Origin of the sequence: Nocardioides hankookensis (assembly GCF_042658885.1) — a bacterium.
Taxonomy (GTDB): Bacteria; Actinomycetota; Actinomycetes; order Propionibacteriales; family Nocardioidaceae; genus Nocardioides; species Nocardioides hankookensis.
This window is the reverse complement of the sequence record NZ_JBHSRJ010000009.1, coordinates 451449-892700: the sequence shown is the minus strand read 5'-3', so window position 1 is coordinate 892700 and position 441252 is coordinate 451449. Positions and strand designations below refer to the sequence as shown.

At 71.6% G+C, this 441252-nt stretch carries 470 protein-coding genes, 4 tRNA genes, 1 other RNA gene, 1 pseudogene and 2 riboswitches (2 of these 478 running past the window's edge); of the genes and pseudogenes, 261 read left to right on the top strand and 215 right to left on the bottom strand.

All coding sequences use genetic code 11. The features are described from left to right. Nucleotides 1-388 carry the 5' portion of a MarR family winged helix-turn-helix transcriptional regulator gene (locus ACFPYL_RS23965; protein ID WP_379160685.1) on the bottom strand. The gene continues 101 nt to the left of window position 1, outside the view, so only the first 388 of its 489 coding nucleotides appear in the window; it begins with the start codon at nucleotides 386-388; the stop codon falls past the left edge of the window. 96 nt (nucleotides 389-484) lie between these two features. Between ACFPYL_RS23965 and ACFPYL_RS23960 the strand changes: the two genes are divergently transcribed. Beyond that, entirely contained in the window at nucleotides 485-1255 is a 771-nt protein-coding gene (locus ACFPYL_RS23960; RefSeq protein ID WP_379160682.1) for a trans-aconitate 2-methyltransferase, read from the top strand. Continuing rightward, on the top strand, nucleotides 1252-1620 hold the full coding sequence (locus tag ACFPYL_RS23955; RefSeq protein WP_379160679.1) for a VOC family protein: 369 nt from the start codon (nucleotides 1252-1254) through the stop codon (nucleotides 1618-1620). Before ACFPYL_RS23960 ends, ACFPYL_RS23955 begins: the two co-directional genes overlap by 4 nt. A gap of 111 nt (nucleotides 1621-1731) precedes the next feature. On the opposite strand, the gene ACFPYL_RS23950 is transcribed toward ACFPYL_RS23955, so the two are convergent. The 5 genes from ACFPYL_RS23950 to ACFPYL_RS23930 are packed head-to-tail and all read right to left on the bottom strand — an operon-like array spanning nucleotide 1732 to nucleotide 6396. Continuing rightward, on the bottom strand, nucleotides 1732-1911 hold the full coding sequence (locus ACFPYL_RS23950; RefSeq protein WP_379160676.1) for a hypothetical protein: 180 nt from the start codon (nucleotides 1909-1911) through the stop codon (nucleotides 1732-1734). Next, a complete protein-coding gene (locus ACFPYL_RS23945; RefSeq protein WP_379160674.1) occupies nucleotides 1908-2750 on the bottom strand; it encodes a patatin-like phospholipase family protein in 843 nt (280 codons plus the stop codon). Before ACFPYL_RS23945 ends, ACFPYL_RS23950 begins: the two co-directional genes overlap by 4 nt. Nucleotides 2751-2761: 11 nt before the next feature. After that, complete coding sequence (locus tag ACFPYL_RS23940) at nucleotides 2762-3781, bottom strand: phosphotransferase family protein (RefSeq protein WP_379160671.1); 1020 nt, start codon at nucleotides 3779-3781, stop codon at nucleotides 2762-2764. Continuing rightward, nucleotides 3778-4887: a TIGR03857 family LLM class F420-dependent oxidoreductase gene (locus tag ACFPYL_RS23935; protein ID WP_379160669.1), complete on the bottom strand. Its 1110-nt coding sequence runs from the start codon at nucleotides 4885-4887 to the stop codon at nucleotides 3778-3780. The genes ACFPYL_RS23940 and ACFPYL_RS23935 overlap by 4 nt, the downstream gene beginning before the upstream one ends. 36 nt (nucleotides 4888-4923) lie before the next feature. Next, on the bottom strand, nucleotides 4924-6396 hold the full coding sequence (locus tag ACFPYL_RS23930) for a CehA/McbA family metallohydrolase (protein WP_379160666.1): 1473 nt from the start codon (nucleotides 6394-6396) through the stop codon (nucleotides 4924-4926). A 64-nt stretch (nucleotides 6397-6460) separates the two neighbouring features. Between ACFPYL_RS23930 and miaB the strand changes: the two genes are divergently transcribed. Continuing rightward, nucleotides 6461-7966, top strand: a complete 1506-nt coding sequence (gene miaB, locus ACFPYL_RS23925) for a tRNA (N6-isopentenyl adenosine(37)-C2)-methylthiotransferase MiaB (RefSeq protein WP_379160662.1) — start codon at nucleotides 6461-6463, stop codon at nucleotides 7964-7966. A 113-nt stretch (nucleotides 7967-8079) separates the two neighbouring features. Here the strand turns inward: miaB and ACFPYL_RS23920 are convergent, their stop codons facing one another. The 5 genes from ACFPYL_RS23920 to ACFPYL_RS23900 are packed head-to-tail and all read right to left on the bottom strand — an operon-like array spanning nucleotide 8080 to nucleotide 9430. Next, a complete protein-coding gene (locus tag ACFPYL_RS23920; protein WP_379160659.1) occupies nucleotides 8080-8358 on the bottom strand; it encodes a hypothetical protein in 279 nt (92 codons plus the stop codon). Beyond that, the gene (locus tag ACFPYL_RS23915) at nucleotides 8355-8627 is read right to left on the bottom strand and encodes a hypothetical protein (protein WP_379160656.1); all 273 of its coding nucleotides are present in this window, start codon (nucleotides 8625-8627) and stop codon (nucleotides 8355-8357) included. Before ACFPYL_RS23915 ends, ACFPYL_RS23920 begins: the two co-directional genes overlap by 4 nt. A 10-nt stretch (nucleotides 8628-8637) precedes the next feature. Further along, nucleotides 8638-9111, bottom strand: coding sequence for an NUDIX hydrolase (locus ACFPYL_RS23910; protein WP_379160653.1), 474 nt, complete (start codon nucleotides 9109-9111; stop codon nucleotides 8638-8640). After that, complete coding sequence (locus ACFPYL_RS23905) at nucleotides 9108-9251, bottom strand: hypothetical protein (RefSeq protein ID WP_379160650.1); 144 nt, start codon at nucleotides 9249-9251, stop codon at nucleotides 9108-9110. Before ACFPYL_RS23905 ends, ACFPYL_RS23910 begins: the two co-directional genes overlap by 4 nt. Then, nucleotides 9251-9430 carry a hypothetical protein gene (locus ACFPYL_RS23900; RefSeq protein WP_379160647.1) on the bottom strand — a complete coding sequence of 60 codons (180 nt, stop codon included), beginning with the start codon at nucleotides 9428-9430 and terminating at the stop codon, nucleotides 9251-9253. Before ACFPYL_RS23900 ends, ACFPYL_RS23905 begins: the two co-directional genes overlap by 1 nt. An 18-nt stretch (nucleotides 9431-9448) precedes the next feature. Here ACFPYL_RS23900 and miaA point away from each other — a divergent pair, with 18 nt between their 5' ends. The 7 genes from miaA to ACFPYL_RS23865 are packed head-to-tail and all read left to right on the top strand — an operon-like array spanning nucleotide 9449 to nucleotide 15978. Further along, the gene (miaA, locus tag ACFPYL_RS23895; protein ID WP_379160644.1) at nucleotides 9449-10393 is read left to right on the top strand and encodes a tRNA (adenosine(37)-N6)-dimethylallyltransferase MiaA; all 945 of its coding nucleotides are present in this window, start codon (nucleotides 9449-9451) and stop codon (nucleotides 10391-10393) included. Nucleotides 10394-10397: 4 nt separating this feature from the next. Beyond that, a complete protein-coding gene (locus ACFPYL_RS23890) occupies nucleotides 10398-11309 on the top strand; it encodes a helix-turn-helix domain-containing protein (protein ID WP_379160641.1) in 912 nt (303 codons plus the stop codon). Continuing rightward, entirely contained in the window at nucleotides 11306-11842 is a 537-nt protein-coding gene (locus ACFPYL_RS23885; protein WP_379160638.1) for a dihydrofolate reductase family protein, read from the top strand. Before ACFPYL_RS23890 ends, ACFPYL_RS23885 begins: the two co-directional genes overlap by 4 nt. An 18-nt stretch (nucleotides 11843-11860) precedes the next feature. Then, nucleotides 11861-13675 carry a gamma-glutamyltransferase gene (gene ggt, locus ACFPYL_RS23880; protein WP_379160635.1) on the top strand — a complete coding sequence of 605 codons (1815 nt, stop codon included), beginning with the start codon at nucleotides 11861-11863 and terminating at the stop codon, nucleotides 13673-13675. Between the two features lie 21 nt (nucleotides 13676-13696). Continuing rightward, on the top strand, nucleotides 13697-14338 hold the full coding sequence (locus ACFPYL_RS23875) for a pyridoxamine 5'-phosphate oxidase family protein (protein WP_379160633.1): 642 nt from the start codon (nucleotides 13697-13699) through the stop codon (nucleotides 14336-14338). Continuing rightward, nucleotides 14335-15153 carry a diaminopimelate epimerase gene (gene dapF / locus ACFPYL_RS23870; RefSeq protein ID WP_379160630.1) on the top strand — a complete coding sequence of 273 codons (819 nt, stop codon included), beginning with the start codon at nucleotides 14335-14337 and terminating at the stop codon, nucleotides 15151-15153. The genes ACFPYL_RS23875 and dapF overlap by 4 nt, the downstream gene beginning before the upstream one ends. Before the next feature lie 48 nt (nucleotides 15154-15201). Beyond that, complete coding sequence (locus ACFPYL_RS23865; protein ID WP_379160627.1) at nucleotides 15202-15978, top strand: SDR family NAD(P)-dependent oxidoreductase; 777 nt, start codon at nucleotides 15202-15204, stop codon at nucleotides 15976-15978. 261 nt (nucleotides 15979-16239) lie between these two features. On the opposite strand, the gene ACFPYL_RS23860 is transcribed toward ACFPYL_RS23865, so the two are convergent. Further along, a complete protein-coding gene (locus ACFPYL_RS23860; protein ID WP_379160624.1) occupies nucleotides 16240-16773 on the bottom strand; it encodes a hypothetical protein in 534 nt (177 codons plus the stop codon). A gap of 50 nt (nucleotides 16774-16823) precedes the next feature. Between ACFPYL_RS23860 and ACFPYL_RS23855 the strand changes: the two genes are divergently transcribed. Next, nucleotides 16824-17627 carry a helix-turn-helix domain-containing protein gene (locus ACFPYL_RS23855; protein ID WP_379160621.1) on the top strand — a complete coding sequence of 268 codons (804 nt, stop codon included), beginning with the start codon at nucleotides 16824-16826 and terminating at the stop codon, nucleotides 17625-17627. 57 nt (nucleotides 17628-17684) lie between these two features. After that, entirely contained in the window at nucleotides 17685-19259 is a 1575-nt protein-coding gene (locus ACFPYL_RS23850) for an alkaline phosphatase D family protein (protein WP_379160617.1), read from the top strand. Here the strand turns inward: ACFPYL_RS23850 and ACFPYL_RS23845 are convergent. Beyond that, nucleotides 19249-19809 carry a nucleoside/nucleotide kinase family protein gene (locus ACFPYL_RS23845; protein WP_379160614.1) on the bottom strand — a complete coding sequence of 187 codons (561 nt, stop codon included), beginning with the start codon at nucleotides 19807-19809 and terminating at the stop codon, nucleotides 19249-19251. The genes ACFPYL_RS23850 and ACFPYL_RS23845 overlap by 11 nt on opposite strands. 57 nt (nucleotides 19810-19866) lie before the next feature. On the opposite strand from ACFPYL_RS23845, the gene hflX reads away from it, so the two are divergent. After that, nucleotides 19867-21354, top strand: coding sequence for a GTPase HflX (gene hflX, locus ACFPYL_RS23840; protein WP_379160611.1), 1488 nt, complete (start codon nucleotides 19867-19869; stop codon nucleotides 21352-21354). A 6-nt stretch (nucleotides 21355-21360) separates the two neighbouring features. Here the strand turns inward: hflX and ACFPYL_RS23835 are convergent, their stop codons facing one another. Further along, nucleotides 21361-22215, bottom strand: coding sequence for a LysR family transcriptional regulator (locus tag ACFPYL_RS23835; protein ID WP_379160608.1), 855 nt, complete (start codon nucleotides 22213-22215; stop codon nucleotides 21361-21363). A gap of 82 nt (nucleotides 22216-22297) precedes the next feature. Between ACFPYL_RS23835 and ACFPYL_RS23830 the strand changes: the two genes are divergently transcribed. Beyond that, nucleotides 22298-23527, top strand: a complete 1230-nt coding sequence (locus ACFPYL_RS23830; protein WP_379160606.1) for an MFS transporter — start codon at nucleotides 22298-22300, stop codon at nucleotides 23525-23527. On the opposite strand, the gene ACFPYL_RS23825 is transcribed toward ACFPYL_RS23830, so the two are convergent. Continuing rightward, nucleotides 23505-24401 carry an alpha/beta fold hydrolase gene (locus ACFPYL_RS23825; RefSeq protein ID WP_379160603.1) on the bottom strand — a complete coding sequence of 299 codons (897 nt, stop codon included), beginning with the start codon at nucleotides 24399-24401 and terminating at the stop codon, nucleotides 23505-23507. The two genes, ACFPYL_RS23830 and ACFPYL_RS23825, sit on opposite strands and share 23 nt — an antisense overlap. A gap of 109 nt (nucleotides 24402-24510) precedes the next feature. Between ACFPYL_RS23825 and ACFPYL_RS23820 the strand changes: the two genes are divergently transcribed. Beyond that, nucleotides 24511-25197, top strand: a complete 687-nt coding sequence (locus ACFPYL_RS23820; protein ID WP_379160600.1) for an SGNH/GDSL hydrolase family protein — start codon at nucleotides 24511-24513, stop codon at nucleotides 25195-25197. Between the two features lie 45 nt (nucleotides 25198-25242). Here the strand turns inward: ACFPYL_RS23820 and ACFPYL_RS23815 are convergent, their stop codons facing one another. Both ACFPYL_RS23815 and ACFPYL_RS23810 read right to left on the bottom strand, forming a co-directional pair. Next, on the bottom strand, nucleotides 25243-25797 hold the full coding sequence (locus tag ACFPYL_RS23815; protein WP_379160598.1) for a hypothetical protein: 555 nt from the start codon (nucleotides 25795-25797) through the stop codon (nucleotides 25243-25245). Nucleotides 25798-25955: 158 nt separating this feature from the next. After that, the gene (locus ACFPYL_RS23810; RefSeq protein WP_379160595.1) at nucleotides 25956-26543 is read right to left on the bottom strand and encodes a DUF6318 family protein; all 588 of its coding nucleotides are present in this window, start codon (nucleotides 26541-26543) and stop codon (nucleotides 25956-25958) included. 80 nt (nucleotides 26544-26623) lie between these two features. On the opposite strand from ACFPYL_RS23810, the gene ACFPYL_RS23805 reads away from it, so the two are divergent. From ACFPYL_RS23805 to ACFPYL_RS23760, 10 genes are all read left to right on the top strand, one after another. Continuing rightward, the gene (locus ACFPYL_RS23805) at nucleotides 26624-27814 is read left to right on the top strand and encodes an ROK family transcriptional regulator (RefSeq protein ID WP_379160592.1); all 1191 of its coding nucleotides are present in this window, start codon (nucleotides 26624-26626) and stop codon (nucleotides 27812-27814) included. Between the two features lie 181 nt (nucleotides 27815-27995). Further along, complete coding sequence (locus tag ACFPYL_RS23800) at nucleotides 27996-29207, top strand: ROK family protein (protein ID WP_379160589.1); 1212 nt, start codon at nucleotides 27996-27998, stop codon at nucleotides 29205-29207. After that, nucleotides 29204-30715: a sugar ABC transporter ATP-binding protein gene (locus ACFPYL_RS23795; RefSeq protein WP_379160586.1), complete on the top strand. Its 1512-nt coding sequence runs from the start codon at nucleotides 29204-29206 to the stop codon at nucleotides 30713-30715. Before ACFPYL_RS23800 ends, ACFPYL_RS23795 begins: the two co-directional genes overlap by 4 nt. Continuing rightward, nucleotides 30712-31737: an ABC transporter permease gene (locus tag ACFPYL_RS23790; RefSeq protein WP_379160583.1), complete on the top strand. Its 1026-nt coding sequence runs from the start codon at nucleotides 30712-30714 to the stop codon at nucleotides 31735-31737. The genes ACFPYL_RS23795 and ACFPYL_RS23790 overlap by 4 nt, the downstream gene beginning before the upstream one ends. A gap of 66 nt (nucleotides 31738-31803) precedes the next feature. Continuing rightward, the gene (locus tag ACFPYL_RS23785) at nucleotides 31804-32871 is read left to right on the top strand and encodes a substrate-binding domain-containing protein (protein ID WP_379160580.1); all 1068 of its coding nucleotides are present in this window, start codon (nucleotides 31804-31806) and stop codon (nucleotides 32869-32871) included. A 73-nt stretch (nucleotides 32872-32944) separates the two neighbouring features. Continuing rightward, a complete protein-coding gene (locus ACFPYL_RS23780) occupies nucleotides 32945-34126 on the top strand; it encodes a Gfo/Idh/MocA family protein (RefSeq protein WP_379160577.1) in 1182 nt (393 codons plus the stop codon). After that, nucleotides 34123-35286 carry a xylose isomerase gene (xylA, locus tag ACFPYL_RS23775; RefSeq protein ID WP_379160574.1) on the top strand — a complete coding sequence of 388 codons (1164 nt, stop codon included), beginning with the start codon at nucleotides 34123-34125 and terminating at the stop codon, nucleotides 35284-35286. Before ACFPYL_RS23780 ends, xylA begins: the two co-directional genes overlap by 4 nt. A 23-nt stretch (nucleotides 35287-35309) precedes the next feature. Continuing rightward, nucleotides 35310-36314 carry a sugar phosphate isomerase/epimerase family protein gene (locus ACFPYL_RS23770; RefSeq protein ID WP_379160572.1) on the top strand — a complete coding sequence of 335 codons (1005 nt, stop codon included), beginning with the start codon at nucleotides 35310-35312 and terminating at the stop codon, nucleotides 36312-36314. Between the two features lie 101 nt (nucleotides 36315-36415). Next, the gene (locus ACFPYL_RS23765) at nucleotides 36416-37372 is read left to right on the top strand and encodes a sugar phosphate isomerase/epimerase family protein (RefSeq protein WP_379160570.1); all 957 of its coding nucleotides are present in this window, start codon (nucleotides 36416-36418) and stop codon (nucleotides 37370-37372) included. A 166-nt stretch (nucleotides 37373-37538) separates the two neighbouring features. Then, nucleotides 37539-39488 carry an ATP-dependent DNA helicase gene (locus ACFPYL_RS23760; protein WP_379160567.1) on the top strand — a complete coding sequence of 650 codons (1950 nt, stop codon included), beginning with the start codon at nucleotides 37539-37541 and terminating at the stop codon, nucleotides 39486-39488. Here ACFPYL_RS23760 and ACFPYL_RS23755 read toward each other — a convergent pair. From ACFPYL_RS23755 to lexA, 5 genes are all read right to left on the bottom strand, one after another. After that, nucleotides 39474-41102 carry an MXAN_6640 family putative metalloprotease gene (locus ACFPYL_RS23755; RefSeq protein ID WP_379160565.1) on the bottom strand — a complete coding sequence of 543 codons (1629 nt, stop codon included), beginning with the start codon at nucleotides 41100-41102 and terminating at the stop codon, nucleotides 39474-39476. The genes ACFPYL_RS23760 and ACFPYL_RS23755 overlap by 15 nt on opposite strands. 56 nt (nucleotides 41103-41158) lie before the next feature. Continuing rightward, a complete protein-coding gene (locus tag ACFPYL_RS23750; RefSeq protein ID WP_379160562.1) occupies nucleotides 41159-42400 on the bottom strand; it encodes an alkaline phosphatase family protein in 1242 nt (413 codons plus the stop codon). Continuing rightward, a complete protein-coding gene (locus ACFPYL_RS23745; RefSeq protein ID WP_379160559.1) occupies nucleotides 42397-44076 on the bottom strand; it encodes an alkaline phosphatase D family protein in 1680 nt (559 codons plus the stop codon). The genes ACFPYL_RS23750 and ACFPYL_RS23745 overlap by 4 nt, the downstream gene beginning before the upstream one ends. A 9-nt stretch (nucleotides 44077-44085) precedes the next feature. Then, nucleotides 44086-44919 carry a phosphatase PAP2 family protein gene (locus ACFPYL_RS23740; RefSeq protein ID WP_379160556.1) on the bottom strand — a complete coding sequence of 278 codons (834 nt, stop codon included), beginning with the start codon at nucleotides 44917-44919 and terminating at the stop codon, nucleotides 44086-44088. A 110-nt stretch (nucleotides 44920-45029) separates the two neighbouring features. Further along, nucleotides 45030-45749, bottom strand: a complete 720-nt coding sequence (gene lexA / locus ACFPYL_RS23735) for a transcriptional repressor LexA (protein ID WP_379160553.1) — start codon at nucleotides 45747-45749, stop codon at nucleotides 45030-45032. A gap of 257 nt (nucleotides 45750-46006) precedes the next feature. Here lexA and ACFPYL_RS23730 point away from each other — a divergent pair, with 257 nt between their 5' ends. Then, complete coding sequence (locus ACFPYL_RS23730; RefSeq protein WP_379160550.1) at nucleotides 46007-46357, top strand: LysM peptidoglycan-binding domain-containing protein; 351 nt, start codon at nucleotides 46007-46009, stop codon at nucleotides 46355-46357. A gap of 119 nt (nucleotides 46358-46476) precedes the next feature. Continuing rightward, a complete protein-coding gene (locus ACFPYL_RS23725; RefSeq protein ID WP_379160547.1) occupies nucleotides 46477-46896 on the top strand; it encodes a DUF3052 domain-containing protein in 420 nt (139 codons plus the stop codon). On the opposite strand, the gene ACFPYL_RS23720 is transcribed toward ACFPYL_RS23725, so the two are convergent. Beyond that, entirely contained in the window at nucleotides 46893-47249 is a 357-nt protein-coding gene (locus tag ACFPYL_RS23720; RefSeq protein WP_379160544.1) for a hypothetical protein, read from the bottom strand. The two genes, ACFPYL_RS23725 and ACFPYL_RS23720, sit on opposite strands and share 4 nt — an antisense overlap. A 91-nt stretch (nucleotides 47250-47340) precedes the next feature. On the opposite strand from ACFPYL_RS23720, the gene ACFPYL_RS23715 reads away from it, so the two are divergent. Beyond that, complete coding sequence (locus tag ACFPYL_RS23715) at nucleotides 47341-48282, top strand: ATP-binding protein (protein ID WP_379160541.1); 942 nt, start codon at nucleotides 47341-47343, stop codon at nucleotides 48280-48282. Between the two features lie 17 nt (nucleotides 48283-48299). On the opposite strand, the gene ACFPYL_RS23710 is transcribed toward ACFPYL_RS23715, so the two are convergent. After that, nucleotides 48300-49058, bottom strand: a complete 759-nt coding sequence (locus ACFPYL_RS23710; protein WP_379160538.1) for a SigB/SigF/SigG family RNA polymerase sigma factor — start codon at nucleotides 49056-49058, stop codon at nucleotides 48300-48302. Nucleotides 49059-49395: 337 nt separating this feature from the next. On the opposite strand from ACFPYL_RS23710, the gene nrdR reads away from it, so the two are divergent. Both nrdR and ACFPYL_RS23700 read left to right on the top strand, forming a co-directional pair. Then, complete coding sequence (nrdR, locus tag ACFPYL_RS23705) at nucleotides 49396-49878, top strand: transcriptional regulator NrdR (RefSeq protein ID WP_379160535.1); 483 nt, start codon at nucleotides 49396-49398, stop codon at nucleotides 49876-49878. 136 nt (nucleotides 49879-50014) lie between these two features. Then, on the top strand, nucleotides 50015-52906 hold the full coding sequence (locus ACFPYL_RS23700) for a vitamin B12-dependent ribonucleotide reductase (protein ID WP_379160532.1): 2892 nt from the start codon (nucleotides 50015-50017) through the stop codon (nucleotides 52904-52906). Between the two features lie 136 nt (nucleotides 52907-53042). Here ACFPYL_RS23700 and ACFPYL_RS23695 read toward each other — a convergent pair whose 3' ends face one another. After that, a complete protein-coding gene (locus ACFPYL_RS23695) occupies nucleotides 53043-53945 on the bottom strand; it encodes an HNH endonuclease (protein WP_379160529.1) in 903 nt (300 codons plus the stop codon). A gap of 147 nt (nucleotides 53946-54092) precedes the next feature. Here ACFPYL_RS23695 and ACFPYL_RS23690 point away from each other — a divergent pair, with 147 nt between their 5' ends. Then, nucleotides 54093-55256 (top strand): nuclease-related domain-containing protein, encoded by a 1164-nt coding sequence (locus ACFPYL_RS23690; RefSeq protein ID WP_379160526.1) that lies wholly within the window; start codon nucleotides 54093-54095, stop codon nucleotides 55254-55256. Here the strand turns inward: ACFPYL_RS23690 and ACFPYL_RS23685 are convergent. Next, nucleotides 55253-55600, bottom strand: coding sequence for a hypothetical protein (locus tag ACFPYL_RS23685; protein WP_379160524.1), 348 nt, complete (start codon nucleotides 55598-55600; stop codon nucleotides 55253-55255). The two genes, ACFPYL_RS23690 and ACFPYL_RS23685, sit on opposite strands and share 4 nt — an antisense overlap. Nucleotides 55601-55677: 77 nt before the next feature. On the opposite strand from ACFPYL_RS23685, the gene ACFPYL_RS23680 reads away from it, so the two are divergent. Then, complete coding sequence (locus ACFPYL_RS23680; RefSeq protein WP_379160521.1) at nucleotides 55678-56871, top strand: cysteine desulfurase-like protein; 1194 nt, start codon at nucleotides 55678-55680, stop codon at nucleotides 56869-56871. Nucleotides 56872-56904: 33 nt separating this feature from the next. Here ACFPYL_RS23680 and ACFPYL_RS23675 read toward each other — a convergent pair whose 3' ends face one another. Next, nucleotides 56905-57279, bottom strand: a complete 375-nt coding sequence (locus ACFPYL_RS23675) for a contact-dependent growth inhibition system immunity protein (protein ID WP_379160519.1) — start codon at nucleotides 57277-57279, stop codon at nucleotides 56905-56907. Between the two features lie 137 nt (nucleotides 57280-57416). On the opposite strand from ACFPYL_RS23675, the gene ACFPYL_RS23670 reads away from it, so the two are divergent. Together ACFPYL_RS23670 and ACFPYL_RS23665 are read left to right on the top strand one after the other, a co-directional pair. Next, nucleotides 57417-57671 carry a type II toxin-antitoxin system Phd/YefM family antitoxin gene (locus ACFPYL_RS23670; RefSeq protein ID WP_379160517.1) on the top strand — a complete coding sequence of 85 codons (255 nt, stop codon included), beginning with the start codon at nucleotides 57417-57419 and terminating at the stop codon, nucleotides 57669-57671. After that, complete coding sequence (locus tag ACFPYL_RS23665) at nucleotides 57668-58054, top strand: type II toxin-antitoxin system VapC family toxin (protein WP_379160514.1); 387 nt, start codon at nucleotides 57668-57670, stop codon at nucleotides 58052-58054. Before ACFPYL_RS23670 ends, ACFPYL_RS23665 begins: the two co-directional genes overlap by 4 nt. Before the next feature lie 2 nt (nucleotides 58055-58056). Here ACFPYL_RS23665 and ACFPYL_RS23660 read toward each other — a convergent pair whose 3' ends face one another. After that, entirely contained in the window at nucleotides 58057-58512 is a 456-nt protein-coding gene (locus ACFPYL_RS23660) for an SRPBCC family protein (RefSeq protein WP_379160511.1), read from the bottom strand. Between the two features lie 127 nt (nucleotides 58513-58639). Between ACFPYL_RS23660 and ACFPYL_RS23655 the strand changes: the two genes are divergently transcribed. The 8 genes and pseudogenes from ACFPYL_RS23655 to ACFPYL_RS23620 all read left to right on the top strand — a co-directional run bounded on the left by ACFPYL_RS23655 (nucleotide 58640) and on the right by ACFPYL_RS23620 (nucleotide 66881). Further along, complete coding sequence (locus ACFPYL_RS23655; protein WP_379160508.1) at nucleotides 58640-59158, top strand: hypothetical protein; 519 nt, start codon at nucleotides 58640-58642, stop codon at nucleotides 59156-59158. A 38-nt stretch (nucleotides 59159-59196) separates the two neighbouring features. Continuing rightward, nucleotides 59197-60576 (top strand): NAD-dependent succinate-semialdehyde dehydrogenase, encoded by a 1380-nt coding sequence (locus tag ACFPYL_RS23650; protein WP_379160506.1) that lies wholly within the window; start codon nucleotides 59197-59199, stop codon nucleotides 60574-60576. A 3-nt stretch (nucleotides 60577-60579) separates the two neighbouring features. After that, nucleotides 60580-61038 (top strand): TspO/MBR family protein, encoded by a 459-nt coding sequence (locus ACFPYL_RS23645; RefSeq protein WP_379160503.1) that lies wholly within the window; start codon nucleotides 60580-60582, stop codon nucleotides 61036-61038. A gap of 307 nt (nucleotides 61039-61345) precedes the next feature. Further along, nucleotides 61346-62119, top strand: coding sequence for an SDR family NAD(P)-dependent oxidoreductase (locus ACFPYL_RS23640; RefSeq protein WP_379160500.1), 774 nt, complete (start codon nucleotides 61346-61348; stop codon nucleotides 62117-62119). A gap of 2 nt (nucleotides 62120-62121) precedes the next feature. Continuing rightward, nucleotides 62122-62976, top strand: a pseudogene (locus tag ACFPYL_RS23635) (helix-turn-helix transcriptional regulator). Nucleotides 62977-63073: 97 nt separating this feature from the next. Continuing rightward, complete coding sequence (locus ACFPYL_RS23630; protein WP_379160497.1) at nucleotides 63074-64009, top strand: NERD domain-containing protein; 936 nt, start codon at nucleotides 63074-63076, stop codon at nucleotides 64007-64009. A 100-nt stretch (nucleotides 64010-64109) separates the two neighbouring features. Then, entirely contained in the window at nucleotides 64110-65663 is a 1554-nt protein-coding gene (locus ACFPYL_RS23625) for an alkaline phosphatase D family protein (RefSeq protein WP_379160494.1), read from the top strand. A gap of 63 nt (nucleotides 65664-65726) precedes the next feature. After that, nucleotides 65727-66881 carry a fatty acid desaturase family protein gene (locus ACFPYL_RS23620; RefSeq protein ID WP_379160491.1) on the top strand — a complete coding sequence of 385 codons (1155 nt, stop codon included), beginning with the start codon at nucleotides 65727-65729 and terminating at the stop codon, nucleotides 66879-66881. On the opposite strand, the gene ACFPYL_RS23615 is transcribed toward ACFPYL_RS23620, so the two are convergent. Genes ACFPYL_RS23615 through ACFPYL_RS23605 form a run of 3 tightly spaced genes read right to left on the bottom strand, consistent with a single transcriptional unit; the run spans nucleotide 66865 to nucleotide 69323 of the window. Beyond that, nucleotides 66865-67980, bottom strand: coding sequence for an NAD(P)/FAD-dependent oxidoreductase (locus ACFPYL_RS23615; protein ID WP_379160489.1), 1116 nt, complete (start codon nucleotides 67978-67980; stop codon nucleotides 66865-66867). The two genes, ACFPYL_RS23620 and ACFPYL_RS23615, sit on opposite strands and share 17 nt — an antisense overlap. Beyond that, nucleotides 67977-68852 (bottom strand): DUF1295 domain-containing protein, encoded by an 876-nt coding sequence (locus ACFPYL_RS23610; RefSeq protein WP_379160486.1) that lies wholly within the window; start codon nucleotides 68850-68852, stop codon nucleotides 67977-67979. The genes ACFPYL_RS23615 and ACFPYL_RS23610 overlap by 4 nt, the downstream gene beginning before the upstream one ends. Nucleotides 68853-68906: 54 nt before the next feature. After that, complete coding sequence (locus tag ACFPYL_RS23605; RefSeq protein WP_379160483.1) at nucleotides 68907-69323, bottom strand: ATP-binding protein; 417 nt, start codon at nucleotides 69321-69323, stop codon at nucleotides 68907-68909. Between the two features lie 165 nt (nucleotides 69324-69488). Here ACFPYL_RS23605 and ACFPYL_RS23600 point away from each other — a divergent pair, with 165 nt between their 5' ends. Both ACFPYL_RS23600 and ACFPYL_RS23595 read left to right on the top strand, forming a co-directional pair. Continuing rightward, the gene (locus tag ACFPYL_RS23600) at nucleotides 69489-69800 is read left to right on the top strand and encodes a DUF4333 domain-containing protein (RefSeq protein WP_379160480.1); all 312 of its coding nucleotides are present in this window, start codon (nucleotides 69489-69491) and stop codon (nucleotides 69798-69800) included. After that, the gene (locus ACFPYL_RS23595) at nucleotides 69797-70327 is read left to right on the top strand and encodes a hypothetical protein (protein WP_379160477.1); all 531 of its coding nucleotides are present in this window, start codon (nucleotides 69797-69799) and stop codon (nucleotides 70325-70327) included. Before ACFPYL_RS23600 ends, ACFPYL_RS23595 begins: the two co-directional genes overlap by 4 nt. Here ACFPYL_RS23595 and ACFPYL_RS23590 read toward each other — a convergent pair. The 3 genes from ACFPYL_RS23590 to ACFPYL_RS23580 are packed head-to-tail and all read right to left on the bottom strand — an operon-like array spanning nucleotide 70324 to nucleotide 72517. Continuing rightward, entirely contained in the window at nucleotides 70324-70836 is a 513-nt protein-coding gene (locus tag ACFPYL_RS23590) for a hypothetical protein (RefSeq protein WP_379160474.1), read from the bottom strand. The genes ACFPYL_RS23595 and ACFPYL_RS23590 overlap by 4 nt on opposite strands. Then, the gene (locus ACFPYL_RS23585) at nucleotides 70833-72170 is read right to left on the bottom strand and encodes a putative T7SS-secreted protein (protein ID WP_379160471.1); all 1338 of its coding nucleotides are present in this window, start codon (nucleotides 72168-72170) and stop codon (nucleotides 70833-70835) included. The genes ACFPYL_RS23590 and ACFPYL_RS23585 overlap by 4 nt, the downstream gene beginning before the upstream one ends. Next, on the bottom strand, nucleotides 72167-72517 hold the full coding sequence (locus ACFPYL_RS23580) for a type VII secretion target (RefSeq protein WP_379160468.1): 351 nt from the start codon (nucleotides 72515-72517) through the stop codon (nucleotides 72167-72169). The genes ACFPYL_RS23585 and ACFPYL_RS23580 overlap by 4 nt, the downstream gene beginning before the upstream one ends. Before the next feature lie 109 nt (nucleotides 72518-72626). On the opposite strand from ACFPYL_RS23580, the gene ACFPYL_RS23575 reads away from it, so the two are divergent. Then, a complete protein-coding gene (locus ACFPYL_RS23575) occupies nucleotides 72627-73595 on the top strand; it encodes a bile acid:sodium symporter family protein (protein WP_379160465.1) in 969 nt (322 codons plus the stop codon). On the opposite strand, the gene ACFPYL_RS23570 is transcribed toward ACFPYL_RS23575, so the two are convergent. Together ACFPYL_RS23570 and ACFPYL_RS23565 are read right to left on the bottom strand one after the other, a co-directional pair. Next, the gene (locus ACFPYL_RS23570) at nucleotides 73555-74034 is read right to left on the bottom strand and encodes a MarR family winged helix-turn-helix transcriptional regulator (protein WP_379160463.1); all 480 of its coding nucleotides are present in this window, start codon (nucleotides 74032-74034) and stop codon (nucleotides 73555-73557) included. The genes ACFPYL_RS23575 and ACFPYL_RS23570 overlap by 41 nt on opposite strands. Before the next feature lie 4 nt (nucleotides 74035-74038). Beyond that, nucleotides 74039-74464 carry a DoxX family protein gene (locus ACFPYL_RS23565; protein WP_379160460.1) on the bottom strand — a complete coding sequence of 142 codons (426 nt, stop codon included), beginning with the start codon at nucleotides 74462-74464 and terminating at the stop codon, nucleotides 74039-74041. 188 nt (nucleotides 74465-74652) lie between these two features. On the opposite strand from ACFPYL_RS23565, the gene ACFPYL_RS23560 reads away from it, so the two are divergent. Together ACFPYL_RS23560 and ACFPYL_RS23555 are read left to right on the top strand one after the other, a co-directional pair. Continuing rightward, nucleotides 74653-76959 carry an immune inhibitor A domain-containing protein gene (locus ACFPYL_RS23560; protein WP_379160457.1) on the top strand — a complete coding sequence of 769 codons (2307 nt, stop codon included), beginning with the start codon at nucleotides 74653-74655 and terminating at the stop codon, nucleotides 76957-76959. Between the two features lie 76 nt (nucleotides 76960-77035). Then, nucleotides 77036-78688 (top strand): alpha/beta hydrolase, encoded by a 1653-nt coding sequence (locus ACFPYL_RS23555; protein ID WP_379160454.1) that lies wholly within the window; start codon nucleotides 77036-77038, stop codon nucleotides 78686-78688. Here the strand turns inward: ACFPYL_RS23555 and ACFPYL_RS23550 are convergent. Continuing rightward, nucleotides 78678-80129, bottom strand: coding sequence for an MFS transporter (locus tag ACFPYL_RS23550; RefSeq protein WP_379160452.1), 1452 nt, complete (start codon nucleotides 80127-80129; stop codon nucleotides 78678-78680). The two genes, ACFPYL_RS23555 and ACFPYL_RS23550, sit on opposite strands and share 11 nt — an antisense overlap. A gap of 90 nt (nucleotides 80130-80219) precedes the next feature. On the opposite strand from ACFPYL_RS23550, the gene rlmC reads away from it, so the two are divergent. Then, the gene (gene rlmC / locus ACFPYL_RS23545; protein WP_379160449.1) at nucleotides 80220-81347 is read left to right on the top strand and encodes a 23S rRNA (uracil(747)-C(5))-methyltransferase RlmC; all 1128 of its coding nucleotides are present in this window, start codon (nucleotides 80220-80222) and stop codon (nucleotides 81345-81347) included. Next, nucleotides 81344-81715, top strand: coding sequence for a TraR/DksA family transcriptional regulator (locus ACFPYL_RS23540; protein ID WP_379160446.1), 372 nt, complete (start codon nucleotides 81344-81346; stop codon nucleotides 81713-81715). Before rlmC ends, ACFPYL_RS23540 begins: the two co-directional genes overlap by 4 nt. Here ACFPYL_RS23540 and ACFPYL_RS23535 read toward each other — a convergent pair. Together ACFPYL_RS23535 and ACFPYL_RS23530 are read right to left on the bottom strand one after the other, a co-directional pair. Next, entirely contained in the window at nucleotides 81669-82016 is a 348-nt protein-coding gene (locus ACFPYL_RS23535; RefSeq protein ID WP_379160443.1) for a TfoX/Sxy family protein, read from the bottom strand. The genes ACFPYL_RS23540 and ACFPYL_RS23535 overlap by 47 nt on opposite strands. Before the next feature lie 33 nt (nucleotides 82017-82049). Further along, nucleotides 82050-82730, bottom strand: coding sequence for a DUF6461 domain-containing protein (locus ACFPYL_RS23530; RefSeq protein ID WP_379160440.1), 681 nt, complete (start codon nucleotides 82728-82730; stop codon nucleotides 82050-82052). A gap of 86 nt (nucleotides 82731-82816) precedes the next feature. On the opposite strand from ACFPYL_RS23530, the gene ACFPYL_RS23525 reads away from it, so the two are divergent. The 5 genes from ACFPYL_RS23525 (at nucleotide 82817) to ACFPYL_RS23505 (ending at nucleotide 85944) form a co-directional block, all read left to right on the top strand. Next, nucleotides 82817-83653, top strand: a complete 837-nt coding sequence (locus tag ACFPYL_RS23525; protein WP_379160437.1) for a methyltransferase domain-containing protein — start codon at nucleotides 82817-82819, stop codon at nucleotides 83651-83653. Between the two features lie 64 nt (nucleotides 83654-83717). Next, nucleotides 83718-84221 carry a SigE family RNA polymerase sigma factor gene (locus ACFPYL_RS23520; RefSeq protein WP_379160434.1) on the top strand — a complete coding sequence of 168 codons (504 nt, stop codon included), beginning with the start codon at nucleotides 83718-83720 and terminating at the stop codon, nucleotides 84219-84221. Then, entirely contained in the window at nucleotides 84218-84766 is a 549-nt protein-coding gene (locus tag ACFPYL_RS23515; RefSeq protein WP_379160431.1) for a hypothetical protein, read from the top strand. Before ACFPYL_RS23520 ends, ACFPYL_RS23515 begins: the two co-directional genes overlap by 4 nt. 7 nt (nucleotides 84767-84773) lie before the next feature. Continuing rightward, complete coding sequence (locus tag ACFPYL_RS23510) at nucleotides 84774-84977, top strand: hypothetical protein (RefSeq protein ID WP_379160428.1); 204 nt, start codon at nucleotides 84774-84776, stop codon at nucleotides 84975-84977. After that, the gene (locus ACFPYL_RS23505) at nucleotides 84955-85944 is read left to right on the top strand and encodes an aldo/keto reductase (RefSeq protein WP_379160425.1); all 990 of its coding nucleotides are present in this window, start codon (nucleotides 84955-84957) and stop codon (nucleotides 85942-85944) included. The genes ACFPYL_RS23510 and ACFPYL_RS23505 overlap by 23 nt, the downstream gene beginning before the upstream one ends. Before the next feature lie 15 nt (nucleotides 85945-85959). Here ACFPYL_RS23505 and ACFPYL_RS23500 read toward each other — a convergent pair whose 3' ends face one another. Beyond that, entirely contained in the window at nucleotides 85960-86124 is a 165-nt protein-coding gene (locus tag ACFPYL_RS23500) for a hypothetical protein (protein WP_379160422.1), read from the bottom strand. 162 nt (nucleotides 86125-86286) lie between these two features. On the opposite strand from ACFPYL_RS23500, the gene ACFPYL_RS23495 reads away from it, so the two are divergent. Then, entirely contained in the window at nucleotides 86287-89427 is a 3141-nt protein-coding gene (locus tag ACFPYL_RS23495) for a heavy metal translocating P-type ATPase (RefSeq protein WP_379160419.1), read from the top strand. A 5-nt stretch (nucleotides 89428-89432) separates the two neighbouring features. Here ACFPYL_RS23495 and ACFPYL_RS23490 read toward each other — a convergent pair whose 3' ends face one another. Further along, on the bottom strand, nucleotides 89433-89855 hold the full coding sequence (locus ACFPYL_RS23490; protein ID WP_379160416.1) for an SHOCT domain-containing protein: 423 nt from the start codon (nucleotides 89853-89855) through the stop codon (nucleotides 89433-89435). A 30-nt stretch (nucleotides 89856-89885) separates the two neighbouring features. Here ACFPYL_RS23490 and ACFPYL_RS23485 point away from each other — a divergent pair, with 30 nt between their 5' ends. After that, a complete protein-coding gene (locus tag ACFPYL_RS23485) occupies nucleotides 89886-90311 on the top strand; it encodes a hypothetical protein (RefSeq protein ID WP_379160413.1) in 426 nt (141 codons plus the stop codon). A 102-nt stretch (nucleotides 90312-90413) separates the two neighbouring features. Here ACFPYL_RS23485 and ACFPYL_RS23480 read toward each other — a convergent pair whose 3' ends face one another. After that, a complete protein-coding gene (locus tag ACFPYL_RS23480) occupies nucleotides 90414-91043 on the bottom strand; it encodes a maleylpyruvate isomerase N-terminal domain-containing protein (RefSeq protein WP_379160411.1) in 630 nt (209 codons plus the stop codon). A gap of 196 nt (nucleotides 91044-91239) precedes the next feature. Between ACFPYL_RS23480 and ACFPYL_RS23475 the strand changes: the two genes are divergently transcribed. The 8 genes from ACFPYL_RS23475 to ACFPYL_RS23440 all read left to right on the top strand — a co-directional run bounded on the left by ACFPYL_RS23475 (nucleotide 91240) and on the right by ACFPYL_RS23440 (nucleotide 101538). Then, nucleotides 91240-92217: a LacI family DNA-binding transcriptional regulator gene (locus ACFPYL_RS23475; RefSeq protein WP_379160408.1), complete on the top strand. Its 978-nt coding sequence runs from the start codon at nucleotides 91240-91242 to the stop codon at nucleotides 92215-92217. Further along, nucleotides 92214-93494 carry a sugar ABC transporter substrate-binding protein gene (locus ACFPYL_RS23470; RefSeq protein ID WP_379160405.1) on the top strand — a complete coding sequence of 427 codons (1281 nt, stop codon included), beginning with the start codon at nucleotides 92214-92216 and terminating at the stop codon, nucleotides 93492-93494. The genes ACFPYL_RS23475 and ACFPYL_RS23470 overlap by 4 nt, the downstream gene beginning before the upstream one ends. A 1-nt stretch (nucleotide 93495) precedes the next feature. Next, nucleotides 93496-94410, top strand: coding sequence for a carbohydrate ABC transporter permease (locus tag ACFPYL_RS23465; RefSeq protein ID WP_379160402.1), 915 nt, complete (start codon nucleotides 93496-93498; stop codon nucleotides 94408-94410). Nucleotides 94411-94415: 5 nt separating this feature from the next. Then, on the top strand, nucleotides 94416-95312 hold the full coding sequence (locus tag ACFPYL_RS23460) for a carbohydrate ABC transporter permease (protein ID WP_379160399.1): 897 nt from the start codon (nucleotides 94416-94418) through the stop codon (nucleotides 95310-95312). A 23-nt stretch (nucleotides 95313-95335) separates the two neighbouring features. After that, nucleotides 95336-96910 carry a glucoamylase family protein gene (locus tag ACFPYL_RS23455; RefSeq protein ID WP_379160396.1) on the top strand — a complete coding sequence of 525 codons (1575 nt, stop codon included), beginning with the start codon at nucleotides 95336-95338 and terminating at the stop codon, nucleotides 96908-96910. Further along, nucleotides 96907-98748: a GH39 family glycosyl hydrolase gene (locus tag ACFPYL_RS23450; protein WP_379160393.1), complete on the top strand. Its 1842-nt coding sequence runs from the start codon at nucleotides 96907-96909 to the stop codon at nucleotides 98746-98748. Before ACFPYL_RS23455 ends, ACFPYL_RS23450 begins: the two co-directional genes overlap by 4 nt. 92 nt (nucleotides 98749-98840) lie before the next feature. Next, entirely contained in the window at nucleotides 98841-99347 is a 507-nt protein-coding gene (locus ACFPYL_RS23445) for a DUF4234 domain-containing protein (RefSeq protein ID WP_379160390.1), read from the top strand. A gap of 10 nt (nucleotides 99348-99357) precedes the next feature. Beyond that, nucleotides 99358-101538 (top strand): glycoside hydrolase family 15 protein, encoded by a 2181-nt coding sequence (locus tag ACFPYL_RS23440; protein ID WP_379160387.1) that lies wholly within the window; start codon nucleotides 99358-99360, stop codon nucleotides 101536-101538. Here the strand turns inward: ACFPYL_RS23440 and ACFPYL_RS23435 are convergent. Further along, complete coding sequence (locus tag ACFPYL_RS23435) at nucleotides 101526-102137, bottom strand: hypothetical protein (RefSeq protein ID WP_379160384.1); 612 nt, start codon at nucleotides 102135-102137, stop codon at nucleotides 101526-101528. The two genes, ACFPYL_RS23440 and ACFPYL_RS23435, sit on opposite strands and share 13 nt — an antisense overlap. 12 nt (nucleotides 102138-102149) lie before the next feature. Between ACFPYL_RS23435 and ACFPYL_RS23430 the strand changes: the two genes are divergently transcribed. The 3 genes from ACFPYL_RS23430 (at nucleotide 102150) to ACFPYL_RS23420 (ending at nucleotide 103881) form a co-directional block, all read left to right on the top strand. Continuing rightward, on the top strand, nucleotides 102150-102305 hold the full coding sequence (locus ACFPYL_RS23430; protein WP_379160381.1) for a hypothetical protein: 156 nt from the start codon (nucleotides 102150-102152) through the stop codon (nucleotides 102303-102305). A gap of 104 nt (nucleotides 102306-102409) precedes the next feature. Then, complete coding sequence (locus ACFPYL_RS23425) at nucleotides 102410-103666, top strand: glycoside hydrolase family 30 protein (protein WP_379160378.1); 1257 nt, start codon at nucleotides 102410-102412, stop codon at nucleotides 103664-103666. A 71-nt stretch (nucleotides 103667-103737) separates the two neighbouring features. After that, nucleotides 103738-103881: a hypothetical protein gene (locus ACFPYL_RS23420; RefSeq protein WP_379160376.1), complete on the top strand. Its 144-nt coding sequence runs from the start codon at nucleotides 103738-103740 to the stop codon at nucleotides 103879-103881. A 96-nt stretch (nucleotides 103882-103977) separates the two neighbouring features. On the opposite strand, the gene ACFPYL_RS23415 is transcribed toward ACFPYL_RS23420, so the two are convergent. The 6 genes from ACFPYL_RS23415 to ACFPYL_RS23390 all read right to left on the bottom strand — a co-directional run bounded on the left by ACFPYL_RS23415 (nucleotide 103978) and on the right by ACFPYL_RS23390 (nucleotide 108671). Further along, nucleotides 103978-104250: a contact-dependent growth inhibition system immunity protein gene (locus ACFPYL_RS23415; RefSeq protein ID WP_379160373.1), complete on the bottom strand. Its 273-nt coding sequence runs from the start codon at nucleotides 104248-104250 to the stop codon at nucleotides 103978-103980. Nucleotides 104251-104268: 18 nt separating this feature from the next. Next, nucleotides 104269-105669, bottom strand: coding sequence for an RNase A-like domain-containing protein (locus tag ACFPYL_RS23410; protein WP_379160370.1), 1401 nt, complete (start codon nucleotides 105667-105669; stop codon nucleotides 104269-104271). Further along, complete coding sequence (locus ACFPYL_RS23405; RefSeq protein WP_379160367.1) at nucleotides 105666-105956, bottom strand: WXG100 family type VII secretion target; 291 nt, start codon at nucleotides 105954-105956, stop codon at nucleotides 105666-105668. Before ACFPYL_RS23405 ends, ACFPYL_RS23410 begins: the two co-directional genes overlap by 4 nt. Beyond that, nucleotides 105956-106264, bottom strand: coding sequence for a WXG100 family type VII secretion target (locus ACFPYL_RS23400; RefSeq protein WP_379160364.1), 309 nt, complete (start codon nucleotides 106262-106264; stop codon nucleotides 105956-105958). The genes ACFPYL_RS23405 and ACFPYL_RS23400 overlap by 1 nt, the downstream gene beginning before the upstream one ends. A gap of 79 nt (nucleotides 106265-106343) precedes the next feature. Next, nucleotides 106344-107486 (bottom strand): acyl-CoA dehydrogenase family protein, encoded by a 1143-nt coding sequence (locus ACFPYL_RS23395; RefSeq protein ID WP_379160361.1) that lies wholly within the window; start codon nucleotides 107484-107486, stop codon nucleotides 106344-106346. Between the two features lie 9 nt (nucleotides 107487-107495). Then, on the bottom strand, nucleotides 107496-108671 hold the full coding sequence (locus tag ACFPYL_RS23390; RefSeq protein WP_379160358.1) for an acyl-CoA dehydrogenase family protein: 1176 nt from the start codon (nucleotides 108669-108671) through the stop codon (nucleotides 107496-107498). 161 nt (nucleotides 108672-108832) lie between these two features. On the opposite strand from ACFPYL_RS23390, the gene ACFPYL_RS23385 reads away from it, so the two are divergent. The 5 genes from ACFPYL_RS23385 to ACFPYL_RS23365 are packed head-to-tail and all read left to right on the top strand — an operon-like array spanning nucleotide 108833 to nucleotide 113156. Next, nucleotides 108833-110095 (top strand): hypothetical protein, encoded by a 1263-nt coding sequence (locus ACFPYL_RS23385; protein WP_379160355.1) that lies wholly within the window; start codon nucleotides 108833-108835, stop codon nucleotides 110093-110095. Nucleotides 110096-110105: 10 nt separating this feature from the next. After that, nucleotides 110106-110603 (top strand): gluconokinase, encoded by a 498-nt coding sequence (locus ACFPYL_RS23380; protein ID WP_379160352.1) that lies wholly within the window; start codon nucleotides 110106-110108, stop codon nucleotides 110601-110603. Continuing rightward, nucleotides 110603-111994 (top strand): GntP family permease, encoded by a 1392-nt coding sequence (locus ACFPYL_RS23375; RefSeq protein WP_379160349.1) that lies wholly within the window; start codon nucleotides 110603-110605, stop codon nucleotides 111992-111994. The genes ACFPYL_RS23380 and ACFPYL_RS23375 overlap by 1 nt, the downstream gene beginning before the upstream one ends. A 29-nt stretch (nucleotides 111995-112023) precedes the next feature. Further along, nucleotides 112024-112731, top strand: coding sequence for a hypothetical protein (locus tag ACFPYL_RS23370; RefSeq protein ID WP_379160346.1), 708 nt, complete (start codon nucleotides 112024-112026; stop codon nucleotides 112729-112731). A gap of 44 nt (nucleotides 112732-112775) precedes the next feature. Next, entirely contained in the window at nucleotides 112776-113156 is a 381-nt protein-coding gene (locus ACFPYL_RS23365; protein ID WP_379160343.1) for a DUF427 domain-containing protein, read from the top strand. On the opposite strand, the gene ACFPYL_RS23360 is transcribed toward ACFPYL_RS23365, so the two are convergent. Next, the gene (locus ACFPYL_RS23360) at nucleotides 113141-113809 is read right to left on the bottom strand and encodes a hypothetical protein (protein WP_379160340.1); all 669 of its coding nucleotides are present in this window, start codon (nucleotides 113807-113809) and stop codon (nucleotides 113141-113143) included. The genes ACFPYL_RS23365 and ACFPYL_RS23360 overlap by 16 nt on opposite strands. Nucleotides 113810-113838: 29 nt before the next feature. Between ACFPYL_RS23360 and ACFPYL_RS23355 the strand changes: the two genes are divergently transcribed. Continuing rightward, a complete protein-coding gene (locus tag ACFPYL_RS23355) occupies nucleotides 113839-115098 on the top strand; it encodes an MFS transporter (protein ID WP_379160337.1) in 1260 nt (419 codons plus the stop codon). 63 nt (nucleotides 115099-115161) lie between these two features. Here ACFPYL_RS23355 and ACFPYL_RS23350 read toward each other — a convergent pair whose 3' ends face one another. Then, nucleotides 115162-115527, bottom strand: coding sequence for a hypothetical protein (locus ACFPYL_RS23350; protein WP_379160334.1), 366 nt, complete (start codon nucleotides 115525-115527; stop codon nucleotides 115162-115164). Next, nucleotides 115524-116714, bottom strand: a complete 1191-nt coding sequence (glgA, locus tag ACFPYL_RS23345) for a glycogen synthase (RefSeq protein WP_379160331.1) — start codon at nucleotides 116712-116714, stop codon at nucleotides 115524-115526. Before glgA ends, ACFPYL_RS23350 begins: the two co-directional genes overlap by 4 nt. 37 nt (nucleotides 116715-116751) lie before the next feature. On the opposite strand from glgA, the gene glgC reads away from it, so the two are divergent. After that, nucleotides 116752-117993 (top strand): glucose-1-phosphate adenylyltransferase, encoded by a 1242-nt coding sequence (glgC, locus tag ACFPYL_RS23340; protein WP_379160328.1) that lies wholly within the window; start codon nucleotides 116752-116754, stop codon nucleotides 117991-117993. A gap of 12 nt (nucleotides 117994-118005) precedes the next feature. On the opposite strand, the gene ACFPYL_RS23335 is transcribed toward glgC, so the two are convergent. Both ACFPYL_RS23335 and ACFPYL_RS23330 read right to left on the bottom strand, forming a co-directional pair. Continuing rightward, nucleotides 118006-118914 (bottom strand): NAD-dependent epimerase/dehydratase family protein, encoded by a 909-nt coding sequence (locus tag ACFPYL_RS23335; protein WP_379160325.1) that lies wholly within the window; start codon nucleotides 118912-118914, stop codon nucleotides 118006-118008. Between the two features lie 23 nt (nucleotides 118915-118937). Beyond that, on the bottom strand, nucleotides 118938-119516 hold the full coding sequence (locus ACFPYL_RS23330; RefSeq protein ID WP_379160322.1) for a mismatch-specific DNA-glycosylase: 579 nt from the start codon (nucleotides 119514-119516) through the stop codon (nucleotides 118938-118940). 37 nt (nucleotides 119517-119553) lie between these two features. Between ACFPYL_RS23330 and ACFPYL_RS23325 the strand changes: the two genes are divergently transcribed. Beyond that, the gene (locus ACFPYL_RS23325) at nucleotides 119554-119991 is read left to right on the top strand and encodes a hypothetical protein (RefSeq protein WP_379160319.1); all 438 of its coding nucleotides are present in this window, start codon (nucleotides 119554-119556) and stop codon (nucleotides 119989-119991) included. Nucleotides 119992-119995: 4 nt separating this feature from the next. On the opposite strand, the gene ACFPYL_RS23320 is transcribed toward ACFPYL_RS23325, so the two are convergent. Then, on the bottom strand, nucleotides 119996-121228 hold the full coding sequence (locus tag ACFPYL_RS23320; protein WP_379160316.1) for a phosphodiester glycosidase family protein: 1233 nt from the start codon (nucleotides 121226-121228) through the stop codon (nucleotides 119996-119998). A gap of 70 nt (nucleotides 121229-121298) precedes the next feature. Between ACFPYL_RS23320 and ACFPYL_RS23315 the strand changes: the two genes are divergently transcribed. Further along, a complete protein-coding gene (locus ACFPYL_RS23315) occupies nucleotides 121299-122486 on the top strand; it encodes a site-specific DNA-methyltransferase (protein ID WP_379160313.1) in 1188 nt (395 codons plus the stop codon). Here ACFPYL_RS23315 and ACFPYL_RS23310 read toward each other — a convergent pair whose 3' ends face one another. Beyond that, nucleotides 122487-123347, bottom strand: a complete 861-nt coding sequence (locus ACFPYL_RS23310) for a LysR family transcriptional regulator (RefSeq protein ID WP_379160310.1) — start codon at nucleotides 123345-123347, stop codon at nucleotides 122487-122489. 83 nt (nucleotides 123348-123430) lie between these two features. Between ACFPYL_RS23310 and ACFPYL_RS23305 the strand changes: the two genes are divergently transcribed. Then, nucleotides 123431-124327 (top strand): EamA family transporter, encoded by an 897-nt coding sequence (locus ACFPYL_RS23305; protein ID WP_379160307.1) that lies wholly within the window; start codon nucleotides 123431-123433, stop codon nucleotides 124325-124327. Here the strand turns inward: ACFPYL_RS23305 and ACFPYL_RS23300 are convergent. Together ACFPYL_RS23300 and ACFPYL_RS23295 are read right to left on the bottom strand one after the other, a co-directional pair. Then, on the bottom strand, nucleotides 124271-125677 hold the full coding sequence (locus ACFPYL_RS23300) for a WS/DGAT/MGAT family O-acyltransferase (RefSeq protein WP_379160304.1): 1407 nt from the start codon (nucleotides 125675-125677) through the stop codon (nucleotides 124271-124273). The genes ACFPYL_RS23305 and ACFPYL_RS23300 overlap by 57 nt on opposite strands. 64 nt (nucleotides 125678-125741) lie before the next feature. Further along, complete coding sequence (locus tag ACFPYL_RS23295) at nucleotides 125742-127091, bottom strand: serine/threonine-protein kinase (RefSeq protein ID WP_379160302.1); 1350 nt, start codon at nucleotides 127089-127091, stop codon at nucleotides 125742-125744. Between the two features lie 137 nt (nucleotides 127092-127228). Between ACFPYL_RS23295 and ACFPYL_RS23290 the strand changes: the two genes are divergently transcribed. The 5 genes from ACFPYL_RS23290 to ACFPYL_RS23270 all read left to right on the top strand — a co-directional run bounded on the left by ACFPYL_RS23290 (nucleotide 127229) and on the right by ACFPYL_RS23270 (nucleotide 132546). Then, nucleotides 127229-129100: a hypothetical protein gene (locus tag ACFPYL_RS23290; RefSeq protein ID WP_379160300.1), complete on the top strand. Its 1872-nt coding sequence runs from the start codon at nucleotides 127229-127231 to the stop codon at nucleotides 129098-129100. Between the two features lie 102 nt (nucleotides 129101-129202). After that, nucleotides 129203-129856 carry an HNH endonuclease family protein gene (locus tag ACFPYL_RS23285; RefSeq protein WP_379160298.1) on the top strand — a complete coding sequence of 218 codons (654 nt, stop codon included), beginning with the start codon at nucleotides 129203-129205 and terminating at the stop codon, nucleotides 129854-129856. Between the two features lie 150 nt (nucleotides 129857-130006). Beyond that, complete coding sequence (locus ACFPYL_RS23280) at nucleotides 130007-130336, top strand: hypothetical protein (RefSeq protein WP_379160296.1); 330 nt, start codon at nucleotides 130007-130009, stop codon at nucleotides 130334-130336. Between the two features lie 25 nt (nucleotides 130337-130361). Further along, on the top strand, nucleotides 130362-131462 hold the full coding sequence (locus ACFPYL_RS23275; RefSeq protein WP_379160293.1) for an FUSC family protein: 1101 nt from the start codon (nucleotides 130362-130364) through the stop codon (nucleotides 131460-131462). Nucleotides 131463-131472: 10 nt separating this feature from the next. Further along, nucleotides 131473-132546, top strand: a complete 1074-nt coding sequence (locus ACFPYL_RS23270) for a DNA polymerase IV (RefSeq protein WP_379160290.1) — start codon at nucleotides 131473-131475, stop codon at nucleotides 132544-132546. Here ACFPYL_RS23270 and ACFPYL_RS23265 read toward each other — a convergent pair. Beyond that, complete coding sequence (locus ACFPYL_RS23265; protein WP_379160287.1) at nucleotides 132543-133670, bottom strand: glutamate--cysteine ligase; 1128 nt, start codon at nucleotides 133668-133670, stop codon at nucleotides 132543-132545. The two genes, ACFPYL_RS23270 and ACFPYL_RS23265, sit on opposite strands and share 4 nt — an antisense overlap. Before the next feature lie 20 nt (nucleotides 133671-133690). Beyond that, the gene (locus ACFPYL_RS23260; RefSeq protein ID WP_379160285.1) at nucleotides 133691-134230 is read right to left on the bottom strand and encodes a DUF402 domain-containing protein; all 540 of its coding nucleotides are present in this window, start codon (nucleotides 134228-134230) and stop codon (nucleotides 133691-133693) included. A gap of 38 nt (nucleotides 134231-134268) precedes the next feature. Here ACFPYL_RS23260 and ACFPYL_RS23255 point away from each other — a divergent pair, with 38 nt between their 5' ends. Further along, the gene (locus ACFPYL_RS23255; RefSeq protein ID WP_379160282.1) at nucleotides 134269-135624 is read left to right on the top strand and encodes a threonine/serine exporter family protein; all 1356 of its coding nucleotides are present in this window, start codon (nucleotides 134269-134271) and stop codon (nucleotides 135622-135624) included. Between the two features lie 3 nt (nucleotides 135625-135627). On the opposite strand, the gene ACFPYL_RS23250 is transcribed toward ACFPYL_RS23255, so the two are convergent. Together ACFPYL_RS23250 and ACFPYL_RS23245 are read right to left on the bottom strand one after the other, a co-directional pair. Continuing rightward, nucleotides 135628-136464, bottom strand: a complete 837-nt coding sequence (locus tag ACFPYL_RS23250; protein WP_379160280.1) for an SDR family NAD(P)-dependent oxidoreductase — start codon at nucleotides 136462-136464, stop codon at nucleotides 135628-135630. After that, nucleotides 136461-137957: a flavin-containing monooxygenase gene (locus tag ACFPYL_RS23245; RefSeq protein ID WP_379160277.1), complete on the bottom strand. Its 1497-nt coding sequence runs from the start codon at nucleotides 137955-137957 to the stop codon at nucleotides 136461-136463. Before ACFPYL_RS23245 ends, ACFPYL_RS23250 begins: the two co-directional genes overlap by 4 nt. Before the next feature lie 49 nt (nucleotides 137958-138006). Here ACFPYL_RS23245 and ACFPYL_RS23240 point away from each other — a divergent pair, with 49 nt between their 5' ends. Beyond that, nucleotides 138007-138606 carry a TetR/AcrR family transcriptional regulator gene (locus ACFPYL_RS23240; protein ID WP_379160274.1) on the top strand — a complete coding sequence of 200 codons (600 nt, stop codon included), beginning with the start codon at nucleotides 138007-138009 and terminating at the stop codon, nucleotides 138604-138606. Here ACFPYL_RS23240 and ACFPYL_RS23235 read toward each other — a convergent pair. After that, nucleotides 138590-139987 (bottom strand): sensor histidine kinase, encoded by a 1398-nt coding sequence (locus ACFPYL_RS23235; RefSeq protein WP_379160271.1) that lies wholly within the window; start codon nucleotides 139985-139987, stop codon nucleotides 138590-138592. The genes ACFPYL_RS23240 and ACFPYL_RS23235 overlap by 17 nt on opposite strands. Then, nucleotides 139984-140694, bottom strand: coding sequence for a response regulator transcription factor (locus ACFPYL_RS23230; RefSeq protein ID WP_379160268.1), 711 nt, complete (start codon nucleotides 140692-140694; stop codon nucleotides 139984-139986). The genes ACFPYL_RS23235 and ACFPYL_RS23230 overlap by 4 nt, the downstream gene beginning before the upstream one ends. A gap of 117 nt (nucleotides 140695-140811) precedes the next feature. On the opposite strand from ACFPYL_RS23230, the gene ACFPYL_RS23225 reads away from it, so the two are divergent. Then, nucleotides 140812-141090 (top strand): hypothetical protein, encoded by a 279-nt coding sequence (locus ACFPYL_RS23225; RefSeq protein ID WP_379160265.1) that lies wholly within the window; start codon nucleotides 140812-140814, stop codon nucleotides 141088-141090. Here ACFPYL_RS23225 and ACFPYL_RS23220 read toward each other — a convergent pair. Beyond that, entirely contained in the window at nucleotides 141087-142586 is a 1500-nt protein-coding gene (locus tag ACFPYL_RS23220; RefSeq protein WP_379160262.1) for an FAD-dependent oxidoreductase, read from the bottom strand. The two genes, ACFPYL_RS23225 and ACFPYL_RS23220, sit on opposite strands and share 4 nt — an antisense overlap. A 143-nt stretch (nucleotides 142587-142729) precedes the next feature. On the opposite strand from ACFPYL_RS23220, the gene hrpA reads away from it, so the two are divergent. From hrpA to ACFPYL_RS23200, 4 genes are all read left to right on the top strand, one after another. After that, nucleotides 142730-146503 carry an ATP-dependent RNA helicase HrpA gene (gene hrpA, locus ACFPYL_RS23215; protein ID WP_379160259.1) on the top strand — a complete coding sequence of 1258 codons (3774 nt, stop codon included), beginning with the start codon at nucleotides 142730-142732 and terminating at the stop codon, nucleotides 146501-146503. Then, complete coding sequence (locus ACFPYL_RS23210) at nucleotides 146500-147093, top strand: hypothetical protein (protein WP_379160256.1); 594 nt, start codon at nucleotides 146500-146502, stop codon at nucleotides 147091-147093. The genes hrpA and ACFPYL_RS23210 overlap by 4 nt, the downstream gene beginning before the upstream one ends. Nucleotides 147094-147239: 146 nt before the next feature. Then, the gene (locus tag ACFPYL_RS23205; RefSeq protein ID WP_379160253.1) at nucleotides 147240-147674 is read left to right on the top strand and encodes a type II toxin-antitoxin system PemK/MazF family toxin; all 435 of its coding nucleotides are present in this window, start codon (nucleotides 147240-147242) and stop codon (nucleotides 147672-147674) included. A gap of 60 nt (nucleotides 147675-147734) precedes the next feature. Continuing rightward, nucleotides 147735-149102, top strand: a complete 1368-nt coding sequence (locus tag ACFPYL_RS23200; RefSeq protein ID WP_379160250.1) for an ABC transporter substrate-binding protein — start codon at nucleotides 147735-147737, stop codon at nucleotides 149100-149102. A gap of 161 nt (nucleotides 149103-149263) precedes the next feature. On the opposite strand, the gene ACFPYL_RS23195 is transcribed toward ACFPYL_RS23200, so the two are convergent. Genes ACFPYL_RS23195 through ACFPYL_RS23185 form a run of 3 tightly spaced genes read right to left on the bottom strand, consistent with a single transcriptional unit; the run spans nucleotide 149264 to nucleotide 151581 of the window. Continuing rightward, on the bottom strand, nucleotides 149264-149620 hold the full coding sequence (locus ACFPYL_RS23195) for a YciI family protein (RefSeq protein WP_379160247.1): 357 nt from the start codon (nucleotides 149618-149620) through the stop codon (nucleotides 149264-149266). Between the two features lie 49 nt (nucleotides 149621-149669). Further along, entirely contained in the window at nucleotides 149670-150938 is a 1269-nt protein-coding gene (locus ACFPYL_RS23190; protein WP_379160244.1) for an HRDC domain-containing protein, read from the bottom strand. A 4-nt stretch (nucleotides 150939-150942) separates the two neighbouring features. After that, nucleotides 150943-151581 carry a DUF3000 domain-containing protein gene (locus ACFPYL_RS23185; protein ID WP_379160241.1) on the bottom strand — a complete coding sequence of 213 codons (639 nt, stop codon included), beginning with the start codon at nucleotides 151579-151581 and terminating at the stop codon, nucleotides 150943-150945. Between the two features lie 70 nt (nucleotides 151582-151651). On the opposite strand from ACFPYL_RS23185, the gene hemE reads away from it, so the two are divergent. Then, complete coding sequence (gene hemE, locus ACFPYL_RS23180; RefSeq protein ID WP_379160238.1) at nucleotides 151652-152695, top strand: uroporphyrinogen decarboxylase; 1044 nt, start codon at nucleotides 151652-151654, stop codon at nucleotides 152693-152695. Here hemE and ACFPYL_RS23175 read toward each other — a convergent pair. Then, nucleotides 152652-153629 (bottom strand): DUF4349 domain-containing protein, encoded by a 978-nt coding sequence (locus ACFPYL_RS23175; protein ID WP_379160235.1) that lies wholly within the window; start codon nucleotides 153627-153629, stop codon nucleotides 152652-152654. The two genes, hemE and ACFPYL_RS23175, sit on opposite strands and share 44 nt — an antisense overlap. 102 nt (nucleotides 153630-153731) lie before the next feature. On the opposite strand from ACFPYL_RS23175, the gene ACFPYL_RS23170 reads away from it, so the two are divergent. The 5 genes from ACFPYL_RS23170 (at nucleotide 153732) to ACFPYL_RS23150 (ending at nucleotide 158040) form a co-directional block, all read left to right on the top strand. Beyond that, nucleotides 153732-154883: an LLM class flavin-dependent oxidoreductase gene (locus ACFPYL_RS23170; protein WP_379160233.1), complete on the top strand. Its 1152-nt coding sequence runs from the start codon at nucleotides 153732-153734 to the stop codon at nucleotides 154881-154883. Then, nucleotides 154880-155410: an NAD(P)H-dependent oxidoreductase gene (locus tag ACFPYL_RS23165; RefSeq protein WP_379160230.1), complete on the top strand. Its 531-nt coding sequence runs from the start codon at nucleotides 154880-154882 to the stop codon at nucleotides 155408-155410. Before ACFPYL_RS23170 ends, ACFPYL_RS23165 begins: the two co-directional genes overlap by 4 nt. Then, entirely contained in the window at nucleotides 155407-155913 is a 507-nt protein-coding gene (locus ACFPYL_RS23160) for a flavin reductase family protein (protein ID WP_379160227.1), read from the top strand. Before ACFPYL_RS23165 ends, ACFPYL_RS23160 begins: the two co-directional genes overlap by 4 nt. Before the next feature lie 21 nt (nucleotides 155914-155934). Continuing rightward, nucleotides 155935-157257 (top strand): protoporphyrinogen/coproporphyrinogen oxidase, encoded by a 1323-nt coding sequence (locus tag ACFPYL_RS23155; RefSeq protein ID WP_379160224.1) that lies wholly within the window; start codon nucleotides 155935-155937, stop codon nucleotides 157255-157257. Nucleotides 157258-157356: 99 nt separating this feature from the next. Continuing rightward, on the top strand, nucleotides 157357-158040 hold the full coding sequence (locus tag ACFPYL_RS23150) for a hypothetical protein (protein WP_379160221.1): 684 nt from the start codon (nucleotides 157357-157359) through the stop codon (nucleotides 158038-158040). Between the two features lie 55 nt (nucleotides 158041-158095). Here the strand turns inward: ACFPYL_RS23150 and ACFPYL_RS23145 are convergent, their stop codons facing one another. Together ACFPYL_RS23145 and ACFPYL_RS23140 are read right to left on the bottom strand one after the other, a co-directional pair. After that, entirely contained in the window at nucleotides 158096-158995 is a 900-nt protein-coding gene (locus tag ACFPYL_RS23145) for an aminotransferase class IV (protein WP_379160218.1), read from the bottom strand. Continuing rightward, the gene (locus ACFPYL_RS23140; RefSeq protein ID WP_379160215.1) at nucleotides 158992-159714 is read right to left on the bottom strand and encodes a sulfotransferase-like domain-containing protein; all 723 of its coding nucleotides are present in this window, start codon (nucleotides 159712-159714) and stop codon (nucleotides 158992-158994) included. Before ACFPYL_RS23140 ends, ACFPYL_RS23145 begins: the two co-directional genes overlap by 4 nt. Before the next feature lie 62 nt (nucleotides 159715-159776). Between ACFPYL_RS23140 and ACFPYL_RS23135 the strand changes: the two genes are divergently transcribed. From ACFPYL_RS23135 to ACFPYL_RS23115, 5 genes are all read left to right on the top strand, one after another. Next, nucleotides 159777-160487, top strand: coding sequence for a hypothetical protein (locus ACFPYL_RS23135; RefSeq protein WP_379160212.1), 711 nt, complete (start codon nucleotides 159777-159779; stop codon nucleotides 160485-160487). Between the two features lie 7 nt (nucleotides 160488-160494). Further along, nucleotides 160495-162564 carry a sensor histidine kinase gene (locus ACFPYL_RS23130; protein ID WP_379160209.1) on the top strand — a complete coding sequence of 690 codons (2070 nt, stop codon included), beginning with the start codon at nucleotides 160495-160497 and terminating at the stop codon, nucleotides 162562-162564. Next, nucleotides 162561-163220, top strand: a complete 660-nt coding sequence (locus ACFPYL_RS23125) for a response regulator (protein WP_379160206.1) — start codon at nucleotides 162561-162563, stop codon at nucleotides 163218-163220. Before ACFPYL_RS23130 ends, ACFPYL_RS23125 begins: the two co-directional genes overlap by 4 nt. Before the next feature lie 20 nt (nucleotides 163221-163240). Then, on the top strand, nucleotides 163241-163948 hold the full coding sequence (gene hemQ / locus ACFPYL_RS23120; protein ID WP_379160203.1) for a hydrogen peroxide-dependent heme synthase: 708 nt from the start codon (nucleotides 163241-163243) through the stop codon (nucleotides 163946-163948). A gap of 153 nt (nucleotides 163949-164101) precedes the next feature. Next, a complete protein-coding gene (locus ACFPYL_RS23115) occupies nucleotides 164102-165040 on the top strand; it encodes a hypothetical protein (RefSeq protein WP_379160200.1) in 939 nt (312 codons plus the stop codon). 69 nt (nucleotides 165041-165109) lie between these two features. Here ACFPYL_RS23115 and msrB read toward each other — a convergent pair whose 3' ends face one another. Next, a complete protein-coding gene (gene msrB / locus ACFPYL_RS23110; protein ID WP_379160197.1) occupies nucleotides 165110-165511 on the bottom strand; it encodes a peptide-methionine (R)-S-oxide reductase MsrB in 402 nt (133 codons plus the stop codon). Between the two features lie 89 nt (nucleotides 165512-165600). Here msrB and ACFPYL_RS23105 point away from each other — a divergent pair, with 89 nt between their 5' ends. The 7 genes from ACFPYL_RS23105 to ACFPYL_RS23075 all read left to right on the top strand — a co-directional run bounded on the left by ACFPYL_RS23105 (nucleotide 165601) and on the right by ACFPYL_RS23075 (nucleotide 171533). Further along, entirely contained in the window at nucleotides 165601-166677 is a 1077-nt protein-coding gene (locus ACFPYL_RS23105) for a ferredoxin reductase (protein ID WP_379160194.1), read from the top strand. 52 nt (nucleotides 166678-166729) lie between these two features. Then, on the top strand, nucleotides 166730-167938 hold the full coding sequence (locus ACFPYL_RS23100; protein ID WP_379160191.1) for a fatty acid desaturase family protein: 1209 nt from the start codon (nucleotides 166730-166732) through the stop codon (nucleotides 167936-167938). Next, nucleotides 167935-168228, top strand: a complete 294-nt coding sequence (locus ACFPYL_RS23095; RefSeq protein WP_379160189.1) for a hypothetical protein — start codon at nucleotides 167935-167937, stop codon at nucleotides 168226-168228. The genes ACFPYL_RS23100 and ACFPYL_RS23095 overlap by 4 nt, the downstream gene beginning before the upstream one ends. Before the next feature lie 125 nt (nucleotides 168229-168353). Next, complete coding sequence (locus tag ACFPYL_RS23090) at nucleotides 168354-169439, top strand: DNA polymerase domain-containing protein (RefSeq protein WP_379160186.1); 1086 nt, start codon at nucleotides 168354-168356, stop codon at nucleotides 169437-169439. Nucleotides 169440-169644: 205 nt separating this feature from the next. Beyond that, a complete protein-coding gene (locus tag ACFPYL_RS23085; protein ID WP_379160183.1) occupies nucleotides 169645-170181 on the top strand; it encodes a mycothiol transferase in 537 nt (178 codons plus the stop codon). Between the two features lie 225 nt (nucleotides 170182-170406). Continuing rightward, nucleotides 170407-171051 carry a tRNA (adenosine(37)-N6)-threonylcarbamoyltransferase complex dimerization subunit type 1 TsaB gene (gene tsaB / locus ACFPYL_RS23080; protein WP_379160180.1) on the top strand — a complete coding sequence of 215 codons (645 nt, stop codon included), beginning with the start codon at nucleotides 170407-170409 and terminating at the stop codon, nucleotides 171049-171051. Beyond that, the gene (locus ACFPYL_RS23075; RefSeq protein WP_379160177.1) at nucleotides 171048-171533 is read left to right on the top strand and encodes a GNAT family N-acetyltransferase; all 486 of its coding nucleotides are present in this window, start codon (nucleotides 171048-171050) and stop codon (nucleotides 171531-171533) included. Before tsaB ends, ACFPYL_RS23075 begins: the two co-directional genes overlap by 4 nt. On the opposite strand, the gene ACFPYL_RS23070 is transcribed toward ACFPYL_RS23075, so the two are convergent. Together ACFPYL_RS23070 and ACFPYL_RS23065 are read right to left on the bottom strand one after the other, a co-directional pair. Beyond that, entirely contained in the window at nucleotides 171521-173326 is a 1806-nt protein-coding gene (locus ACFPYL_RS23070; RefSeq protein WP_379160174.1) for an HAD family acid phosphatase, read from the bottom strand. The two genes, ACFPYL_RS23075 and ACFPYL_RS23070, sit on opposite strands and share 13 nt — an antisense overlap. 72 nt (nucleotides 173327-173398) lie before the next feature. Beyond that, entirely contained in the window at nucleotides 173399-173809 is a 411-nt protein-coding gene (locus ACFPYL_RS23065; RefSeq protein WP_379160171.1) for a DUF2000 family protein, read from the bottom strand. A 49-nt stretch (nucleotides 173810-173858) separates the two neighbouring features. On the opposite strand from ACFPYL_RS23065, the gene ACFPYL_RS23060 reads away from it, so the two are divergent. Further along, nucleotides 173859-174656, top strand: a complete 798-nt coding sequence (locus ACFPYL_RS23060) for a helix-turn-helix transcriptional regulator (protein WP_379160168.1) — start codon at nucleotides 173859-173861, stop codon at nucleotides 174654-174656. A 5-nt stretch (nucleotides 174657-174661) separates the two neighbouring features. Further along, complete coding sequence (gene tsaD, locus ACFPYL_RS23055) at nucleotides 174662-175705, top strand: tRNA (adenosine(37)-N6)-threonylcarbamoyltransferase complex transferase subunit TsaD (RefSeq protein ID WP_379160165.1); 1044 nt, start codon at nucleotides 174662-174664, stop codon at nucleotides 175703-175705. Between the two features lie 80 nt (nucleotides 175706-175785). On the opposite strand, the gene ACFPYL_RS23050 is transcribed toward tsaD, so the two are convergent. From ACFPYL_RS23050 to ACFPYL_RS23040, 3 genes are all read right to left on the bottom strand, one after another. After that, nucleotides 175786-177951, bottom strand: coding sequence for an MMPL family transporter (locus tag ACFPYL_RS23050; RefSeq protein WP_379160162.1), 2166 nt, complete (start codon nucleotides 177949-177951; stop codon nucleotides 175786-175788). 61 nt (nucleotides 177952-178012) lie between these two features. Beyond that, nucleotides 178013-179155: a hypothetical protein gene (locus ACFPYL_RS23045; RefSeq protein WP_379160159.1), complete on the bottom strand. Its 1143-nt coding sequence runs from the start codon at nucleotides 179153-179155 to the stop codon at nucleotides 178013-178015. Further along, nucleotides 179152-179655: a SigE family RNA polymerase sigma factor gene (locus ACFPYL_RS23040; RefSeq protein WP_379160156.1), complete on the bottom strand. Its 504-nt coding sequence runs from the start codon at nucleotides 179653-179655 to the stop codon at nucleotides 179152-179154. The genes ACFPYL_RS23045 and ACFPYL_RS23040 overlap by 4 nt, the downstream gene beginning before the upstream one ends. Nucleotides 179656-179746: 91 nt before the next feature. Here ACFPYL_RS23040 and ACFPYL_RS23035 point away from each other — a divergent pair, with 91 nt between their 5' ends. Together ACFPYL_RS23035 and ACFPYL_RS23030 are read left to right on the top strand one after the other, a co-directional pair. Next, nucleotides 179747-180847, top strand: a complete 1101-nt coding sequence (locus ACFPYL_RS23035; protein WP_379160153.1) for an S-(hydroxymethyl)mycothiol dehydrogenase — start codon at nucleotides 179747-179749, stop codon at nucleotides 180845-180847. Further along, nucleotides 180844-181455 (top strand): MBL fold metallo-hydrolase, encoded by a 612-nt coding sequence (locus tag ACFPYL_RS23030; RefSeq protein WP_379160150.1) that lies wholly within the window; start codon nucleotides 180844-180846, stop codon nucleotides 181453-181455. Before ACFPYL_RS23035 ends, ACFPYL_RS23030 begins: the two co-directional genes overlap by 4 nt. Nucleotides 181456-181467: 12 nt before the next feature. On the opposite strand, the gene ACFPYL_RS23025 is transcribed toward ACFPYL_RS23030, so the two are convergent. Then, the gene (locus tag ACFPYL_RS23025; RefSeq protein ID WP_379160147.1) at nucleotides 181468-182625 is read right to left on the bottom strand and encodes a class I SAM-dependent methyltransferase; all 1158 of its coding nucleotides are present in this window, start codon (nucleotides 182623-182625) and stop codon (nucleotides 181468-181470) included. Between the two features lie 191 nt (nucleotides 182626-182816). Between ACFPYL_RS23025 and groES the strand changes: the two genes are divergently transcribed. Together groES and groL are read left to right on the top strand one after the other, a co-directional pair. Further along, nucleotides 182817-183110 carry a co-chaperone GroES gene (groES, locus tag ACFPYL_RS23020; RefSeq protein ID WP_056153156.1) on the top strand — a complete coding sequence of 98 codons (294 nt, stop codon included), beginning with the start codon at nucleotides 182817-182819 and terminating at the stop codon, nucleotides 183108-183110. An 84-nt stretch (nucleotides 183111-183194) separates the two neighbouring features. Then, on the top strand, nucleotides 183195-184814 hold the full coding sequence (gene groL / locus ACFPYL_RS23015; RefSeq protein WP_379160144.1) for a chaperonin GroEL: 1620 nt from the start codon (nucleotides 183195-183197) through the stop codon (nucleotides 184812-184814). 77 nt (nucleotides 184815-184891) lie between these two features. On the opposite strand, the gene ACFPYL_RS23010 is transcribed toward groL, so the two are convergent. The 4 genes from ACFPYL_RS23010 to ACFPYL_RS22995 are packed head-to-tail and all read right to left on the bottom strand — an operon-like array spanning nucleotide 184892 to nucleotide 188567. After that, the gene (locus tag ACFPYL_RS23010) at nucleotides 184892-186220 is read right to left on the bottom strand and encodes a hypothetical protein (protein WP_379160141.1); all 1329 of its coding nucleotides are present in this window, start codon (nucleotides 186218-186220) and stop codon (nucleotides 184892-184894) included. Continuing rightward, complete coding sequence (locus tag ACFPYL_RS23005; RefSeq protein ID WP_379160138.1) at nucleotides 186217-186747, bottom strand: SigE family RNA polymerase sigma factor; 531 nt, start codon at nucleotides 186745-186747, stop codon at nucleotides 186217-186219. Before ACFPYL_RS23005 ends, ACFPYL_RS23010 begins: the two co-directional genes overlap by 4 nt. A 40-nt stretch (nucleotides 186748-186787) precedes the next feature. Beyond that, the gene (locus ACFPYL_RS23000) at nucleotides 186788-188263 is read right to left on the bottom strand and encodes a hypothetical protein (protein ID WP_379160135.1); all 1476 of its coding nucleotides are present in this window, start codon (nucleotides 188261-188263) and stop codon (nucleotides 186788-186790) included. 4 nt (nucleotides 188264-188267) lie between these two features. Further along, a complete protein-coding gene (locus ACFPYL_RS22995) occupies nucleotides 188268-188567 on the bottom strand; it encodes a YciI family protein (RefSeq protein ID WP_379160132.1) in 300 nt (99 codons plus the stop codon). Between the two features lie 92 nt (nucleotides 188568-188659). Between ACFPYL_RS22995 and ACFPYL_RS22990 the strand changes: the two genes are divergently transcribed. Both ACFPYL_RS22990 and guaB read left to right on the top strand, forming a co-directional pair. After that, complete coding sequence (locus ACFPYL_RS22990; RefSeq protein WP_379160129.1) at nucleotides 188660-189556, top strand: GNAT family N-acetyltransferase; 897 nt, start codon at nucleotides 188660-188662, stop codon at nucleotides 189554-189556. 26 nt (nucleotides 189557-189582) lie between these two features. Beyond that, entirely contained in the window at nucleotides 189583-191085 is a 1503-nt protein-coding gene (guaB, locus tag ACFPYL_RS22985) for an IMP dehydrogenase (protein ID WP_379160126.1), read from the top strand. Here guaB and ACFPYL_RS22980 read toward each other — a convergent pair. Next, nucleotides 191070-192359: a hypothetical protein gene (locus tag ACFPYL_RS22980; protein WP_379160123.1), complete on the bottom strand. Its 1290-nt coding sequence runs from the start codon at nucleotides 192357-192359 to the stop codon at nucleotides 191070-191072. The two genes, guaB and ACFPYL_RS22980, sit on opposite strands and share 16 nt — an antisense overlap. Beyond that, on the bottom strand, nucleotides 192356-192871 hold the full coding sequence (locus ACFPYL_RS22975; RefSeq protein WP_379160120.1) for a SigE family RNA polymerase sigma factor: 516 nt from the start codon (nucleotides 192869-192871) through the stop codon (nucleotides 192356-192358). Before ACFPYL_RS22975 ends, ACFPYL_RS22980 begins: the two co-directional genes overlap by 4 nt. Nucleotides 192872-192995: 124 nt before the next feature. Here ACFPYL_RS22975 and ACFPYL_RS22970 point away from each other — a divergent pair, with 124 nt between their 5' ends. The 3 genes from ACFPYL_RS22970 to ACFPYL_RS22960 are packed head-to-tail and all read left to right on the top strand — an operon-like array spanning nucleotide 192996 to nucleotide 195356. Next, nucleotides 192996-194102, top strand: coding sequence for a GuaB3 family IMP dehydrogenase-related protein (locus ACFPYL_RS22970; RefSeq protein ID WP_379160117.1), 1107 nt, complete (start codon nucleotides 192996-192998; stop codon nucleotides 194100-194102). After that, the gene (gene rnhA / locus ACFPYL_RS22965; RefSeq protein WP_379160114.1) at nucleotides 194095-194565 is read left to right on the top strand and encodes a ribonuclease HI; all 471 of its coding nucleotides are present in this window, start codon (nucleotides 194095-194097) and stop codon (nucleotides 194563-194565) included. The genes ACFPYL_RS22970 and rnhA overlap by 8 nt, the downstream gene beginning before the upstream one ends. Next, on the top strand, nucleotides 194562-195356 hold the full coding sequence (locus tag ACFPYL_RS22960) for a carbon-nitrogen hydrolase family protein (RefSeq protein WP_379160111.1): 795 nt from the start codon (nucleotides 194562-194564) through the stop codon (nucleotides 195354-195356). The genes rnhA and ACFPYL_RS22960 overlap by 4 nt, the downstream gene beginning before the upstream one ends. A gap of 8 nt (nucleotides 195357-195364) precedes the next feature. Here the strand turns inward: ACFPYL_RS22960 and ACFPYL_RS22955 are convergent, their stop codons facing one another. From ACFPYL_RS22955 to ACFPYL_RS22945, 3 genes are all read right to left on the bottom strand, one after another. Then, complete coding sequence (locus ACFPYL_RS22955; protein ID WP_379160107.1) at nucleotides 195365-196873, bottom strand: outer membrane protein assembly factor BamB family protein; 1509 nt, start codon at nucleotides 196871-196873, stop codon at nucleotides 195365-195367. Then, entirely contained in the window at nucleotides 196855-198201 is a 1347-nt protein-coding gene (locus ACFPYL_RS22950) for a hypothetical protein (RefSeq protein ID WP_379160104.1), read from the bottom strand. Before ACFPYL_RS22950 ends, ACFPYL_RS22955 begins: the two co-directional genes overlap by 19 nt. 86 nt (nucleotides 198202-198287) lie before the next feature. Then, the gene (locus ACFPYL_RS22945; RefSeq protein WP_379160101.1) at nucleotides 198288-199472 is read right to left on the bottom strand and encodes a CapA family protein; all 1185 of its coding nucleotides are present in this window, start codon (nucleotides 199470-199472) and stop codon (nucleotides 198288-198290) included. 72 nt (nucleotides 199473-199544) lie between these two features. Here ACFPYL_RS22945 and ACFPYL_RS22940 point away from each other — a divergent pair, with 72 nt between their 5' ends. From ACFPYL_RS22940 to guaA, 9 genes are all read left to right on the top strand, one after another. Next, nucleotides 199545-201296: a glycerol-3-phosphate dehydrogenase/oxidase gene (locus ACFPYL_RS22940; RefSeq protein ID WP_379160098.1), complete on the top strand. Its 1752-nt coding sequence runs from the start codon at nucleotides 199545-199547 to the stop codon at nucleotides 201294-201296. A gap of 99 nt (nucleotides 201297-201395) precedes the next feature. After that, nucleotides 201396-202532 carry a phosphotransferase family protein gene (locus ACFPYL_RS22935; RefSeq protein ID WP_379160095.1) on the top strand — a complete coding sequence of 379 codons (1137 nt, stop codon included), beginning with the start codon at nucleotides 201396-201398 and terminating at the stop codon, nucleotides 202530-202532. A 73-nt stretch (nucleotides 202533-202605) separates the two neighbouring features. After that, nucleotides 202606-203727, top strand: a complete 1122-nt coding sequence (locus ACFPYL_RS22930; protein WP_379160092.1) for a hypothetical protein — start codon at nucleotides 202606-202608, stop codon at nucleotides 203725-203727. 28 nt (nucleotides 203728-203755) lie between these two features. Continuing rightward, nucleotides 203756-205195, top strand: a complete 1440-nt coding sequence (locus tag ACFPYL_RS22925) for an aldehyde dehydrogenase (protein ID WP_379160089.1) — start codon at nucleotides 203756-203758, stop codon at nucleotides 205193-205195. Then, complete coding sequence (locus ACFPYL_RS22920; protein WP_379160086.1) at nucleotides 205192-206280, top strand: TIGR03857 family LLM class F420-dependent oxidoreductase; 1089 nt, start codon at nucleotides 205192-205194, stop codon at nucleotides 206278-206280. Before ACFPYL_RS22925 ends, ACFPYL_RS22920 begins: the two co-directional genes overlap by 4 nt. 26 nt (nucleotides 206281-206306) lie before the next feature. Further along, nucleotides 206307-207923 carry a succinic semialdehyde dehydrogenase gene (locus ACFPYL_RS22915; protein ID WP_379160083.1) on the top strand — a complete coding sequence of 539 codons (1617 nt, stop codon included), beginning with the start codon at nucleotides 206307-206309 and terminating at the stop codon, nucleotides 207921-207923. Beyond that, the gene (locus ACFPYL_RS22910) at nucleotides 207920-209647 is read left to right on the top strand and encodes a GMC oxidoreductase (protein ID WP_379160080.1); all 1728 of its coding nucleotides are present in this window, start codon (nucleotides 207920-207922) and stop codon (nucleotides 209645-209647) included. Before ACFPYL_RS22915 ends, ACFPYL_RS22910 begins: the two co-directional genes overlap by 4 nt. A gap of 272 nt (nucleotides 209648-209919) precedes the next feature. Next, nucleotides 209920-210960, top strand: a complete 1041-nt coding sequence (locus ACFPYL_RS22905; RefSeq protein WP_379160077.1) for a hypothetical protein — start codon at nucleotides 209920-209922, stop codon at nucleotides 210958-210960. A 106-nt stretch (nucleotides 210961-211066) separates the two neighbouring features. Further along, nucleotides 211067-212644, top strand: coding sequence for a glutamine-hydrolyzing GMP synthase (gene guaA / locus ACFPYL_RS22900; protein WP_379160074.1), 1578 nt, complete (start codon nucleotides 211067-211069; stop codon nucleotides 212642-212644). A 92-nt stretch (nucleotides 212645-212736) separates the two neighbouring features. Here guaA and ACFPYL_RS22895 read toward each other — a convergent pair whose 3' ends face one another. The 4 genes from ACFPYL_RS22895 to ACFPYL_RS22880 form a co-directional block, all read right to left on the bottom strand. Continuing rightward, nucleotides 212737-213618 (bottom strand): TIGR03619 family F420-dependent LLM class oxidoreductase, encoded by an 882-nt coding sequence (locus tag ACFPYL_RS22895; RefSeq protein WP_379160071.1) that lies wholly within the window; start codon nucleotides 213616-213618, stop codon nucleotides 212737-212739. Nucleotides 213619-213685: 67 nt separating this feature from the next. Continuing rightward, on the bottom strand, nucleotides 213686-213829 hold the full coding sequence (locus tag ACFPYL_RS22890) for a GPGG-motif small membrane protein (protein ID WP_379160068.1): 144 nt from the start codon (nucleotides 213827-213829) through the stop codon (nucleotides 213686-213688). A 71-nt stretch (nucleotides 213830-213900) separates the two neighbouring features. After that, nucleotides 213901-214695, bottom strand: coding sequence for an SDR family NAD(P)-dependent oxidoreductase (locus tag ACFPYL_RS22885; protein WP_379160065.1), 795 nt, complete (start codon nucleotides 214693-214695; stop codon nucleotides 213901-213903). Between the two features lie 7 nt (nucleotides 214696-214702). After that, nucleotides 214703-215128 carry a DUF5709 domain-containing protein gene (locus ACFPYL_RS22880; protein ID WP_379160062.1) on the bottom strand — a complete coding sequence of 142 codons (426 nt, stop codon included), beginning with the start codon at nucleotides 215126-215128 and terminating at the stop codon, nucleotides 214703-214705. An 88-nt stretch (nucleotides 215129-215216) separates the two neighbouring features. Between ACFPYL_RS22880 and ACFPYL_RS22875 the strand changes: the two genes are divergently transcribed. Continuing rightward, entirely contained in the window at nucleotides 215217-217562 is a 2346-nt protein-coding gene (locus ACFPYL_RS22875) for a phosphoketolase family protein (RefSeq protein WP_379160059.1), read from the top strand. Nucleotide 217563: 1 nt separating this feature from the next. Then, nucleotides 217564-218592: an acetate/propionate family kinase gene (locus ACFPYL_RS22870; protein WP_379160056.1), complete on the top strand. Its 1029-nt coding sequence runs from the start codon at nucleotides 217564-217566 to the stop codon at nucleotides 218590-218592. Here ACFPYL_RS22870 and ACFPYL_RS22865 read toward each other — a convergent pair. Then, nucleotides 218589-221123, bottom strand: a complete 2535-nt coding sequence (locus tag ACFPYL_RS22865; RefSeq protein WP_379160053.1) for a bifunctional FO biosynthesis protein CofGH — start codon at nucleotides 221121-221123, stop codon at nucleotides 218589-218591. The two genes, ACFPYL_RS22870 and ACFPYL_RS22865, sit on opposite strands and share 4 nt — an antisense overlap. A 294-nt stretch (nucleotides 221124-221417) precedes the next feature. Between ACFPYL_RS22865 and ACFPYL_RS22860 the strand changes: the two genes are divergently transcribed. After that, nucleotides 221418-222413, top strand: coding sequence for a hypothetical protein (locus ACFPYL_RS22860; RefSeq protein WP_379160050.1), 996 nt, complete (start codon nucleotides 221418-221420; stop codon nucleotides 222411-222413). Nucleotides 222414-222420: 7 nt separating this feature from the next. Here the strand turns inward: ACFPYL_RS22860 and ACFPYL_RS22855 are convergent, their stop codons facing one another. Next, on the bottom strand, nucleotides 222421-224568 hold the full coding sequence (locus ACFPYL_RS22855; protein WP_379160047.1) for an MMPL family transporter: 2148 nt from the start codon (nucleotides 224566-224568) through the stop codon (nucleotides 222421-222423). Between the two features lie 167 nt (nucleotides 224569-224735). Here ACFPYL_RS22855 and ACFPYL_RS22850 point away from each other — a divergent pair, with 167 nt between their 5' ends. Continuing rightward, entirely contained in the window at nucleotides 224736-226244 is a 1509-nt protein-coding gene (locus ACFPYL_RS22850) for an acyl-CoA synthetase (protein ID WP_379160044.1), read from the top strand. Here ACFPYL_RS22850 and ACFPYL_RS22845 read toward each other — a convergent pair. The 4 genes from ACFPYL_RS22845 to ACFPYL_RS22830 are packed head-to-tail and all read right to left on the bottom strand — an operon-like array spanning nucleotide 226241 to nucleotide 229106. Further along, on the bottom strand, nucleotides 226241-226411 hold the full coding sequence (locus tag ACFPYL_RS22845; protein WP_379160041.1) for a hypothetical protein: 171 nt from the start codon (nucleotides 226409-226411) through the stop codon (nucleotides 226241-226243). The genes ACFPYL_RS22850 and ACFPYL_RS22845 overlap by 4 nt on opposite strands. A 36-nt stretch (nucleotides 226412-226447) precedes the next feature. Then, a complete protein-coding gene (locus ACFPYL_RS22840; RefSeq protein WP_379160038.1) occupies nucleotides 226448-227335 on the bottom strand; it encodes a phosphatase PAP2 family protein in 888 nt (295 codons plus the stop codon). Then, complete coding sequence (locus tag ACFPYL_RS22835) at nucleotides 227332-228756, bottom strand: hypothetical protein (RefSeq protein ID WP_379160035.1); 1425 nt, start codon at nucleotides 228754-228756, stop codon at nucleotides 227332-227334. Before ACFPYL_RS22835 ends, ACFPYL_RS22840 begins: the two co-directional genes overlap by 4 nt. Continuing rightward, nucleotides 228753-229106 carry a YidH family protein gene (locus ACFPYL_RS22830; RefSeq protein WP_379160032.1) on the bottom strand — a complete coding sequence of 118 codons (354 nt, stop codon included), beginning with the start codon at nucleotides 229104-229106 and terminating at the stop codon, nucleotides 228753-228755. Before ACFPYL_RS22830 ends, ACFPYL_RS22835 begins: the two co-directional genes overlap by 4 nt. A gap of 42 nt (nucleotides 229107-229148) precedes the next feature. On the opposite strand from ACFPYL_RS22830, the gene ACFPYL_RS22825 reads away from it, so the two are divergent. After that, the gene (locus ACFPYL_RS22825; protein ID WP_379160029.1) at nucleotides 229149-229973 is read left to right on the top strand and encodes a thioesterase family protein; all 825 of its coding nucleotides are present in this window, start codon (nucleotides 229149-229151) and stop codon (nucleotides 229971-229973) included. Nucleotides 229974-230072: 99 nt separating this feature from the next. Here the strand turns inward: ACFPYL_RS22825 and ACFPYL_RS22820 are convergent, their stop codons facing one another. Further along, entirely contained in the window at nucleotides 230073-230966 is an 894-nt protein-coding gene (locus ACFPYL_RS22820) for a hypothetical protein (protein ID WP_379160026.1), read from the bottom strand. Nucleotides 230967-230990: 24 nt separating this feature from the next. Here ACFPYL_RS22820 and ACFPYL_RS22815 point away from each other — a divergent pair, with 24 nt between their 5' ends. The 6 genes from ACFPYL_RS22815 (at nucleotide 230991) to ACFPYL_RS22790 (ending at nucleotide 235576) form a co-directional block, all read left to right on the top strand. After that, a complete protein-coding gene (locus tag ACFPYL_RS22815; RefSeq protein ID WP_379160023.1) occupies nucleotides 230991-231365 on the top strand; it encodes a (deoxy)nucleoside triphosphate pyrophosphohydrolase in 375 nt (124 codons plus the stop codon). A gap of 8 nt (nucleotides 231366-231373) precedes the next feature. After that, complete coding sequence (locus ACFPYL_RS22810) at nucleotides 231374-231661, top strand: hypothetical protein (RefSeq protein WP_379160020.1); 288 nt, start codon at nucleotides 231374-231376, stop codon at nucleotides 231659-231661. 9 nt (nucleotides 231662-231670) lie between these two features. Further along, nucleotides 231671-232579: an N-acetyl-1-D-myo-inositol-2-amino-2-deoxy-alpha-D-glucopyranoside deacetylase gene (gene mshB, locus ACFPYL_RS22805; protein ID WP_379160017.1), complete on the top strand. Its 909-nt coding sequence runs from the start codon at nucleotides 231671-231673 to the stop codon at nucleotides 232577-232579. Continuing rightward, nucleotides 232579-232914 carry a hypothetical protein gene (locus tag ACFPYL_RS22800; protein WP_379160014.1) on the top strand — a complete coding sequence of 112 codons (336 nt, stop codon included), beginning with the start codon at nucleotides 232579-232581 and terminating at the stop codon, nucleotides 232912-232914. Before mshB ends, ACFPYL_RS22800 begins: the two co-directional genes overlap by 1 nt. A gap of 9 nt (nucleotides 232915-232923) precedes the next feature. Continuing rightward, a complete protein-coding gene (locus ACFPYL_RS22795) occupies nucleotides 232924-234666 on the top strand; it encodes a VanW family protein (protein WP_379160011.1) in 1743 nt (580 codons plus the stop codon). An 88-nt stretch (nucleotides 234667-234754) separates the two neighbouring features. Then, nucleotides 234755-235576, top strand: a complete 822-nt coding sequence (locus ACFPYL_RS22790) for an esterase/lipase family protein (RefSeq protein ID WP_379160008.1) — start codon at nucleotides 234755-234757, stop codon at nucleotides 235574-235576. On the opposite strand, the gene ACFPYL_RS22785 is transcribed toward ACFPYL_RS22790, so the two are convergent. Further along, complete coding sequence (locus ACFPYL_RS22785) at nucleotides 235560-236732, bottom strand: AGE family epimerase/isomerase (protein WP_379160005.1); 1173 nt, start codon at nucleotides 236730-236732, stop codon at nucleotides 235560-235562. The genes ACFPYL_RS22790 and ACFPYL_RS22785 overlap by 17 nt on opposite strands. Beyond that, nucleotides 236729-238012: an aspartate--tRNA(Asn) ligase gene (gene aspS, locus ACFPYL_RS22780; protein ID WP_379160002.1), complete on the bottom strand. Its 1284-nt coding sequence runs from the start codon at nucleotides 238010-238012 to the stop codon at nucleotides 236729-236731. Before aspS ends, ACFPYL_RS22785 begins: the two co-directional genes overlap by 4 nt. 185 nt (nucleotides 238013-238197) lie before the next feature. On the opposite strand from aspS, the gene ACFPYL_RS22775 reads away from it, so the two are divergent. Further along, nucleotides 238198-239169, top strand: a complete 972-nt coding sequence (locus ACFPYL_RS22775) for a DUF389 domain-containing protein (protein WP_379160000.1) — start codon at nucleotides 238198-238200, stop codon at nucleotides 239167-239169. On the opposite strand, the gene ACFPYL_RS22770 is transcribed toward ACFPYL_RS22775, so the two are convergent. Next, on the bottom strand, nucleotides 239166-240059 hold the full coding sequence (locus ACFPYL_RS22770) for a GNAT family N-acetyltransferase (RefSeq protein WP_379159997.1): 894 nt from the start codon (nucleotides 240057-240059) through the stop codon (nucleotides 239166-239168). The genes ACFPYL_RS22775 and ACFPYL_RS22770 overlap by 4 nt on opposite strands. Before the next feature lie 95 nt (nucleotides 240060-240154). Between ACFPYL_RS22770 and fdxA the strand changes: the two genes are divergently transcribed. Together fdxA and dapC are read left to right on the top strand one after the other, a co-directional pair. Then, nucleotides 240155-240481: a ferredoxin gene (gene fdxA / locus ACFPYL_RS22765; RefSeq protein WP_379159994.1), complete on the top strand. Its 327-nt coding sequence runs from the start codon at nucleotides 240155-240157 to the stop codon at nucleotides 240479-240481. Continuing rightward, on the top strand, nucleotides 240478-241581 hold the full coding sequence (gene dapC / locus ACFPYL_RS22760; RefSeq protein ID WP_379160895.1) for a succinyldiaminopimelate transaminase: 1104 nt from the start codon (nucleotides 240478-240480) through the stop codon (nucleotides 241579-241581). The genes fdxA and dapC overlap by 4 nt, the downstream gene beginning before the upstream one ends. A gap of 29 nt (nucleotides 241582-241610) precedes the next feature. Here the strand turns inward: dapC and ACFPYL_RS22755 are convergent, their stop codons facing one another. The 6 genes from ACFPYL_RS22755 to ACFPYL_RS22730 form a co-directional block, all read right to left on the bottom strand. Next, nucleotides 241611-241793, bottom strand: coding sequence for a DUF5999 family protein (locus ACFPYL_RS22755; RefSeq protein WP_379159991.1), 183 nt, complete (start codon nucleotides 241791-241793; stop codon nucleotides 241611-241613). A gap of 141 nt (nucleotides 241794-241934) precedes the next feature. Beyond that, entirely contained in the window at nucleotides 241935-242897 is a 963-nt protein-coding gene (locus tag ACFPYL_RS22750; protein ID WP_379159988.1) for a hypothetical protein, read from the bottom strand. A 52-nt stretch (nucleotides 242898-242949) separates the two neighbouring features. Next, nucleotides 242950-243900: a 2,3,4,5-tetrahydropyridine-2,6-dicarboxylate N-succinyltransferase gene (gene dapD, locus ACFPYL_RS22745; protein ID WP_379159986.1), complete on the bottom strand. Its 951-nt coding sequence runs from the start codon at nucleotides 243898-243900 to the stop codon at nucleotides 242950-242952. Between the two features lie 32 nt (nucleotides 243901-243932). Beyond that, a complete protein-coding gene (locus ACFPYL_RS22740; RefSeq protein WP_379159984.1) occupies nucleotides 243933-244430 on the bottom strand; it encodes a DinB family protein in 498 nt (165 codons plus the stop codon). A 107-nt stretch (nucleotides 244431-244537) separates the two neighbouring features. Further along, the gene (locus ACFPYL_RS22735; protein ID WP_379159981.1) at nucleotides 244538-245593 is read right to left on the bottom strand and encodes a DUF222 domain-containing protein; all 1056 of its coding nucleotides are present in this window, start codon (nucleotides 245591-245593) and stop codon (nucleotides 244538-244540) included. 325 nt (nucleotides 245594-245918) lie between these two features. Next, nucleotides 245919-246596: a hypothetical protein gene (locus ACFPYL_RS22730; protein WP_379159978.1), complete on the bottom strand. Its 678-nt coding sequence runs from the start codon at nucleotides 246594-246596 to the stop codon at nucleotides 245919-245921. Between the two features lie 274 nt (nucleotides 246597-246870). Between ACFPYL_RS22730 and ileS the strand changes: the two genes are divergently transcribed. Next, nucleotides 246871-250059 (top strand): isoleucine--tRNA ligase, encoded by a 3189-nt coding sequence (gene ileS / locus ACFPYL_RS22725; protein ID WP_379159975.1) that lies wholly within the window; start codon nucleotides 246871-246873, stop codon nucleotides 250057-250059. Here the strand turns inward: ileS and ACFPYL_RS22720 are convergent. Continuing rightward, nucleotides 250056-250901, bottom strand: coding sequence for an LLM class F420-dependent oxidoreductase (locus ACFPYL_RS22720; protein ID WP_379159972.1), 846 nt, complete (start codon nucleotides 250899-250901; stop codon nucleotides 250056-250058). The two genes, ileS and ACFPYL_RS22720, sit on opposite strands and share 4 nt — an antisense overlap. Nucleotides 250902-251093: 192 nt before the next feature. Between ACFPYL_RS22720 and dapE the strand changes: the two genes are divergently transcribed. From dapE to ACFPYL_RS22695, 5 genes are read left to right on the top strand one after another with little or no spacing between them, the layout of a single operon-like run. Continuing rightward, nucleotides 251094-252167 carry a succinyl-diaminopimelate desuccinylase gene (gene dapE, locus ACFPYL_RS22715; RefSeq protein WP_379159969.1) on the top strand — a complete coding sequence of 358 codons (1074 nt, stop codon included), beginning with the start codon at nucleotides 251094-251096 and terminating at the stop codon, nucleotides 252165-252167. Beyond that, complete coding sequence (locus tag ACFPYL_RS22710; RefSeq protein WP_379159966.1) at nucleotides 252164-252895, top strand: LOG family protein; 732 nt, start codon at nucleotides 252164-252166, stop codon at nucleotides 252893-252895. The genes dapE and ACFPYL_RS22710 overlap by 4 nt, the downstream gene beginning before the upstream one ends. Further along, nucleotides 252895-253209, top strand: coding sequence for a DivIVA domain-containing protein (locus ACFPYL_RS22705; RefSeq protein WP_379160892.1), 315 nt, complete (start codon nucleotides 252895-252897; stop codon nucleotides 253207-253209). The genes ACFPYL_RS22710 and ACFPYL_RS22705 overlap by 1 nt, the downstream gene beginning before the upstream one ends. A gap of 15 nt (nucleotides 253210-253224) precedes the next feature. Beyond that, nucleotides 253225-253650 carry a hypothetical protein gene (locus ACFPYL_RS22700; RefSeq protein ID WP_379159963.1) on the top strand — a complete coding sequence of 142 codons (426 nt, stop codon included), beginning with the start codon at nucleotides 253225-253227 and terminating at the stop codon, nucleotides 253648-253650. Between the two features lie 32 nt (nucleotides 253651-253682). Beyond that, nucleotides 253683-254444, top strand: a complete 762-nt coding sequence (locus tag ACFPYL_RS22695; protein WP_379159960.1) for a M14 family zinc carboxypeptidase — start codon at nucleotides 253683-253685, stop codon at nucleotides 254442-254444. On the opposite strand, the gene ACFPYL_RS22690 is transcribed toward ACFPYL_RS22695, so the two are convergent. After that, complete coding sequence (locus ACFPYL_RS22690; protein WP_379159957.1) at nucleotides 254441-255235, bottom strand: enoyl-CoA hydratase/isomerase family protein; 795 nt, start codon at nucleotides 255233-255235, stop codon at nucleotides 254441-254443. The two genes, ACFPYL_RS22695 and ACFPYL_RS22690, sit on opposite strands and share 4 nt — an antisense overlap. A gap of 12 nt (nucleotides 255236-255247) precedes the next feature. Then, nucleotides 255248-256024 carry a PaaX family transcriptional regulator gene (locus ACFPYL_RS22685; protein WP_379159954.1) on the bottom strand — a complete coding sequence of 259 codons (777 nt, stop codon included), beginning with the start codon at nucleotides 256022-256024 and terminating at the stop codon, nucleotides 255248-255250. Nucleotides 256025-256185: 161 nt separating this feature from the next. Here ACFPYL_RS22685 and ACFPYL_RS22680 point away from each other — a divergent pair, with 161 nt between their 5' ends. Then, nucleotides 256186-256353, top strand: a complete 168-nt coding sequence (locus ACFPYL_RS22680; RefSeq protein WP_082574674.1) for a DUF3117 domain-containing protein — start codon at nucleotides 256186-256188, stop codon at nucleotides 256351-256353. A 100-nt stretch (nucleotides 256354-256453) separates the two neighbouring features. Beyond that, nucleotides 256454-257905 carry a leucyl aminopeptidase family protein gene (locus ACFPYL_RS22675; protein ID WP_379159951.1) on the top strand — a complete coding sequence of 484 codons (1452 nt, stop codon included), beginning with the start codon at nucleotides 256454-256456 and terminating at the stop codon, nucleotides 257903-257905. A 5-nt stretch (nucleotides 257906-257910) separates the two neighbouring features. On the opposite strand, the gene ACFPYL_RS22670 is transcribed toward ACFPYL_RS22675, so the two are convergent. Then, a complete protein-coding gene (locus ACFPYL_RS22670; protein WP_379159948.1) occupies nucleotides 257911-258552 on the bottom strand; it encodes an O-methyltransferase in 642 nt (213 codons plus the stop codon). Nucleotides 258553-258728: 176 nt separating this feature from the next. Between ACFPYL_RS22670 and sigE the strand changes: the two genes are divergently transcribed. From sigE to ACFPYL_RS22650, 4 genes are read left to right on the top strand one after another with little or no spacing between them, the layout of a single operon-like run. Beyond that, complete coding sequence (sigE, locus tag ACFPYL_RS22665) at nucleotides 258729-259343, top strand: RNA polymerase sigma factor SigE (protein ID WP_379159945.1); 615 nt, start codon at nucleotides 258729-258731, stop codon at nucleotides 259341-259343. Beyond that, nucleotides 259343-259813, top strand: coding sequence for a hypothetical protein (locus tag ACFPYL_RS22660; protein WP_379159942.1), 471 nt, complete (start codon nucleotides 259343-259345; stop codon nucleotides 259811-259813). Before sigE ends, ACFPYL_RS22660 begins: the two co-directional genes overlap by 1 nt. A gap of 57 nt (nucleotides 259814-259870) precedes the next feature. Continuing rightward, a complete protein-coding gene (locus ACFPYL_RS22655; protein ID WP_379159939.1) occupies nucleotides 259871-261154 on the top strand; it encodes a S1C family serine protease in 1284 nt (427 codons plus the stop codon). A 6-nt stretch (nucleotides 261155-261160) separates the two neighbouring features. Then, the gene (locus tag ACFPYL_RS22650) at nucleotides 261161-261979 is read left to right on the top strand and encodes an acyl-CoA thioester hydrolase/BAAT C-terminal domain-containing protein (RefSeq protein ID WP_379159936.1); all 819 of its coding nucleotides are present in this window, start codon (nucleotides 261161-261163) and stop codon (nucleotides 261977-261979) included. On the opposite strand, the gene ACFPYL_RS22645 is transcribed toward ACFPYL_RS22650, so the two are convergent. After that, complete coding sequence (locus ACFPYL_RS22645) at nucleotides 261976-262215, bottom strand: helix-turn-helix domain-containing protein (protein WP_379159933.1); 240 nt, start codon at nucleotides 262213-262215, stop codon at nucleotides 261976-261978. The genes ACFPYL_RS22650 and ACFPYL_RS22645 overlap by 4 nt on opposite strands. Nucleotides 262216-262314: 99 nt before the next feature. Here ACFPYL_RS22645 and ACFPYL_RS22640 point away from each other — a divergent pair, with 99 nt between their 5' ends. The 3 genes from ACFPYL_RS22640 (at nucleotide 262315) to ACFPYL_RS22630 (ending at nucleotide 265094) form a co-directional block, all read left to right on the top strand. Next, nucleotides 262315-263028: a hypothetical protein gene (locus ACFPYL_RS22640; protein ID WP_379159930.1), complete on the top strand. Its 714-nt coding sequence runs from the start codon at nucleotides 262315-262317 to the stop codon at nucleotides 263026-263028. A 2-nt stretch (nucleotides 263029-263030) separates the two neighbouring features. Next, a complete protein-coding gene (locus ACFPYL_RS22635; protein ID WP_379159927.1) occupies nucleotides 263031-264251 on the top strand; it encodes a nucleotide-binding protein in 1221 nt (406 codons plus the stop codon). 99 nt (nucleotides 264252-264350) lie between these two features. Then, nucleotides 264351-265094, top strand: a complete 744-nt coding sequence (locus tag ACFPYL_RS22630; protein ID WP_379159924.1) for a hypothetical protein — start codon at nucleotides 264351-264353, stop codon at nucleotides 265092-265094. Nucleotides 265095-265261: 167 nt separating this feature from the next. Here ACFPYL_RS22630 and ACFPYL_RS22625 read toward each other — a convergent pair whose 3' ends face one another. Further along, nucleotides 265262-266590 carry a hypothetical protein gene (locus tag ACFPYL_RS22625; protein WP_379159921.1) on the bottom strand — a complete coding sequence of 443 codons (1329 nt, stop codon included), beginning with the start codon at nucleotides 266588-266590 and terminating at the stop codon, nucleotides 265262-265264. A 12-nt stretch (nucleotides 266591-266602) separates the two neighbouring features. Next, on the bottom strand, nucleotides 266603-266968 hold the full coding sequence (locus ACFPYL_RS22620; protein WP_379159918.1) for a hypothetical protein: 366 nt from the start codon (nucleotides 266966-266968) through the stop codon (nucleotides 266603-266605). A gap of 79 nt (nucleotides 266969-267047) precedes the next feature. Between ACFPYL_RS22620 and ACFPYL_RS22615 the strand changes: the two genes are divergently transcribed. The 4 genes from ACFPYL_RS22615 to ACFPYL_RS22600 are packed head-to-tail and all read left to right on the top strand — an operon-like array spanning nucleotide 267048 to nucleotide 270676. Further along, nucleotides 267048-268493, top strand: a complete 1446-nt coding sequence (locus tag ACFPYL_RS22615) for a WS/DGAT/MGAT family O-acyltransferase (protein ID WP_379159915.1) — start codon at nucleotides 267048-267050, stop codon at nucleotides 268491-268493. Further along, on the top strand, nucleotides 268490-268852 hold the full coding sequence (locus ACFPYL_RS22610; protein WP_379159913.1) for a DUF6912 family protein: 363 nt from the start codon (nucleotides 268490-268492) through the stop codon (nucleotides 268850-268852). Before ACFPYL_RS22615 ends, ACFPYL_RS22610 begins: the two co-directional genes overlap by 4 nt. A 13-nt stretch (nucleotides 268853-268865) precedes the next feature. Further along, nucleotides 268866-270494: an L-glutamate gamma-semialdehyde dehydrogenase gene (gene pruA / locus ACFPYL_RS22605; protein ID WP_379159911.1), complete on the top strand. Its 1629-nt coding sequence runs from the start codon at nucleotides 268866-268868 to the stop codon at nucleotides 270492-270494. An 8-nt stretch (nucleotides 270495-270502) separates the two neighbouring features. Beyond that, on the top strand, nucleotides 270503-270676 hold the full coding sequence (locus ACFPYL_RS22600; protein ID WP_379159909.1) for a hypothetical protein: 174 nt from the start codon (nucleotides 270503-270505) through the stop codon (nucleotides 270674-270676). Here the strand turns inward: ACFPYL_RS22600 and ACFPYL_RS22595 are convergent. Together ACFPYL_RS22595 and ACFPYL_RS22590 are read right to left on the bottom strand one after the other, a co-directional pair. Beyond that, complete coding sequence (locus ACFPYL_RS22595) at nucleotides 270661-271143, bottom strand: DUF2505 domain-containing protein (RefSeq protein ID WP_379159907.1); 483 nt, start codon at nucleotides 271141-271143, stop codon at nucleotides 270661-270663. The two genes, ACFPYL_RS22600 and ACFPYL_RS22595, sit on opposite strands and share 16 nt — an antisense overlap. Further along, complete coding sequence (locus ACFPYL_RS22590; protein WP_379159905.1) at nucleotides 271143-271622, bottom strand: DUF2505 domain-containing protein; 480 nt, start codon at nucleotides 271620-271622, stop codon at nucleotides 271143-271145. Before ACFPYL_RS22590 ends, ACFPYL_RS22595 begins: the two co-directional genes overlap by 1 nt. 44 nt (nucleotides 271623-271666) lie before the next feature. Here ACFPYL_RS22590 and ACFPYL_RS22585 point away from each other — a divergent pair, with 44 nt between their 5' ends. The 3 genes from ACFPYL_RS22585 to ACFPYL_RS22575 all read left to right on the top strand — a co-directional run bounded on the left by ACFPYL_RS22585 (nucleotide 271667) and on the right by ACFPYL_RS22575 (nucleotide 277944). Beyond that, on the top strand, nucleotides 271667-272500 hold the full coding sequence (locus ACFPYL_RS22585; protein WP_379159902.1) for a tryptophan 2,3-dioxygenase: 834 nt from the start codon (nucleotides 271667-271669) through the stop codon (nucleotides 272498-272500). A 171-nt stretch (nucleotides 272501-272671) separates the two neighbouring features. Beyond that, entirely contained in the window at nucleotides 272672-277558 is a 4887-nt protein-coding gene (locus tag ACFPYL_RS22580; RefSeq protein WP_379159899.1) for an NAD-glutamate dehydrogenase, read from the top strand. Beyond that, entirely contained in the window at nucleotides 277555-277944 is a 390-nt protein-coding gene (locus tag ACFPYL_RS22575) for a VOC family protein (RefSeq protein ID WP_379159897.1), read from the top strand. The genes ACFPYL_RS22580 and ACFPYL_RS22575 overlap by 4 nt, the downstream gene beginning before the upstream one ends. On the opposite strand, the gene ACFPYL_RS22570 is transcribed toward ACFPYL_RS22575, so the two are convergent. Continuing rightward, a complete protein-coding gene (locus tag ACFPYL_RS22570; protein ID WP_379159894.1) occupies nucleotides 277941-278702 on the bottom strand; it encodes a sulfite exporter TauE/SafE family protein in 762 nt (253 codons plus the stop codon). The genes ACFPYL_RS22575 and ACFPYL_RS22570 overlap by 4 nt on opposite strands. Nucleotides 278703-278782: 80 nt before the next feature. Here ACFPYL_RS22570 and ACFPYL_RS22565 point away from each other — a divergent pair, with 80 nt between their 5' ends. Next, nucleotides 278783-280069: an SLC13 family permease gene (locus ACFPYL_RS22565; protein WP_379159891.1), complete on the top strand. Its 1287-nt coding sequence runs from the start codon at nucleotides 278783-278785 to the stop codon at nucleotides 280067-280069. Here ACFPYL_RS22565 and ACFPYL_RS22560 read toward each other — a convergent pair whose 3' ends face one another. The 3 genes from ACFPYL_RS22560 to ACFPYL_RS22550 are packed head-to-tail and all read right to left on the bottom strand — an operon-like array spanning nucleotide 280070 to nucleotide 282485. Next, nucleotides 280070-280810, bottom strand: a complete 741-nt coding sequence (locus tag ACFPYL_RS22560; RefSeq protein ID WP_379159888.1) for a VOC family protein — start codon at nucleotides 280808-280810, stop codon at nucleotides 280070-280072. It lies immediately after the preceding gene. After that, nucleotides 280810-282114 carry an RNA polymerase sigma factor gene (locus tag ACFPYL_RS22555; RefSeq protein WP_379159885.1) on the bottom strand — a complete coding sequence of 435 codons (1305 nt, stop codon included), beginning with the start codon at nucleotides 282112-282114 and terminating at the stop codon, nucleotides 280810-280812. Before ACFPYL_RS22555 ends, ACFPYL_RS22560 begins: the two co-directional genes overlap by 1 nt. Then, the gene (locus ACFPYL_RS22550) at nucleotides 282111-282485 is read right to left on the bottom strand and encodes a YciI family protein (protein ID WP_379159882.1); all 375 of its coding nucleotides are present in this window, start codon (nucleotides 282483-282485) and stop codon (nucleotides 282111-282113) included. The genes ACFPYL_RS22555 and ACFPYL_RS22550 overlap by 4 nt, the downstream gene beginning before the upstream one ends. Before the next feature lie 599 nt (nucleotides 282486-283084). Between ACFPYL_RS22550 and ACFPYL_RS22545 the strand changes: the two genes are divergently transcribed. Further along, entirely contained in the window at nucleotides 283085-284299 is a 1215-nt protein-coding gene (locus ACFPYL_RS22545) for an HNH endonuclease signature motif containing protein (RefSeq protein ID WP_379159879.1), read from the top strand. Nucleotides 284300-284317: 18 nt separating this feature from the next. Here the strand turns inward: ACFPYL_RS22545 and ACFPYL_RS22540 are convergent, their stop codons facing one another. The 5 genes from ACFPYL_RS22540 to ACFPYL_RS22520 are packed head-to-tail and all read right to left on the bottom strand — an operon-like array spanning nucleotide 284318 to nucleotide 289030. Further along, on the bottom strand, nucleotides 284318-284959 hold the full coding sequence (locus ACFPYL_RS22540) for a hypothetical protein (RefSeq protein WP_379159876.1): 642 nt from the start codon (nucleotides 284957-284959) through the stop codon (nucleotides 284318-284320). A 4-nt stretch (nucleotides 284960-284963) separates the two neighbouring features. Next, the gene (ku, locus tag ACFPYL_RS22535; RefSeq protein ID WP_379159873.1) at nucleotides 284964-285869 is read right to left on the bottom strand and encodes a non-homologous end joining protein Ku; all 906 of its coding nucleotides are present in this window, start codon (nucleotides 285867-285869) and stop codon (nucleotides 284964-284966) included. Nucleotides 285870-285873: 4 nt separating this feature from the next. Continuing rightward, nucleotides 285874-286779 carry an SDR family oxidoreductase gene (locus tag ACFPYL_RS22530; RefSeq protein WP_379159869.1) on the bottom strand — a complete coding sequence of 302 codons (906 nt, stop codon included), beginning with the start codon at nucleotides 286777-286779 and terminating at the stop codon, nucleotides 285874-285876. Then, nucleotides 286776-287735, bottom strand: a complete 960-nt coding sequence (locus tag ACFPYL_RS22525; RefSeq protein ID WP_379159866.1) for a bile acid:sodium symporter family protein — start codon at nucleotides 287733-287735, stop codon at nucleotides 286776-286778. The genes ACFPYL_RS22530 and ACFPYL_RS22525 overlap by 4 nt, the downstream gene beginning before the upstream one ends. Further along, nucleotides 287735-289030 carry a flavin-containing monooxygenase gene (locus ACFPYL_RS22520; RefSeq protein ID WP_379159863.1) on the bottom strand — a complete coding sequence of 432 codons (1296 nt, stop codon included), beginning with the start codon at nucleotides 289028-289030 and terminating at the stop codon, nucleotides 287735-287737. The genes ACFPYL_RS22525 and ACFPYL_RS22520 overlap by 1 nt, the downstream gene beginning before the upstream one ends. A gap of 19 nt (nucleotides 289031-289049) precedes the next feature. On the opposite strand from ACFPYL_RS22520, the gene ligD (ACFPYL_RS22515) reads away from it, so the two are divergent. From ligD (ACFPYL_RS22515) to ACFPYL_RS22460, 12 genes are all read left to right on the top strand, one after another. Continuing rightward, on the top strand, nucleotides 289050-289970 hold the full coding sequence (ligD, locus tag ACFPYL_RS22515; protein WP_379159860.1) for a non-homologous end-joining DNA ligase: 921 nt from the start codon (nucleotides 289050-289052) through the stop codon (nucleotides 289968-289970). After that, nucleotides 289967-290665 (top strand): L,D-transpeptidase family protein, encoded by a 699-nt coding sequence (locus tag ACFPYL_RS22510; RefSeq protein ID WP_379159856.1) that lies wholly within the window; start codon nucleotides 289967-289969, stop codon nucleotides 290663-290665. The genes ligD (ACFPYL_RS22515) and ACFPYL_RS22510 overlap by 4 nt, the downstream gene beginning before the upstream one ends. Beyond that, on the top strand, nucleotides 290666-291598 hold the full coding sequence (gene ligD, locus ACFPYL_RS22505; protein ID WP_379159853.1) for a non-homologous end-joining DNA ligase: 933 nt from the start codon (nucleotides 290666-290668) through the stop codon (nucleotides 291596-291598). It begins immediately after the preceding gene. Between the two features lie 125 nt (nucleotides 291599-291723). Beyond that, nucleotides 291724-292251, top strand: coding sequence for a hypothetical protein (locus ACFPYL_RS22500; protein WP_379159851.1), 528 nt, complete (start codon nucleotides 291724-291726; stop codon nucleotides 292249-292251). Between the two features lie 287 nt (nucleotides 292252-292538). Beyond that, nucleotides 292539-293123: a hypothetical protein gene (locus ACFPYL_RS22495; protein ID WP_379159848.1), complete on the top strand. Its 585-nt coding sequence runs from the start codon at nucleotides 292539-292541 to the stop codon at nucleotides 293121-293123. A gap of 44 nt (nucleotides 293124-293167) precedes the next feature. Continuing rightward, nucleotides 293168-293863 carry a response regulator transcription factor gene (locus ACFPYL_RS22490; protein ID WP_379159845.1) on the top strand — a complete coding sequence of 232 codons (696 nt, stop codon included), beginning with the start codon at nucleotides 293168-293170 and terminating at the stop codon, nucleotides 293861-293863. Then, the gene (locus ACFPYL_RS22485) at nucleotides 293856-295079 is read left to right on the top strand and encodes a histidine kinase dimerization/phospho-acceptor domain-containing protein (RefSeq protein WP_379159842.1); all 1224 of its coding nucleotides are present in this window, start codon (nucleotides 293856-293858) and stop codon (nucleotides 295077-295079) included. The genes ACFPYL_RS22490 and ACFPYL_RS22485 overlap by 8 nt, the downstream gene beginning before the upstream one ends. A gap of 7 nt (nucleotides 295080-295086) precedes the next feature. Further along, the gene (locus ACFPYL_RS22480; protein WP_379159839.1) at nucleotides 295087-295911 is read left to right on the top strand and encodes an HAD-IIA family hydrolase; all 825 of its coding nucleotides are present in this window, start codon (nucleotides 295087-295089) and stop codon (nucleotides 295909-295911) included. A gap of 4 nt (nucleotides 295912-295915) precedes the next feature. Further along, nucleotides 295916-298675, top strand: a complete 2760-nt coding sequence (locus tag ACFPYL_RS22475; RefSeq protein WP_379159836.1) for a hypothetical protein — start codon at nucleotides 295916-295918, stop codon at nucleotides 298673-298675. Beyond that, nucleotides 298668-299495, top strand: a complete 828-nt coding sequence (locus ACFPYL_RS22470; protein WP_379159833.1) for an ABC transporter ATP-binding protein — start codon at nucleotides 298668-298670, stop codon at nucleotides 299493-299495. The genes ACFPYL_RS22475 and ACFPYL_RS22470 overlap by 8 nt, the downstream gene beginning before the upstream one ends. Then, a complete protein-coding gene (locus tag ACFPYL_RS22465) occupies nucleotides 299492-300130 on the top strand; it encodes an ABC transporter ATP-binding protein (RefSeq protein WP_379159830.1) in 639 nt (212 codons plus the stop codon). Before ACFPYL_RS22470 ends, ACFPYL_RS22465 begins: the two co-directional genes overlap by 4 nt. 214 nt (nucleotides 300131-300344) lie before the next feature. Then, nucleotides 300345-300488, top strand: a riboswitch (cyclic di-AMP (ydaO/yuaA leader). Between the two features lie 6 nt (nucleotides 300489-300494). Next, a complete protein-coding gene (locus ACFPYL_RS22460) occupies nucleotides 300495-301064 on the top strand; it encodes a C40 family peptidase (protein WP_379159827.1) in 570 nt (189 codons plus the stop codon). A 26-nt stretch (nucleotides 301065-301090) separates the two neighbouring features. Here the strand turns inward: ACFPYL_RS22460 and ACFPYL_RS22455 are convergent, their stop codons facing one another. Further along, nucleotides 301091-301687: a hypothetical protein gene (locus ACFPYL_RS22455; protein ID WP_379159824.1), complete on the bottom strand. Its 597-nt coding sequence runs from the start codon at nucleotides 301685-301687 to the stop codon at nucleotides 301091-301093. 171 nt (nucleotides 301688-301858) lie between these two features. Here ACFPYL_RS22455 and ACFPYL_RS22450 point away from each other — a divergent pair, with 171 nt between their 5' ends. The 6 genes from ACFPYL_RS22450 to ACFPYL_RS22425 all read left to right on the top strand — a co-directional run bounded on the left by ACFPYL_RS22450 (nucleotide 301859) and on the right by ACFPYL_RS22425 (nucleotide 308646). Next, nucleotides 301859-302251, top strand: coding sequence for a hypothetical protein (locus tag ACFPYL_RS22450; RefSeq protein WP_379159822.1), 393 nt, complete (start codon nucleotides 301859-301861; stop codon nucleotides 302249-302251). Next, nucleotides 302251-303570 (top strand): hypothetical protein, encoded by a 1320-nt coding sequence (locus ACFPYL_RS22445; protein WP_379159819.1) that lies wholly within the window; start codon nucleotides 302251-302253, stop codon nucleotides 303568-303570. Before ACFPYL_RS22450 ends, ACFPYL_RS22445 begins: the two co-directional genes overlap by 1 nt. Nucleotides 303571-303761: 191 nt before the next feature. Beyond that, entirely contained in the window at nucleotides 303762-305042 is a 1281-nt protein-coding gene (locus ACFPYL_RS22440) for a CpaF family protein (protein ID WP_379159816.1), read from the top strand. Nucleotides 305043-305055: 13 nt separating this feature from the next. Then, entirely contained in the window at nucleotides 305056-305910 is an 855-nt protein-coding gene (locus tag ACFPYL_RS22435) for a type II secretion system F family protein (protein WP_379159813.1), read from the top strand. Further along, nucleotides 305907-306929: a type II secretion system F family protein gene (locus ACFPYL_RS22430; RefSeq protein WP_379159810.1), complete on the top strand. Its 1023-nt coding sequence runs from the start codon at nucleotides 305907-305909 to the stop codon at nucleotides 306927-306929. The genes ACFPYL_RS22435 and ACFPYL_RS22430 overlap by 4 nt, the downstream gene beginning before the upstream one ends. Nucleotides 306930-307719: 790 nt before the next feature. Then, nucleotides 307720-308646 (top strand): hypothetical protein, encoded by a 927-nt coding sequence (locus tag ACFPYL_RS22425; RefSeq protein WP_379159807.1) that lies wholly within the window; start codon nucleotides 307720-307722, stop codon nucleotides 308644-308646. Between the two features lie 179 nt (nucleotides 308647-308825). On the opposite strand, the gene ACFPYL_RS22420 is transcribed toward ACFPYL_RS22425, so the two are convergent. The 3 genes from ACFPYL_RS22420 to ACFPYL_RS22410 form a co-directional block, all read right to left on the bottom strand. Continuing rightward, nucleotides 308826-309119 carry a hypothetical protein gene (locus tag ACFPYL_RS22420; protein WP_379159804.1) on the bottom strand — a complete coding sequence of 98 codons (294 nt, stop codon included), beginning with the start codon at nucleotides 309117-309119 and terminating at the stop codon, nucleotides 308826-308828. A gap of 1264 nt (nucleotides 309120-310383) precedes the next feature. Further along, nucleotides 310384-310716, bottom strand: coding sequence for a hypothetical protein (locus ACFPYL_RS22415; RefSeq protein ID WP_379159802.1), 333 nt, complete (start codon nucleotides 310714-310716; stop codon nucleotides 310384-310386). 96 nt (nucleotides 310717-310812) lie between these two features. Further along, on the bottom strand, nucleotides 310813-312330 hold the full coding sequence (locus tag ACFPYL_RS22410) for a recombinase family protein (RefSeq protein ID WP_379160889.1): 1518 nt from the start codon (nucleotides 312328-312330) through the stop codon (nucleotides 310813-310815). Nucleotides 312331-312434: 104 nt separating this feature from the next. Between ACFPYL_RS22410 and ACFPYL_RS22405 the strand changes: the two genes are divergently transcribed. From ACFPYL_RS22405 to ACFPYL_RS22390, 4 genes are read left to right on the top strand one after another with little or no spacing between them, the layout of a single operon-like run. Beyond that, nucleotides 312435-312629 carry a hypothetical protein gene (locus tag ACFPYL_RS22405; RefSeq protein ID WP_379159800.1) on the top strand — a complete coding sequence of 65 codons (195 nt, stop codon included), beginning with the start codon at nucleotides 312435-312437 and terminating at the stop codon, nucleotides 312627-312629. Then, entirely contained in the window at nucleotides 312629-313018 is a 390-nt protein-coding gene (locus ACFPYL_RS22400) for a TadE/TadG family type IV pilus assembly protein (protein WP_379159797.1), read from the top strand. Before ACFPYL_RS22405 ends, ACFPYL_RS22400 begins: the two co-directional genes overlap by 1 nt. Next, complete coding sequence (locus ACFPYL_RS22395; protein WP_379159794.1) at nucleotides 313015-313476, top strand: hypothetical protein; 462 nt, start codon at nucleotides 313015-313017, stop codon at nucleotides 313474-313476. The genes ACFPYL_RS22400 and ACFPYL_RS22395 overlap by 4 nt, the downstream gene beginning before the upstream one ends. After that, the gene (locus ACFPYL_RS22390; protein WP_379159791.1) at nucleotides 313463-313906 is read left to right on the top strand and encodes a pilus assembly protein TadG-related protein; all 444 of its coding nucleotides are present in this window, start codon (nucleotides 313463-313465) and stop codon (nucleotides 313904-313906) included. Before ACFPYL_RS22395 ends, ACFPYL_RS22390 begins: the two co-directional genes overlap by 14 nt. On the opposite strand, the gene ACFPYL_RS22385 is transcribed toward ACFPYL_RS22390, so the two are convergent. Then, nucleotides 313890-315392 carry an amidase gene (locus tag ACFPYL_RS22385; protein WP_379159788.1) on the bottom strand — a complete coding sequence of 501 codons (1503 nt, stop codon included), beginning with the start codon at nucleotides 315390-315392 and terminating at the stop codon, nucleotides 313890-313892. The two genes, ACFPYL_RS22390 and ACFPYL_RS22385, sit on opposite strands and share 17 nt — an antisense overlap. Nucleotides 315393-315455: 63 nt before the next feature. Here ACFPYL_RS22385 and ACFPYL_RS22380 point away from each other — a divergent pair, with 63 nt between their 5' ends. From ACFPYL_RS22380 to prfB, 4 genes are read left to right on the top strand one after another with little or no spacing between them, the layout of a single operon-like run. Continuing rightward, nucleotides 315456-315917: a CAP domain-containing protein gene (locus ACFPYL_RS22380; RefSeq protein WP_379159785.1), complete on the top strand. Its 462-nt coding sequence runs from the start codon at nucleotides 315456-315458 to the stop codon at nucleotides 315915-315917. Nucleotides 315918-315976: 59 nt separating this feature from the next. Further along, nucleotides 315977-318268, top strand: a complete 2292-nt coding sequence (locus ACFPYL_RS22375) for a PAS domain S-box protein (protein WP_379159782.1) — start codon at nucleotides 315977-315979, stop codon at nucleotides 318266-318268. 53 nt (nucleotides 318269-318321) lie between these two features. Then, a complete protein-coding gene (locus tag ACFPYL_RS22370) occupies nucleotides 318322-319065 on the top strand; it encodes a response regulator (RefSeq protein WP_379159779.1) in 744 nt (247 codons plus the stop codon). 34 nt (nucleotides 319066-319099) lie between these two features. After that, entirely contained in the window at nucleotides 319100-320215 is a 1116-nt protein-coding gene (gene prfB / locus ACFPYL_RS22365; protein ID WP_379159776.1) for a peptide chain release factor 2, read from the top strand. Here the strand turns inward: prfB and ACFPYL_RS22360 are convergent, their stop codons facing one another. Further along, on the bottom strand, nucleotides 320216-320812 hold the full coding sequence (locus ACFPYL_RS22360; protein WP_379159773.1) for a TetR/AcrR family transcriptional regulator: 597 nt from the start codon (nucleotides 320810-320812) through the stop codon (nucleotides 320216-320218). Between the two features lie 46 nt (nucleotides 320813-320858). Here ACFPYL_RS22360 and ACFPYL_RS22355 point away from each other — a divergent pair, with 46 nt between their 5' ends. Then, a complete protein-coding gene (locus ACFPYL_RS22355) occupies nucleotides 320859-321743 on the top strand; it encodes an oxygenase MpaB family protein (RefSeq protein WP_379159770.1) in 885 nt (294 codons plus the stop codon). Nucleotides 321744-321750: 7 nt separating this feature from the next. On the opposite strand, the gene ACFPYL_RS22350 is transcribed toward ACFPYL_RS22355, so the two are convergent. Beyond that, nucleotides 321751-322356: a hypothetical protein gene (locus ACFPYL_RS22350; RefSeq protein ID WP_379159768.1), complete on the bottom strand. Its 606-nt coding sequence runs from the start codon at nucleotides 322354-322356 to the stop codon at nucleotides 321751-321753. A gap of 80 nt (nucleotides 322357-322436) precedes the next feature. On the opposite strand from ACFPYL_RS22350, the gene ftsE reads away from it, so the two are divergent. From ftsE to ACFPYL_RS22280, 14 genes are all read left to right on the top strand, one after another. Further along, nucleotides 322437-323126 (top strand): cell division ATP-binding protein FtsE, encoded by a 690-nt coding sequence (gene ftsE / locus ACFPYL_RS22345; RefSeq protein WP_379159765.1) that lies wholly within the window; start codon nucleotides 322437-322439, stop codon nucleotides 323124-323126. Nucleotides 323127-323176: 50 nt separating this feature from the next. Continuing rightward, nucleotides 323177-324088: a permease-like cell division protein FtsX gene (ftsX, locus tag ACFPYL_RS22340; protein ID WP_379159762.1), complete on the top strand. Its 912-nt coding sequence runs from the start codon at nucleotides 323177-323179 to the stop codon at nucleotides 324086-324088. A gap of 55 nt (nucleotides 324089-324143) precedes the next feature. Beyond that, nucleotides 324144-325406 (top strand): peptidoglycan DD-metalloendopeptidase family protein, encoded by a 1263-nt coding sequence (locus ACFPYL_RS22335; RefSeq protein ID WP_379159759.1) that lies wholly within the window; start codon nucleotides 324144-324146, stop codon nucleotides 325404-325406. Nucleotides 325407-325520: 114 nt separating this feature from the next. Beyond that, on the top strand, nucleotides 325521-326000 hold the full coding sequence (smpB, locus tag ACFPYL_RS22330) for an SsrA-binding protein SmpB (protein WP_379159756.1): 480 nt from the start codon (nucleotides 325521-325523) through the stop codon (nucleotides 325998-326000). Next, nucleotides 325993-326874, top strand: coding sequence for an amidohydrolase family protein (locus tag ACFPYL_RS22325; protein WP_379159753.1), 882 nt, complete (start codon nucleotides 325993-325995; stop codon nucleotides 326872-326874). The genes smpB and ACFPYL_RS22325 overlap by 8 nt, the downstream gene beginning before the upstream one ends. A 121-nt stretch (nucleotides 326875-326995) precedes the next feature. Next, the gene (locus tag ACFPYL_RS22320; RefSeq protein ID WP_379159750.1) at nucleotides 326996-327379 is read left to right on the top strand and encodes a DNA polymerase ligase N-terminal domain-containing protein; all 384 of its coding nucleotides are present in this window, start codon (nucleotides 326996-326998) and stop codon (nucleotides 327377-327379) included. An 18-nt stretch (nucleotides 327380-327397) separates the two neighbouring features. Then, nucleotides 327398-328030 carry a maleylpyruvate isomerase family mycothiol-dependent enzyme gene (locus ACFPYL_RS22315; RefSeq protein ID WP_379159747.1) on the top strand — a complete coding sequence of 211 codons (633 nt, stop codon included), beginning with the start codon at nucleotides 327398-327400 and terminating at the stop codon, nucleotides 328028-328030. Nucleotides 328031-328076: 46 nt separating this feature from the next. After that, nucleotides 328077-328447, top strand: a transfer-messenger RNA (tmRNA) gene (ssrA, locus tag ACFPYL_RS22310). Between the two features lie 85 nt (nucleotides 328448-328532). Next, complete coding sequence (locus ACFPYL_RS22305) at nucleotides 328533-329264, top strand: alpha/beta hydrolase (RefSeq protein WP_379159745.1); 732 nt, start codon at nucleotides 328533-328535, stop codon at nucleotides 329262-329264. A gap of 58 nt (nucleotides 329265-329322) precedes the next feature. Then, a complete protein-coding gene (locus ACFPYL_RS22300; protein WP_379159743.1) occupies nucleotides 329323-330591 on the top strand; it encodes a lytic transglycosylase domain-containing protein in 1269 nt (422 codons plus the stop codon). 76 nt (nucleotides 330592-330667) lie between these two features. After that, nucleotides 330668-332626, top strand: coding sequence for a clostripain-related cysteine peptidase (locus ACFPYL_RS22295; RefSeq protein WP_379159740.1), 1959 nt, complete (start codon nucleotides 330668-330670; stop codon nucleotides 332624-332626). Between the two features lie 34 nt (nucleotides 332627-332660). Beyond that, nucleotides 332661-334178 (top strand): PP2C family protein-serine/threonine phosphatase, encoded by a 1518-nt coding sequence (locus tag ACFPYL_RS22290; RefSeq protein WP_379159737.1) that lies wholly within the window; start codon nucleotides 332661-332663, stop codon nucleotides 334176-334178. A gap of 79 nt (nucleotides 334179-334257) precedes the next feature. Next, complete coding sequence (locus ACFPYL_RS22285; RefSeq protein ID WP_379159734.1) at nucleotides 334258-334728, top strand: hypothetical protein; 471 nt, start codon at nucleotides 334258-334260, stop codon at nucleotides 334726-334728. A gap of 67 nt (nucleotides 334729-334795) precedes the next feature. After that, nucleotides 334796-336184 carry a M15 family metallopeptidase gene (locus ACFPYL_RS22280; protein WP_379159732.1) on the top strand — a complete coding sequence of 463 codons (1389 nt, stop codon included), beginning with the start codon at nucleotides 334796-334798 and terminating at the stop codon, nucleotides 336182-336184. A 3-nt stretch (nucleotides 336185-336187) separates the two neighbouring features. Here the strand turns inward: ACFPYL_RS22280 and ACFPYL_RS22275 are convergent, their stop codons facing one another. After that, a complete protein-coding gene (locus tag ACFPYL_RS22275; RefSeq protein ID WP_379159729.1) occupies nucleotides 336188-337933 on the bottom strand; it encodes a cation:proton antiporter in 1746 nt (581 codons plus the stop codon). 19 nt (nucleotides 337934-337952) lie between these two features. Here ACFPYL_RS22275 and ACFPYL_RS22270 point away from each other — a divergent pair, with 19 nt between their 5' ends. From ACFPYL_RS22270 to ACFPYL_RS22260, 3 genes are all read left to right on the top strand, one after another. Beyond that, nucleotides 337953-338369: an HIT family protein gene (locus tag ACFPYL_RS22270; RefSeq protein ID WP_379159727.1), complete on the top strand. Its 417-nt coding sequence runs from the start codon at nucleotides 337953-337955 to the stop codon at nucleotides 338367-338369. A gap of 66 nt (nucleotides 338370-338435) precedes the next feature. Then, on the top strand, nucleotides 338436-339203 hold the full coding sequence (locus ACFPYL_RS22265) for an SDR family NAD(P)-dependent oxidoreductase (RefSeq protein ID WP_379159724.1): 768 nt from the start codon (nucleotides 338436-338438) through the stop codon (nucleotides 339201-339203). Between the two features lie 95 nt (nucleotides 339204-339298). Beyond that, entirely contained in the window at nucleotides 339299-340312 is a 1014-nt protein-coding gene (locus ACFPYL_RS22260; protein WP_379159721.1) for a DUF3048 domain-containing protein, read from the top strand. 14 nt (nucleotides 340313-340326) lie between these two features. On the opposite strand, the gene ACFPYL_RS22255 is transcribed toward ACFPYL_RS22260, so the two are convergent. Beyond that, nucleotides 340327-341022 carry a TetR/AcrR family transcriptional regulator gene (locus tag ACFPYL_RS22255; protein WP_379159718.1) on the bottom strand — a complete coding sequence of 232 codons (696 nt, stop codon included), beginning with the start codon at nucleotides 341020-341022 and terminating at the stop codon, nucleotides 340327-340329. A 150-nt stretch (nucleotides 341023-341172) separates the two neighbouring features. On the opposite strand from ACFPYL_RS22255, the gene ACFPYL_RS22250 reads away from it, so the two are divergent. The 6 genes from ACFPYL_RS22250 to ACFPYL_RS22225 all read left to right on the top strand — a co-directional run bounded on the left by ACFPYL_RS22250 (nucleotide 341173) and on the right by ACFPYL_RS22225 (nucleotide 345489). Then, nucleotides 341173-341694, top strand: coding sequence for a hypothetical protein (locus tag ACFPYL_RS22250; protein WP_379159716.1), 522 nt, complete (start codon nucleotides 341173-341175; stop codon nucleotides 341692-341694). Between the two features lie 117 nt (nucleotides 341695-341811). After that, on the top strand, nucleotides 341812-342369 hold the full coding sequence (locus tag ACFPYL_RS22245) for a YqgE/AlgH family protein (RefSeq protein WP_379159713.1): 558 nt from the start codon (nucleotides 341812-341814) through the stop codon (nucleotides 342367-342369). 31 nt (nucleotides 342370-342400) lie between these two features. Then, on the top strand, nucleotides 342401-342652 hold the full coding sequence (locus ACFPYL_RS22240) for a DUF3039 domain-containing protein (RefSeq protein WP_379160886.1): 252 nt from the start codon (nucleotides 342401-342403) through the stop codon (nucleotides 342650-342652). Continuing rightward, entirely contained in the window at nucleotides 342649-344451 is a 1803-nt protein-coding gene (locus tag ACFPYL_RS22235) for a DEAD/DEAH box helicase (RefSeq protein ID WP_449289725.1), read from the top strand. Before ACFPYL_RS22240 ends, ACFPYL_RS22235 begins: the two co-directional genes overlap by 4 nt. A 19-nt stretch (nucleotides 344452-344470) precedes the next feature. Beyond that, entirely contained in the window at nucleotides 344471-345109 is a 639-nt protein-coding gene (locus tag ACFPYL_RS22230; protein WP_379159710.1) for an IclR family transcriptional regulator, read from the top strand. Next, nucleotides 345106-345489 (top strand): hypothetical protein, encoded by a 384-nt coding sequence (locus ACFPYL_RS22225; RefSeq protein ID WP_379159707.1) that lies wholly within the window; start codon nucleotides 345106-345108, stop codon nucleotides 345487-345489. The genes ACFPYL_RS22230 and ACFPYL_RS22225 overlap by 4 nt, the downstream gene beginning before the upstream one ends. On the opposite strand, the gene ACFPYL_RS22220 is transcribed toward ACFPYL_RS22225, so the two are convergent. Then, on the bottom strand, nucleotides 345470-345985 hold the full coding sequence (locus ACFPYL_RS22220; RefSeq protein ID WP_379159704.1) for a MarR family winged helix-turn-helix transcriptional regulator: 516 nt from the start codon (nucleotides 345983-345985) through the stop codon (nucleotides 345470-345472). The genes ACFPYL_RS22225 and ACFPYL_RS22220 overlap by 20 nt on opposite strands. A gap of 88 nt (nucleotides 345986-346073) precedes the next feature. Between ACFPYL_RS22220 and ACFPYL_RS22215 the strand changes: the two genes are divergently transcribed. Beyond that, complete coding sequence (locus ACFPYL_RS22215; RefSeq protein WP_379159701.1) at nucleotides 346074-346706, top strand: FMN-dependent NADH-azoreductase; 633 nt, start codon at nucleotides 346074-346076, stop codon at nucleotides 346704-346706. Here the strand turns inward: ACFPYL_RS22215 and ACFPYL_RS22210 are convergent. Further along, nucleotides 346696-347169 carry an Lrp/AsnC family transcriptional regulator gene (locus tag ACFPYL_RS22210; protein WP_379159699.1) on the bottom strand — a complete coding sequence of 158 codons (474 nt, stop codon included), beginning with the start codon at nucleotides 347167-347169 and terminating at the stop codon, nucleotides 346696-346698. The genes ACFPYL_RS22215 and ACFPYL_RS22210 overlap by 11 nt on opposite strands. An 82-nt stretch (nucleotides 347170-347251) precedes the next feature. On the opposite strand from ACFPYL_RS22210, the gene hppD reads away from it, so the two are divergent. Beyond that, nucleotides 347252-348460 carry a 4-hydroxyphenylpyruvate dioxygenase gene (gene hppD, locus ACFPYL_RS22205; protein WP_379159696.1) on the top strand — a complete coding sequence of 403 codons (1209 nt, stop codon included), beginning with the start codon at nucleotides 347252-347254 and terminating at the stop codon, nucleotides 348458-348460. A gap of 10 nt (nucleotides 348461-348470) precedes the next feature. Here hppD and ACFPYL_RS22200 read toward each other — a convergent pair whose 3' ends face one another. The 4 genes from ACFPYL_RS22200 to ACFPYL_RS22185 form a co-directional block, all read right to left on the bottom strand. Then, nucleotides 348471-349718, bottom strand: coding sequence for an MFS transporter (locus ACFPYL_RS22200; protein ID WP_379159694.1), 1248 nt, complete (start codon nucleotides 349716-349718; stop codon nucleotides 348471-348473). Beyond that, on the bottom strand, nucleotides 349715-350131 hold the full coding sequence (locus ACFPYL_RS22195) for a MarR family winged helix-turn-helix transcriptional regulator (RefSeq protein ID WP_379159691.1): 417 nt from the start codon (nucleotides 350129-350131) through the stop codon (nucleotides 349715-349717). The genes ACFPYL_RS22200 and ACFPYL_RS22195 overlap by 4 nt, the downstream gene beginning before the upstream one ends. Before the next feature lie 64 nt (nucleotides 350132-350195). Further along, nucleotides 350196-350477: a DUF4873 domain-containing protein gene (locus ACFPYL_RS22190; RefSeq protein ID WP_379159688.1), complete on the bottom strand. Its 282-nt coding sequence runs from the start codon at nucleotides 350475-350477 to the stop codon at nucleotides 350196-350198. Then, on the bottom strand, nucleotides 350477-351124 hold the full coding sequence (locus ACFPYL_RS22185; protein ID WP_379159685.1) for a TetR/AcrR family transcriptional regulator: 648 nt from the start codon (nucleotides 351122-351124) through the stop codon (nucleotides 350477-350479). The genes ACFPYL_RS22190 and ACFPYL_RS22185 overlap by 1 nt, the downstream gene beginning before the upstream one ends. 67 nt (nucleotides 351125-351191) lie before the next feature. Here ACFPYL_RS22185 and ACFPYL_RS22180 point away from each other — a divergent pair, with 67 nt between their 5' ends. Together ACFPYL_RS22180 and ACFPYL_RS22175 are read left to right on the top strand one after the other, a co-directional pair. Then, the gene (locus ACFPYL_RS22180) at nucleotides 351192-352073 is read left to right on the top strand and encodes an AurF N-oxygenase family protein (RefSeq protein ID WP_379159682.1); all 882 of its coding nucleotides are present in this window, start codon (nucleotides 351192-351194) and stop codon (nucleotides 352071-352073) included. A 19-nt stretch (nucleotides 352074-352092) separates the two neighbouring features. Then, nucleotides 352093-352617, top strand: a complete 525-nt coding sequence (locus tag ACFPYL_RS22175) for a DUF1697 domain-containing protein (RefSeq protein ID WP_379159679.1) — start codon at nucleotides 352093-352095, stop codon at nucleotides 352615-352617. Here ACFPYL_RS22175 and ACFPYL_RS22170 read toward each other — a convergent pair. After that, on the bottom strand, nucleotides 352589-353827 hold the full coding sequence (locus tag ACFPYL_RS22170; RefSeq protein WP_379159676.1) for an MFS transporter: 1239 nt from the start codon (nucleotides 353825-353827) through the stop codon (nucleotides 352589-352591). The genes ACFPYL_RS22175 and ACFPYL_RS22170 overlap by 29 nt on opposite strands. 89 nt (nucleotides 353828-353916) lie before the next feature. Here ACFPYL_RS22170 and ACFPYL_RS22165 point away from each other — a divergent pair, with 89 nt between their 5' ends. Next, nucleotides 353917-355764 (top strand): bifunctional metallophosphatase/5'-nucleotidase, encoded by a 1848-nt coding sequence (locus ACFPYL_RS22165; RefSeq protein ID WP_379159672.1) that lies wholly within the window; start codon nucleotides 353917-353919, stop codon nucleotides 355762-355764. Nucleotides 355765-355966: 202 nt separating this feature from the next. Further along, nucleotides 355967-356980, top strand: coding sequence for a type IV toxin-antitoxin system AbiEi family antitoxin domain-containing protein (locus tag ACFPYL_RS22160; protein WP_379159669.1), 1014 nt, complete (start codon nucleotides 355967-355969; stop codon nucleotides 356978-356980). 124 nt (nucleotides 356981-357104) lie between these two features. On the opposite strand, the gene ACFPYL_RS22155 is transcribed toward ACFPYL_RS22160, so the two are convergent. The 3 genes from ACFPYL_RS22155 to ACFPYL_RS22145 are packed head-to-tail and all read right to left on the bottom strand — an operon-like array spanning nucleotide 357105 to nucleotide 359759. Then, nucleotides 357105-357878: an enoyl-CoA hydratase gene (locus ACFPYL_RS22155; RefSeq protein WP_379159666.1), complete on the bottom strand. Its 774-nt coding sequence runs from the start codon at nucleotides 357876-357878 to the stop codon at nucleotides 357105-357107. Beyond that, entirely contained in the window at nucleotides 357871-358446 is a 576-nt protein-coding gene (locus ACFPYL_RS22150) for an isochorismatase family protein (protein WP_379159663.1), read from the bottom strand. Before ACFPYL_RS22150 ends, ACFPYL_RS22155 begins: the two co-directional genes overlap by 8 nt. A 17-nt stretch (nucleotides 358447-358463) precedes the next feature. Continuing rightward, the gene (locus tag ACFPYL_RS22145; protein ID WP_379159660.1) at nucleotides 358464-359759 is read right to left on the bottom strand and encodes a nicotinate phosphoribosyltransferase; all 1296 of its coding nucleotides are present in this window, start codon (nucleotides 359757-359759) and stop codon (nucleotides 358464-358466) included. A 27-nt stretch (nucleotides 359760-359786) separates the two neighbouring features. Between ACFPYL_RS22145 and clpS the strand changes: the two genes are divergently transcribed. The 7 genes from clpS to ACFPYL_RS22110 all read left to right on the top strand — a co-directional run bounded on the left by clpS (nucleotide 359787) and on the right by ACFPYL_RS22110 (nucleotide 363536). Further along, entirely contained in the window at nucleotides 359787-360077 is a 291-nt protein-coding gene (clpS, locus tag ACFPYL_RS22140; RefSeq protein ID WP_379159657.1) for an ATP-dependent Clp protease adapter ClpS, read from the top strand. A 7-nt stretch (nucleotides 360078-360084) separates the two neighbouring features. Next, a complete protein-coding gene (locus tag ACFPYL_RS22135; protein WP_379159654.1) occupies nucleotides 360085-360669 on the top strand; it encodes a DUF2017 domain-containing protein in 585 nt (194 codons plus the stop codon). Further along, nucleotides 360666-361148: an NUDIX hydrolase gene (locus ACFPYL_RS22130; RefSeq protein ID WP_379159651.1), complete on the top strand. Its 483-nt coding sequence runs from the start codon at nucleotides 360666-360668 to the stop codon at nucleotides 361146-361148. The genes ACFPYL_RS22135 and ACFPYL_RS22130 overlap by 4 nt, the downstream gene beginning before the upstream one ends. An 18-nt stretch (nucleotides 361149-361166) precedes the next feature. Further along, nucleotides 361167-361604 (top strand): Mov34/MPN/PAD-1 family protein, encoded by a 438-nt coding sequence (locus ACFPYL_RS22125; RefSeq protein WP_379159648.1) that lies wholly within the window; start codon nucleotides 361167-361169, stop codon nucleotides 361602-361604. Nucleotides 361605-361617: 13 nt separating this feature from the next. Continuing rightward, the gene (locus ACFPYL_RS22120) at nucleotides 361618-361890 is read left to right on the top strand and encodes a MoaD family protein (RefSeq protein ID WP_056153603.1); all 273 of its coding nucleotides are present in this window, start codon (nucleotides 361618-361620) and stop codon (nucleotides 361888-361890) included. 5 nt (nucleotides 361891-361895) lie between these two features. Continuing rightward, a complete protein-coding gene (locus ACFPYL_RS22115; protein WP_379159645.1) occupies nucleotides 361896-362453 on the top strand; it encodes an NYN domain-containing protein in 558 nt (185 codons plus the stop codon). Nucleotides 362454-362588: 135 nt separating this feature from the next. Beyond that, the gene (locus tag ACFPYL_RS22110) at nucleotides 362589-363536 is read left to right on the top strand and encodes a PLP-dependent cysteine synthase family protein (protein ID WP_379159642.1); all 948 of its coding nucleotides are present in this window, start codon (nucleotides 362589-362591) and stop codon (nucleotides 363534-363536) included. A gap of 15 nt (nucleotides 363537-363551) precedes the next feature. On the opposite strand, the gene ACFPYL_RS22105 is transcribed toward ACFPYL_RS22110, so the two are convergent. Further along, complete coding sequence (locus tag ACFPYL_RS22105) at nucleotides 363552-364562, bottom strand: alkaline phosphatase family protein (RefSeq protein ID WP_379159639.1); 1011 nt, start codon at nucleotides 364560-364562, stop codon at nucleotides 363552-363554. 99 nt (nucleotides 364563-364661) lie between these two features. Between ACFPYL_RS22105 and murI the strand changes: the two genes are divergently transcribed. The 3 genes from murI to ACFPYL_RS22090 all read left to right on the top strand — a co-directional run bounded on the left by murI (nucleotide 364662) and on the right by ACFPYL_RS22090 (nucleotide 366959). Continuing rightward, the gene (murI, locus tag ACFPYL_RS22100; protein WP_379159636.1) at nucleotides 364662-365486 is read left to right on the top strand and encodes a glutamate racemase; all 825 of its coding nucleotides are present in this window, start codon (nucleotides 364662-364664) and stop codon (nucleotides 365484-365486) included. Beyond that, nucleotides 365483-366238: an MBL fold metallo-hydrolase gene (locus ACFPYL_RS22095; RefSeq protein ID WP_379159633.1), complete on the top strand. Its 756-nt coding sequence runs from the start codon at nucleotides 365483-365485 to the stop codon at nucleotides 366236-366238. Before murI ends, ACFPYL_RS22095 begins: the two co-directional genes overlap by 4 nt. 109 nt (nucleotides 366239-366347) lie before the next feature. Beyond that, nucleotides 366348-366959, top strand: coding sequence for a hypothetical protein (locus ACFPYL_RS22090; RefSeq protein WP_379159630.1), 612 nt, complete (start codon nucleotides 366348-366350; stop codon nucleotides 366957-366959). Nucleotides 366960-366973: 14 nt separating this feature from the next. Here the strand turns inward: ACFPYL_RS22090 and ACFPYL_RS22085 are convergent, their stop codons facing one another. The 3 genes from ACFPYL_RS22085 to ACFPYL_RS22075 all read right to left on the bottom strand — a co-directional run bounded on the left by ACFPYL_RS22085 (nucleotide 366974) and on the right by ACFPYL_RS22075 (nucleotide 369704). Next, nucleotides 366974-367720 (bottom strand): hypothetical protein, encoded by a 747-nt coding sequence (locus ACFPYL_RS22085; RefSeq protein WP_379159627.1) that lies wholly within the window; start codon nucleotides 367718-367720, stop codon nucleotides 366974-366976. 161 nt (nucleotides 367721-367881) lie between these two features. After that, a complete protein-coding gene (locus ACFPYL_RS22080) occupies nucleotides 367882-368547 on the bottom strand; it encodes a response regulator (protein WP_379159624.1) in 666 nt (221 codons plus the stop codon). Continuing rightward, nucleotides 368544-369704 (bottom strand): sensor histidine kinase, encoded by a 1161-nt coding sequence (locus ACFPYL_RS22075; RefSeq protein WP_379159621.1) that lies wholly within the window; start codon nucleotides 369702-369704, stop codon nucleotides 368544-368546. Before ACFPYL_RS22075 ends, ACFPYL_RS22080 begins: the two co-directional genes overlap by 4 nt. A 128-nt stretch (nucleotides 369705-369832) precedes the next feature. Between ACFPYL_RS22075 and ACFPYL_RS22070 the strand changes: the two genes are divergently transcribed. From ACFPYL_RS22070 to ACFPYL_RS22035, 8 genes are all read left to right on the top strand, one after another. Further along, complete coding sequence (locus tag ACFPYL_RS22070; protein WP_379159618.1) at nucleotides 369833-370735, top strand: ABC transporter ATP-binding protein; 903 nt, start codon at nucleotides 369833-369835, stop codon at nucleotides 370733-370735. Continuing rightward, nucleotides 370732-371541 (top strand): ABC transporter permease, encoded by an 810-nt coding sequence (locus ACFPYL_RS22065; protein WP_379159615.1) that lies wholly within the window; start codon nucleotides 370732-370734, stop codon nucleotides 371539-371541. Before ACFPYL_RS22070 ends, ACFPYL_RS22065 begins: the two co-directional genes overlap by 4 nt. 1 nt (nucleotide 371542) lies before the next feature. Then, nucleotides 371543-372346, top strand: a complete 804-nt coding sequence (locus tag ACFPYL_RS22060) for an ABC transporter permease (RefSeq protein WP_379159612.1) — start codon at nucleotides 371543-371545, stop codon at nucleotides 372344-372346. A 69-nt stretch (nucleotides 372347-372415) separates the two neighbouring features. Then, nucleotides 372416-373180, top strand: coding sequence for an SGNH/GDSL hydrolase family protein (locus tag ACFPYL_RS22055; RefSeq protein WP_379159609.1), 765 nt, complete (start codon nucleotides 372416-372418; stop codon nucleotides 373178-373180). Nucleotides 373181-373184: 4 nt separating this feature from the next. After that, entirely contained in the window at nucleotides 373185-373595 is a 411-nt protein-coding gene (locus ACFPYL_RS22050; protein WP_379159606.1) for a hypothetical protein, read from the top strand. Nucleotides 373596-373770: 175 nt separating this feature from the next. After that, on the top strand, nucleotides 373771-374493 hold the full coding sequence (gene rph / locus ACFPYL_RS22045; RefSeq protein WP_379159603.1) for a ribonuclease PH: 723 nt from the start codon (nucleotides 373771-373773) through the stop codon (nucleotides 374491-374493). Beyond that, a complete protein-coding gene (rdgB, locus tag ACFPYL_RS22040; protein ID WP_379159600.1) occupies nucleotides 374490-375104 on the top strand; it encodes an RdgB/HAM1 family non-canonical purine NTP pyrophosphatase in 615 nt (204 codons plus the stop codon). Before rph ends, rdgB begins: the two co-directional genes overlap by 4 nt. Beyond that, nucleotides 375101-375688, top strand: a complete 588-nt coding sequence (locus tag ACFPYL_RS22035; RefSeq protein ID WP_379159597.1) for a 1-acyl-sn-glycerol-3-phosphate acyltransferase — start codon at nucleotides 375101-375103, stop codon at nucleotides 375686-375688. The genes rdgB and ACFPYL_RS22035 overlap by 4 nt, the downstream gene beginning before the upstream one ends. On the opposite strand, the gene ACFPYL_RS22030 is transcribed toward ACFPYL_RS22035, so the two are convergent. From ACFPYL_RS22030 to bcp, 3 genes are all read right to left on the bottom strand, one after another. Further along, complete coding sequence (locus ACFPYL_RS22030; protein ID WP_379159594.1) at nucleotides 375676-376545, bottom strand: bile acid:sodium symporter family protein; 870 nt, start codon at nucleotides 376543-376545, stop codon at nucleotides 375676-375678. The two genes, ACFPYL_RS22035 and ACFPYL_RS22030, sit on opposite strands and share 13 nt — an antisense overlap. A 49-nt stretch (nucleotides 376546-376594) precedes the next feature. Continuing rightward, nucleotides 376595-376671: transfer RNA gene (locus ACFPYL_RS22025), tRNA-Leu, on the bottom strand. 22 nt (nucleotides 376672-376693) lie between these two features. Next, entirely contained in the window at nucleotides 376694-377191 is a 498-nt protein-coding gene (bcp, locus tag ACFPYL_RS22020; protein ID WP_379159591.1) for a thioredoxin-dependent thiol peroxidase, read from the bottom strand. Between the two features lie 99 nt (nucleotides 377192-377290). Between bcp and ACFPYL_RS22015 the strand changes: the two genes are divergently transcribed. From ACFPYL_RS22015 to ACFPYL_RS21990, 6 genes are read left to right on the top strand one after another with little or no spacing between them, the layout of a single operon-like run. Next, complete coding sequence (locus ACFPYL_RS22015) at nucleotides 377291-377989, top strand: energy-coupling factor ABC transporter permease (RefSeq protein ID WP_379159588.1); 699 nt, start codon at nucleotides 377291-377293, stop codon at nucleotides 377987-377989. Beyond that, nucleotides 377986-378270, top strand: a complete 285-nt coding sequence (locus ACFPYL_RS22010; RefSeq protein WP_379159585.1) for a PDGLE domain-containing protein — start codon at nucleotides 377986-377988, stop codon at nucleotides 378268-378270. The genes ACFPYL_RS22015 and ACFPYL_RS22010 overlap by 4 nt, the downstream gene beginning before the upstream one ends. Nucleotide 378271: 1 nt before the next feature. Beyond that, the gene (gene cbiQ / locus ACFPYL_RS22005; RefSeq protein WP_379159582.1) at nucleotides 378272-378940 is read left to right on the top strand and encodes a cobalt ECF transporter T component CbiQ; all 669 of its coding nucleotides are present in this window, start codon (nucleotides 378272-378274) and stop codon (nucleotides 378938-378940) included. Continuing rightward, nucleotides 378937-379689, top strand: coding sequence for an energy-coupling factor ABC transporter ATP-binding protein (locus ACFPYL_RS22000; RefSeq protein WP_379159580.1), 753 nt, complete (start codon nucleotides 378937-378939; stop codon nucleotides 379687-379689). Before cbiQ ends, ACFPYL_RS22000 begins: the two co-directional genes overlap by 4 nt. 57 nt (nucleotides 379690-379746) lie before the next feature. Continuing rightward, on the top strand, nucleotides 379747-380001 hold the full coding sequence (locus ACFPYL_RS21995; RefSeq protein WP_379159577.1) for a DUF3618 domain-containing protein: 255 nt from the start codon (nucleotides 379747-379749) through the stop codon (nucleotides 379999-380001). Nucleotides 380002-380040: 39 nt separating this feature from the next. Then, nucleotides 380041-380340, top strand: coding sequence for a GroES family chaperonin (locus ACFPYL_RS21990; RefSeq protein WP_056154171.1), 300 nt, complete (start codon nucleotides 380041-380043; stop codon nucleotides 380338-380340). A gap of 1 nt (nucleotide 380341) precedes the next feature. Here the strand turns inward: ACFPYL_RS21990 and ACFPYL_RS21985 are convergent, their stop codons facing one another. Next, entirely contained in the window at nucleotides 380342-381649 is a 1308-nt protein-coding gene (locus ACFPYL_RS21985) for a hypothetical protein (protein WP_379159574.1), read from the bottom strand. Nucleotides 381650-381828: 179 nt separating this feature from the next. Between ACFPYL_RS21985 and ACFPYL_RS21980 the strand changes: the two genes are divergently transcribed. Next, nucleotides 381829-384210 (top strand): penicillin acylase family protein, encoded by a 2382-nt coding sequence (locus ACFPYL_RS21980; protein ID WP_379159571.1) that lies wholly within the window; start codon nucleotides 381829-381831, stop codon nucleotides 384208-384210. On the opposite strand, the gene ACFPYL_RS21975 is transcribed toward ACFPYL_RS21980, so the two are convergent. The 4 genes from ACFPYL_RS21975 to ACFPYL_RS21960 are packed head-to-tail and all read right to left on the bottom strand — an operon-like array spanning nucleotide 384197 to nucleotide 386599. Beyond that, a complete protein-coding gene (locus ACFPYL_RS21975; RefSeq protein ID WP_379159568.1) occupies nucleotides 384197-384892 on the bottom strand; it encodes a haloacid dehalogenase type II in 696 nt (231 codons plus the stop codon). The two genes, ACFPYL_RS21980 and ACFPYL_RS21975, sit on opposite strands and share 14 nt — an antisense overlap. Nucleotides 384893-384905: 13 nt before the next feature. Then, nucleotides 384906-385760, bottom strand: a complete 855-nt coding sequence (locus tag ACFPYL_RS21970) for a hypothetical protein (RefSeq protein WP_379159565.1) — start codon at nucleotides 385758-385760, stop codon at nucleotides 384906-384908. Nucleotides 385761-385795: 35 nt separating this feature from the next. Next, nucleotides 385796-386215, bottom strand: a complete 420-nt coding sequence (locus ACFPYL_RS21965; protein ID WP_379159562.1) for a PPOX class F420-dependent oxidoreductase — start codon at nucleotides 386213-386215, stop codon at nucleotides 385796-385798. Between the two features lie 24 nt (nucleotides 386216-386239). After that, entirely contained in the window at nucleotides 386240-386599 is a 360-nt protein-coding gene (locus tag ACFPYL_RS21960; RefSeq protein WP_379159559.1) for a hypothetical protein, read from the bottom strand. Nucleotides 386600-386857: 258 nt separating this feature from the next. On the opposite strand from ACFPYL_RS21960, the gene ACFPYL_RS21955 reads away from it, so the two are divergent. The 3 genes from ACFPYL_RS21955 to ACFPYL_RS21945 all read left to right on the top strand — a co-directional run bounded on the left by ACFPYL_RS21955 (nucleotide 386858) and on the right by ACFPYL_RS21945 (nucleotide 388304). Next, nucleotides 386858-387061 (top strand): hypothetical protein, encoded by a 204-nt coding sequence (locus tag ACFPYL_RS21955; RefSeq protein ID WP_379159556.1) that lies wholly within the window; start codon nucleotides 386858-386860, stop codon nucleotides 387059-387061. Continuing rightward, complete coding sequence (locus ACFPYL_RS21950) at nucleotides 387061-387285, top strand: hypothetical protein (RefSeq protein ID WP_379159553.1); 225 nt, start codon at nucleotides 387061-387063, stop codon at nucleotides 387283-387285. Before ACFPYL_RS21955 ends, ACFPYL_RS21950 begins: the two co-directional genes overlap by 1 nt. Nucleotides 387286-387578: 293 nt before the next feature. Further along, a complete protein-coding gene (locus tag ACFPYL_RS21945; protein WP_379160880.1) occupies nucleotides 387579-388304 on the top strand; it encodes a tyrosine-type recombinase/integrase in 726 nt (241 codons plus the stop codon). Between the two features lie 37 nt (nucleotides 388305-388341). On the opposite strand, the gene ACFPYL_RS21940 is transcribed toward ACFPYL_RS21945, so the two are convergent. The 5 genes from ACFPYL_RS21940 to ACFPYL_RS21920 are packed head-to-tail and all read right to left on the bottom strand — an operon-like array spanning nucleotide 388342 to nucleotide 390214. After that, nucleotides 388342-388641, bottom strand: a complete 300-nt coding sequence (locus ACFPYL_RS21940; protein WP_379159550.1) for a hypothetical protein — start codon at nucleotides 388639-388641, stop codon at nucleotides 388342-388344. Between the two features lie 48 nt (nucleotides 388642-388689). Next, the gene (locus ACFPYL_RS21935) at nucleotides 388690-389487 is read right to left on the bottom strand and encodes a tyrosine-type recombinase/integrase (protein WP_379159547.1); all 798 of its coding nucleotides are present in this window, start codon (nucleotides 389485-389487) and stop codon (nucleotides 388690-388692) included. Next, nucleotides 389477-389641, bottom strand: a complete 165-nt coding sequence (locus tag ACFPYL_RS21930; RefSeq protein ID WP_379159544.1) for a hypothetical protein — start codon at nucleotides 389639-389641, stop codon at nucleotides 389477-389479. Before ACFPYL_RS21930 ends, ACFPYL_RS21935 begins: the two co-directional genes overlap by 11 nt. After that, on the bottom strand, nucleotides 389638-389931 hold the full coding sequence (locus ACFPYL_RS21925) for a hypothetical protein (protein ID WP_379159541.1): 294 nt from the start codon (nucleotides 389929-389931) through the stop codon (nucleotides 389638-389640). Before ACFPYL_RS21925 ends, ACFPYL_RS21930 begins: the two co-directional genes overlap by 4 nt. A gap of 1 nt (nucleotide 389932) precedes the next feature. Next, nucleotides 389933-390214 carry a hypothetical protein gene (locus ACFPYL_RS21920; protein WP_379159538.1) on the bottom strand — a complete coding sequence of 94 codons (282 nt, stop codon included), beginning with the start codon at nucleotides 390212-390214 and terminating at the stop codon, nucleotides 389933-389935. 137 nt (nucleotides 390215-390351) lie between these two features. Here ACFPYL_RS21920 and ACFPYL_RS21915 point away from each other — a divergent pair, with 137 nt between their 5' ends. Then, the gene (locus tag ACFPYL_RS21915) at nucleotides 390352-390858 is read left to right on the top strand and encodes a hypothetical protein (protein ID WP_379159535.1); all 507 of its coding nucleotides are present in this window, start codon (nucleotides 390352-390354) and stop codon (nucleotides 390856-390858) included. A gap of 98 nt (nucleotides 390859-390956) precedes the next feature. Here ACFPYL_RS21915 and ACFPYL_RS21910 read toward each other — a convergent pair whose 3' ends face one another. The 42 genes from ACFPYL_RS21910 to ACFPYL_RS21705 form a co-directional block, all read right to left on the bottom strand. Beyond that, nucleotides 390957-391898: a heparin lyase I family protein gene (locus tag ACFPYL_RS21910; RefSeq protein WP_379159532.1), complete on the bottom strand. Its 942-nt coding sequence runs from the start codon at nucleotides 391896-391898 to the stop codon at nucleotides 390957-390959. Then, nucleotides 391898-392797: a hypothetical protein gene (locus ACFPYL_RS21905; protein WP_379159529.1), complete on the bottom strand. Its 900-nt coding sequence runs from the start codon at nucleotides 392795-392797 to the stop codon at nucleotides 391898-391900. The genes ACFPYL_RS21910 and ACFPYL_RS21905 overlap by 1 nt, the downstream gene beginning before the upstream one ends. Nucleotides 392798-392800: 3 nt before the next feature. Beyond that, the gene (locus ACFPYL_RS21900; protein ID WP_379159526.1) at nucleotides 392801-393394 is read right to left on the bottom strand and encodes a hypothetical protein; all 594 of its coding nucleotides are present in this window, start codon (nucleotides 393392-393394) and stop codon (nucleotides 392801-392803) included. Next, on the bottom strand, nucleotides 393391-393639 hold the full coding sequence (locus ACFPYL_RS21895; RefSeq protein ID WP_379159523.1) for a hypothetical protein: 249 nt from the start codon (nucleotides 393637-393639) through the stop codon (nucleotides 393391-393393). The genes ACFPYL_RS21900 and ACFPYL_RS21895 overlap by 4 nt, the downstream gene beginning before the upstream one ends. Then, entirely contained in the window at nucleotides 393636-394496 is an 861-nt protein-coding gene (locus tag ACFPYL_RS21890; RefSeq protein ID WP_379159521.1) for a hypothetical protein, read from the bottom strand. The genes ACFPYL_RS21895 and ACFPYL_RS21890 overlap by 4 nt, the downstream gene beginning before the upstream one ends. After that, nucleotides 394496-395056 carry a M23 family metallopeptidase gene (locus ACFPYL_RS21885; protein ID WP_379159518.1) on the bottom strand — a complete coding sequence of 187 codons (561 nt, stop codon included), beginning with the start codon at nucleotides 395054-395056 and terminating at the stop codon, nucleotides 394496-394498. The genes ACFPYL_RS21890 and ACFPYL_RS21885 overlap by 1 nt, the downstream gene beginning before the upstream one ends. A 68-nt stretch (nucleotides 395057-395124) precedes the next feature. Beyond that, the gene (locus ACFPYL_RS21880) at nucleotides 395125-395430 is read right to left on the bottom strand and encodes a putative phage holin (RefSeq protein WP_379159515.1); all 306 of its coding nucleotides are present in this window, start codon (nucleotides 395428-395430) and stop codon (nucleotides 395125-395127) included. Continuing rightward, nucleotides 395430-395615, bottom strand: a complete 186-nt coding sequence (locus ACFPYL_RS21875) for a hypothetical protein (protein ID WP_379159513.1) — start codon at nucleotides 395613-395615, stop codon at nucleotides 395430-395432. The genes ACFPYL_RS21880 and ACFPYL_RS21875 overlap by 1 nt, the downstream gene beginning before the upstream one ends. Beyond that, the gene (locus tag ACFPYL_RS21870) at nucleotides 395612-395881 is read right to left on the bottom strand and encodes a hypothetical protein (RefSeq protein ID WP_379159511.1); all 270 of its coding nucleotides are present in this window, start codon (nucleotides 395879-395881) and stop codon (nucleotides 395612-395614) included. Before ACFPYL_RS21870 ends, ACFPYL_RS21875 begins: the two co-directional genes overlap by 4 nt. 31 nt (nucleotides 395882-395912) lie before the next feature. Continuing rightward, a complete protein-coding gene (locus ACFPYL_RS21865) occupies nucleotides 395913-396317 on the bottom strand; it encodes a hypothetical protein (protein ID WP_379159508.1) in 405 nt (134 codons plus the stop codon). 1 nt (nucleotide 396318) lies between these two features. Then, nucleotides 396319-396630: a hypothetical protein gene (locus tag ACFPYL_RS21860; RefSeq protein ID WP_379159505.1), complete on the bottom strand. Its 312-nt coding sequence runs from the start codon at nucleotides 396628-396630 to the stop codon at nucleotides 396319-396321. A 133-nt stretch (nucleotides 396631-396763) separates the two neighbouring features. After that, the gene (locus tag ACFPYL_RS21855; RefSeq protein WP_379159502.1) at nucleotides 396764-398623 is read right to left on the bottom strand and encodes a LamG-like jellyroll fold domain-containing protein; all 1860 of its coding nucleotides are present in this window, start codon (nucleotides 398621-398623) and stop codon (nucleotides 396764-396766) included. Continuing rightward, nucleotides 398623-401550 carry a CRISPR-associated endonuclease Cas2 gene (locus ACFPYL_RS21850; RefSeq protein WP_379159499.1) on the bottom strand — a complete coding sequence of 976 codons (2928 nt, stop codon included), beginning with the start codon at nucleotides 401548-401550 and terminating at the stop codon, nucleotides 398623-398625. Before ACFPYL_RS21850 ends, ACFPYL_RS21855 begins: the two co-directional genes overlap by 1 nt. Nucleotides 401551-401568: 18 nt before the next feature. Further along, nucleotides 401569-401733, bottom strand: a complete 165-nt coding sequence (locus ACFPYL_RS21845) for a hypothetical protein (RefSeq protein WP_379159496.1) — start codon at nucleotides 401731-401733, stop codon at nucleotides 401569-401571. Further along, complete coding sequence (locus ACFPYL_RS21840; RefSeq protein ID WP_379159493.1) at nucleotides 401730-402161, bottom strand: hypothetical protein; 432 nt, start codon at nucleotides 402159-402161, stop codon at nucleotides 401730-401732. The genes ACFPYL_RS21845 and ACFPYL_RS21840 overlap by 4 nt, the downstream gene beginning before the upstream one ends. 3 nt (nucleotides 402162-402164) lie before the next feature. Continuing rightward, a complete protein-coding gene (locus ACFPYL_RS21835) occupies nucleotides 402165-402605 on the bottom strand; it encodes a hypothetical protein (protein WP_379159490.1) in 441 nt (146 codons plus the stop codon). Between the two features lie 13 nt (nucleotides 402606-402618). Further along, on the bottom strand, nucleotides 402619-403617 hold the full coding sequence (locus ACFPYL_RS21830) for a phage tail tube protein (protein ID WP_379159487.1): 999 nt from the start codon (nucleotides 403615-403617) through the stop codon (nucleotides 402619-402621). A 2-nt stretch (nucleotides 403618-403619) separates the two neighbouring features. Continuing rightward, complete coding sequence (locus tag ACFPYL_RS21825) at nucleotides 403620-404015, bottom strand: hypothetical protein (protein WP_379159484.1); 396 nt, start codon at nucleotides 404013-404015, stop codon at nucleotides 403620-403622. Nucleotide 404016: 1 nt separating this feature from the next. Next, nucleotides 404017-404514 carry a hypothetical protein gene (locus ACFPYL_RS21820; RefSeq protein ID WP_379159481.1) on the bottom strand — a complete coding sequence of 166 codons (498 nt, stop codon included), beginning with the start codon at nucleotides 404512-404514 and terminating at the stop codon, nucleotides 404017-404019. Then, on the bottom strand, nucleotides 404514-405020 hold the full coding sequence (locus ACFPYL_RS21815) for a hypothetical protein (RefSeq protein ID WP_379159478.1): 507 nt from the start codon (nucleotides 405018-405020) through the stop codon (nucleotides 404514-404516). Before ACFPYL_RS21815 ends, ACFPYL_RS21820 begins: the two co-directional genes overlap by 1 nt. A gap of 12 nt (nucleotides 405021-405032) precedes the next feature. Continuing rightward, a complete protein-coding gene (locus ACFPYL_RS21810; RefSeq protein ID WP_379159475.1) occupies nucleotides 405033-405464 on the bottom strand; it encodes a hypothetical protein in 432 nt (143 codons plus the stop codon). 100 nt (nucleotides 405465-405564) lie between these two features. After that, nucleotides 405565-407010 (bottom strand): hypothetical protein, encoded by a 1446-nt coding sequence (locus ACFPYL_RS21805; RefSeq protein ID WP_379159472.1) that lies wholly within the window; start codon nucleotides 407008-407010, stop codon nucleotides 405565-405567. 152 nt (nucleotides 407011-407162) lie between these two features. Then, the gene (locus ACFPYL_RS21800) at nucleotides 407163-407972 is read right to left on the bottom strand and encodes an HK97 family phage prohead protease (RefSeq protein WP_379159469.1); all 810 of its coding nucleotides are present in this window, start codon (nucleotides 407970-407972) and stop codon (nucleotides 407163-407165) included. After that, nucleotides 407969-409159: a phage portal protein gene (locus tag ACFPYL_RS21795; RefSeq protein ID WP_379159466.1), complete on the bottom strand. Its 1191-nt coding sequence runs from the start codon at nucleotides 409157-409159 to the stop codon at nucleotides 407969-407971. Before ACFPYL_RS21795 ends, ACFPYL_RS21800 begins: the two co-directional genes overlap by 4 nt. Beyond that, nucleotides 409156-409362, bottom strand: coding sequence for a hypothetical protein (locus ACFPYL_RS21790; protein WP_379159463.1), 207 nt, complete (start codon nucleotides 409360-409362; stop codon nucleotides 409156-409158). Before ACFPYL_RS21790 ends, ACFPYL_RS21795 begins: the two co-directional genes overlap by 4 nt. An 11-nt stretch (nucleotides 409363-409373) precedes the next feature. Further along, on the bottom strand, nucleotides 409374-410876 hold the full coding sequence (locus ACFPYL_RS21785) for a hypothetical protein (RefSeq protein ID WP_379159460.1): 1503 nt from the start codon (nucleotides 410874-410876) through the stop codon (nucleotides 409374-409376). Further along, a complete protein-coding gene (locus tag ACFPYL_RS21780; protein ID WP_379159457.1) occupies nucleotides 410833-411234 on the bottom strand; it encodes a hypothetical protein in 402 nt (133 codons plus the stop codon). The genes ACFPYL_RS21785 and ACFPYL_RS21780 overlap by 44 nt, the downstream gene beginning before the upstream one ends. Before the next feature lie 95 nt (nucleotides 411235-411329). Then, a complete protein-coding gene (locus ACFPYL_RS21775; RefSeq protein WP_379159454.1) occupies nucleotides 411330-411824 on the bottom strand; it encodes a hypothetical protein in 495 nt (164 codons plus the stop codon). A gap of 3 nt (nucleotides 411825-411827) precedes the next feature. Next, nucleotides 411828-412340: a hypothetical protein gene (locus tag ACFPYL_RS21770; protein WP_379159451.1), complete on the bottom strand. Its 513-nt coding sequence runs from the start codon at nucleotides 412338-412340 to the stop codon at nucleotides 411828-411830. Between the two features lie 12 nt (nucleotides 412341-412352). Beyond that, nucleotides 412353-412661: a hypothetical protein gene (locus ACFPYL_RS21765; protein ID WP_379159449.1), complete on the bottom strand. Its 309-nt coding sequence runs from the start codon at nucleotides 412659-412661 to the stop codon at nucleotides 412353-412355. A 226-nt stretch (nucleotides 412662-412887) separates the two neighbouring features. Next, nucleotides 412888-413121, bottom strand: a complete 234-nt coding sequence (locus ACFPYL_RS21760) for a hypothetical protein (protein WP_379159446.1) — start codon at nucleotides 413119-413121, stop codon at nucleotides 412888-412890. Beyond that, complete coding sequence (locus tag ACFPYL_RS21755; protein ID WP_379159443.1) at nucleotides 413118-413354, bottom strand: hypothetical protein; 237 nt, start codon at nucleotides 413352-413354, stop codon at nucleotides 413118-413120. Before ACFPYL_RS21755 ends, ACFPYL_RS21760 begins: the two co-directional genes overlap by 4 nt. A gap of 106 nt (nucleotides 413355-413460) precedes the next feature. Beyond that, nucleotides 413461-414360 (bottom strand): hypothetical protein, encoded by a 900-nt coding sequence (locus ACFPYL_RS21750; protein ID WP_379159440.1) that lies wholly within the window; start codon nucleotides 414358-414360, stop codon nucleotides 413461-413463. Beyond that, nucleotides 414357-414716, bottom strand: coding sequence for a hypothetical protein (locus ACFPYL_RS21745; protein WP_379159437.1), 360 nt, complete (start codon nucleotides 414714-414716; stop codon nucleotides 414357-414359). The genes ACFPYL_RS21750 and ACFPYL_RS21745 overlap by 4 nt, the downstream gene beginning before the upstream one ends. Further along, nucleotides 414713-415447: a helix-turn-helix domain-containing protein gene (locus tag ACFPYL_RS21740; RefSeq protein WP_379159434.1), complete on the bottom strand. Its 735-nt coding sequence runs from the start codon at nucleotides 415445-415447 to the stop codon at nucleotides 414713-414715. Before ACFPYL_RS21740 ends, ACFPYL_RS21745 begins: the two co-directional genes overlap by 4 nt. Then, on the bottom strand, nucleotides 415444-416043 hold the full coding sequence (locus ACFPYL_RS21735; RefSeq protein WP_379159432.1) for a DNA translocase FtsK: 600 nt from the start codon (nucleotides 416041-416043) through the stop codon (nucleotides 415444-415446). The genes ACFPYL_RS21740 and ACFPYL_RS21735 overlap by 4 nt, the downstream gene beginning before the upstream one ends. After that, nucleotides 416040-416819, bottom strand: coding sequence for a hypothetical protein (locus ACFPYL_RS21730; RefSeq protein WP_379159429.1), 780 nt, complete (start codon nucleotides 416817-416819; stop codon nucleotides 416040-416042). The genes ACFPYL_RS21735 and ACFPYL_RS21730 overlap by 4 nt, the downstream gene beginning before the upstream one ends. 252 nt (nucleotides 416820-417071) lie before the next feature. Next, nucleotides 417072-417470 carry a hypothetical protein gene (locus ACFPYL_RS21725; protein WP_379159426.1) on the bottom strand — a complete coding sequence of 133 codons (399 nt, stop codon included), beginning with the start codon at nucleotides 417468-417470 and terminating at the stop codon, nucleotides 417072-417074. Continuing rightward, nucleotides 417470-418939: a ParB N-terminal domain-containing protein gene (locus ACFPYL_RS21720; protein WP_379159423.1), complete on the bottom strand. Its 1470-nt coding sequence runs from the start codon at nucleotides 418937-418939 to the stop codon at nucleotides 417470-417472. The genes ACFPYL_RS21725 and ACFPYL_RS21720 overlap by 1 nt, the downstream gene beginning before the upstream one ends. Next, nucleotides 418936-419292, bottom strand: a complete 357-nt coding sequence (locus ACFPYL_RS21715) for a hypothetical protein (RefSeq protein WP_379159420.1) — start codon at nucleotides 419290-419292, stop codon at nucleotides 418936-418938. The genes ACFPYL_RS21720 and ACFPYL_RS21715 overlap by 4 nt, the downstream gene beginning before the upstream one ends. Continuing rightward, complete coding sequence (locus ACFPYL_RS21710; RefSeq protein WP_379159417.1) at nucleotides 419289-419672, bottom strand: hypothetical protein; 384 nt, start codon at nucleotides 419670-419672, stop codon at nucleotides 419289-419291. The genes ACFPYL_RS21715 and ACFPYL_RS21710 overlap by 4 nt, the downstream gene beginning before the upstream one ends. A gap of 287 nt (nucleotides 419673-419959) precedes the next feature. After that, complete coding sequence (locus tag ACFPYL_RS21705; protein ID WP_379159414.1) at nucleotides 419960-420199, bottom strand: helix-turn-helix domain-containing protein; 240 nt, start codon at nucleotides 420197-420199, stop codon at nucleotides 419960-419962. A 123-nt stretch (nucleotides 420200-420322) separates the two neighbouring features. Between ACFPYL_RS21705 and ACFPYL_RS21700 the strand changes: the two genes are divergently transcribed. Beyond that, nucleotides 420323-420646 carry a helix-turn-helix domain-containing protein gene (locus ACFPYL_RS21700; RefSeq protein ID WP_379160877.1) on the top strand — a complete coding sequence of 108 codons (324 nt, stop codon included), beginning with the start codon at nucleotides 420323-420325 and terminating at the stop codon, nucleotides 420644-420646. Here ACFPYL_RS21700 and ACFPYL_RS21695 read toward each other — a convergent pair. Together ACFPYL_RS21695 and ACFPYL_RS21690 are read right to left on the bottom strand one after the other, a co-directional pair. Then, nucleotides 420609-420684, bottom strand: a tRNA-Lys gene (locus ACFPYL_RS21695). The genes ACFPYL_RS21700 and ACFPYL_RS21695 overlap by 38 nt on opposite strands. A 75-nt stretch (nucleotides 420685-420759) precedes the next feature. Then, nucleotides 420760-422331, bottom strand: coding sequence for a phytoene desaturase family protein (locus ACFPYL_RS21690; RefSeq protein WP_379159411.1), 1572 nt, complete (start codon nucleotides 422329-422331; stop codon nucleotides 420760-420762). 148 nt (nucleotides 422332-422479) lie between these two features. Between ACFPYL_RS21690 and ACFPYL_RS21685 the strand changes: the two genes are divergently transcribed. Then, the gene (locus ACFPYL_RS21685) at nucleotides 422480-424504 is read left to right on the top strand and encodes an ATP-binding protein (RefSeq protein ID WP_379159408.1); all 2025 of its coding nucleotides are present in this window, start codon (nucleotides 422480-422482) and stop codon (nucleotides 424502-424504) included. A gap of 1 nt (nucleotide 424505) precedes the next feature. On the opposite strand, the gene ACFPYL_RS21680 is transcribed toward ACFPYL_RS21685, so the two are convergent. After that, complete coding sequence (locus tag ACFPYL_RS21680) at nucleotides 424506-425360, bottom strand: bifunctional helix-turn-helix transcriptional regulator/GNAT family N-acetyltransferase (protein ID WP_379159405.1); 855 nt, start codon at nucleotides 425358-425360, stop codon at nucleotides 424506-424508. Between the two features lie 64 nt (nucleotides 425361-425424). Here ACFPYL_RS21680 and ACFPYL_RS21675 point away from each other — a divergent pair, with 64 nt between their 5' ends. Next, complete coding sequence (locus ACFPYL_RS21675; protein WP_379159402.1) at nucleotides 425425-425895, top strand: hypothetical protein; 471 nt, start codon at nucleotides 425425-425427, stop codon at nucleotides 425893-425895. Nucleotides 425896-425938: 43 nt separating this feature from the next. On the opposite strand, the gene ACFPYL_RS21670 is transcribed toward ACFPYL_RS21675, so the two are convergent. From ACFPYL_RS21670 to ACFPYL_RS21660, 3 genes are all read right to left on the bottom strand, one after another. Continuing rightward, nucleotides 425939-426014, bottom strand: a tRNA-His gene (locus ACFPYL_RS21670). 40 nt (nucleotides 426015-426054) lie between these two features. Beyond that, entirely contained in the window at nucleotides 426055-426711 is a 657-nt protein-coding gene (gene orn / locus ACFPYL_RS21665) for an oligoribonuclease (protein ID WP_379159399.1), read from the bottom strand. A 78-nt stretch (nucleotides 426712-426789) separates the two neighbouring features. Continuing rightward, on the bottom strand, nucleotides 426790-428052 hold the full coding sequence (locus tag ACFPYL_RS21660; protein ID WP_379159396.1) for an OmpA family protein: 1263 nt from the start codon (nucleotides 428050-428052) through the stop codon (nucleotides 426790-426792). Nucleotides 428053-428170: 118 nt separating this feature from the next. Here ACFPYL_RS21660 and ACFPYL_RS21655 point away from each other — a divergent pair, with 118 nt between their 5' ends. From ACFPYL_RS21655 to ACFPYL_RS21640, 4 genes are all read left to right on the top strand, one after another. Further along, nucleotides 428171-428644 (top strand): MauE/DoxX family redox-associated membrane protein, encoded by a 474-nt coding sequence (locus tag ACFPYL_RS21655; RefSeq protein ID WP_379159393.1) that lies wholly within the window; start codon nucleotides 428171-428173, stop codon nucleotides 428642-428644. Next, nucleotides 428644-429381: a DsbA family protein gene (locus tag ACFPYL_RS21650; protein WP_379159390.1), complete on the top strand. Its 738-nt coding sequence runs from the start codon at nucleotides 428644-428646 to the stop codon at nucleotides 429379-429381. Before ACFPYL_RS21655 ends, ACFPYL_RS21650 begins: the two co-directional genes overlap by 1 nt. 13 nt (nucleotides 429382-429394) lie before the next feature. Continuing rightward, entirely contained in the window at nucleotides 429395-430426 is a 1032-nt protein-coding gene (locus tag ACFPYL_RS21645; RefSeq protein WP_379159387.1) for an adenosine deaminase, read from the top strand. A 120-nt stretch (nucleotides 430427-430546) separates the two neighbouring features. Continuing rightward, nucleotides 430547-431203, top strand: a complete 657-nt coding sequence (locus ACFPYL_RS21640) for a response regulator transcription factor (protein WP_379159384.1) — start codon at nucleotides 430547-430549, stop codon at nucleotides 431201-431203. A gap of 3 nt (nucleotides 431204-431206) precedes the next feature. On the opposite strand, the gene ACFPYL_RS21635 is transcribed toward ACFPYL_RS21640, so the two are convergent. From ACFPYL_RS21635 to ACFPYL_RS21620, 4 genes are all read right to left on the bottom strand, one after another. Then, entirely contained in the window at nucleotides 431207-433585 is a 2379-nt protein-coding gene (locus ACFPYL_RS21635; RefSeq protein WP_379159381.1) for an SCO7613 C-terminal domain-containing membrane protein, read from the bottom strand. A gap of 53 nt (nucleotides 433586-433638) precedes the next feature. Then, nucleotides 433639-433715 (bottom strand) — tRNA-Arg (locus ACFPYL_RS21630). A gap of 144 nt (nucleotides 433716-433859) precedes the next feature. Beyond that, nucleotides 433860-434372 carry a hypothetical protein gene (locus tag ACFPYL_RS21625; protein ID WP_379159378.1) on the bottom strand — a complete coding sequence of 171 codons (513 nt, stop codon included), beginning with the start codon at nucleotides 434370-434372 and terminating at the stop codon, nucleotides 433860-433862. A 174-nt stretch (nucleotides 434373-434546) separates the two neighbouring features. After that, a complete protein-coding gene (locus ACFPYL_RS21620; protein ID WP_379159375.1) occupies nucleotides 434547-435797 on the bottom strand; it encodes an MFS transporter in 1251 nt (416 codons plus the stop codon). A gap of 201 nt (nucleotides 435798-435998) precedes the next feature. On the opposite strand from ACFPYL_RS21620, the gene ACFPYL_RS21615 reads away from it, so the two are divergent. Beyond that, nucleotides 435999-437180 carry a glycoside hydrolase family 6 protein gene (locus ACFPYL_RS21615; RefSeq protein WP_379159372.1) on the top strand — a complete coding sequence of 394 codons (1182 nt, stop codon included), beginning with the start codon at nucleotides 435999-436001 and terminating at the stop codon, nucleotides 437178-437180. Between the two features lie 6 nt (nucleotides 437181-437186). On the opposite strand, the gene ACFPYL_RS21610 is transcribed toward ACFPYL_RS21615, so the two are convergent. Then, a complete protein-coding gene (locus ACFPYL_RS21610; protein WP_379159369.1) occupies nucleotides 437187-437591 on the bottom strand; it encodes a PGPGW domain-containing protein in 405 nt (134 codons plus the stop codon). A 130-nt stretch (nucleotides 437592-437721) separates the two neighbouring features. Next, nucleotides 437722-437865: riboswitch (cyclic di-AMP (ydaO/yuaA leader) on the top strand. Between the two features lie 4 nt (nucleotides 437866-437869). Between ACFPYL_RS21610 and ACFPYL_RS21605 the strand changes: the two genes are divergently transcribed. After that, on the top strand, nucleotides 437870-438184 hold the full coding sequence (locus ACFPYL_RS21605) for a transglycosylase family protein (protein ID WP_379159366.1): 315 nt from the start codon (nucleotides 437870-437872) through the stop codon (nucleotides 438182-438184). A gap of 49 nt (nucleotides 438185-438233) precedes the next feature. On the opposite strand, the gene ACFPYL_RS21600 is transcribed toward ACFPYL_RS21605, so the two are convergent. After that, entirely contained in the window at nucleotides 438234-439613 is a 1380-nt protein-coding gene (locus ACFPYL_RS21600; RefSeq protein ID WP_379159363.1) for an aminopeptidase P family protein, read from the bottom strand. 58 nt (nucleotides 439614-439671) lie between these two features. Between ACFPYL_RS21600 and ACFPYL_RS21595 the strand changes: the two genes are divergently transcribed. Beyond that, the gene (locus ACFPYL_RS21595; protein ID WP_379159360.1) at nucleotides 439672-440805 is read left to right on the top strand and encodes a PrsW family intramembrane metalloprotease; all 1134 of its coding nucleotides are present in this window, start codon (nucleotides 439672-439674) and stop codon (nucleotides 440803-440805) included. Further along, on the top strand, nucleotides 440802-441252 hold the beginning of the coding sequence (locus ACFPYL_RS21590; protein WP_379159357.1) for an ABC transporter. 1262 nt of this gene lie beyond the right edge of the window; only the first 451 of its 1713 coding nucleotides appear in the window; it begins with the start codon at nucleotides 440802-440804; its stop codon lies off the right edge, out of view. The genes ACFPYL_RS21595 and ACFPYL_RS21590 overlap by 4 nt, the downstream gene beginning before the upstream one ends.

Genomic DNA, 441252 nt, shown 5'->3' with positions numbered 1-441252 from the left:
GCTTCTCGAACGCGCTGTCCACCGAGACCTTGCCCTCCGGCGTGAGCCGCACCAGCACGCCGCGCCGGTCCTTCGGGTCGGGAAGCCGCTCCACGAGGCCGCGGTCGACCAGCCGGTCGACGCGGTTGGTCATGGTCCCGCTGGTCACCAGCGTCTCGCGCAGCAGGCGACCGGGGGAGAGCTCGTACGGCGCGCCCGCGCGGCGCAGCGCGGCCAGCACGTCGAACTCCCACGACTCCACCTGGCCGGCCGTGAACGCCTCCCGGCGGGCCAGGTCGAGGTGGCGGCCCAGCCGGCTGATCCGGCTGAAGACCTCGACGGGGGCAAGATCGAGGTCGGGACGCTCGCGCGCCCACGCCTCGACCAGCTCGTCGACCTCGTCCCGCATGGGGCGAGCGTAGCGGATGCGTCGAGAATCTTGACATCAAGACAAAGGTCGAGGAAAGTGTCTTGACGTCAAGACAATTCGGACATCGGAGGGCACATGCCGCACACCTGGGACCCCGACCGCTACCTCACGTACGCCGACGAGCGCGGCCGCCCGTTCGTCGACCTGGTCGCCCGCATCGCCGCGACCGCTCCCCGCACCGTCGTCGACCTCGGCTGCGGGCCCGGCAACCTGACCGCCCTGCTCGCCGAGCGTTGGCCGGGCGCCGACGTGCTCGGCCTGGACTCCAGCCCCGAGATGATCGGCAAGGCGCGTGAGCTCGGCGGCGGCTTGCGGTTCCAGGTCGCCGATCTGCGCTCGTGGGCGCCGGCCGAGCCGGTCGACGTGCTCGTCTCCAACGCCACGCTCCAGTGGGTGCCCGGCCACCTCGACCTGCTGCCGCGACTGGTGGACGCGGTCGCGCCCGGCGGCTGGTTCGCGTTCCAGGTGCCCGGCAACTTCGGCGAGCCGAGCCACACGATCCGCGACGAGCTCGCCGCGGAGGCGCCGTACGCCGAGCACGCCGCGGGCGTCGCGGTGCCGAGCAGCCACGACCCGGCGGTCTACCTGGACGTGCTGGCCGGGCTCGGCTGCACGGTCGACGCCTGGGAGACGACGTACCTCCACCTGCTCACCGGCCCCGACCCGGTCTTCACCTGGGTCTCCGGCACCGGTGCGCGCCCGACGCTCCAGGCGCTGCCCGACGACCTGCGGCCCGGCTTCGAGGCCGAGTTCAAGCAGCGGCTGGCGGCGGCGTACCCGGAGCACGCGTACGGCGTCGTGCTGCCGTTCCGGCGCATCTTCGTCGTCGCCCGGGTGCCGGCATGAGGCTGCACCACGTGCAGGTGGCCTGCCCGCCCGGTGGCGAGGAGGCGGCCCGTCGGTTCTACGGCGAGGGTCTCGGGATGGCCGAGGTCGAGAAGCCGGACGACCTGAAGGCGCGTGGCGGCGCGTGGTTCCGCGGCGGCGACGCCGAGATCCACGTCGGCGTCGAGGAGCCCTTCACGCCCGCCCGCAAGGCGCATCCCGCGTTGGTGGTCGACGATGTCGCCGAGCTCGAGGCCGTCGCCGCCCGGCTCATCGGCCTCGGCTTCGACGTCGACTGGAGCCAGCGGCACACGTTCCCGGGTCACCAGCGCTTCCACGCCCACGACGGGCACGGCAACCGGGTCGAGGTGCTGGCGGCCGGCTGAGAGTTTCATCGGTCGGCCGATGAAACTCACGCCGGGACGATGAAACTTTGTCGTCCAAGCATGAGAAACGTCGGCCGACCGATGAAACTCCCGCCCCGGCCGACCAGCGCCCTACTTCCCGGTCAGCGCCTTGCGGCCGAGCACGACCGTGCCGGCGCCGAAGAAGCCGATCAGTCCCCAGCCGAGCGCCGCGCCGCCGTCGTACGTGAGCAGCGCGATGCCGAGGCCGACCGGCACCAGGCAGAGCAGGGCGACGACGAGGAGTGACCAGCTGACCCGTCGCTCGCTCACGACCAGATCTCCTGCGCCAGTGGAGCGACCACCGACGCCTGCGCCCAGCCGGCGCGGGCCGAGGCGGCCCGGCGAGCGGGGTCGAGCACGTTCTTGCCGATCGCGGCGACGGACGCGGTGTCCGGCGAGACGACGAGGTGCGGGGTCGAGCCCAGGAGCTGGCCGGCGGTGCGCATCGGGCCGACCGAGCGGTCCACCGGGGTGAAGCCGAGGACCCGGTCGCAGTCGGCGACCAGGTCGGCGTTGGAGCCCGAGCGGGCGCCGCCGTCGATGTACTGGACACCCTCGATCGGGACGGGCGGGTAGACGCCCGGCACGGCGCAGCTCGCGGCCACGGCCTCGACCAGGGAGACGCCGTCCGAGCCGTCGAAGGTCCGCAGTGCGCCGGTGCCGGCGTCGACCGCGGTGACCCGGAGGCGCTGGCCGGGACCCCACTCCTGGATCGGCAGCCGCTCGCGGATCGCGTCGAAGCGCTCCTCGAGGCTCGGCAGCCTGCCGGCCTCGGCGCGGCGTACGGACCACTGCCCGACGTTGCGGCCGAAGGCCTCCAGGTCGCCACGGGCGCGCAGCATCGCCAGCGCGAAGCCGGCCAGGACGTTGGGTCCGATGGACGCCAGCCGCGCCGGCTTCGGCGGGGAGATCTGGTAGGCGAAGAGGTCCTCGAGGGTGATGCCGGTGGTGATCTGGGCGCCGACGACCGAGCCCGCGGACGTGCCCACGATCGCGTCGGCGGTCGTCACGTCGACCCCGAGCTCCTGGAGCCCGAAGAGCAGCCCGGTCTCCCAGGCGATCCCGGTGATCCCGCCGCCGCCCAGCACCAACCCGCGTCGAAGCGTCATGCCAGGGGACGTTACTGGGCCGCTGCCAGCGCCAGCGTGTCGAGGTCGCGGATCGCCGCGCACGACCGGGCGATCATCACCGCGAACATGCGGTCCCCGCGCTCGGTCCGGGTGCCGTAGGCGCAGCCGAAGATCGACACCAGCGGCCCCTGGATCATCGCGAGCCGGTAGTCGTCCCAGCAGTCGTCGAGGGAGTAGCCGTCGACGCCGTACGACGTGAGCGCCTGGTGGTAGGCGGCCACCAGGTCGTGCTCGTGGGCCCGGCGGTCGTCGACGGAGAGGCTGGTGCCGAGGAAGTAGGCCAGGTCGCGCGCGGGGAGGGCGAGGCTGAGGGTCTGGAAGTCGACGGCGACGACGCCGGGTCCGCCGTCGGGCGGGAAGAGCAGGTTGTCGAGCCGGTAGTCGCCGTGCACGAGGCCGAAGCGGTCCGAGCGGGCCAGCAGCCAGCGCTCGACGACGGTGCCGCAGGCGCGGATGGTGGCCGCGTCATCGTCAGGGATCAGGTCGCCGAGCCCGTCGAGGAAGAGGTCGGCGGTCGGGTCCCACATCGCCAGCAGCAGCTCGATGGACTCCGGATCGTTGACCGACAGCGTGTCGACCTCGAGCAGGGTGGGGTCGCACCACCGCGGGCCGTGCAGGCCGGCGAGGTTGACCACCGCGTCGCGTGCCTGGTCGACCGTGCAGCCGGCGATCTGGTCGCCCTGCTCGGCCGGCGCCAGGTCCTCCAGGACGATCACGAAGTCGCCGGAGTCCTCGGCGATCTCGGCGAGGTGGCAGGCGGGCGTGCGTACGGCGACGGTCGACGCGACCTGCTGGTAGAACCGCACCTCGCCGCGGTAGGCGCCCGCCATCATGTCCCGCGCGGAGGTGTCGGGCGGCGGCAGCTTGACGAGCACGGTCTCGTCGGCGCCGAACCGGAGCCGGAAGCAGGTCCCGATCTGGCCGGTCCCGACCTGCTCGACCACGAGCTCGCCGACGTCGCGGCCGAGGACGCCTGCCAGCCAGTCGGCGGTGAGGTCCTCGAGCATCATCGGGACCACCCCGGGTTGGTGGGGAGACCGGCGAGCGCGTCGGCCGGCCGGACCTCGCGCCAGGCGTCGAGCACCGGCGCGAGCTCGGTGGGCGTCGCACCGTGCAGGATGACGCTGTCCGCCCCGGCGTCGAGCTGGTCCTGGATCCGCGCCGCGCAGTGGGCGGCGGTGCCGGTCGCCGACGCCGCGAGCCACTCCGCGGGCAGCACGTCGTCGCGCAGGTGCCGGAGCTCCTCGACCGTGCCGATCGCGTCGAACGCACCCGGGTAGCCCTGCACCAGGTCGTCGCCGCGGAAGCGCTCGAGCGCCGCGAGGTCCCAGCCGTTGGCGCGCACGAGGACCTCGCCGTACCCCTGGAGGTACGTCGCGAGGCGCCCGACCAGCTTGCGCAGCCGGACCTCCTCGGGGATCGACTCCTCGACAGTCGCGAGCACCGCCCAGACCCGGACGGACGCGGGGTCGCGGCCGGCCTCCTCGGCGGAGCGGCGGATCGTGGCGACCGAGCGGGCCAGCGTCTCGTCGGAGAGGAACGTGTGCAGGACGACGCCGTCGGCGACCCGGCCCGCGAGCTCGAGCGACTTCGGCCCGATCGCCATCATCAGCACCGGGATGTCCTCGTCGAAGGAGCTGTCCTGGGAGAGGTACGGGTAGCTGCCGGCCGGTCCCTCGTGGCCCATCACGGCCTGGCCGTGCCACAGCGAGCGGTAGATATCGATCGCGTCCTCGAGCTGGGCGCCGGTCACCCGCGGGACGCCCATGACGTCGAAGAGCAGGTCGAAGCCGCGTCCGAGGCCGAAGGCGTAGCGGCCCCCGGTCAGCCGGTGCATCGACGTCGCGAACGTCGCGGTCACCAGCGGGTGCCGGGTGTTGTGGTTGGTGGCCGCCGTCGCGATGCCGATCGTCTCGCTGACCGCGCCTGCGGCCCCCGCCAGCACGGCCGCGTCCTTGACGTTGAAGCGCTCGGAGAGGAAGACCGAGCCGATGCCGAGCCGCTCGGCGAGACGCACCTCGGCGAGGAGGTCGCGCGGGTTGGCCGAGTGGCCGGCCAGCCCGTAGCAGCCGATCTCGGGCAGCTCCTGGCCGTCCGGTGGCGGGGTGGTGTCCATCACAGGCCGCGACGCTAGCAGCCGAATTGACACGCGTCAGGCAGTGAGGAAGATCGGGTTCGTGAGCGCGAGCATCGTGCTGCCGCGCTTGACCTCGGCCCGCACGAACGCCGTACCTCCGGCCACCGCGCTGTCGAGCGTGAGCGTGCCGTCGGTGGCGACCGCCGTACCCAGGACGCCGTTCGGCCCGATCAGGGTCGCGGTGTCGCCCGCGGTGACGCCGGCGACGCTGAGGTGCACGGCGACGGTGTCGCCGGAGCCGCTGGGCACCCGGTCCCCGCACTGGCCGCTGACGGCGCCGAGGGTCGCGGTGAAGTCGAGGTCGATGCCGGAGGAGGCCGTCACCCACGAGTGTCCGCCGCGGTAGCCGGCGATGATCGCGTCGACCGAGAGGGTCGCGGCGCGCACGACCGTGTGGGCGACCCCGATCTGCTGCTCGGCCTTGTGGGAGTCGGAGTTGCCGACCGCGGGCAGGAACCTGCCCGCGACCAGGAGCTGGTGCCAGGTGCTGACCGCGTTCGCGTTGGTGACCGCGTTGAGCCCCGACCAGGGTCCGTTCCAGACCTCGATCGCGTCCATGTCGTCGTACCCGAAGTCCCAGCGGATCGAGTCGACCGGGGTGGCCGGGTGGGCCGCGATCGCGAGGCCGCCGAGGTCGCGCACCTGCCGGGTGAAGCGGGCGAGCTTGCCGTCGTCCGGCCGGTAGCGCCAGTCGATCCAGCTGCCCCGCGGGCCGCGGCCGGGGAGCCCGGCGGCGAGCCAGTGGCCGGCGCGGGTGGTGACCTCCTCGCCGGGGATGACCAGGAAGTCGTCGGGCACGTGCCTGCCCCACGTCAGCTGCGCCGAGCTGGTGTTGTGCTCGGAGCTGCCGAGGAAGTCGAGGCCGGCCGCCTTGGCCGCGACGTACGCCTGCCGCTGCGTCTGTGAGCCGTCGGAGTGGACGGTGTGGACGTGCAGGTCGCCGCGGTACCAGCCCGGCCCGGTGCCCGGGACGGACCGCGGAGCGGGAGTCCGCCGGAACTTCGGGCCCGGCTTGCCGTGGTGCAGCGTCACGCGCACCTCGTACGGCGTCCCCGCGCCGTTGATCTGGTAGGGCCCGAGCGCGACCCGCCACCGGCCCTTGCTGATCGGGCCGGGGAGGTAGCCCGGCGTCGCGGAGGTGCGGCTCAGCCGGAAGGACTTCCGCGCGCCGCCCGACCAGCCGCGGAAGCCGGCGGCATTGCCGAGTCCGGCCCCGGACGGGTCGAAGATGCCGATGTCGACGACGTTCGTGGTGATCACGCCGGGAGTCGGGGTGTAGTCGTAGCTGACCTCGATCGCGCGGACCCCGGCCGGCACGTGGAACGGCAGGTAGACCCAGTCCGGGACCTTCGACCCCCGGAAGTGTCCCCGGAACACCTTGGTCGTCGTGGTGCCGGCCGCCGCCGGCTCGAAGGTCATCAGGGCGGCGGTGGTCACGGTGCCCGCCCCGGCGAGGAAGAGGGCGCGGCGGTCGAGGTTGATCGTCATGGTGCGCGCAGCGTAGCCCCTGGGTTTCGGTGCGTGGACGAGACCGCCGTACCCTTTTCGGGCCATGTCTTCCACGTCTTCTGCGCCGCCGCGCACGTACGAGGTCCGCACCTACGGGTGCCAGATGAACGTCCACGACTCCGAGCGCCTCACCGGGCTGCTGGAGGGCGCTGGGTACCTGCCCTTCGATCGGAAGAGCGCGCCGGCGGACGAGCAGGCCGACGTGGTCGTCTTCAACACCTGCGCGGTGCGCGAGAACGCCGACAACAAGCTCTACGGCAACCTGTCGCACCTGGCGCCGGTGAAGGCCGCCAACCCCGGCATGCAGATCGCCGTCGGCGGCTGCCTCGCGCAGAAGGACCGCTCGACGATCACCGCGAAGGCGCCGTACGTCGACGTCGTCTTCGGCACCCACAACATCGGCTCGCTGCCCGCGCTCCTCGAACGCGCGCGGGTGATGGAGGAGGCGCAGGTCGAGATCCTCGAGTCGCTCGAGGTCTTCCCGTCGACGCTGCCGACCAAGCGCGACTCGGCGTACGCCGCCTGGGTGTCGGTGTCGGTCGGCTGCAACAACACCTGCACGTTCTGCATCGTCCCGGCGCTGCGTGGCAAGGAGAAGGACCGTCGGCCCGGCGAGATCCTGGCCGAGGTCGAGGCGCTGGTCGCCGAGGGCGTCTCCGAGATCACGCTGCTGGGCCAGAACGTCAACGCGTACGGCGTGGAGTTCGGCGACCGGCAGGCCTTCTCCAAGCTGCTGCGCGCGTGCGGCGACATCGAGGGTCTGGAGCGGGTCCGCTTCACCAGCCCGCACCCGGCGGAGTTCACCGACGACGTCATCGAGGCGATGGCCGAGACCCCGAACGTGATGCCGCAGCTGCACATGCCGCTCCAGTCCGGCTCCGACAAGGTGCTGAAGGACATGCGCCGGTCCTACCGGCAGGCGAAGTTCCTCGGGATCATCGAGCGGGTCCGCGCGGCCATGCCGGACGCGGCGATCACCGCCGACATCATCGTTGGCTTCCCGGGCGAGACCGAGGACGACTTCCAGGCGACGCTCGACGTCGTCCGGGAGGCGCGCTTCGCGAACGCCTTCACGTTCCAGTACTCCAAGCGCCCCGGCACCCCCGCGGCGACGCTCGAGGGCCAGATCCCGCCCGAGGTCGTGAAGGACCGCTACGAGCGGCTGGCCGCGCTGGTCAACGAGGTCGCCTGGGAGGAGAACAAGCGCCTCGTCGGCCGCCGTGTCGAGCTGATGGTCGCCGAGGGCGAGGGGCGCAAGGACAAGGAGACGCTCCGTCTCTCCGGCCGCGGCCCCGACAACCGGCTCGTGCACTTCACCCCGCCCGAGGGCGTCGACGTGCGACCGGGCGACATGGTCACCGTCGAGATCACGTACGCCGCGCCGCACCACCTGGTCGCGGACGGTCCGGCCACCGACGTACGGCGCACGCGCTCCGGGGACGCCTGGGCCCTTCGACAGGCTCAGGAACCGTCTGGGCCCGGTGTCTCGCTCGGGATGCCGAGCATCGGCGTGCCCGCGCCGCTCCCGGACGCCCCCGCCTGCCGCTGACACCCGGCGCGGGTGGTTTCGAGGCTCGTTGCTAGCGCTCCTCGCACCTCAACCACCGTGGCGGTGGTTGAGGTGCGAGCGGAGCGAGCCTCGAAACCACCTGTGCGTCCGCGTCAGTCGGAGCGCGGATCCGTCTCGGAGTAGCCCGCTTTTGGCGGGATCCCGTCCGGGTTGTCCTCGGGGTTGCCTGGCGCCTGCTCGGGCAGCGTCTCCTCGTCGGGGTCGCGCTCCTGCTCGGAGACGTCACGCAGCCCGTCGGTGGCAACCTGACCGGGTCCGGTCGGACCGACGCGCTCGCTGCTGACGCCCATCTCGCCGCTGGCCCGCGCCGGACCGCTGGAGCCGGGCGTCGACGACTGGAGCTCCTCGTCGCTGTCGTCGCGGCCGGTCATGCCGGGGACTCCTTGTCGGCCTCCTGGCCGGTCGTGTCGTCGTCCCCGTCCTCGGTCGCCTCGGTCGAGGTGTCCTCGCTGTCCGACACCTCCTCCTTGACGGTGTCGGGCGCCTTCTCGTCGAGGGCCGGGTTCTCGTCGGGCGTGAGGTCCGGGATCGCGATCGGCCCGCTGTCGTCGCCGAGCGCGTCCACACCGCCGGGGTTGGGCTCGCCGGGCTCGATGACGGGATCGGGCATCGGGCCCAGGTCGGTGTCGTCAGACGTCACGGTCGTCTCCTCAGAAGCCGAAGGTGGAGTACGCCGTCGTCGTACCCGTTCGCAGCGCGTCCAACACGGAGCGCTCGTGCGGCACGACCGGCTCGGGCAGGGCGTCGAGCGGGCACCAGCGCAGCTCGGCCGCCTTCTCGGGCTCGACGATCCGGGGCTCGCCCGACCACGACCGCGCGGTGAAGAAGAAGTCGATGCGCTGGTCGATCGGCAGCTCGCTGCCGTTGCGCTGCATCGACGTCACGAACGCCAGGTCCAGGTCCGCGACGCCCAGCTCCTCCTGCGCCTCGCGGTGCGCGGCGTCGTACGCCGTCTCGCCCTGCTCGACGTGGCCGGCCGCGGCGGCGGCCCAGTGGTCGTCCATGTAGCCGGTGTTCTGGCGCAGCTGGAGCAGCACCTCGGTGCCGGACGCACCCTCCCGCAGCAGGAAGACGTACGACGCCGGCACGACCACGAAGCGGCCGTGCGTGGGGCTCTGCGTCACTCGTCGTCCTCGTCGTCCTCGACGTCGTGCGGGGTCAGCTCCGCCTCGCCCTCGTTGCCGTAGACGGTGCCGGTGTCGTCCGAGACGGGCGACTCCTCCTCCTCGGGCAGGGGGTCCTCGTGGAAGTCGAACTCACTCATCACTCACCTCCAGAGCCGTCCGACGGTTCGTCGAGCGACGACTCCGCATTCTCCTCCTGCTCGCCGCGCGGCCTCGTGTCGGTGCCGTCCGTCATCTCGCTCGGGTGCTCGCCGGGCGGCGTGCCGGACCCGTCGGTGGCGGTGGGCTCGTCGTTCTCCTCGGGCACTGGGGCAGTCATGTTTGCCAGACTAGCCACGTGCAGCCAAGCCCGACGGTCCCGATCGTGGCCGTCGTGGGGGCGACGGCGTCGGGCAAGACCAACCTGTCGCTCGACCTCGCCGAGAGGCTCGACGGCGAGGTCGTCAACACCGACGCGATGCAGGTCTACCGCGGCATGGACATCGGTACGGCGAAGCTGCCGGTCGCCGAGCGGCGCGGCATCCCGCACCACCTGCTCGACACCCGCGACGTGCGCGAGCCCTCGACCGTCGCCGAGTTCCAGGGCTGGGCGCGTGCCGTCGTCACGCAATTGCGCGGCAACGGCAGGACGCCGGTGCTCGTCGGCGGCTCGGCGCTCTACACCCGGGCGATCGTGGACCGCTTCGAGTTCCCCGCGACCGACGACGCCGTCCGCACCCGGCTCGAGGCCGAGCTCGCCGAGGTCGGACCCGCCGCGATGTACGACCGGCTGCGCGAGCTCGACCCGGAGGCCGCCGCCCGGATGCTGGTCGAGAACGGTCGCCGCACGGTCCGCGCCCTCGAGGTCATCGAGCTGACCGGGCGTCCCTACAGCGCGTCGCTGCCGCGGCTCGAGTACGCCGACCCGCACACCGTCCAGATCGGCGTCGACATCGACCGGCCGACCCTCGACGACCGGATCGCGCAGCGTGTGGACCTGATGTTCGAGGCCGGCTTCGTCGCGGAGGTCGAGCGGCTGCTCGCCGAGGGCCTCGCCTACGGTCGCACCGCGTCGGTCGCGATCGGCTACCGCGAGGTGATGGCGCACCTGCGCGGTGAGATCAGCCTCGACGAGGCCCGCGACCGCACGGTCTTCGCGACCCGGCGGTTCGCCCGGCGCCAGGACGGCTGGTTCCGCAAGGACCCGCGGATCGCGTGGCTCCGGTACGACGACCCGGAGCTGGTCGAGCACGCACTGAGCAAGATCGGTCGGGTGCTCGAGGACGGTTCGCCGCCAGACTGAGGACATGACCGGACGCGACCGCCTCCGCGAGCTGCTCGACGCGGTGCTCGACGAGGAGCACCGCAGCCTCGGCGACATGGCCGGCGGCGTGTTCACGACGCCGTACCACTTCAGCCGCCAGCTCTCCGCGGGCGCCGGCGAGCCGCCGGTCGCGATGCGTCGGCGGGTGATGCTCGAGCGCGCCTCGTGGCAGCTGCGCCAGGGCGCCAGCGTCACCGACGCGGCGTTCGCCGCGGGCTACGAGTCGGTCGAGGGCTTCTCGCGCGCCTTCGCCCGGGCGTACGGCGTGCCGCCCAGCCAGGCGCAGGGCGAGCCCACCACCGGCAGCCACTGGCTGCCGGCGCCCAACGGCATCCACTTCCACCCACCCACGTCGCTGTGGGTGCACACCGGGGAGCGCACCATGGCCCAGCCGCTCGACCTGATGGTCCACCACGACCTCGACGACACCCGCGACCTGCTCGTGCTGGCCAAGCAGCTGCCCGACGACGCCTACCGGCGCGAGCTGTCCGCCGGCAGCCGGGTGCACAGCTGGGAGGGCGAGGAGGCGTCGGTCGCGGCCGTGCTGACCAGCCTCGTGTTCACCAAGGAGGTGTGGCTCGCGGCCGTCCTCGGCGAGGAGTTCCCGGCCGACCGGCCCGACGACGTGGCCGCCCTGCTGGACCGGCACGACGACGCCGCCGCCCGGTGGCTCGAGATGGTGCGCGACGTCGAGCGGCGGCGGGCCTGGGACGACCGGATCGTCGACGCCCTCTGCGAGCCACCCGAGAGCTTCGTGCTCGGCAGCATCGTCGCGCACGTGCTGACGTACGCCGCGCACCGTCGGCTCGGGGTCCGCGCGATGCTGCGCGAGCACGGCGTCGATGCCGACGAGGGGGACCCCATCAACTGGCTGCGACGGACGGAGTCGGCATGAGGACGATCTACTACACCGCCAGCTCGCTCGACGGCTTCATCGCCGACTCGGACAACTCGCTGTCCTGGCTGCTCAGTCGCGACATCGACCAGGACGGACTGATGAGCTTCGGGGGCTTCCGGGCCGCGGTGGGCGCGGCCGCGGTCGGCGCGACGACGTACCAGTGGGTGCTCGACCAGGAGGGTGACGCCTGGGACTCGACGTTGCCGACGTGGGTCTTCACCCACCGCGCGTTCGCGCCGCGTGACGGCGTCACGCTCACGACGGACGACGTGCGCGTCGTGCACGCTGCGATGACCGAGGCAGCGGGTGGCAAGGACATCTGGCTGATGGGTGGCGGCGGGCTCGTCGGCCAGTTCGCGGAGGCGGGCCTGCTCGACGAGGTCTGGGTGCAGTACGCGCCCCTGACTCTCGGCGGTGGGGCGCCGATGCTGCCGAACCGGATCGAGATGCGACTCGAGGAGCACGGACAGAATCGTGAGTTCCTCTGCGCCCGCTACCGGGTCCTCGGGCCGCGTTTACCAACGTCGTGAACGGGCACGGGACGAGGTATGCGCCGTCTCGGGATCGCCGTACCACTCGCCCTGCTCACCACCGTGCTGGTGGCCGCACCCGGCCACGCGGCCCCGGCAGCGGAGCCTGACAAGCGGCCGACGGCCCGGGGGTTCGGCGGCGCGGTGACGTCGGTCGACCCGTACGCCACCCGCGTCGGACTCCGGGTCCTGCGCGCCGGCGGCAATGCCACGGACGCGGCGGTGGCGACCGCGGCGGCACTCGGCGTGACCGAGCCGTTCAGCGCCGGCATCGGCGGAGGCGGGTACTTCGTGCACTACTCGGCGAGGACCGGCAAGGTGCAGACGATCGACGGCCGCGAGACCGCGCCGGCGAGCATGCCGCACGACGCGTTCATCGACCCGAAGACCGCGGAGCCCTACAACTTCTCGCCCGAGCTCGTGACGAGCGGCGTCTCCGTCGGCGTGCCCGGCACCCTCGCCACCTGGCAGCGTGCCCTCGACCGCTGGGGCACCCGCTCGCTGGCCGAGTCGCTGCGGCCAGCGGCCGACCTGGCCGACCGCGGCTTCACGGTCGACCAGACGTTCCGCGGCCAGGTGCTCCAGAACAAGCAGCGCTTCAACGCGTTCGTCCCGACCAAGAAGCTCTACTGGAAGGGCGGGCACGCGCCGCGCGTCGGCAGCACCTTCCGCAACCGCGACCTCGCCGCGACCTACCGGCTGCTCGCGCGGAAGGGCCCTGACGCGTTCTACCGCGGCGTCCTGTCCGGCGAGATCGTCCGGGCGGTGCGCAAGCCGCCGACCACGAAGTCGACGACGCTGCCGGTCCCGAAGGGGTTCATGGTCAAGCGCGACCTCCAGCGCTACCGCGCACTGGACCGCAAGCCGACCCGGGTCGGCTACCGCGGGCTCGGCGTCTACGGCATGGGTGGCTCGTCGTCCGGCGGCTCGACCGTGGGCGAGGCCCTCAACATCCTCGAGCGCTCCGACCTCGCGTCGATGCCGCGGGCGCAGGCGCTGCACCGCTACCTGGAGGCGAGCGCGCTGGCGTTCGCCGACCGGGGGAAGTACGTCGGCGACCCCGCCCAGGTGAAGGTCCCGCTGCGGCGGCTGCTCTCCGACAAGTACGCCGCCGAGCGGGCCTGCGAGATCTCGCCGGCCACGACGCTGGCCAAGCCGGTCGCGGCCGGGGACGTCACGTCGTACGACGGCAAGTGCAGCACCACGCGCACGAGCGCGACGCGGACCAACGACACCGAGAACACCCAGACCACCAACCTGACCGTCACCGACCGCTGGGGCAACGTGGTCGAGTACACGCTGACCATCGAGCAGACCGGCGGCTCGGGCATCGTCGTGCCGGGCCGCGGCTTCCTGCTCAACAACGAGCTGACCGACTTCACCGCGGCGTACGACCCGGCCGACCCCAACCGGATCGAGCCGCTGAAGCGGCCGCGCTCGTCGATGTCGCCGACGATCGTGCTGAAGAAGGGCAAGCCGTTCCTCGCAGTCGGCTCGCCCGGCGGGTCGACGATCATCACGACCGTGCTCCAGGTGCTGCTGAACCGCCTCGACCTCGGCATGAGCCTGCCCCACGCCATCGCCGCGCCGCGGGCCACGCAGCGCAACACCGGGACCGACCAGGCGGAGCCCGCCTTCGTGAAGCGCTACGGCGCCGCGCTGCGCGCCCTCGGGCACGACGTCGCGACGTACGAGGACATGTTCACGGGCACCCACGAGATCGGGGCGGCCACCGGCATCGAGTTCGGCCCGCACGGACGCCTGACCGTGGCCGCCGAGCCGGCGCGTCGTGGCGGGGGATCGGCCGCCGTGGTCTCGCCGAAACGGAGATGACACCCCCGGTACCTTGGTGGGGTGACCAGCACCCCGACCTGGACCGAGATCACGACCGTCGACGACCTCGTCGACCTGCTCGGTGAGCCGCACGCCCGCGCCCGTGACAAGGGACGTACGGCGCTGGTCGACCTCGACCGCGACTGGCTCGCGGCCACGCCGTTCTGCGTGCTGGCCACGGCGTCCGCGGCCGGCGAGTGCGACGCGTCGCCCAAGGGCGACCCGGCCGGGCAACTCGTCCACGTCATCGACGACCACACGATCGCGATCGCCGAGCGCCCCGGCAACAAGCGTGCCGACGGCTACAAGAACATCCTCCAGAACCCGCACGTCGGGCTGAACTTCTTCATCCCCGGCCGCGGCGACACGCTCCGCATCAACGGCCGGGCCCGCTTGGTCGTCGACGCGCCGTTCTTCGACGAGATGGTGGTCAAGGGGCACCGGCCGATCCTGGCCGTGGTCGTCGAGATCGAGGAGATCTTCTTCCACTGCGCCAAGGCGTTCATGCGCTCGGGCCTGTGGCAGCCGGAGACCTGGGACCCGGAGGCGGCCGTCCCGAAGCGGGCCGTGATCGCCCAGCGGCTCGAGCCCGGCGGGATGACCGACGCGGAGGTCGAGGCCTACTACCGGCCCGACAACTACGCGAAGGGGCTCTACGCGTGAGCCACCTCCCCCAGAGATATGACTTCCTCAAGGGCCACGGCACCGAGAACGACTTCGTGCTGCTGCCCGACCACGACGGCTCCGTCCACGGTGGCCTCTCCGACGAGCAGATGGCGGCGCGCGTGCGCGCGCTCTGCGACCGGCGGGCCGGCATCGGTGGCGACGGCGTGCTGCGCGTCGTGCGCGAGGGCGAACGGTGGTTCATGGACTACCGCAACGCCGACGGCTCGGTCTCCGAGATGTGCGGCAACGGCATCCGCGTCTTCGCGCGGCACCTGGTCGAGGAGGGCCTGGCCGACCCGTCGCAGCCGATCCCGATCGGGACGCGCGACGGCGTGAAGACGCTCACCGTCGAGGGCGACCTGATCACCGCCGACATGGGCTCCCCGCGGGTGCTCGGCGAGTCGAAGGTCGCCGTCCCCGGGCACGCCTGGGTGGCGCGGCACGTCGACATGGGCAACCCGCACGCGGTCGCGTTCGTCGACTCGCTCGACGACGCCGGCCACCTGCTCGAGGCTCCGGAGCACGACGAGGCGACGTACCCGCACGGCGTCAACGTCGAGTTCGTCGTACGCCGAGGAGAGCGCCACGTCGCGATGCGGGTCCACGAGCGCGGCTCCGGCGAGACCCGCTCCTGCGGCACCGGCGCCTGCGCCGTGATGGTGGCCGCCGCTGTCGCCGATGGGCTCGGCCCCGGCTCGGCGTACCGGGTCGACGTCCCCGGCGGCACGCTCACCGTCACCTGGACCGAGGACGACCGGGTGCTGCTCACCGGCCCGGCGGTCGTCGTGGCCCGGGGGACCACGTCGCTCTGACCGCACGACCGTGACAGTCGCGCTGTGAGCATGGCTATGCTCCGAGCCATGGACATCAACGGAGCAAGTGCCATCGTCACGGGCGGCGCGTCGGGCATCGGTGCCGCGGCCGCCCGCCAGCTGGCCGCCAAGGGCGCGATCGTCGTGGTCGCCGACCTCCAGGCCGACAAGGGTGAAGCCCTCGCCGAGGAGATCGGCGGCGTCTTCGCCCAGGTCGACGTGACCGACACCGACCAGATCAAGGCCGCGGTCGACGCCGCCGCCGCGATCGCGCCGCTGCGCGCGGTCGTCAACTCCGCCGGCATCGGCTGGGCCCAGCGCACCATCGGCCGCGACGGCGAGTACGACTCGGCGCACGACCTCGACGCCTTCCGCAAGGTGATCGCGATCAACCTGATCGGCACCTTCGACATGACCCGCCTCGCGGCGACGGCGATGAGTCGCAACGAGCCCGACGCCGACGGCTGCCGCGGCGCCATCGTCAACCTCGCCTCGGTCGCGGCCTTCGACGGCCAGATCGGGCAGGCGTCGTACTCCGCCTCGAAGGGCGGCGTCGTCGGCATGACCCTCCCGGTCGCCCGCGACCTGTCCGCCTCCGGCATCCGGCTCAACACCGTCGCACCCGGCCTGATCGACACCCCGATCTACGGTGAGGGCCCGGACTCCGAGGCTTTCAAGGCCAACCTGGGCTCCAACGTGCTCTTCCCCAAGCGTCTCGGCGTCCCGGACGAGCTCGCCAGCATGGTCGTCGAGTGCATCACCAACAGCTACATGAACGCCGAGGTGATCCGCGTCGACGGCGGCATCCGGATGCCCCCGAAGTGAGCGCCCTCGCCGGGAGCGACGCAGTCGCTCCCGGCGAGACCAGGCGCCAGATCGAGTAGCCCCGCGACCGAGGAACGAGGTCGCGACGGGCGTATCGAGATCTGCTAGGTCTCGATACGCTCGCTGGCGCTCGCTACTCGACCACCGAGTGAAGCCTGGCGCTCGCTACTCGACCACCGAGTGAAGCCTGGCGCTCGCTACTCGACCACCGAGTGAAGCCTGGCGCTCGCTACTCGACCACCGAGTGAAGCCTGGCGCTCGCTACTCGACCACCGAGGAGCGGCCCATCCGGGCCAGGAGCTTGGTCTGCCGGTCGGCGTCCTCCGGGACGTCGACCGGCTGCCTGAAGACGCCCTCGTCGTACGCGTGCTCGCCGAAGCCCTCGAACGCGGTGTCCATCGTGTCCATCTCGTCGTCGGTGAAGGTCGTCGGCCGGCCGTTGGACGCGCCGAGGTCCCAGCCGTGCACGACCAGGTCGAACCCGTAGAAGTTGTCCAGCGTCGTGCCGATCGTCGTGCGGCCGAAGAACCCGTCGAACTCGCGGGCCAGGAATGCGTCGTCCTCGACGACCGGACGTACGGCGGCCAGGTGCGCCGCCCACACCTCCGCCGGCTCACCGGAGGGCCGCTCGCCGAGGTCGACGTCGTGGCGACCCAGGAAGTCGCGCTCGGCGTCGACGACGTGGTCGACCACCTCGGCGGCCGTCCAGTCCGCGCAGGGGCTGGCCGCTGACCAGTCCGTGGTCGCGGAGACGGTGTCGGTGAAGCGGTCGGCGGCGTCCAGGAAGAAGTTCATGTGTCCACGATGGCGTTTCGCTGTCGGTGGTTCTTGAAAGAATCCGACACATGGAGGAGCCGCGCGCGATCGACCCCGAGGAGCGCGCGCACCTGCTCGACGAGACCGGCTACACCCCGCCGATCCACCGCTACGCGCCGCGGCCGGAGCTGACGGACGTCGTACGCCGCTACTGGATGCCGGTCTGGTCGCTGCCCGACGGGGCGTCGTCGGTGCAGCGGGTGCTGCAGTACCCCGTCTGCCTGGTCGTCGTGGCGGAGGACTACGCCTTGCTCGTCGGGCCGACCAGCGGCCTGTCGACCCAGGAGCTCTCCGGGTCCGGCTGGGCGCTCGGCACGATGCTCCAGCCCGCGGCCGGGATCGCGCTGCTCGGCGAGCCGGTCGGCAACCTGACCGACCGCGCCGTCCCGTTGGGCGACACCGCGCTCGAGGAGCGGATCCGCGAGGCCGTCGACGACCGGCCCGACGACCCCGACCGGCGCGCGCTCGCGGTCACCGCCGTCGAGGAGAGCCTCGTGCGGCTGCTGCCGGTCGACGAGGAGGGACTGCTCGTCAACGCGATCGTCGAGTACGTCGAGGGCGACCCCGAGGTCCACCGGGTCGGTCAGGTCTGCGACAAGTTCGCGATCACCGAGCGCACCCTCCAGCGCCTGACCGCCCGCCGCATCGGCCTCTCCCCGAAGTGGCTGATCCAGCGCCGACGGCTGCACGAGGCCGCCGAGCGGCTCCGTGGCTCCGACCGGGACCTCGCCCGCATCGCCGCCGACCTCGGGTACGCCGACCAGGCCCACTTCGGCCGCGACTTCCGCACCGTCACCGGGCTGACGCCGGGGGAGTTCGCCACCGAGCGTTGACCGACACGTCACGTCGGCGTACCTGTCCCGTCGGACGACCTCGCCAGCGTCGTGGCCATGGTCCTCCTCGGGAGACGAACCGCCCTGCTGGCCGGGGTGGCCATCGGGGGAACGCCGGGGCTGCTCGCCGCCGGCCTGCGCAGCGCACCACCCAGCCTGGCGAGATCTAGGGTCGAGCTGACCTCGGGCGTCCGGGCCGGCGAGGTGACGACCAGCTCGGCCGTGCTGTGGGGCCGCGCCTCCGGCGACGGCCGTCTCTCCGTCCGCCTGTCCAGCAACGGCCGCGTGGTCCGCGAGGTCACCGGTGCCTGGGCCGACGAGCGCACCGACCACACCGCGCGTCTGATCCTCGACGGCCTCGCGCCCGGACGCCGGTACGACGCCGACCTGTCCTTCACCTCGCCCGACGGGGCGGTCGGCCGGACCGAGCGGGTCACCTTCGCGACTGCCGCGATCCAGCCCGCGGCGCAGTCCTTCGTCTGGTCGGGCGACACCTGCGGCCAGGGCTGGGGGATCAACCCGGACGTCGACGGCCTGACGACGTACCGGGCGATCCTCCAGACCCGTCCCGACTTCCTCATCCACTCCGGCGACACCATCTACGCCGACTGCGAGATCTACGAGACGCAGACCGAGGAGGACACCGGTTCGACCTGGCGCAACGTGGTCCAGTACGGCGTCGACAAGGTGGCCGAGACGCTGACCGAGTTCCGTGGACGGCACCGCTACCCGCTGCTCGACGAGCACGTGCGGGCGCTGTACGCCGAGGTGCCGACGATCAGCCAGTGGGACGACCACGAGACCTGCAACAACTGGTACCCGGGCGAGGTCATCGACGACGACCGCTACACCGAGCGCCGGTGCGACGTGCTGTCCGCGCGCGGTCGCCGGGCCTGGCAGGAGTACCAGCCGGTGCCGGTGCGCCACCTGGTCGACCGTGGCGGCGACGGGTTCGCGTCCGGCCGGATCTACCGCCGGGTCCCGCGCGGTCCGCACCTCGACGTCTTCTGCCTGGACATGCGTTCGTACCGCGGTCCGAACCCGACCTCCGCCGGCCCGGACCAGCGCGGCCTCCTCGGCCCCGAGCAGGAGCGCTGGCTGGTCGAGCAGGTCACGGCGTCGACGGCGACCTGGAAGGTGATCTCCGCCGACCTGCCGATCTCGGCGCCGTCCAACCACAGCGACGACCTGGACAGCATCCCCAACTACGACTCCGGGCCGCCGACCGGCCGCGAGCCCGAGCTGGCCCGGATCCTCGCCGCCTTCAAGCGCAACGGCGTCCGCAACGTCGTCTGGATCACCGCCGACGTCCACTACACGGCCGCCCACCACTACAGCCCGGAGCAAGCGGCCTTCACCGACTTCGACCCCTTCTGGGAGTTCGTCTCCGGACCGATGGCGGCCGGCACCTTCGCCACCAAGGACGGCGTCCTCGACGGCACCTTCGGCCCGGAGGTCCACTACTCGAAGGGCAACGAGACCGACGCGTGGAGCCAGTCGCCGCGCGCCGGCAACCAGTTCTTCGGCCACGTCGCGATCGCCGTCGACGGCCTGCTCACCGTCACGCTGCACGACGGGTCGGGGGCGGCCCTCTGGTCGCAGGACCTGGAGCCCGAGCCGCTCAGGTCGTGAGGTCGACGACCACGTCGGCCCGGTCGGCCGCGGCCTCGACCAGGGCCGCGTTGGCGTCGTCCACCCGGGCGACCCAGGCGCGCGCCTCGTCCGGCGTCTTGCCGAACTCTATGTGCCGCGCGACCAGCCGCTCGCGGCGTACGCCGTCGTCGAGGTGCAGGTGCCACACGACGTCGAGCTGCGCGCGCACCGCCCGCCAGCGCGGTTCGTCGAGCAGCAGGTAGTTGCCCTCGGTCACGACGGTCCCGGTCGCGGGCACCGCGATCGCCCCCGCGATCGGCTGCTCCAGACCGCGCTCGAACATCGGCGCCACCACCTCCTCCCCGGCCCGGACCCGCGCCAGCAGCGCGGCGTACCCCTCCGCGTCGAAGGTCTCCGGTGCCCCCTTGCGGTCGCGCAGGCCACGGCGGACGAGCTCGACATCGGCGTAGTGGAACCCGTCCATCGGCACGACCGGGAGCGCCAGGGCCGCGGCGGCCGTGGTCTTTCCGACCCCGGGCGCGCCCGTGATGCCGAGCAGCCTGATGTCGGCGGGCACCTCGGGAATCATGTGCCGAAGGTTAAGCGTTGGTGTCCACAGATGACTGAAACGTACGCTGAACCAGTAATGAGCAACGCACACGAGATCGACCCCGCCTTCAACCTCGACGACGAGCTCGAGGACACCGAGGGCTGGGACGACGACGACTTCGAGTCGGGCTACTCCGGGGCGGACCCGGAGGAGGACCCGACGACGGGCGCGATGGAGCTCGCCGAGCGCCACCAGCTCCGGCGGGTCGCCGGCTTGCGCACCGAGCTCGAGGACATCACCGAGGTCGAGTACCGCCAGCTCCGGCTCGAGCGCGTCGTGCTCGTCGGGGTGTGGACCGAGGGCACGACCCAGGACGCCGAGAACTCGATGGCCGAGCTCGCCCTACTCGCCGAGACCGCCGGCTCCGAGGTGCTCGAGGCGATCTACCAGCGCCGCCAGAGCCCCGACCCCGCGACGTACGTCGGTCGCGGCAAGGTCGAGGGGATCGCGGAGATCGTGCAGGCGACCGGCGCCGACACCGTCATCTGCGACGGCGAGCTCGCGCCCAGCCAGCTGAGGAACCTCGAGGACAAGCTCAAGGTCAAGGTCGTCGACCGGACCGCGCTGATCCTCGACATCTTCGCCCAGCACGCGAAGTCCGGTGAAGCCCAGGCGCAGACCGAGCTCGCCCAGCTCAACTACATGAAGCAGCGCCTGCGCGGCTGGGGCGGCAACCTCTCCCGCCAGGCCGGTGGCCGGGTCGCCGGTGGCGCCGGTATCGGTAGCCGTGGCCCTGGTGAGACCAAGATCGAGAACGACCGGCGCCGGATCAACACCAAGATCGCCAAGCTGCGTCGCGACCTGCGCGAGATGAAGGGCACCCGCGACACCAAGCGCCAGGAGCGGCAGCGCAACCACATCCCGAGCGTGACGATCGCGGGCTACACCAACGCGGGCAAGTCGACCCTGCTCAACCGGCTGACGGGTGCCGGTGTGCTCGTCGAGGATGCGCTCTTCGCGACGCTCGACCCGACGACGCGGCGTACGACGACGGCGGACGGCCGCGTCTACACGATGAGCGACACCGTCGGCTTCGTGCGGCACCTGCCGCACCAGCTCGTCGAGGCCTTCCGCAGCACGCTCGAGGAGGTCGCCGAGTCCGACCTGGTCCTGCACGTGGTCGACGGGTCGCACCCCGACCCCGAGGGCCAGATCTCGGCCGTCCGTGAGGTCTTCGCGGAGATCGGCGCGACCAAGGTGCCCGAGCTCATCGTGATCAACAAGGGCGACCTCGCCGACCCGATGGCCCTGGCCCGGCTCCAGCGCAACGAGCCGCACTCGGTCGTCGTCTCCGCCAAGACCGGCGAGGGCATCGCCGAGGCGCTCGCGCGGATCGAGGGCGAGCTGCCCCGGCCCGGCGTGGAGTTCAAGGCGCTGCTGCCCTACGACCGCGGCGACCTGATCAACCGGCTGCACCAGCAGGGCGAGATCGCCTCGATGGAGCACACCGGCGACGGCACGATCGTGGTCGGCCGGGCGAACGCCGACCTGGCCGGCGAGCTCGCGGCCTACGCGATGGGCTGAGCGTCGTCAGCTGACGACGAAGTCGCGGAACCTCGCGGCTGCCGGGGAGAGCTCTCGGTCGGTGCGCCAGACCAGGCCGATCGAGCGCCGTACCCGGGCTCCCGCCAGCGTGATGCCAACGGTGCCGGACGCGCCGGCGAGATGGTCCGGCACGATCGCCACACCCAGACCGGCGGCCACCAGGCCCTCGATGGTGCCCAGGTCCGCGCTCTCGAAGGAGATGGCCGGCGCGATGCCGGCCGAGCGCAGCAGGTCGTCGACGAGCTGGCGGTAGCCGAAGCCGGGTGGCACCGTCACCAGCTCCTCGTCGGCCAGCTCGTCCAGGGCCACCCGCTTGCGGCCCGCGAGCCGGTGCCCGGCGGGCACGACGAGCACCGGGCGCTCCGCGAGGAGGGGTCGCCAGCCCAGCCCGTCCTGCTGGGTCGTGATCGCGAGGTCCGCGGCGCCGCTGGTCAGGTCGACGTTGATCTCGTGCGCGGGCTCCTGCCGCAGCACCAGCCGCACCCGGGGCGCCACCTGGTGGAAGCCGCGCAGCAGGCGGGGGACGAGCAGTCCTGCCATCGAGTCCAGGAAGGCGAGTCGGACGACACCGGCGTCCGGGTCGAGCAGCGAGGCCAGGTCGTCGACCAGCTGCGTGTGCCGCGCGCCGAGCTCGCGCGCCGCGGTCACCACCAGCTCGCCTGCCGGCGTCACCCGGACGCCGTCCGGCACGCGCTCGAAGACGCGGGTGCCGAGCTCGGCCTCGATCCGCGCGACGGCGCGCGACAACGTCGGCTGGGGGATGCCGAGGACGGCCGCCGCGTCGGTGACGTGCTCGAGGTCGGCGACGGTGACCAGCCACTCCAGGTCCCTGACCAGCATGGGAACCATCATGCACCAAACGCATGATCCAGCGTCGGTCCAGACATTGGCAGTATGAGGCTGAGCGGCGCACAGTCGTGGTGTGGACATCGAAGGACACCGGCCGGGGAGCGCCGACTACCGCCGTGTCGTCGCCGCACTCTTCGTGGCCGGGCTGGCGACCTTCGCCCTGCTCTACAGCACGCAGGCGCTGCTGCCCGAGCTGGCCGCCGACTTCGGCGTCTCCACCTCGGCGAGCACGCTGACCCTGTCGCTCACGACCCTCGGCCTCGGGTTCGCGCTGCTGGTGGCGGGCCCGACGTCGGAGCTCGTCGGGCGGACCCGGCTGATCCACGGCTCGCTGATCGCCTCCGCCCTGGTCGCGCTCGCCTCGGCTGTCGCGCCGACCTGGTCGAGCATGCTGGTCCTGCGCTGCTTGGAGGGCGTCGCCCTGGCCGGGCTGCCGGCCGTTGCGACGGCGTACCTCCGCGAGGAGCTCCACGTCTCGGCGCACGCCCGCGCCGCCGGCCTCTACATCGGGGGCACGGCGCTGGGCGGGATGTCCGGCCGCCTGCTCACCGGCGCGGTGGGCGAGCTCGCGGGCTGGCGCTGGGCGCTCGCCGCGTCCGGACTTCTCGCCCTCGCCTGCGCGGCCACGGTGCGGGTGCTGCTGCCTCCGTCGGCCCACTTCGTCCCGTCGCCGCCCGGACTGCGGCAGGTGCTGCACCGCGCCGTACGCGCTGTCTCCGACCCGGCCCTGCTCGCCCTCTACGGCATCGGCGGCTGCTCGATGGGCATGCTGGTCGCGGTCTTCAACACCCTCGGCTTCCGGCTCGAGGCGGCGCCCTTCCACCTCGGCCTGGGGGCCGCGAGCCTGGTCTTCCTCGTCTACCCGCTGGGCACCGTCAGCTCTGCTGTGTCCGGGCGGATGGCCGACCGGCTCGGGCGGCGGGCGGTGCTGCCGTTCGGCTGCGTCCTCGCCCTGGCCGGGCTGCTGCTCACGCTCGCCCAGTCGCTGACGGCGATCGTCGTCGGGCTCGGCCTGCTCGTGGCGGGGTTCTTCGTCGTGCACGGCATCGCGAGTGGCTGGGTCCCGGCGAGGGCCCACGCCGGCGGGGTCTCCGCGGCCCAGGCGGCCTCGCTCTACCTCTTCGCCTACTACCTGGGTTCCTCGGTCTTCGGCAGCATCGCCGGACCCGCGTGGTCGGGCGCCGGGTGGTCGGGCGTGGTGGCGCTCGCGACGGTCCTGCTCGCCGCCACCGCCCTGCTCGCCGCGGTGCTGCGTCGTACGCCGGTGCTGGTCCCCGCGCCTACAGCCCCGCGAGCCGCTTGAGGTCGGCGAGGATCTCGTCCAGCCGCGCGGTCACCAGGGTCAGGTGGCCTTCGTCGTCGAAAAGGTGCGCCTGCGCGCCGGGGACGTGCTCGGAGAGCCAGACGCCGTGGGCGTAGGGCACCATCGCGTCCTGGCGTCCCTGCCACACGGCCACCGGCACCCGGATCCCGCCGAGATCGAAGCCCCACGGTGAGAACGCCGCGAGCCCGTCGTCGCGGACACCGATCACGCCCTGCGCCCCGGCGTGGTTGAAGGTGCGGCTCATCCACTCGGCGAAGTCGGCGGTGATCACCGCCTTGTCGACCGGGGTCACCAGGCCGCCCATCGCGTCGGCGATCTCGTCGGGTGTGGCCGCCAGGATGCCGGTCATGTGCTCCTCGAGGAAGGCGCCGTAGACCTCGGGCCCCTTGCCGGCGGCGTCGTACTCAGCCTGGTTCTCCTCTGCCATCCCGTCGAACCAGTCGAGGCCTTCGGCGTCGTACGGCGCCACCCCGGCCAGCGAGGCGGCCGCCCGGCACCGCGTGGGGAGCAGGGCGGCGCAGGCCAGCGCCCGCGGCCCGCCGCCCGACCAGCCGGCGGTGACGAACTCGCCGACGCCCAGGTGGTCGAGCACCGCGACGGACTCGACGACGTCGTCGACGAAGCGGCCCGGCGCGGGGCGAGGCGTTGAGGCGCCGTACCCGGGCCGCGAGAACGTGATGTGCCGGAGCCCGGCAGCGGCGACCTGCTCGTCGAAGCCGGCGGAGGGCGCCACGGCGGACGGCGAGCCGTTGTGGAAGAGGAGCGGGAAGCCGTCCGGGTCGCCGCCGGTGAGCACCTCGAGGGTGCGGCCGTCGGGTCCGGGGATCTCGAAGACGTCGGGCACGAACCCCACCAGATCACGATTTGGTAGACGGAGCGGGTTTTCTGCGTCATTCCGGAACATCTGACGCGTCATTTCGCTGAGTCTTGTGGTGGAGCACTCGGGGAGCGGGAAGAAACGCATGATCTGGTCGGTACGACGTCCGTGGCTGGTGGGCGCACTCGTGGTCCTCGTGCTGGCGACGGCACTGACCGTCGCGATCGGCGTCCGGGCGCAGAGCGCGGACGTCACCCGCTGTGAGCGGTTCGCGTCCGACTCCCGCGAGCGCGCCGCGACCGTGACCGGCTCGGGCCAGCGCGTCGTCGTGATCGGTGACTCGTGGTCGGCCGGGCTCGGGCTGGACCGGTCGGCCGGCTCCTGGGCGTCCCGCCTCGGCGGCGCCGTGCACGTCGCCGGCTTCTCAGGGTCCGGCTTCAGCGCCGACGCCAGCCCCTGCGGCCGGGTCTCCTTCGCCGACCGTGCCCCCCGCGCCCTGCGCGGCGGCGCCGACCTGGTCGTCGTCGAGGGCGGCCTCAACGACTACGACCAGCCCGACGCCGCGATCCGATCCGGCTTCGCCCGCCTGGTGCGCGAGCTCCGCGGCCAGCGCGTGGTGATCGTCGGCCCCGCGACCGCACCGTCCCGGGCCGGCGCGGTGCCGCACGTCGACGCCCTGCTCGCCTCGCTCGCCGCGCACTACGACCTCGCCTACGTCAGCACGACCGGTCTCGACCTCCCCTACCTCCCGGACCGCCTCCACCTGACCCCCGCCGGCCACGCCGAGTTCGGTGACTACGTCGCGGCGCGGATCGGAGACCTCCTCGGCTGATCAGCCGGGAAGTTCTGACGCACCCCGTGCACCGGATCTTCCCCGCTATCCGCCGACCAGCACCGGGCGCGCCTCCACGACCCGCAGCTTCTGTGGGCTGCCCGGGACGGTCACGGTGCCGGCGACGTCGCGCCACGGCCCGCCGTCGACGCGGAACCGCGCGGCGTACGTCGTGTCCACGCTCGGGCTGACCCGTCCCTTGCGGGTGTAGCTGTGGGTGATGTCGAGGTCCGGGTACGCCGAGCCCGGTGACGTCGACTCCTGCGACTCCCCGTCCCCGAACCGCCACCCGAACGACGCCGGCCAGATCCGCAGCTCGACCTGTCGCCCCAGCAGCGTCACGGTCCGGGTGAGCTCGCCCTGCTCGGTGTAGAAGTTCGTGTCGAAGTTGACCAGGGTCCGGCCGTTCGGGGGCTGGATGACCAGGTCGGCTGCCGGGAGCGGGAGGCGGCGGAAGGCGGTCGCGACGAGGCCGGGGGTTACGTCCGGCGCGGCTGCCGTGGGGTCAACCGGCAGATCGCAGAACTCGAACGGCTCCTGCCCAGTAGTGATCGCCGCTTGGACGCAGATCGCATCCAGGTCGGAGTCACGAGGCTCCAAGACCACGTTCGTAGCCGTGCCGTCAGCCGACTGAGCTGCAACTGCGTCAGACGCAGCAACGACAAACCCTGAAAGTCCAGGCCCAACCTTGGGGTTGTCCGCAAATGCCGGGGCGGCGCACGCGAGCGTGAGCACGCACGCCAAGGCCATCGCGCGCATCACTGCTGGATGCCCCAACTCGTCATGATCCAACTGCCGCCGGCAGGCTCCACAAGAGCGTTGACTGTCTTTGTACCTCCGGGATAGCTCTCGTCCTTGGATGTTCCCTCGAAGTCGACCCGCTGAGGCGTGGTGGTCAGGACGAACTTCACGACCCCGCTCAATTGGCCGTCGCCCTCCACCAGGCTCGACTTCTGCACACTGAGACTTCCAACCCCGCCGACGACATGTCCTCCGGCATCAAAGACCTGTTCGAGGTACGAAACCCCGGCGTTGCACGCGGTGCAAGATGGACTCCCCAGTCCTCGAAGCAGCCTGAGATCTCCACTCGACTGGGCGTAGTTGACAGCCTCCCAGTAGAACTTCACGAACGCCTCGGCCGACGCCGCAGTCGAACCCTGCGCTGCCGAAGGCAGCGTTGGCGCGACCGTTCCAGCCGCAGAACTCGTGCTCGGGGACGTCGGCGAAGCAGGTGACGTCGACTCGGTCGGCCCGAACTTGGGCTCGGGGTCGTCGTCGGTGCACCCGCCGAGGGCGAGTGCCGACAGGAGGACGGCGGCGGTGAGGACCGCCCGAGTACGGCTCACGACGCCGATCATTCCCCGACCGGCGTCGCGGCGAAACGGACCGGACGGCCGCCTGTGGACAACCGTGGGAGACTCCCGGCGTGCGTCATTCCCTCGCGGGCCGTGCCGAGAACGCGATGCAGGCCCGGATCCTCGCCCAGCTCCGCGACGAGGGGCCGCTGTCCAAGGCCCAGCTCGCCGACCGGCTCCTGGTCTCGCGTACGACGGTGTCGGCCGAGGTCTTGCGCCTCGCCGAGCTCGGGCTGGCCCAGGAGGCCGGCCCGGCGGCCTCACGTGGTGGTCGTCGCTCGACGCTGGTCGACCTGTCGCCCGACATCCGGTTCGTCGGCATCTCGATCGGGGCGACGGGCATGTCCGTCGGCGTCACCGACGGTCGGCTCAGCGTGCTGGCGACCCGCGAGAGCGCGAGCGACATCCGGCAGGGTCCGGAGGTGGTCCTCGCAGCCGCCCTGAAGCTGGTGCGCGAGGTCATGGCCGAGGTCGGCGTCGAGCAGGTGATGGGCGCCGGCATCGGCGTACCGGGACCGGTCGACTTCAACCGCGGTGTCTCGGTGTCGCCGCCGATCATGCCCGGCTGGGACGGCTACCCGGTCCGCGACGCGGTCTCGCGCGAGCTCGGCTGCCCGGTCGTCCTCGACAACGACGTGAACGTGCTGGCCGTGGGGGAGCAGCACGCGGGGGTCGCCAAGGGTGCCCAGGACTTCCTCTTCGTGAAGATCGGCACCGGCATCGGCTGCGGGATCGTCATCGACGGCGAGCTCTACCGCGGCGTCAACGGTTGCGCCGGCGACATCGGCCACATCCGCGTCGAGGACTTCGGGCCGACCTGCGCGTGCGGCAACACCGGCTGCCTCGAGGCCTTCTCCGGCGGCGCCGCCCTTGCCCGGGACGCGGTGTCCGCGGCCCGGAGCGGCCGGTCCCCGGCGCTCGCGACCCTGCTCGCCGAGAAGGGCGAGCTCACGGCCGCCGACGTCGGCATCGCGGTCTCCCAGGGCGACGCGCAGGCGGTCCAGCTGATCCGCGAGAGCGGTCGGCACATCGGCCAGGTGCTCGCCGGGCTGGTGTCCTTCTTCAACCCGGGCCTGATCGTCATCGGCGGCCGCGTCACCGGGCTCGGGCACGCCCTGCTCGCCGAGATCCGCGGCGTCACCTACCGGCGGAGCCTGCCGCTGGCCACCGGCAACCTGCCGATCGTGCTCAGCGAGCTCGGCGACGAGGGTGGCGTGGTCGGCGCCGCCCGGATGATCAGCGCGTCGGTCTACGCCCCGTAGAGCGTCACCTTGGTCCCGACTTTCGCAGATTACTTTGCAAAGTTTGTGCAGCACTTTGAGTTCTTTCGCCTGAAACGCTTGCATCCACCCGACGTCGCCCCCTACTTTGTGCGGCATCTCAACAAATGAGTGATCGCTGTCACAAGGACTGCGACGCTCGTCGAGGGTCGGGAGGTCGCGGGTGCGCAGCGCCAAGCTCTCCCTCGTCCTGCGCCAGCTGCGCGACCACGGTCCGCGCTCGCGGGCCCGGCTCGCGACCGAGCTCGGCCTGACCCGCTCGGCCGCCTCCGCGCTGGTCGCGGAGCTCGCCGACCTCGGCCTGGTCCGTGCGGCCGGCGTCGAGCGCGGCGGCATGGGCCGCCCGGGCACCTCCGTCGAGCTGGACGGCGCCGCCGTCTGCGGCATCGGCGCCGAGATCAACGTCAACCACGTCGCCGCCATCGCGCTCGACCTCGCCGGCAACGCCGTCTCCGAGCAACGGCTCGCGATCGACGCCCACCGGCTCGCCGTCGACGAGGTGCTCGACCGGCTCGTCGAGCTGGTCCGGCTCGCCGAGGCCGAGGTCGTCGCCCGGGGCGGCCTCGTCGTCGGCGTCACGGTCGGGGTCGCCGGCCTCCTCGACCGCCCCCGCGAGCTGCTGACGGTCGGCCCCAACCTGGGCTGGCGCGACGTCCCGGTCGGCTCGGAGGTGCGGGCTCGCCTCGGCGCGGCGTACCCGGTCTCGATCGAGAACGAGGGCAACCTGGCCGCGATCGCCGAGGCCGTGCCCGGCGACCCCAACCGCCAGGACGTCCTGGTGATCTTCGGCGAGGTCGGCGTCGGCGGCGGGATCGTCGCGGGCGGCCGGCTGCTGCGCGGGCACCAGGGGTACGCCGGGGAGTTCGGCCACATGATCGTCGAGCCGGGCGGCCGTCGGTGCGGCTGCGGGCGGATCGGCTGCTGGGAGACCGTGAGCGGCCTGCGCGCCCTCCTGGACGCGGCTGCCGACCCCGACGACCCGGTGCGCGACCCGGCTCTCTCGCTCGACGACCGGCTCGCCGAGCTCAACCGTCGTGCCGACCTCGGCGACACCCGCACCATCGCCGCGCTGGACCGGGTCGGCAACTGGATCGGCATCGGCGCGGCCATGCTCACCAACGCGCTCAACCCCTCCGCGATCGTGCTCAGCGGCTACTTCGCCGAGATCGGCCAGCACCTGCGGCCGTCCATCGAGGAGCACCTGCTCGCCGGCGTGCTCGCGCCGCAGGCCGGCGGCACCCGCGTCGAGTTCTCGACCCTCGGCTTCACCGCCGCGGTGCGAGGCGGGGCGGCCGTCGCCCTGGAGACCGTCTTCGACGACCCGACCGTCGTCGCACCGCCGCACCCCGACGTGCTCGTGGGAGGAGCCCGATGACACAGCCGCTGCTCCAGATGACCGGGATCGTCAAGGAGTTCCCGGGCGTCCGCGCGCTCGACGGTGTCGACCTCGACGTACGCGCCGGCGAGGTGCACTGCCTGCTCGGCCAGAACGGCGCCGGCAAGTCGACGCTGATCAAGGTGCTCTCCGGCTTCCACCAGCCGGACGAGGGGACCATCGCCTGGGACGGCGCGGAGACGTCGTTCTCCTCGCCCGCCAAGGCGATCGAGCACGGCGTGGCCACGATCTACCAGGAGCTCGACCTGGTGCCGCACCTCGACGTCACCGAGAACGTCTTCCTCGGTCACGAGGTGTCGCGGGCCGGGTTCACGCACCGGAGCAAGGCCCATCAGCTGGTGCGCGACCTGCTGGCCCGGCTCGGGCACCCCGAGATCTCGCCGACCCGGATCGTGGGTGAGCTCCCACCGGCGTCGCAGCAGATCGTCAGCATGGCGCGCGCCCTCTCTCACCAGACCCGCCTGCTCGTGCTCGACGAGCCGTCCGCCGTGCTCGACCAGGAGGGGGTCAAGAACCTCTTCCGGGTGATCCGCGGGCTCACCGAGGAGGGCGTCGCGGTCGTCTACATCTCCCACCGACTGGAGGAGATCCGCGAGATCGGCGACCGGATCACCGTCCTCAAGGATGGCCGCACCGTCTCGACCGGCCTGGCCGTCGCGGACACCCCGACCGCCGAGCTGATCCGGCTGATGACCGGTCGGTCGATCGAGTACGTCTTCCCGCCCCGCACCGAGATGCCGCGCGAGAGCCGCGTGCCGGTGCTGGAGGTGCGGGACCTCCGCCTCGCCGGCGTGTTCACGGGAGTCGACCTCACCGTGCACGCCGGCGAGATCATCGGGCTCGCCGGGCTCGTGGGCGCCGGGCGCTCCGAGATCGTCGAGACGCTGTACGGCGCCCGCCGCGCCTCGACCGGGTCGGTCAGCGTCGACGGCAAGCGGCTCCGGCGTGGGTCGGTGACGTCCTCGGTCCGCGCCGGCATGGGCCTGTGCCCGGAGGAGCGCAAGAGCCAGGGCCTCCTGCTCGACGAAGCCGTCTTCAAGAACATCACCGTCTCGTCCATGAGCCGTTTTGCCCGGCTCGGCTTCCTCAACCGGGGCGAGGAGCGACGCCGCGCCGCGGAGCTGACCGCCAGCCTCGACGTACGCCCGGACGGGGTGACCCGAGCGGTCCGAACGCTATCCGGCGGCAACCAGCAGAAGGTCGTGCTGGCCCGCTGGCTGCTGCGCGACTGCCGGGTGCTGCTGCTCGACGAGCCCACCCGCGGTGTCGACGTCGGTGCCCGCAGCGAGATCTACCAGCTCATCCGGTCGCTGGCCGACCGCGGCGTCGCCGTCGTGGTCGTGTCCAGCGAGATCGAGGAGGTGCTCGGTCTCGCCGACCGGGTGCTCGTCGTCCGCGAGGGCGAGGTCGTGCACGAGTCCGATGCCAGCCAGATCGACGAGTCCCGGGTCCTCGACCTGGTCATGGAAGAAAGGGTCTCGGCATGAGCCAAGACAGTGCCCGGGTGGAGATGGCGGCCCTCGAGACCGCACGCGAGCCCAACAAGGTCCTCGCCGTGCTGCGCACCAGCGTGGGCCGCAACGCGGGGCTGGTCGTCGCACTGCTGCTGATCTGCATCGTCGGCGCGATCACGGCCGGGAGCCGGTTCACCGACTGGGACAACGCCCTGACGATCCTGAGGCTGGCCGCGGTGGTCGGCGTCGTGAGCATCGGGATGACGTTCGTGATCATCGGCGGCGGCATCGACCTCTCCGTCGGCGCGATCGTCGCGCTGTCGTCGGTCTGGTGCACCACCGTCGCCACCCAGGAGCTCGCCCAGGACACCCACTGGCTCTGGATGGTCGTCGTCGCGCTGCTGGTCGGAGCGGGTTGCGGTCTCGTCAACGGCCTCTTGATCGCGTACGGCGGGATCGTGCCGTTCATCATGACGCTGGCCATGCTCGCCAGCGCGCGCGGCCTCGCCGAGATCATCAGCGACAAGAAGACGCAGATCGTCAACGTCCCGGGCTTCGACGACTTCTTCGACCGGGACGTCCTCGGCATCGACGTCCAGATCTGGCTCTTCGCGCTGGTCTCGGTCGCGGGCTGGATCCTGCTCAACCGCACGACGTTCGGTCGCCGTACCGTCGCGGTCGGTGGCAACCCCGAGGCGGCCCGGCTGGCCGGCATCAACGTGAAGCGGCACACCGTCTACCTCTACGTGCTGATCGGCGTCTGCTGCGGCATCGCAGCGCTGATGCTCGTCGCCAAGACCACGACCGGCAGCTCCACGCACGGCAACCTGCTCGAGCTCGACGCGATCGCGGCGGTCGTCATCGGCGGCACGCTGCTGACGGGTGGCCGCGGCACGATCGTCGGCACTGTCCTGGGCGTCCTGATCTTCACGACGATCACGAACATCTTCATCCTCAACAACCGCTCCTTCTCCGAGCAGTCGCTCTTCAAGGGAGCCATCATCGTCGCCGCCGTGCTCCTGCAGCAGCGGTTGGCGTCTCGGAGCAATACCTAGCACCACCCACCACCGCACCACCTCCACATCCGCACCACACCTCCGCACCACTCAAGGAGCATCACCATGTCCCTGCGGTCCACCACCCTGAAGTCCCGGAAGGGGCTCGCCACCGGCCTGGTCGCCGGGCTTGCGGTCCTGTCGCTCGCCGCCTGCACCAGCAACGACTCCAGCGGCGACGACGACACGAGCGCCGACGCCACCACCGTCGCCGCCGCCGGGTCCAACGACGAGGCCGGCGACAAGGTCGTCATCGGCTTCTCCGCACCCGCGGCCGACCACGGCTGGATGGGCTCGATCACCGAGTCCGCCAAGAAGGAGGCGGCCAAGTACGACGACGTCGAGCTCAAGGTCGCCGAGGGCACCAACGACGTCAACGTCCAGATCAGCCAGATCGAGACGTTCATCAACGACGGTGTCGACGCGATCGTGCTGCTGCCCTTCGACGGTGCGGCCATGACGCCGATCGCGCTCGAGGCGATGTCCAAGGGCATCCCGGTGATCAACGTCGACCGCGAGTTCGACGACCCGAACGCGGCCCGCGTCACCGTCCTCGGTGACAACTACGGCATGGGCGTCTCCGCCGGCGCCTGGGTCTGCGAGGAGGCGGACGGCAACAAGGACGCCGTCGTCGCCGAGATCGCCGGCATCGACTCGCTGCCGCTGACCCAGGACCGCAGCCAGGGCTTCAAGGACGCGCTGGCCGAGTGCGGCCTGGACGTCGACAACCGGGTCGCCGCCGACTTCACGGTCGAGGGTGGCGAGGAGGCCGCGACGAACCTGCTCCAGGCCGCCCCGAAGATCGACTACCTCTGGAACCACGACGACGACCAGGGCGTCGGCGTGCTGGCGGCGATCAAGAACGCCGACCGCGACGAGTTCGAGATGATCGGCGGCGCCGGCTCGGCCAACGCGATGCGGGACATCCAGTCCGGCGACAGCGTCCTCAAGGCGACGGTCATCTACCCGTCGACGCAGGCCGCCGACGGCATCAAGCTCGCCCGCCTGCTGGTCCAGGGCAAGGCGATGTCGGACCTGGTCGAGGTCGAGGTGCCGCGCAAGGTCCAGCTCTACGCGCCGGTCGTGACCGCGGACAACGTCGACCAGTACATCGACTCCGCCTTCGAGTCCTGACCGACACCTGCTCACCCCCGGGCCCCCTCTCCGTCAGGGCCCGGGGGTGGGCACCCTCCACCCGGGAGTCCGCATGACCGACCAGAGCTCGTCCCTGCGCGTCGCCATGATCGGCCACGCGTTCATGGGCAACGCCCACTCGCAGGCCTGGCGCACCGCGCCCCACTTCTTCGCGCTGCCCCTGCACCCCGAGATGACCGTGGTGGTCGGCCGCGACGCCGACCGCGCCGCCGAGGCCGCTGCCCGTCTGGGCTGGGCCGAGAGCTCGACGGACTGGCGTGCCGTGATCGCGCGCGACGACATCGACGTCGTCGACATCTGCACGCCGGGCGACACGCACGCAGAGATCGCCATCGCCGCCCTCGAGGCCGGCAAGCACGTGCTCTGCGAGAAGCCGCTGGCCAACACCGTGGCCGAGGCCGAGGCGATGACCGCTGCCGCCGACCAGGCTCGCTCTCATGGGGTGCGCGCGATGGTCGGGTTCACCTACCGTCGGGTGCCCGCGATCGGGCTGGCCCGTCGGCTCGTCGACGAGGGCCGGATCGGCGAGGTCCGGCACGTCCGCGCCCAGTACCTCCAGGACTGGATCGCCGACCCCGAGGCCCCGCTGTCGTGGCGGCTCGACAAGGAGAAGGCCGGCTCCGGCGCGCTGGGTGACATCGGCGCGCACGTCGTCGACCTGACGCAGTTCATCACCGGCAGCCGCATCACCGAGCTCACCGGCCGCCTCGAGACCTTCGTCAAGGAGCGGCCGTACGCCGCGGGCGACACCTCGGGCAGCCTCGGGAGCGGTGGCACGACCACCGAGCGCGGGCCGGTCACGGTCGACGACGCCGCGTCGTTCCTGGCCACCTTCGCCGGTGGCGCGATGGGCGTCTTCGAGGCGACCCGCTTCGCGACCGGTCGCAAGAACGCGATCCGGATCGAGGTCAACGGCTCGCTCGGCAGCCTCGCCTTCGACTTCGAGGACATGAACGTGCTCGAGTACTTCGACGCCCGCGAGGACGCCGACGTCGCCGGCTTCCGGCGGATCATCGCCACCGAGGCCACGCACCCGTACGTCGCGGCCTGGTGGCCGCCCGGTCACGGGCTCGGCTACGAGCACGGCTTCACCCACCAGGTCGTCGACCTCGTCACCGCGATCGCCGACGGCACCGACCCGAGCCCGTCCTTCGCCGACGGCCTCAACGTCCAGCGGGTGCTGGACGCGGTCGAGACCAGCTCCCTCACCCGCACCTGGCAGGAGATCCAGTGACCGACCGCTTCACCCCCGCCCCCGAGGACAAGTTCTCGTTCGGACTCTGGACGGTCGGCTGGCAGGGCACCGACGTCTTCGGTCCGGCCTCGCGCGACCTGCTCGACCCGGTCGAGGCGACGTACAAGCTCGCCGAGCTCGGCGCCGCGGCCGTCACCTTCCACGACGACGACCTGCTGCCCGACGAGGCGACCCGGCAGGACACGCTCGACCGCTTCCAGAAGGCGCTGGCGGACACCGGGCTGGTCGTGGAGATGGTCACGACCAACACGTTCTCCGACCCGGTCTTCAAGGAGGGCGCGATCACGGCCAACAACCGGGAGGTGCGCCGCTACGCGCTGGCCAAGGTGCTGCGCAACATCGACCTCGCGGCCTCGCTCGGCGCGAAGACGTTCGTGATGTGGGGTGGCCGTGAGGGCGCCGAGCACGGCGCGAGCAAGAACGTGCCGGCCGCGATGGACCGCTTCCGCGACGCGCTCGACATCGCCTGCGGCTACGTGCGGGAGCAGGGCTACGACCTGCGCTTCGCGCTCGAGCCCAAGCCCAACGAGCCGCGCGGCGACATCCTGCTGCCGACGATCGGGCACGCGATCGCGCTGATCTCCGAGCTCGAGCACCCGGAGATGGTCGGCCTCAACCCGGAGGTCGGGCACGAGGAGATGGCCGGGCTCAACTTCGCGCACGGCATCAGCCAGGCGCTGTGGCACGACAAGCTCTTCCACATCGACCTCAACGGTCAGCACGGTCCCCGCTTCGACCAGGACCTGCGGTTCGGTGCGGGCAGCCTGCGCGGCGCGTTCTGGACCGTCGACGCCATGCTCGGCGCCGGCACCGACCGTCGCTACGACGGCTACGTGCACTTCGACTACAAGCCGCCACGGGCCGAGGCGATCGACGGGGTCTGGGAGTCGGCCCGCGCCTGCATGCGCAACTACCTGATCCTGCGCGAGAAGGTGCAGGCCTTCCGCGCCGACCCCGACGTCGCGGTGGCGCTCGAGGCGGCGGGGGTCATGGAGCTCGAGCAGCCCACGGTCGCCCCGGGGGAGTCGCTCGACGACGTACGCAACGCCACCTACGACCTCGACGCGCTGCGCGCCCGCAGCGTCGCGATGGAAGCCCTCGACCAGCTCGCCATGGAGCACCTGCTCGGTGTCCGCTGACCCGACCTCCGAAAGGTTCTGACATGCCTCGACCGATCACGCTCTTCACCGGCCAGTGGGCCGACCTGCCCTTCGAGGAGGTCGCGAAGCTCGCCTCCGGCTGGGGGTACGACGGGCTCGAGATCGCCTGCTGGGGCGACCACCTCGACCCCTGGCAGGCCGACGACGACGCCTACGTCCAGGGCAAGCTCGACCTGCTGGAGAGGCACGGCCTGAGCGTCTACGCGATCTCCAACCACCTCAAGGGCCAGGCCGTCTGCGACGACCCGATCGACGGCCGTCACGAGGCGATCCTGTCGGCGAAGGTCTGGGGCGACGGCGACCCCGAGGGCGTCCGGCAGCGCGCGGCCGAGGAGATGAAGATGACGGCCCGCCTCGCGCAGAAGCTCGGCGTGAAGACGGTCGTCGGCTTCACCGGCTCCGCGATCTGGAAGTACGTCGCGATGTTCCCGCCGGCGACCGAGGAGATGGTGGCCGCGGGCTACCGCGACTTCGCCGACCGCTGGAACCCGATCCTCGACGTCTTCGACGAGTGCGGCGTCCGGTTCGCCCACGAGGTGCACCCGTCCGAGATCGCCTACGACTACTGGACGACGGTGGCGACGATGGAGGCGATCGGTCACCGGGAGGCGTTCGGCCTCAACTGGGACCCGTCGCACTTCGTGTGGCAGGACCTCGACCCGGCCGGATTCCTGTGGGACTTCAAGGACCGGATCTACCACGTCGACTGCAAGGACGCGAAGCGCCAGACGGGCAACGGCCGCAACGGCCGGATGGGCTCGCACCTGCCCTGGGCCGACCCGCGCCGCGGCTGGGACTTCGTGTCCACCGGCCACGGCGACGTCCCGTGGGAGCAGTGCTTCCGGATGCTCAACACGATCGGGTACGACGGGCCGATCTCCGTCGAGTGGGAGGACGCCGGCATGGACCGGCTCGTCGGCGCCCCGGAGGCGCTGGAGTTCGTCCGCCGGCTCGCCTTCGACGCCCCGGAGGCCGCGTTCGACGCGGCGTTCTCCACGAAGGAGTAGCACCGATCGGTGGTTGAGGTGCGAGGGCCGCTAGGCCCGAGCCTCGAAACCACAGCACCACCGCACCGCACACATGTCCATCTCGGGAAAGGAACCACCTCATGTGTTTCGGCTTTGACGGCGAGGGCGCGCTGCGCGACTCGCTGGACCGCAAGGGCGCCAGTCGCCGCACGTTGTTCCGTGGAGCGGCGGCCGGTGTCGCCGGTGCCGCCGTACTCGCCACGGCGGCGCCCGCCGTGGCGCACGGGGGTCGTCACGGCGGGTCGTCCGGCCGCCGACGTTCGGTGCCGCACGACGAGATCAGCATCCAGCTCTACACGCTGCGCGCGGCGATGAGCACGCCCGAGGGCGTGGACCTGGTGCTGACCCGGCTCGCACAGTACGGCTACGAGAAGGTCGAGCTGGCGGGCCTCTACGGGCGTACGGCGAGCGCGATGCGTGCCCAGCTGAACGACCTCGGCATCCGGGCGTCGTCGAGCCACGACGGCATCAGTGCAGACTCGGCCGCGCTGCGCACCAAGCTCGAGAACGCACTGATCCTGGGCCAGAAGTACGTCAACGTGCCCTACCTGAACTCGACGTCGCTCTCGGACTGGCAGCAGTGGGCCGACCAGATGAACGCGGAGGCTGCGGTCGCGAAGAGGTACGGGCTGCGGTACGGCTACCACAACCACGCCCACGAGTTCACGATCGACCTCGGCGGCGGGCTGACCCCGTGGGAGGTGCTGACCTCGCGGCTGGACCGCAAGCTGGTGCACCTCGAGGTCGACCTCTACTGGGCCTACACCGGTGGCGTGAACACCGGTGCCGCCGACCCCGACCGGTTCGCGATCGACGTGATCCGGGAGGCGCCGCAGACGGTCCGGCAGTTCCACGTGAAGGACCGCGACGCCACCACGGGGGACATGTGCGACCTGGGCACGGGGGTCGTCGACTTCCCCCGGATCTTCCGGAGTCACACGGTCGAGGAGTACATCGTCGAGAACGACACCCCCGACGTCACCCCCCTCACCACCGCCGCCGTCGGCCACCTCTACCTCGACCACCTGGAGTACTGAGGGACCAGGTGGTTTCGAGGCTCGCTGCGCTCGCACCTCAACCACCGACACGGTGGTTGAGCTGCGAGGGCCGCTAGGCCGAGCCTCGAAACCACCACCCTGGGGATGGCGACACACGCCCGTCGTACGCCGCGGCTAGGGTTCTCCAGTGCCTGAGAAACCCACCGTGACTGAGCTGCTGGCGACTGCCGTGACGGCACTCGGCGGGCAGGAGCGGGCCGGCCAGGTGCAGATGGCCGAGGCCGTCACCGAGGCGATGGAGAGCGAGCAGCACCTGCTCGTCCAGGCCGGCACCGGCACCGGCAAGTCGCTGGCCTACCTGGTCCCGAGCCTGCTCCACGGTGACCGGGTCGTGGTCGCGACCGCGACCCTGGCGCTCCAGCACCAGCTGGTCGAGCGCGACCTCCCGCGGCTGGTCGACGCCGTGAAGGACAGTGGGGTCGACACGTCGTACGCCGTGCTCAAGGGGCGCTCCAACTACGCGTGCCTGCACCGCATCCGCGAGGGTGTGCCCGACGACCAGGGCGCCCTCGACGTGGTGCTGCCCGAGGGCTCGCTCGGCAAGAAGGTGCTCGAGCTGCGCACCTGGGCGGAGGCCGAGGTCGAGGGCAAGGGCAGCGGCGAGCGCGACCGCGCGCCCCGGCACACCGACCGGGAGTGGCGCCAGGTCAGCGTCAACCACCGCGAGTGCCTGGGCGCGGCCAAGTGCCCCTTCGGCCAGGAGTGCTTCGCCGAGCTGGCCCGGGAGAAGGCGCACCGCTCGCACCTCGTCGTCACCAACCACTCCCTGCTCGCGATCGACGCGATCGAGGGCGTGCCGATGATCCCGGAGTACGACGTCGTCGTGATCGACGAGGCCCACGAGCTGACGACCCGGGTGACCCAGGCGGCCACCGACGAGCTGTGGGCGGCCGAGGTCGAGCGCGCCGCCCGTCGCAGCCAGCGCCACGTGGAGGGCGACCAGGCCGACGACCTCGCCGACGCCGCCGACGCGCTGCGCGACGCCATCTCCGACGCCAGCCCCGGCCGCTTCGACCGGATCCCCGAGCAGCTCTCCGACGCGCTGGTGCTGGTGCGCGACGCGGCCCGCGCGTGCGTGTCGGCGTACCCGAAGAACACGGGCGGCGACGACGCCGACGCCGGGCTCACCCAGGCCAAGGGTGCGGTGCAGGAGGTCTTCGCGACGGCCGAGCGGATGGCCGCCGACCTGGAGAGCGACGTGCTCTGGATGTCGGAGGGCACCGAGCGGATGCCGCCGCGCCTCTGCGTCGCCCCGCTCCAGGTGTGGGGCCCGATGCGCGACAAGCTGCTGGCCGACAAGACCGTCGTCTTCACGTCGGCGACCCTCATGCTCGGCGGTGACTTCTCCTCGGTAGCGACCAGCGTCGGGCTCAAGCCCTCGGAGCGGGTCGACGGCCCGGCAGAGCGCACCGGCGACGCGATGCCGTGGCGCGGGCTCGACGTCGGGAGCCCGTTCGACTACGGCCGCCAGGGCATCCTGTACGTCGCGCGCCACCTGCCGCCGCCCGGTCGCGACGGCATGAGCACGGCGATGCTCGACGAGATCGTCGAGCTCGTCGACGCCGCGGAGGGACGCACCCTCGGGCTCTTCTCGTCACGGCGGGCGGCCGAGGCCGCGGCCGAGGTGGTCCGGGAGCGGCTGCCCCACCTGACGACGCTCGCGCAGGGCGACGCCCAGCTGCCCGAGCTGGCGGCGCAGTTCGTCGGCGACCCGCACACCTGCCTCTTCGGCACCCTCAGCCTCTGGCAGGGGCTCGACGTCCCGGGTGACACCTGCCAGCTGGTCCTGATCGACCGGATCCCGTTCCCGCGCCCGGACGACCCGCTCCTGAGCGCGCGCCAGAAGGCCGCCGACCAGGCCGGCGGCAACGGGTTCATGCAGGTGGCCGCCACCCATGCCGCGCTGCTCCTGGCCCAGGGCGCTGGGCGGCTGATCCGCACGCACACCGACCGCGGGGTCGTCGCGGTGCTCGACCCGCGGCTCGCGACCGCGAGGTACGGCTCGTTCCTGAAGGCGAGCCTGCCGCCGATGTGGACGACGACCGACCCCGCCGTCGTACGACAGGCGTTGAAGCGGTTGTCAGCCGACCGTTGAGAGCCGGTAGCTCATCGGCGCGTTGTTGTCCTTGGACCGTCCGCTGCATGAGTACAGCACCGGGTCGTCGCGCTGAGCGGTCCAGCAGTGGTAGGCGATCCCCGCGTTGGACAGGGTCACGTCGACCCGGATGGTGCTGCGACCGTCGAACGGGACCGTGACGCGTGCGTTGCCGGCCTTCGAGAGCCGCACGAAGGTCGACTTCGTCCGGCCCTTCCTGTCGTAGCGCGTGACCACCGCGCCCGCGCCGGTGGTCGGAGCTGGCAGGTTGAGGTCGATGCGCAGCCGCTTGCCGTGCAGCGAGCGGCTGGGCTTCGCCTGGACGGTCGCGGTCGAGAGGTGGTCGACGAGCACCTTCTGCACGCCGCTGTTGTGCTTGCGCGGGGTCAAGGCCCACGTCTTCGCCGCGCCGGCGGCGCGGTAGGCGCTGCCCTCCTCGTAGGTGCGCGCGGGCCGCCGGTTGGCGTCACCGAACTGGGCGTAGACGTGGCGCAGGTCGGTCTTGCGCGAGGCGAGCTCGCGGGCCACGGCCTGGATCGAGTAGTTGTCCGGGCCGCCGCGCGACGCGTCGATCCGCTGCATCAGCCGGCGCATGATCACCGGCAGGCCACCCTGCGACTGGGGGAACCGCTCGGTGAGGTAGCGGAAGAAGATCCACTCGCCGTACTGACGCGGCGCGCACGAGTAGCAGTTGAGGAACTGGTCCAGGGGCTTGCGCGGCTGGCGCATCGGGCTCTCGGAGAGGTACTGACGGTTGTCGTTGATGTTGTCGTAGACCTCGTCCTCCGCCCACGTCGCGGTCGCCTCGAGGAACCACGCGTCCTCCTCGTAGTCGTAGGCGAACTGGGTGGCGTGGAAGAGCTCGTGCGCGGCGGTCACCTTGAGGTTGTCGAGCGGCGTCTGGCCGCCCGCCCAGGAGTAGTCGCTGCTGAACGAGCAGTACGCCGGGGTGTCGTAGGGCCCCTTGGCCGGCGGTGCGTGGTCGGTGTTGCAGTAGCCGTAGAGGCCGTCGCCGAGGTCGCTGATGTAGACGTCGAGCTTGGCGTCGCCGCCCTTGGTGCCGTCCGGCTCCGGCGCCCGGTAGCCGGCCGCCTGGTAGGTGCCGAGGACGTGGGTCGCGACCGCACCGACCTGGTCGATGTAGTCCGGGTTGACCGTGCCGTTGTCCCAGTGCACGCGCACCGTCCCGTAGTCGCGCCACACCTCGGCGGCCCAGCCCTCCGAGCCGGGTGGCCGGTTGAGCAGGGCGGCCGCGCGGGCTCGCTCGCTGCGCGGGAGGTCGTTCTGGCGCAGCCGGAGGTCGCGCATCGCGAGGGTCAGGTCGCGGCCGTCGTCGGTGGTCCTCTCGGGGACGACGGACTCCGTCGAGCGCTCGTCGGACCCCTCGTCGGACGAGGCCGGCTCGAGCAGCTCCTCCACGTCGTCGAGCGCGTCGACGGCGGCGTCGGCGGCGTCGCCCGTGGTGCCGGTCGTCGTGCCGGTCGCCGTGGACGTGTCGGCGGGGTCGGGGTCCGTGCCGTCGGCGTACCCGGGGGCGGCCACGGCCCCGAGGGCCAGGACAGCCACCAGCAGGCCGGTCGTGGGCATGGTCAGTCGACCGAGAGGAGTTCGCACCCCCCTACTGTCCCTGACCGGGGCAAGAATCGCCCAACCACGGCGCGCCGAGGTTGCTACCTCCGCAGGAGGTCGCGGCCGTCGTAGCCGCGGCGGGGGCCGCCGACGCCGAAGAAGCCCGCCACGGTGGGTGCGACGTCGACGGTGCGGGCCACCCGCGTGTCGGCACGGCGGCGTACGACGGGGTGGCCGCCGGAGATGAAGAACGGGATCGCCCGCGTCGCGGGATGGCCGTGGTTGCCGGGGATCGGGTTCGAGGTCGCGGGGTCCGGGTCGCTGAAGCGCCAGCCGGCCTTGCAGAAGGCGACGACGTCGCCGGCCTCCGGGCCGAGGCGCAGCCCCGTGGCGCGCCGGTCGTACGCCGCGAGCACGCCCTCCTGGGCCCGGGCGATCGCCCGCATCCGGCGCACGGCCTGCTCGTGCTGGGAGCGCGGCCCGGTCCAGTAGAGGAGGTCGGCGCCACCGTTGTCGGCGATCTCGACCCGGCCGGCGAGCAGCGGGTCCGCGGCGAGCGGAGCCGTCAGGCTGATCACCTTGTCGGGCGTCGACCAGTCCATCGAGTGGTCGGCCAGCACGACCAGCACCGAGTCGTCCCACTTCTCCTGCTCGTGCAGGGCATCGACGAACATGCCGACCTGCCGGTCGGTGTCGGCGAGCGCGAGGCGGCGGGTGAGCCGGAGCGAGGTGCCGGAGACGTCGGCGTGCCCGAAGCGGTCGATGTCGCCGAGGTTGACGAACATCAGGTTCGGGTCGAGGTCCTCGAGCATCGCCAGCGCGGCCCTCATCGTGAAGACGTCGGGGGCGTGCTCGGTGATCGGCAGCGTCGGCTCGGGCTCCCAGCGGTGCGTGGCGCGTCCGCCGAAGACGCCGTACAGGTACTCCTTCGAGAGCACCGTGCCGGTCGTCGCACCGTGCCGGTTGAGTCGCTCGATCAGGGTGTCGCTCTTGATGTCGGTGGGCCGGTCCATGTCGCGCACGGTCTTCGCGGCCCGGTCATAGATCGAGTTGGCCGGCACGCCGGTGCGGTCCGGCCGGAGCCCGGTCATCATCATCACGTGGTTGGGGATCGTCTCCATCACCGGCATCGACGAGGCGCGCGGGAACCGCAGCCCCGCGTCGCGCAGCGCGGCGAGCCTCGGGGTCAGGCCGCTGTCGAGCTCGTCGGGGCGGCAGCCGTCGATGACCAGCACGTAGGCGCGCTTGCGCGGCCGGGCGGCGTACGCCGCGGCACCGGGCAGGCTCGAGAAGACCAGGCCGGCGGCCCCGGCCTTGAGGAAGGTGCGGCGCTCGAGGCTCATAGGGGCGTCGTCACCTGCTCGATGCGGCCCGTGCCGGTCTTGGTGGCGTACGACGTCGACCAGATGATCGGCGTCCTCCGGTCGGCGCGGTCGCCGATGACGTACCAGTCCATCTGCGCGCGGGTCGCGGTGATGTCGAGCACCGAGAACCCGTGGCTGTCGAAGTCGAGGTACTTGACGTGCCGGTTGTTGGCCTTGATCGCCTGCTCGACCACGACGCTCGTCGTGCGTGGCGGCGTACCGGTGATGTCCTTGAGGTTGCTGGAGGTCACCGACGAGCAGACGAACTCGACGCCGGCCGTGTCGCCCACGGGGTACGACGCGGCGTCGTAGGGAAGCTCGCACGCCCAGCCGGAGTGGATGTCGCCGGTGATGAAGAGCGCGTCGGTGACCTGGTGGTCGCGGATGTGCTCGAAGACCTCGCGCCGGTCGTGGGTGTAGCCGTCCCACTGGTCGAGGTTGTAGGCGACGCCGTCGCGGGGGAGCAGGCCGGTCACGTCGTTGACCGGGTCGATCAGGTCGTGCGGCACGGAGCCGAACTCGACCGGGGCGATCATCACCGGGTTGCCCACGATCTTCCACTGGGCGCCGGTGCGCTTGAGCCCGGCCTTGAGCCAGTCCATCTGCTGGCGACCGGTGATGGTGCGGTCGGCGGCGTCGACCTCGGGGCCGGGCACCTCCAGCTGGCCGTCGCGGTAGCTGCGCAGGTCGAGCATGCTCAGCTCTGCGAGCGTGCCGAAGCGGAACCGCCGGAAGAGCCGGTCGCCGTCGCCGAGCCGGGCGGTGCCGTCGAGGCGCACCGGCATCCACTCGTCGTACGCACGGTGCGCACGAGCACGGCGGCGGTGGTAGTCGCCCTCGCCGAGGTCGGGGTTGTGGTTCTCGGCCCCGTCCTTCCACTGGTCGTTGGCGACCTCGTGGTCGTCCCAGGTGATGATCCAGGGGTACTTCGCGTGCAGGTCCTGGAGGTCGGGGTCCTGCTTGTACTGCGCGTGCCGCTGGCGGTAGTCGGGCAGCGAGACCATCTCGTGCGCGGGCACGTGGGAGCGGATGTCGCGGTCGTCGGACCCGTAGCCGTACTGGCCGGGGCCGTACTCGTAGAGGTAGTCGCCGAGGTGGATGACGGCGTGCAGGTCGTCGCGGTCGGCCAGCCCGCGGTAGGCGCTGAACCACCCCGCCTGGAGGTTGGCGCACGAGACGACGCCGAACCGCAGGTGCCGGGGAGTGGCCTCGGGCGCCGGCGCCGTACGGGTGCGGCCGACCCGGCTGGTCTGGCCGGCCAGGTGGAAGCGGTAGTGGTACCAGGTCGCCGGGTCGAGCCCGGTCACGTCGACCTTGACCGTGTGGTCGCGGCTCGGGCCGGTGGCGAACGTCCCGCGGCGTACGACGTGGCGGAAGCGGCGGTCGGTGGCGACCTCCCAGGTGACCTTGACCCGCGGGCCCTTGCCGGATCCGGGGGTGCTGGCCGGGGTCGGGGTGACCCGGGTCCAGATCAGCACGGCGCGGGGGAGCGGGTCGCCCGAGGCGACCCCGTGCCGGAAGCGGCGGTGGCCGGGGCGCGCGGGGGCCGCCTCGGCGTCGGTGGTGCTGACGGCGGCAGCACCGGCGGCACCCACGGTGCCGGACGCGAGCACGGTGCGTCGGCGCAGCGAGAGGCGGTCTGGGGTGATCGGCATGGTCACGACCTACCCAACGACCGGCGGCTCCTCACGTGACGCGGGCGCGAGCGCCGAGAGTTCATCCGACGTTCGTCTGAGTCGTGCCGGCCACAGCGACGGCAGCGGGATCCGGCCGATCGCGCGGGCGGCCGCCCAGCCGACCAGGATGACCAGCCAGCCGACCAGGGCGTCGATCACCCAGTGGTTGCCGGTGCCGACGATGACGATCGCGGTGCCGACGGCGTACGCCCAGCCCAGCACGCGCACCCACTTGCGGGTCGCGTAGACCTGCAGCGCCAGCGCCACCCACAGCGACCAGCCGGCATGCAGGGAGGGGAACGCCGCCAGCTCGTTGGTCAGCCCGCCGAGCCCGCGCGGTGCCGAGGCGTCGCCGCCCCACCAGCCGTCGGCCGCGTGCAGGCTGAGCACGTCGACGTACCCGCTGATGAAGCGCGGCGGCGCCGTCGGCATCATCAGGTACGCCGCCAGGCCGAGCAGCGTGCCGATCACCAGCGCACGCCGGGCCGGCCCGTAGCGGTCGGCGCCCAGGCGCCAGAGCCAGATCAGCACGGCCGCGGTGACGACGTAGTGCAGCGACGCGTACCAGTAGCTGCCGATGAGGCCGACCACGCGGTGGTCGGTGAAGAGCTGGTTGAGCGGGACCTCCCAGCTGATCCCGAGGAGGTCCTCGATGTGCAGCAGGTCGTTGGCCCGGTCGAGAGCCGGCTGCATGCTGGTGTTGGCCAGCAGTCGGGCCAGGCTGTAGAAGACCCAGAGCGCGAGGATCAGCAGCAGCTCCAGAAGGGCGCGGGCCCAGCCGGGGACCGTCCGTTCGCGTGCAAGCGCAGGTGCCGTCGTCACAGCACCAGCGTCTTCCATCGGCCCTCCCGTGCCATCAGGGATCCTCCCCTGTTACCAACGTCAGGGTCGGATCAGGGGATTCCCAGGGGAAGCCAGAAATTCACGAGCGATCAAACCCTGCGCAGCACCGCCGTCACCTTTCCCAAGATGGTGGCGTGGGTGCCGTCGATGGGATCGTAGTTCGGGTTGTGCGGCAGGAGCCACACCTTTCCGTCCTTGCGCTGCAGGGTCTTGACCGTGGCCTCGCCGTCGAGGAGCGCCGCGACGATCTCGCCGTTCTCGGCGGTCTGCTCCTTGCGGATGACCACGTAGTCGCCGTCGCAGATGGCCGCCTCGACCATCGAGTCGCCGGAGACCTCGAGCAGGAACAGCTCGCCCTCGCCGACCAGCTGCCGCGGCAGCGGGAAGACCTCGTCGTACGTCTCCTCGGCCAGGATGGGCCCGCCGGCGGCGATCCGGCCGACCAGGGGGACGTACGACGCGGCCGGGACGGTGTCGCCGATCCCGGTCTCGTCGGTGGTCGACTCGTCGGCGCTGCCGAGCGAGCGCCGGGCCGCCATCACCTCGGGGAGGAACACCTCGAGGGCGCGCGGCCGGTTGGGGTCGCGCTTGAGGTAGCCCTTCTCCTCGAGCACCTTCAGCTGGTGGGCGACGCTCGAGGAGCTGGTGAGCCCCACCGCTTCGCCGATCTCGCGCATGCTGGGCGGGTAGCCCCGCTTCTCGATCGAGTCCTTGATCGTCTGCAGGACGCGCTGCTGGCGCGGGGTGAGCCCGGTGGCATCGGCCGGCCCGTCGGGCAGCTCGCGCACCGTATCCATCTTCTTGGCCATGGGCCCACGCTAGCCATCCCGGCCGCCGGGTTCAAACATTTGTTCGAACGGGCGTGTCGGGCTCCGCCGCCTCGGAACGGCTCGAACAAATGTTCGCCCGGGGCCTTGCGTCGTTCGAACAGGTGCTCTAACGTCGTACACACGTTCGATCGAACACCTGATCGAGACGGCGGTCCAGACAGCTGCGGAGCGACTGTCGGTGGCTCCCTCTAGAACTGGTGTCATCGAGAAGGCCACTTCCCCCAGGAGCCAAGCACATGAGCACCATGACGATCGACCAGATGTTCCACTCGAAGCCCGCCGCCCGGCCGCGCAGCACTGTCCGGCTGACCCGCCGCGGCCGCGTCGTGGTCGTGCTCCTCGGTCTGCTGGTGGCCCTCGCCGTCGGCATCGTCGTCGCCTCCGGCTCCGTGGCCACCGACCACGCCGGCACACCCGAGCCCACCGCGGTGGTGCTCGTCGGCACCGGCGACACCCTGTGGGACATCGCCTCCGCGGCCGCCGACGACGGCGACGTCGACGCGATGATCGACCGCATCCAGAAGCTCAACGCGCTCGACTCCGGCATGCTCATCGCCGGCCAGCGCCTGCTGATCCCGGTCGACTGACTCGGACGACCACACAGATCTCGTCGAGCGATTCGACCCCGCTCGACGGACCGGGGAAGACGAGGGGCGGAGCCGACAGGCTCCGCCCCTCGCGGCATTTCGACCCCTACGCTTCCGGCATGGCCGGCTACTCGGGCACCCCGCTGGTGCGCAAGCTGGGGATCAAGGACGAGCACCTCGTCCTGCTCGACCGTGCACCGGAGGGCTTCGAGCTCGGCGAGACCGCGGCGCGCGTCGTAGGCCGGCTGCCAGCCTCCGGCCTCGACGTCACCCTCACCTTCCAGACCCGGCTGGCCGATCTCGAGGCCCGGTTGCCAGCGGTGTTCGAGCGGACCGTGACCGCCGGGATGGTGTGGACCTGCTGGCCGAAGAAGGCGGCCCGACGCCAGCTCGGCATCGCGAGCGACCTCGACGACAACGCCGTGCGCGAGCTCGGGCTGCGCCTCGGGTGGGTCGACGTGAAGGTCGCGGCGATCGACGACACCTGGTCGGGCCTGAAGTTCGTGCGCCGCCTCGCGGACCGTGAGCGCCCGGACTAGCGCGCCGCGCGCCGCCCGCCGATCGGCCGGGGTCCATCCGGCTCGTCGGGAGCCTCGGTCGATGTCGGGGGCTTGGTGATGCCGAGACGGCGCAGCAGCCGGGCGACGAGCATCAGACCGAAGAAGAGGCATGCGACCGCGCCGATCGAGGCGATCGCCAGGAAGATCCACGCCTGGGAGTCGCCGCCGCGTGCCGTGGAGCCGAAGTCGACGGCGGCGTACACGAGGTAGCCCCACGCCACCACCGACAACGTGATGCCGAGCGCCAGCGCGAGCAGGGCCGGGCGGGACGTGGTCTTCTTGCGCGGTCCGCGGCGCGACCCCGCCCGCTTGCCCCCGGTCGCACCCGTCACTGACCCCGCCTCACGGGGCCATTGTGGCCGATCGACCCTGACCGGTCGCGACGCCCCACGGTACCCGGAGGCTTGATCTACGCTGTCGAGCGTGGGGGACTACCGCGAGGGTTCGGTTCCCGTCGGTCTTGCCAGCGCGGCCGACGTCGATGCGGTCGCGCGGTCGCTCGTGCGCGAGCTGCTCGCCCTGCCCGACGTACGCGCGGTCGGGGTCGCCCTGGTCGAGGGCGGCGGTCGCCGGCTCCGCTTCCTGCCGGCCTCCCCGGCCGGGGCTCGTGCCGACTGGTGCCACATCGACGCCTACGACGACGTCCCGCTGACCGGGGTGGTGCGCTCCGGCACGGCGGTCTTCGGCGACCTCGACTCCTTCGCCGGTCGGTACGCCGGTCTCGTCGCCGCCCAGGTCGATGCCGGCACGCAGGCGCTGGCGGCGTACCCGCTGCCGGGCGTGACGACGCCGCTCGGTGGCCTGCTCGTCTACTACGACCGCCGGCAGGACTTCGGCGGCGAGCAGCGCGAGGTGCTGACCACGCTCGCGCGGCAGGCCGGCGACGCCGTACGACGGGTGCGGGCGCGCGGCGTCGCGACCCCGGTGGCCACGGGTCGGGCCGAGGTCGACGCCTCGGTGCGATCGGCCTCGCTCGCGCTCGAGAGCGATCCCCGGGCCGCCAGTGCCGCCCGGAGGTTCCTGCGGGCCACGCTCGCGGGGTGGGGGGTCGAGGACGACCCGGTCGACACCGCGGAGCTCTGCCTCTCGGAGATCGTCACCAACGCCGTCATCCACGCCGACGCCACCAGCGAGCTCACGATCAGCCTCGACGACGGCATGCTGACGGTGTCCGTGCGCGACCACGGCGGAGCCGGCTCGGCCGCCGAGCCGGTCGAGGACGACGACCCGATGCGGGTCTTCGGCCGCGGCCTGGTGCTGGTGGACGCGCTCGCCGACAGCTGGGGCTCCGAGCGCGACGACGTGGGGACGACCTCGTGGTTCGTGCTCGACCTGCCCGACGGGGCCCGGTCGGCCGCGTCCTAGCTGTGCCCGGCGTGGCGTCAGGCGGCGTGCGCGACGGTCAGCTCCTCGCGCATCCGGGCCATCAGCCGGGTCAGCAGGCGGGACACCTGCATCTGGGTCACGCCGATCTCGCGGCCGATCTCCGACTGGGTGCGGCCCTGGAAGAAGCGCAGCTCCACGATCGTGCGCTCCCGCGGGGTGAGCCGGGCCAGCAGCGGGGCCAGCACGGCGCGGGCCTCGGCGACGTCGAAGCCGTGGTCGTCGCCGCCGAGCCGCTGGGTCAGCGTCTCCTCGTCGGCGCCCACGGGCGCGTCGAGCGAGGCCGGGGCGAAGCAGCCGCTCGCCCCGAGCGCCTCGACCACCGCCTCGACCTCGATGCCGAGGTGCCGGGCGATCTCCGAGGGCCGCGGCGCGCGGCCGTGCTCCTGGAAGAGCTCGCTCTCGCAGCCGATGATCTTGCTCTGCGTCTCCTGGATCGACCGCGGCGGGCGCACCATCCAGCCCAGGTCGCGGAAGTGGCGGCGCACCTCGCCGCGGATGGTCGGGATCGCGAAGCTGAGGAAGTCGTGCCCGCGCTCGGGGTCGAAACCACGGACCGCCTTGACCAGCCCGACGTACGCGACCTGCTGGAGGTCGTCGGTCGGGATGCCACGACCTCGGAAGCGGCGGGTGGCGTCGACCGCCATCCGCATGTTCAGCCGGACCAGCTCGTCATCGAGGCGGGACCGTTCGGTGGTGTCCGCGTCGCGCCGTGCGGCGAAGAGGCGGGCGGTCGTCTCAGACCGGGTTTCGTCCATGCCTGTCATCTGCCGTCGGTGGTGCACCGACAAACCACCCGCGCGGGTGAGTCGGAGGTGCCGACGCGGCCCGCGACACGCCCCCCGAGGAGGCGATTTTCGGAGCCGGGACGGGCCCTGACCTGCGGCTTTACCGAACGGCGCCGGAGCCGCCGAGGAACTTCTCCGCGCTACTTGCGCGGTCTCCCGAGCGGGCGTACGGTTACCACTACATCTAGTACTTACACCGGTGTAGTTATCCACATCTAGTTCACAGAAGGTCGTGGAAGACCCACAGGTGTGCGCTCGTTGTACACAGCGGGACCCCGTTTATCCACAGGCCAGAGAGGAGCCCCCGGTGCACTGTCCGTACTGCCGCAACACCGACACCCGGGTGCTTGACTCACGCGTGGCCGACGACGGCGGCTCGATCCGCCGCCGGCGTACCTGCTCGGCCTGCGAGCGCCGCTTCACGACCGTGGAGCTGATGCAGCTGACCGTGCTCAAGCGCTCCGGCGCGAGCGAGCCGTTCACCCGCGACAAGGCGGTCTCGGGCGTCCGGAAGGCATGCAAGGGCCGTCCGGTGACCGAGGACCAGCTGGCCTGCCTGGGCCAGGCGGTCGAGGACGCGCTCCGGCTCGCCGGGGCCGCCGAGATCCCGGCCCACGAGGTCGGCCTCGCGATCCTCGGCCCGCTGCGCGAGCTCGACGAGGTCGCCTACCTGCGCTTCGCGAGCGTCTACCGGGCCTTCGAGTCCGCGGACGACTTCGAGGACGAGATCGCGATGCTGCGCGCCGAGCGCACCGCGGTCGACACCCCTCAGCCCGTTCCGACGGGCTGACCCCAGACGGCCCGGCGTGCGCAGTGGGGAAGCTACGCGCGCCGGGCCCACCAACGTCGGCACCGAGGTCCGTCCGGACTGTCGGTGCCAGCAGCAATGATCGAACCAACACCTCGACAGACGGGACACAAGAGGGATGACCGAGACGGTGAGCGGCAAGACCGCCAAGGCGGGCGCCGGGCTGAAGCTGGAGCGCATCTTCAGCACGGAGGGTGTGCACCCGTACGACGAGCTGACGTGGGAGCGTCGCGACGTCGTGCAGACCAACTGGAAGACCGGCGTCACGGTCTTCGAGCAGCGCGGGGTCGAGTACCCCGACTTCTGGTCGGTCAACGCCTCGACCATCGTCACGACCAAGTACTTCCGCGGTGCCGTCGGCACCGACGCCCGGGAGTGGAGCCTCAAGCAGCTCATCGACCGCATCGTGAAGACGTACACGAAGGCCGGTGTCGACCACGGCTACTTCGCGTCTGCCGCCGACGCCGAGGTCTTCGAGCACGAGCTCACCTGGCTGCTCGTGCACCAGTACTTCTCGTTCAACAGCCCCGTCTGGTTCAACGTCGGCACCCCGTCGCCGCAGCAGGTCTCGGCCTGCTTCATCCTCTCCGTCGACGACTCCATGGACTCGATCCTGAACTGGTACAAGGAAGAGGGCTTCATCTTCAAGGGCGGCTCCGGCGCCGGCCTCAACCTCTCCCGCATCCGCTCCTCCAAGGAGCTGCTCTCCTCCGGCGGCACCGCGTCGGGCCCCGTCTCCTTCATGCGCGGCGCCGACGCGTCCGCCGGCACCATCAAGTCGGGTGGCGCCACGCGCCGCGCGGCCAAGATGGTCGTCCTCGACGTCGACCACCCCGACATCGAGGAGTTCGTGATGACGAAGGCCCGGGAGGAGGACAAGATCCGGGCCCTGCGCGACGCCGGCTTCGACATGGACCTCGGCGGCGCCGACATCACCTCGGTGCAGTACCAGAACGCCAACAACTCGGTCCGCGTCAACGACGCGTTCATGCGTGCCGTCGAGGACGGCACCGAGTTCGGGCTGCGCTCGCGCGGCACCGGTGAGGTCATCGAGACCGTCGACGCCCGCGACCTGTTCCGCAAGATCAGCCAGGCCGCCTGGGAGTGCGCCGACCCGGGCCTGCAGTACGACGACACGATCAACGACTGGCACACCAACCCGGAGACGGGCCGGATCACCGCGTCCAACCCGTGCTCGGAGTACATGTCGCTCGACAACTCCTCGTGCAACCTGGCGTCGCTCAACCTCCTGAAGTTCCTCAAGGACGACGACACCTTCGACGCCGAGCTGTTCGCCAAGGCGGTCGAGTTCATCATCACCGCGATGGACATCTCGATCTGCTTCGCCGACTTCCCGACCGAGGCGATCGGCCAGACCACGGTCGACTACCGCCAGCTCGGCATCGGCTACGCCAACCTGGGAGCCCTGCTGATGGCGATGGGCCTCGGCTACGACTCCGACGGTGGCCGCGCGATGGCTGCCACCATCACGTCGCTGATGACGGGCACGTCGTACAAGCGCTCGGCGGAGCTCGCCGGGATCGTCGGCCCCTACAACGGCTACGCCCGCAACGCGGAGGCCCACAAGCGGGTCATGCGCAAGCACCAGGCCGCCAACGACACGGTCCGCACGCTCGGCATCGCCGACCGCCAGGTCCACCAGCTCGCCACCCAGGCGTGGGCGGACGTGCAGGAGATCGGTGCCGCCAACGGCTTCCGCAACGCGCAGGCCTCGGTGCTGGCGCCGACCGGCACCATCGGCTTCATGATGGACTGCGACACGACCGGCATCGAGCCGGACTTCTCGCTGGTCAAGTTCAAGAAGCTGGTCGGCGGCGGCTCCATGCAGATCGTCAACCAGACGATCCCGCGGGCGCTGCGCAAGCTCGGCTACGTCGACGAGCAGGTCGAGGCGATCGTCGCCTACATCGCCGAGCACGGGCACGTCATCGACGCCCCGAGCCTGAAGACCGAGCACTACGAGGTCTTCGACACCGCGATGGGCGCCCGTGCGCTGGCCCCGATGGGCCACGTCCGGATGATGGCGGCGGCCCAGCCGTTCCTGTCCGGCGCGATCAGCAAGACGGTCAACCTGCCGGAGTCGGCGACCGTCGAGGAGATCGAGGACATCTACCTGCAGTCGTGGAAGCTGGGCCTCAAGGCGACGGCCGTCTACCGCGACAACTGCAAGGTCGGCCAGCCGCTGGCCACCGGCAAGGGCGACAACAAGGGCGAGGACTCCAACGCCTCCGCCGCCGCGGTCGTCACCGAGGCCGAGCCGAAGGTGATCGAGAAGATCGTCTACGCCCCGACCCGCAACCGGCTGCCGAAGTCGCGCATCGCCCGCACCACCTCCTTCACCGTGGGTGGCGCCGAGGGCTACATGACCTCGGGTGCGCACGAGGACGGCTCGCTCGGCGAGATCTTCCTCAAGCTCGGCAAGCAGGGCTCGACCCTGGCCGGCGTGATGGACGCCTTCTCGATCGCGATCTCGATCGGCCTGCAGTACGGCGTGCCGCTGGAGACCTTCGTCTCGAAGTACACCAACCAGCGCTTCGAGCCCGCCGGCCTCACCGACGACGCGGACATCCGGATGGCGCAGTCCGTCATGGACTACGTCTTCCGCCGCCTGGCCCTCGACTACCTGCCGTTCGAGACCCGCGAGGGCCTCGGCATCTACTCGGCCGACGAGCGCCAGCGCTACCTCGAGACCGGCTCCTACGAGCCCGTCCCGGAGACCGGCAACAACGCGGGCGAGCTCATCGAGATCGACCTCGCCCCCGTCGCCGAGACGGCGTCGGTCGTCGAGACCGTCGAGGCACCGGACGCCGAGGAGGTCGCGGTCGCCAAGCCCGCCCCCGCCACGGCCCACACCTCCGCCGAGCTCCTCGAGCAGATCACCGGCACCGCCGTCGACTCGCCGCTCTGCTTCACCTGCGGCACCAAGATGCGCCCCGCCGGCTCCTGCTACGTCTGCGAGGGCTGCGGCAGCACCTCCGGCTGCAGCTGATCCACCTGCGTCGACAACGAGGCCCCAGGCAATCGCCTGGGGCCTCGTTGCGTGTGCGGCGGGTCGTCACAACGTCATACGGATGGAGCAAGCGGATGCCCTGCCTGTATGACCTTGTTCAGGAGCTGAGGTCAGGTCATCCCGCTGCCAGGAACTCCGCGTAGCGCTCCTCCAGTCGCTCCTTGCTGGGCCGAGCAGCCCGCGCCGACGGAACGACGGCGAGCTCCGTGTTGTGCACACCTTGGATGCCGCCCTTCAGCATCCAGCCGTCGATCTCCTCGAGGATGTCCTGTCGCACGTGCAGGGTCCGATCTGGCCTAATGCCGAGGATCGAGTTGTCGAAGGCTGCATGGTGGATCTTGCAGAGGCACAAGCCATTCGGCACGACCGCGTCTCCGTGCGGCTTGCCGTCGGCGATGATGTGGGCCGCATCGAGCAGTTCCACATGCCTGATCTTGCAGATCGCACATCGTCCGTCGTACGCGAGCAGCACCTTGCTGCGGAAGACTCGTTGATGGAGACGCTGCTTGGTCAGTCGTTCGACGTAACGTCGAGAGTCGGAATCCATCGCAGCCCCCGGGCTGACGAATCTCTGTCCCTCGTCGAGCGCCAACGCGAACTCGAGACGCGAGGGATCGTCGCCGACGATCCACACGGGATAGATGGGCTCATAGGAGCCGGGGGCAACGCCGACGAACCAGATGAGCGGCAGTCGCTGTTCGTACGCGCGCCTGAGCGCAACGTTCTCGGGATGCTGCGGATCGTCGCCGCGGTACTTGTATCGCTGTAGACCGTCATCCCCGATGGTGTCGTTGTAGGGAGGAAGCTGATTCGGTGGCGTGAAGGTCGTGCGGATCGCGAGCGCGGCCGTCATGGAGGCCGGCTTGCGGATCCCGCGCTGCAGATCCATCAGCGGGATGTTCACGCCGTGGTACTCGAACTGCCTGACCCATGCGTAGTCGACCTCTTGCTTCGGCCGGCCATCCAGCCACCGCATGGCAGCCTCTCGAACGGCGGCCTCGGCCTGCGAACTCGTCACTGACTACTTCTAGCAGCTGCGAGGTGCTGTCGAGACGAATCTGACCTGGGCGGCCCTGCGATCGTGTCGGCCAAATGGTCAGATCTGCGTCATTCTCCGCACGGGTCTCGCGCAACGGCCATACCGTCCGCGATCGGAGGTTGTGCCGTGGCGGGCGAATCAGCGCGGGAGGTTGCCCGCAGACAACGCGAAAAGGCTGCTCGACTCGAACAGGCAGCAGCGAGGTGGGAGCGCGGGGCTGCCGGGGAGGAAGCGGTGGCTACTGCGCTGGCGGCGCTCCCGCGGACGGAATGGACTGTCGTCAGCGACGTCCAATGGCCCGGGCGGCGGTTCGCCAACATCGATCACGTTGTCATCGGACCGGGCGGAGTGTTCGTGATTGATGCCAAGAACTGGTCGGGCAAGGTGGAGGTGGTCGACAGCGTCCTCAGACAGAACGGTCGTCACCGGGAGCCGGCTGTGGCCGGGGGTAGCGACGCCGCATTGGCTGTAGCCCAGCTGGCGTCGTTGGATCCGTCCCTCGTCCACCCCGTGCTCTGCTTCGTTCGCGACGATTGGCTTTCGGGATGGGCACGGGACGTAATGGTCTGCTCGACCTTCAACCTCGTCACGATGTTGGTGAGTCGACCGACCGCCCTTGCCGGAGACGCCCTGGTCTCGACGAGATCTCGGGTGGTCACCAGCCTGCGACCGGTAGCGGGGCGGTCCGGTTCTGGCGCGAGCGGTGTGCGGAGGACGACAGGCAAGCCGACGACGAAGCCGACGCCGAAGCGCGGGCGAAGTCCGGAAGAGCGGAAGAGCGGGTGGCGTCTCGTCGCCGCAATTTCGGCTATCGCCTTCCTGTTGTTCGGTCTGCCGACTCTGGCGCCCAAAGTCGGCGAGCTCCTTGCTGGCGTAGCGACGGCCGGATTGGTGCCGAAGACGGCAGACATCGGAGAAGCCGTCATCGTGCCGGCCGGCTCGACTCGACCAGAACTGCGGGTGACGACGATCGACGTGCGGTCGCGGGCTATGCGACATGCAAGCGCCGTGGTTGTGCAGCTGAAGATCGAGAACGCTGGATCGGGGCCGTATGAGAGCGGCCCTGAGTTACGGATCGCGGTGCGAGATGACCGAGGTGCGACGTACCGGCCACGGGCTGGGTGGTCCGCATTTGGTCGACACATTGCAGCGGGTCTGAGCCTGACGTCCGGGGAGTCGACTGAGGGGAAGCTCCGGTTCGACCTGCCGGCCGACGCACGTCCGGCGGAGGTGCGCCTGGTGTTGGGAGCCGCAGGTGACGAGACCGTGGACTGGAGAGTGTTGGACTAGGCGTACAGGTCGACCGGGTTCTTCGGGTCGCTGGCGGATGAGGTGGCCGCAGTCGGGGCTGTCGTTGTTGGCTTCTGCTCGGCCGCCTTCTGCTGCTGGGCGTCGGCGTTCGCCTTGGCGATGGCGGCAGCGGCCGCAGCGACGGCGGCCTGGGCGAGCTGGACGGCGAGCTGGTCGGCCTTGATGGTGTCCTCGCTGGCCTTGGCCGCGGAGTCCTTGGTCAGCTGGCGCTGGGCGTCCTGGAGGTCCTTGGTGGCCGCCTGGTAGGCGCGCTGGAGGTCGGTGCCGCCGGACGGGCCGGTCGATGCCACCGCCTGGGTGCCCGCGCGGATGCTGATGCTCACCCAGTCTTGATCGGCAGGCACAGCGAGCGCCTGAGGGGGTGCTGCCGAGGCTCCACCGACACCGGCAAGATGGGTCCATGGACCTCGACGTGGACCGCATCCGCAAGGACTTCCCGGCGCTCGACGGCGGGACGGCGTACTTCGACGGGCCGGGTGGCAGCCAGGTGCCGCGGCAGGTGGCGGAGGCCATCGCGACGACGATGACCGCCGGGCTGTCCAACCGCGGGACGGTCACGGCCACCGAGCGGCGAGCCGAGGACGTGGTCGTCGGCGCCCGGAGCGCGGTGGCCGACCTGCTCGGCTGCGACCCGGGTGGCGTCGTGTTCTCGAGGTCGGCGACCCAGGCGGCGTACGACGTGTCCCGCGCGCTCGCCCGCGAGTGGGTGGCCGGCGACCAGGTGGTGGTGACCCGGCTCGACCACGACTCGAACATCCGGCCCTGGGTGCAGGCGGCCGAGCGGGCCGGTGCCGAGGTCCGGTGGGTCGGCTTCGACCGGGAGACCGGCGAGCTCACGGTCGACGACCTCCGCGCCGAGCTGACGGAACGCACCAGGCTCGTCGCGGTCACCGGTGCCTCGAACGTGCTCGGGACCCGGCCCGACCTCCCGGCGATCGCCGAGGCGGTGCACGCCGTCGGGGCGCTGCTCTACGTCGACGGCGTGCACCTCACGCCGCACGCGCCGGTCGACGTGACTGCCCTCGGCGCGGACTTCTTCAGCTGCTCGCCGTACAAGTTCTTCGGCCCGCACCACGGCATCGTGGTCGCCGCCCCCGGGCTGCTGGAGCGGCTGCGGCCCGACAAGCTGCTGCCCTCGCCGGATCGGGTGCCCGAGCGGTTCGAGCTGGGCACGTTGCCCTACGAGATCCTCGCCGGCACGACCGCGGCGGTCGACTACATCGCCGGCATCGCGTCGGACGCCTCGGACCGCCGGGCCGGGGTGCTGGAGTCGATGGCGGCGGTCGAGGAGTACGAGGACCGGCTGCTCTCCCGGCTGACTGACGGGCTGCGCGGCACCGACCGGGTCCGGGTCTTCGGCGCGCCCGCACGGCGTACGCCGACGGTGTTCTTCACCGTCGAGGGCCGCGCCGACCGCGAGGTCTACGAGCACCTGGCCGGCCTCGGCGTGAACGCCCCCGCCAGCACCTTCTACGCGCTGGAGGCGTCGCGGTGGCTCGGCCTCGGCGACACCGGTGCGCTGCGCGCGGGCCTGGCGCCGTACTCCAGCGAGAGCGACGTCGACCGGCTGCTCGAAGGCATCGCGAGCGTCTGACTCTCGGTGCCTGCGGCCGACGTGGGCAGAGGCTCAGCGCAGCTGCGCGGCCACGTGGCGGAGCCAGCCGGTGTAGCCGCCCTCCTCGGCCGGCAGCAGGGGCGCGAGCGCGCGGAACTCCGCTGCGAACCTCTCGACGACGCGGTCGCAATCGCCGAGGTCCTCGGACCAGTCCTGGTGGAAGTACGCGCCGGCGAGGTGCTCGAGTGCCGGCGTCTCGATCGCTGTTGATCGCTCCTCCCGCGGGATCGCAGGGGTGGGATATCCGGTGAGCAACCACCAGCCATCGGGTGCGGCTCGGTCCTGGGTCAGCACGGCGTGGACCCACGTCGACTCCCAGACCTGCTCGAACTTGTTCATCACCCGCCCGGCGGGCCGCCCGATGTCGCCCGACCCGCGAACGCTCATCCACAGGCAGCGGGGTACGCCGAGGGTTCTCCACAGATCGCGGACGGGGGCTGGCGGCGAGGGGTCGATGCGACGTTGGCTGCAGGCATGTCGAAGTCGCGAGGACGCCGCGTGCTACGCGTGCTACGGTCGGGAAGGTGGAGACCGTGACCCATCGCGAGCTGCGCAACCGCAGCGGCGAGGTCCTGCGCGCCGTCGAGGCGGGTGAGTCGTTCACGATCACCAACGGCGGGGTGCCGGTGGCCCGCCTGGTCCCGATCGCCGATCCGTCGCCGGGTCTGCGCCGGGTCCGTCCGGTGCGCCGACGGGGTGGCTTCGCCGACCTGGCGCGCGTCGACCGGGACGAGCGGACCCAGGATGCGCTGGACGCCGTGCGCGACGAGCGCCGGTGACCCGCTGCTACCTCGACACCTCGGCAGCCGCCAAGCTGCTCGTGGCCGAGTCCGGGTCCGCTGCTGTCGCTGCCTGGCTCGACCAGCCCGACGTGCAGCCGATGGCGACGCTCCTGCTCGAGACCGAGCTGCGGCGGCTCGCCGTACGCCTCGAGGTGAGCCAGCAGTCCGTGAGTGGTGTGCTGGAGGGTGTCGAGCTCTTCGCGCTGCCCGACACCGCCTTCCGTGAGGCCGGCCTGATGTCCGGGCGGGACCTGCGGTCGCTCGATGCCCTGCACCTCGTCGGCGCCCTCCGTCTCGACGTCGACGTCCTCGTCACCTACGACCAGCGACTGGCGGTCGCGGCGGCCGATGTCGGCCTGATCGTCGTCGCGCCGGCCTGACGTCAGGCGAAGTGCGCGCGGATGCCGGCGAGCATCGCCTCGTGCGCCTTGACCGCCTCGCGGACGGTGTAGCCGGCCAGGGGACGGGGTGCCGCGATGGTGATGCGCTCGGTGACCCGGGTGCCGCCCTCGGTCTCGTCGAACGACACCGTGCCGCGCAGGCGTACGCCGGGGGACTGGTCGGCCTCGGTGTGCACGTCACCGGTCGTCGGGACGTGCAGCCGGGTGACGTAGGCGATCCGCATCCGGAACGGTCCGAGCCGGACGACGTCGACGACACGTGAGGTCTGCCGGTAGCCGTTGGCCTCCTCGGTGCGCGACAGCTCCTCCACGGACACGATCAGCGGGTGCACGACCTTGAGGCTGTCGAGGTCGACGTAGAACGCGCGGACGTCCTCCGGCGCCGCGGGCACCTCCGCGGTGACCGTGCGCTCGGTCCGGGCGATCCACCAGCTCATGGGCGGCAACCTAGCGGCCCGGTCGGGCCACCGCGCGAGGGTCGGCCAGATGGCCATTTCGGCGCGGAACCGATGACCGTGCGGCCGAGGAGCCCCTAGCGTCCGTCCGACGCGAAGGGAGGACACGATGACGGGTCTCGGGGTGCGGCTGGTCGGCATCGTCGTGGTCGCGCTCGCCGGGTTCCTGGTCCTGCCGAGAGTGGCTCCGATGGTCGGCGACGTGCTGAACGACCGCGTGCGGGCGGAGGTGGCACCCCCGACCCCCTCGCGCGCCGAGTCCGTGCGGATCCGGGGGATCGCGAAGCGACCGGCACTGAAGGTCACGGCCGAGATCGGCGAGTCGCCGAGGGACGCCACCCGAGGCGGTGACCTGCGGGTCCGGCTCACCGTCGCCAACGTCGGCAGGTCGGTCTACGAGAGCGGCCGGTCCTTCCGGGTCGTGCTCGTGACCGAGGACGGCCGACGGCTGCGGCCGCGGTCCGCAGGTGGCCTGGGTCGCGGCCTCGCCCAGGGTCTCCGGGTCCGGCCGGGTGCGTCGGCGGCAGGGGTGCTCCGGTTCGAGGTGCCCCCGGGCGCCGAGCCGGTGGAGCTGCGGGCCGTGCTCGGCACCGATCGGCGGGGCCGAGCCGTGTGGACCCTCCCGTAGCCGGCGACGGTGCTGGGCGTCCGACGTACGGTGGCCACATGAGCGACTACCAGGTGGTCAACCCGGCGACGGGCGAGGTCGAGCGCGAGTTCGAGACGGCGACGGACGCGGAGGTGCAGGACGTCCTCGCACGCTCGCACGCGGCGTACGGCGCGTGGAAGCAGACCGACAAGGGCGAGCGCACGAAGGTGCTGCTGCGCGTCGCCGAGCTGTACGACGAGCGCCGCGACGAGCTGGCCGGGATCATCGCCCGCGAGATGGGCAAGCGGGTCGCCGAGGCCAAGGGCGAGATCCGGCTGGTGAGCTCGATCTACCGCTACTACGCCGAGCAGGGCCCCGGGCTGCTGGCGGACACCCCGCTCAACCCGGCGATGGGCGGTGACGCACTGGTCCGCAAGGAGCCGGTCGGCGCGCTCCTCGGGATCATGCCGTGGAACTTCCCCTACTACCAGGTCGCCCGGTTCGCGGCCCCCAACCTGATGATCGGCAACACGATCATCCTCAAGCACGCACCGCAGTGCCCCGAGTCGGCGCTGGCGATGGAGCAGATCTTCCACGACGCCGGGCTGCCGGCGGACGCCTACATCAACGTCTTCGCGACCAACGACCAGGCGGCCGACATGATCGCCGACCCGCGCCTCGTGGGCGTCTCGGTCACCGGCAGTGAGCGCGCCGGCGCCGCGGTCGCCGAGGTGGCCGGCCGCAACCTCAAGAAGGTCGTGCTCGAGCTGGGCGGCTCCGACCCCTTCATCGTGCTCGGCGCGGACGACCTCGGCGCGGCCGTGAAGGCCGCGGTGGTGGGCCGGATGGGCAACGCGGGCCAGGCGTGCAACGCGGCCAAGCGGATGATCGTCGTCGACGAGCTGTACGACGAGTTCGTCGAGATGTTCACCGGCGCGATGGCGGGCCTGACGCCGGGCGACCCGACCGACCCCAGCTCGGCGTACGGCCCGCTCTCGAGCGAGGGCGCGCTCACCAACCTCCTCGAGCAGATCGACGACGCCGTGGAGAAGGGCGCCACCGTGAAGACGGGCGGCAAGCGGGTCGACCGGCCGGGCTCGTTCATGGAGGCCACCGTGCTCACCGACGTGACGCCCGAGATGCGCGCCTACTCCGAGGAGCTCTTCGGTCCGGCGGCCGTGATCTACAAGGTCTCCGACGCCGACGAGGCGGTCGAGCTCGCCAACAGCTCGCCGTTCGGTCTCGGCGGTGTCGTCTGGAGCCAGGACCCGGCGTACGCCGAGGAGATCGCCGACCGCCTCGACACCGGCATGGTCTGGATCAACACCGCCCAGGGCTCCGCGGCCGACCTCCCGTTCGGCGGCACCAAGCGCTCCGGCGTGGGCCGCGAGCTCGGGGCCTACGGCATCGAGGAGTTCGTCAACAAGAAGCTGATCTACCGCCCGAAGACCGGCTGACCCGTGCGCCGCAGGCTCCTGGCCGGCGCCCTCACCGCAGCCGCGGCGGGCGTCGGCTTCCTCGGCACCAGGCCCGACAGCGACTGGTACCGCGCGCTCGACAAGCCGGCCTGGCAGCCGCCCAACGTGGCGTTCCCCCTCGTCTGGACGCCGCTCTACGGGCTGATCGGCTGGGGGACCGGGCGCGCGCTGGAGAAGGCGGCACCGGACGACCGCCGGCTGCTCGCGCTCACCACGGCGGACCTGGCGGCCAACGCCGGCTGGTGCTGGGTGTTCTTCGCGAAGCAGTCGCCGGCGACCGGGCTCGGCGTGATCCTCGCCCTCGACGTCCTCAACATCGCGCTGCTCCGGGAGGCCGCGAAGCACGACACCGCCGCGACGCTCGCCCTGAAGCCGTACGTCGTGTGGTCCGGCTTCGCGACCGCGCTGAACGCCTCGATCTGGTGGCGCAACCGGCGCTAGTGCGTCTCGCACCTCAGCCGGCGCGGGCTGCGCTTCGCGGCCGGGAACCTCCGCGGGCGTTTGCACGCACGTGCGTTCAAAGCGGATGGTCGTCCTGGCAGGAGTGGACCGGACTGCCGGGCGGCAGCCTCGTCCCGAGGTCGCGTACCCGGCGTAGCTGCCCTGTCGGCGGCCGACCCGATGTCTCCCGCAGGGCAAGGGAGGAGTGTCGGTATCGAGGCGCGGGCGTCAGGGCTTGTCCAGGGACTCCTGCTCCCTGGACAACCACGGCCTTCATCCGCCGCCCGGACGCGGGCACCGTGGAGGCATGGACACACAGACGAACCAGAAGATCGCGATCGTGACCGGCGGCAACCGCGGGCTCGGCCGCAGCGAGGTGCTCGCGCTGGCGAGGAGCGGCGTGGACGTGCTGCTGACCTACCGCAGCAACGCCGACGAGGCGACCGCGGTGGTCGGCGAGGTCGAGGCCCTCGGGCGCCGGGGCGTCGCGCTGCGGCTGGACACGACGGAGACCGGGACGTTCGCGGCGTTCGCCGACGACGTACGGCGTGAGCTCGCGGACCGCTGGGGCCGGGAGACGTTCGACGTCCTGGTCAACAACGCCGGCGCCGTGGTGAACACCCCGGTCGGCGAGACCACCCTCGAGCAGGTGCAGCCGATGGTCGACGTGCACTTCGTCGGGCCGGTGCTGCTGACCGAGGCGCTGCTGCCGCTGGTCGCCGACGGCGGACGGATCGTCAACACCTCGACCGGGCTGGCCCGCTTCACCGGCGACCCGTCGTACTCGGTCTACGCGTCGATGAAGGGCGCGATCGAGGTCTACACGCGCTACCTCGCCAAGGCGCTCGGCCCGCGCCGGATCGCCGTCAACGCGATCGCTCCGGGCGCGACCGGGACCGACTTCGGTGGTGGCTACCTGCGCGACAGCGACCAGGTGCGCGACCACCTCTCCGGCCTGATCGCGATGGGTCGGGTCGGAGAGCCCGACGACATCGGGGCCGCGGTCGCCGCTCTCGCCTCCGACGGGATGGCCTGGGTGACCGGCCAGCGGATCGAGGCCTCCGGCGGCATGAACCTGTGAGGATGGTCGGCATGGACCGCGCGCAGCTCGCCGACTTCCTCCGCACGCGTCGCGAGGCGCTGCAGCCGGAGGACGTCGGGCTGCCGCGCGGTCCGCGCCGGCGCGCGGGCGGACTGCGCCGCGAGGAGGTCGCCGCGCTCAGCGAGATGTCGGTGGACTACTACACGCGCATCGAGCAGGAGCGCAGCACCAACCTGTCGGAGCAGATGCTGGCCGCGCTCGCCCGCGGGCTGCGGCTGTCGCTCGACGAGCGCGACCACCTCTTCCGGCTCGGCGGCCACCCGGTGCCCACGCGCGCGCTGCGGACCGACCACGTCGACGCCGGCATCATGCGCATCCTCGACCGGCTCGCGGACACCCCCGCGATGGTTGTCAACGGGCTCGGGGAGACCCTGCTCCAGACGGCGCCGGCCGTCGCGCTGGTCGGTGACGAGACGTCGTACGACGGCCTGCGCCGCTACGTCGTCTACCGGTAGTTCACGGACCCCGACGCCCGGCGGATCTACCCCGACGACGACCACGACTTCCACGGCCGCGCGTTCACCGCCGACCTGCGTGCGGCGTACACCCGCGACGGCGGGGCAGGCTCGCCGGCCGCCGCGATCGTCGACGCGCTGCTCGCGGAGAGCGAGGAGTTCACCCGGGTCTGGGCCGAGCACGAGGTCGGCATCAAGCACACCAAGGTCAAGCGCTTCCGGCACTCGGAGGTCGGCGACCTGGAGCTGCACTGCCAGAGCCTGTACGACGTCGATCAGTCGCAGGCGCTGCTCGTCTTCACGGCGGTGCCCGGAACCGAGAGCCACGAGAAGCTGGCGTTGCTGACCGTGCTCGGCACCCAGCGCCTCGCCGGGGGCTGAGACGGGTGCGTGTCGGCCATTCGGCCATTTCTGGGCCAGAGGCGTAGCACGGAGCGGAGCGCGCGCCCTAGCGTCCGAACCGACCGGGGAGGTCGCCATGCCGGACGCGGAGACTCACGAGGCGACGGCGCGCGCCCTGCTGGCGCTGTCGTCGGAGTGGACCGTGCTCGACGACGTGGTCTGGCCGGGTCGCAAGCCCGCGGACATCGACCAGGTCGTGGTCGGCCCGGGCGGTGTCTTCGTGATCGTCGCCGGTCGCACCGGGAGGTCGGCCGTCGCGGCCGCCCGGACCGCGGCCAGTGTGTTGGAGCGCGGCGCCCACCTCCGCCGGCGCACCGTGCACCCCGTGCTCTGCTCGACCGAGCCGCACCCCGACGGCCTGGGCGACGACGTCCTCCTCTGCGCGCCGGACACCATCGTCGCGACGCTGCTGGCGCAGCCGCGCGCCCTGGAGCGCGACGAGCTCCACTCGGCCAGCACGACCGTCACCACCCAGGTGCGGCGTCATCGGCGGCTCCGCCGCAGCCTGACCGGCGGCGGCAGCCGGCGCGACCGGAGCACCGGGTCGACCGGGCGCCTCGCGATCTTCCTGCTCGTCGTCGCGGCCACGGTCGCCGCCTCGCCCTGGGCCGCGGCCCGGCTCGATGCCGCCCGGGCCGGCGACCCGCCGCCGGTGCCGAGGCTGGGGGAGACGGTCCGGCTGGCCGGCACGGCCGGCCGGTCGCCCGTCGAGATGACGGCCGAGGAGGTCGAGGCCCCCGGTCGGGCGTACGTCGTCCGCCTCACCGTGCGCAACGACGGCGGCCGTCCGTTCGCGATGGGAGCCCTCGAGGTGGGTCTCACCCTCGACGACCTGCAACCGGCCGACGCGATCGGCCGGCCCCGCGCCGAGCTCGCGGGCGCCGAGCTCCAGCCCGGCAAGGAGCGCGCCCTGACCTACCGGTTCACGGTCCCGGCGGACCGGCGCCCGCAGGTGGTCGTGGTCGTCGTCGGCGATCGGCGCGCGGACCGGGCGAGCTGGCAGGTCTCGTAGGCGCGTTGCGAGCACGTGCTGCCTGGCCGTGGCCAGAGGTACGACGAGTGATCACCGGGACGTCACCCGGCTGCTGCCTGGCGGGAGCAGCGTGGCGCGCATGACTTCTCTCGGGCAGCACCTCCATCGACGTACCCTCTTCCGCGCCGGAGCCCTGGGCGCCGGCGCCGCCGTCGCCCCCGTGGCGGCCGGTCGGGCGGCCGGCCTCGTGTCCCGCCGGCTCGAGCTCCCGTACGGCGTGCAGAGCGGTGACGTGACCTCGCGTGACGCCGTGCTCTGGGCGCGGTCCTCGGGTCCCGGCCGCCTGATCGCCGAGATCGGCAGCGGCCGGCACCGGTCCCGGGTCCGCGGCCCGTGGGCCGACGCCGACAGCGACTTCACCGCCAAGATCGCCCTCGACCACCTCTCGCCCGGACGCGAGTACGCCGTCCGCCTGTCCTTCGAGGACGAGCGCGGTCGGCGCGGCGAGCACCAGGTGGTCCGCTTCGCGACCGCCTCCGACCGCCGGGTGGGGACCAGCTTCGTGTGGACCGGCGACAGCTGCGGGCAGGGCTGGGGGATCAACCCCGAGCTCGGCGGCCTGGTCGGTTACCGCCGGATGCTCGAGACCCGTCCGGACTTCTTCCTGCACTCCGGCGACACCATCTACGCCGACGGCCCGATCACGGAGACCGTCACCGAGCCCGACGGCCAGGTGTGGCGCAACGTCGTCGCCGAGGGCGTCGGGAAGGTCGCGGAGTCGCTGGACGAGTACCGCGGCCGGCACCGCTACACGCGCCTCGACGACAACGTCCGGGCGATGGCCGCCGAGGTGCCGACCCTGGCGCAGTGGGACGACCACGAGACGCACAACAACTGGTACCCCGGCCAGATCCTCGCCGACGACCGCTACACCGAGCGGCGCGTCGACGTGCTCGCCGTACGTGCCCGCCGGGCCTGGCAGGAGTACCAGCCGATCGCCGACCCGCGTGCGCACCGCCGCGGCGACGGCTTCGCGCCGGCCCGGATCTACCGCAAGGTCGAGCGCGGTCGCCACCTCGACGTCTTCTGCCTCGACATGCGGACCTACAAGGACCCCAACACCTCCGGCCTGGAGACCGAGCGCACCCACATCCTGGGCGCCGAGCAGACCGACTGGCTGATCCGGGAGGTACGCCGTTCGACCGCGACCTGGAAGGTGATCGCCGCCGACCTGCCGCTCGGCCTTGTCGTCCCCGACGGCGCGGTCAACCAGGAGAGCCTCTCCAACCGCGACCCGGGCGCGCCGCTGGGCAAGGAGCTGGAGATCGCCGCCGTCCTGTCGGCGTTCAAGCGGCACGGCGTGCGCAACGTCGTCTGGATGACCGCCGACGTGCACTACTGCGCGGCCCACCACTACGACCCGTCACGGGCGGCGTTCACCGACTTCGACCCGTTCTGGGAGTTCGTCGCCGGGCCGATCGCAGCGGGCACGTTCGGGCCCAACGAGCTGGACGCGACGTTCGGTCCCGAGGTGGTCTTCAGCAAGTACGCCGCCACCGCGAACGAGTCGCCGCGGACCGGCAACCAGTTCTTCGGGCACGCCGACATCGCGGACGACGGGCGGCTGACGGTCAGCCTGCGGGACCTCACGGGGACGGTTCTCCACAGCCAGGACCTGGAGCCGGATGCGTAGCCGGTCTATCCGGAGACATCCGCAACTTAGGTAGCCCTTGCCAGGGGGAGCACACTGAGGGGCATGACGGCCACGCTCGAGCGCCCGACGACCACCCCCGGAGGACTCAGCCTGGACGAGGTCGAGCGCCTGGGAGCGGAGCTCGACGCGATCCGCCAGGACGTCCTCGACAGTCGCGGGGCCCGCGACGCGGCGTACATCCGACGCCTCGTGCGGGCCCAGCGCATCATCGAGCTGGGCAGTCGCGCGGTGCTGATGCGCAGCCGCAGCAAGAGCATGTGGGTGCTGGGCACAGCCGGGCTGTCGCTGGCCAAGATCCTCGACAACATGGAGATCGGCCACAACGTCCTGCACGGCCAGTGGGACTGGATGCACGACCCGAAGATCCACTCGTCGACGTGGGAGTGGGACCACGTCTCGCCGGCCGCGCAGTGGAAGAAGGCCCACAACGAGACCCACCACACCTACACGAACATCATCGGCCAGGACAACGACCTCGGCTACGGCATCATGCGCGTGGACGAGGAGCAGGAGTGGAAACGCCGCTACCTCGTGCAGCCCGCCTGGAACTTCGTCACTGCCTGCATCTTCGAGTACGGCATCGCGATGTTCGACCTCGACCTCGGAGACCACATCCGCGACAAGCGGAACATGTCGCCCGAGAAGAGGGCCGAGGTGCGGCTGACGCTCGCGAAGGCGCGCCGCCAGCTCGGCAAGGACTTCGTCGTCTACCCGGCGCTCTCCGGGCCGGCGTGGCGCTCGACGTTCGCCGCCAACGCGACGGCCAACCTGGTGCGCAACCTGTGGAGCCACTCGGTGATCATGTGCGGCCACTTCCCCGAGGGCGTGTCGACCTTCGAGCAGCCGGAGCTGGACGAGCAGGAGACCAAGGGGGAGTGGTACGTCCGCCAGATGCTCGGCTCGGCCAACATCTCCGGGTCCCGGCTGCTGCACCTGATGACGGGCAACCTCTCCCACCAGATCGAGCACCACATCTACCCGGACCTGCCGAGCAACCGCTACTACGAGATCGCGCCGAAGGTGCGGGCGGTCTTCGACCGGTTCGGCCTCGACTACAACGCCCGACCGCTGGTCAAGCAGGTCGGGAGCGCCTGGCACAAGGTGGTCCGGCTGTCGCTGCCCAACGGCTGGCTCGCCGAGACCAACCGCCGCAACCTGGTGCCGCAGCTGCGGCAGCTGGTCAGGCGTCCCGCCTGACGCCGCCGTAGATCCCGCGGCGGACGATCCAGGGCTGGAGCACGGTCTCGATCGACCAGGCGGGGAAGCGGAAGGCCTGGCCGGAGGGGGCGAAGACCTCGAGGCCGTTCGGCTGGAAGCCGAGCACCGAGCCCCACCGGCGTCGGGGCGCCTTGAACTCGTCGAGCGGCTTGCCGGCGAGGTGGGCGCGGATGTTCTTCGCGAGCAGCTTGTCGGCCCGGTTGCGCGCGGTCGACCGCAACGGGTCGGTGGCGGCGACGTCGCCGATCGCGAACACACCGTCCTGGCCCTCGACCCGGAGGTCGGGCGAGACCCGGACGAACCCGTCGTCGTCGAGGACGGAGTCCGGCAGCCACCCGGTGTTGGGCCGGACCCGCCCGATGGCCCACACGGTCGCGTCCGCGGGCGACGCGGGCTGGCCGGTGCTCCACTCGACAGGCTCGTCGGTGATCCGGTCGCAGTCGAAGCCGGGGGGTACGACGGCGCGGTGGCCGGGGTGCAGCCGCACCCCTCGCTCCGTGAGGCGCGCCTCGACCTTCTGCCACACCTTCCCGTGGTGCTGGGGGAGCGCGCGCTCGCCGGGGAAGTAGAGGTCGACCTGCTTGTCGGGCCAGGTGCCGGCGAGGTTGGCTGCGGTGTTGACGGCCGCGGCGCCGCCGCCGACGACGTTGATCGACCGGGCGGCCGCGAGGCGTTCGTGGGCCGACCGGATCCCGGCCTCCACCTCGGCGGCGGACTGGAGCTCGGGCCGGCGCCAGAAGCCGTTGGTGACGCCGGTCGAGATGACGAGGACGTCGTACGACTCGGTGGTCGCCGTGCCGTCGGGCAGCAGGACGGCGACGGACCGGGCCTCGAGGTCCAGCCCGGTGAGCGTGCCGTGGACCGTGCGCGCGCCGGCCAGGCGGCGGTAGCGGTCGAAGCCGACGTGGTAGTCGCGGGCCCATGCGTCCGGCCGGGCCAGGCGGGTCCCGAGCTCCTGCCCGCTGACCAGGGCGGGCTTGGTCGAGATGCCGACGACGTCGAGCCTCGGCGCGAGGTGGATCGCGGTGAGCAGGCCGCTGTCGCCGAGGCCGGCGACGACGAGGCGAGGACGACTCATGCGTGGCGGGGTGGGCGCGGGAGGAGCTTCGGGACCCGGTCGATGACGTCCTGGTACGTCGGGCGGCGCTCGAGGCTGCGCTGCTCCATCATCGGGATGCTCGCGCCGAGGAAGAGCGCCACCATGGCGATCGCACCGATGAAGAGCCACCACCAGTCGGAGGGTGACGTCGCGAGGCCGAAGAGTGCGAGGGAGAACCAGAAGCCGATCTCGCCGAGGTAGTTGGGGTGCCGCGACCAGGCCCAGAGTCCCTGGTCCATGACCTGGCCGGGCTGCTTGGTCCGGGCGAAGCGGTACATCTGCAGGTCGGCGGTGAACGACAGCAGGACCGCACCGAGGCCGACGACCACGGCCACCACGTCGAGCCAGTCCACGTCGCGACCCGTGCGGGTGAGGGCGACGTACGCCGGCACCATGCCGAGGAAGACCTGGAGCGTCGGGATCAGGTGGATCGCGAACAGGTCGACCACCGGCTCCATGCCGCCCTTGCCCTCCTTCAGCATCGGGTAGCGCCAGTCCTCGTGGGGGAAGCCGGGGAAGGCGTAGATCCAGTTGCCGGTGAGCCGCACCGCCCAGACCACGATCACGCCGATCACCAGCCACGAGCGCACGTCGTTGACGTCGGGGGTGCTCTCGCTCCACCAGTAGACCGCCAGCAGCGGCGGCAGCACGCTCCACCAGGCGTCGTAGAAGCTCGAGTTGTGGTGCGCGCGGCTGAAGCCGAAGATCACCAGCGTGGCGAGCACGTCGGCGACCAGGCCGTCCAGCCACAGGTGGCCCGTGTCGGGCCCGAGGTAGAGCCACGCGGCGCCGACCGCGACGGCGACGACGTACGCCAGGAGGACACGCGTCAGGGACGCCGCTTTGCTCACCCGGCAGACGGTACTAGAACAAGTTCTTGTTTTGGCCCACTCGGGCGGACGGGTTCAGGCGAGGTCGAGCTCGCACCAGACGGTCTTGCCGTCCTGGCGCGGCTGCACCCCCCAGCGCGACGCGAGAGCGTCGATGAGCAGGAGGCCGCGACCGCGCTCGTCGAGGTCGCTGACGCCGGTGTTCGGTCGGGGTACGACGGTGCTCGAGTCGGTCACCTCGAGGCGGATCACGTCGTCCTGGACCGCCGCGTCCAGCTGGGCGTCGCCCCGGCCGTGCTCGACGGCGTTGGTGACGAGCTCGGTGGCCAGCAGCACGGCGGTGTCGCTGGCGTCGCGGTCGATCCGCGCCGACTCGAAGAGCTGGCGGAGAGCGCGCCGGGCCAGCGAGCCCGTCTGTGCGGACTGCGCCAACGCCAGTCGCGTGGCCATCCGCGCCGACGGCCCCGACATCGGGCCCCCGCTGGTGTTCATGATCCCCCTCGTTTCCGGACTCCGGCTGGTCACGGTCACAGTTGGTCTGCCCGTTACGGCAGCCCGGAAACGGTTGACGAGCGAACAATCCTGGTTTGTGCGGGAACTCACCCGGGGGCGCTCTCGCGAGGTTTGACGGCTGCCAGCGGGTGCCATCATCTGGGCGTGAAGAACTCTCGGCTCCTCTCACCCGTGGTCCTGGTCGTCGCGATGTTCGCCCTCGCGAGCTGCGGCGACTCGACGCCGACCGTCAAGCAGTCCGACGTCGAGAAGGAGGTCTCGAGCCAGCTGGAGCAGCAGGTCGGCCAGGCCCCGGACGACATCTCGTGCCCCGGCGACCTCGAGGGCAAGGTCGGCACGGAGATGAAGTGCACCCTGACGGCCGGCGAGGACGAGCTCGGCGTCTCGGTCAAGGTCACCTCGGTCGACGGCGACAACGTGAAGTTCGACATCCAGGTCGACCAGGAGCCTTCGTGAGCGCTGCGGCGTACGAGTTCCAGCGCGCGGTCGAGGAGGCCACCGCCGGCACGCCGTACGTCGTCCGCGGGACCGACGACGGCTTCGACGTCACGCTCGACATCGTCGACGCCCAGTGGTTCGGGATCCTCAACAAGGCCGGGCTCCAGAAGGTCTACACGCACCACGTCTCGGTGCCGGAGGCCGGCGTCTACACGGTGACCGACGAGTCGCAGACGATCGAGTGGGTCGCCGGGGTGCCGCGCACCTCCGGCTCCGCCGAGCGCACCTACGGGCGCGTCAAGGAGTTCGGTGTGCAGAAGGTCTGGGCCTTCGACGAGCACGGCCGGTTCGGCGTGCAGGCGGAGTACCGGTTCAACTCCGAGGAGGGTCGCGACCTGATCACCGGCGTCGCCGGCCAGCTCGGCCTGAAGTCCCAGCGTGGCGGGGCGGAGAAGACCGGCCTCGTCTTCGCGGTGATCGGTGGCGTGGGCGCCCTGGTGACCGCGGTCGTGCTCATCGTCGCGGCCCTGATGGGCAAGTTCTAGCCGGCAGTGCCGTCGGCGGCAGCCACGACCTCGACCGACGCCATGAACTGCTGGAACTCCGGCACCATCTCGTCGAACTGCTTGAACGTGCAGGTGAGCGTGTAGGTCACGACCACCCGCTTCTGCGGGTCGTGGACGTCGACGATGCCCTGCACCACCTGGGCCTGGCGCAGGTCCAGGGTGCGGCCGTCGTAGACCGCCATGGCGCCGAGCGCCTGGGTGATGGCGGGGGCGTGGTCGGAGTCGATCTCGCGGCGCTTCACCAGCTCGACCTCGGTGGCGCCCTGGCCGCGCAGGACCGCCAGCGACTCGTCGGCGATCTGCTCCAGCGTCGCGTCGTCGGTGCGCCAGTCGCCCGCGATCGACAGCGTCGGGGTGAAGTCACCCTCGGCACCCCGGCGTACGGCGAGGAAGGCGGCGTTCTCGACGCCGAGGGACTCGGGGGTGACCGGCTCCCAGTGGTCGCCCGGCAGGTCGAAGCGCACGGGGATGGGCAGCGTGCTGGTCATGAGAGGAAGTCTCCGATCCCGCCGATGATGTCGCCACCGGTGTCGATGATCTCGCCCGGGTCGATGGTGATGTGGCCGCCGATCTTGCCGCCGAGACCCAGCGCGGCGCCACCGGAGCCGCCGATCTCGAACTTGCCGTCCTTGAACCCGAAGTCGACGTCGCCGCCGATCCCGACCCCGGCCCAGCCCTCGGCCTCGACCTCGCCGCCGACGCCGCCGACCTCTGCCTGCGCGGAGCCCTCGGCCTTGGCGCCGGCGAAGAGCTCGCCGTTGGCGTGCGCCCCGGTCGGGCCGACCAGTACCTCGCCCTCGCCGCTGGCCCCGACGAACACCTCGCCGTCGGCGCCGACCGAGGCGTGCTCCCACTCGGCGCCGACCGAGCCCTCGGCGCCGACGAGCACGAGCTTGCCGTCCGCGCCGATGACCAGGCCGTCGTCGCCGATGTGGGCGGTCGCCGAGCCCTCGGCCCCGAGCACGGTGACGGAGCCGTCGGCGGTGACCTTCGCGCCGCCCCAGTAGTCCTCCCAGGAGCCCTCGGCCCCCCAGACGTGGGCGTCGCCCTCGACCTTGCCGAGGTTGATCTTGAACGGGCTCTCGGACGCGCCGTTGTCGTACTTGCCGTCCTTGCCCTTGGTCGGGTCCTTGCCGAAGGTGTCCTTCCAGTCGCCCCAGTCGATGCTGGGGCCCTCGACGGAGCCGTCGGCGGAGAAGGGCGTCGTCTTGCCCTCGGTCTTGGAGCCCTCGAGGCCGCCGAGCTCCTTGACGCAGGTCGCGCCGGCGCTGTCGAGCGCGGTGCGGGCGTCCTCGAGGATCTTCTCGGCCTCGTCGCGCAGCGCCTGGCCGGGGTCGACGAACGGTCCGGGCTTGCCGGGCCCGATCGACGGGGTGACCGGGCCGCCGCCGTACGACGGCACGCAGACCTGGCGGTTGACGTAGCTGTTGTAGGCGTCGACCGAGGCGTTGTAGTCCGACACCGCCTGCTTGGTCGCGTCCTCACCCTGCTGCCACTTGGCGATCGCGTCGGCGGCCTTGCTCTGGGCCGTCGTCAGCGCTCCTGCGTAGGTCGACAGCGACGTGGAGGCCTGGTCGAGCAGGTCGGCGTACGCCGACCACTTGTCCTGCTCGGCCGAGCGCGCCGCGGCGTACGCCGCCTCGCCGTACCCGCCGCTCCAGCCGGGGATCGAGATCCCGTCGATGTCGTCGGCGAGCCCGGAGATGCGGGTCGACTCGGACGACAGGCGGGTGGCGTTGGCCCGGACCTGGCCGGGCTCGCCCTTGATCAGGGCCTTCGGGTCGGTGGTGGTGCCGAGCGCGGCGCCGTCGGGCAGCGTCACGGCGTGCCCGCCGGCGGCGTGGTGGAGAACGGCGTCGAGAAGGGCGTCGAGAACGGACTGGAGAAGGACGGCGTGAAGCTGCTCGCGACGTCCTGGTCGGTCGACTCGTAGTAGTGCGCCGACGCCTCCAGGCTGTCGGCGAGGCCGGTGGCGCCGTCGTGCAGCGCGGTGGTGGCCTTGTCGCACTGGTCGGCGACCGCCTTGACCCAGGCCGCGAGCTCGACGTGCCCGAACGATGTCGGGTCGAGGTGGGTGATCTCCACCGCGTCGGTGCCCAGGCTGTCGGCGACGGCGGTGTAGTCACCGGCGGCGGCCTGCAGCTCACTGACGAGTACGTCGTACGTCATGTCTCTCCCCCGAGATGGTGTGCGCGTGCACCTACCCGCTCGCCGTCCGCTGAAACCGGGACGGCGGAAGTGGCCGCGGACAGATGATTAACCGTGGTTAAGTGTCGCCATGACGGCGTACCTGACCGTGCTCGCCACGGACATCGACCAGCTGGACCTGAAGCTCGCCGACGGCTTCCAGCTGGCCGTGAAGGCGATCGTCGCGCTCTTCCTCTTCGGCATCGCGCTGGACACCAAGATCGGCGACTTCCGCGACGTCGCGCGCCGGCCGTGGGTGATCGTCGCCGGCCTGGTCGCGCAGTACGCCGTGATGCCGGGCCTGACCGTGCTGCTGACGCTGGCGCTCGACGTGCGGGGCTCGGTCGCGATCGGCATGATCCTGGTGGTCTGCTGCCCGGCCGGCAACCTGTCCAACATCCTCACCCACCGGGCGCGGGGCGACGTGGCGCTGTCGGTGTCGCTGACCGCGGTCTCGACGATCGTCGCGGTGGTCGTCACGCCGGTCGCGCTGGCGTTCTGGTGCGGGCTCAACCCGGCGGCGGACGACCTGCTGCGCGACGTGCACATCGACCCGTGGGACATGGTGGCCGAGGCGGTCTTCCTGATCGCGGTCCCGTTCGCGCTCGGCCTCCTGATCGCGTGGCAGCGGCCGTCGGTGTCGGCGCGGGCCCGCACGATCGTCGAGCCGGCCGCGCTGACGCTGCTGCTGCTCATCGTCGTCGGGGGCCTGGCCGGCCAGTTCGGCACGTTCCTCGACTACATCGGCGTGGTCGCGGTCGCCATCGTGCTCCAGAACGCACTGTCCCTGCTGGTCGGCTACGGGACCGCCCGGGCGACCGGGCTGCCGGAGTCGGGTCGACGTGCGATGACGCTGGAGCTGGGGCTCCGCAACACCGGCCTCGCTCTCGTGCTGGCGCTGAGCTTCTTCGACGAGCTCGGCGGGGTGGCGTTCGTGGCGGCGATGTGGGGGCTGTGGGACGTCATCACCGGCCTGAGCCTCTCCACCTGGTGGCGGCGCCGGCCGCCGGCCGACCGGGTCAGTGCGGCGCCGTCGACCGACGCAGCACCTGCGGGATGACCTCGGTGGCCTGACCGGCGAGCGCCTCCAGTCCACGTCGTACGGCGGCGGCGTCGTCGGCACCGACCGCGTCGACGAGCTCCCGCTCGACGGAGGCGTGGAAGGCCCGGGCCGCGGCGAGCGCTGCGTGGCCGCGCTCGGTCGCCCGGACGGTGCGGACCCGGCGGTCGTCGGGGGCGGGGGTACGCTCGACGTAGCCGTCGCGCACCATCGCGTCGATCACCTTGAGCGCGGCCGGGCTGGACATCTCGAGCCGGTCGGCGAGCTCGCGCAGGCTGAGCGCCTCGTCGTCGAGCACCCGGAGCACGAAGCCGGTGCGGGTCGTGAAGCCGACGTAGCCCGCCTCCACCATGTGCCCGTGCTGGCGGTCGAAGAAGGTGCCGTGCGCGACGGCGAGCAGCACGCCGAAGTCGACCTGGTCAGCTGCGGGGTCCGCCACAGGGTCAGCGTAGGGCGCGGCGGTCCCGCCAGGCGCCGGTCGCCCAGAGCGCCCACAGCACCAGCACGGGCTGGAAGAAGAGCCGGACGAAGCGCTTCTGGTCGGTGTCGAGACCGAAGGCGTCGGTGCCCTCGACGTACTGGGCGATGTTGCCCGGGAAGATCGCGACGAAGAACGCCGCGACGAGGAGGCCGACCCCGACCCGGCCGCGCGCGAACCCGATGAGCGCGGCGCCCAGGCTGATCTCGACGAACCCCGAGACGAGGACGACCGGGTCGTCGTCGACGGGGAACCAGTCGGGGACCTGCGCCTCGAACTCCTGGCGCGCGAAGGTCAGGTGGCTGACCCCTGCGAAGACCAGGATCGCGCCGAGCAGGACCCGGGCCAGCGAGCGCGGACGGGAGGTCGGTGGCGCGTCCAGGAGGCTCATGTCTACAACCGTAGTGGACCGGTCGCCGGGCCGGGCGCTGTCGACTTCCGCAGTTCTTCGCACCGCAGAATGTTGCAGCGAGGGGGCCTTTACACGAGAGGAATCGTCGTGATGAGGTGCCAAACGTGGACATCGGGGTCCACACGGCGTCCACTCGGGGACGCTGCCAACCTCTCGGAGGAAATACGTTGAAGCGACGCATCTCGGGCGTCCTTGCTGCGGCCGCGAGCCTTTCGCTCGCGGCCGTCGTCATGCCCGGTCAGGCCACGGCGACCCCGTCGGCCGACTCGGTCCCAGGCGCCCAGCAGCCAGGTCACCACAAGAAGGACGACCGCAACGACCCGCGCGAGACCAAGCGCCGGGAGCTCAAGCAGAAGGGTGTCGACCTCGTCGCCACCGGCAAGCGCGACGTGCAGACCCGTGGCGGGTCGAAGGCCGTCAAGGTCGGCGACAACCAGTGGGTCGAGTACGGCACCCAGGAGACGGCCCAGCTGCTCACCTTCCTGGTCGGCTTCGGCAACACCGTCGACCCGCGCTTCCCGACCGCGCCTGCCGGCCCCTCGGCCGGTCAGATCCCGCAGCCGGGACCTGACGACAACAGCACGTACTGGAAGCCGACCTTCGACCGCCAGCACTACCTCGACATGTTCTTCAACGGCATGCCCGAGCAGGACGGCGAGTCGTTCAAGGGCATCTACAAGGAGATGTCCAGCGGTCGCTTCGACCTCGAGGGCGACGTCAGCAACTGGGTGACGGTCCCCAACAACGAGGCCAGCTACGGCCAGACCGAGTCCAACCAGGACATGACGCGCTTCATCACCGACAGCGCGACCGCCTGGTACAACGCCCAGAAGGCGGCCGGCAAGAGCGACGCCGAGATCAAGGCCTACCTCAAGTCCTTCGACATCTGGGACCGCTTCGACTACGACAACGACGGCAACTTCAACGAGCCCGACGGCTACATCGACCACTTCCAGGCGATCCACGCCGGTGAGGGCGAGGAGGCCGGCGCTCCGGAGTGGGCGATCTGGTCGCACCGGTGGTCGGTCAACCCCAACGCCAACACCGGCCCGGTCGGAGGCGCCAAGAAGGGCGGCATCCAGATCGCCAACACCGGCATCTGGATCCGCGACTACACGACCGAGCCCGAGAACGGCGGCCTGGGCGTCTTCGCCCACGAGTTCGGCCACGACCTCGGTCTGCCGGACTACTACGACACCTCCGGCGGCGAGAACGGCACCGGCTTCTGGAACCTGATGAGCTCCGGCTCCTGGATGAGCGACCCGGGCAACGCGATCGGCACCACCCCCAACCACATGGGTGCGACCGAGAAGCTGTTCCTGGGCTGGCTCGACTACGCCCAGGTGGCCGCCGGCCGTCGTGCCGAGGTCAAGATGGGCCCGTCGTACCACGCGACCAAGAACGCCCAGGCCGTGCTGGTGAACCTGCCCCCGGGGCAGGAGAAGATCGACATGGGTGACGCGGCGTCGGGGTCGAAGTACTTCTACTCCGGCCAGGGCGACGACCGCAACGCGACCGTGACGAGCCCGAGCTTCACCGTCCCCGCGGGCGGCCAGCTCACCGCGAAGGTCAACTACAACATCGAGACCGACTGGGACTACGCGTACGCCGAGGTCTCGACCAATGGTGGCACCAGCTTCACCCCGGTGCACACCAACCTGTCGACCAACACCGACCCCAACAACCAGAACGACGGCGAGGGCATCACCGGTGACAGCGGCGACGCCTGGGTCGACCTGACCGCCGACCTGTCGGCGTACTCCGGCCAGGCCGTGAAGCTGCGGTTCCGGATGTTCAACGACGCCGCGTTCCACGAGTTCGGCTTCAAGGTCGACGACATCGCGGTCGGCTCGGCGCTGACGACCGGTGTCGAGGACGACGCGCCCACCTGGACCAAGGACGGGTTCGTCGTGGTCACGAACGGCAGCTACACCGTGCCGTACGAGCACTACTACCTGGCCGAGAACCGGCAGTACGCCGGCTACGACAGCACCCTCAAGAAGGGCCCGTACAACTTCGGCTGGCTCGTCACGAAGCCCGACAAGGTCGAGCACTTCCCGTACCAGAACGGCCTGCTGGTCTGGTACGCGAACTCGCTCTACTCCGACAACAACACCAGCCAGCACCCGGGCGGCGGCGAGGCCCTGCCCGTCGACGCCCACGGCGACGCGCTGACCTGGAGTGACGGCACCGTCGCCCGCAACCGCATCCAGTCGTACGACGCGACGTTCGGTCTCGAGAAGACCCCGGCGCTGAGCCTGCACCGGGAGGTCGCCACGTCCGGCGGCACCCAGCGCACGACGCTGGTGCAGAAGGCGCAGGCGCCGAAGAAGGTGTTCGACGACACCGATCCCTACGCGTACTACGACGAGGACAACCCCCTCGGCAGCGTGATCGTCGGTGGCACGGGCACCACCATCCGGGTGCTCTCCACCAACGACAAGAAGGGGATCATGACGATCCGGGTCAACTGATCGTCCCGCTCCAACGCTCCACCGGGGCCCGACGCGACCGCGTCGGGCCCCGGCCACGTCTCGGGAAGGAACCTCGATGAGGAAGCTGACCAGCGCGCTCGCCGCCGTTGCCCTCGTGGGCCTCGGTCTGAGCGCCGGCGGTGCCACGGCTGCACCGCAGCACCACCCGAAGGGCCACCACGCGAAGGCGCACCACGCGAAGGGCCATCACCACGGCACGCCTGCCTACACCCCGCCGCCGATCCAGTGGGGCGACTGCCCGACCGCCAGCCTGCGCAACGCCGGCGCCACCTGCGGGATGCTCACCGTCCCGCTCGACTACGCCAGGCCGGGCGGGCAGAAGATCCAGCTGGCGGTCTCGAAGATCGCCCACAAGACCTCTGATGCTGCCGCCCAGGGCCCGATGCTCGTCAACCCCGGCGGCCCCGGCGGCTCCGGCCTCGGGCTCGCCCGGCTCGGCGCGGCCGTGCCGAACGGCGGCGGCGACCCCTACGACTGGATCGGCTTCGACCCGCGCGGAGTCGGCCGGAGCGTGCCGTCGCTCAGCTGCGACCCCGACTACTTCGCGCCCGGTCGCCCGGCGTACGTCCCGGACCACCGCGGCGTGCGCGAGTACTGGTGGGCCAAGTCGACGTCGTACGCCGACGACTGTGCGGCCGCGGGCGGCGCGCTGCTGCGGCACACCCACACCACCGACTGGGTCCGCGACATGGACACGATCCGCAAGGCGCTGGGGGCCTCGAAGATCAACTTCTACGGCTTCTCCTACGGCACCTACCTCGCCCAGGTCTACGCGACCACCTACCCCGAGCGGGTGCGCCGGTTCGTGCTCGACGGCGTGGTCAACCCGACGGACGTCTGGTACGACGCGAACCTCGAGCAGGAGAAGCAGTTCGACAAGAACATCGACACGTTCTTCGACTGGATCGCCGACAACGACGCGGCGTACGGCCTCGGCACCGACGGAGAGGCCGTGCGCGACGTCTACTACGACACGCTCGACCAGCTGACGGCGCACCCGGAGCCCGACTTCGGCGCCGCGGACTGGAACGACGTGTTCGTGGGTGCCGCCTACTACGTCTACGACTGGGACTCCGTCGCCCACGTGCTGGTGGCGGCCGCCGACGGCGACCTCGGACCGGCGAAGGACTACTACGGCGACCCGACCGGGGCCGGCTCGGACAACACCTACGCCAACTACCTCGCCGTGCAGTGCTCCGACGCACCCTGGCCGTCGAAGTGGAAGACGTGGGAGAGGGACGCCTGGCGGATCGACTCCTACGCACCCTTCCTGGCCTGGAACAACACCTGGTACAACACGCCGTGCCTGGACTGGGCGGCGCCGTCGGCGCGGCCGGTGGACGTGACCGGCAAGCACGCCCCGTCGATGCTGCTGATCTCGGAGACCGAGGACGCGGCGACGCCGTACGCCGGAGCGCTGGAGGTGCGCAAGCGGTTCCCGCGCTCCGTCCTGATCGAGGGCGTGGGCGGGACGACGCACGCCGGGTCGCTCTCGGGCGTGGCCTGCACCGACGACCGGATCGCCGACTACCTGCTGACCGGCGCGCTGCCGGACCGGGTGCGCGGCAACCGCTCCGACGTGCAGTGCGAGCCGGTGCCGCCGCCGGACGCGACGGCACCCGCCGCCGCGGCGCGCAGGTCCGTCACCGGTCAGGACCGGTTGGGCACGCTCCGTGACCTGATCACGGACGCACAGCTCAAGCGGTAGTCGTCGCCACCGCGTCGTGCTCGGCCTCCGCCTGGGGGCCGGGCACGACGTGCGTCGCGGCCTTGACGACCGGCACCAGCACGGAGACCACGGCAGCGGCCGTCGAGGTGATCGCGAGCAGCAGGAAGCCGTGGGTGTAGCCGGACTCGGTCGGCACGCCGATCGGGAGCAGGTTGCTGGTGACGACCGTGGCGATGACCGCCGACCCGATGGCGCCGCCGACGGTGCGGATGTTGGTGTTCATGCCGCTGGCGACGCCGGTCTGGCTCTGCGGAACCGCCGCGACGACCAGGTTGGACATCGCGGCGAACGCGAGGCCGAAGGCGAGGCCGAGGATCGAGGTCTCGATGATCACCATCCAGAGCTCGCTGTGCGCGAACGCCATCCCGAAGGTGCCGACAGCGGTCAGGGTGGCGCCCACGACGAGCAGGGCCTTGGAGCCGAAGCGGGCGGCGAGCCGGCCCGCCGCGATGCCGCCGATGAAGGTCGCGACCGTCTGCGGCAGCAGCAGCAGACCGGATTCGCTCACGCTGACACCGAAGCCGTAGCCCGCCACCTCGGGGGTCTGGAGGAACTGCGGCACGAAGGCGAACATCGCGTACATGCCCATGCCGAAGAGCAGGGCGACCAGGTTGACGGTCCAGACGGTGGGGATCCGCATCATCTGCATGTCGATCAGCGGCTCCTTGCTGCGGGCCTCGGCGATCACCCAGACGGGCAGCATGACTGCGGCGATCACGAACAGCCCGATGACCTTGCCCGACGTCCAGCCCCAGTGGTGGCCCTGGCTGACGCCGACCAGCAGGGCGACCAGCCAGGTCGACATGAGGAACGCCGTGGCGACGTTGATCCGGCCCGGCGTGCGCTCCGGGGACTCGGGGACCCAGACGGCCGCGGCGATCGCTGCGACGACGGTCATCGCCATCGGGATCCAGAACAGCCAGTGGTAGCTGAGTGCGTCGACCAGGGGGCCGGCGATCACGAGGCCGACGCCGCCGCCGACGGCGAGCAGCGCGGCCGCCATGCCGATCGCCGAGGCGACCTTCTCGCGGGGGAACTCGTCGCGGATGATGCCGAAGGTCAGCGGCAGCACGCCGCCGCCGATGCCCTGGATGACCCGCGCGGCGATCAGCACGCCGATCGTGCCGGCGACCGCAGCCAGCAGCGAGCCGACGGCGAGCGCGCCGAGCGCGACGACGAGCATCCGCTCCTTACCGACCTTGTCGCCGACCCGGCCGATGATCGGGGTGAAGATCGAGGCGGACACGAGGTAGGCCGTCAGCACCCACGTGACGGTCGCCTGGTCGGTGTGGAGCGCGGCCTGGATGGTCGGCAGCACCGGGTTGACCATCGACTGGAGCAAGGAGAAGGACGCGACACCGACGCACAGCACCAGGAAGGTGAGGCGGTAGTCGGTACGGCGTTCGAGGGCGGACGTCATGCCGTAGGCAACCCCACGCCGGACTGGTTGATTCCGACAACCGTCGACGGATCGGTGTGACCTGGCTCGCGGTCGTAGCCTGGGCGGGCCATGACCGCGACCCTCTGCCACCACTTCGACGCCGGTCGGTGCCGCTCGTGCAGCTGGCTGGGTCTGCCGTACGACGCGCAGCTGGACGACAAGCAGCGCCAGGTCGCGGCGCTCGTGGGCACGGACCTGGCCTGGGAAGCGCCGGTCGCGAGCGCCCAGCTGGGCTTCCGCAACAAGGCCAAGATGGTCGTGACGGGGACGGTCGACGAGCCGACGCTGGGGATCCTCGACGCGGCGGGCAGCGGGGTCGACCTGCGGGACTGCCCGCTGCACACCCCGGGCATCCGGGCGGCCCTCCCGCTGCTGGCCGACTTCGTGCGCACGGCCGCGCTCACGCCGTACGACGTGCCGGCGCGACGCGGCGAGCTCAAGCACCTGCTGGTGACGGAGTCGCCGGACGGCGGGCTGATGGTGCGCTTCGTGCTGCGCTCGCAGGAGCCGGGCGCCCGGATCCGCAAGCACCTGCCGGCGTTGCAGGCGGCGCTGCCCGCGATGGTCGTCGCGTCGGTCAACCTCCAGCCGGAGCACAAGGCGGTGCTCGAGGGCGAGCGCGAGATCGTGCTGACCGAGCAGGAGACGCTGCTGATGCGGGTCGCCGGTCTCGACCTGCACCTGCGGCCGCAGAGCTTCTTCCAGACGAACACCGTGATGGCCGCCGAGCTGTACGAGCGGGCCCGCGCCTGGACCGGTGACCTGGCGGCGGCGTCGATCTGGGACCTCTACTGCGGCGTCGGCGGCTTCGCACTGTCGCTGGCGCGGCCGGGCGTCGCCGTGACCGGCATCGAGGTCAGTCGCGAGGCGGTGGCGAGCGCGTCGCTGACCGCGGCCGAGCTAGGTCTGTCGGACGTGCGCTTCGAGGCCGGCGACGCGACGGCGTACGCCGTCCGGGCCGCGGCGCCGCCCGACCTGGTGGTGGTGAACCCGCCGCGCCGGGGGATCGGGCCGGAGCTGAGCGGCTGGCTCGAGTCCTCGGGCGTCGAGCACGTCCTCTACTCCAGCTGCAACGCCACGACGCTGGCCGCCGACCTGGCGGCGATGCCGTCACTGCGACCGGTGCGCGGGCAGCTGCTCGACATGTTCCCCAACACGGGTCACTACGAGGTGCTGACGCTGCTGGAGCGCCGGTGACCGCCCAGGAACGGCTGGAGCAGGAGCGCCGACGCACCGAGCGACGGCTGGTCGACCTCCGGGGCGACTACCGCGGCTTCGTGGAGGCGTCGAAGGACACGAACGCCGACGACGAGCACGACCCGGAGGGCGCGACGATCGCGTTCGAGCGCTCGCAGGCGGGCGCCCTGGTGCACCAGGCCGAGGAGCAGCTGCGCGAGGTCGACGCGGCGCTGGAGCGGGTCGCGCAGGGCACGTACGGCGTGTGTGCGGTCTGCGGCGAGGAGATCCCTCCCGGCCGGCTGGAGGTGCGGCCGACGGCGACGACCTGCGTCGGGTGCGCTACGTCGGGCCCGGCTGCTTCGGGGGCAGCGACGCGGCGTGGCTGAGGCCGATCTGCGCCCACCGATCGATGTCGGCCGGCGTCGCGAGGCCGGGCGGATCGATCCGTAGCCAGCCGGCCATCGTGCGCTCCCGCATCACGAACTCGTCCGTGTGCGGCTCGGCGAGCAGCTCCTCGGTGCGCTCGGGCGGCACCCGGAGCAGCAGCCCGCCCGTGCTGCTGGCCGCGACGGCCATGTTGCCGTGCACGAGGAAGGCCAGGCCGCCGAACATCTTCTTCTCGCTGATGCCCGGCAGGCCGGTCGTGATCTCGCGGAGCTCGTCGGCCAGCGCCTCGTCGTACGCCATGGACCGAGTGTGCCCTCGGTGTCGGGGTTGCGGCTACGGGCCGGTGCCGCGGAAGACGTACGTCGGATGGTCGAGGTCGAACCATTCCTCGCTGATGTGGATGCGCGACACCCGCTCCATGAACGCCCACGCCGTGGCCCAGATGTTCTGGTGGCGGGCGCCCCAGTCGAGGCCCTCCTCTTCGGGGAGAGCGCCGTTGCGGGGAGGTCGGAACCCGGCGTCGAACCAGCGAACGATCGTTCCCCGGCGAGCGACCGTGAGGTAGGTGTCCAGCTCGACCGTGGTGGTGAAGTGGACGGCGAGGCCGCCACGGGAGAGCTTCTTGATCGTCTTGTCGGACTGCCCCCAGTACGGGACGTAGACGATGACGGCCGGCCCGCGCCGGGCCACCTGGGCCACGGCCGGTGCCGTGTAGAACCGGTCGTCGGTGTGGTCGTCCACCCACGACTCCGCCTCCGACGGTGTGAGGTCGGTCAGCCGACGCTTCACGGTGCCCAACCGGTGCCGCACCTGGCCGGCCGTCAGGCCGCGGATCACGAGGAGGTCGTAGTCGACCTCCGGGGTGTAGTCGTTGAGCCAGGCGTACGCCGACGGCATGACCGTCTTCGAACCGTGCCAGTCGTCCGGAGGTGCCGGAGCCGCGCTGGCCGACGACGCCGCGAGCGCGGACAGCACGAGAACGAGGGTGATGAGGCCCGAGGCACGGAGACGCACGACTGGATGCTCGCATGCACCCCACCTCGGCGTTCACCGAATCGCTGGCGCCGACAGCGGGGGAGGAGGAACCTCGAAGGATGAGCATGGGCGAGGTGAGCGGCACGTCCTTCACGCTCGGGACCGCGTTCCGTCCCGGGACCGTCGACGCGGACGCCGTGCACGCCATGGTGAGCGTGCTCGACGCCCAGGACGCAGCCCCGTCGATCGAGCGGCTGCGAGCCTGGGCGCTGGCCGCGGCCGACGTACGGCGCGGGGACAGCTGCGTCGACGTCGGGAGCGGGACCGGCACGATGACGCGGCGGCTCGCCCGGGTGGCCGGTCCGGACGGGCGGGTGCTCGGCATCGAGCCCAACGGGATGCTGCGCCGGGTCGCGGAGGAGCGCTGTGCGGCGGCCGGCATCGAGGTGGAGTTCTGCCAGGGGCTCGCGACCGAGCTGCCGCTGCCCGACGCGAGCGTCGACGTCGTGTGGTGCGAGCGGGTCCTCCAGCACGTGCCCGACGCGCAGGCCGCGGTCACCGAGATCGCCCGGGTGCTGCGGCCCGGGGGCCGGGCCCTGCTGCTCGACTCCGACCACGCGTCGCGGGTCGAGTCCGACATCGACCCGGCGGTCAGCCGAGCGATGCTCGACGCGTTCATGTCCCAGATCGCGAACCCGATGGCCGCGCGTCACCTGCCGCGGCAGGCGCTCACGGCGGGGCTCGAGGTCGACCCCGACGTCGGCTCGTCGGCGCTGGTCTACCCCCAGGACGTGCTGATGGGCTCGCACATGTCGCGGCTCGCCGCCGAGCAGGCCGTCGCCGACGGGACTCTCGCCCGCGAGCAGGCCGAGGAGGCGCTCCGCAGCCAGGCCGCGGCGGCCGAGGCCGGCTGGGCGTTCTCGGCGATCACCGTCTTCGGGTTCGTCTGCCGCAAACCCTGACCGGGAGAGGCAACCGATGGCGGGGTCCAGCCGGTTCTAGTCTCTGACACCCAGAGGAGGACGTGTGGCAGAGCCGGTCGGGTTCCGGGACTTCGTCGAGGCACGCTCGGCGTCGTTGCTGCGTACGGCGTGGATGCTCACCGGCGAGACCGCCGCCGCCGAGGACCTGCTGCAGACCGCCCTGGCCCGCACCTGGCCGCACTGGGCCAAGGTCGGCGCCGGCCGGCCGGACGCCTACGTGCGCACGGTCATGGTCCGCACCCATGCCAGCTGGCGGTCGCGGCGGTGGCACGGCGAGCTCCCGACCGACGACGTCGTCACCCTGGCCGGCTCCGGGGACGACGAGCACGCCAGGGTCGAGGAGCGGGTGGTGCTGGCGTCGGCCCTGGCCACCCTCCCGGTCCGTCAGCGCCAGGCCGTGGTGCTGCGCTACTTCGACGACCTCTCCGTGGAGGACGTCGCCGAGATCATGAACAGCTCGACGGGCACCGTGAAGAGCCAGAGCGCCAAGGGACTGGCGAAGCTGCGCGACGCCCTGGGCCACCTGGAGGAGGTCGAACGCCGATGAACCCGAGCGCCGACCCGGTCGTCGACCGGCTCCGTTCCCTCCCACCCGACCTGCCCGACCGCGGCGATCGGTTCGAGCAGGTGCGCGCCAGGGTCACGCGGCGTCGTCGTCGCCGGATCGCCGTCGCGGCCGGGACGGGCGTCGTGCTCGTCGCCGCGGCCGGCGCCCTCCTGCGACCCACCGGCGACGGCACGTTCGGCGGTCGAGGGGTGGACCCGGTCGCACCCTCGGCGACCTCCGAGCCGGCCCGGACCGTCGATCCGGTCCACACCGGCACCGGCGCCCAGACCATCGACCTGGGACCGCGCCCGGACGGGATGCACGCGGTGACCACCTCGGTCGCCTGCTTCACGCCCGGCCGGATCCGCTGGCCCGACGGCTCGGCCCTCTACTGCTACGACGATGACGTGAGCTCCCCGGACGAGCCGCGCACCATCGGGTGGTACGACATGGCGCTGGCTCCCGGCCAGGACACGCTGAGGATCCGGGCCACCCCGGGCATGCGGTGGCAGATGACGACCGGCTACGTCCGCGAGGCGAGGTGAGCGCGGGGTGAGCCCGAGGTATCTGGGTGCGGACGGGCCGCTCCTCGGGGACATGCAGACCACCACGGACCGGCGTCGTGCCTGGCGCACCCTGTCGCTCGCCGAGAAGCAGCACCGGCTGGCCGGGCTGCGGCAGCGTCAGCAGCAGCAGGTCGCTCGCGACGTGCGGGTGCTGACAGACTTGGCGCATGGAGCAACGACGCCTCGGTAGGACTGACCACGACGTCTCGGTGATCGGGCTCGGCACCTGGCAGCTCGGCGCGGACTGGGGTGATGTCTCCGAGGGGGACGCCCTCGCGGTGCTCGAGGCCTCGGTCGAGGCCGGCGTGACGTTCTTCGACACCGCCGACGTGTACGGCGACGGGCGCAGCGAGCAGGTCATCGGGACGTTCCTCAAGGAGCACGACGGCATCACGGTCGCCACCAAGATGGGCCGCCGGATGGACCAGGTGCCCCAGAACTACTCGCTCGACAACTTCCGCGCGTGGACCGACCGGTCGCGGCGCAACCTCGGCGTCGACACCCTCGACCTGGTGCAGCTGCACTGCCCGCCGAGCGCGACCGTCGACGCGGACGCGACGTACGACGCCCTCGACACGCTGGTGGAGGAGGGCGCGATCGCGGCGTACGGGCTCAGCGTCGAGACCTGCGACCAGGCGCTGTCGGCGATCGCGCGACCGCACGTCGCGTCGATCCAGATCATCCTCAACGCGTTCCGGCTCAAGCCGCTCGACGCGGTGCTGCCGGCGGCGCAGGAGGCCGGGGTCGCGATCATCGCGCGGGTGCCGCTGGCCTCCGGCCTGCTGTCGGGGAAGTACGACGAGCGCACCACCTTCGCCGCCGACGACCACCGCACCTACAACCGCGACGGCAGCGCGTTCGACGTGGGGGAGACCTTCTCGGGGGTGGACTACGCGACCGGGGTGCAGGCGGCTCGCGAGTTCGTGGAGCTCATCGACGAGGTCGGTCCGACCGGGCTCAGCCCGGCCGAGGTGGCGCTCGCGTGGGCCTGGCAGCAGCCGGGCGTCACCACGGTGATCCCGGGTGCCCGCAACGCCGGCCAGGCGCGGGCCAACGCCGCCTCCGGCGACGCCGACCCGCTGCCCAAGCCGCTGTTCAAGGGCGTCCGCCGCATCTACGACGAGCACTTCCGGGCAGCGGTCCACGGCCGCTGGTAGGCGTCAGACCAGGGATCAGGCCAGCTGCTTGCGGAGCCGCGCGTGCCGCTGGAACCGGCGCTGACGGCGACGCAGGCCGCTGCGTGCGCTGCGCACCGCGCCGTACTGGTCGACGTCGAGGGCGGCGAGCATCAGGGCGGTGGTCGGGTCGGCGATCGAGATCGAGGCGATCATCGTCATCACTTCCTGGGTAGGTCTGGGATCAGTGGTCCCAAGGTGCTCGTCTGAGGAACCCCGTCACATCGGGCGTACGGCGTAGATCGCGTCGGCGTACGTCGTCCCAGGTACCTCAGACCGTCTGAGGGGGTTGAGGCATATACCCCTGGGGGGTACCTTGGAGGCGTGACCGAGACACTGACCGAGTCCACCCTCGACATCGAGGGGATGACCTGCGCGTCCTGCGTCAACCGCGTCGCCAAGGCGTTGACGAGGGTGGACGGCGTCGTCGACGCGTCGGTCAACCTGGCCACGGAGAGCGCCGCGGTGACCTACGACCCGCGCGCCGTCGACGCCGCAGCGCTCACCGCCGCCGTCGAGAAGGCGGGGTACGCCGGCACCCTGCGGCGCCCGTCGATGCCCGAGGTCTACACCGACGAGCCACGACCGGGCCGCGCGCCCGACCCGGGCGCCGACCACCTGGCCGCCCTCGACGCGCGCCGGGACACCGAGATCGCGCGGCTGCGCCGGCGCTGGCAGGTCGCGCTCGTGACCGGCCTGGCGTTCATGGCGGTGATGTACCTGCCGCTCTACGTCGACACCATGGACTGGCTGATGCCGCTGCTGCTCGTGGTGGCGACGGTCGTGCAGTTCTGGGCCGGACAGGACATCTACCGCCAGGCCTGGGTCAACCTGAAGCACCGCACGACGAGCATGGACACACTGGTCGCGCTCGGCACCGGCGTCGCCTACGGGTACGGCGCGTTCGTCACCCTCTGGCCCGGGTTGGCCGAGCGGTGGGGGCTGCCGCTGCACCTCTACTTCGAGAGCGCCCTGATCGTGGTCGCGCTGATCCTGATGGGGCGCTGGCTGGAGCTGAAGGCGAAGAAGCGCACCGCGTCGTCGCTGCGCGCGCTCGTCGACCTCGCCCCCGCGACCGCGCGGGTCCTCATCGGCGGCTCGGAGGTCGACGTACCCCTCGAGCAGGTCGTGGTCGGCGACCTCGTGCGGGTGCGGCCCGGCGAGAAGGTGCCGGTCGACGGCGTCGTCACCGACGGCCGGTCGGCGGTCGACGAGTCGATGCTGACCGGCGAGAGCGTGCCCGTCGACAAGACGGTCGGCGCCGCCGTCATCGGTGCGACCGTCAACACCACGGGCTCCCTCGTCGTCCGCACCACCGCCGTCGGCGGCGACAGCACGCTTGCGCAGATCGTCCGCCTCGTGGAGGAGGCCCAGGCGTCGGCGCCGCCGATGCAGCGGCTCGCCGACCGGGTCTCGGCGTGGTTCGTGCCGGCCGTGCTGCTGGTCGCGCTCGTGACGTTCCTGGGCTGGCTGGCGTTCGGGCCCGAAGGCGACCGCCTGACGCTGGCGATCGGTACGACGGTCGCCGTGCTGATCATCGCCTGCCCGTGCGCGCTCGGCCTGGCGACCCCGACCGCGGTCATGGTCGGGACGGGGCGAGCCGCCGAGCTGGGCATCCTGATCGGCGACGGGCTGGCGCTGGAGACGGCCCGTCGCACCACGGCGGTCGTGCTCGACAAGACGGGCACCATCACCCGCGGCCGTCCTGCGCTGGTGGGTGTCACCGCTGTCGGCGGCTGGCACCCGGACGACCTGCTCGCGCTGGTGGCAGCGGCCGAGGTCGGCAGCGAGCACCCCGTCGGCGAGGCGATCGTCCGCGGCGCCCACGAGCGCGGCCTCGACCTGCCGACCGTCTCCACCTTCGACTCCGCCCCCGGCTACGGCGTGCTGGCCGAGGTCGGCGGGCGCGCCGTCCTCGTCGGCAACGCGGCCCACCTGGCCGCCCACGACGTCGACGCCGACGGCACCAGCGTCCTGGTCGCGGTCGACGGTGCGTACGCCGGCAGCGTCGAGGTCGCCGACACCGTGAAGGCCACCTCGGCCGGTGCGGTCGCCGCCCTGAAGGATCTCGGCCTCGAGGTCTGGATGGTCACCGGGGACCACGAGGCGACGGCCCGCGCCGTCGCGGCCGAGGTCGGGATCGACCACGTGCTGGCCGACGTACGCCCCGCCGACAAGGCCGACCGCGTCGCGGAGCTCCAGGCCGCCGGGCACGTCGTGGCGATGGTGGGCGACGGGGTCAACGACGCCCCGGCGCTGGCGCGCGCCGACCTGGGCATCGCGATCGGCACCGGCACCGACGTGGCGGTCGCCGCCTCCGACGTCACCCTGGTGGGTGGTGACCTGGGTGGCGTCGTCTCCGCCATCGAGCTCTCCCGGCGCACGGTCACGACGATCAAGCAGGGGTTGGTCTGGGCGTTCGCCTACAACGTGCTGCTGATCCCGGTCGCGGCCGGCGCCCTCTACTGGTGGGACGGCCTGCTCCTCGACCCGGTGCTCGCGGGCGCCGCGATGGCGATGAGCTCGGTCAGCGTCGTGACCAACGCGTTGCGGCTCCGCAAGCCCTCCCGGGGGCGGCTGGCGGACGGGGCCTACCTGGCCGGGATCGCCGTGCTCGCGGTCGCGATCGGCGTCGGGTTCACCTGGCTCAGCCGCACCGACCAGGCCGAGCGCGGCATGAACGGTGTCCTCGCCTTTCAGGAGGGCATGGGCATGCCGATGCACCCGCAGATGAGCGTCCTCGAGGAGACCGACATCCCGCCGGTGAGCGCGCGCGACGCCGGCCTCGAGATCGCGTACGACGTGCCCGACGACCTACGCCCGGGGGTGCCGGCGACGATCCGCGTCACGGTGACCGGCGGCGAGCTGGTGCGCACCCACCAGGTGTGGATGCACCTGATCGTCACGCGGTCCGACCTCGGCACGTTCGCGCACCTGCACCCGGAGCCGACGGGGGAGCCGGGCGTCTTCGAGGTCCGGGCGACCTTCCCGACGGCGGGCACCTACGCGCTGCGCACCGAGGTGCGCGAGCAGGGCCAGCTGGCCGACGTGCTCGACGAGCACGACGTCACGGTGGCCGGCACGCCGCCGCCCGCGGTGGCCGTCCCCGCCGGTGACGTGCGCAGCGCGACGGTCGACGGCGTGACCGTCACCCTCGAGGGCGACGCGCGGGTCGGCGAGACCAGTGACCTCACCCTGCACGGGCCCGACGACCTCCAGCCCTACCTGGGCGCGGCCGGGCACGTCGTGGTGATGCGCGCGGACGGGAGCCGCTTCCAGCACCGGCACGCGGAGACGTTCGACGGCCGCGGCCGACCGGTGCAGGCGCTGCCGGGTACGACGTTCGGGCCCGACCTGGACCTGCACGTGCGCTTCGACGTGCCCGGTGCCTACCGGTTGTGGGCCCAGCTGCGGCTGGCCGACGGGACCGTGGTGACGGCACCGTTCGTGGTGCACGCGCACTGAGTGGGTCAGAGCCGGTCGAGCAGCTTGCGCTTCGCCTCGGCGAACTCGTCGTCGGTGAGCACGCCCGAGTCGTGCAGTCGCCCCAGCCGCTCGAGCTCCTCGATCGCGGTCGGCGCGTGGCCCGCGGCCGGGGGCTCGTCGGGGGCCGGCCCGGCGTGCGCGACCAGGGTGCGCAGCGCGGCGGCCATCGGCCGGACGTCGGCCTTGGGGACCCGGGAGAACACCAGCCGGTCCTCGCCGACCCAGACGGTCAGGTAGCCGGTCACCATCCCGACCTGCTCCTCGACCTGGGTGATCCGGTGGAACGGCACGTCGTGGCGCGGCACCGCCTCGTCGCCGATCCGGACGACGAGCCGCTCGTCGGTGAGCTCGAGATGGGCCGGCATGCCGTCCAGGGTGCCGGTCGCCGTACGACTCTCCTCGTCCACGTCCGAAGCCTACGGCTACTCTGGGAGACGATGAGCGAGCCGGAGTACTGCGACCTGTGTGACCTCCCGCGGAGCACCTGCATCCACGGCAACCCCCCGCCCCCGCCGCCCCCGGCTGCGTCCCGCGCGAGCACGCCGCGGGCGACGCCGGTGACGCGCCGCAAGGTGGCCCCGACGGCCGAGCCGGCCCGCGCCGTACCCCGGAAGTGGACACCGCCGGACGCCTTCCGGCTCGACATCCTCGAGGTGCTGCGCGAGCACGGCGGCAGCCTCGACCAGGACGACCTCTTCGACGCGCTCGAGGCGGCGATGGCCGAGCGGCTGACCCCGGCCGACCACGACAAGACTCCCGAGGGCGAGCTGCGGTGGCGCTACGCCGCCCGCCGCGCCCGCCAGGCCCTGGTCTCCGAGGGCGTGATGACCAAGGGCCAGCCCGGCGTCTGGTCCCTCGCCTGACGGTCGAATCGGGACTTCTGGTCACCCGAGTCGGTAGTTCTGGTCACCGGCGCTGACCAGAACTCCCGATTCGACTGACCAAGAGTCCGGACTCGGCGGGGGTCAGGGGACGACCGAGGAGCCCTCGGGCAGCGGCTGGCGGCCGGTGAGCGCGAGCAGCACCTCGACGCCCAGTCCCTGGCGCAGCGCGCTGGCGCTGGCCAGGGCGAGCGTGTCGGCGAGCGCCTCGGCCGGCGGCTCGAAGTCGAGGCCGGTGGCGCGGGCGATGTCGAGGCAGTGCACGGTCAGCTCGAAGATCCGCGTCGGCAGGTAGTCGCTGACCCGCATCCCGCCGCCCGCGGTCGTGACCACGGCGTCCTCGCCCTCGAGCATGTCGAGCGCCAGCTCGGCGTCCTCGCGCTGGGCGTGCAGGGTCGCGACCGGGTCGTCACCCAGGGCCACGCCGGCCTCGATCCCGCGCTGGTGGATCGCGTCGCGGTTGGCGCCGTGGGCGAGCCGGTTGACGACGGCGAAGTAGTCGGCGGCGTCCTCGGTGTCGACCGCCTCGGCTCGCGTGGCCAGGTACGTCGCCACGGTGACCAGCGAGCGACCGGTGTGCCCGATCAGCGCCCGCAGGTCCCAGTTGCCGAGCCCGGGCCCGGCGTACCTCTCGAGCGGCACCTGGGCCACCAGGTCGAGGAACGCCCCGACCGCCACCTCGTACGTCGCGCGGGCCTCGTCCAACCGGGTCATGCCTCCATCGTCGGGGTAGTCCCTGACGGAACGGCTGGGTTTCTCGCTCGGCGAGAACCGTTCCGTCAGGGAGTACCCCGCCACGACGACCGACGAGGGGTCGAAGGTAAAGGATGGAAGTGGGAGGTGTGACCGTGGTAACACCCGGGTAGGGACTCTCTGTAACCGGTTTCATCACTCGGGAGGTGACGGACGGATGCGGGCCACGATCCGCGACGTAGCACGTGAGGCGGGCGTCTCCATCGCCACGGTCTCGCGGGTGATGCGTGACTCCGACGCCGTCCGCCCGGCCACCCGCGACCGCGTCCGGGCCGCGGCCAGCGCCCTCGAGTTCGTGCCCAGCCAGCTCGGTCGCCAGCTCGCGGAGCGGCGGCACGCCGCCAACGGCATCGTCTTCCCGGACCTCTCCGGCCCCTACTACGCCGAGGTCGTGCTCGGCTACGAGACGGTGGCCGCCGAGCTCGGCCGGTCCGTGCTGATCCTCTCGACCCGCGGCCGCGACGACGCGGACGACGCCGTGCAGGCCATGGCCGAGCGCTGCGACGGGCTGGTCATCCTCGGCCGGACCGTCTCCGACGAGAGCGTCGAGCGGCTCGCCGCCCGCGGCGCCAACGTCGTGCTCGTCGCCCGTCCGCCCGTCGGCGGCGTGGACTCCGTCAACGCGGAGAGCCGCACCAGCGCTCGCGCGCTCACCCAGCACCTCCTGGACCTCGGCGCCCACCGCCTGGTCTTCGTCGGGGACCCCTCGACCTCCCCCGACGTGGCCGAGCGCTTCGCCGGGGTCCAGGAGGTATCAACCAATGTCGAGCTCCACCACGTCGACGACCTCGACGAGACCGCTGGCGCGCACCTCGTCGGGGACTACCTCACCCGCGCCCTGCCCGACGCCTTCGTCTGCGCCAACGACGAGCTCGCGCTCGGCATGCTCGGCCGGCTACAGGCGGCCGGCGTCGACATCCCCGGCCGGGTCAAGGTGACCGGCTGGGACGACGTGATGGCCGCTCGGTACGCCGGCCTCACGACCGTGCGCCAGCCGATGCGCCAGCTCGGTGCCACCGCCGCCCGGCTCCTCGACGAGCTCATCTCGGGCAGCCGCACCCAGCCACGTCACGACGAGCTCCCCACGGAGCTCGTGATCCGCCGCACCACCACCCTCGGGAAGGACCCTTCATGAAGCGCACCACCGCCACCATCGCCGGGCTCGCCGTCGCCGGCCTGCTCCTCACCTCCTGCGGACGCAGCGACGACGCGGGCGCCGGGGGCGAGGCGCAGAGCGATGCGATCTCCGACGGCAAGGCCACCGGGACGATCGAGGTCTGGGCGATGGGCACCGAGGGGGAGAAGCTCGGCGACTTCGTCGACGCCTTCGAGGAGGCCAACCCCGACGCCGACGTCGAGGTCACCGCGGTCCCGTGGGAGTCCGCGCACGACAAGATCTCCACCGCCATCGCGGCCGGCAAGGGTCCCGACGTGAGCCTGGTCGGCACCACCTGGACGGCCGAGTTCGCCGAGGCCGGCGGCCTGATGCCGACGCCCGAGGGTCTCGTCGACGACGCCGACTTCTTCCCCGGTGCCAAGTCGTCGACCGAGGTGGGCGGGACGGCGTACGGCGTGCCCTGGTACGTCGAGACGCGGGTGCTCTTCTACCGCAAGGATCTCGCCCAGAAGGCCGGCTGGTCCGAGCCTCCGACGAGCTGGGACGACCTCAAGCAGTTCGCCCGGGACCTCGAGTCCAAGGGCGGCGCGAAGTACGGCCTGAACCTGCAGCCCGGCCAGACCGGCTCCTGGCAGAGCTACCTGCCGTTCGCCTGGACCGACGGCGCAGCCCTGACCAACGACGAGGGGACCGAGTACACGATCGACTCGCCACAGATGGCCGAGGCGCTCGACTACTACACGTCCTACTTCGACGACGGGCTCTCGATGACGCGCACCCTCGACCCGGGCGAGCTGGAGAGCGGCTTCGCCGACGGCACGTTCGGTGCGTTCATCTCCGGGCCGTGGCACACCGGCCTGGTCGAGGACGCCGGCCTCGACGACAGCCAGTACGCCGTGGCACCGCTGCCCGGCAAGGACGACGGCATCGGCACGTCGTTCGTCGGTGGCGGCAACCTCGCCGTCTTCAAGGACACCGACAACGCCGACGGCGCCTGGAAGCTCGTGCAGTGGCTGAGCGAGCCCGACGTCCAGCAGGACTTCTACGACGAGGTCGGCGACCTGCCGTCCGTCCAGTCCGCCTGGGACACCGGCGAGCTCTCGAGCGACCCGCAGCTCAAGGTCTTCGGCGAGCAGCTCCAGGAGGCGCAGTCGCCGCCGGCCGTGCCGACCTGGGAGCAGGTCGCGGCCTCGATCGACGGGCTCGTCGAGCAGGCCTCGCGCGGTGACGTCTCCGGCGAGGACGCCGTGAAGCAGATGCAGTCGGACGCGCAGTCGATCGGCACCGGTCTCTGACATGTCCGCCACCACTGGGGCATCCACCGGGGTCGTGGATCCCACCCGGCGCGGCCAGGCCGTCGCCGGGTGGATCCTCGCGTCGCCGTTCGTGGTCCTCTTCCTGGTGTTCACCGCGGGCCCGGTGCTCGCGAGCCTCGGGATGAGCTTCACCGACATGCGCAGCACCGACCTGCGGACGCCGTTCGCGGTGCAGTTCGTCGGGCTCGACAACTACATCGACCTGGTGCAGGACCCGCTCTTCCGCAAGGTCACGCTCAACACCCTGCTCTACCTGCTGCTCGGCGTCCCGCTCACGATGGGGGTCGCTCTCGCCGTTGCCGTCGGGCTCAACGGGCTGAGCCGGTCCCGCGGCTTCTTCCGCGTCGGCTTCTACCTGCCCGTCGTCACGAGCATCGTCGCGGTATCGGTGGTGTGGAAGTACATCCTGCGCGACGAGGGCGGACTGCTGAACGCCGCGCTCGCCTGGGTCGGCATCAACGGCCCCGCCTGGCTCGACTCCACCTCGACCGCGCTGCCGTCGCTGGTGGTGATGGCCACCTGGCGCAACTTCGGCACCCTGATGGTGATCTTCCTGGCCGGCCTCCAGACGGTGCCGCGCGAGCAGGTCGAGGCCGCCGAGGTCGACGGTGCCGCGGCCTGGAGCCGCTTCCGCTTCATCACCCTCCCGGCACTGCGTCCGGTGCTGCTCTTCGGTGCCGTCATCACCGGCATCGGCTACCTCCAGTTCTTCGAGGAGGCGTTCGTGATGACGAAGGGCGGACCGCTCGACTCCACCCGGTCGGTCACGTTCTTCACGTTCGACCAGTTCGGCTACGGCAACTACGGGTACGCCGCGGCCGCCAGCTACCTGCTGTTCCTGGCGATCGTGCTCCTCACCTTCTTCCAGTTCCGCCTGCTGCGGACCAAGGACTGATCGACATGACCCAGCTTCTCGACAAGCCCACTGCGGCAACGCCGCCCGCCGACGTACGACCGCCGAAGCAGCGGCGCAACGCCGACGGCATCCGCACGCCGGGCTGGCTCTACGTCGTGATGGCGGTCGGCCTCTTCGTCGTGGTCGTCCCGTTCCTCTGGATGATCGTGTCGTCCTTCAAGCCGGAGTCCGAGGTGCGCGCGATCCCGCCGACCTGGTGGCCGCACGACGTGACGACGGAGAACTACGACCAGCTCTTCACCCGGCTCGACTTCCCGACGTACTTCCTGAACTCGGCGATCGTCGCGCTGGCGGTGACGCTCGGCAACGTCGTCTTCTGCTCGATGCTCGGCTACGCCCTGGCCAAGCTGGAGTTCCCGGGCAAGCGGGTGCTCTTCATCCTGGTGCTCGGCACCCTGATGGTGCCGGGCGTCGTGACCTTCGTGCCGCTCTTCGTGCTGACCACCAACCTCGGGCTCACCAACACGCTGCCCGGCATGATCCTGCCGTTCCTGGCGGGGCCGTTCGGTGTCTTCCTGATGCGGCAGTACATCCTCGGCCTGCCCGACGAGCTGATCCAGGCCGCGCGCGTCGACGGCGCCGGCGAGCTGACGATCTTCGCGCGGGTGATCATGCCGCTCTGCGGCCCGGCCGTCGCGACCCTCGGCGTGCTGACCTTCCTCACGTCCTGGAACAACTTCCTCTGGCCGCTCGTGGTCGCCACCTCGGAGGACAAGTACACGCTGCCCGTCGCGCTCGCCCTCTACGCCGTCGGCCAGAACGCCACCCAGTACGGCCTGCTGCTCGCCGGCTCGGTCGTCGTCGTCATCCCCGTGCTCGTCGTCTTCCTGCTCCTGCAGCGCTTCATCATGCAGGGCGTCGCCATGACCGGCATCAAGTGACCCACCCCGTCAAGGAGATCCCCATGCGCAACTCGGTGCGCACGATCGTCATCGCCCTCGGCCTCGTCCTGGGGCTCAACCTGCCGACCCCCGGTCAGGCCATGGATCCGCCTGGGCGGCACGGGCTGGAGACCGAGCGTCGCGCCGATGTGCTCGGGCAGTACGCCACCGACACCTGGCGCTCGGTGAAGGCGATGGTCGTACGCCGCACCGGCCTGCCCGCCGACAACGTGGGAGGCGGCCTGAAGCCCGGCAGCCGGGCGGCGTTCACCTCGCCGACCAACATCGGCGCCTACCTGTGGAGCACCGTCGTCGCTCGCGACACCGGCCTGATCAGCGCGCGCGACGCGCACCGCCGGCTGGCCCGGACCGTGCACACGGTCGCCGGCCTGGAGCGGCACGAGGCGTCCGGCATGTTCTACAACTGGTACAGCCCGACGACGGGGGAGAAGCTGCTGACCTTCCCCACCGACGGCAGCACCATCAAGCCCTTCCTCTCCAGCGTCGACAACGGCTGGCTCGCCACCGCCCTGCTGCTGGTCTCGCGCGCCGAGCCGAGCCTGCGGTCGCAGGCCGACGCGATCCGCGGCGACATGGACTTCGGCTGCTACTACAACCCCGCCGAGGGCAACGGCGGCACGACCCCGGGCGGCCAGATCCGTGGCGGGTTCTGGGACCAGGACCCGCAGGACCCGGCCGCCGTCACCGGCGACTACTGCGGGATGGGCGCCGACGTCTGGTACACCGGCCACCACTACGGCGCCTTCAACACCGAGCCGCGGATGGCGTCCTACCTGGGCATCGCGAGCGGACAGATCCCGGCGAAGCACTACTTCGGGACGTTCCGGACCTTCCCCAACGACACGTGCGACTGGTCGTGGACCGAGACCAAGCCGGTCGGTCACTGGCGCACCTACCAGGTCGGCGGCGAGGACATGGACGTCTTCGAGGGGGCGCTGCCCTACCGCGGCAAGCACATCGTGCCGACCTGGGGCGGCAGCATGTTCGAGGCGCTGATGGTGCCGCTCTTCGTGCCCGAGGAGACCTGGGGCCCGCGGTCCTGGGGTCGCAACCACCCGGCCTACGTGCGCGGCCAGATCGAGCACGGGCTGAGTGAGGCGAAGTACGGCTACTGGGGCTTCTCGCCCTCCAACAACCCGGCCGGTGGTTACCGCGAGTACGGCGTCGACCAGCTCGGCCTGGACGGCCCCGGCTACACCTCCGACCAGGAGCGGACCACCGTCGACCAGCCCTTCGACGGCTGTCGTGAGGGCTCGCCTGCGCCGACGGCGTACGGCGACGGCGTGGTGACCCCGCACGCGTCGTTCCTCGCGCTGCGCTACGCGCCGAAGGCGGCGCTCAAGAACCTGGCCAAGCTGTCCCGACACTTCGACGCCTACGGCAAGGGCGGCTTCTACGACGCGGTCGCCGTACGCAGCGGGCAGGTGTCCAAGCACTACCTGTCGCTGGACCAGGGCATGGTGATGGCCGCGCTGGGGAACGCGCTGGCCGACGACGACATGCGGCGCTACGTCGCTCGAGGGGCGATGCAGACGTCGCTCCGTCCGCTGATGAAGCAGGAGGTCTTCGCCCGATGACTGAGCACCCGATGACCGACGCACGAGCTGACTGGGAGTCCCGGATCGGCATCCGCACCGGCGTCTCGTTCGTGGGCAACGCCCCGGAGCTCGACGCCCCCGACGGCCTGGTCGCCGTCGCCGGCGGGTCGCAGGTGACGCTCGACTGGAAGCCGGTCGACGGCGCGGTGGGCTACCAGGTCCACGTCGCCGACGGCGCGGACGGCCCCTGGGTCGAGCTCGACCACGCCGGTCGCGACGTGCTGGCGGTCCCGCACCCGCCGTACGTCGACACGACGGGGACGCCGGGTGAGGAGCGGTGGTACGCCGTCGCCTCGCTCTCCGACGTCCACGTCGAGGGCCCGCTGTCGGCGCCGGTCTCGGCCGTGCCGCTCCATGCCGCCGGGACCGTGACGGTGTCGGTGGACACGGACTCCGACCTCGGCGAGCTGGACCGTCCGTGGCGCCCGATGATCGGCTCGGAGCACCTCTCGCACGCGCTCTCGACGGACACCACCGGCGGCCGGGTCGTCGGCGAGGAGCTGTCGTCGGCGCTGCGTGCGGCGCACGAGGAGCTCGGCGTCACCCACGTGCGGGCGCACGCGATCCTCTGCGACGACCTCGGCGTCTACCGTGAGGTGGAGGGGGACCCGGTCCACGACTTCTCGGGGGTGGACCGGGTCTACGACCACATCCGGTCGCTGGGGCTCTACCCGGTGGTCGAGGTGTCCTTCATGCCGCACGACCTGGCGAGCGACCCGGCGAAGACCGTCTTCGACTACGACGCGATCATCTCGCCGCCCAAGGACTGGGGTCGCTGGCACGACCTGGTGCGCGACCTGACCGCGCACCTCCTCGAGAGGTACGGCGACGAGGTCGTCGAGCACTGGTCCTTCGAGGTCTGGAACGAGGCCAACCTGGAGGTCTTCTGGTCGGGCACGCCCGAGGAGTACCTCCGCCTGTACGACGTGACCGTGGCGGCGGTCCGCTCCGTCGACGACCGCCTGGTCGTCGGCGGCCCGTCGTCGGCCGCCGCCGGCTGGGTCGAGGAGCTGCTCGCCCACGCCGAGGAGACCGGCGTACCCGTCGACTTCGTCTCGACCCACACCTACGGCTCGCCGCCGCTGGACTTCCGCCCGACCCTGGCGCGCTACGGCCGGGTGGGGACGCCGATCTGGTGGACCGAGTGGGGCGTGACGCCGACGCACTTCAACGAGGTGAGCGACGCCGTCTTCGCCGGCACCTTCCTGCTGCGCGGGATGGCGTCGTCGATGGGGCGGATCGAGGCGCTGTCCTACTGGGTCGTCTCCGACCACTTCGAGGAGCTCGGCCGCCCGCCGGCCCTGCTGCACGGCGGCTTCGGGCTGCGCACGGTCGGGGAGCTGCGCAAGCCCCGGTGGTGGGCCCTGGCCATGCTCGAGCGGCTCGGTCCGCGGCGGCTGGCGACGTCGCTGACCGGCGACGGTGCCGGCTCGCTGGTCGAGGTGATCTCGACCCGCGGCGACACCGGGATCACCACGCTGCTCTGGAACCTGACGCTCGACCAGACCAAGGCGGCGGGCTCCGACGAGCTGGCCCGCGACGTCCGGGTGGAGGTCACCGGCCTCGAGCCGGGGGCGACGTACCAGCTGGTGCACGAGCGCGTCGACCAGCTGCACTCCAACGTCGCGGCGGCGTGGGGACGGCTCCGCGAGGACGGTCAGGACTGGCCGGACGACGAGCAGTGGGCCCAGCTGCGGGCGGCCGACCGGCTGGAGGAGGCGGAGCCCGCGGGGGTCGTCGTCGCGGACGCAGCGGGCACGGTCAGCATCGAGCTGACGCTGCCGATGCCGGCGATGAGCCTGCTGACCCTGTACTGACCAGTGGCGGGGGTTTTGTCCGAAATGCACGACGGGGCATGGCCCCGGTCCTAGCCTCAGGTGTCTGTCCCAACCAATCCTGAGGACGTGTCATGACCGAGAGCAACGAACCGATCGCTTCGGCACCCGACCCGGCGGCCGCCCCGCCGCCGTACGGCACCCCCGCCCCCGGCGCCGGTGTCCCCGCGCCCGCCGCTGCCGCGCCGCTGGCCCCGATGGCCGGGCCGGCCGACGGACCGATCGGCAAGGTGCGCAGCACCGGCACCTGCGTGCTGCTGACGATCGTCACGCTCGGCTTCTACACCTGGTACTGGTACTACAAGACCCACGACGAGATGAAGCAGCACACGGGCAACGGTGTCGGCGGCCCGATCGCCCTGATCCTCGCCATCCTGATCGGCATCGTGAACCCGTTCCTCAGCTCCAACGAGGTCGGCGGGCTCTACGAGCGCAAGGGCCAGCCGAAGCCGGTCAGCGCGGTCACCGGCCTCTGGTACCTGCTGCTCGGCTGGTTCTTCTTCATCGGTGCGATCGTCTGGTTCGTGAAGACCAACGGCGCGCTCAACGAGTACTGGAAGTCGCAGGGCGCCACCGCCTGAGGCTCTGTTTGTGACGCAGGTCACCGGGTACGGGACCTGCATGCACAAGCGCCTGTGTGCCGCGGCCGCGGTGTTGAGCACCGCGGCCGCCGGCACCGTCCTCGTCCCCGCGACCGCCGCCGCCCGGTCGGCGCCTCCGGGATCGGCGCCTGCGGCCGCGGGTGCCAGGTCGACGTGGACCGAGGCCGACAAGTCCGGCTTCGGTACGTCGCGCTCGCGAGGCAGCGACGTCTGGTTCACGCTGCAGGGCGGCCGGGTGAGCGAGGTGTTCTACCCGGACCTCTCGACGCCGAGCGTGCGCACCCTCGAGCTGGTCGTCGTGGGGGACGACTTCGTCGACCGCCCGTCCGGCCCGGCGACGACGGTGAGCCGGCCCGATGCGCGCAGCCTCCGGTTCGCGCAGTCCGGCAACCGACACCCGGGCCGCTACCGCCTGACCCAGCAGGTGGTCACCGACCCCGACCACGACAGCCTGGTGGTCCGCGCGCACCTCGAGCCCCTCGACGGTGGCCGCTACCGGCTGTTCGCGCTCTACGACCCGGCGCTGGGCAACAACGGCATGGACGACCGGGCGCGCAGCAACCGGCACTCGCTGGTCGCCGCCGACGGCGACGTCGCGACCGCGCTGGTGTCCAGGCCGGCGCTGCGTGCGACGACGAGTGGGCTCGCGGGGACCGCCACCGACCCACGCCGCGACCTCGGCGGCCGGCACCTCGCGGCTGGTCCCGGCAACGTCGTGCAGGCGGCGCGGCTACCCGACCGGGTCACGCTGGCGCTCGGGTTCGGTCGCTCCGTGTCGGCCGCGTCCGGGCAGGCTCGCGGCTCGCTGCACCGGGGGTTCGACCGCGTGCGGGCGTCGTACGACCGTGGGTGGCACCGCTACCTCGCCGGCCTCAGGAAGGTGCCGGCCAGCGCCGCCGCGGTGCGTGACCAGTACCTCGCGTCCGCCCTGGTCCTCGCCGCCGCCGAGGACAAGGTGCACCGGGGCGCGTTCATCGCCTCGCCGTCCGCGCCGTGGGTGTGGGGCGACGAGGTGCCGGACCTGTCCTCGCCGTCCGGTGCCTACCACCTGGTGTGGTCGCGCGACGCCTACCAGTTCGGCAGTGCCCTGTGGGCGATGGGCGACCGGGCAGCCGCCCGACGGATGGTCGACTGGCTCTTCGGCACCCAGCAGAAGAAGGACGGCTCCTTCCCGCAGAACTCCGACGTCTCCGGCACGCCGGTCTGGGGGGACCTCCAGCTCGACGAGGTCGCGCTCCCGATCGTGCTCGCCCACCTCGTCGGCAAGCACGACGCCGCCACCTGGCGCGGGGTGCGCAAGGCCGCCCACTTCCTGGTGACCTTCCGCGACGACGAGACCGGTCGCCGTGCGCCGTACACCCCCCAGGAGCGTTGGGAGAACCAGTCGGGCTACTCGCCCAACTCGATCGCCGCGCAGATCGCCGGGCTGGTCTCCGCGGCCGACCTGGCCCGCACGAAGGGTCGACCGGAGCTGGCTCGACGGTGGCTGGCGGTTGCCGACCGGTGGCAGTCCGCGGTCAAGCGCCTGACGGTGACCAGCAACGGGCCGCTGTCGAAGGGCCCCTACTTCCTGCGGCTGACCAAGGACGGGCGGCCCGACCGCGGCACGACGTACGAGATGGGTGACGGCGGGCCGAAGAAGATCGACCAACGGAGGGTCGTCGACCCCAGCTTCCTGGACCTGGTGCGGCTCGGGATCCTGTCGCCCGCGGACCGCGCGGTCCGCAACACCCTCGCCGTGGTGGACGACCAGCTGAAGGTGGACACCCCGCTGGGCCCGTTCTGGCACCGGTTCACGCGCGACGGGTACGGCGAGACGCGCTCCGGCGGCGAGTGGGTCATCACCGACCCGGGCGCACACCAGACGCTCGGCCGAGGGTGGCCGATCCTCACCGGCGAGCGGGGGGAGTACGCCGTCGCCGCGGGCGAGGACGCGACCCAGTACCTCGCCACCATGGCGCAGGCCGCCGGCCCCAGCGACATGCTCGCGGAGCAGGTCTGGGACGGCCGGCCACCGAGCGGGCGGGCGTGCTGCGAGGTCGGCGAGGGGACCCGGTCGGCGACGCCGCTCGTGTGGTCGCACGCCCAGCTGGTGCGGCTGGCGTGGTCGATCCAGCGTGGTCGTCCCGTCGACCAGCCGGCGGTCGTCGCCGACCGCTACGTGCGCTGAGTCTCGACGGCGACCTCGACCCCGAGGCGGGCTCCGCCGAGGAGCTCGAGGTCGTCGCCGGACCAGAACCGGCCCGGGTCGTAGTAGTTCGTCGGGCGGTCGGTGCCGAGGAGGCCCATCGCCTCGTACGTCGCCGCGACCACCTCGGCGCAGTAGGTCAGCTCCGCCGAGGCGGCGCGGCGTACCCGCCCGCGCGCCCAGCGGCCGACCAGCTTGGCGGTCGAGGGGAACGGCGTGCCGTCGAGCCGGGCGATCGTCTTGAGGACCGCGTCCTCCATCTCGCGGGTGACCGTCACGTCGAGCTGGCGCAACCAGGCCCGTTGCTCGTAGCGCCCGGTCCACTGGACCACCGCCTCGCGCAGGTCGTGCAGCTGGACGCCGCGGTGGTGGCTGTCGGTCCACACGTCGCGCAGGCCCTTGCCGAGCTCGGCGTGCCACATCAGCGGGGGCAGGTCGTCGAGGACGACGGCCATCCCCACGTGGTTGACGGGCGCGTTGGTCACGACCCGGATAGCGTGGTCGGCAGCCGAGGTGCCGCGGAAGAGCCAGAGGTCCCCGGTGCGCGTCAGGTCGACGGCCTGGTCGAGATCCAGTGTCATGAAGGAGTCCTCGTGAAGCTGTGGAAGGTGCTTGGCCTGGCCGGGCTGGCCGGAGTCGCCGCGTCGGGAGCCATCATCGCGCGAGACCAGCGGAAACGGACGCAGCTCTCGCCGGAGCAGGTCCGCGACCGGCTGCACGAGCGGCTCGCCGAGAGCGAGTCCAGCTGACCCGGCGTCTGCTGGGGCTCTGCCTGCTGCTGTCGCTGGTCGGGTGCAGCTCGGGCTCCGACCCGTCGCCGGCGCCCACACCGGAGCTGCTGCCGGAGGCATGGGTGACGTCGCCGACGGACCCGGGTCGGCGGCTCCTGGCGGTCGAGCCCTCCGTCGACGACGGACCGGCGAACGTCGTGCTCGACCCGTCCGAGCGGCACCAGACGTGGTGGGGGACCGGGGCGGCGCTGACGGACGCGTCCGTCTCGCTGCTGGCGGGGCGCGACGACCTGCTCGACCTGCTCTTCTCGCCGACCTCGCCCGACGGCGCCCGGCTCTCGATGCTCCGGCTGCCGCTCTCGGCGACCGACTTCTCGCCGTCGCTGTGGACCTGGGACTGGGACGGTGCCGTCGCGACCCCTCCGGACGAGGCGCTCGCCGCCGCCGACCTGGTGCGCGACGAGATCCTGCCGCGCCAGCCCGACCTGCAGGTCGTGGGTGCTCCCTGGACCGCGCCGTCGTCCATGAAGGACGGCGGCTCGCTGCGCGGTGGCGCCCTGACCGATGCCGCGGAGACGTCGTACGCCGACCTCCTGGTCGCGCAGGCTGCCTGGCTGCGCGACCACGGCGTACCTCTCGCGGCGACGACGCTGGTGAACGAGCCGGGGTTGAGCCTGGACTACCCGTCGATGACGATGACCGACGACCAGCTGGCGCGGCTGGGCAACGAGGTCGGGCCGCGCCTCGACGAGCTCGGCACCCAGCTGTGGGCGCTGGACCACAACTGGTCCGACCGGCCGCGCGTCGACGCCGTACGGGCCCTGTCGGGCGGCTTCGACGCGGCAGCCTTCCACTGCTACCAGGGCTCGCCGTCCTCGATGGCGAGCCTGTCGGCGCCGCACCTGGTCACGGAGTGCAGCGGCACGACCGACGACCCGACGGCCACCTTCGCGTACGACGCGAAGGTGCTGGTCGCCGACTCGGTCGCGGCGGGCTCGTCGGGCCTGATGATGTGGAACCTCGCGCTCGACGACTCCCACGGGCCGGTGGACGCCGGCTCGCAGTGGGGCTGCAAGGACTGCCGCGGGCTGCTCACCGTGACCCCGACGTCGGCGGTGGCGGAGCCGGAGTTCTGGACGCTCGCCCACCTGTCCCGGGCCGCCTCGCCGGGTGCTCAGGTGATCTCGGTGCAGGCGCCGCCAGGCGTCTCTGCGGCCGCCTTCGCGAACCCCGACGGCACGCTCGGCCTCTTCGCCCACAACGACACCGACGCGCCGGTCACGCTGCGGATCGGGTCGGGGTCCGGCCCGGTGCGTGCGTACGTCGTTCGCCCCGGCGAGCTGTTCACCTTCCGGGGGCTCCAAGCCGACTCCCAGTGACCTCCAAGAGCGGGCGCGCAGGATGAGCGTGCTCGCCAGGGTGGCGGGCGACCACCACGAGAGGAACTGCCATGAAGGTCATGAAGAACGAGCGGCGCCAGGCCTGGCGCGCGCTCTCCAGCGAGGACAAGCACGTGCGACTCCAGGCGATGCGTGAGCGTCAGCAGAGCCAGGTCCAGTTCGAGATGCTGCGCCTGCACTCGCACGCGCGATGACGGCGCTGTGTCGCGTGCGGACCCCGGGTCCGGGACGTCATACGAGTTGGTTGCCCCAGCAGCCGATTCGTATGACGTCCCGGGCCCGGCTTGGTTTCAGGTGGTCGCCGCGCGCACGTGGTCGGCGATCCGGGTGAGCCACTCGCGGTGACCGTCGCCGCCTGGGGGAAGGTAATCGCTGCCCTGTGACTCGAGATACGCCGCCAGTTCTTTCTCGCTCGAGAAGTTCTCGAAGATCCAGTCGATCTCGTCGATCACCTTGGGTGCGTCCGGGTCATCGGCGACGAATGCGTCGAGGGCTGCGGCCTCTGAACCGTAGTCGAGGCTCATGTCTTGGTTGAAATAGATCCCGACGAGGTCCCACAGCACTGGCGTCCTAGTCATCACTCACCTCACGGACTGCGGAAACGCAGTCTTGATCCAGTAACCCTCGGGCATCGAACGATCCCGTACAAGCACCATGCGCAGTCCCTTGACCAGGCGTACGTATCCGGACGAGTCCACCACGATGCCCGTTGCGTCCGTGAACACGTCGTCGATTAGTCGTTGGGGCCTCGTGCCCGCAAGCCAGCCACTGATCTCGGGCTCCTTGCGGCCGAGTGTTTCACTGATGAGTCGAGCAGCAGTGGCCTCGTCGTGGAAGGACGACGCCCGGTTCGTGAATGGGTCATTCAACGCCCTCCAGTACAGCTCACTCGGCGACTTTCCAACGTGGTCGCGCAGGACGTGCCCGCGTCTTGGACCCTCGTGCCTCCCAAGGAACGTGACGGTGCGATCGATGCTGCGAGGGGCAGCGGCTCGCTCGCCGGCATCCGTGAACATCACGCGGGCTCCATTGATCCACTGAGCACGAGCGCCCACCCCGCCGGCAACGGCAGCGGCATCCCGCGTCGCCAGCGCCGGTCCGGCGGTGAGCACGCGCAGGCTGTCGAGGATGCCGCGGGCCTTGGCGCCCGCAGAGGCGACGCGGGCGGCGCCGAGGCTGCCGGCGGCGCCGGCTGCGGCGCCGCCGGAGATCAGGGAGATGCCGCCGGCGAGGATGGCGCCGATGGCGAGCTCCTCGACGAGGTCCTCGAGGAGCGAGCGGAGCTCGGAGCGCTTGGCGTCGACGTGGGCGGCGTAGTCGTAGCAGGCGGAGCCCAGGGCGCCGAGCTGGTCGGCGAGGTCGAGGACGCGGTCGCGGACGTCGCCGACCACGGCGAGGGCGACCGGGACCTCGGGGGAGCGCTCGTCCTCGAGGGCCGCCAGGGCGGAGCCACAGTGCGCCTCGAGCAGGCCGACGGCCTCCCCGGCGGCGGTCCAGGCGGCGCCCGCGGACCGCACCCGGTCGGTGTCGGCGTTGGGCCAGAAGACGTCGGCCAGCAGGTCGAGCACCATGCCGGCCGGACCGCCCGGGCCACCGTCGTCGGCGCCGAGGGAGGAGGGCGGGGGAGCGAGGTGTACGCCGACGGTGCGGTCGGCCACGGTGGGCGGCCCGACCACGGCCCGCGCCCAGCCCGGCAACGTGGAGCGAGCGTCGGCGTGGGCGTGGTTGGTGAGCGACGCCTCGACCATCCGGCCCAGCACGCCGAACGCGCCGACCGTCGACTCCAGCGCGCCCAGGGTGGCCGCCGCCGCCTCGTCGTACGACGCCGCGAAGTCGGTCGCGGTCGAGTCGTCACCGGCCATCCCGGCGTAGGTCCGCAGCCGCCCGGCGAGCCGGGTCGCCGTCTGCGCGGCGAGCTCGTTGCCGCTGACCAGCGCCTCGACCGCGGAGGCGTAGCCCTGCTCGTGGACGGCCAGCCTCATGAGACCTGCTCCCACATCCGCAGGTTGGTGCCCGCCGCGTCCGAGTAGTTCTCGTGTGCCACCCCGCCGGCGGCCCGCATCGCGGCCAGCGCCTCGCGCATCTGCCGGAAGCCGGCCGCCCACTCCGCCTGGGCGCCGTCCTGGGCGAGCGCCGCCGCGCCGCCCCACGTGACGTGCAGCGCGTCCACCCGCCGCGCCACCTCGTCGAGCAGGGCGTCGAGCTCGATGCCGCAGCGCGTCATCGAGGCGACGGTCTCGTCGAGCAGGTCGAGGTCCACGGAGAACATCAGCCCAACCTCCCCGCGAGCCGGGTCAGCGAGGTCCGCGAGCCGAGGTCCCGCTCGGTCAGGTCGACGTGGACCGCGTCGAGGAGCCGGCCCATCTCGAGCAGCCCGTCGAGCACCCGGTCGGCGCCGGCGCACCACGACGTCCAGCCCTCGGCGTACGCCGCGGCCGCGCGCCCGGACCAGCCGCCGTCCAGGAGCACGTCGACCTGTCGGGCGACCCCGTTGCGGTCCGCACGGAGCCGGTCGGCCGCCGTCGCGACGTCGGCGACCGCGGCCCGGAAGGCGGGGTGTTCGGCCGAGATGTCCATGAACAGCAGCATCCCCGGGCCACCGGCCCGGGGACACCACCGTTCGTCGATCTGTGGATAACTCGGTCCACGCAGCCGGCTACGGCAGCGGGTCGACCTCGTCGTACCCACCCACGCCCGCGGCGAGCAGCCCCAGGTGGTGGTTGCCGTCGCCCAGCAGGTGGTCGAGGGCGGTGAGCCGGCTCGTGTAGGTGCCGATGCTGTACTCGGCGGTCATGCCGATGCCGCCGTGCAGCTGGATCGCCTCCTGCCCGATGTGGCGGCCGGCGCGGCTGACGCCGAGCGAGGCCCGCGCGGCGGCCGTCGCGGCCTCCTCGCCGGAACCCTCGGCCAGCACCATCGACGCCCAGAGGGCGAGGCTACGGGCCAGCTCGAGCGAGACGTACATGTCGGCCGAGCGGAAGTTCAGCGCCTGGAACGTGTTGAGCGTGACGCCGAACTGCTTGCGGCTCTTGAGGTACGCCGTGGTGTTCTCGAGCGCGACCTCCATCAGCCCGATCGCCTCGTTGCACGCCGTGATCCGGGCGATGTCGAGGACCCGCGCGATGACGCCGGCGCGGTCGTCCGCAGAGCCCAGCGGCGTCGCCGGGGTGTCGGACAGCGTGACCTTCGCGGCCCGCCCGCCGTCGTGCGTGGCGTAGCCGTCGCGGTCGAGACCCGACGCGTCACCGGTGACCACGAAGAGGCCGGTGCCACCGGACGGCAGGGCCGCCGAGACCACCAGCACGTCGGCGCGTACGCCGTTCGGCACCGGCTCCTTGACGCCGGAGAGCGTCCAGCCGTCGCCGGACTCGGTCGCGGTGACCGCCGAGGCGGTCGCCTGCCAGCGCGAGCCGGGCTCGGCGTGCGCGAACGTCGGGACCAGCTCGCCGGCGGAGAGGGCGCCGAGCAGCTCGCTCTTCTGCTCCTCGGAGCCGGCCGCGGCGATCAGCCCGCCGGCCAGCACCACGGAGGTCAGGAACGGCTCGGGCGCGACGACGCGACCGATCTCCTGGGCCACGATGCCGACCTCGATCGCGCCGGCACCCATGCCGCCGTACTGCTCGTCGAAGGGCAGCCCGAGGATGCCCATCTCGGCGAGCTGGGTCCAGACCTTCTCGCTGAAGCCCGGGTCCTCGGCGGCCGTGCGGCGCCGGTTCTCGAAGTCGGAGTAGGCCTTGCCGACCAGGCCGCGCACGGCCTCGCGCAGCGCCTGCTGCTCCTCGTCGTAGGTGAAGTCCATCAGTCCCCCTCAGAGTCCCAGGATCGTGCGGGCGATGATCTGGCGCTGCACCTCGTTGGAGCCGCCGTAGATCGAGGCCTTGCGGAAGTTGAGGTAGACCGGCACGGAGTGCGTGGCCCACCAGGGCAGGTCGGACTCGTCGCGGGCGCCGCTCGCGGCCGACGCCGGCCCGGCCAGGTCGACGATCAGCTCGGTGACGGCCTGCTGGAGCTCGGTGCCCTTGAGCTTGAGGACCGACGACGCCGGGTGCGGCTTGCCGTCGGCCGAGTTGGCCACCACGCGCAGCGCGGTGAGCTCGAGGGCGAGCAGCTCGTTCTCGAGCTCGGCGATGCGGGTCGAGACCAGCGGGTCGTCGAGCAGCGTGCTGCCCTCGCCGGTCGAGATCGTGGCGGCCCACTCCTTCGCCTGTGCCAGCGAGCTCTTGGTCGCGCCCACCGGAGCGACGCCGACGCGTTCGTTGCCGAGCAGGAACTTGGCGTAGTCCCAGGCGCGGTTCTCCTCGCCGACGAGGTTCTCGACGGGGACGCGGACGTTGTCGAACCAGACCTCGTTGACCTCGTGGCCGCCGTCGATCAGCTCGATGGGGCGTACGTCGACGCCCTCGGAGGTCATGTCGATGAGCAGGAGGGAGATGCCGGCCTGCTTCTTCACGTCCGGGTTGGTGCGGACCAGCGTGAAGATCCAGTCACCGTACTGGCCGAGCGTGGTCCAGGTCTTCTGGCCGTTGACGACGTACTCGTCGCCGTCGCGGACGGCGCTGGTCCGCAGCGAGGCGAGGTCGGAGCCGGCGTCGGGCTCCGAGAAGCCTTGGGACCACCAGATGTCGAGGTTCGCGGTCTTCGGGAGGAAGCGCTCCTTCATCTCCTGCGACGCGAACTGCGCGATCACCGGCCCGATCATCGAGGCGTTGAACGCCAGCGGGGTCGGGACGTAGGCGCGCTGCATCTCCTCGTGCCAGATGTGGCGCCGCAGCGGCGTCCAGTCCTGGCCGCCCCACTCGACGGGCCAGTTGGGCACGGCCAGCCCGGCCTCGTTGAGGATCTGCATGCTCTGGACGAACGCGTCCTTGCCGAGCTCGCGTCGGTCGCGCACGGCGTCGCGGATCTCCTGCGGGATCTTCGTGGTGAAGAACTCCCGCATCTGGTCGCGGAACTCGGCGTCCTCCGCCGACAGCGCCAGCTGCATCTGGGCACCTCCTGGTGGCTCCTGGTGAACAAACACATCATGCCGCGTCCACGAAGCGACCGCTCAGTAGCCTCCGATTTTGCATTCACTCGGCCATGCCCGCGGATCCGACGTAGCCTGATCTGAGGATCTCGGGGAGAAGGATGGAACTGGGGAGCACAGTGCGTCGGGCAACCAAGGTCGTGGCCGGCGCGGCCGCGGCGTTGACCGTCGCTGCCGCGATTGCGCTGCCGGGCGCCGAGGCGTCGGGCGACGCCACGGTGGTCGTGCACGGCGCGGCCCTCCCGGCCGGCGGCCGCTCGCAGCTCAACCTGGTCGGCTGCTCCTCGGTCTTCGGGCGTACGACGGAGGCGATCGCCCCGATGGTCGGCATCGCCCCCGACGGGCCGAGCGGCCCGGACGGCAGGCGCAGCCTCGCCTTCGACCTCGCCGGCGGCAACGCCGTCGGCCCGGTCAGCTACGTCGACGGCGTCGACGCGATCACCGACGCCGGCGTCTCGGTCTACGCCCCGGACGGCACGACCGGCGTGGCGTACGTCGGCTACCAGGCACCCGAGGACGCCGGCACCACGCTGATGTGGATCGGGCGGGCGGACCTCTCCGCGGCGGCCGGGACGTGGACCTCGGTCGACGTGCGCGGGCTCGGGTACGTCTGGACCCAGTACGACATGTCCACGCACGAGCAGGTCGCAGAGGTCGGGGCGTCCGGCATCCCGGCGTTCGTGCAGGCGATGGGCGGTGACGGCGCCGGCTTCTACGCGATCGGCTTCGGCTGCGACGGCCACGCCTTCAACACCGACGCCTGGCGGATCGGCACCTCCGACGGCACCACGACCTATGACTTCGAGGGCTACTCGACGAAGGTCTCCGGCGGCCAGGACCAGACGATCGCCCCCGGTGAGACCCTCCGGCTGGGCGCGCACGTCACCTCGGGCGACGGCGCTCCGCTGGGCTCGGTCCGGGTCGTGCTCGAGAAGAAGGTCGACGACGGCTGGGCCGTGGTGCAGGACCGCACCGGGCCCGATGCCACCGTGCCCGTGCGTCCCCGCGAGGACACGACGTACCGCTGGAAGGTCTACAGCACGGCGATGGTCGAGGGCGCCGAGTCCGCGCCCTTCACCGTGACCGTCCAGGAGCCCGACGACCCGACGGCGCCGCCCTCCGACGACCCCTCGACGCCGCCCGCGGACGAGCCGTCCGACCCGCCGAGCCAGGAGCCGTCCGCGCCCGCGTCCTCGGAGGCGCCGGCCGACCCCGCGGCACCTGCCGTCGAGTCGACGCCGCCCGCCGACCCCGCGACCCCGGATCCCACGCCCATGACCGTCGAGCAGCCCGCCGACGCGCCTACCGACGCCCCGGCGGACGCACCGGCGAGCGAGCAGCCGGCACCGCCCGGCGCCGCCGCGGAGGCCCCCACCGGATAGCGTGATCGCCATGCGTCCCCTCGTGGTGATGGGTGTCTCGGGCTCTGGCAAGTCGACCGTCGGCGCGGCGATCGCGCAGCGGTTCCGCGTGCCGTTCGAGGACGCCGACGACCTGCACCCGTCCGCCAACATCGCCAAGATGAGCCGCGGGGAGTCGCTCGACGACCACGACCGCTATCCCTGGCTGGAGCTCGTGGGCGAGTGGCTGGCGGTGCACGAGGACGGCGGGGTGATGAGCTGCTCCGCCCTCAAGCGGAAGTACCGCGACCAGATCCGCGGGATCGCCCCCACGACCCGCTTCCTGCTGCTCGAGGGCACCCGCGACGTGATCGCGGCCCGCCAGGCCGCCCGGCCCGGGCACTTCATGCCGTCCTCGCTGCTGACCTCGCAGTTCGCGACGCTCGAGCCGCTCGCGCCCGACGAGGACGGGTTCGTGCTCGACGTCGACCAGAGTGTGGACGCGATCGTCCAGGGGTACGTGGACCTGGTGAATCGAGCCGACTCGTGATGCCCGCACTGTCCGTCCTGCCGTTCGAGACGTCGTCCGACCTGGTCAAGCCGGTCGCAGGTGGTGCCCACCTGGTCGTCGCGGCGCTCGTCGGCATCGCCGTGATCGTCGTGCTGATCACCCTGGTGAAGCTGCACCCGTTCCTGGCGCTGACGCTGGGCGCCCTGACCGTCGGCATTCTGGCGGGCCAGGACGTGAACGACGTGCTCACGTCGTTCACGACCGGCTTCGGCACGACCGCCGCGGGCGTCGGTGCCCTGATCGTGCTCGGCGCGATGTTCGCCAAGCTGCTCGCCGACTCCGGGGGCGCCGACCAGATCGTCGACACCATCGTGGGACGTGCGTCCGGCCGGATGCTGCCCTGGGCGATGGCCGCCGTGGGCGCGATCATCGGGCTGCCGATGTTCTTCGAGATCGGCCTCGTGCTGCTGATGCCGGTGATCTACCTCGTCTCCCGGCGTGCGCAGGTCTCCCTGATCACGGTCGGGATCCCGGCGCTCGCCGGCCTCTCGGCGATGCACGGCTTCGTCCCGCCGCACCCCGGCCCGGTCACCGCGATCGACCTCCTCGGCGCCAACCTCGGCGTGACCCTCGGCCTCGGCATCCTGGTCGCCGTCCCGACGATCGTCGTCGCCGGTCCGCTCTTCGGCGCCCTCGCCGGCCGGTGGGTGGTCGTCGAGGCGCCCACGACGTGGGAGACCGAGGAGCGCGACGAGTCCACGCGCCCGTCGTTCGGCGTCACCATCGCCACGGTGCTGCTGCCGGTCGTGCTGATGCTCGGCAAGGCGGTCGTCGACATCGTGATCGACGACGAGGACAACATGGTCCAGCGCGTCGGCGACGTGATCGGCAACCCGTTCGTGGCGCTGCTGATCGCGGTCATCGTCGCGATGTTCACCTTCGGCATCGGCAGCAAGATGGACAAGCAGACGATCTCCGACACGATCTCCGAGGCGCTGCCGCCGATCGCCGGGATCCTGGTGATCGTCGCGGCGGGTGGAGGCTTCAAGCAGGTGCTCGTCGACACCGGCATCGGCACCCGGCTCGCGGAGTGGGCCCAGGACGCCAACATCTCCGTGCTGCTGCTCGCGTGGGTGCTGGCGGTGCTGATCCGTCTCGCCACCGGTTCGGCCACGATCGCCACCATCACCGCGTCGTCGCTGATGGTCGCGCTCGTGGACGGCCTCTCGACCGGGGAGACCTCGCTGGTGGTGCTCGCCGTCGGTGCCGGCTCGCTCTTCTTCTCCCACGTCAACGACGCGGGCTTCTGGCTGGTCAAGGAGTACTTCGGGATGACGGTCGGCCAGACCGTCAAGACCTGGTCCTTGATGGAGACCGTGCTCTCGGTGGTGGGCCTGGTCGTGGTGCTGATCCTGGGGATCTTCGTCTAGCGACCGCCGTACGGCGCTAGCGTGCCGGTGTGAGCACGCCGGAGGAGCCGCCGGAGCCCGCGCCGACCTACCGGACCGACCCGGTGCCGGTCGAGCCGGAGGAGCCGGTCGTGCCCTACGGGCCGCCGGCCCCGGTGCCGGTGCCGGTGGCTGCGACGCCGACCCCGGTCCGCCTCCCGAAGGTGCTCTGGGTGATTCCGGCGGTCGTCGCGATGCTCGTGGTCGTCGGCATCACCACGGCGATCATCGCGGCCAGCACGGGCGGGGACAGCGACAGCGCCACCGAGGCCGTCGCGGGCGGGCCGGGGGGCGACGTCCTGACCGCGGACGGGTACGACGAGCTGCTGGACGCGGTCGACGACGAGGCCGGCAGCACCTGGGTGTTCGACGCCGTCCTCTACCCGGCGTACGCCGTCGTCTCGATCCCCGCCGACGCGACCAGCCAGCGCCAGGAGTCCTTCTACTGGGACGGGTCGGACCTGTCGTCCAACGACAGCAAGAGCACCGCGTCGTTCGACCGGTTCGACATGTCGCGGGTGGAGGGGCAGGTCCTGGTCGACCTCGTGGACCGGGTGAAGCTGCTCGTGGAGGACCCGACCACCTGGTACACGATCGTGCGCGCGCCCGACCAGGACCGGGCGGTGGTCTGGGCCTACGCCACCAACGAGTACGGCGAGACGGCCTACCTCGGCGCCCGGCGCGACGGCACGGTCGTCTACGACTCCACCCAGCACTGAGCCGGGGCTGGAATCCCGCCCCGCGAGGTGGTGTTGTGGTGGGTATGAGCGAGAAGCCGGTGCTGGTGCCCGACGCCAGCCACCCGATCACCGTCACGCCGAACCCGGACCGCGTCGTCGTCACCGCGGGCGGGCAGACGGTCGCCGACACGACGGCCGCACTGACGCTGCAGGAGGCGTCGTACCCCGCCGTCCAGTACGTGCCGCTCGCCGACGTGGACCCGGCCGTCCTGGAGCGCACCGAGCACGCGACGTACTGCCCCTACAAGGGCGACGCGTCCTACTACAGCCTGGTCGTCGACGGCACCGTGCACGACAACGCCGTGTGGACCTACGAGGCGCCGTACGACGCGGTCGCGTCGATCGCCGGCCACGTCGCGTTCTACCCGAACGTCGCCGACGTGCGGGTCTACCCCAGCTCGTAGAGGTAGCGGCTGGTCGGCACCAGGTCGATCTGCCGGTCGGCGCCGATCCGCGCGACGCTGGCCATCAGCACGTCGATGCGACGGCCGAGCTCGGCGTCGTCGCCCCCGCTGCCGTAGAACGCGTGGATGTCGGTGACGGCCGCGCTCGGGAAGAGCTCCTCGACGATGCCGTCGATCCGGGGCGCGCCGGGGGTGAGCGGCTCGAGCACGATGTTCTGGAGGTAGCCGAAAGTCGCCTGCGTGCGGATGCCGACCGCGGTGTGGTCGACCATCCAGATCCGCAGCCACTCGGCCCGGTCGAGCTCGTCGGGTCGGCGGAGCACCGCGACGTTGGCCAGCGCGTCGGCCCGGCTGCCGTCCCAGTCCTCCGGCGGGTCCAGGCGGCGACGCTCGTCGACGGCGTACGCGTGCACGGTGGCGGCGACCGTGCGGAGCACCTCGGCGACCGGCTCCGCGTCGGCGTCCCACACGGTCACGAACCCGGCGATCGGGTCGTCGAGGTGGTCGATGCGCATCGCGCCGGCGACGTGCTCGTCCTCGACGTTGACCTGGAGGCGGCGTACGCCGGCGGCGGCGAGCCGCTCGTGCAGCGCCGGGTCGCGGAGGGCGGACGCGAGGCCGTCACCCCAGACGGCGAATATCAGCTTGCTCACGAGCGCCCACGGTAGGGCATCCTGCTCCGGTGCCGAGGACGATCCGTCTGCCCGCCGTGCTGCGGGACGAGCCGCAGTACCGGCTGCTCTTCGGCAGCCAGGTGCTCTCCGTGCTCGGCGACCGGGTCACGATGGTGGCCCTGCCGTTCGCGGTGCTCGCGACCGGCGGCGGCGTGGCGGACGTGGCGCTGGTGTCGGCCGCGCAGTTCCTGCCCTTCGTGGTGCTCGCGCTGCCGGCCGGGGTCTGGGCCGACCGCTGGGACCGCAAGCGGATCCTGGTCGCGTCCGACGCCGTACGCCTGCTCTGCCAGGTCGTCGCCGCCACCCTGCTGCTCACCGACACCGCGCACGTCGGACACCTCGCCGTCGTGGCGGCGGTGTACGGCGCCGCCGACGCGTTCTTCGCACCGGCCTTCAGCGGGCTGCTGCCGACGACGGTCGCGGCGCCCAACATCCAGCCTGCCAACGCGCTGCGCGGGCTGACCTACTCGGTCGGGTCGATCGTGGGGCCGGTGGTCGCAGGCCTGCTGATCGCCTTCGCAGGCGGGCCCGGCGGGGCCCTGCTCTTCGACGCGGCGACGTTCGCGGTCTCGATCGCGCTGCTGGTGCCGCTGCGGCCCCGGGTGGTGGACGCGGTCGTCTCCGCGGAGGATCCGACCGCGACGACCGACCACTTCTGGACGTCGCTGCGGGAGGGCTGGGGCGAGGTGCGCTCACGGTCCTGGGTGCTGGCGTTCCTGGGCGGCTTCGCGGCGTACCACGTGATCGTGCTGCCCGCGATCTTCGTGATCGGGCCGGTGCTGATGGAGGAGGACCTCGACGGTGCCAGGTCGTGGGCGATCATCGTGGCCTGCTTCGGCATCGGCTCCGTGCTCGGCGACCTGCTCGTGCTGCGCTGGCGGCCGACGTACGCGCTCCGGGTGTCCGCCGTGATGCTGGTCGGCGCGTCCTGCCAGGCGGCGTTCATCGGCAGTGGGCTGGGCACGTGGGGGATCGGCGGGCTCGAGCTCCTCGCGGGCGTCTGCGTCACCGGCGCCTTCACGCTCTGGGAGACCTCGCTCGGCGAGCACATCCCGGCCGCCGCCCTGTCGCGGGTCTCCAGCTACGACTACCTCACCAGCGCCGGCATGATCCCGCTCGGCAACGTGCTCGCCGGCGCCGTCAGCGCGTCCCTGGGCCTGCAGACGACCCTGGTGTGGATGACGGTGCTGGGCGTCGCCGCCTCGCTGTGCGTGGTGGCGGTGCCGGGGGTGCGGGGGCTGGGGCGGGACCCAGGGATACCCGGTTGACCGGGTATCCCTGAACTTGTGGGGCTCTGCACAGGCCAACAAGTTCGCGAACTGACCGACAAGTCAGCCGCCGCAGTCCACGTGCACGACCTGGCGCCAGCCGACGCCGTCGACCTCCGCCTCGACCCAGCTGAGGCCGACCGGTCCTTCGAGGCCACGCCCGGTCGGTGGCAGGCACTGCGGGCGGCCGTCGTCGTGCCACGCTCCCTGTACGTCGGTCCACGACACGTCGCGGGGTACACCGATCGTCCAGCCGTCGGAGAGGTCGCACGAGATCGCGCCCGGTGCCGACAGACAGCCGGCGCGCTCGTGGTGCACGGTCGCGGGCCGGAGGTGGCCGACGACGTAGCCGCCGAGGGAGAGCCCGAGGACGCCGAGGACGATCAGGGCGACCTGCCAGCGGCGGTCGTCCAGCAGACCGACCCTCATGCCAGCACCGAGCGGTAGACCTCGATCGTCCGCTCGGCGATGGCGTCCCAGGAGAAGTCCGAGATCGCACGGGCCCGCCCCGCCCGGCCCATCTCGGCAGCCCGCGCCGGGTCCGCGACCACCGAGTTCAGCGCCGCGGCGAAGTCGGCGACGTACTGGTCCGGGTCGAGGGGCGTGCCGGTGCCGTCGCTGGCCTGCAGGATCGGCACGAGCAGGCCCGTCGAGCCGGGTACGACGACCTCGGGGATGCCGCCGGTCGCGGTCGCGACGACGGCGGTCTCGCAGGCCATCGCCTCGAGGTTGACGATGCCGAGCGGCTCGTAGATCGACGGGCAGGCGAAGACGGTCGCTGCGGTCAGGAGCGCGGTCACGTCGGCCCGGGGCAGCATCTCCGGGATCCACACCACGCCGGACCGCGAGGCGCGCAGCTGCGCCACCAGGCCCTCGACCTCGGCCATGATCTCCGGGGTGTCCGGCGCGCCGGCGCACAGCACGATCTGCACGTCGGGCGGCAGCTCGGCGCACGCGCGCAGGAAGAGCGGCAGCCCCTTCTGGCGGGTGATCCGGCCGACGAAGACGACCGACGGGCGGTCCGGGTCGACACCCAGCTCGCGCACCCGGTCGGGTGCGACGTGCGGCGACCAGTCGTCGGTGTCGATGCCGTTGTGCACGACGTGCACGCGCGCCGGGTCGATCGCCGGGTACGACGCGAGCACGTCGTTGCGCATCGCGGCCGAGACGGCGATGACGGCGGCGGCCGCCTCGTACGACGTCCGCTCGACGTACGACGAGATCGCGTAGCCGCCGCCGAGCTGCTCGGCCTTCCACGGGCGCAGCGGCTCGAGCGAGTGGGCGGAGACGACGTGCGGGACGCCGTGCAGCAGCGAGGCGAGGTGGCCGGCGAAGTTGGCGTACCAGGTGTGGGAGTGCACGAGCTCGGTCCCGGCGCACGCGTCCGCGATCGCCAGGTCGACACCGAGCGTGCGCAGTGCGGCGTTGGCGCCGGACAGCTCGGCCAGGTCGGCGTACGACGAGGTCAGCGGCTCGTCGCGCAGCGCGCCGAACGCGTGCACGTGTGCCTCGACGTCGGATCGGGCACGAAGGGCTCGCACCAGCTCGGCGACGTGCACGCCGGCGCCGCCGTAGACCTCGGGCGGATATTCACGGGACAGCACGTCGACTCGCACGATGCCGAACCTATCCGCCGACGACTAGGTTGAACACATGGCTATCTCGTCCCGGAAGAAGGTCCTCGCGATCGTCCTCGCGGGAGGTGAGGGCAAGCGACTGATGCCGCTCACGGCCGACCGGGCGAAGCCCGCCGTGCCGTTCGCCGGCATCTACCGCCTCATCGACTTCGCGCTCTCCAACGTCGTCAACAGCGGCTACCTCCAGGTGGTCGTGCTGACGCAGTACAAGTCGCACAGCCTCGACCGCCACGTCACCCAGACCTGGCGGATGTCGACGATGCTCGGCAACTACGTGACGCCGGTGCCGGCGCAGCAGCGGGTCGGCAAGCACTGGTACCTCGGCAGCGCCGACGCGATCTACCAGTCGCTCAACCTCATCAAGGACGAAAAGCCCGACATCGTCGTCGTGGTGGGCGCCGACCACGTCTACCGGATGGACTTCCACCAGATGGTGAAGGCACACGTCGCCAGCGGCGCCGCCTGCACCGTCGCCGCGATCCGGCAGCCGATCGGGATGGCCGACCAGTTCGGCGTCATCGACGTGCACCCCGACGACCCGTCGAAGATCCGCGAGTTCCTGGAGAAGCCGACCGACCCGGTCGGTCTGCCCGACAGCCCCGGAGAGGTGCTCGCCTCGATGGGCAACTACGTCTTCGACGCCGACGCGCTGGTCGAGGCCGTCACCCGCGACGCCACCGAGATCGGCAGCAAGCACGACATGGGCGGCGACATCGTCCCGTCGTTCGTGCGCCGCCAGCAGGCCGCGGTCTACGACTACAAGGACAACGACGTGCCCGGCTCGACGGACCGCGACCGCGGCTACTGGCGCGACGTCGGGACGCTCGGCTCCTACTACGCCGCCCACATGGACGTCGTCTCGCCGCTGCCGGTCTTCAACCTCTACAACTTCAGCTGGCCGATCTACACGTCGTACGGCCCGCAGCCGCCGGCCAAGCTGGTCAAGGGCGCCGCAGGCGAGAAGCCGTTCGTCGACGAGGCGGTGCTCTCGCCGGGTGTCGTCGTCACCGGCGGCAGCGTCCAGAGCTCCGTGCTGTCCCCGGCGGTCCGCGTCGGCGCCGGCGCCGAGGTCACCGGCTCGGTGCTCATGAACGGCGTCCAGATCGGCGACGGCGCCGTGGTGCGCAACGCGATCCTCGACAAGAACGTCGTCGTGCCGCCCGGCGCCCGCCTCGGCGTCGATCCCGAGGAGGACCGGGCTCGCGGGTTCGTCGTCGAGGACGGCCTCACCGTGCTCGGCAAGGACCACCCCTTCTAGGCCCGCCGGCTCCTAGGCCAGGCCGGTCCGGATCTCGGCGAGGGCGTCCTCGAGGGAGACCCGGGGCGTCCAGCCCCAGGACCGGGCCCGGTGGGCGACGATCCGGCCGGTCCAGGCGGGGACACCGAGCCACTCCGGCTCGACGCCGAGCGCGCCGGTGACGGTGGCGTAGTAGTCGCGCTGCGTGGCCCGCTCGGCCGCGACGTTGACGGTCGTGCAGGCGCCTGCGAGCGGCCCGGCCGCGGAATCCTCGGCGTCCGCGATCCGTCCCGTCGCGAGGTCGGCGAGCAGGGCGGCGAGGTCGTCGACGTGCACCCACGCGAAGGTCCCCTCCGGAGGGGTACGGCGCTCGGTCGGGTCGTCGCGCATCTCTTCCGGTCGCAGGGTGTTCCACACGGAGGTGTCGCCAGCGCCGAGGATCGCCGGCGGCCGCACCAGGACGCGGGTCGGCCCGTCCACCGCGGCGATCGCCGCGTCGGTGTCGCGCTTGGTCACCGCGTAGTCGTTGCCGTCGTCGCCGACCAGCGCGGACGTCTCGTCGACGTCGCCGGCGGCCGGCGAACGGTCGTAGACGGCGGCGGTCGACACGTGCACGATCCGGCCGACGCCCGCGCTCGCGGCCGCCCGGGCGAAGGCGGCCGTCGCCTCGACGCCCACCTGCTCCTGGGTCGCGCGGTCGCTGCCCATGGGGTGCACCGTCGTCACGGCCGCGCCGGCGCCGGCCAGCACGGACGCCGCGAAGCCCGCGTCGCCGAAGTCGCCGACGTGCTCCTCCACTCCGGGCAGGTCGGGCGCGGTGCCGGCACGTCGCACGACCGCCCGGACGGTGCCGCCGCGCTCGACGACGGCGCCGCACACGCGCGACCCGACGAAGCCGTTGGCGCCGGTGATGACCACGGGACCGGGGACGAGATCAGTCATGCCTCCACCCTGGCACGCCGCTCCTAGATCACTCCCGCCGCCCGGGCGGCCTCGGCGTACGCCGTCGCCAGGGACGCGACCGTCTCGTGGGCGTTGAGCCCGCTGGGGTTCGGCACGATCCAGAGCTCGGCGCCCTCGAACGGCTCCGGCTGCCGGCCCGGGACCGCACGACGCTGCCCGAAGGCCGTCCGGTACGCCGTGATGCCCGCGATCGCGACCACCCGCGGCGCCGTACGACGGACGGTTGCGGCGAGCTCGAGCCCACCGGCGCGGAGCTCGTCGTCGGAGAGCTCGGAGGCCTTCGCGGTGGCCCGGCGCACGATGTTGGTGATGCCGATGCCCCGGGCGCGCAGCCGGTCGCGGTCCTCGTCGGTCATGCCGGCCGACGGGCTGATCGGCTCGGTGATGATCCCGGCCTCGAGCAGGGCGGGGTAGAAGCGGTTGACCGGGTGCGCGAAGTGCGTCTGCGTCGCGGCGGTCCAGAGCCCGGGGTTGATGCCGACGAAGAGCAGCCTCAGCGCCGGGTCGCCGGGACCGGGCAGCAGGTCGGGGACCTCGGCGTCGCGGTAGGACTCCAGCTCGGCGCGGGTGAAGCGGGGCACCCCGGAACCGTACGGCAGCGGCTACCGTCCCATGGTCATGCGACGAACTCTCGGGCTCCTCCTGCTCCTCCTCGCCCTGGTGGGCTGCGGCGAGAAGGTCCACACCGACGGCGGTCTGAAGGCCGAGCCGGCCGACGAGGTCACCCAGGTGGCGCTGCTGACCGGCACCTCGGCGGGCGGCGAGGTCGCGACCGAGCCGACGCCGTTGCCGGACGCCGAGGCCGTGGAGAAGTACGCCGCGCAGTTCCGCAACGACGAGCTCCAGGGCGACATCGTGACCACGGCGGAGCAGACCGAGGTGCCCGACGGCCAGCAGCTCGCCGCCGCGGTCGTCGCGGTCGGCTGCGAGGTGCCGGAGGAGGTGGTCGGCACCGGGTCGGGCGACGACCTCGCGCTGCACGCGCCCGTGCCGTCGCCGACCAAGGAGTGCTTCGCGCCGATGACCACGGTCGCGCTGGTGCTGGTCCCGGCCTGAGTCGTCAGCGGTTCTTGGGCGCCCGGTAGGTGACCTCGAGGGCGTTCGCGACCCGGCGCAGGAAGCCGTCGGAGGGTGTGTTGACCACGCGGTTGCGACCCGCGGTGCCGCGGGCCACCATCGTCGACGACCCGCCGCCGTCGAGGTTGAGCGCCTGGTCGGCGCCGAGGTCGACCATCAGGTTGGCCAGCTCGAGCATCGTGTAGCCGCGGCTGCCGGCGCGGCGACCGTCGACGACCAGGACCAGCACCTCGCCGGTGTCGCGGTCGATGCCCACCGCCGTACGCGGGTGCATGACGCGGTCGTCGATCACGTTGACGACGCCGTCCTTGATGAGCAGGTGGTTGCCGGTGATCGCCATCCGCGGGCCGCCCTGGAGGCGGGCACGCACCACGACCCGGCTGCCGATCCGCAGCGACTTGAGCTGCCGCGCGCCGGCGCCGCGGCCGATCAGCATGCTGCCGCGCATCGGCTTGCCGGCCTTGAGCTTCGTCGTCTTGCGGATCACCTGGTGGTTCTTGATCCAGACGGCGACGACACCCTTGCGCTGGCCCTGGGTCACGGCGTACCCGGACGTCAGGCCCCACCGGGGCGTGTAGAAGCCGACGCCGCCGCTCGGCACGACGGGCGAGTTGTACTGGGTGAGCGTGATCTCCGGGTGCTTGCGGACGCGGAGCACCAGGGGCAGCTCGCCGATGGTGGGCCGGCCGCGGTGGTCGAGGTAGAAGGCTGAGTTCCAGCCGCTGGTCCGGCCGTGCAGCACGCCGTGCGTGAGGTCCTTGCCGAGCCCGAGCGGGGCACCGGTGCGGCCGATGTCGTAGAAGTCGCCGTTGACCCCGGCGACGGCGCCGTCGACGGCCAGGATGTCGGGGACGGTGGCGACGCCCTTGACCGTGCCGGTGTCGGCGTAGTCGATCTTCAGGCCCGGCGTGCGGGGGTTGATCGTGAGCAGGTGCGCCTGGATCGGGCCGCGCGCGTCGGTCTGGGTCCACTGCGTGTACGTCACCCCGGGCACGACCTCGCGGGTGATGTCGCTCGAGCGCCGGACCGGTGCCCAGCGACCGGTGACGGGTGCCGCGATCCAGCCGCGCTCGTTGCCGGAGGTGTGCTTCGGGTGCAGGACCCGGTGGTCGCTCGAGGGCGGTGCCGTGCGCGAGGAGTCCTCCGCGAGAGCGGGCGCACCGGCCACGAGGGCACAGGTCAGCACTCCGACGAGGGCAGCGATCCGAGTGCGCACCCGCCCCAGGGTAGGTCGGTTCCGGCGCGGATCGGGCACGAACCCCCCGCGTGTCTCCTACCCTCGACCCGTGGGCGAGGCACGGAACCTCTTCGTCGAGGGCGACAACCTCGACGTGCTGCCCACGCTGCCCGCGCTCCTGGGCGGTCCCGTCGATCTGGTCTACATCGACCCGCCGTACAACACGGGCAACGACTTCGCCTACCGCGACGACTTCCGCTCGGACGGCTCGCGACGCAGCCGGCACCAGGCCTGGGTGGCGATGATGCGGCCCCGGCTGGTCGCCGCCCGTGAGGTGCTCGCCGAGACCGGAGCGATCTTCGTGAGCATCGACGACAACGAGGTCGCGCACCTGCGGCTGCTGATGGACGAGGTGTACGGCGAGGAGAACCTGCTCGCCCAGGTGGTCGTCAACCTCAACCCCAAGGGCCGCCAGCTCGGCAAGGGGTTCGCGACCAACCACGAGTACGTCCTCGTCTACGCACGCGACGCGCGGCGTACGGTCCTCGACGCGAGCAGTCCGGACGCGGTCGACGAGCGCGACTTCCCGCTGACGACGCCGGACGGCCGGCGCTTCCGGCACCTGCCGCTGCGCAACACCAACAAGAAGTTCAACCCGCTGACGGCGCGCACACTGCACTTCGCGCTCTGGGGCGATCCCGCGAGCGGCCGGGTGAGCACCGCGCCCTTCGAGGGGGCGGTCGAGATCGAGCCGGTCTTCGGCGACGGGCGGCCGGCGGTGTGGCGCTGGAGCCGCCCGCTGATCGACGAGCGGCCCGACGACGTGGTCTGCCGGGTGGTGAAGGCCCGCGCTGGCGACCGGATCGACGTCTACCAGCGCGACTGGCTCGAGCGGGACACCCCCGGTGGTCGGCGCAAGAAGCTGCGCACGATCTGGCTGGCCGAGGAGGTCGGCTCGACCGACACCGCGGTCGCCGAGCTCAAGGAGCTGGTCGGACACGTCTTCGAGTCGCCCAAGCCGACCGGGCTCGTGCGCCGGATCCTCGGCACCATGCCGGACGACGCGCTGGTCGTCGACTTCTTCGCCGGCAGCGGTACGACGGGGCACGCGGTCGCCCTCCAGAACGCCGCCGACGGCGGCACCCGCCGGTGCGTGAGCATCAACTCGGCCGAGCCGACCCGCCCCGGCTCCAACGCCCATGCCGCCGGGTTGCTGAGCGTCGCCGACATCACCCGGGCCCGGCTCCAGGCCGTTGCAGACACGGTGGGCGGCGGCTACGAGGAGCTCTCCGTCTAGTCAGGTGACCAGCAGGTCGAGGACGGCGCGCAGCGGGGCCCACCGGTCGCGGCCGCTCTGGGTGACGGCGTACGCGCGCAGCGTGACCTGCGGACCCTTGAGGGGGAGCACCCGGATGCCCCGGCGTGACGCGGGGCCGTGCGGCAGCATGCCGATGCCGCGTCCGGCGACGATCAGGTCGTCGACCAGCTCCAGCGCGTCGACGCGGTGCACGATCCGGGGCGTGAACCCGGCCATCGACGCCAGCGTGCGCAGCACCTCCTCGTCGGCGGTGTTGCGGGAGTTCACGATCCAGCTGCGGTCGGCGTACGTCGCGAACGGTGCGCGGCGCTCGCGGGCCGGGACCCCGAGGCCCCAGGGCACCCGCCAGAGCTCGGTCACCTCGAGGTCGCTCCGCCACGAAGCAGGGGCGAGGTTGTAGTCGTAGGCCAGGGCGAGGTCGACGTCGTCGCGGGCGAGCAGGTCGAGGGCCTCGACCGGCTCGTACTCGTGGATCTGCACCTCCACGCCCGGGTGCGTGGCGGCCAGGTCGTCCATCGCGGGGAGCAGCGAGCGTCGGATGCCGGTGGCGAAGCCCGCCACCCTCACCACCCCGACCGGCTCGGCCGCGGGGTCGAGGTCGAGGCGCGCGGCGTCGACCGCGGCCAGGATCGTGACGGCGTGGTCGGCGAGCCGGCGGCCCGCCGGAGTCAGTCGGACCCGTCGGCCATCGGGCTCGACCAGCGGCGCCCCGGCCTCGCGGGCGAGCGTCGCGATGCCCTGGGAGACGGTCGACGTGGTGGTGTGCAGCTCCTCGGCCACGGCGTGCATCGAGCCGAGCCGGGAGAGCTCGACCAGGAGCTGGAGACGTCGGAGGTCCACGGCATCATTGTTCGTCGATCACGAACGGTATGTCCAGCAAACTCACGTGGACACGAACGAATGCGAGTCGGTCCACTGGAGCCATGAACACCGCAGCCCGCTCCGGAGCGTCGATGGCGATCGCCGCGATGCTGTGCGTCCAGGTCGGCCTCGCCGTCTCGATCGGCCTCATCGACCAGGTCGGCGCCGAGGGTGCCGCCTGGCTCCGGCTCTTCTGGGCCGGCGTCGTGATGCTGGTCGTGGTCCGTCCGCGACGCTCGGCGTTCAGCCGCGACGCGTGGCGGGCCGGCATCGCCCTCGGCGTCGTCACGGCGGGCGTGACGCTGCTCTTCATGGCGTCCCTCGCCCGGCTCCCGCTCGGGATGGCGAGCGCGCTCGAGTTCCTCGGGCCGCTCGGCGTCGCGGTCGCGCGGAGCCGCGGGACCGCCCGGCTGTGGGCCCTGCTCGCCGCGATCGGCGTGGTGCTGCTGACCCAGCCGTGGAGCGGCAGCGCCGACCCGGTCGGCGTCGCCTACGCGCTGGGCGCGGCGGTCTGCTGGGCGGCGTACATCCTGCTCACCCAGCGCATCGGCGACCACGTCGAGGGCATCGCGGGCCTGGCCATCTCGATGCCGGTCGCGGCGGTGGTCGCGACGTTCGTCGCCGGGCCGGGCGTCGTCGGTCACCTCACCCCCGAGCTGATGCTCGTCGGGCTGGGCCTGGCGATCCTGCTGCCGCTCGTGCCCTTCACGCTCGAGCTGCTCGCCCTGCGTCGCCTCACCACCGGCGCGTTCGGCACCCTGATGGCGCTCGACCCCGCCGTCGCCCTGCTCGTCGGGCTGCTGGCGCTGCACCAGGTTCCGAACCTGCTGGCCGTCGCCGGCATCGGCTTCGTCGTCGCCGCCGGGATCGGCGCCGAGCGCAGCGGCGCGCGCGAGGACGACTCAGACGCCGGCAGCCTTCTCGAGGGCCGTGACCTCGTCGTCCAGGTGGGTCAGTAGCCGCTGGAGGTGCGGCACCGTGCGACGGCAGCCGATCAGGCCGAAGCCGAGGTTGCCGTCGTACGAGATGCAGGTGATGTTGAGCGCCATCCCGTTGATCGGGATCGACAGCGGGTAGTGGCCGACCAGCTTGGCGCCATTCCAGTACTGCGTGGCGCGCGGTCCCGGGACGTTGCTGATGATCAGGTTGTACGGCGGGCGCACGAGGCCCGACATCCGCAGCATCGGTGCGGCGATCGCCGGCGCCTGACCGAGGGCGCTCATCGCCATGATCTGCAGCGGCGTCATCGTCGACAGCGCCTCCTTGCCGTCCTGCATGGCCGCGTGGATGACGGTGAGCCGGTCGGCCGGGTCCTCGAGGTCGGTGCCGAGCTGGCACATCACCGAACCGACGGCGTTGCCACCCTCGGTGGAGGCGATGTGCGACTCCTTGGCCTTGAGGCCGATCGGCACCATCGCCACGAGCGACGTCTCCGGGAGCGCGTCGACCTCCAGCAGGTAGCGACGTACGGCGCCGCCGCACATCGCCAGCACCACGTCGTTGATGGTGGTGCCGGTCGCCTTGCCGATGGCGTGCAGCCGCTCGATCGGCCAGTCCTGCGCGGCGAACCGGCGCGACCCGGTGATCTTCTGGTTGAAGATCGTGCGGGGCGCGTAGAGCGAGAGGGCCGAGGTCTCGTTGCGCACGCCCTTGGTGATCGTCTTGATCAGCGCGCCCGGCATGCCGGCGGCCTCGGCGGTGATGCCGAGCGCGGAACGCAGCGCCTGGGTCGGGATCTCGGTGAGGCTGGTCTCGGCGTCCTGCTTCGGCGGACGCGGCCGGTCGCGGCGGGTGCGCGCGTCCCACGGGGGCGGCATCTCGCGCAGGTCGGGGTCGGGGCTGAGCGTGCTCTGCACGAGCCGCATCGCCGAGATGCCGTCGACCAGTGCGTGGTGGACCTTCGTGTAGAGGGCGACCCGTCCGTCGCGGAGGCCCTCGATGACGTGCGCCTCCCACAGCGGGCGCTCCCACGCCAGCCGGGTGCCGTGCAGGCGGCCGCTCAGGTCGAGCAGCTCGCGGATCCGTCCGGGCTGCGGCAGCGCGCTGTGCCGGATGTGGTGGTCGATGTCGAACTGCTCGTCCTCGACCCAGGTCAGCTGGGCGGCGGTCGACAGGGAGCGGTGCGGCCGCTTGAGGAAGAGCGGCGCGATCTCGTCGACGTCGCGCATCGACTCGTACATCTCGCGGCCGTAGCCGCGCCCGGCGCCGGCGGGCTTCTCGAAGAGCTGGAGGCCGCCGACGTGCATCGGCATGCTGCGGTTCTCCACCAGCAGGAACGCGGTCCCCGTCGGGTCGATCAGTGATCCCACGCTGCATCCTTCGCTCGGGACGGCCGGACACACGTGTGGCGGTCGCCACAGCGCAGCGTACGGGTCAGGGCTTCTTCTTGCCCGGCTTCGGCCCGTGCGGCTTGGGTCCGTGCGGCTTGGGTCCCGGCCCGTGGTGGAGCTTCGGCGGCTTCGGCTTCGCGACGTGGTGGGTCGCGGGTGCCGGGGGTGTCGGCGTCGGGGTCGGGGTCGGGGTCGCCGTCTCGGGACCGGTGGAGACCCGCAGCACGACGGTCGCCGGGTCGTCGCCCGTGTAGGCACCGGGTGCCGGGGACTGGCGCAGCACCAGGCCCCGGGCCGCCGGGTCGTCGACGGGACGGCGTACGACGGCGAAGCCCGCGGCCTCGAGCTCGCGGACCGCGTGGGCGACCTGCTCGCCGCGGACCGACGGCACGGTGAGCTCGGCCGCCGCTCCGGCGGGAGGCGCGGCGTCGTCACCCCGCACGATCACCGCGATGCTGCCGACGGCGAGCACGAGGACCGCGGCCGCCGCGATCGCGACGAGACGACGGCGGTCCCACTCCCTCGGGGCGGTGGCGGTCGGCATCGGCGGCAGCACGACGGTCGGCTGCTGGTCGAGGGTCGCCACCGTGGCGACGACCTCCGCCGCCGTCGGGCGGTCGGCGGGCTCCGCGGCCATCATCCGTGCGACGAGCGTGCGCACCGGGACGGGGACCTCGGCGCCCAGCTGTGGCGGCTCGTCGTGGAGGCGGGCCAGCAAGGTCGCGGCCTGGGTCTCGCGCCGGAACGGCGAGGTGGCGCTGAGGCACTGGTGGGCCACGATGCCGAGCGCGTAGACGTCGGAGGCGGGCGTGGCCCGCTGGCCGCGCACCTGCTCGGGGCTCAGGTAGTCGGCCGACCCGATGATCTGACCGGTCTCGGTCAACGGCTCCATCGCGTCGGAGCGGGCGACCCCGAAGTCGACGAGCACGGCCCGACCGCTGCTCGTCACCAGGATGTTCGAGGGCTTCAGGTCGCGGTGCACGATGCCCGCGGCGTGCGCGACCACGAGGGCCTGCGCGACGTCGTCGAGGAGTGCGGCGACGGTCGCAGGCGGGAGCGCGCCGCGCTCGCGCAGCAGCTCGCCGAGCGGCGTGCCCTCGACGTACTGCATGACGACGTACGGCGCGGGCCCGGTCTCGGTCGCCTCCTCGCCGTAGTCGAACACCTGGACGATCCCGGGGTGCTGGAGCGCCCCGGCGAACCTGGCCTCGGCCTGGAGGCGGGCGCGCGTGACGTCGTCGACCTCGCGCCCGGCGTGGAGCAGCTTGATCGCGACGGTCCGGTCCAGGCGGCGGTCGTGGGCGCGGTAGACGGTGCCCATGCCGCCCGACCCGATGTGGTCGGTCAGCTCGTACCTGCCGTCGAGCAGGTCCCCGGGCGCGCGTGCGGTCACGACCGGGTCGTACCCAGTCCTCCGTCCGGGGAAGCGCGGACGCCGAGATGTAACGCTCCGCCGTCCGGGAACGCTGAGGTCAGTAGTGCCCATGCGTCCCACCAGTCACGGCGGGACCTGACCCTCGGGGGAAGCCCATGCGTCCACGGACGTCACGCACAGCCATCCTCACCACCGTCGCGCTCGCCGCGACGATCCTCGCCGTCGCCCCACCGGCGTCGGCCGCGCCGACCTGGGTCGACGCGCCGGACGTCGCCGACACCGGCGACCAGGTCCGGCAGCTGCACTCGTCCGCGTCGAGCCTGGCCTGGGTCGACGCCGCGGCCGACGACGTCGTCGCCGTCGTCCGCAAGCCCGGCGAGGCCTGGTCGGCACCCGTCGTCCTGGCGAGCCCGGGCGCGAGCCCGCACATCGAGAGCGCGGACAGCGGCCTCGTGTACTACCGCGTCGGCAGCACCCTGCGCTCGGTGCGCCTGGACCCGGCGACGCTGACCGCGTCGACCCCGGTGGACGTCACGACGTCGTACGTCCCGGGCACGCTCGCCCACTTCGGTGACGTCGTCACCTGGGCCGAGGACCTCGGTGGCGGCCAGCAGCGGGTGGTGGCGCAGAACGGCTCGACGCTGCAGGTCGTGCGGCCGGCGGCCGCGGTGACCTACCGCGAGGTCGTCGGCGGGTTCGCCCCGGGCGACCAGAGCTACCTCGCGTGGGTGCAGGAGGCCGCGGGCGGGGCGCAGCAGCTGTACGTCGAGCACTGGGGCGGCGAGCCGGTCCTGCTCGGGGACACCGGGTCGACGTACGCCGACCTCGACTTCAGCTCGTCGGGCAACCTGACCTGGGTCGAGACGACCGGCTCGAACCCCGCTCGGGTGCGGGTGGCGATCGTCGGCGCCAGCGGGCAGTGGACCACTGCTGACGTCCCGGGCGGCCCCGGCGCGGCGTCCGACCCGTCGGTCTCCCGGTTCGCCAACGGCGGGCGCGCGATCGTCTGGCGTGAGCAGGGCGGCGGCACCTGGTCGGTCCGCTCGGCCACGGCTCCCGCCAGCGGAGGCAAGTGGAGCGCGGCCGCCACGCTCGCCACGGGCTCGGGGGCGCTGGCGCCCGACACGTACGCCTCGGCGTCCGGGTTCTCGGGCCAGCTCGCGTCGTGGTGCCGGCCGGACACCACCGGCTGCACGATGCAGGGTGCGTTCCGCGCGCCCGGCTCGGGCGGTGCCTGGGGCGCGGTGACCGACCTCGGCACGGTCGCCGACGCGAGCGACGCACGCCTGGCGCCGTTCGCCAACGAGTCCTCCCCGACCGCCTGGACCGGCGCGGGCGACGACATCCACGTCAGCGTCAACGACCACACCGCTCCGACGACCACGACGCAGGCAGCGTCCCCCGTGGCGCTGGACAACGTCCTGGCCGCGCAGTGGTCGGCCGTCGACGACTGGAGCCCGATCTCGTCGTACCAGCTCCAGGTCGCCGACATCGGTCCGCGTGACGCCAGCAGCAGCCTCGACTGGCGCACGGTCTCCACGACGACCGCGACCGAGCGCAACCTGCGGGTGGCGCGGGGCTACACCCGGTGCTACCGGGTCTTCGCCACCGACGCGGGCGGCAACGCCGAGGCCGACGCGACCGCACGGTGCACGACGGCGCCGCTGGACGACCGCGACCTGCGTCGCTCGGCCGGGTGGGAGGCGGTGAGCGACGCGAAGAGCTACCGCGGCACGCTGATGCGCACCAAGCAGCGGGGGGCGAAGCTGGCCTACAGCAACTACCCGTTCAACAGCGTGAAGCTCCTCTTCCGGCGCTTCCCGAAGGGCGGCACCGTCGAGATCATGCTCTCTGGGCAGCACGTCCGGACCCTGAGCACTGCCGGACCGGCGATGCGCGAGGTGGCGCTGCCCGCCAGCCGCCCGGACCTGGGGAAGCGCAACCGGGTCCTCCAGATCCAGGTCGTCTCGAAGGGCCGCCTGGTGCTCATCGACGGGGTCATCCCGCCGACCAACCCGCAGGGGTGATGGCAGCGCCCTGCTGATGCAAGGGGTTTCACCGTTGCGGTGAGACCCGCTCCCGGGATGGGGTCGAGGTGACCACCATCGACCTCATCCCGGGAGAACCCCATGGCTCGTCGCCTGCTGCTGTCCGCCCTCTCCGTCGTGCTGGCCTCCGGCGCGATCGTCGGCGTGCCGTCGGCCGCCCACGCTGCGACGTACTCCGCCCCGCTGAGCCAGGCCGTGTCGTCGCTGCCGGTCGCGAGCGAGGTGCGCACGGGCTACGACCGCGACCTCTTCACGCTCTGGACCGACGCCGACGGGGACGGGTGCAACACCCGCAACGAGGTGCTCATCGCCGAGGCGGAGGAGGCGCCGAGCGTCGGGTCGGGCTGCTCCCTGACCGGCGGGCGCTGGTTCTCCTACTACGACGGCGTCTCGCAGTACGCGCCGGCCGACCTCGACATCGACCACATGGTGCCGCTCGCCGAGGCCTGGGACTCGGGCGCCCGCAGCTGGTCGAGCGCGAAGCGGGAGTCCTACGCCAACGACCTGGGTGACTACCGGACGCTCGTGGCCGTCACCGACTCGGTCAACCAGACGAAGAGCGACCAGGACCCGGCCGAGTGGCTGCCCGCCCAGCAGCAGTGCCGCTACCTGCGCGAGTGGGTCGCGGTGAAGCACCGGTGGGCGCTCAGCGTGGACAGCGCCGAGAAGAGCGCACTGACCTCGCTCGCGTCCGGGTGCGACGACGTGACGATCACCGTGGAGATCGCGGGCTGAGCGACCCGGTCCGAGCCACCAACCGCCCACAGGGCGGTCTCCGACGCCGGTCTCCACAGGGGACCGGCGTCGTCGCTCCGGGTGTCCTCGGCCGCTCCTAGCGTCAGCGGCGCACCGGATGGGCCGGTGCCTGAGCTCTCGGGAGCACCCATGAGACACCTGACCGTCCTGATCGTCGCCTCGGTCGTCGCCCTCCTCGGCTGCGGCATCGGCGTGGCCGCGCTCGCGGCCGGCCCGCCGAGCGTCGCGGCGCCGCCCGGCGACACGATCGTCGAGGTCACCGGCGACGCCGCCAACGGCTTCGAGATCCGCCACTACGACGGCACCGCGCTCTACCCGCCGACCGACTCCGAGGCGCGCGCGGAGTGCAGCGAGTACGACACCCGGGTCGCCCGCGTGCGGTGCTGGGTCGAGGTGCGCACCTGGTACCGCGACCTGGCCGACCTCCAGCAGGCCCTGGACTGGGCACACTCCGGATAGGCGACGCCGTGGCAGGATCGCGCCCATGGAGGTGGGACCGCTCGACCGGATGTGGCACGTCGGCCGGACGTCCGCCCGGGCCCGGATCGCGCGCTGGAAGTCGAAGCGCTGGCAGATCGGTCAGTGCGCGGTCGCCGCGGGTGTCGCCTGGTTCGTCGCGGCGGACGTGCTGGGTCACCAGACGCCGTTCTTCGCCCCGGTCGCCGCCGTGGTGGCGCTCGGTACGTCGTACGGGCAGCGGCTGCGACGGGTCGCCGAGGTCACCATCGGGGTGGCCGTCGGGGTCTTCCTGGCCGACCTGCTGGTGGCCTGGCTCGGGTCCGGCGGCTGGCAGATCGGGCTGATCGTCGCGCTGGCCATGTCGGCGGCCTTCCTGCTCGACGGCGGACAGCTCTTCGTCACCCAGGCCGCGGTGCAGTCGATCGTGATCGCCGGCCTGGTCGCCGATCCCGACCAGGCGTTCACCCGGTGGACCGACGCCGTCGTCGGCGGTCTGGTCGCCCTGGTCGCGGCGACGGTCGTGCCGGCCGCCCCGTTGCGTCGTCCCCGTGAGCAGGCGGCGATCGTGATGCACAAGATCGCGGGGCTGCTGCGGGCTGCGGGGGAGGTGATGGTCGACGGCGAGGTGGATCGCGCGATGGCGCTCCTGGCCGACGCCCGGACGACCGACTCGCTGATCCGCGAGCTCAAGGACGCGGCCGACGAGGGCCTGTCGGTGGTCGAGTCGTCGCCGTTCCGGGTCCGGCACAAGGACGACCTCCGCAAGATGGTCGACCTGGTCGACCCGCTCGACCGGGCGCTGCGCAGCACCCGGGTCCTGGTGCGGCAGACGGCCGTGGCGGCCTACCACCGGCGACCGGTGCCGGGCTCCTACTCGCTGCTGGCCCTCGACCTCGCGGACGCCGCCGACGTGGCCGCCGATGAGCTCGCGGCCGACCGGATGGCGGTGGCCGCCCGCGACGGGCTGCTGACGGTCGGCGACGCGACCGGGCGGGTCGAGCGGACCGACGTCCTGGCCGCCGAGGCCGTCCTGGCCCAGATCCGCTCCGTCGTGGTCGACCTGCTCATGGTGACCGGCCTCGACCAGCTCGAGTCGACCGACGCGCTGCCGCCCCCACCCCGATGAACCAGCCCCGATGACGCGCTGGGTGCTGCACGTCGACCTCGACCAGTTCCTGGCCGCGGTCGAGGTGCTGCGACGTCCCGAGCTGGCGGGCCTGCCGGTGGTCGTGGGCGGGCGGGGCGACCCGACCGAGCGCGGGGTGGTGTCGACCGCGTCGTACGAGGCGCGGGCCTTCGGGGTCGGGTCCGGGATGCCGCTGCGGGTGGCGGCGCGCAAGTGCCCGGACGCGGTCTTCCTGCCGGTCGACCGGGAGGCCTACGACGTCGCGTCCGAGCAGGTGATGTCCGCGCTGCGCTCGCTCGAGTGGGGCGGCGTGCCCGTGGTGGTCGAGGTGCTCGGGTGGGACGAGGCGTTCCTCGCCGCCGGGCCGGGGCACGAGGACCTGGGCGACCCGCGGGCGTTCGCGGAGCACATCCACGCCGAGGTGCTGGCCGCGAGCCGGCTGCACTGCTCGGTCGGCATCGGCGACAACAAGCTCCGGGCGAAGATCGCGACCGACTTCGGCAAGCCGCGCGGGATCTGGCAGCTGACGGCCGACAACTGGGACGAGGTGATGGGTGACCGGCCGACCTCCGCGCTGTGGGGGATCGGGCGCAAGACCGCGACGCGGCTCGCCGGCCTCGGCATCGACACCGTCGACCAGCTCGCGCACTCGGACGCGCGGGTGCTGGCGGCCGAGATCGGGCCGTCGACCGGCCCGTGGCTGCACCGGCTCGGCCGCGGCGAGGACCCGAGCCCCGTCGACGCGACGCCGTGGGTGCCGCGGGCGCACGGGCGCGAGGAGACCTTCCAGGTCGACCTGGAGGACTGGGCCGAGGTGGCGGACGCCGTCCGCCGGATCACGCGGCGCGCCGTCGAGGACATCGACCGGGAGGGCCGCCCGGCGGCGCGGGTCGGCCTCAAGATCCGGCTGAAGCCGTTCATCACCCTGAGCCGCAGCCTCACCCTGCCCGAGCCGACGAACGACCCCGAGACGCTCGCCGAGGCCGCCGTCTCCTTGCTCGACCGGGTCGACCACGACCGGGCGGTCCGCCTGCTCGGCGTCCGCCTGGAGATGGTGGAGCCTCCCGGGGGCTACGAACGTTAGAGGCTGTCGCGGAGCTCGCGCACGACGGAGTCGACGACGGCCACCAGGTCGCCCTCGTGCTCGGCGGCGACCGCACGCTGGCGCTGGTACGACGCGCCGCGGCGCGGCAGGTCGAGGACCGAGCCCAGCTCGGCCGAGCAGCCGAGACGGTCGGCGACGGGCGCCAGGCGCTCGACCAGCTCGGCGAGGTCGTCGGTGACCAGGCGTTCGTGGGAGGCGGCGTCGGTGATGATGATCGCGTCGAGGCCGTAGCGGGCCGCGCGCCACTTGTTCTCCTGGACGTGCCAGGGCGGCAGCATCGGGAGCCGCTCGCCGTGCGCGAGCCGCGTGTCGAGGTCGACGACCAGGCAGTGCGTGAGCGCCGTGAGCGCGGCCAGCTCGGAGATCGTGGAGACGCCGTCGCAGATCCGGTTCTCGAGCGTGCCGAGGTGCGCGGCCGGGCGGACGTCCCAGCGGATCTCGTTGAGCTCGTCGATGACGCCGGTCGTGAGCTGGTCGCCGACGAACGCCTCGAACTCGGACCACTCGGTGAACTGGAACGGCAGCCCCGCCGTCGGCAGCTGCTGGAACATCAGCGCTCGGTTGGAGGCGTAGCCCGTGTCGACACCGGCCCAGATCGGGGAGGAGGCCGAGAGTGCCTGGAGGTGCGGGTGGTAGTTGAGCAGTGCCGAGAGCACGGGCATCACCCGCTCCTGGACGGGCAGCCCGACGTGCACGTGCACGCCCCAGATCAGCATCTGGCGACCCCACCACTGGGTGCGGTTGATCAGCTCCTCGTAGCGGTGCCCCTCCGAGAGCTGCTGCACGGTCCACGAGGCGAAGGGGTGGGTGCCGCCGCCGAAGAGGTCGATGTCGAGGGCGTCGCCGGCCGGGATGACCGTCTCGAGCGTGCCGCGCACGTCGTCCATGGCCTCGCCGACGGTGTGGCAGATCCCGCTGACGATCTCGACGGTGTTGCGCAGCAGCTCCTTGTGCAGCTTGCCGGGGTCGGCCAGCCGCGGCTTCGCGCGGGCGAAGAGGTGGGTGGCGTCGTTGCGCAGGTCGCGGGTACGCCGGTCGACCAGCGCCAGCTCCCACTCGACGCCGAGCGTCGGCTCGGGAGATCCGTGGAAGTCGATGCGCACACCGCACAGCGTTCCACAGCTCAACGGGCGAGCAGGTCCCCCAGGCGGGCGAGCCAGGGCGTGGCGCTGCCGTCGTACGGCGCCGCCTCGTCCGAGACCGCACGGTGGACGCGGTCGCACGAGGCCATCGCCGCCCGCGCCACGTCGTCGGGGTAGCCGAAGCGGACCCGGTGGTCGGCGAACTCGTCCTCGTCGTCGATCCAGACCCGACCGGTCGGGCCGCAGATCACGTCCAGGTCGAGGTCGACCGCGCGCACGACGGCGCCGTCCCACACCGGGGGTGTCGTGATGTCGACGTAGACGCGGAGAGGTCCGCCGACGTCGTGGAACGTCGCGAGCCACCCCCGCTCGGCGTCCGGACCGCTCGGCGGGACGAGCCCGAGCTGGTTCGTCGGGGCGACGTACGTCGCACCCGGGCGGCTCATCCGGGTGCCGGCCGCGATGCCGAGCCAGTCGCCGTTCTCGTCCGTGCCGAGCAGCTGGCAGTCGAACTCCCAGTGTGGCCGGTCACCCCACTTCGTCATCACCACGCGGACGGGATCGCCGGGGAGGACAGCCACGTCGACCTTCCTACCAGGGAACTGCCACCATGGCGGCCATGCTGGAGGCGCGCGAGCTCAACCTGACGCTCGACTTCTGCCTGCGCGTGGGCGAGCTGCTGCTCTCGTCCGGCGCCGGCGCCGCGGACGTCACGTCGGCGATGCAGTCGCTCTCGTGGCAGCTGGGTGCCCGCAACCCCGAGGTCGACGTCACCTTCACGTCGCTGTCGATGAGCTACCAGGTCGACCCCGAGGAGCCGGCCTTCGTGCTGATCCGGCAGGTCAAGCAGCGCGACATCGACTACGAGCACCTCACCCAGGTCGACCACCTGATGCGCGACGTGCTCAACGGCGACTGCGAGCTCAAGGAGGCTCGCACCCGGCTGGCCCGGATCGTCTCGTCCGGCCACACGCTGCCACGCTGGGCGGTGACGCTCGGGTGGGGCGCGATGTGCGCCGGCGTCGGCCTCCAGCTCGGCGGTGACGAGGTGGTCGTGGCGATCGCGTTCGTCGCGGCCGTCTGCATCGACCGGGTCCAGATGCTGCTGGCGCGCCGGCGGGTGCCCTTCTTCTACCGACAGGTCGCGGGCGGCGGCGTCGCCACCCTGATCGCCGTCGGCGTGGCAGCACTGCCGCCGGTCGACCTCGACCTGTCGCTCGTGGTCAGCGCGAACATCGTCATGCTGCTCGCCGGCATCGGCTTCATGGGTGCCCTCCAGGACGCGCTGTCCGGCTTCCACGTCACCGCCGGCGCCCGGCTGACCGAGGCGCTGCTCGCGACCGCCGGCATCATCGCCGGGGTCAGCGGTGGTCTCCAGGTCGGCGACTACTTCGGGGTCGCGGTCGGCCGGCTCGACCCCGGCACCGGAGCCGACCTCAAGGGGGTCGGCCTGATGGCGGCCGGGGCCGCGATCTGTGCGGCGGCCTTCGCGTTCGCGGCGTACGCGCCGAGGCGCTCGCTGCCGGTCATCGGTGCGGTCGCGGCGATCGCCATGGTCATCTCGCAGTCCGGCAACGCCACCGGGTTCGGCCGCACCTGGCCGATCGCGACGGCGGCGTTCTTCGTCGGCCTGGTCGCCTACCAGCTCGCCGCCCGGCTGCGGGTGCCACCGCTGGTGCTCGTCGTCCCGGCCGTGGTGCCGATGCTGCCCGGTCTGTCGATCTACCGCGGACTCACCCTGCTGACGGAGGGCGGTGACCAGGCCTCCGAGGGCCTGCTCGCGATCATCACCGCCGCGTCGATCGCGCTGGCGCTGGCCGCCGGCGTGATCCTGGGCGAGTTCGTCGCCCAGCCGCTGCGACGGGAGGCCCGGCGGCTGGAGAGCCGGCTCGCCGGTCCCCGCCTGGTGGGGCCGCTGCGGGCGCGCCCGACCCGCGCCAACCGGCGGGAGCGGCGCGAGCGCCAGGATGGCTGAGCGTCAGACGATCTTGGTCGGCGCGAGCTTCTTGGCCCGGTTGGCGACGACGTCCTGGTAGCGCGAGCCGAGCAGCTTCGCCATCTGGTGGACGGCGTGCGCGTCGATCCCGACGAGCACCCGCGCCTTGTCGGACTCCACGCCCTTGAGGATGATCTCGGCGGCGCGCTCCGGCTCCATCCGGGCCAGCTTGGCGTCGAAGAACTTCGCGCTCTCCGCCCCGTCCTCCTTGTCGGAGTAGCGCGCGCTGCGGGCGATCGCGGTCTTGATGCCGCCGGGGTGCACGACGGTCACGCCGACCGGGTGGCCCGCGACCAGCATCTCCTCGCGCACCGCCTCGGAGAGGCCTCGGACGGCGTACTTCGCCGCGTTGTACATGCTCTGGCCGGGCATCGAGACCAGCCCGAAGAGCGACGAGATGTTGACGAGATGCCCGTCGCCCGAGGCGATCAGGTGCGGCAGGAACTCCTTGGTGCCGTGGACGACACCCCAGAAGTTGATGCCCATGATCCAGTCCATGTCGGCGTACTGAAGGTCGACCAGGTCACCGGCGAGTGCGACGCCCGCGTTGTTGACGACCAGGTTGACCTGACCGAAGTGCTCGACGACCTGCTCGGCGTACGCCGTGAACGCGGCCCGGTCGGCGACGTCGAGGTGGTCGGAGCGCACCTCGCGGGCCCCGGCGTTCTTGACCAGGTCGACGGTCTCGGCGAGCCCGCGGTCGTCGACGTCGGAGAGCGCGAGCCGCGTGCCCTTGCCGGCGAGGTTCAGCGCGAGCGCGCGGCCGATGCCGGAGCCGGCGCCGGTGATCACGGCGACCTTGGCGTCGAAGTTCTTCATGCGGGGACGTCCTCTCGGGTGGTCGTCTGGCGGCGTACGTCGTAGGCGTCGGCGTCGAAGCTGGCGAGCTGGCGCCGGAAGGTGATCGTGGACTTCGGCCACAGCGTCGTGTTGCGGCCGTGCTCGTCGAGGTACCAGCTCGAGCAGCCGCCGCGGGTCCACACCGTGCGCTTCATCCGCCGCTGGAGGTCGGCGTTCCAGCGACGGTCTGCCTGCACGCGCGGCTCGACCGACGCCCAGCCGCGGGCGCGCATGGTGCGGATCGCGTCGCGCACGTAGGCGACCTGGGACTCGATGATGAAGACCATGCTGGTGTGGCCCTGGCCGGTGTTGGGCCCGACCAGCATGAAGAGGTTGGGGAAGCCGGGCACCGTGGTGCCCTTGTAGGCCGCCATCCCGCTCTCGCGCCAGGTGTCGGCCAGCGTGCGGCCGGCGGTGCCCGTGATCTGCTCGGTGACCGGGAGCTCGGTCGTGTAGAAGCCGGTCGCGACGACCAGGACGTCGACGGGACGCTCCACGCCGTCGGCAGTCACGATCGCGTCGCCGGTGACCTTCGCGATCCGGTCGGTGACGAGCTCGGTGTTGTCGGCCGCGAGAGCCGGGTAGTAGGTGTTGGACCGCAGCACCCGCTTGCAGCCGAACTCGAAGTACGGCGTCACCTTGGCGCGCAGGTCGGGGTCCTGGATGCCCTTGGCGATGTTCGCGGTCGCGGCCTTCTTCGCCGGGGCCGCGAACCTCGGCTCGATGGTGAACGCCGGCACGTAGCCCTCGTGGGCCCAGTAGATGCCGGTCCGGTAGAGCCTGCCGAGGGCCGGGAACCGCCGCAGCGCCTGCCGCTCGAGCCCGCCGTACACGCGGTCGTTGCGGGGGATCACCCAGGGCGCGGTGCGCTGGTAGACGTCGAGGTGACCGGCCACCTTCTGCATCTCGGGGACGATCTGGATCGCCGAGGCGCCGGTGCCGATCACGGCGACCCGCTTGCCGGTCAGGTCGACCGAGTGGTCCCAGCGCGCGGAGTGGAAGAGCTGGCCCTGGAAGGACTCGATGCCGTCGATCTCGGGCAGTCGCGGCTCGGAGAGCCCACCGGCGCCGAGGATCAGGGTCGTCGCGGTGAGGGAGCGGGGCCCGTCGGGCCCGGTGACCTGCACGCTCCAGCGCGCGGCTGCGTCGTCCCAGGCGGCGTCGTCGAAGCTGGTGTCGAAGACGAAGCGGTCGAGGGTTCCGGACCGCTCGGCGACGCCGCGGATGTAGTCCTGGATCTCCGGCCCGGGGGAGTAGGAGCTGCTCCACTCCGGGTTGGGGGCGAACGAGAACGAGTAGAGCTGGCTCGGGACGTCGCAGGCTGCACCCGGGTAGGTGTTGTCGCGCCAGGTGCCGCCGACGTCGGAGGCCTTCTCCACGACCAGGAAGTCGCGCTCGCCGTCCTCCTGGAGCTTGATCGCTGCGCAGAGTCCGGCGAACCCGGCTCCGACGATGAGATGCTCGACGTGCATGACGCGACCGTACTTCCGTTATTGAACAAGCGTCAATAGAGTGAGGACCGTGACGACCACCCCGCGCACCCGGCTGTCGCCCGAGCAGCGCCGCGAGCAGCTCCTCGACCTGGGCGTCCGGTTGCTGGCGCACCGCTCGCTCGACGAGCTGTCGATCGACCTGCTGGCCGAGGAGGCCGGCATCTCGCGCGGCCTGCTCTACCACTACTTCGGCAGCAAGCAGGCGTTCCACGAGGCCGTGGTCCGGCACGCGGCCGACGACCTGATCGCGCAGACCACGCCGCCGACCGGGGGCGAGCCGATGGAGCGGCTGCTGACCTCGGTGACGGCGTACGTCGACTACGTGATCGACAACCACGAGGGCTACGTCTCGCTGGTCAAGGCGGCCGCCGGTGGCAACGAGAGCCTGCGCGCGATCTACGAGGACGCCCGCTCCGCGCTCAACGGTCGGATCTTCCGCGAGGACACTGCCGGCCAGATCCTCACCGACACCCCGCTCGCGCGGCTCGTCGTCCGCGGCTGGTCGGCCATGACGGAGGAGCTCGTGCTCGCCTGGATCGACGACCCCGCCGACATCTCCCGCGACGACCTGATCTCCATCGTGGTCGCCTCCCTGCCCGCGGTCGTCGAGGCTATCCCGGCAGGCTGACGTCGACGGTGGTGTCGCCGGGGGCGGACCGGAGGGTGACCCGACCGCCGTGCGCGGTGACGATCGCCTCGACGAGCGCCAGGCCGAGGCCGACGCCGACCTCCTGGCCGTGGGTCCGGGCGGCGTCGCCGCGGGCGAACCGCTCGAAGGCGTGGTCGACCAGGTCCGGGGGGAAGCCCGGGCCGTCGTCGTGCACGGCGAACCCGTTGCGGCGCACGGTCACGGTCACCGTGGTGCCGGCAGGCGTGTACTTGCGAGCGTTGGTCAGCAGGTTGGTGACGACCTGGTGCATTCGCAGCTCGTCGCCGGTCACCTCGGCGGGCGAGTCCACGAGGTCGTCGGGCAGGTCGACGCGCCAGCGGTGGTCGGCGTCGATGACGCGCGCGTCCGACACCGCCTCGACCAGCAGCCGGGTGAGGTCGACCGGCTCCCGCTCGAGGGGTCGGCCGGCGTCGAGGCGGGCCAGCAGCAGCAGGTCCTCGACGAGCGAGGTCATCCGGTCGGACTCCTCCTCGACCTTGTCGAGGGCGGTGCCGAGCATGGCCGGGTCGTCGGGCCGCTGCCGGGCGAGCTCGGTGTAGCCGGCGATCGTGGCCAGCGGCGTGCGCAGCTCGTGCGAGGCGTCGGCGACGAACTGCCGCACCTGCTGCTCGCTGCGGTGCCGCGCGGCCAGCGAGGTCTCGACGTGCTCGAGCAGCGTGTTGAGCGCGCCGCCCACCTGCCCGACCTCGGTGCGCTCGTCGGTGAGGTGCTCGGGCACCCGCTCGGTGAGGTCGATGTCGCCCTCCGCCAGCGGCAGCTCGGACACGGTGTGTGCCGTCGCCGCCACCTCCCGCAACGGCCGCAGCTGGCGTCGTACGACGACCAGTGCGGCGCCGGCGGCGACGATGACCGCGAGCAACGTCAGCAGGGCCTCGAGCTCCACCAGGCTCGTGACGGTGTCGTCGACGTCCTGCGTCGGCAGACCGACGACCCCGGTCCCGTTCGTCCCCTGCACGCCGAGGACCCGGTAGCTCCCGAGGCCCGCGACGTCGATCGTGCGTGGTTCGTCGTCCGTCGGCACGGCCTCGAGGTCGGCGAGGGCCTCGTCGGAGAGGGCGACCCGGCTGAAACGACGGTCGGCGCTGGGCTGGATCACGGTGCCGCTCGCCGCCCCGTTGTCGAGGAACTGGGCCGTCACCCCGCCGGGGCCGAGGCCTGGTCCGCCGCCGAGCGCAGGGATCGCGTTGCGGACGTCCTCGTCGAGCTGGTCGGTCAGGTAGCTGCGCATGGCCAGCGTGGTGGCCGCGCCGATGATCACGGACACCAGCAGCACGATCGCGACGGTGGTCAGCACCAGGCGCGAGGTGAGCGACCGGAACCGGTCGCGGATCCTGGTCATGAGGCCGGCTTGAGCACGTACCCGGCGCCGCGCATCGTGTGGATCATCGGCTCGTGGCCGGCGTCGATCTTCTTGCGCAGGTAGGAGATGTAGAGCTCGACGACGTTGGCCTGGCCGCCGAAGTCGTAGTTCCAGACCCGGTCGAGGATCTGGGCCTTGCTCAGCACCCGGCGCGGGTTGCGCATCAGGAAGCGCAGCAGCTCGAACTCGGTCGCGGTCAGCGTGACGTCCTGCCCGGCCCGGCGTACCTCGTGGCTGTCCTCGTCGAGCTCGAGGTCGCCGACCGTGAGGACCGACGACGTGACGGCCTGCTGGGCGCCCGCGCGGCGCATCAGGGCGCGGAGCCGGGCGACCAGCTCCTCCAGCGAGAACGGCTTGGTCACGTAGTCGTCGCCGCCGGCGGTCAGTCCGGCGATCCGGTCCTCGACGGCGTCACGCGCGGTCAGGAAGACCACCGGCAGGTCGGGCTGGGTGGCGCGCATCCGGCGCAGCACCTCGAGGCCGTCGAAGTCCGGCAGCATCATGTCGAGCACGACGGCGTCCGGCTTGAGGTCCTTGGCGGCGGCGACCGCCTTCGAGCCGGTGTGTGCGGCGCGGACCTCCCAGCCCTCGTAGCGCAGTGCCATCGACACCAGCTCGGCGATGTTCACCTCGTCGTCGACGACGAGCACGCGCAGGGGGGTGCCGTCCGGTCGGGTCAGGTCCATGGCTGACACCTTGCCGACGGTACCTGTGACTTTCCTGTGAGCGTCCTGTGCTGATCTCAGGACCTGCTCATCGCTCGGGCACAGGTTCAGCACAGGTCGTCCCGGCACCCTCAGGCCATGACCGAACAGACCACGACCCTCCCTCCAGAGCCGCCGGCCGCTGAACAGCCCGCGCCGAAGGTGCGCCGGACCCTCGGGCTTCCCGTCGTCGGGGCGATCGCCGGCGCCGCCCTGCTGATCGGCGGGCTCGCCGGCGGCATCATCGGGTACGCCGTGCACTCCGACTCGGACGGTGGACGGCCCGACTTCGGCAACCGCCAGGGTGGCCCGGGTCAGCAGTTCCAGCAGGGCGGCCCGGGCAACGGCCAGCTGCCGCAGCGGCCCAGCAACGGCTAGGCCAGCATGTCCCGCACGGCCAGCGACGCGAACACCATCGCCGAGCCGAGCGGGGCGCCAGGTCCGGGATAGCGCGGTCCGAACACCGACGCGGCGCTGTTGCTCGACGCGTAGAGGCCGGGGATCGTGGACCCGTCCTCGCGCAGCACGCGTCCGGCGGTGTCGGTGACGAGGCCGCCCTTGGTGCCGAGGTCGGACAGCACGAACCGTGCGGCGTAGAACGGCGCCTGGTCGCAGGGCGTCGGGGACGCGCCGCCGGTGAAGAACGAGTCGTACTCGTCCTGGCCGCGGCCGAAGTCCTCGTCGACGCCGGACGCGCAGAAGCCGTTGAACCGCTCGACGGTGGCGCTCAGCGCATCGGCGGGTACGCCGATCCGCTCGGCCAGGTCGGAGATCGTGTCGGCCTGCACCCAGGTGCCGACGGCCAGGTGCTCGGCCGGGTCGCCCTCGGGCATCGCGATCGCCGGCAGCCGACCGCCCTCGCGCGAGTCGAAGACGAACCAGGACGGGATCCGCTCCGGCGCCTCGGCCATGATCCGGCCGAACCGGTCGTAGGGCAGCGCCTCGTTGGCGTAGCGCGCGCCGTTCGCGTCGACCATCAGACCGGACCGGAAGCCCAGGGTGAACGAGCCGCCGCCGTCGGGCTGCTCCAGGCCGGGGCAGAACCAGCCGACGCCGCTGTAGTCGGCGGCCGCACCGATCGCGACGCCGGCCGCGATCGGCTCCCCGGTGTTAGTCCCGCGCGGTGCCATCGTCCACGCCACGTCACCGGGTACGCCGTGCGCGGCGCGCTCCTCGGCGTTGCCCTCGAAGCCGCCGGCGGCGACCAGCACGCCGCGCCGCGCGTGGATCTCGACCGGACCCTCGGGCGTCATCGCGGCGACGCCGGACACCCGGTCGGCGTCCACGACCAGCCCGGTCATCGGCAGGTCGGTGAGCACCGTGCCGCCCGCGCCGACGAACCCCTCGAGCAGTCGCGCGATCAGCGCCTGCCCACCGGACAGCGTGTTGCGGCCGCCCTCGCCGACCCGGTCCCGCTCGACCGGCGGCCGGACCAGCTCCGCGACCTCGGGCGTCAGGTCACCGCGCTTGATGCTGACCGGCTGGATCGAGCGGCCCATCGCCACCCGGCCCGGGGCGTCGTAGTACTCCGAGAAGGGCAGCCACTCGAAGGGGATGCCCGCCTCCTCGAGCTCGGCGACCAGCTCGGGGGAGTGCGCGAGGAACGCCTCGACGCGCTCCTGGTCCGGGCCGTCCAGGACAGCAGCGAGATACGAGCGTGCACCGTCGGTCGAGTCGCTGATCCCGGCGCGCTGCTGCACCTGGCTGCCGGGCAGCCAGCAGGCGCCCCCGGAGTACGCCGACGTGCCGCCCACCAGCGGGGTCTTCTCCACCACGACGGTCGAGAGCCCGGCCCGCTGGGCGAGGAACGCGCCCGTCATCGCTCCGCCGCCCGAGCCGACCACCACGACGTCGTACACCTGTGCCTCGGTCATGCCCGGATACTAGAACAGGTTTCACTTTGGTGGTTTCGAGGCTCGCTCCGCTCGCACCTCAACCACCGCCCTCCGGTGGTTGAGGTGCGAGGAGCGCCAGCGACGAGCCTCGAAACCACCCGACCCGGCAGAATGGGGGTGCCATGACCGACCAGCTCCAGATCGTCTATCCGCCGGAGCTGCCGGTCACCCAGCGTCGCGACGACATCGCCGAGGCGATCCGCGAGCACCAGGTCGTGATCATCGCGGGCGAGACCGGGTCGGGGAAGACGACCCAGCTCCCGAAGATCTGCCTGGAGCTCGGGCGGGGTACGGCTGGCCTGATCGGGCACACCCAGCCTCGCCGCATCGCGGCCCGCTCCGTCGCTGAGCGGATCGCCAGCGAGCTCGGCACCGAGCTCGGCGACCTGGTCGGCTACCAGGTCCGCTTCACCGACCGGACCTCGAAGAGCAGCCGCGTGAAGCTGATGACCGACGGCATCCTGCTCGCCGAGCTCCAGCGCGACCGGCAGCTGCGCAAGTACGACACGATCATCGTCGACGAGGCGCACGAGCGGAGCCTCAACATCGACTTCCTGCTCGGCTACCTCAAGCGGCTGCTGCCCAAGCGGCCCGACCTCAAGCTGATCATCACCAGCGCGACCATCGACGTGGACCGGTTCGCGAAGCACTTCGACGCCCCCGTGGTCGAGGTGTCCGGCCGCACCTACCCGGTCGAGGTCCGCTACCGCCCGCTGATGGACCTCGACGGCCAGGACGAGGAAGGCGAGGTCGTCGTCCGCGACCAGACCGAGGCGATCGTCGAGGCGGTCAAGGAGCTCTCGGCCGAAGGCCCCGGTGACGTCCTCGTCTTCCTGCCCGGCGAGCGCGAGATCCGCGACACCGCGGACGCGCTCAAGGACCTGCCCCGGACCGAGGTCCTGCCGCTCTACTCGCGGCTCACGGCCGCCGAGCAGCACCGGGTCTTCAGCTCGCACGGCAACGCCGTACGCCGGGTCGTGCTCGCCACGAACGTCGCCGAGACCTCGCTGACCGTCCCGGGCATCCGGTACGTCGTGGACACCGGCGTCGCGCGGATCAGCCGCTACTCGGTGCGCACCAAGGTGCAGCGGCTGCCGATCGAGCCGATCAGCCAGGCCTCCGCCAACCAGCGCTCGGGTCGCTGCGGGCGGGTCGAGGCCGGCATCGCCGTACGCCTGTACTCGGAGGAGGACTTCGAGGGCCGGCCGGAGTTCACCGATCCCGAGATCCTGCGCACCAACCTCGCCAGCGTGATCCTGCAGATGGCCAGCCTCGGGCTGGGGGACATCGCACGGTTCCCGTTCGTCGAGCCGCCCGACAAGCGCAACGTCTCCGCCGGTGTGCAGCTCCTGGAGGAGCTCGGCGCGCTCTCGACGCAGGACGCCCGGCTGACCAGGCTCGGCCGTCGGCTCGCCCGGCTGCCGATCGACCCGCGACTGGCGCGGATGATCCTCGAGGCGGAGCGGCTCGGCTGCGTGCGCGAGGTCATCGTGATCGCCGCGGCGCTGTCGCTGCAGGACCCCCGCGAGCGGCCCGGAGCGGACCGCCCCAAGGAGCAGGCGCAGGCGGACCAGCTGCATGCTCGCTACAAGGCAGAGGGCAGCGACTTCCTGACCTGGCTCAACCTCTGGCGCTACGTCAAGGAGCAGCAGAAGGAGCTGTCGTCCTCGGCGTTCCGCCGGATGTGCAAGCGCGAGTTCCTCAACTACCTACGGGTCCGCGAGTGGCAGGACTTCGAGTCCCAGCTGCGCCAGGTCTGTCGGGAGATGAAGATCGAGGTCGGTCACCCCGCAGACAACCCCGACAGCGACGGCATCCACCAGGCGCTGCTGTCCGGGCTGCTCAGCCACATCGGGCTGCTCGAGGAGCGGGAGAAGGAGCGGTCGGGCTCCGGGCGGCGGCCGATGCGCGAGTACCTCGGCGCCCGCGGCGCTCGCTTCGCGATCTTCCCCGGCAGCGGCCTGGCCAAGAAGCAGCCGCAGTTCCTGATGGCCGGCGAGCTCGTCGAGACCAGCCGGCTCTGGGCGCGCCAGAACGCCGCCATCAAGCCCGAGTGGGCCGAGCGGCTCGCCGGCGACCTCGCCAAGCGCACCTACTCCGAGCCGCACTGGAGCAAGAAGCGCGCGGCCGTGATGGCGCACGAGCGCGTCACGCTGTACGGCGTACCGCTGGTCGCCGACCGTCTCGTGTCCTACGGCAAGGTCGACGTGCCGCTCTCGCGGGAGCTCTTCATCCGGCACGCGCTCGTGTACGGCGAGTGGCACACGAGGCACCGCTTCATGGAGACCAACCGCCGGCTCCTCGAGGAGGTCGAGGAGCTCGAGCACCGCGCCCGGCGCCGCGACATCGTCGTCGACGAGCACACGCTCTTCGACTTCTACGACGCGCGGGTCGGACCGGCCGTGGTGAGCGGCGCGCACTTCGACCAGTGGTGGAAGCAGGAGCGCCGCGAACGCCCGGAGCTGCTCACCTTCGACCTGGCGATGCTCACCCACGACACCGCTGACGAGGTGCGGGCGACCGACTACCCCGAGCAGTGGGACGGCGGTGGGCTCACTTTCCCGATCAGCTACCACTTCGAGCCTGGCGCCGCCGACGACGGCATGACCATCGACGTGCCCGTCGCGACGCTCAACCGGGTCGAGGCCGACGACTTCTCCTGGAACGTGCCCGGCCTGCGCGAAGAGCTGGTCACCAGCCTGATCCGCAGCCTGCCCAAGAACCTGCGGGTCTCGTTCGTGCCTGCGCCCAACAAGGCCCGCGAGTTCCTGGCCGCCGTGCCGCCCGGTGAGGAGCCGCTGCTCGACGCCCTCGAACGCTGGTGTCGGTCGACGACCGGCGTCGTCGTGCCGCGCGAGGCCTGGGACTGGTCCAAGGTCGCCGAGCACCTGCGCCCGACCTACCGCGTCGTCGACGAGGACGGCCGCGAGCAGGCGCGCGGCAAGGACCTCGAGGCGCTCAAGGAGCCGCTGCGCCCGCAGTTCGCCGCCGCGATCGCCGAGGTCGCCACCGACAGCGGGCTCGCCCGCAGCGGCGAGACGACCTGGGTCTTCGACACGATCGAGGAGTCCTTCGAGCAGGTGCGCGCCGGCCACCAGGTGCGGGTCTTCCCGGCGCTGGTCGACGAGGGGTCGAGCGTCGGCCTCCAGGTGTTCGGCTCGGCCGAGGAGCAGGAGGCGCGGCACCGGCTCGGCGTACGCCGCCTGCTCCTGCTGGATCTCGACAGGCTCGATCAGCGAGGAGGGCCCGTCCCGGCGATCCTGCGCGACCTCACCAACGCCGAGAAGCTCGGCCTCGCAGGCTCGCCCTACCCCAGCGTCGCGGAGCTGCTCGAGGACTGCCGCGCGGCGGTCGTGCAGGCCGTGGTCGACGCCCGGCCGGCAGTGCGCGACGGCGCGGCGTACGACGCGCTGCTGGCCGAGGCGGCCCGTGACCACGAGGCCCACCTGCGGGCCGCGATGGCCGACGTGATCCGCGTCCTCGGCGCGTGGCGGCAGGCCGAGAAGGCGCTGAGCGGCCGCGCCGAGATGCTGATGCTGCCCGCGCTCACCGACATGCGCGCCCAGCTCGCCCGGCTGGTGCACGCCGGGTTCGTGGGTGAGGCCGGAGCCACCCAGCTGCGCCGCTACCCGACCTACCTCGCCGCGCTGGAGCAGCGACGCGAGCGGCTCGAGTCGCAGCTGGCCCGGGACCGGCAGCTGATGGACCAGGTCGCCGACCTCCAGGACGCCTACCTCCACCAGGTCGACGCACTGCCCGCCGGGCGGCCGGCCGGCGCGCACCTGCGTCAGGTGCGCTGGATGCTGGAGGAGTACCGGGTGTCGCTGTGGGCCCAGCAGCTCGGCACGCCGTACCCGGTCAGCGACCAACGCATCCGACGTACGCTCGCCGGGTGACCTCCCGTCCCCATCACCGCCCGATGACGCCCGGGGGCAGCTTCTTCGAGGCGATCACCGGCGGCACCGACCCCGCCCTGGTGAGCGAGGCGGCCGACCGCGCCGCGCAGCTCCTGGTGCGCGGCACGCGGGGAGCCGGCGACGCGGAGGTCGCCGAGCGGCTGCTCCACCTCGCCGACACCGAGGGCATCGAGACGATCGCCGAGGTGTGGTCGGGCTCGCCCGCGGACTCGCTGGCCGGCTGCCTGTGGCGGCTCTACCTGCTGCGCTCCTGGGTGTACGCCGACCCCGCGGGCGTCGCGCGGCAGTTCGAGGCCGGCCGGGTCGCGCAGGTCGCGCGGGTGGTGGCAGGCGTGGCCGACCCGCCCGGGCCCGAGCAGCTCAAGGCGATGGTCGACGAGGTGCTGCGCGGGATCGCCGGCAGCGACTTCGCCGACGTGCTGCTGCGCGCGGCGGCGTTCGCCCGCGTGGTCGCCACCGGCCGGGCGGCGCTGAGCGACCCGACCACGGCGGAGGTGCAGCGGATGCTCGTGCTCTCCGAGCAGCTCGAGGCCGCTGGTCACCTCGAGCTGGAACAAGGACTGGCCTGAAGCGGTTAGACCCATGCTCGGTTAAACTGGGCGAGGAGTACGTCGGGCCGCGGCAGCCCCGGGTCCCAAAATTAGCCGCCACGAGCGGCCACGCGCCGTGAGGCGCTCCCGGTCCGGCGTACTCCTTCTTCTTCTAGGCTCGCCCCATGCGACTGCTCCGGCGACTCTTCCGCCGTACCCCCACCGCCGCGCCCGCAGGCGTCTCGTACGCCCCGCGCGCCGACGGCCGGCCCGATCCCGGCGAGGTGGTGTGGGCGTGGGTCCCGTTCGAGGAGGACCCGCGGCAGGGCAAGGACCGGCCGGTGCTCCTGATCGGCGTCCAGGGCGGGCAGTTCCTCGGGCTGATGCTGACCAGCAAGGACCACGACCGCGGCGCCGCGCAGGAGGCGCACTGGGGCCGGCACTGGATGGACGTCGGCACCGGCGGCTGGGACCGGCAGCGCCGCCCCAGCGAGGTCCGGCTGGACCGTCTCCTGCTGCTCGCGCCGGACGCCGTACGCCGTGAGGGCGCCGCGCTGGACCGCGCCGTGTTCGACCGGGTGGTGGTCGCCGCGGGCCGCTTCCATCCGCTGGGTCGATAGGGTGGGCGAGCCCGGGCGACCCCCCGGGCACGTGTCTGCATGCAGCTCTGAGGAGGTCAGGTGTCGGTTCGTCGGGGACTGCTGGCGTGCGTCGCCGTCGCGTCGGTGCTGACCGCCGCCGCCTGCACGGACGACTCTCCGAGCCCGACGCCCCCGACCCCAACGCCGTCCACGACGGCTCCGCCCGAGGAGCTCTCGTTCGGCGTCGTCGGTCCTCAGGACGTGCAGCGCGCGTTCCGCGCCACCGTGGACGCCTGGAACCTGGACCCCGACCACGTCGACGTCGAGATCAGGAGCTGGCCGACCCAGGCCGCGATGCGTTCCGCGATCGAGGCCGGCGCCGCGGTCCCCGACGTGTTCATGTCCTCGCGCAGCGACCTGTCCTGGCTGATGGAGAACTCCCTCATCCAGCCGGTCGACGAGCTCCTCGACGACCGCGGCGTCGAGTTCGGCGACACCTACTCGCGTGAGTCGCTCGAGGCGTTCAGCACCGACGACCACCTCCAGTGCATGCCGTACGGCGTCACGCCGACCGTCATCTACTACAACAAGCGGCTGGTCAACTTCGACCGGATGCGGGCGCGCGGGCTCGACGTACCGGACGCCGACGCGACCAGCTGGTCCTTCGACCAGTTCGCGGCCGCGGCGGAGTTCGCCAGCCGTCCGGCGCGCGGGTCGAAGGGCGTCCACATCGACCCGACGATCGAGGGCCTCGCGCCGTTCATCCTGTCCGGCGGTGGCACCGTCTTCGACGACCCGGAGCTGCCGAAGTCGCTGACGTTCTCGAGCGACAGCAGCAAGGGCGCGCTCGAGCGCACCCTCGAGCTGCTGCGCAACCCGCAGGTCACCCTGGACGAGACCCAGCTCGACGAGCGGTCGGCCGTCGCGTGGTTCCAGCGCGGCAAGCTCGGCATGATCGCCGGCAACCGGTCGCTGACGCCCATCCTGCGGCAGAAGAACAACCTCGACTTCGACATCATGCCGATGCCGCGCCTCGACGGCTCCGCCACGGTCGGCGACGTCACCTCGCTGTGCATGTCGGCGCAGACCTCGAGCGCCAGCCTCGCCGCGGACTTCATGGTCCACGAGATCTCCGCCGACTGGGTCGGCCTGGTCGCGAGCACCGGCTACCTCCAGCCCGCCAACGTCGAGGTCGCCCTCTCCGACGACTTCCTCCAGCCCGGTCGCAAGCCCGAGCATGCCGCCTTCTTCAACACCGGCGTCCGCTCGATGTCCGCGCCGCCACTGATCGACACCCTCCCCGAGCTCGAGGAGACCGTCGCGCCGAGCCTCGAGCAGCTGGTCTACGGCGTCGGCGTCCTCGACCTCGACACCATCACCACCGAGATCGACGACGCCTCCAAGCCGGTCCTCGACCCCGAGTCCGTCACCGACTCCGCCTCGCCGTCGGAGACGCCGTCCGAGTGACGTCCGCTGCTTGCGGGTCCGCTCGGGTCGACGTCGCTTCCGGCCCGCGGGTGCCTCGAACAGTGAGCGGGGCGGCAGCGACGACCCAGGACGTCATACGGCTGGAGCAACCGGTTGCTCCAGCCGTATGACGTCAGGCGGCGGCCCCGGCGTGTGAACGCCTAGAACTCCGCGACCGGCCGGATCTCGACGACCGGGTGCGCGCGGACCAGCACCTCGGCGGCCTCGACGAGCGCGTCGTAGTCGTCGCAGGTGACCATGAAGAAGCCGGAGATCTGCTCGACGGTCTCGACGTAGGGGCCCTCGGTGACGAGCGCCTGCGACTCGGGGCCGCGGCGCAGCGTGCGGGTCTGGCTGCTGGGCGTCAGGCCGGCGCCGCCGGTCACGGCTCCGCCGCGGGCGGCGAGGCGCTGGCCGAACTCGTAGTCGGTGTCGAAGGTGGCCTGGCGGTCGGCGGGAGTGCGGGACTCCCAGTCCGCCTCGCTGTCTGCGGGGAACATGACGACGTAGTCGGGCACGGTGATTCCTCTCGGCGATGGTGTGACACCCCGATGACGGGCGAGGAGGTCAGACTTCGACAGCGGGCTCCGGCTCGGGCTCGACGTCGGCGGTGAGGATCGCGTCGACGAGGACCGGGCCGGCGAGGTCGACCTGCCACGGGCGGGCGCCGTAGCCGGCGAGCTGCTCGGCGACGCCGTCGGCGAGGGCCGAGGGCTCACGGGTCTTGGGCGGCGTCCAGAGGGTACGGCGCAGGTAGTCGGGGGTCAGCACGTTCTCGACGGGGAGGTTCTGCTCCTCGGCGAGGGCGGTCAGCGCCTCGCGGGCGAGGGCGAGCCGCCGGGCGGCGACCGGGTCCTTCTCGGCCCAGGCGCGCGGGAGCGGCGGGCCGTCGCCGCGCGGTGCGCGGGTCGGGAGCTGGTCCTCGTCGAGGGCGGCGGCGCGGCCGAGCGCCGCGACCCACTTGGACGAGTAGCGCTCGGCGCCGCGGCCGTGGAAGCCCTTGGTCGCGAGCAGCGAGTCCTTGTCGGTGGGCAGCGCCTGGGCGGCGACGACGATCGCGGCGTCGGGCAGGATCCGGCCGGGCGTGACGTCGCGCTGCTCGGCGATCTCGTTGCGGGTCTCCCACAGCTCGCGCACGGCGGCCAGGGCGCGGCGTCCGCGCACGCGGTGCACGCCCGACGTACGCCGCCAGGCGTCGACGCGGACGGCCGGCTCGAAGGTGCGCAGGTAGTCGAACTCCTGGCGCGCCCACTCGTCCTTGCCGGTCTCCACCAGCTCAGCGGCGAGCAGCTCGCGCAGCTCCAGGAGCACCTCGACGTCGAGGGCGGCGTACTCGAGCCACGGCACCGGCAGCGGCCGGGTCGACCAGTCGACGGCGGAGTGCTCCTTGGCGAGCCGGAAGCCGAGGAGCGTCTCGACCAGGGTCGCGAGCCCGACACGGGGGTATCCCAGCAGCCGGCCGGCGAGCTCGGTGTCGAAGAGCGCCGACGGGTAGAGCCCGACCTCGTTGAGGCAGGGCAGGTCCTGGGTGGCCGCGTGCAGGATCCACTCGACGCCGTCGAGCGCCTCCTGGAGCGGCAGCAGGGAGTCGAAGCCGATCGGGTCGACCATGTAGGAGCCGGTGCCCTCGCGGCGCAGCTGGATCAGGTAGGCGCGCGAGGAGTAGCGGTAGCCGGACGCGCGCTCGGCGTCGATCGCGACCGGGCCGGTGCCGGCGGCGAGCGCCTCGCACATCTCGGCCAGCGCAGCGGCCGACTCGACGAGCGGCGGCATGCCGTCGCGCAGGGTCAGGAGCGGAGGTGGGGGAGGGGGAGCGGGAGTGTCTTCGTCGGACATCGGGTCAGAGTCCGCCGCCCCGCTGGCCGCGGCGGCTGGGCATCACGGCCACGCCGTCGGGCACCGGCGGAAGTCCGGCAGAGGTGCAGAGCAGCTCGCCCCAGGCCTCGACGTGCGGGGCGAGGTCGAGCGGCGCGAGGTCGGGAGCGTCCTCGGGGGTCACCGGCGTCCACGACGCCCGGATCTCGATCTGGGCGGTGCCACCCTCGTCGGCCATCCCGCCGAAGCTCTCGGTCGCGACCCGGGTGACGGTGCCCGAGGCGGCGACGTACGACGCGTGGTGCTCGTCGAGCGCCTCGGTGAGCCAGGTCCAGCCGACCATCGCCAGCATCGGGTCGGTGATCAGCTCGAGGTCGACCTCCGCGCGGGCGTAGGCGACGCAGCGGAAGGTGCCCGACCACGCGTCGTTGCCGGCGGGGTCGTGGAGCAGGATGATCCGGCCGGTCCCGACGTCGACCCCGTCGACCGTGACGTCGGCGGACAGTGCCGAGGCCCACGGGGCGATCCGCTGCGGCGCGGGCATCTCCTCGCAGAGGATCTCGGGGCGCAGGCGGGCAGCGTGCATGGTGGCCACGGCCTCGCGGAACTCGGCCGGAGCCGCGCCCGCACCCGTCGCCGGGTGTGTCTCCTGACCGACCACCATGTGCTCACAGTAAGTCGGGTCACGCGCTGCCGATGTGCGAACACGCCGACTGACCTGCGAGGCTTCGCTCATGCCCGACCCGCACGACGACCTCCGCCAGAGCGCGTTCCTCCAGGCGGTCCGGGGCGAGCCGGTGTCGCACACGCCGGTCTGGTTCATGCGTCAGGCGGGCCGCTCGCTGCCTGAGTACCTCGCCATCCGCGAGGGCGTCGGCATGCTCGACTCCTGCATGGACCCGGCCCTGGTCGTCGAGATCACCCTCCAGCCCGTCCGCCGGTACGGCGTCGACGCGGCCATCTTCTTCTCCGACATCGTGCTGCCGCTCAAGGCGGTCGGCGTGGACCTCGACATCAAGCCCGGCATCGGCCCGGTCGTGGCGAAGCCGGTGCGCACCCTCGCCGACGTCGCGGCGATCCCGGACCTGACACCCGAGCACGTGCCGTTCATCAGCACCGCGGTCGGCAACCTGGTGTCCGAGCTGCGCGGCACCCCGCTCATCGGCTTCGCGGGCGCGCCGTTCACGGTCGCGTCGTACCTCGTCGAGGGCGGCCCCTCCAAGGACCACGCCAAGACCAAGGCGATGATGTTCGGCGCCCCGGAGGTCTGGGACGCGCTGATGCGCAAGATCGCGGGCATCTCGGCGGCCTACCTCGAGGTCCAGGTCGCGGCCGGCGCCTCGGCGGTCCAGCTCTTCGACTCGTGGGCCGGCGCGCTCACCCCCCGCGACTACCGCGAGCACGTGCTGCCGCACTCCGCCCGGGTGCTGCAGCGGGCCGGGGAGCTCGGCGTCCCGCGCATCCACTTCGGGGTCGGTACGTCGAACCTGCTCGGCCTGATGGGCGAGGCCGGTGCCGACGTCGTCGGCGTCGACTGGCGCACGCCGCTCGACGAGGCGATCACCCGCGTCGGCGACCGGGCGGTGCAGGGCAACCTCGACCCGACCCTGGTCTTCGCCCCGACCGACGTGATGACCGCCCGCGCCGCCGAGGTCATCGAGGCCGGCCGCGCGGCCCGCGGTCACGTCTTCAACCTCGGCCACGGCGTGCTGCCCTCGACCGACCCCGACCAGCTCAAGCGGTTGACTGAGTTCGTGCAGTCCTACCCGCTCGGCTGATCCGCCGCGACCGCACCACCAGCCACACCGGGACGCCGACGAGCGCGAGCACGACCAGCCAGGGCAGCAGCGCGCCGGCGGCCGTCGCCAGGCCGACCGCGAAGGTCGACAGCGCACCCCAGCCGGCGCTGAGGCCGGCGACGAAGCCCGTCTCGTCGTCCTCCTCGGGTGCCGGCTTCGTCTTCTCGGGGATCTGGTCGATGCTCACGACGATCGTCGACTGCGAGGTCTGGTCGGCGAGGTAGGCCGACTGCTGCTCGAGCGCCTCCAGGTCGGCCTGCCGCTGCGAGAGCTCCGCCTCGATCGCCATCACGTCGCGGATGCTCTCGGCGCGCTGGAAGAGCACGGTGATCCGCGCGATGCTGCGCTTCTGCACCGCCAGGCGGGTCTTCACGTCGATCACCTGGGTGGTGACGTCGTCCTGGTTGGTGGTGGCCGACTCGAGCTCGCCGACGCCCTTGAGCTCCTCGACCGCCCGGGTGAAGTCGTCGGACGGGACCCGCAGCACCATCCGGGTGTACGCCGAGTGCCCGTCGTCGTCGGACTGCGTCTTCTCGTCGGTGACCTGCCCGGCGTACTTGTCGACGACCTTCTGCACCTCGATCTGGGCCCGGCCGACGTCGTCGGCGCGCAGGGCGACGTTGCCCTTGCGGATCAGGGCCTGCTGCTGGCGGGTGAGCTCGTCCGGGGCGACGTCGGCCTTCCCCGGCGCCGCAACGGAGTCGGCCGTGCCACCCGCGTCCTCCTCCGTGGCGAAGCCGTTGAGGGCTCGGTCGGGCTGGGACGCCGCCGCGGGGCCGTCGGCGGCGGAGGTCTCGCTCCCCCCGGAGTCGCCGTCGTTGCCGGAGCAACCGGTGAGCGCGAGCGCGGCGACCAGGAGCGCCGGGATCAGGATGCGGGCTGGTGTCGGGGTCATGCGGGTCGGACGCGGCATGCTCCGCTTCGGTTCCGCGGGTCGTTTCGGCTAGCCTCGACCGGGCATAGTTGATCAATCCAGTCGACATACTGTGTTGACGCGCGCGACGAGAGGCGAGGCATGTTGAAGTTCCACTGGTTCCTGCCCACCAACGGCGGCGACGGCCGGCAGGTCGTCGGCGGCGGTCACGGCGTCAGCGCGGGTGCCGCTGGCCGGCCCGCGTCGGTGCCCTACCTCGGCCAGATCGCCCGCAGCGCCGAGCAGCTCGGCTTCGAGGCCGCGCTGACCCCGACCGGGGCCTGGTGCGAGGACGCCTGGGTCTCGACGGCGATGCTCAGCCAGGTCTCCGAGCGGCTCAAGTTCCTGGTCGCCTTCCGACCCGGCCTGACCTCGCCGTTCATCGCGGCGCAGATGGCCGGCTCGTTCCAGAACCTCTCCGGCGGCCGGCTCGCGCTCAACGTCGTCACCGGTGGGGAGAGCAAGGAGCAGCGGATGTTCGGCGACTTCCTGGACAAGGACGGCCGCTACGCCCGCTGCGACGAGTTCCTCACCATCGTCCGCCGGCTCTGGACCGGTGAGCCGGTGACGTTCGAGGGCGAGCACCTGCGCGTCGAGGACGCCGTGCTCACCCAGATCCCCGACCCGCTGCCGGAGATCTACTTCGGTGGCTCCTCGCCGGCCGCCGGGCGCGTCGCCGCCAAGCACGTCGACGTCTACCTCACCTGGGGCGAGCCGCCGGCCGCCGTGGCCGAGAAGGTCGAGTGGGTCCGGAGGCTCGCCGCCGAGGAGGGCCGCGAGGACCGGATCCGGTTCGGGATCCGGCTGCACACGATCGCCCGGGACACCTCCGAGGAGGCCTGGGCCGAGGCAGACCGGCTGCTCGCCGGCATCTCCGAGGAGGAGATCGCGCGCGTCCAGTCCGGCCTCAAGCAGAGCGAGTCCGTCGGGCAGGCCCGGATGCTGGAGCTGAACGCCGGCTCCAAGGACGGCCTGGAGATCCACCCCAACCTCTGGGCCGGCGTCGGCCTGGTCCGCGGCGGTGCCGGCACCGCGATGGTCGGCAGCCACAGCGAGATCGCCGACCTGATCGAGCAGTACCAGGCGGTCGGCATCGACGAGTTCGTGCTCTCCGGCTACCCGCACCTGGAGGAGTCCTACCGGTTCGGGGAGGGCGTGCTGCCCGAGCTGACCCGCCGCGGGCTCTGGGAGCACCCTGCCCCGGTCGCGGCGACGGCGTCGGTCCCGTTCGGCCAGAAAGCGGCCGCGTCGTGACCGCACCGGCGAGCAGGGTCGCCGTCGTCGTCGGCAACCCGAAGCCGCAGAGCCGCACGCTCGAGGCCGCGACGTACGTCGCCACCGAGCTCGCCGGCCACGAGCCGGACCTGGTCGTCGACCTCGCCCAGCTCGGCGCCCGGCTGCTGGACTGGCAGGACGAGATGGTGACGGAGGTCGTGGCCGAGGTCGGGTCGGCCGACCTGGTCGTCGTCGCATCCCCGACGTACAAGGGCACCTACACGGGCCTGCTCAAGCTCTTCCTCGACCGGTTCGCCTCGGGGCCGGACGGCGGGCTGCGCGGCGTCGCGGTGCCGCTGATGCTCGGCGCCGGCCCGGGCCACGCGCTGGCTCCGGAGCTGACGCTGCGTCCGGTGCTCACCGAGATCGGCGGCACCGTCGTCAGTCCGGGTCTGTACGTCGTCGACTCGGCGCACGACGACCCGTCGGCGTACGCCGCCTGGCTGGAGCGCTCGGCTCCCACCATCACCGCTCTCCTCGGGAGCAGGACAGGAGTCTCGGCATGACGTCCGCGTCGGCGCTGACCACCAACCAGGACCTGGACCCGGTCCGGCTGCGCGAGGCCTTCGGGATCTTCCCGAGCGGCGTCGTCGCGGTCGCGGCCGAGGTCGACGGCCGGCTGACCGGGCTGGCGGCGAGCTCTTTCACCTCGGTGAGCCTGGACCCGCCCCTGGTGCAGTTCTCGATCGCCAACACGTCGAAGACCTGGCCCGACCTGCGCCGCTCCGACCGGCTCGGCGTCACCATCCTCGCCGACCACCACGGCGTCGTCTGCCGCCAGCTCGCGGGTCCGGTCGAGCACCGCTTCGACGGCATCGAGGTCAGCGCCAGCGAGGACGGCGCGGTCACGATCGACGACGGGCTCGCTCGCTTCGACTGCTCGATCTACCGCGAGGTCGAGGCCGGCGACCACACGATCGTGCTGCTCGAGCTCCATGCCATCGAGCACGCCGACAACTCGCTGCCGCTGGTCTTCCACCGCAGCGGGTTCGGCCGACTGGCTGGCTGACCCGTCTGGGAGACTGCTCCCGTGGTCAGCGTGGTCGTGGTCGGTGCCGGCGTCGCCGGCCTGACCGCCGCCCGTGACCTGGTCGACGCGGGGCACGACGTGCTCGTCCTCGAGTCGTCGCCGCGCGTGGGCGGCAAGCTGCTGCGCACGGCCGTCGCCGGGGTGACCGTCGACGTCGGCGCGGAGGCGATGCTCAACCGGCGCCCGGAGGGCGTCGCCCTGGCCCGCTCGCTCGGCCTCGCCGTCGAGCACCCGACGGTCGCGTCCTCCCGGATCTGGACCCGTGGGGCGCTGCGCCCGCTGCCGCGATCCCTGATGGGCGTGCCGCTCGACGTCGACCAGCTCGCCGCCTCCGGGGTGCTGTCCCCGGAGGGGCTGGAGCGCTTCCGCTCGACGGTCCCCGTGCCGGTGGACGGCGACGTCTCGGTCGGCGACCTGGTGGACGCCCGCTACGGCGCCGAGGTCACCGACCGCCTGGTCGAGCCGCTGCTCGGCGGTGTGTACGCTGGCGACGCCCGCCGGTTGTCGGTGCGCGCCACGGTGCCCCAGCTGGTCTCCCACGTCGACGGCGCGCCGCCGCCGGCCCCGACGTACGACGCTCCGGTCTTCGCGGGCCTGCCCGGCGGCATGGGCCAGCTCCCCGAGCGGCTGGCCGAGGGGCTGCAGGTCCGCACCGGCGCGACGGTGCGCGAGCTGGTGGCGACCGAGACCGGCTTCGCGCTCACCGTGGGCCCGACGACCGCGCCCGAGCTCGTCACCGCGAACGCCGTGGTGCTGGCGACCCCGGCCGCGCCGACCGCACGGCTGCTCGGCTCCGTCGCCCCCGTCGCGGCCGCCGAGCTGGCCGGCATCGAGTCCGCCTCGATGGCCGTCGTGACCTTCGCGTTCGACGCAGCATCGGTCCCCGAGCTCGCCGGCACCGACTCCTCGGGCTTCCTGGTGCCGCCGGTCGACCGGCGCCGGATCAAGGCCGCGACGTTCTCCTTCGCCAAGTGGGTCTGGGTGCGCGCGGCCGGCGACGGGCTGCTCCTGCTGCGCACCTCGTTGGGCAGGTACGGCGAGGAGACGGCCCTCCAGGCCAGCGACGAGGAGCTCGTCGCCTGGTCGCTCACCGACCTGCACGACGCCGTCGGCGTCACGGTCGCCCCCGTCGACACGCACGTGCAGCGCTGGGGCGGCGGGCTGCCGCAGTACGCCGTCGGCCACCTCGACCGGGTGGCCCGGATCCGCGTGGCGGTCGACGCCGTTCCCGGCCTCGCCGTCTGCGGCGCGGCCTACGAGGGCGTCGGCATCCCGGCCGTGATCGCCTCCGCCCAGCGAGCGGCGGCCCGGATCCGTTCCTGAGAAAACCCTGTGAGGACGAACCCGGACCAATCCCCGGGTCTGCTGGTGGCGAACCCCTGTCCGTCAAGAGAACGAGACTCTCAACGGAAGAAGCCTCACATGAGCACCACGAAGAAGTTCACCGCCAAGCGCTCCCTCGCCGCCTTCGCCATGGCCGCTCTGGTTGCCACTCCGCTCGCCGCGTGCAGCAGCTCCGACAGCGAGGGCTCCGGCTCGAGCTCGAGCAGCGCGCCGGCCCCGAAGCCGGTCGCCGCGATCGACGCCCTCCAGGGCGAGACCACCGCGATCAAGCTGGACCAGGGCTTCGTCGACGCTCTGACTGCCCTGAAGCTCACGCCCGGCACGGTCGGCACCGCGAAGCTCGAGGACGGTTCCCTCATCTTCCCGATCACGGGCGGCAACGTGACCGTGTTCAAGCCCGGCGAGGTCTCGCCGTACGTCATCGGCCAGATCCAGCACGAGGGCTCCGGCCTCTCCCTGACGGCCGGCGGCACCAAGGTCGAGCTGACCAACTTCAACGTCGACCCGGGCGCCTCCCGCGTCTACGGCGACGTGTCGGTCAACGGCAAGGTCGCCGCGTCGAGCGTGTTCCTGTTCCAGCTCGACGGCCGCACCCTCGAGCCGCTCAAGACCGAGGGCAACACCGCGATCCTCGAGGGCACCAAGGTCGAGATCTCGGAGGACGCGGCGCCGCTGCTGAACGACACGTTCAAGACCGACGCCGTCAAGCCCGGGCTGCTCGTCGGGATCGCCAAGATCACCGTCGACACGCAGTCCAAGTAGCCCTCCGTTGGGGGCCAGCGCCCGGAGACCTCCACGGTCTCCGGGCGTTCGGGCGTCAGGCCACCGACGTCCCCTCGGCCGCGGTCCGCTCGGCGTACGCCGCCGCGAGCTTGGCGACGTACGGGCCCGGTCGGCCGGCTCCGATCGGCCGGCCGTCCACCGACAGCACCGGCGTCACCCCGCCCATGGTGCCCGTCACGAAGACCTCGTCGGCGGCGTAGACCTGGGTGAGTGAGAAGTCGCCGACCTCGACCGCGATCCCGAGCGTCGCGCAGGCCTCCAGGATCGTCTCCCGCGTGATGCCCTCCGGGCACGCGCGGGTCGTCGGCGTCCGGACCACGTCGTCCTTGACGAAGAAGACGTGGGTCGCGTTCGTCTCGGCCACGAAGCCGTTGTCGTCGAGCATCAGCGCGTCGTCGGCGCCCGCGACGTTGGCCTCGACCTTCGCGAGGATCGAGGTCAGCAGGTTGTTGTGGTGGATCTTCGGGTCGAGCGAGTCCGGCCGGTGCCGGCGTACCGACGAGGTGACCAGCGAGATGCCGCTGTCGTCGTAGACGGGCGACTTGAACTCCGCGAGCACGATCAGCGTCGGACCGGACTGGTTGAGCCGCGGGTCCATGCCGCTGGTGATCTTGACGCCGCGCGTCAGCGTCAGCCGGATGTGCACGTCGTCGGTCATCGCGTTGGCGGCGAGCACGTCGCGGATCCGCTGCACGATCTCCTCGTCGCACGGCACGGTCGTGAACGCCAGGGCCTGGGCCGAGCGCCTCAGCCGGGCCAGGTGCTCGGTCAGCTTGAAGATCCGGCCGCCGTGCAGCCGCAGGCCCTCCCACACGGCGTCGCCACCTTGGACCGCCGAGTCGAAGGGGCTGATGCCCGCCTGGTCGCGGTGCACCAGCGTGTCGTTGATGCCGACGACCAGGTCGTGGTTGCGCTCGTCGTACTCCTGCTTCATCGGGTCTCCTCGGGGCGCAGGCGGTAGGGCGCCAGCGCGTCGTAGTACGGCTGGCAGCGCTCGAGCAGCGGCACCAGGTGGTCGGGCAGCGGGTCGCCCGAGCCGGGGGAGTACGCCGCGAAGCCGGTCGAGGCCTCGACGCCGGCGTACCAGTGCGGCGCCCAGACGCCGTCGGTCTCCCGCGGCCCGGCCGGCCAGGACAGCATCGCGTCGTCGAACTCGATCCCGAGCTCGGCGCAGAGCAGTCCGAGGGTCCCGTGCGGGTCGCGGAGCACGTCGGCGGCGTCGACCACCGGGCCGCCGTACGACTCGAAGATCTCCAGCTGCTGCGGCAGCCCGAGGTCCTCCAGGGTCGGCTCCTCGCGGACCTTCGCGTACGACGTGAGCACCCGCTCCGGGTCGCGCACCAGGAAGGCGTGGGTGAGCGACCCCAGCGCCGAGCGGTCCATCGCCGGGAGCAGGTGGTGGGTCATGTGCTTCTGGTACTGCACCGGCGTCGCGACCCCGCCCGACGCCAGGTCGGCGAGCACCGCCGCCGCGTCGGTCGGCTGCGAGGCGATGACCTCGTCACGGCCGGGGTGGTCGAGGCCGGTGGCCGCGAGGTAGGCGGCGTACAACGGCTCGTCCACGACCGAGCAGTCGGCGCGGTTCTCGAAGCTGCGCATCATCGCCGTCGACAGGTTGCGCGGTCCTGACCACATCGCGATCCGGGTCGTCATCGAGGACGAGTCTGCCCCGTTGTCCCTGGGCCGTGGGACAACGGGCCGGAGAACCTCGGGTCATGACCACACACACCACTCACCACGTCACCCACTCACCCGCCCGCACGGACATCACTCCCGTCCCCGCGGCCCGTTCCTCCCGGACCTGGGCGTACGCCGGCGTCGGCGCCGGCCTTGCCGGGATCGGCACCATCGTCACGTCCAGCATGATCAACGGCGCCTACGACGACGCCCTGCGCGGCGACGTCCCCGCCCAGGCCGCCAAGCTGGCCGACCAGACCCCGCAGATGTTCGCCTTCCACACCTTCACGCTGGTCGGGGCGGTCCTCCTGGTCGTCTTCGCCGCCGGCCTCCTCCGCCGCCTGCGCGCCGGTGTCGGCGACGTGAGCACGGTGCCGCTCGTGGCCTTCGCCGGGCTCGTCGGCACGGCCGTCGTCTCGGTCCTCGGCAGTGGCCTCGACACCGAGTTCATGATGGGCCCGCAGGAGGACGGACTGGTCGACCCGACCAACGCCGTCCTCTACAACCACTGGGTCGGCACCATCCCGTGGTGCTGGGTCCTGGCCGGACTGGCCGGCGTCGCCGTCTTCGTCGCCGCGCGTGCTGGCGGAGCGCCGCGCTGGATCGGCCGCGTGGGTCTCGTCCTCGGCGGCCTGACCCTGCTGCTGGGCATCTCGCCGCTGCAGTACATGGCCGGCATGACCGGTCCGCTCTGGCTGCTGGTGACCGCGATCGGTTTCTCCGTCGGTGACCGTGCCTTCCGGTCATGATGTGCCCGTGAACCTGTCCGACCCGCACGCGCAGCGACCGGCCCCGTGGCCGGTCGCTGTCGTGCTGCCCGCCCTGGCGCTGGCCTGCGCGCTCGGCATCGCGGTGCTGGCGGCGCGCTCGCACGGACGACCGGAGCTCTACTCCTTCGGCGCCGACGTCGAGGTCGGCACCGGCATCGGCACGGGTCTCGTCGGGCTGGTGCTCGGCGTCCTGTCGACGGTCGTGCTGCGGCACCCCGGCCACCGGATGATCGGCTGGACGCTGGGCGCCGTCGGCCTCTTCTGGTCGCTCGACGGGCTGTCCGAGGCCTACGTGCGGCTCGGCCTGGTCACCGACCACGCCCTGCCGGGCATGACCTTCGCGGTGTGGTTCCTGGCGCGCTTCACGTCGCTGCTGCCCGCGACGATCGTGGTGCTGCCGCTGCTCTTCCCGGAGGGCCGCTTCGTGCGCGGCGCCTGGGGGGTCGCGTCGTGGGTGTGCATGACCGTCCTGTGCGTCGGCGCGCTGGCCTTCGTGGTCGCGCCCTGGGACCAGGCGACCGCGTCCCTGCCGCCCGGCGTGGATCCCGACTGGACGACGATCTGGGCGCTCGAGCCGATCGCCGGCACCCTCACCGGTGCGCTCCAGGCGGCCACCGTCATCGGGCTCGTGGTGCCGGTCGGCGTCGTCGTGCACCGCCACCGGCGCTCCGAGGGCACCGCCCGCGACCAGATGCGCTGGCTGCTGTGGGGCGCGCTCGTCACGGCCGCGATCGTCGTCGTCTCGCTCGTCCTCGACCTCGGTGCGCTCACCGGCGTCGTCTTCTTCGTCTGCATCGTGCTGGTCCCCGTGGCGATGACCGTCGCCGTCGTCAACCCGAGCCTGGTGTCCATCGAGGACCTGCTCGCCCGCACCGTCCTGCTCTCGACCCTGGCCGTCGTCCTGGTCGCGGTCGACTTCGCGGTGGTCGCCGCTCTGACGGCCCTGCTCGACGACGAGATGGAGCAGGCGCAGGTGGTGCTGGTCGTGCTGCTGACGACCGTGCTGCTCTACGGGCCGCTGCGGAGCCGGGTCTCGCGGTGGGTGCGCCGGCTGGTGCTGGGCACCCGCGCCACGCCGTACGACGCGGTCGCCGGCCTCGCCTCCACCCTCGAGACCGCCGAGGAGGGCAGCGAGCAGCTGGTGGCCGTGGCGCGCGCCGTCGCCTCCGCCTTCGGGGTCGCCTTCGTCAGCGTCGAGGTGGACCGCTCCGGTGGCGAGCGCCTGGTCGCGACGTACGGCGAGCGTCCCGCCGAGACCCGCACGCTCCCGATCGCCTACCGCGACGCCGAGGTCGGCCGGCTGGTGCTGCCGGCCCGTGGGCTGCGCAGCCGGCTCTCGCGCCGCGACGAGGAGCTGCTCGGTGACCTGGTGCGCCAGGCCGCGACCGCCGCTCGCACCGGCCGGCTCGCCGCGGAGCTCCAGGACAGCCGCGAGCGCCTGGTCACCGCCCGGGAGGAGGAGCGCCGCCGGATCCGTCGCGACCTGCACGACGGGCTCGGGCCGGCGCTCGGCGGCGTGGTGTTCGAGCTCGAGTCGGCCCGGTTGCTCGTCGACCCGGACCCGGCCGCGGCGAAGGCTCGGATCGGCGACGTCACCCAGCACGTGCAGGACGTGGTCGCCGACGTACGCCGGCTGGTCCACGACCTGCGTCCACCGGCGCTCGACGACCGGGGGCTGGTCGGGGCGCTGCGCCAGCAGGGCGAGCACCTCGACCCGCCCGCCACCGTCGAGGCCGGCGACCTCGGTCCGCTGCCGGCCGCGGTCGAGGTCGCGGCGTTCCGGATCGCGGGGGAGGCGATGACCAACGTCGCGCGGCACGCCGCCGCCCGGCGGTGCGACGTCCGCCTCGACGTCGTCGACCGGCAGCTGCTCGTCGAGGTCGCCGACGACGGCCTCGGCATCCCCGCAGACGTCCAGGCCGGAGTCGGCCTGGTCGGCCTGCGCGAGCGCGCCGCCGAGCTCGGCGGCCGCAGCGAGGTCATCTGCCCACCCGGTGGCGGCACGCTGGTGCGTGCCTGGCTGCCCCTGCGAAGCGAGCCGAGGAGCGCGCCGTGACCGACAGCGAGATCACCGTGGTGGTCGTCGACGACCACCAGATCGTGCGCGAGGGGCTCTCCTCGCTGCTCGGCGCGCTCGACGGCCTACGGGTCGTGGGCACCGCCGCGGACGGCCGCGACGCCATCCACGTCGTCGCCGAGACCGAGCCCGATGTCGTCGTGATGGACATCCAGATGCCGCAGCTCGACGGGATCGAGGCGACCCGCCACATCACCGGCCGGCAGCCGGGCGTCCGGGTCGTGATGCTGACGATGAACGAGGACGACGAGACCGTGCTGAGCGCAATCCGCGCCGGCGCGAGCGGCTACCTGCTCAAGGGCTCGGGCGCCGACGAGGTGCAGACCGCGCTCCGTGCGGCCGCCGCCGGCGGCATGGTCTTCGGCGCGGCGCTGGCCGGGAAGGTCGCGTCGTACTTCTCCGGCGGGCTGAGGGCGGAGACCCCGGAGGAGCCGTTCCCCGACCTCACCGACCGCGAGCGCGACGTGCTGCGGCTGCTCGCCGCCGGCCGGTCCAACGACGCCATCGCGGCCGAGCTCTACGTCTCCAACAAGACCGTGCGCAACGCGGTCTCCGGCATCTACGCCAAGCTGCACGCCGCCGGTCGCGCCGAGGCGATCATCACGGCGCGGGAGGCGGGGTACGGCCGCGACTGAGCGCGGGGGACAATGGACCCATGGCGAGCAACGCGCAGAAGGCACGGGAGATCAACGACACCATCCGCTACACGATGTGGTCGGTCTTCCGCCTCGACGTCACCCTCTCGGACGACGACGAGGCGGACCGCGCGGCCGAGGGTGCCGAGGTCGAGAAGCTCTTCGCCGAGCTGGCCGAGGCCGACGTCGTGGTGCGCGGCGTGTACGACGTCAGCGGCCTGCGCGCCGACGCCGACCTGATGATCTGGTGGCACGCCGCCACGTCCGAGGAGCTCCAGGACGCCTACAACCGCTTCCGTCGTACGACGTTCGGGCTGCGGGTCTCGCCCGTCTGGTCCCAGCTCGCGCTGCACCGGCCCGCGGAGTTCAACAAGAGCCACGTGCCGGCCTTCCTCAGCGACGAGGAGCCCAAGAAGCACGTCTCGGTCTACCCCTTCGTGCGCTCCTACGACTGGTACCTCCTCGAGGACGCCGACCGCCGCCGGATGCTCGCCGACCACGGCAAGATGGCGCGCGACTACCCCGACGTCCGCGCCAACACGGTCGCCAGCTTCTCGCTCGGCGACTACGAGTGGATCCTGGCCTTCGAGGCCGACGAGCTCTACCGCATCGTCGACCTGATGCGGCACCTCCGCGGCTCCGAGGCCCGGCGCCACGTGCGCGAGGAGGTGCCGTTCTACACCGGCGCCCGGGTCGGGATCGCCGAGCTCGTCGACCGCCTGCCGTAGCCGCGGAACCGCCCGGCACTCGATGCTCGTCGGCTGACACACCACGCACCGATCTGGGGCCGGAAGTCGTGTCAGGTGTGTCATCCGACGCGGTCGTCCACAGGGCGATGCGCGCCGGTTGTCGGCGTGAGGCGCTCGGCGGAGGGTCGGGGAATGTCCTCCGAGCTCGGCCGCGTCGCACCAGGCCCGATGGTGCGCCCGGTTCCCGTCGACCCCGCTGGACTGCGCGGTCCGACGCGCGGCGCCGCCCGGGGTCGCGCGTGGCGGCGGACGAGTCCCGGGCTCTACGTGCCGTCCTCGACTCCCGACTGCGTCGAGCAGCGGATCATCGAGGCCGCCGGTCGCGCTGGTGATCGCGGCGCAGTCACCGGGTGGGCGGCCCTGCGCCTGCACGAGGACGGGTTCTGTGACGGCCTGGCCGGGGACGGGGAGACCCTCCGTCCGGTCCCCGTGGTCGAGGGTCGCGGCCGGGTGCGAGCGCACCCGTCGATCAGGGTCTCCCGCGAGGTGCTCCCCGACGACGAGGTCGTGGTGGTGCACGGCATCCGCTGCACGACACCCGCCCGGGCGCTCTACGACGAGGTCCGGGCGCATGCGTTGCGGTGGGCCGTCGTCCACGCCGACCAGGCCTTCGCACCCGGTGTCGTGGATCGGGGCGCGTGGGCGGCGTACCTCGGCAGCCGCCCGTGGCACGTCCGGATCCGGCACGCCCGCCTGGTCCACGACCTCTCGGTCACGACCAGCCGCTCACCGGGCGAGACCCTGCTGCGGCTGATCTGGGTGCTCGACGGCGGCTGGCCGGCGCCGCTGTGCAACGTGCTGGTCACCGACGAGCACGGCACGGTCATCGGGATGCCCGACCTGCTCGACGTCGACCTCGGGGTGGTGGCGGAGTACGAAGGTGCCGTGCACCGCTCGCGCGACCAGCACACTCGTGACCTCGCCCGCGAGCACGCGTTCCGCGAGGTCGGACTGGAGTACGCCGCTTTCACGGGCCCCGACGTCGGAGACCCGCGCCGCGTCGTCGAGCGGCTCGCCGCCGCGCGTCAGCGTGCCGGTCGCGCCGAACGCCGTTGGGGCTTCGTCCGATGACACACCAAGCACCGGAATCCGGTCTCCGGAGGTGCCTGGTGTGTCATCCGACGCCGGACTAGGCGCCGATCAGGAGTCGGCGGGCTCCAGGGTGAGGCTGATCGAGTTGATGCAGTAGCGGTCGCCGGTGGGGGTGCCGTAGCCGTCGGGGAAGACGTGGCCGAGGTGTGAGCCGCAGTTGGCGCAGCGGACCTCGACGCGCTTCATGCCGTGGGAGGTGTCCTCGATGTACTCGATCGTGTCCGTGATCGGCTGGTAGAACGACGGCCAGCCGCAGCCGGAGTGGAACTTGGTGTCCGACTCGAAGAGCTTGGCGTGGCACGCCTTGCAGGAGTAGACGCCCTTGGTCTCCGTGTCGGTGTACTCGCCGACGAAGGCCCGCTCCGTGCCGGCCTGGCGGAGCACGGCGTACTCCTCGGGCGAGAGCTCCTCGCGCCACTGCTCGTCGGTCTTCTCCACCTCGTATGCCATGCCCCCAATCTAGTCGACGGGTCCAATCGACCAGACAGTCCGTCGAGAAAGGTTGACACATGGTGTAACTCAGTGTTGCACTTTCTCAGGTGACACCACGAGCACTCACCTGGGGCGGCGTCCGGAGCGCCGGCGACAAGCTGACGACTCCGCTGCACCCCGACGACTACCTGCGGCTGCTGAACCCGCTCTGGAGCCAGCGCGAGCTGCGCGGGCGGGTCGAGCAGGTCGTCCCCGAGACCGACGACGCGGCCACGCTCGTGATCCGGCCCGGCTGGGGCTGGCGCTACGACCACCGCCCCGGGCAGTACGTCGGCATCGGCGTGCAGGTCGACGGCCGCTTCCAGTGGCGGTCCTACTCGGTGAGCTCGCCGCCGGTACGCCGCGGCCGCACCATCTCGATCACGGTGCGGGCGATGCCCGAGGGCAAGCTGTCGGCGCACCTCGTCCGGGGCCTGGCGCCGGGCACCATCGTCCGGCTCGCGCTGCCGGAGGGCGACTTCGTGCTCCCGGACCCGCCGCCGGCGAAGATGCTCTTCCTCGTGGGCGGCAGCGGCGTGACCCCGGTGATGGCGATGCTGCGCACGATGGACCGTCGGGGCACCGTCCCGGACGTGGTCATGCACTACTCCTCGCCCACCGAGGACCGGATGATCTTCCGCGACGAGCTGGCCGAGCTGGAGGGCCGGCACGACGGGCTCACCGTCCACCGGCTGCACACCGACACCGACGGCATGCTCGAGCTGTCGGCGCTCGACGAGATCTGCCCCGACTGGCGCGAGCGCGAGACCTGGGCCTGCGGTCCGGGTCCGATGCTGGACGCCATCGAGCAGCACTTCGAGGCGGCCGGGCTGGAGGACCAGCTCCACCTGGAGCGCTTCTCCCTCAAGCTCGCGGGCGACGGCGGCGAGGGCGGCACGATCACCTTCCGCACCACCGGCAAGACCGTCGACGCCGACGGCGCCACGACGGTGCTCGAGGCCGGCGAGAGCGTCGGCGTCGGCATGCCCTACGGCTGCCGGATGGGCATCTGTCACACCTGCACCCTCACGCTGGTCGACGGCACGATCCGCGACCTGCGCAACGGCAACGAGTTCTCCCAACCCAACGAGCAGGTGCAGACCTGCGTGACCGTCCCGGTCGGCGACTGCACGCTCGACATCTGACCTCGATACGCCGCTCGCAAGCTCGCGGCACTCGATCACCGAAAGGACCGCCATGGCCATCTCAGACGTCAAGGAGTACACCCACCTCAGCGAGGAGGAGGTCGAGCAGCTCGGACGCGAGCTCGACGCCATCCGCGCCGAGGTCGAGGAGTCGCGCTGCGACGCGGACGCGGCGTACATCAACCGGATGATCACCGTGCAGCGCGGCCTCGCCGCCGCCGGCCGCGCCACGCTGCTCGCCGGCCTGCACTCCAAGAAGACCCGTACGCCGGCCTGGGTCGCCGGCGCAGCCATGCTCGGTGCGGCCAAGATCCTCGAGAACATGGAGATCGGCCACAACGTCATGCACGGCCAGTGGGACTGGATGAACGACCCGGAGATCCACTCCTCCAACTGGGAGTGGGACACCGCCCAGCCGGCCGAGCAGTGGAAGCACTCGCACAACTACATCCACCACCAGTTCACCAACGTGCTCGGCCACGACAACGACATCGGCTACGGCATCCTGCGGATGGCCCGCGAGCAGAAGTGGCACCCGGTCTACCTCGGGCAGCCGGTCTTCAACGCGCTGCTCGCCGGTCTCTTCCAGTGGGGCGTCGCGCTCCACGACCTCGACCTCGAGGCGATCCGGACGGGCACCAAGGACCCGAAGGAGATGAAGCGGCAGCTGCGCCAGATCGGGCGCAAGGGCCGCAACCAGGTCATCAAGGACTACCTCGTCTACCCCGCACTGAGCGGCAAGCAGTGGAAGTCCACCCTCAAGGCCAACGCCACCGCCAACCTGGCGCGCAACCTGTGGGCCTACATGATCATCTTCTGCGGGCACTTCCCCGACGGGGCGCTGCACTTCACCGAGGAGGAGCTCGAGGACGAGACCCGCGCGGAGTGGTACCTGCGCCAGATGCTGGGCTCGGCCAACTTCGAGGGCGGCCGCTTCCTGCACATCATGTCGGGCAGCCTCGGCTTCCAGATCGAGCACCACCTCTTCCCCGACCTGCCCAGCAACCGCTACCCGGAGATCGCGGTGAAGGTGCAGGCGCTCTGCGAGAAGTACGACATCCCCTACACGACCGGACCGCTGCACAAGCAGTACGGCCAGGCGCTGCGCACGATCATGAAGCTGTCGCTGCCGAACTCGATGACGTCCTCCGACAAGCCCGAGCCGCCGTCGCCGTCGATCGACCGGCGTCGCCGTACCGACGCCGAACGGCCGGTACGCCGTACGGAGACCGGCGCCTACTACCGGGGCCAGTCCGCATGAGCGCCGCGACGGGCACCCCGACGATGGACCGCAAGTGGGTCACGCAGTGCGCGCTGAGCCGGATCTGCGGTGTGTGCGCGCGGCCGCTCGGTCGGCCGATCGCCTTCGTGGGCACGGACGAGGAGATCGGCCGCAACGCCTTCCACCTGGCGCCCATGCACGTCGCCTGCGCGAGCACCGTCGTGGACGCCACGACCCGGGTGGTGACGACCGCCGGCTTCGAGTTCGTGCGGCCGGCCAAGGAGGACGTCGACCGTCGACCGAGGTTCGAGCCCAACTCGTTGCTCTGAGCTGCGGTCGGTGGTTTCGAGGCTCGCTGCGCTCGCACCTCAACCACCGGCATCGGTGGTTGAGGTGCGAAGGCCGCCAGGCCTGAGCCTCGAAACCACCTCGACGATCCGGCTAGCGTGGGGCCATGCCGAAGACACCCGCCGCCGAGGTCGACGCGGGTGGCCGCGCGGTCCGCGTCTCGAGCCCCGACCGGGTGATCTACGAGGCGACCGACAGCACGCCCGAGGTCACCAAGCTGATGGTGGCGGAGTACTTCGCGAGCGTCGACGACGGCCTGATGCGCGCTCTCCGCGACCGGCCGACCGCCCTGGAGCGCTGGACGTCCGGCGTCCGGGAGGGGATGCGGCTCGCGACCGGCCCCCAGGACAAGGACGCCGACGCGTTCTACCAGAAGCGGGTGCCCAAGGGTGCTCCCGACTACCTCGAGACCGTGCAGGTCACCTTCCCGTCCGGGCGCACCGCCGACGAGATCTGCCCGACCGAGATCGCGGTGCCGGTCTGGTGCGCCCACATGGGCACGCTGGTCTTCCACCCGTGGCCGGTACGCCGCGCCGACGTCGACCATCCCGACGAGCTGCGCATCGACCTCGACCCGCAGCCGGGTACGACGTTCGCGGACGCCGTCCGGGTCGCCGGGGTCGCCCGCGAGCTGCTCGAGGAGCTCGGCATCACCGGCTACCCCAAGACCTCCGGCAACCGCGGCGTCCACGTCTTCGTGCGGATCAAGCCGGAGTGGGAGTTCACCGACCTGCGGCACGCCGCGATCGGTTTCGGCCGCGAGCTGGCCCGCCGCGACGACGGCGTCACCGTCGAGTGGTGGAAGGAGGAGCGCGGCGCGCGGATCTTCGTCGACTTCAACCAGAACAACCGGGACCGCACCATCGCCTCGGCGTACTCGCTGCGGCCGCTGCCGGGCGCCCCGGTCTCGACGCCGATGACCTGGGACGAGCTGGCCGGCGTCACCGACCCGGGCGACTACAACCTCTTCACCGTCCCCGACCGGGTCGCCGGCGGCGACCCGTGGGCGGGCATCGACGACGCCGCGCACTCGCTGGAGCCGCTGCTGCGGCTCTGGGAGGAGCTGCCCGGCGGCGAGCTCAACTTCCCGCCGGACTACCCGAAGATGCCGGGCGAGCCGCCGCGCGTGCAGCCGAGCAAGAAGGTCGAGTCGCACTGGGACGCCGAGGGCAACCGCATCGACGGTGGTTGAGGTGGTGGGACCCCGCTGCCGCCTTCTCGGACCACCTGGGGTAGCGATCCGAGCGCGCGGCAGCGGGCTCTCCATCCGTGCGGTCGCGGGCGCCCCCCGAGCGTCCGGGCGACCTGTCCGCCCCTGCGACCGATGACCAGACCATCGACCGGTCCGGGCGGCACCTGAGGGGTGGTCCAGACGGGTTCCTCACTACGCTCGGACGGTGACCGACGACCAGCGCATGGACCGCGACGACCGCGAGCCCGACAAGCACGGCCCGGCCGGGGCCGCTCGCTGGGCGGCGTACCTCGACTGGGTCCGCGAGGACATCGCGGCGACCGTGCTCGCGCTACCCGACGACGTACGCCGCAGCAGCACCCTGCCGAGCGGGTGGACGCCGATCGAGCTGCTCAGCCACGTGCTGCACATGGAGCAGCGGTGGTTCGTCTGGGGCTTCCTGGGGGAGCGGGTCGACGAGCCGTGGGGCGACTGGACCGACGACGAGCCCTGGGGCCGCGACGACGCCCGGTGGGTGGTCGCGCACGACGTGACGGCCGAGGAGCTCGCGCAGCGGCTGGCCGGGATCGGGGCGCGGACCACCGCGATCCTCCGCGACTTCCCGCTGGACGCGACCGCCTCGCCGGGCGGCCGGTTCGCCGCCGACCCGCCGAGCCTGGAGTGGATCTGCTTCCACGTGCTGGCGGAGTACGCCCGGCACGCCGGCCAGCTCGACGTCGCGCTGGAGGTCCGACCTGCCTGACGCGGGCTTGAAAAAGCAGAAGACCCGTTCCGCCTTCAGGGCCGAAGCCAAGCGCGCGGTACGGGTCTTCCGGAACCGGCCGAGGCACTCCCCCCAGAGCCCGCGGATCCCCACGTTCCGCGTCAGCCGGTGTTACATCCAGAACACTAGGGCCCGGATCCTCACAGGCGGTCAACAAGCGATCCACAAGACGGCAAGCGTTCGGCAACGAGTTAGATTCAGGGCGTGCTGCTTGCCTTCGACACCGCGTCCCCGCTGGTCTCCGTGGCCCTCTACGACGCCGACGGCGACGGTGTGGTGACCGAGCACGTCGCCGAGCGGCCGATGAAGCACGCCGAGCAGCTGGCCCCGCTGATCGACCTCGCGATGAGCACCGCGGGCATCGTCCGCCAGGACCTCACGGCCATCGCCGTCGGCACCGGGCCCGGCCCGTTCACCGGCCTCCGGGTCGGGCTCGTCACCGCCCGCACCCTCGGCTTCGTGCTCGACATCCCGGTGTACGGCGTGTGCTCGCTCGACGCGCTCGCCGTCGAGGCCGTCGGCACCGGGGCGGTGGGCGGCGAGTTCGTCGTCGCCACCGACGCGCGCCGCAAGGAGGTCTACCTCGCGCGGTACGACGCCGCCGGGACCCGGATCGACGGCCCGGTCGTCGACAAGCCGGTCGAGCTCGCGACGGACCTGCCGGTGGTCGGCCAGGGCGCCGTCCTCTACCCCGACGCGTTCCCACAGCGGGTCGGACCGGAGGCGCCGAGTGCCGGCTGGCTGGCGCGCTGCGTCGCCGAGGAGCGGGCCGAGCTGACCGACCCCGAGCCGCTCTACCTGCGCCGCCCCGACGCGGTCGCCGCGCACGCCCCCAAGCCGGTCTCGTGACCGTGCGGCCGGCGACCGCCGCCGACGTGACCGCCATCGCCGACCTCGAGCTGGCCAACCTGGGCGACGACGCCTGGTCGGAGGGGCTGGTGCGCGAGGGCGTCACCGGCAACCTGCCGACGATCAGCTACCTGGTCGCGGAGGTCGACGCTCCAGGTGGACGGGCCGTGGTCGGTCACGCGACCGCCAGCGTGGTCGCCGACATCGCGGAGCTCCAGCGGATCGCGGTCGACCCCGCCCACCGGCGTACCGGCCTGGCGTCGCTGCTCCTGGACGCAGTGATCGGCGCCGCCCGGGAGGGCGGCGCCGATCGGCTGCTGCTGGAGGTGCGGGAGGACAACGCCGGAGCCCTGGCCTTCTACGCGGCCCGGGGCTTCGTCGAGGTCGACCGACGCCGTCGCTACTACCGCGACGGTGCGACCGCCGTGGTGATGCGCCGCAGCCTCGGTCGAGGCTGCGGCGCCTCCGATCACGGCAGGTAGTACGTCGGGTTGGGCAGCTTGTAGACCCGGTTGGCGGATCCTCCGACGAGGTCGGAGAACTGGTCACCGAGGTTGCCGACGATGTCGAAGCCGAGGCTCTCGATGTGCTTGCGGGTCTGCGACTTGTACTCGATGGTCGAGCACGTGTTGTCCGTGCCGCAGTTGATGTACGCCGGCGGCTGGGTCCCGGTGTTCCACTTCGTGAAGTACCGGTTGGCGCGGAAGTCGGAGTAGCCGACCTTCGCCAGGTTGCCGAGGGTGGCGTACTTCTGCGAGTCGCTGCGTCCGGTGAGACCGAACACGGTGCAGCCCGCGTCCGCGACGTCGGCGACCAACTCCGGCATCCCCGGGACGGCCGGGAACCGCTGGTCCTGCACGTAGGTGTCCTGGAGCGCCGGGTCGAAGTTGAACTTCATCCCCGCGTCCTCCATGTCGTAGGTCATCAGCGTGGTGTCGTCGGCGTCGAAGACGACCGCCGGCTTGCCGGGCACCTTCAGCGAACGCAGCTTCTTCGCGTAGTGCTTCACCGCGTTCCGCGCCTTGGCCTTGGCCCTCTTCGACTTGGCGTGCGCGAGCTGCCGCTTCGCCTTCGCGAGGTCCGCCTTGGTCCGCGCGATGGCCGCGCGCACGTTGGCGATGACGTCGTTGCCGTGCTCGCAGGACTGCTGGATCGTGGCGCCCCAGGTCTTCTCGAGCGCCGCCATCTCGGTCACGTAGTTCGAGCTGGAGCGGTTCGCGAGCCCGGCGGGCGCGTTGTAGTAGGCCCGGATCTCCTTGCGGAGCGGGTCGATGTTGGGGATGTCGTCACCGCTCGCCACGGTCGCGCCGCTGGAGCCGTCGGCCTTCATCGTGTACGTCGTCGGCGGCTTCATGTCGGCGTCGCTCGCCGGGGCGCCGGCGATGTCGAGGCTGGCCAGGAAGTACGTCGGGTTCGGGAGCTTGACCGTGTCGTCGGCGACGCCGCCCATCAGGTCGCTCCACTGGTCGCCGACGTTGAGGACGATGTTGACGGCGTCGGCGTCCTCGATGTGCTGGCGGGTGAACGCCTTCTTCTCGACCGTCGAGCAGCTCCCAGCGGTGCCGTCCGCGGCGCAGTTGACGTAGCCCGGCTGGTCGACGAGCGCGTCACCGGTCGTGTACAGGTTGGACGCGTCGAAGATCGGGGCGCCACCGGTCGCCGTGAAGCCCTGCTCGGTGAGGTTGGCGATGGTGTCGGACTTCTGGGTCGAGGGCCGCCCCGTCACGCCGTACACGTCGTAGCCGCGGTCGGTGAGGGTGCGCACCAGCGCAGGCATGCCGTTGACCGCGGTGTAGAGGTGGTCGGTGACCCACTGGCCGGCGACGGCGCCGTCGTAGTTGTAGTGGGTGACCTCCTCGAAGTCGAAGTCCGAGAGGAGCGTGGAGTCGATGTCGAAGACGACCGCGCTGTTCGCCGGGGCGGTGGCAGGGAGACCGGCCAGGATGTCCTGCTCGATGCCGTTGACGTCGGTGATGTATGGCGACGTCGTCTTGTTGGAGACCCACGGGCTGGAGGGGGTCGCCCTCGTGGCGTTGTAGTAGGTCCGGAACGTCGACTTCACCGAGTCGATGTTCGGGATGTCCGCACCCGAGTCGGGGGTGGCGGCGACGGTGCCGTCGTACGGGTTCACGCTCATGGTGAACTCCGTGTGCGGGGTGAGCTTCGAGTCGTCGACCGTGCGCGCCTGGGAGGGTGCTGCCCCTCCGACGACGAAGGCGAGCGCGACGGTGGTGGCGACGAGAGCGGGCGTGCCGAGGCGTCCCGAGAATCGCATGGGTGCTCCGATGGTGAGAGGAAGGTTGACCCGGTCAACCTATGTCGGAGTTCCCGGTCTGTGAAGGGCGACTCACGGATGCAGGCGGGCACCCTTGACGATCTTGTCCACGGCGTTGCGCGGCGCGTGGACCGCCAGCCCGACCAGGTCCAGGTCGGCGCCCGCGACCGCGGCCACCGCGGCCCGGTTGTCGTCGTCGTTGCCGGTGCGGAAGAGGTCGGCGGTGAAGACGCCGACCGTCACGTCGCGGCGCAGCGCGCGCTCGTGGGCGGCGGTCAGCGTGGCCGCGTCGCCCTCGAAGACCAGGACCGGCTGACCGAGCATCGCGAGGTACGGCGTGCCGTCGGCGTCGGCGTACGCCTCGCCGACCAGCTGGGGGTACGCCGCGGTCACGCCGCTGACCAGGAACGCGGTCGCGTTCAGCCGTTGCCACATCTCGAGGTCGTCGCGGAGCAGCACCGCGATCTTGGTGTCGAACGCCATGGCCCCACGATCGCCGCCGTCGTCGGGGCCGGTCTTGTACGTTCCTGACATGTCGCCGCGGCCGACCATCCGTGCCTGGCGCCCGCCGGTCGCCGGGGTGTCGGAGGTGCTGCACGCGCACTTCCCGGAGCACGCCTACCCGGCCCACACGCACGACACCTGGACGCTGCTGCTGGTCGACTCCGGCACCGTCCGCTACGACCTCGACCACCACGAGCACGGTGCGCTCGGCGACCGGGTCACGCTGCTGCCGCCGCACGTCGCGCACGACGGGCGGTCGGTCGAGGCGACCGGTTTCCGCAAGCGCGTGGTCTACCTCGAGGAGGACGTGATCGACCCGGACCGGATCGGCGCCGCTGTCGACCACCCCGGCTGGGCCGACCCGGCGCTGCGCCGCGCGGTCGACCGGCTGCACGGCGCGCTCGAGCACCCCGGCGACGAGCTGGAGGCGGAGGTCCGCCTGGAGCTGGTCGTCGACGGGCTGCGGCAGCGGCTCGGGGCGGCGCGCGTGCCGGACGCCGTACGACGGGACCCGCGGCTGGCCCACCGGCTCCGCGACCTCCTCGACGCGAACGTCGTCGAGGGCGTGTCGCTGGCGAGTGCCGCGGGGGAGCTCGGGGCGCACCCGACCCACCTGGTGCGGGCGTTCGGCGCGGAGTTCGGCCTGCCGCCGCACCGCTACCTCACCGGCCGGCGCCTCGACCGGGCGCGGCGGATGCTGCTCACGGGGGAGCGGGCCGCGGACGTCGCGGCTGCCTCGGGCTTCCACGACCAGGCCCACCTGACCCGGCACTTCCGCCGTCTCCTGGGGGTCACTCCCGCGGCCTACGCGCGGTCGGCACAATGAACTCCGTGAGCGAACCCCTGATCCTCGGGATCGAGACCTCGTGCGACGAGACCGGCGTCGGGATCGTGCGCGGGCACACCCTGCTCGCCGACGCGATCGCGAGCAGCGTCGACGAGCACGCCCGCTTCGGCGGCGTCGTGCCCGAGGTCGCCAGCCGCGCCCACCTCGAGGCGATGGTGCCGACCATCGAGCGGGCCTGCGAGACCGCCGGCGTACGCCTCGACGACGTCGACGCGATCGCGGTGACCAGCGGCCCGGGCCTCGCCGGCGCCCTGATGGTCGGGGTCGCCGCCGCGAAGGCGCTCGCGGTCGGGCTGGGCAAGCCGATCTACGGCGTCAACCACCTCGCCGCCCACGTCGCGGTCGACCAGCTCGAGCACGGGCCGCTGCCCGAGCCGTGCCTGGCGATGCTGGTCAGCGGCGGCCACTCCAGCCTCCTGCGGGTCGAGGACGTGACGACCGGCGTGGACCCGATGGGCGCGACGATCGACGACGCCGCGGGCGAGGCGTTCGACAAGGTCGCGCGACTGCTGGGGCTGCCGTTCCCCGGCGGACCGCACATCGACCGCGCGGCCCGCGAGGGCGACAGCGTGTACGTCGACTTCCCGCGCGGCCTGACCGCGCGCAAGGACCTGGAGCGGCACCGCTTCGACTTCTCGTTCTCGGGTCTCAAGACCGCGGTGGCGCGCTGGGTCGAGGCGCGCGAGCGCGCGGGGGAGCCGGTGCCGGTCGCCGACGTCGCCGCGAGCTTCCAGGAGGCCGTCTGCGACGTGCTCACCCGCAAGGCGATCGACGCCGCACGCAGCGAGGGCATTGAGGACATCCTGATCGGCGGCGGGGTCGCCGCGAACTCCCGCCTGCGCGCGATGGCCGAGGAGCGGGCCACCGCCGCCGGCCTGCGGGTCCGGGTCCCGCGCCCCGGCCTGTGCACCGACAACGGCGCGATGGTCGCCGCCCTCGGCGCCGAGATGGTCGCCCGCGGCCGTACGTCGTCCGCCCTCGACCTCCCCGCCGACTCCTCCCAGCCGGTCACCAGCGTCCTGGTCTGACGCCCTGGCGCGGTAGTCCCTGACGGAATGGTCCGGTTCAGACGCTCGGGAGGACCGTTCCGTCAGGGACTACCCCGCCGTCACGGTGCTACGACGTTCTCGGGCTCGGGCTGGTCCTCGGGGTGGGCGGGCGGCTTCTGGTCGCCGTGGCCGGGCCACCAGGCGGCGTGCCCGATCAGGGCGGTGAGGGAGGGCGTCAGGAACATCGCCATCACGAACGCCGCGATGAAGATGCCGAACGACAGCGCGAAGCCCATCGACGTCAGCAGGCTGTTGCCGCTGAGCATCAGCGACGCGAAGGTGCCGGCCAGGATGACGCCGGCCGCGGCGATCGTCGGCCCGGCGTGCTTGAGCGCCTCGGCGGCCGCCGGTCGCGGCTCCCGGCCCTCACGCGCCTCCTCGCGCAGCCGCGCGATCATCAGGATGTTGTAGTCGGTGCCGAGGGCTGTCACGAAGAGGTAGATGTAGATCGGCAGCATGAAGATCAGGCCGCTCGCGCCGCCGATGTGCTGGAAGACGATCACCGTCGCGCCGAGGGTCGCGGCGAAGCTCAGCCCGACCGCCGCCATCAGGTAGAGCGGTGCGACCAGGCTGCGCAGCAGCAGGGCGAGGATCAGCATGATCACCAGGGCCGCGACCGGGAAGACGACCTTGTAGTCGCGGACCATGGCCGACTGGAGGTCGGCGAAGATCGACGGCGTACCGCCCACGAACGCCTCGGTGCCCTCGGGTGCGGCGCTGTGCGCGGCGTCGCGCACGGGGCCCTTGACGTCCTGGAGCGCGGCGTCGGACGCCGGGTCCTCGTCGAGGACGACGCTGAACTGGGCGGCGGTGCCGTCCTTCGACGGTACGGCGGGGTAGACCTGTGCCACGCCGTCCGCGGCCTCGAGGTCGGTGCGGTACGTCTCGAGCTCCGCCGGGTCGAGCTGCCCGTCGTCGGACACGAGGATCACCGGGATCGGCTCGCTCGCGCCGGCGGCGAAGTGGTCCTGGAAGGTGTGCAGTGCCTCCGTCGACTCCACGTCGTCGGGCAGGCTCGAGTTGAAGTCGAACGACGGGTTGAAGCTGAACGCGAAGATCGCCAGGATCCCGAGGATCAGGCCCGAGACGATCGCGAAGCGGCCAGGACGGCGGCCGAGCGACTCGCCGATCTTGGCGAAACGAGCCGCCTTCGGCTCCTCGCGCCACTTCTTGGAGGGCCAGAAGAGCGCGCGGCCGAGCACGGTCACGACGGCCGGGACGAGGGTCAGCGCGGCGATCAGCGTCACGGCGACGGCGATGGCCAGGGCCGGGCCGATCGCCTTGAAGATGCCCAGCGAGCTGAGCAGCAGGGCGAGGAACGCGACGATGACGGCGCCACCGGCGGACGCGATCGCCTCGCCCGCGCGCTCCAGGGCGTGGACGACGGCGGCGCGGGTGTCCTCGCCCTGGCGCAGCCGCTCGCGGTAGCGGAAGAGGAAGAAGAGGATGTAGTCGGTGCCGATCCCGTAGAGGACGACGACGAGGATCGTCTCGATCGAGGAGTCCGCCTTGAGGTCGAAGGCCTCGTTGGCCCAGCCGATCAGGCCGGTGGCGACGAAGGACACCAGCGTCACGACGACGACCGGCATCAGGCAGATGATCACGCTGCGGAAGATGATGGCGAGCAGGCCGACGATCAGCACGACGGTGGCGATGCCGACGATCGCGAGCGCCCGGTTGCCCGACTCCTGCGAGTCCAGGCCCTGCGGCACCGAGCCGGTCGTCTGGGCGGTGAGGTCGGTGCCGTCGGTCAGGTCGTCGAGGTCGTCGCGCATCGCCTTGGCGTCGTCGAAGGCCTGGGTGTCGAACCCGGTGGAGTCCTCGGCGAGGCCGACGATCCCGATCTGGACCTTCCCGTCCTCCGAGACGTTGGGCTTGCCGTCGGGGCTCACCGTGACGACCTGCTGGACGAAGGTGTCCTTGCCGAGCTTCGGCCCGAGCTCCTCGGCGATCGAGGAGACCGTGGCCTGGTCGTCGTCGGTCAGCGCCTTCCCGTCCTCACGCTCGAAGACGATCAGCGCGGCCGGCGTGGTCGCGCCGGGGAACTTCTCCTCCTGGAGCTTCGCCGCCTGGATCGACTCGTAGTGGTCGGGGAGGAATTCGGACTCCTCCTGGGTGGTCGTCAGCGCCGGCGCGAGGGAGACGACGGCGATGGCCAGCACCACCCACGCTGCGATGACGAACCACGGACGACGGGACGCGAGACGACCAAGGAAGGCGAACACGGTCCAGGAGCCTAGCGACGAGAAGTGTCCGAATGCCTCCGACTTTCGTCTACAAAGGGGGTCAGGACGCAGGCAGCACGAGCGGTACGCCGAGCGCTGGGTCCTCGGTGCGGAACCCGCTCAGCGCGGTCGTCACGTCGTCGGGGGAGATGCGCACGAGCGACGTCTCGCCCCGGGGGTCGACCTGCACCGCGAGCAGGTGGGTGTCGTCCTCCCAGGTCCAGCTGGTGATCGTGCCGCCGGCGACGCCCGCCAGGCGCGTACCTGTCCGCGAGTCCCGGACGTCGATGCGCGTCGGGCCGAGGCCCTCCCCGAAGGTCGTCGCCACGAGCCTTCCGTCGGGCGAGAAGTCGAAGACGTTGTCCTCGCAGCCCTTCCACGCGAAGTCGATCTCGTTGGGGTCGTAGACCCCGCCGCAGTAGTGGTTGCCGTCGGGCGCGACCTCGGAGAGCCCCCCGAGGAGCGAGCCGTCCGACGAGACGTCGAGGATCGCCGGCACGTCGGGCGTCATCGGCATCACGACGCCCGAGGTCGCGACCGCCCAGCTCGGGCCGAGGCCCTCACCCTTGGTGAGGACGTGCACGCTGCAGAGGTCGCTGCAGTCGCCACTGATCGCGACGGCCTCGGGACTGCTGCCCTCGACCGACTCGAGGACCTGGGGGTCGTCGGACCCGGCGACCAGCAACCGGGGCGCGCCGTCCGGGTCCATCCACGCGACCGCGGACCTGCGCTGGACGGCCAGCCCGCCCTCGAGCGGGTACGTCGCGAGCTGGGACCCGCGGTCGTCGAACAGGACCGCCTCCCGGTCGCCCTCCGCGGTCGACGCGGTCACGACGTACTGGTCGGTCCCGAGGACGGCGAAGCCGTCGGCCCGGTCGTGCAGGTCGCCCTGGAGCCGGATCCGGGAGCCGTCCTCGTAGACGATGACGCCGTTCCGGAGCGTCGGCACGGCCCCGCCGTCGGGGTCGACGCCCTTGGTCGGGCTGGGCCGCGCCGGGTCGGGGTCCGAGCGGTCTGCCCCGGAGCCGCCGAGCAGGGCGATCGGCAGCGCGACGGCCGCGACCAGCGCGACGCCGCCCGCGACCGCCGCCCGCCGGCGGCGCCGGATCTGGCGGGCCCGGCCGCGGACGTCGTCGAAGGTCAACGGCGCCCCGTGGACGTCCCCGGCCCGCGCGCGGAGGGTCTCTGTCAGGTCGCTGCTCATCGCTCCTCCTCCCGGAGCTCGGGCGCGGTCTCGCGCAGTCGGGCGAGCGCTCGGCTCGTCTGGGACTTGACGGTGCCGACGGAGATGCCGAGCACCTCCGCGGCCTCGGCCTCGGTCAGCTCCTCGTAGTAGCGCAGCACCAGCACGGCGCGTGCCTTGCGGGGGAGCGTCCGCACCGCCGACCAGAGCGCGACGCTCTGCCCGTCGTCGTACGCCGGTGGTGGGCTCGCCACCTCGGGGACGGCGTCGGTCGGCTGCTCACGACGGCGCCAGGCCCGGCGCCACAGCGAGTTGTGCTCGTTGACCATGATCCGGCGGACATAGGCGTCGACCGACTCGCGGTCGTGCACCCGGTCCCACGCCAGGTAGAGCTTGGCCAGCGAGGTCTGCAGCAGGTCCTCGGCCTGGTGCTGGTCGCCGGTGAGCAGGTACGCCGTGCGCAGCAGGCGACCCTGGCGGGCCTGGAGGTACGCCGTGAAATCGGCGTCCCGGTCCGTCATCGCAGCTCCTGCCTCCGTCACCAACACACGCCCTAGACGCAGGCGGAAGCCTGATGGTTGCAAATCTTGCGTGATGCGGTTGGCTGGCCCCATGCATCAGGTGAAGGGCGTCGTCGCCCGCGCGAAGGGTCAGCCGGTGGAGCTCGTGACGATCAACGTCCCGGACCCCGGACCGGGCGAGGCGCTCGTGCAGGTGCAGGCCTGCGGGGTGTGCCACACCGACCTGCACTACCGCGAGGGCGGCATCAACGACGACTTCCCGTTCCTGCTGGGCCACGAGGCCGCGGGCGTCGTCGAGGCCGTCGGCCCCGACGTCACCGGCGTCGCGCCGGGCGACTTCGTGATCCTCAACTGGCGTGCCGTCTGCGGGGAGTGCCGGGCCTGCAAGCGCGGCGACCTGCAGTACTGCTTCAACACCCACAACGCGACCCAGAAGATGACGCTGGAGGACGGCACCGAGCTCTCGCCGGCCCTCGGCATCGGCGCCTTCGCCGAGAAGACCCTGGTCGCCGCCGGCCAGTGCACCAAGGTCGACCCGTCGGCCCGGCCGGCCGCCGTCGGCCTGCTGGGCTGTGGCGTGATGGCGGGCATCGGTGCGGCGATCAACACCGGCGCGGTGACGCGCGGCAAGTCGGTCGCGGTCATCGGCTGCGGCGGGGTCGGCGTCGCCGCGATCGCGGGCTCCGCGCTGGCTGGTGCGTCCCCGATCATCGCGGTCGACATCGACGCGAAGAAGCTTGAGAAGGCGAAGGCGATGGGTGCGACCCACACCGTCGACTCCTCATCGGTCGACCCGGTCGAGGAGATCAAGCGGATCTGCGCGGAGACCTACGACGGTGCCGACGGTGCCGACGTCGTGGTCGAGGCGGTCGGCCGCCCCGAGACGTGGAAACAGGCGTTCTACGCCCGCGACCTCGCCGGCACGGTGGTCCTGGTCGGCGTACCGACCCCGGACATGAAGGTCCCGGACCTGCCGCTGATCGACGTCTTCGGGCGCGGCGGCGCGCTGAAGTCGAGCTGGTACGGCGACTGCCTGCCGACCCGCGACTTCCCGATGCTGGTCGACCTCTACCAGCAGGGCCGGCTCGACCTGGACGCGTTCGTCACCGAGGAGATCGGCATCGGCGACATCGAGGCCGCCTTCGAGAAGATGCATGACGGCAACGTGCTGCGCTCGGTCGTGATCCTGTGACTGCGAGGGTCGACCACGCCGTCTCCAGCGGCACCTTCAGCCTCGACGGCGAGACCTTCGACGTCGACAACAACATCTGGGTCGTCGGCGACGACAGCGAGTGCATCGTGATCGACGCGCCGCACAGCGTCTCCGACATCCTGGCCGTCGTGGGGGACCGCAAGGTCAAGGCGATCGTCTGCACCCACGCCCACGACGACCACGTGCGGGTCGCGCCGGCGCTGCGTGAGGAGACCGTCGCGCCGATCATGCTGCACCCCGACGACAAGGTGCTCTGGGAGCTCACGCACCAGGACTACCTGTGGGACCTCGACCTCGCCGACGGCGTACGCATCGAGGTCGGCGGCACGACGCTGCAGGTGCTGCACACCCCGGGCCACGCCCCGGGCGCGGTCTGCCTCTACGCGCCCGACCTCGGCTGCGTCTTCACCGGCGACACCCTCTTCAACGGCGGGCCGGGCGCGACCGGCCGGTCCTACTCCGACAGCGACCAGATCTTGGAGTCGATCCGGGCGAAGCTCTTCGCCCTGCCCGACGACACCGTCGTGCACACCGGGCACGGGGACGACACGACGATCGGCGCCGAGCGGGCTGCGCTCGGGACGTAGCACCCGCAGCGCTCAGAACGGCGCCACGAGGAACGCCGTCCCCGCGCCGGCGACCCGGGTCAGCACGAGGGTCGCCTCCTGCTCGCCGTGCAGGTCGAGACGCTTGCGCAGCTGCTCGGGCACGACGTCGACGCCACGCTTCTTGATCGTCAGCCGCCCGATCCCGCGCTCGCGGAGAGCGGCCCGCAGCTGCTTCTCGCGGTAGGGGACCTCCTCGAGCACGCGGTAGCCCCGCGCGAACGGCGTGCGGAACGACTGGTCGGAGGTCACGTAGGCGATGTGCTCGTCGAGCAGGCCACCGCCGACGCCCGCAGCTACCGCGGTGACGAGGCCCGCGCGGATGACGGCGCCGTCCGGCTCGTAGAGGTAGGCCCCGACCGGGCGCACGTCGCTCCCCGGGTCGTCCTCGTCGGTCAGCGTCGCGAGCCCGGACTCTCCGATCACGGTCGCGCGGCGGGCGGTCGTCGCCAGCCGGCCCGACCACAGCGCCGCCTCCTTGACCTCGCCGCGGTCGCTCACCCACTCCGCCTCGACACCGGTCGGGACCAGGTCGTGGGGGATGCCCGGGGCGACCTTCACGCACGAGTCGCGCGCGAGCAGCCGCTCGACGAACGGCCACGGGGGTGTCCAGTCGTCGACGTCGAAGGTCCGGCCGCGCGCACCCCGGCGGGCGGGGTCGGCGAAGGCCACGTCGAACGGCGTCGGGTCGATCGTCGTCGCGTCGGTCACCGACACCGCACCGGGCAGGCCGAGGGCGTCCAGGTTGGCCTGGGCCACCGCGACCCGGACCGGGTCGAGGTCGACGCCCGCGCAGATGAGCCCGGCCCGCGCGGCGGCGACCAGGTCGCCGCCGATCCCGCAGCCGAGGTCGATCACGGTCTGCGCCGACGACGCGACCAGGCGCGCCGCCCGGTGCTCGGCGACCCGGAGGCGGGTGGCCTGCTCGAGGCCCTCGGACGTGAAGTACATCCGGTCGGCGAGCTCGCCGAACTTCGCCCGTGCCTTCACCCGGAGCGTGGCCTGGGTGACGGCGGTCGCGACCTGCGCGGGCTCCGCCTTACGCCGCAGGCGAGTCTGCGTGGCGAGCGAGTCGTCGCCGGCCTCGGTCGCGGCAGCCAGCAGCCGCTGGCCGTCGTCGGTCAGCAGCCACCGGAAGGCGTCGAGGTCCACGGCCCGATCCTGTCAGCCCGGGGGTCCTCTGGCACTCCGTTGGGCAGAGTGCTAGTTTCTGGGTTGGCACTCTCCCCGTGAGTGTGCCAGTGCCTGCGTCCCGGTGCGACCCCCGCGACGGCGTACCTGAAGCGCAGGCGCCAGACGTGCATCACCCACCATCGAAGTGCCAGAAAGTGGAGGTCGGCATCGTGTCGGTCAACATCAAGCCCCTCGAGGACCGGATCGTTGTCAAGGCCCTCGAGGCCGAGCAGACCACGGCTTCCGGCCTGGTCATCCCGGACACCGCCAAGGAGAAGCCCCAGGAGGGCGAGGTCCTGAGCGTCGGTCCCGGTCGCATCGACGACAACGGCAACCGCGTCCCGCTCGACGTCAGCGTCGGCGACAAGGTCATCTACAGCAAGTACGGCGGCACCGAGGTCAAGTACGCCGGCGAGGAGTACCTCATCCTCTCCGCCCGCGACGTGCTGGCCATCGTTTCCTGATTTCCCGGGTCGTGTGCCTGACGCCGCGCTGTTGCGCGTGCTCAGGCACACGACCCGATCTTGTTTTCTGACGTAGGAGAAGCAATGCCCAAGATCCTGGAGTTCGACGAGAACGCCCGCCGCAGCCTCGAGCGCGGCGTGGACAAGCTCGCCAACGCCGTCAAGGTGACGCTCGGCCCCAAGGGCCGCTACGTCGTCCTCGACAAGAAGTGGGGCGCGCCGACCATCACCAACGACGGTGTCACCGTCGCCCGTGAGATCGAGCTCGACGACCCCTTCGAGAACCTCGGTGCGCAGCTGACCAAGGAGGTGGCCACCAAGACCAACGACGTCGCGGGTGACGGCACCACCACGGCCACCGTGCTCGCCCAGGCGATGGTCCACGAAGGCCTGCGTGCCGTGGCCGCGGGTGCGAACCCGATGGGTCTCAAGCGCGGCATGGACGCCGCGGCCGAGGCCGTCGGCGACGCCCTCAAGGAGGCCGCCCGCGAGGTCGAGTCGGTGGAGGACATGGCGTCCGTCGCCACGATCTCCAGCCGCGACAGCGTGATCGGTGACCTGCTCTCGCAGGCCTTCGACAAGGTGGGCAAGGACGGTGTCATCACCGTCGAGGAGTCCAACTCGATGGGCACCGAGCTCGAGTTCACCGAGGGCATGCAGTTCGACAAGGGCTACATCAGCCAGTACTTCGTGTCCGACCCGGAGCGCATGGAGGCCGTCCTCGACGACCCGTACATCCTGCTGCACCAGGGCAAGATCTCGTCGGTCCAGGAGCTGCTGCCGCTGCTGGAGAAGGTCATCGCCGCCGGCAAGCCGCTCTTCATCCTCGCCGAGGACGTCGACGGCGAGGCGCTGTCGACCCTGGTCGTCAACAAGATCCGCGGCACCTTCAACGCCGTCGCGGTGAAGGCCCCGGCCTTCGGCGACCGCCGCAAGGCGATGATGCAGGACATCGCCACCCTCACCGGTGGTCAGATCGTCGCCCCCGAGGTCGGCCTCAAGCTCGACCAGGTCGGTCTCGAGGTGCTCGGCCAGGCCCGGCGCGTCGTGGTCACCAAGGACGACACCACCATCGTCGACGGTGCCGGTGACGGCGCCGAGGTCGAGGGTCGCGTCAACCAGATCAAGGCCGAGATCGAGTCGACCGACTCCGACTGGGACCGCGAGAAGCTCCAGGAGCGCCTCGCGAAGCTCGCCGGTGGCGTCTGCGTGATCAAGGTCGGCGCCGCCACCGAGGTGGAGCTGAAGGAGAAGAAGCACCGCATCGAGGACGCCGTCTCCGCGACGCGCGCCGCGATCGAGGAGGGCATCGTCCCCGGCGGTGGCTCCGCGCTCATCCACGCGGTGTCGGTCCTCTCCGACGACCTCGGCCTCACCGGCGACGAGGCGGCGGGCGTGCGCATCGTGCGCAAGTCCGCCGACGAGCCGCTCCGCTGGATCGCCGAGAACGGCGGGGAGAACGGCTACGTCGTCACCTCCAAGGTCCGCGAGCTCGGCCTCGGCAACGGCTACAACGCCGCGACCGGTGAGTACGGCGACCTGGTCGCCCAGGGCGTGCTCGACCCGGTCAAGGTGACCCGCTCCGCGCTCGTCAACGCCACCTCGATCGCGGGCATGCTGCTCACGACCGAGACGCTGGTCGTCGACAAGCCCGAGGAGGAGGAGCCCGAGGCCGCCGGCCACGGGCACGGCCACGGCCACTGAGCCGACCCGGCGCCAGTTTCACCCCGACCCGGCGCCAGTTTTCACCTCGGTGTGAAAACTGGCGCCGGGTCGGCATTTCAGGGCAGCAGCTCGCCGAGCCACTGCGTGGCGCCGTGGCGGTGGTTCACGGGCGTCTGCCACATCAGGTTCCGGGCGCCGCCGGTGGACCCGGCACCGCCGCCCCAGTTCCCGACCGCGTCGTTGAGTCGTAGGAACCGGTTCGTCGCCAGGTCGTAGGTGTAGGTCCCGGCCACCCCGTCGGCGTACGCCGTGATCGCGACGACCTCGCTGCCCGGCGGCAGGTAGCCGTCGATGCCGCTGTCCTGGAGCGTGACGACCTGCTCGCCGTCGGTGCTGAGGACCTGCACGCGGTCGTCGCGCTCGCTGCCGGCGTAGTCGCCGCAGTACTGACTCATCAGGATCCGGTCGTCGGTGGCCCCGAAGGAGAGCAGGTTGCACTTCGCTCCCGCGTGCGGGTCGAAGGAGTGCTCGGCCCCGGTCGCGAGGTCGCGCACGTGCACCTGCCCGGCGTGGCCGTTGGTCGAGTCGGTCCACACCATCGAGCTGTCGGTGAAGGCGACGTCCCCGAGCGTCAGGTGCTCGTCGCGGACGTCGTTCGCGTCGGTGAGGGACGCCGACCAGAGGTCGAACGTGTCGCCCTCGGCGTTGGAGTCGTCCGCCTCGCCGCCGTTGCCCATCGGCCAGCCGCCGTCGGGGATCCGGCCCTGCGTCGCGGGGACCCGGAAGTAGACGCGTCCGTCCGGTCCCAGCTCGGCGCGGAACTCGACGCCGTGGGGGAGACCCGGCCAGGTCAGCGTGCTCCACTCGCGCGTGGTCCGGTCGAAGAGGTACGCCGTCACCCGCCGTCCCGTGCCGTTGTCGCTGAGCAGCACGAGCCGGTCGGTGCCGAGCTCGACCGGGGTGATGTTGTCCTGCCCGACCCCGGGGTCGGGCAGCCAGTCCTTGGCGTCGGTCGCGGGGTCCAGCAGCGCGAACTTCGCGCTCGAGCGGGCCTCGCGCGGTCCGTCCTGGAGGAGGATCAGCCCGTCGTCGGTGACCCCGTCGAAGTACTGGCCGTTGTCCTCGTCGAGGTTGCGGTTGGTGAGCGACGCCAGCACCCGGTAGTCCCGTCCCTCGACCGCCGGCTGGGCGTCGCTGAGCCGGATGGTGGGTGCATCGGGCCGCGGCGGCGCGCCCGCCGGGTCGGCGTGGTCGGCGCCGCTCGGCCAACGGACGGCCGCGGTGACCAGGACGGTGGCCGCGAGCACGCCCACCGCCGCGATGCCGGCCGTACGCCGACGCGAGGTGGTGCGACGCCGGCCGGCCGCCACCAGGACCGCCACGTCGACGTGGTCGGCCGGCGCGTCCGCGACGTTGTCGTGCAGCAGCTGCTTCAGGTCGTTCACCACGGCAGGTTCCCCTCTCCGATCACGGCGAGCTCGTCGCGCGACGCGCTCTCGAACATGGATCGCAAGGACGCCAGGGCCCGCGAGGTCTGGCTCTTCACCGTGCCCTCGCCGCAGCGCAGCACCACCGCCGTCTCCCGGACGTCGAGGTCCTCGAAGTAGCGCAGCACGACGCACGCACGCTGCCGCTCGGGCAGCCGGGCGAGCGCGGCCATCAGCGCCGCCCGGTCCGAGACCCTGCCGGCGACGTCCTCGTCGGAGCGCCGCTGGTCGTCGACCTCGGTCGGCCGCTCGGTGCTCGACCGCTTGCGGCTGGCGTCGAGGAAGGCGCTGACGACGGCCTTGCGGGCGTAGGCCAGCTCGCCGCCGCGCCGGACCAGCCGCGGCCAGGCGACGTACACCCGGATCAGGCCCTCCTGGACGTGGTCGGCCGCGCGCTCCCAGTCACCGCAGAGCAGGTACGCCGTGTTGCGCAGCCTGCCGTGAGCGGCGACGGCGAACTCCGAGAACTCCGTGTCGCGATCCATGCCCCCAGAACGAGGTGAGCCGAGGATCGGTTGCACGCGATCAACAATCCGGCGTCACCGGCGGCCTGTCGAGACCGCGGCGCAGGTAGACCGTCCGGCCGTTGCAGGTCGTGCCGGCCGGGACGTAGTTGTCCTCGATCGCGTTGTGCAGGTCGTCGACGCCGGTGTCGGCCCAGGCGTCGAGGTCGACCCACTGGACGAGCCAGGTGGGCGCGTCCGGCCCCGAGAGCAGCGCCGTGAGGTCGGCGTACTCCGGGTCGCGGGTGCGCATCGGCAGGCTCCACAGGTAGGGGTACGGCGAGTCCAGGCCGCTGGTCAGCTGGAGGTCGGCCCGGCCACCGAAGACGACCAGGGTGTCGCCGGGCTCCGCGGAGTCGGCGATCGCCTCGCCGGTGCGGACCTCGTCGAACTCCTGGTGCCCGGTCGCGTTCCAGACCAGCCAGAACGCCATCGCCAGGACGGCGGAGCCGATCGCCGCGACGACCAGCCCGCGCATCGTGCGCCCCGAGCGGTCCTCCCGCCCGGCGAGCAGCGCGGTGCACAGCGCCGCCGCCGGGATCAGCGGCAGCATGTAGTCCTGCCAGTAGCTCCCACCCGCGACCAGCGACGCCACGTCCACGACGACGACGGCCAGGGTCGCGGCGAGCGCCGGCGGGTTGTCGCGCCACAGCTCCCGCATCCGGGCGAACGGGCCCGCCAGCACGACCAGCAGCCCGGTCGCCAGTGCGATCGCCAGCAGGATCCAGGCCCGGCGCTCGGGGGCGTCCGTCGTGCCGTCCGCGATCACCCGGGCGGCGTCGGCGCGGAAGCCGTAGACCGTCTCCCACAGCACCGACAGCCGGACACCGGCTGCCGACGTCCACGCGATCGTGGCGAGCACCGGTACGGCGGCGCCCACCAGCCCGGCGGCCGCGAGCGCGACCGTCGAGCGGCCGGGCAGCCGCTCGGTCCGCCACGACACGAGCAGCAGCACGCCCGCGAAGACCAGGCCGGTGGCGAGGTTCTGCTTGAGACCGACGGCCAGCGTCGCCGCAGCGCCGGCCGCGAGCGCGAGCGGCCACGCCTCCCGTCGTACGGCGAGCAGGGTCAGCAGGATGCTGCCGAGGACGAACGGCAGCGCGAGCAGCTCGCCCTTCACGGCGACGACGTCGATCATCGGGTTGGAGAGCAGGGCGGCGACCAGTGCGGCGGTCCACACGGTCGCCCGCGGGCCGCTGATCGTGCCGGCGACGGCGGCGGCCAGGAGCACGGTCAGCCCGGCGACCAGCGCACCGAGGACGCGCAGGGTGGTGACGCCACCGAGTGCGTCGACCGCGCCGAAGACGGCGATCAGCGGTGGCGGCCGGTCCACCCAGTAGGTGCCGAAGAGGCTGCCGGGCTGCGGGTCCCAGGCCCGCGCCACCAGGAGGAAGCCGGCCTCGTCCGCGCGCACCGGACGGGTCAGCGCGGGCAGTCGTGCCAGCACCGTGAGCGCGACGGCGACCGCGACGGGGTAGCGACCGAGGAGACGGAGCACGCGGTCAGTCGCGCCCGCGCAGCAGCGAGACCCGCATCTCGCGGAGCTCGCCGGTCACCACGCCGCGGACGATGGTCGGGTCGGCCTCCATCACCGCGCGGGCGGCGGGCTCGTCGGGCGCCTCGAACACCGCGACACCGGTGTTGACCGTGCCGAGCGTCGGGCCCGCGAGCACCAGCACGCCGTCGTCGAGCAGCCGCTGGAGGTAGTCGAAGTGCTCACCGAAGACGGCCGACTCCTCGTCGGTCATCGTGGCCGCGAAGTCCGGCCGCGGCGGGTGGAGGAGGTAGATCCAGCTGGGCACCGGCCTAGCCTCTCAGGTCCACCCACGCGTTCGTAGCACCCAGGAAACACGCAGGTTGCGATCCGGCAACGTCACGCCGCCACGCTGTGCCCATGTTGTGGAGGGTTCGTACGACGCTGCCCGATCGTCCCGGGGCGCTGGCCATGCTGGCGGCGACCTGTGGCGAGGCCGGGGTCAACATCCTGGGTCTCCAGATCTTCCCGGGCGTGGAGTCGGTGACCGACGAGCTCGTGCTCAGCACCCCGGACGACTGGACGGCGGCCGACCTCGCCGACCTGGTCGGTCGCTCCGGCGGGCTCTCGGTCAGCGCCGGCCCGTGCACCGAGGCCGCACTGACCGACCAGCCGACCCGCTACGTCCAGGCGGCCCGCACGATCCTGGCCCAGCCGGCGTCGTTCCCGGAGGTGGTCGCCCGCCTCTTCGACGCCGAGTCCGACCCGGGGGCAGGCGCCGACGGCACCCTCGACGTGATGGAGATGACGGTCGGCGACGTCCAGGTGCAGGTGCGCCGGTCCGCGCCGTTCACGGCGACCGAGCACGCGCGCGGGTCGGCGATGGCCGACCTGGTCTCCGACGTGCTCGAGCGCACCCGCGAGAGCGCGATGTCGCCGAGCATGGGCCGCCGCGTGGGAGGCGGAGCCACTCCCGGCTACGTCGCGGACGGCGACTCGGTCTCGGCGATGATCGAGGGCCAGGCGGTCGGGCTCGCGGTGGTCCGCCCGGCGGCCGAGGAGCCCGACGTACGACCGGTCACGCTGCGGGTGGACCCGGCCTGGCAGCGGCGCGGCATCGGCACCCGATTGCTGGTGGACGCGGCCCGGCTCGCCAACGCGCTCGGAGCCACCGAGATCGTGCTGACCACACGGTCCGACAACCAGGCGGTGCTGCCGATGGTGATGGCCGCCGGCCTGCGCGGACGCATCCGGATGGCGTCCGACACGCTCACCGTGCGCGTGCCCGTCCGCGACCTCAAGCCGCTTCGTCTCTGACGGGAGCCCGCCGGTAGGCTGAAGGGGTGGAGCTGCCGGAGAAGTTCGCCCCGCTGGGCCTGACCTACGACGACGTCCTGCTGCTGCCGGGTCACTCCGACCTGGCGCCCTCGGACATCGACATGACCTCGCGGCTGACCCGCGAGATCTCGCTGCGGGTGCCGCTGGTGAGTGCGGCGATGGACACGGTCACCGAGTCCCGGATGGCGATCGCGATGGCCCGCCAGGGCGGCCTCGGGGTGCTGCACCGCAACCTGTCGATCGAGGACCAGGCCTACCAGGTCGACCTCGTGAAGCGGACCCAGACCGGCATCATCTCCAACCCGGTCACGATCAGCCCGGACGCGACGCTGGAGCAGCTCGACAAGCTCGCCGGCGAGTACCGCATCTCCGGCTTCCCGGTCGTCGACAGCGACAACCGGCTGATCGGCATGATCACCAACCGCGACCTGCGCTTCACCCCGGTCGCGGAGTGGGCGACCACCAAGGTCGACGAGGTGATGACACCGATGCCGCTCATCACCGGCCCCTCCGACATCAGCCGCGACGACGCGACGGTGCTGCTGCGCAAGCACAAGCGCGAGCGGCTCCCGCTCATCGACGAGGCCGGCCACCTCACCGGCCTGATCACGGTCAAGGACTTCGTCAAGGGTGAGCAGTTCCCGCACGCGTCGTACGACGGCGCCGGCCGGCTGATGGTCGGTGCGGCGATCGGCTACTTCGGCGACGCCTGGCAGCGCGCCACCACCCTGATCGAGGCCGGCGTCGACGTGCTCGTCGCCGACACCGCCCACGGCAACGTGCGGATGCTGCTCGACATGGTCCAGCGGCTCAAGACCGACCCGGCCACCAAGCACGTCCAGGTCGTCGGAGGCAACGTCGCGACCAAGGAGGGCGCCCAGGCCTTCGTGGACGCGGGCGCGGACGCCGTCAAGGTCGGCGTCGGTCCGGGCTCGATCTGCACCACGCGGGTCGTCACCGGCGTCGGCGTCCCCCAGGTCACCGCGGTCTACGAGGCCTCGCTGGCCTGCAAGGCCGCCGGAGTCCCCGTGATCGCCGACGGCGGCCTGAAGCACTCCGGCGAGATCGCGAAGGCGCTGGTCGCCGGCGCCGACACCGTGATGATCGGCTCCCTGCTGGCCGGCTGCGAGGAGTCGCCGGGCGACCTGGTGTTCGTCAACGGCAAGCAGTTCAAGTCCTACCGCGGCATGGGTTCACTGGGTGCGATGTCGAGCCGGGGCAAGAAGTCCTACTCGAAGGACCGCTACTTCCAGGCCGAGGTCGAGAGCGACGACAAGATCGTGCCCGAGGGCATCGAGGGCCAGGTCGCCTACCGCGGCCCGCTGGCCGCGGTCGCGCACCAGCTCATCGGCGGCCTGAGCCAGTCGATGTTCTACGTCGGCGCGGCGACCGTCCCGGAGCTGCAGGAGAAGGGCCGGTTCGTCCGGATCACCCAGGCCTCGCTCCAGGAGAGCCACCCGCACGGCGTGCAGATGACCGTCGAGGCGCCCAACTACAGCGGCCGGTAGACCAGCAGCACGCCCTGGAAGTCCGACCCGTCCTCGCTGTCGAGGGTGACGTCGTAGCGGTCGCCCGCGAGCAGCACCCCGCCGATGGAGCTCGCCGCCCCGGTGGTGGCCCCCAGGAAGGACGAGGTGCCGTCGGCCAACCGCCCGGACCAGCGGGCCCCGACGCTGGCGCCGCGGCCGACCAGTCCGAGCAGGCGGTCCCCGTCGGCCGTGTCGACCGTCGTGCGGACGGCGTCCCTGCTGCCCGCAGGCTGGTCCTCGAGGCGGTCGAGGACCCAGGTGCGACCGGCGTACTCGACCTGCTGCTCCACCCGCATGCCCAGCACCAGCTGGGCGCGCGGCGACTGGCGGTAGACGGCCACGCCCACGACGGCCGAGTCCGAGGTGACCTCGGGACCGTCCGCGCCGCGGGTGAGGTAGGCGCGGACCACGTGTCCGCGCACCCGGTCGCCCTCGAAGCTGGAGCTCGACGTGCCGGGGTCGCGGTAGTCGTCGTCGCGGCACGGGCCGCTGATCGGGCCCTGGTCGTCGATCTCGACGTTGATCCAGAGGCCCCGCTCGTCGGTCGTGCAGTACTCGGAGAACCGCACGTCGCTGAACGCCGCGGTGAAGTCGACGCTGACCTCCGACGAGCGGGGCTCGGAGAAGCCGCTCGCGAGCAGCTCGTCGCCGGCGACGTCGTCCCGGAAGACGGCGGTGCCGTCCGCGTTGCTCACCCCGTCGGCCAGCTCGCCGGTCGCGTCGTAGACGGCGATCCCGGCCTGCGCGCCGTCACCGATGCCGTCGAAGCGCACCTGGAGGGTGGTCGCCCCGGTCGGGACGGGCGCCGTGACCTGCTGGTCCCCGCGGGCCCGGGCGATCGCCTCGCCGTCGGCCCACAACGTCGCCGAGCCGTCGCCGAGGTCGCTGGCCACCAGCGAGACAGCTCGTTCGGAGTCGGTCTCGTCCAGCGTCAGCCGCGGCCTCGCCGAGGGGAAGACCTCGGTGTCCGAGACGGCGTACGGGAAGCCGGAGATCGTGACCTCCTGCGGCACGTCGATGCCGATGACGGTGGGACCGGCCGGCTCGACCTGCTGGGACCCGCCGAGCGAGCCGACGGTGGCGACCGCGGCCACCACGGCCACGGCGGCGACCGCGGCCACGGCGCCGGCGCGGCGACGGCGTACGGCGCGGATCCGGGCGTGGACGGCGACCGGCCGGACGTAGCGCTCGGTGTCGTCGAGGCCGTCGGCGTGGCGGTCGAGGGTGGAGCGGAGGTCGTGGAGCGTGTTCATGCGAGGTCCTCCGTGGTCGTGGTGGCTTCGGCGAGCGCGGGATCGATCCGCAGCTTCGCGAGGGCCTTGCTGGTCTGGCTCTTGACGGTGCCGACCGAGACACCGAGGATCCGGGCGGTCTCCGCCTCGGTCAGGTCCTCGACGTAGCGCAGCACGACGACGGCGCGCTGGCGCCGGGGCAGCCGGCCCATCGCCGTCCAGAGGTCCTGGCGCTGGTCGGCGTCGTCGTGCTCGCCCCCGGAGTTCTGCTGGGTGGGCTCGGGCGGCTCGGCGAACGCGTGCTCGCCGTTCCACTTGCGGCGCCACCACGACGAGAACGTGTTGACGATGATCTTGCGCACGTAGGGCTCCGGGTCGCTCTCGATCCGGGACCAGGCGAACCAGGCCTTCGTCAGGGCGGTCTGGAGGAGGTCCTCGGCGAGCGCATGGTCCCGGGTCAGCAGGTACGCCGTACGCAGCAGGCGGCTGGAGCGCGCGGCGACGAACTCGTCGAAGTCCGCCTTCGTGTCCACCGCACCTCCCGAGATCGTGGTCGACCGGGATCCGGTCAGGGCTTCCATACCCCTTCCGACCCGGTGGACAACCGGAATGGTTGCCCCTGCCCGGGAGATGTTCTCCTCTCGCTAACCTTGGTGGGTGAGCGACATCGAGATCGGCCGCGCCAAGCGGGCCCGGCGTGCCTACTCCTTCGACGACATCGCGATCGTGCCCTCGAGGCGCACCCGCGACCCGGAGGAGGTCAGCACCGCCTGGCAGATCGACGCCTACCGCTTCGACATCCCGGTGCTCGCCGCCCCGATGGACTCGGTGATGTCCCCGACCACGGCGATCGCGCTCGGTCGCTTCGGTGGTCTCGGCGTGCTCAACCTCGAGGGCCTGTGGACCCGTTACGACGACCCGGACCCGCTCCTCGAGGAGGTCGCCGGTCTCCAGGGCGTCGACGCCACCCGCCGGCTGCAGGAGATCTACGCCGAGCCGATCAAGGCCGAGCTCGTCACCGAGCGGCTGCGCGAGATCCGGGACTCGGGCGTCACCGTCGCCGGCTCCCTGTCGCCGCAGCGCACCAAGGAGTTCGCCAAGGCCGTCGTCGACGCCGGCGTCGACATGTTCGTCATCCGCGGCACCACGGTGTCCGCCGAGCACGTCTCGTCCCAGGCCGAGCCGCTCAACCTCAAGGAGTTCATCTACGAGCTCGACGTCCCCGTCATCGTCGGTGGCTGTGCCACCCACCAGGCCGCGCTGCACCTGATGCGCACCGGCGCGGCCGGCGTCCTCGTCGGCTTCGGCGGGGGAGCGGCCCACACGACCCGCACGGTGCTCGGTGTCGCCGTCCCGATGGCCTCCGCGGTCGCCGACGTCGCGGCCGCGCGCCGCGACTACCTCGACGAGTCCGGCGGCCGCTACGTCCACGTCATCGCGGACGGCTCGATCGGCAAGTCCGGCGACGTGGCCAAGGCGATCGCCTGCGGCGCCGACGCGGTCATGGTCGGCTCGCCGTTCGCGCGCGCCAGCGACGCCCCCGGCCGCGGCTTCCACTGGGGCACCGAGGCGCACCACCACGACCTGCCGCGCGGGCAGCGGGTGCAGTTCGAGACCGTCGGCACGCTCGAGGAGATCCTCTTCGGCCCGTCGCGCGTCGCTGACGGCACCATGAACCTGGTCGGCGCGCTGCGCCGCTCGATGGCGACCACGGGCTACACCGAGGTCAAGGAGTTCCAGCGGGTCGAGGTCGTCGTTGAGTGACGACCCCGCCGGCGCCGTCGTCACCATCCACACGGACGGCGCCTGCATCCCCAACCCGGGTCCCGGTGGCTGGGGCGCGCTGCTGCGGTACGGCGAGCGCGAGCTGGAGCTCTGCGGCGGCGAGGCCGGCGAGACGACGAACAACCGGATGGAGCTGACCGCGCCGATCAAGGCGCTCGAGGCCCTCAAGCGGCGTTCGGTCGTGCACATCTACACCGACAGCACCTACGTCCGCAGCGGCATCACGAAGTGGTGCTCGGGCTGGGCCCGCAACGGCTGGCTGACGTCGGCCAAGCAGCCCGTGAAGAACGTCGACCTCTGGCAGGCGCTCGTCCAGGCGTGCGAGCAGCACGACATCGAGTGGCACTGGGTCAAGGGTCACGCCGGCGACGAGGGCAACGAGCGCGCCGACCGGCTGGCCGCACGCGGCCTGACCGAGGCGGTCGAGGCGGCCAGGTCGTGACGAGGCTGCTGGTCGCCGCGGGCCAGGCCGCCTCCGTCTCCGGCGACCTCGACGCGAACGTCGCGACGGCCGCCCGGCTCACCGGGCTGGCCGCCACCCAGGGCGTGCGGCTGCTGGTGCTGCCCGAGGCGTTCCTGACCGGTTACGACGTGGCCGCCTTCGACGGGCCGCTGCGGGACGCCGACGACCTCGGGTCCTGGCTGGACCCGCTCCGCGAGGCGGCCGCCGGGGGAGTGACGGTGGTGGTCGGCACGGCCGTGCGCCGCGCGGGTGAGCGACGGCTGTCCCAGGTCGTCGTGCGCCCCGACGGCACCGCGACCACGCCGTACGACAAGCAGCACCTCGACGGCCTCGAGAAGCAGCTCTTCACCACCGGCGACCACGGCGCCTCGATCAGCGTCGACGGCGTCGAGCTGGGCCTGTCGATCTGCTACGACGGCTGCTTCCCCGAGCACGCGCAGGCCGCCGCCCGCGACGGCGCGATGGGCTACCTCAGCTCGTCGGCGTACTTCCCGGGCGGGGCGCACCGTCGCGACCTCTACTACGCCGCCCGCGCGGTCGAGAACGGCATGTACGTCGTGTTCTCGGGCCTCACCGGCCGGTGCGGCGACACGGAGTTCATCGGCGGCTCTGCGGTCTACGACCCGGAGGGCAGGCCGCTCGCGCGGCTCGGTGAGGAGGAGGGGCTGGCGATCGCGGAGCTCGACACCGAGGTCGTCGCGCAGACCCGGGCGACGCACACGATGACCGCCGACCACCGGTCGACGCTCGGCCCACGGGTGCGGTCCTAGGCACAGGCCTAGCCGGCCTCGTCGCTGTCGAGGTCCGGGAACTGCACCAGGCCCACGTCGTTGCCGGGGCCGAGCGGCTTCTGCGGGCCCTCCATCAGCTCGGGGTCGCCCTCGACCGAGCGGTTGCGCGCCAGCACCATCTGGTCTCCGTCGAGGACCATGAGCGGTCGGCCGACCAGACCCGCGTCCTGCGCGTCGTCCATCGCCCACCGGCCGGCGATCTCTCCGGTCTCGACATCGATCGCCAGGAGGTCGCCGGACTGCCCGGACGACATGAACGTGTAGAGCAGGGTGCCGTCGGGGCTGAGGCCGCCGATCCCGAACGAGACCCAGTCGACGTCGCCGTGGCGCAGACCCATGATGTCGACGTGCCGGGTCCAGACGTACTCGCCGGTCAGCGGCCGGTAGCGGCTGATGCCGTGCCAGTCCTCGAAGATGATCTCGTCACCGACGACCACCATGCCGTGGGGGTTGCCCGACCCGAGGTCGTTCACGCTGATGCGCATCTGGTGGTAGTTCTTGCCCGCCTTGCCGGGCTTGGAGAGCTGGTGGGCGAGCACCTTGCCGGTGTCCGGGTCGAGCACCCACAGGTGCAGCATCTCCTGGGACTGGTCGTCCCAGGCGTTGCGGGTGACGTAGCGACCGTCGACGAGGCTGACGTCGACGTAGTTCGCGCCCTGTCCCTTCGCGAAGTCCGTGACCGGGTGCGTCCACAGAACGTCGCCGGAGGTCGGGTTGACCCCGACGATGACGTCGGTCCCGATGACGTTGTTGGTGTTGATCGCGAGGGTGAGCACGTCGCTGCCCTCGATGGGAGTGATGCCGACGATCTCCGGGTGCTTGCCCGGCAGTCGCTGCAGCCAGACGACGGTGTGGAGGCTGCCGTCGTCGTTGACGACGTTCAGGCCGTCGTCCGTGGCGAGGTACTGGACGTCCCCGACGCTGCGCATCGCGGTCGCGGCGCCGTAGCTGCCGTCGAGCAGGTTGTCGCCCACGACCTCCCCCGTGCGCGTGTCGACGGTGACGAGGCGCTCGCCCCAGTCGTCGAGGTCCTTGGCGTTGGACTCCGGGTAGACGAAGCTCCACCGGTGGTCGCCGTGCGCCGACGTGCCGGCGTAGTCGGGGAGCTCGCCGCCCATGTCGACCGGCGACTTCCAGAGCGTGGAGCCGTCCGTCATCGAGACGCCGAGCATCGTGTCCTGGGCCTGGTAGACCGCGACGTCGCCGTCGACGAAGAGCGCCTGCGAGCGGACGTCGTAGTCGTCGGACTCGTCGGTCTTCGTGCTGCGGATCAGCCAGACCGGCTGCATCAGCGGCTCGGTGATCGGGCCGTTGGTGTCGACCGGGTCCGGCAGGTCGGGGTTCGGCGGGAACGTCGGGCTGGCCGACGCGTCCGCCTTCGGCTCGTCGCCCTTCGGCTCGTCGCTGCCACCGCTGCACGCCGTGGTGGCGACCGCGAGCAGCAGGGCGATCGCGGTCGCCGCGGCCCGGCGCCCGGTCAGATCGTGGTGACCCATTGCTGCACCTTCCCGAGGAGGTCGTCGGTGTCGCGGAAGCCGAGCGCCGTCGCGGCGTCCTCCGTGCCCTTGCGGTAGGCGGTCTCGGCGAAGCGCAGCGCCTTCGGTCGACCGCCCGTCGCCTCGAGGTAGCCGTAGACGGCCGCGGCGCACGCGTAGTTGGTCGACTCGGTCGCCGGGTCGTGGAAGACGTCGTAGTCGAAGACCGCCGTCCCGCGCATCCGCTGCCGGAAGCCCGCGAAGCCGGAGCGGATCAGGGATCGGTAGTAGCCGTCGCCACGTACCCCGCTGACGCCGCCCAGCTCACCCCAGGTGGCGAGCCCCTCGGTCGGCCACGGGTCGGCGGATCCCCACTGGTAGGCGAGGCCGTGGATCGTCTCGTGCGTCGCGACCTCGCGCAGCCGGTCGGTGGAGGAGAACGCACCGGCGTGCAGCACCAACCGAGCCCCGGCGTACGCCGATCCGGACCCGGCGCTCTTGCCGGACCTCGCCGCCTTCTCGGGCTCGACGTACCCGACGCGCATCGCGAACCCGTCGCGCTCCTGGGTGCGCTGGTCGTTCTCACCCTGCTTGTAGAGGGGACTGTCGGGTGCGGTGTAGGCGAAGTACGCCTTGGTGACGCCCGCCGGCGGCGGGACGACCGCCATGGCCGCAGCCACGCCCGCGTCGATGGTCGCCAGTGAGGCGCGCACCCTCCCGGCGTCCCCGGGCACAGCGACGACGATGACGTGGTCGCCCTCGACCACGTCCCACTCGCTGCGCAGGTCCCACGGAGCCGGGCTGGTGTTGTCGTCCGGCGCGTTGTCGATCTCGGAGATCTGGACCGCGGCGTCGGGACCGTCCTTGACCAGGGTGGCGCTGTAGATCTGCAGCGCGGGTCGGCTGTCCACGCCGGTGATCTGGTGGGTGAGGGCCATGTAGGCGTCCACCTCGAGCCGGCCGCCGCTCGCGTTGATCTGACGGCCGAGGCTCTCGTCGAAGGCGAACCCGATGTCGTCCATCGGGTAGCGGGCGAGGTTCTCGAACCGCTGCTGCCAGACCGGCCGGCGGATCGTCGGTGCGATCGCCTTGAGGGAGTCGACGTCGGCGCTGCGCACGGCCGCGTTGAGCCGGCCGACGAGGTCGTCGATGTCCGCCTTGGAGATGACGGTGCCGGCGTCCTGCTCGTGGACGATCGGGCCGCTCGCCGAGGCGCTGGGTGAGCTGCTGCCCTTCGCCGCGGGTTGGTCACTTCCACCACCGGAGCAGCCGGTCGTGACCAGCAGCCCTCCGGCTCCGAGGAGGAGCGCGCGTCTGTCGAAGCGTGCAGCGTCTGCCGAGCGAGCCATCCCGAGTCCCCCGTGACGTCTTGGCTACCTGGTGGGGCCGATATACCCCGCCCGGCGTACGCCTGAAACCACGACCCCAGGTGCGGTCAGCGCGGCAGTCGCTCCTCGACGAGACCCCGGTTGCCGCCGACCCCGTCGACGGCGCTGCGCACCGAGGCGAGGTGCGCGCCGGTCGCGTCGACGATCCGGATCGGGTGGCCCGGTGCGTAGTGGTTCCACTGCGTCGGCACGTACGCCGCGCGGCTCACCACCCACCTGCCGTCCGGCCGCTCGGCGAAGTCGAGGTCGACGGTGATGCCCTCGTAGGCGTCGGGTCGCTCGACCTCGTTCTGCGCGACCATGTTGCCGAGGCCGTAGACGACCCACTTCCCGTTGACCCGGGTGATCGGCTGGACGACGTGGGCGTGCTCGCCGAGCACGACGTCGACGTCGGGCGAGGCGGTCAGCGCGTCGGCGAGCGCGACCTGGTCGGCGTTCGGGAGGTGGTCGTACTCCGTGCCCCAGTGGACGTGCGCGACCACGATGTCGGCCCCGGCCGCCCGGGCGCGGGCGGCCTGGTCGAGCAGGTCGTCGCGGGTCTCGGGGAGCTGCGAGACGGCCCACCACTGGTCCACGGGCGTGGCGAAGCCGTTGAGGCTGTACGTCGCCGCCACGACGCCGATGCGGACGCCGTCGTCGGTGGTGAGGACGACCGGCTGCCGGCGCTCGGCAGCGGTGCGGAACGTGCCGATGTGCGGGACGCCGTTGGCCTCGAGGAGGTCGGCGGTGTTCACCACGCCGTCGTACCCCTGGTCCCAGCTGTGGTTGGAGGCGGTCGTGCAGGCGTCCCAGCCCATGCTGGCGATCCAGGGTGCGAACTCGCGGGGTGCGGCGAAGACGGGGTAGCTCCTCGGGTGCTGCCCGCGGGCCGCGAACGGCACCTCCTCGTGGCAGATCGCGAGGTCTGCCCGCTGGATGAGCGGCGCGAGCCGCGCGAAGGTCGGGTCGAGGTCGTACCTCGTGCCGCGACCGGTGCGCTCGTGGTCCTCGGCGGCGCTGAACCACACGGTGTTGTGCCAGAGCAGGTCGCCGCCCATGACCAGGGACGCCCTCCGCGGCCCGGGGTCGGCGTCGACCGGCCCGGTCGGCTCGGCCGCCACCGGGCTGGTCGCGGCGGACGTCGGCGGCTCCGCCGGGTCACCGATCGTGTCGGTCGGAGGGGAGCAGGCGCTGGAGAGCAGCGCGATCCCGAGCGCGACGCCGCCCACCGCGAGGCGGCGTCGGATGATCACCGGCCAAGTCTGGCGTGAGCGGAAGAGCGCGCGGGACACATTGCCGACATCCGCGTTTGCAAGACTGCTCACATGACCCGCTCGAGCGCGCTCGGTCCAGATGCCCGTGACCAGGCCCTGGCGGCGATGTCCGGGGCCGCGGGGCAGGGCGAGCTCGACGTCCTGGTCGTCGGCGGCGGGATCGTCGGCGTCGGCACGGCCCTGGACGCGGTCACCCGAGGCCTGAGCACCGGCCTGGTGGAGCAGCGCGACATCGCCAGCGGCACCAGCAGCCGCAGCAGCAAGCTCGTCCACGGTGGACTCCGCTACCTCGAGATGCTCGACTTCGGGCTGGTCCGCGAGGCGCTCCAGGAGCGTGGCCTGCTGCTCACCCGGCTGGCGCCACACCTGGTCCGCCCGGTGCCGTTCCTCTACCCGCTGACGCACCGCGGGTGGGAGCGGCCGTACGTCGGCGCGGGGCTCGTGCTCTACGACGGCATGGCGATGCTCGGGGCCCTGTCGATCTCTGGCCGGGAGATGGGCGTCCCGCGGCACAAGCACCTCTTCCGGCGCCAGGTCGCCCGGATCGCCCCCGACTTCAAGACCGAGGCGATCAGCGGCGCGATCAAGTACTACGACTGCCAGGTCGACGACGCCCGCCTCGCCCTGACCATCGCCCGGACGGCCGCGGCCCACGGCGCGCACGTTGCCACCCGGGTCCAGGTGGTCGGCTTCCTGCGCGAGGGGGAGCGGGTCGTCGGCGTCCGCGCGCGAGACCTGGAGGCCGGACCGGACAGCCCCGAGATCGAGATCCGCGCGCGCGTCGTCGTGAACGCCGCGGGCGTGTGGACCGACGAGATCCAGGAGATGGTCGGCGGCCGCGGGTCGCTGCACGTGCAGGCGTCCAAGGGGATCCACCTCGTCGTGCCGCGCGACCGGATCCGCTCCGAGGCCGGCTTCATCGTGCGCACCGAGAAGTCGGTGCTCTTCGTCATCCCGTGGGGCCGGCACTGGATCATCGGCACCACCGACACCCCGTGGAGCCTCGACAAGGCGCACCCGGCCGCGTCGAAGGCCGACATCGACTACATCCTCAACCACGTCAACGCCATCCTCCGGGAGCCGCTGGACCACGAGGACGTCGAGGGCGTGTACGCCGGGCTGCGCCCGCTGCTCTCCGGCGAGTCGGAGCCGACCTCGCGGATCTCGCGGGAGCACACGGTCGTCACCCCCGTGCCGGGTCTCGTGATGATCGCGGGCGGCAAGCTCACGACGTACCGCGTGATGGGTCGCGACGCCGTCGACGCCGCCGCGCACTCGCTGCGCACCACGGTCAACCTCACCATCCGCGACTCGATCACCGACCGGGTGCCGTTGCTCGGAGCCGCTGACTGGGAGACGCGCTCGAACCAGAGAGTGTTGCTGGCCAGGCGCTCCGGGTTGCACGTCGCCCGCATCGACCACCTGCTCGGGCGGTACGGCGGCCTGGTCGACGACATCCTGGCGCTCGTCGAGGCGCGGCGCTCGCTGGCGCTCCCGCTGGAGGGGGCCGAGGACTACCTGGCCGCCGAGGTCGTCTACGCCGTCACCCACGAGGGCGCCCGCCACCTCGACGACCTGCTCACCCGGCGTACCCGCATCTCCATCGAGACCTTCGACCGCGGCGTCGGGGCCGCACCCGGCGTGGCGGCCCTGATGGCCGGCGAGCTCGGCTGGGACGCCGCCCGCACGGCCGACGAGGTCGACCACTACCTGCGCCGGGTCGAGGCCGAGCGCCAGTCCCAGCTCAAGCTCACCGACCAGGAGGCCGACGAGGCCCGGGTCAAGGTGGCCGACATCGTCTGACCGTTGGGCGGGCGCATCCGTTGACAACTAGAACACGTTCCACCGATGCTGGCTCCACGTGTGAGATCGAGGTCACACCTGGACCCTGGGGAGGGACTCGTGACGCAGGCGCCACCGCCGGCCGACATGAAGATGCAGCGCTCGAGCCGGGACGCGACCACGCTTCCGGGCCACCTGGCCGACTGGCTGGCCACGGTGCTGCCCGACGGCGCCAACCCGGTCGTCACGCTGCACAGCGGCATCGACGCGAACGGCATGTCGTCGGAGACGATCATCCTCGACGTCGACTGGACCGAGGACGGGCAGGCCCACCACGGCGAGTACGTCGCACGCGTCGCGCCGGCCGCCCAGGACCTGCCCGTGTTCGCGCACTACGAGCTCCAGGACCAGTACGACGCGATGCGCATCGTCGGCGAGCAGACGGCCGTCCCGGTGCCGGCCGTGTGCTGGATGGAGCCCACCGGCGAGGTGCTCGGAACGCCGTTCTTCCTGATGGACCGCATCGAGGGCGTCGTCCCGCAGGACGTGCTGCCCTACAACTTCGGTGACAACTGGCTCCACGACGCCTCGCGCGAGGACCAGCGCCGCCTCCAGGACGCGTCCGCGCGGGTGCTCGCCCAGCTGCACGCCATCCCGGACGCCGCCACCACCTTCGACTTCCTCGACCCGGCCAAGCACGGCCATGCCGGCGAGACGCTCCTCGAGCGCAACCTGTCGCGCACCAAGGAGTGGTACGAGTTCGCCGTCGCCGACATCGGTCGCTCCCAGCTCGTCGAGCGGGCGCTGGCCTGGCTCGAGGCGAACCTGCCGACCAACGACGAGGCCGTCCTGGTCTGGGGCGACTCCCGGATCGGCAACATGATGTACCACGACTTCGAGCCGGTCGCGGTGCTCGACTGGGAGATGGCCGCCATCGGCCCGCGTGAGCTCGACGTGTCGTGGATGGCCTTCGCGCACAGCGTCTTCGAGTCGATCACCGGCGTGATGGGGATGCCGGGCATGCCGCACTTCATGCACGAGGACGACCTCAAGGCCGAGTACGAGCGGGTCACCGGCGTCACCCTCGGCGACCTGCAGTGGTACCACGTCTACAACGGCGTCCAGTGGTGCATCGTCTTCATGCGCACCGGCGCCCGCCAGATCCACTTCGGCGAGATCGAGCGGCCCGAGGACATCGAGAGCCTGTTCCACTGCAAGCCGCTCATCGAGCGTCTGCTGGAGGAGGTCGGAGCATGAACGAGCGAAGCGAGCGAATCATCCAAGGGAGTACGCGTGCCTCATGCGCGCACGGAGCGAAGCGAGTACGTGCATGAGTGACATCAGCGCGCTCGACGAGTTCCCGCTGCACCAGGCGCCGCTGCCGCTGGCCTACGCCAACAGCAGCGACCGCAACTTCTACGACCGCTGGTACTTCAACGCGCACGACCGCACCGGCGACATCTTCGTCATCTCCGGGATGGGCTACTACCCCAACCTGGGCACGAAGGACGCGTTCTTCCTGGTCGCCCGCAACGGCAAGCAGACCGCCGTGCACCTCTCCGACCTGATGGACCAGGACCGGCTGAACCCGCACGTGGGCAACTACCGCGTCGAGGTCACCGACCCGCTCAAGAAGGTCCGGATCGTGCTCGACGAGACGGACGGCATCGCGGCCGACCTGACCTGGGACGGCACCTGCGACGTCATCCAGGAGATGCCGCACGTGCTGCGCTCCGGCAGCCGCGTCACCCTCGACGCCCAGCGCTTCGCCCAGCTCGGCTCCTGGAGCGGCACGATCACGGTCGACGGCGAGGAGATCGCCGTCGACCCGGCCACCTGGCTCGGCAGCCGGGACCGCTCCTGGGGGATCCGCCCCGTGGGGGAGGCGGAACCCCCGGGAGCCCCGGCCGACCCGCCGTTCGAGGGCATGTGGTGGCTCTACGTGCCCATGCAGTTCGAGGAGTACGCCGTCTGCCTGATCATCCAGGAGAGCCCCGACGGCCACCGCACCCTCAACGACTGCACCCGGGTCTGGAAGGACGGCCGGGTCGAGCAGCTCGGCTGGCCCCTCGTGAAGGTCCACTACGCGTCCGGCGGCCGGACGCCGACCGGTGCGACGATCCGCTGCACCACCCCCGACGGCACCCCGCTCGTGCTCGAGGTCGAGTCGCGCCTCGCCGTACCCCTCCACGTCGGTGGCGGGTACGGCGGCGACCCGGACTGGATCCACGGCACCTGGAAGGGCGAGAAGTTCGCCGAGCGCGTCACCTACGACATGGACGACGACGCCGTGAAGGGCCGCTTCATGTTCGGCTGCGTCGACCACGTCGGTCGCGCGCTTGCCACCCAGGACGGGGCCGACGGCCAGGAGGGCTTCGGGCTCTTCGAGCACTTCTGCATCGGCCGGCACGACCCGTCCGGCTTCGCCGACTTCTTCAGCGTCGCCCCCTGACCACAGGCCTCCCGAGAGGAAACCCGCAATGAGCCTCGACCAGAGCACGTTCTTCATCGACGGTGACTGGGCCGCCCCGGCCACCGGCGACACCATCCAGGTGGTCTCGCCGCACTCCGAGCAGGTCGTCGCGACCGTGCCCGAGGGCAGCACGGCCGACATCGACGCCGCGGTCGACGCCGCGCGCCGCGCCTTCGACTCCGGCCCGTGGCCGCGGATGTCGCCCGAGGAGCGGATCGACGTCGTCCAGAACTTCTCGAACCTGTACGCCGGCCGGATGGGCGACATGGCCGAGATCATCTCGACCGAGATGGGCTCGCCGCTGTCGTTCTCCAACCTCGCCCAGGCTCCGGCGCCGTGGATGCAGATCGAGGCGTTCCTCGCGATCGCGCGCACGTTCCCCTGGGAGGAGGCCCGCCAGGGCTCGCTCGGCGAGGTCATCGTGCGGCACGAGCCCGTCGGCGTCGTCGCGGCGATCCCGCCGTGGAACGTCCCGCAGTTCACGATCATGTCCAAGCTCATCCCGGCGCTGCTCGCCGGCTGCACGATCGTCGTCAAGCCGGCGCCCGAGACGCCGCTCGACACCTACCTGATGGCCGAGCTGCTCCAGGAGGCCGGCGTGCCCGCCGGCGTCGTCAACATCGTCGCCGCGGGCCGCGAGGTCGGCGAGCACCTGGTGCGTCACCCCGGTGTGGACAAGGTGGCCTTCACCGGCTCGACCGCGGCCGGTCGCGCGATCGGCTCGATCTGCGGCCAGCAGCTCAAGCGGGTCTCGCTCGAGCTCGGCGGCAAGTCCGCCGCGATCGTCCTCGACGACGCCGACCTCGCCGCGACGGTCGAGGGCCTGAAGTTCACCGCCGTCATGAACTCCGGGCAGGCCTGCGTCGCGCAGACCCGGATCCTCGCCTCGCGCGCCAACTACGCCAACGTCGTCGACGCGCTCGCGGCCGGCATCGGCGGCATGCAGGTCGGCGACCCGCTCGACCCCGCCACCGAGATCGGCCCGATGGTCGCGCAGCGCCAGCAGGAGCGCGTCGAGAAGTACATCGCGCTCGGCCAGGAGGAGGGCGCCCGCGTCGTCCTCGGCGGCAACGGCATGCCCGACGGGCTCTCGTCCGGCTGGTACGTCCGGCCGACGATCTTCGCCGACGTCGACAACGGGATGCGGATCGCCCAGGAGGAGATCTTCGGCCCGGTCCTGTCGGTGATCCCCTTCGACGACGTCGACGACGCGGTCCGCATCGCCAACGACTCCGAGTACGGCCTGGCCGGCACCGTGTGGACCGGCGACGTGGAGGCCGGGCTCGACGTGGCCCGCCAGGTGCGCGCCGGCACGTACGGCGTGAACACCTACACGATGGACTTCTCCGCGCCGTTCGGCGGCTTCAAGAGCTCCGGCATCGGCCGCGAGTTCGGTCCGGAGGGGCTGTCGCACTACACGGAGCTGAAGTCGATCTACAAGCCGTGAGCGAGCAGCTCAACGAGCTCGCCTACTACGCCGTCACGCACCACCCGGCCGAGGCGCCGAAGGTCTTCTCGGAGGCCACGGACGCCGAGGGCCTCGGCCTGGGCTCCTGCATGATCAGCGAGCGGTTCACGGTCAAGGAGGCGGGCGTGCTCGCGGGGGCGGTCGCCGGGCGGGCGCCGTCGCTCGGCATCGCCGCCGCGGCGATCAACCACCACATGCGGCACCCGATCATCACCGCCACGATGGGCTCGACGATGCACGCCCTGACCGAGGGCCGCTACGCGATGGCCTTCGGGCGGGGTGCGGCCGAGCACTGGCGGGCGATCGGTCAGCCGATCGTGACCGAGGCCGTGCTGCGCGACTTCATCGGCCTGCTGCGCCAGCTGTGGACCGACGGGTTCGTGCTCGACCACGACGGGCCGGCGGGGAAGTGGCCGGTGCTGCACAACCGCAGCGGCCTGGGGGAGGGGCCGCCGCTCGGGCTCGTCGCCGTCGGTCCGCGGACGATGGCCCTGGCCGGCGAGGTGTGCGACTTCGTCGTCATGCACACGTTCTTCTCCGAGCAGGCGACCCAGAGCTCCATCGAGGCCGTACGCCGGGGCGCCGAGCGCGCCGGCCGCGACCCGGACGCCGTACGCATCTGGTCGTGCCTGGCCGCCGTGCCCGACGGGCTCTCCGAGGACGACCAGCTGCGCCGGGGCGTGGGGCGCCTGGTGACCTACTTCCAGGCGTACGGCGACACCCTGGTGGCCGTCAACGGCTGGGACCCGGCCGTCTGGGAGCGGCTCAAGACGTCCGAGGTGTTCACGAAGGCCGCGGCCGAGGGCGCGATCGACGCGTCGGCCGACACCGAGACGCTGCTGCGGATCGCGGAGCTGGTGCCCGACGAGTGGCTCTCGGCGTCCGCCCGCGGTCGCCCCGAGGACGCCGCCGCCACGATCGCCCGCGAGCTCGAGCTCGGCTGCCACTCGGTGATCCTGCACGGCGCCGAGCCGCACGAGATCGCACCGATGGTCAACGCCTACCGCGACGTGCGACCGGCGCTCGCGCGGCCGGTCTCGGTCAACCCGGGACTGTTCGAGTAGACCGAGGTCACATACCCTCGGTACCCATGACGGCCACCCCTCCTGCTGGCGACCCCGCTCTCGTCGGACCTCCCGACCCGGAGCACGACCCGCGGGCGTCGTACGCCCTGGAGCCGGAGTACGTCGCGGCGCTCACCGCCCGCCTGGTGGCGACGAGCGGGCGCACGGACGCGGTGCGGTCCCCGCTCAACGACGCCCCACTGGCGCACGTCCCGCAGTCGACGCCTCTGGACGTCGCCACCGCGTTCAGCCGTGCGCGCCAGGCCCAGGTCGCGTGGGCGCGGACCTCGCTCGAGCACCGGCAGCAGGCGCTGCTGCGGCTGCACGACCTGATCCTCGACCGCCAGGACGAGATCACCGACCTGGTCGTGCTCGAGAACGGCAAGGCCCGCAAGCACGCGTTCGACGAGCCGCTGCACGTGGCGCTGACCGCTCGCTACTACGGGCGTACGACGCGCCGTCACCTCGAGACCCGGCGCAGCCCCGGCGTCTTCCCGGTGCTGACCCGGGCCGAGGTCAACCGGGTGCCCAAGGGCGTCGTCGGGATCATCTCGCCGTGGAACTACCCGTTCAACCTGGCGCTCATCGACGGCATCGCCGCGATCGCGGCCGGCAACGCGGTCGTCGCCAAGCCGGACGCGCAGACGATGCTGTCCGCGCTGCTCGGTGCCGAGCTGCTCGAGGAGGCCGGCTTCCCGAAGGACCTGTGGCAGGTCGTGGCCGGACCCGGCCCGGAGATCGGCGGCGCGATCATCGAGCGTGCCGACTACGTCTGCTTCACCGGCTCGACCGCGACCGGCCGCGTCGTGGCGAAGGCCTGCGCCGACCGGCTGGTCGGCAGCTCGCTCGAGCTGGGCGGCAAGAACCCGCTGCTGGTGCTCCGCGACGCCGACCTCGAGAAGGCGGCCGAGGGCGCCGTGCGTGCGGCGTTCTCGAGCTCCGGCCAGCTCTGCGTCTCCATCGAGCGGATGTTCGTCGCCGACCAGGTCTACGACCGGTTCGTCGAGCGCTTCGTGGCGCGCACCCAGGCGATGACGCTGGGCGCCACGCTCGACTGGGGCAACGACATGGGCACGCTCACCTCGCAGGCCCAGCTCGACACCGTCGTCGCGCAGGTCGAGGACGCCGTCGCCAAGGGCGCCCGGGTGCTGACGGGCGGCAACCACCGCCCCGACCTCGGCCCCTACTACTTCGAGCCGACCATCCTCGAGGGCGTGACGCCCGACATGACCTGCTTCGGCAAGGAGACCTTCGGCCCGGTCGTGTCGCTCTACCGCTTCCACGACGAGGCCGACGCGATCTCGCGGGCCAACGGCGGGCTCTACGGCCTGAACGCCTCGATCTACAGCGAGGACGGCCGGCGCGCGCGGTTCATCGCCCGCCACATCAAGTGCGGCACGGTGAACATCAACGAGGCGTTCGCGGCGACCTTCGCCAGCCTGGACACGCCGATGGGCGGGATGCGCGAGTCCGGCACCGGCCGTCGCCAGGGCGCCGAGGGCATCCTCCGCTTCACCGAGACGCAGTCGGTCGCGACCCAGCGGGTGATGCGGATCGCCCCGGCGTTCGGGATGTCCGACGAGCTCTACGCCAAGGTGATGACCACCAACCTGCGCATCCTGAAGAAGCTGGGTCGCGCGTGAGCACGGCGTACGACTTCGACGTCCTGGTCGTCGGCTCCGGGTTCGGGGGCTCCGTCACCGCCCTGCGGCTGACCGAGAAGGGCTACCGGGTCGGTGTCCTCGAGGCCGGTGCGCGGTTCGAGGACGACGACCTGCCGGAGACCTCCTTCGAGGTGACGAAGTACCTCTTCCGTCCCGAGGTCGGCTGCTACGGCATCCAGCGCATCGACGCGCTCCGCGACTGCCTGATCGTGTCCGGTGCCGGCGTCGGTGGCGGCTCCCTCGTCTACGCCAACACGCTCTACGAGCCGATGGCGCCGTTCTACGAGGACCCGCAGTGGAGCCACATCACCGACTGGCGTGACGAGCTGGCGCCGTACTACGACCAGGCGAAGCGGATGCTCGGTGTGGTCGAGAACCCGCTGCGCACGCCGTCCGACGACGTCATGGAGAAGGTCGCGACCGAGATGGGCGTGGCCGACACCTTCCACCCGACCCCGGTCGGCGTCTACTTCGGCGACGAGGGCGCGGGCACGGGCATGGGCCAGACCGTCGACGACCCGTTCTTCGGCGGCGCCGGCCCGGAGCGGAAGACCTGCATCGGCTGCGGGTCCTGCATGACGGGCTGTCGCCACAACGCCAAGAACACCCTGGTCAAGAACTACCTGCACCTCGCCGAGTCCGCCGGAGCGAAGGTCCTCCCGCTGACCACGGTCACCCGGGTCGCGCCGCGCGACGGTGGCGGGTACGACGTGCACGTGCGGTACACGAAGGCGAAGGTCGCCCGGCGCGCCGCCACCCGGGTCCTGACGGCCGAGCAGGTCGTCTTCTCGGCGTCCGCGCTCGGCACCCAGCGGCTGCTGCACCAGATGAAGGACGAGGGCCACCTGCCCCGGCTCTCGGACCGGCTGGGCTACCTGTCGCGCACCAACTCGGAGTCGATCGGCGGCGTCATCGCGCCGCCCGGCACCAACGTCGACTACAGCCAGGGCATCGCGATCACCTCGAGCTTCCACCCCGACGAGAACACCCACATCGAGCCGGTGCGCTACGGCCCGGGCAGCAACCTGATGTCGTTGCTGCAGTCGGTGCTGACCGACGGCGACGGCGACGAGCCGCGCTGGCGCACCTGGCTGCGCGAGATGTGGGCGCAGCGGCGCGACATCGCCAACCTCTACGACATGAAGCACTGGTCGGAGCGCACCGTGATCGCGCTCGTGATGCAGAGCCTCGACAACTCGATCACGACGTACACGAAGCGGATCCCCTTCACCCGCAAGCGCTACGTCACCTCCAAGCAGGGCCACGGCGTGCCCAACCCGACCTGGATCCCCGCCGGCAACGAGGCGATCCGGACGATGGCGCGGATCATGGACGGCTTCCCCGGCAGTGCCGTCGGCGACGCCTTCAACAAGCCGCTGACCGCCCACTTCATCGGCGGCTGCGCGATCGGCGACTCGTCGGAGTCCGGCGTCATCGACCCGTTCCAGCGGGTCTACGGCCACCCCGGCCTGCACGTCGTCGACGGCTCCGCGGTCACCGCCAACCTCGGCGTCAACCCGTCGCTCACGATCACCGCCCAGGCGGAGCGGGCGATGGCGTTCTGGCCCAACAAGGGTGAGGCCGACGAGCGGCCCGACCTGGGCGCGGCGTACCAGCGGATCGAGCCGGTCCGGCCGGTCGCGCCGGTCGTCCCGGGCGACGCACCCGGCGCGCTGCGGCTGCCGATCGTCGGCGTGAGCTGACCGCTCGTCGCTGACTTCGGGCACGGGTCGAGAAAAGTCCGAAACCCCCGTGACCCACCCTGTGAGCCCTCGTTGAGCCAGCGGACCCGGCAAACATGCTCCCTCCCACCGCCGGGTCCCGTGCTCAAGCACTGTCCAGCAGTTGCATGGGCGGTCAGGACCCGGCCATCCCTCCCTCCCCGGCCGGGTCCTGACAGGAGGACGCTCGGGTCGGGTCGTCGTCTGTGGAGAGCGCGTCGCGTGCTCGGACGATCCGAGGGATCCTCCGACCCATGGAGCTGTCGATCGATCGTCCAGGGATCGTGGTGCCGGTGCGTCGCGATCCCCGTGGCTCGAGCGGTCCGACGCCGGGCCAGGCCCGAGGACCACGGTGGCGAGCCGTGTCGAGCGGGCTCTACGTGCCCGCCGATACCGACTCCAGTGTCGTGGAGCAGCGCATCGTCGAAGCCGTCGCCGGGTGCGGGGAGACGGCCGCAGCGACGGGATGGGCGTCGCTGACGTGGCGCGGCGCGCGGTGGTTCCGCGGACTCGGCCCGGACGGCCGCCAGCGTCTCGACGTGCCCGTCGCCCTGGGCGATCGCCGCACCATCCGGCCGCGACCGGGCGTCGTGGCCTCCGACGACTGGCTCTTCGACGACGACGTGACCGTGGTGGACGGCCTGCCGATCACCGTGGCTGAGCGATCGGTCAGCTACGAGGTTCGGCGGGCCCCCAGCCTGGTGCGGGCGGTGCAGATCATCGACATGGCGGCGGCCGACGACCTCGTCGACATCGCCTCGATGACCCTCCATGCCTCTCGGCTGGCTGCCAGGCCGGGCATCAAGCGGCTGCGCACAGCCCTCATCTGGGCCGATGAAAACGTCTGGTCGCCCCAGGAAGTACCGATGCGGATGCTGTGGAAGCGGGCGATCGCCGGCGCCCGGCTCCTGTGCAACGCACCGATCTTCGACAACGCCGGGAAGCACCTCATCACGCCTGACCTGTTCGACCCGGTGGCCCAGGTGGCCGGCGAGTACGACGGCGTGGTCCACCTCGAGGATCGGGTCCGGCGACGCGATCTCGATCGCGACGAGCTCTACCGCCAGCTCGGGATCGAGGTCGTCACGATGATGTCCGGAGACTCGAGGGACCAGGAGCGCTTCCTCGCCAGGCTCCACGGAGCGCACCGGCGTGCGGCTGAGCGACGGGGCCGCGCGGTCGACTGGACGCTCGAGAGGCCGAGCCGATGGGTCGATACGTCCACGGTGGCGCGTCGGCGGGCCTTGGACGATGTCGAACGCGCCATCTGGTTGCGCTACCGCGAGGTCTCGTGAGGCGTCGTACCTGGCAGAAGCGTAGTCCTGGGGCCCGATCGACGACACATGTGTCAGGTGCGAGGCGGCTTCGGCGCCACGGCCCCACGCTCGATAGGCTTCCGCCATGACGGCGGCTGAGCATGACCTGGTCCTGGTGGTCGACTTCGGGGCGCAGTACGCCCAGTTGATCGCCCGCCGCGTCCGCGAGGCGCGGGTCTACTCCGAGATCGTGCCGCACACGATGCCGGTCTCCGAGATGCTGGCCCAGAACCCGAAGGCGATCATCCTGTCCGGCGGCCCGTCGTCGGTGTACGCCGACGGCGCCCCCGGCATCGACACCGCGGTCTTCACGGCCGGCACCCCGGTCTTCGGCATGTGCTACGGCTTCCAGCTGATGGCCCGCGGTCTCGGCGGCGAGGTCGCCCCGACCGGTGCTCGCGAGTACGGCCGCACCGCCGTCTCCGTCAGCCAGGGCGGCACCCTGCTCGCCGACGTCCCGGCGGCACACACCGTCTGGATGTCGCACGGCGACTCCGTGGTCGCGGCGCCGGCCGGCTTCGACGTGCTGGCCTCGACGACCGACACCCCGGTGGCCGCGTTCGAGGACGTCGAGCGCGGGCTGGCCGGTGTCCAGTGGCACCCCGAGGTGCTGCACACCGAGCACGGCCAGAAGGTGCTCGAGCACTTCCTCGTCGACATCGCGCACTGCCGCCAGACCTGGACGATGGTCAACATCGTCGACGAGCAGGTCGAGAAGATCCGCGCCCAGATCGGCGAGCGCGGCCAGGCGATCTGCGCCCTGTCCGGCGGCGTCGACTCGGCGGTGGCGGCCGCGATCGTGCAGCGCGCGATCGGGGACCGGCTCACCTGCGTGTACGTCGACCACGGCCTGATGCGCAAGGGCGAGACCGAGCAGATCGAGCGCGACTTCGTCGCCGCCACCGGCGCCGAGCTCGTGGTCGTCGACGCCGAGAAGCAGTTCCTCGACGCCCTCGCCGGGGTGAGCGACCCCGAGGAGAAGCGCAAGATCATCGGCCGCGAGTTCATCCGGACGTTCGAGGCCGCCGAGGCCGACATCCTCGGCGACTCGATCGCCGAGGAGGGCGAGAAGGTCGCCTTCCTGGTGCAGGGCACCCTCTACCCCGACGTCGTCGAGTCCGGCGGGGGAGCGGGCACCTCCAACATCAAGTCCCACCACAACGTGGGCGGCCTGCCGGACGACCTCGAGTTCGAGCTCGTCGAGCCGCTGCGCACGCTCTTCAAGGACGAGGTCCGCCTCGTCGGCGAGCAGCTGGGCCTGCCGGGCGAGATCGTCTGGCGGCACCCGTTCCCGGGACCGGGCCTGGGGATCCGGATCATCGGCGAGGTCACCCGCGAGAGGCTCGACATCCTGCGCGAGGCAGACGCGATCGCCCGCGAGGAGCTGACCCGCTCGGGCCTGGACCGCGACATCTGGCAGATGCCGGTGGTGCTGCTGGCCGACGTCCGTTCGGTCGGCGTCCAGGGCGACGGCCGCACCTACGGGCACCCGGTCGTCCTCCGGCCGGTCACGTCCGAGGACGCGATGACCGCCGACTGGGCGCGCCTGCCCTACGAGCTGATGGAGCGGATCTCGACGCGCATCACCAACGAGGTGCGCGAGATCAACCGGGTGACCGTCGACATCACCTCGAAGCCTCCGGGTACCATCGAGTGGGAGTGACGCAAGAATTTCCGGAGAATCACGGACAACCGTGACGACGAGCCGCTAATCTCCTGCACGAGCCGCCGGGGACCCGAGACCCCGGCGGTTCTTCAATTTCCCGCAGGCTCGCCGTTCAGCGGCACCAGGACGTCGGCGGCGAAGCGCTCCATCGCCTCGAGCTTCTGCTCCAGGGTGGCGTCCAGGCCGTAGTAGTAGGCCCACGGCATGGTCCAGCAGTCGGTGACGCCTCCGGCCGAGGCCTTCTCGAAGTGCTCGGGCAGGAACGCGTCGTTCAGCGCCGTGATCACCGCGAAGTCACCCTCGACGCCGATCTCGGCACGGGCGGCGGCGAGCCGGGCGGCGATCCCGGTCGCCTCCTCGATCGAGTAGAGGTCACCGACCCAGCCGTCGTGGCGCGCCGCGCGGCGGAAGGCGATGTCCGACAGACCACCGATGATCACCGGGATCGGCTCGCTCGGCGTGGGCTCCATGACCAGCCGGGGTGCGGTGTAGAAGTCGCCCTCGAACTCGGTCCAGCCCGGCTTCCACAGCTCGGCCATCAGGGCGAGCGCCTCGTCGGTGCGCTTGCCGCGTGTCGAGAAGTCGAAGCCGAGCAGGTCGAACTCCTCGCGGCACCAGCCGATGCCGACGCCGAGGCTGACCCGGTTGCCGGACAGCACGGCGGCGGTGCCGACGCTCTTCGCGACCTGGAAGGGGCTGCGGATCGCCGGCACGTAGACGGAGGTGAAGAACCGCAGTCGGGTGGTGACCGCGGCGAGGGCGCCGATCAGCACCCACGGGTCCGGCCAAGCGGCGTCGTGGTCCCAGCGGCGGGCGCCGTCCGGCGTGTAGGGGTACGGCGTCGCCAGCTCCTCGAGGTCGACGACGTGGTCGGGCACCGCGATCGAGTGGTACCCGAGCGCATCGGCGGCCCGGGCGAGGGGGATCAGGTGGTCGACCGGCTGGAAGGCGGTGCTGATGGCGAAGCGCACGCGCTCAGCCTAGGCCAAACTAGAACGTGTTCTCGCCTGATCCCCCTCGTGGGGCCCATCGGGTCGGTCAGGTGAAGATGCTGACGCCGCCCGGCCCGACCAGCAGGCCGACGATGATCAGCACGATCCCGAAGAGCAGCTGGCCACGGAAGATCGTGACGATGCCGCTGACCACGAGGATGACGGCCAAGATCCACAGAATGAAAGCCACGGGTGTTCCCTCCCTTGGCGCGGTGTCTCCGCGCCGACGGAGTCCGTACCCACTCCGTCCGGAACTCACGCCTACGGCAGGATCGCGTCGACGTACCCGCCGTCGACGCGGAGCGCTCCGCCCGTGGTGGCCGAGGACAGCGGGGAGCTGAGGTAGGTGACGAGGTTCGCGATCTCCTCGGGCTCGATCAGCCGCTGGATCAGTGACTGCGGCCGGTGCTGCCGCATGAACTCCCGCTGCGCCTCGTCCCAGGGCAGGTCGCGGTCGACGAGCTGGTAGACGAAGTCCTCCACGCCGCCGGTGTGGGTGGGCCCGGCGATCACGGAGTTCACCGTGACCCCGGTGCCGGCGGCCTCCTTGGCGAAGCCGCGGGAGACGGCGAGCAGGGCCGTCTTCGACATCCCGTAGTGGATCATCTCGGCCGGGACCACCACCGCCGAGTCGCTGGCGATGTAGAGGATCCGGCCCCAGCCCCGACCGGCCATCCCGGGCAGGTGGTGGCGGGTGAGCCGGACCGCGGCGAGCACGTTGACCTCGAAGAAGCGACGCCACTCGTCGTCGGTGATCTCCAGGGCGGGTCGGGACTCGAAGATGCCGAGGTTGTTGACGAGCACGTCGACGTCGGGCAGCGCCGAGACGGCGGCCTCGAAGCCCGCGTCGGTCGCGACGTCGGCGACGACGGGCACCAGTACGGCGTCCGGCAGCCCCTCCCGGATCTCGACGATGCCGCGCTCGACCGAGTCGCTCGAGCGTCCGTTGACGCCGACGCGCGCGCCGGCGGCGGCCAGGCTGCGCGCGATCGCGAGCCCGATGCCCTGGGTCGAGCCGGTCACGAGGGCGGTGCGGCCCCGCAGGTCGATCTGCACGATCGGCTCAGTCCTCGCGGTAGTCCTCGACGACGTGCATCGCCGCCTCCTCCGCGGAGGCCGCTCCGTCGTCGATCCCGACGTCGTCACCCACGAGGTCCTTCTCCTCGTCCTCGCCGAGGCCCTCGTCCGGGTCGACCAGGCGGCCGGCGCGGACGTCGCCGACCTCGCCGTCCTCCAGGTCGTCGTCGGTCTCGGCGTACGGGTCGACGTCCGGCTCCTCCTGGGAGATCCGCTGGTCGATGCTCTCGCGGTGCTCCTCCTCCCAGGGCGTGTTGCCGTAGCCCTGGCCGGCGGAGTACTTCTCCGGAGGGGAGTAGCCGCGGTCCAGCTCGTCGTCGACGTCGGAGTCCCCGAGGTCGTCGATGTTGCCGGGCTGGTCCTCGTCGTCGACGCTGTAGTCGCCGTAGATCTCGCCGTCGTTCTCGCTCACGGGGCCACGCTACTGTGTCCGCGCAACCGCCGCCCCTCACCCGAAAAGGCCCATTGCAAGGGGGTCGTCGTCGCGGGACCGTGGAGCCATGGACCCGGAATTCGCGACCCTCGACCGGTGGTGGCGTGCCGCCAACTACCTCTCCGTCGGGCAGATCTACCTGATGGACAACCCGCTGCTCCGCGAGCCGCTGCGCGAGGAGCACGTCAAGCCGAGGCTGCTCGGCCACTGGGGCACCACGCCCGGTCTGAACTTCGTCTACGCCCACCTCAACCGGGCGATCATGGCGCGGCAGCAACGGATGATCTTCGTGACCGGACCCGGTCACGGCGGCCCGGGCGTCGTCGCGTCGTCGTACCTGGAAGGCACCTACTCCGAGGTCTACCCGAACGTCGGGCTCGACGAGCGAGGGCTGCACCGCCTCTTCACGCAGTTCTCCTTCCCCGGCGGCATCCCGAGCCACGCGGCACCGGAGACCCCGGGGTCCATCCACGAGGGCGGGGAGCTGGGCTACGCCCTCTCGCACGCGTACGGCGCCGCGTTCGACAACCCCGACCTCGTGGTCGCGGCGGTCGTCGGCGACGGCGAGGCCGAGACCGGACCCCTGGCGACCAGCTGGCACAGCACCAAGTTCGTGGACCCGCGACGCGACGGCGCCGTGCTGCCGGTCCTGCACCTCAACGGCTACAAGATCGCCAACCCGACGGTGCTCGCACGGATCCCCGAGGAGGAGCTGACCTCGCTGATGCGGGGCTACGGCCACGCGCCGTACGTCGTGTCCGGCTCCGACCCGGCGCAGATGCACGCCGACTTCTCGGGCGCCCTGGCATCCTGCCTCGACGAGATCGCCGACATCCAGGGCGAGGCGCGCGCCTCGTCCGCGCCGGTGCCGCGGCGGCCGTGGCCGATGATCGTGCTCCGCTCCCCGAAGGGCTGGACCGGCCCGAAGGAGGTCGACGGCCTGAAGGTGGAGGGCTACTGGCGCTCGCACCAGGTGCCCTTCGCCAACGCCCGGAGCGACAAAGGGCACCGGAAGGTGCTGGAGGAGTGGCTGCGCAGCTACGACCCCGACGACCTCTTCGACCAGACCGGTGCGCCGGCGGCCGACGTGGCCGCGCTGCACCCCGAGGGCGACCTGCGGATGAGCGCCTCGCCGCGTGCCAACGGCGGGCTGCTGCTGCGGGACCTCCGGATGCCCGACTTCCGCGACTACGCCGTGACGGTCGACAAGCCCGGGACGGGTTCGGCCGAGGCGACCCGCGTGCTGGGCCACTTCCTGCGGGACGTGATGGCCGAGAACATGGAGACCTTCCGGCTGTTCTCGCCCGACGAGAACAGCTCCAACCGGTTGCAGGACGTCATGGAGGTCACGGACCGCACCTGGAACGCCGAGGTCCTGGAGTACGACGACCACCTCGCGCCCGACGGCCGGATCATGGAGATCCTGTCCGAGCACACCTGTCAGGGCTGGCTCGAGGGCTACCTGCTCACCGGCCGGCACGGCCTCTTCTCCTGCTACGAGGCGTTCATCCACCTCGTCGACTCGATGTTCAACCAGCACGCGAAGTGGCTGGAGTCGACCCGCCGCATCCCGTGGCGGCGTCCGGTCGCCTCCCTCAACTACCTGTTGACCTCGCACGTGTGGCGCCAGGACCACAACGGGTTCTCGCACCAGGACCCGGGCTTCATCGACCACGTCGTGAACAAGAAGGCGACCGTGGTGCGGGTCTACCTGCCGCCGGACGCCAACACGCTGCTCTCCGTCGGCGACCACTGCCTGCGCACCAAGCACTACGTCAACGTCATCGTCGCGGGCAAGCAGCCGGCGGTGCAGTACCTGTCGATGGAAGATGCGATCGTCCACTGCACCAAGGGCGTCGGCATCTGGGACTGGGCGTCGAACGACGCCGACGGCGAGCCGGACGTGGTGATGGCCTGCGCCGGCGACGTCCCGACGATGGAGACGCTCGCGGCCGTGCAGCTGCTCCGCGAGGAGCTGCCCGACCTGCGGGTTCGGGTCGTGAACGTCGTCGACCTGATGCGGCTCCAGCCCGAGAAGGAGCACTCCCACGGTCTCTCCGACGCCGACTTCGACGCGTTGTTCACCCGCGACCGGCCGGTCATCTTCGCCTACCACGGCTACCCGGCACTGATCCACCGGCTGACCTACCGCCGCACCAACCACGTCAACATCCACGTCCGGGGCTACAAGGAGGAGGGCACCACGACGACGCCGTTCGACATGACGGTGCTCAACGAGGTCGACCGCTTCCACCTCGCCATGGACGTCATCGACCGGGTGCCCCGGCTGCACGCGACCTCGGGCGCTGCGCGGGAACGTTTCAAGAACGCCCTGATCAGGCACCGCCAGTACGTGCGCACCGTCGGCGAGGACCTGCCCGAGATCCGCGAGTGGGAGTGGACGGGCGCCTGAGGTGCGCGTCCTGGTCGTCAACCCGGGCTCGAGCAGCCTCAAGGTCTCGCTGCTGCGCGACGGTGACGAGGTGCCCGACGACGGCGGTCCGTACGACGCGATCGGCGTGCGCTTCGTGCACGGCGGCCCGCGCACGGCGGCCGTGCGGCTCGACGAGTCGGTGCTCGACGAGCTCGCGGAGGTCTCGGACCTGGCGCCGCTGCACAACCCACCGGCGCTGGACGCCGCGCGCGACCTGCTCGGCCGGCACCCGGGCGTGCCCGTCGTCGCCTGCTTCGACACCGCGTTCCACGCCACCATGCCGCCCGCTGCCGCGACGTACGCCCTGCCACGGGAGTGGAACGAGCGCTACGGGCTGCGCCGCTACGGCTTCCACGGGCTGTCCCACTCGTACGCCGCGCGCCGGGCCGCGCGCCTGCTCCGTCGGCCCGTCGAGGAGCTGCGCGTCGTGACCTGCCACCTCGGCGGTGGGGCATCGCTGTGCGCGGTGCGGGGCGGCCGCTCCGTCGACACCACCATGGGCATGACGCCGATGGAGGGACTGGTCATGCAGACCAGGTCGGGCTCGGTCGACCCGGGACTCGTCTTCCACCTGCTGAGCGCCGGCGTGCCGGCCGACGAGCTCGAGCGGGTCCTCGACCGGGAGTCCGGCCTGGCCGGGCTCACGGGCACCTCGGGGGACCTGCGCGAGGTGCGCGCCGCGGCCGCGGCCGGCTCGGAGGATGCCGTCACCGGGCTGGCGGTCTACGTGCACGCCCTGGTGCGCGGCGTCGGCGCCATGGCCGCAGCGGCGGGCGGCATCGACGCCCTCGTCTTCACCGGTGGCGTCGGCGAGCACGCGCCGGAGGTACGCCGGGACGCGGTGCGCGGCCTGGCGTTCCTCGGACTCGGCGTCGACGAGCTGCTGAACGAGGAGGCGAGCGGGGACGTCGACGTCTCCGCGGCCGGCAGCACCGTCGCGACCCTCGTGGTCACCGCCCGCGAGGACCTCGAGATCGAGCGTCAGGTGCGCGCTGTGCTCGAGGGTTAGCGCACGCCGTACGTCGTGGTGCGCTCGCGGACCGGGCGGTCGATGCCGGCGCCGATCTCGACGAGCTCCGCGACCGTCTTCGCCGAGCCGTGCTCGGAGCCGGCCATCCGGGAGATCGTCTCCTCCATCAAGGTGCCGCCGACGTCGTTGGCGCCGGCCTGGAGCATCGCCCGGGTGCCGTCGACACCGAGCTTGACCCACGACGTCTGGATGTTGCTGATCCGCCCGTGCAGCATGATCCGGGCCATGGCGTGCACGGCCAGGTTGTCACGCAGCGTCGGGCCCGGGCGGGCCACGCCGGCGAGGTAGATCGGCGCGCTGGTGTGCACGAACGGCAGCGGCACGAACTCCGTGAAGCTCGCGCCTCCGGCCTCGAGGGACGCGTCCTGGATGCGGGCGAGGACCTTGAGGTGGCCGACCCAGTGGCGCGGGTGGTCGACGTGGCCGTACATCATCGTCGAGGTCGTCGGCAGGCCGACGCGGTGCGCGGTCGAGACGATCTCGACCCAGGTCTTGGTGGGCAGCTTGCCCTTGGTCAGCACCCAGCGGACCTCGTCGTCGAGGATCTCCGCGGCGGTCCCCGGCAGCGACCCGAGGCCGGCCTCGCGGGCCTTGATCAGGAAGTCCTCGATCGACAGGCCGGTGCGAGCGGTGCCGTTGACGACCTCCATCGGCGAGAACGCGTGCACGTGCATGTCCGGCACCCGTTGCTTGACCGCGGAGGCCAGGTCGAAGTACGCCGACGCCGGCAGCTCGGGGTCGATGCCGCCCTGCATGCAGACCTCGGTCGCGCCGAGGTTCCATGCCTCCTCGGCGCGGTCGGCGACCTCGTCCAGGGAGAGCGAGTAGGCGTCGGCGTCGGTACGGCGCTGGGCGAACGCGCAGAACCGGCAGCCGACGTAGCAGACGTTGGTGAAGTTGATGTTCCGGTTGACGACGTAGGTCACGTCGTCGCCGACGGTCTCCTTGCGGAGGTCGTCGGCCAGCCGGCAGACCTCGCGGAGCAGGTCGCCCTCCGCGGTCATCAGCGTCAGCGCGTGCTCGTCGGACAGGTTGCCCGGGTCCTTCTCGGCGGCCTTGAGCGCGGCGAGGCCGGTTGTGGTGGTTTCGAGGCTCGTCGCCGGGGCTCCTCGCACCTCAACCACCGCGTCCGCGGCGTGCTTGACCTCGTCCCAGTCGCCGTACACGTTCGCGAAGTCGGAGCGCCGGTCGTCGGTACGACCCTCGGAGTCCACCGCCTCGAAGAGGTCGGTGCGGCCGACGGAGGCGAACCCGCCGTCGGGTTCCTGCCACGGCAGGCCGGTCGGGCGTACGCCGGGGCGCGCCAGGCCCTCGTCCGTGGCCAGCGCTGCGACGTGGGTCGAGACCCGCGGGTCGAGCCACGGCTCGCCTGCGCGGACGTACTCGGGGTGCACGGTGAGCCGAGGCTGCAGGTCGAAGCCGCACTGCGCGGTCATCTCGCGCAGCCGCTCGACCGAGGGCCAGGGCCGCTCGGGGTTCACGTGGTCGGGCGTGAGCGGCGAGACGCCGCCCCAGTCGTCGACACCGGCACCGAGCAGCAGCCGGCACTCATCGAGGTCGACGAGGTTGGGTGGTGCCTGTACCCGGGCCTTCGGGCCGAGCACGATCCGGGTGACCGCGATCGTGGCGCGGTAGTCGTCGAGCGCGAGGTCGTCCGCGTGCCGCATCGCGGTGTCGGGCTTGGCCCGGAAGTTCTGGACGATGACCTCCTGGACCGAGCCGAAGGCGCGGGAGACCTGGCGCAGCGCGAAGATCGTCTCGGCCCGCTCGGTGAGCGTCTCTCCGATGCCGACCAGCAGGCCGGTGGTGAAGGGGATCGAGAGCCGGCCGGCGTCCTCGAGCACCCGCATCCGGACGTCGGGGTCCTTGTCGGGGGAGCCGTAGTGGGCCTCGCCCTTCGTCTCGAAGAGCCGCCGCGAGGTGGTCTCGAGCATCATCCCCATCGACGGGGAGACCGGCTTGAGCCGGTTCAGCTCCTCCCACGACATGACGCCCGGGTTGAGGTGCGGCAGCAGCCCGGTCTCCTCGAGCACCCGCACCGCCATCGCACGGACGTAGGCGAGCGTCGAGTCGTAGCCCTGCTCGTCGAGCCAGGCGCGTGCCTCGGGCCAGCGGTCCTCGGGCCGGTCGCCGAGGGTGAAGAGCGCCTCCAGGCAGCCCATCGCGGCGCCCTGCGAGGCGATCTCGAGGATCTCGTCCGGGGACAGGAACATCGCGTGCCCGGCCCGCGCGAGCTGGCCCGGCGACTCCACGAAGGTGCAGTAGTGGCAGCGGTCGCGGCACAGCTTGGTGACCGGGATGAAGACCTTGGGGGAGTAGGTGACGACCCCCGGCCGTCCTGCTGCGACCAGGCCGGCGTCGCGGACCTTCGCGGCCGCCGCGGTGAGGCGGTCCAGGTCGGCACCGGTGGCGGCCAGGAGGACCGTGGCCTCGTCGACGTCGAGAGCGGCACCGCGCTCGGCGCGCGCCAGCGCCCGACGTACCTGCTGGGGCGTGGGCTGCTCGTTCATCTCCGTCAGGCTAGCGTCACCGGCCAGGGCCCCATGTTCCCCTGGCCAGTGACGCACGCCACGCCGAGCCGAGTCCCCCGACCGTGCCGGCGTGGCGAGCGGCGACCGACCCGGAGGCCGGCTCGCCCTTCATCGAGAGCGCCTTGTGTCCGGAATACTGCGCCATCGCCGGCCCGTACGCGTGTCCGAAACCGGCCATGGCAGAGATCGGACTGTCCGATTCTTGCCATGGCCGCCGACGGACACGCCGCGCGCGGTGACGGCTGTTGTGCTGAGGCATGCGACGATCACGCGGTGTTCTCGGATGCCGGCTCGCGCGTGCCCCCATCCCGCGAGCCACAGCCGTCTGCGCTGGACCTGCTCCGTGTCGGTCTCCGCTCCCGTGTCGACTCCGTCGCCGAGCTGGCGGCGCTCGCCATGCGTGACGAGACCGAGGTCCGCCAGGACCTGGAGCTGCTCCAGGAGGAGGGCTTCGTCGAGCTGCGGGGGGACCGGATCGGCTACTCGGCGCCCGAGGAGGTCGTTGCCGAGGTCGTACGCCGTCGCGCCGGTGACCTGGGAGCGGACATGCTCCGCCGGCTCGCCGACCTCGCCGAGCTGGTCGGCCAGCTGCCCGTGCTCGCCCGGGAGTGGGAGACTGGCGCCGGCGACGCCCATCTCTTCGACGTCGAGGTCTTCCACGGCCCCGAGGCGGTCGTCGACCTCTGGCACCTCCGGCAGGGTCGCGAGTCGGCCCGTCGTACCGACGTGGTGCTCCCCGACGCGGCCCGGCTCTACGTGGCCGACCCCGCGATGCAGCGCGTGTGGCACGAGGCCAGCCGGGGGCCGGGGCGGCGCGCCCGGGTGCTCGCCTCGATCGCGGACGGCGTGCACCCCGCGGCCCAGCAGCGGATCGACGAGGAGCTCGCGGGCGGTGTGGAGATCCGGCTGATGGAGCGGCCGCCCGGGTGGTTCTGGGTCACCGACGACACCACCGTGGCCCTGCCGCTGGTCTGGGGCGAGGCCTGGCCGACCTCCGTGGTCGCGGTCCGCAGCCGCTCGGTCGCCGGGATGGCGAGCTGGCTCTTCGAGCAGCTGTGGGACCGCGCGGTGCCGGTGCGCGCCGGGTCGGCCGCGTGGGACTCGCTGCTCACCCTGATGAACGGTGGCGCGACGCTCGAGGCGGCGTCGCGGGTGCTCGGGATCTCCGAGCGCACCGGACGCCGCCGCGTCGCCGAGGCGATGGAGCACTACAACGTGAGCTCGATGCTCGCGCTGGGCGTGGTCTGGGGCGAGACCCGCCGCTCCTGAGCCGCTCTCAGACGGTGACGGACTCCGGCTCGGGTGCCGGGTCGGAGGTGTCCTCCGGCGGCACCACCGGGGGCTTGCGGTCCAGCGCGTGGGGCCACCAGATCTTCCCGCCGAGGTCCAGGTTGATCGCCGTCACCAGCACCGAGCGCACGATCATCGTGTCGAGCAGCACGCCCAGGGCGATGGCGGTGCCGATCTGGAGCGCGAACGTGAGCGGCATCGTCGCCAGCGCCCCGAAGGTCGCCGCGAGCACGATGCCGGCCGCGGTGATCACGCCGCCGGTCGAGGCCAGCGCGATCAGCGACCCACGCCGGGTCCCCTTGGTGACGGTCTCCTCCCGCACCCGGGTCATCAGGAAGATGTTGTAGTCGATGCCGAGCGCGACCAGGAAGACGAACGCATAGAGCGGGAAGCCCGGATCCGTGTGCGGCCGGTCGTAGACCAGGTCGAAGACCAACCCCGAGAGGCCGAGCGCGGCGCCGAACGACAGGATCACCGTGCCGATCAGGATCAGCGGTGAGGTCAGTGCCCGGAGCAGGCCCATCAGGATCAGCATCACCGCGATCAGCATGATCGGGATGACGACCTTGTTGTCGCGCGACGAGGCCTCCTCGATGTCGATCGTGACCGCGGTCCAACCGCCCACCTGGGCGTGGGCGCCGTCGACCGAGTGCACGGCGTCGCGGACCTCGTGGACGGCCTCGATCGACTGGTCGTCGAGCGGGTCGGCGGTGAGGTTGGCCAGGATCAGCGAGGTGCCGTCCTGCTCGGCGACCACGGTCGCCTGCTGGATGCCCTCGATCCCGTCCATGGCGCCGACCACTGCGTCCGCCTGGTCGGTGTCGGCCACGATCTGGATCGGGGAGCTCGCGTCGACGAGGCCGTGCTCGACCAGGAGCTCGTTGCCCGCGACCGACTCGACGTCGTGGCCGGCGACGTAGGTCTCGTCGTTGGGGATGCCCGAGGTGTCGAGCCGCAGGGCGCCGAGCGCGACCACCAGCAGGGCGATGGTCGTGAAGATCCAGACCTTGCGCGGCCGCGGTGCGATCCGGTTGCCGGTGCGGGCCCAGAACCCGGACTCGGTGGGCTCCGCGGTGCCGAACCGCGGGATGAACGGCCAGAACACCCAGCGGCCGCAGATCACCAGGAGCGCAGGCAGCAGGGTCACCATCACGAGGAAGGTGACGGCCACCGCGACGGCGTTGGCCGGGCCGAGCCCGGCGGTCGAGTTGAGCTCGGCGAACATCAGGCAGAGCAGGCCGACGACGACCGTCGAGGCGCTGGCGAAGATGGCCGGTGCGGCGCGGTGCAGCGCGAACGCCATCGCCTCGTGCCGGTCCTCGTGGCGGCGGAGCTCTTCTCGATATCGGGCGACGAGCAGCAGGGCGTAGTCCGTGCCGGCGCCGATCACCAGCACGGTCATGATGAACTGGGTCTGACCGTTGATGGTCATGTCGGCGTACTTGGCCAGCAGGTAGAGCACGCCCATCGCGATGCCGAGGCTCACGACGGCGCAGAAGATCGGCAGCGCCCACAGGATCGGGCTGCGGTAGCTCACGAGCAGGATGAGGACCACCGCGCACAGCGTGATCAGGAGCAGCCGGCCGTCCATGCCGGCGAAGGCGGCGGCCTGGTCGGCGGTCGTGCCGCCGGCGCCGGCGACGTAGACCTCGACGCCGTCGATCGCGGTGATGTCGCGGATCTCGTCGGCGACGTCGGGCATGTCCTCCCAGAGCGCGTCGCCGCGGTTGATGGTGAAGTCGAGCTTGGCGACCTGACCGTCCTCGGAGACGTACGGCGCCGGGATGCCCGCCGTCTGGGCGCCCTGCGGGGTGATGACGTTCGAGACGCCCTCGATCTTCGCGATCTCGGTGGCGTCGGTCTCGATCGCGGCGAGGTCCTCGTCAGTGAGGCCGGACTCCCGGTAGTAGACGACGGTCGTCACCAGGTCGTTCGGGTCCTGGAACGCCTCGAGGCGCTTGATCGCCTGGGTCGACTCGGCGCTCTGGGGGAGCCACGACTCGGCCTCGTTGTTCTGGACGCTGGTCAGCTTGCCGGCGAGGGAGCCGAAGATGCCGAGGAGCACGAGGACGCCCACGAGGACGATCCACTTGGTCACGGGTCCGGTGAGCTTGCCGGCGATCTGACGGTGCATGGGAGAACTCTTTCAGAGGGCGGGGACAGTGGCATCGGGGTTTTCCCCTAGTCCGGATGGTCATCACGGGGGAGTCCGGACGGCAGTCAGACCGGCGCTTGCGCCCGAACTCATCCGACGACCGTCGTCCCTATTCCGGTGGAGCCCACCGCGGGTACGTTCGGCACATGTATCCCGGCACCTGGGCGGCTCGGACGCCCGACAAGCCCGCCCTGGTGATGGCCGGTTCCGGCCGGACGCTGACCTACGCCGAGCTCGACGGGCGGAGCCTGCGCCTGGCCCACGTCCTGCAGGACGCCGGTCTCGGCGTCGGCGACGTCGTGGCGCTGCTCTCCGACAACCGGCCCGAGGCCTACGAGGTCTACTGGGCAGCCCTGCGGTCCGGCCTCTACATCACCGCGGTCAACCACAACCTGTCGGCCGAGGAGGTCTCCTACATCGTGCGCGACTGCGGCGCGAAGGCGCTGCTCGTGTCACCCGCCAAGGTCGAGCTGGCGGAGGCCCTGGACGTCGACGTACCGACCGTGCTGACCTTCGAGGGCGACTACGAGGACGCGTTGGCCGCGGCGAGCGCCGAGCCCCTGGCGGAGCAGCCGCACGGCGACGACCTGCTCTACTCCTCGGGCACGACAGGGCGGCCGAAGGGGATCAAGCCGCCGCTGCCGCAGATCGCCGTCGACGAGCCGGGGTACGTCTACCCGATGGTCTTCGGGACGCTCTACGGCTTCGACGAGGAGACCGTCTACCTCTCGCCCGCGCCGGTCTACCACGCGGCGCCACTGCGCTTCGGTGGCGTCATCCACGCGCTCGGCGGCACCCTGGTGATGATGGAGAAGTTCGAAGCGGAGGGCGCCCTGCGGGCGGTCGAGCGCTACCGGGTCACCCACACCCAGATGGTCCCGACGATGTTCGTGCGGATGCTCAAGCTGCCCGACGAGGTCCGGACGTCGTACGACGTGAGCTCGCTGCGGACCGTCGTGCACGCGGCCGCTCCGTGCCCGGTGGACGTGAAGCGCCGGATGATCGAGTGGTTCGGCCCGATCATCCACGAGTACTACGCCTCCACCGAGTCCAACGGCGCGACCTTCATCGACTCGCAGTCCTGGCTGGAGAAGCCCGGCTCGGTCGGCACCGCGCTGATGGGCGTGATCCGGATCTGCGGCGACGACGGCAGCCTCCTCGGGCCGGGCGAGGTCGGCACCGTCTACTTCGAGCGCGAGGAGCGCAGCTTCAGCTACCACAACGACCCGGAGCGGACGGCCTCCACACAGCATCCCGAGCACGAGAGCTGGACGACCGTCGGCGACCTCGGCTACCTCGACGAGGACGGCTACCTCTTCCTCACCGACCGCAAGGCGTTCATGATCATCTCCGGCGGGGTGAACATCTACCCGCAGGAGATCGAGGACCTCTTCAGCCTGCACCCGGCCGTCACCGACATCGCCGTGATCGGCGTCCCCGACGACGAGATGGGGGAGCGGGTGGTGGCGTTCGTGGAGGTCGCCGCACCGGTCGAGCCGACCCCTGCGCTCGCCGACGAGCTCACGGCGTACGCCCGCGAGCACATCGCCCACTTCAAGGTGCCGAAGGAGTTCCACTTCCGCGACGAGCTGCCGCGCACGCCCACCGGCAAGATGGTCAAGGGCAAGCTGCGCGAGGAGTACGCCGGGGGCTAGTGGTTGTCGTAGTTGCCGACCTGGCCCTGGGCCTTCCACTTGGCGCGCCGGGCGTCGTGGCCGACGGCGGCGCCGCCCCGGTCCTTGGCCGTGCCGCGTGGGCGGCCGAGCCAGCTGACGGTGGCGACGAACGCCACCACGACGATGATCGTGATCGTCCAGAACATGTGCGACTCCCCCGAGTAGGTGCTGGAGGCCAGAGACTACGCCGCCCGCCGCCGCTCCCACGCCGAAACGCCGACCATCACCAGGCCGGCGAGCAGGCAGCCCGCGATCGCGTCGACCACGTAGTGCTCGGCGAAGTAGGTCAGCGCGAGGGCCATGGCGAGGGGGTAGAGGAGCAGCAGCCAGCGCCAGGCCGACCGGAGCCGCGAGATGCCGTAGAGCGCCACCAGGCAGGCGATCCCGCAGTGCAGCGACGGCATCGCGGCGACCTTGTTGGCCATGCCCCACATGATCATCGTCTGGCGGTGCAGGTCGAAGCCGCCCACCTCGAGCCCGGACCAGCCGCGGCTGGTGATCCGGTGCACCTCGGGCAGGTAGCCGTCGCGCGACGCCATCCACGGCGGCGCCATCGGGTAGGCGACGTAGATCGCGAGCCCGGCGTACAACAGCGTGATGTAGCGCCGCAGCCAGCGCACCCACTCGTCGCGGTTCCGGACCCACAGCACGCCGGCCAGCACCAGCGCGACCAGGAAGTGCGAGGCGTAGACGGTGGTCAGGACGGCGTCGTACCAGTGCGGCGGCAGGGTCCTGAGGCACGGGTCGCCGCACCACGCGTGCTGCAGGCGCACGGTCGGAGCGGTGCCGAGACCGAGCCACTCGTCGACGCGGATCGGCATCGAGTAGTGCGGTGCTACGCCGATCTCGTCGGCCAGGCCTCGGCCGAGCCAGTAGCCGACCATCAGCAGCAGCGGCTTCCACCAGTCGCGCCAGAAGTCGAGGTACGGCCGCGGCTCCTCGACGTACCAGGCGATCGTGCCGACCCAGATCCAGAGGATCACGCCGGCCGGGTCGTTGGGGATCCCGACGAACCAGCACCACGCCAGCAGCACGACGGCGTACGCCGCCATCGCGTTCCTGCGCGTCACTCGCTCTCCTCGTTGCTGGCCTGGTAGATCGTCCAGTCGTCCGTCGTGGCCCGCAGATCGTAGTGATCGGCGAGGACGCCGTTGGCGACCGACGCGTCGATGCCCCAGGAGCCGAGGGACTTCCCGGCGACGACGACCCAGGTCGGCCGGTCGGCGCCGGCGAGCAGCGCCGAGAGGTCGTCCAGGTGCGGGTCGTGCACGCGGACCGGCAGGCTCCAGAGGTCGGGGTAGGGGCTGCGCATCCCGGTCGCCTGGAGGATGTTCGGGCCGCCGAAGGCGACCACCGCCGTGTCGCCGGGCCGCACGTGGTCGTCGAGCCAGGCGATCGCCGGCTCCTCGGGCCGCTCGATCGGGTGCAACGCGACCCAGAGCAGGGCGACGACGGTCGAGCCCGCGACGACGGCGTACGCCGCGGCGAGGAGACGCCCGGGGCGAGCGCCCTGCTGGCCCATCCGTTGGGCGGCGGCGGCCGTGAGCAGGACGAGTCCGGGCACCAGCCCCATCAGGTAGTGCAGCCAGTAGCTGCCGCCGCCGAGGACGACGAAGAGCTCCCAGGCGAGCACGGCCAGGGCGGGCCACCACAGCCAGGACCCGCGCGCCCGACGGGCCAGGGCGATCGCGAGGAGAGGTGCGCCCGTGGCGACCAGCGCCAGGAGCATGCCGCCGAGCCGGGTGGTCGTCGACCCCGTCGCCGAGGCGGCGATGACCGCTGCCGCTTCCCGACGGAACACCACGACCGCGTCCCAGAGCTCACCCGGCGCGGTCCCCCGGAGGGCGGCGGCCGCCACGGCCACCGCGACCGTCGCCAGCGCCCCGCCCGCCACCGCGCCGAGGGCGCCGAAGCGCCGCCTCGCCACCAGCAGCACGACGGCGAGCACGAAGACGTCGAGCAGGCTCTGCTTCACCAGTGCGCCACCGGCGCCGAGGACGCCGCCGAGCAGTCCCCACAGGAGCCAGCGTTCCGCCGTGCTGGCGGCGACCACGCAGGCGCAGCCGCCGAGCAGGAAGGGCAGTCCGAGCAGCTCGCCGTTGACGACCGTGCCGCCGAAGAGCGGAGTCGTGGTGAGCAGCGCGGCGGTCGCCGCTGTCAGGGCAGGGGCCGACGGCTGGTCGGGCGCGGCGAGCCGGCCGAGCAGGCCGCTCAGCAGCACGGTGACGACGATCGCCGCGACGCCCAGCACACGCAGTGCCAGTCCACTGCTGGCCCACCCGCCACCCGCGGCGTCCGCGAGCGCGGCCAGGGCGATCAGGCCCGGAGGGCGGTCGACGAAGTAGTCGCCGTAGAGCGACGACCCCGGCGACCACTGGCCGGCGAGCAGCAGCAGGCCGCCCTCGTCGGGGCTCAGCGGGCGACCCGCGAACGGGACCGCGCCGAGTCCGGCCGCGGTCGCCAGCAGGCCGACCTGGACGCGCGGACTCACGCGAAGGAGAAGGCGAGCAGGACCGCTCCGACGAGCACGGCGCCGGTCAGCAGGAAGCCCAGGTTGAACGCCGGGAGGGGTGCGTCGGTGCGCATCGCCCGCTCCACGCGGGCCCAGCGCACCATCGCGAACAGCGTGACGAGCCCGCCCAGCAGGACCAGCAGGACGGCCAGCACGTTGCGCACCCAGGTGGTGTCGGGCAGGCCGAGGGCGTGCAGCGCGACGCCGCCGGCGAGCATCGCCAGCGCGGTGCGCACCCAGGCCAGGAAGGTGCGCTCGTTGGCAAGGGTGTAGCGGGGGTCGGGCTCCTGCCCGGCGTCGTAGACCCAGTGCGGCCGACGTTGCGTCATGCCCCCATCCTTCCGTATGTAGGGCCGCCTAGGCTCGCGGACGTGACCTACGAGTTCGACACGCAGACCGCGGTCCACCCGAACGGCGACGGCACGTACGCCGCCGAGCTCGCCGCCGGGTGGGTCGTCGGGGGTGGCGTCAACGGTGGCTACCTGCTCGCCGTGATCGGTACGGCGCTGCGCGAGACCTTCCCGACGAAGCCGGACCCGCTGGCCGTGTCGGCCTACTACCTCTCGGCCGGGACCCCGGGTCCGGCCGAGGTCGCGGTCGACGTGCGCCGTGAGGGCGGCAGCGTCGCGACCGCGTCCGTCGAGCTGCGCCAGCCGGGGGGACCGGGTGGCGAGACGCGGATCGCCGCGCTCGCGACGTACGGCGACCTGGACCGTCTCGGCGACGACGTCCGGACCACCGCGGAGGAGCCGTTCCTACCGCCGCCCGACGAGTGCGTCGCCAACACCCTGGCGCCCGAGGAGATCCTCACGATGGCGCCGATGATGGGGCGTTTCGACATGCGCTTCCACCCCGACCACGTCGGCTGGGCCGTCGGGCAGCCGAGTGGCAAGGGCGAGATCTCGGCATGGTTCCGGCTCGCCGACGGCCGCGAGCCCGACCCGGTCACGCTGCTGATGGTCCTCGACGCACTGCCCCCGGTGACCTTCGACCTCGGGATGATGGGCTGGGCCCCGACGCTCGAGCTGACCGCGCACGTCCGTGCCAAGCCCGCTCCCGGTTGGCTCAAGGTCCGGCACGCGACGCGCAACATGGCCGGCGGGATGTTCGAGGAGGACTGCGAGGTCTGGGACTCGACCGGCCGCCTGGTCGCCCAGAGCCGCCAGCTCGCCCGTCAGCCGCGGCCGATCGCCTGAGGTGGTGTCGAGGCTCGTTCCGCTCGCACCTCAACCACCGACTCGGTGGTTGAGGTGTGAGGAGCGCCAGCGACGAGCCTCGAAACCACCACTGGAGGATCAGTCGAACGACGAACGCCGCACCGACACGACCCAGCGGCGTCCCGGGTGCTCGGTGACGGTCCACAGGCGGCCGGAGACCGCGTCGTACGCCAGGTCCTCGGGTCCCATCGGCAGCCGGCGCCGGTGCTCGCGGAGGGCCCCGGGGGTGCCGGACCAGATCGAGCCGAGGCCGCGTGGACCGTTCGACGAGGAGACGTAGAGGCGCCCGTCGATCCGGGCGACGCCCTGGGCGCGGAGCACGTCGTGGGCGACCACCGTGGCCGGGCCGCCGTCGATCGGCATCTCGGCCATCCGCCGGGTCTGGCTGCGGCCGCCGTACTCCCCGACGACGAGGCTCGGCGGGTCGGTCGCGTCGTCGACGGTGACGAAGGAGAACCGCAGCTGCTCGTCGGCCTGGTCCTCGGGCACCAGCTGGTGGAGGACGGGCAGGAGGTGCTCCCCGTCGGGGGTGCGTACGACGTCCGCCGGGTCGCAGACCCACAGGCCCGCCCGCGTGGCCGCGACGTACAGGCGACCGGCGTGCCAGGCGAGGCCGCCGGCGTGGATCCGAAGCGGCTCGTGGCCGTCCGGGGTCGGGACGACCAGCGTGACGTGCTGGTAGCGACGCCGCCGCAGGTCGAGGAGGGACAGCCGGGCGCCGCCGCCCTTGGCGTACCAGGTGGTCGCCACCCGCGCGCGGTCCGGCGAGACCGCGATGCCCTGCGGCCACCACTCGGGGTCCGTGCGGTCGCGGCGGTCCCACGTCCACGCCCGGTGCAGCGACAGGCACGGCGCGAGCGTGCGCCGCAGGCGTCGGTCGAGCGGCACGGCGTCGAGACCGACGCGTCCGCCGTGGCGCGCCACCAGGGCGTCGACCTCCGCGGTCAGGTCGGGCGTGCGGGTGAGGTGCACCCGCGGAACGGTAGCGTCAGTGAGGTGGGCGCGGTGGTGGGTGCGGCGATCGTCCGCGACGGGCGGGTGCTGGCGGCGCGTCGTACGACGCCCCCGGAGACCGCGGGGCGCTGGGAGTTCCCGGGCGGCAAGGTCGAGCCGGGCGAGAGCGCCGCGCAGGCGCTCGTCCGGGAGATCGACGAGGAGCTCGGCTGCACCATCTCGGTCGTCTCCTGGCTCCCGGGCGAGGTGGCCATCGGCGACCGGCACGTGCTGACCGTGGCGCTCGCCGAGATCGTGACGGGCGAGCCCGATCCGCGCGAGCACGACGCCGTGCGCTGGCTGGACGCCGGCGAGATCGACCAGGTCGACTGGCTCGAGCCCGACCGTCCCTTCCTGGCCCACCTGCGACTGGGATGATGGCGCCCATGCGGGGGATCTTCTTCGGTGAGGACGACGCGTCGGCCGTGGTCGCCCGGCTGAGGTCGGCCGGCTACGAGGCTCGCGTCGAGCGCGAGCGTCTGGCCGGCGAGGACGACGACGAGGACCACCCCTGGGCGGTGCTGACCGATGCCCCCGAGCTGGTCCTGGAGCTGCTCGTCGAGGAGTACGACGGGTGGTTGGATGCGGAACAGGACGAGGGTGCCCGACGTTCGCACCCTCAGAGCCCCCTCGACCTCCCGACGCAGCCGCGCCGGATCAAGCGACCTTCCTAGGATTCCCACATGAGCTTCGACCAGCGCCTCCTGCTCGTCCACGCGCACCCCGACGACGAGTGCATCGGCAACGGCGCCACCATGGCGAAGTACGTCGCGGACGGTCGCGGCGTCACCCTCGTGACCTGCACGGCCGGCGAGATGGGGGAGATCCTGGTCCCCGAGCTCGAGCACCTCGCGGCCGACAAGGAGGACCGCCTCGGCGAGCACCGCAAGGGCGAGATCGCCAACGCGATGCAGGTCCTCGGCGTCACCGACCACCGCTGGCTGGGCGGCTTCGGGCGGTTCCGCGACTCCGGCATGAAGTGGCACGACGACGGCTACGCCATCCCGGCAGACGACATCCACGACAACGCCTTCTGGGCTGCCGACCTGACGGTGGCCGCCGACTACCTGGTCGAGATCATCCGCGACGTCCGCCCGCAGGTGCTGGCGACGTACGACCCCTTCGGCGGCTACGGCCACCCCGACCACATCCAGGCCCACCGGGTCGCGATGTACGCCGCACAGCTGGCCGCGGTTCCGTCGTACCGCAAGGACCTCGGCGAGCCGTGGGAGATCGCCAAGATCTACTGGAACGCCATGTCCGAGAGCCGGATGCGCGCGGGCCTGCGCGCCCTGCGCGACGCCGGCGACTCGACGAGCTTCGAGGGCATGGACCCCGACGGCCCGCTGCCGCCGTTCGTGACCGCCGACGAGAACCTCGCAGCCGCCGTCGACGCCCAGGACCACGTCGAGCAGAAGCTGGACGCGCTGCGCGCCTACCCCACGCAGGTCACCACCGACGGGCCGTTCTTCGCGTTGTCCAACAACGTCGGCAGCACCGCGTGGGGCATCGAGTACTACCGGATCGTCAAGGGCGAGCTCGGCGAGCGGGGCGAGGACGGGCTCGAGACCGACCTCTTCGCCGGGATCTGATGCGGCTCGTCGCCGCGCTCGGCCTGCTGCTCGCCGGGGCCGCGACGGCGATCGCGACGGTCGCCCTCCACCAGCTCGTCTGGGGGCTGGTGCTGGCCGTCGTCGCCACCAGCATCACCGTCCTCGCCCTCCCGCCGGGCTGGTGGACCCGGCTGGCCTTCGTCCTCGGGTTCGCCGCGATGCTGGGCTGGCTGACCGTGCCTCGGGCCGAGGGCGACTACCTGATCAGCCAGGACTGGCAGGGGTACGCCGTCCTCGGGTTCGGCATGGTGCTGCTCGTCGTCGGGGTCTCGACCCTGCCCCGTCCCGCCCGGCCGGCGACCGACGCTCCCTAGGATGTCCGCGTGACGAAGGCGCCCCGAGACAGCTCTGGCCGGGAGTCCGCCGGCGGCAAGGTCGTGGTCCTGCTCCTGGGCGGCCTGCTGGTGCTCGTCGGCGGTGCGTACGCCGCGGCGTACTTCGCGGCCGGCGACAAGGTGCCGCGCGGCACCACCGTCGCGGGCGTCGAGATCGGTGGCCTGACCCCGGCCGCGGCCGAGGAGGCGCTGAGCGCCGGGCTCGAGGACCGGGTCGACCGGCCGGTCCCGGTGAGCGTCGACGGGCAGACCGCGACGATCGACCCTGCGGACGCGGGCCTGACGGTCGACGTGCCGGCCACGGTCGAGCAGGCCGGCGGCGGCAAGAGCTGGGCTCCCGGCGACCTCTGGGACTACTGGACCGGTGGCGACGAGCAGGACCCGGTCGTGGACGTCGACCAGGCGTCCTTCGACGCGGCCCTCGAGGACCTGGCCGACGAGGTGGGCACGGCGGCGACCGACGGTGCCGTGGCCTTCAAGAAGGCGCGGATCGTCGTCACCGACCCGGCACCGGGCCAGGGCTTCGACCCCGAGGCGGCACGGACGGCGGTGCTCGGCTCCTACCTCTCCGAGGACGACGAGGTCGCCCGGCTCGAGACGACCGTGGTCCAGCCCGACATCGACGACGCCGACGTCCAGGAGGCCCTGGACAGCTTCGCCAACCCGGCCATGTCCGGCCCCGTCACCCTGGTCTTCGGCGACTCGCCGGTCGAGCTGCAGCCGCGCGACTTCTCCGCGGCGCTCGCGATGAAGGCCGAGGGCGGCGAGCTGGTGCCCGACCTCGACACCGACCGGCTGACGAAGCTGGTGGAGTCCGGCGTGAGCGAGGAGGACGAGCCGGTCGACGCGACCGTCGAGCTCGTCAACGGCAAGCCCCGTGTGGTGCCGGCGAAGCCGGGTGTCACCTTCGACCCGGCCGACGTCAGCAGCGCCTTCCTCGAGCTCGTCACCAGCAAGGACGACGACCGGACGATGAAGGTCGAGGCGACGGTCGCCGAGCCCGAGTTCACGACCGCGGACGCCAAGGCCCTCGGCATCAAGGAGCGGGTCTCGACGTTCACGACGTACTACCCCTACGCCGAGTACCGCAACGTCAACATCGGGCGCGCGGCCGAGCTGATCGACGGCACCGTCCTCAAGCCTGGCGACACCTTCTCGCTCAACGACATCGTCGGCGAGCGCACCGTCGAGAACGGCTTCACCACCGGCTTCATCATCAGCAACGGCCTCTTCAAGGAGGACCTCGGCGGGGGCGTCTCCCAGATGGCGACGACGACCTTCAACGCCATGTACTTCGCCGGCCTCAAGGACATCGAGCACAAGCCGCACTCCGTCTACATCGACCGCTACCCCGAGGGCCGCGAGGCGACGGTCGCCTGGGGCTCGGTCGACCTCCGCTTCCAGAACGACACCGACCACGGTGTCCTGGTCCACGCCACCGTGCAGCCGGGCTCGAGCTCCTCGCAGGGCGTCGTCACGGTCTCGATGTACTCCACCAAGACCTGGGACATCACCAGCAAGACCTCGCCGCGCTACAACTACCGCTCGCCGGGGACCCAGACGCAGGACACGGACGACTGCGTCCCCAACACGGGGTACGACGGCTTCGACGTCGACGTCACCCGCTACTTCCACCACGTCGGCGACGACGCGGTCGTGCGGTCCGAGAAGTTCCACACCAGCTACATCGCGTCCGACACGGTCATCTGCAAGCCCCCCAAGAAGAACTGACCCGGTGCTTGAGGTGCGAGGCGCGCTGGCGCCGAGCCTCGAAACCACCTCACCGTGACCGTCGCCACGCCGGCTCGTTGGGCCGGGCATGCGACGCATCCTCGGTCTCCTGCTCGTCCCGCTCGTCATCGGCCTGCTGGCCCTGGCGGCCCCGTCGTACGCCGCCCCGCCGACGCTGCCGACGTCGCCCTTCGGTGAGCCGACCGGCGCCAACGACTGGGACTGCGCCCCGACCGCGCAGCGACCGACGCCGGTGATCATCGTGCACGGCACGTTCGGCGACCGGAAGAGCCTGCTCGACGACCTGTCGGCGGCCATGGTCGACCGGGGCTTCTGCGTCTTCTCGCTCGACTACGGCAACCGCGGCACCGGTGAGATCTCGGCGTCGGCGAAGCAGCTCAAGAAGTTCGTCGCCAAGGTGCGCAAGGCCACCGGCGCGGCGAAGGTGTCGATGGTCGGCCACTCGCAGGGCGGCATGATGCCGCGCTACTACATCAAGTTCCTCGGCGGCGCGAAGGTCGTCGACGACCTGGTCGGCCTCTCGCCCTCCAACCACGGCACCACGATCGTCGGCGATCCCGGCAACCCGCTCACCGGCGCGCTCTGCCAGGCGTGCGACCAGCAGGCGGCCGGCTCGCCCTTCCTCACCAGGCTCAACGCCGGCGACGAGACGCCCGGCAAGGTCAGCTACACCCAGGTCACCACCCGCTACGACGAGGTCGTGGTGCCCTACACCTCGGCGTACCTCGCCGAGGGCCCGCGCACCACCAACGTCACCGTCCAGGACCTGTGCCCCGCCGACCTCGCCGAGCACGTGACGATCCCGATGAGCCGTACGGCGATCGCGGTCACCCTGAACGCGCTCACCCGTCGCGGCCCGGCCGACCCGGGCTTCAGGCCGAGCTGCTGAGGGCGCGGGCGAAGGGCGGCCAGACGGGCAGCCGGGGGACCAGCGTCGCCTGGACCGCGTGGTAGACGTCCGGCTTGCCGGCCCAGGTGCCCGCCGCCGGCTGGTTGTCCGGTGAGAGCTCGTGGTGCCAGGAGCCGTGCTCACGGTCGATGAACGACCGCTCGGCGTAGGTCCACCACTGCTCGGCGCACACGTCGTAGACGCGGTCGCCCGTCACGCGGGCCAGCGTCGCCGCGGCCGCGACCGCCTCGGTGAGCACCCAGTGCATCCGCTGGCGGACCACCGGCGTGCCGTCCCAGTCGACCGTGTAGACGAAGCCGGCGCTGCCGTCGACCGCCCAGCCGTCCCGCACGCCCGCGTCGAAGAGCGCGACCGCGTCCTCGAGCATCCAGCCCGGCGCGTCGTCGCCGAGGGCCTCGCGCAGCCCGAGCGTGAGCCGGCTCCACTCGAACCAGTGGCCGACCGTCGCGCCGTACGGTCGGAACGGGTGCGCCGGCTCGACGCGGTTGTAGTCGAGCAGCGGCCGCCACCGGGCATCGAAGTGCTCCGGGATCCGCCAGTCGTTGTCGCGGGCGAGGCCGTGCACGACGCGGGTGACGATCCGCTCGGCCCGGGCGACGTCGCCGACCGCGAGCAGCGCCTCGACGGTGTGCATGTTGGCGTTCACGCCGCGATAGCCGTCGAGGGTCGTCCACGCCTCGTCCCACTCCTCGACGACCATCCCGGCGTCCTCGTCCCAGAAGTGCGTGTCGAGCACGTCGAGCGCCTGGGCGAGCAGGGCGTCCGCCCCCGGCCGGTCCGCCACCGCGGCCGACGACGCGGCGAGCACCACGAAGGCGTGCTCGTACGCCGTCTTGCTGCGGGTCGCCGGGCCGTCGGGGCCGACCGCGGCGCACCAACCACCGTGCACCGGGTCGCGGAAGCGCCCGGTCAGCGCATCGATCCCGTGGTCGACGAGCTCCGCGGCGTACGGCCGGCCCATCAGGTGCGCGAGGGCGAACACGTGCGTCATCCGGCAGGTGATCCACAGCTCGACCGGCCGGTCCAGCTCCGGGCGGCCGTCGTCGTCGAGCCACGCGAAGCCGCCGTCGGGGTGCACGGACGCCCGGGCGAACTCCAGCAGCCGGTCGGTCTCCCGCTCGAGGTCCAGCGTCATGGGGTGAGCCTATGGAGGTCTCGTGGGAAGAGCGTCACCTCACGGATGTTGGCGACGCCGGTCAGCCGCGCGGTCCAGCGCTCGAGCCCGATCGCGAAGCCGCCGTGCGGCGGCATGCCGTGCTCGAACGCCTGGAGGTAGGACGCGTAGGTCGCCGGGTCCTCGCCGCGGGCGCGGATCGCCGCGTCGTACGACGAGGGGGTGTGCAGCCGCTGACCGCCGGTCACGAGCTCGAGCCCGCGGAAGAGCAGGTCGAAGCTGTTGGACCACCGTGGCTCCGCCGAGGGGTGGGTGTAGAACGGCCGCTTCGCCATCGGGTAGCCCTCGACGGCGAGGAAGTCGCTGCCGTGCTCCTCGAGGGCCCAGGCGCCGAGCGCGCGCTCGTGCTCCGGGGCGAGGTCGGGCTCGTCGTCCGGGGCACCGACCAGCGCGAGGGCGTCGCGGAAGTGGATCACCGGGATCTCGTCGGGCACGACCGGCACCTGGGCGCCGGTGCGGTCGACCGCCGCCGGCGCGTGCTCGTGGACGGCGGCGACCATCCCCGCGATCACCTCCCGGAGGACCGCGAGCACGTCGCGGTGGTCGTCGATGAAGCCGAGCTCCACGTCGAGGGAGACGTACTCGGCCAGGTGTCGCACGGTGTCGTGCGGCTCCGCGCGGAAGACCGGGCCGACCTCGTAGACCCGCTCGAAGACGCCGACCAGCTGCTGCTTGTAGAACTGCGGGCTCTGCGCGAGGTACGCCGGCCGCCCCAAGTAGTCGACCTCGAAGACGTTGGCCCCAGACTCGGTGGCCGAGGCCACGAACTTCGGGGTCTGGACCTCGGTGAAGCCGGCCGCGTCGAGCGTCGACCGGAAGCCCCGGACCGACGCGGCCGCGAGCTCCCAGCGGGCGCGCTGCGCCGGGTGCCGCCACGCGACCGGTGCGTGGTCCAGCAGGGTCGGCAGGGCGGCGCTCAGCTCGGGCCGCCACAGCTCGACCGGCGGGGTCGCTGCCGGCTCGGTCAGCAGCGTGATCCCAGGGTCGACGACCTCGACGCCGCCGGGCGCCTGGGCGTTCGCGACCAGCGTCCCGACGACCTCGACCGTCGTCTCCTCGGGCGGCAGCGCGCTGCCGTCGCGGACGACGACCTGCGCGAGCCCGGTGCGGTCGCGGACCACCAGGAACGAGACGGCGGACAGCTCGCGGCGCCGGTGCACCCAGCCCCGGAGCCGGACGGTGGTGCCGGGTGTTGCGGCGGGCAGGTCCGAGCAGAGCGTGCGTTGCAGCGTTGATCTCATGGTTACCTCCATAGGCGGAAGCCCTGGAGGTGTGGGCGGGGGCAAGGTCGCGGTGCCACCACACCTTTGCCGACAGATCATCGGCCTCTCGTCGGTACGCCGCACGCGCGGACGTCCGGATCTCCGCCGGCTCGCGGGAGGGTTGTCAGGCCTCGGGACGTCGCGCCCAGCGTACGCTGCGGCCCGTGGTCGTGCACTTCCGATTGACGTCGCCCCCGGGCGTGACCAAGCAGCTCGTCCACCTGCTCTCCGACCAGGCCTGGGTCACCAACGTGACACTCCAGGAGGGTGCGGTCGTCCGGCCCCAGGGCGACCTCGTCGAGTGCGACGTCGCCCGTGAGAAGGCCGGTGTGCTGCTCAACAAGCTCAACGGCCTCGGGCTGGACCGCTCCGGCGGCATCGTGATCACCACCCCGACCGGTACGCCGTTCGACGCCGCCCGCCGGCTCGAGGCGGCCGCGCCCGGGCACCCCGACGACGCCGTGATCTGGGAGGCGGTGGAAGCCCAGGCCGAGGCCGGGGCGATCCCGACCGTCTCGTTCCACGTCTTCCTGGTGCTGGCGGTGGCACTGGCGTCGATCGCCGTCATCACCGACTCCGCCGTGCTGGTCGTCGGTGCGATGGTCGTCGGCCCCGAGTACAGCGCGGTCGCGGCCTGCTGCGCCGGCATCGCGCTCGGCCGGGTCAGCCTCTTCGCCCGCGGTGTCCGCCTGCTCGTGCTCTCCTTCGTCTTCGCGATCGGCGTCGTCACGCTGCTCGCCCTGGTGGCCCGCGGCTTCGGCATGATCACCCTGGACGAGGTCACCCGCGCGCGGCCCAACACCGGCTTCATCTGGCACCCCGACCAGTGGTCCTTCATCGTGGCCGTGATCGCGGGCGCCGCCGGTGCGCTCGCGCTCGCCCTGTCCAAGACGGCCACCCTGGTCGGTGTGTTCATCAGCGTCACCACGGTCCCCGCGGCCGGCAACCTGGCACTCGGGCTCGCGTTCTGGGACAGCAGCGAGATCGCCGGGTCCGGCGAGCAGCTGCTCATCAACATCGTCGGGATGGTGCTCGCCGGCGCGGTCGTCCTGCTGCTGATGCGGTGGTGCTGGCCGAGCCTGACCGCCTGGTCGGAGCGGGTCTTCGGCCGGCAGGCCGACCTCGCGGACGACTAGCCCGACCGCTGGTCCAGCGCCAGGTAGCGGTACGCGTGGTGGGTGACGAAGCCCAGCCGCTCGTAGAGCGCCAGCGCCGGCACGTTGTCGCCCAGCACCTGGAGGTACGCCGTCGTCGCCCCGCGCTCGGCACCCCACTCCAGCAGCGCCGCCATCACCGCCACCCCCAGGCCCTGGCGCCGGTGCTCCGGGGACACCTCGATGCCGCGGAACCCCACCCAGTCCTCGGCGTACGCCGCGATGCCGCTGGCCCGGTCGCCGAGCCGCACGGTCACCAGGTCCCCGTCCTCGTCGTACGACATCGGTGGTTGAGGTGCGAGCGGAGCGAGCCTCGAAACCACCCGACTGGCCTGCGCCACCGACGCGACCTGGAAGAGCGTGTCGGCGTCGTTGCTCTCCAGCCCCCACCCGTGGCCGCGGAAGAGCGCGTCCTCGGCGGAGTCCGGCAGCACCGCGGCGATCGGCCGCCCGGTGCGCGACGCGTAGAACTCGACGACCCGCTCGTAGTCGCCGTCGACGCCGGACGGCCCGACCGCCAGCACCGAGTTCGCCCGGCGGGCCGTCGACGTGGGGGAGTGCCGCAGCGTCCAGCCGCCGAGCGGCTCCGTCGCCAGGTCGGGGAAGAGCGCGAGCGCCCGGCGCTGGGCGTCCAGCGGGGTGACCCGCTGCCGCACCGACGGGCGCGGCGGCACCGGCTTGCCGGAGACGATGTCGGCGATCGCGATCGTCACCGACGGCCCGGTCTCCGGCTGGACGACGCAGGTCCCGTCGGCCCAGGACAGGCAGGTGCCCAGGACGTCGGTCAGCGCCGGTCCGCCCGAGGGGCCGGTCTCGCTACGGAGCACCCGGCGGACCACGACGCGCTGCCCGACCACGTGGGGACCAAGCATGTGCTTGGTCACATCGTGAGGCGGGTCCACGGACGACACGGTCGGGATACTAGGCTGTGCGCGAACGCGTGCTCCCATGTCTCCAGGAGGAATCGGTGACCTACGTCATCTCCCAGCCGTGCGTCGACCTCAAGGACCGCGCGTGCGTTGACGAGTGCCCCGTTGACTGCATCTACGAGGGCAAGCGGATGCTCTACATCCACCCCGACGAGTGCGTGGACTGCGGGGCCTGCGAGCCGGTCTGCCCGGTCGAGGCGATCTTCTACGAGGACGACGTGCCCGAGGAGTCCAAGGGCTACTACGACGCCAACGTGCACTTCTTCGACGACCTGGGCTCGCCCGGTGGCGCCGCCAAGATGGGCGAGATCGACCACGACCACCCGATGATCGCCGCGCTGCCGCCGCAGGAGACCGACCACTGAGGGTCTCCGGCCGGCTCCCGGACTTCCCCTGGGACGCCCTGGTCGAGCACGCGGAGCGTGCTCGGGCACACCCGGACGGGATCGTCGACCTCTCGATCGGTACGCCGGTCGACCCGACGCCCGCGGTGGTCCAGGACGCGCTGCGGGCGGCCGCCGACTCGCCGGGCTACCCCCTGACGATCGGCACCCAGGCGACCCGCCAGGCGTGCATCGACTGGCTGTCGCGCCGGCACGGCGTGACCGGCCTGGGCCTCGACGGCGTGCTGCCGCTGATCGGCTCCAAGGAGCTCGTCGCCACGCTGCCGCTGCAGCTGGGGGTCGGCCCCGGCGACCTGGTCGCCTGGCCGGAGCTCGCCTACCCGACGTACGAGGTCGGCGCGGCGCTCGCCGGCGCCCGCGGGGTCGCCACCGACTCGCTGACGTCGTTCGGCCCCGAGACGCCGGCACTGCTGTGGATCAACTCGCCGTCCAACCCGACCGGGCGGGTGCTGCCGCCCGAGCACCTGAGGAAGGTCGTCGACTGGTGCCGCGAGCGCGGCACGGTCCTGGTCTCGGACGAGTGCTACCTCGAGTGCGCGTGGGACGCGACCCCGATGTCGGTGCTGCACCCCGACATCAGCGGCGGCTCGCACGAGGGCATCCTCGCGGTCCACTCGCTCTCGAAGCGCTCCAACCTCGCGGGCTACCGCTGCGCGTTCGTGGCCGGCGACCCCGCCCTCGTGGGCGAGCTGCTCGCCGTCCGCAAGAACCTCGGCCTGATCATGCCCGGCCCCCAGCAGGCCGCGATGGTGGCCGCCCTCGACGACGACGCTCACGTGGTCGAGCAGCACGCGCGGTACGCCGCGCGCCGCGCCAAGCTCCGCGAGGCGCTCGAGACGGCCGGCTTCCGGGTCGACCACTCGGAGGCGTCGCTCTACCTCTGGTGCAGCCGCGACGAGGACTGCTGGGCGACGGTCTCCTGGCTGGCCGAGCGCGGCATCCTGGCCGCGCCGGGCTCGTTCTACGGTGCCGCGGGCTCGCAGCACGTCCGGGTCGCGTTCACCGCGACGGACGAGCGGGTCGACGCGGCGGTGGCCCGCCTAGCCTCGGTGATCGAGTAGCCGCCGAGGGACGAGGCGGCGTATCGAGATCAGCTCGCCAGTCCGATGGTGGCGTCGTGCCCGTCCGGCGTCAGGTAGTGCCCGTCGTCGAAGAGGATGACGCCGTTGCACAGCCGGCACCAACCCTGGTCGCCGTGGTGGTCGGAGACCACCTGGGCGGTGCAGCAGTCGGCTGAGTCGCGGTCCGGGCAGGTCGGTGAGTGGGTGCACATCGTCGGTCTCCAAGGGAACGTGGTCTACGTCTCCATCGGCACGTGGTCGGTGAAGCCTGAGCGGTTGTGTCCGCCTGCTCTCCAGCATGCGCCTGCGCGCCGACATCCGCAGGCGGTTCTCCACAAGCGGCGGGTCGCCGGCTACGGGTAGACGTCGACGTGGACGTGGTCGCGGTGCTCGAGGATGGCCCGGTCGCCGGACCGCTCGGGCGGCTCGTAGTGCCGCCAGCCGTCCCCGGACTTCGAGCCGGCCGTCCAGATCCGGCCGTCGAAGATCACGGTCTTGATGTCGAGCCGGTCGGCCTGGGCCACGAGGTACTGCGCGATCGCCCAGCCCCGGACCTTGTTCTCCGCGCTGATCGGGCGCACGAAGATGTCGACGGCCCGGCCCTCGTAGTGGGCCGAGCCCGCCATGTGGCCGGTCTGCACGCCGCCGGGTGCGAACCCGCCGAGCGGCGGGTCGTCGAACACCTCGGAGACCTCGCGACGGACCACCTCGGCGCGGTGGGTCAGCCCGGTGCCGGTCAGCCGGGCCGACACGGCGTCGGGGGTGCCGCCGAGCCGGCAGCCGAAGGCGTGGCGGGAGTTGCCGGTGAGCGCCGACGCCAGCACGCGGGCGTCGGCCTCGTGGTCGGCGTACGCCTCCGGGAAGCCGGACCGCTGCACCCGCTGCGCCGCCACGGTGACCCGCATCGACTCGTAGCCGTCGAGCTTCGCGAGCTCGTCGTAGAAGGCGTTGGTGGCGTAGTAGGGGTCCTGGATCTCGGCGCGGGTGCCCCAGCCCTGCGACGGGCGCTGCTGGAACAGGCCGAGCGAGTCGCGGTCGCCGGACTCCAGGTTGTAGAGCTTGGACTCCTGGTACGCCGTGGCCAGGGCGATCGTCGCGGCCCGCGCGGGCATGCCGCGGTCGACCGCGACGGCGGTGATCAGCGCGGCGTTCTCGGCCTGCTCGAGGTCGAGCGTCACCGTGCGGCCCTCGACGGTGGCGGTGCACTCGTCGGGCTGGAAGAGGGGGGTGACCTGGCGGACCAGGCCGTAGCCGACGACCGCGGCCACCCCGACACCGGCGAGGCCGACCACGGCCACGCCCGTGCGGAACTTCATGGGCCCAGTGTGCGGACGCGGCCCAAGCCGCGCCGAATCCTCGAGCGGATCCTCAGTTGGCGTGCAGGGCGGCGTTGAGCTCGACGCCGTCGCTCTTCCACGGCACCGCCTCGATGGCGCCGGTCACCGAGTTGCGGCGGAAGAGCACGTTGCTGGCGCCGGAGAGCTCGAGTGCCTTGACGACCTTGGGCTTGCCGTCCAGGTCGGTCATGGTCACCTTCGTGCCGGCCGTGACGTAGCACCCGGCCTCGACCACGCAGTCGTCGCCGAGCGAGATGCCGATGCCGGCGTTCGCGCCCAGCAGGCAACGCTCGCCGATCGAGACGACCTGCTTGCCGCCGCCCGACAGGGTGCCCATGATCGACGAACCGCCACCGACGTCGGAGCCGTCGCCGACGACGACGCCGGCGGAGATCCGGCCCTCGACCATGCTGGTCCCGAGCGTCCCGGCGTTGTAGTTGACGAAGCCCTCGTGCATCACCGTCGTGCCCTCGGCCAGGTGCGCGCCGAGGCGGACCCGGTCGGCGTCGGCGATCCGAACCCCCGCCGGGAGGACGTAGTCCACCATCCGGGGGAACTTGTCGACGCCGAACACGGTCAGGTGCCGGCCGTTGGCGCGCAGCCGCGCCCGGGTCATCTCGAAATTCTCGACCGCGCACGCGCCGGCGCTGGTCCACACGACGTTGGTGAGCAGTCCGAAGATGCCCTCGAGGTTGACCGAGTGCGGCACGACGAGCCGCGACGACAGCAGGTGCAGGCGCAGCCAGACGTCCTCGGTGGAGGCCGGCGGCGCCTGGAGGTCGGCGATCTCGACCAGCAGCACCTCACGGGAGACGTCGCGGTCCTCGTCGCGGCCCTGCAGCCGTCCCACCTCGGCCGGCACCAGCTCGTCGGCCGGCTTCTCGCCCAGCGCCGGCTCCGGGAACCACACGTCCAGGACGGTGCCGGCGGTGTCGATCGTGGCGAGGCCGAAGCCCCAGGCAGTAGTCGGTGCGGCGCTCACGGGCGTACAGCCTAGGGGTTGCCGACCGCCGGCTAGTCCCCGGTCCGCCCGTCGATGCACTCGCGCAGGAGGTCGGCGTGGCCGCAGTGCCGCGCGTACTCCTCGATGAGGTGGACGACCACCTCGCGCATCTCCAGGTCGCCGTCGTCGTGCTGGCCGAGGTGGTCCATCGGGTGGCTCGCCTGGAACTCCCGGGCATGGGCGACCTCGGTGCGCCACGCCTCCCACGCCTCGGCGACCACCGCGTCGTCGGCGACCGCTCCGTCGAAGTCGGCGTCGCGGTGCTCGTCCTTGCCCCACATCTTCGGCAGGTCGAGGTTGCGCTCCATCACCCGGCGCCACCACGAGTACTCGACGGCCGCCAGGTGCCGCACCAGCCCGAGCAGGCTCATGCTGCTCGGCGGCACCGAGCGCTGGGCGAGCTGCTCGGCGTCCAGCCCCTCGCACTTGCGCTCGAGCACGCCACGGAAGTGGTCGAGGTACTCGATCAGGACTGCGGCCTCGCCGCGGTGGGGAGTCTCGTCGCTCATGGGTGACAGTCGATCATGCCGGGCGCCTAGCACCGTCGGTGGAAGGTGACCTTCCCGTTCGGGTGGTGGGTCAGCTGGTAGGTGGGGTCGTGGGCTCGGGTGTGGTGTCAGGGGCACAGCAGTCCGCCGTCATCGAGGTCGGTAGGCCCTCCGTCGGCCCAGCGGATCCAGTGGCGGCCGTGGCACATCCAGGGCGGGCAGTCGCAGCCCTCGGCGACGCAGCCGCGGTCTCTGATGGCCATGGCGGTGAGCTGTGCCTTGGTGAAGAACCGGCGGGCACGCCCGACGTCGAGGACCTCGGAGTCGCCGCCGAGGGCGACGGGGACGATCCGGGCGGTGCACGCGAGCCGGCGGACCTGGCCGGGGCTGATCGGTTCGCCGGTGTCGAGGACACCGGCCTGATCGACCTGCCCGATGAGCGACTCGTACGAGAGCGTGACGACGATGGTGGCGTCCCGGCCGCCGACCTTGGGGAGGTCCTTCGCCGAGATCCGTTCGATGAGCTCGCAGAACGCTCGTCCCATCCGCTCCGGCCCGGGTCGGCGTTCCACGCCTGCGCCGTGGGTGGCGGCCTGGTGCTTGGGCGCGGCGAGCGCTTGGAGCATCTTCTTCAACGCGGCCGCCTGCACGACCGGCATGGTGAACTGGCCGTGGACCTTGCCGTGACCGTCGTCGGTCATCGTGAGCCGGCACGCCGTCGCCGCCTCGGCCTCGTCGCGCTCCAACAGCTGTGCTTCGTGGGCGTCGGCGATCTCGGGGGCCACCACCTCGAGGAGGCGCCGGCCGAGGATCTTCAGCGCCTTCGCATCGTGCTCCTGCGCCGCCTCCACGAGATGCTGCTCAGCACGCGCCACGAGATCGGGGTCGAGGTCGTAGCCGAGCCGGACGGTGCGGTGTGCGGCCGGGCGGGTCTGCTTCGTCTCGTGGGCGAGCCAGTTCGCCGTCGACGTCGCACCGGTCTCGTGGCCGACCTCCAGGTCGTCGGCATGCCGAGCGACCCGCGACCTCAGCTCGACCACCTGCGCCTCGAGCCGGGTCAGCTCGACGAGCGTCTGCGCGGTCTCGACGACGTCCATGGACCACATCGACGCGTCGACCACAGCGTCCGCGGCGGCGCGCATCTGCGCGGTCGCGGTCGCCACTCGGTGGCGGGGTGTGGTCATCGCTGTCATGGTGAAACTCAACCAGGGACCGCCGACAGTCAGACGCTCAGAACCCTTGTTCTGACCGGCATGTGGACAATTTCGAGACGTATTTTCGAGTCCACTTTCGTGGGGCGTCGCGCTCGTCGCCCTGGCCGGCTCTCCGGGGTTTCGAGACGGCGCTGGCGCGCCTCCTCAACCACCGGTGCCGTGGGCCGCAAGGCCGGGAGACGACGTCGGCCCGAGACCGCCGCACCCGCCTTTGCTGCCTGTCGGCGGCCAACCCGCGCCCTCCCGCAGGCCGAAGGTCACCTCACCGGGTCTCGAGGCTCGGGCCTAGCGGCCCTCACACCTCACCCACCGGACGCCTGGTGCGGGCGAGTCGGACGCCGACGGCGATGAGTCCGGCGACGGTGACGACCATGGCGACGAGGGCGGTCGCCACCGGCCAGGCGGGCCACCCTCGCTGCTGGTGGCCGGACGAGGTGACCGCGAGCGCGACGGCCTCCAGGAGCAGCAGCGAGAAGAGGACGTGGAGCCTGGGCCCGGTCCTGCCCCGGACTGCACCCGCGGCGCCGCGCACGATGGTCACCACGGGCAGCACCACGATCCACCACGCGAGGAGGACGCAGAGCACGGCGAGGACGGCCAGGAGCACGCCGAGGAACGGCACCGCGAACGCCCCGCCGTCGAACCCGTCGTCACTGAGCACGGTGCCGAGCGCGGCCAGGCACCCGACCACCGTCTGGACGACGACGAGCAGGCCGCCGATGCGCACGGCCGACCCCACCACGGCAGACTCGGCGTCGAGCGGGCTGCGCAGGCCGGCTCCGAGCGCCAGGACGAGCCCGACCGCCAGGTCGGCGCCGATCATCACCCAGAGCAGGTCGAGGTCCTGGGTCGCGATCACGGCCACCTGCGCCGCGGAGGCGGTGAGGATCCCGATCCAGGCGAGACGCGCCACGGACGTGGCTGCTCGGCGCTGCTGCGGCCGCGGCCGGCGGCGCGCCTTGGCTCGTCCCATCGTCATCCCTCCCGGTGACGGGTCTACCCCCGGGCGCCGACCGGCAATCCGATTGGCGGGTGGGAGCGCGCACGCCGTACGCTTCCAGGCACAGGCGTTCGAGCCGTCATCAGCGGCGAGCCCCGGGAAGAACAGCGCAAGCCCAGTAGACCCCGGCGGGTAGGCCCGTCACAGCCGTGAACGAGTGGTCCCGTCGTACGGCGGGGCAAGCAGGGTGGTACCGCGGCAGATGTCGTCCCTGTGGTTGGCAGCCCGATCACAGAGAGACACCCCGATGACGTACCCCAAGGTCGAAGGCTCGGTCCCCTCCAGCCCGCGCTTCCCGGAGATCGAGGAGCGCATCCTCGCGTTCTGGGAGCAGGACGGCACCTTCCAGGCGAGCATCGACCAGCGCGACGCGGGCGAGGACGGCGCCAACGAGTTCGTCTTCTACGACGGCCCGCCGTTCGCCAACGGCCTGCCGCACTACGGCCACCTGCTGACGGGCTACGTCAAGGACCTGATCCCGCGCTACCAGACGATGCGCGGCAAGAAGGTCGAGCGCCGCTTCGGCTGGGACACCCACGGGCTGCCCGCGGAGCTCGAGGCGATGCGCCTCAACGGCATCAAGACCACCGACGAGATCCTCGAGCTCGGCATCGAGAAGTTCAACGAGGCCTGCCGCGCGTCGGTGATGCAGTACACCGGCGACTGGCGGGAGTACGTCACCCGCCAGGCCCGCTGGGTCGACTTCGACAACGACTACAAGACGATGAACCCCGACTACATGGAGTCGGTGATCTGGGCCTTCCAGCAGCTCTTCGACAAGGGCCTGGTCTACGAGGGCTTCCGGGTGCTGCCCTACTGCTGGAACGACGAGACCCCGCTCTCCAACCACGAGCTGCGGATGGACGACGACGTCTACCAGATGCGGCAGGACCCCGCCGTCACGGTCGGGTACGACGTGACGACCGACGGCCCCTTCCAGGGCGCCAAGCTGCTCGTCTGGACGACGACCCCGTGGACCCTGCCGAGCAACCTCGCGGTGATGGTCGGTGAGGACATCGACTACGTCGTCGTCTCGGTCGAGGGGGTGCGCTACATCCTGGCGGAGGCGCGCGTCGCGTCGTACGCCCGCGAGCTGGGGGAGTCGCCCGAGGTGACCTGGCGCGGCACGGGCGCGGACCTGGTCGGCCTCGTCTACGACCCGCCGTTCACCTACTACCGCGGCCACGAGCGTGCCTTCCGCGTGGTGCCCGCCGAGTTCGTGACGACCACGGACGGCACCGGCCTCGTCCACACCGCCGGCGCCTTCGGTGAGGACGACAAGATCGTCACCGACCGCGAGGGCATCGAGGCCGTGATGCCGGTCGGCAAGGACGGCAAGTTCACGTTCCCGGTCGTCGACTACGAAGGCCTGCAGGTCTTCGACGCCAACCTCCAGATCATCGACCACCTGAAGTCCGGCGGCGGCGCCGTCACCGAGGGCACGGTGCTGCTGCGCCGCGAGACCTACGACCACAGCTACCCGCACTGCTGGCGTTGCCGCGAGCCCCTCATCTACAAGGGCGTCTCGTCGTGGTTCGTCGAGGTCACGGCGATCAAGCAGCGGATGCTCGAGCTCAACCAGCAGATCAACTGGGTCCCGGACCACATCCAGGACGGCCAGTTCGGCCGCTGGCTGGAGAACGCCCGCGACTGGTCGATCACCCGCAACCGCTTCTGGGGCTCCCCGGTGCCGGTGTGGAAGAGCGACGACCCGACGTACCCCCGCATCGACGTCTACGGCTCCTTCGAGCAGATCGAGGCCGACTTCGGCCGGCTGCCGCGCAACCAGCAGGGCGAGCCCGACCTGCACCGGCCGTACGTCGACGACCTGGTGCGCCCGAACCCCGACGACCCGACCGGGAAGTCGATGATGCGGCGCGTCCCGGACGTGCTCGACGTCTGGTTCGACTCAGGGTCGATGTCGTTCGCCCAGGTGCACGTGCCGTTCGAGAACGAGGACTGGTTCACGCACCACTTCCCGGCGGACTTCATCGTCGAGTACATCGGCCAGACCCGCGGCTGGTTCTACACGCTGCACATCCTGGCGACGGCGATCTTCGACAAGCCGGCGTTCGAGAACTGCATCAGCCACGGCATCGTGCTCGGCTCCGACGGCAACAAGATGTCGAAGTCGCTGCGCAACTACCCCGACGTGCGCGAGGTCTTCGACCGCGACGGCGCCGACGCGATGCGCTGGTTCCTGATGTCGTCGCCGATCCTGCGCGGCGGCAACCTGGTCGTCACCGAGCAGGGCATCCGCGACTCCGTGCGCCAGGTCCTGATCCCGCTCTGGAACAGCTGGTACTTCTTCCAGCTCTACGCCAACGCCTCGTCGTACGACGCGAAGGTGTCGACCGCGTCGACCGACCCGCTGGACCGCTACCTGCTGGCCAAGTGCCGCGACTTCGTCGAGGAGATGACCACGGCGCTGGACGCGTACGCCGTGGCGGACGCGTGCGACGCGACCCGGTCGTTCCTGGACCTGCTGACGAACTGGTACATCCGCCGCTCGCGGGACCGCTTCTGGGGCGACAACCCGGCCGCGTTCGACACCCTCTACACGGTGCTCGAGGTCGTCTGCCGGGCCACGTCGCCGCTGATGCCGCTGACGACCGAGGAGGTCTGGCGCGGCATGACGGGCGGTCGCTCGGTGCACCTGGCGGACTGGCCGATGGTCGACGAGCTGCCGGCCGACGAGGCGCTGGTCGCGGCGATGGACCAGGTCCGTGAGGTCTGCTCCGCGTCGTCCGCGCTGCGCAAGGCCCGCAACCTCCGCAACCGGCTGCCGCTCGCGTCGCTCACCGTGGTCGTCGACGACCCGGCCGCACTGTCCGGCTTCGAGGCGATCGTGCGCGACGAGGTCAACGTCAAGGACGTCCGCCTCCTCGCGGCCGACTCCGACGAGGCCGCGGCGTACGGCGTCGAGCAGAAGCTCACCGTCAACGCCCGCGCCGCCGGCCCGCGGCTGGGCAAGGACGTGCAGGTCGCGATCAAGGGCTCGAAGTCCGGTGACTGGTCGGTGGGCGAGGACGGCACCGTCACCGCGGGCGGGCTCGCGCTGGAGGAGGGGGAGTACACCCTCGAGACCGTCGCCGGCTCCGCCGACAGCGGTACGGCGACCGGCGTGCTGCGCAGCGGTGGCTTCGTCGTCCTCGACACCGAGGTCACGCCCGAGCTCGCCGCCGAGGGCCTGGCCCGCGACCTGGTCCGCCAGGTCCAGCAGGCCCGACGTGACGCCGGCCTCGACGTCTCCGACCGGATCGCGCTGACGATCGCCGGGGGCGAGGCCGTGCAGGCCGCCGCCCGCGCCCACGAGCAGCTGATCGCCAGCGAGACCCTGGCAACGTCATACGAGGTGGTCGCCGGAGCGACCGAGTCGTATGACGTCCCGGTGGGCGACGGCGAGAAGGCCGCCGTCAGGGTGGCGAAGGCCTAGCTGAGACCGAGTCGGCCGGCGAGGCGGTCGAGGGAGCCGAGGACCTCGTCCTCGGACTTGTCCGGGACACCCCAGATCAGCTCGGTGGCGCCCTGCTCGGCCCACGTCATCAGGTCCTCGGGGTTCGGCTTGAAGGCGATCAGGATCCGGATCTCGGGGGCGCCGTCGCGGCCGGCGTCGGCCCAGGCGGTCTTGAGCGCCTCGATCTGGGCGCTGATGTCGGACTGGGTGGGCGTGGTCATCCAGCCGTCGGCGTTGGCCGCGATCCAGGCGAAGGTCTTCGGGCCGCCGCCGGCGCCGATGATGAGCGGGATGTGGGCGGCCGGCTTCGGGAACGCCCAGGACGGCCCGAACGACACGAACTCGCCGTCGTACGACGCCTCGTCCTGCGTCCACAGCGAGCGCATCGCCTCGACGTACTCCTTGAGCACGGTGCGCCGCTTGGCGGCGGGCACGTGGTGGTCGGCGAGCTCGTCGGTGTTCCAGCCGAAGCCGGCGCCGATCTCCACCCGACCGCCGGAGAGGTAGTCGAGCGTGGCGATCTGCTTGGCGAGCGTGATCGGGTCCGACTCGACCGGCAGCGCGACCGCGGTCGACAGCTTGATCCGCGACGTCACCTGCGCGGCGGTCGCCAGCGAGACCCACGGGTCGAGGGTGCGCGTGTAGCGGTCGTCGGGCAGCGTCTCGTCGCCGGTGCCGGGGTGCGCGGCGGTCCGCTTCACCGGGATGTGCGTGTGCTCGGGCACGTAGAACGTGTCGAAGCCGCGCTCCTCCGCGGCCGCGGCGAGCGTGGCCGGCCGGATGCCGCGGTCGGAGGTGAAGAGGACGAGTCCGTTGCGCATGCGCCGATACTAGAACGTGTTGCAGTTTTCTGGACAGGTGTCCGCGGTGGGAGAGTTTCGTCGGTCGGCCGACGAAACTCACGCTTGGACGATGAACCTTTGTCGTCCAAGCGTGAGAAACGTCGGCCGACCGACAAAACTCCACTCCGACCGGGCCGCCCGTCGGACGGCCGGGCTGGTTGGATGGACACCATGACGACGCTCGACCTCACGACCGACGCGGTCACCCTCACCGAGCAGCTGGTCAACATCGAGTCCGTCAGCCTGGAGGAGCAGGCCATCGCGGACGCGGTCGAGCAGGCGCTGCGCGGGCTCGGGCACCTCGAGGTCGTACGCCGCGGCAACAACATCGTCGCGCGCACCGACCTCGGTCGCGCCGAGCGCGTGGTCATCGCCGGCCACCTCGACACCGTGCCGGTCAACGACAACCTGCCCGCCAGGCGCGAGCAGACGGCCGAGGGCGACCTGCTGCACGGCCTCGGCACCTGCGACATGAAGAGCGGCGACGCGGTCATCCTGCGGATCGCCGCCACGGTGCCGGAGCCCAACCGCGACATCACCTTCATCTTCTACGACGCCGAGGAGATCGCGGCCGTCCACAACGGCCTGGGCAAGCTCGCCCAGAGCGACCCCGAGCTGATCGCCGGCGACTTCGCGATCCTGATGGAGCCGTCCAACGCCGGCATCGAGGCGGGCTGCCAGGGGACGCTCCGCGTGGAGGTCCGCACCACCGGCGAGCGCGCCCACACCGCCCGTGCGTGGCGCGGCGTCAACGCGATCCACAAGGCCGGTGCGGTGCTGCGGCGCCTCGAGGACTACGAGCCGCGCAAGCCCGTCATCGACGGGCTCGAGTACCACGAGGGCCTGAACGCGGTCTTCGTCCGCGGCGGCGTCGCCGGCAACGTGCTGCCCGACGAGTGCGTCGTCGAGGTCAACTACCGCTTCGCGCCCGACTACTCCGAGGCCGACGCCGAGGCCTTCGTCCGCGACTTCTTCGACGGGTACGACGTGACGCTCACCGACTCCGCGCCCGGCGCGCTGCCCGGGCTGGACCGGCCGGCGGCGAAGGACTTCCTCGCGGTCGTCGGTCGCGACGCCGCCCCCAAGTTCGGCTGGACCGACGTGGCCCGGTTCAGCGCCCTCGGCGTACCGGCCGTCAACTTCGGGCCAGGCGACCCTCTGTTGGCCCACAAGCAGGAGGAGCACGTGCCCGTGGCCGACATCGAGCGTTGCGAGGACGTCCTGAGGAAGTGGCTGACCGCATGAGAGCGAAGTTCAAGGGCCCGATCATCCAGCGCCGCAACCAGGTCGACCAGGGCACCACCGACCAGCGGCTGCTCGACTCCCGCGGCCAGAACGCCTGGGTCCACACCGACCCGTGGCGGGTCCAGCGGATCACGGCGGAGTTCGTCGAGGGCTTCGGCGCGTTCGCGGAGCTCGGCCCGGCGATCGCGGTCTTCGGCTCGGCCCGGACGCCCACCGACAGCCCCTGGTACGCCGCGGGGGAGGCCACCGGTCGCCGCCTCGTCGAGGAGGGCTTCGCGGTGATCACCGGCGGCGGCCCGGGCGCGATGGAGGCCGCCAACAAGGGTGCGTGCGAGGCGGGCGGGGTGAGCGTCGGCCTCGGCATCGAGCTGCCGTGGGAGTCCGGCCTCAACGAGTGGGTCGACGTCGGCGTGAACTTCCGCTACTTCTTCGCCCGCAAGACCATGTTCGTGAAGTACTCGCAGGGCTTCATCGTGCTGCCCGGCGGGGTCGGCACCCTCGACGAGCTCTTCGAGGCGCTGACCCTGGTCCAGACCGGGAAGATCACCGACTTCCCGATCGTGCTGGTCGGGTCGTCGTACTGGCAGGGGCTCCTGGACTGGATGCGCGACACCTCCCTGGCCAGCGGCACGATCAGCGAGGTCGACCTGGACCGCCTGATCGTCACCGACGACGTCGACGAGGCCGTCGCGCTGATGGTGGCCGCCCGGGAGGCGCACCGCTCGTGATGTGGTTCTTCGCCGTCCTCGTGGTGCTCGCCCTCGGCGGCGTGGCCCTGCTGGCCGCCGGCCGCGGCACGCCGATGGCCGAGGTGTACGACGACCGGCCCGACTCCAGCGTGCCCGCGACCGGGCCGCTCGCGGCCGACGACATCCGCCGGGTCCGCTTCTCGCTGGCCTTCCGCGGCTACCGGATGTCCGAGGTCGACGCACTGCTCGACCGGCTCGCCCGGGAGCGGGACGAACCCGCCCCGGAGACCAGTCCTGAGGCCCCGGAGGAGCCCGCGCCGGAGCCGCTGCGTGGCGACGACCACACCGCGTAGGGCACACTCGCACCCGTGTCGACCGAGGTGATCGTCTACGTCCTCACCGCGCTGGCTGCTGTCGTCGTGGTGCTGACCCGGCTGCGGCTGGGCCGCCGGAGCGGGGGTGCGGGCCGCCTGAACATGGGTCAGGGCCTCGTCAACGTGCACACGATCGCGGGGTCGCTGGCGCTCGTGTCGTGGGTGGTCTTCCTGGTCGCGTCCGAGGACACGTTCGTCGGCAGCTCGACCTTCGGCATCCTGTCGCTGGCCTGCTGGTGGGTCACCGTCGCGGCCGGCCTGCTGATCCTGGTGCGCTGGCGACGCCCGCGCGGACGCCACGCCTCCCAGGGCAGCGAGGACTCGTGGTCCGACGGCCCCGGTCTCTCGATCCTCGCGCACGTCGGGATGCTGGTCGGCGTCTCCGTCTTCACCTGGGCCTACCTGACCTCGGTCGTCTGACCGCCCCGGGGCGGTGTGACAGGGTGCGGGGCATGCGTCTCGGGATCATCCTCACCGCCCTCGCCACCCTCGCTGCCGGATCGCTGGTCGCGACGCCCACCGTCGCGCCGGCGTACGCCGGCCAGGCGCCCGTCGACCGTCCGGCCGTCGTCGAGCGGGTGGTGATCGGCCACTCCGTCCGCGGCCGGCCCATCACGGCCTGGCACCTCGGCGAGCCGGGCAAGCGCAAGGTGCTGCTCATGGCCACCATGCACGGCGACGAGGGCAAGCCGCGCCAGATCCTCACGAGCCTGCGCGACGGGCAGCCGATCCGCGGCATCGACCTGTGGGTGGTGCCGGTCTACAACCCCGACGGCCTGGCCCGCGGCACCCGCAAGAACGCCCACGGCGTCGACCTCAACCGCAACTTCCCCTACCGCTGGGCCGACCTCGACGGGTCCTACGAGTCCGGGCCGCGCGCTGCCTCGGAGCCCGAGACCCGGGCGATGATGAAGTTCCTGCGGAAGATCAGGCCGGCGCGGATCATCAGCTTCCACCAGCCGCTCTTCGGGGTGGACACCGACACCAAGGACCGCGGCTTCTCGACCCGGGTGGCGCGCGCGCTCGACCTGCCGCGCAAGTCGTTCACCTGCGGCGGGGTCTGCCACGGGACGATGACCGGCTGGTTCAACAGCCGCTTCGGCGGCTCGGCCGTCACGGTCGAGTACGGCTACCGCCCGTCACGAGCCCGGATGGTCTCGGGTGCGCCGCGCCAGCTCCTGAACCTGTTCGGCGCCCACCGGGCGTCGCGCTAGCGACCCTCGAACGTCGGCTTCTCCTTCGCCACGAACGCCGCCACCGCGGCGCGGTGGTCGGCGGTGGCTCCGGTCTTGGTCATCATCGCGCTCTCGAGCTCGAGGGCCTCCTCGAAGGAGTGGCCGGCGGCGTACGCGACGGACTGCCGCATCGCGCCGAGCGCGACCGTCGGGCCGGCCGCGAGCCGGCTGGCCAGCGCCCCGACCTCGGCGGCCAGCTCGTCGGCCGGCACGACCTTGGTCGCGAGGCCGAGCTCGAGCGCGTCGGCGGCACTGATCGTGCGCGGGAAGTAGAGGAGCTCGATCGCCTTGGCGCGGCCGACCAGCTGCTGGAGGTGGTAGCTCGCGCCGGTGTCGCAGGAGAGCGCGACGTTGGCGAAGGCGAGGTTGAAGCCGGCCGTGTCCGCGACGATCCGCAGGTCGCACGCGAAGGCCAGGCTGGAGCCGGCGCCCGCGGCGACGCCGTTGACCGCGGCGATCACCGGCTTGGCCATCCCGGCCAGCGCCGTCACGGTCGGGTTGTAGTGCTCGTCGACCGTCGTGAAGAGCGCGTCGCTGCCGCCGTTCTCCAGGAGCTCGATGTGCTCCTTGAGGTCCTGCCCGGTGCAGAACGCCTTGCCGCTGCCGGTCAGCACCACGCAACGCACGTCCGGGTCGTCGGCGACCTGGCGGATCGTGTCGCGCAGCAGCACCTTCGTCTCGATGTTGAGGCTGTTGTAGGCCTTGGGCCGGTTCAGGGTGATGGTGGCGACGCCGTCGGTCACCTCGAGCAGCACAGGAGCATCGGTCATGCCCGCAGTCTGTCAGGCGCCCAGACAGCGGGCGACGAACCGGTCGGTGCCGGGCTTGAGCCGGGTCGCCTCCGACGCGAAGAGGGCGGCCGCCTCGCGGCCCGGCCAGTCGTCGGGGAGCAGCGCGTCGGGCAGGCCCGGGTCGGCGAAGAGGAACTTGCGCCACTCGTGCACGAGGTGGAAGCGAGCGGCGAAGGCGGCCTCGTCCTCGTCGTCGTGGGCGTCCAGGTGCCGCACGACCAACCCGTCGGCGGCCTCCAGCCAGCCGTCGTACGACGAGCGCAGCCGGCCCAGGTCCCACGCGCCGGTCGGCTCCGGGTCGAAGCCGTCGGCCCAGGCGGTCCGCGCGGTGGCGCCGGCCCGCTCCAGGACCGACTCGAGCTCGGCGCGGCGGAAGGGGCTCACCCAGACGTTGTCCGCGAGCTCGGCGTACCCGACGAAGGTCAGGTCGGCCCGCAACCGCGTGCGCACCGGCCGGCCGGCCGGCGGGTCGACGAAGGCGACGTGCCAGCGCCCGTCCCAGGTGGGCAGGTGCCGGCGGTAGACCCGGTCGCCGGCCTCGTCGAGACGCCGGTTGGCCTGCTCGGTCGTGCGGTAGCCGCGCCCGCCGCTGAGCTGGACCGGCTCGAGCCAGCCCTGCATCACCATCCGGGAGATGGCGGTCCGGACGGCCGGTGCCGCGATGCCCACCGGGTCCAGCATCCGCACGACGGCGGCGACCGGGGCCTCGCTGCCGCGGGCGCGCAGGTGGTCGCCGTACACGTCGAAGAGTGCCGAGCGGGCCTGCATGCGCCGAGTCTGCCAGCCGTGGCCGGAGCACCCGCGTTGCCCCGAGGGCGTGGCTGGTGCTCCACGTCACCACTTCATAGGGGATAATGGTTCGCGCACATGGCGCAGCGGGCTCGCTCGGAGGCTCGTTCGGCCCCTGACAGGCGAAGGAAGGTGCGCGGATGGCGGCGATGAAGCCGCGGACGGGCGACGGTCCGCTGGAGGTCACCAAGGAGGGGCGCGGCATCGTGATGCGCGTCCCGCTCGAAGGCGGTGGCCGCCTCGTTGTCGAACTCAACGCCGAGGAGGCCGGTGCTCTCGGGGATGCCCTCAAGGACGTCGTCGGCTGACGCCGTGTCGGCCCCGAAGCTCCACCTTCCGAGTCAGGTCTCACCTCCCGACTTCGCCCTGAGCGAGACACCGCCCCACGCAGTGGTCGGCGTCGAGGTGGTGGCGTTGCCGGTCCTCCCGGGCGAGGACGGCACGGCGCCGCTGCTGGGTCCGGGTGCGGCCGACCTCGCCGACCTGCTCGGCATCGACCTGGTCGGCGTGCTCGAGGTCGCTGCGGCGACCGGGCGCGCAGGTGAGGTCACGACCGTCCCGGTGCCCCTGGGCAGCGCGGACAACGCCGAGCTCGGCCTGGTGCTGCTGGTCGGTGTCGGTGCGCAGCGCGGGCAGGACTTCCGCCGGGCCGGCGCGGCGATGGCGCGAGCCACCCGTGACCGCGCCTCGGTGGCGACCACGATCCCGGCGATCGCGCCCGACGAGGCGCTGACGCCGTTCGTCGTCGGCGCGATGCTCGGCTCGTTCGGGTTCCAGTGGCGCTCCGGTCCGCCGGAGCACCAACCGGTCGGCCGGGTGGTGCTCGCCGACCTGGCGCCCGACCTCCAGCCGGTGCTGCTGCGCGCGGTCGCGATCGGCGGCGCGGGCTGGCGCTCGCGGATGCTGGCGACCGTGCCCGCCAACCTGAAGAACCCGCCGTGGCTCGCCGACCAGGCGCGCGCGGTCGCGGAGGAGCACGGCCTCGAGTGCCGGGTGTGGGACGAGCAGGAGCTCGCCGATGGTGGCTTCGGCGGGATCCTGGCCATCGGCCAGGCCTCGGCGACGCCGCCGCGGCTGATCCGCCTCGACTACGCGCCGCCGAAGGCCGGACGTCGTACGCCGACCGTCGTGCTGGTCGGCAAGGGCATCACCTTCGACACGGGCGGCCTCTCGATCAAGCCGGGCGAGGCGATGGTCAACATGAAGCGCGACATGACGGGCGGGGCGGTCGTCCTCTCGACCATGGCCGCGCTCGCCGCCGTCGGCTGCCCGGTGCGGGTGGTCGGGCTCGTCGCCTCGGCGGAGAACGCCATCGGCGGCAACGCCGTCCGTCCCGGTGACGTCGTACGCCACTACGGCGGCCGCACCACCGAGGTCACCAACACCGACGCCGAGGGCCGGGTCGTGCTCGCCGACGCGCTCGCGTACGCCGTCGCGGAGGTCAAGCCCGACGTGATCGTCGACGTGGCGACCCTGACCGGTGCGATGAAGGTCGCGCTCGGGCAGCAGGTGGGCGGCTTCTTCGCCAACGACGACGCGCTCGCGCGCCTGCTCGCCGCGTCCGCGGAGACCGCCGGCGAGCCGCTGTGGCGTTTCCCGCTGAGCGAGTCCTACGAGGCCAAGCTGAGCTCGAAGGTCGCCGACGCCGACAACGGAGCCGGGGGACCGGGCGCGATCACGGCTGCGCTCTTCCTCCAGCACTTCGTGGGGGAGACCCCGTGGGCGCACCTGGACGTCGCGTCGGTGGGCGACGCCCCCGAGGAGTCGTACGAGTGGACCGCCGGACCGACCGGCTTCGGGGCGCGGGCGCTGCTGGAGTGGCTGGGCTCGGCCGAGCCGCTGGCGGGGATCGGGAGCTAGACCGCTCAGTCGGCGTCCGGGCTCCACTCCTTCTTCGCGAGGAGCAGCCCGTCACCGACGGGGAGCAGCAGCGACACCAGGCCGTCGTGCTCGGCGACGGCGCGGCCCAGGTCGCGGATCGCGACGGTCTCCTCGTCGCGCTGGGCGGGGTCGGCGACCCGGTCGTGCCACAGGGCGTTGTCGAAGGCCACCACGCCGCCGGGGCGCAGCAGCCGCAGCGCCTCGGAGAGGTACGCCGAGTACTCGCGCTTGTCGCCGTCGCAGAAGACCAGGTCGTAGTGGCCGTCGGTCAACCGCGGCAGCACGTCGAGGGCCGCGCCGGAGATGGTGCGGGCCCGCTGGGTCGCGAAGCCGGCCTCGGTGAACGACTGCCGGGCCAGGCGCTGGTGCTCGGTCTCGATGTCGACGGTGGTCAGCACGCCGTCGGCGCGCATGCCGCGCAACAGCCACAGCCCCGAGACGCCGGTGCCGGTGCCGATCTCGACCACCGCGCGCGCGTCCAGCGCCGCGGCCAGGAACCGCAGCGCGGCGCCGCCTCCCGAGCCGATCGGCGTGACGCCGACCTCCTCGGCCCGGGCCCGGGCGGCCGCCAGGACGGCGTCCTCGGCGACGAACTCCTCGGCGTAGGACCAACTCGCTGGCTTCACGGGCTCAACGTATCGCGCCCGGGACGCCGGAGGCGGGAACACCGGGCCGGGGTCGCTCGTTCTCCTGATCGAGGCACGGACGAGGGACACTGGCCTCACAGGAATCTCTCAGCACCTGTCCCTACGGTGAGGAAGGTCAGACTTTGTTCGGCGGATCCGCGCGACAGCGCGACACAGTGCACTCGAAGGAGGCTCCGGTGGAGGCCACTCCGGACCAGCACGTGCCCTCCTGGGAGGAGATCGTCGAGCAGCACTCCGACCGGGTCTACCGGCTGGCCTACCGCCTCACCGGCAACCGGCACGACGCCGAGGACCTCACCCAGGAGGTCTTCGTCCGCGTCTTCCGGTCGCTGTCGACGTACACGCCCGGCACCTTCGAGGGCTGGCTGCACCGCATCACCACCAACCTCTTCCTCGACCAGGCCCGCCGCAAGCAGCGGATCAGGTTCGACGCCCTCTCCGACGAGCGCGCCGAGCGGCTGACGTCCTCGGCGCCGACGCCCGACCTGGCGTACGTCGACCGCACGTTCGACGACGACATCGAGAGCGCGCTCGCGACGCTGCCCCCCGACTTCCGGGCGGCCGTCGTGCTCTGCGACGTCGAGGGACTCACCTACGAGGAGATCGCCGAGATCCTCGGCACGAAGCTCGGCACCGTCCGCTCCCGCATCCACCGCGGCCGCGCGATGCTGCGCACCGCGCTCGCCCACCGGGCCCCGAGCGAGGGCCGGGTGCGGTACGCCGGTCCCGCGTCGGGCCAGCTCCTCTCGGGCTGGGGGAGCACCTCGTGATGGGTCCGGTCGGACACCTCGGGCCGCGGGTCAGCGCGCTCCTCGACGGGCAGCTGTCCGCGGAGGAGACCGAGCGCGCCTGGGCGCACGTCCACACCTGCCACACCTGCCGTGACCAGGTCGAGCGCGAGGGCTGGGTGAAGACCCGCCTCGCCGGCCTGTCCTTCGGCGCGACGTCGACCCCCGACAGCCTCAAGGGCTCGCTGCTCGGCGCGTGCCCCGCGACGCCGTCCGGCTCGTTCCTCGTCGAGGACCGCGAGCACCGGCGCCGCCAGATCGGCCTGGTCGCCCTCGGCGGCGGCGCCGTCGGTGCGGCTGTCATGGGCGTGCTGGCGCTCGGGGTCGCCCCGGCCGACGGGCCCGTCAACGACCGGCGCGCGCCGGCGTCGATCACCCACTCCCAGGCCCCGCGGGTCCCGGCGCCGACCGAGCCGACGCTGACCCGGTCCTCCTTCGCCCGCCAGGACTGATCCCGGCCCGACCGCCCCGGCAGGAGTAGGCCTTGTCCCTCGGGACATGATGGAGCCGTGAGCCACGACGACGTCCCGCCGTCCGGCGCGGAGCCGACCCAGCCGCTGCCCTACCCGCCGCCGGCCGGCCCGCCGCCTGCGGGACCGGCGCCGAGCTGGGTGCCGCCGACGTACCAGCCGGCGCCGTACCCGCAGCCGTTCGGGGCCCCGCCCCAGCAGCACCGCCAGGAGACCCCGCGCGGCCGGGTGCCCGGCTGGCTGTGGCCGGTCGTGTGCGTGCTGGCGCTGGTGATCGGCGTGCTCGGCGGCCTCGTCGGCGGTGCGGCGTACGAGGGCCTCCGCGACAAGCCGGGCACCGTGGCCGGTGGCCTGGCCGACGTCGACACCGTCTCCGAGCCGCCGCTGAAGGCCGACAACGGCTCGATCGCGGCCGTCGCCCAGAAGATGCTGCCGAGCACCGTGCAGATCATCGCGGCGTACGACGGTCAGGCCGGCGGCGCGACCGGCTCCGGGTTCGTGCTCGACCGCCAGGGTCACGTCATCACCAACAACCACGTGGTCGCCGACGCAGCCTCCGACGACGGCCCGATCGAGGTCGTCGACCAGGACGGCAACCACTACGACGCGAAGATCGTGGGCCGCAGCCCCGTCTACGACCTCGCCGTCCTCTTCGTGCCCCAGGCGCGCAAGCTGTCGCCGGCCGCGCTGGGCTCGTCGCGCCGACTGGTCGTCGGCGAGGGCGTCGTCGCGATCGGCTCGCCCCTCGGGCTGAGCTCGACCGTCACGGCCGGCATCATCAGCGCCCTGCACCGGCCGGTCACGACCGGCGACTCGGGCAACGAGTCGTCGTACATCAACGCCGTGCAGACCGACGCCGCGATCAACCCCGGCAACTCCGGCGGCCCGCTGGTCAACCTGCGCGCCCAGGTCGTCGGCGTGAACTCCGCGATCGCGACCACCGGCGGCTCGGTCGGAGGCGAGTCCGGCAACATCGGGGTGGGCTTCGCGATCCCGATTGAGCAGGTGAAGATCACCGCCGACCAGATCCTGCGCACCGGCGAGGCGCGCTACCCGGTGATCGGCGCGAAGGTCCGCACCGGCGGCGAGTCCGACGGCAACGGCGCCGAGGTCGACTCCGTCCAGCCGGACACCCCGGCCGAGGCCGGCGGCCTCGAGAAGGGCGACGTGATCACCGCGGTCGACGGCTCTCGGGTCACCGACGGCATCGCCCTCATCGTCGCCATCCGCACGCACCAGCCCGGCGAGACGGTGGAGTTCACCGTCCTGCGCGACGGCGAGGAGCGCTCGATCAAGCTCACCCTCGACGGCGAGGTCGGCTAGCGACCGATGCGCCACGTCGACCTGCCCGGCCTCGAGGGCGGGCGCTGGGTGCCCGACGCGCCGACCGGCGTGGGCGCGCTGGTGCTCGCGGGCTCGAGCGGTCGGGTCGATGCCGCCCGCGCGGAGCTGCTGGCCGGGCACGGCGTCATCGCGGAGTCGATCCGCTGGTTCGGCGGCGCCGGTCAGCACGACGGCCCGTGGGACATCGCCCTGGAGCTCTTCCTCGACCGGGTGTCCGCGCTGGCCCAGGACTGCGACCGGGTCCTGGTGCTGGGCACCTCCTTCGGAGCCGAGGCGGCGATGCTGACCGGCGCGCTCAGCGAGCAGGTGTCCGCGGTCGTCGCGTTCGCGCCGACCGACCTGGTCTGGGCGGGCGTGCGGTCGGACGGCAGCGTGACGTCGCACTGGACGCTGGACGGCGTACCGCTCCCGTTCGTGCCGTTCGACGATGCCTGGGAGCCGGAGTCCGAGGAGCCCGCCTTCGCCGACCTCTACCGGGCGAGCCGGCGTCGGTACGCCGAACGGGTGCCGGCGGCGACGATCCCGGTCGAGCGGATCGCGGAGCTGGTGCTCGTGGCCGGCGGCGACGACCAGGTGTGGCCGGCGGTCGAGATGGCGGAGGCGGTCCGGGACCGGCGTAGGGCGCACGGCCTCGACACCGTCCTGGTGACCGACCCGGAGGCGGGGCACCGCGCGGTGCTGCCCGGCGAGTCGGTCGTCACTGCTGGGATGCGGATCCGGCGCGGCGGGGACGAGGCCTCCGACCGCCGGCTCGGGGCAGCCGCGTGGGCCGCGATCGAGCGGCTGCTGCCGGACCCCGCCTAGGCCTCCGGCTGCTCGGCGTCCACGAACGGGTGCTCGTCGACGAAGGTGCGGGTCTCGGAGTACATCCGCTGGATGAACTCCTCCAGCTGCGCCGACTCGACGCGCCACTGGCCGCGGCCGCCGATCTTGATGGCGGGGAGGTCGCCGCGTCGCACGAGCGCGTAGACCTGCGCGCTCGAGGTGTTCAGCACCTCGGCGACGTCGGCGAGCGTGAGGAAGCGGGGCGTCGCGGACATGGGCCCATCGTCGCATCCCGGACCGGTCCACGGCTCGGTGCCTCGCGCGCCTGTGGATGACCGGGTTTGTGTCTCGGCGGCGGGGGTGATCATGTCGGGGTGAGTCTCGGGGTCAGGCACGACGACCCGGACACCGGTCGCTCGACCGGGTCCCGGGCGGTGACGACGGTGCCCTCGGCGGCGCGGGCCACCAGGCCCGGCTGGCGCGACCCCCGCCTGTGGGTGGGCCTGCTGATCCTGGCCGTCTCGGTGGTCGGCGGGTCCCGGCTGCTGGCGGCGGCCGACGACACCGTCGCGGTCTGGGCGGTCGCCTCCGACGCCGGCCCGGGAGCGGCGCTGACCGAGGACGACCTGGTCGTGCACCGGGTGCGGTTCTCCGAGCCGGACGACCTGGCGGGCTACTACCGCACCGACGACGCGCTGCCGTCCGACCTGCGGCTCGTGCGGGCCGTCGGCGCCGGGGAGCTGCTGCCTCGCGGCGCGGTCGGTGCGGCCGACCAGCCGGTCGACACCGTCGAGCTGCCGGTCGCCGTGGAGTCCGAGCAGGTGCCGCCGGCGGTGCACGCCGGCTCCGTCGTGGACGTCTACCTGGTGGGCGAGCCCGCGCGCGGTGCGACCGCAGCCGGTGAGCCGGGCACACCGGTGCTGCGCGAGGCGACGGTGGTCGACGCGCCCAGCGCGGACGGTGGGTTCGGCGGGGCGGCCGGGCGACGTCAGCTGGTGCTGGCGGTCCCGCAGGCCGACGCCGCGGCCTACTTCGCGGCGGTCGCCTCGCTCGAGAGCCCGCTGCTGACCGTCGTACGCCGGGGCTGACGATGGCCGACCGGGTCGTCGTCCTGATCGTCGCGTCCGGGGCGGCGTGGGAGCCCGAGGCGCTCCGGCTGCTCGGCGACCACCCCCGGATCGTGGTGCTGAAGCGCTGTGTCGACGTCGACGACCTGCTCGCGGCGGCCACCGCCGGACAGGCCGACGTCGCCGTGGTCGGGCTGGACGCCCCAGGCCTCGACCGCGCGGCGGTCGACCACCTGCGCACCCACGCCGTGCGTCCCGTCGCGATCGCCGCCGGCGGTGCGACCCTCGACGGCGGCCGGCTGCGGGCCGGACGGATCGGCATCCCGGTCGTCGTCACCGACGACCACCTCGACACGCTCGCCGACGCGATCTGCGCCGACGACCGACCCCCGACGATGGTCCGCCGGCCGGTCGACCCGGCCCCGGTCGGACCGCCCGGACGCCCGGCGCCGGCGATGGCCGGCCGGGTCGTCGCCGTGTGGGGACCGGCCGGCGCCGGACGCAGCACGGTCGCCGCCGCGGTCGCCGCGGAGATCGCCCGTCGCCGCCGGCGGGTGGTGCTCGTCGACGCGGACCCGTACGGCGGAGCCCTCGCCCAGCAGCTCGGCATCCTCGACGAGGTCTCGGGCCTGCTCGCCGCCGTACGCCTGGAGGCCGGGGGACAGCTCGAGGCGCGAATGGGGTCGGTGCAGCGGGGGATCGACCAGCACCTCAGCGTGGTGACCGGCCTGCCGCGGTCCGACCGCTGGGTGGAGGTCCGGCCGGGCACGGTCGACCAGCTGGTCTCGCTCGCCGCCGCCGGGGCGGAGGTCGTCGTCGACACCGGCTTCAGCGTCGAGGAGGAGCTCGTTCCCGACCTCAGCGGCCGGCCCGGCCGCAACCAGATGACGGTGGAGGCGCTCGACGCCGCCGACGAGGTGCTCGTCGTCGGCGGTGCCGACCCGGTCGGGCTGTCCCGCCTCGCGCGCGCCCTGGTCGAGCTGGGCGAGCGTCGCAGCGGTCGCACGGTGCAGGTCGTGGTCAACCGGATGCGGCCCTCACTGGGTTGGAGCGAGCGCGAGATCGTCGCGATGGTCTCCGGCTTCGCGCGGCCGAGCGCGCTGCACTTCCTGCCCGACGACCAGCAGGCCGTCGACCGCGCGCTCGTCAGCGGGCGGACCCTGGTCGAGTGCGGTGACTCCGACCTCGGTCGGGCGGTGAGCCGGCTCGTCGACGGTCTGCTGCCGGTGCCGGCCGAGACCTGATCCACACAAAACCGGTGGTCCGGATGTCTCAGGCGCCGCCCGGAACGGCCGAACCTTCCCCTGTGGGAACTCGATGACCTGGAGCCGGCGGCCGCCGACATGGAGGCGCGCCTGCTGTACCCGAGCGGGCGGCGTACGCCTGCCCTGTCGCCCTTGCTCGGCTCGGTGGTTCCCGCCCTGCTGCCGCGGATGTCCCGCGTCGAGCTGGAGATGCTCGGCTCGATGCGCGGTCCGGTCAGTCCCACGGTGCTGCCGGCCGGAGCGCCGCCCGACCTGCTCGTGAGCCAGGTGCGGGTGCGCGCCCAGCTGGTCCGCTTCTACCTGGACCTGCTGCCCGGGCTCGACCGGATGCACCGCAACGGCATCGACGCGCTCTGCGACGTCGCCACCGTGCTGCACCTCGAGCGCTGGATCCAGCCGGCCGTCGCGTCCGAGACGATGCGCCCGCTGCGCCAGCTCGTCGGACCCGAGGAGGAGCTCGGCTTCGGCCCGTCGTACGACGAGGTGCTCGACGTGCTGCACGGCATCGCCGACTTCACCGGGAGCGCCCGGCGGGTGCAGGCCGTGACCCAGGCGTGGGTCGGGCGTCCGGAGGTCTACTGGGACGGCATCGCCGACACGTTCCTCGCCACCGCCGCCGTCACCGGCCGCCAGTCCGCGCTGCGGATGGTGACCCGGGTGACCGCGGTGTCCAGCGCGACCGTGCGGCGCAGTCCGGTCTTCCGGGCCACCCGGCTGCGTGCCGCCGCCACGATCCTCTCCGACGTGGTCGACGACGACCTCGTCGCCGCGGCCAGCGAGCCGTGGCTGGCCGGCATCTCCGCCGGCCCGACGCACGCGTAGGGCTAGGGCACGTCTCTCAAGTCGGAGCGCCTGCTGCGCGAGGTTTCGCATCCGATCTGGCCGCGTTGTCGGCGACTCGACGGGACTCCGTCCCGCCTTCGCACCTCCGCCTTGCCAGATACGGCGCGAAACCCCGCTCGCGACGGCGTCGACTTGAGAGACGCACCCTAGGCGGCGAAGAGCAGGTAGAGCCCGCCCACGGTGAAGGCGATCATCGCGACTAGCAGCGGCAGCTGACCGGTGAGCTGGTGGCGGCGCGGAAGGATCCGGATGGCCCGGTCGTGCGCCGCGATCACACCGAGCACGTGGCCGGCGACGACGGCGAGCACCTTGATGTTGGCCAGCAGGGTCGGGTGGTAGCTGAGCCAGTAGCTGACGTCCAGGTTGGCGGTGCCGAGCAGGTTGGTGCCGTTGCTGAGCGGGTTGCTCATCTGGATCAGCGTCAGCTGGCCGACCTCGACGAGGTAGCTCAGGTAGTGGGCGATCACGTAGCCCACCACGATCGGCACCACGGAGTGCGCAAACAGGTCCGGCAGCTGGCGACGCTGGAGGTCGTCACCGAGCCCGGTGAGCATCGTGCCGGCCGCGAAGATCGCGCCGACGCCGACGCAGAAGGTCAGCAGCGCCAGGTTGTTGAGAAGGTACGCCGAGGTGGTGCTGCCCTGCACGAACTGCACCCAGTGCGTGGAGTCCTTGAACGAGTCGAACGCCGTGCTGCCGAAGAGCACGGCGACCACACCGACCAGACCGGGTCGGACGGGCGTCGAGTCCAGGTTGGCGAGCGGGCTGCGGATCAGCAGCACGCCGTCGCGACGACCCCAGGCCGACATCCGCGACACCAGGGTCGAGTAGACCTCGAACGGGTCGGCCCGCTCGTAGAAGACGTTGCCGAAGAGGGCGCCGCCGACCAGCATCACCGCGACGTACGCCGCGACCCACAGGCGCACCGGGCCGAGCTCGGTCGAGTACGGGTAGACCAGCTCGAGCCACACGAAGGCGAAGAGGCCGAGCGCGGCGGGCCAGTGCCCGAGCCGCTCGGGGTAGGTGAAGACGCCCCGCTCGGGGTCGCTGCCCGACACCTTCGCGAACGCGAGGTTGATCGTGCGGACCGGGCTGATCGCCTTCCACACCGGGCCGAAGAAGAGGGAGAGCGGGACCAGGCCCACCCACCACCACACGTAGAACACCCCGAAGACGGGGTTGATGACGAGGTCCTTGCCGAAGACGGCCGCGACACCGACGTAGAGGAAGAGCGCGAAGCCCAGCGTGCGCCACAGCACCCGCCACCACGTGGAGTCGACGATCGCGACCAGCCAGGCCGGCGCGGGGCGGCCGCTGGTGGCCGCGTCGTAGCGCGGGTTGCGCCAGGCGATCGCGAGGACCGTGAACGAGACGACCAGGGCGGCGGTCGCGCCCGCGATCGCCAGCTCGGGCGAGATGGGCAGGTCCTTGGGCCCGCCGACGCCGTGGGCGAGCGTGATGCCGTCGAATGACACCTCAGGCAGCCGTCACTGCACTTCGAGCTGGACGATGACCTTGTCCAGGTGGTGCGACTCGACGTCGACCGTGCCGGGCTGGTCCATGCCCTTGATCGTCTGCGTGGACTCGCCGGCCGGGTACTCGAGCTCCTGCTCGGGGGAGGAGTGCACGTGGATCTCGCCGGCGACGTCGGCGTCGATGTCCAGCTGGACGTCCTGGCCGGTCGCGACCTCGACGCGGTCGCCGTTGGGGGTGACGGAGTCTCCGTCGAAGGTCACCTTGATGACCTTGGGCTCGGAGGACGAGCCGGAGTCGGACGGCGTGTCCTCGTCGCCACAACCGGTGGCGAGGGTGAGAGTGGCCAGCACGGTGGCGGCGATGAGCAGTCGGCGCATGGAGTCAGACTCCCACGGCGCCCCAAGCCTGGGTACGGTGACCCTGCCGCCGGTAGGCCACGCGACGAAAGGGCAGCGGATGACCGAACGACTCCGCCCGCGCGACGTCGCACTCCTGGCCGAGGAGTCCACGACCACGCCGATGCACAACGCGACGGTCGAGATCTTCGAGCCGGGGCCGGCCGGCTTCGACTACGCGCGCCTGGTCGAGCTCGTGCAGGACCGCATCTCGTTCGTGCCGCGCTACCGCCAGCGCGTCCAGTTCGTGCCGGGGCGGCTCGCCAACCCGGTCTGGGTCGACGACGAGCAGTTCGACATCGGCTTCCACGTACGCCGCTCCGCCCTGCCGCGCCCGGGCAGCCTCGAGCAGCTGCGCGAGCTGGTCTCCCGGATCGTCTCCCGCCCGCTGGACCGCAGCCGGCCGCTGTGGGAGATCTACGTCGTCGAGGGGCTCGCCGACGGTCGGTTCGCCCTCCTCACCAAGTCGCACCACGTGCTGGTCGACGGCATCGACACCGTCGACATCGGCCAGGTGCTGCTCGACACCAGCGCGGAGCCCAAGGAGCTCGGCGCGGACGAGTGGCGGGCCAGGCGGGCGCCGTCGCCGTTCTCGCTGATGGCCGGTGCCGTCAAGGACTCCGCGACCGACGCCGGCACCGTCGTCGACACCGTGCGGACGACGACCGGCTCGGTGCTGCGGGGTGCCGCGGCCGGCGCCCGGACCACCGGTCGGGTCGTCGACGCGCTGACCAACCGGACGCCGCGCGCGGAGTCGCCGATCATCGGGCCCCTCTCGCAGCAGCGGCGCGTCGTCACCGTGCGCACCGACCTCGCCGACCACCGCAAGGTGCGCGAGGCCCACGGCGCCAGCATCAACGACGTCGTGCTCGCCGCGGTGACCGGTGGACTCCGGGCCTGGCTGATGACCCGGGGCGAGTCGATGCGCGGGATCCGCAAGATCCGCGCGCTGGTGCCGGTCTCCGTCATCGACGACGACCTCGAGGCCACCGCGCTGGGCAGCCAGATCGCGGCCCACTTCGTCGACCTGCCGGTCGGCGAGGCCAGCCCGCTCGTGCGCCTGCACCAGGTCTCGTACTCCTTCCTCGCCCACAAGGAGGCCGGCCGCGGCATCCCGGCGACCCGCCTCGCCGGCCTGTCCGGCTTCGCGCCGGCGACCTTCCACGCGCTCGGGGCCCGGGTGGCCGGGGCCGAGCGCCGCAAGGGCTACCAGCTCTGCGTCACCAACGTGCCCGGACCCCAGGCGCCGCTCTACGCCGCCGGCGCCCGGATGGTCGCGACCTACCCGGTGCCGCCGCTCTTCGAGGGCCGGCCGCTGGCGATCGGCGTGACGTCGTACGACGGGTCCGTGTTCTACGGGTTCAACGCCGACCGCGACATGCTGCCCGACGCCGACCTGCTCGCGCAGTGCCTGCGCGAGGCGCTCGACGAGCTGGTCGACACCGCCTCCCCGAGCCGCACCCGGGCACCGCGGGGCCGTCGCAAGAAGAAACCGGAGCAGCCATGACCCGGGTCTACCTGCCGCTGAGCCTCGCACTGCTCGCCGACCTGCACGCCTCCGGCGAGCTGACGGTCACCGACGACGCGGTGGTCGCCCCCGACGACAGCGAGGAGGGCGAGTACGCCGCGCTGATGACCGCCGCCGACGCCTCCGCCGCGATGCTGACCGGGCCCGGACGCCGCGTCGTGGTCGTCGCCGAGCTCGACAAGGAGCCGGAGACCGGCTGGACGGTGCCGCTCAAGCGTCTCGTCGCCGTGCACGCCGACACCGAGGACCGCCCCGCCGACGCCGACCCCGACGAGGACCTCGGCTGGTACGGCGTGCAGGAGATCCCGGCACTTTTGGGCTCCCACGAGCCGGAGTGAGAGCATCGCAGGCATGGACGCCGTCACCACTCCTCCTGCCCCGATCAACGAGCCGAACCTGACCTACGCCCCGGGCTCGCCCGAGCGTGAGGAGCTCCGGGTCGAGATCGAGCGGCTCGAGAAGAAGCAGAAGGACCTCAAGGCGCACATCGGCGGCCGGCGCAAGGCCGGCGGCGGCGCCGAGATCAAGGTCGTCCAGCCCCACGACCACCAGCACGTGCTGGGCACCATGAAGAACTCCACGCAGGCCGACACCCGTGCCGCCCTCAAGGCCGCGGCCGACGCCGCCCCCGAGTGGCGCGCGCTGTCCTACGACGATCGGGCGGCGATCCTGCTGAAGGCGGCCGACCTGCTCGCCGGCCCCTGGCGCCAGCGCATCAACGCGGCCACCGTGCTCGGCCAGTCGAAGACGCCGTACCAGGCGGAGATCGACTCGGCCTGCGAGCTCATCGACTTCTGGCGCTACAACGTCACCTACGGCCGCGAGATCCTCGCCGACCAGCCGATCGCCAACAGCCCCGGCGTGTGGAACCGCACGGACCACCGTCCGCTCGAGGGCTTCGTCTACGCGATCACGCCGTTCAACTTCACCGCGATCGCCGGCAACCTGCCCACCGCCCCGGCGCTGATGGGCAACACGGTCATCTGGAAGCCGTCGCCGACCCAGCAGCTCGCCGCGTCGCTGACGATGGAGCTGCTCGAGGAGGCCGGCATGCCGCCCGGCGTCATCAACATGCTCCCGGGCGACGGCCTCGAGGTCTCCAAGGTCGCGCTCGCCAGCCCCGACCTGGCCGGCATCCACTTCACCGGCTCGACCCCGACCTTCCAGCACCTGTGGCGCGAGGTCGGCAACAACATCGAGAACTACCGCTCCTACCCGCGCATCGTCGGCGAGACCGGCGGCAAGGACTTCATCGTCGCGCACCCGTCGGCCGACCCCGACGTGGTGCGCACCGCGATGATCCGCGGCGCGTTCGAGTTCCAGGGCCAGAAGTGCTCGGCCGCCTCGCGGGCGTACGTCGCGCGCTCGGTGTGGAAGAAGATGAAGGACTCGTTCCTCTCCGAGATCGAGACGATCACCATCGGCGACCCGACGGACTTCACCAACTTCATGGGCGCGGTCATCGACGACCGGGCCTTCGCCAAGCACAAGGCCGCGATCACGCGGGCCAAGCGGCAGAAGAAGCTCGATGTCATCGTCGGTGGCAAGGCCGACGACTCGGTCGGCTACTTCGTGCACCCGACCGTCGTCGAGTCCACCGACCCGACCGACCAGATGTTCACGACCGAGTACTTCGGCCCGATCCTCGCCGTCCACGTCTACGAGGACGCCGACTTCGAGAAGGTCGTCCGCGGGATGGAGTCGATCGCGCCGTACGCGCTGACCGGGTCGATCATCGCCCAGGACCGCCGGGCGATCGCGTGGGCGCAGGCCGAGCTGCGCTTCGCGGCCGGCAACTTCTACGTCAACGACAAGCCCACCGGTGCGGTCGTCGGCCAGCAGCCGTTCGGCGGTGGCCGGGCCTCCGGCACGAACGACAAGGCGGGCGCCGCGGTCAACCTGCTCAGGTGGACCAGCCCGCGGTCGATCAAGGAGACGTTCGTCCCGCCGACCGACTACCGCTACCCCTACCTGGGCTGAGGCTCCCGATGACCGTTCCCCACCTGACGGCGCTGCACATGGGTGCCCTGCACCCGTTCGAGCAGGTGCTGACGCTGATCCTCGCGTTCGGCCCGTTCCTGGTGCTCGGGGCGGTCATCGTGCACCGGCGCCGGCAGGATGCTGCCGAGGAGGCCTCGGCGGAGGCTCAGCGCGACAGGTAGTCGCGGGCGACCTGCTCCTCGGCCGTGAGGGCCTTGCGGAGCATGTCGGCGATCAGCTTCTCGACCTTGCCGCCGACGAGCGGGATGTTGACGGTGATCTCGACCTCGACGGTCTCGGTCGTCGTGCCGTCGGACTCGTCGAGGCTGATCGAGCCGACCATCTGACCGGGCTTGCCGGGGATCGTGACGTGCAGGTCGGCGTAGGACTCCGAGGTCCACTCCTCGCGCTGCACGATGTTGATCTCCGAGCCGACGAGCTTCTTCGCGAAGGACGGCAGGTCGGAGGCAGGCTGCACCTGGTCGACGACGGCGGTGGTCACGTCGCCCGAGGTCTCCATCTCGAACGTCCCGCGCAGTCCGCCCTGCGCCTCGATCACCTCGGCGCGGTACGCCGGGTCGTCGAGCATCGCGCCCACGTCGGCGAGCGCTGCGTCGTAGGTCATCGTGTGCGTGAGGCGCGTGGCCATCAGTGCTCCTTGAGGTAGGCGATGCCGGCCTGCTGCTCGGCCTCGATGCCGGCGGTGACCTGCTCGGCCAGCAGCTTCTCCAGCTTGCCGCCGATCAGCGGCACCTTGATCTTGAGGTCCAGCTCGATGATCTCGCGAGTGGCCGCGCCGTCGGGCTCCAGGGTGATGGTGCCCTGCACCTCCGAGGGCTTGCCCGGTGCTTCGATGACCAGGGTGCCGCTCGTGGCGTCGGCCCACTCCTCGCGCTGGATCGAGCGCGTCGTGTCGCCCGCGAACTTCCGGGCGAACGACGGGAGCCCGTCGGTCCGGTCCACCCGCTCGACGGTCAGCGTGAAGCCGTCGCCGACCCGCTCGACCGTGACGTCGGCGGAGACGACGTCGGCGGCGGCGCAGCCGGCCTCGCGGAAGGCCGGGTCGGCCAGCATCGCGAAGACCTCGGCGGGGGAGGCGTCGTACGTGAGCTCGTGTCGGAACTTCATGGCCGCCATCATGCCCACGGGCAAACCTGACTACCGTCGGGTCCATGAGTGACCAGACCAGCACCGGCGAGAGCACCGACGAGAGCTTCGTGTCCTTCGGCGAGCAGGGTGCGCAGCTGACCTACGGCAGCTACCTCCGGCTCCCGCAGCTGCTGGACTCCCAGCACCTCGAGTCGGACCCGCCGGCGCACGACGAGCTGCTGTTCATCACGATCCACCAGGTCTACGAGCTCTGGTTCAAGCAGCTCCTGCACGAGGTCACGGCCGCGCGTGACGCGATGCTGGCTGGCACGAGCGGTGGCCGGCTGTGGTGGGCGCAGCACCTGATGGCGCGGGTGCACGTGATCGAGCGCGTCCTGGTCCAGCAGGTCGACGTCCTGGAGACGATGACGCCGCAGGACTTCCTGGAGTTCCGGCAGCGGCTCGCGCCGGCCAGCGGCTTCCAGTCGGTGCAGTTCCGCGAGCTGGAGTTCCTCTCGGGCGCCAAGGACCCGGCCTACCTCGAGCGATTCAAGGGCATCACCGCCGCCGAGCGCGAGCACCTCGAAGCGCGGCTGGCCGAGCCGACGCTGTGGGACGCGTTCCTCGTCGCGCTCGGCTCGGTCGGCCTCCCCGCCGGCACCGACGGGGAGGTCACGGCCTCGCTGCGCACCGTCGCCCACGACCGCGACCAGTACGCCGTGGTGTGGGCGCTCGCGGAGGCGCTGCTGCAGCACGACGAGCTCGCCGCCAGCTGGCGCGCCCGCCACGTCGTCATGGTCGAGCGGATGATCGGCGCCAAGTCCGGCACCGGCGGCTCGAGCGGCGCGACGTACCTCCGCTCCCGGCTGCCGGTCCAGTACTACCCGTTGCTCTGGGAGCTGCGCAGCGAGCTGTGAGGGTGGTGGTTTCGAGGCTCGCTCCGCTCGCACCTCGACCACCGTGTCGGTGGTTGAGGTGCGAGGCGCGCTGGCGCCGAGCGTCGAAACCACCTCCCGCACGTGCGCAGGTGACTCGCCGGTAGGAGGCCAGGTTGGCCGGGAACGCACCGGCGTCCTAGTGTCGGAGGCGTGTCAACGACGACGCACGATGCGGACAAGTCTGCCCTTCTCTCCCAGGCCATCGAGGTCGCTCGCAGCGGAAGGGGGAGCGGCGGCCCGCCGCACGAGTCCGTCGACGCGCTGCTGCTCGCCTACTACCGGCGGATCGCGACCGAGGACATCGCCGAGCGCTCCGACGTGGACGTGTACGGCGCGTTCGCGTCGCACTACAAGCTCGCCGGCACCCGGCCGCAGGGCACCGCGCGGGTCCGCGTCTTCACGCCGGGGCCGAGCGACCAGGGCTGGTCGGCGGACGGCCACTCGGTGGTCGAGGTCGTCGTCGACGACATGCCGTTCCTCGTCGACTCGCTGACGATGGAGCTGTCGCGTCAGCTGCACGACGTGCACCTGGTGATCCACCCGCTCTTCGACGTCGTGCGCGACATCACCGGCACGCTCCAGGAGGTGCGTCCCGTCGCGATCGGCGACGCCGAGGTCGACGAGGGCGAGGGCGTCCGCGAGTCGTGGATGCACGTCGAGATCGACCGGATCCCCGAGGACGAGGACGTCGCCGCGCTGGAGGAGTCGATCCAGCGGGTGCTGCGCGACGTCCGCGAGGCGGTCGAGGACTGGGACAAGATGCACGAGCAGGTCGCGGAGGTCGTCCGCGAGCTCGGCGCCGAGCCGCCCGCCGGGGTCGACCCGAACGAGGTCCGGCAGACGGCCGCGCTGCTGCAGTGGCTGGCCGACGAGCACTTCACGTTCCTCGGCTACCGCGAGTACCGCCTCGAGAAGCAGGGCGACGACGAGTACCTCCGCGGCGTCGCCGGGACCGGGCTCGGCATCCTGCGCGCCGACCAGGACATGGGGACGACGTCCGGCCGGCTGCCGGCTGCGGCCGCCGCCAAGGCCCGCGAGAAGACGCTGCTCGTGCTCACCAAGGCCAACTCGCGCTCGACGGTGCACCGCCCGGCGTACCTCGACTACGTCGGCGTCAAGAAGTTCGAGAACGGCGAGGTCGTCGGTGAGCGGCGCTTCCTCGGGCTCTACTCGAGCGCGGCGTACACCGAGTCGCTGACCCGCATCCCGCTGCTGCGCGAGCGCGCCGCCGCGGTGCTCAACCGCATCGGCTTCGAGCCGATGAGCCACGACGGCAAGGCCCTGATGGACACGCTCGAGACCTATCCGCGCGACGAGCTCTTCCACACCACGGTCGACGAGCTCGCGCCGATGGCCGAGCAGGCGATGCACGCGCGCGAGCGCCGCCAGCTGCGGATCTTCATCCGGCGCGACACCTACGGACGCTACGTCTCGGTGCTCGTCTACCTGCCCCGCGACCGCTACAACACCACGGTCCGCGAGCGGTTCTCCGAGATCCTGCGCGAGCGGCTCGGCGGCGAGTCCGTCGAGTTCACGGTCCGCCTCACCGAGTCGACGACCGCACGGGTGCACTTCGTCGTGCACCCGCCCAAGGGTGCCTCGATCCCGGAGGAGGTCGACACCGCCGACCTCGAGCGCCGGATGGCCGAGGCCTCGCGGTCGTGGCGCGACGACTTCACCACCGCCGTGATCGCCGGGTACGGCGAGGAGGACGGCGCCCGCCTGGCCCGACGGTTCCACGCGTCGTTCCCGGAGGCCTACAAGGAGGACTTCTCCCCGCGCATCGCCGCCGCCGACGTCGGCCGGGTCGAGGCCCTCCAGGTCACCGACGACCGCGGCGGCATCGACCTGTCGCTCTACGAGGACCTCGACGCCGGTCGCGGCGAGGCGCGGCTCAAGGTCTACCGGGTCGGTCCGCCGCTCTCGCTCTCGCAGGTGCTGCCGATGCTCTCGTCGATGGGCGTGGAGGTCGTCGACGAGCGGCCCTACGAGCTCGACGACCTGGACCGGCCGACCACGATCTACGAGTTCGGGCTGCGGTACGGCGCGGGGCTGCCCGCCAACTCCCGTGAGCTCTTCCACGACGCGATCCGTGCCGTCTGGGACGGCTTCAACGAGATCGACGGCTTCAACGCCCTCGTGCTGTCGGCCGGCCTGACCTGGCGCCAGGCCACGCTGCTGCGTGCGTACGCGAAGTACATGCGGCAGGGCGGCTCGCCGTTCGCCCTCGACTACATCGAGGAGGCGCTGCTCAACAACGTCGACATCACCCGGCTGCTGGTCCGGCTCTTCGAGGCCCGCTTCGATCCGAAGGGGGACCGCTCGGCCGAGGCCGAGGAGGCGATCGAGGAGCGGATCGCTCGCGCGCTCGACGACGTCGCGAGCCTCGACCACGACCGGATCCTGCGCTCCTACCTGACCCACGTCCGGGCGACGTTGCGCACCAACTACTTCCAGCCCGTCCGGGAACAGGGGAGCGCCGAGGGCGGGCCCAAGCCGTACATCTCGCTCAAGCTGGAGCCGGACGCGATCCCGGACCTCCCGGCGCCGCGGCCGAAGTACGAGATCTTCGTCTACTCGCCCCGCGTCGAGGGCTCGCACCTGCGCTTCGGCGCCGTCGCCCGTGGTGGGCTGCGCTGGTCCGACCGTCGCGACGACTTCCGCACCGAGGTGCTAGGCCTGGTCAAGGCGCAGATGGTGAAGAACACCGTGATCGTGCCGGTCGGCGCGAAGGGCGCGTTCTTCTGCAAGCAGCTCCCCGACCCGGGCGACCGGGACGCGTGGCTGGCCGAGGGCGTCGCCTGCTACACGACCTTCATCTCCGGCCTGCTCGACATCACCGACAACCTCGTCGACGGCGCGACGGTCCCACCGCGCGACGTGGTCCGCCACGACGGCGACGACTCCTACCTGGTGGTCGCCGCCGACAAGGGCACCGCGACCTTCTCCGACATCGCCAACGGCGTCGCGAAGGACTACGGGTTCTGGCTGGGCGACGCGTTCGCCAGCGGCGGTTCGGTCGGCTACGACCACAAGGCGATGGGCATCACCGCCCGCGGCGCGTGGGTCTCGGTGCAGCGGCACTTCCGCGAGCGCGGGATCGACTGCCAGGCCGAGGAGTTCACCTGCGTCGGCATCGGCGACATGTCCGGTGACGTGTTCGGCAACGGCCTGCTCTGCTCCGACAAGACGCTGCTGGTGGCGGCCTTCGACCACCGCGACATCTTCCTCGACCCGACGCCCGACGCTGCTGCGTCGTACGCCGAGCGCAAGCGGATGTTCGGGCTGCCGCGGTCGAGCTGGCAGGACTACGACAAGGACGTCATCTCCGAGGGCGGCGGCGTGTACTCGCGCTCGCTCAAGCGGATCCCGATCAACGACGCGGTCCGTACGGCGCTCGGCATCGCCGCCGGCGTCGACGCCATGACGCCGGGTGAGCTGATGAGCGCGATCCTCAAGGCGCCGGTGGACCTGCTCTGGAACGGCGGCATCGGCACCTACGTGAAGGGCTCGGCGGAGTCGCACGGCGACGCCGGCGACAAGGCCAACGACGGCATCCGCGTCGACGGTCGCGACGTCCGCGCCCGGTCCATCGGCGAGGGCGGCAACCTCGGCCTCACCCAGCAGGGACGCATCGAGTACTCCCGCGAGGGCTGCGAGGGCGTCGGCGGCCGGATGAACACCGACTTCATCGACAACTCGGCCGGCGTCGACACCTCCGACCACGAGGTCAACCTGAAGATCCTGCTCGACCGCGTGATGCGGGACGGGGACCTGACGGAGAAGCAGCGCAACCAGCTGCTCGCCGAGATGACCGACGAGGTCGCCGACCTGGTGCTGCGCGACAACTACGAGCAGAACATCGCGCTCGCCAACGCCCTCGACCACGCGCCGTCGATGCTGCACGTCCACGAGGAGTGGATGGGCCGGCTCGAGCGCGACGGGTTCCTGGACCGGGAGCTCGAGGGCCTGCCGTCCGCGCAGGAGGTCCGACGCCGCGAGGACAATGGCGAGGGCCTGACCGCTCCCGAGCTGTCCGTGCTGCTCGCCTGGACCAAGATCGTGCTCGAGCAGGAGCTGCTCGACTCCGACCTGCCGGACGACCCGTACCTCGACCTCGACCTGCGCGCCTACTTCCCGACCCAGGTCCGCGAGGGGTTCGGTCCCCAGGTCGAGCGGCACCCGCTGCGCCGCGAGATCATCGTGACCCAGGTCGTCAACGACCTGGTCAACGGTGCGGGCATGACCTACTGGCCGCGCCTCGCCGGCGAGACCGGCGCGACCGCCGGCGAGCTGACCCGCGCGAACTTCGTGGCCCGGGAGATCTTCGGCTCGCTGGACCTGCGCCGCGAGCTGATGACCTTCGACAACCGGCTCGACGCCGCCCTCCAGACCAGGATGCGCCTGGAGATGCGCACCCTCGTCGAGCGGGCCTCGCGCTGGCTGGTCAACAACCGCCGGCCACCGCTGGACAGCGCGGCCACCGTCAAGCAGTTCTCCGCGCCGGTGCAGCGCACCATGGCCGAGCTGCCCGACCTGATGAGCGGGCGCGAGCTCACGGCGTACGTCGAGCGCAAGGAGTCGCTGGAGGCCTCGGGTGTCCCCGAGGCGCTGGCGTCGCGGATCGCGGTGCTGCCGCCGGCGTACATGCTGCTCGGCGTCATGGAGGTCGCGAACCGTGAGGACGTCGACCCCAGCGTGGTCGCGCGGGTGCACTTCGCGCTCGGCGAGCGGCTGGGCCTGCCCGGGCTGGTGCAGCGCATCCTCGCGCTGCCGCGCGCGGACCGGTGGCAGACGATGGCGCGGGCCGCCCTGCGCGACGACCTGCACGCGGTGCACGCCCAGCTGACCGGGCAGGTGCTGGCGCGTACGTCGGCCGACGACTCCGCGGCGGCGCGGATCGCCGCGTGGGAGGACGCCGAGTCGGTCGTCGTGCCCCGCGCCGCGGCGACGCTCGAGGAGATCTGCACGGACGAGGTCGCCGACCTGGCCCGCCTCTCGGTCGGCCTGCGGGTCGTGCGGGGGCTGCTCTCGTGAGCGTCACCGTCGCCTCGATCACCGTCGACTGCGCCGACGCGCTGGTGGTCGGCACGTTCTGGGCGGAGGCGCTCGGACGGCCGCTCGACGACGGCGCGTCGAGCGACTTCGCGGCCATCGACTTCGCGGGGCGCCGGGACACCGCGGGCTGGGCCCCGCTCCGGCCCGGCGACCAGCCCACCTGGCTGTTCGTGCGGGTGCCGGAGCCCAAGACCGCCAAGAATCGGCTGCACCTCGACGTGGCGGCGCCCGACGTCGAGGCCGAGGTGACCCGCCTCGTCGGGCTCGGCGCGACCCGGGTCGCCGACACCGACGAGTACGGCTACACCTGGACCGTGATGGCCGACCCCGAGGGCAACGAGTTCTGCGTGGCCAGAGCAACCTAGAGCAGCATCGACACCGCCGCGCTGACCCCGACCACCACGATCAGGCTCCGCAGCAGCCTCGGGTCGAGGCGCCGGCCGACCCGCGCACCGACGTACCCGCCGACCACCGAGCCGGCCGCCAGCAGGAGCACGACGGTCCAGTCGAGCTCGGCGACGACGATGAAGATGACGCTGGCGACCAGGTTGCTCGCCAGGATCGCGAGCGTCTTCAGGGCGTTCATGATCCGGAAGTCGAGGTTGGAGCCGAAGCCGAGGACGGCCATCATCATCACGCCGGACCCGGCGCCGAAGTAGCCGCCGTATACCCCGACGAGCGTGGAGAAGAACGTCGTGGCGGGGGAGAGCCGAGTGCGCTCGTCGGGTGCCTCGGCCGCCGTCTTCCGCAGCCAGGCGCTGATCCGGGGCTGGGCACCGACGAGCAGGCAGGTGCCGAGGATCAGCCACGGGACCACCGCCTCGAAGACGCCGGGTGGCAGCGCCAGCAGCAGCACGGCGCCGCCGACCGCGCCGAGCGCGCAGGTGCCGATGATCGTGGCGGTCACGACGGGGTGCTCCCGGAGCTCGGCGCGGTAGCCGATCGAGCCGGTGATCGCGCCCGGGGTGAGGCCGACGGTGTTGGACGCGTTGGCGACGACCGGCGGCAACCCGACGGCGAGCAGGACCGGGAAGCTGAGCAGCGACGCGACCCCGACCGTGGAGGTCATGATCCCCGCTCCCAGGCCCGCCCCGAGGACCGCGAGGTGTTCCAGGCCGGTCACCGGGTAACCCTAGACGAGGCCGTTCGTGTGAGCGGGGTCACTCGGGACCCCAGCGCGCGGCCGGTGAAGGAGTGGCCCGCATGGGACCGGAATGGGTAGCGATCATCGCGCTCGTCGCACTGTTCGTCGTCGGCACGGTGCTGCCGATCAACATGGGAGCACTGGCGTACGTCGCGGCGTGGTTGGTCGGCATGTACTCGTTGGACCTCGACGAGAAGGAGATCCTCGCCGGGGTCAGCGGTGACCTGATCCTGACCCTGATCGGCGTGACCTTCCTCTTCGCGATCGCCCGCAACAACGGCACCGTTGACCTGATCGTCCAAGGCGCGGTGCGAGGGGTCGGTGGCCGCGTGGCGCTGATCCCGTGGGTGATGTTCGCCGTCACCGCGGTGCTCACCGCGATCGGTGCGGTCAGCCCAGCGGCGTGCGCGATCATCGGTCCGATCGCCCTGGGCTTCGCCGGTCGCTACGGCATCAGCCCGCTGATGATGGGAATGCTCGTCGTCCATGGCGCGCAGGCCGGCGGCTTCTCGCCGATCAGCATCTACGGCACGATCACCAACTCGGTGATGCGCGAGAACGACCTGCCCAACAGCGAGCTGACGATCTTCCTGTCGAGCCTGGTGATCAACACGATCATGGCGGCGATCCTCTTCTTCGTCCTCGGTGGCCGGCGGCTCTGGTCCCTGCGCGTCGACCCGTCGGAGGAGACCGACGAGACCGACGCCGACGGTGGCGGCGGCGGTACGGCGGTCGCCACCCGGACCGCCGTGACCCGCGACCAGGTGCTGACCCTGATCGCCTTCGTGGGTGTCGCCGTCGTCGCGCTGGCCTTCGACAAGAACATCGGCTTCGTCGCGATCACCGCGGCGGTCATCCTGTCGATGCTCGCGCCCGAGAAGAACAAGGACACCGTCAAGCAGGTCGCCTGGCCGACGGTGCTCCTGGTGGCCGGCGTCAGCACCTACGCGACGATCCTCGAGACCGCGGGGTCGCCGGAGTTCGTCGGCAACTGGGCCGCGGGCCTCGGCACGGCCGTGCTGGGCGCGCTCATCCTCTGCTACGTCGGTGGCGTGGTCTCGGCGTTCGCGTCGTCGACGGCGCTGCTGCCGGTGATCATCCCGATCGCGATCCCGCTGATCGCCGACGGCGGCGTCAGCGCCGGGCTCTTCGTGGCCGCGCTCGCGGTGTCCTCGACGATCGTCGACGTCAGCCCGTTCTCGACCAATGGTGCGCTGATGCTCGCCAACCGTCCCGACTCGATCGGCGAGCAGACCTACTACAAGCAGATCCTCACCTACAGCGTGATCGTCGTCGTCGTCGGTCCGCTGCTGGTGTGGACGGCGCTGGTGCTGCCGGGCTGGTGATCAGCCCCGGTTGGGCCCCATCACCTTGATCCGGCCGCCGGTGGGGTCGGCGATCGTCGCGAGCCGGCCGTACGGCGTGTCCACGGCGGGCTCGACCGTCGTACCGCCGAGCTCGCCGGCGCGGGCCGCCGTGGCGTCCGTGTCGGCGACGATCAGGTAGGCGCTCCAGTGCGACGGGCCGGCGGCGGCCATGATCCCGGCGACGGCGTGCTCGTCCTTGCCGAGCGTGGTGTAGCGGAAGTCCGCGGTGTCACTCATGGTGTGGGTGTCCCAGCCGAAGACGGCCTCGTAGAACGGCACCGCGGCGTCGTAGTCGTCGCTCAGCACCTCGAACCAGCCGGGTGCGCCGACCTCCCCGCGCGCCGCGAAGCCGGGGTGCTCGCCGGGCTCCCAGATCCCGACGAGCGCACCACCCGGGTCGGTGACCACGGCCATCGTGCCGAGCTCGCCGACGGCCATGGCCTCGGCGACGACCTCGCCGCCGTTCGCCCGTGCCATGTCGGCGGTGTCGGCCGCGTTGTTGCTCTCGAGGTAGACCGTCCAGGTGCCGGGCGCGTCCTCGGGGTTGCCCATCAGGCCGGCGACCGGTGCTCCGTCGCGCTGGAAGAGCTGGTAGCCACCGAACTCGGGCCCGGGATCCACGACGGTCCAGCCGAGCAGCTCGCCGTAGAACGCGATCGCGGTGTCGGGGTCGTGGGTGAACAGCTCGATCCAGATCGGGCGGCCGGGGAACTCGTCCATCATCGGTCTCCTTGGGGTCGGGTCTCGTCTCCATCAGACACCCTCGGCGCGCCGATTTCATCGGCCCGGCCGAGGAGGATCCGGCGCTCGTCGTCGTTGCGGGTGCGGTCCGCCGCCGCGCGGAAGGCTGCGGCGGCCTCCGCGTCGCGCCCGGCCCGCTCCAGCAGGTAGGCGTGTACGGCGAGCAGCAGGTGCGAGCCGGCGAGCGAGGGGTCGGCCTCGACCACGGCCAGCACGGCCAGCCCGGCGTCGGCTCCGTGCGCGCGGCCGTGGGCGACCGCCCGGTTGACCTCGACGACCGGGCCGGGGGCGACGGTCGCGAGCACGTCGTACAGGCGGGCGATCTCGGCCCAGTCCGTGTCCTCGGGGCGACGGGCGTGGGCGTGGCACGCGGCGATGGACGCCTGGAGCACGTAGGTGCCGACGGGCCGGCCGGTGCCTGCGAGCCGCTCGACCTCGGCGAGGGCGGCGAGCCCACGGTGGACCAGCAGCTGGTCCCAACGTCGGCGGTCCTGGGCCTCGAGGAGAACCGGTCGGCCGGCCGCGTCCTGCCGGGCGGGCAGGCGCGAGCCCTGGAGCTCGAGCAGCGCCTGCAGGCCGAGCACCTCGGGGTCGTCGGGCACCAGGCCCGCGAGGATGCGGGCCAGCCGCATCGCCTCCAGGCACAGCTCGGGACGGGTCCAGTCGGGACCGCTGCTCGCGGCGTACCCCTCGTTGAAGATGAGGTAGACGACAGCCATCACGTCGCCGACCCGCTCCCGGCGCTCGGCGCCCGTCGGCATCTCGAGGTCGGCGCCGGCGTCGGCGAGCTGCCGCTTGGCGCGCGAGATGCGCTGGCCCATCGTCGCGTCCTTGACGAGGTAGGCGCGGGCGATCTCCTGGGCGGTGAGGCCGCCGACGAGCCGCAGGGTCAGCGCGGTGCGCGACTCCGGCGCGAGCACCGGGTGGCAGCTGAGGAAGGCGAGGCGCAGCACGTCGTCCTCGATGAAGTCCGGCCCCGGCATCTCCGCCCCCTCTCCCCGGGTCGCGGCCTCGTGCGCGAGCTCCGTCGTACGTCGGCGCAGGGTGTCGTTGCGGCGGAACTGGTCGATCGCGCGGCGCTTCGCCACCGCCATCAACCAGGCGCCGGGGTTGGCCGGGACGCCCCCGTCGGGCCACTGCTCGAGAGCGGCGACGAGGGCGTCCTGGGCGAGGTCCTCCGCGAGGTCGAGGTCGCGGGTGATCCGCGCGAGGGCGGCGACGAGCCGGACCGACTCGTGCCGCCACACTGCGGTGATGGCCTCCTGCGTGGGCTGGTCGCTCACCCGGCGGGCGTCTCCGGCGGACCGCCCCAGATCGGGCGGATCTCGACGGCGCCGTCCCAGCCCGGCCAGAACTGCTGGTGCAGCTCCAGCACCCGCCGCGCGCCCTCGACCGCCTCGTACTGCGAGCGGGCCTCGACGATCGAGAAGCCGCCGACGATCTCCTTCGCCTCGGCGTACGGCCCGTCGGTGGTGGTGATCGCGCCCGCTGCCAGCCGGAGCTCGACGATCTGCTCACCGCCGCCCAGCCCGCCGCCGGTGATGATCGAGCCGTCCGCGAACGCCCGGCCCATCTCGGCGTCCATCGCCTCGAACAGCGCCGGCGGCGCCTCGCCCACGTCGGGGGCCATCTTCACGAACACCATGTAGCGCATGTCTGTCTCCTGTGGTTGCGGCGTGCTGTCACCCAGGCGTCGGATGAACTCTCCCGGTTTCGACACACCTTCGCCAGCGATGTCCGCGAGCGGCGTGCGGGTCCGCTCGGCTCGGCCGCCGACAGGCTAGCTACGCGGGTACGGCGGGTGTCGGTGGTTGAGGAAGGCGCGCCAGCGCCTGTCTCGAAACCCCCGCAGCGAAGGCAGGGCGATGAGTGCGGCTGGCGGGTTCGTCGTGGCTACGCGCCGACAGGCTTCCTACGCGGGTACGGCGGTCTCGGGTCGACGCCGCTTCCCGGCCCGCAGGTCGGCACCGGTGGTTGAGGTGCGAGCGGAGCGAGCCTCGAAACCACCCCACCGTCACGATGACCGCGGCCTGCTGATCCGTCGTGGTGGCGCGCCGACATAGCAATTACGCGGGTACGGCGGGCTCGGGTCGCCGCCGCTTCCCGGCCTGCGGGTCGGCATCGGTGGTTGAGGTGCGAGCGAAGCGAGCCTCGAAACCACCCCGGAAGATAGATGACAAAAGTTCCCAGACCCCTGTGGATATGGGGGTTCTGAGCCTCTCACTGTCGGCGGTCCCTGGGAGAATTCTTTCCATGACAGCACAGGCCACACCCCGACACCAGGTCTCGGTGGCGACCGCGCGGATGCGCGACATCGCCGCCGACCTGGGGTCCGCGTCGGTGTGGTCGATGGACCCGGTCGAGACAGCCTCGACGTTGGTGGAGCTGACCCGGCTCGAGGCCCAAATCACCGAGCTGAAGGCACGGGTCGCGATGCACGCCGACGAGATCGAGGTCGGCGACACCGCCGGTGCGACCAGTACGGCGAACTGGCTGGCGCACGAGACCAAGCAGACCCGCCCGGCCGCGCACCGGGTGGTGCGGTTCGGCTACCAGCTCGACACCCACCCCCAGGTCCGCACCGCCCTCGCCGCCGGTGACCTGTTGGCCGACCAGGCCGGCGTGATCATCGACGCCGTCACAAAGCTCCCCGACGACCTCGACCCCGACCTGATCACCCACGCCGAGGCTCACCTGGTCGCCGAAGCCGCCCATCACGACGCCCGGGGGTTGAAGCGGTTGGGTGACCGGCTCCTCGACGTCATCGACCCCGCAGCAGCCGACGCCCACGAAGCCCGCCTCCTCGAACGCGAGGAGCAGGAAGCCTCACAGGCGTGCCGGCTCACCATGGTCGACGGCGGTCACGGCAAGGTCCACGGCCGGTTCACCCTCCCCACCCTCCAAGGTGCCCAGCTGAAGAAGATCCTCCTCGCGCTGGCCGCGCCCAAGCACCGGGCCGCCACCCGCGGCCCCGGTGTGGAACGGCGTCCCGGGCCGGAGCGGATGGGCCGCGCCTTCTGCGAGCTCATCGACCGCATCCCCGCCACGGACCTGCCGCAGGTCGGCGGCACCGACGCCACGATCGTCGTCACCATCAGCTATGAGTCGCTCATCGGTGACCTGGAGCAGGCAGGTGTCCTCGACACCGGCGAGCGGATCAGCCCCGGCGCAGCCCGCCGGCTCGCCTGCACCGCCCGGATCCTGCCCGCCGTCCTCGGCGGCAGATCCGAGGTCCTCGACCTCGGCAGGGCCCGCAGGTTCCACACCAAAGCCCAACGCATCGCGCTCGCCCTGAGGGACAAGGGCTGCACTGCTCCGGGGTGCGACTGGCCGCCGGGCCTGTGTCACGCACACCACGACCCGCCCTGGACCCGAGGCGGCCGGACCGACATCGACCACGCTCGACTTCTCTGCCCGAGACACCACGCCCTCGAACACCGCGAGACCCAGTTCCACCGAAGGCCCTAGACCGACCGTCGAGATGAGCTAGTCCACTTGCTCGATCGACGTCGTGACGTGCATGTCCTCGTACTGGTCGAGGTCCTTCCCAAGCGCCATCGCCTCCGGGGTTGTCCGGTAGCCGATCCTCGAGTCGCTGAGCAGACTCTCGACCAGCCGCTGCGCGGCGTCGTCGTCAAAGGACGGCTCCACCCAGGCTGCCGCTCGGCCGGCGTCGGTGTTGCGGTAGCCGAGGACCGCGTGACCCCGACCGCTCCCGGAGCTCGTCACGGCCGTCAGGCTGTCGCTGGTCTCCACGCACGACAGCAGCAGGTCACGTCTGCCGAGGTGGCGCCGCTCTTCGGCGCAGCTGCCCCGCGCGACGTGGTAGTCCGGAGATATGGTGCTCAGGTAGAGCGTCGATCTCGCGCCGTCCAGTCGGATCAGCACGGTTTCTCCGGCACCGCCCACGAAGCCGCCGACGCTGTCGACTTGGTCCGGGCGGAGGTGGCCGATCGCGACGGCGGCCAGGGCACGTCCGGACGCGACCGGGAGCGCGTCGTCGGTCGGCTTGGGCCCTTCGCCGTACGTCGAGACCGGGTCCGCCGGGTCCGAGCCGCAGCCGACGAGGGCGCCCAACGCGGACACCGCGACGAGAAGCGCAGCAGCACCACGGCGCACGGCGCGCACGTCGTCAGCTGGCCTTCTTCGCTGCGGCCTTCTTGGCCGGCGCCTTCTTCGCGGTCTTCTTGGCGGCCGCCTTCTTCGCCGGAGCCTTCTTGGCAGCCTTCTTCGCCGCGGGCTTCTTCTCCTCGGACGACGACTCGCCGCGCGCGGTCTTGGCGGCGTCGACGGAGCGCTGGAGCGCGGCGAGCAGGTCGACGACCTCGCCGGAGGTCTTGGTGGAGGTCTCGGTGCGCTTGACCTCGCCGCCCTCGATCTTGGCCTTGACCAGGGCCTCGACGGCGCCGGCGTAGTCGTCCTCGAACTCGGCGGCATCGAAGTCGCCGGCGAGGGTCTCGACGAGCATGTTGGCCATCTTCACCTCGGCCGGCTTGATCTCGCCGGTCTCGACGGAGAAGTCGGGGGTGCGGACCTCGTCGGGCCACATCATCGTCTGGAGCACGATCACGTCGTCACGCACGCGGAGCACGGCGACGGTGGTGCGCTGGCGCAGGGCGACGGTGACGACGGCCATCCGGTCGGCATCGAGGAGGGCCTGGCGGAGCAGGGCGTAGGGCTTCGCGCCGGTGTTCTCGGGCTCGAGGTAGTAGGACTTCTCGAAGAGCAGCGGGTCGATCTGGTCGGAGGGCACGAACTTCTCGACGGAGATCTCGCGCGACGAGGTCGACGGCAGCTCGGCCATGTCGTCGTCGGTGAGGATGACCATCTCGCCGTCCTCGGTCTCGTAGCCCTTGGCGATGTCGGCGTACGCGACCTCCTCACCGTCGATCGAGCAGACCCGCTGGTACTTGATCCGGCCGCCGTCCTTCGCGTGCACCTGCCGGAAGGACACGTCGTGCGACTCGGTCGCGGCGTACAGCTTCACGGGCACGCTGACCAGCCCGAACGACACGGCGCCCTTCCAGATTGCTCGCATGGTCTCAGTATGACCGGCGAGACCGACGCCACTCATCGAACGCCTCGCGCGAGGTCCGCGACGGCGTGTATCCGAAGACCGACTTCAGGCGCTCGTTGGAGAGCACCGGGCGGTACTGGAGGAACATCGTCTGCTCCGGCCCGTACGGCGTCAGGCCGAGCCGCGACCCGACCGCGAGCGCCGCCCGGAGGACCGGCTCCGGGATCGTCAGCACCGGCTTCTCGAGCAGCGCGGCGATCTCGGTGATGGTCAGCGCGCCGTCGCCGGCGACGTTGAAGACCCCCGTGACCGGGCCGGTCACGGCCTGCTGGATCACCGCCACGACGTCGGTGTCCCAGATGAAGACGAAGGGTGACTCCGAGCCGCGGATCCTGAGCAGCCGCTTGCGCTCGAAGAGCGCGGTGATCTGGTTGTCGACCGACTCTCCGAGGATGGTGCCGATCCGGAGGACCACCTGCTCGAGCGACGGGTACGACGGGAGCATCTCCTCGACCAGCCGCTTGTGGTGGCTGTAGGCGAACTCCTCGTTGCCGCGCACCGGCTGGTCCTCGGTGATCCAGGCGGGGTTGTCCGGGTGGTAGCCGTACGCCGCACCGCTCGACGACACCACCACCCGGCGTACGCCGTGCTCGACGCAGGCGTCCAGGACGTGGCGGGTGCCGTCGACGTCGACGGCGTGCTCGAGCTCGCGCGTGGAGTCAGGCCCGGGCGTCACGATCGACGCCAGGTGCACGACGACCTCCGGCCGCTCCGCACCGATCACGGTCGAGACGGCGGACGCCGAGGTCACGTCCATCACGACGGACGGCGGCCGCAGGTCGGCGCTGACGACGTCGTGCCCGGCGGCCGCCAGCCCGGCAACGACCGAGCGCCCGAGGAAGCCGCTCCCGCCGGTGACGAGGACCTTCATGCCGCCACCACCTCCGCCGGCTCGGCCGTACGCCGCTTCCACACGGCCGCCACGACCAGCCCGGCCAGGATGTCGTAGAGGCCCCACCAGGCGGCGACGAGCGCCATCCCGCCGAGACCGTCGAAGTAGGCGAAGACCAGCACCAGCCCGAGCCCGGTGTTGCGGACGCTGACCTCGAACGTCATCGCCTTGCGGCTCCGACTGGGCAGCCCGGTCCCGCGCGCGACGCCGTACCCGAGCGCGAGCGCCATCAGGTGCTGGATGAAGACGGCGAGCAGCACGAGGGTGATGTAGTTCGTGAAGATGTCCCAGTTGCCGATGAACGCCAGCACGATGATGAGCAGCAGCAGGACGAAGGAGACCGGGCCGACGACCTTGTGGACCCGGTGCGCGACCCGCGGCCACAGCCGGTTGATGGTGACGCCCGCGACGAACGGCAGACCGATCACCAGGGCGATCTCGAGGAACGTCTTGACCGGGTCCAGGTCGACGTCGCGCAGCACGTCGTCGCCGTTGGGGGAGAGCCCGCCCCAGAACGCGAAGTTGATCGGCAGCATGAAGATCGTCAGCAGGTTGCTGATCGCGGTCATCGAGACCGAGAGCGCCACGTCGCCGCCGGCCCGGTGGGTGAGGATGTTGGACACGTTCCCGGGCGGGCAGCAGGCCACCAGGATCATGCCGAGCGCGATCGAGCCACGGACGTCGAGCACGATCGTGAGCAGCAGCGTCAGCGCCGGCAGCAGCAGGAACTGTGCGATGACACCGACCAGGATCGGGAAGGGCCGCCGCACGACCGCGGTGAAGTCCGAGGTCTTGATGTCCAGCGCGATGCCGAAGAGGATCGTCGCGATCACGATCTTCAGCACCGTCTGCGCGCCCGAGCTGAAGTCGATGTTGACGTGGTCGATGTCGGTCGTCAGTGCCGTCACCGGCGTGGTCAGCAGGGGCAGGAACATCAGCGCAGCCTCTCGATCTCGGCGCGCACCGCGGAGCGGTAGGCGTCCTTGTTGACGTAGTAGGACATCCGCTCCAGCCCGAGGTAGTGATATCCGCCCGAGAGATCAGGGCGAGGACCGGCGACCCGGTCCTCGAGGGCACGCGCCGCGTCGGGGTTCGCCGACCGGGCGCGCAGGTACGACGCCACCAGCTCGGCCTGCTCGTAGCGGCCCTGCCAGCCGATCCCCGACGCCTCGATCATGCCGAGCACGAAGAGGTTCGGGTCCTCCTGCGTGAAGATGTTGAGGTAGAGGTCCGGCGCGCTCCCGTGGCCCGCCCAGCGCAGCAGCTCCGGGTTCAGGAACGGGTAGTGCAGGTGGTAGCCGGTGGCCAGCACGATGACGTCGTACGCCGTGCGCGAGCCGTCCGCGAACACCACGCCGTCGCCGTCGAGCCGGTCGATGTCGGGCCGCACGCGGAGGTCGCCGTGCCCGAGGTGGTGCAGCACCAGCGAGTTCACGATCGGGTGCGACTCGTAGATCTTGTAATCGGGCTTCGGGAAGCCGAACCGCACCGGGTCACCCGTGAACATCTTCAGCACCCGCGAGTCGATCGCCTGCTTGATCCGCGGGGGCAGCGGCTTGCCCTGGTTGAGGGTGTCCGACGGCTTGCCGAAGAGGTACTTGGGCACGAAGTAGTAGCCGCGCCGGACCGCCATGTCGACGGACGCCGCGTGGTGCACGGCGTCCACCGCGATGTCGCACCCGGAGTTGCCGGCGCCGATGATGAGCACCCGCTTGCCCGCGAAGACCGTCGGCGACTTGTAGGCGCTGGTGTGGAACACCTCGCCGTCGAAGCTGCCCGCGAACGTCGGCACCGACGGCTCGCTGAGCGTCCCGTTGGCCGCGATCACGCCCGCGTGCCGACGCTCGACCCGACCGGCCGGGCCCTCGCTGACGACCACCCAGCCGTCCCCGTCCGGCCGCGCCGAGACCACCTCGGTGCCGAAGGAGAACCCGTCCGTCAGGGAGTACGTCGAGGCGAAGTCGCGGAAGTAGCCGAGCAGCTCGCGGTGCGAGGGGTAGTCGGCCACCTCGTCGCGCATCGGGAACTCGCTGAACTCCGTGGTCCGCTTCGACGAGATCAGGTGCGCCGACTCGTAGACGGTGCTCCGCGGGCCGCCGATGTCCCACAGCCCGCCGACGCCGGTCGCCAGCTCGTAGCCCGCCCAGGGGATGCCGGCACGCTGGAGGTTGCGGGCCGCGGCCAGGCCGGACGGGCCGGCGCCGATCACGGCGTACGTGTCGTCAGTCACGCCCGGCATGATGTCAGGCATGCGTCCGATGCTCGCCACCAAGGCGACCCACGTGCCCACCGGCGAGGCGTGGACGCACGAGGTGAAGTGGGACGGCGTGCGGGCCCTCACCGACGTGCGCGACGGCGTCGTCCGGATGACCAGCCGCAACGAGAACAACATCACCGTCGCCTGGCCCGAGCTCTCCGCCAGCCCGCTCGACGGGCGCGACCTGCTCGTCGACGGCGAGATCATCGCCCTCAACGACCGGGGGCTCCCGGACTTCCGCACGCTGCAGGAGCGGATGCACGTCCGCAACCCGAAGACGATCGCCCGGCTCGCCGACGCCGTCCCCGCGATCTACATGGTCTTCGACCTGCTCCGCCTCGACGGCACGGACCTCACGGGCGAGCCGCTGGAGCGGCGGCGCGAGCTGCTGACCGGGCTCGGACTGGACGGCTCGTGGCAGGTCCCGGCGCCGTACGACGACGGCGCGATGCTCTTCGACGCGACCCTCCAGCAGGGACTCGAGGGCATCGTCAGCAAGCGCCGCGCCTCGACGTACCGCCCGGGCGAGCGCAGCGCGCACTGGCTGAAGTTCGCGCACCGCCACCGGCTGTCGTACGTCGTGGGCGGGTGGCGCCCCCAGGAGGGCACGTCCGACCGGCTCGCCGCGCTCCTCGTGGGGGAGCCGACGCCGGACGGGCTGATCTACCGTGGCCGGGTGGGCAGCGGGATCGGGCCGAAGCAGGGAGCGGTGCTGACCGAGCTGGTCGCCGCCCTCGGACGCGCCGACAGCCCGTTCGCCGACGAGGTGCCGCGGGTCGACGCCCAGGGCACCCGTTGGCTGGAGCCGGTGCTGGTCGTGGACATCGACACGCACGGTCGTGGGTATGACCGGTTGCGACAGCCCTCGTTCCAGGGGGTTCGCGCCGATCTCGCCCCGGAGGACCTGCTGTGAAGACCCGGATGCTGGCCCTGATCGCCCTGCTCGTCGCCCTGACCGGGTTCTCCGCACCGAGCGAGGCGGTGGCGTCGACCGTGCGGCTGGACGGCGTGACCGTGCACCTGAAGGACGGCACCCGCCAGGTCGTCACCGTCAACCGCACCGACGGTCACCACGCGCGGGTGACCCTGTGGGGCTACAGCGACGGCCGCTGGCAGCAGCGGATGCAGGCCACCGACGGCCGCATCGGGTACGGCGGACTCGTCGTCGCCCGGCACCGCAGGCAGGGCACCGGCACCACGCCCCTCGGCACGTTCGGGCTCCCGTCGGCCTTCGGCATGCACGCCCGCGACGCCGCGTGGGCGCTGCCCTACCGCCAGGTCCGCCGCGGTGACTTCTGGGTCGAGGACAACGGGTCGCGCTACTACAACCGCTTCCGCAACCAGAGCCAGGGCGGGTTCCGCTGGTGGCTCCCGTCGAGCGACCCGAACGCGTCGGAGCGGCTCACCGACTACCGCACGCAGTACGAGTGGTCGATCCTGGTCGGCTTCAACCGTGGCCAGGTGCGCCACCGGGGCGCCGGCATCTTCCTGCACGTCAACGGGTCGGGCGCCACGGCCGGCTGCGTGAGCGCGCCGCGGTGGTTCATCAAGAGGTTGATGGCCCGCCTCGACCCGGCCTACCGGCCGCTGATCGCGATCGGCCGCTGAATGGCGTCCGAGAAGCCCGACAAGCAGGAGGTCCGGGTCGACGTCGAGGGCCGCACCCTCACGATCAGCAACCTGCACAAGGTGCTCTACCCGCGCACCGGCTTCACCAAGGGCGAGGTGCTCAACTACTACGCGCAGGTCTCGCCGGTCCTGCTGCCGCTGCTCAAGGACCGCTGCGTGACCCGGATCCGCTGGCCGCACGGTGTCCAGGAGGGGAGCTTCTTCGAGAAGAACACCCCCGCCGGCACGCCGTCCTGGGTGCGCACTGCGAAGGTCCCGACGACCGGATCCCGGGCGCAGTCCGGTGCTCGTTCTGGGGCAGACACCCTCGTCTTCCCGATCGTCGACGACCTCGCCACGCTCACCTGGCTGGCCAACCTGGCCGCCCTCGAGCTGCACGTCCACCAGTGGACGGTCGGCCGCAACGGGCAGCCCCGCAATGCCGACCGGCTCGTCATCGACCTCGACCCGGGGGAGCCGGCGGGCCTGCACGAGTGCTGCCAGGTCGCCCTCCTGGTGCGGGACAAGCTCGGCGAACGCGGTCTCGCCACGCGCCCGGTGACCAGCGGCAGCAAGGGCCTGCACCTCTACGCCGACCTGCCGAAGCGGCTGCCCTCCGACGAGTCCACGGCGCTCGCCAAGGAGGTCGCCGAGGAGCTGCAGGGCGAGCACTCCAAGCTCGTCACCGCGACGATGACCAAGGCCCGCCGCAGCGGCAAGGTCTTCCTCGACTGGTCGCAGAACGCCGGCTCGAAGACCACGATCTCGCCGTACTCCCTGCGCGGTCGCGAGCGGCCCGCCGTCGCGACGCCGGTCACCTGGGCCGAGGTGGAGGAGGGCGCGGAGGACCCGTTCGGGCTGGAGCAGTTCTCCCCGGAGCAGGTGCTGGCGCGCGTCGCCGAGCTCGGGGACGTGTTCACCGCTCCCGAGTGAGCCCCCGAGCGGGCCCGATTTCTGTTACCAAACGGTGCATCGGGTGTGGTTGCCGTGTTGCCCGGTCGTGGAGGCGTGAGTCCTAGCGTTCTCGTCAGGATCACACCACCAGTCCGGGAGACACCATGACGATCGCGACCACCGCGCCGAGCCGAATCTCGGCCGCGCAGGCGAAGCGGTTCATCATCCCGGTCGCCGTCATCGCGGGACTCGCGGTGCTGGCCTCGGTGGCCGGGATCCCGTGGACGGGGGCCAGCGAGGCGGCGACGGGGATCCGCCTCCAGGCCGAGCCCGGCCAGGGCGCCACGCTCACCATCAGCAAGCTCGAGCCCGGTGACTCGGCGACCAAGACCGTGACGATCCGCAACTCCAGCACCACGGAGTCGCGGCTCTCGTTCGAGGAGAACGCCGACCCGGCCACCTTCGCCGGCGGCGCGCTCAACCTGAAGATCCAGCAGGACGGGCACACCGTCTACGACGGCCTGTTCGGCGAGATGAACGACGTGACGCAGGACGTCGGCAACCTCGCCCCGGGCGGGTCCAGCAAGTTCACCTTCACGGTGTCGTTGCCCGACGACGCGCCGTTCGCGAACCAGGGAGCACCGGCGGTCGCGACCTACACGTGGGTCAACACCGACGCCCCGGAGGAATGACACACCGAACCACCTCACAACTGAAGAGCTGGGACCGATAAGCCCTGGAGCAGTGCAGGACAGGGCCGACCGGTCTCCGGTCTGACGACCGCCACCCGCGTATCTGGGGGGAACGCGGACGGCGTCGTCGGACCACGACACGGGCGAGGAGTTCCGGCGCAATCTGGGGGGATGCGTCGGGGCGATCCGCTCCGAGGACGGGCCTGTCGGTCCAGCGCTGTTTGGGGGGAGCGCCGGGCCGACAGGTCCACCCCCGTTTTCCCTCGAGTTCTCGGAAAGCCAGCACCATGGAGATCGAAACCGCAGCCCGCCTCCCGGCGCCCACGCCGTGGAGGCGCTTGGTGCTGTTCGTGGTGCTGCTCGGTCCGGTCACCCTGCTGGTGCTGCTCCCGGTCGGTCTCGGCCTCGAGCGCTACGTCATGACCGGCAGCTCGATGGACGGCAGCATCGGCCGCGGGTCGATCGCCTTCGAGCGCGTCGTGCCCGTCAGCGACCTGCGGGTCGGCGACGTCATCACCTACCCGCACCCCGACGGCTCGGACCAGGACGCCCTCGTCACGCACCGGGTCGTGGCCATCGACCGGGGCGCGATCCGCACCCAGGGCGACGCCCTCGACACGCCCGACCCGTGGGTGCTGCACCCGGACGGACCCACGATCTCTCGGGTCGAGTTCGCGGTGCCGTGGGTCGGCTGGGCCTACCTCGTCCTCTTCCACCCGGAGGGCTGGCTGCTGACGGCGGCGTTCGCGGCCGCTCTGGCGCTGCTCCTGTCACGGCGGCTCCGGCACGCGCCCGCGGCGCCGTCCGTAGCAGATCCCTCCGAAGCGGCCGACGCCGGCCGCGCGGTCTGGACGCGCGAGGCGAAACGGTGAGCAGAGCGCTGGACCCGGACCCCCGTGGCCCTATGCTCGCTCCCATGGCGCAACGGGTCCTGGTGGTGGAGGACGAGGAGGACATCGCTTTTCCCCTTGTCCGCACCCTAGAGCGCGAGGGCTACGACGTCGAGTGGGTGGAGAGCGGCCAGAAGGCCCTCGACACGCTCGCCTCGCTCCCCGAGCTCGTGATCCTCGATCTCGGGCTTCCGGACATCGACGGCCTCGAGGTCTGTCGACGGGCTCGCGAAGCCGGCTACACGGGGGCGATCATGATCGTCACCGCCCGTGCCGGCGAGCTCGACCGGGTGGTCGGCCTCGACTACGGGGCCGACGACTACTTGGCCAAGCCGTTCGGGCTGGCCGAGCTGCAGGCGCGCGTGCGTGCCCTGTTGCGCCGTACCTCCTCACCGCAGACCGCCGGCGTCGACGAGGCATCCCCCGACGGGGTGCGCATCGACGTCGAGGCCCGGCGTGTCTACGCCGGCACCGAGGAGGTCCCGCTCACCGGCAAGGAGTTCGAGGTCCTCTCGATCCTGGCCGCCAACCGGGACAAGGTCGTCTCCCGCGGTCGGCTGATGGCCGACGTGTGGGACGAGAACTGGTACGGCTCGACCAAGACGCTCGACGTCACCATCGGTCGGCTCCGCCAGAAGCTCGAATCAGTAGGCGTGACCGATCGCGTGGTGGCCGTTCGAGGTGTGGGTTTCCGCCTCGAAGGCGGCCCCGCGGATGCGTAAGCGCCTCACCGCTGCCTTCATCGTCCTCAGCATCGTCCTCCTCCTGGGGGCGGGGCTGGTGCGCACCTACGTCCTCCAGGACCTGGTCCGCGAGCAGGTCGCCGGCCAGCTCGACCAGGAGGCCGACCTGGTCGCCGCGATCGTCGCCGACCGCGAGGCCGCCGGTGGCACCGTCGACGAGGAGTTCCTGACGACCCTGGTCGGCCCGAAGGACCAGCTGACGTACGACGCCGGCCCGGGCGACGACGACCCCCTGGTCGTCACCGGCAAGGACTACGCGGGCGACGGCGACCCCGACGAGGACGTCTCCGCCGGCGCCACCGTGACCGGCGGCGGGATGGTGACGGTCAGCGAGTCGTCGTCGGTGATCCGCGACGTCATCGGCCGCGACATCGGCTCGATCGCCGCGCTCTTCCTGCTGATCGGCGTCGCCGCCGGCATGGCCGGCTTCCTGATCGCCTCGGCGCTGTCCGCGCCGTTCCAGAAGCTCGCGATCGCCGCCGCCGCCCTCGGCCGGGGCCGCTTCGACCTCGACCTGCCGTCGACCCGGATCCCCGAGGCCAGCTCGATCGCCAACGCGCTGCGCTCCAGCGCGCTCGCGCTCGAGGACCGCGTCCACCGTGAGCGCGCGTTCGCCGAGCACACCTCCCACGTGCTCCGGACCCCGCTCACCGGCATCCGGCTCGAGCTCGAGGACCTCAGCCTTCGCAACGACCTGCCCGAGGACGCCCAGGAGACCGTGGCCCGCTGCCTGGCCCGGGTCGAGGAGGTCTCGGCCGTCGCCGCCGAGCTGGTCGAGATCACCCGTCGCGGCAGCCTGGTCGTCGGCGCCGAGGTACCGATCTCGGACCTCTCGGCGCAGCTCGCCCAGCGCTGGGCCGACCGGCTGGCCGCCCGCAACCGGGCGCTGACCGCGGCGGTCGAGGGCGACCTGACGCTGACCTACACGCCCGGCCCGGTGGAGCACGCCACCGACCTGCTCCTCGCGGACGTCGTACGCCGGGGGACCGGTGCGGTGCGGATCGTCTTCAACGCCGCCGCCGACGGGCACCTGCGCATCACCGTGCTCTGCGCGGGCCACACCCCGGGCACCGAGCTCGGCGGCGAGACCGTCGACCGGCTGAGCCAGGTGCGTGCGGTCGTGGAGGCCCTCGGCGGCCGGGTGACCGGCGACCATCCCGCCGACGGCATCGAGGTCCTGCTCCCGCGCCGCTGACGGCACAATGGCGCCCATGACGCGCCCCGTGGAGACCTGGCTGACCGACATGGACGGCGTGCTCGTCCACGAGGAGGTGCCGATCCCGGGCGCCCAGGAGTTCATCGAGGCGCTCAAGTCGTCGGGCCGCCCCTTCCTGGTGCTCACGAACAACTCGATCTTCACCCCGCGCGACCTGCGCGCCCGCCTGCTCGGCAGCGGCATCGACGTGCCCGAGTCGGCGATCTGGACCTCGGCGCTGGCCACCGCGCAGTTCCTCGAGGAGCAGCGCCCGCACGGCACGGCGTACGTCGTGGGGGAGGCGGGGTTGACCACCGCGCTGCACGACGTCGGCTACGTGATGACCGACCGCGACCCCGACTACGTGGTGCTGGGGGAGACCCGCACCTACTCGTTCGAGGCGATCACCCGGGCGATCCGGCTGGTCGCGGGCGGCGCGCGGTTCATCGCGACCAACCCCGACCCCAGCGGCCCCAGCCAGCACGGCCTGCTGCCGGCGACCGGCTCGGTCGCGGCCCTGATCAGCACGGCGACCGGGCGCACGCCGTACTTCATCGGCAAGCCGAACCCGCTGATGATGCGCAGCGCGCTCAACCGGCTCGAGGCGCACTCGGAGACGACCGTGATGATCGGCGACCGGATGGACACCGACATCATCAGCGGCCTCGAGGCGGGGCTGCGCACGATCCTGGTCACCACCGGCTCGACCCGGCCCGAGCAGGTCGAGACGTTCCCCTACCGGCCGACCCGGGTGGTCGACTCGATCGCGGACCTGGTTTCCGAGGTTGCTGGGCAAACCGATGGCGGGAGCGCTCCCACCGCCGTAGGGTGACCGCGTGACCGAGCCCACAGTGCGCCCGCGGTGGGCTGCGCTGTGGCGGTCGGCACCGCTGCGGCTGTTCCGCACGCCGGGGTGGCTGGCGCTGGTCCTGGTCGCGGTCACGCTCCTGGTCGCCTCCTTCGTGGCCCCGCCGCTCTTCGCCGCCACCGCGCGCTCGACCGCACTGGGCGAGGGGCTCGGTGCGGCCGCGGGTGCGCCGTACGGCCGCGACTCGGGCGACCTGCGCGTCACCTGGGACGCCGTGCTGCCCCCGGACGCCGAGGCGCTCGTGGTCCGGCGGCTGCAGGCGCTGACCGGGTACGGCGCGCCCGCGATCACCGCGACCGGCATCGGGCAGAGCCGGACCCGCAAGGGCGTCGTGGCGGCCGCGGGTCGCACGGAGCCGTCGGTGCTGTGGACCCACGACGGCGCGATCGAGGCGCTCGGCGGCGACGAGGACGACCCGGGCATCTGGCTGGCCGCCGACGTCGCCCGGCGGCTCGGCCTCGAGGTCGGCGACCGCGTCCAGATCGGGCTCCAGCAGACCTTCCTCCCCGACGCCCCCCAGCTCAGCCCGACGGTCCTCGCCGGCACCTACGAGACGGCGCCCGGCTCGTCGCTCCCGACCGCGCTGCGCGGCATGCCGGACGCCGAGCGGTGGTACCTGCCGGTCGACCCCGACGACCCGTCGCACGGCAGCCCGCTCGCCATCGGCAACCGCCGCACGATCGACCGGCTGCTGCTGCGCACCGGCGAGGCCCCGTTCTACGTCGCCGACCTACGGCTCCACGACGGCATCACGCCCGACGACGCCACCACGACCGTGCGGCAGGTGCAGCAGCTCGCGGACGACGCCTTCGCCTCGACGCCGCTGGCCTCGGCGCTCAGCCAGGGCCTGCCCCTCGGTGGTGCCGAGCTCGCGGTCGCGACCGGGCTCCCCGACATCGTCTTCGAGGCCGACGCCACGGCCGACAGCGCCCGCGACCAGGTCCGGCCGTACGCCGTGGCCGGACAGGTCCTCGCGGCCGCCCTCCTGGTCGCCGGCTGGGTGCTGCTCGGACGGAGCCGCCGCCGGGAGCAGCTGCTCGCCTCGGGACTCGGGCTGCGCCCGGCCGAGGTGGCCGCGCTGGCCGCGCTCGAGGTGCTGATCGCCTGCGTGGTCGCCGCGCCCCTCGGCATCGCCCTGGCCTGCCTCGGCGTCCTGACCGCGGGCCCGCCGACCGACGCCGGGCTCGCCGTCGCCTCCGACGACGTGGTCCGGGCAGTGCTCGCCGCCGGTGCCGCGCTGCTGCTCGTCGCCGCGACCACCGCCCTGGCCGCGATGGGCACCGACCGGATGGACCGGCTCTCGCGGTTGGGTCGCGGCCGTCGCGCGGTCCCCTGGACCGCCGCCCTGCTGGCCGCCACAGTCGTCGTCGCGGCGGCGGTGCTCACCATCGAGGTCGGCGACCGCAGCGGGTCCGCGCTGACGATGGTCTTCCCGGTGCTCGTCGCGGCCTCCGTGGCCGTGCTGATCTCGCGTGGGGTCGCCTGGCTCCGCGGTCGACGGCTCGGGCGGACGAAGGCCGGCAGTGCCCGGTGGCTGGCCACCCGGCGTACCGGCCAGGTGATGCGAGAGGTCACCGCGCTGACCGCGGTCGTGGGGATCGCGCTGGGGCTCTTCGCCTACGCGCTGACCGTGCACCGCGGGATCGAGGAGGGGGTGGCCGACAAGACCGCCGCCCTGGCCGGCGCGTCGACGTCGATCGAGGTGGCCGAGGACTTCCGCGGCAAGAAGATGCGCGGCCTGGTGACCCCGCCCGCCGACGGGACCTCGATCGTGTGGCGGCGCTCGGTCGCGATCCTGCCCGACTTCGGCGACGAGCCCCTGATGTCGATCGAGCCGACCAGCTTCGAGGGCGTCGCCGACTGGGGCCGCTCGGGCGAGCTCGACGCCGGCCGCGACCTGCTGCCGCGCCTGGAGCGCACCGTGAAGGGCGGCAACCCGCGGGTCCTCCCGGTGATCCTCGCCGGCACCACCGACTCCGAGGTCGGCGACCAGGGCACCCTCGACTTCAACTCGGAGTTCCAGATCTCGTTCGAGGTCGTCGGCGTCGTGTCGGCGTTCCCCGGCTCGGAGACCGAGACCGGCAACTCGACGGTGGTCGCCAGCAGCCGCCGGCTCTTCCGGCTCGTCCTCAAGACCGTCAACCCCAAGCTGGAGGGCGCCTCCAGCAAGGACGCCGGCGCGTTCGAGTCGTGGGTGTGGTCCGACGGCTCGTCCGCCCAGCTGCGCCGCGACCTCCGCGCCGCCGGCGTCGCGAACGACGGCGACGTCGTGACCTCCGCCGAGGAGGCGATCTCCAACGGGCTGATCGCCTCGACCTGGGCCGCCGGCTACGTCCTCGCGCTCGGCGTCGTCATGCTCGTGCTGGCCCTGGCCGGCGCACTGGTCCTCGCGCTCCGGCTGGCCGACCGCGACACCGTCTCCGACGTGCTGCTGTCCCGGATGGGCTGGTCGTCGCGCGAGCTCGCCCGGTCGCGCTCCTGGGAGGTCGCGTACGCCGTCGCGACCGCCGTCCTCGCCGCGCTGGTCGCCGGCGCCGTCCTGGTGCTCGGCCCCACCATCATCGACGCGGCCGCGACCATCCCGCCGCTCACCCGCCCGCGTCCCGGCGTCGCGGACCTGGTCGTCCTGCTCGTCGTGCTGGTCGTGACGGTGCTGCTCGCCTGGCTCCTCGGCACCCGCCGCGCGAGCCGGCGCAATCCGGCGGAGGTGCTTCGTGGTGGTGGCTGAGACCGTGTCCGCTCCCGCCGTCAGCTGCGAGGACCTGGTCAAGGTCTTCCGGTCGGCGACCGGGGAGACCCATGCCCTGCGCGGCATCGGGCTCGAGGTGCACCCGGGCGCGTTGACCGTCGTCGCCGGGCCGTCCGGCTCGGGCAAGAGCAGCCTGCTGACGATGCTGGGCGCCCGCGACCGGCCGAGCGCCGGCACCCTGACCGTTCTGGGCAGCGACATCGGCGCCGCCTCGACCCGCGACCTGCGCCGGCTGCGGCGCAGCCGGATCGGGTTCGTGCCGCAGCGCTCCGCGCTCGCGGTCTTCCCGCACCTGCGCGCCGTCGACCAGCTCCGCCAGGTCTCGTCGTGGCGCGGCGCCGACGGCGACCCGGCCGAGGCCCTCACCGCGGTCGGCCTCGAGCACCGCGCCGACCACCTGCCGCTCGCGCTCTCCGGCGGCGAGCAGCAGCGCCTCGCCGTCGCGCTGGCCCTGGCCGGCCGACCCGCGCTGGTGGTCGCCGACGAGCCGACCGCCGAGCTCGACCACGCCAACGCCGACGTCGTCGTCGACGCACTGCTGGCCGCGGCCGCCGACGGCGTCGCGGTGGTGATCAGCAGCCACGACGAGCGGATCATGCACCGCGCCGACCGGCTGCTCCGACTGCGCCACGGCGTGCTCTCCAGCGAGACCACCCGCCGCGACACCACCGGCGTCATCGACGCGACCGGCCGGCTCCAGCTGCCCCCGGCCGTGCTCGACCTCTTCCCCTCGCGCCGCGTGATCGTCGAGGTCGACGCCGACGGCGTACGCCTGCGGGCGCCGGAGGGGGAGTCGTGACCGCGCTCGAGCTGGTCGGCGTCGCCCACGGGTACGGCGCGGGCGGGCGCCGCGTCGAGGTGCTCCACGACATCTCCGTGCGCGTCGAGCCGGGCGAGCTGGTCGCCCTGGCCGGCCCGTCGGGCTCCGGCAAGTCGACCGTCTGCCACCTCGCGGCGGGCATCGAGCACCCCGACCACGGCACCGCGACCCTCGACGGCCGCCCGACCGCGGAGATCGCCGACTGGTCGATGATCGCCGTGGTGCCGCAGCAGCACGGCCTGCTCGCGGGGCTGACCGTCGAGGACAACATCGTGCTGCCGGCCCACCGGGCCCGCGTCGACCCGGCCGAGCGGTTCGCCCGGCTGGCCGAGGACCTCGACCTGGTGGCGTTCGCGCGGCGCGGGGTCACCGACACCTCGCTCGGCGAGCAGCAGCGGGTCGCGGTGGCCCGGGCGCTGGTCCTCGACCCGCGGCTCGCGGTGCTCGACGAGCCGACCGGGCACCAGGACGACGACCACGTCGGCCAGGTGATCGGGGTCCTCGCGGACGCCGCCCGGGCCGGCTCGGCGGTGCTCGTGGCGACCCACGACCAGCGCGTCTGGGAGGTCGCGCACCGCGTCGTACGCCTCGAGGACGGGCGCGTCCTGGGCTGAACTACACGGCTCGAACTGTGTGATCTGCGTCCAGTTGGGCGACGATTTCACGCGGGGGATGTGGCCTGCGCCACGGAAACCGTCGTTTGTGGAATCGTGATCCGTACTTTCGCGTGGCTACCGTCGTTGACGATTGCACCAAGCACACCGGTCCCCGAGCACGCCGAGTCCTGCCCGCTCACGGTACCGGTCCGCCAGGTCGGACACTCGGACCGATCGACGATCTGAAACAGCACGGGCAGGAGTGGGGGATCCACCTTCGCGGCCACACGGCCGCTCGGGGTGAAGCCGCCGACTGGCGGCCGGGCACCTTCCTGCCCGAACCCGACAGCTAACCCCGCAGGCGTGGGAAGGAAACCACGCTATGTCTCTTGCCCTGCCCACAGCTCTGCCGACCCTGGCCCGCGCCTGCGGCCGGACCGGCGTCCGGGTCGCCCTCAGCGGCGCCCTCGCCGTCGGCCTGCTCACGTCGGCGCCGACCTCCGACGCGCACGCCGCCGTCGCCGCGACCCACGCGGCCGCCGCGAAGCACCCGAAGCCGAAGCACCACCGGCCCAAGCACTCCAAGGTCTTCCGCGCGATGACCACCGCGGTCGCCCAGAAGGGCGACCCCTACGCGTACGGCGCGGCCGGCCCGAACCGGTTCGACTGCTCCGGCCTGACCTACTACAGCTTCCGCCGCGCCGGCATCCACGGCATCCCGCGGACCTCCTCGGCGCAGGCCCACTTCGCGCGGCACATCTCGCGCAGCGCCATGAAGCGCGGCGACCTGATGTTCTTCACCGACGGTGGCGGCGTCTACCACGTCGGCGTGTACGCCGGCTGGAAGCACGGTCGCCGGCTCGTGCTGCACGCGCCGTACTCCGGCACCCGGGTGCGCACCGACCCCGTGTGGACCAACAGCTGGTTCCCGGGCACCCTGCGCGGGCGCTGAGGCACCGCCGCTGAGCGGGAGCGGGATCAGCTGAACTTGAAGGAGGCGAGCCCCTCCGCGATCAGCTGCTCCCGCTCGGCCGCTGGGATCTTCGGGTCCAGGGCGTAGCGGATCGTGGTCTCATAGCCGTTGTCCCGGACGGCGAAGACGTCCTCCACGGCATACCGGTCCCTCTTGCCGGAGATGTGGTAGAAGGTGACGCCGTCGATCTCCTGGTCGGGCAGGCGCTTGTACCCCTTCTTCTCGTACGAGTCCTTCACGGCGTCGTACATGAGGTCCAGCGGCAACGTCGGGCCGGCGTACTCCAGGGCCATGAGGGTGACGCTGCTGGTGAAGTCGGGCGACGAGGCGTCGACGGAGAAGTCGACGATCTTCTTCGTCCTCTTGTAGCCCTCCGGGGCGTTCATCGTCGCGTTCGGCATCTTCAGCTGCGGCCCGGTGGCCGGCGCCACGCTCGGTGACGCGTCGTCGGACGGCGACGCGGACGTGCTGTCGCCGGAGGACGACGCCGAGGGCGACGTGGTGGGGTCGGCCTTCGTGCCGGGGTCGTCGTCGTTGCACCCGGCGAGCGCGAGGGTGAGGCCGAGGACGGCGATGGCGACGACAGCACGGGGGCGGGACACGGTGCCTCCTGGTGGTCCGAGAACGTCGTGGTCACCCTTCCCCGCGCGGGCGCGCGATGAAACCGGACGAGCAGCAGGGCCGGGGAGGTTTTGTCGCCGCGCCAACGGGGGAGGTGGGGCTACGAGGGCGCTACGGCGCGAACGGACTCTTTCTTCGGGGGAAGCGCTGAGATGACGACGGGACCACTGGACATCCTGACGATGCTGGGGCTGCCAGAAGCCCTGGTGAACTCGTGCAGGGACATCCTCGAGACACATGCCGGTGAGATCCACCAGGCCGGACCGACCACGATCAACGGGGTCTTCGGCGGCTCGGACGCCGGCTCCGACCTCGACAACCAGGTCAGCATCGCGCACCAGCACGTGAAGGATGCGCTGGAGGAGATGGTCGAGGGCCTGCGGGGCTACGCGACGAACCTCAACGAGTTCTCGCGGCACCTCAACGACACCGACCTCCAGGCCGCGGCCGACCTGACGCCGAGCCGCAAGAACGAGCTCGCGGACGCCGCGTCCCACCTCAACTCGCACAACTTCCACGGTGACCGCTCGGGAGGTGAGGGCTGATGGTGCGCGGACCCCAGGCCGAGCGCCTGACCAAGGCCGTCACCGGCGGCAACCCGGGCGCGGTGAACGGCGCCGCCACGGAGTGGCAGAAGTGCAGTGACGTGCTCACCGGGGTGGGCGACTACCTCAGGAACGCGGCCGGCACCGTCAAGTGGGCGATCGGTGGCGAGACCGGCCCGGCCGTCGACGCCGCCTTCCAGAAGTCCGCCGACGCGATGGAGGCCAAGGCGCAGGTCCTGCTCAAGGGCCACCACGCCCTCCGCCACGCCGGCGACGCGATCCAGACCGCGATCGACCACGAGGCGAAGCTCGAGGACATGTCGGAGCCCACGCCGTACCGGGCGCCCGGCAACAACGCGACCGACGAGGAGCTCGCCAAGGAGGCGACGAGCAAGTCGAAGGAGTCGGCCTTCGCCTCCGCGTTCGCCGCGCAGGAGGAGAAGGCGCGCGCCCACGCCGACGCGCTCGACGAGGCCCTCGGCAAGTCGTCGGCGACGATGAAGGAGATCCACGGCGAGCCCGACCCGCCGCCTCCACCCCCGCCGCCCAGCAGCGCCCCCGGCCGGTCTGGCGGCGGCTCCGCCGGGGTCGGGCCGATGTCGACGGCGACCATCGGCAGCGGCCACGCCGACCCGGGCCACGGGACCACCGGCACCGAGCCGAAGCACCCGCCACGCAACCCGACGACGACCGTCGACTACGTGCCCAACAACACCGGCGGGACCGACGGCACCGGCACCTACGACCCGACGGTGGCCGGCGGTACGACGATGCCGGGCACCCCGATCGGCGGTGCGGAGATCGCCGGACCCGGCTCGTCCGGTCCTGGCCTCGGTGTCCTCGGTGCGACTGGTGGCGGCGCGGCCGCCGGCCTGATCGGCGCCAAGCTCACCAACGCGCTCCGCGGCGGTGGCCTGCTGCCGGGCTCGGGCGGCGCGGCCGCGACGGCCGGTCGTGGCACCGCGTCGAGTGCCGTGCGCGGCATCGGCAGCTCGGCCCGCACCGGCGGCGCCGGCACCCTCGGACGCAGCGGTGCGGCCTCCACCGCCGCCGGCAAGTCCGCCACCTCCGGCACGTCCGGCCGCTCGGGTGCCGGTGCCACCGGTCGCTCGGGCTCGGGCGCCGGTGGTCGCGGCTCTGGCTCCGGCGGGCGTGGTGGCTCGGGTGGTCGTAGCGGCTCGGGCGGACGCTCCGGCGCCGGCCCCACCGGCCGTTCCGGTCGCGGCAAGGACGACGAGAAGGGCAAGAAGAAGGAGCTCTTCGACGTCGGCGAGGAGTGGGTCGACGACGAGGGAGCCGCCCCCGGCGTCCTCGACTGACCTCGCTGGCAGGTCTCGGGCAGGGATAGTCCCTGACGTTGTGGTCCTCCGATGGCACTCGGAAGGGCCGAAACGTCAGGGACTATCCCTTTGCTCGTTCGCTCGTTGTCCACAGGGAGCGATCTCGGGCTGTTTCGCCGGGGTGGCTGCAGGCAAGACTGGCTGCGAAGGATCCATCTCGGGAGCCCTGCATGTCCCTGACTCACCCCTCGGTACGCCGTACCCACGACAGCGCCGGTGCGCACGACGAGCTCGTCGAGCACCTCGACCAGCAGGTCCGCGAGCACGTACGCCGTGAGGGTGTCGACCCGCAGCGCGAGGCGGCCCTCGTCCGCCGGATCGCCGAGGGCGTCGTCCGCGAGCACGACGACCGCAGCCTGACCGGTGTCGTCGCCCCGGTCCCCGACGTCGGCGTGATGGTCGGTGAGCTGGTCGCGCGGGTGTCCGGCTTCGGTCCGCTCCAGCCGTTCCTCGACGACGACAGCGTCGAGGAGGTGTGGATCAACGACCCGAGCCGGGTCTTCATCGCCCGCAACGGCCGCCACGAGCTCACGACGCTGGTGCTGACCAGCGCCCAGGTCCAGGAGCTCGTCGAGCGGATGCTCAAGTCGTCCGGGCGCCGCATCGACATGAGCAGCCCTTTCGTCGACGCGATGCTCCCTGAGGGCCACCGGCTGCACGTCGTCCTCGAGGGCATCAGCCGCGGATTCTCCGCAGTCAACATCCGCAAGTTCGTGCTCCGCGCCGGCCGGCTGAGCCAGCTCGTCGAGCTCGGCAGCATGACGCCGTCCGCCGCGGCGTTCCTCGAGGCGTCGGTGCGTGCCGGGCTCAACATCCTGGTCGCCGGCTCGACCCAGGCCGGCAAGACGACGCTCCTCAACTGCCTCGCGGCCGCCATCCCCGGCGGGGACCGGATCGTGTCGGCCGAGGAGGTCTTCGAGCTGCGCTTCCCGCACCCCGACTGGGTCGCGCTGCAGACCCGCCAGTCGGGCCTCGAGGGCACCGGCGAGATCCAGCTCCGCGACCTGGTCAAGGAGAGCCTGCGCATGCGGCCCAGCCGGATCATCGTCGGCGAGGTCAGGGCCGAGGAGTGTCTCGACCTGCTCCTGGCCCTCAACGCCGGCCTGCCCGGCATGTGCACCATCCACGCCAACAGCGCGCGGGAGGCCCTCGTCAAGATGTGCACGCTGCCGCTGCTCGCCGGAGAGAACATCTCCGCCCGCTTCGTGGTCCCGACCGTCGCGTCGTCGGTCGACCTCGTCGTCCACCTCGGCATCGACGAGCGCGGCGTACGCCGGGTCAACGAGATCGTCGGCGTGCCGGGTCGCGTCGAGCAGGACGTCATCGAGACCGAGCCGGTGTTCGTGCGCCGTGGTGGCGAGCTGCAGCGCGCCGGTGGCATGCCGCCGCACCTGGAACGCTACGAACGCGCCGGCATCGACGTGCACCGGATCGTGGCCGGAGCCCCGTGATGGGAGGGCAGTGATGGGCGCGCTGGTCGGGCTGGGCGTCGGCATCGGGCTCCTGCTCGTCTGGAGCGCCTTCGTCCTGCCCCGCCGGCCGCGCGACGCCGCTCCGACCTCACGTCGTACGTCGGACCTGCTGGCGCGAGCCGGCCTCGGCCAGGTCTCCGTGGCGGGGTTCGTGGTGCTGTGCCTGGTCTGCGGCCTCGCCACGACGCTGGTGATGCAGGTCGTCTCCGGGACGCCGCCGGTCGCGCTCGCCTTCGGCTTGATGGGCGGCTACCTGCCGGTGGCGGTCGTGTCCGGACGGGCCCGGCGCCGCCAGGCGGAGCTCGCCGAGGTGTGGCCGGAGGCGGTCGACAACCTCACCTCCGCCGTACGCGCCGGCATGTCCCTGCCTGACGCGCTCGCCGGGCTGGCCGTGCGCGGACCGGCGCCGCTGCGGGAGGCGTTCGACCAGTTCGCGCTGGACTACCAGGTCACCGGTCGCTTCGGTGAGTCCCTCGACCGGTTGAAGGTGCGGCTCGCCGACCCCGTCGGTGACCGGGTCGTCGAGGGGCTGCGGATCGCCCGCGAGGTCGGCGGCGGCGAGCTGGGCCGGCTGCTGCGCAACCTCTCGACCTACCTGCGCGAGGACGCGCGGACCCGCTCGGAGATGGAGGCCCGTCAGGCCTGGACGGTCAACGGCGCCCGCCTCGCGGTCGCATCGCCCTGGCTCGTGCTGCTCCTGATGTCGTTCCAGTCCGACGTCATCCACCGCTACGCGTCGCCGGTCGGCGTCTTCGTGCTCGCGCTCGGCGCCGGCCTGTGCCTGGTCGCCTACCGGCTGATGATGCGCATCGGCCGGCTTCCCGTCGAACGCCGGATCCTGTCGTGAGCCCGGCGATGTGGGGTGCCCTCCTCGGTGCCACGACGGCCGCCGGGCTGCTCCTGGTGGCCGCTCGCGTGCGGACCATCCGGCGCCCGCAGCTCGCCGTACGCGTGCTGCCCTACCTGCGCGACCTGCCCCTCCTGGACGACGCCGGGCCGCGGGTCGCACCGGCCCCGACCTCGGCGGCCGTCGGGGTCTTCGGGCCGCTGCTGCGCTCGGCGGCCGACACCGTCGAGCGGGTGCTGGGCGGTGCCACGTCGGTACGCCGCCGCCTCGAGCGCGCCGGGATCGACAAGACCGTCCACGAGTTCCGGGTCGAGCAGGTGGTCTGGGGCCTGGTGGCGTTCGCCGTCACGGCTGCCGTAGCGCTGCTCCGGGTGCTCACGCACCCCGGCTCTGTCGTGCTGTGGCTGCTCGCGTGCGCGATCGCCTTCGTCGCCGGCGTGCTCGCCCGCGACACCCACCTCACGTCCCAGGTGCGCACCCGGGAGCGCAAGATCCTCGCCGAGTTCCCGACGATCGCCGAGCTGCTCGCGCTGGCCGTGGCGGCGGGGGAGAGCCCGGTGATGGCGCTGGACCGCGTCGTACGACGCAGCGGCGGCGAGCTCTCGCGCGAGCTCGGCCAGGTGCTCTCGGCGGTCCGCACCGGCGAGCCCGTCAGCAGCGCCTTCGACGCGATGGCCGCGAGCAGCGGCCTGCCGATCGTGTCCCGCTTCGCCCAGGGCGTCGCGGTCGCGGTCGAGCGCGGCACCCCGCTCGCCGACGTGCTGCACGCGCAGGCCGCCGACGTACGCGATGCCGGACGCCGCGAGCTGATCGAGACCGCCGCCCGCAAGGAGGTCCTGATGATGGTGCCCGTCGTCTTCCTGGTGCTGCCGGTGACCGTGCTCTTCACCTTGTTACCAATAAGGGTGTCAAGCGAGCGTTTGCGCTTGGCCCAGGAGCGGTTCCGCCGAAACAGTGCACGCATAGTGCCTGGCGCTGACATGATGTGTGTGTCTACGCCTAACCGGCATCGGGCCTGAGGGCGGGATGAACCACCAGTCAGCCGGATAGCTTTGCAAGGGCGAAGTTCGCCACAACCAACAGAAAGGAAGGATGCAAATGATGGATCGTCATCAATGTCCCTCCTCATGGAGGGGTTGCTAACAGAAAGAATGCGGGGCGGAGTAGCCCTGCATGCAGGAGGTACAACTGGACCGACCAGCCAGGTCGGTCTGTCTCCAGTTAGTAGCTAGCAAAGAGTCAACATTACCGCCGGCTTTGTCCCTCACTGATTCGAGAGTGGGGGACACTTCTTTTTACGTTGGGAGTTCGGTGCTCATCTCAGTGCAGGTTCCTTTTATGGACTTGCGCACCTTCCATCCCGATTATTCTCGGCTCCGCTTGGCGCGTCCGCAGTGGCCCCTCCCTGTAATCGGGCACGAGTTTGTCCGCAGGTTTGGAGTCGTCCAGCGCCACCCGCAGGGAGGAATCAAGCCGTGGTCGGGGGAGGAGTACTTCTGCGACGCGTCCCGCACGCTGACTTTCGCGGCCTCACCCGCTCGGCAATCAAAGTATCGACTCACCCCCACCTCGCGGCGACTATTCACCAACGGTCGCGTTGGCCGTGTCGACGTTGAACTCCGTGCTCCTTGGGACAGTGATTGCGTCGCAGTGGCATCGGCGGCCGCCAGCCTGAGGGTTCGAGTCCGGGGTAACAGTTCAAGTCTCCTGTCGCGATCGGGCGGTCCTCTGGCGCAGGCCTACGAACGAGCGTCCACACCGGTCGACTCCACTGACACTGGAGGAGACGGAAGGCGTCGAGGTCTGGTTGTGCCGACTGCACCGCTCGCGCTCGTCGAACTGGGCAACGGACGAAGCCTGTTGCCTCCGTCCGCCATGGAAGACCCGAGAGCTGGGCTGCTTCTCGAGCACCACTGGGTGCGCGAAGGTGCCGACGAACTGCCCGTCTGGGTGTTGAGTCACGGACCGCAGACGCCCCGAGACTCCATTCGGCGGGTGCGCGCCCACGCCATGCGTCTCCACTGCGAGCTGGAGGGTTTCGCAGCGGTCTTGCGGGCGTGCCGGCTTGGCGTGCTGGATCCCGCAGGTCCGGAGTCGCTTCGGACTTACCTGCTGGAAGTGGCGAAACGCCTCCTCCGGCAGGAATACGACGGCATGCCGCAAGCGTCGCTGCTTCAATACGTCGCACAGAAGACAAAGATAGATAACGAAGGGCGAATGTCTTCGCTCGAAGAAGCATTCTCTGACGTTAGCCCGAGCCTGCGTCGCATGGTGCGAGACGTGGCTGCGCTGACCGAATCGCTTGGCCCCGAGAAAGTCCAGATCAACTTTGTATCCGATGGAGGAAGTCTCACAATGGGTGATAACAACATTGTCGGCAGCGGCAACAGTGTTGGAAGCAATAACGTCAAGGTCGGCGACAACAACACGGTAAGCGGAGTTGTTGGCAGCAACAACGATCTGCGAAACAACACGTTTGGGGACGCTTCTAGCGGTGCGACTGCGATCGACCTTGCCGATCAACTGGTCGACCAGCTGCGCAGTCTGGGTGCACAGCTGACCGGCGGAGAGTTGGATCTCGCCGAGACCGTCGCTGAGCAACTGCGAACGGAGAACCCTCCGGTTGATCGCATCAAGCGATTCCTGAAAAGCATCCTCGACGGAATTCGGACGATCGGCGTGTCGGCTGCTCCAGCAGTTGCGACCATCGCGTCGATCCATGAACTCCTTGGCTGACGGAGGCTGGTCTGCGGCATCCAGCTAGCTCGTGGGGGTATGACCCGCTGCGACCGGCAACAGCACCGGCGCGTGATAGCACGCGACGTTCTGCCACAGTTTTGAACTCAGCGGGAGTTTGCAGCACACGAACGGGCAGCGGCCCCGGTCCGACGAACCGGGGCCGCTGCTTCGCTACCTCAGGCCGCTCGCCAGGAGCAGATCCGCAGGCTGTCGAGGTTGTTCCACCGGGTGCAGTCCGGTGCGGAACGGAGCGATCCCCGACCGCACGGGCAGTTGTACTTGTGAACGGCGGCCCGGTTGCCGAACTGGTCTTCGGTGTAGAACCGCTCACCTCTGTCCATCGCGCGGTAGACCTCCGAGACGGTCATCCGGCTGTTGGCGGCGGCGGGGTCGGAGCCGACCCCCACGGCGGTGATGTGACCCGACGTGGTGCATCCAGTCTGCTCGCAGCAGACGATTCGTGTACTCATAGCGGTATGTCAGACCGAGCGGTCGAGCACGTCTCGACGACCCTGGGTTGGCCCAGGGAGTGACGAGACGTGCCCTGCCGTTGTAGCCTGCAGATCACACCAGAACCGGCAAGTTTGGTGTCTACAGACCCCAGCGGCTGACCTCTCTCCCCTAGAGCTGAGAGGTTCCCAGCCCTGGGGTTCTGTCCTTTCTAGGGCTCACCGTACACGATGGATGGCCAGCACGCGACCATCTGTGCCCGCAGGAGCCCTTCTCGGGCCCCCTGGAGGCCCCAGCAGGCCCTCGGCGGAGCCCGAGTCCACGGAGAACGTCATGGGCTCCCAGAACGGCTTGTTTGTAAACAGTCCGCCGACAGAGTGCAAGACAGTTATCCACAGGAGCCTGTGGAAAACTACCCTCAGAGTGTCGGTGCCGTGTGGTATAAGGCGAAGCTGCCGCTCTCGGTGGAAGGTCACCCAATCCTGCGCCGGCCACTGGGGGAGGTTCAGATCTCATCGCTGGAGGCGGGTGTACGACGCGCCGAGCGTCCTCGGTGTCGCTGACAGCCGTGCGGGATGTTCGCTGCCTGAACTTGATTCTGACCGCGACAACGCCGACTTGACAGTGTTTCGACGACGAGAACTCCGGACTGCCTTTTCTGGTGGAAACGCCTGGAAGGCCGTCAGATCGCCTCTGAGGAGATCCGGCCCGACTGGTGACCGGCTGTGGGGCGATTCGCTTCTGGATACTCAGGCCCAGATCGAATCGTGCTGCTCTTCCGCAGTGCACAGCGGCGTATGACTTGCAGGCCGAGGCGAAGAACTTCCACCACAAACGGCAAGCGGCGCTGTCGATGCATAGCAGAGTCAGCAGACCGGCGATCGAGAAAACGGACGTACTCGGATGTCCGAGCAGACGTGGAAAACTTCGAGACCTTCTCGAAGAAGCTCAACATCAACGACCTAGTTTGCGTACGGCATGTGGATGAAAGGGGTGTGATTCGACTGCACACCCTGTGGATACGCCGATTCACAAGGACGAGATCTGCAAGTCCAGATCGGAGCGGCGTGGGACTCCCGTACACGGCAGATCTGCAACGAGTAGACCGTGAACCTAGAGACCAAGAGATCTGGAGACCGGTAGACCGGTAGACGGGTAGACGGGTAGACGGGTAGACCGGTCATCCGTAAGACAGTAGGAGAGAAGGACCGTAGAACGTATCGGTACTAGATTCGGCTCTCTGAAAGACCTATACGTGTATTACTTGGTCTGGTGGTGTACTCGCTACTGGACCTTGGGTGGGATCGACAACCGGTACTCGCTTGCACGCCGCGTCGCACCTGCGCCCTTGGAGACCTGCGTGACCCAACCCCGGTTCCGCAGTTCCTTGAGTGCTTGGAAGACCGTTGCGCGGCTCCGCCCGGTCACGCGCACCACGCGTGCTGCGGTTGGACGGATACTCGTACCGTCACCGTCGGCATACGTCGACAGCGCGAGAGCAACATGCTGCGCCGTAGGGGTCAGACCCTCCGCAATCGAGCGTTCGAGCAAGGCTTTCTCCCAGTCCCACTTCGAGGCGAAGCGGCCGGCGATCGCCTGCGAGTCAGGATCGGACATGTGTTCGCGGACCTGCCTCTGCGATCGATCGAACCCGGGGTTGCAGTGTCGATGATCTCAGATTGGCCCGACTCGCCCGCTGGAGGGATCTAGCGATCATTCATCGAGCTCATCCGGTCCGAGGGCTTCGATCTTGGCGGCGTCTCGACGATCAACCAGTTCCGTCGCGCGGACCACACTGTTCGGATTGGTTCCGGAGATCAAGGGACTGAGCCGCTTCTCGCTCCGCGCCCAGATGGTCACCTGCTTGTCGATCGGCACGTTGCGTCGACGCTCCCGCGGGTGCAACTCGATCTCCACGATCGACTTGATCGTTAGTCGCTTTGCGGGCAGTGACAGGGCTAGAAAACCTTGGATGCGCGCTGCCGCCAAGGCTGCAGCTGTACGCGCTTCTCCCTGGGTCCGGGCAAGCTGATCTTCCAGTGAGTCGCGTTCACCGCCGATCGACTCGAGAGCGCGGAGCCACGCCTGTTCGTTGATCCGGCCGAGCCCGAAACGCTCAGTGATGGTGGCTTCTCGTCGGTCTAGCTCGGCGAGATCGGCCATTAGCGCGTCCTGGTCCGCGTGGCCGCCGCTGGCGGGCAAGATCGCACGGCTGGCGAACACCTCATGCGCGGTGAGGGCTTCGAGAACGAAGGCATCTGCTTCGTCGCGGAGCGTGCTCAGATGATCGCCTTCACTGCTGGAACATTTGTAGACCTTCTTGCCGTTGCTTGAGCCCGCCACCACCGTCGAGCTGCATCGAGCGCATCTCGCGATCCCAGACAGCAGGTTTTGAGGCGTTCTGCCCGGACTGTGGTTGGTCCGTCGATCGGGTTGGCGGAGTAGCGCCTGCAACTGACGCAGGGTGTCCTCCGACAGGATGGGCTCCCAAGCCCCTGGTCCGATCTCGTCGCCCCGGTACGTGAGAATTCCCGCGTTTACCGGATTCAGAAGGATCGTCTTCACGCCGTTGTGGGTCCACCCGTCCGCGCCCTTGCTGCTTCGAGGTGTCGTGATGCCCGAGTCGCGCCACGCGCGCGCGATACTCTTGAGGCTCGCACCTGCCAGCACGTCGTCTGCGGCCTTTCGGATCATCGCTGCTTGCTCGGGAATCACTCGCTTCTCGAGGTCGTACCCGAACGATGCCCACCCGCTTGTCCATGGTTTTCCGGCTGCCCGCCGTTGTGCATTCGCTCGCTTCTGGCGCGCCCCTTTGCGATCTACCTCACCGCGTGCGATCGCTGACATGAAACGCGCATGCATCCTGCCGTCGTCCGTGGACAGGTCGTACTTGCCGGTCACCGTCGCGATCTGCACGCCCGTGGTCTCCGATAGCTCGATGAACATCTCCATGTCGAGCGGACGCCTGGTCATTCGGTCGATGTGGTAGCAGACGACGACATCGACCTCGCGGTTCTTGATTGCCTCGATGACTGCTTCCCACGCTGGTCTGCGTACCTTGCCGTAAGCACTGATGGAGTTGTCGCTCTCGTACCGGACGACCTCCCAGCCGTTGCGGCGCGCAAGATACTCGCAGTCCTCGCGTTGGCGTGTGACACCTGCTTCGTCGCCAGTCGCATCCCGTGAGATCCGGGTGTAGATCAGGGCGCGCATCGGGCGGTTCGACGTCATCACAGCAGACACTCTAGCCCTATAAAGGTAACTAGGTGTTCGCCTTCTGGCCCGGTGTCGTGGGCCTCTCCCTGACCACTCCCTGAAACCGAAAGGACGGGACCATGGAACACCTCATCCTCGCGCTGACGAGGACCTACCTGGCGGTGGTGTCGCCGCGCCCGCGCGACGAACGCGGCGACGTGCCCGGCTGGGTGATGATCACCGTGATGACCGCCGGCCTCGTCGTCGGCATCACCGCGATCGCCGGCCCGGCGCTGCAGGACATGGTGTCCAACGCGCTCAACAAGGTGAAGTAGTGCCTCGGCGCGATCGGGGTCAGCGCGGGTCGGCGGTCGTCGACTTCGTGCTGGTCCTGGTCGTGCTGGTGCCCGTCTTCCTCGGGATCCTCCAGGTGGCGCTGGTGCTGCTGGTGCGCAACACGCTCGCGTCCGCCGCCTCCGAGGGAGCGCGGTACGCCGCGACGCTCGACCGCGGACCCGAGGACGGAGCCGCACGGACCCGCGACCAGATCGACGGCGCGATCTCGGGCCGGTTCGCCGAGGACGTCTCCGCCCGGCCCGCGAGCGTCGACGGTGCGCCGGGCGTCGAGGTGACCGTCCGCGCCGTGGTGCCTGCCCTCGGGATCGGCGGCCCGGGCATCGCGCTCGAGGTGACCGGTCACGCCGTGGAGGAGCAGCCGCCATGACTCGGCGGCATCGCGGCGAGGACGGCAGCGCTCTGGTCGAGCTGAGCTGGCTCGGCATCCTGCTGCTGGTCCCGCTGCTGTGGATCGTCGTCTCGGTCTTCGAGGTGCAGCGCGGTGCGTTCGCGGTCTCCGGCGCGGCCCGCGCCGCCGGTCGTGCCTACGCCCTCGCGCCCACCGACGCCGAGGGTCGCGCCCGGGCCGAGGCGGCCGCTCGTCAGGCGCTGTCGGACCAGGGCGTCGACGATGCCCCGCTCGACGTCGAGATCACCTGCTCGCCGTACCCCGACGACTGCCACGCCGGCACCTCGGTGATCACGGTCGTGGTCTCGTCGCGCGTCGACCTGCCGCTGATGCCGGCGATGCTCGGCGGTGACGCGCCCAGCTTCGCGCTCGACTCGACGCACTCGGTGCCGATCGGTCAGTTCCAAGAGGTGAAGGCCGAAGATGCGGCGCCGTGACGAGGACGGCCAGACGACCGTCCTGATCGTCGGCTTCGCACTGGTCCTGGTGATGGCGGTCGCGATGGTCGTCGACGTGTCCGCGGCCTACCTCCAGCGCCAGGGCCTCGACACGGTCGCCGACGGCGCGGCTCTGCGCGCCGCCGACCTCGGCGCCACCGGCGAGGAGGTGTACGCCGGCGGCGTGCCCAGCGGGCGGCTCGACCTCAGCGTCGAGCGGGTCCGCGGGTCGGTGCGCGAGTTCCTCGCCGGCTCGGGGGCGTACGCCGACTACCCGGGCCTGTCGTTCGACGTCGACGTCGACCGCGCGACGGCCACCGTCACCGTGCACGTCACCGCGCCGCTCGACCTGCCGCTGACCGTCCCCGGGTCGCCCGACGTGGCGACCATCGGGGCGACCGGGTCGGCCGTGGTCATCGCCCAGCGGTGAGCGCCGGGTCGAGGTCGGCGTACCGGTGGAACCACGGCTGCGCCTCCTCCAGCTGGGCGGCCAGCCGGAGCAGGAGGCCGTCGGAGGCGAGCGGGCCGACGAGCTGGACGCCGAGGGGCAGGCCGGTGGTGGTCCAGTGCAGAGGCACCGAGATCGCGGGCCGGCCGGTGAGGTTGGCCAGCTGGGTGTAGGGCACCCAGCCGAGGTTGTCGGTGATCAGCTGGTCGAGGATCCCGGTCGCGTTGAGCAGCTTGCCGGCGTGCACCTTGGCGATGACCCGCGAGGCCCGCTGGAGCATCGCGGGGGTGTCGACGGAGCCCACCTCGAGGGGCGGCTTGGCCAGCGTGGGGGTGAGCAGCAGGTCGTAGCGCTGGTGGAAGTCGTCGAGCGCACGGATGTGCAGGTTGATGTTGTCGAGCGCGGCGAAGAGGGCACCGACACCGGCGGCCCGACCGATCTCGGCCACCGCGAGGCTGTCGGCGGCGAAGGCGCTGTCGGGCGAGCCGAGGCGCTTCTTGATCGCGCTGATCTGGCCGTGCAGCTGGGCGAACCAGATGGTCAGGAAGTCGCGGGCCAGCGCGTCGTCGTCGTGCGGCGGCTGGACGGCCTCGACCTCGTGGCCGAGCGCGGTGAGCAGCTCGACGGCGCCCTCCATCGCGGCGATCGCCTCGGGGTCGGGGCTCGGGTTGATGGCCGAGGAGGCGGTGTACCCGATCCGCAGGCGCTCGGGCGGCCGGGTCAGCTCCGGCAGGAACGGCGCCGCGGCTTGGGCGACGTACGCCGCGTAGCGCGTCGGTGCGCCGACGATGGCGTCGAGCAGCGCGGCGCTGTCGCGGACCGTGCGGGAGACGACGCCCTGGGTGACCATGCCGAACATCGACTCGCTGCCCTGCGGGCCGTACGGCGTGAAGCCGCGGCTGAGCTTCAGCCCGACCAGGCCGTTGCAGGCGGCCGGGATGCGGACCGAGCCGCCCCCGTCGTTCGCACCCGCCGCGGGCACGATGCCGGCGGCCACCGCGGCGCCGGAGCCGCCGGACGAGCCGCCCGGGGTGTGGGCGACGTTCCACGGGTTGCGGGCGCGACCCAGCAGGTCGTCCTCGGTGATGCCCTTCGCGCCGAACTCGGGGGTGTTGGTCTTGCCGAAGATCACCAGGCCGGCGTCGAGGAAGCGCTGGGTGACCAGAGCGTGCTCGTCGGCCACGTCGTCCGCCAGCGCGTGCGAGCCGCTGCTGGTGGGGAAGCCGGCGTACTCCTGCGCGAGGTCCTTGACCAGGAACGGCACGCCGGCCATCGGTCCGTCCAACGTCTCGACGGCGCGCGCGTCCGCCACCTCGTCCAGCGTCCGGACGATCGCGTTGATGTGCGGGTTGACCTGGTCGGCGCGCCGCCGGGCCAGGGCCAGCAGCTCGGCGGCCGTCACCTGCTTGTCGGCGACCAGGGCGGCCAGGGCGGTGGCGTCGGAGGCGAGGTACTCGTCCAGGTTCACGCGACGAGACTAGGGCGCTCGCGAGCGGGTAGGGGAGTGTTCTCCGGACCTCGGGAGGTCGTCTTGTCCTCGGAACCCCGTCGCACGCTCGCCGCTTTCGTCGCGGCCGCCCTCGCCGTACTGCTCCTCTCGTCGCCCGTCCAGGCGGCGACGCCCGCGGAGAGGTACGCCGACGCCGCGTTCGCGGCCACCAACCAGCAGCGCGCCGGCCACGACCGGGTGCGGCTGCGGGAGGGCGCGTGCCTGACCGGCTTCGCCGAGCGGTGGGCGCGCCACATGGCGCGCACCGGCCGGCTCGTGCACCAGGACCTCCAGCCGATCGCGCGCCGGTGCGGGCTGCGGATGGCGGGGGAGAACATCGCCTACGGCTACTCCAGCGGGCGCAGCGTCGTGAACCGTGGCTGGATGCACTCGGAGGGCCACCGGGAGAACATCCTGCGACCGTCGTACCGCCTGATGGGCATCGGTGCCGCGCGCGACCGGCACGGCCGGTGGTGGACCTCGCAGGTCTTCGGCCGGCGCTGAGGACGCCATCGACGGCTGCAGTGGCGACAGCACCGCCCGCGCTGGGTTAGGTTCCGTGCGTGGCCGAGGCTGGGGGAGCACGTCCGACGATCGTGGTGGTCGACGACGCGGCGGAGGTGCGGGCGCTGGTGCGCACCCGGCTCCGTCTGTCGGGCCTGCTCGAGGTGGTCGGTGAGGCCGGCGACGGTGCGCACGCGCTCGAGGTGGTGCGCGAGCTGAGGCCCGACCTGGTGCTGCTCGACGTCTCGATGCCGGTGATGGACGGGCTGGGTGCGCTGCCGCGCATCCTCGAGACGTCGCCGGAGACCCGGGTGGTCATGTACAGCGGCTTCCAGGAGCACGGCCTGGCCCACCGCGCGATCGACCTCGGCGCGACCGCCTTCCTGGAGAAGTCCACCGACCTCAACACCCTCGCCGACGACCTGGTGCGCATCCTGGCCGACCCCGACGCTCCGCGTGCGACCCGCGCTCCGGAGGCTGCCGCGGTCGACGGCGACGAAGAGCGCCGGGTGCTGCGCGAGCACCTCGAGCGCTTCCGGGAGGTCTTCGAGGACGCCGCGATCGGGATGGCGACGGTGACGCTCGCCGGCCAGGTCGTGCGCGCCAACCGCTCCCTCGCCGGGATCTTCGGTCGCTCCGTCGACGACCTCGTCGGCACGTCGTACGCCGAATTCGCGACCGACGCGCGGGCTGCCTTCGACGACCTGCTCACCGGGATCCTGCTGGGGACCGAGGCGGTCGGCCAGCTCGAGCACACGGTCGTGGGCGTGGAGGATCGGCGGGTGGTCGCGACGTTCGCGCCTGTCCTCGACAGCAGCCACCGGCCGCTCTACCTCTTCGCCCAGGTCCAGGACGTCACGTCCCAGCGCGGGGCCGAGGAGGAGCTGCGGCGCAGCGAGCTGCGCTTCCGGCTCATCGTCGACAACGTCGAGGACTACGCGATCTTCATGCTCTCGCCCGAGGGCCTGATCGAGAGCTGGAACGCCGGCGCCCAGCGGATCAAGGGCTACACCGAGCAGGAGATCGTCGGCCGGCACTTCCGCACGTTCTACCCGCCCGAGGTCCAGGAGTCCGGACACCCGGAGCACGAGCTCGAGCTCGCGCTGCGCGACGGCAGCTACGAGGAGGAGGGCTGGCGGGTCCGCAAGGACGGCAGCCGCTTCTGGGCCAACGTCCTCATCACCGCGGTCCACGACCTCGACGGCCGCCACGTGGGCTTCGCCAAGGTCACTCGCGACTTCAGCCAGCGCCGCGTGCAGGACGAGGAGCTGCGGGCCAGCGAGGAGCGATTCCGCCTGCTCGTCGAGCACGCGGCCGACTACGCGATCTTCATGCTCAGCCCCGAGGGCACGGTGGCGAGCTGGAACAGCGGCGCGCAGCGCACGAGCGGGTACGCCGCCGACGAGATCATCGGCCGGCACTTCCGCACCTTCTACCCGCCCGAGCAGCAGAACTCGCGGCACCCGGAGCACGAGCTCGAGGAGGCCCTGCGCGAGGGTCGCTACGAGGAGGAGGGGTGGCGGGTCCGGCAGGACGGCAGCCGCTTCTGGGCCACCGTCGTCATCAGCGCCGTCCGCGACTCGCAGGGCCGTCACGTCGGCTTCGCCAAGGTCGTGCGGGACATCACGGAGCGCCGGGTGGCCGCGGCCCAGCTCGAGGAGGCCAACGCCCGGCTCCAGCAGGCCGCCGACGAGCAGGCCCACTTCCTGGCGGTCACCGCCCACGAGCTGCGCACGCCCGTCGGCGTCCTCGGTGGTACGGCGGACCTGCTCGCCGCCCACTGGAGCGAGCTCGAGGAGACCGAGCGTGCCGAGCTCCTCGACGGGCTCAGCTCGAGCGCGACCCGGCTGCGCCGGCTGCTCGACGACCTGCTGACCGCGTCCCGGCTGCAGCGCAGCAAGCTAGACCTCCAGATCGCCGAGGTCGACGTCGCGCAGGTCGTCTCGACCGCCGTCGCGACGGCGCAGCGCGCGCACCCCGGGGTCGCGATCGACGCCGACCTCGAGCCGGGCCTGATGGTCGACGGCGACGCCGGCCGGCTCGGCCAGGCCGTCGACAACCTGGTCACCAACGCGCTCAGCCACGGCGCGCCGCCGGTCGTCGTCACGGCGCGGTTCGACGGCGCCGACGTGCTGGTCACGGTGCAGGACTCGGGGCCGGGGGTCTCGCCGGAGATGCGGGAGCGGCTCTTCGAGCGGTTCGCGACCGGACGCAGCGCCGGCGGCACCGGTCTCGGCCTCTACATCGTGCGCGAGCTCGCCCGCGAGCACGGCGGCGACGCGACGTACCGACCGCCGACCGGCGACGGACCGGGCGCCTTCGAGATCCGTCTGCCGCGCGCCACGACGTGAACACTCGGGCCTGATTCCTGTCTCCATCCAGCCGGACGCTCTAGGCTGCGGTCGTGCCGATCCGCGTCCTCCTGGTGGACGACGTCGTTGAGGTACGCCGACTGGTCCGCACCTCCCTCCGTTTTCGGGGCGGTTTCGAGGTCGTAGGAGAGGCGGCGGACGGTGCCGAAGCCGTCCGGCTCGTCGCCCAGCTGCGTCCTGACGTCGTCGTTCTCGACCTCGGCCTGCCCGACATCGCCGGGCAGGAGGTCCTCGCGCGCATCCGTGCTGAGGCGCCGGCGACCAAGGTCGTCGTCTTCTCCGGGCTCGAGACGGTCGACCGCGCCTGGATCGACGCCAACGCCGAGGGCTACGTGCTCAAGGACGCCGACCTCGGCTACCTGGTCGACCTGCTGGAGTCGGTCGGCCGGGCCAACGACGCGGAGGCCGTGCTCGACCTGCCCAACGACCTGAGCAGCGTGTCCCTGGCGCGCCGGTTCGTGCGCACCACGCTCTCCGACTGGGGCATCGAGGAGCCGCTCGACGACGCCCAGCTGGTGGTCAGCGAGCTGGCCGCCAACGCGCTGACCCACGCGGACTCGTCGTACCGCGTGCGCCTCACGACCAGCGGGGCCGCCCTCCGGATCGAGGTCGAGGACGGCGGTGTCGGCACGCCCGAGCCGCAGCCGCTGACCGAGGACGAGGAGCACGGCCGCGGCCTGCACCTGGTCGGCGCCCTGGCGGCGTCGTGGGGGATGGACGCCGGCGAGACCGGCGGCAAGCGGGTCTGGGCCGAGCTGCCGATCACTGCCGAGTAGGCCGCTCGCACGCCGACCCGTAACCTTGACCCTTGTGGCAGGCCCAGACTTCGACGCGCAGATCAAGCAGCTCCAGGCGACCATGCTCACGATCGAGCGGGTGCTCGACATCGACGCCATGCGTCGTGACATCGCCGACCTCAGCGAGCAGGTCGCCGCGCCCGACCTCTGGGACGACCAGGACCACGCGACGCGCGTGACCGGCCGGCTCTCGGCCCTCCAGGGCGAGCTGGACCGGGTGACGTCGCTGCGCGGTCGCATCGAGGACCTCGAGATCATGGTCGAGCTCGCGCAGGAGGAGGGCGACGGCGACGCCCTCGCCGACGCCGAGGCCGAGCTGGGTCGCCTCCAGAAGTCCGTCGAGGCGCTCGAGGTGCGCACGCTGCTCTCCGGCGAGTACGACGAGCGCGAGGCGATCGTCTCGATCCGCTCGGGCGCCGGGGGCGTGGACGCCGCCGACTTCGCCGAGATGCTGATGCGGATGTACACGCGCTGGGCCGAGCAGCACAAGTACCCCGTCGAGGTCTACGACGTCTCGTACGCCGAGGAGGCGGGCATCAAGTCCGCCGAGTTCGCGATCCACGCGCCGTACGCCTACGGCACCCTGTCGGTCGAGGCCGGCACCCACCGCCTGGTCCGGATCAGCCCGTTCGACAACCAGGGCCGTCGCCAGACGTCGTTCGCCGCCGTCGAGGTCGTCCCGGTGCTCGAGCAGACCGACGAGATCGAGGTCGACGAGAACGACATCCGTGTCGACGTCTTCCGCTCGGGCGGCCCCGGCGGCCAGTCGGTCAACACCACCGACTCCGCGGTCCGCCTCACCCACCTCCCGACCGGCATCGTCGTCAGCTGCCAGAACGAGAAGTCGCAGCTGCAGAACAAGGCGTCGGCGATGGTCGTGCTCAAGGCCAAGCTGCTCGCGAAGAAGAAGGCCGAGGAGGCCGCGCTCAAGAAGGACCTCAAGGGCGACGTCGCCGCGACCTGGGGCGACCAGATGCGCAACTACGTCCTGAACCCGTACCAGATGGTCAAGGACCTGCGCACCGGCTTCGAGGTCGGCACCCCGTCGGCCGTGCTCGACGGCGACATCGACGACTTCATCGAGGCCGGCATCCGCTGGCGGCGTGACGCCGAGAAGGCCGACGCCTGATCAGCCGCTGACCACCGCGCCCACGGCGCGCGCCACGGCGTCGGCGAACGCCGTGCCGTCGAGGGTGCCGGGGGAGACCTGGGCGTCCTCGAAGAGCGCCTGCGAGGCGCCGAGGGCGAAGAGGATCCGCCAGGCCGCCTCGGCGTCAGCCCGGGAGGCGCCGAACCGGGCGCGCAGCCACCCGGTGACCGTCGCCGCCAGCAGGTGCGAGCTGGCCTCGTTGCGGGCGTCGATGGCGGCGTCGCCCCGGCCCTCGACCAGGAAGGCGCGCATCGGCCCGCGGTGCCGCGCGAAGATGTCGAGCGCGGCGTGCGCGAGCAGCCGCAGCGCGCGTACGTCGTCCGCCTCACCGTCCGCGCGGGCGAAGGCGGCGGCCGTCTCGTCCTCGATGGCCGAGAGCGCGCGCTCCTGCGCGGCCCGCAGCAGGCCGGCCCGGTCGCCGAAGCGGTGGTAGAGCGAGCCGTTCGACGTCCTCGCGTGCTGCGCGACGGCGGCGACCGTCACCGCCTGGAGTCCGCCGGCCTCCAGCAGCTCGAGGGTCGCCTCGAGCATCCGGTCGGCGGAGGACGTGCTGCGGGTCTGCAACGGGGTGCGCACGCCCTCACCCTAGCCAAACTGGAGCGAGTGCTCTAGTTTCAGGGCCATGAGGCGCGACCACTGGAGGCGGCGCAACGACGCCCTCGACCCGGCCACCGACTTCGTCGAGATCTACGCCAACGTCGTGGGCCACGAGTTCCCCTGGGACATGAACCAGGCGCTCGGCTTCGCCCTCTTCCGCACCTATGCCGTGCCGGGGATCGGCCGGCTGCTCGACGACACCGGCGAGTTCACGAAGCGCCCGCAGAAGCGCTACGACGACACCGCCCTGCTCCTGGAACCCCCGACCCGCCTGGGTTTCGAGGACCCGGAGGCCAAGGCGGCGATCCGCCGCATCAACCAGATGCACCGCGCCTACGACATCCCCGACCACGAGTTCCGCTACGTGCTGAGCACCTTCGTGGTCGTCCCGAAGCGCTGGCTCGACGACTTCGGCAAGCGCCCGCTGACCGCCAACGAGGTCGAGGCGTCGGTGCACTACTACCGCACCCTCGGCCGCCACATGAACATCAAGGACGTCCCGGAGACCTACGCGGGCTTCGAGGAGCTGATGGACTCCTACGAGGCCGAGCACTTCGGCTTCGACGAGGGCGGGCGCCGCGTCGCGGACTCGACCCTGGCGCTGATGGTCGACTTCCAGCCGCGCGTCGCCCGACCGGTGATGGGGATCTTCAGCCGCGCGCTCATGGGCCCGCCGCTGCGCGAGGCGTTCCGGTACGACGACCCGCCGGCCGCCGTCGTGGCGGTCTCCCGCGCTGCGCTCAAGGCGCGCGGCCTGCTGCTGCGGGCGTTCCCGGCCCGCAAGGAGCCGAAGGTCATCGAGGACCTGCCCCAGATCCGCAGCTACCCCGACGGCTTCGACATCGAGCAGCTCGGCACCTTCCCGGTGCCCGGCGTGGCCGGCTGCCCGGTCCGCCACGAGACCAGCTGATCCGGCCTCAGCTGCGCGCCGCCTGCGCGACCGCCACGCACCACCGGCCGGTCTGGTCCGCCTCGGGGGCGCCGCCCGCCGACTCGAGCGAGCAGGAGAGCCACGCGTCCCCGAAGAGGCCGTGGAAGGCGAGTGCGTCGCCGCAGCGCACGGCGACCGACGGCGCGCCGTACGCCGGGGCATCGGGGAGCGCCCGGCAGCCGTCCGACCGGCGCGCCTTCCGTCCCAGGTCGGCGGCGTCCGCGGCGGTGACGGGCGGCGCGAAGACCCATGCCCGAGCGACCGTGCCGTCGTCGGCCGTCCACGAGCAGCCGTACTCGTGCGCGACGTCCTTCACGCCGTCGGCCAGCCGGACCCGGTCACCGTTGGCCCAGGTCTTCTCATCGGAGGAGTCGGTGCCGAGCGCGTCGGTCACGGCCTGGGGCGCGACGCGCGGGCAGAAGTCGCCGCGCACCACGCTCACGTCGTCGGTGGCGAAGTCCCGCAAGGGGGTGCTGGACGCCGACGGCCGGTCCGCTGAAGGCCCGTCGTCGTCGCCCGAGGTGCAGCCGGCCACGGCGGTCGTGAGCACCAGCGTCACGGCAGCGACGGCAAGGCGGCGTACGACGGACACCCGGAGAACCTAACCCGACGACCCGCCCGGCACGACGGCGCGTCGGGGACGCTCAGGAACAGCGGTTACCCTCGATTCCCGTGATCCGTTTCGAGAAGGTCTCCAAGACCTACCCAGGTCAGGCGAGCGCCGCGCTCGACACCGTCTCCGTCGATGTCGAGAAGGGGGAGTTCGTCTTCCTCGTCGGCACGTCGGGGTCGGGGAAGTCGACGTTCCTGCGCCTGGTGCTGCGCGAGTACCGCGCCACCTCGGGGCGGGTCTACGTCGCGGGCAAGGAGATCAACCGCCTCGCGACCTGGAAGGTGCCGCGGCTGCGCCGCCAGATCGGCACGGTCTTCCAGGACTTCCGGCTGCTCCCCAACAAGACGGTCGACGAGAACGTCGCGTTCGCGCTCCAGGTGATCGGCCGGTCGCGGTCCGAGATCAACAAGCTCGTCCCCGAGACGCTCGAGCTGGTCGGCCTCGAGGGCAAGGGCGACCGGATGCCCGACGAGCTGTCCGGTGGCGAGCAGCAGCGGGTCGCGATCGCCCGCGCGTTCGTCAACCGGCCCACGATCCTGATCGCGGACGAGCCGACCGGCAACCTGGACCCGACCACCTCGGTCGGGATCATGAAGCTGCTCGACCGGATCAACCGCACCGGCACCACCGTGCTGATGGCCACCCACGACGCCGGCATCGTCGACCAGATGCGCAAGCGCGTCATCGAGCTCGAGCACGGCCGCGTCATCCGTGACCAGGCGCAGGGCGTCTACGGCTTCCAGCACTGATTCCCCGGGCTGACGTCCGACCCCGAGCACCCGAAGGAACCTCACACCACATGCAGCTGCGTTACGTCTTCTCCGAGCTCGGCCAGGGCCTGCGTCGGAACCTCTCGATGCACATCGCGGTCATCCTCACCCTGTTCGTGTCGCTGACGCTGGTCGGCTTCGGCGTACTCCTGCGTGAGCAGTCGATCAAGGCGACCGACCAGTGGGGCTCCGAGCTCCAGATCACCGTCTTCCTCTGCAAGGCGCGCGACGACAACCCGGCGTGCACCGGCGAGGTCACCGACACCCAGAAGCAGGCGATCACCCAGGTGGTCGACGACAGTCCCGAGGTGGACAAGTACCGCTTCGAGTCCAAGGAGGAGGCCTTCCAGAAGGTCAAGGAGCTCCTCGGGCCGGAGAAGTTCGAGGGCAGCAACCCGGCCGCGACCGCGGAGGACATGCCGCAGTCGATCTGGATCACCCTCAACGACCCGGACCAGTACCAGGGCATCACCAGCGCCATCGTCGGCCTCGACGGGGTCTCGCAGGTCCGCGACCAGCGCGACGTCGTCGGGCCGCTGCTGCGGAGCATGAAGTTCATGCAGCGTGGCTCGCTGGTGATCGCGCTCGTCCTGGTCGCCGCGGCGCTGCTGCTGGTCGGCAACACCATCCGGCTCGCGGCCTTCGCCCGACGCCGCGAGATCAGCATCATGCGCCTGGTCGGTGCCTCCCGGCTCTACATCACCCTGCCGTTCCTGATGGAGGCGCTGGTCACCGCGGCGATCTCGCTGGTGCTCTCGTTGGGGGCGCTCGGCGGGTTCATGTACTTCGGCGTCGACCAGTGGCTGAGCGAGGAGCTGGGCTTCATCCCGTGGATCGACTGGGCCGACACCACGACGTGCGTGCTGGTCGTCGCGATCCTCGCGCCCGTGCTCACCCTGATCCCGACACTCGTGGTGACACGCAAATACCTCAAAGTCTGATTCCCACGCGTTACGGTCGACGCGTTCACTTCCCCGAACACGTGAAGGCAGACCGGTGCGTCTCTTCCCCCGTACCGCACGCCGACGCCTGCTCGCGGCCACGGCCGTGTGCTCCCTGGCGCTCGGTGCGCTCGCCGTACCTCTGGCCACGGCCGACGACGGCAAGGGCCTCAAGAACCGTCAGCACGACGCGCAGCACCAGGTCAAGCACGCCCAGCAGGACCTCGACGAGTCCAGCTCGCAGGTGCGCACGGCGCTCGCGGCACTCGACCAGGCGCGTACGTCGCTCGACGCGGCCCGCGGTGACCTGCGCGTCGCCAACGCCAAGCTGGCGGCGGCGCGGGTCCGCGACGACCAGATGCAGCAGCGGCTGGCCGAGGCCGAGACCCGGCTGTCGACCGCCCAGCAGGACCTGGCAGACGGGCAGGACGCGCTCGAGCAGCAGCGACTGTCGCTGACCGACACGATCACCGACATCTACGAGGGCGACGACCCGGCGCTGCTGACCTTTGCGAGCCTGATGAAGTCGCAGTCGACGGCCGACCTGACCCGCCAGCAGGCGTTCAACGACGTCGTCGTCAACCGGCAGGCGCACGCGTACGACGACCTGCACGCCGCCGAGGTGCTGCTCCAGGTCCGCGAGCACCAGGTGCGGGCCGCCCGCGACGACGTGGAGGTCCAGCGCGCGGAGGCCGCCGACCACCTCGTCACGATGAAGGGGCTCCAGGAGGACACCCAGGCCGCGGTCGCGAAGGTCCACGGCCTCGTCGTCGACCGGGTCTCGGCCGGCCGGGCTGCGAAGCGCGCCCGCCACCACGACCTCCGCGCCCTGCGCATCGCGAAGAAGCGCGAGGCGCACGTCCGGCAGCTGATCCTCGCCGCCGCCCGGCGCTCGCGCGGCGGCTACAACGGTCCGACCAACGGGCTGTTCATCAGGCCGGTCCCGGGATCGGTCACCTCGCCCTTCGGCTACCGGATCCACCCGATCTACCACTACTACGGCCTCCACGACGGCACCGACTTCGGCGTCTCCTGCGGCGAGCCGATGCGCGCCATCGCCGGCGGCACCGTGATCTCGCGGTACTGGTCGGACGTCTACGGCAACCGTCTCTACGTGTCGCTCGGCAACATCAACGGCAAGAACGTCACCGCCGTCTACAACCACGCGACCGGCTACCGCGTCGGCGTCGGCGACCACGTCAAGCAGGGCGAGGTCGTCGGGTACGTCGGCTCCACCGGCTGGTCCACCGGCTGCCACCTGCACTTCACGATCCTGGTCAACGGCACCGCCGTCGACCCGATGTCCTGGCTGCCTTGACGGTCGGTGGTTTCGAGGCTCGCTTCGCTCGCACCTCAACCACCGGCGCCGGTGGTTGAGGAGGGACGAAGTCCCGTCTCGAAACCACTTTTCGGCTCCTGAGAGAATGGTGGGATGGCCAAGGAGCAGGGGCGCAAGGTGATCGCGCAGAACAAGAAGGCGCGGCACGACTACCTCATCGAGGACACCTACGAGGCGGGCCTCGTCCTCATGGGCACCGAGGTGAAGTCGCTGCGCCAGGGCCGGGCCTCGCTGGTCGACGGGTTCGTCGACATCGACGGCCACGAGGCGTGGCTGCACGGCGTGCACATCCCCGAGTACGCGCAGGGCACCTGGACCAACCACTCCGCCCGCCGCAAGCGCAAGCTGCTCCTCAACCGCGACGAGATCGACAAGATCGAGCGCCGCGTCAACGAGAGGGGCCTGACGGTCGTCCCGCTCTCGCTCTACTTCAAGGACGGCCGGGCCAAGGTCGAGATCGCGCTCGCCAAGGGCAAGAAGTCCTGGGACAAGCGGCACGCCCTCGCCGAGCGGCAGGCCAACCGGGAGACCGAGCAGGCCGTCGGCCGCCGCCTGAAGGGCATGGATGACTGAGGCGCCGGACGCCCTCGCGGTCCGGATGTTCTGGCAGCCGCTGGGGCTGCCCGGCCTCTTCGACGTGCACACGCACTTCCTGCCGCCCAACATCGAGCGACGGGTCTGGGCGCAGTTCGACGAGGCCGGCCCGAAGATCGGCCGGCCTTGGCCCATCCGTTACAGGCAGTCGGTCGACGAGCGGGTCGACCAGCTGCGCCGCTTCGGCGTACGCCGTTTCTCCTCGCTGCCCTACGCCCACAAGCCCGGCATCGCGACCTACCTCAACGACTGGGCGCGCGGCTTCGCCACCGACGTCCCGGAGTCGATCTGGTCGGCGACCTTCTACCCCGAGCCCGAGGCACCGGCGTACGTCGAGGCGCTGGTCGCCCACGGCGTCGAGGTGTTCAAGGTGCACGTGCAGGTGGGGGAGTTCCGCCTCGACGACCCGGTCCTCGACCCGGTCTGGGGCACCCTCGCCGACGCCGGCACCCCGGTCGTCATCCATGCCAGCGCAGCGCCGGTCGGCAACGCGTTCACCGGGCCGGAGCCGCTGCGCCGGGTCCTGGAGCGGCACCCGCGGCTGACCGCGGTCGTCGCCCACCTCGGCGCGCCGGACTACCTGGAGTTCTGCGACCTCGCCGCCGACTTCGAGCGGGTGCACCTCGACACCACGATGGTGTTCACGGACTTCTGGGAGACGACCTATCCGGCCGGGCTCACCGCGCGCCTGCGCGACCTCCAGGACCGGGTGCTGCTCGGGTCGGACTTCCCGACCATCCCGTACCCCTACGCCCACCAGCTCGAGAGCCTGGCCCGCCTCGACCTCGGCGACGACTGGCTGCGCGACGTCTGCTGGCACAACGGTCACCGACTCCTCGGCATGAAGCGATGATCTTCGTGGTGGTTTCGAGGCTCAGGCCCGGCGGCCTTCACACCTCAACCACCGGTCATCGGTGGGTGAGGTGCGAGCGCAGCGAGCCTCGAGACCACCGCCGCTGAGGTAGGAACATCTCGTGATCTTCGTCGTCCAGCGCCACCAGGCGACCACGCTGCACTACGACCTGCGGCTCGAGGTCGACGGCGTGCTGGCCTCCTGGGCGGTGCCGAAGGAGCCGTCGACCGACCCGCACGTCAAGCGGCTCGCCGTCCAGGTCGACGACCACGAGCTCGAGCACGCGACGTACCAGGACGACCACAAGTCCATCTGGGACCACGGCACCTACGAGGCGCTGACCGAGCCCGATGCCGCGACCGCGATCGCAGCCGGCCACCTGAAGTTCGAGCTCCACGGCGAGCGCCTGACGGGCGTCTATGCGCTCACCCGTACGTCGATGAACGACGACCCGCGCAACTGGATCCTGGTGAAGGTCGCGGAGCAGCCTCGTGCGGCGACCTGACGAGCGATGATGGTGGCCGTGGATGTCTGGAGCCAGATCGCGACCGAGCGCCGATCCCTCGCCGACCTCTTGGACACCCTGACGCCGGAACAATGGGCCGCGCCCAGTCTGTGCGGCGCGTGGACGGTCAAGGACGTGGCGGTGCACCTCAGCGCCGGTCCGGCGACGCCGACGCGCACCCTGCTCAAGGCGATCGTCGCCGGCCGCGGCGGCTTCGACCGGGCGAACGAGCTGATCGTCCGGTGGCGCGCAGATGTCGAGCCCGCGCAGGTGACGGCGTGGCTGCGCGAGTACGCCGAAGACCGGTTCACCCCGCCCACGATGGACTGGAGGGCGCCCCTCACCGACCTTCGCATCCATACCCAGGACATGGTGGTGCCGCTGGGCCTGGACGCCGGTGTGCCCGTCGAGCCGTGGCGCGACGTCCTGGAGTTCCTGGTCTCGAAGGCAGCTCGTCGCGGCTTCGTCCCGAAGGCGCGACCGGAGGTTGCAGCGACGGCGATCGACCTGGACTGGTCGCACGGCTCCGGACCGACGGTCTCGGGACCTGCGCTCGCGCTGGCCGTGGCACTCTGCGGCCGGGAGGCGCTGCTGGACCAGCTCGCCGGGGAAGGGGTAGGGGCTCTCCGAGCGTGGATCGGGAATCCCTGATGCCGCCGACGCGTTCCGACCCGTAGACTGGAAGCACAACTCAAGAGGGGCTGATCGGTTTCGACTTGGGACGTTAGTTCCAGGGGAAGCGGGTCGAGAAGCCAGCGTCATCTCGTAAACGATCGCTGGAAACCTATAACTGCCAACACCAATCGCAGTTCCTTCGCTCTCGCTGCCTGAGCAGTGATCGAAGCGTCAGTCCGGGCACCCGTCTCCGTCCCGGATCCTGGCGTCATCTAGGAGACTTGCTGCTCACTCCGTGTCGCGGAGGGTGAGCGGGACTATTCCGTGACTGAGCCTGTCGGGGACGTGTCCGTGCGAGCCCCGGGGCCGAGAAAAGCGATAGCACGGACTGCACCCGGAGAAGACCTGGATCGACGCTCGAGGACCGGGGTTCGATTCCCCGCAGCTCCACAACAACGATCACCTCTTGGACCAGAGCCTCCCCGGCACCAGCCGGGGAGGCTCTGGTGTCGTCCGGCATCCCTCGAAAGGTGCGAGCATGCGGCTGTCTCCCGCTCAACCTCTCGGCGCCGGGCTCGTCGAGCGCGAGCTCACGCTCGACGACGTCCCCGGCTTCCTGTGGACCCCCGAGTCGTCGTCGGGCCCGGTTCCGCTGGTGCTGCTCGGTCACCCCGGCGGGCTGGAGCCGATGCATCCCCGGCTGGTGGGGAGGGCCCGGCAGGCAGCGGCGAGCGGCTTCGCCTCGGCCACCCTCGAGCTGCCGGGCAGCGGTGAGCGGCCCCGCATGCAGGTCGTCGACGAAGCTCGGGCCGACCTGCGCGCCGCGCTGGGGGCCGGCGAGCCCGTCACGGCGGACATCGTCGACCGGCTGATCCTGCCGCTGGTCGACGCGGCCGTGCCGGAGTGGCAGTCCCTGATCGACGAGGTCCTGTCGCTGCCCGAGGTCGACGGGCCGGTCGCGATCTCGGGTGGGGTCGTGGCGATCGCCGTCCGGCTGGCCGTGGTCGAGCCCCGGCTCGTGGCCGCCGGGCTGTTCGCCGGCAGCTTCGTGCCGCAGGCCACGTACGACGAGGCCCGTCGCGTCACCATCCCGTTGCACGTCCTGCTGCAGTGGGACGACGAGGGCAACGACCGCCAGGCGGCGCTGGACCTGTTCGACGCGTTCGGATCGGCCGAGAAGACGCTCCAGGCGAACCTGGGTGGGCACACCGGAGTGCCGTCGTACGCCGGGGAGGACACCGCCCGGTTCTTCGAACGGCACCTGGCGTAGTCCGTCCGGTCGTGTCGGGGATGCCGGCGGTTCACCTGTGTCCTCGACGATCCGGGGCGTGTTCCGACCCACCCGCCTGGCTGCGACGACCGCCGCCGTCCTGATCCCGCTCGCCGTCGCCACCGGTTCCGGAGCGCCCCCGATCCCGGTCTCGGCCGACCTGGGCGCAGAGGCCGCACCCGCGTCCGCCGCCGAGGCGGCCCCGGCGCCGACGACGGACACGACCTGGGCGGCACCCACCCGCGGCATTCCGGTGGCCGAGGCCCGTCCGGCGCTCGCGGCCCGCGGCGCGGTCGACGCTCTGGACATCCCGCTGGGGGCGCTCGCGGCGTACCAGCGTGCGACCACGATCATCGCCGACGTCCAGCCCGACTGCGGGCTCCGCTGGGAGCAGCTGGCCGCGATCGGGCGCATCGAGTCCGACCACGGCCGGGTGGGCGGCGCGACGCTGAACGTCGACGGCACCAGCAGCCCGGCCGTCCGCGGTCCCGTGCTGGACGGCCAGGGTGACCTCGCCGCGGTCAGCGACACCGACGCCGGTCTGTACGACGGCGACGCGCGCTGGGACCGGGCGATCGGGCCGATGCAGTTCCTGCCCTCCACGTGGACCGAGGTGGGCGTCGACGCCGACGGCGACGGCGTGCGCTCGGCCGACGACCTCGACGACGCGGCGCTCGGCGCGGCCGTCTACCTCTGCGCGGGCGGCGAGCACCTCGACACCCCCACGGGGGCCTGGGCCGCGATCTTCCGCTACAACCACTCGTCGGCGTACGTGACGAGGGTCCTTCAGGTGGCGCACACCTACGAGCAGGGCCGGGCCGCGACCGTGCCCGCGACCGTCCCGGTGACGTCGGTCGCGCCGCCGGTCACGAACGTCGAGGCGACGGCGCACCCGCACGCCGACCACCACCGCCCGACGAAGGGGGACTTCGTGGAGGTCCGTCCCGCAGGCGGCCGCCCGCCGACCGTTCCCGAGCCCGACCCGACGCCCACGGACCCCGAGCCGACCCCCACCGAGCCGACCCCCACCGAGCCGACTCCGACCGAGCCGACGCCCGACCCGGAGCCGGCGACGCTCAACGGCGTCCTCGCCGTCTGCGCCGACGACCCGGCGCACTGGTGCCTGGGCGACACCGTGCTCGACCTCGGCGACGACGCCTGGCTCGCGACGACGGCGACCGACGGCCTCGACGCCGACGGAGTCGTCGAGAGCAACCGCGACGAGATCACCGGCCTCGTCGGCACCGAGGTCACCCTCGGCGTCGTCGCGGACACCGCCCCCGCCCGGGTCGTCTCGGTCAACGGCATCGCGTACGGCGTGCAGTAGAGCCGGTCTGGTCCTCGCCGCCGGCGTACGACGTTCGCCGGACCGGGCGGAGCGGGCGCCCCTAGGCTCGCCCGATGTGCCCACCATCCCCGCTCGCCGGACCGCCTCCGCGGTCGCGACCGCTGCTCTGCTGCTCCTGACCGCTGCCTGCACCGGAGGCGACGAGGACGACGACGAGACGTCGGGAGCCTCGCACACCGGCCGCGAGGGCGATGGCTGGACGGTGCTGCACTACTCGATGGCCGACACCAACCTCGAGCCGTTCATGGTCGCCGACGTCAACGAGCTCGGGGCCGTCGGCTCGAACGACAACCTGCACGTCCGTGAGCTCATGGACCGCTCCGCCGAGTACGGCGAGGACCCGCTGCTCGACCAGGGTGACTGGGTCGGCGGTCGGGTCCTGGACCTCGGCGCGGACGGCACGACCGAGGTCGTCGACGACCTCGGCGACGTCGACTCGGCTGACCCGGAGCTGCTCGCGAGCTTCATCGCAGACGGCATCAAGGACCACCGGGCCGGCCACTACGCGCTGATCATCTCCGACCACGGTGCCTCGTGGCCCGGCATCGGCCCCGACGAGGGCACCGCCCCGGACTACGACGTGCTCGACCTGGCCGAGATCACGGACGCCGTCTCGAGCGGCCTGGAGGAGGCCGGCGTCGACAAGCTGGACCTGCTCGGCTTCGACGCCTGCCTGATGGCCAACTACGAGGTGGCCAGCGCCGTCGCCCCGCTCGCCGACCGGCTGGTCGCCTCGCAGGAGCTCGAGCCCGGCCACGGCTGGGACTACGGCTCCCTCCAGCTGCTCGCCGACGACCCCGACGCGACCGCCGACGACCTCGGCGAGGCGATCCTCGACGGTTTCTCGAGCCAGGCCGAGGAGCAGGGCACCCAGGACCAGATCACGCTCGCGATGATCGACCTGACGAAGATGGACGACGTCGACGACGCGGTCGGCGACTTCGCCGGCGCGCTGGCCGACCAGGCCGCGGACGTCGCTCCGGCGGTCGGCCAGTCCGAGGCGAACACCCTCGCCTTCGGCAAGAACCCGGACGAGACCCAGGACAAGCACCTGAGCGACCTCGGCCTGCTCGCGACCGCGATCGGCGACGCCGCCCCCGACGTGGCCGACCAGGCGGACGCCGTCGTCGACGCCCTCGACGAGGCGGTCCTCGACGAGGTCTTCGGGGTGGCTACCACGGGCGCCACCGGTCTCTCTATCTACCTTCCGCCGGTGCGCGAGCTCGCCGACGGCGCCTACCTCGACGTGCCGACCGCCGACGAGTGGGCGGGCTTCCTCGAGGCCTACTACTCGGCCGGCGCCGCGATCCCGGCCGACGAGCAGCCCGAGTTCAAGGACCCCGACACCGGCCCGGAGGTGACCTTCGACGACGACGGCGGCATCACCCTGACCGGCACCTTCGATCCCGCCGCGCTCGACAACATCACCGAGGCGACGATCAGCTACGCCCTGGTCAACGACGACGGCTCGATCACCTACTTCGGCGAGGAGATCGCCGACTACACCGACGACGGCGCCGCCCCGACGGCGTCCGGCAGCTACGACCTCTCCTACCTCCAGATCAGCGACGGCGAGGACTCGGCGTACGCCTACACCGACCTCGACCTCAGCGACGACCTCGAGACCGCCTTCTTCGACGTCCCGATGACCTACTACGCCTCGACCGACACCGACGGGGCCGACCCGCAGGACGCCCTGCTCTCGCTGGTGCTCGACATCGACGCCGGCGAGTTCGTCAGCGAGACGATCTACATCTACGACGAGGAGTCGGGCGGGTACGGCGAGCTCGCGCCCGACCCCGAGGGCACGATCGTCCCCGACGTGCTCACCATCAGCGCCGACGGCGACCAGGTGTGGGAGCCGACCACCGACGTCGGCCTCTACTCCGACGTCGCCGGCCTGACCTACGAGTTCCTGCCGCTGGACCCGGGCACCACGATCCAGGCCGACCTCACCCTGACCGACTTCGGCGGCAACTCGAGCACGCTCAGCTCCGTCGTCGAGGTTCCTTAGTCCCGTGCCCCTCTCGGCTGGTTGAATGCGCCTCGTGCCAGAGTCCCGCGCGCCGTACTCCGCGCGGGCGGTCGTGCGCGTCGCAGCCGGCGCCGTCGTGCTGCTGTCGCTCGTCATCGGGCTGCTGCTCGCGGTGACCGTGGCGCAGTTCGTCTCGGCCCGCGACCGGGTGCAGGACGACCTCAACCCGGCTCGCGTCGAGCTCGGCACGGTCCTCGCCCTGTACGTCGACCAGGAGACCGCCGAGCGCGGCTACATCCTGACGGGGCGACCCGAGTTCCTCGAGCCGTACGACGAGGCGGCGCCGCAGATCACCACGAAGCTCGACCACCTCCGCCGGGAGGTCTCGGACACCGTGGCGGACCTGCTCGTCGAGATGGACGACGCCCACCAGCGGTGGCTCGACGAGGCGGCCGAGCCCGAGCTCGCAGCGGAGCGCAGGGGCGACCGGTCACGGGCGGAGGAGCTGGTCGCGTCCGGCGACGGCAAGCGTCTCTTCGACCGCGTCCGCACCGCCTACCAGGCCGCCGACCAGGCCCTGGCGGCCGAGCAGGACGCCGCCAACCAGCGCGCCGACGTCCTGCTGCGCCGCCTCTCCTACCTGCTGGGGTTCACGGTCGTGACCTTCCTGGCCACGGTGCTGCTCGGCACCGGAGCGTTCAACCGCAGGGTCCTGCGCCCGCTCGCGGAGCTCGGACGCAGCAGCCGCGCCGTCGCCAGCGGCGACCTCCAGCACGTGGTGCGCGGCGCGGGTCCGCGCGAGGTCTCCGAGGTGGGTGAGGACGTCGACACGATGCGCCGACACCTGCTCGACGAGCTCGACGCGAGTCGCCGGGCCTCCGAAGCGCTCGTGCTCGGGCAGCCTGCGGTCCAGGCGCTGCAGTCGGCGCTCTCGGAGCTGGCTCCCGTCGGAGCCGGGGTCGAGGTCGCCGCCCAGATCGAGTCGGCGGAGGGCGTCCTCGCCGGCGACTTCATCGACATCGTCGACCTCGGCGACGACCGGGTGGCGATGGTCCTCGGGGACGTCTCCGGCCACGGCCACGAGTCGGCGGTGGTCGGCCTGCGGCTCAAGAGCGCGCTGTCGGCGATGCTGCGCCAGGCGCCGGTGCCCGACGTCCTCGCCGCCGTCCGCGACGGTCTCGTCGACTCCGAGCTCTTCGCCACCGTCTTCGTCGCGGTCCTCGACACCGCCGCCGACCGTCTCTCCTTCGTCAACGCCGGCCACCCGCCGCCGCTCCTGGTCGCCGGCGGCCGCCTCGTCGAGCTCGAGCCGACCGGCCCCCTGGTCAGCGGCGTCCTCACCGACGCGACCTGGGAGGTGGAGGACCGGGCGTTCGAGCCGGGCGACGCCCTCGTCGTCTTCTCCGACGGCCTGCTCGAGGCGCGCGACGCGCACGGCACGGAGTTCGGCCAGGCCCGGGTCGAGTCCGTCCTCGCCGCCACGGCCGGCCGGGCGCCTGCCGAGGTGGTCACCCGGCTGCGCTCCGCGGTGCGCGACCACGCCGTCTCGCAGCGCGACGACGTCACCGTGCTCGTCGTACGCCGCGGGTAGCCGACAACCAATCCGTCGCGGGCGGCGTCTCCGAGTCATGAGGAATCGACACCGGAACACCATCCTGTCTCTCGCGGCCGTGGCGATGCTTCTCTCGACCGCAGCCGCGCCCGCGACCGCGACCGCCGAGGCGTCGCCTTCCCGGTCCGCGGCGCCCCGCCTGATCGTCTACTCCGACGGCCACTCGGCGGGCGTCGAGGTCACCCGCGCCTCCCAGGCCCGGCGCCTGCACGGCTCGCCAGCCTCGTTCAAGCGCTTCATCGGCCGCACCGCCCAGCGCATCGCCGACGCGTCCACCTGCGAGGGCGGGTACGTCGGCGTGACGGTCTTCCGCATCCGCACCGACGGCTTCGCCGCCGGCGGGGTCAACGACTGCGGCGGCTACGCGGCCCTGTGGGCGATCGTCGACGGACGCTGGAAGCAGATCGAGGGCACCCAGGAGCTCTGGGCCTGCGGCCCCCTGCTCCGCCACCGGGTGCCGAGCTCGATCGCCGGCCACTCCTGCTACGACTACCGCCGCCAGGCCCAGCGCCGCTACCACCAGCGCTGAGCCTGCGCGACACGTTCGTCACACCGCCTCCAGGGTTCGGGCGCCGTCACGGGGGAACATGGGTGCCATGTCTCTCGGGTCACGGATCGGTGTCGTCGTGTGCGCGCTCGCGCTCGCTGTCGGGCTGGGTGCGCCCGTCCGCGCCGCGACGAGCACGGTCCTGACCCTGACGGCGCCCTCCGCCTTCGCCGGCGGCGTCACGACCTTGACCGTGGCTGCCACGGACGAGACCGGAGCACCGCTCGTCGGCGCCCCGCTCGTGCTGGAGCGCCGCACCGGCGACGTCTGGCAGGCCGTCGGCACGGTCACGACCGGGGACGACGGCCGGGCCTCCGCCGACCTGACCGTCTCCCGGGTCGCCGACGACAACGCCGTGCGCGCGACGTACGCCGGCGACGCTGACCACCCAGCGGCCGTCCAGGAGGGCACCCTGCCGATCACCCCCCGGGCCGGCCGGGTGCTGCTCGGCGGCCCACGGGCGGTCGTGGACGAGCGGTCGGTGACGCTGAAGGTGCTGTGGCGCACCGGCAACGGACAGCCGGTGGCGGGCGAGGTGCGGATCTTCCGCCAGGTCCCCGGCGGTCGCTGGACGGCGTACGACGTGGTGACGACCGGCGCCGACGGTCGGGGCAGCCTGCGGGTGACGCCCCGGACCAACACCCGGTGGCAGGCCCGGGCGCCCCGGCTGTCGTGGGTCGCCGCTGACCGGAGCGGCGTGCTGCGCATCGACAACCGGCCGCCGGGCGTGCCGGTCGCGCTGCCGAAGGGAGCGCCGCAGCCGCGCATCAAGCTGCCCGCCCAGCGGCGCGCCGTCGGTGACGGCGCCAACCTGACCATCTCCGAGATCGGCGACGCCGTCTGGCGACAGATGGACGGCGTCTCGTGGCACAGCGGGTGCCCGGTCGGCCGTTCCGGCCTGCGCATCGTGCGAGTCAACTACTGGGACTACCGCGGCTACCGGCGCCGCGGCGAGGTCGTCGCCAGCACCGCCGCGGCCGGCCCGATGGGCGCGGCCCTGGCCGAGATGTACCGCCGCGAGCTGCCGATCCGGGCGATGTACCGCGTCGACCGGTTCGGCTGGAGCGGTCGCTCCCGCGGCGGCGACGACTACGCCTCGATGGCGGCCGGCAACACCTCGGCGTTCAACTGCCGCGACGTGACGGGCCGTCCCGGCCACCGCTCTCCGCACTCCTGGGGCGGCTCGCTCGACGTCAACACCTGGGAGAACCCCTACCGCTCGGCGCAGGGCACCGTGCCCAACACCTGGTGGCAGCCGCGCTCGCACAAGCGGGTCGCCTGGCGCTCGAGCTCCCACGCCGTCGTCCGGGTGATGGCCCGGCACGGCCTGCGCTGGACCTACGGCAACGGCGACACCCAGCACTTCGACTACGTCGGCAGCGCCGGCAAGCGGCTGGCCGCCGGTGGCCCGGAGCCGTGCACGCGCTACTGCGACTGACCGTCAGCCCCGCAGCTCGGTGGTGATCTGGTCGGCGTCGAGGACGGTGAGCGCGCTCTCCAGGGTCTGCGACGCGTAGGTGCCGTCGGCGCGCGCGTCGAGGAGCGCGTCGCGCATCGCGTCGATCATCAGCAGTCGCAGCTCGCGGTACTGCGCGCCCAGCTCGCGGCTGTAGCCCGCGTCCTCGTCGTCGGTCCGCATCGTGGAGGCCGCGCGGGCCCGCTCCAGCACCGTGGCGTCGTACGGCGTGCCGTCCGGTCGCCGGAGGTCCGGGTCGGCGACCGCGGCCCGAGCGGCGTCGCTCAGCTCCGTGAGCAGCTCGCCGCGCTCCGCGTCGTTCGCGCCGGGATCGTCCTGCGACCCCAGCCCGAGCCGGGCCACCAGCCACGGGAGCGTGCCGCCCTGGACGACCAGGCTCCCTGCGGCGACCACGAACGCGATCAGCACCAGCAGCGAGCGCTGCGGCGTGTCGTCCTCCAGCGTCTGCGCGGCGGCCAGGGTCACGACGCCGCGCATGCCCGCCCAGACCAGCACGGTGCCCTCCCGCCAGCCCAGGGGAGCGCCGGCGAGGTAGTCGACGTCGGCCAGGGTCCGCCGGATCCGGGTGCCGAGCATCTCGGTGCGTCGCTCGATGTGCTCCTCGAGGCGCTGCGCCTCGCGCTCGTTGCGCGGCTCCCGTCCCGGTCGCGACCGGACCGGCAGCGAGCCGTCGTCGAGCTGGGTCTGCATCGTGGTGAGGTGCTCCCGGCTCGCCTGGCCGCGCTCGGCACGTCGACGGAGGCCGACCATCAGCGGTACGACGTACAGCGCGCGGATGGCGACCACGAGCGCGGTCGCGGCAGCGCCGATCCAGACGGCGGACCACAGGTCGCCGTGGGTGTCGTTGACGTCGGAGACGACGCTCTCCAGCTCGAGGCCCATCAGCAGGAAGACACCGCCCTCCAGCAGCAGCTCGACGGTGCGCCAGTTCTGCTCCTCCGAGAGCCGGTGGCGCGGGCCGAGGTAGCGCGGCGCGGCCTGGCCCGTGTAGAGGCCGGCGGTGACGGCCGCGACCAGCCCGGAGGCCCCGAGGTGCTCGGCGGGCAGGTAGGCGACGAACGGCACCGCGAACGAGATCGCCGTGTTGACCGCCGTGTCGTGGATCCGCGACCGCACGACGAGGTTGAGGCGGCCGACGACCAGGCCGATCGCGACGGCGACGACGACGGCGAGCACGAAGTCCCAGGCCACGCCCCAGACGGAGAACGCCGTGGCCGCCACGGCGGAGCGCAGCAGTACCAGCGCGGTCGCGTCGTTGAGCAGGCTCTCGCCCTGGAGCACCGCGATCACCCGTGGCGAGACACCGAGCCGCTTGACGATCGTGGTCGCCACCGCGTCGGTCGGACTGATGATCGCGCCCAGGGCGATGCCCGTCCGCAGCTCGATGCCGGGGACCACGGCCGCCAGGAAGGCACCGACGACGACCGCGCTGACGACGACCAGGACCACCGACAGGCTGCCGATCGCCGTGAAGTCGCGTCGGAAGTCCATTGCGGGCATCGACACCGACGCCGAATAGAGCAGCGGCGGCAGCACGCCGATCAGCACCCACTCCGGGTCGATGTCGACCTCCGGCACGCCGGGCAGCAGGCTGGCGACGACGCCGACGACCACGAGCAGCAGCGGTGCCGCGACCCCGAGCCGCGACGCGAAGGCGGTGACGGCGGCGATGCACAGCGCGGCGGCGACGGCGATGAGTGCGATCTCCATGGGCACTAGCCTTTCGTGCATGGCGGCTGCGGTCGAGTGCGTGTTCTGCGGGATCGTCGCGGGCGAGATCCCCGCCGACGTGGTCCTCGACGAGCCCGACCTCGTCGCGTTCCTCGACCGCCGCCCGGTCTTCAAGGGCCACGCGCTGCTGGTCCCGCGCGAGCACGTCGTCACGCTGCCCGACCTGCCGGCGGCGCTGCGGGACCCGTTCCTGGCGGCCGCGCAGCGGCTCGCGACCGCGGTCGTCGAGGGTCTCGGCGCCCAGGGCAGCTTCGTCGCGATGAACAACGTCGTCAGCCAGTCGGTCGCGCACCTGCACCTGCACGTCGTACCTCGGACCAAGGGTGACGGGCTCCGAGGCTTCTTCTGGCCGCGCACGTCGTACGCCGAGGGTGAGGCCGCCGACTACGCCGCCCGGCTCCGGGCCGTGCTCTGACCTGTCCTACTGTGGCTTCTGCTGTGAAGTAGGACTTTCGATCACCGACAGGCAGGAGCAGCAGCGATGGGTCGTTTCGACGGGCGAGTTGCGGTCGTCACCGGGGCAGCACGCGGTATCGGGTTCGGCACCGCCACGCGGTTCGCCGAGGAGGGCGCGTCCGTCGCGGTCCTCGACCTCGACGAGGCGAGCGCGGCCGAGGCCGCGGCCAAGCTGCCGCTGGTCGACGGGGCGAAGTCCGTCGGCATCGGCTGCGACGTCAGCGACACGGAGTCGGCCGAGGCCGCCGTGGAGCGCGTGGTCGCCGAGCTCGGGGGCATCCACATCCTCGTCAACAACGCCGGCGTGACCCGCGACAACCTGCTCTTCAAGATGACCGACGACGACTGGGACATGGTCATGAACGTGCACCTGCGCGGTGCGTTCCTGATGACCCGCGCCGCCCAGAAGCACTTCGTCGCCCAGAAGTACGGGAAGATCGTCAACCTCTCGAGCGTCTCCGCCCTCGGCAACCGTGGGCAGGCCAACTACTCCGCCGCCAAGATGGGCGTCCAGGGCTTCACCCGGACCCTCGGCATCGAGCTCGGCCGCTACGGCGTCAACGCCAACGCGATCGCGCCCGGCTTCATCGCCACGGAGATGACCGACGCGACGGCTGCTCGCCTGGGCGTCGGCGTCGAGGAGTTCCGTGCCGCCGCGGCCGAGGCCAACCCGGTCAAGCGGGTCGGCTACCCCGAGGACATCGCCGCCGCCGCGGCGTTCCTCTGCAGCGACGAGGCGTCGTACATCACCGGCCAGACGCTGTACGTCGACGGTGGCGCCAAGCTCGGCTGACGCCAACTCTCGGGCGCGCCTCCCCACGGGGTACGGTCGCGCCTGCACAATCGAAGTCGAGCAGAACACACGAGTTTCACGAACGGAGCGTCCCTGTGCGCCGTGCCCAGCTGACCACCGCCCTCCTCGTCGCGGCGAGCCTCGTGCTCGTCGGCTGTGGCGGGGGGAGCGACTCCTCCGACGACCAGAAGCCGGCCTCGCAGAAGGTGGCCGGCAGCGAGGAGATCGCCTCGACCTGGCCGCTGACGGGACTCCCGGTCACCGGTGACGAGGACGCCGAGAAGACCTACCCGGTGCTGGTCACCAAGATGGACAACACCTACTCCAGCTCCCCGCAGATCGGGCTGAGCAAGGCCGACATGGTCGTGGAGGAGCTGGTCGAGGGCGGGCTGACGCGACTCGCGGCGTTCTACTACTCGCAGCTGCCGTCCAAGGTCGGCCCGGTGCGCTCGATGCGCGCCAGCGACATCGGCATCGTCTCGCCGATCCACGCCTCCGTCGTGACCAGCGGCGCGGCCGGGCGCACGATCGCCCGGATCAAGGGCGCCGGCATCCAGTTCTTCCAGGAGGGTGCCGCCGGCATCTCGCGCGACACCAGCCGCAGCGCGCCGTACAACGTGTTCGCGGACCTGACGAAGATCGCCGACACGGCCGAGCAGGATCCGGCCCGCCCGGACGACTACCTGCCGTGGGGCGACGAGAAGGACTTCCCCGGCGGCCAGAAGGCCACCAAGATCGCGGCCAGCTTCGGCGGTGGCCACACCACGAACTGGACCTACGACGGCAAGGGCTACGTCAACGAGAACACGTACGCCGCCGACGGCGACCACTTCCCGGCCGACACCGTGCTGGTGCTCCGGGTGACGGTCGGCGACGCCGGCTACCTCGACCCCGCGGGCAACCCGGTGCCGGAGACCAAGCTGACCGGCAAGGGCCAGGCGATGATCTTCCACGACGGCAAGCTGGTCCGCGGCACCTGGACCAAGGACGACCTCGACGCCCCGATCAAGCTGTCGACCAAGGCCGGCGCGCTGACCGTGCCCGCGGGTCACACCTGGATCGAGCTGGTGCCGGCCGCCAACGGCGACGTCACCTTCACCAAGAAGTAGCCGCCGGCGGCGGTTCAGGCCTCGTCGGGGAGCTCGCCGGAGGGCAGCTCCGCGCCGCTCTCCGCGAGCGCGCGGAAGCCGGCGAGGATGAAGCTGATCGCGGTCTCGACGTTGGTCGCGGCCTGGATCGGGTCCGGCGCGCTCGACACCGACTCGCCCGCCGACGACATCGCGCCGAAGAAGATCCGCGCGAAGGTCTGCTGCAGGTCCTCGTCGAGCTCCCACTCGCCCGCGTGCAGGACCGAGCGGACGATCTCGAGCACGTTCGCGAAGGTGGAGCGCTCCTCCTGCTCGCGGTAGCGCTCGTAGCCGAGCACGGACGGACCCTCCTGGATCACGATCCGCCGGTAGCGCGGCTCCTGGACGACGGTGAGGAAGGCGCGGAGGCCGGCGGTGGCCTTCTCCCACGGGTCCCGGTGGCCCTTGAGGGCCTTCTGGATCGCCCGGGCGGCGTCGTCCTCGACCCGCTCGAAGACGGCCTCGAAGAGCGCCTGCTTGCCGCTGAAGTGGTGGTAGAGCGCGCCCTTGGTGACCTCGGCGCCGGCCACGATGGTGTCCAGCGAGGTCGCGGCGTACCCGTTCTCGGTGAAGAGCTCCTCGGCCACGTCGATCAGCGCCCGCTTGGTGGACGCCGAGTACTGCTGGCGGCGGTTCGCGCCGGGCACCCCCGGCACGCGCGGGACGAGCTTGGAGACCGAGGACTTGCTCATGGTCACCGGAGCCTAATACCTACCGTCGGTATGCGTGACTCGGATCACCGGCCGTGAAGGTTGCATACCGTCGGTATGCGGACATACCGTGAGTACGTACTTGCGGTATGTCCCGACCGGGACGACCGTCCACCCCGAAGGAGAGACACCATGACCTGGACGTCCTTCCACCGCCGCGGAGAGGTCCTCCGCGACGTCATCGCCAGCGCCAACCGCCGTCGCGACGGTCGCCTCCCCATGGAGCTGACCGGTGTCGCGGAGACGTTCGGCGACGAGCTGGTCCTGCTCGGCGCCCTCCAGCTGCGCTGGCACACCCGCCTGGCCGGCCGCATCGAGCGCGAGCTCCTGGCCGAGCCCATGGAGCTCGAGGACGCCGTCGTCGCCGCCTGGCACGCGACGGCCGACGAGCTCCCCGGCGTCCGCGCGATCCTCGATCGCGAGCGGACCGCCCCCAGCACCCCCGCCAGCTCCGCGGCGATGGCCAAGGCCACCGCCAAGGAGCACGTTCTGCTCGCCATGATGGCCGGCCGTGTCAGCACCCCTGACGACGCCGCCGCCCGGGTGGGCGCCGAGATCGAGGACCGCGCGCGGGCGACGTACCGCCCCGCTCCGCTCCCGGCCGACGAGCCCAGCACCCTGCTGGGTCGCCTCAAGGCGGTCGTCGCGGCCTGACCCTCCGGTCAACCACCTGGCCACCCCTCTGGCAGCCCCGGGCCCGACCCCTCCCTCCCACCGTCGGTCCCGGGGCTGTCGCATGCCCGAGGCCCAGGTCTGCGCGATGATGGGTCCATGAGCCAGCCGGTCGCCGGGATGCTGCTGGTGGCGAGCCCTGCCCTGGTCGACCCCAACTTCGCCGACTCGGTGGTGCTGCTCCTCGACGTCGACGACAACGGCGCGCTCGGTGTCGTGCTCAACCGCCCCTCGGGTGTGCCCGTCGACGCGGTGCTCGACGGCTGGGCCGACGTCGTGGCGGAGCCGGACGTGCTCTTCCAGGGCGGTCCGGTCGGCGCCGACGGCGCGCTGGCCGTCGCGCTGCTGCGCGACCCCGACGACGTGCCGGTCGGCTTCCGGTCGGTCGACGGCCGGCTCGGGCTCGTCGACCTGGACGCCCCGGTCGAGCTGCTCGCGGGCAGCCTGGCCGGCCTGCGCATCTTCGCGGGGTACGCCGGCTGGGGTGCCGCGCAGCTCGACGGCGAGATCGAGGAGGGCAGCTGGTACGTCGTGCCGGGGGAGACCTGGGACCCGTTCCGGCAGGACACCTCCGACCTGTGGCGCGAGGTGCTGCGACGCCAGCCGGGGGAGATGGCCTGGCACTCGACCCGGCCCGCGGACCCCGAGCTCAACTGAACCTTCGATTACAGTGGAGTCTGTGACCACCATCGGATTCTCGACAGACACGGACGTCCGGGAGGACCGCCGTACCGTCCCCACCGATGAGGGCGACCACGAGCGGTTCTCGCACTACGTGGAGAAGGACAAGCTCACCGAGGCCATGGTGATGGGGACCCCTGTCGTGGCCCTGTGCGGCAAGGTGTGGGTGCCCAGCCGGGCCCCGGAGAAGTTCCCGGTGTGCCCCGAGTGCAAGGACGCCTGGGAGTCCCTGAACGACGACTCGGGCTCGTCCGAGTGACGGGTCGGCCCGAACCCGACCCCCTGCCCGACGCCCCTCTCGGATCCAAGCTCAGCCCGGCCTGGCCGGAGCGTGCCGCCTGGGGCACGGCGCCGTCGCTCCGTGCGTGGCAGACGGCGGCGATGCGGCAGTACTTCGAGGAGCACCCGCGCGACTTCCTCGCGGTCGCGACGCCGGGCGCCGGCAAGACGACCTTCGCGCTCTCGGTCGCGGCCGAGCTCCTGGGGCGCCGCCTGGTCGACCGGATCACCGTCGTCGCGCCGACCGAGCACCTCAAGCTCCAGTGGGCCGAGGCCGCGGCCCGCGCCGGCATCCCGATCGACCCGACGTACGCCGCGGGCAAGGGCAAGACGTCGCAGGACTTCGTCGGCATCGCCGTGACGTACGCCGGGGTCGCGGTCAACCCGCTCGCGATGCGGATCCGCACCGAGCGCTTCAAGACCCTGGTGATCCTCGACGAGGTGCACCACGCGGGCGACGCGCTGTCGTGGGGCGAGGGGGTGCGTGAGGCCTTCGAGCCCGCCACCCGCCGCCTCGCGCTGACCGGTACGCCGTTCCGCTCCGACATCAACCCGATCCCGTTCGTCACCTACGCGCCCGGCGGCGACGGGGTGCCGCGCTCGGTCGCCGACTACACCTACGGCTACGCGCACGCGCTGGCCGACCACGTCGTGCGGCCCGTGCTCTTCATGGCCTACTCCGGCGAGATGGCCTGGCGCACGCGCGCCGGTGACGAGATCGCCGCGCGGCTCGGCGAGCCGCTCACCAAGGACCTGACCAACCAGGCGCTGCGCACCGCGCTCGACCCGGCCGGCTCGTGGATCCCCTCCGTGCTCCAGGCGGCGGACCGGCGGCTCTCCGAGGTGCGGCGGCACGTCCCGGACGCCGGTGGGCTGGTGATCGCGACCGACCAGGACTCGGCGCGCTCCTACGCGAAGACGCTCAAGCAGATCACCGGAGAGTCCGCCACCGTCGTGCTGTCCGACGAGAAGGCCGCCTCGAAGAAGATCACCGAGTTCACCGACAACGACAAGCGCTGGATGGTCGCCGTACGTATGGTGTCCGAAGGCGTCGACGTCCCCCGGCTCGCCGTCGGCGTCTACGCGACGACGACGTCCACGCCGCTCTTCTTCGCCCAGGCGGTCGGGCGCTTCGTGCGGGCGCGGACCCGGGGCGAGACGGCGTCGGTGTTCCTGCCGTCGGTGCCCTCCTTGCTCGGCTTCGCGTCCGAGATGGAGGTCGAGCGCGACCACGTGCTGGGGCGCAAGATCACCGACGAGGCTGACATCTTCGCCGCCGAGGACGAGCTGATGGCGCAGGCGAACGCCGGCGAGGGTGCCTCCGACGAGCTCGAGGGATCCTTCGAGGCGCTCGGGTCCGAGGCCCGCTTCGACCGGGTGCTCTTCGACGGCGGCGAGTTCGGCCACGCGGGCGAGGTGCACGTGGGCTCGGAGGAGGAGATGGACTTCCTCGGCATCCCCGGCCTCCTCGAGCCGAGCCAGATGCGCGAGCTGCTCCAGCAGCGGCAGAGCGACCGGGCCAAGAAGCAGAAGGCGGCACCGAAGGCCGAGTCCGACACGGTGGCCGAGGTGACGACCCACGAGCAGCTCGCGATCATGCGGCGCGAGCTCAACGGCCTGGTCGCTGCCTGGCACCACCGCACCGGTCAGGCGCACGGCATCACCCACGCCGCGCTGCGCAAGGAGTGCGGCGGGCCGGCGGCGGCGGTCGCGACCGCGGACCAGCTGCAGTCCCGGATCGAGCGGATCCGCGACTGGGCGACGCGCAAGTCGTCCTGACCTCCCTACACTCGGGCGCGTGCCAGGCGAGACCTCCCAGACGCTCGACCGCGGGCTGCGCGTCCTCGACGTGCTCGCGGCGAGCCCGGACGGCCTGACGATGACCGAGCTGGCCGCCCGGATGGAGGTCAACCGGACCATCGTGCACCGGCTCGTGACGACCCTCGAGGCCCGCGCGCTCGTACGCCGTGACGCCGACGGCCGCCTCCGGGTGGGGCTCGGGGTGCTGCGGCTCGGGGCCGCGGTGCAGCCGGTGCTGCGCGACCTCGCCGTACCCGTGCTGCGTGAGCTGGCCGAGGCGGTCGGCTGCACGGCCCACCTCACGGTCGTCGACGGCGAGGAGGCGCTCGCGCTCGCGGTCGTCGAGCCGTCGTGGACCGACTTCCACGTCGGCTACCGGGTCGGCTCGCGGCACCCGCTCGGCCAGGGTGCCGCCGGCAAGGCGATCCTGCTCGGCCGGGCGGCTGACCCCACGCCGTACGTGCTGACGGTGGGGGAGCTCCAGTCGGGCGCCCGTGGCCTGGCCGCGCCGGTGCTCGGCGTCCCCGGGCTGGAGGCCAGCGTCGGCATCGTCACCGTCGACCCGGGCCTCGACGCGGAGGCGGTGGGCCCGCAGGTCGAGCGGGCGGCCGCGGAGCTGGCCGAGCGGTTGTCGTGAGGCGCGCCGTCGGCGGGCTCGTGCTGCTGGGCCTGCTGGCCGGGCTGTCGGGCTGCCGTGAGGAGCCGCCGCACGTCCTCGAGGCCGGGGGCGCCTACGTCGTCGTCGGGTCCGACCCGGACCAGGGCGAAGACGCCGCGATCGTGGGGGAGGTCGAGCTCGTCGGCGACTGCCTCGGCATCGACGGGGACGTCGTCTTCTGGCCACGGGGCACCGAGGTGGTGTCCACCGACCCGGTGGTCATCGCCGTGCCCGACGTCGGACGCGTCGGGATCGGCGACCGCGTCTCCGGCGGCGGAGGGGAGCACGAGGGGCGCCTGACCGAGCCGGTGGTCCCGGCCACCTGCCCGGACGGCTACGTCACCTTCCGCGCGGGCTAGCCGACCTCAGCTGCTCGGCGACGGCCGGGTCGATGGCGTGGAGCAGGGTCCGCGCGGCGTCGCCGAGGGCCGCCAGCTGCTCCGGTGTGAGCGCGTCGATCACGAGCCGGCGCGCCTCGCGGACGTGTCCCGGTGCGGCCTCCTCGAGCTTGCGCCGGCCGGCGGGGGTCAGGTGGGCGGCGGTCCGGACGCCCGCCGCGGTGCACTCGCGGCGCTCGACCCAACCCGCGCCCTCGAGGCGGGAGACGGCGTGTGACAGCCGCGACCGTGAGCCCTGCGCCATCACGGCCAGCTCGCTCATCGGGAGCGCGCCGTTCGGTGCCTCACCGAGGGAGACCAGCACGTGGTACTCGAAGCTGTTGAGGCAGGCGTCGCGCTTGAGCTGGGCATCGATGGCCGGCGGCAGTGTCATCAGGAGGCCCATCAGCGCGGCCCAGTCGCGCAGCTGGTCGTCGTCGAGCCAGGGGGCGTCGTCGGGCGCGGGTCGGTCGGGCACGGGTCCAGCATAGTCGGCGACTTGAACATTCAACTCGACCGTCGTACCGTCGTGTTGAACATTCAATTCCACCATCGGGAGTTCCGTCATGACCCTGCTCCGCATCGACTCGTCCATCCAGGGCCCGGCCTCGGCCAGCTCCGCGCTCGCCGACCTCGTGCTCGAGGCCTTCGTCGCCGCCCGTCCCGACGAGCAGGTCGTCTCGCGGCACCTCGCGGTCGACCCGCTGCCCTCCGACGCCTGGGCGAACGCCATCCACGGCTCGTTCGCCCCGGAGGACCAGCGCACCCCGGCGCAGGTCGAGGCGATCGCTCTCGCGCAGTCGCTGGCCGCCGAGCTCGAGGACGCGGACGCCGCCGTCCTGGCGCTGCCGCTCTACAACTTCGGGGTCTCGCAGCACGTGAAGACCTGGTTCGACCTGGTGCTGGCCGGTGCCCCCATGGAGGCCCGTCCGCTCGAGGGCAAGCCGGTCGTCCTGCTCACCACCCGCGGCGGTGCGTACGGCGAGGGCACGCCGCGCCACGGCTGGGACCACAGCACCGACTACCTGCGCCGGATCCTCGTCGACAAGTGGGGAGCCGACCTCACCGTCGTCGAGCGCGAGTTCACGCTGGTCGGCGTCAACCCGGCCCTCGACGAGTTCACCGAGATCGCCGGCATGATGAAGAAGGAGGCCGAGGAGGCCGCCGTCATCGCCGGTCGCGAGCTCGCTACCCGCTGAGCTCCACACGCGCGAGAGGCCGGACCCGGTAGGGGACCTGGGTCGCGAGCGCGATCACGGTGGAGGAGCGCACGATCGCGGGCGTCTCCAGCACGCGGTCGATGACCCGCTGGAGGTCGGTGTTGGACCGGGCGACGACCCGGGCCCACATGTCGCCGGCGCCGGTGATCGTGTGCGCCTCCAGCACCTCCGGGATGCCGGCGAGGTGGGCGCCGACCGTGTCGTGCCCGCCTCGGCTGGTGTCCTGGCGGATCTCGAGGGTCAGGAACGCCGTCACCGGGTAGCCGAGCGCCTCGGGAGAGAGGTCCGGCCCCCAGCCGGTGATCACCCCGGTCGCCACGAGCTTGTCGAGCCGGGCCTGGACGGTCCCGCGGGCGACGCCGAGCCGCCGCGACGCCTCGAGGACGCCGACGCGCGGGTCGTCGGCGAAGAGGTCGATCAATCTGCCGTCGAGATCGTCCACATCTGCCTCCGTCGTTGTACAGGTTGTGCAGCGTTTCCCGACACGATTGCACACTCTGCGCGACACCGGCAGGGTTCGGCCCATGACGACGACCCATCACGCCCTGACCGCCGACGAGCTCAAGGCCGACCTCACCCTCGAGCAGCTCCAGCAGCTGGTCGGGCTGGTCGAGTACGACGAGGAGGGCGACGTCTTCCCGGTCACCGGGTGGGACGCGATCGTGTTCGTCGTCGGCAACGCCACCCAGGCCGCGCACTACTACCAGTCCGCGTGGGGCATGGAGCTGGTCGCCTACTCCGGCCCGGAGAACGGCAATCGCGACCACAAGTCCTTCGTGCTCCGCTCCGGCTCCATCAAGTTCGTCCTCAACGGCGCGGTCGACCCGGACAGCCCGCTCGCCGACCACCACCGCCGCCACGGCGACGGCGTCGTCGACATCGCCCTCGAGGTGCCCGACGTCGACCGCTGCATCGCCCAGGCCCGCAGGGCCGGCGCGCGCGTCGTGCGCGAGCCGGAGGACGTCACCGACGAGCACGGCACGATCCGGATCGCCGCGATCGCGACGTACGGCGAGACCATCCACACGCTCGTCGACCGCAGCCGGTACGACGGCCCGTACCTGCCGGGCTACGTCGCCAAGACCAGCACCTACGAGAAGCCGGCCGACCAGCCGAAGCGGCTCTTCCAGGCGCTCGACCACATCGTCGGCAACGTCGAGCTCGGCCACATGGACGAGTGGGTCGAGTTCTACAACAAGGTCATGGGCTTCACGAACATGGCGGAGTTCATCGGCGACGACATCGCCACCGACTACTCCGCGCTGATGAGCAAGGTCGTCGCCAACGGCAACCACCGGGTGAAGTTCCCGCTCAACGAGCCCGCGATCGCGAAGAAGAAGTCGCAGATCGACGAGTACCTCGAGTTCTACCGCGGCGCCGGCGCCCAGCACCTCGCCGTCGCGACCAACGACATCCTGGCCTCGGTCGACGCGCTGCGCGCCAACGGCGTGGAGTTCCTGGCGACGCCGGACTCCTACTACGAGGACCCCGAGCTGCGCGCCCGCATCGGCAACGTCCGCGTGCCGATCGAGGAGCTGCAGAAGCGCGCGATCCTGGTCGACCGCGACGAGGACGGCTACCTGCTCCAGATCTTCACCAAGCCGCTCGGCGACCGCCCGACCGTCTTCTTCGAGCTCATCGAGCGACACGGCTCGCTGGGCTTCGGCAAGGGCAACTTCAAGGCGCTCTTCGAGGCGATCGAGCGCGAGCAGGACGCCCGCGGCAACCTCTGACAGTCTCGGGTCAGGCCAGGTCGCCGACCAGCTCCGCCTCGGCCTCGGCCACGCTGTGGGTCGAAGGGGCGTGCGCGCCGGAGACGACCTTGCGGCCGGCGGTGAGGATCACGACGCCGACGAGGACGGCGCAGGCGCCGAACCAGAAGGGCGCGTGCGGGCCGACGTTCTCGCCGAGCTTGAGCGCGACGTACGGTCCGACCGCGCCCCCGCAGAAGCGGAGGAACGAGTACGCCGCGGACGCGACCGGCCGCTCGACCGGGGCGGCGCCCATGACGATCTCGGTGATCAGCGTGTTGTTGATGCCGATGAAGGCGCCGGAGAGCACGATGCCCGCGATCACGAACGGCGTGTGCTCGGTGAAGACCGCGATCATCGCGAGGTCGAGCATGAAGAGCACGAGCATGGTGATGACGCTCGGCACCGTGCCGATCAGGCGCTGCACGAGCGGCGCGACGAACACCGAGGTGAAGGCGAGCAGCAGGCCCCAGCCGAAGAAGATCCAGCCGATGTCGATGATGCTGGCGTCCGGCAGCGCGAACGGGCCGGCGGCCAGGATCGTGAAGAAGCCGATGTTGTAGAAGATCGCGGTCAGGCCGGTGAGCAGCAGCGCCGGGTAGCGCAGTGCGCGGAACGGGTCGAGGAGCGACGTACGACGTCCGGTCGGCGGCGTGCTCGGGAGGAAGACCGACGTGGCGACGAGCGCGATGACCATCAGGCAGGAGACGCCGAAGAACGGCGCGCGCCAGGACTGCTCGCCGAGCAGTCCGCCGACGAGCGGGCCCGACGCGATGCCGATGCCGAGCGCGGCCTCGAAGAGGATGATCGCGCGGGCGGTCGAGCCGGACGCGGCGGTGACGATCGTGGACAGCGCGGTCGCGACGAAGAGCGCGTTGCCGAGACCCCAGCCGGCACGGAAGCCGACGATCTGGCCGACGGTGTTGGACGACCCGGCCAGCGCGGCGAAGACGATGATCAGGACCAGGCCGCTGATCAGGGTGCGCTTGGCGCCGATCCGGCTGGAGATGACGCCGGTGACCAGCATCGCGACACCCATGATCGCCATGTAGCTGGTGAACATCAGCGAGACCTGGCTCGGCGTCGCCTGGAGCTGGGCCGCGATGTCCTTGAGGATCGGGTCGACGAGCCCGATGCCCATGAAGGCGATGACGCAGGCGAAGGCGACGGCCCAGACGGCGCGCGGCTGCTTGAAGAAGGAGCCCTGGTCGGGCTCGGTGGACGTGGCGAGGTGGTTCACGGAGTGCCTTCCTGAAGGACGGCGCGGAGCACGGCGACCGCCGTGGCGAGGTCCTTGGTGGTGAGGTCCGGGTGCGCGGCGACGAGGGCCGCGATCCGCTCGCCGTGCAGGCGGCGGATGCGGACGAGCTCGTCACGACCCGAGTCGGACAGCGTGACGACGGTGCCGCGGGCGTCGGCGGGGTTGGGCGCCTTGCTCACCCATCCGCTCTCGACCAGCTGGGCGACGGCCGCGGACATGGTCGGCTGCGAGCAGCGGTCGAGGTCGGCGAGCTGGGTGATGCCCAGCGGGCCGTGCTCGTCGAGCAGCGAGATGATCCGGGTGCCCGCCGGCAGCTCGAGCTCACGCCGTACGGCGCGCACGAGACGGGCGGCATGGACGACCAGGTCGCTGGCGAGCTCGGTGTCGGTCACGCCCTCCACATTACATAGGAAGACTATGTAAATCTAGGTGGGCTGGCTCACGCCGAGCACGTCGCTAGAACGGGGGTCGCCCCGTGCCGCTCACCCGCAGCCGGCCCCAGGGGTCGACGTCGCTGAGCCGGCCCTCGGCGGTGCCGTGCTCGGTCGACACGGTCACGGTGGCGCCCGCGCCGATCGCGTCGAGGTCGGGGGAGGCGGCGAGGCGGCCGTACCAGTGGAAGCGGCCGTCGATCGGGTCGAACCGGCCGCGCAGGTCGGCGTCGACCGCGAGCCGGACCTCGCCCGCCGAGACGGTCGTCGGTCCGGCGTACTCCTCCTGCGGTTCGTGGTGGGTCATCACTGTCTCTCCTCGAGTGGTACGCCGAGCTCCTCGGCGGTGCCTGCGAACGCGTGCCAGATGAAGGACGTCAGGTAGGCGCCGACGGCCGCGCGGCTCATCGTCTGGCGCTCGAGCCACCACTCGCCGATGGACAGGCCCATGCCGACGAGTGCCTGCGCCCAGGGCTCGGCGCCGCCGGTGTCGACGCCGAGCTCGCGCATCGTGTCGCCGAGGACCCGGGCGAACGCCGCGGCGATCGCGGCCTTGCCGTCGGCGAGCGGGTCGATGCCGACCGCCCGGTGGCGGACCAGCAGGAGGAAGACCGGCGGGTGCTCCTCGATCGTCGCGAGGTAGGTGTCCACGCCGGCGGCGACCCGCTCACGGACGGGCGCGTCGGTGAGGATCGCGGGCAGCAGGCGGCGCATCACCTCGTCGGCACCCCAGCGGCCCACTGCGGCGTACAGGTCGTCGAGGCCGTCGAAGTAGCGGTAGAGGACCGGCTTGCTGACCCGGGCCTCGCGGGCGATGTCGGAGATGCCGGCGGTGGGGCCGAGGGTGTCGATGGCAGCGACGGCCGCGAGCACCAGCTCGGCCCGGCGCTCCTCGCGGTGCTCGTCCCAGCGGGCGGAGCGTCCGTCCTTGCTGCCCTTGACCTGACGTGACATGTGGGGGAGTCTAGCGGTATCCGTTACTTCTGGTAACAGGTAATCCTCTGAGCACTCGGGAGAGATCATGACGATGACTGACCCGGTCTCCGACCGGCTGCTGAAGTCCTCCGCCCGCCACAACTACGACCCCGAGCTCGACATCGACTGGGACGCCCCGCTCGTCGACGGCCTGTGGTTCATGCAGCCGGAGCGGCTCTCGCTCTACGGCACGGACCTGTGGGACCGGATGTCGGAGGAGCAGCGCATCGAGCTGTCCAAGCACGAGGTCGCGAGCATCTCCAGCGTCGGCGTGTGGTTCGAGCTGATCCTGATGCAGATGATGGTCCGCGACCTCTACGACGCCGACCCGCGCGGCCAGCGCATGCACTACGCGCTCACCGAGGTCGCCGACGAGTGCCGCCACTCACTGATGTTCGGCAAGGCGATCGACAAGGTCGGCGCGCCGGCGTACGGACCGCCGGCCCACGTCCACCGCCTCGGCCGGCTGATGAAGTCGATCGGGTACGGCGTCTCGGCGTACGCCTCGATCCTGGTCGCCGAGGAGGTGCTCGACCGGTGGCAGCGCGAGCTGATGAAGGACGAGCGGGTGCAGCCGCTGGTGCGGATGGTGTGTCGCATCCACGTGCTCGAGGAGGCGCGGCACATGACCTTCGCCCGCGACGAGATCGAGTCGATGGTCCCGCGGCTCACGAAGGTGACCCGCACGTGGCACCAGGCCTCGCTCGCCCAGACGGCGTTCCTGGTGGCACGGTCGCTGGTCAACCCGGCGGCGTACGCCGCGGTCGGCCTCGACCCGCGCGAGGCGCGCAAGGCGGCGCTCGGCAACCCGCACTACCAGCAGACGGTCGCCTGGATGGGCGAGCGGGTGACGCCCTACCTCGACGACCTCGGCCTCATCCCGCGCCACCAGCGACCGCTCTGGAAGAGGTCCCTGCTGCTGCCCTGACCTTTGGCATGATCGGCGGATGGCGACCTACATCGGCTTCCTGCGGGCGATCAACCTCGGTGCGAAGCGGAAGTTCCCGAAGGCCGACATCGTCGCCGCCGTCGAGGCGGCCGGGTTCACCGACGTCGAGACCTACATCAACACCGGCAACGTCCGCTTCGCCACGACGATGCGGTCGCGGGCGAGGATCGAGTCGGCGCTGGAGAAGGCGTTCCTCGAGGACCGAGGCTTCGAGGTGCCGACGATGGTCTTCACCCAGAAGGAGCTCGTCGAGATCGCCGACCACGCGTCCTCCTTCGGGCACGGCGGGAGGCACTACGTCTCGCTGCTCAAGGAGGCGCCGACCGCCGCCGCGATCAAGAAGGTCGAGGCGGTGAGCACCACCGACGAGGTCGCCAAGGTCGGTGGCCGAGCGGTGCACCTGCTGCTCGGCGAGAACTACCACGAGGCCAAGCTGACGAACGCGACGATCGAGAAGCACCTCGGTGTCGCCACCAACCGCAACCTGACGGTGATCAGGGCGCTGGCGGAGAAGTGGGGCTGATCCGTCTGAGGTCGCGCACGGACCGCGACGTCAGCGTCAGCAGCGTGATGGCGACGTAGACCAGGCCGCCGACGAGCAGCACGTCCTGGGTGCCGTACGCCGCGGCGAGCGGCCCGAAGGCGAGCTGGCCCACGGGGATCGCCACGAACGAGCCGAGCATGTCGTAGGAGTAGGCGCGCGAGAGCATGTCGTCGGGCACGTGCTCCTGCATCGCGAGGTTCCAGCCCAGGCTGAAGATCTCGATGCCCATGCCGCCGACGAACGACGCGACCATCACCCAGACGGTCTGTGGGTAGAGCCCCATCACCAGCAACGGCGTGCCGAAGAACGTGATGCCGATCATCCCGGTCAGGAGCGGTCGGCGGAGCTGGACGCGCAGCAGCACGAGGCTCATCACCAGCAGCCCGATCGCCTGCGCCGACAGGATCAGGCCCCAGCCGTGGGCGCCGATGTCGGTGTCGTTCGCGAGCATCGGCCCGAGCGTGTCGAAGCCGCCGGCGTGGATCACGTTGAGGAAGCCGAAGGCCAGGACCACCACCCACAGCCACGTCGTACGCCGGAAGAAGTCCCAGCCCTCGACGAGCTCGCGGACCAGCGACGGCTCGACGCCGGTGCTGGCGCGGGCAGGGAGGTGGACCGGGACCAGCAGGAGCGCCGCGGCCAGCCAGGTGACGGCGTCGACGGCCAGCGCCCAGCCCGGCCCGACGGTGACGACGAGCGCCGCAGAGACCGACGGGCCGAGGATCGCCAGGGCGTTGCGCATCATCGACAGCAGCACGTTGGCGGGCTGGAGCTGGGCGCGCGGCACCAGCGCCGGCACGATGCCCGCGAGCGCCGGCAGGTTCATCGCCGACAGGGTGCCGTTGATCGCGGAGAGCACCACGAAGTGCCACAGCTGGGCGTGGCCCGACAGCAGCAGGATCGCCAGCAGGCCCTGGCTGATGCCGGCGCCGACGTTCGCCAGCTGGATGACCAGCGTCCGGCCCAGGCGGTCGGCGACGACGCCGCCGAGGAGCAGGAAGACGACCTGCGGGATGCTGTGCGCCGCCAGCACCAGGCCGAGCGCGCCGGGGGAGTCGCTGACGTGCAGCACGGCGAAGGCGAGGGCGACCGGCGCCATCGTCGTACCGGCCAGGTTGACCGAGCGGGACAGGAAGTACCACCGGAACCGCGGCTCGCGCAGTGGGGAGAGCGCGGCGGAGGTGAACATCTCGTGGCAGATGATGCCACCCCTTGTGCGGCGCGGTCGGGGCGAGATAGGACTGTGGGGCTCTGGTCCGTTCTCGGGAGGAATCGTCAGTGTCTGAAGCCCTGCCTTCGCGTCGTGCCGTCATCGCCGGTGGAGTGACGGGAGCCGCCGCCCTGGCCGCCTCCGGCTACGCCGACCCGTCCTACGCCGGGGGTCGTCATCACGGCCACCACCGCCCGGACCGCGCCCGGCTGACCGTGCTCGGGACCACGGACCTGCACGGCAACGTCCTCAACTGGGACTACTTCAAGAACGCGGAGTACGACGACGCCAAGCACGACGACATCGGTCTCGCGAAGGTCGCGACGCTGATCAAGGCGGTGCGCCACGACCGGCGCGGCGAGCCGATCCTGACGCTCGACGCGGGCGACACGATCCAGGGCACGCCGCTGGCCTACTACTACGCCAAGATCGACCCGATCACCTCCGGTGCCGTGCACCCGATGGCGCGGGCGATGAACGCCGTCGGCTACGACGCGGCCGCGCTCGGCAACCACGAGTTCAACTACGGGCTCGACACGTTGCGGACCTTCGAGGGGCAGCTCGACTTCCCGCTGCTCGGTGCCAACGCCGTCGACCCGGCGACCAAGCGGCCGGCCTTCCCGCCGTACGTCATCAAGCACTACAAGGTCGGTCGCGGGCGCTCGATCAAGGTCGGCGTCCTCGGGCTCACCAACCCGGGCATCGCGATCTGGGACAAGGCCAACGTCGAGGGCCGGATGGAGTTCCCGGGCCTGGTCGAGCAGGCGAAGAAGTTCGTGCCGGAGCTCAAGCGGCGCGGCTGCGACCTCGTGGTGATCTCGGCGCACTCGGGTGCGGCGACGTCCTCGTCGTACGGCGACGCGCTGCCCTACCCGGAGAACGCCGCGTCGCTCGTGGCGGCGCAGGTGCCGCACGTCGACGCGATCCTGGTCGGGCACGCGCACGTCGAGATCGCGCAGCAGTACGTCGAGAACAAGACGACCGGCCAGCAGGTGCTGCTGTGCGAGCCGTCGTACTGGGGCCGCCGGCTGGCGGTCATGGACTTCGTGGTGGAGGAGACGCGCTCGCGCAGCGGACGGAGCTGGCGGCTGGTGAGCGCCACCTCGCAGGTGCTCAACTCGAACGCCGTCGCGGAGGACCCGAAGGTCGCGCGTGCGGTGCGCGAGCAGCACGACACGACCGTCGCCTACGTGAACTCGCCGGTCGGCACGTCCGTGGCGGCGATGTCGGCCGCCCGTGCGGTCGTCGAGGACGTGCCGATCATCGACTTCGTCAACTACGTCCAGGCGGACGCGGTCAAGGCGGGGCTGACCGGCGCCGACGCCGCGCTGCCGGTGCTCTCGATCGCGGCGCCGTTCAACCGGGCCGCGTCGTTCCCGGCCGGGCAGGTCACGATCCGCGACGTCGCCGGGCTCTACATCTACGACAACACGCTGCTCGGCGTGCGGGTCTCCGGCGCGGACGTGAAGGCCTACCTGGAGTACTCCGCCCGCTACTTCAAGCAGGTCTCGGGCACCGGGCCGTTCACGCTCGACCAGGTCACCAACGCGGTCACGCCGACCGCCCCGACCGGGACGCCCGACTACAACTTCGACTCGGTCGCCGGTCTCGACGCCCCGCTGACCTACGACATCGACATCGCAGCCGCTCCCGGATCGCGGATCACGGCGCTCGCGTACGACGGCGTACCGGTGACCGACGCGCAGCAGTTCGTGATGGCGGTCAACAACTACCGCCAGTCGGGCGGCGGCGGCTTCCCGGCCGTCGCCACCGCCCCGGTCGTCTACAACCGCCAGAACGAGATCCGGCAGCTGCTCATCGACTGGGTCACGGCCCACGGCACCATCGACCCGGCCCAGTTCGCCTCCGTCGACTGGCGGCTCACCTCAGGCGGTACGCCGATCACGGTGGGCTGACGCCCCGCTCGAACCCCTTGTAACGCGGTGTCCACGTAGCTCGTCCGGTGCTGCAGCGCCGCGGTAGACGCGTGGACACCGCGTTACAAGCGCGCCCGGCCCGGAGACCAGCAGCTGTCCACAGGCGGGCGTCCGGGCGGCATCATCCACAGGACGCCGCTCACGGGCGACGCCGCAGCGCGATCAGGTCGAGCGTGGGGGCATGGATCCACGAGTGGTGGCTGCGTTTGCTCGCCACGGCAACCTGATGACCCGGCGCCAAGCCCTGGCCGCGGGAGTGTCGGTCATCCAGATCGATGACTGGGTACGCCGCGGACACTGGGTCTCGGCCCGCCGCGGGGTCTACGCGACGGCGGCGTTCTGGGAGTCGCTCGATCAACGCCGTGAGCTCCCTCTGTACCTCTCCCGGGCAGCGAGCCTGGCGATGCGCAAGCCCCACGTCCGCAGCCATGACTCGGCTGCCCTCGAGCTCGGCATGCAGATCCTCAAGCCACACCCCCTGCTGGTGCACGTCACCCGCCCGGGTGTCGTCGGCAGCCGCACCGAGCATGGGGTGAAGCACCACAAGGCGCCCTACCGGCTCGATCAAGTGACGACCGTGGACGGATGGCCCGTGCTCGACGCCGCGCGGACCGCTGCCGACATCGCGCGCGAGCACGGCTACGTGCGAGGAGTGGTGGCGTTCGACTCGGCACTGCGCGCCGGCGCGACTCGCGGCGACCTGGTGCGTGCGATCGAGCCGATGCGGTGCTGGCCGGGCGTCACCCAGGTCCGGGCGGCCGAGGACCTCGCCGACATCCGGTCGATGAACGTGGCAGAGAGCCTCGGCAAGATCCTGGTGACCGAGCTCGGGTTCGGACGCCCCGAGCCCCAGTTCGGTCTGTCCGACGGCACCCGCGAGGTGTGGTGCGACCTGCGGCTCGGTCGTCACTTCTTCGAGATCGACGGTGCCGTGAAGTACGTCCCCGTGTCGGAAGGTGGGTTCGCCGAGGACCCGGGCAAGGCGCTGTGGGAGGAGAAGCTCCGACAGGACTTCGTGACCGGCTTCAAGACGGGTGTGTCTCGGATCGTCTGGGGCGACTTCTGGGGCGATCGGCGCAAGGAAGCGCTGCGACGCCTCACCCGCGAGTACCTCGACACCCGCGCGCGGTTCGGCGACTCGATCGCCGACCTCGAGCCCTACCGGATCCGTCGCCCGCCGCCGTTCGCCGCGTGACCGGTACGCCGGGCTACCCGTCACCCCCTGGCCGTTTTGTAACGCGGTGTCCACGTGTCTGGTCGAGGGCTGCAGCACCGCACAAGTTCGGCGGACACCGTGTTACAAGCGAAATGGCCGGGGCTCACTCGCCGCGGAACACCGGCTTCCGGCCGGCGGCGAACGCGTCGAGGCCCTCGGCGAAGTCGGCGGTGGTGAAGAGGGCGCGCTGGCCGGAGTGCTCGCGGTCGAGGGCGGCCTCGAGATGGGGGAGCGTGGCGGCGTTGATGGCCTTCTTGATGCCGCTCTGGGCGAGCCCGGGGCCGGCGGCCAGGCGGCGCGCGAGCTTCGCGACCAGGGCCTCGAACTCGTCGTCCGGTGCGACGTGGGTGATCAGCCCGCACTCGAGGGCGTCGGCGGCCGACAGGGGCTCGCCCAGCAGCGCCATCCGCATCGCGCGGGCACGCCCGATCGACGCCGCGACGGTGGCCGAGGAGCCGCCGTCGGTCATCAGGCCGATCCGCGCGAAGGGCAGCAGGAAGGCCGCGGACGACGACGCCACGATGATGTCGGAGACCAGGGCGGCCGAGCAGGCGACGCCGGCGGCGATGCCGTTGACCGCCGCCAGCACCGGGACCGGGCAGTCGACGACCGCGCGGATCACCCGGTTGGCGCCGTCCATGGTCTCGACCGGGTGCTCGGGCGCCAGCCGCAGCGACTCCATGTCGGCGCCGGCGCTGAAGCCGCGGCCGGTGCCGGTGATCACCACGGCGCGCACCTCGTCGCGCGCCCGCGCACCTTCGAGCTCGGACGCCAGCGCTGTCATCATCGCGCCGTCGACGGCGTTGAGGACCTCGGGACGGTTGAACGTCAGCCAGAGCACGCCGTCCTCGACACGGACCTCCAGGTGCTCAGACAACGGACACCCCCGCCGCCCGCATCTCGTCCAGCGCAGCGGACGTCGTCTCCGGGGCGACCCCCGCGCACAGGTCGGTGAGCAGCCGCGTCGTGAAGCCGGACGTCACCGCGTCCAGCACGGTCGACCGCACGCAGTAGTCCGTCGCGATCCCGCACACGTCGACCGACGTCACCTCGTGGGAGCGCAGCCAGTCGGTCAGGCCGACGCCGTCGACGGTGCGGCCCTCGAAGCCCGAGTACGCCGCCGTCTGCTCGCCCTTGAGGAAGATCGCGTCGAAGGGCTGCGGGTCGAGGTTGGGGTGGAACGCCTCGCCGTCGGTCCCGACCCGGCAGTGCACCGGCCACGACTCGGCGAAGTCGGGCTCGCGCGACCAGTGTCCGCCCGGGTCGACGTGGTGGTCCTTGGTCGCGACCACGTGGTCGTACGCCGGGGCGTCCGGCCCCCGGGCGGCCCAGGACCGGAGCAGCGCCCCGATGTCGGCGGCGACGCGTGCTCCTCCGGTGACGGGCAGCGACCCGCCCTCGCAGAAGTCGTTCTGCACGTCGGTGACGATCAGCGCGCGCTTCATGTCGGGCACGCTACCGCTCACTCGTGGACGGTCGGGATGACCGGCTCGCCGCGCGACATCTGCTGGATCGCGACCGGCAGCTCGCCCCGCGACCGGAGGTGCCGCTCGCGCGCCGCCTCCAGAGACTCCCGTCCGACGACCTCGCCCGACCGCACCAGCGGGACCAGCAGCGCCCGGTCGTCGCCGTCGTCGACGGGCCGGTGGCCGATGCCGACCACCTCGGCCTCCGCGACGCCCGACGGCGTACGCCGGCGCAGCGCGTACTTCCGGCCGCCGACCGAGACCTTGTCGACGCTCTTCTTGGCCACCGACTCCAGGTCGCCGTCCGCCGACTCGCGGGCGACCAGCTTGTAGACGAACCCGCAGGTCGGGTGGCCGCTGCCGGTGACCAGCTCGGTGCCGACGCCGTACCCGTCGACCGGTGCCGCTGCCAGCGCCGCGATCGCGTGCTCGTCGAGGTCGCTGGTCACGATGATCCGGGTCTTCGTCGCGCCGAGCGCGTCGAGCTGGGCCCGGACCCGCGTCGCGAGGACGGCGAGGTCGCCCGAGTCCAGGCGCACGGCGCCGAGGCCCGGCCCCGCGACCTCGACCGCGAGGCGCACCGCCTCCGTGACGTCGTAGGTGTCGACCAGCAGGGTCGTGTCCCGGCCGAGCGAGTCGACCTGCGCCCGGAACGCGTCCGCCTCCGTGTCGTGCAGGAGCGTGAAGCTGTGCGCGCTGGTGCCCGTCGTCGGGACGCCGTACCGCTGCCGGGCAGCGAGGTTGGAGCTCGCCGCGAAGCCCGCGACGTACGCCGCCCGCGCGGCCGCCACCGCCGCCTCCTCGTGGGTGCGCCGAGAGCCCATCTCGATGCACGGCCGGTCGCCGGCGACCAGCGTCATCCGCGACGCCGCCGACGCGACGGCCGAGTCGTGGTTGTAGATCGAGAGCAGCAGCGTCTCGAGCAGCACGGCCTCGGCGAACGTCGACTCGACCACCAGCAGCGGTGAGAAGGGGAAGTAGGTCTCGCCCTCGCCGTAGCCCCAGACATCACCGGAGAAGCGGTACGACGCCAGCCAGTCGAGCGTCGGGGCGTCCACGACGTCCTCGAGCGCCGCGAGCGTCGAGGCGTCGAACGTGAACTGCTCGAGGGCGTCGAGAGCCCGGCCGACACCCGCGACCACGCCGTACCGACGGCCCTCGGGGAGCCGCCGCGGGAAGAGCTCGAAGACCGAGCGGCGGTGCGCGGTGCCGGACCGCAGCGCGGCCTGGAGCATGGTCAGCTCGTAGTGATCGGTGAGCAGGGCTGTTGACCGGGTCACGGCAGGAGGCACGAGGGTCAGTGTGCCAACATTGCCGGTGTGACCGCGCCCGTCGAGGTCGAGCCGACCGCCACTCCCGATGAGATCGTCCAGACGGCCAAGCCGTGGGTGACGATCGTCTGGAACGATCCGGTCAACCTGATGTCCTACGTGACCTACGTCTTCCAGAAGTACTTCGGCTACTCGAAGAAGAAGGCGGAGAAGCTGATGTACGAGGTGCACGAGGACGGCAAGTCCGTCGTCAGCCACGGCACCCGCGAGGAGATGGAGCGCGACGTGCAGGCGATGCACGAGTACGGCCTCTGGGCGACGATGGACCGGCAGGAGTAGCAGCGGCGTGTCTGGATTCCACCGGCACCGGCGGAGCAAGCTGATCATCGCGAACTTCTCCGGCTTCGAGGCTGACCTGCTGCGATCGCTCGCCGGCCAGCTCGTCGAGCTGCTGCGCAACGAGGCGGCCGTCCCCCGCGACGACGTCGACCCGTTCGAGGCGATGATGGACTTCTCGGGGCCGACCCAGGAGCCCGAGGACCCGGTCCTGGCCCGGCTCTTCCCGACGGCGTACCCCGACGACGAGGAGGCCGCGTCGGAGTTCCGGCGCTTCACCGAGGGCGGCCTGCGCGACGGCAAGGCGGCCGCGGCCATCGCGATCATCGACGGCCTCGAGGAGGCCGGGCTCCCGCAGGAGCTGACCGAGGACGGGCTGATGATCGACGTCGAGCTCGACACGCCGACCGCGGAGACGTGGATGCGGTCCTTCACCGACCTGCGCCTCGCGCTGGCCACCCGGCTCGAGATCGAGGAGGGCGACGAGGCCTACTGGCACTCGCTCTCCGACGACGACCCGCGTGCCCAGGCGCACGACATCTACGAGTGGGTCGGCTACCTCCAGGAGACGTTGGTGGGAGCCTTGAGCGCATGAGCCCGATCCCGCCGTACGTCGTCGAGATGCGCGCCCTGATCGGCAAGCGCCAGATGTGGCTGCCGGGCATCACCGCGATCGTCCACCGCGGTACCGGCGCCGATGCCGAGGTCCTGCTCACCCGGCGCGCCGACAACGGGGAGTGGGCGCCGATCACCGGGATCCTCGACCCCGGCGAGGAGCCGGCCGTCGGGACGGCCCGCGAGGCCTTCGAGGAGTGCGGCGTCGAGGTGAGCGTCGACCGGCTCGCGTCGGTGGGCGTCAGCCCCGAGATCACCCACGGCAACGGCGACCTGGCCGTCTACCTCGACCTGACCTTCACCTGCTCCTGGCTCTCCGGGGAGGCCCGGGTCAACGACGACGAGAACGTCGACGTCCGGTGGTGGCCGGTGGCGGCACTGCCGCCGATGGCCGACTGGCTCCTCGAGCGGATCGACGCAGCGCTCGCAGGTGAGACCGCGGCGCGCTTCGTCCGCTGAGCCTCGTAGGCTGGAGCGGTGCTGACCATCGACCGAGCGACGTACGACGGCATCGTCGCCCACGCCAAGCGGGACCACCCCGACGAGGCGTGCGGCGTCGTGGCGGGTCCCGAGTCCAGCGACCGCCCCGAGCGCCTCGTCGAGATGGTCAACGCGGCCGGGTCGCCGACGTTCTACGAGTTCGACTCCACGGAGCTGCTCGAGCTCTACAAGGAGATGTGGGACCGCGACGAGGAGCCGGTGGTGATCTACCACTCCCACACGGCCACCGAGGCGTATCCCAGCCGCACCGACATCGGTCTCGCCAACGAGCCGGGAGCACACTATGTGCTGGTGAGCACGCGCGAGCACGGGAATAACGAAGGTCCCGTGGAGTTCAGGTCCTACAGGATCGTCGACGGCGAGGTGACCGAGGAAGAGGTCACGGTCGTCGACGAGCAGCCCGTCAGCAACTGAGGAGTCACACCCCATGGCCATCGAGGTCCGGATCCCCACCATCCTGCGCAACTACACCGACGGCGAGAAGGCCGTCAGTGCCGACGGAGCCAGCCTGAGCGCGCTGATCGACGACCTCGAGGCCAACCACCCCGGCATCAAGGACCGCCTGATCGAGAACGGCGACCTGCGTCGCTTCGTCAACGTCTACGTCAACGACGAGGACGTCCGCTTCATCGGCGGCCTCGAGGCCGAGCTCAGCGACGGCGACCAGGTCGTCGTCCTCCCGGCCGTCGCCGGCGGCTGATCGCGATGGCCGAGCGTCGCACCTTCGTCCTCGTCGACGGCGAGAACATCGACGCGACGCTCGGCAACTCGCTGCTGGGCCGTCGTCCGGCACCCGAGGAGCGACCCCGCTGGGAGCGGGTGACCGAGTTCGCAGAGCGGACCTGGGGCCAGCCCGTCACCGGCCTCTTCTTCCTCAACGCCAGCAACGGCAACCTGCCGTCGTCGTTCGTCCAGGCGCTGCTGGCGATGGACTACCGGCCGATCCCGCTCTCCGGCACCTCGGACCAGAAGGTCGTCGACGTCGGCATCCAGCGCACGCTGGAGGCGTTGCTCTCGCACGAGGAAGCGGACGTGCTGCTCGCCAGCCACGACGCCGACTTCGCCGAGCACCTCGGTGACCTGCTGGGGGCCGGCCGCAAGCTCGGCCTGATCGGGCTGCGCGAGTTCATGAGCACCCAGCTCACCGGGCTGGGCGTCCCGCTCTTCGACCTCGAGGACGACGTCAACGCCTTCATCCAGCCGCTGCCGCGGGTGCGGATCATCCCGCTCGCCGAGTTCGACCCGGAGAAGTTCCTGAGATGAGGGACGCGAAGCGGACCTCATGATGGTGGTCGAGCAAGCCGCGCGACTGAGGAACGAAGTCGCTACCGGCGTGTCGAGACCGAGTAGACCCTCCCTCCGTTCCATCGCCCGATCACGAATGGCAACCTGATAACGATGCGCTTCGACAACCTGCTCGCCTCCGTCGGCGGCACCCCCCTGGTGGGGCTGCCGAGGCTCTCCCCGAGCCCCGACGTACGCCTCTGGGCGAAGCTCGAGGACCGCAACCCGACCGGCTCGATCAAGGACCGCCCGGCCCTGAAGATGATCGAGGAGGCGGAGAAGGACGGCACGCTCCGTCCCGGCTGCACGATCCTCGAGCCGACCTCGGGCAACACCGGCATCTCGCTGGCGATGGCCGCCAAGCTCAAGGGCTACCGGATCGTCTGCGTGATGCCGGAGAACACCTCCGAGGAGCGGCGCCAGCTGCTGCGGATGTGGGGCGCCGAGATCGTCTCCTCGCCCGCCGCCGGCGGCTCCAACGAGGCGGTCCGGGTCGCCAAGCGGATCGCCGCCGAGCACCCGGACTGGGTGATGCTCTACCAGTACGGCAACGCGGCCAACGCCCGCGCGCACGAGGAGGGCACCGGGCCCGAGCTGCTGGCCGACCTGCCCTCGATCACCCACTTCGTCGCCGGTCTCGGAACCACCGGCACGCTGATGGGGGTGAGCCGCTTCTTCCGCGGGGCCAAGCCCGACGTCCGGATCGTCGCGGCCGAGCCGCGGTACGGCGAGCTGGTCTACGGCCTGCGCAACCTCGACGAGGGCTTCGTCCCCGAGCTGTACGACGCCGAGCTGATCGACACCCGCTTCTCGGTCGGTCCCCGCGACGCCGTCCGCCGGGTGCGGGAGCTGCTCGAGCTCGAGGGCATCTTCGCCGGCATCTCGACCGGCGCGATCCTGCACGCCGCGCTGGGCCAGGCCGCGAAGGCGGTCAAGGCCGGTGAGAGCGCCGACATCGCATTCGTGGTTGCCGACGGCGGCTGGAAGTACCTGTCGACCGGTGCCTACGAGGGCACCATCGACGACGCCGAGAGCCGGCTCGACGGCCAGCTCTGGGCGTGATCGCCGGACGTCAGCTCAGCTGACGTCGAGGTTCTGCTTGGCGTCCAGCTCGCTGCCCGGGATGGACCTCATGCCGAGCAGGTCGAGCGAGAGGTTGCCCAGGTCGCCGTTGCGCACGGGCTGCCGCGCGGCGGCGTACCGCGGACGCGCGGTGCCCGGGTCGCGGTAGTCCGGGTTGAGCGCGTAGAGGTCGCCTGCGGTCACGCCGGGGCCCCAGGCCACGAACGGGATCCGGTAGTTGGCGAGCACCTTCGGGCTGTGCGTGGTGCGGCCGGGCATGAAGCCGTGGTCGGCGGTGAGGACCACGACGACGTCGTCGAGCGACGGGTTGTCGTCGATCGCCGCGAGGACCACGCCGAGGTCCTGGTCGGTCTGGCGGACCGCGGAGAGGTACTGCGCCGACATGCCGCCGTACTCGTGCCCGAAGCGGTCGGGCAGGGACACGTGCAGGAAGGTGAACGCGCGGTCCGCAGAGGCCAGGTCGGCCACCGCCCGGTGGACCAGCGCGGTCTGGTCCTCGTTGACGACGAACCGGTCGATCCCGCGCGACCACGAGCGCTTGTAGAGAGCGAACTTCTCCTTGGTGGAGAAGAGCGCGGTCCGCTCGCCGGCGGCGTGGACCACGCTGAAGACGGACTGGACCGGGTGGCCGGCGGCCTTCGCCACGGTCATCCTGCGGCGGTCGTCGTCCCAGGTCACGCCGTGGCCGCCGTGGCGGCGGTCGACGCGGCGGCCGGTCATCATGCCGGTGTGGTTGGGCAGGGTGACGTTCTGCTCGAACTCGGTGCGCGCGTTCAGCGTCCCGGCGCCCTCGTCGAGGAGCCGGTGGAACGTCGGCGCACCGGTGCTGCCCAGGCGGCGGATGGCGTCGGTGTTGAGCCCGTCGACCGAGATCGCGAGCACCCGCGTCGCGCTGGAGGAGGGCTCGTGCCGGACCGACGCGGCGGGGGTCTGTGCCGACGCGCAGGCGGGCGCGACCAGCGACAGCGTGAGGGCGGAGACGACGGCACCGAGACGAGAGAGCATGCCCCGACGCTACCTGCCGGGTGCTCCGTGACCCGCATCTCCAGTGACGTGGGTCGCGCAGGCGGGACGGTGACGGTCCGACGCTCTAGCCTTGCCTCCGTGCACGACCTGACCAGCGCCGATCCGCGGGACCTCCCGATCGGCATCTTCGACTCCGGGTTCGGCGGGCTGACCGTCGCCCGGTCGGTCATCGACCAGCTGCCCCACGAGTCGATCGTGTACGTCGGCGACACCGCCCGCCAGCCCTACGGACCCAAGCCGATCGGCGAGGTCCGCGAGTACGCCCTCGAGTGCCTCGACCACCTGGTCGCGCTCGGCGTGAAGGCGCTGGTCATCGCGTGCAACTCCGCCAGCGCCGCGATGCTGCGCGACGCCCGCGAGCGCTACGACGTGCCCGTCGTCGAGGTGATCCTGCCGGCGACCCGACGCGCGGTCGCGGCCAGCCGCACCGGCCGGATCGGGGTGATCTGCACCCACGCGACCGCCGAGTCGATGGCGTACGACGACGCCTTCGCCGCCGCCCCGCACGTCGAGCTCGTCACGCAGGCCTGCCCGCGCTTCGTCGACTTCGTCGAGGCCGGCATCACCGGTGGCGACGAGCTGATCGGCGTGGCCCACGACTACCTCGACCCGCTGATCTCCGCCGGCGTCGACACCGTGATCCTCGGCTGCACCCACTACCCGCTGCTCACCGGCGTCATCTCCTACGTCATGGGCGACAACGTGACGCTCGTCAGCAGCGCGGAGGAGTGCGCGAAGGACGTCTACAAGATGCTGGTGCGCACCGAGCTGATGCGGCCCGGCGGCGACCCGTCGTACACGTTCCTCACCACCGGCTCGCCCGGGGAGTTCGAGACCATCGGCAGCCGCTTCCTCGGGCCCGAGCTCGGCGTCGCCTCGCAGTTCGTCGGAGGTCTGGTGTGAGGCTGACCGTCGTCGGCTGCTCCGGCAGCTACCCCGGACCGGAGTCCCCGGCCAGCTGCTACCTCCTCGAGGCCGATCACGAGGACCGCACCTGGCGGGTGCTGGTCGACCTCGGCAACGGGGCGCTCGGCGCGCTGCAGAGGTACGTCGACCCGCTGACCATCGACGCCGTGCTGCTCAGCCACCTGCACGCCGACCACTGCCTCGACCTGTGCGGCTACTACGTGATGCGCAAGTACCACCCCGACGGTCCGCAGCCGCGGATCCCGGTGTGGGGACCGCCCGGCACCGCCGAGCGGATGGCGCGCGCCTACGACCTGCCGACCGACCCCGGCATGACCGCGGAGTTCGACTTCCGGGAGTGGGTGGACCCGGTGACGATCGGCCCGTTCACGGTCAGCCCGGTCCCGGTCACCCATCCCGTGCCCGCGTTCGGGCTGCGCGTCTCCGCCGGGGGTGTCACGCTCGGCTACACCGGCGACACCGGTCCGTGCGCCGCGGTCGACGAGGTCGCCCGCGACGCCGACCTGCTGCTCGCGGAGGCATCCTTCCTCGCCGGCGTCGACAACCCGCCCGACCTGCACCTGACCGGCACCGACGTCGGCGCGGCCGCGACCCGGGCCGGCGCCCGGCGAGTGGTGCTCACCCACGTGCCGCCCTGGCACGACGCCGAGGTCTCGCTGACCGAGGCGCGCACGACGTACGACGGTGATGTGGAGCTGGCGGTCGCCGGGGCGACGTACGACCTCTGACGCAGCTGCCCGCCGGATGGCCCGAACGGGTCACGCCGTGGACTGGGGTGAACGGCTCCTGGACCTGTGAGCCGGGCCACCGGGCCCGGACGGTCCACGAGGAGTCGCCATGCGCCTGCCACGTATCACCCCGTCCTTCGTCGTCAGCATCGTCGCGCTCGGCGTCGCCCTCAGCGGCACGGCGTACGCCGCCGGTGTGCTGCCCGGCAACAGCGTCGGCACCACTCAGCTGAAGAGCAACGCGGTCGTCTCCGCCAAGGTCCGCGACCACACCCTGATGGCCAAGGACTTCAAGGCCGGGCAGCTCCCGAAGGGAGCGAAGGGCGACCAGGGGTCGCAAGGTGTCCAGGGGGAGAAGGGCGACCAGGGTGAGAAGGGGGACAAGGGGGACAAGGGGGACAAGGGCGACCCGGGGTCCTCGGTCGGCTGGGTGACGGTGGCGTCCGACGGCACGGTCTACACCCACGGCGGCTCCCTCGCGACCCCGACCATCACCCACCCCTCGACCGGCCTCTACTGCATCACCGGTACGGGGTGGGTCCAGCAGGGCGGTCCGTACGCCGTCACGCCGATCAACTCCGGCCAGGGCGGCCAGGCGACCCTCAACCCCTACTTCTGGGGGAGCGGTTGCAACGGGGCCGGCTACAACATCACCGTCTCCACGTTCAACGCGAGCGGGACGCTCGCGAACAGCTACTTCACGCTGACCAAGCTGGGCTGAGGGACGGACCGAGGTCAGCGTCCGTTGAAGGTGACCTTCACCGGCACGGACGTCGACGCGTCGGGCGGGCTCTTGATCCCGAACGCGAGCTGGTTGCCGACCACCGTGCGCAGCTGAACGCCCTTCTTGGCCGGGCGCACCCGGTAGGCGATCCCGTCGCCCTTGGCCGCGCAGGTCACCTTGAGTGGCGGCTTCCGCACCCCGCGGGTGGTGCCGTCGACCGACACGACGTACTGGCCACCCTGCTTGCGGATGGTGGCCGGCACACCGACCGTCTCGCCGCAGCGCCCGCCCGCGCGCCGGCCCGCCTGGCGCAGGGGCACGGCCTGGTCGTAGGTGATCAGGCCGGCCAGCTGCAGGCACGCCCCCAGGATCGCCGCGGCCGCCGAGGCGTTCTTCGTCTTGTACTCCGCCTCGTACGGGTCGGAGGGGAAGCCCGCCGAGACGTAGGTGTGCAGGACGACGCAGACCAGCAGGCGCTTGCGCTTGGGCAGGGTGCCCATCGACGCCACGAACTTGTCGAATGCGTCGATCTCCTCGTCCTCCGCACTCGGCTTCGGCTGGAGGGTGATCTCACCCTGCTTGATCTTCCCGATCGTCGGGCTCGTGGTCGACAGCGAGCCGCCCTCGGGCACGGTGCCCGAGACCGACGCGGGCAGGTGGTCCGCCCCGTCGAGCTGCTCGGCCTCGGAGGACCCGGCGACCAGCACCGAGCCTGCGAGGAGGAGGCTCGTGACGGCGGCGACGTGGCGCAGGCCCATGCGGGGACGGTACGCCGGTCCGCGCCCGCCGCCGCGGGGCGCTAGACCAGTCCCGCTCTAGCTCAGTCCGGCGTCGTGGATTTCGAGACACGCCGCGCACCCCGTCACTCCGTGGCGGTGTGCGCCGGCGCCCTCAATCTCCCGACGTACTCCGGACTTCGCTAGCTCAGTCCGGCGTCGTGAGTGCAGATGGCGATCTGGACCCGGTTGGTCACCTGGAGCTTGTCGAAGAGTCGGGAGACGTGCGCCTTCACCGTCGGCACGGAGAGGTGCAGCTCCGAGGCGATCTCGGCGTTGCTGAGGCCGCGGCCGATGGCGAGGGCGACCTCGTGCTCCCGGTCCGTGAGCGCCGTCAGCCGTTGCTGGGCCTGCTCGGCGCGCTCGCGGCCGGTGTCCGGCTCGGCGCTGTCGGCGCGCAGGCGACGGATCAGGGTGCGGGTGACGGAGGGGGAGAGCATCGGCTCGTCGTCGACGACCTTGCGGATGGCGGCCACGATCTCGGGGGGAGGGGTGTCCTTGAGCAGGAACCCGTCCGCGCCGGCGGCCAGTGCCTCGACCACGTGCTCGTCCGCGTCGAAGGTGGTGAGCACGATGACCCGCGGCGGGTCGGGCCGGGCGTGCAGCTCGCGGGTCGCGGCGAGCCCGTCCAGCCGCGGCATCCGGATGTCCATGAGGACGACGTCGGGGTGCAGCTCGGCGCTCAGCCGGACGCCCTCCCAGCCGTCCGACGCCTCGCCGACGACCTCCAGGTCGGCCTGGCCGCCGAGCATCAGCCCGAGCGCCGAGCGCACCAGGGGGTCGTCGTCGACCACCAGGACCCGCGTCATGTGCTCCACGGTATCCACCCGTGCAGCACGAACATCGACCCGTCGCGCCGGGCCTCGAGCCGGCCCCCGCGCAGCTCCGCGCGCTCGGTGAGACCGACGAGGCCGAGCCCGGCGCCGGGGGTCTGGGTCGGACCGAAGCCGAGGGGGTTGCGCAGCACCACGTCGATGCCGTCCTCGGGGGTGCCGGTGATCCGCACCGTGAGGAGCGCCCCGGGCGCGTGCTTGCGCACGTTGGTCATCCCCTCCTGGACGATCCGGTAGACCGTGCGCCCGGCGGCGTCGGGCACCCGCGGGCCGTCCTCCGGCACCAGGTCCTCGAGCTCGACCCGCAGCCCGCTGTCGCGGGCCTCGGCGACCAGGCAGGCCAGGTCGGCGTACGTCGGCTGCGGCGCGCTGTGCCGCTCGCCGGTGTCGTCGCGCAGCACGCCGAGGACGTCGCGCAGGTCGGTCAGCGCCTCGTGCGCCTGGTCGCGGATCACGCCGGCGCTCGCGCGGGTCTCGGCGGGCGTCAGGTCCTCGCGGTAGGCGAGCGCCCCGGCGTACATGGAGATCTGCGAGATCCGGTGAGCGAGGACGTCGTGCATCTCCCGGGCGATCCGGGCGCGCTCGTTGCCGCGGGCCTGCTCCACCCGGAGCTCCTGCTCGGACTCGGCCCGCTCGGCCCGGTTGCGCAGCGTCCAGATCAGCTCCCGACGCGAGCCGATGTACATGCCCCACGCGAGCACGGCCGCCGTCGCGACGACGTTGACGGACAGGGAGACCCAGACGGAGTCGCCGTTGGTCGGCAGCACGGTGCTGAAGAACTGGCTGGCGGCGAACGCGACCGAGCCGACGAGTGCGACCTCCCGCCACCTGCGCCGGGTCGCGAGCGACACGACCGCGAGGACGGCCGGTCCCGACGCGGTTCCGGACACCGCGCTGGCCAGGCTGAGCACGAGGGCGATCGGGACCGGCCAGCGGCGGCGGAAGAAGACGAGGACGAAGCAGATGGCGCCGAGCAGGAGGTCGCCCATCACCCAGAGCTCGGAGATGCGCTCCTGGTCGCTGGACACCGGCAGCCAGGCGACGGCCGAGATCGCGACCATGAGGACGAGTCGCCACGCGTGGCTCCACAGCCGCAGCGGCGGCTGGTACTCCTCAGGGGCGGGGCGGTCCACGCCGCAAGGCTAGGCCGCGCCGGCTCCCGGCGGAGCGGCCGCGGGTCGCTGGCGACCCCCTACTAAGGTCTCGCGGCTCGCGCCCGACGAAGGATGTTTCTGTCGTCGTCGTGCGGCAGGCTGGACCCATGATCACCGTCGAAGGACTCACCAGGAAGTACGGCACGTTCACGGCAGTGGACAACGTCAGCTTCGTCTGCCAGCCCGGGCGGGTGACCGGGTTCCTCGGTCCCAACGGCGCCGGCAAGACGACCACGATGCGCGTGATGGTCGGGCTGACGCCCGCCACCTCGGGGCGGGTGACCATCGGTGGTCACCTCTACCAGGACATCCCCAACCCCGGGCGCCACGTCGGCGTCCTGCTGGACGCCTCGGCCCAGCACGCCGGCCGCAGCGGCCGCGAGATCCTCGAGCTCGGTGCTCGGACGATGGGTCTCGACAACTCGCGCGTCGACGAGATGCTCGAGCTGGTCTCGCTCACCCCGGGCGAGGCGAAGCGTCGCCTGCGCAACTACTCCCTCGGCATGAAGCAGCGCCTCGGCATCGCCCACGCGCTGCTCGGGGACCCGTCGGTGCTCATCCTCGACGAGCCCGCCAACGGCCTCGACCCGGCCGGCATCCGCTGGATGCGCGGCCTCCTCAAGGGGTACGCCGAGCGGGGCGGCACCGTGCTGCTCTCCAGCCACCTGCTCAACGAGGTCGAGCTGATCGCCGACGAGATGATCCTCATCGGCCACGGCAAGGTCGTCGCGCAGGGCGACAAGAAGTCGCTGCTGGCCGGCGCCAAGGGCTCGGGCACCACCTTCGTCACCGCACTCGACAACCACCTGCTCGCCGAGGCGCTCCAGGCCAAGGGCTTCGTGGTCGCCGGTGCCGGCGACGGCCTCCGGGTCGAGACCGAACCGGTCGAGGTCGGTCGCACCGCCGCCGAGAAGGCGATCGTGCTCACCGACCTCCGCGCCGCCGACGGCGGACTGGAGGACCTCTTCCTCGAGCTCACCTCCGACACCCAGCGCGAGGGCCTGTCATGAGTGCCACGGCTCCCGGCCTCGGCCACGCCCTCGACATCTCCACGACGTCGTCGACGCCGTTCTCGCGCCTGGTCAGGGTCGAGCTGCGCAAGACCTGGGACACCCGGGCCGGGCTGTGGCTGCTGATCTCGACCGCCGTCCTCACCGGCGTCGTCATGGCGATCCAGCTGGCCGTCGTCGTCGCCCAGGACCTGCGGGTCTCCTACAACGACTTCCTGACCTCGACGAACTTCTCCATCGGCCTGCTGCTGCCCGTCATCGGCATCCTGCTGCTGACCAGCGAGTGGAGCCAGCGCACCGCGATGGTGACGTTCTCGCTCGAGCCCCGGCGACCGCTGGTGATCGCCGCGAAGTTCGTGGTCGGCATCGGCCTGGCGATCGTGGCCGTGGTCATCGCGCTGGTGCTCGCCACGATCTGCAACGCGCTGTACGGCGCGTTCTCGGGCGCGACGGTCGTGTGGGACCAGAGCGTCGAGCAGACGGCGTACTTCGTGCTGCTCCAGGTGATCGGCATGCTGACCGGCTTCGCGTTCGCCGCGCTGCTGCTCAACTCCCCGGCCGCGATCGTGCTCTACATGGTCTACTCCTTCGTGCTGCCGGGCCTCTTCGGCCTCGGCGCCGCGCTGATCGGCTGGTTCGAGGACATCCAGCCCTGGATCGACTTCAACGACGCCCAGACCGGTCTCTTCGACGGCAACGGGATGTCGGGCGAGGACTGGTCCCACTTCGCGGTGTCCGGGTTCATCTGGCTGGTCGTGCCGCTGGTCATCGGCATCCTCCGGGTGCTGCGTGCGGAGGTGAAGTGACATGACCACCGCAGCGCCCGGACTCGGGCACGCGCTGGACATCTCCACCACCCGTCCGACGCCGTTCTGGCGCCTCGTCAGGGTCGAGTTCCGCAAGTCCTACGACACCCGCGCCAGCTTCTGGCTGCTGATGGTGATCGGCCTCATCGTGCTGGCCACCGAGGCCGTCGTGCTGGCCGTGGTGATCGCGAACGACGAGTCGATCCAGTTCGGGGACTTCATCGGGGCGGCGGCGTTCATGACGTCGTTCCTGCTGCCGGTGCTCGGCATCATGCTGGTGACCAGCGAGTGGGGCCAGCGCACGGCGATGGTGACCTTCGCGCTCGAGCCGCGGCGCCCGATGGTGATCGCCGCCAAGGCCGTCGTCGGCGTGCTGCTCACCCTGGCGACCGTGGCGGTCGCGATCGTGCTGGGCCTGGCGTGCAACCTGATCTACGGGGCCGCGCAGGGCGGCGCCGACTGGACGTTCGGGTGGGCGGGCTTCTTCGCCTTCATCGTCAACCAGACGTTCGCAATGCTGGGCGGGTTCGCGTTGGCGGCGCTGCTGCTCAACACGGCCGGCGCCATCGTGGTCTTCTTCGTCTACAAGTGGGTGCTGCCGATCCTGATCGGGATCGGTGCCTCGCTGATGGCGTGGTTCGACAAGCTGGCGCCCTGGATCGACTTCCTGACGGCCCAGAACGAGCTCTACGACTGGCCCCTCACCGGTGACCAGTGGGCGCACCTGGTCGTGTCCGGCTTCATCTGGCTGGTCGTCCCGCTCGTCATCGGCATCGGGCGCATCCTCCGGGCCGAGGTGAAGTAGTCACGCAACGTTGACCGACACGACACCTCGCGTCGGTCGACCGGAACCGGGTCCGGAGACCCTGAAGGCATGTACCTGCGGCTGGCAGCCCTCGGTGACAGCACGACGTACGGCATCGGCGACCCGGTGCCCGGGGGCTGGCGGGGCTGGGCCCGGCTGCTGGCCGGTGCGCTCGCGACGTCGTACGACGTCTCGTCGTGCAACGTGGCGGTCTCCGGAGCGACGGCGACCTCCGTGCGCGCCGAGCAGCTCGACACGGCCCTCGCGCACCGGCCGGACGTCGCCTCGCTGGTGGTCGGGATCAACGACACGATGCGCTCGGCGTGGGACCCGGCCCGGGTGCGCGACGACCTGATGACGTGCGCGGACGCGCTGCACGGCTCCGGGGCGCTGCTGCTGACGGCTCGCTTCCACGACCACGGCTCCGTCTTCGGCCTGCCGGGTGTGCTGCGCCGGCCGCTCGCCGAACGGATCGAGACCGTCAACCGCGTCTACGACGAGATCCACGCGACGTACGGCGGCCTGCGCATCGACCTGGCCACCCGGCCGGAGGTGACCGACCGGAGGTTCTGGTCGGTCGACCGGCTGCATCCCTCCGAGCTCGGGCACCGCGTCCTCGCCCACGCGTACGCCGGGCTGCTCGCGGTCGCCGGCATCGCCTGCGAGCCGCCCAGCCTCGTAGCGGCGGGCGGCTACGACCCGAGCTGGCGGCGCGACCTCGCGTGGATGATGGCCGAGGGTGGCCCGTGGGTGGGGCGTCGGGCGAGGGACCTCGCGCCGTGGGCGGTCCGGATGGCGTGGACCGAGGTCCGTCGCGAGCGCGTTCTAGTCTGACGACGTGCACCTCGACCCCACGGACGCGACGATCCACGCGCTGATCGCACGCAAGCCGGCCGGACCGATCTCGATGCTCAACCTGCTGCGCTTCCGCGACGTCGCGGACTACTCCCTCTCGCCGGAGCTCGCGCCGGCCGCGCCGATCTCGGGCAGCGCGGCGTACGCGCTCTACGTCGAGCACACCTTGCCGTTCCTGGAGGCCAGCGGCGGCTCGTACGACGTGCTCGGTGACGGCGGCGCCTGGTTCGTCGGCCCCGAGCACGAGCGGTGGGACCACGCGATCCTCGTGCACCAGCGCAGCCTCGAGGACTTCTTCGCGTTCGCCACCGACGCGGCGTACATCATGGGCCTCGGGCACCGCACCGCGGCGCTCGAGGACTCCCGGATCCTCCCGCTGGTCCGGACGCCCTGAGGCGCGGCTCCTTATCCGGTAACGCCTGCTACGCAGGCTTTCGCATCCGATCTGGCCGCGTTGTCGGCGACTCGACGGGACTCCGTCCCGCCTTCGCACCTCCGCCTTGCCAGACACGGCGCGAAAACCTGCTCGCGACGGCGCCGGATAAGGGGCCACACCCTAGGGTCGTCCCATGAGTGCACGCGAAGACGGCAGGGCAGACGACGAGCTCCGACCGGTGACGATCACCCGCAACTGGCTCGACCACGCGGCGGGCTCCGTGCTCATCGAGTTCGGCCGCACCAAGGTCCTGTGCGCCGCCTCCGCGTCGCCGGGCGTGCCGCGCTGGCGCAAGGGCTCCGGCCTGGGCTGGGTGACGGCCGAGTACGCGATGCTCCCTGCATCGACCAACACCCGCTCCGACCGCGAGTCGGTCAAGGGCCGCATCGGCGGCCGCACCCACGAGATCAGCAGGCTGATCGGGCGCTCGCTGCGCGCGGTCATCGACTACCAGGCGCTCGGCGAGAACACGATCCAGCTCGACTGCGACGTCCTCCAGGCCGACGGCGGCACCCGCACCGCTGCTATCACCGGGGCGTACGTCGCCCTGGCCGACGCGGTCGCCCACCTGCGCTCCACCGGGGCACTGACAGGCGAGCCGCTCACGGGGTCCGTCGCCGCCATCAGCGTCGGCATCATCGACGGGGTCCCGCGCCTCGACCTCCCGTACGTCGAGGACGTCCGCGCCGAGACCGACATGAACGTCGTGATGACGGGCGCGGGCAAGTTCGTCGAGGTCCAGGGCACCGCCGAGGGCGCGGCGTTCGACCGCGCCGAGCTCGACGCCCTCCTGGCGCTGGCCGAGAAGGGCTGCACCGACCTGACGCGTCTCCAGCAGGAGGCGCTGAGCTCATGAGCGGGGCGCCGATGAGGGTCTTCCTCGCCTCACGCAACGCCAAGAAGATCGCGGAGATGGAGCGCATCCTGCGCGAGCACCTCCCCGACGTCGAGGTGCTCGGCATCGACCAGGTCGACGGCTACGACGAGCCGGTCGAGGACCAGGCGACGTTCGAGGGCAACGCCCTGCTGAAGGCCCGCGCCGGGGTGCTTGCCACCGGGCTGCCGTCGCTGGCCGACGACAGCGGGCTGTGCGTCGACGCGCTCAACGGCATGCCGGGCGTGCTGTCCGCACGCTGGTCGGGGCCGCCGAAGAGCGACCAGCGCAACAACGAGCTCCTGCTCGCGCAGCTCGAGGACGTGCCGGACGAGCGGCGTACGGCGCACTTCCACTGCGCCGTCGCGTTCTGCCACCCCGACGGCGAGGAGCTGACCAGCGGGACGATGCCGGGCCGGGTGATCCGGGAGGTCCGGGGCAGCGGCGGCTTCGGGTACGACGTGCTCTTCGAGGCCGAGGCCCGGCCGGGGCTGACGACAGCGGAGCTGAGCATCGCCGACAAGGACGCGATCTCGCACCGCGGCTGGGCGCTGCGCCGGATGGCGCCGATCGTCGCCCGGATCCTGCGGTGAGGCGACACTTCTTCCTGCGACGCAACCTGGCCAGGCTGCTGCTCAGGCTGTCGCGCTGGAAGACCGTCGGTGTGGTGCCGAAGAAGGGGATCCTGGTCGGCGCCCCGCACACCTCCAACTGGGACTGGGTCCTGACGATGCTGCTCGCGTGGGACAACGACGTGCAGATCCGGCTGCTGGTCAAGGACTCGTTCTTCAAGGGACCGCTCGCCCCGATCATGCGCGCGTCCGGTGCCGTCGAGCTCGACCGGTCCAACCCGGGCGCGACCATCCGCGGACTGCTCGCCGACGCCGAGACCGACGACACCTTCCTGCTCGGGATCGCCGCCGAGGGCACCCGCAGCAAGGGGGAGTACTGGAAGTCCGGCTTCTACCGGATCTCCCAGCAGACCGGTCTCCCGATCACGCTCGCCTTCCTCGACGCACCCTCGCGGACCGTCGGGTGGGGTCCGACCTTCCCGGTGACCGGCGACGTGGTCGCCGACATGGACCGGATCCGGGCGTTCTTCGCCGACAAGACCGGCATCAAGCCCGAGGGCACGACGGTGCCGCGGCTGCGTGAGGAAGAGGCTCAGGCGGGCTGAGCGCTCCGCGCCAGCCGCTTGGTGAGCACGACGCCCCACAGAGCCGCGAACGCGAACATGAAGATCGAGTAGACCGCGGACGGGATCGAGATCTGGGTGCTGTCGAGCACCTCGACCGCGACGTAGATCGCCAGGGTGGCGTTGTGGACGCCGATCTCCATCGACGACGCGACCGCCTGGGCCTCGCGGACGCCGGCGGCGCGCGGTACGACGTACCCCGTCACCAGTGAGATCACGCAGAACAGGGCGGCGGCGAGGCCCACGTCGGCGAGGTAGCCGGCCGCGTCCTCGCGCTGGTCGATGAGGATCCCCAGCACCAGGACCGCGAGGATGACGGCCGATCCGATCCGCACCGGCTTGTCCATCCGCGTCGCGAAGCCCGCCGCGCGGGCCCGCACGAGCATGCCGATCGTGACCGGCACCAGCACGATCGCGAAGACCTCCACGACCTTGACGAACTGCAGCGAGACCGAGTCGCCGAGGTCGTAGTGGTTGATCGCGAGGTTGGTGATCAGCGGCAGCGAGATGATCGAGATGATCGAGTTGATCGCCGTCAGCGAGACGTTGAGCGCGACGTCGCCGCGGAAGAGGTGGCTGAACAGGTTGGCGCTCGTGCCGCCGGGGGAGGCGGCGAGCAGCATCATCCCGACCGCGAGCAGCGGCGGCAGGTCGAGCACCTTCACCAGCCCGAAGCAGACCACCGGCAGGATGACCAGCTGGCAGGTGAGCGCGACGGCGACCGCCTTGGGTGCGCTGGCCACGCGCCGGAAGTCGCCGGGGGTCAGCGAGAGCCCGAGACCGAACATGATGATGCCGAGCGCCAGCGGGAGGGCGACGGTCGTGAGCGCGGAGTCCATGCGCGGACTCTAGTGACCGCCGTCACATCGCGGGGTCGATCGAGGGAGGTGGTGCGCCCGGCGAGAGTCGAACTCGCACTGGTCAGGACCTAAACCTGATGCCTCTGCCTGTTGGGCTACGGGCGCGCGACAGCAGTGTCCCAGAGACTCAGCGCGGCTCTTCGTCCGCGTTGTTGAGCTCGAGGTCTCGGCGCAGCTTGGCGACGTGGCCGGTGGCCTTGACGTTGTACTGCGCGAGGAAGACCTTGCCGTCCTCGTCGACGACGACCGTGGAGCGGATGACGCCCTCGACGACCTTGCCGTAGAGCTTCTTCTCGCCGAAGGCGCCGTACGCCGCCAGCACGCTCTTGTCCGGGTCGGACAGCAGGGTGATGGTGAGCCCGTCGCGCTCACGGAACTTGGCGAGCTTCTCCGGCTTGTCCGGCGAGACGCCGACGACCTCGTAGCCGGCCGCCTGGAGCGAGGACAGGGAGTCGGTGAAGTCGCAGGCCTGCTTGGTGCAGCCGGGGGTCATCGCGGCCGGGTAGAAGTAGACGATCACCTTGCGGCCGAGGAAGTCGCTCAGCGCCACCTCCGCGCCCGTGTCGTCGGTGAGGGTGAACTCCGGAGCGGTGTCACCGGGGGAGAGGCGCGCGGGCTGGCTCACGGGGCGGAACTCCTTGTCGCAAAGAATGTGCAATAACGTAGGGTGGGCAATCTCGGGCACGACCAACCTATCCCCCGTCCCACCCGAGCAGGAGAGCGCATGCACGTCCCTGACGGCTTCCTCGACGCACCGACGTCGGCCGCCACCGGCGCCGTCGCGGTGGTGACGATCGGCGTCGCCCTGGTCAAGGCCCGCAATGAGCTCGACGACAAGACCGCGCCGATGGCCGGCCTCGTCGCCGCCTTCATCTTCGCCGTCCAGATGCTCAACTTCCCGGTCGCCTCCGGCACCAGCGGTCACCTGATGGGTGGGGCGCTCGCGGCGGTGCTCGTCGGGCCGTGGACCGGCATCCTGTGCCTGAGCGTCGTCTTCATGGTGCAGTGCCTGCTCTTCGCGGACGGCGGCATCACCGCGCTCGGCACCAACATCACCCTGATGGGGCTGACCACGGTCGCCGTCGGGTGGCTGGTCTTCAAGGGCCTCCAGATGGTCATGCCGAAGCGGCTCTCGATGGTCCCGGTCCAGGCCGGGATCGGCGCGCTGGTCTCGGTGCCGATCGCCGCAGGCCTGTTCGTGGCTCTCTACGCGATCGGCGGCACCGCCGACATCCCGCTCGACAACCTCGCCGCCGCGATGGTGGGCGTCCACGTCCTGATCGGCATCGGCGAAGGGATCATCACGTTCCTCGCGGTCGGCGCGATCCTCGCCGTCCGCCCCGACCTCGTGTACGGCGCGCGCCCGATCCTGGAGCGCCGCGAGCTCGAGATCCGCACGCCCACGACGGGAGCGGCCGCATGAGGCGCCCCCGCTCCAGGCCCAGCACCAAGGTGGTCCTGGTCGGTGTCCTCCTCGTCGCCCTGGCCCTGGCCGGGATCGTGAGCCGTTTCGCCGACGCCAACCCGGACGGCCTCACGAAGGTGTCCGAGGACCACGGCTTCGCCGGCACCGGCCGGACCCACCAGGGGTTCTTCGACGGCTACGGCAGCCTCACCGGCGTCATCGGCGTGCTGGTCGTGCTGGCCCTGGCCGGCGGCGTCACGTACGTCGTACGCCGGCGCTCGCGGGACGACCGGTCCTGAGGTGGGCGCCGGACACGGCCACAAGCTGCACTTCCACGGTCACTCCGTGGTGCACCGCGCCCCGGCGCACCTGAAGGTCCTGGCGCTGCTGGGCTTCATGGTCGTCGTGGTGGCCACGCCCCGCGACTGGTACGCCGCGTTCGCCGTCTACCTGGCTGCGCTGGTCGGCGTCATCGCGCTCTCGCGCGTCCCCCCGACGTACCTGCTCAAGCGCACCGTGGTGGAGGTCCCGTTCGTCCTCTTCGCCGTGTTGCTGCCGTTCGTCGCCACCGGGCCGCAGACCGAGGTGCTCGGCGTCAGCGTCAGCCAGCACGGCCTGGAGGCCGGGATCGCGCTGCTGGTCAAGGGCACGCTCGGCGTGCTCGCCAGCCTCACCCTCGCCGCGACGACCGAGCCCAACGAGCTGCTCCTCGGGCTCGAGCGGCTGCACCTGCCGCAGCAGCTGGTGCAGATCATGTCGTTCATGGTCCGCTACCTCGACGTCGTCACCGGCGAGATGCAGCGGATGCGGGTCGCCCGGGAGTCCCGCGGCTTCACGGCCCGCAACCCGAAGCACTGGCCGGTGCTGGCCCGCTCGGCCGGCGCCCTCTTCATCCGCTCCTACGAGCGCGGCGAGCGAGTCCACCTCGCCATGCTGTCGCGCGGCTACACCGGGAGGATGCCCCGGTGAGCACTCCCGTCCTCGACGTCCGCGGCCTGGCCTACGCCTACCCCGACGGCCACCAGGCGCTCTTCGGCGTCGACCTGCACGTCCACCAGGGGGAGCGGGTCGCCCTGCTCGGTCCCAACGGCGCCGGCAAGACGACGCTGGTGCTGCACCTCAACGGCATCCACACCGCCGGGGCGGGCTCGGTCTCCGTCAGCGGCCTCCCGGTCGAGAAGGCCAACCTGCAGGAGATCCGGCGCCGCGTCGGCATCGTCTTCCAGGATCCCGACGACCAGCTCTTCATGGGCACCGTGCGCGCCGACGTGGGCTTCGGCCCGGCCAACCTCGGCATCAAGGGCGAGGAGCTGGACCGCCGCGTCATGCACGCGCTGGAGCAGGTCGGCATGGCGGAGTACGTCGACCGCCCGCCGCACCACCTCTCCTTCGGCCAGCGGCGCCGGGTCGCGGTCGCGACCGTGCTGGTCATGGAGCCGGAGATCCTGGTGCTCGACGAGCCGTCGTCCAACCTCGACCCCGCCTCGCGCCGCGAGCTCGCCGACATCCTGCGCTCGCTCGACGTCACGGTGCTGATGGTCACCCACGACCTGCCCTACGCCCTCGAGCTGTGCCCGCGCTCGGTGGTGCTCAGCGGAGGCACGGTCGTGGCCGACGGGTCGACGTACGACGTCCTCACCGACGACGCGCTGATGACCGCGCACCGGCTCGAGCTGCCCTTCGGGTTCGACCCGCGGACGGCAGCGCCCCGGCCCTGACCGGGCCCCGGCGCGGTTGATAGCCTCGCACTCGCACCCGTCGACGGAGGAGAAGAAGTGGGCAAGGACGAATCGCTGTCCGCTCTCGAGGCTGAGATCGAGGAGACCAGGGAACAGCTGGCCACCACGATCGACCAGCTCCTCTACCGGGCGCACCCCAAGACGATCGTGAGCCGCGAGGTCAGCAGCATCAAGGGCCACTTCGTCGACCGGCAGACCGGCCAGCCGCGCACCGACAACATCCTCAAGGTCGTCGGCGGTGTCGTCGGCGTCGTCGTGGTGTTCGCGATCATCCGCAAGGTCGTCAACTGAGCTGTGGGTGACGCGTTGTCCAGCAAGACCCCGATCAAGATGCTCCACGACCGGGTCCTCGTCGAGCTCGACCGGGAGGCCGGCGAGCGCCGTTCGTCCGGCGGCATCGTCATCCCCGCCACGGCCGCGATGGGCGCGCGCCGCCTCGCTTGGTCGAAGGTGGTCGCCGTCGGCCCGCACGCCCGCTCCGTCGAGGTCGGCGACCGGGTGCTCTTCGACGCCGACGACAAGTCCGAGGTCGAGGTGCACGGCGAGCTCTACGTCGTGATGCGCGAGCGCGACGTGCACGCCGTCGCCGCCGACCGGGTCGGCGATGAGGCGACCGGCCTGTACCTGTAGGTCAGCGGACCCGGACGACCAGCGTCTTGGACGCGACGCCGTCGACCAGCACGCGGAACTTGTAGGTGCCGCGCTTGCCCAGCCGCGGGTAGGTCACCTTGGCGTCGCCGTCGTCGTCGATCTGCGCGACGCCGGCCGACTTCCACGAACCCTTCTTGAGGTGCTGGACCCGGAGGACGTCGGCGTCGGTCGCGCTCACCGAGACCCAGTCGGCCTGCGGGGCGGCGCCGACCTTGACGGCAGCGACACCCGAGCGGAAGCCCAGGACCTGGGCGACGAGCGCCGGAGCGGCAGCGGCGGGCGCCGGGGCCGCGGGAGCCGGGTCGGCGGGGGCCGGAGCAGCGGGAGCCGGGGCGGCATCGCCGCAGGAGACCTGGCCCTGCCAGTGGTAGTTGGTGCCGCCGACCTGGACCCAGACCACGTCGTACGACGTGAGCCCGGCGGGCCACTGCGCGTGGCCGGCGTACGTGAAGACCGTGCGGCCGGCCCACGTGCCGTTGTTGTCGTGGAAGTTCAGGGTGCGCTGGCCGGACGGGGTCGCGAACCGGATGTTGACGTCGTTCGCCTGACCGTCCGGGATGTTGGCCGGGTAGTCGACCGTCAGCGCGTCGCAGGACGGGGCGGCGTACTGCCAGTCCCAGCTCCACGGGATCACGGCCGGCGTCGGCTGGCCCGCCTCGGTCGTGACCGGGTCGGCCGGGGTCGGGTCGGCCGGGGTCGGGGTGGGCTCGGCCGGGGTCGGCGTGGGGTCGGCCGGGGTCGGCGTGGGGTCGGCCGGGGTCGGCGTGGGGTCGGCCGGGGTCGGCGTGGGGTCGGCCGGGGTCGGCGGAGCGGGAACCGCGCAGGGAGCGACGTGGAAGACCTTGGTCTTGGTGTCGTTGCCCTTCGAGCCGCCGTTCGCGGTGGTGACCTTCACGTGGTAGCCCTGGTTGGCGTTGGCCGCGGGCTTGTCGAAGCTGAGCGTGTAGACCTGCGTGGCGTCGTGGTCGGTGCCACCTCCCGCGGCGTCCTCACCGATGAAGACGTGGGTCGAGCCGGTCACGCCGATCGTGACGCCACTGTCCGCGCCCTGGCCCTCGAAGGAGACGTCGGAGTAGAGGGACGAGCCGGCGTCGAAGCCGTACCACTGGACCTCGAAGGAGCACCAGAGCTTCGGGTCGTTGCTCTGGTCCTCCGGACCGCCGACCTCGCTCAGCTTGATCGTGCCGTTGTCGCCGCCCGGGCTGCCGCCGGCGATCGCCGGGGCCGCGCCGAGTGCGAGCACGGCCGGCACGAGGAGTGCGGCGGCGGTGACGAGGCGGGTACGCATCGAGGTTCTGCTCCTTGGTCCGAGATCGGTGACAGGTAGAGGTTCACATGCCGCCATGCCCCTGTCGCCGGTTGTGGACGAGCCTTGGCCGAGCGGTGGACGAACCTTGCGGCGGCCTTGCGGAAAGCCCTGGGAGGTGGCGTGCATAACCCCCCGTCGACCCACGGCGTTGACCTGGCATGCGCGCCCTCCTGGTCCTCGCCCTCACGCTCGTCCTGCTCCCGTTGACCGGGCTGCCGGGCGCGCCCGGCGGCTCGGCCGAGGCGCTCCCCGCACCGACGCCGCGCTACCGGGCGGCCATCGCGTTCACCGAGCACGGCGTCCCGCACGTGACGGCGCACAGCTTCGGGTCGCTGGGGTTCGGGAGCGGGTACGCCGCCACGGAGGCGTCGGTGTGCACGCTGGCCGACACCCTCCTGACCGCGCGCGGCCAGCGGTCCCGCTGGCTCGGCCCGAAGGGTCGCTACAACGACCAGGTCACGCTCGACGCGTCCAACCTCCAGGTCGACGCGTTCGTCACCGACCTGCGGCAGCGCAAGGTGGTCGAGCGGCTGCTGCGCGACCCCGTGGCGGGCCCCGGCCGCCAGGCCCGGGAGATGGTCCGCGGCTACGTCGCCGGCGCCAACGAGTGGCTGCGCACCCACCGGGTCACCGACCCGGCCTGCCGCGGGGCGGCGTACCTGCGCGACGACGTGACGACCATCGACCTCTGGTACGGCGTCTACCTCGCCAACCTGCTCGCCTCCTCGGGGGTCTTCGTGAAGGAGATCGTCGACGCCGCACCGCCGACGGTCGACGACCCCGGGCTGCCCGAGCTGCCGGTGAAGGCCGCCGACGTCGACCGCGACGCACTGCTGAAGGCGCTCGGCCGCGACCCCGACGCGCCGTTCGGCTCGAACGCCACCGCGGTCGGGGGTGCCGCGTCGACGACCGGGAAGGGGATGCTGCTCGGCAACCCGCACTTCCCGTGGCGCGGTCGCTACCACTTCACCCAGCAGCACCTCACGATCCCGGGTCGCTACGACGTCGCCGGCGCCTCGCTGATCGGCTCTCCGGCCGTCAACATCGGCTGGAACAAGGACGTCGCCTGGAGCCACACGGTGTCCACGGCCTACCGGTTCACGCCGTACGAGTACAAGACGTCCGGCCCGGGCACGACGTACCTCTCCGAGGACGGCCCGCGACAGCTGATCAAGGACACCGTGAAGGTGCGGGTCCGCACGAAGGGCGGCCTGAGGACCGTCAGCGAGGACCTCTACCGGACGCCGCAGGGCTACGTGATCGACGCCCCGGCGATGCTGATGCCGTGGGGGCCGGCGAGCGTGTGGGCGATCCGCGATGCCAACGCCGAGCACCTGCGCACCGTCGACACGTTCCTGGCCATGGGCAAGGCGACCAGCGTGCGTGACCTGCTGCGCCGCCAGGACGCGGGTGCGGGGATGCCGTGGGTGAACACGACGGCCGCGGACCGGCACGGCGACGTCCTGTACGCCGACCACTCGGTGGTGCCCAACGTCCCGGACGACCTGGCCGCCCAGTGCCTGACGCCCTCCGGGGCCGTCCTCGACGCGGTGGCCGGGCTGCCCGGGCTCGACGGCACCTTCGCCGACGGCCGCTGCGCCTGGCGGACCGACGCCGACGCCGAGAGGCCCGGGATCTTCGGGCCGCGCAACCTGCCCTCCGAGGTCCGCCGCGACTGGGTGATGAACGCCAACGACTCCTACTGGCTGCCCAACCCCGCGCAGCCGCTCGAGGGGTACGCCGGGATCATCGGCTGCGAGCGGTGCGAACGCACGATGCGCACCCGGATGGTCTCCCACTACGTCATGGACCGGCTCGCGTCCGGGCGCAAGGAGTCGCCGCGGACGCTGCGCGGCCACGAGTACGAGAACCGGGTGATGGCCGGCGAGGTGATGCGGGAGGGCGGCGCGCTCGACACCCTCTGCGCGGCCACCGGCGAGACCGAGGCGTGCGCGGCGCTGCACCGCTGGGACGGGCACTCCGACGCCCGCTCACGTGGCTACGCGCTCTTCGAGGAGCTCATCGCCCGCCTGCCCGACACCGGGGTCTGGCTCACGCCGTTCGACCCGGCGGACCCGTTGAACACCCCGCGCGACCTCAACGTCGCCAACCCGCAGCTGGTGCAGGCGATGGCCGACGCGATCGCGGCCCTGCGGGCGCGGAAGATCCCGTTCGACGCCCGCTGGGGCTCGCTCCAGGTCGCGGGCGACCGCGGTGCGAAGCCGTTCCCGCTCGGCGGCGGGACCGGCGATGCCGCGGGCAACGCCAACGCCCTCGCGTCGCGCTGGCCGGTGAGCAACCGCGACCACTACCGCCCGGTGACCTACGGCTCGTCGCACATCCAGGCGGTGTCGTTCCTGTCGGGCGGTCGCGTCGACGCGCGCACGATCCTCACCTACGGGCAGTCGGAGGACCCGCGCTCGCCGTACGCCGCCGACCAGACGCGACTCTTCTCCCAGGAGCGCTGGGTGCGCTTCCCCTGGACCCGGGCCCAGATCAAGCGCGACCTGGTGCGTCGGGTCGTGGTCAGCGGGCGCTGAGCACGTCCGCGAGCTCGGCGATGGTGTCCACGCTGAGGCCGAACCGGTCCTCGCCCTCGGTGCTCGTGCCCGGCCGTCGGACCAGGGCGGTCCGGTAGCCATGCTCTGCGGCGGCGTCCAGGTCCCACGGATGGGCGGCGACGAAGAGCATCTGCTCGGGAGCGACCTGGAGGTACGCCGGCGGCAGCCGGTACATGGCGTCGGCGGGCTTGAAGGTCTGCACCTGGTCGGCGCTCAGGACCAGCGTCCAGCGCAGACCGGCGTGCACGAACGTGTCTGCCATCTGCGCGACGCTGCCGTTGGTGAGCGCGACGACGGCGCGCTGCAGTGCGAGCCGCTCGAGGGCGGCGACGGAGTCCGCCCATGGATCGAGCCGGTGGCCGACCGTGGCCAGCCGGTCGATGGCGGGCTCCGGGACGTCCCAGCCTCGGGTCCGGATCCGCTCCCGGAGGGTGCTGGCCCGGATCGCGTCGCTGTCGGTCCAGGCCGCGCCCGCGGTGCGGATGGCGTCCATGCGCGAACGCTGCTCCCGCTCCCACTCCTCGAGGAACCCAGGGAGCTCCTCGCGCGGCAGCCCCGCCGCCGCGAACATCTCGGCGGCCGCGCGCTCGACGGTGGCGTTCTCGTCCACGACGGTCCCGAGCACGTCGAAGACCAGGGCGCGGATGTCGCTGGTCTGCATCGGACCCATCGTGTCAGAGGACGGGCGAGAACTTCTCCGTGCCCTTGACCAGGCGCAAGCCCTTCAGGCCGCTGTGCGCCCGGGCGAACGCGAGCTCCTTGCCGAGGTCGCCGATGTTGTTCGAGGCGGGCAGGGGAGCCAGGCCGAGGGTGGAGAGCACGCCGATCGCCTTGCCGTCCTCGCTGAGGAAGGCCGAGCCCGAGTCGCCGGGGACCCCCGGGGTGACGGTGTAGAGAGGGTGCGACCAGCCGCCGTCGGCGGCGTCGTCACCGAGGCTGATGCCGGTGTGGGGCGAGAGTGCCTCGGCGCCTCCGCGGAGGCTGGAGTTGCCGAAGGTGAAGACCCGGTCGCCGGCGGCGGTGCCGTTGGTGTCGATGCCGGTGGGGCCGCCCCAGAAGGGGATCGAGGGGTTCACCTTCGCGACGTCGCGCGGCTTGACCTTCACCAGGGCGAGGTCGTTGTAGGCGCAGGTGCTGGCGTCGGTCGTGCCGAGGCGACGCATGGTGCGCCACGACGAGTAGACGAGGGTGCCGGTCGCGAGGCGGGTGCCCTCGTCGGTGACGTTGCCGCCCTCGTTGAAGGTGACCTTCGTGCCGAGCGGGAGCGACTTCGCCTGGCAGCCGTTGGTGTCGGTCGCCTCGCCGAGCCCGGCGCAGTGGGCGGCGTACCCGACGAAGACGTGGCCGGCCTTGTCGCGGTAGACGAAGTTGGCGGTGCACTGCGCACCCTTCGTGTACATCATCGTGCCGGGGTGGATCGTCGCGGAATCGGCCGGTGCCCAGCGTGGCGGCGCGGACCCGAATCCGGCGGGAGCGGTCGAGAGGCCGAGTGTCGCGAGGGCCAGGGCAGCGAGCATCCGTTTCGACATGCAGGTCCAACGAGGCCCGGGACGACGGGGTTACGTCAGCGCAGCATCCCGTAGGCGTGGGTCGGCGCGACGCGGACGACGACCCGCCGGTCGCGCACCAGCGCCGCGCGGTAGTCGTCCCAGTCGTCGTGCTCGCCGGCGAGGGAGCGGTAGAGCGCGACGGACTCGTCGGCGGCCTCGTCGTGCGCGTCCGCGACGACCTCCGAGAGGGTCACGTCGCCCTCGACGACGGCGTAGGACCAGAAGCTCTCGCCGTTGACGTGGAGGGCGGCCCACGGCGTCCGCGCCAGGTTGACGTACTTCGCCCGGTCGGCGGTCGTCGACACCCGGATCAGCCCGTCGTCGCCGACGCCGGCGAGCACGTTGGACAGCTGCGGTCGGCCGTCCCGCTTGATCGTGGTGAGGACCGCCTGGCGGTTCGCGCGGATGGCCTCGACGGCCTGCTGGATCTCCATGGGTCCAGGATGCACCCGGCGCGGTCAGCCCAGGGCGCGCCGGATCACGGCGTACGTCGCCCAGGAGAGCCCGAGCGCCGCGAGCGAGAGTGCCGGTGCGACCCGCCGCGGCAGGTCGCCGCGCTCCTGGAAGCCCTGGACCGTCTCGTGGCTCTGTGACGAGAGCACCGAGCGCTTCGACTGGTGGGAGAGCACCGACCCGTCGCTCTGGTAGGAGAGCCACGAGCACCGGCTCATCGAGGAGCCGAGGGAGACCAGGGACGCGAAGGACCCGACGCTGCCGACGGAGGCGACCGATCCGACCGACGCGATGCTGAGCACCGAGCCCTCCGACCACAGCGACAGCACGCTGTTGCGCGACCCGATCGACCACCGGTTCTCCATGGAACAACTCTAGGACGCACGAAGGGCCGGGAACCTGTGGTTCCCGGCCCTTCGAGGGTGGTACGGCATCAGGGACTCGAACCCCGAACCCGCTGGATCAGCCGCCGTCTCGGACGTCGAGACGCCGGCGAGCGCCACCTGAGCGTCGTCGCGTCGATCGTCGACCGGCTGCCCGGTGACCCGCGGCCGCGGCCGTCCCGTCCTGGCGACGACGTCGTTGACCTCGCAATGTTCCGATCGAGGAAGGCGTCCTGACCCGTGGTCGTCCCCGCACCGATCCCGCCGAGTGAGCCGCCGCAGCTCTCGGAGTGGACGCGGCACGCCTACGAGCGGCTGCTCGAGGCGATGGGGCCGGCGGCGCACAACCTCTCGCGGCACGAGATCCAGACCCTCACCTGGCTGGCCGGGTGGGAGGTCACCGACGACATGGTGAACATCTTCAGGAAGGTCAGGCAGGGCTGATGGCGATCGACGTGGAGGGCGGCACCGCGGTGCCGAGGCAGTGCGAGTTCGGGCTGTGCACCCGCGGCGTCGAGCTCGAGCTGATCTTCCGGGAGGCCCCGGACCTGCTCGCGGTGAGGGTGTGCGGCCTGCACGTCTCGCCGGTGCTCGGGTGGGGGATCGCCGACCCGATCATCCCGCGGATCCGCTACCTCGACGACCGCACGCGCGACGCGGCCGCGTGACCGGGGAGGACTTGTCCCGCGCTGCTGAGGAGGGCCCCAGTCGAGAGAAGGGGGATCGGTCCAGGGTCGGTAGGCAGCGCGGGACATACCCATCTGGGCTATTTCCACGCACCCTTTCGGACGGTACGCCCCCAGAATGTGGCTCAAGTCACAACCAGGGCACTTCGCACAATGCCACCCTGCGGCGCATGTCAATCTCTGAGGCGGAAGTGAACTCTTGGGCCACTTGGCTTCGCGCTGCGAACCGATCGCCCGACACCATCGACCTGCGCACTTACCAGGTCCGGCGCGTGATGCGAGACATCGACGTCGACCCGTGGTCGCTGACGACCGAGCAGCTCGTGGTCTACCTCGGTAGCCAGAGCTGGCAGGCGTCGACGAAGCGCACCTACCGGGCCTCGCTGCGGGCGTTCTACGCCTGGGCGCAGGCGACCGGCCGGCGAGCCGACAACCCGGCGGCGCTGACGCCGGAGATCACCGTGCCGAAGAAGCTGCCGCGGCCCGTGCCGGAGGCAGTGCTCCGTGACGCGATCGCGGCCGCGGACGACCGGGTGCGGCTGATGCTGCTGCTCGCCGCGACGTGCGGGCTGCGCCGCGGTGAGCTCGCTCGAGCACGGCTCGAGGACATCGTGGCGGACCTGGCCGGGTTCTCGCTGGTCGTGCACGGCAAGGGCCGCAAGCAGCGCCTGGTGCCGCTGCCCGACGGGCTCGCCGCGGTGCTGCGGCAGCTGCCGCCCGGCTACCTGTTCACCTCGAGGGCGTGGGGTCGCGCCGGCGCGCCGCTGTCGCCGGCGCGGGTGGGCGAGCTGGTCTCCGAGGTGCTGCCGCCGGGGTGGACGTGTCACACGCTGCGGCACCGGTGCGCGACGGTGGCCTACGCCGCGACCAAGGACCTGCGTGCGGTCCAGGAGCTGCTCGGGCACTCGAAGCCAGAGACCACGATGGTCTACACGCTGATCCACGAGGACTCGGTGCGTGCCGCGATGACCGCGGCGACCACGTTCGGCGACGTCGCGTGAGGTGGTGCTGGCTCGAACGGGAGACGAGCCAGCGCCTTCACATCTTCGTGGCTCGGATCGCGAGGCTGACGCCGTAGGCGACAAGGGCGACGAAGAGCGGCAGCTGGGCGATGCCCATGATGATCCAGCCGACGTTGCGCAGCGTCTCGTTGCCGGTGGCCACGACGGCGTCGTCCCCGATCAGGTTCGACGGGTCGGGGGCGACGCCGGGCCAGTTGGCGCCGACGAGCAGGCCGCCGAGGACGGTGCCGAGGAGGCCGACGACGAGCAGGAGCTCACGGGTTCGGGTGGCCTTCGCGGCGTCGTCGTAGACGCGGCGCTGGGCTGGTGTGCTCATGGCCCAGCACGGTAGGCCACCGCGGCCGCTGCTGGTGGGAGAACGCTGTCAGCGGCTGACGGCGTCGGCGATCTTGTCGGCGGCGTCGTCTGCCGCGGCTGCGTAGATCGACGTCGTGACAACGGAGGCGTGGCCCATCTGCTCGCCGACGGCGACCAGGTCGTGGGTCGCCTGGTAGGCCAGGGTGCCGTAGCGGTGGCGCAGCTGGTGGAAGGTCGCGTCGACACCGGCGGCCTTGATCGCGCGGTTGACCTTCCGCTCGAGCTGGGATGTCGAGTAGGCCTTGCCGCCGGCGGCGACGACATTGCCGCCGGTGTTCGGGAGCAGGTTGTCGAGCAGCAGGGTGGAGAGCGCGACCTTGCGGGTCTTCTGGCCCTTGCCGGTGACCCGTGCTCGGCGGGTCTCGACGTCGACGTCGGACCAGTCCAGGGAGGCCGCCTCGGCGACCCTGACGCCGGCGTAGGCGCCCAGGCACACCGCACGCCGCAGGTCGCCCTCGAGCTTCTCCAGCAGTGTGAGGAGCTCGGCCCGGGCGATCGGGCGCGGGAGGCCCTTGGGGACGTTCGGGGCGTCGAGGCGGACCGTGGGGTCGTCCGTGCGGTGCTCCCAGCGCTGTGCCCACCGGTAGAACGCGCGGAGGTTCGCCAGGTCGGTCTTCCTGGTCGACGGTGAGCGGTCGTTGCGCGATCGCCACCAGGCCTCGATCTCCTCGCGGGTCGCGATCCCGGGCGCGCCGACCGACCGCAGCGTCCGGAGCCGCGCCTTCACGGTGTTCGCCGGCGTGTGCTCGTCGAGCATGTGCTGGTGGTACGTCGCGACCAGCTGGTCGTCGTGCTCAGGCGGCAAGGCGCACCACGATCCGCGGCCGGTAGTAGCGACCCTCGATCGACTTCATCGCGACGTCGAGCGCGCGATCGCCGAAGCACGTCGACGTGTGCACCTTCTCGCTGCCGTTGTACGCCTCGAGGTGCCAGCGCCGGCGCTGCTGCTCCTCGGTCATCGTCGCGACCTGCAGGTAGCGAAGTGCGGCATCGCGACGTACTGGACCGGCCGATCGACCACCTCGTCCTTCTTGAGCACCCGCGCGACCAGGCGGCCCGCGTGCCCGGGCTGCACCGCGACGTTGCCGGCGAGGTCCTCGACCGGATCCAGCGGCATCGCGCGGCCACCGCGGCCGGTGTCACGCGCCGCGGTCGCTGCCCACACGACGTGCCCACCACAGCGGCCGCACACCGACAGGGCGCCCGGCAGCCGGCGGAGCTCGCGCTCGGTCATCACGACGTCGCCCACATCAGGCGTTCTCTGCGGCCGCGCGCTCGAGCGCCAGGCCGAGGGTGTCGGCCGGGCGCCGGCATGCCGCGGCGACCTTGGCAATCGCGCGCCGGCGGGCCTCGAGCTGCTCGGCGGTCAGGTAGCGGCCGTTGACCTTCAGCGGCTGGACCGGCTCTCCGGTCGCGGCCCGCTTGAGGGCGGCGAGGACCTCGGGCCGTGGGCGGCCGGTGCCGAGCACCAGGTGGTCGACCAGCTTGCCGTAGCCGTCGAGGGCTCGGTCGAAGCTGGTGCGGGTGGTCACGTCGTGGTGAACATGTCCCTCAGGGTGCCTGCTCCGAACGCCTGTTCGATGCCGCCACGCCGGTCGCTGAGCGTGAAAAACGGATAACCTACGTTATCCGTCACCTGTGGGGGGTGGCCGAGGTTACGCTCTCGCGCATGATCCGGCCTATCCTCGTCGCCCTCGTCGCGACCGCTGCGCTCCTGACCCCATCGCCGGTGGCGCAGGCCTCGGACCACGTCCTGCCGACGGTGACCCAGCCTGCTGGCTGCACGTCCGGCACGGTCAACCTCGGCCAGGAGGCTGGCGTCACCTGGGAGATCTACGGTCGGCAGATCGACGTGCCCGCGGAGGGGGTCTCGCTTCCGTACCCTGGCGGCTTCCGCGACGCGATCGAGGCCCACGGGCCGGGGTCGCTCGAGCGGGTGTACTACATGCAGGTCGACGGCGTCGACGAGTCGTGCTACCCGCCCGAGTACGCCGGCTGGATCTCGAGCCTTGTCGATGCCGTCAACTCACAGCTCGCGAACGTGCGGGCCGAGGCCCGTCGGAGCGTGGCGCTGCAGAGAACCGTCACTGGTCAGAAGCGCACACTCGACCGCCAGGCGAAGCGGATCAAGACGCTGACAGCGCAGCTGCGGAAGTGCCGCACCCGGGGCTGCTGACGCTGGACGCACGAAACCTGCCCCCGCCACCCGAAGGGGTGACGGGGGCAGTGTTGCGCATCGGTCGTCGTGTGGTCTCTCCCGGCCGAATGGCTACATCAGGCCCAGGGCGAGAGATCGGGTACGGCGATCGGAGACGCCGCGCGGGCCGAGAGGTCCGCTGTGCCCCACTCGATGTTGGCGGTGTAGACGACCTCGGTGGTGTTCCAGTTCTTCTCGTACACGCCCCACTGCGGGTAGCCGAGGATCCCGCCGTCGGTGTAGTAGCCGATCGGGATGTCTGCGTCGTAGACCGACGAGCCGTTGACCCACGCCTTGAGGTGGCCGGACGACCCGAAGGTGATCGCCAGGACGAAGTTCGTCACGACCCCGGTGGCCGGGATTGCGGTCGAGTACCGCGTCTTGAGGACCCCGTCGGCGCCCACCTTCTCGGCGTCTGAGCTGGTCATGATCCGGAGCAGGTTCTGCGAGTAGTTGACCACCACGCACGGCGCCTTCGAGGCGGGCGGGTGGACCTGCATCACATACCCGAACCGGTCTGCCAGGTCGGTGAGGAACATGCCGTCGTGCTGGGTGCCGAGCACGGTCGACCAGGACATCCACAACGTCTGCCCGGAGGTGTAGCCGTTCTCCTTGAACGACACGAGCTCGCACCGCCGGTTGCCGAGGCCGAGGTCGGTCAGGGTTCCGGGCTCGTTGGCACGGATCTCGTAGCGGAAGACGTTGTCGGCCGGCTCGGAGAGCGTGTAGGCCTTGTTCGACCCGTTGATGAACATGGGCTTGGAGTCGACGAGCAGCGTCATCGGGTCGGTCATGGTGGCCGCGTTCCAGCCGGCCGGGACGTCGACCGTGCCCGCGGCGAGCGTGGCCGCGATCGCCGCGTAGGCGGGGTCGGTCAGGGCGGCTTCGCCGACGGCGTACTTGCCGTCGGTGGTGAGCCTGCCGGCGAGCCGGTGCCCGTTGCCGACGCCTGCCTTGGCGCCGCCGCCGGATCCAGCGAGCGCGGTCAGCGCCTGGCGGCGGTTCAGGAGCAGGGCCATCAGGAAGTCGCCCCCACGGCCAGCAGGTAGGTCCGCACGGCGGTGTAGAGCGCCGCCTGCTGGGCGTCGGTGAGGCGGGCACCGAAGGCGGCGAACGCGATCTGTCGCGATGAGTAGTTCGTCTGGTTGCGGCAGATCTCGAAGTTGTTGGTGCCGAGCGCGACCGACGCGGACGACTGGGTCCCGAAGACGGAACCGTTCTTGTAGGCCGTGACGTTCGCGTTGTCGGGGCGTGACCAGGCGGTCAGGCCGGAGGAGTCGGTCATGCCGGCGAAGGTGAGCGTCGATCCGCTGTTCGCGCGCAGGACGATCGCTCCGGCGACCGAGCGGGGGTTGATGTAGCCGTTGCCGGCGCCGGAGACGCCGTGGCCGGTGTTGGACGAGGCGTTGGTGATGCACCACAGGCCCATGAAGGCGTCGTCCTGCTTGTACTGGTCGGCGCCGGTGCCCGACAGGCTCGTTGTCAGGTACGAGGTGGTGCCGTCGCCCTGGAAGCCACGGTCGGTGGTGAAGATCGGGGAGTTGACCGAGGTGAGATCCTGCGCGGGGCCGCCACGCCAGTTCAGCCGCGCGGCCTGCTCGTCGTGAGCGGCGAGCATGTAGAACCCGTCGAGCTTGTCCCAGATCCCGTTGTCGATCAGGGACTTCACCAGCGTCTTGATGAGCGTCACCCGGGCCTGTCGCGGGAGCACGGTCATCCGGTTCACGATCCGGTTGGTCTGGCTCTGCGCGAGGAACGACTTCTGCGATGCGGTGGCGCTGTCGTTGAGCACCGAGTCGACGGTCGCGTCGTTGAGGCTGATCGACTCGCTCTTGGTGACGAAGTCGGCTGCGAGGCGCGTCTCGACGCGCGGCGGGAAGTGGGAGTTGTCGTCGACGCCGACGATCTTGAAGGGCATGGCTCAAGCTCCGATCAGGAAGGTTCCGGGGTCGGTCGGGTCTTCGGTGAACACCACCGAGTACGTGCCTGGGTCGCCGGGCTCCTCGACGAGGCCGGGTGTCGCGCGGTCGTCGATGACCTGCGTAATCGTGGCCGTAAGGCGACTATCGAGCTGCCTCCGGAAGCCGCTGTCGGGGTCGGCGTCGACCGAGGTCATCAGCCCGGCGACCTGCGCCTTGACGTTCGGCACCTCGGCACGGGGGATCGGGGTCACCCAGGACGCGAGCTCGGTGACCTCGCCGGCGATGATCTCGACTCCGGTGACAGGCTCCGGGTCGGCCTGGCCGTAGAGCTGCAGGGCCACCGTGTAGGTCACGTCTGGGTCCATGCCAGTCGACGGTGGGAGCTCGATCGAGACCTCGCCCACGGCGATCGTCCCGTTGTCGCCGACCACGGTGCCGGCGGCTAGGTCGACGGTCTGGGCGCCAGTCATGAGCACGGTGCCGGTCGGGTCCTTGACGACGTCGCTCGACGGTAGGACGACGACCTTCCCGAGGGCCGCGGTGCCGTCGATGTTGGACCAGGCGACGTGCAGGGTGCCGGGGGTGTAGCTCACTGGTCCCCGCGCGCTGCTCGAGCGTTGGCCTTCGCGAGGACCGCGGCGATCGCGCTGGTCGCGATCGTGACCTTGGTGAGGTCATCGAGGTCGATGCGCCAGAGGTGGTCGATCTCGATCAGCGGGAGGCCGACGACGAGCAGGAAGGAGATGCCGGCGATCGCGAGGACCAGGTTGTATACCCGGACGCGGGTGCGCAGCGGCCTGGCGGCCAGCCACGCCATGAGCAGGTCGTAGGTGTTCACGTCGTCTCCTTGAGGTGGTGGCGGATCCGCCGGCGTGCGCGGCGGGGGAGCAGCGGCCAGCGGAGGGTGTGGGCGAACGGCCGGTGGTCGGAGCTGTCGTCGTCGGGCAGGAGCCAGCACCAGGGCGTCGACCAGCCCAGGAGCCGCCGGTCGAGCACGGCACCGTCGAGGAGGCTCCTGGGGCCGTGGGTGCCGCCCCTGACGGGCGTGGACCCTGCCCAGGCCTGCACGAGCCGCAGGGGTGCAGCGATGTAGTGGTCGATCAGCCGACGGTCGGCGTCCTGGCGGTAGTTGCGGTTGAGGTCGCCGACGACGTCGAGGGCGGTGTGCGGGTCGCGTGCACGGATCTGGTCCTCGAGGCGGCGCAGCCCGAGCGCGCAGTCCTTCCAGATCTCCTGCCGGCGCTCGGTGTTGGCCAGCGGCCAGTGCACGACGATCACGGTCACGGTCCGCCGGTACGGCCGACCGACGACCTCGAACTGGAGGACCAGGGCGGTGACGGGTGGTGCCTCGCCGCCGCCGTACTCGGCCGACCTGGTCCAGGTCATCTCGGTGAGCCGGTGGGTGTACGACTCGACGAGCTGCAGGGCGCTGGTCGACCACGTGCCCCAGCACTCGCCGGCGCCACGCTCCCCGGACAGGTGGGCCCACTCCCAGCCGTTGGCGTCGAGGACCTGGTGCATGTCCTTGCCGGACCGGTGGGACGCCTCGGTGCCGGTGATCAGCACGACCCGCCGACCGCCGCGGGTGTAGCGGCGGATCCGGGCGACGCTGGCCGCGAGCGCGTCGACGGGCCGGTCGAACCGGCCCGAGGAGTGCACGGCCAGCGCGGCCGGCGGCGCCGGCGCAGTCGTCACTACTTCTTCGCCTTCGCGAGCCGAGCACGCCGGGCCGGGCCGTTGACCTTGACCCGGATCGGGTGGACGTCGGAGCCGTAGCGGCCGCCGGCGGCCCGGGCCTCGAAGTGGGAGTGCGGGCCGGTGACGTTGCCGGTCGCGCCGGTGAGGCCGAGGACGTCGCCGGGCTGGACCTTCTGGCCGGCGCTCACCTTCCACGAGGAGAGGTGGTTGTGGGCGTAGTCGTAGCGGTTGTCGGCAGTGCGGACGATCACCTGGTTTCCGTATGCCGAGCCCCACCGGGCCGAGGCCGGGCCGGCGTACTCGACGGTCCCGGGTGCGGTGGCCACAGCGAGCGACCCGACGGGGCACGCGTGGTCCTCGCCGGTGTGTCGGCCTGCGGCGTAGGCCGAGGACTTCACGCCATACGGGTAGGTGGTCGGGTACGGGGTGACGCCGTCGGACGAGCGGACCGGGACGACGGCACGGCCGCGGCGCCATCGAGCGCGGGCGTTGTCGCGGGCGAGGGCGAGCAGCTGGGCGGGGGTGAACTTCCGGCGGGCGAGGTGGTTGATCGTCACTGTGGGCTCCTTCGGGCGTGCAGAGGTGACGTCGAGCAGGCGCGCGACGTGGATCCCGAGACGGTGGGTCAGGGCTGGCGGCGCCTCCGGAGCAGCGCGACGAACAGCGCGGTGCCGGAGGCGAAGAGCTCGAGGCGGCCGAGGAGCAGCACGAGGTCGCGGCCCGGGTAGTCCTCGCCGTACAGGTCGGTGAAGACGGCCCGGGTCGAGAGCTGCAGGACAGCGGCGAGGAGTAGCACGATGGTCCAGCCGAACCAGGACCGCCACCAGGGCTCGCGGGTGCTGTAGAACAGCAGGAAAGTCGCGAACAGCAGCGCGTTGGCGTAGAGCATCACGCGCGACACGTCGTCGATGAAGAAGGACGCGAGGTCCATCAGGTCCCCCTCGGGTGGTTGAACAGCTGCGTCAGGTGGTTCTGGCGCAGTCGGTCACGTGCCCAGTCCCCGAGCTCCTGGGCCTCCTGCTTCTGCAGCTCGACGTAGGGCGCGAGCCGCTCCTGCTTCGCGATCGCTCGACGGTTCTCCTCGAGACGCGCACGACGCCGGCGGATGAACCTCATGTCGGGTCGCCCCCGACGCGCTCGGCCGCCTTCCGGGCGGCTGCTTCGATGGTGGCCTGCGAGAGCCTGCCCATCGCGTTGTGCTCGGCTACCGCCGGCAGTAGCTGTGCGACGTTGGCCTCGGCGGCGAGAGCGCGCTTCTCCATCGAGTCGAGCTCCCGCCTCGAGACGAACCAGCGGCCGGACATCAGGCCGATCATCGCCATCCCGAACAGTGCCCATCCGCCGCCGCTGACGGTGATCGCCTGCCAGGGCAGACCGTCCATCAGGCGGACCCGCCGGCGTGGAGCAGCGCGGTCACAACGGCACCACGAACGAGCCGCGCAGCTGGACGCCGCTGGCGAGCGCGGGCTGCGTCGTGACCGGCCCTGTCGGGTCGGCGTGGACCCGCACGACCGCGGCCGTCGCCGTGTTCACGAGGTCGGCGAAGAGAAGAGCGACGGGGCGGTAGCCGAACGGCAGGGTGAAGAGCGTTCCGCCGGCGCCGATCGCTGCAGTGGTCGTCACCTCGACGATGACGACGGCCATGCCCGACCGGCGGTAGAGGATCGTGCTGGACGAGGTGACGTTGGCCGCGGCAGTGACCGCGACGAACCCCGAACTGAAGTCGAGGGCGAGCAGGTTGTCGCGCAGGTGGGTGTTGAGCATCGACGCCGAGACGATCTCGCCGGCGACCCATGTGCGGGGAGCGGTCCACGCCATGTCAGATCACCTCTGGATCGTTGGCGGCGAACTCCGCGGCCAGGTCCTCGACCGTCTCGTCGGGCACCCAGTTCTGGTTGCGTCGCATCGGTCGTCGCTCGAGCTCGGCCTCGAGCTCGGCGTGGTCGTCGGGCCAGACGACCGGCCGCCACAGACCCTCGATCGCGACGTTCGAGCACTCGACGCACATGAACCGGTGATCGTCGCGGGCCGCGAACTGCGCGCCGCCGCAGTCCGGGCACATCACGACCCACCGGCCCTCGCTGACGTAGACCTGGGTTGCGACCTCGAGGGGTGCCACACCGGCGGTCATCGCCGTAGCGAGGGGAACCGGTGCGGTCCACAGGCCGGGGGTCCTGGCCGCCCACTCCGCACCGCGGGTTGGCGCGATCGTGGGGCACGCGAGCGCGTACCGGGTGGCGTCGTCGAGCACAGGCGAGGTCCTCTCAGTAGTGCAGGCGGGTGGTGATGCCGAGGGCGCCGTAGGTGGCGTCACCGAGGACCCACGCGCGGAACAGCTGGGCGGGTGCGGTGTTGAAGGTGACCTTGAACTCGGTCTGCGAGACCACGTACCGGATGCCTTCGATGACGAGCTCGGCGTCGGCGAGCGGGGACAGTGCGGGGAGGTCGGCGACCACGATGTGGTCGCCGACCTCGAGGGCGAGGACCGCCTCCTGCAGCGTCACCGGTGCGGTCAGAAGATCGACGGTGACCTGGGCCATCCGCTCGCCCGGGTCACCGTAAACGGCGACCACCCACCGGAGCCGGTCGACGACGTCGTCGTCGGTCATCACCAGGAGCCCGGCGAGGTTCTCGGCTGGGTACTCGCCGTCGGTGACGATGGAGGCCGGGTTGGTGACCCGCTGGGTGGCGCCCCCGATCCGAGACCCCTCGGCGACGTTGACCAAGTACTGGTCGTCGCCGGTGATGAGTAGGTCCTCCCACTCGACCTCGCCGGCGTCGCCCGCGAGCGTCACGTCTGGGGTGCCGGTCGCGGCGATCACCCGGTGCGCGCGGTTCTGCAGCACGAGCTTCCCGTCGCCGCCTACGAACATCGCACCGCCCTCGGCGCGCGACACGGCACGGAGGGCGTCGAGCACACTGGTGCCGCTGGTGGTCTGCGCGGGTACGGTCTCGACCCCAGCCTCGAGGGCGAGGTTCCCAGCGGCGAGGCCGGCGTACCCTGCGAGCCGGGCGACACGGGCGTCGGTGGTCTCGCCGGCGAACGCACCGATCCCGGAGGCAGCGTGCCTGGCGGCGGGAGCATCGAAGTTGGTGGCGCCCTGGCTGTCGTTGTAGATGGCGACACTGGCGATCGTGGCCTGCGCGGTCTGGGTGCCGGAGACGCTGCTGCCGCCCACCTCGACTAGCCCGACGACCCCGGGCGGCGTCGCGCCGGGGGCAGACGACCCGACCAAGGCGCCGTCGAGGTAGGCACGGAAGCCCCCGGTCGCGGTGCGGCACAGGGCGGCGTGGTGAAGCGCACCGTCGGTGACGGCCGCCGCGGAGAACAGGGACCCGCCCGGGACCCCGAACCCGAGAAGCCCGCCGGTATTGAAGACGAACATCTCAGCCAGCAGGGTGGTCAGGGTCGGATCCCACACACGGACGAGGCGATCGCTCTGCGGGGCGGGTACGCCGAACCGTGAGAACCAGCACTCGATCACGAGGGAGTTGCCGGACGCGGCCGCGACGTTCGGGACCGCCGCGAGGTACTTGCCGCCGGTGATCTGGGCGGCCGTGGCGGCCTCCGGACCTGGGGCTGTGCCGGTGCCGAACGTGACCGCGGTGCCAGCGCCGACCTGGACAAGGGGCGGCTGACCGTTGCCCGAGGTGTCGCCGCCGGCGACAGAGCCGGCGGGCTCGGCGAGGGTGTAGTAGGCGAGAGGGTCGTCGAGGAGTACTTCCTCCTCGAGCATGCTGCGCAGGGTGCGCCGGCCGAGCCGCAGCTGCAGGTCGCGGGCGACGACGTTGATGATGGTCATCACAGCGCGGGGGCCGGCGAACACAGTGGGCCAGTCCTGCACGTAGGCGGTGATGACGTGCACAGTGGTGACGCCGGCGGCAAGGGTGACGCGGATCCGCTGCCCGCGGCGTACCCCGTAGGTCGGGTCGCCGAGAGTAAACCGGCCGTCGGTGTTGTCGAGCCGCAGCGAGAGGCGGCCGGCGTCGACGTCGGTGCCCTCGTTGGGGCGACCGCGCTCGACCTCGACCTGGGCGCCCACCTGCCGCACGTAGACGCTGATGTCATAGGGGAACGTGCCGGTGCCGTCGTCGAGCTTGACCAGCAGAGTGGGCGCCGGCATCAGTCGATGTCCTTGTCCTTCTTCATCTTCCGGAGCTTCGCCTTGAGCGCCCCGTCGTCGATCGTGAAGACGACGCGGTCGAGGTACTTCTCGAGGGCCTTCGCGACGGTCTCGCCGAGCTCGACGTTGTTGCGGCGGCGCTCGATCTCGGAGCCGTAGAGCTTGTTCGCGGCGGTCATGCCGGCGGCGGAGAGGTTGCCCTGGGTCTGCTTGTTCAGCGAGTTCAGGAGCGCGATCTGGTCCTTAGATCCGGCGGCCAGGGCGTCGATGCCGGCAACGTCGCCCTCGGCCTGCATCTGCCGGATCAGCGCCGGCGACAGGCCGAGGTCCTTGACCAGGTGGTTGACGTTGCGCTTCGTGGTTGCGGACCGGCTCTTCTCGGCCTGGGCCTGGGCGATGAGGTCGGCGATCGTCAGTGCCCGGGTCGAGTCGGTACTGGTCTCGGTGACCTCGCCGGTCAGCGGGTTGACCGTCTTGCTGGTGCTGGTGGTCGTCAGCTTGCTCGAGTAGTCGGCGGAGAAGATCCCGGTGCCGAGCCGCTGGAACCCGGAGGCGAAGCTGTCGCGTGCGTCGACGGTGGCCTTGAGCTTGTCGCGGCGGTCGCCGACCTCGGCGAGGATGGCGTCGAGGACCTTCTTCTTCGCGATCCAGTGCTTGTTGATGCCGGTGACCAGGTCGTCGATCATGTTCACGCCGGCCTTCGAGAGGCCCTTGCTCTCGCGGCGGAACCCGATCACGGCGCCCTTCGCGAGCGGTGCGCCGACCTCCTCGTCCATGCGCCTCGAGGGTGAGCGCATCTTCCCGGCGGCGCGGGCGGCGGCGACCGCCTGGTGCACGGCGTAGGAGGCCTGCTCGGACAGCTCTGAGGCGGTGCCGGAGAAGCCGCGGATGACGCCGGCCTGCAGGGCGTTGCCGACGCTCTCGCCGCCGGAGGAGGCGTCCGTGCGTCCCTGGGTGAGGCCGGCGCGGAGGCCGACCAGCCAGGGCTGCATGTTGGGCTTGGTGTTGCCGGTGCGGGCGAGCTGGTCGTTGACGCCCTTGGCCTTGTCGCGGGCGTCGTCGGCGCCGAGGATCCGGAAGATGGTGCGGATCGTCGCCGGGGTCTTGTTGTACTGCTCGGCGAGCTGCAGCACCTTCTTGCGGGAGCTGTCTGCGTCGAGGGCGTTGACGATGGTCCGGACCTCGCGGGGCAGAAGCCCGTACTCGTTGCCGAGCTGGTTGACGCGCTGGCGGAGCTTCGCGGCCGCGAGCCCGTTCTTGCCCATCGCTTCGGCGTTGAGGAGCCAGCCGCGCTGCCCGGACTGCAGCCCGTCCGAGAGGTTCATCATCTGGTTGGACAGCCGGAAGACGGAGCTAGCCTCTTCGTCGGTCCGGGTGCGCTTGGCCATCTGGGTGCGCCAGCGAACGATCGCCTCGGTGCCGCGCATCGTGACGGTGGCCATGTCGGCCAGGTTGAGGTTCAGGCTCTTGGCGGACTCGAGCATCCCGGCGCTGGCCATGTCGTCGACCAGCTGCGCCTTGGTGCGGCGCGTGTAGGCGCCGGTCTGTGCGTCGAGCGTGGAGGAGACTCGCTTCTGTGCGTCGGCGAGTCGCTGCTGGGCAGCGGCCGCGTCGTCGCTGTGCACGGCGAACGAGGCGAGCAGCCCGCCGGCGCCGCCGATCGCGGCACCCCATGGGCCGCCGACGGCGAACCCGGTGGCAGCACCGCCGGCGGTCATCTCGAGTGCGCCGATCGCACGGTCCGACTCCTGCGCGCCGTGCATCAGCGCGAGCATCCCGCCGATCCCGGCCGCGCTCTTCGCGGCACCACCGAGCCGCTGCGTCGCGCCCGCGGCTGCGCCGGCCCGGGTCTCCGCGTTGCGCATGTCGCTGACCCAGGTCCGCAGCGAGGCCGAGTTGGTGGCGACCGCGCCGGTGACACCAGAAATGCTCGAGGCGAGCCGCGGGAACATGATCGCCGCGATGCCGGCCTCGAGCGCCACCCCGCGGATCGGGTCGGGGAGCTCCGTGAAGACGTGGACGACGTCGCCGACGATCCCAACCCCGGTGCGCAGCGCAGGGAAGACGTCGTCGCGGAAGGTCGACGCCAGGTCCTTGGCCATGGGCACACCGTCGGAGGAGACCCAGTCGGAGAACTCGCGGAGGTTCTGCTTGAGCTCGCCACCGAACGCGTGCGCGGTGTCCTCGACGGCGGGGATGACGTGGTCGAGGAGGAAGTCGCCGGCCATGCTGAGGACCGGCAGCAGCTTGTAGCCGATCTCCTCGCCGGTCTCCGACAGTGCGACCTTGACGCGCTGGTACTTCCCGACGACGGTGTCGGCCGCGGCCGCGGCCTGCCCGCGGTACGTGCGCGACAGGTCATCGGTGATCTGCTTGAGGGTGAGGGTGTGGCCGGCGGCGTCCTTGGTCTTCACGCCCAGCCGGGCGAGGCCGCCGAGGCTTCCGTTCTGGGCCTTCTCGAGGGCCTCGACGACGGTGATCAGCGACTTGCCACGACCGACCGCGACATCCTCGGCGAGCGCGACCTGCTCGCGAGCCTTCGCGACGTCGTGGGTAGCGGCGACCATCCGGCCGAGCGCCGGCCGCAGCTCGTCGTCAGTGACACCGAGCGCCTCGCCCTGCTTGGAGATCCACTTCTCGATCGACGCGATGTCCGACTTCCGGGCGCCGGCACTGTTCTCGAGCTGAAGCGCGAGGCGCTTCTGCGCGGTCGCGTCGTCCGCGGCTCCCTCGGCCATCGCCAGCCCGGCGGCGACCGCGGCTGTGGCGCCGGCGGCGATCCCGCCGGCGGCCCACTTCGTCGCGGTGCCGAGCTTGCGCCAGTGCCCTGAGGACCGGTCGGCGACCTGGCCGAGGTGCTCGACGCCGCGGGAGGCGCCGCGGTCCATGTACCGCGCGATGACGTCGAGCGGGATCCCACCGGGCATGCGGCTCCTCCCGTCGGGTCAGCTCAGATCGAACAGGTCAGACACCGGCTGGTCGGCGCCGATGCGGTCGAGGTACGCGATGCCGTTGAGCAGCTGCTCGTAGGTGCAGTCCTCGAGCAGCGGCGGCGGGGTGTGCAGGAACCGGGCGAACGCCCACTCGTACTCACGGAGCAGGTCGGTCACTCTTTTGGGGCGTCGACCTCCGTGGCGTCGTCGCCCTGGTCGTCGCCCTTGTTGGGCTCGCGGCCGACCGCGGCGCGCATGTCCTCGAGAGTGGTCCGCTCGACGTCGGTCAGGTCGGCCTCGCGGGCGGCGAGCTTGTCGCGGAGCTCGACCTTGCCCTCGTCGTCGAGCTCCCAGGAGATCTCGTCCATGCAGAAGTCGACCTGGTCACGCTTGAGCGTCGGGTTGGTCTTGGAGAGCTCGACGAACAGCAGCGCTTCGAGCGCGAGCATGGAGCCGTTGTCGATCGCGTCGACGAACTCGACGAACGTCATCCCGGTGAGGCGCTCGAGCACCACGGTGTCGCGGTTGCGGATCCGGCCAGGCCGCCACGGGATGCGGGTCGCGTCGGCGGGCTCGGTGCCCTCGGGGGTGTAGACGATGTCCATGGGTCAGGTGGTCCTCTCGATGTTCTTGGCCAGGTGCTCCGCGGCCTCGTCGACGGCGTCGGCGATCGCGCGCTCCTGGCGCTCGGTGGGCTCCTCGGCCCAACCCGGCCGGATCTCCTGCTCGACCCACACATCGCGGTCGCCCCAGACAGGGTGGAGGAGCCGGCCCTCGTTGATGCGGGTCAGGTCGTAGGGAGAGTCGTCGGGGTGGATCCGGATCTCGTCGTGGCTGGCCTTGATCGCCCAGCGGACGTCAGCGACCTTGTCGGCGAGGCCTCCCTGGCTGGGGAGGGTGGTGCGTGCGCCGGCGGCGAAGAGGTCGTCGGCGTGCTTGCTGGCATTCTCGATCGCGGCCATGACCTCGGGGCGGAGGTCACGGGCCAGGGTGCGGAGAGCCCGTGCGAGCTCGTCCGCACCCTGGATCTCGACGTCGACGTCGACCACGGCGGCAGGTTGGTCAGACGGTGGTGTCGACCGACACGTACTCGCAGGTCACCAGGGGGTTGGTGCCGTCGAGCTGGGCCGTGAACGGGAACGCACCCGACACGATGCCGGGGCCGTCGAGGATCGGGGAGTCCCCGTCGAAGAAGATCATCGGCAGCTTGAACGTGATCCGCTCGTAGTAGGTCGACGCGATCAGCGGGCCCTTCCACTCGAGCACCATCGCGATGCTCGCGTCTGAGGCGAACCGGTCGGCGAACACGGTCTTGTCGAGGAAGTCGGCGGTGATGCTGCCCGACACCTTGGCGAAGTCGTTCCACAGCGGCTCGGCCTTGAGACCTGCGGCGCCGGCGTACTGCCGCTCGGTGTCCTGCGGCCGCTCGATGGTGAGGGACGCACCCTTCACCCCGGTGACCGGCGCCTCGGCGCCGTAGGTGCCGAGGCTGACCGTGAGGTCCTTGAAGGTCCGGGGGATCAGCCCGGCGGGGATCGTCGGCGCGACCAGGGTCTCGACCTCGGACAGCTGGCGGAAGTCGATGGTCGGGGTGAACATCAGACGCTCGCCGACCGCCGAGGCGAACGTGGCCGCGGTGATCTTGCAGCCCTTCGCCGTGTAGGGCCGCACCGTGCCCGCGGCGTCCGGGACACCGACCTGGGCGGTGAACGAGTTGCCCACGTTGTCGACCAGGGGCCGCGACTGCAGGTACGCCGTGGTGGCTGCCTGCTGGGTCGGGGCGACGGACCCGCCGAGCAGCTGCTCGAGCCAGAACCCGAAACCCTTGTTCGTGACCTCGAGGCCCTCGATGCTGCCGCTGCCGGACTCGTGGGTCACGACCCGGCGGGAGCCGTGCTGCGCGGCCAGGCCGGCCGCGAGACCGCCGCCCTGGACGACGTTCTTGTTCTTCTTGAGGTCGGCCTTCGTGATCTGCCACCCCTTGTCGGGGGTGGGGTAGGTGCCGAAGGCCGACTCCTTCTTGGTCATCAGGGACCCGGCGAGACCGCTTCCGATCGACATGGTCAGTCACCCTTCTTCGAGTAGGTGTCGCGGATCTGGTCGCGACCGAGCGGCTTGTCCTCGTTGTCGACGAGGTCGTCCTCGGTGGCGAGGCCGGCGGCGACGACGTACTTCGCCCAGACCTCGCGGCCGGCGTTGCCGCCGGGCTCCTCGACCGGGGCGTCGGGCTCGAGGGCCTGCAGCCACTCGGCGAGCTCGTCGAGCATGTCCTGGTGGAGCTCGCGGGCGACGTCGTCGGCCGGCTCCCAGCTGCTCTCGGCCTGGGTGTACATCGTCACCCGCTCGACCGGCACGTCGATCGTCTGGCCCTTGTGGACCAGGCGGCCGGCCGGCCCACCCTCGAGGAGCGCGATCAGCTCCTCGCCGGTGATGTTCTTGATCTTGCCGGTCTTACCCATGTCACAACCTCGCCTCGAAGTAGATGCGGAACGTGAGAAGCGCGACCGCACCGCGGTCTGAGTCCTGGCCCTGGTTGAGCCGGGTTCGGGAGCCGACGACCGTCCACAGGAGGCCGGTGACGCCCAGCTGGTAGTCGGCGGCGAGGAGCATCGCCACGCCCATCGCCGTCCGGTAGGCGGCGTCGCGCGCTGCCTTCTGGTTGCCGCCACCGTCGTCCGACATGGCCAGGCAGGTGACGTAGCCCTTCTCGTCGCGGGTGACCGCGGGACCGACGAACGCGAGCTCCTCGGTGGTCTCCGCGGAGTTGGCGTCGTCGGTCTGGGGGTCCTCGACACCGACCATCAGGACGTCCGCGTAGGCACCGTTGCTGGTGCCGTACCCGTCCTCGACGTAGCGGCCGTACAGGGGGTGGTCCTCGTCGTTGCCCTCGGCGGCCGCGGTCGCCTTGCTGACGATCGCGGCGATGAGGTCGGGGACGACGGAGATCCGGTCGTCCATCAGGCGAACCCGGCCGGCTCGTAGTCCGCGACGAGCTCCTTGGCCCGGTCGAGCGTGGCCGGCTTCGTGTTGCGGGCGTTGCCGCGCTGGGGGACCCAGAAGTACAGCAGGGCCTCCTTGACGGCCTGGACCAGGTCGGAGGGCAGGGGGAGCCACCCGGCCTGGTAGACGACGTCGTACTCGGTGGCGATGAACACGGCGCCGGTGACCGTCTGGTTCTTGACCAGGCCGGTGCGCTTCCCGACGTGCAGCTGGGTGACGTCGAGGGCGGTGCCGCCGACCGGGGTGACCGAGGTCAGCGAGAGCGCCGGGACCTCGGGGAGGATGAGCGTGTCCGTGCCGCCGCTAACCCGGGCGGTCACCGACGTTGGGGAGAGGGGGCCGACCTTGCCGGCAACCCAGTCCTCAGCCGCGGCGATCGCCTCCGTGAGCTCCGTGTCCTGGTCGGCGTTGACGACGCCGTCTCGCACCTGGAGGAACCGCCGGGCGGCGGTCAGCGACAGCACGGACACAGTGGGTCAGCCCGCGATCTTCTCGAGCTTCTCGACGAGCGTCGACCGGCGGTCGTCGGCGTCCTTCTTGTTCTCGACGGTGAGCGCGACCTTCGCCCGGGCGGCGTCCTCGCCGACCCAGTTGAGGACGTCGGCGATGTCACCGTCGGGGACGTCGGACTGCTTGACGCGGCCGCTGGACCCGGTGCCGGTGTCGGGGGCGGTGCGGCCCTTCGGCTCGCCCTTGACGCGGGCGATCTCGGCGTCGACCTGCTTGACGCGGTCGTCCTTGCCGGCGGCCTTGAGGCCGGCGCGCTCCTCCTCGAGCGCGCGGAGGTGGTCCTCGCGCTGCGCGGCCGCGAGCTCGCGGCCGCTCATCGGCGCGCGCACGGGCTCGATGTCGTTGGCCTGGGCGATCTTCTCGCCGAGGGTGAGCTTCTTCTCGGTCTGCTCCGTCATGCTGGTGAGCTCCTTCGTTGCGGGGTGGTGCCGGGCGATCGGGTGGTGCCGGTCCTGGGGGCGCGCTCGTGGCACGCCCCCAGGACCGGAGCAGCAGGGATCAGGTCCAGGCCGGGATGACCAGGCCGGTGCCGCTGATCTTCTGCGCGTGCGGGCGACGGACGAACGTGTAGGCGAAGTAGCCGTAGGCGACGAAGTCGACCGCCAGCTTCTTGACCTGCGACTGCTCGGCCTTGATCAGCATCGGCGCCTTCGGGTCCTCCCACAGGTGGGCCTCGGACTTGGCGACGAAGTAGATCTCGTCCTCGTTGGTGCCGGCCCCGAGGTTGGTCGGGACGTTGGCGTCGGTGATGACCGGGGTGCCGGCCGGGAGGATGCCGCGGAACCCGGCGCCGTACTTCTCGCCGTAGTTCTCGCCGCCGTGCTGCGGCGAGACACCGGGCTGCCCGAACAGCGGCCAGGTGCTCGTGAGCTGCGACTGCGCCCAGAACCAACGGCGGGAGTGGAACACGGCGAACCCGTCGCCCTGGTCCTGGTTGAGCATGGCGGCCTCGACGGCCGCCGGTGCCTGCAGGAACTTCGGGTAGAGCTCGGCCGCGGTCGGGGTGCCGTCGGTGTAGGTGATCGTCGTGGCGACCGCGGACAGGCCGGTCGTCGCCTCGTTGATCAGCCGGCCGTCGAGCGTGGTGTCGTAGGCCGCGAACAGGTCCTGCATCGTGGTGTCCTCGACGCCGACGCCGCGGTCGAGCGCCTGGCGCGAGAGGGTCTGCGCGCCAGCGTTCGTCTTGATCGGGATCGACAGCAGGGTGTCGTCGATGTCCGTCTCGTTCACGGTGTCGAACTCGTTGGCCTGCAGCCCCGTGGTGGTGCCGGTGGTGACGCGCCCGATGTAGGCGGTCATGCCGGTCTCGGGCAGGTCGTGGTGGCGCATCGCGTCCGCGAGCGGCCGGCCGGCGCGCGCCATCGGCGCGTACAGGTCGGTCAGGTACTGCGGGACCACCAGGCCGGCGAAGGCGCCGGTGCCGGCGGCGCGCTGGGCGTAGCCGTCGAGGTTGAACCCGCGCTCCTCGGCCTGGCCGCGGGCCTCGACCATGTGGGCACCGAGGCGCTCGTTGGCCTGCACCGCGGCCGCGCCGTGCATGAACTGCGCGGCGAGGTCGCGCAGGAACTGCGCACCGTGCGGGTCGGCGTCCCGGTTGTAGGTGCCGCGGTCGTTGACCTGCAGGCGCTGCTCGCGCTCCTCGCTGCCCGGCAGCGTGACGCCGGTGGAGACCACCTGGCGCTGCAGCTGGTCGGCGGCCTCGTCGCGACGGAGCTCGTCCTCGTACTGGCGGATCTGGCCGTCGATCTCGGCGGTGCTCGCGTCGATCGCGGTGATGCGCTCCTCGGCGGCGAGGGCCTCCGTGGCCTCCTCCTCCGAGGGCTGGCGCGACTCGGCCACGCACGCGGCGCGGATCTCGTCGCGGCGGGAGCGGAGCTCGGCCCGCTCGGTGAGCAGCGGCGCCAGGGAGGCGCGGAGCTGCTCGATCAGCTTCTTGAGGTTCATCGGGAACCCCTTCCTGCTCCGGGCGTGCCGGAGCGTCGGAGTGACGGGTTGGGTCAGCTCCGACAGGCGGTGGATCGACTCAGGCCTGACCGTGGTGAGGCGTGAGGTCCCCTTGCGTGGCGGGGGTGCTGGGTGCTGCTGGGTGGTGCTGGTCAGCCGCGGTAGAGGCCGAGAGAGGCCATCGCCGCGATCTGTGCCGGGCTGGGTGCCCGGTCCGCGCTCTGCTGCTTGCGCAGGGCGTGGAGGTCGGTCTCGAGCTGGCGGAGCTGGGAGTCCGTCAGGTCCTCGAGGCGGGGGAGCTGCTGGCTTCGGAGCCCGGCGCCCACGGTGTGCGGGTTCGCGCCGTACCCGACGATCGCGACGTCGCCGCGGTGGATGTCGTACTCCTCGATGTGGTACTCCATCCAGTCCGGCGACCAGGTGCCGCGGACGATGCGGAAGCGGAAGCTCATCTCGTCGATGAGGCCGCTGCGCAGCTTCGGTGCGATGTAGGCGACGTCGACGTCGCCGGCGTCCAGCTGCGGGGCGTCGACGAGCAGGCCCTCGACGTCGTCGACGGTGGACTCGCTGAGGGTCATCGACCCGTCGACGGTGGTCCGGGCGATGCGTCGCAGCGAGTCGTGGGCGAGGACGAACGGGACGTCGAGGTCGGCGCGGGCCAGGGAATTGGCGCCGGCGCCCGAGGTGACCTGCTCGGTGTACGGCCCGAACATGTCCCACATCTCGTAGCCGCGGTTGTAGACCGACGCGAACCCCGTGAAGTGCAGGGTGCTGCCGTCGCCGTCGCCGGCGGCGCGCAGCTGGGGCGGCTCGACGAACGGGGCGAACACTGCGGCGCGGGAGCCGGGCTCCTCGGCGCAGCGGCGCTGTGAGGGACGGGAGGCCGCGCCGGTGCCGGCGTACCCGGCGACGCGTGCCTCGGCGGCGGCGTCGAGGATCCGCTCGAGGGTGCTGGTGCTCATGGCTGGTTGCCTCCCGGTAGTGCGGCGGGCGTGGACGACTTGTTGGGGAAGAGCTCGGCGAACTCGGCCTTCTCGGCGTCGGTGAGGGGCGGCATGTTCTCGAGCTCGAGGATCCGGGACGGGGGGAGCCAGCGGCCGTCGACGCCGACCTTGTAGCCCTCGTACCGGGACTTGAGGTCCATCTCGAGCAGCGCCGCGCGGTTGAGCTTCACGTAGCGCGGCTGGGCGAGCAGGCGCTGGGAGAACGCCGCTTCGCGCCGGCGGATGGCCGGCCCGATGTTCATGATCAGCAGCTGCAGGTTGCGCTGCGTGATGTTGGCGTAGGTCACGCTCGAGCCGGCCGACGGTGCGTCGATCATGTCGGCGGGGACGCCGAGGAAGCGGCACGCGTCGGTGACGGAGAACTGCTGCTGCTCGATCATCAGGGACTCGTTGCCCTTGGCCGAGAGCATGTTGTACTCCCAGTCGTTGCCCGAGACCCACACGTCGCCTGCCGCGATCGAGGCCTTGAAGTTGTCCTTGACCGCCAGCGCCTCGGCGCGCTTGAGCTTCTTCGCCGTGTTCCGGAGGTGCCCGCCGGGCGTGGTGTTGTTGCCGAACCACTCGTTCGCGAACTGCTGGGCGGACAGGTAGCTGTTCAGCGTCATCGCACCGTGCGCGATCGGCGACATGCCGATCGGCGACCCGGAGATCGTGAACTGCCGCTCGTGCCAGATCTGCGAGTAGTCGTACTCGTCGCGGCCGATCTTGACCTTGTGGATCCGGTTGCCCTTGCCGATGAACGTCACGTCGTCGATGCGGACGAGCTCGATGACCGACGGCTTCCCGAACCCGTCGACGGCCAGGATGATGCCTGCCGTGTTGCCGACGCTGTCGAGGTCGAACTGGGTGGAGTAGGCCCACTCCTCCCAGAGCATCTCGGCGCTGCCGCCGGGGGTCGTGAAGATCGGCGGCTTCGGTACCTCGACCTGCACGCCGTTGATCCGGCGGAACACGTCGACCGGCATCGTGGAGATCAGGTCGGCCCGAAGCCGCAGGCACGCCCACGCGGCCGAGTGCGAGAGAGCGTCGCCGCGACCGATCCGCTTTCCCGTCGTCCGGGTGCGCAGCCCAGTGCGCTCGGCGAGCATCGCCTGGGTGGCATCGGCGATGCGCTGCTGCGGTGCACCGTTGAACGGCCAGCTCATCGGCTACCCCACGCCGCGAGCAGCAGGAACGGGGAGACCAAGATCAGCGCCCACCCGAGGCCCCAGTTGATGCCGGCGCCGAGGGAGAGAGCCGCGACACCGAGCACGCCCTGGTGCTCCTCGAGCACACCGGGCAGCAGCCGGGCGCCAGCGGAGAGACGGGTCCGGGTCGTGCGGTAGAGGCGAGCGATCCTGCGGCGCATCGGGTCCTCCTTCACAGCACGCTGTCCATGACGTCGTAGTCCTCCTGCAGGGACCACCGGTAGCCGGCGGTCGACGCGGCCACGATCGCGGTCTGGGTGATCGACTTGTCGCGACGGTCGAAGAGCTCGTTCTCGCCGGTCATCCGGGTGATCGCGTCCGCGACCTCGGTGTCGAGCTCGGGCTGGCCGACGTGCTCGACGCCGGGCTTCTTCTGCTCCATCTGGCCGAGCAGCCAGGCGCACCCGTGGGCGACGTCGGTGGTGTTGATCTTGGCGAACTCGATGCCCTCCTCGACCAGGTCAGGGATCAGCACCGACGCCTGGCTGCCGGGGTTGAGCGCAACCTCGGCGATCGACTGCCGCTCGAGCAGCCGCTTCACCTGCGGGACGACCCACCGGTAGCCGTCGCGCTTCTGCACCATCAGCAGCGTCCGGCCCTTCTTGCCCGGGCCGGCGACGCCGATGCTCGCTGACTTCCGGCTCGGTGCGACGTCGAGCACGAGCACCGCGGACTTCGGCGCCTTGGCCTTCGGGTTGACCAGGCCGCCCCACTTGCCTAGGTCGATCACGCCTGTGCCGTCACCGTCCGGCGGGTCGTCCCACCACACCATGAACTCGCGGGCGAACTCCTCCGGTGGCATCGCCTGCCTCATCGCTCGGATCGTCTCGGGGAACACGCGCCGTCCCCACGCCGGCATGATCCGCGCCCACCGCGTCTCGTCGTCGAGCGCGCACCCGATCGCGGTCTTCGCGTGGTCGCACCCCTTGGCCTTGCATCCTGACCAGGCGTCGACGTCGCCCCACTCGGCGTAGAACTGCCGAGGCGAAGTGCCGGCGCGGCCGCGCTCCCTGTGATCGCGCAGCACCGCCGACTCGAGCTTGCCGGCCGAGCTGGCCATCACGACCTGGCAGTCGAAGATCGTGGTGAGCGTCGGGTACAGCGAGCCGATGTGCGATGGCTTGAGCGCGAATCCCTCGTCGAGGACCAGCTTGTCCGCGGTCAGCGCGCGGCCGGCGTTGTTCGTGCGGGCCTTGTACTTGAGCCGGGTGCCGCCGAGCAGGTGGATCTCCCAGGACCCGTTGCCGGTGAAGACTCCCGGGTGGTCCTTCTCGCCCTTGCTCGGGTCGAGCCACTTCGCCAGCTGAGGCGTGCCCTCGATCCGCTCGCGGATATCGATGAACGCTTCCTCGGTGGCGTCGAGCTCGTGCGCCGAGTGGATGATCAGCGGCTCCTCGGTGACGTAGAGCCAGCCGAGCTCGAACATGATGATCGACGCCGTCTTGATGTTCTGCCGCGCGGCGATGATGTCCACCTCGAAGGCAGCCGGCCGACCATCGCGCAGGTAGCCGAACCCCTGGTCGAGGATCCACTGCTGGTCCTCGTCGGGCTCAAGGCCGGCGGCCGCCGCGATGTCCGCGACCTCCGGCCCGAACGTGTATACGTAGTCGACCTCGTGAGACCAGGTCGCCCTACGCTTCGCGAGCTTCGGTCGCCTTCCTCCGCTTCTCGTCACGGCGACGCCTCGCGCTGGCGACCTCGTCCTCCTCCGACGCGCCACCACCGCGCGCTCGGAGCATCACCCGGTCGAGCTCCCTCGAGAGCGCGGCGATCGCGGATCCGGTGTCGCGCATCGACGTCATCCGCATGGCCAGCGTCATCGCCTGGGCACCGAGCACCGTGTCGAGCTTGCCGAGCGCGGTGAGCTCCTGCCCGGTCAGCTCGACGATCCGCGGCAGCCGCGGCTCGACGGCCTCGGCCGCCTCCGGCTTCGCTCGCCGGCGCGCCTGCTGCCGGCACCGGTCGCTGCAGTACTTCGCGGTCGATCGCTTCGCCTCGAAGAGCTCGCCGTCCTGCTCGCACGCCTTCTGCACGGCGGCTCCTTAGCGTGACGTGGATGAGCTGGGGAGAGAGACTGCGGACGGTAGGTCGCCAGCTGAAATCCTGGCTCGAAAAAACCGGCACGACGTCACCGGTGCTCGCCCCGCACCGCGCGGTACACAGCGCGGGTCGTCGCGACGTCGCCGGCAGCGGTGTGGTCCGGCATCGGGATGGTGTGCCCGCGGCCGCGCATCTCGCGCGCCGCTGAGAGCAGGCCTCGGGGCTCGTCCCAGTCGAGCAGCCACATCACACCTGCAGGTGCGTCGATGCAGCGGTAGTGCCAGGGCTCGGCGTCGAGCGCCTTGCTGAGCATGGCCTGGTCGAAGCCCGGGTTCGAGCCGACGAGGATCACGTCGTCGAGGTCGGCGAGCAGCTGCTGGCGCCAGCCCAGCGTCACGGTGCCGACGCGGTCGGCGTACCCGTTGATCTCGAGCGCGGCTGGGTCGGCGTGGTCCAGGTCGTGCGGCAGCTGCAGTGTGACTATCGGTCCGTCGTCGATCGCGTAGGCCACCTCCCACACCTGGTGCCTGACGCGGTCGAGGCCGGTGGTCTCGGTGTCGAGGAAGGCGAGGCGTCGGGTCATCGCTCAGTCCTCGAACATCTGTAGCGCAGGTGCGTCGCCGGTCCACGTGTTCAGGTGATGATGCAGCAGCGCGGCGGGGACGGTGGCTGTGCTCGAGGTGGTGAGGTCGTCGACGTCGCTTGGCTCGTAGACCTTGAACCACCAGTTGATGATGCGGATCGTGTGCTCAGGGCTGTGGCGCTCGAGGGCACGCTGCAGCAGCAGGGCCTGGTCCTCGATCAGCACGATGACCTCGTCGGCGTGGATCCGTGCAGCGAGCTCGGCCCGGTCGTCGGGGTCGGGGCAGGTGCGGATGACCCACGCGTCCGTGTGCTCGGCTGCCTCGAGCTCGTCGAGGTAGGACTCCATGAGGACCTCGGCTTGGTCCCGGAACGTCTGCTTGTGGTTGTGGGTGCGGTCGGAGCCGCACTGCTGGGCGAGGCGGTCGACGTCGAGGACCAGGTCGCCGGGCTGTGCGTTGGCTCGGACGTGGGTGGTCTTGCCGGCGCACGGTGGGCCGCAGACGAGGGTGATCATGGTGTGCTCCGATCACTCGAAGAAGCCGAGCGCGTCGGGCGCGAGCTCGAGGCGGGTGGTGGCCACGACGTCGATGCCGGTCTGGCGAAGGAGCTTCTCGCGGTACAGGTTGCAGGCGTTGCAGGAGCCACGGAGATTGCTGCGTTCCATCGCGAGGGTGACGTCGTCGACGACGCGGACGATGTGGTCCGCGGTCTCGGAGTCGCCGGTGCACACGATGAGGCGGAGTCTGCAGGTGGGCTCTTCGTCGACGACCTGGTCGCGGAGTACTCGCCAGGCGCGGGTGCCGCGTGGGTCGCCGGGGATGCGTGTGGTCGGCATGGTGCTCCTGCCAGCGCTGGCGCCCGGCCACGAGCGGCCGCGAGATCGTTCGTCTTCCCCGGCCGGGACGCCAGCGTGGTCGCCCAGCCGGGTCGGGAGCCCACCTCTCGAGCGGCCGGGGGAACGAGAGAACCCCGGGCCATCGGCGCCGGGGTTCGGTGTGCGGGGACACTTCGCCCGCTGGCGATATCTTCCACCACGGCTGCCTGGTTTGTCTGCTGATCGGTCAAGATGGCGCCTCCGGCGTGTCGGCGCGCGCTGCTACGCGGGCCTTGTACTGGGCCACCAGGGGACGTATCTCGTCGACGTCGAACAGCGGGACGCGCTTGTTCCTTGAGCGGCCCGGGATCGAGTCGACCTCCGTGAGCTGCTTCCGGTGCTTCCACTTGTGGACCTGTGCGGCCGGGATGTTGAACAGCTCGGCCGCAGCTTGGGCATCAACGATGTGCGGGCCCGTCACTGGTGATCCCCGGGCTTGTCCTTGGCGCCCTGCCAGGAGCCGCTGGTCGCCTGGTGAGTGCAGCCGCGGCCGCCGCCTAGGTGCAGCGGGTGACTGAGCGGCAGTGTGCTGGTGCAGGGCAGTGCGCCGAGCATGTCCCACATGCCCGGCAGGTCGCCGCCGAACATCGCATTGCCGACGACGTCAAACAGGATGTACTCGGCACGTTCGCGGCTGTAGCCCTTGACGACCAACGTCGCGATTGCCGCTTCGCGCTTCTGTCGCTTCTCACAGAGCCACTCCTGCGCGTCCTCGCGGGTGGCGTGAATCTCTCGCCGGGCGGGTAGGTGATCTCGTCGTTCATGGGGTGGGCTCCTTCGTTGCGCGTTGGATGTTGAGTCGGCTGGCGAGGTCGTGCCAGTCGTGGGCGATGCGGGGGTCGGGTGCTTCGCGTGGGTTGCGCCACCAGGTGTGTCGGTGGGTGACGGGCTTGTCCTTGCAGGGGCACCAGGCGGACTCGCACCTGCAGAGCTCGTAGTGGCCGCTCTTGGGGCTCTTGCCGCAGCGGACGAACATCGCACCGGGGGTGTCCTGGTCGCCGCGGAAGTACACGACGAGCGTCTCGAGGTGGCAGTGGGGGCATTCGCCGAGCAGGGTGCGGCCGGCGCCGTCCACGACGTTCTCGGCGGTCTCGGTGAGGTGCTTGATCTCGCGGAGGGTGTCCTCGAGGAGGGTGGTGCGGCGGATCTCCCAGCACAGGATCCGCAGGTGTGCTGCGAGCTCGACAGCGCCGGGGACGTGGAGCTCGCCGTCGTCGTCGATGGTGAGCGGGAGCTCGCGGGCGGGTCGGGGCCAGTCGCACCAGCCGCGGGCGTCGGCGATCTGGTCGCGGCGCTGTAGGTGGTAGCCGGTGAGCTTGACCTGGTGCTGCAGGGTCGCCCAGGCGTAGGCCTCGAAGGACGCCGGCGACAGCGAGAGCGGTGCGGGGGAGGCGATCCCGCGGACGGGGTAGTCGGCGTTGAGGAACTTGAGGCCGACGTCGTCACCGGTGCCGTCGTGGATGTGGGAGCGGCGGGCACGGCGTTCGTCGGCGACGAGCTCGTCGACGGCCTTCTGGGTCTCGGGTGGGAGGAAGCCGAGGAGGCTGCGCTGTGGGGCGTCGACCAGGTCGCGGACGAGGTCGAGCAGCATGCCCAGCTCGGTGAGTTTGGAGGAGATCTCGTCGCGGAGTACTTCGACGTGCTCGAGTGGGATGGTCACAGCGCCTGACCACCTGGCGTGGCTGCGATCGCCCAGGCGACGACGAGCACGGCCCGGGGGTTGGACATCAGCTCGCGCATCTGCGCGACCGACGCCTCGATCTGTGGGGTGCTCGGGATGTCCTCGTGGAGCTGGGTGATGACGTTCTGGGCCTCGCCGGCGTAGTACTCGGTCCACCAGACCCCGGAGCGACGAAGGGCCCCTAGCTTGACGATCAGCGTGTCGTGGGAGGCCTTGCGTGCGCCCTCGATCGTGCCGCCGTCGTTCTTGGTGCGGTCCTTCACGATCGCGATCTGCGAGGCGTAGGACTGTCCGGGTCCGGCGGTGGGTGTCTTGATCCTGCGGCGGTTGCTCACGCGGTCCTCCGGTTGGCGCGGATCTGGTCGCGGGTCTGGGCCTTGAGGTCGGCGGGCAGCGGCACCGCGGCGGCCGCGCGCTCGCGCTCGGCGGCCGCCGCGGCTTGCTCCTGAGCACGGCGTGACTGGGCGAGCAGACGCTGGCGGTCGGTCTCGATCTGGCGCGGTGTCGTGCCGCAGGCACGGCAGCAGTCGCCGGGCGCGGTCTTGTGTCGGCTGCAGCTGCGCCCCCCGCTCAGCGGGGGGTTGGGGGGAGGTTCCTGGGTTCTAGACGGTTCGGGAGACAGAGCCTTGTCTCCCCGTGAGGTCCTGGGTGTCTCCCCGTGTGTCTCCCCGTGACCATCCGACGGGGAGACAGGTTGACTCCCCGTGACGGCCGGACGGGGAGACAGGTTGACTCCCCGCTCCTGCTCGGCCAGGTAGGCCGCTTTCCACTCGAGGCGGACCGTCTCGGACATCGCGAGGTCGTAGACCACGGGCCGGCGATCAGCCCGGATGTGTGCGACGGAGGCCTGGTCGCCGGGCCGGATCCAGCCCTCGGCCCGGAGGCGCTTGAGGTGGCGCTGGATGGTGCGCGGGTCGCAGTTCACGTACTCCGCGAGCGTCTCCTTCGACGCCCACGACGTCGTGCCGTCCTTGTGGGCGTGGTTCGCCTGGCCGACCAGCACCAGCTTCCTGGCGGCGTCCCCCACGTCGGCGCCCAGCGCCCACGTCATCGCCTCGATGCTCACTCGTTGCTCTCCTCGGTCTCGGTGTCGGTGGTGGGGCAGTCGTGCTGCACGTACCAGGGCATGTCGTAGGCCTCGGCCTGGGCCTCGGTGCTGGTGATCTCGCGGCGGACCATGAGGTCCTCGGTGCACTCGCGCAGCGACGGCCAGGCGTACTTGCCCTCGACTGGGTGCGCGCGGCCGCCGACGTGGGTGCGGCCGTCGACCGGCCGCGGCTCGAACGTGCGCCAGCTGGTGCCGCGCAGCAGCAGCCACACGATCGGGGCCTGGCAGGTGCCGCAGCGCGGCGGGCCGGTGCTCCTGCGACGCCGGCGGCCCATCAGTGATCTCCGAGGCTGGGGGAACGCGGCGTCGATCAGCCGACGGAGCTCAGGGACGCCCGGGAACGGGACCAGCACGTTGCGAGCGCGGCCGGCGTCTGGCTGCAGCGGGCCGACGATGCCCTGCTCCTCGAGGTCGGCCATGAGCCGCTGCGCGCGCGACCACGGGACGTTGAGCTGGCGGCGGAGCATCCCGGCAGAACCGTGCTGGGTGGTGATGACGAGCTCTGCCGCGGCGCGCTGGTGACGCCTGTAGAGCACGAGGCCGGGGGCCGTCACGGCTCGTCCCCGACGACGGCGACGCCGGCGCCGTGGCGCAGGCACGGGGCGCCCTCAGCGCAGGTACGGCACTCGCCGCTGTCGTCGCGGGCCGGCATCAGCAGCCCGTGGACCAGCGGGTCGGAGTTCACGAAGTAGACGCGGGTCGTGCCGCCCTTCCCTCCGAAACCCAGCTGCAGCGGCCCGCCGGCGTGCGACCGGACCTTGCAGAGCCGCTCGAGCAGCTCGGGGTCGTACCGGGCGGTGCTGGTGCTCTTCGCGGTGTGAGAGCCCAGCGCGGTGCGCCAGTCGACGCCGCGGCCGCCGTCGACCGCCGGGACGTAGACCTTCTCGACGTCGGGGGACGCGAGCACCACGTAGGTCGGGTCCATCCCCTCGAGCACGGCCTGGGCGCCGCCGGTGCCGGCCGGCACGCGGACGTCGAAGTCGACGTCGACGCGGACCTCGCCGGGCGTGTACTCGTCCTCACCGATCCGGTTGGCCAGCGACAGGATGTGGCCGAGCATCGACCTGGCGCGGCCGTCGACGTCGGCCGCGACAGTGACCCGCTCGGGCGCGATCTCCGGCTCGGGCTCGGTGCCGTCGTAGTAGGAGTCGAGGTCGGGCACCCACGCCGTGAGGAGCACGGTGCGGTCCGTCGCGACCAGGCGCACGCCGTCGGAGTACTCCTCGATCGTGACGGCCTTGTAGAGCTGGGCCTGCAGCTTGAGCTTCTGCTCCGCGGCCGCGGCCACACTGAGCCAGGCGCGGGCGAGCAGGGGTCCATCGAAACGCATCAGGGGCGTCCCTTCTTCGTGAGGCGTTGCGGGACGCGAGCTGCAGCGGGGTGGTCCGCTGGTCCTGCGCCGGCGGGTTCTCGTGGTGCTGCTCGCGGCGGACCGCGTCGCAGGGCTGCAGGTGGCACGTCGGCCACGGGATGGCGCTGTGCGCGTCGAGATGCCAGCGCCGCACGATCGACGCGACCCGGTCAGCCGAGCCGGGTTCATGGTCGGGTGCGAGGAGCAGCGCCTCGGCGGCCGCGCTGTACGTCACAGCGGGTTGCCTCGGTCGTCGTGGTCGGTGTCGTTGGACCCGATCAGTCCGTAGGGCCGGCGATCGAACGTCGCCCGCTGGCCCGCCGGCAGGCGGATCTTCGATGCGTGGTAGTCGGCCAGGTCGGCGAGAACCTCGGCCTCGAACCGGACGCTGTCGAAGTAGGCCCGTCCGTCACCGAACAGCCGGGCGTCGTCGTCGGTGCGGATCTCGACCTGCTCGCGGGTCGGCTCACCGAACGCGGCGGCGTCGGCCTCGAGCTCGGCCTGGTGCCCGTTGTGGATCCGCTCGCGCAGCGTGGTCAGCCAGTACGTCGCCGGCGTGAGGCACAGTGCGAGGCCGAGCACGCCCATCGCGGAGAGCAGTAGCACCAGCCAGACCTCGCCGCCGCGCATCAGCTGACCCTCTTCGAGGAGATCGCGAACTTCTCGACGTCGGACAGCGGGTAGCCGGCCGACTCGAGGAACCGGAGGTAGCGGCCGGCGTGCGACTGGGTGCCGTCCTGGCGCCACGCGGACCGATCGGCCATCGACTCGTAGGCGCCGAGCACCGGGAGCAGCGCGAGGACGAGGGCCCGGCCCTCGGTGGCGTTCTTGAGCTCCTTGAGGATGTGGGCCTCGATCGAGCGGTAGCCGGTGTTCTTGATCCCGAAGACCTCGCGTGTGGTGTCCGCTGCCTTGTAGTGGGTGATGACGCCCTGGTCAGACACCAGCGCGGTCGCCAGGAAGGCCGCGGACCCCTTCGGGGCGGACCGGTTGCTGGCGAGGGTCTTGAGCCACTGACGGCGCACCACGGTGGCGGCGTCCCAGGCCTGGTTGTTGTCGATGACCAGGCGCCGCTGCTTCGAGGCCTTCTCGCGCTCCTTGTCGGACATGTCGGCGGCCGCGGGCTTGCCCCCACCGCTGCTCGAGTACCAGGAGTCGACGTGGCCGTGCTTCCTGGCGTTCTTGCACCCGTAGGTGATCGTCGGCATCTGCAGGTTGCGACGCCCGGGGGTGTCGGCCTCGGCCGGGTTGCCGTCGGGGTCGACCCACTCGAAGACGTCCCTGAACCAGGCGACCAGGCCCGGGCACTTGGCGTGCGCCGCTTCCTTCACCTCCTTGCCCGCCTCGGTGCGGAGACGGTGCATCGGAGTGACCTCCGGCCCGTGGTCGGGCTGCTCGATGACCTTCACGCCCGCGGTCTCGAGCTCGGCGAGCAGCTGGTCACGGCGAGCGTTGCGGATCCGGTCGTCGCGGGCACGCTGGGCGAGGTGCTCGAAGGTCTCGGGCTCCTGCACCGCGGCGACGACCAGGGCCTTGACGGTCTCGTCGTCGTCCTCGAACTCGGCGACCGTGGCCATCTGCTCGAGGGTGACGTCGGAGTACTTCGCCGCGGCCTTCGCTGCGACCTTCGACGCCGAGACCCGGAGCGCGGTGTCGACCTGGTCCTTGCCGAGCCGGGCCTGGTCGACCATCTGGTCGGCGGTGAGGCCGAACGCGGCGAGCTGCTCGACGACGTGGAGCTCGTCGCCGGCGGTGAGGCCGGCGCGCTGGGTGTTCTCGTCGTGCTGGGCGATGACGCGGGAGATCTCGCCGGCGTCGGTGGTGTCGTCGACGTCGACGACGTACACCGGGACCGTGGGGCGCTTGGTCTCGAGGGCGGCGAGGGTGCGGCGGTGGCCGAGTCGCACGATGAGCCGGCCGTCGTTGCCGATCACCGCGGTGATCGGCTGCAGCACGCCCAGGGTCTTCACGGACGCGAGCAGCTCGGCGTCGGGCTTGGCCTCGCGGATGTTGCGCTCGAGGACGAGCTGGCCGGGCGGGACGTGGTAGCTCTGCCCGGACTTGTAGATGCTGCTGGTGGTCGCGGTCTTGGTGGTCATGCGGTGGGCTCCTCGGTGGACGGGACGCCGAGCCAGAGCCCGACGGGCTTGAAGTGGGTGTTCTTCTTCGTCGACGTCGTGCCGCCGAGCTTCTGGATCACGCCGTGGTGCGCGGCGGCGATGAACCGGGAGCCCATGAGCGACGTGCGGACGTCGGGGAGCAGCGGCCGCAGGTCGTTGGCCGAGAACGGGACGCCGGTGCCGGCGAACGCGGCGATCGCCTGGTCGATGAGCGCCTTGTCCCAGTCGGACCCGGCGAGCTCGGCGTGCGCGATGCCCTGGTCGCGGGCGGCCCGGGCGGCGTCGAGCGCCTCGCGCACGGTCACGACCTCCGGTGCCTCGGTGGTCGTCATCGGACGGCTCGCATGTGACGGCCGCCCGCGGTGGGCTGGTGGGGCTCGGGGACGTGGCCGGCGTGGGCCTTGTGGCGCAGCAGGTCCATCGCGACGTCCTGCCACAGAGACGGGTCGTAGTCCTCGAGGCCGACCATCGGGCCGCCGCCGTACATCGACGTGAACCGGGCGAGCGCCATGCCGAGGGTGTTGGCGGCCGCGGGCGAGAGGACCATGAGGACCTGGCCGTCGTGCTCGCCGGTGCGGCGGTGCGTGGTGTGGACGTGCTGAAACGGGCCGGAGCGGCTGACCGAGATCTCGTGGTCGCGCTGCAGCTGGTCGAGCTCGATGAGTGCCGGCATATCGACGACGTCGCGCCGGTGCTTCGGGGTGGTGGTCACGGTGGGCTCCTGCTGGTCAGTGGCGGTGGAGCAGCCGGCGGGACTCCCGGAGGCGGACGATGTTCGGCGCCCGGTGAGGGAGGACGGGAGTCCCGTCGGCTGTGCCGGCCCGGCCCGCGAGAGGGGGAAGGACCGCGGCGCCGGGGGAACGGGTCGGCGTCATCGGGTGCTCCTCTCGCGGGTCGGGTCGGCGGCTGGTGGCCGGACTGTCGGTAGGGGAAGGACCGACAGGCGGTCGTGTGACCGGTGCGCGACGCGACGGGGGAGACACGCCGCGCACCGGTGTCCTAGGTGCCGGTGGCGGCGGTGGGGGTGGGCTCGAGCAGCTGCTCGAGCGTGACCTCGAAGAAGGTCGCGAAGGCCCGGAGGTCGTCGAGCTGGAACTTCGCTCGGTTGTTCAGCCGGTCGTTGACGGCGGACCGGCTGAGACCGGTGCCCTCTGCGATCTCGGCGTCGGAGACACGCCGGCGGCCCTTGAGGGCCCGGACGTTCTCGGCGATCGTCGCCTGGTCGGTGATCTGTAGCACGGTCCGGAGTGTTGTAGGAAAATCCAGCACAGTGTGGGACGGTTCGCGTCGGCGTGTCGCGCTTCGACTACGTGGTGCTGGAAGGACTCCCGAAGTGCTGGAATATCCGGTAACCTGCGGGCTATGACTACCTCACCCCAGGAGCAGGGCGCAGCGCTGCTCAGCAGCATCGCCGGCCGGCGAATCCGAGGGCTGCGCGCCGAGCTCGGCCTCAGTCAGAACGCGCTGGCGATCCGCACCGGTCTCGGCCTGTCGCGTGCCGCGATGTCCGAGCGCGAGACCGGCGTCAAGCCGGTCCCCGTCGACGAGCTGCCGATCTTCGCGTCGGTGCTCGGCGTCTCCGTCGCCTACCTGATGGGCTTCACAGACGACAGAAGCCGCCCCCTTGAGGAGGCGGCTTCCGAGGTGGTGGTACGGCATCAGGGACTCGAACCCCGAACCCGCTGATTAAGAGTCAGCTGCTCTGCCAATTGAGCTAATGCCGCGCGTGGTGAAGCGACGTGAACGATACCAGCGGGGGACCAGCGAGAAAAATCGAGGGGGCACTCCCACGGATCGGGTCAGAGGGAGGCCAGCACGGCCTGCGCGGCGCTGTGCCCACCGAGCCCCGAGACCGCACCGCCGCGCCGCGACCCGGAGCCGCAGACGAGCACCGAGGCGACGTCGGTCTGCACGCCCCACTGCTGCGCCGGGGTGTCCAGCCGGGTCCGGTTGGGCGCCCACGGCCACTCCAGGTCACCGTGGAAGATGTGCCCGCCGGGCATCGCCAGGTCGCTCTCGATGTCCTGCGGGATCTTGGCCTCCAGGCACGGTCGGCCCTCGGCGTCGGTGGCCAGGCAGGACTCGATCGGGTCGGCCAGGTGCAGGTTGAGCGACTCCAGGGCCCGCGCGACCGCGAGGCGCTTGGCCTCCTCGGGGTGCCGGTCGAAGAGGGCGGCGGGCGTGTGCACGCCGAAGTAGGTGAGCGTGTGCTGGCCCGGTGCGGCGTCGCCGAGGATCGACGGGTCGGTGAGCGAGTGGCAGTAGATCTCGCCCGGCAGCACGTAGGGGACCCGGCCGGCGGCCGCGTCGTCGTACGCCGCCCCCAGCTGGCTGTAGTCCTCGCCGAGGTGCAGGGTGCCGGCGAACGCGACCTCCGGGTCGAGGCCGGAGCGCAGCCGGGGCAGGCGGTCGAGCAGCATGTTGATCTTCAGCTGCGAGCCGGCCGGCTTCGTGTCCGGCTCCTCGGGTCCGCCGAGCAGGATGCGCAGCACCCACGGTGCGACGTTGGCGAGCACGTGCCGGGCGGTCACGCGGTGCGTGCCCGAGCCGTCGTCCCAGGTGATCTCCGCGGCGTCGTCGGACGCGTCGATGCGGCTCACGCCGGCCGAGGTGAGGATCTCGGCCCCGGCGGTCCGTGCCGCGCGCGCCAGGGCGTCCGTGACCGCGCCCATGCCGCCGATCGGCACCCGCCACTCGCCGGTGCCGTTGCCGATCAGGTGGTAGAGGAAGCAGCGGTTCTGCAGCAGCGAGTCGTCGCGCATCGACGCGAACGTGCCGATCAGCGCGTCGGTCGCGACCACGCCGCGGACCGTGTCGTCGGCGAAGCGCGCCTCGATCGTCTCGCCGAGCGGCCGGGCGACCAGGTCGCGCCAGACGTCGGGGTCGACCTGCTCGCGGATGTCCTTCTCGAGGGGGAGGGGTCCGAGCAGCGTGGGGGCGACGACCTCGGCCAGGCCGGACACGTCGCCGTAGAACCGCTGCCAGGCGGCGTACTCGTCGTCGCCGCCGGTGAGGTCGCGGAACGACTGCTCGGTGCGCGGACCCTCCGGGCGCTCCACCAGCAGGCCGCCCGGGACGCCGTCGCGCAGCGTCGGGGTGTACGACGCCACCGAGCGCGACGCCAGGGCCAGGTCGAGCTCCAGGTCGGCGACCAGCTGCTGCGGCAGCAGGGAGACCAGGTAGGAGTAGCGCGAGAGCCGCGCCGGGTGACCCGAGAAGGCAGGCGCCGAGATCGCGGCTCCGCCGGTGTGCGACAGCCGCTCCAGCACCAGCACGGAGAGTCCCGCGCGGGACAGGTAGGCGGCGGCGACCAGGCCGTTGTGGCCGCCTCCGACCACGACGACGTCGTACGACGAGCGTTGCGATGTCATCCGCTCAACCTAGGGCACGGCTCCCGACACACCGGGTCCCGACCCATGGGCACCGATAGAAACCTGCAAGTCGCATGCCAGACTGCTGGACTCGCGAGAAGATGAGCGTGCCGTGACCTGGGAGAGCAGGCGGCTCGGGAGGTGGGGAGTGGCACAGAAGTCCTCGCTCCTGCCTGCCGCGGGGATGCTCGTACTGACGGCGGTCTTCGGCGCCCTCGCGTTGTACGGCGCCCCGGAGGGCGGCGACGCCATCGGGATCTGGCCGGTCGCGCTCGCCTCGTCGACGCTGCTCGTCTCGAAGCGGCCGCCCACGGCGGTCGTGCTGGTGCTGGTCTTCGCGATCGCGTTCGGGACGATCTGGACGGAGCGCCCGGCGGACGTCGCGCTCGGGCTCGCTCTCGGCATCACCGCCGAGACGTGGGTGGTGTGGTGGATCCTGACCCAGGGCACCCGGGCCCGTCCGTCGCTCTACACCAACATCGACCTCGCTCGTTACATCAGCTCCGCCGCCATCGGGCACTTCGTGGTCGCGATCGCCGCGGTCCTGACCAGCGTCGCGACCGGCTGGGGCAACCCGTGGCTGCTCGGCCTGGCCGTCGGTACGTCGAGCCTCGCGTCGCAGCTCGCGGTGACGCCGTTCTTCTGCCGGCTGCGCCCGCACCGCGGCCTGGCGCCGACGATCGAGAGGTCCGCGCAGTGGGCGCTGATCCTGTCGGTCACGCCGATCGTCTTCCTGCTCGACGACTTCCCGGCGATGGTCTTCATGATCATGCCGGTGCTCGCGTGGGGTGCGCTGCGCAGCGGCGCGTACGAGTCGATCGCCCAGCTCTTCGTGACGCTCGGCTTCGCCATCGGCCTGACGACCCGCGGGCACGGACCGTTCGCCCACGTCGCCGAGCGCTACGGGCTGCCGGCCGACGTGCAGGGCATCCTGCTCTCGGTCTTCATCATCGACTGCGCGCTGGTGGTCGTGCCCTTCGTGCTCAGCGTCGGCGAGCAGGTCGAGAACGCCCGCCAGGTCGCCGCCGAGCGGGACCGGGTCCAGAGCATCGTCAACGGCACCACCGGTGTCGCCATCATCGGCTCCGACTCGATGGCCCGGATCACCCTCTTCAACCCGGGCGCCGAGCGGCTCCTCGGCTACACCGCTGAGGAGGTGCTCGGCCAGAGCTCGAGGATGCTGCACACCGATGCGGGGATCGCGGAGAAGGCGGCCGAGCTCGGACTGGCCCCCGACTTCACGGTCGTCGCGGCGGCGCTCATCGGCCGGGGGCCGAGCGACATGAAGTTCGTCCGCAAGGACGGCGAGGAGCGCAGCCACTCCATGTCGCTCAACCGCATCACCGACGACCGTGGCGAGGTGATCGGCTACGTCAGCACGTCCGAGGACATCACCGAGCGGGTCGAGGCCGAGAACCGGCTGGTCGAGGCCCTCGAGACCGAGCGCCAGGCCGTCGAGCGGCTGCGCGAGGTCGACCGGGTCAAGGACGCCTTCGTCTCCAGCGTCAGCCACGAGCTGCGGACGCCGATCACCAGCATCCTCGGCTACACCGAGATGCTCGAGGACGGCGCGTACGGCCGGCTCGAGGAGGAGCAGCTCGACGCGATCCGCCGGGTCGGCGCGAACAGCTCCCGGCTGCTGTCGCTGATCGACGACCTGCTGACCCTCTCCCGGATCCAGGACGGCGGTCTCGGGATGATCGACCGGATCGTCGACCTGCGCAAGGTCATCGCCGCCGCCTGCGCGGTCGTGGCCCCGTCGCTCGAGCGCCGGTCGCTGGAGCTCGAGGTCGCCCTCCCCGACGAGCCGGTCCCGTTCCTCGGCGACCGCGACATGCTCGAGCGGGTCGTCATCAACCTGGTCGGCAACGCCGTGAAGTTCACGCCCGAGGAGGGCCACGTCGCCGTCCGCCTGCTGGTCGGGCCGGAGGAGCTGGTCATCGAGGTGACGGACACCGGGATCGGCATCCCGAAGCACGAGCAGTCCCAGCTCTTCGCCCGCTTCTTCCGCTCGTCGCTCGCCCAGGAGGGCGCGATCCCCGGCAGCGGCCTGGGACTCTCGATCGCGCACGCGATCGTCGAGCAGCACGGCGGGTCGATGTCCGTCGACTCCGAGCAGGGCGAGGGGACGACGTTCCGCGTCCACCTGCCGGTGCTCGCGCCGGCGGTCTGACTCAGAGCCGCTTCTCGAACCACGCCTCGGCGTACGGGTTGTCGTTGTAGCGCTCGATCGGGTGGTAGCCGGCGCGGCCGTACATCTCGATCGCCTCGGTGAGCGTGCCGTTGGTGTCCAGCACGACCCGGTCGTGGCCGAGGCGTACGGCGAGGGCCTCGAGCTCGCGCAGCATCCGTGACCCCAGCCCGGCGCCGCGCCAGTCCTCGTGGACCCACATCCGCTTGATCTCGCCGGTCCCGGGGGCGATCTCGCGGACCCCGCCGTACGCGACCGGGCGGCCGCCGCTGGTGGCGACCAGGAAGGTGCCGGCGTGGTCGGGCTCGCCGGGGTCGAAGCCGTCCGGGAAGCGACGGTCCAGCTCGGCGAAGTAGCGGCCCGCCGCGTCGACCGCGGCCGGGTCGCTCGGGGCCACCTCGCGCAGGTGGATGGTCGCCGCACGCACCAGCAGGTCGGCGGTCGCGAGGGCGTCGACGAGCCGGGCACGCTGGCGCTCGGTCAGCGGCGCCACCAGCTGCCGGGCCAGCGCCTCGGAGCGGTCGTCGAGCTCGCGCCACGAGTCGCGCCCCGCCCGGGTCAGGGTCGCGACCCGCCGCCGACCGTCGGCCGGGTCGGGCGCGACCTCGACCAGGCCCTCCTCGCCCAGCCGCTTCAGCAGGCGGGTCAGGTAGCCCGAGTCCAGGCCCAGCCGGTCGCGCAGCTCGCGCACGCCCGCGCCGTCCGGGCCGATCTCGAAGAGCAGGCGGGAGACGCCGAGCGGTCGCCCGGTGCCGAGGAACGACTCGTCGAGCACTCCGATGCGCTGGGTGTAGGTGCGGTTGAAGCGGCGCAGGGTGTCGGCGCCGTCGGCGTCCATTCTCTGACCATAGTCAGAGGAATGGGGCGGTGTCGAGACGACGGCAGTGGGGGAGGGTGCAGGCATGCGTCCAGCCCTCGCCGCCGTCCTCGTCGTCCTGGTCGGCGCGCTCGGTCTCGCCGGGTGTGCCGGCTCCGACGACCCTGGCCTCGCCGATGACTCGGGCACCTCCGAGGTCACGGCGAGCCCGACACCCGCCACCACGCCGAGCCCCGCGCCGTCTCGGGGGGACACGGGGCAGACCTGCGCGGGTCTCTACCACCCGCCCGACCAGCTGGTGCCGCGGGCGATCGAGCTCGTCCACGGCAACACGACCGGAGACCCGGTCGCCGAGGCCGCCGACCTGGTCACCGGGCTCTCGAACGTGGCCGCGACCGCCGACCCGATGCTCGCCGCGGACATCGCCGTCGTGCGCATCTCGGTCGACACCCAGCGCGCCGCGGTGCAGTCGGGCGTCGAGAGCAGCCAGGACCTGACGTCCTTCGATGCCGCCGTCCGCCGGCTCGGCAAGGCGTGCGCGTCGTACGGCGAGTGAGAAATGCCGACAGCCCCCGACGTGACCGTCGGGGGCTGTCGTCTGGGGTGAGTAACGGGACTCGAACCCGCGACATCCGCCACCACAAGGCGGCGCTCTACCAGCTGAGCTATACCCACCAAGCCGGTCCCGGAGGACCGAGGAGAAAGTGTAGGGGAACTACTCGCCGTTCGTGGAATCGACCTGGGCGGCCGGGCCCTCGTCCCCGGTGAGGCCGGTGAGGGCGCCGCCGTGGCGCAGCGCGATGGCCTTGGCCACGTCGCTCTCCGGTCCGGGCGACGGCACGAAGACGGCCTCGCGGTAGTAGCGCAGCTCCTCGATGCTCTCCTGGATGTCGGCGAGCGCGCGGTGGTTGCCGCGCTTCGCGGGCGCCTGGAAGTACGCACGGGGGAACCAGCGGCGCGACAGCTCCTTGATCGAGGAGACGTCGACGATCCGGTAGTGGAGGAAGCTCTCCAGCGTCGGCATGTCGCGCGCCAGGAAGGCCCGGTCGGTGGCGACCGTGTTGCCGGCCAGCGGCGGGCGGCTGCCGTCGGGGCAGTGCTCCTTGATGTAGGCGAGCACACGCTCCTCGGCCTCGGCGAGGGTGAGCCCGAAGTCGAGCTCGCGCGACAGGCCGGACTTCTCGTGCATGTCGCGGACGAAGTCGTTCATCTGGTCGATCGCCTCGGGCGGTGGCTTGACGATGATGTCGATGCCCTGCCCGAGCACGTTGAGCTCGAAGTCGGTGACCAGGGCCGCGACCTCGATGAGCGCGTCGGCGCCGAGGTCGAGCCCGGTCATCTCACAGTCGATCCAGACGAGTCGGTCGTTCACGAGACGTCACCCTACGCCGAGGAGCCCCGGGGGCCGGTCGGCCCCGGGGCTCCCGGACGTCGTACGCGGGGAGGCTGACTAGCGGTAGTAGACCTCGGCGCGACGGTTCTTCCAGGCGGTGCTGCTGACCGGCTGCTGCATCGCCATGGCGACCTCCGAGACGACCTTGGACCGCACGCCGAGCCCGTCGAGGAAGGCCACGGTGGCCCGGGCGCGGCGTGCCGCGAGGGACCGCGAGGACGCACTGTTGTGGCCCGGCCCGAAGGTGTGGCCGTAGACGACCACCAGGTCGGCCTTCGCCAGCATCGGGGCGACCTTGCGCAGGGTGGAGCGACCGTCGGCGGTCAGCTGGGCGGAGTTGAACGCGAAGTAGATCGTCGCGCCCAGGTCCAGGCTGCGGCGGGTGCCGGCCGGCTTCGCCGGCACGGTGACCTTCACGGCGTCCGTGCGGACGACGTCACCGCCGTCGCGGACCTCGATGCGGCAGACGCCGCCGTCGATCAGCGCGACCTCGCCGTCGGCCTCACGGCACACGCCGGCCGGCGTCGCGACGACGCGGTACGCCGCCTCGCCCTTGCCCAGCACGGTCAGCAGGTCGGTGGCCTTGGCCTTCGCCGGGACGGCGGGGAAGCCCCACACCGGGAACGACGCCGCGACGGCGTCCGCGCCGGCCTGGGTCGCGTGCAGGCGGCAGCTGCCGGCGCCGGTCAGGCGGACGGCGCCCGCCTCGGTGGTCCGGCAGACCTTCGGGCTGACGGAGCGAACGGCGATCGCACCGGCGCCGGTGGACGTGGCCCTGGCCGACGTCGTACCGGCCGAGAGAGGCAGGCCGGCCGGGACCTTCAGGGTCAGCACGGGACGCTCGCCGGCGGGAGCCGCGGGAGCCGCGGGAGCCGCGGGGACCTCGGGCAGCGGCAGCACCTGGAAGGCACGGGTCACCGGGTCCGCGGCCAGGTAGTAGCCGGCCTCGGGTGCGTCGGCCTGCACCGAGCAGGTGCCCGGTGCCACGAGGACGGCCGTGGCGCCCGAGATGGTGCAGACGGCCGGGGTGGTGCTGGTGTAGACGACGACACCCGGGGGAGTGGGGATCCGGGCGGCGACGCGGATCGGCGCCGTGGACACGGTGGCGAGCAGCGGGACCGGGCCGTGGTCGACACGGGTGTCGGCGAGCGGCGGGAAGTCGATCTCCTGCGGGACGCCGCAGCCGCCGCGGGCGAGGGCGCCGGTGCGGCACATCGCGTTGGCGGTCGCGGGCGTGAGCGCGAGGATCGCCCCGGTCAAGGCGGTGAGGACGAGCAGGATGAGCCCGCGGCGACGCCGGGGCGCGGAGGTGCGCAGCATGAAGTCTCTCTCTGGATAGGTAGGTCTTGCAGATCGGCGCCGACCTCGCCGGACTGAGGACTCGGCAGGACCTTCGCCTCTCAGACACGGTTCAGCCTCAGCCCCTAGGGTCGGAGGCGTGAAGGAATGGGTCGGCCTCGTGCTGCGCGTCGTCGTCGGCGGGGTCTGGATCTTCGCGGCGGCCCTGAAGCTGCCCGACCCGGCGCAGAGCGTCGCCGCCGTCCGCGCCTACCAGCTGCTGCCGGCGAGCCTGGTGACCCCGGTCGGCCAGCTGCTGCCGGTGATCGAGATCGTCGTCGGCGTGATGCTCGTGATCGGGTTGCTGACCCGCGGTGCCGCGGTGATCTCCTCGATCCTCTTCGTTGCCTTCATCATCGGCATCGCCTCGGTGTGGGCGCGCGGGATCAACATCGACTGCGGCTGCTTCGGCGGCGGCGGTGCCGATCCCGACGCCGCCTCGCAGTACCCGTGGGAGATCGCCCGCGACGTCGCCCTGCTGGGGGCCTCCCTCTTCCTCGTCTGGCTGCCGTCGACCCGGCTCTCGCTGGACTCCGCCCTGTTCCGCCGTACGCCTGTGTCCGAAGGATCCTGATGTCGAAGAAGAACCGCGCCAACGACCGCGCCGCCCGTGCCGCCGCGGCGCTCGCCGAGCAGCAGCGCGAGGAGCGCCGCCGCCGCAACCTGATGATCGGCGGCGTCGTCGGAGTCATCCTGCTGATCGTGATCGGTGGCTACTTCGTCGCGCGCAGCCTCGACACCACGACGGACGTGACGGCCGATCCGCCCAGCTCGAGCAGCGACCTGGGCCTGACCATCGGACCGGACGACGCGCCCAACAAGGTCGTCATCTACGAGGACTTCCTCTGCCCCTACTGTGGTGACTTCGAGGCCGCCAGCCGCGACGACCTCGCGCAGCTGGCCGCCGACGGCAAGGTGCAGGTCGAGTACCGCCCCTTCGACTTCCTCGTCAGCCTCGGCGACTACTCGGCCCGCTCGGCCGGTGCGTTCTCGATCGTGCTCGACAAGTCCGGGCCCGAGATCGCCAAGAAGTTCCACGACCTGCTCTACGAGAACCAGCCCGACGAGAAGGGCCCGTTCCCGAAGAACGACGAGCTCGCCGACCTCGCCGTCAAGGCGGGCGCCGACGACGCCGCCGTACGGGACGCCATCGTGAACAACAAGGGCCAGGACTGGGTGGACAAGGCCACGCAGGCGGCGGCGTCCGCCGGGGTAGCGGGCACGCCGACGATCCTCCTCAACGGCGAGGTCTTCCAGGACGGACGCACCCAGGAGGACATCGCGAAGAACCTGATCTCGCAGCTGCAGTGACAGACTGCCGCCCGTGACGATCGCGGACTTCATCCAGCACCTGCCCAAGGCGGAGCTGCACGTGCACCACGTCGGCTCCGCCTCGCCTCGGATCGTGTCCGAGCTCGCGGAGCGCCACCCGGGCTCGGTGCCGAGCGACCCGGACGAGCTGCGCCGCTTCTTCGAGTTCCGCGACTTCGGCCACTTCATCGAGGTCTACCTCGCGGTGGTCGGCCTGATCCGGACGCCGGAGGACATCCGCTACCTCACCCACGAGATCGGCCGCGAGATGGCGACCGAGCAGGGCCTGCGGTACGCCGAGCTCACGTGCACGCCGTACACCTCGGTGCGCCCGGACAGCACCGAGCTCGGCATGCCGATCGAGGCCTACACGGAGGCGCTCGAGGACGCCCGGGTGGCGGTCGAGCGCGACTTCGGGCTCGTGCTGCGATGGATCTACGACATCCCGGGGGAGTCGGGCGTGCCCTCGGCCGACGCCACCCTCGACTACGCGCTCCACCATCGCACCGACGCGCTCGTCGGCTTCGGGTTGGGAGGGCCCGAGATCGGGGTGCCGCGGCCGCAGTTCCAGCCGCACTTCGACGCGGCCCGCGCCGCCGGGCTGCACAGCGTCCCGCACGCCGGCGAGACCACCGGACCCGAGACGGTCTGGCACGCGCTGCGGCTGCTCGGGGCGGAGCGGATCGGCCACGGCACGTGGTCGGCACAGGACCCGGAGCTGCTCGCGCACCTCGCCGAGACCGGCATCCCGCTCGAGGTCTGCCCGTCCTCGAACATCGCGACCCGCGCGGTCGCGAGCCTCGACGAGCACCCGATCCGGGCGTTCCGCGACGCGGGCGTCACCTTCACCGTGAACTCCGACGACCCGCCGATGTTCGGCACCACGCTGAACCGCGAGTACGAGATCGCCGCCGACCTCCTCGACCTCGACGAGACGGGCGTGGCCGACCTGGCACGCAGCGCCGTGCGCGCGTCGTTCGCGGAGGACGCCGTCAAGGAGCGGATCCTGACCGAGATCGACGAGTACGCCGCCGGCGCGTCCTGAAATGAATGAGGCCCCGCGAGCTCATACCAAGCGGGGCCGTGTCCTTTCTATCCCCCGGCGGCCCCGAATCGACGCATTGACGCGCGTGTCGACCCGGTCACAGAAGTAAGGTTGCCGGCTATGGGAGAGGGACCTATCCGGGTCGCGGTCGTGAACGACTACGAGATCGTCGTTGCCGGCGTCGCGGCGATGCTCGCACCGCATCGCGACCGCATCAGCATCGTCGAGCTGGACTCGAGCCTGCCGGTCATCAGCGACGTCGACGTGATCCTCTACGACACGTTCGCGGCCATCCAGGGCGACGGCGTCGACCTGGACGTCCTCGTGCACGGGGGCGACGCCCGGGTCGTCATCTTCAGCTGGAACGTCGACGACCAGCTGGTGCGCACCGCCATCGAGCGCGGCGCCGCCGGCTACCTCTCCAAGGGCCTCGACGCCGAGCAGGTCGTCGCGGGCATCGAGGCGGCGCACCGGGGCGAGACCGTCACGCCGGCGGAGAGCAATGTCGCGGACCGCTCGGCCTCCGGCGAGTGGCCGGGTCGGGAGTTCGGGCTGAGCGCGCGGGAGGCGGAGGTGCTCGCGCTGATCACCCAGGGCCTGAGCAACCAGGAGATCGCCGAGCGCACCTATCTCTCGATCAACTCGGTGAAGACCTACATCCGAACGGCGTACCGCAAGGTCGACGTCACCCGCCGCTCGCAGGCGGTCGCCTGGGGGATGCGGCACGGCTTCGAGCCGGACCGGATGCGCAGCGTGGTCCCGCCCTCCCACCGCTGAGCGCTAACGCAGCTGGCGCAGGTAGCCGGCGGTGGTGCGTACGTCGCGCAGCCGGCTCTCCCAGGTGATGCCGACGACGGTGAGCAGCGTGCCGGCGATCCCGATCAGCACCCACTGCGGCACCGTCGCGGCGTACGGCGCGAGCTCGCGCAGCACCAGGACGCCGCCGACCGCCGCCCCGACGACGAGCGGTGCGCTCCACCGGAGCCGGGTGCCGAGCAGCACGAGCGTCAGGCAGGCGCCGCCGAGCAGCACCGCGCGGGGCGACACCGGCTCGACGAGCACCCACAGCAGGGACGGCACCGTGGCGAGCACCAGGCCGGGGCCGAGCGCGTGCTGGGTCGAGACCGTCGGGTCGCGGCGCAGCTGCACCAGACCCACGACGAGCAGTGCCCCCGCGATCGGCAGCGTGTAGGCCTCGGGTGCCTCGACCCCGAGGTCGGCCAGCCGGACCCAGGTCGCGAGCGCCAGCAGCGCGCCGCCCGGCCAGGCGAAGATCCGCCGGTCGGGGTGGACCAGGGCGCTCGCCACCACCAGCGCACCCGCGACCGTGAGGTGGACGGCCAGCGAGGTGGCCTGGTCCCCGGCCACGGCGACCGCGCCGGAGGCCGCGAGGAAGCCGGTCGCCGCGGCGCCGGTCTCGACCTCCGGGGCGGCGATCGCGATCGCCAACAGCCCGACGACGACCAGCACCGGGAGCCCGCGCCACTCGGTGGAGACGTCGAGCGCGGCGAGCGTGGACCAGACGAAGGCGCCGCCGGCCATCGGCAGCACGAGCCCACCCGCCTCCGCTGCGCCGTCGAAGGTCCCGCGCCAACGGGTGAGGACCGCTGCGCCCACGACCAGGGCCGCCACCAGCGCGGTCAGGGTGGCGCTCGGCAGCGCGACGACGCCGGCGGCCGCCAGGACCGCTCCGCCGGTGCCGGTCTCGCCCGGTCCACGCCGTACGCCGACGAGCGCAGCGCCCAGGGCGGCGAGGGCGGCGGTGACGACCCAGAGCGGGACCGGGTGGAGGGCGAGGGTGCCGACGATGCCGACGGCGACGATCACGCCGCCGGCGACCACGTGGCCCGGCGTACGTCGCACGAGCGCCAGCCCAGCCGCGACCAGCGCCGCGACTCCCACGGCCAACAGGGCGGGCGCGGCGTCCAGGACGGGATCGTCCAGCCGGAGGTCGAGGGTGCCGGCGAAGGGCGAGGTGGTGTCGAGGGCGTTGGCGACGGCAGCGGGCGTGAGCACGAGCACGACGGCCGCCACGGGCAGAGCGCCCAGCGCCATCGAGACCATGGGGACGACCCGCCACCGCGGCGGCACCACCAACGTGACGACCGTCCAGACCGTGAGGGCGGCCAGGCCCGCGAGGGCGAGCACCGTCGGGCCCTCGTCGAGGGCCGGCAGCGCCACGAGGAAGGTCAGCATGGCGATCGACGTGGTGATCAGCGCCCGCACCAGTGCGTCCTGGGTCCGCACGACGAGAAGGGGGAGGAGCAGCAGCAGGGCGGCGACCAGGAACGGGTAGCCGTGCCCGTCCAGCCAGAGCCCGCCCCAGGTGGTGTGGTCTGCCGCCTCGCTCAGCCCGGACACGGCGAACCAGAACCACCACCACGCGCCGCCGACCGCCGCCGACACCCAGAGGACGACCAGCCCGGTCCGGCGCGTGGTGGCGGCGAGGACGGCGTACGCCACGGCGACGAGAGCGGCCACCAGCTGTGGGCGTTCGGTCGTGACCGCGATCCCGAGACCGAGGGTCGAGACGACGACCGCCGCGAACAGCTGCGGCGCCACGAGCCGGGTGGTCACGCTCAAAGCGAGCCCGGCGACGAGGACGGTCGCGCTGGCCACGGAGACGAGAGCGGCCGGGTCGAGGCCGCCGAGCCACCCGGCGTTGTCCGCGCCGACCACGTCGAGGATCAGGAGCCCGAGCGAGACGGTGATCAGCGACTCGGCTGCCACCTGGAGGCCGCGCCTCCCGAGGACCACGCCCAGGCCTCCGCTGGTCGCGGTCAGTGCGACCAGGACCGCCGTACGACCGCCGACGCCGAGCCAGGTCCATGCCACGGCCAGGAAGATGACGGCCGCGACCAGGAGGCACAGGGCACCGAGCGAGAGCAGGATCCGCGGCACCGAGGCACCGCTGAGGCCACGAGGCTGTCGCGGCAGGACCGCTGGTGCGGGGTACGCCGTCCGCTCGACCGCCGCCGGCATCGCGACGGATGCAGCCTGGAGCTGGGTGAGCAGGCCGTCGGCGGTCGTGAGCGTCTGGAACAGCTCGGCGGCCAGCGGGTGCCCGAGGTCGAGACCGCAACCGGGACAGCGGGAGACCTGGACGGGCAGTCGGGTCCCGCAGCTGGGACACACGAACGGATCGGCGAAGCGAGGCATGCGGTCATTGACCCACCCGGCGTACTCAGCCCGCCTGAGTACGGATCCCTAGATGGCGCCCCCGGCAGGACTCGAACCTGCGACCTAGAGATTAGAAGGCTCTTGCTCTATCCAGCTGAGCTACAGGGGCGTGGGGTGGAAGAACTGTCGAGAAGGCATCTGGGTGTCAGTTGCTGATCCTGGCCGTTCACTCGCCCCGCCGCGAAGTCTAGAGGTTGCTCTCCGGCCCGTTCTGCACGCCGTCGCCCCACCGACATCCGTCATGAGTGCGGCGTCAGCAGGTCGAGGAGACCCGATAGGTGACGTTGGAGGTCCACGATCCCGCGCCACTGTCACCGTCCTCGTACTCCACCCGGAGCGGACCCGACGACGCGCCGTCTGCGCCGTGCAGCTGCACGATGAAGTTGGTGTCCGCGCCGTCGCCAGGCTCGATCGTCGCGCCGATCGCGGGGGTCCGGTCCTCCCAGAGCGCTTCGACGTCCGCGTCGTCCGGTCCGAAGTCCGGCGGGTCCCCGGTCCACACTCCGAACTCCCCGACGGGCCGGTCAGGGCCCAGCGTGACGACCGAGGTGTCGACCAGGTCCAGTCCCTTGGCGCCGTCGAGCTCGACCGAGGTGATCGTGACCGGGGCGTCACCGGTGTTCTGAGCGGTCGCGACCCCGACGACGTACGACGGCCCGCCATCGGCGGGGACGCAGATCTCGCGCTCCGACGCGGGGCCCGTCAACGCGTCGACCTGGTCGGAGTCGTCGCACCCGAGCAGCGCAACGATCAGAAGCGCAGTCACGGCCGAGGTCCGCACTCCCGCCGGCCGAAGGCGGTGCCTCGGCTCGTGGCGCCGCCGCTCACAGCCCTCTCGTCGCGCTGCGACGAGCACGGCTCGACCCTCCTCGCGGCGATGGTGCACCGATCCATCATGCCTGGCCAGGATCGGCGAGGACGCCACCCGAGGAGGGACCGTTCAGGCGGCTGCCAGGACCGGCTCGTCGATCGTCGCACCGACCGCGGCGTCGGCGAGAGCCGTACGCAGTCGACGCTGTGAGAGCGACACCAGGCTGAGGGCGCAGGCCATCGCCGTGACCGTGACGGCGAACGCCGCGGTGTAGCCGTGCGCGTCGGCGAGGCGGCCGGCGACGCTGGAGCCGAGGGCGTAGCCGACGCCGGTGGCGCTGGCGAGGACGGTCATCGCGGTGGCGACCCGGCCGGGGGAGACGACCCGCTCGGCGAGGGTGAAGACGCCGATCATGAACGGCGCGACCGCGCAGCCGAGCAGGGCGACGGCGGCGACCAGGGCCGGGAGGCTGCCGACGAGCAGCAGCGGCAGCGAGAGCAGGAGCAGCGCACCGGCGGCGACCAGGATGCGGCGCTCGGGGCCGAAGCGTTCGGGGATGTACGCCGTGGCGATGCCGGCGAGCGCGCTGCCGAGGCCGAGGGTGGCGTGCACGAGACCGGCGATGCCGGGCTGGCCGACCTCGGTGGCGAGCACGGTCGTGCCGGTCTGGGTGGCGCCGAAGAGCGTGCCGATCAGCAGCTGGGCCGAGACGAGCACGACCAGGACCGGGGTCACCAGGCGGCCGGTGGGCAGCGCGGCACCCTGACCACGCACGACCCGGGCGGTGCGGTGCAGCGCGAACGCCGTACCGAAGACGGCGAGCAGCGCGGCCGCGAGCAGCAGCGCGCCGCCGGGGGAGACCAGCACGACGCCGAGGCCGACGAGGGCCGGGCCGATCGCGAACGACGCCTCGTCGGCGGCGCCCTCGTAGGAGAACGCCACGTCGACGAGCCGGCGCTGCTGGGCACCGGTGCGTGCCGTGATCGGGCGCCACCGGACCCGCGCGAGAGGGCCGACCTGCGGCATCGCGAGCCCGGCGAGGGCGGCGGTGCCGACGATCGCGGCGTCGGAGGCGCCGGCGTGCACCAGCGCGACCAGGAGGGTCAGGGAGGCGGCGCCGGCTATCGACTGCACCAGCACCACGTGGCGCTGGCCGACCCGGTCCGCCAGCGACCCGGCGAACGGCGCGCCGATCGCGTTGGCGACGGCCAGGGCGCCGGCGGCGAGACCACCGAGGCCGTAGCTGCCGGTGGCCTCGGAGACGAGGAGGAGGGTGCCGAGCTGGCTCATGGCCAGCGGGAGCCGTGCGAGGAACGCGACGACGACGTACGGCGTGCCGGCGAGCTCGAAGAGCCGCCGGTAGGAGGCGAGGGGTGACACGGTCGGTGCCTTTCGGGTGCGTCTGTACGACGCGCCGAACCCACCTCCAAGACGCGTGAAACCCTCTGCACCCCCATCGTACGACGCACCGCCGCGGGCCACCCATTCGCGGACGCTCAGGCGACGGGCATTTCTGCCGATCCGTGAACAGGCCGGGCCTCCGGTCGGCACCCTTGTCCAGACCGGTCCGAGAGGAGCACCGTGCGATCGTCAGCCGCCCGCGGCAGCCTCGCGCTGCTGCTGCTGCTGCTGCTGCTGCTGCTCGCGACCCTGCTGACCGGACCGACCCCAGGCGCCACGGCGGCGCGGGAGCCGCTCGCCCCCTCGGTCGAGGTGTGGCAGGCGGCCGAGCCGGCGTACGCCGAGAACCCGACGAACCCGCTCGCCGGCCGCGTGTGGGGCGTCTACCAGGGTCCGCAGGACCAGGTGTCGGGTCCGTTCCTGAAGGCCCGTGGCACCAAGGCCGCGCTGCTCTCCAAGCTCGGGCTGCGACCGCGGACCAAGTGGTTCGGGGGCTGGGTCCCCGACTCCAGCATCCGGTCCACCGTCGAGAAGCACATCGCCTCGGCCCAGGCCGGCGACCCCGAGAAGCTCGTGCAGATCGCGGTCTTCCGGATGAAGCCGTGGGAGCAGGAGGGCTGCGAGCGCCGGTCCACCGCCGCCGAGAAGCGCAGCTATCGCCGCTGGATCAACCAGCTCGCCGCGGGCATCGCGGACACCCCGATGCTGGTGGTGATGCAGCCGGACGGCCCGTTCCTGTGGTGCGTCCCGGACCGCCCCGCCAAGGCCCGCCTGCTCACCTGGGCCACCCGCACGCTCTCGGCCCTGCCGCGCACCAGCGTCTACATCGACGCCGGTGCCGCCGACTGGTGCCAGAACGGCTACGGCGCGGACCCGGAGCGGTGTGCCGCGCTCCTGGAGCGCACCGGCATCGAGTACGCGCGCGGCTTCGCCCTGGACTCGACGCACTACAACGGCCCGGACGCCAACATCGCCCAGGGCGCGAGCATCGTCGGGATCCTCCAGCGCGACGGGTACGGCGACAAGCACTTCATCCTCGACACCGCCAAGAGCGGTCGCCCGATGGCCTGGCCCGACGTGATCCCGGCCCGCAAGGGCGATCTCAAGGACAACGCCCGCGTCTGCCGGACCGCGGCGCAGACCCGCTGCGTCACGCTCGGCATCCCGCCGACGGTCCGCACCGCGGCCCCGGACTGGGGGCTCACCGAGGAGAACCGGACGACCGCCCGGCGCTACGTCGACGGGTTCGTGTGGTTCGGTCGGCCGTGGCTCTACAACCAGGCCGACCCGTTCGTGATGAAGCGCGCGATCACCATGGCGCGGTCGACGCCGTGGCCGGGACCCCTGCTGCCGACCCCCTGACCGCGATCAGGCCAGCGCCTGGGTGCCGATCAGCGCGGTGACCGCCGAGGTCAGGACGGTCGTGGCGACGACGAAGCCGACCGTGGTCATCAGGCCGAGGAGCTTGCGGGCGGGCGACGACTCGTGCGGGAAGAGCGCGCGCTTGACGCGGCCCAGCCCGTGGCCGAGCAGCCCGAGCGCGTGCCGCGCCCAGTCGTACTCGAGCGCGAGCAGCGCGAAGCCCAGGGCGATCACCACGAGCCCCGGACCGGGGAGCACCAGCATCGCGACGCCCGCGGCGATGACCAGCGGACCGCCGACCGTGACCATGACCTTCACCACAGCGGCCCGCACAGGGCCGGCGTCGGACCACGCCTCGATCCGGGTCAGCAGAGCGTGGGCACGGGGCGAGAGCGAGTGGTCGGCGGGCACGCCTCAGGGTGGCAGCCCGGTCTGAGAGGCGTCTGAGCGAGTTTGGATCGCTCCGCCGAGCCCTTTACCGTCGAGGAGTCCCGGCAGACCGGGACCGCCCGCAGCCACGCCGAGCCCCGTCCGGCTGCGTGTGACTCGAGTTCCGAGGACGGGGACGGGGGACCCAGGTCTCCGGGTCGTACGACGACCCTCGGGGTGAAGCCGCACCCGTGCGGCCGGGCCACTCTCCGCCCGAACCCGACAGCTAACTCCGCAGGCGTCGAGGAGAACCCATGCGCATGCGCACTCTCGTGTCCGCGGCTGCCCTGACGGCGGCCACCATCACGCCCGTCGTCGCCACCACGACGACGGCCGACGCGGCCTCCACCCGCACCTGGGACCGGATCGCCCATTGCGAGTCCGGCGGCCGCTGGCACATCAACACCGGCAACGGCTACTACGGCGGTCTCCAGATCAGCAGGTCCACCTGGAACGGGTACGGCGGCCGGAAGTTCGCCCACCTCCCGAGCCGCGCGACCAAGCGCGAGCAGATCCGGGTCGCCGAGCGGATCCAGGACGGCCAGGGCTGGGGCGCCTGGCCCAGCTGCGCCTGATCCGGGCCTGATCAGCCTGATCAGCTGACGAGACGGGCCGCCTGCGTGCTCAGCCGCGCAGGCGGTCCATCCACTCCTCGACCTCGGTCGAGGTGCGGGGGAGGGCGGCCGACAGGTTGGTCGACCCGTCCGCCGTGATCAGGAGGTCGTCCTCGATCCGGATGCCGATGCCGCGCAGCTCCTCCGGCACCAGGAGGTCGTCCTCCTGGAAGTACAGCCCCGGCTCGACGGTGAGGACCATGCCCTCGACCAGGGTGCCCTCGGCGTACGACTCGGGTGCGGCCTGGCCGCAGTCGTGCACGTCCATGCCGAGCATGTGGCTGGTGCCGTGCAGCGTCCAGCGGGCGTAGACCCGGCTCTCGGGGTCGAGCGCCTCCTCGGCAGAGACCGGCAGCAGCTTCAGGTCCTCGAGCCCGTGCGCCAGCACGTCCATGGCCGCGTTGTGGCCGACCCGGAACGCCTCCCCCGGCTTGAGCGCCTCGATGCCGGCCTGCTGGGCGGCGTGGACGAGGTCGTAGAGCTCGCGCTGGAGCGGCGTGAAGCGGCCGTCGATCGGCAGCGTGCGGGTCACGTCAGCCGTGTAGAGCGAGGTGTTCTCGACGCCCATGTCGAGCAGCACGAGCTCGCCCGGCGTGATCGGGCCGGTGTTGTCGATCCAGTGCAGCGTGGTCGCGTGCTTGCCGCCGCCGACGATCGAGTCGTAGCCGATGTCGTTGCCCATCGTGCGGGCCCGGCGGAAGAAGGTGCCCTCGATCCAGCGCTCGCCGAACTCGAGCACGCGGTCCCACTCGCGCACGACGTCCTCGAAGCCGAGCGTCGTGATGTCGCACGCCTCCTGGAGCTGCTCGACCTCCCACTCGTCCTTGACCAGGCGCAGCTCGGACGCGACCCGCGCGAGCTCCGGGTCGGTCGTCAGGTCGCGGGTCTTGGGGCCGTCGTCGAAGGACGGCAGGTCGTCGATGTGGCGGACCTCGAGGCCGAGCGAGTCCGACATCTCCTTGAGCGACGGACGGCGGCCGGCCCAGAGCTCGCCGTACTGCCGGTCGCGGAAGAACTCGTCGGTCTCGCGCGAGGAGCGGGGCCGGGCGTAGAGGACCGACTCGCCGTCGGCGACCACCAGGACGGCGTCGCTGGTCTGGTTGCCGGAGAAGTAGGTGTGGGCGGTGTCGGGACGGAAGCGGTAGTCGGTGTCGTAGGCGCGCACCTTGTAGGTCCCGGCCGGGAGCACCAGCCGCTCGCCCGGGAACGCCTCCGCGAGCCGCTGCCGGCGCTGCGCCGCCGGGCCCGCGACGGCCGCGACCGGGAGGTCGAGCTCACGGTCGCCCCAGCCCTCGCGCATGAACGCGGCGTACGCCGCGGGGACGGCCGGGTCGTGCGACTCGGTCTTGGGCTCGGTGCTGGCCGCTGGACTGGACTGGTTCTCGCTCACAGGCTCACTGTACGCCGGGAATCCGGCCCTCCGGATCACCCCCGATAGGCTGCCGCCCATGCCCGGAACCCATCGTGAGAGCGCCGTGTCGTCGGCCGCGTTCACGGTCGTGGTGACGGTGCTCGTGGCCCTCGGAGCGCTGCTGATCCTCGCGATCGCCGCGCTCTCCGGCGCCCCGTCGAGCATCGCCCTGGGGGCGCTGCTGGCCGCCGTGCCGGTCGGCCCGATCGTGGCCTGCTACCTGTGGCTGGACCGCTACGAGCCCGAGCCGCGCAGCCTGCTGGCCGCCGGCCTGCTGTGGGGCTGCTTCGTGGCCACCGCCGCGGCGATCCTGCTCCAGGGCATCGGCGGCCTGGTCGCGGGCTTCACGGACCAGCAGACGCTGGAGATCGTCGCCCCGGTGACCGAGGAGGCGTGCAAGGGCCTCTTCCTGATCCTGCTCCTGTGGTGGCGCCGCGCCGAGCTCGACGGCGTCCTCGACGGCATCGTGTACGCCGGGATGGTGGGCGTCGGCTTCGCCTTCACCGAGAACATCTTCTACCTCGCCGCGGCGTACAACGGCACCGACGGCCTGGGCCCGGGCGGCACCGAGGCGGTGACCTCGACCTTCATCCTGCGGTGCGTGATCAGCCCGTTCGCGCACCCGCTCTTCACGACCTTCACCGGCGTCGGCGTCGGACTGGCGGTCAACGCGCGCAGCACGGGCGGCCGGGTGCTGTGGCCGCTCGCCGGCTACGCCTGCGCGGTCGTGGCGCACGCGGTCTGGAACACCGCCTCGGCCTACGACCTCGGCCACTTCGCCGTGACCTTCCTGGTGCTGATGACCCCGGTCTTCATCGCGGTCGTCGGCCTGGCCATCTGGTCGCGCAGCTCCGAGCGACGGATGCTCGCCTCCGCGCTCACCGACGCGGCCTCGCGCGGGCTGGTCCCGGCGACCGACATCGGGTGGGTCGTCGACCTGTCGGCGCGACGGCAGAGCCGGGCGTACGCACGCCAGGTCGGAGGCCGCGACGCCGAGCGCACGATGCGCGAGTACCAGCAGGCTGCCATCGAGCTCGGGTTTCTCCACTACCGTTACCTGCGAGGCACGCCGCCGCCCGACTACGCGGCCCGCGGCCAGCAGTTCCTCCAGAGGATCGACGCGCTCCGACCGTCGATCGCCTTCCCCGGACAGGTGGTACCGACCAGATGACGGTCACTCCCGACCACGACTCGCGCATGCTCACCGCGCTCGTGCAGCTGCACGACGCGCTCAAGGCGGCGCCGCTGGCACTCGACGTCCCGGGTGCCGCGGAGCTGCGCGTGTCCCGCCAGCAGCTGATCGAGCAGCTCGAGGACTACGTCCTGCCCCGGCAGATGACGGTCGAGGCGCCGCTGCTCGCGGTCGTCGGCGGGTCCACCGGCGCCGGCAAGTCGACCCTGGTCAACTCGCTCGTCGGGCGCCGGGTGACCGCGCCCGGCCTGCTCCGCCCGACCACCCGGTCGGCCGTGCTGGTCCACCACCCCGACGACGCGCAGTGGTTCGGCCAGGACCGGCTGCTGCCCGAGCTGGTCCGCGTCGAGCAGCCCACCGACGACCGGCACTCGCTGCAGCTGGTCGCCTCCGACACCCTGCCGCCCGGGCTCGCGATCCTGGACG

What these genes read in the sequence shown, in the direction of transcription:
- ACFPYL_RS23100 (WP_379160191.1), top strand. Translation starts at nt 166,730, where the DNA reads ATGGCCATCTCAGACGTCAAGGAGTACACCCACCTCAGCGAGGAGGAG.
- ACFPYL_RS21715 (WP_379159420.1), bottom strand. Translation starts at nt 419,292, where the DNA reads ATGACGACCACCGAGGCACCGGAGGTCGTGACCGTGCGCGAGGCGCTC.
- ACFPYL_RS23580 (WP_379160468.1), bottom strand. Translation starts at nt 72,517, where the DNA reads ATGACGTACGACGTACTCGTCAGTGAGCTGCAGGCCGCCGCCGGTGAC.
- ACFPYL_RS22060 (WP_379159612.1), top strand. Translation starts at nt 371,543, where the DNA reads ATGACCACCGCAGCGCCCGGACTCGGGCACGCGCTGGACATCTCCACC.
- ACFPYL_RS23060 (WP_379160168.1), top strand. Translation starts at nt 173,859, where the DNA reads ATGTCGCCGCGGCCGACCATCCGTGCCTGGCGCCCGCCGGTCGCCGGG.
- ACFPYL_RS23065 (WP_379160171.1), bottom strand. Translation starts at nt 173,809, where the DNA reads ATGGCGTTCGACACCAAGATCGCGGTGCTGCTCCGCGACGACCTCGAG.
- ACFPYL_RS23400 (WP_379160364.1), bottom strand. Translation starts at nt 106,264, where the DNA reads ATGGACATCTCGGCCGAACACCCCGCCTTCCGGGCCGCGGTCGCCGAC.
- hflX (WP_379160611.1), top strand. Translation starts at nt 19,867, where the DNA reads ATGAGCAACGCACACGAGATCGACCCCGCCTTCAACCTCGACGACGAG.
- ACFPYL_RS23475 (WP_379160408.1), top strand. Translation starts at nt 91,240, where the DNA reads ATGCGGGCCACGATCCGCGACGTAGCACGTGAGGCGGGCGTCTCCATC.
- ACFPYL_RS21940 (WP_379159550.1), bottom strand. Translation starts at nt 388,641, where the DNA reads ATGAGCACACCAGCCCAGCGCCGCGTCTACGACGACGCCGCGAAGGCC.
- ACFPYL_RS22685 (WP_379159954.1), bottom strand. Translation starts at nt 256,024, where the DNA reads ATGCAGGCCCGCTCGGCACTCTTCGACGTGTACGGCGACCACCTGCGC.
- ACFPYL_RS21720 (WP_379159423.1), bottom strand. Translation starts at nt 418,939, where the DNA reads ATGACCACCAAGACCGCGACCACCAGCAGCATCTACAAGTCCGGGCAG.
- ACFPYL_RS21840 (WP_379159493.1), bottom strand. Translation starts at nt 402,161, where the DNA reads ATGGACATCGTCTACACCCCCGAGGGCACCGAGCCCGCCGACGCGACC.
- ACFPYL_RS21730 (WP_379159429.1), bottom strand. Translation starts at nt 416,819, where the DNA reads ATGCGTTTCGATGGACCCCTGCTCGCCCGCGCCTGGCTCAGTGTGGCC.
- smpB (WP_379159756.1), top strand. Translation starts at nt 325,521, where the DNA reads ATGGCCAAGGAGCAGGGGCGCAAGGTGATCGCGCAGAACAAGAAGGCG.
- ACFPYL_RS23890 (WP_379160641.1), top strand. Translation starts at nt 10,398, where the DNA reads ATGACCGGACGCGACCGCCTCCGCGAGCTGCTCGACGCGGTGCTCGAC.
- ACFPYL_RS21820 (WP_379159481.1), bottom strand. Translation starts at nt 404,514, where the DNA reads ATGGACGACCGGATCTCCGTCGTCCCCGACCTCATCGCCGCGATCGTC.
- ACFPYL_RS22390 (WP_379159791.1), top strand. Translation starts at nt 313,463, where the DNA reads ATGCGGCGCCGTGACGAGGACGGCCAGACGACCGTCCTGATCGTCGGC.
- ACFPYL_RS22660 (WP_379159942.1), top strand. Translation starts at nt 259,343, where the DNA reads ATGGGTCCGGTCGGACACCTCGGGCCGCGGGTCAGCGCGCTCCTCGAC.
- ACFPYL_RS22180 (WP_379159682.1), top strand. Translation starts at nt 351,192, where the DNA reads ATGACGATGACTGACCCGGTCTCCGACCGGCTGCTGAAGTCCTCCGCC.
- ACFPYL_RS22830 (WP_379160032.1), bottom strand. Translation starts at nt 229,106, where the DNA reads ATGACGCAACGTCGGCCGCACTGGGTCTACGACGCCGGGCAGGAGCCC.
- ACFPYL_RS21690 (WP_379159411.1), bottom strand. Translation starts at nt 422,331, where the DNA reads ATGACATCGCAACGCTCGTCGTACGACGTCGTCGTGGTCGGAGGCGGC.
- ACFPYL_RS23150 (WP_379160221.1), top strand. Translation starts at nt 157,357, where the DNA reads ATGAGCACCACGAAGAAGTTCACCGCCAAGCGCTCCCTCGCCGCCTTC.
- ACFPYL_RS22150 (WP_379159663.1), bottom strand. Translation starts at nt 358,446, where the DNA reads ATGAAGCGCGCGCTGATCGTCACCGACGTGCAGAACGACTTCTGCGAG.
- ACFPYL_RS22070 (WP_379159618.1), top strand. Translation starts at nt 369,833, where the DNA reads ATGATCACCGTCGAAGGACTCACCAGGAAGTACGGCACGTTCACGGCA.
- ACFPYL_RS23535 (WP_379160443.1), bottom strand. Translation starts at nt 82,016, where the DNA reads ATGGCGTACGACGAGGCGCTGGCCGACGAGCTCCGCGAGATCACGACC.
- ACFPYL_RS21595 (WP_379159360.1), top strand. Translation starts at nt 439,672, where the DNA reads ATGCCCGGAACCCATCGTGAGAGCGCCGTGTCGTCGGCCGCGTTCACG.
- ACFPYL_RS23290 (WP_379160300.1), top strand. Translation starts at nt 127,229, where the DNA reads ATGCGTCCACGGACGTCACGCACAGCCATCCTCACCACCGTCGCGCTC.
- ACFPYL_RS23280 (WP_379160296.1), top strand. Translation starts at nt 130,007, where the DNA reads ATGAGACACCTGACCGTCCTGATCGTCGCCTCGGTCGTCGCCCTCCTC.
- ACFPYL_RS23175 (WP_379160235.1), bottom strand. Translation starts at nt 153,629, where the DNA reads ATGCCGCGTCCGACCCGCATGACCCCGACACCAGCCCGCATCCTGATC.
- ACFPYL_RS22460 (WP_379159827.1), top strand. Translation starts at nt 300,495, where the DNA reads ATGTCTCTTGCCCTGCCCACAGCTCTGCCGACCCTGGCCCGCGCCTGC.
- rdgB (WP_379159600.1), top strand. Translation starts at nt 374,490, where the DNA reads ATGAGCGGGGCGCCGATGAGGGTCTTCCTCGCCTCACGCAACGCCAAG.
- ACFPYL_RS22255 (WP_379159718.1), bottom strand. Translation starts at nt 341,022, where the DNA reads ATGAGCAAGTCCTCGGTCTCCAAGCTCGTCCCGCGCGTGCCGGGGGTG.
- ACFPYL_RS23455 (WP_379160396.1), top strand. Translation starts at nt 95,336, where the DNA reads ATGCGCAACTCGGTGCGCACGATCGTCATCGCCCTCGGCCTCGTCCTG.
- ACFPYL_RS21605 (WP_379159366.1), top strand. Translation starts at nt 437,870, where the DNA reads ATGCGCACTCTCGTGTCCGCGGCTGCCCTGACGGCGGCCACCATCACG.
- rlmC (WP_379160449.1), top strand. Translation starts at nt 80,220, where the DNA reads ATGACCGCGACCCTCTGCCACCACTTCGACGCCGGTCGGTGCCGCTCG.
- ACFPYL_RS22940 (WP_379160098.1), top strand. Translation starts at nt 199,545, where the DNA reads ATGACCCGCTCGAGCGCGCTCGGTCCAGATGCCCGTGACCAGGCCCTG.
- ACFPYL_RS23590 (WP_379160474.1), bottom strand. Translation starts at nt 70,836, where the DNA reads ATGACCAGCACGCTGCCCATCCCCGTGCGCTTCGACCTGCCGGGCGAC.
- ACFPYL_RS23655 (WP_379160508.1), top strand. Translation starts at nt 58,640, where the DNA reads ATGACGGGTCTCGGGGTGCGGCTGGTCGGCATCGTCGTGGTCGCGCTC.
- ACFPYL_RS22750 (WP_379159988.1), bottom strand. Translation starts at nt 242,897, where the DNA reads ATGAAGTTCCGCACGGGCGTGGCCGTGGTCGGCCTCGCCGGTGTCGGG.
- ACFPYL_RS22590 (WP_379159905.1), bottom strand. Translation starts at nt 271,622, where the DNA reads ATGAAGTTCCGACACGAGCTCACGTACGACGCCTCCCCCGCCGAGGTC.
- ACFPYL_RS21810 (WP_379159475.1), bottom strand. Translation starts at nt 405,464, where the DNA reads ATGACGGAGCAGACCGAGAAGAAGCTCACCCTCGGCGAGAAGATCGCC.
- ACFPYL_RS23885 (WP_379160638.1), top strand. Translation starts at nt 11,306, where the DNA reads ATGAGGACGATCTACTACACCGCCAGCTCGCTCGACGGCTTCATCGCC.
- ACFPYL_RS23160 (WP_379160227.1), top strand. Translation starts at nt 155,407, where the DNA reads ATGACGTCCGCGTCGGCGCTGACCACCAACCAGGACCTGGACCCGGTC.
- ACFPYL_RS23640 (WP_379160500.1), top strand. Translation starts at nt 61,346, where the DNA reads ATGGACACACAGACGAACCAGAAGATCGCGATCGTGACCGGCGGCAAC.
- ACFPYL_RS23905 (WP_379160650.1), bottom strand. Translation starts at nt 9,251, where the DNA reads ATGAGTGAGTTCGACTTCCACGAGGACCCCCTGCCCGAGGAGGAGGAG.
- ACFPYL_RS23700 (WP_379160532.1), top strand. Translation starts at nt 50,015, where the DNA reads ATGACCGAGACGGTGAGCGGCAAGACCGCCAAGGCGGGCGCCGGGCTG.
- ACFPYL_RS23465 (WP_379160402.1), top strand. Translation starts at nt 93,496, where the DNA reads ATGTCCGCCACCACTGGGGCATCCACCGGGGTCGTGGATCCCACCCGG.
- ACFPYL_RS22015 (WP_379159588.1), top strand. Translation starts at nt 377,291, where the DNA reads ATGCACGTCCCTGACGGCTTCCTCGACGCACCGACGTCGGCCGCCACC.
- ACFPYL_RS23765 (WP_379160570.1), top strand. Translation starts at nt 36,416, where the DNA reads ATGTGTTTCGGCTTTGACGGCGAGGGCGCGCTGCGCGACTCGCTGGAC.
- ACFPYL_RS22355 (WP_379159770.1), top strand. Translation starts at nt 320,859, where the DNA reads ATGAGGCGCGACCACTGGAGGCGGCGCAACGACGCCCTCGACCCGGCC.
- msrB (WP_379160197.1), bottom strand. Translation starts at nt 165,511, where the DNA reads ATGGCATACGAGGTGGAGAAGACCGACGAGCAGTGGCGCGAGGAGCTC.
- ACFPYL_RS23135 (WP_379160212.1), top strand. Translation starts at nt 159,777, where the DNA reads ATGACCACACACACCACTCACCACGTCACCCACTCACCCGCCCGCACG.
- ACFPYL_RS22645 (WP_379159933.1), bottom strand. Translation starts at nt 262,215, where the DNA reads ATGTCCGCGACGCCCCGCTTCCTCACGCTCGCCGACGTCGCCGAGGTG.
- ACFPYL_RS22635 (WP_379159927.1), top strand. Translation starts at nt 263,031, where the DNA reads ATGGCCGACCGGGTCGTCGTCCTGATCGTCGCGTCCGGGGCGGCGTGG.
- ACFPYL_RS23630 (WP_379160497.1), top strand. Translation starts at nt 63,074, where the DNA reads ATGCCGGACGCGGAGACTCACGAGGCGACGGCGCGCGCCCTGCTGGCG.
- ACFPYL_RS23750 (WP_379160562.1), bottom strand. Translation starts at nt 42,400, where the DNA reads ATGAGCCTCGAGCGCCGCACCTTCCTCAAGGCCGGGGCCGCCGGCCTG.
- ACFPYL_RS23525 (WP_379160437.1), top strand. Translation starts at nt 82,817, where the DNA reads ATGGGCGAGGTGAGCGGCACGTCCTTCACGCTCGGGACCGCGTTCCGT.
- ACFPYL_RS22055 (WP_379159609.1), top strand. Translation starts at nt 372,416, where the DNA reads ATGTACCTGCGGCTGGCAGCCCTCGGTGACAGCACGACGTACGGCATC.
- ACFPYL_RS21700 (WP_379160877.1), top strand. Translation starts at nt 420,323, where the DNA reads ATGACTACCTCACCCCAGGAGCAGGGCGCAGCGCTGCTCAGCAGCATC.
- ACFPYL_RS22615 (WP_379159915.1), top strand. Translation starts at nt 267,048, where the DNA reads ATGACCGAACGACTCCGCCCGCGCGACGTCGCACTCCTGGCCGAGGAG.
- lexA (WP_379160553.1), bottom strand. Translation starts at nt 45,749, where the DNA reads ATGGCCAAGAAGATGGATACGGTGCGCGAGCTGCCCGACGGGCCGGCC.
- ACFPYL_RS23565 (WP_379160460.1), bottom strand. Translation starts at nt 74,464, where the DNA reads ATGAGCCTCCTGGACGCGCCACCGACCTCCCGTCCGCGCTCGCTGGCC.
- ACFPYL_RS22980 (WP_379160123.1), bottom strand. Translation starts at nt 192,359, where the DNA reads ATGAACACGCTCCACGACCTCCGCTCCACCCTCGACCGCCACGCCGAC.
- ACFPYL_RS21825 (WP_379159484.1), bottom strand. Translation starts at nt 404,015, where the DNA reads ATGGGTAAGACCGGCAAGATCAAGAACATCACCGGCGAGGAGCTGATC.
- ACFPYL_RS23710 (WP_379160538.1), bottom strand. Translation starts at nt 49,058, where the DNA reads ATGGACGAAACCCGGTCTGAGACGACCGCCCGCCTCTTCGCCGCACGG.
- ACFPYL_RS22170 (WP_379159676.1), bottom strand. Translation starts at nt 353,827, where the DNA reads ATGTTCACCTCCGCCGCGCTCTCCCCACTGCGCGAGCCGCGGTTCCGG.
- groL (WP_379160144.1), top strand. Translation starts at nt 183,195, where the DNA reads ATGCCCAAGATCCTGGAGTTCGACGAGAACGCCCGCCGCAGCCTCGAG.
- ACFPYL_RS22630 (WP_379159924.1), top strand. Translation starts at nt 264,351, where the DNA reads ATGGAGGCGCGCCTGCTGTACCCGAGCGGGCGGCGTACGCCTGCCCTG.
- ACFPYL_RS23170 (WP_379160233.1), top strand. Translation starts at nt 153,732, where the DNA reads ATGTTGAAGTTCCACTGGTTCCTGCCCACCAACGGCGGCGACGGCCGG.
- ACFPYL_RS21945 (WP_379160880.1), top strand. Translation starts at nt 387,579, where the DNA reads ATGCGAGACATCGACGTCGACCCGTGGTCGCTGACGACCGAGCAGCTC.
- ku (WP_379159873.1), bottom strand. Translation starts at nt 285,869, where the DNA reads ATGCGAGCAATCTGGAAGGGCGCCGTGTCGTTCGGGCTGGTCAGCGTG.
- ACFPYL_RS21675 (WP_379159402.1), top strand. Translation starts at nt 425,425, where the DNA reads ATGCGTCCAGCCCTCGCCGCCGTCCTCGTCGTCCTGGTCGGCGCGCTC.
- ACFPYL_RS22280 (WP_379159732.1), top strand. Translation starts at nt 334,796, where the DNA reads ATGTCTCTCGGGTCACGGATCGGTGTCGTCGTGTGCGCGCTCGCGCTC.
- ACFPYL_RS22525 (WP_379159866.1), bottom strand. Translation starts at nt 287,735, where the DNA reads ATGTTCCTGCCCCTGCTGACCACGCCGGTGACGGCACTGACGACCGAC.
- ACFPYL_RS22265 (WP_379159724.1), top strand. Translation starts at nt 338,436, where the DNA reads ATGGGTCGTTTCGACGGGCGAGTTGCGGTCGTCACCGGGGCAGCACGC.
- ACFPYL_RS23725 (WP_379160547.1), top strand. Translation starts at nt 46,477, where the DNA reads ATGGCCGGCTACTCGGGCACCCCGCTGGTGCGCAAGCTGGGGATCAAG.
- aspS (WP_379160002.1), bottom strand. Translation starts at nt 238,012, where the DNA reads ATGAGATCAACGCTGCAACGCACGCTCTGCTCGGACCTGCCCGCCGCA.
- ACFPYL_RS21965 (WP_379159562.1), bottom strand. Translation starts at nt 386,215, where the DNA reads ATGGAGATCCAGCAGGCCGTCGAGGCCATCCGCGCGAACCGCCAGGCG.
- ACFPYL_RS23090 (WP_379160186.1), top strand. Translation starts at nt 168,354, where the DNA reads ATGCCGAAGACACCCGCCGCCGAGGTCGACGCGGGTGGCCGCGCGGTC.
- ACFPYL_RS23930 (WP_379160666.1), bottom strand. Translation starts at nt 6,396, where the DNA reads ATGACGATCAACCTCGACCGCCGCGCCCTCTTCCTCGCCGGGGCGGGC.
- ACFPYL_RS23325 (WP_379160319.1), top strand. Translation starts at nt 119,554, where the DNA reads ATGCGACGAACTCTCGGGCTCCTCCTGCTCCTCCTCGCCCTGGTGGGC.
- ACFPYL_RS23070 (WP_379160174.1), bottom strand. Translation starts at nt 173,326, where the DNA reads ATGCGATTCTCGGGACGCCTCGGCACGCCCGCTCTCGTCGCCACCACC.
- ACFPYL_RS23605 (WP_379160483.1), bottom strand. Translation starts at nt 69,323, where the DNA reads ATGAACACCAGCGGGGGCCCGATGTCGGGGCCGTCGGCGCGGATGGCC.
- ACFPYL_RS22445 (WP_379159819.1), top strand. Translation starts at nt 302,251, where the DNA reads ATGGTGCGCGGACCCCAGGCCGAGCGCCTGACCAAGGCCGTCACCGGC.
- ACFPYL_RS21795 (WP_379159466.1), bottom strand. Translation starts at nt 409,159, where the DNA reads ATGAGCTGGCCGTTCAACGGTGCACCGCAGCAGCGCATCGCCGATGCC.
- ACFPYL_RS21875 (WP_379159513.1), bottom strand. Translation starts at nt 395,615, where the DNA reads ATGAGGTTCATCCGCCGGCGTCGTGCGCGTCTCGAGGAGAACCGTCGA.
- ACFPYL_RS23785 (WP_379160580.1), top strand. Translation starts at nt 31,804, where the DNA reads ATGTCCCTGCGGTCCACCACCCTGAAGTCCCGGAAGGGGCTCGCCACC.
- ACFPYL_RS22115 (WP_379159645.1), top strand. Translation starts at nt 361,896, where the DNA reads ATGGCCGAGCGTCGCACCTTCGTCCTCGTCGACGGCGAGAACATCGAC.
- ACFPYL_RS23500 (WP_379160422.1), bottom strand. Translation starts at nt 86,124, where the DNA reads ATGACGATGATCGCCTCGATCTCGATCGCCGACCCGACCACCGCCCTG.
- ACFPYL_RS21865 (WP_379159508.1), bottom strand. Translation starts at nt 396,317, where the DNA reads ATGGCGTGGACCGCTCCCCGCACATGGGTCGCCGGCGAGATCGTCTCG.
- ACFPYL_RS22565 (WP_379159891.1), top strand. Translation starts at nt 278,783, where the DNA reads ATGGGACCGGAATGGGTAGCGATCATCGCGCTCGTCGCACTGTTCGTC.
- ACFPYL_RS22190 (WP_379159688.1), bottom strand. Translation starts at nt 350,477, where the DNA reads ATGACCCACCACGAACCGCAGGAGGAGTACGCCGGACCGACGACCGTC.
- ACFPYL_RS23270 (WP_379160290.1), top strand. Translation starts at nt 131,473, where the DNA reads ATGACGCGCTGGGTGCTGCACGTCGACCTCGACCAGTTCCTGGCCGCG.
- ACFPYL_RS21800 (WP_379159469.1), bottom strand. Translation starts at nt 407,972, where the DNA reads ATGAGCACCAGCACCCTCGAGCGGATCCTCGACGCCGCCGCCGAGGCA.
- ACFPYL_RS22990 (WP_379160129.1), top strand. Translation starts at nt 188,660, where the DNA reads ATGTTGTGGAGGGTTCGTACGACGCTGCCCGATCGTCCCGGGGCGCTG.
- ACFPYL_RS23550 (WP_379160452.1), bottom strand. Translation starts at nt 80,129, where the DNA reads ATGACGTCCGCCCTCGAACGCCGTACCGACTACCGCCTCACCTTCCTG.
- ACFPYL_RS22415 (WP_379159802.1), bottom strand. Translation starts at nt 310,716, where the DNA reads ATGTCCGATCCTGACTCGCAGGCGATCGCCGGCCGCTTCGCCTCGAAG.
- ACFPYL_RS21765 (WP_379159449.1), bottom strand. Translation starts at nt 412,661, where the DNA reads ATGCCGACCACACGCATCCCCGGCGACCCACGCGGCACCCGCGCCTGG.
- ACFPYL_RS21650 (WP_379159390.1), top strand. Translation starts at nt 428,644, where the DNA reads ATGTCGAAGAAGAACCGCGCCAACGACCGCGCCGCCCGTGCCGCCGCG.
- ACFPYL_RS23940 (WP_379160671.1), bottom strand. Translation starts at nt 3,781, where the DNA reads ATGATGCTCGAGGACCTCACCGCCGACTGGCTGGCAGGCGTCCTCGGC.
- ACFPYL_RS23435 (WP_379160384.1), bottom strand. Translation starts at nt 102,137, where the DNA reads ATGACACTGGATCTCGACCAGGCCGTCGACCTGACGCGCACCGGGGAC.
- ACFPYL_RS23410 (WP_379160370.1), bottom strand. Translation starts at nt 105,669, where the DNA reads ATGAGGCTGGCCGTCCACGAGCAGGGCTACGCCTCCGCGGTCGAGGCG.
- ACFPYL_RS23615 (WP_379160489.1), bottom strand. Translation starts at nt 67,980, where the DNA reads ATGAGTCGTCCTCGCCTCGTCGTCGCCGGCCTCGGCGACAGCGGCCTG.
- ACFPYL_RS21915 (WP_379159535.1), top strand. Translation starts at nt 390,352, where the DNA reads ATGATCCGGCCTATCCTCGTCGCCCTCGTCGCGACCGCTGCGCTCCTG.
- ACFPYL_RS21990 (WP_056154171.1), top strand. Translation starts at nt 380,041, where the DNA reads ATGCTCCACGACCGGGTCCTCGTCGAGCTCGACCGGGAGGCCGGCGAG.
- ACFPYL_RS21770 (WP_379159451.1), bottom strand. Translation starts at nt 412,340, where the DNA reads ATGATCACCCTCGTCTGCGGCCCACCGTGCGCCGGCAAGACCACCCAC.
- ACFPYL_RS23555 (WP_379160454.1), top strand. Translation starts at nt 77,036, where the DNA reads ATGAGGAAGCTGACCAGCGCGCTCGCCGCCGTTGCCCTCGTGGGCCTC.
- ACFPYL_RS22420 (WP_379159804.1), bottom strand. Translation starts at nt 309,119, where the DNA reads ATGAGTACACGAATCGTCTGCTGCGAGCAGACTGGATGCACCACGTCG.
- ACFPYL_RS23405 (WP_379160367.1), bottom strand. Translation starts at nt 105,956, where the DNA reads ATGTTCTCCGTGGACCTCGACCTGCTCGACGAGACCGTCGCCTCGATG.
- ACFPYL_RS23660 (WP_379160511.1), bottom strand. Translation starts at nt 58,512, where the DNA reads ATGAGCTGGTGGATCGCCCGGACCGAGCGCACGGTCACCGCGGAGGTG.
- ACFPYL_RS23485 (WP_379160413.1), top strand. Translation starts at nt 89,886, where the DNA reads ATGAGCGAGCCGGAGTACTGCGACCTGTGTGACCTCCCGCGGAGCACC.
- ACFPYL_RS23235 (WP_379160271.1), bottom strand. Translation starts at nt 139,987, where the DNA reads ATGACCAGGATCCGCGACCGGTTCCGGTCGCTCACCTCGCGCCTGGTG.
- ACFPYL_RS21830 (WP_379159487.1), bottom strand. Translation starts at nt 403,617, where the DNA reads ATGTCGATCGGAAGCGGTCTCGCCGGGTCCCTGATGACCAAGAAGGAG.
- ACFPYL_RS22250 (WP_379159716.1), top strand. Translation starts at nt 341,173, where the DNA reads ATGACCTGGACGTCCTTCCACCGCCGCGGAGAGGTCCTCCGCGACGTC.
- ACFPYL_RS21905 (WP_379159529.1), bottom strand. Translation starts at nt 392,797, where the DNA reads ATGCCCTTCAAGATCGTCGGCGTCGACGACAACTCCCACTTCCCGCCG.
- ACFPYL_RS23365 (WP_379160343.1), top strand. Translation starts at nt 112,776, where the DNA reads ATGAGCGAGAAGCCGGTGCTGGTGCCCGACGCCAGCCACCCGATCACC.
- ACFPYL_RS23390 (WP_379160358.1), bottom strand. Translation starts at nt 108,671, where the DNA reads ATGCAGCTGGCGCTGTCGGCGGAGGACGCCGAGTTCCGCGACCAGATG.
- ACFPYL_RS23040 (WP_379160156.1), bottom strand. Translation starts at nt 179,655, where the DNA reads ATGACGGACCGGGACGCCGATTTCACGGCGTACCTCCAGGCCCGCCAG.
- ACFPYL_RS23255 (WP_379160282.1), top strand. Translation starts at nt 134,269, where the DNA reads ATGCTGGAGGCGCGCGAGCTCAACCTGACGCTCGACTTCTGCCTGCGC.
- ACFPYL_RS22865 (WP_379160053.1), bottom strand. Translation starts at nt 221,123, where the DNA reads ATGAACGAGCAGCCCACGCCCCAGCAGGTACGTCGGGCGCTGGCGCGC.
- ACFPYL_RS23225 (WP_379160265.1), top strand. Translation starts at nt 140,812, where the DNA reads ATGACCGAACAGACCACGACCCTCCCTCCAGAGCCGCCGGCCGCTGAA.
- ACFPYL_RS23680 (WP_379160521.1), top strand. Translation starts at nt 55,678, where the DNA reads ATGGACCTCGACGTGGACCGCATCCGCAAGGACTTCCCGGCGCTCGAC.
- ACFPYL_RS23575 (WP_379160465.1), top strand. Translation starts at nt 72,627, where the DNA reads ATGACGGCGTACCTGACCGTGCTCGCCACGGACATCGACCAGCTGGAC.
- ACFPYL_RS22160 (WP_379159669.1), top strand. Translation starts at nt 355,967, where the DNA reads ATGGATCCACGAGTGGTGGCTGCGTTTGCTCGCCACGGCAACCTGATG.
- ACFPYL_RS22595 (WP_379159907.1), bottom strand. Translation starts at nt 271,143, where the DNA reads ATGGCCACGCGCCTCACGCACACGATGACCTACGACGCAGCGCTCGCC.
- ACFPYL_RS23730 (WP_379160550.1), top strand. Translation starts at nt 46,007, where the DNA reads ATGAGCACCATGACGATCGACCAGATGTTCCACTCGAAGCCCGCCGCC.
- hemQ (WP_379160203.1), top strand. Translation starts at nt 163,241, where the DNA reads ATGGCGAGCAACGCGCAGAAGGCACGGGAGATCAACGACACCATCCGC.
- ACFPYL_RS23095 (WP_379160189.1), top strand. Translation starts at nt 167,935, where the DNA reads ATGAGCGCCGCGACGGGCACCCCGACGATGGACCGCAAGTGGGTCACG.
- miaB (WP_379160662.1), top strand. Translation starts at nt 6,461, where the DNA reads ATGTCTTCCACGTCTTCTGCGCCGCCGCGCACGTACGAGGTCCGCACC.
- ACFPYL_RS23470 (WP_379160405.1), top strand. Translation starts at nt 92,214, where the DNA reads ATGAAGCGCACCACCGCCACCATCGCCGGGCTCGCCGTCGCCGGCCTG.
- ACFPYL_RS23860 (WP_379160624.1), bottom strand. Translation starts at nt 16,773, where the DNA reads ATGAACTTCTTCCTGGACGCCGCCGACCGCTTCACCGACACCGTCTCC.
- ACFPYL_RS22770 (WP_379159997.1), bottom strand. Translation starts at nt 240,059, where the DNA reads ATGCTTGGTCCCCACGTGGTCGGGCAGCGCGTCGTGGTCCGCCGGGTG.
- ggt (WP_379160635.1), top strand. Translation starts at nt 11,861, where the DNA reads ATGCGCCGTCTCGGGATCGCCGTACCACTCGCCCTGCTCACCACCGTG.
- ACFPYL_RS21970 (WP_379159565.1), bottom strand. Translation starts at nt 385,760, where the DNA reads ATGTCGAAACGGATGCTCGCTGCCCTGGCCCTCGCGACACTCGGCCTC.
- ACFPYL_RS22790 (WP_379160008.1), top strand. Translation starts at nt 234,755, where the DNA reads ATGCGACGCATCCTCGGTCTCCTGCTCGTCCCGCTCGTCATCGGCCTG.
- ACFPYL_RS23960 (WP_379160682.1), top strand. Translation starts at nt 485, where the DNA reads ATGCCGCACACCTGGGACCCCGACCGCTACCTCACGTACGCCGACGAG.
- ACFPYL_RS23620 (WP_379160491.1), top strand. Translation starts at nt 65,727, where the DNA reads ATGACGGCCACGCTCGAGCGCCCGACGACCACCCCCGGAGGACTCAGC.
- ACFPYL_RS21680 (WP_379159405.1), bottom strand. Translation starts at nt 425,360, where the DNA reads ATGGACGCCGACGGCGCCGACACCCTGCGCCGCTTCAACCGCACCTAC.
- ACFPYL_RS21880 (WP_379159515.1), bottom strand. Translation starts at nt 395,430, where the DNA reads ATGGACCTCGCGTCCTTCTTCATCGACGACGTGTCGCGCGTGATGCTC.
- ACFPYL_RS21960 (WP_379159559.1), bottom strand. Translation starts at nt 386,599, where the DNA reads ATGGAGAACCGGTGGTCGATCGGGTCGCGCAACAGCGTGCTGTCGCTG.
- ACFPYL_RS21930 (WP_379159544.1), bottom strand. Translation starts at nt 389,641, where the DNA reads ATGACCGAGGAGCAGCAGCGCCGGCGCTGGCACCTCGAGGCGTACAAC.
- ACFPYL_RS23460 (WP_379160399.1), top strand. Translation starts at nt 94,416, where the DNA reads ATGACCCAGCTTCTCGACAAGCCCACTGCGGCAACGCCGCCCGCCGAC.
- ACFPYL_RS22810 (WP_379160020.1), top strand. Translation starts at nt 231,374, where the DNA reads ATGCGGGGGATCTTCTTCGGTGAGGACGACGCGTCGGCCGTGGTCGCC.
- ACFPYL_RS22130 (WP_379159651.1), top strand. Translation starts at nt 360,666, where the DNA reads ATGAGCCCGATCCCGCCGTACGTCGTCGAGATGCGCGCCCTGATCGGC.
- ACFPYL_RS23450 (WP_379160393.1), top strand. Translation starts at nt 96,907, where the DNA reads ATGACTGAGCACCCGATGACCGACGCACGAGCTGACTGGGAGTCCCGG.
- ACFPYL_RS22245 (WP_379159713.1), top strand. Translation starts at nt 341,812, where the DNA reads ATGAGCCAGCCGGTCGCCGGGATGCTGCTGGTGGCGAGCCCTGCCCTG.
- ACFPYL_RS23820 (WP_379160600.1), top strand. Translation starts at nt 24,511, where the DNA reads ATGATCTGGTCGGTACGACGTCCGTGGCTGGTGGGCGCACTCGTGGTC.
- ACFPYL_RS21660 (WP_379159396.1), bottom strand. Translation starts at nt 428,052, where the DNA reads ATGCTGCGCACCTCCGCGCCCCGGCGTCGCCGCGGGCTCATCCTGCTC.
- ACFPYL_RS23790 (WP_379160583.1), top strand. Translation starts at nt 30,712, where the DNA reads ATGAGCCAAGACAGTGCCCGGGTGGAGATGGCGGCCCTCGAGACCGCA.
- dapE (WP_379159969.1), top strand. Translation starts at nt 251,094, where the DNA reads ATGACGACGCTCGACCTCACGACCGACGCGGTCACCCTCACCGAGCAG.
- ACFPYL_RS23865 (WP_379160627.1), top strand. Translation starts at nt 15,202, where the DNA reads ATGGACATCAACGGAGCAAGTGCCATCGTCACGGGCGGCGCGTCGGGC.
- ACFPYL_RS23745 (WP_379160559.1), bottom strand. Translation starts at nt 44,076, where the DNA reads ATGCCGATCACCCCAGACCGCCTCTCGCTGCGCCGACGCACCGTGCTC.
- ACFPYL_RS22550 (WP_379159882.1), bottom strand. Translation starts at nt 282,485, where the DNA reads ATGCGCTACATGGTGTTCGTGAAGATGGCCCCCGACGTGGGCGAGGCG.
- guaA (WP_379160074.1), top strand. Translation starts at nt 211,067, where the DNA reads ATGACGGCGGCTGAGCATGACCTGGTCCTGGTGGTCGACTTCGGGGCG.
- hrpA (WP_379160259.1), top strand. Translation starts at nt 142,730, where the DNA reads ATGACCGACCAGCTCCAGATCGTCTATCCGCCGGAGCTGCCGGTCACC.
- ACFPYL_RS22485 (WP_379159842.1), top strand. Translation starts at nt 293,856, where the DNA reads ATGCGTAAGCGCCTCACCGCTGCCTTCATCGTCCTCAGCATCGTCCTC.
- ACFPYL_RS21635 (WP_379159381.1), bottom strand. Translation starts at nt 433,585, where the DNA reads ATGCCTCGCTTCGCCGATCCGTTCGTGTGTCCCAGCTGCGGGACCCGA.
- ACFPYL_RS22925 (WP_379160089.1), top strand. Translation starts at nt 203,756, where the DNA reads ATGAGCCTCGACCAGAGCACGTTCTTCATCGACGGTGACTGGGCCGCC.
- ACFPYL_RS23230 (WP_379160268.1), bottom strand. Translation starts at nt 140,694, where the DNA reads ATGGACCTGACCCGACCGGACGGCACCCCCCTGCGCGTGCTCGTCGTC.
- glgC (WP_379160328.1), top strand. Translation starts at nt 116,752, where the DNA reads ATGGCTATCTCGTCCCGGAAGAAGGTCCTCGCGATCGTCCTCGCGGGA.
- ACFPYL_RS21950 (WP_379159553.1), top strand. Translation starts at nt 387,061, where the DNA reads ATGGCGATCGACGTGGAGGGCGGCACCGCGGTGCCGAGGCAGTGCGAG.
- ACFPYL_RS22090 (WP_379159630.1), top strand. Translation starts at nt 366,348, where the DNA reads ATGCGCCTGCCACGTATCACCCCGTCCTTCGTCGTCAGCATCGTCGCG.
- ACFPYL_RS22915 (WP_379160083.1), top strand. Translation starts at nt 206,307, where the DNA reads ATGACGGCCACCCCTCCTGCTGGCGACCCCGCTCTCGTCGGACCTCCC.
- ACFPYL_RS23395 (WP_379160361.1), bottom strand. Translation starts at nt 107,486, where the DNA reads ATGGACTTCACCTACGACGAGGAGCAGCAGGCGCTGCGCGAGGCCGTG.
- ACFPYL_RS22690 (WP_379159957.1), bottom strand. Translation starts at nt 255,235, where the DNA reads ATGACCGATGCTCCTGTGCTGCTCGAGGTGACCGACGGCGTCGCCACC.
- ACFPYL_RS22710 (WP_379159966.1), top strand. Translation starts at nt 252,164, where the DNA reads ATGAGAGCGAAGTTCAAGGGCCCGATCATCCAGCGCCGCAACCAGGTC.
- ACFPYL_RS23145 (WP_379160218.1), bottom strand. Translation starts at nt 158,995, where the DNA reads ATGAAGCAGGAGTACGACGAGCGCAACCACGACCTGGTCGTCGGCATC.
- ACFPYL_RS22080 (WP_379159624.1), bottom strand. Translation starts at nt 368,547, where the DNA reads ATGACGCGGGTCCTGGTGGTCGACGACGACCCCCTGGTGCGCTCGGCG.
- ACFPYL_RS23220 (WP_379160262.1), bottom strand. Translation starts at nt 142,586, where the DNA reads ATGACCGAGGCACAGGTGTACGACGTCGTGGTGGTCGGCTCGGGCGGC.
- ACFPYL_RS23515 (WP_379160431.1), top strand. Translation starts at nt 84,218, where the DNA reads ATGAACCCGAGCGCCGACCCGGTCGTCGACCGGCTCCGTTCCCTCCCA.
- ACFPYL_RS21980 (WP_379159571.1), top strand. Translation starts at nt 381,829, where the DNA reads ATGCGCGCCCTCCTGGTCCTCGCCCTCACGCTCGTCCTGCTCCCGTTG.
- ACFPYL_RS22085 (WP_379159627.1), bottom strand. Translation starts at nt 367,720, where the DNA reads ATGGGCCTGCGCCACGTCGCCGCCGTCACGAGCCTCCTCCTCGCAGGC.
- ACFPYL_RS23945 (WP_379160674.1), bottom strand. Translation starts at nt 2,750, where the DNA reads ATGACGCTTCGACGCGGGTTGGTGCTGGGCGGCGGCGGGATCACCGGG.
- ACFPYL_RS23795 (WP_379160586.1), top strand. Translation starts at nt 29,204, where the DNA reads ATGACACAGCCGCTGCTCCAGATGACCGGGATCGTCAAGGAGTTCCCG.
- ACFPYL_RS22030 (WP_379159594.1), bottom strand. Translation starts at nt 376,545, where the DNA reads ATGGACTCCGCGCTCACGACCGTCGCCCTCCCGCTGGCGCTCGGCATC.
- ACFPYL_RS23835 (WP_379160608.1), bottom strand. Translation starts at nt 22,215, where the DNA reads ATGCTGGTCAGGGACCTGGAGTGGCTGGTCACCGTCGCCGACCTCGAG.
- ACFPYL_RS23380 (WP_379160352.1), top strand. Translation starts at nt 110,106, where the DNA reads ATGCGTCCCCTCGTGGTGATGGGTGTCTCGGGCTCTGGCAAGTCGACC.
- ACFPYL_RS22305 (WP_379159745.1), top strand. Translation starts at nt 328,533, where the DNA reads ATGCGGCTGTCTCCCGCTCAACCTCTCGGCGCCGGGCTCGTCGAGCGC.
- ACFPYL_RS22120 (WP_056153603.1), top strand. Translation starts at nt 361,618, where the DNA reads ATGGCCATCGAGGTCCGGATCCCCACCATCCTGCGCAACTACACCGAC.
- ACFPYL_RS22785 (WP_379160005.1), bottom strand. Translation starts at nt 236,732, where the DNA reads ATGACGCTGGACCTCGAGCGGGAGACCGACCGGCTGCTGGAGTTCGCC.
- rph (WP_379159603.1), top strand. Translation starts at nt 373,771, where the DNA reads ATGAGTGCACGCGAAGACGGCAGGGCAGACGACGAGCTCCGACCGGTG.
- ACFPYL_RS22800 (WP_379160014.1), top strand. Translation starts at nt 232,579, where the DNA reads ATGCGGCTCGTCGCCGCGCTCGGCCTGCTGCTCGCCGGGGCCGCGACG.
- ACFPYL_RS22480 (WP_379159839.1), top strand. Translation starts at nt 295,087, where the DNA reads ATGGCGCCCATGACGCGCCCCGTGGAGACCTGGCTGACCGACATGGAC.
- ACFPYL_RS23855 (WP_379160621.1), top strand. Translation starts at nt 16,824, where the DNA reads ATGGAGGAGCCGCGCGCGATCGACCCCGAGGAGCGCGCGCACCTGCTC.
- ACFPYL_RS22845 (WP_379160041.1), bottom strand. Translation starts at nt 226,411, where the DNA reads ATGTTCTGGACGATCACGATCATCGTCGTGGTGGCGTTCGTCGCCACC.
- ACFPYL_RS22105 (WP_379159639.1), bottom strand. Translation starts at nt 364,562, where the DNA reads ATGCTCTCTCGTCTCGGTGCCGTCGTCTCCGCCCTCACGCTGTCGCTG.
- ACFPYL_RS22585 (WP_379159902.1), top strand. Translation starts at nt 271,667, where the DNA reads ATGAGTGACCAGACCAGCACCGGCGAGAGCACCGACGAGAGCTTCGTG.
- ACFPYL_RS22850 (WP_379160044.1), top strand. Translation starts at nt 224,736, where the DNA reads ATGTATCCCGGCACCTGGGCGGCTCGGACGCCCGACAAGCCCGCCCTG.
- ACFPYL_RS22215 (WP_379159701.1), top strand. Translation starts at nt 346,074, where the DNA reads ATGACCCTGCTCCGCATCGACTCGTCCATCCAGGGCCCGGCCTCGGCC.
- ftsX (WP_379159762.1), top strand. Translation starts at nt 323,177, where the DNA reads ATGCAGCTGCGTTACGTCTTCTCCGAGCTCGGCCAGGGCCTGCGTCGG.
- pruA (WP_379159911.1), top strand. Translation starts at nt 268,866, where the DNA reads ATGGACGCCGTCACCACTCCTCCTGCCCCGATCAACGAGCCGAACCTG.
- ACFPYL_RS23935 (WP_379160669.1), bottom strand. Translation starts at nt 4,887, where the DNA reads ATGGACACCACCCCGCCACCGGACGGCCAGGAGCTGCCCGAGATCGGC.
- ACFPYL_RS22680 (WP_082574674.1), top strand. Translation starts at nt 256,186, where the DNA reads ATGGCGGCGATGAAGCCGCGGACGGGCGACGGTCCGCTGGAGGTCACC.
- ACFPYL_RS22275 (WP_379159729.1), bottom strand. Translation starts at nt 337,933, where the DNA reads ATGGAGATCGCACTCATCGCCGTCGCCGCCGCGCTGTGCATCGCCGCC.
- ACFPYL_RS22490 (WP_379159845.1), top strand. Translation starts at nt 293,168, where the DNA reads ATGGCGCAACGGGTCCTGGTGGTGGAGGACGAGGAGGACATCGCTTTT.
- ACFPYL_RS21775 (WP_379159454.1), bottom strand. Translation starts at nt 411,824, where the DNA reads ATGACCCGACGCCTCGCCTTCCTCGACACCGAGACCACCGGCCTCGAC.
- ACFPYL_RS22620 (WP_379159918.1), bottom strand. Translation starts at nt 266,968, where the DNA reads ATGCGCCGACTGCTCATCGCCGCCACCGTGCTGGCCACTCTCACCCTC.
- ACFPYL_RS22705 (WP_379160892.1), top strand. Translation starts at nt 252,895, where the DNA reads ATGTGGTTCTTCGCCGTCCTCGTGGTGCTCGCCCTCGGCGGCGTGGCC.
- ACFPYL_RS22740 (WP_379159984.1), bottom strand. Translation starts at nt 244,430, where the DNA reads ATGAGCGACGAGACTCCCCACCGCGGCGAGGCCGCAGTCCTGATCGAG.
- ACFPYL_RS22610 (WP_379159913.1), top strand. Translation starts at nt 268,490, where the DNA reads ATGACCCGGGTCTACCTGCCGCTGAGCCTCGCACTGCTCGCCGACCTG.
- ACFPYL_RS21985 (WP_379159574.1), bottom strand. Translation starts at nt 381,649, where the DNA reads ATGCGTACCCGCCTCGTCACCGCCGCCGCACTCCTCGTGCCGGCCGTG.
- ACFPYL_RS22695 (WP_379159960.1), top strand. Translation starts at nt 253,683, where the DNA reads ATGCGTCTCGGGATCATCCTCACCGCCCTCGCCACCCTCGCTGCCGGA.
- ACFPYL_RS22875 (WP_379160059.1), top strand. Translation starts at nt 215,217, where the DNA reads ATGGACCCGGAATTCGCGACCCTCGACCGGTGGTGGCGTGCCGCCAAC.
- ACFPYL_RS22410 (WP_379160889.1), bottom strand. Translation starts at nt 312,330, where the DNA reads ATGACGTCGAACCGCCCGATGCGCGCCCTGATCTACACCCGGATCTCA.
- ACFPYL_RS22495 (WP_379159848.1), top strand. Translation starts at nt 292,539, where the DNA reads ATGGAGATCGAAACCGCAGCCCGCCTCCCGGCGCCCACGCCGTGGAGG.
- ACFPYL_RS22755 (WP_379159991.1), bottom strand. Translation starts at nt 241,793, where the DNA reads ATGTGCACCCACTCACCGACCTGCCCGGACCGCGACTCAGCCGACTGC.
- ACFPYL_RS22560 (WP_379159888.1), bottom strand. Translation starts at nt 280,810, where the DNA reads ATGGACGAGTTCCCCGGCCGCCCGATCTGGATCGAGCTGTTCACCCAC.
- ACFPYL_RS22530 (WP_379159869.1), bottom strand. Translation starts at nt 286,779, where the DNA reads ATGAAGGTCCTCGTCACCGGCGGGAGCGGCTTCCTCGGGCGCTCGGTC.
- ACFPYL_RS23190 (WP_379160244.1), bottom strand. Translation starts at nt 150,938, where the DNA reads ATGTCCGACGAAGACACTCCCGCTCCCCCTCCCCCACCTCCGCTCCTG.
- ACFPYL_RS23205 (WP_379160253.1), top strand. Translation starts at nt 147,240, where the DNA reads ATGCGACTGCTCCGGCGACTCTTCCGCCGTACCCCCACCGCCGCGCCC.
- ACFPYL_RS22855 (WP_379160047.1), bottom strand. Translation starts at nt 224,568, where the DNA reads ATGCACCGTCAGATCGCCGGCAAGCTCACCGGACCCGTGACCAAGTGG.
- ACFPYL_RS22500 (WP_379159851.1), top strand. Translation starts at nt 291,724, where the DNA reads ATGACGATCGCGACCACCGCGCCGAGCCGAATCTCGGCCGCGCAGGCG.
- ACFPYL_RS23045 (WP_379160159.1), bottom strand. Translation starts at nt 179,155, where the DNA reads ATGAGCAGCGACCTGACAGAGACCCTCCGCGCGCGGGCCGGGGACGTC.
- ACFPYL_RS21850 (WP_379159499.1), bottom strand. Translation starts at nt 401,550, where the DNA reads ATGCCCGGTGGGATCCCGCTCGACGTCATCGCGCGGTACATGGACCGC.
- ACFPYL_RS23335 (WP_379160325.1), bottom strand. Translation starts at nt 118,914, where the DNA reads ATGACTGATCTCGTCCCCGGTCCCGTGGTCATCACCGGCGCCAACGGC.
- ACFPYL_RS23650 (WP_379160506.1), top strand. Translation starts at nt 59,197, where the DNA reads ATGAGCGACTACCAGGTGGTCAACCCGGCGACGGGCGAGGTCGAGCGC.
- ACFPYL_RS22930 (WP_379160092.1), top strand. Translation starts at nt 202,606, where the DNA reads ATGAGTGACATCAGCGCGCTCGACGAGTTCCCGCTGCACCAGGCGCCG.
- ACFPYL_RS22325 (WP_379159753.1), top strand. Translation starts at nt 325,993, where the DNA reads ATGACTGAGGCGCCGGACGCCCTCGCGGTCCGGATGTTCTGGCAGCCG.
- ACFPYL_RS23770 (WP_379160572.1), top strand. Translation starts at nt 35,310, where the DNA reads ATGCCTCGACCGATCACGCTCTTCACCGGCCAGTGGGCCGACCTGCCC.
- ACFPYL_RS22065 (WP_379159615.1), top strand. Translation starts at nt 370,732, where the DNA reads ATGAGTGCCACGGCTCCCGGCCTCGGCCACGCCCTCGACATCTCCACG.
- hppD (WP_379159696.1), top strand. Translation starts at nt 347,252, where the DNA reads ATGACGACGACCCATCACGCCCTGACCGCCGACGAGCTCAAGGCCGAC.
- mshB (WP_379160017.1), top strand. Translation starts at nt 231,671, where the DNA reads ATGAGCTTCGACCAGCGCCTCCTGCTCGTCCACGCGCACCCCGACGAC.
- ACFPYL_RS23675 (WP_379160519.1), bottom strand. Translation starts at nt 57,279, where the DNA reads ATGAGCGTTCGCGGGTCGGGCGACATCGGGCGGCCCGCCGGGCGGGTG.
- ACFPYL_RS21790 (WP_379159463.1), bottom strand. Translation starts at nt 409,362, where the DNA reads ATGCGCCGCAGGATCGCTCGCCTCTACCGCACGACCCGGACCCGTCTC.
- ACFPYL_RS23480 (WP_379160411.1), bottom strand. Translation starts at nt 91,043, where the DNA reads ATGACCCGGTTGGACGAGGCCCGCGCGACGTACGAGGTGGCGGTCGGG.
- ACFPYL_RS22010 (WP_379159585.1), top strand. Translation starts at nt 377,986, where the DNA reads ATGAGGCGCCCCCGCTCCAGGCCCAGCACCAAGGTGGTCCTGGTCGGT.
- ACFPYL_RS22720 (WP_379159972.1), bottom strand. Translation starts at nt 250,901, where the DNA reads ATGCGCAACGGACTCGTCCTCTTCACCTCCGACCGCGGCATCCGGCCG.
- ACFPYL_RS21975 (WP_379159568.1), bottom strand. Translation starts at nt 384,892, where the DNA reads ATGCAGACCAGCGACATCCGCGCCCTGGTCTTCGACGTGCTCGGGACC.
- ACFPYL_RS21725 (WP_379159426.1), bottom strand. Translation starts at nt 417,470, where the DNA reads ATGCGCGGCGGCGAGGTCTGGCTGGTGCTACTGCTCTCCGCGATGGGC.
- ACFPYL_RS23250 (WP_379160280.1), bottom strand. Translation starts at nt 136,464, where the DNA reads ATGAAGAACTTCGACGCCAAGGTCGCCGTGATCACCGGCGCCGGCTCC.
- ACFPYL_RS21910 (WP_379159532.1), bottom strand. Translation starts at nt 391,898, where the DNA reads ATGGCCCTGCTCCTGAACCGCCGCCAGGCGCTGACCGCGCTCGCTGGA.
- ACFPYL_RS23900 (WP_379160647.1), bottom strand. Translation starts at nt 9,430, where the DNA reads ATGACTGCCCCAGTGCCCGAGGAGAACGACGAGCCCACCGCCACCGAC.
- ACFPYL_RS22600 (WP_379159909.1), top strand. Translation starts at nt 270,503, where the DNA reads ATGACCGTTCCCCACCTGACGGCGCTGCACATGGGTGCCCTGCACCCG.
- ACFPYL_RS23350 (WP_379160334.1), bottom strand. Translation starts at nt 115,527, where the DNA reads ATGAGGGTCGGTCTGCTGGACGACCGCCGCTGGCAGGTCGCCCTGATC.
- ACFPYL_RS22545 (WP_379159879.1), top strand. Translation starts at nt 283,085, where the DNA reads ATGACAGCACAGGCCACACCCCGACACCAGGTCTCGGTGGCGACCGCG.
- ACFPYL_RS23115 (WP_379160200.1), top strand. Translation starts at nt 164,102, where the DNA reads ATGTCCTCCGAGCTCGGCCGCGTCGCACCAGGCCCGATGGTGCGCCCG.
- ACFPYL_RS22950 (WP_379160104.1), bottom strand. Translation starts at nt 198,201, where the DNA reads ATGGCTCGCTCGGCAGACGCTGCACGCTTCGACAGACGCGCGCTCCTC.
- ACFPYL_RS22110 (WP_379159642.1), top strand. Translation starts at nt 362,589, where the DNA reads ATGCGCTTCGACAACCTGCTCGCCTCCGTCGGCGGCACCCCCCTGGTG.
- ACFPYL_RS23625 (WP_379160494.1), top strand. Translation starts at nt 64,110, where the DNA reads ATGACTTCTCTCGGGCAGCACCTCCATCGACGTACCCTCTTCCGCGCC.
- ACFPYL_RS23140 (WP_379160215.1), bottom strand. Translation starts at nt 159,714, where the DNA reads ATGACGACCCGGATCGCGATGTGGTCAGGACCGCGCAACCTGTCGACG.
- ACFPYL_RS21640 (WP_379159384.1), top strand. Translation starts at nt 430,547, where the DNA reads ATGGGAGAGGGACCTATCCGGGTCGCGGTCGTGAACGACTACGAGATC.
- ACFPYL_RS23420 (WP_379160376.1), top strand. Translation starts at nt 103,738, where the DNA reads ATGAAGGTCATGAAGAACGAGCGGCGCCAGGCCTGGCGCGCGCTCTCC.
- ACFPYL_RS23445 (WP_379160390.1), top strand. Translation starts at nt 98,841, where the DNA reads ATGACCGAGAGCAACGAACCGATCGCTTCGGCACCCGACCCGGCGGCC.
- ACFPYL_RS23850 (WP_379160617.1), top strand. Translation starts at nt 17,685, where the DNA reads ATGGTCCTCCTCGGGAGACGAACCGCCCTGCTGGCCGGGGTGGCCATC.
- ACFPYL_RS23505 (WP_379160425.1), top strand. Translation starts at nt 84,955, where the DNA reads ATGGAGCAACGACGCCTCGGTAGGACTGACCACGACGTCTCGGTGATC.
- ACFPYL_RS23845 (WP_379160614.1), bottom strand. Translation starts at nt 19,809, where the DNA reads ATGATTCCCGAGGTGCCCGCCGACATCAGGCTGCTCGGCATCACGGGC.
- ACFPYL_RS21855 (WP_379159502.1), bottom strand. Translation starts at nt 398,623, where the DNA reads ATGCCGGCGCCCACTCTGCTGGTCAAGCTCGACGACGGCACCGGCACG.
- ACFPYL_RS22185 (WP_379159685.1), bottom strand. Translation starts at nt 351,124, where the DNA reads ATGTCACGTCAGGTCAAGGGCAGCAAGGACGGACGCTCCGCCCGCTGG.
- ACFPYL_RS22270 (WP_379159727.1), top strand. Translation starts at nt 337,953, where the DNA reads ATGGCGGCTGCGGTCGAGTGCGTGTTCTGCGGGATCGTCGCGGGCGAG.
- ACFPYL_RS22450 (WP_379159822.1), top strand. Translation starts at nt 301,859, where the DNA reads ATGACGACGGGACCACTGGACATCCTGACGATGCTGGGGCTGCCAGAA.
- ACFPYL_RS22650 (WP_379159936.1), top strand. Translation starts at nt 261,161, where the DNA reads ATGCGCCACGTCGACCTGCCCGGCCTCGAGGGCGGGCGCTGGGTGCCC.
- hemE (WP_379160238.1), top strand. Translation starts at nt 151,652, where the DNA reads ATGCCCGACCCGCACGACGACCTCCGCCAGAGCGCGTTCCTCCAGGCG.
- ACFPYL_RS22405 (WP_379159800.1), top strand. Translation starts at nt 312,435, where the DNA reads ATGGAACACCTCATCCTCGCGCTGACGAGGACCTACCTGGCGGTGGTG.
- ileS (WP_379159975.1), top strand. Translation starts at nt 246,871, where the DNA reads ATGACGTACCCCAAGGTCGAAGGCTCGGTCCCCTCCAGCCCGCGCTTC.
- ACFPYL_RS23305 (WP_379160307.1), top strand. Translation starts at nt 123,431, where the DNA reads ATGAACACCGCAGCCCGCTCCGGAGCGTCGATGGCGATCGCCGCGATG.
- ACFPYL_RS23920 (WP_379160659.1), bottom strand. Translation starts at nt 8,358, where the DNA reads ATGACCGGCCGCGACGACAGCGACGAGGAGCTCCAGTCGTCGACGCCC.
- ligD (WP_379159860.1), top strand. Translation starts at nt 289,050, where the DNA reads ATGCGTCCGATGCTCGCCACCAAGGCGACCCACGTGCCCACCGGCGAG.
- ACFPYL_RS22440 (WP_379159816.1), top strand. Translation starts at nt 303,762, where the DNA reads ATGTCCCTGACTCACCCCTCGGTACGCCGTACCCACGACAGCGCCGGT.
- ACFPYL_RS22435 (WP_379159813.1), top strand. Translation starts at nt 305,056, where the DNA reads ATGGGCGCGCTGGTCGGGCTGGGCGTCGGCATCGGGCTCCTGCTCGTC.
- ACFPYL_RS22175 (WP_379159679.1), top strand. Translation starts at nt 352,093, where the DNA reads ATGGCGACCTACATCGGCTTCCTGCGGGCGATCAACCTCGGTGCGAAG.
- ACFPYL_RS23005 (WP_379160138.1), bottom strand. Translation starts at nt 186,747, where the DNA reads ATGGATCGCGACACGGAGTTCTCGGAGTTCGCCGTCGCCGCTCACGGC.
- ACFPYL_RS23275 (WP_379160293.1), top strand. Translation starts at nt 130,362, where the DNA reads ATGGAGGTGGGACCGCTCGACCGGATGTGGCACGTCGGCCGGACGTCC.
- ACFPYL_RS23035 (WP_379160153.1), top strand. Translation starts at nt 179,747, where the DNA reads ATGCATCAGGTGAAGGGCGTCGTCGCCCGCGCGAAGGGTCAGCCGGTG.
- ACFPYL_RS23285 (WP_379160298.1), top strand. Translation starts at nt 129,203, where the DNA reads ATGGCTCGTCGCCTGCTGCTGTCCGCCCTCTCCGTCGTGCTGGCCTCC.
- ACFPYL_RS21860 (WP_379159505.1), bottom strand. Translation starts at nt 396,630, where the DNA reads ATGACCGCCGGTGTGGCACCCCTCGAGGTCGCAACCCAGGTCTACGTC.
- ACFPYL_RS22905 (WP_379160077.1), top strand. Translation starts at nt 209,920, where the DNA reads ATGGAGCTGTCGATCGATCGTCCAGGGATCGTGGTGCCGGTGCGTCGC.
- ACFPYL_RS22735 (WP_379159981.1), bottom strand. Translation starts at nt 245,593, where the DNA reads ATGACCACACCCCGCCACCGAGTGGCGACCGCGACCGCGCAGATGCGC.
- ACFPYL_RS21805 (WP_379159472.1), bottom strand. Translation starts at nt 407,010, where the DNA reads ATGAACCTCAAGAAGCTGATCGAGCAGCTCCGCGCCTCCCTGGCGCCG.
- ACFPYL_RS23185 (WP_379160241.1), bottom strand. Translation starts at nt 151,581, where the DNA reads ATGGTGGTCGGTCAGGAGACACACCCGGCGACGGGTGCGGGCGCGGCT.
- ACFPYL_RS22730 (WP_379159978.1), bottom strand. Translation starts at nt 246,596, where the DNA reads ATGGGACGAGCCAAGGCGCGCCGCCGGCCGCGGCCGCAGCAGCGCCGA.
- ACFPYL_RS23375 (WP_379160349.1), top strand. Translation starts at nt 110,603, where the DNA reads ATGCCCGCACTGTCCGTCCTGCCGTTCGAGACGTCGTCCGACCTGGTC.
- ACFPYL_RS23955 (WP_379160679.1), top strand. Translation starts at nt 1,252, where the DNA reads ATGAGGCTGCACCACGTGCAGGTGGCCTGCCCGCCCGGTGGCGAGGAG.
- ACFPYL_RS21870 (WP_379159511.1), bottom strand. Translation starts at nt 395,881, where the DNA reads ATGGACGGTCTGCCCTGGCAGGCGATCACCGTCAGCGGCGGCGGATGG.
- ACFPYL_RS23780 (WP_379160577.1), top strand. Translation starts at nt 32,945, where the DNA reads ATGACCGACCAGAGCTCGTCCCTGCGCGTCGCCATGATCGGCCACGCG.
- ACFPYL_RS23245 (WP_379160277.1), bottom strand. Translation starts at nt 137,957, where the DNA reads ATGCACGTCGAGCATCTCATCGTCGGAGCCGGGTTCGCCGGACTCTGC.
- ACFPYL_RS22395 (WP_379159794.1), top strand. Translation starts at nt 313,015, where the DNA reads ATGACTCGGCGGCATCGCGGCGAGGACGGCAGCGCTCTGGTCGAGCTG.
- ligD (WP_379159853.1), top strand. Translation starts at nt 290,666, where the DNA reads ATGGCGTCCGAGAAGCCCGACAAGCAGGAGGTCCGGGTCGACGTCGAG.
- ACFPYL_RS22955 (WP_379160107.1), bottom strand. Translation starts at nt 196,873, where the DNA reads ATGGGTCACCACGATCTGACCGGGCGCCGGGCCGCGGCGACCGCGATC.